Origin of the sequence: Pigmentiphaga sp. H8 (assembly GCF_003854895.1) — a bacterium.
Lineage (GTDB): Bacteria > Pseudomonadota > Gammaproteobacteria > Burkholderiales > Burkholderiaceae_B > Pigmentiphaga.
The window spans coordinates 950198-1406074 of record NZ_CP033966.1 but is presented as its reverse complement, the minus strand read 5'-3'; the positions used below and the strand labels follow the sequence as shown (position 1 = coordinate 1406074).

Annotated in this window: 405 protein-coding genes, 6 tRNA genes, 1 other RNA gene, 3 pseudogenes and 1 riboswitch (2 of these 416 only partly in view); of the genes and pseudogenes, 206 read left to right on the top strand and 209 right to left on the bottom strand. The window is 67.1% G+C overall.

Annotated elements, in window-relative coordinates; genetic code table 11:
* The 3 genes in view from EGT29_RS06685 to EGT29_RS06675 are tightly spaced (each overlapping or abutting the next) and all read right to left on the bottom strand, a layout consistent with a single transcriptional unit that may run on beyond the window.
* Positions 1-997, bottom strand: partial view of an amidohydrolase family protein gene (locus EGT29_RS06685; protein ID WP_124688285.1) — the 5' portion only. It extends 356 nt beyond the left edge of the window; the window shows 997 of its 1353 coding nt (coding positions 1-997); it begins with the start codon at positions 995-997; its stop codon lies off the left edge, out of view.
* Positions 990-1823 carry an alpha/beta fold hydrolase gene (locus EGT29_RS06680; RefSeq protein WP_124688284.1) on the bottom strand — a complete coding sequence of 278 codons (834 nt, stop codon included), beginning with the start codon at positions 1821-1823 and terminating at the stop codon, positions 990-992. The genes EGT29_RS06685 and EGT29_RS06680 overlap by 8 nt, the downstream gene beginning before the upstream one ends.
* Positions 1820-2227 carry a RidA family protein gene (locus EGT29_RS06675; RefSeq protein ID WP_124688283.1) on the bottom strand — a complete coding sequence of 136 codons (408 nt, stop codon included), beginning with the start codon at positions 2225-2227 and terminating at the stop codon, positions 1820-1822. The genes EGT29_RS06680 and EGT29_RS06675 overlap by 4 nt, the downstream gene beginning before the upstream one ends.
* Positions 2228-2395: 168 nt before the next feature.
* Between EGT29_RS06675 and EGT29_RS06670 the strand changes: the two genes are divergently transcribed.
* The 7 genes from EGT29_RS06670 (at position 2396) to EGT29_RS06640 (ending at position 10049) form a co-directional block, all read left to right on the top strand.
* Entirely contained in the window at positions 2396-3343 is a 948-nt protein-coding gene (locus EGT29_RS06670) for a LysR family transcriptional regulator (protein ID WP_124688282.1), read from the top strand.
* A gap of 94 nt (positions 3344-3437) precedes the next feature.
* Positions 3438-4463 carry a tRNA preQ1(34) S-adenosylmethionine ribosyltransferase-isomerase QueA gene (gene queA, locus EGT29_RS06665; protein WP_124688281.1) on the top strand — a complete coding sequence of 342 codons (1026 nt, stop codon included), beginning with the start codon at positions 3438-3440 and terminating at the stop codon, positions 4461-4463.
* Positions 4460-5593, top strand: coding sequence for a tRNA guanosine(34) transglycosylase Tgt (gene tgt / locus EGT29_RS06660; RefSeq protein ID WP_124688280.1), 1134 nt, complete (start codon positions 4460-4462; stop codon positions 5591-5593). The genes queA and tgt overlap by 4 nt, the downstream gene beginning before the upstream one ends.
* A gap of 164 nt (positions 5594-5757) precedes the next feature.
* The gene (gene yajC, locus EGT29_RS06655) at positions 5758-6105 is read left to right on the top strand and encodes a preprotein translocase subunit YajC (RefSeq protein WP_124688279.1); all 348 of its coding nucleotides are present in this window, start codon (positions 5758-5760) and stop codon (positions 6103-6105) included.
* A gap of 148 nt (positions 6106-6253) precedes the next feature.
* Entirely contained in the window at positions 6254-8125 is a 1872-nt protein-coding gene (gene secD / locus EGT29_RS06650) for a protein translocase subunit SecD (RefSeq protein WP_124688278.1), read from the top strand.
* 5 nt (positions 8126-8130) lie between these two features.
* The gene (gene secF, locus EGT29_RS06645; RefSeq protein WP_124688277.1) at positions 8131-9063 is read left to right on the top strand and encodes a protein translocase subunit SecF; all 933 of its coding nucleotides are present in this window, start codon (positions 8131-8133) and stop codon (positions 9061-9063) included.
* 92 nt (positions 9064-9155) lie between these two features.
* Positions 9156-10049, top strand: coding sequence for a LysR family transcriptional regulator (locus EGT29_RS06640; RefSeq protein ID WP_124688276.1), 894 nt, complete (start codon positions 9156-9158; stop codon positions 10047-10049).
* Here EGT29_RS06640 and EGT29_RS06635 read toward each other — a convergent pair.
* Positions 10046-11017 carry a tripartite tricarboxylate transporter substrate binding protein gene (locus EGT29_RS06635; protein WP_124688275.1) on the bottom strand — a complete coding sequence of 324 codons (972 nt, stop codon included), beginning with the start codon at positions 11015-11017 and terminating at the stop codon, positions 10046-10048. The two genes, EGT29_RS06640 and EGT29_RS06635, sit on opposite strands and share 4 nt — an antisense overlap.
* Complete coding sequence (locus EGT29_RS06630; RefSeq protein ID WP_124688274.1) at positions 11014-12144, bottom strand: 4-oxalomesaconate tautomerase; 1131 nt, start codon at positions 12142-12144, stop codon at positions 11014-11016. Before EGT29_RS06630 ends, EGT29_RS06635 begins: the two co-directional genes overlap by 4 nt.
* Positions 12145-12267: 123 nt before the next feature.
* Between EGT29_RS06630 and EGT29_RS06625 the strand changes: the two genes are divergently transcribed.
* Positions 12268-13593: an amidase gene (locus EGT29_RS06625; protein ID WP_124688273.1), complete on the top strand. Its 1326-nt coding sequence runs from the start codon at positions 12268-12270 to the stop codon at positions 13591-13593.
* 31 nt (positions 13594-13624) lie between these two features.
* A complete protein-coding gene (locus EGT29_RS06620; RefSeq protein ID WP_124688272.1) occupies positions 13625-14308 on the top strand; it encodes a cytochrome b/b6 domain-containing protein in 684 nt (227 codons plus the stop codon).
* Between the two features lie 20 nt (positions 14309-14328).
* On the opposite strand, the gene EGT29_RS28860 is transcribed toward EGT29_RS06620, so the two are convergent.
* The 3 genes from EGT29_RS28860 to purB form a co-directional block, all read right to left on the bottom strand.
* Positions 14329-15831, bottom strand: coding sequence for a DUF3300 domain-containing protein (locus EGT29_RS28860; protein WP_192901798.1), 1503 nt, complete (start codon positions 15829-15831; stop codon positions 14329-14331).
* A 121-nt stretch (positions 15832-15952) separates the two neighbouring features.
* Positions 15953-16411, bottom strand: a complete 459-nt coding sequence (locus EGT29_RS06610) for a cytochrome c (protein ID WP_124688271.1) — start codon at positions 16409-16411, stop codon at positions 15953-15955.
* Between the two features lie 141 nt (positions 16412-16552).
* On the bottom strand, positions 16553-17929 hold the full coding sequence (gene purB / locus EGT29_RS06605) for an adenylosuccinate lyase (protein ID WP_124688270.1): 1377 nt from the start codon (positions 17927-17929) through the stop codon (positions 16553-16555).
* A 128-nt stretch (positions 17930-18057) separates the two neighbouring features.
* Between purB and EGT29_RS06600 the strand changes: the two genes are divergently transcribed.
* On the top strand, positions 18058-18672 hold the full coding sequence (locus EGT29_RS06600) for a glutathione S-transferase C-terminal domain-containing protein (protein ID WP_124688269.1): 615 nt from the start codon (positions 18058-18060) through the stop codon (positions 18670-18672).
* A 61-nt stretch (positions 18673-18733) separates the two neighbouring features.
* On the top strand, positions 18734-20359 hold the full coding sequence (locus tag EGT29_RS06595) for an FMN-binding glutamate synthase family protein (RefSeq protein WP_124688268.1): 1626 nt from the start codon (positions 18734-18736) through the stop codon (positions 20357-20359).
* Positions 20360-20369: 10 nt separating this feature from the next.
* On the opposite strand, the gene EGT29_RS06590 is transcribed toward EGT29_RS06595, so the two are convergent.
* Entirely contained in the window at positions 20370-20648 is a 279-nt protein-coding gene (locus EGT29_RS06590; protein WP_124688267.1) for a hypothetical protein, read from the bottom strand.
* A gap of 130 nt (positions 20649-20778) precedes the next feature.
* Here EGT29_RS06590 and EGT29_RS06585 point away from each other — a divergent pair, with 130 nt between their 5' ends.
* The gene (locus EGT29_RS06585) at positions 20779-21033 is read left to right on the top strand and encodes a type II toxin-antitoxin system RelE/ParE family toxin (protein WP_124688266.1); all 255 of its coding nucleotides are present in this window, start codon (positions 20779-20781) and stop codon (positions 21031-21033) included.
* Positions 21017-21343, top strand: a complete 327-nt coding sequence (locus EGT29_RS06580; protein WP_124688265.1) for a helix-turn-helix domain-containing protein — start codon at positions 21017-21019, stop codon at positions 21341-21343. The genes EGT29_RS06585 and EGT29_RS06580 overlap by 17 nt, the downstream gene beginning before the upstream one ends.
* Before the next feature lie 137 nt (positions 21344-21480).
* On the opposite strand, the gene EGT29_RS06575 is transcribed toward EGT29_RS06580, so the two are convergent.
* On the bottom strand, positions 21481-22341 hold the full coding sequence (locus tag EGT29_RS06575) for a fumarylacetoacetate hydrolase family protein (protein ID WP_124688264.1): 861 nt from the start codon (positions 22339-22341) through the stop codon (positions 21481-21483).
* A gap of 223 nt (positions 22342-22564) precedes the next feature.
* Between EGT29_RS06575 and EGT29_RS06570 the strand changes: the two genes are divergently transcribed.
* Entirely contained in the window at positions 22565-23272 is a 708-nt protein-coding gene (locus tag EGT29_RS06570) for a GntR family transcriptional regulator (RefSeq protein WP_238160313.1), read from the top strand.
* 13 nt (positions 23273-23285) lie between these two features.
* Here the strand turns inward: EGT29_RS06570 and mnmA are convergent, their stop codons facing one another.
* From mnmA to EGT29_RS06550, 4 genes are all read right to left on the bottom strand, one after another.
* Positions 23286-24410 carry a tRNA 2-thiouridine(34) synthase MnmA gene (mnmA, locus tag EGT29_RS06565; RefSeq protein ID WP_124688263.1) on the bottom strand — a complete coding sequence of 375 codons (1125 nt, stop codon included), beginning with the start codon at positions 24408-24410 and terminating at the stop codon, positions 23286-23288.
* The gene (locus EGT29_RS06560; RefSeq protein WP_124688262.1) at positions 24397-24891 is read right to left on the bottom strand and encodes an NUDIX hydrolase; all 495 of its coding nucleotides are present in this window, start codon (positions 24889-24891) and stop codon (positions 24397-24399) included. The genes mnmA and EGT29_RS06560 overlap by 14 nt, the downstream gene beginning before the upstream one ends.
* Positions 24892-24987: 96 nt before the next feature.
* On the bottom strand, positions 24988-25983 hold the full coding sequence (locus tag EGT29_RS06555) for an aromatic ring-hydroxylating dioxygenase subunit alpha (RefSeq protein WP_124688261.1): 996 nt from the start codon (positions 25981-25983) through the stop codon (positions 24988-24990).
* Between the two features lie 55 nt (positions 25984-26038).
* Positions 26039-26683, bottom strand: coding sequence for a TetR/AcrR family transcriptional regulator (locus EGT29_RS06550; protein WP_161567721.1), 645 nt, complete (start codon positions 26681-26683; stop codon positions 26039-26041).
* Between the two features lie 137 nt (positions 26684-26820).
* On the opposite strand from EGT29_RS06550, the gene EGT29_RS06545 reads away from it, so the two are divergent.
* Positions 26821-27834, top strand: coding sequence for a tripartite tricarboxylate transporter substrate binding protein (locus EGT29_RS06545; protein WP_161567720.1), 1014 nt, complete (start codon positions 26821-26823; stop codon positions 27832-27834).
* A gap of 34 nt (positions 27835-27868) precedes the next feature.
* Here the strand turns inward: EGT29_RS06545 and EGT29_RS06540 are convergent, their stop codons facing one another.
* On the bottom strand, positions 27869-28792 hold the full coding sequence (locus tag EGT29_RS06540) for a dihydrodipicolinate synthase family protein (RefSeq protein ID WP_124688258.1): 924 nt from the start codon (positions 28790-28792) through the stop codon (positions 27869-27871).
* Positions 28793-28808: 16 nt separating this feature from the next.
* Complete coding sequence (locus tag EGT29_RS06535; protein WP_161567719.1) at positions 28809-29513, bottom strand: FadR/GntR family transcriptional regulator; 705 nt, start codon at positions 29511-29513, stop codon at positions 28809-28811.
* A 226-nt stretch (positions 29514-29739) separates the two neighbouring features.
* Between EGT29_RS06535 and EGT29_RS06530 the strand changes: the two genes are divergently transcribed.
* The 3 genes from EGT29_RS06530 to EGT29_RS06520 are packed head-to-tail and all read left to right on the top strand — an operon-like array spanning position 29740 to position 32626.
* Entirely contained in the window at positions 29740-30864 is a 1125-nt protein-coding gene (locus tag EGT29_RS06530; protein WP_124688256.1) for a Re/Si-specific NAD(P)(+) transhydrogenase subunit alpha, read from the top strand.
* Positions 30864-31193: an NAD(P) transhydrogenase subunit alpha gene (locus EGT29_RS06525; protein WP_124688255.1), complete on the top strand. Its 330-nt coding sequence runs from the start codon at positions 30864-30866 to the stop codon at positions 31191-31193. The genes EGT29_RS06530 and EGT29_RS06525 overlap by 1 nt, the downstream gene beginning before the upstream one ends.
* Positions 31193-32626: an NAD(P)(+) transhydrogenase (Re/Si-specific) subunit beta gene (locus tag EGT29_RS06520; RefSeq protein ID WP_124688254.1), complete on the top strand. Its 1434-nt coding sequence runs from the start codon at positions 31193-31195 to the stop codon at positions 32624-32626. The genes EGT29_RS06525 and EGT29_RS06520 overlap by 1 nt, the downstream gene beginning before the upstream one ends.
* Before the next feature lie 39 nt (positions 32627-32665).
* Here the strand turns inward: EGT29_RS06520 and EGT29_RS06515 are convergent, their stop codons facing one another.
* The gene (locus EGT29_RS06515) at positions 32666-33535 is read right to left on the bottom strand and encodes an alpha/beta fold hydrolase (protein ID WP_202865597.1); all 870 of its coding nucleotides are present in this window, start codon (positions 33533-33535) and stop codon (positions 32666-32668) included.
* A gap of 2 nt (positions 33536-33537) precedes the next feature.
* On the bottom strand, positions 33538-34293 hold the full coding sequence (locus EGT29_RS06510; protein WP_124688252.1) for an enoyl-CoA hydratase/isomerase family protein: 756 nt from the start codon (positions 34291-34293) through the stop codon (positions 33538-33540).
* 115 nt (positions 34294-34408) lie between these two features.
* Here EGT29_RS06510 and EGT29_RS06505 point away from each other — a divergent pair, with 115 nt between their 5' ends.
* Both EGT29_RS06505 and EGT29_RS06500 read left to right on the top strand, forming a co-directional pair.
* Positions 34409-35935, top strand: coding sequence for a class I adenylate-forming enzyme family protein (locus EGT29_RS06505; RefSeq protein WP_124688251.1), 1527 nt, complete (start codon positions 34409-34411; stop codon positions 35933-35935).
* 80 nt (positions 35936-36015) lie between these two features.
* Entirely contained in the window at positions 36016-36741 is a 726-nt protein-coding gene (locus EGT29_RS06500) for an IclR family transcriptional regulator (protein ID WP_202865596.1), read from the top strand.
* A 10-nt stretch (positions 36742-36751) separates the two neighbouring features.
* Here EGT29_RS06500 and EGT29_RS06495 read toward each other — a convergent pair whose 3' ends face one another.
* From EGT29_RS06495 to EGT29_RS06480, 4 genes are all read right to left on the bottom strand, one after another.
* Entirely contained in the window at positions 36752-37468 is a 717-nt protein-coding gene (locus EGT29_RS06495) for an aspartate/glutamate racemase family protein (protein WP_124688249.1), read from the bottom strand.
* Between the two features lie 20 nt (positions 37469-37488).
* Entirely contained in the window at positions 37489-38460 is a 972-nt protein-coding gene (locus EGT29_RS06490; protein ID WP_161567718.1) for a tripartite tricarboxylate transporter substrate binding protein, read from the bottom strand.
* A 148-nt stretch (positions 38461-38608) separates the two neighbouring features.
* Positions 38609-40264, bottom strand: coding sequence for an ATP-dependent DNA ligase (locus EGT29_RS06485; protein WP_124688247.1), 1656 nt, complete (start codon positions 40262-40264; stop codon positions 38609-38611).
* Positions 40261-41286, bottom strand: coding sequence for a ligase-associated DNA damage response exonuclease (locus EGT29_RS06480; protein ID WP_124688246.1), 1026 nt, complete (start codon positions 41284-41286; stop codon positions 40261-40263). The genes EGT29_RS06485 and EGT29_RS06480 overlap by 4 nt, the downstream gene beginning before the upstream one ends.
* A gap of 205 nt (positions 41287-41491) precedes the next feature.
* Between EGT29_RS06480 and ssuE the strand changes: the two genes are divergently transcribed.
* Entirely contained in the window at positions 41492-42070 is a 579-nt protein-coding gene (gene ssuE, locus EGT29_RS06475) for an NADPH-dependent FMN reductase (protein ID WP_124688245.1), read from the top strand.
* 31 nt (positions 42071-42101) lie between these two features.
* Here the strand turns inward: ssuE and EGT29_RS06470 are convergent, their stop codons facing one another.
* The 10 genes from EGT29_RS06470 to mdlC all read right to left on the bottom strand — a co-directional run bounded on the left by EGT29_RS06470 (position 42102) and on the right by mdlC (position 56834).
* On the bottom strand, positions 42102-43082 hold the full coding sequence (locus EGT29_RS06470; protein ID WP_202865594.1) for a DUF6607 family protein: 981 nt from the start codon (positions 43080-43082) through the stop codon (positions 42102-42104).
* 34 nt (positions 43083-43116) lie between these two features.
* Positions 43117-44577, bottom strand: coding sequence for a porin family protein (locus EGT29_RS06465; RefSeq protein WP_124688244.1), 1461 nt, complete (start codon positions 44575-44577; stop codon positions 43117-43119).
* 120 nt (positions 44578-44697) lie between these two features.
* Positions 44698-45537 carry a hypothetical protein gene (locus EGT29_RS06460; protein WP_124688243.1) on the bottom strand — a complete coding sequence of 280 codons (840 nt, stop codon included), beginning with the start codon at positions 45535-45537 and terminating at the stop codon, positions 44698-44700.
* Positions 45538-45649: 112 nt separating this feature from the next.
* Positions 45650-48139 carry a PKD domain-containing protein gene (locus EGT29_RS06455; RefSeq protein WP_124688242.1) on the bottom strand — a complete coding sequence of 830 codons (2490 nt, stop codon included), beginning with the start codon at positions 48137-48139 and terminating at the stop codon, positions 45650-45652.
* Positions 48140-48193: 54 nt separating this feature from the next.
* The gene (locus EGT29_RS06450; RefSeq protein ID WP_238160312.1) at positions 48194-50965 is read right to left on the bottom strand and encodes a TonB-dependent receptor; all 2772 of its coding nucleotides are present in this window, start codon (positions 50963-50965) and stop codon (positions 48194-48196) included.
* Between the two features lie 98 nt (positions 50966-51063).
* Positions 51064-52035, bottom strand: a complete 972-nt coding sequence (locus tag EGT29_RS06445) for a FecR domain-containing protein (RefSeq protein ID WP_161567717.1) — start codon at positions 52033-52035, stop codon at positions 51064-51066.
* Complete coding sequence (locus tag EGT29_RS06440) at positions 52032-52571, bottom strand: sigma-70 family RNA polymerase sigma factor (RefSeq protein WP_124688240.1); 540 nt, start codon at positions 52569-52571, stop codon at positions 52032-52034. Before EGT29_RS06440 ends, EGT29_RS06445 begins: the two co-directional genes overlap by 4 nt.
* A gap of 133 nt (positions 52572-52704) precedes the next feature.
* Positions 52705-53691 (bottom strand): tripartite tricarboxylate transporter substrate binding protein, encoded by a 987-nt coding sequence (locus tag EGT29_RS06435; protein WP_124688239.1) that lies wholly within the window; start codon positions 53689-53691, stop codon positions 52705-52707.
* Between the two features lie 79 nt (positions 53692-53770).
* Positions 53771-55222, bottom strand: a complete 1452-nt coding sequence (locus EGT29_RS06430) for an aldehyde dehydrogenase (protein ID WP_124688238.1) — start codon at positions 55220-55222, stop codon at positions 53771-53773.
* A gap of 43 nt (positions 55223-55265) precedes the next feature.
* Positions 55266-56834, bottom strand: a complete 1569-nt coding sequence (gene mdlC, locus EGT29_RS06425; RefSeq protein WP_238160311.1) for a benzoylformate decarboxylase — start codon at positions 56832-56834, stop codon at positions 55266-55268.
* Between the two features lie 117 nt (positions 56835-56951).
* Here mdlC and EGT29_RS06420 point away from each other — a divergent pair, with 117 nt between their 5' ends.
* A complete protein-coding gene (locus EGT29_RS06420) occupies positions 56952-57866 on the top strand; it encodes a LysR family transcriptional regulator (RefSeq protein ID WP_238160310.1) in 915 nt (304 codons plus the stop codon).
* Here the strand turns inward: EGT29_RS06420 and glcF are convergent.
* From glcF to EGT29_RS06390, 6 genes are all read right to left on the bottom strand, one after another.
* Complete coding sequence (gene glcF, locus EGT29_RS06415) at positions 57856-59097, bottom strand: glycolate oxidase subunit GlcF (RefSeq protein ID WP_124688235.1); 1242 nt, start codon at positions 59095-59097, stop codon at positions 57856-57858. The two genes, EGT29_RS06420 and glcF, sit on opposite strands and share 11 nt — an antisense overlap.
* Positions 59098-59115: 18 nt before the next feature.
* A complete protein-coding gene (gene glcE, locus EGT29_RS06410) occupies positions 59116-60201 on the bottom strand; it encodes a glycolate oxidase subunit GlcE (RefSeq protein WP_124688234.1) in 1086 nt (361 codons plus the stop codon).
* 9 nt (positions 60202-60210) lie between these two features.
* On the bottom strand, positions 60211-61707 hold the full coding sequence (locus tag EGT29_RS06405) for an FAD-linked oxidase C-terminal domain-containing protein (RefSeq protein WP_124688233.1): 1497 nt from the start codon (positions 61705-61707) through the stop codon (positions 60211-60213).
* 298 nt (positions 61708-62005) lie between these two features.
* Positions 62006-63424 carry an FAD-binding oxidoreductase gene (locus tag EGT29_RS06400; RefSeq protein WP_124688232.1) on the bottom strand — a complete coding sequence of 473 codons (1419 nt, stop codon included), beginning with the start codon at positions 63422-63424 and terminating at the stop codon, positions 62006-62008.
* Between the two features lie 54 nt (positions 63425-63478).
* Entirely contained in the window at positions 63479-65782 is a 2304-nt protein-coding gene (locus tag EGT29_RS06395) for a molybdopterin-dependent oxidoreductase (protein WP_124688231.1), read from the bottom strand.
* Positions 65783-65817: 35 nt separating this feature from the next.
* Entirely contained in the window at positions 65818-66801 is a 984-nt protein-coding gene (locus EGT29_RS06390) for a tripartite tricarboxylate transporter substrate binding protein (RefSeq protein WP_124688230.1), read from the bottom strand.
* Positions 66802-66891: 90 nt separating this feature from the next.
* Between EGT29_RS06390 and EGT29_RS06385 the strand changes: the two genes are divergently transcribed.
* Complete coding sequence (locus EGT29_RS06385; RefSeq protein ID WP_124688229.1) at positions 66892-67668, top strand: AraC family transcriptional regulator; 777 nt, start codon at positions 66892-66894, stop codon at positions 67666-67668.
* 13 nt (positions 67669-67681) lie between these two features.
* On the top strand, positions 67682-68239 hold the full coding sequence (locus EGT29_RS06380) for a cob(I)yrinic acid a,c-diamide adenosyltransferase (protein WP_124688228.1): 558 nt from the start codon (positions 67682-67684) through the stop codon (positions 68237-68239).
* Positions 68240-68254: 15 nt separating this feature from the next.
* On the opposite strand, the gene aroG is transcribed toward EGT29_RS06380, so the two are convergent.
* The gene (gene aroG, locus EGT29_RS06375) at positions 68255-69328 is read right to left on the bottom strand and encodes a 3-deoxy-7-phosphoheptulonate synthase AroG (protein ID WP_124688227.1); all 1074 of its coding nucleotides are present in this window, start codon (positions 69326-69328) and stop codon (positions 68255-68257) included.
* 275 nt (positions 69329-69603) lie between these two features.
* Here aroG and EGT29_RS06370 point away from each other — a divergent pair, with 275 nt between their 5' ends.
* Complete coding sequence (locus EGT29_RS06370; RefSeq protein WP_124688226.1) at positions 69604-70167, top strand: M23 family metallopeptidase; 564 nt, start codon at positions 69604-69606, stop codon at positions 70165-70167.
* An 18-nt stretch (positions 70168-70185) separates the two neighbouring features.
* On the opposite strand, the gene EGT29_RS06365 is transcribed toward EGT29_RS06370, so the two are convergent.
* On the bottom strand, positions 70186-71049 hold the full coding sequence (locus EGT29_RS06365; protein WP_124688225.1) for an alpha/beta fold hydrolase: 864 nt from the start codon (positions 71047-71049) through the stop codon (positions 70186-70188).
* A 114-nt stretch (positions 71050-71163) separates the two neighbouring features.
* Here EGT29_RS06365 and EGT29_RS06360 point away from each other — a divergent pair, with 114 nt between their 5' ends.
* Positions 71164-71910, top strand: coding sequence for a pseudouridine synthase (locus EGT29_RS06360; protein WP_124688224.1), 747 nt, complete (start codon positions 71164-71166; stop codon positions 71908-71910).
* A 1-nt stretch (position 71911) separates the two neighbouring features.
* Here EGT29_RS06360 and EGT29_RS06355 read toward each other — a convergent pair whose 3' ends face one another.
* Genes EGT29_RS06355 through EGT29_RS06345 form a run of 3 tightly spaced genes read right to left on the bottom strand, consistent with a single transcriptional unit; the run spans position 71912 to position 74243 of the window.
* Positions 71912-72868 (bottom strand): tripartite tricarboxylate transporter substrate binding protein, encoded by a 957-nt coding sequence (locus EGT29_RS06355; protein WP_161567716.1) that lies wholly within the window; start codon positions 72866-72868, stop codon positions 71912-71914.
* 35 nt (positions 72869-72903) lie between these two features.
* Positions 72904-73572 carry a GntR family transcriptional regulator gene (locus tag EGT29_RS06350; RefSeq protein WP_124688222.1) on the bottom strand — a complete coding sequence of 223 codons (669 nt, stop codon included), beginning with the start codon at positions 73570-73572 and terminating at the stop codon, positions 72904-72906.
* 14 nt (positions 73573-73586) lie between these two features.
* A complete protein-coding gene (locus EGT29_RS06345) occupies positions 73587-74243 on the bottom strand; it encodes a DUF4286 family protein (RefSeq protein ID WP_124688221.1) in 657 nt (218 codons plus the stop codon).
* A gap of 117 nt (positions 74244-74360) precedes the next feature.
* On the opposite strand from EGT29_RS06345, the gene EGT29_RS06340 reads away from it, so the two are divergent.
* From EGT29_RS06340 to EGT29_RS06330, 3 genes are read left to right on the top strand one after another with little or no spacing between them, the layout of a single operon-like run.
* Positions 74361-74939 carry an amino acid synthesis family protein gene (locus EGT29_RS06340; RefSeq protein WP_124688220.1) on the top strand — a complete coding sequence of 193 codons (579 nt, stop codon included), beginning with the start codon at positions 74361-74363 and terminating at the stop codon, positions 74937-74939.
* A gap of 10 nt (positions 74940-74949) precedes the next feature.
* A complete protein-coding gene (locus EGT29_RS06335) occupies positions 74950-76146 on the top strand; it encodes an amidohydrolase family protein (RefSeq protein ID WP_124688219.1) in 1197 nt (398 codons plus the stop codon).
* The gene (locus tag EGT29_RS06330) at positions 76147-77355 is read left to right on the top strand and encodes an NAD(P)/FAD-dependent oxidoreductase (RefSeq protein ID WP_124688218.1); all 1209 of its coding nucleotides are present in this window, start codon (positions 76147-76149) and stop codon (positions 77353-77355) included. It abuts the gene before it with no gap.
* Between the two features lie 24 nt (positions 77356-77379).
* On the opposite strand, the gene EGT29_RS06325 is transcribed toward EGT29_RS06330, so the two are convergent.
* The 5 genes from EGT29_RS06325 to EGT29_RS06305 form a co-directional block, all read right to left on the bottom strand.
* Positions 77380-77991, bottom strand: a complete 612-nt coding sequence (locus tag EGT29_RS06325; protein WP_124688217.1) for a membrane integrity-associated transporter subunit PqiC — start codon at positions 77989-77991, stop codon at positions 77380-77382.
* On the bottom strand, positions 77988-79628 hold the full coding sequence (locus EGT29_RS06320) for an intermembrane transport protein PqiB (protein ID WP_124688216.1): 1641 nt from the start codon (positions 79626-79628) through the stop codon (positions 77988-77990). Before EGT29_RS06320 ends, EGT29_RS06325 begins: the two co-directional genes overlap by 4 nt.
* Positions 79612-80241 carry a paraquat-inducible protein A gene (locus EGT29_RS06315; protein WP_124688215.1) on the bottom strand — a complete coding sequence of 210 codons (630 nt, stop codon included), beginning with the start codon at positions 80239-80241 and terminating at the stop codon, positions 79612-79614. Before EGT29_RS06315 ends, EGT29_RS06320 begins: the two co-directional genes overlap by 17 nt.
* Entirely contained in the window at positions 80238-80897 is a 660-nt protein-coding gene (locus tag EGT29_RS06310) for a paraquat-inducible protein A (RefSeq protein ID WP_124688214.1), read from the bottom strand. Before EGT29_RS06310 ends, EGT29_RS06315 begins: the two co-directional genes overlap by 4 nt.
* 115 nt (positions 80898-81012) lie before the next feature.
* Positions 81013-81975: a LysR family transcriptional regulator gene (locus EGT29_RS06305; RefSeq protein ID WP_124688213.1), complete on the bottom strand. Its 963-nt coding sequence runs from the start codon at positions 81973-81975 to the stop codon at positions 81013-81015.
* A gap of 123 nt (positions 81976-82098) precedes the next feature.
* Between EGT29_RS06305 and EGT29_RS06300 the strand changes: the two genes are divergently transcribed.
* Entirely contained in the window at positions 82099-83061 is a 963-nt protein-coding gene (locus tag EGT29_RS06300; RefSeq protein WP_124688212.1) for a tripartite tricarboxylate transporter substrate binding protein, read from the top strand.
* Positions 83058-84584, top strand: coding sequence for a sulfatase-like hydrolase/transferase (locus tag EGT29_RS06295; RefSeq protein WP_124688211.1), 1527 nt, complete (start codon positions 83058-83060; stop codon positions 84582-84584). The genes EGT29_RS06300 and EGT29_RS06295 overlap by 4 nt, the downstream gene beginning before the upstream one ends.
* Before the next feature lie 19 nt (positions 84585-84603).
* On the opposite strand, the gene EGT29_RS06290 is transcribed toward EGT29_RS06295, so the two are convergent.
* From EGT29_RS06290 to EGT29_RS06255, 8 genes are all read right to left on the bottom strand, one after another.
* Positions 84604-85425, bottom strand: a complete 822-nt coding sequence (locus EGT29_RS06290) for a DNA-binding transcriptional regulator (RefSeq protein ID WP_124688210.1) — start codon at positions 85423-85425, stop codon at positions 84604-84606.
* The gene (locus EGT29_RS06285; RefSeq protein ID WP_124688209.1) at positions 85422-85829 is read right to left on the bottom strand and encodes a 5-carboxymethyl-2-hydroxymuconate Delta-isomerase; all 408 of its coding nucleotides are present in this window, start codon (positions 85827-85829) and stop codon (positions 85422-85424) included. Before EGT29_RS06285 ends, EGT29_RS06290 begins: the two co-directional genes overlap by 4 nt.
* Before the next feature lie 15 nt (positions 85830-85844).
* Complete coding sequence (locus tag EGT29_RS06280; RefSeq protein WP_124688208.1) at positions 85845-86861, bottom strand: tripartite tricarboxylate transporter substrate binding protein; 1017 nt, start codon at positions 86859-86861, stop codon at positions 85845-85847.
* Positions 86862-86901: 40 nt separating this feature from the next.
* Positions 86902-87735 carry a hypothetical protein gene (locus tag EGT29_RS06275; protein ID WP_124688207.1) on the bottom strand — a complete coding sequence of 278 codons (834 nt, stop codon included), beginning with the start codon at positions 87733-87735 and terminating at the stop codon, positions 86902-86904.
* A gap of 22 nt (positions 87736-87757) precedes the next feature.
* Positions 87758-88384 carry a flavin reductase family protein gene (locus tag EGT29_RS06270; RefSeq protein WP_124688206.1) on the bottom strand — a complete coding sequence of 209 codons (627 nt, stop codon included), beginning with the start codon at positions 88382-88384 and terminating at the stop codon, positions 87758-87760.
* A gap of 166 nt (positions 88385-88550) precedes the next feature.
* The gene (gene tldD / locus EGT29_RS06265) at positions 88551-90011 is read right to left on the bottom strand and encodes a metalloprotease TldD (RefSeq protein WP_124688205.1); all 1461 of its coding nucleotides are present in this window, start codon (positions 90009-90011) and stop codon (positions 88551-88553) included.
* Between the two features lie 49 nt (positions 90012-90060).
* A complete protein-coding gene (locus EGT29_RS06260; protein WP_124688204.1) occupies positions 90061-90879 on the bottom strand; it encodes a carbon-nitrogen hydrolase family protein in 819 nt (272 codons plus the stop codon).
* 55 nt (positions 90880-90934) lie between these two features.
* On the bottom strand, positions 90935-94996 hold the full coding sequence (locus EGT29_RS06255) for a YhdP family protein (RefSeq protein ID WP_161567715.1): 4062 nt from the start codon (positions 94994-94996) through the stop codon (positions 90935-90937).
* A gap of 163 nt (positions 94997-95159) precedes the next feature.
* Here EGT29_RS06255 and glnE point away from each other — a divergent pair, with 163 nt between their 5' ends.
* The 4 genes from glnE (at position 95160) to EGT29_RS06235 (ending at position 100505) form a co-directional block, all read left to right on the top strand.
* The gene (glnE, locus tag EGT29_RS06250) at positions 95160-97937 is read left to right on the top strand and encodes a bifunctional [glutamate--ammonia ligase]-adenylyl-L-tyrosine phosphorylase/[glutamate--ammonia-ligase] adenylyltransferase (protein WP_124688202.1); all 2778 of its coding nucleotides are present in this window, start codon (positions 95160-95162) and stop codon (positions 97935-97937) included.
* A 205-nt stretch (positions 97938-98142) separates the two neighbouring features.
* Complete coding sequence (locus tag EGT29_RS06245) at positions 98143-98709, top strand: VOC family protein (protein WP_124688201.1); 567 nt, start codon at positions 98143-98145, stop codon at positions 98707-98709.
* Positions 98706-99449, top strand: a complete 744-nt coding sequence (locus EGT29_RS06240) for an IclR family transcriptional regulator (RefSeq protein ID WP_124688200.1) — start codon at positions 98706-98708, stop codon at positions 99447-99449. Before EGT29_RS06245 ends, EGT29_RS06240 begins: the two co-directional genes overlap by 4 nt.
* Positions 99450-99509: 60 nt before the next feature.
* Positions 99510-100505 carry a tripartite tricarboxylate transporter substrate binding protein gene (locus EGT29_RS06235; protein WP_124688199.1) on the top strand — a complete coding sequence of 332 codons (996 nt, stop codon included), beginning with the start codon at positions 99510-99512 and terminating at the stop codon, positions 100503-100505.
* A gap of 24 nt (positions 100506-100529) precedes the next feature.
* Here EGT29_RS06235 and EGT29_RS06230 read toward each other — a convergent pair whose 3' ends face one another.
* A complete protein-coding gene (locus tag EGT29_RS06230; RefSeq protein WP_124688198.1) occupies positions 100530-100880 on the bottom strand; it encodes an AzlD domain-containing protein in 351 nt (116 codons plus the stop codon).
* A complete protein-coding gene (locus EGT29_RS06225; protein ID WP_124688197.1) occupies positions 100877-101623 on the bottom strand; it encodes an AzlC family ABC transporter permease in 747 nt (248 codons plus the stop codon). Before EGT29_RS06225 ends, EGT29_RS06230 begins: the two co-directional genes overlap by 4 nt.
* Positions 101624-101830: 207 nt before the next feature.
* Between EGT29_RS06225 and EGT29_RS06220 the strand changes: the two genes are divergently transcribed.
* The 7 genes from EGT29_RS06220 (at position 101831) to EGT29_RS06190 (ending at position 107828) form a co-directional block, all read left to right on the top strand.
* On the top strand, positions 101831-102751 hold the full coding sequence (locus tag EGT29_RS06220) for a branched-chain amino acid transaminase (RefSeq protein WP_124688196.1): 921 nt from the start codon (positions 101831-101833) through the stop codon (positions 102749-102751).
* Positions 102752-102766: 15 nt separating this feature from the next.
* Positions 102767-102964: a zinc-finger domain-containing protein gene (locus EGT29_RS06215; RefSeq protein ID WP_087837101.1), complete on the top strand. Its 198-nt coding sequence runs from the start codon at positions 102767-102769 to the stop codon at positions 102962-102964.
* 103 nt (positions 102965-103067) lie between these two features.
* Entirely contained in the window at positions 103068-103922 is an 855-nt protein-coding gene (purU, locus tag EGT29_RS06210) for a formyltetrahydrofolate deformylase (RefSeq protein WP_124688195.1), read from the top strand.
* Complete coding sequence (locus EGT29_RS06205) at positions 103923-104372, top strand: nuclear transport factor 2 family protein (protein WP_124688194.1); 450 nt, start codon at positions 103923-103925, stop codon at positions 104370-104372.
* Positions 104373-104390: 18 nt separating this feature from the next.
* Complete coding sequence (locus EGT29_RS06200; protein ID WP_124688193.1) at positions 104391-105437, top strand: YheT family hydrolase; 1047 nt, start codon at positions 104391-104393, stop codon at positions 105435-105437.
* Between the two features lie 83 nt (positions 105438-105520).
* Positions 105521-107203, top strand: a complete 1683-nt coding sequence (locus EGT29_RS06195) for a thiamine pyrophosphate-binding protein (protein WP_124688192.1) — start codon at positions 105521-105523, stop codon at positions 107201-107203.
* Positions 107196-107828: a DUF2946 family protein gene (locus tag EGT29_RS06190; RefSeq protein ID WP_124688191.1), complete on the top strand. Its 633-nt coding sequence runs from the start codon at positions 107196-107198 to the stop codon at positions 107826-107828. The genes EGT29_RS06195 and EGT29_RS06190 overlap by 8 nt, the downstream gene beginning before the upstream one ends.
* Here the strand turns inward: EGT29_RS06190 and EGT29_RS06185 are convergent.
* Positions 107809-109308 carry a M48 family metalloprotease gene (locus EGT29_RS06185; protein WP_124688190.1) on the bottom strand — a complete coding sequence of 500 codons (1500 nt, stop codon included), beginning with the start codon at positions 109306-109308 and terminating at the stop codon, positions 107809-107811. The genes EGT29_RS06190 and EGT29_RS06185 overlap by 20 nt on opposite strands.
* A 116-nt stretch (positions 109309-109424) precedes the next feature.
* On the opposite strand from EGT29_RS06185, the gene EGT29_RS06180 reads away from it, so the two are divergent.
* Positions 109425-110285 carry a sulfurtransferase gene (locus EGT29_RS06180; RefSeq protein WP_124688189.1) on the top strand — a complete coding sequence of 287 codons (861 nt, stop codon included), beginning with the start codon at positions 109425-109427 and terminating at the stop codon, positions 110283-110285.
* Complete coding sequence (gene moaC, locus EGT29_RS06175; RefSeq protein WP_192901797.1) at positions 110285-110764, top strand: cyclic pyranopterin monophosphate synthase MoaC; 480 nt, start codon at positions 110285-110287, stop codon at positions 110762-110764. The genes EGT29_RS06180 and moaC overlap by 1 nt, the downstream gene beginning before the upstream one ends.
* Positions 110765-110788: 24 nt before the next feature.
* Here the strand turns inward: moaC and EGT29_RS06170 are convergent, their stop codons facing one another.
* The 9 genes from EGT29_RS06170 to pmbA form a co-directional block, all read right to left on the bottom strand.
* On the bottom strand, positions 110789-111841 hold the full coding sequence (locus tag EGT29_RS06170; protein WP_202865593.1) for a P1 family peptidase: 1053 nt from the start codon (positions 111839-111841) through the stop codon (positions 110789-110791).
* 76 nt (positions 111842-111917) lie between these two features.
* Positions 111918-112412 (bottom strand): MarR family winged helix-turn-helix transcriptional regulator, encoded by a 495-nt coding sequence (locus tag EGT29_RS06165; RefSeq protein ID WP_124688187.1) that lies wholly within the window; start codon positions 112410-112412, stop codon positions 111918-111920.
* Positions 112413-112415: 3 nt separating this feature from the next.
* A complete protein-coding gene (locus tag EGT29_RS06160) occupies positions 112416-113765 on the bottom strand; it encodes a cytosine deaminase (protein ID WP_202865592.1) in 1350 nt (449 codons plus the stop codon).
* The gene (locus tag EGT29_RS06155) at positions 113762-114553 is read right to left on the bottom strand and encodes an ABC transporter permease (protein ID WP_124688186.1); all 792 of its coding nucleotides are present in this window, start codon (positions 114551-114553) and stop codon (positions 113762-113764) included. Before EGT29_RS06155 ends, EGT29_RS06160 begins: the two co-directional genes overlap by 4 nt.
* A complete protein-coding gene (locus EGT29_RS06150; RefSeq protein WP_238160308.1) occupies positions 114550-115299 on the bottom strand; it encodes an ABC transporter ATP-binding protein in 750 nt (249 codons plus the stop codon). The genes EGT29_RS06155 and EGT29_RS06150 overlap by 4 nt, the downstream gene beginning before the upstream one ends.
* Positions 115300-115310: 11 nt before the next feature.
* Positions 115311-116330 carry an ABC transporter substrate-binding protein gene (locus EGT29_RS06145; protein ID WP_124688184.1) on the bottom strand — a complete coding sequence of 340 codons (1020 nt, stop codon included), beginning with the start codon at positions 116328-116330 and terminating at the stop codon, positions 115311-115313.
* 51 nt (positions 116331-116381) lie between these two features.
* Positions 116382-117296, bottom strand: a complete 915-nt coding sequence (locus EGT29_RS06140; RefSeq protein ID WP_124688183.1) for an ABC transporter substrate-binding protein — start codon at positions 117294-117296, stop codon at positions 116382-116384.
* Positions 117297-117413: 117 nt separating this feature from the next.
* The gene (locus EGT29_RS06135) at positions 117414-118718 is read right to left on the bottom strand and encodes an NAD(P)/FAD-dependent oxidoreductase (protein WP_124688182.1); all 1305 of its coding nucleotides are present in this window, start codon (positions 118716-118718) and stop codon (positions 117414-117416) included.
* A gap of 61 nt (positions 118719-118779) precedes the next feature.
* A complete protein-coding gene (gene pmbA, locus EGT29_RS06130; RefSeq protein ID WP_124688181.1) occupies positions 118780-120171 on the bottom strand; it encodes a metalloprotease PmbA in 1392 nt (463 codons plus the stop codon).
* Between the two features lie 115 nt (positions 120172-120286).
* Here pmbA and yjgA point away from each other — a divergent pair, with 115 nt between their 5' ends.
* The 4 genes from yjgA to EGT29_RS06110 all read left to right on the top strand — a co-directional run bounded on the left by yjgA (position 120287) and on the right by EGT29_RS06110 (position 122861).
* Entirely contained in the window at positions 120287-120898 is a 612-nt protein-coding gene (gene yjgA, locus EGT29_RS06125; protein ID WP_124688180.1) for a ribosome biogenesis factor YjgA, read from the top strand.
* Between the two features lie 13 nt (positions 120899-120911).
* On the top strand, positions 120912-121556 hold the full coding sequence (gene mog / locus EGT29_RS06120) for a molybdopterin adenylyltransferase (protein ID WP_124688179.1): 645 nt from the start codon (positions 120912-120914) through the stop codon (positions 121554-121556).
* 27 nt (positions 121557-121583) lie between these two features.
* Positions 121584-122255, top strand: a complete 672-nt coding sequence (locus tag EGT29_RS06115; RefSeq protein WP_124688178.1) for an alpha/beta hydrolase — start codon at positions 121584-121586, stop codon at positions 122253-122255.
* A 117-nt stretch (positions 122256-122372) separates the two neighbouring features.
* Entirely contained in the window at positions 122373-122861 is a 489-nt protein-coding gene (locus EGT29_RS06110) for a universal stress protein (protein WP_124688177.1), read from the top strand.
* Positions 122862-122956: 95 nt separating this feature from the next.
* On the opposite strand, the gene EGT29_RS06105 is transcribed toward EGT29_RS06110, so the two are convergent.
* Positions 122957-123880: a LysR family transcriptional regulator gene (locus tag EGT29_RS06105; protein ID WP_124688176.1), complete on the bottom strand. Its 924-nt coding sequence runs from the start codon at positions 123878-123880 to the stop codon at positions 122957-122959.
* A 130-nt stretch (positions 123881-124010) separates the two neighbouring features.
* On the opposite strand from EGT29_RS06105, the gene EGT29_RS06100 reads away from it, so the two are divergent.
* From EGT29_RS06100 to EGT29_RS06090, 3 genes are all read left to right on the top strand, one after another.
* A complete protein-coding gene (locus EGT29_RS06100) occupies positions 124011-124970 on the top strand; it encodes a tripartite tricarboxylate transporter substrate binding protein (protein WP_124688175.1) in 960 nt (319 codons plus the stop codon).
* A 139-nt stretch (positions 124971-125109) separates the two neighbouring features.
* Entirely contained in the window at positions 125110-126057 is a 948-nt protein-coding gene (locus EGT29_RS06095) for a DedA family protein/thiosulfate sulfurtransferase GlpE (protein ID WP_124688174.1), read from the top strand.
* Positions 126054-126449 (top strand): OsmC family protein, encoded by a 396-nt coding sequence (locus EGT29_RS06090; RefSeq protein ID WP_124688173.1) that lies wholly within the window; start codon positions 126054-126056, stop codon positions 126447-126449. Before EGT29_RS06095 ends, EGT29_RS06090 begins: the two co-directional genes overlap by 4 nt.
* 9 nt (positions 126450-126458) lie before the next feature.
* Here the strand turns inward: EGT29_RS06090 and EGT29_RS06085 are convergent, their stop codons facing one another.
* Positions 126459-127382 (bottom strand): LysR substrate-binding domain-containing protein, encoded by a 924-nt coding sequence (locus EGT29_RS06085; RefSeq protein ID WP_124688172.1) that lies wholly within the window; start codon positions 127380-127382, stop codon positions 126459-126461.
* A gap of 76 nt (positions 127383-127458) precedes the next feature.
* Here EGT29_RS06085 and EGT29_RS06080 point away from each other — a divergent pair, with 76 nt between their 5' ends.
* Positions 127459-128583, top strand: a complete 1125-nt coding sequence (locus tag EGT29_RS06080) for an MFS transporter (RefSeq protein WP_124688171.1) — start codon at positions 127459-127461, stop codon at positions 128581-128583.
* A gap of 28 nt (positions 128584-128611) precedes the next feature.
* Here the strand turns inward: EGT29_RS06080 and EGT29_RS06075 are convergent, their stop codons facing one another.
* The 4 genes from EGT29_RS06075 to EGT29_RS06060 are packed head-to-tail and all read right to left on the bottom strand — an operon-like array spanning position 128612 to position 132649.
* The gene (locus EGT29_RS06075; protein WP_124688170.1) at positions 128612-129580 is read right to left on the bottom strand and encodes a tripartite tricarboxylate transporter substrate binding protein; all 969 of its coding nucleotides are present in this window, start codon (positions 129578-129580) and stop codon (positions 128612-128614) included.
* Positions 129577-130593 (bottom strand): dihydrodipicolinate synthase family protein, encoded by a 1017-nt coding sequence (locus EGT29_RS06070; protein WP_124688169.1) that lies wholly within the window; start codon positions 130591-130593, stop codon positions 129577-129579. The genes EGT29_RS06075 and EGT29_RS06070 overlap by 4 nt, the downstream gene beginning before the upstream one ends.
* A gap of 58 nt (positions 130594-130651) precedes the next feature.
* The gene (locus tag EGT29_RS06065) at positions 130652-131620 is read right to left on the bottom strand and encodes a tripartite tricarboxylate transporter substrate binding protein (RefSeq protein WP_124688168.1); all 969 of its coding nucleotides are present in this window, start codon (positions 131618-131620) and stop codon (positions 130652-130654) included.
* A gap of 48 nt (positions 131621-131668) precedes the next feature.
* Complete coding sequence (locus tag EGT29_RS06060; protein ID WP_161567714.1) at positions 131669-132649, bottom strand: oxaloacetate decarboxylase; 981 nt, start codon at positions 132647-132649, stop codon at positions 131669-131671.
* A 127-nt stretch (positions 132650-132776) separates the two neighbouring features.
* Between EGT29_RS06060 and EGT29_RS06055 the strand changes: the two genes are divergently transcribed.
* From EGT29_RS06055 to EGT29_RS06045, 3 genes are all read left to right on the top strand, one after another.
* Positions 132777-133718 carry a LysR family transcriptional regulator gene (locus EGT29_RS06055; protein WP_124688166.1) on the top strand — a complete coding sequence of 314 codons (942 nt, stop codon included), beginning with the start codon at positions 132777-132779 and terminating at the stop codon, positions 133716-133718.
* A 108-nt stretch (positions 133719-133826) separates the two neighbouring features.
* Positions 133827-134879, top strand: a complete 1053-nt coding sequence (locus EGT29_RS06050; RefSeq protein ID WP_124688165.1) for a glycosyltransferase family 2 protein — start codon at positions 133827-133829, stop codon at positions 134877-134879.
* A gap of 158 nt (positions 134880-135037) precedes the next feature.
* Positions 135038-136588, top strand: coding sequence for a glycosyltransferase family 39 protein (locus EGT29_RS06045; RefSeq protein WP_124688164.1), 1551 nt, complete (start codon positions 135038-135040; stop codon positions 136586-136588).
* Here EGT29_RS06045 and EGT29_RS06040 read toward each other — a convergent pair.
* Complete coding sequence (locus EGT29_RS06040; protein ID WP_124688163.1) at positions 136542-136937, bottom strand: GtrA family protein; 396 nt, start codon at positions 136935-136937, stop codon at positions 136542-136544. The genes EGT29_RS06045 and EGT29_RS06040 overlap by 47 nt on opposite strands.
* A 24-nt stretch (positions 136938-136961) precedes the next feature.
* Between EGT29_RS06040 and EGT29_RS06035 the strand changes: the two genes are divergently transcribed.
* A complete protein-coding gene (locus EGT29_RS06035; protein ID WP_238160307.1) occupies positions 136962-137780 on the top strand; it encodes a ChbG/HpnK family deacetylase in 819 nt (272 codons plus the stop codon).
* 22 nt (positions 137781-137802) lie between these two features.
* Here the strand turns inward: EGT29_RS06035 and EGT29_RS06030 are convergent, their stop codons facing one another.
* Positions 137803-138747: a LysR family transcriptional regulator gene (locus EGT29_RS06030; RefSeq protein WP_124688162.1), complete on the bottom strand. Its 945-nt coding sequence runs from the start codon at positions 138745-138747 to the stop codon at positions 137803-137805.
* 244 nt (positions 138748-138991) lie between these two features.
* Between EGT29_RS06030 and dctP (EGT29_RS06025) the strand changes: the two genes are divergently transcribed.
* The 7 genes from dctP (EGT29_RS06025) (at position 138992) to EGT29_RS28430 (ending at position 146674) form a co-directional block, all read left to right on the top strand.
* A complete protein-coding gene (gene dctP, locus EGT29_RS06025; protein ID WP_124688161.1) occupies positions 138992-139996 on the top strand; it encodes a TRAP transporter substrate-binding protein DctP in 1005 nt (334 codons plus the stop codon).
* 6 nt (positions 139997-140002) lie between these two features.
* Complete coding sequence (locus EGT29_RS06020; RefSeq protein WP_238160306.1) at positions 140003-140518, top strand: TRAP transporter small permease; 516 nt, start codon at positions 140003-140005, stop codon at positions 140516-140518.
* Between the two features lie 9 nt (positions 140519-140527).
* A complete protein-coding gene (locus tag EGT29_RS06015) occupies positions 140528-141838 on the top strand; it encodes a TRAP transporter large permease (RefSeq protein ID WP_124688160.1) in 1311 nt (436 codons plus the stop codon).
* Between the two features lie 109 nt (positions 141839-141947).
* On the top strand, positions 141948-144134 hold the full coding sequence (locus EGT29_RS06010; protein WP_124688159.1) for an indolepyruvate ferredoxin oxidoreductase subunit alpha: 2187 nt from the start codon (positions 141948-141950) through the stop codon (positions 144132-144134).
* A complete protein-coding gene (locus EGT29_RS06005; protein WP_124688158.1) occupies positions 144124-145644 on the top strand; it encodes an indolepyruvate oxidoreductase subunit beta family protein in 1521 nt (506 codons plus the stop codon). Before EGT29_RS06010 ends, EGT29_RS06005 begins: the two co-directional genes overlap by 11 nt.
* Positions 145645-145707: 63 nt before the next feature.
* Positions 145708-146139: a thioesterase family protein gene (locus EGT29_RS06000; RefSeq protein WP_124688157.1), complete on the top strand. Its 432-nt coding sequence runs from the start codon at positions 145708-145710 to the stop codon at positions 146137-146139.
* Positions 146140-146479: 340 nt separating this feature from the next.
* The gene (locus tag EGT29_RS28430) at positions 146480-146674 is read left to right on the top strand and encodes a zinc ribbon domain-containing protein (protein WP_161567713.1); all 195 of its coding nucleotides are present in this window, start codon (positions 146480-146482) and stop codon (positions 146672-146674) included.
* On the opposite strand, the gene EGT29_RS05990 is transcribed toward EGT29_RS28430, so the two are convergent.
* Positions 146671-147486 carry a class I SAM-dependent methyltransferase gene (locus tag EGT29_RS05990; protein ID WP_238160305.1) on the bottom strand — a complete coding sequence of 272 codons (816 nt, stop codon included), beginning with the start codon at positions 147484-147486 and terminating at the stop codon, positions 146671-146673. The two genes, EGT29_RS28430 and EGT29_RS05990, sit on opposite strands and share 4 nt — an antisense overlap.
* Positions 147487-147695: 209 nt before the next feature.
* On the opposite strand from EGT29_RS05990, the gene EGT29_RS05985 reads away from it, so the two are divergent.
* Positions 147696-148949 carry an Hsp70 family protein gene (locus tag EGT29_RS05985; protein WP_124688155.1) on the top strand — a complete coding sequence of 418 codons (1254 nt, stop codon included), beginning with the start codon at positions 147696-147698 and terminating at the stop codon, positions 148947-148949.
* A gap of 15 nt (positions 148950-148964) precedes the next feature.
* On the opposite strand, the gene EGT29_RS05980 is transcribed toward EGT29_RS05985, so the two are convergent.
* Positions 148965-149783, bottom strand: coding sequence for an META and DUF4377 domain-containing protein (locus EGT29_RS05980; protein WP_124688154.1), 819 nt, complete (start codon positions 149781-149783; stop codon positions 148965-148967).
* 130 nt (positions 149784-149913) lie between these two features.
* Here EGT29_RS05980 and EGT29_RS05975 point away from each other — a divergent pair, with 130 nt between their 5' ends.
* Positions 149914-150369: an ion channel gene (locus EGT29_RS05975; RefSeq protein WP_124688153.1), complete on the top strand. Its 456-nt coding sequence runs from the start codon at positions 149914-149916 to the stop codon at positions 150367-150369.
* 22 nt (positions 150370-150391) lie between these two features.
* Here the strand turns inward: EGT29_RS05975 and EGT29_RS05970 are convergent, their stop codons facing one another.
* The 5 genes from EGT29_RS05970 to EGT29_RS05950 form a co-directional block, all read right to left on the bottom strand.
* Positions 150392-150547 carry a DUF3309 family protein gene (locus tag EGT29_RS05970; protein WP_124688152.1) on the bottom strand — a complete coding sequence of 52 codons (156 nt, stop codon included), beginning with the start codon at positions 150545-150547 and terminating at the stop codon, positions 150392-150394.
* An 81-nt stretch (positions 150548-150628) separates the two neighbouring features.
* A complete protein-coding gene (locus EGT29_RS05965; RefSeq protein ID WP_238160302.1) occupies positions 150629-151549 on the bottom strand; it encodes a LytTR family transcriptional regulator DNA-binding domain-containing protein in 921 nt (306 codons plus the stop codon).
* A gap of 15 nt (positions 151550-151564) precedes the next feature.
* Positions 151565-152596, bottom strand: a complete 1032-nt coding sequence (locus EGT29_RS05960; RefSeq protein WP_124688151.1) for a serine hydrolase — start codon at positions 152594-152596, stop codon at positions 151565-151567.
* A gap of 216 nt (positions 152597-152812) precedes the next feature.
* Entirely contained in the window at positions 152813-153256 is a 444-nt protein-coding gene (locus EGT29_RS05955; RefSeq protein ID WP_124688150.1) for a hypothetical protein, read from the bottom strand.
* Between the two features lie 320 nt (positions 153257-153576).
* Positions 153577-154158, bottom strand: coding sequence for a YdeI family protein (locus EGT29_RS05950; RefSeq protein ID WP_192901796.1), 582 nt, complete (start codon positions 154156-154158; stop codon positions 153577-153579).
* 300 nt (positions 154159-154458) lie between these two features.
* On the opposite strand from EGT29_RS05950, the gene EGT29_RS05945 reads away from it, so the two are divergent.
* From EGT29_RS05945 to EGT29_RS28715, 3 genes and pseudogenes are all read left to right on the top strand, one after another.
* Positions 154459-154785: a hypothetical protein gene (locus tag EGT29_RS05945; protein WP_124688148.1), complete on the top strand. Its 327-nt coding sequence runs from the start codon at positions 154459-154461 to the stop codon at positions 154783-154785.
* A pseudogene (locus EGT29_RS28920) lies at positions 154695-155000 on the top strand (recombinase zinc beta ribbon domain-containing protein); the annotation flags it as partial. The gene EGT29_RS05945 and the pseudogene EGT29_RS28920, both read left to right, overlap by 91 nt.
* 28 nt (positions 155001-155028) lie before the next feature.
* Positions 155029-155337 (top strand): hypothetical protein, encoded by a 309-nt coding sequence (locus EGT29_RS28715; RefSeq protein WP_238160301.1) that lies wholly within the window; start codon positions 155029-155031, stop codon positions 155335-155337.
* A gap of 38 nt (positions 155338-155375) precedes the next feature.
* Here EGT29_RS28715 and EGT29_RS05935 read toward each other — a convergent pair.
* From EGT29_RS05935 to gltX, 9 genes are all read right to left on the bottom strand, one after another.
* Positions 155376-155452, bottom strand: a tRNA-Asp gene (locus EGT29_RS05935).
* A gap of 37 nt (positions 155453-155489) precedes the next feature.
* Positions 155490-155565 (bottom strand) — tRNA-Glu (locus EGT29_RS05930).
* Positions 155566-155579: 14 nt separating this feature from the next.
* Positions 155580-155655 (bottom strand) — tRNA-Ala (locus tag EGT29_RS05925).
* A 130-nt stretch (positions 155656-155785) separates the two neighbouring features.
* A complete protein-coding gene (locus EGT29_RS05920) occupies positions 155786-156124 on the bottom strand; it encodes a type II toxin-antitoxin system HicB family antitoxin (RefSeq protein WP_124688147.1) in 339 nt (112 codons plus the stop codon).
* Positions 156121-156375 (bottom strand): type II toxin-antitoxin system HicA family toxin, encoded by a 255-nt coding sequence (locus EGT29_RS05915; protein WP_124688146.1) that lies wholly within the window; start codon positions 156373-156375, stop codon positions 156121-156123. The genes EGT29_RS05920 and EGT29_RS05915 overlap by 4 nt, the downstream gene beginning before the upstream one ends.
* A 124-nt stretch (positions 156376-156499) precedes the next feature.
* Positions 156500-156576 (bottom strand) — tRNA-Asp (locus EGT29_RS05910).
* A gap of 36 nt (positions 156577-156612) precedes the next feature.
* A tRNA-Glu gene (locus tag EGT29_RS05905) sits at positions 156613-156688 on the bottom strand.
* Between the two features lie 36 nt (positions 156689-156724).
* Positions 156725-156800 (bottom strand) — tRNA-Ala (locus tag EGT29_RS05900).
* A gap of 32 nt (positions 156801-156832) precedes the next feature.
* Positions 156833-158260: a glutamate--tRNA ligase gene (gltX, locus tag EGT29_RS05895; RefSeq protein ID WP_124688145.1), complete on the bottom strand. Its 1428-nt coding sequence runs from the start codon at positions 158258-158260 to the stop codon at positions 156833-156835.
* A 146-nt stretch (positions 158261-158406) separates the two neighbouring features.
* Between gltX and EGT29_RS05890 the strand changes: the two genes are divergently transcribed.
* Entirely contained in the window at positions 158407-161148 is a 2742-nt protein-coding gene (locus tag EGT29_RS05890) for a bifunctional acetate--CoA ligase family protein/GNAT family N-acetyltransferase (RefSeq protein WP_124688144.1), read from the top strand.
* Here EGT29_RS05890 and EGT29_RS05885 read toward each other — a convergent pair.
* The 10 genes from EGT29_RS05885 to EGT29_RS05840 form a co-directional block, all read right to left on the bottom strand.
* Complete coding sequence (locus EGT29_RS05885; protein WP_124688143.1) at positions 161145-162347, bottom strand: MFS transporter; 1203 nt, start codon at positions 162345-162347, stop codon at positions 161145-161147. The genes EGT29_RS05890 and EGT29_RS05885 overlap by 4 nt on opposite strands.
* 177 nt (positions 162348-162524) lie before the next feature.
* Complete coding sequence (locus EGT29_RS05880; protein ID WP_124688142.1) at positions 162525-163490, bottom strand: glutathione S-transferase family protein; 966 nt, start codon at positions 163488-163490, stop codon at positions 162525-162527.
* Between the two features lie 43 nt (positions 163491-163533).
* The gene (locus tag EGT29_RS05875) at positions 163534-164532 is read right to left on the bottom strand and encodes a tripartite tricarboxylate transporter substrate binding protein (RefSeq protein ID WP_124688141.1); all 999 of its coding nucleotides are present in this window, start codon (positions 164530-164532) and stop codon (positions 163534-163536) included.
* Positions 164525-165580: an amidohydrolase family protein gene (locus EGT29_RS05870; protein WP_238160299.1), complete on the bottom strand. Its 1056-nt coding sequence runs from the start codon at positions 165578-165580 to the stop codon at positions 164525-164527. The genes EGT29_RS05875 and EGT29_RS05870 overlap by 8 nt, the downstream gene beginning before the upstream one ends.
* Before the next feature lie 150 nt (positions 165581-165730).
* Positions 165731-166210, bottom strand: a complete 480-nt coding sequence (locus EGT29_RS05865; protein WP_161567712.1) for a MarR family winged helix-turn-helix transcriptional regulator — start codon at positions 166208-166210, stop codon at positions 165731-165733.
* Between the two features lie 194 nt (positions 166211-166404).
* On the bottom strand, positions 166405-170097 hold the full coding sequence (locus EGT29_RS05860) for a DUF748 domain-containing protein (protein ID WP_124688139.1): 3693 nt from the start codon (positions 170095-170097) through the stop codon (positions 166405-166407).
* A gap of 12 nt (positions 170098-170109) precedes the next feature.
* Complete coding sequence (locus tag EGT29_RS05855; protein WP_124688138.1) at positions 170110-170451, bottom strand: TIGR01244 family sulfur transferase; 342 nt, start codon at positions 170449-170451, stop codon at positions 170110-170112.
* Between the two features lie 174 nt (positions 170452-170625).
* Positions 170626-171546, bottom strand: a complete 921-nt coding sequence (locus EGT29_RS05850; protein ID WP_161567711.1) for an OmpA family protein — start codon at positions 171544-171546, stop codon at positions 170626-170628.
* A gap of 29 nt (positions 171547-171575) precedes the next feature.
* Entirely contained in the window at positions 171576-175505 is a 3930-nt protein-coding gene (locus EGT29_RS05845) for a YadA-like family protein (RefSeq protein ID WP_161567710.1), read from the bottom strand.
* A gap of 297 nt (positions 175506-175802) precedes the next feature.
* On the bottom strand, positions 175803-176717 hold the full coding sequence (locus tag EGT29_RS05840; RefSeq protein ID WP_124688135.1) for a LysR family transcriptional regulator: 915 nt from the start codon (positions 176715-176717) through the stop codon (positions 175803-175805).
* 120 nt (positions 176718-176837) lie between these two features.
* Here EGT29_RS05840 and EGT29_RS05835 point away from each other — a divergent pair, with 120 nt between their 5' ends.
* Together EGT29_RS05835 and EGT29_RS05830 are read left to right on the top strand one after the other, a co-directional pair.
* Positions 176838-178505, top strand: a complete 1668-nt coding sequence (locus EGT29_RS05835) for an amidohydrolase (RefSeq protein WP_161567709.1) — start codon at positions 176838-176840, stop codon at positions 178503-178505.
* Positions 178506-178517: 12 nt separating this feature from the next.
* The gene (locus EGT29_RS05830) at positions 178518-179510 is read left to right on the top strand and encodes a tripartite tricarboxylate transporter substrate binding protein (RefSeq protein WP_124688133.1); all 993 of its coding nucleotides are present in this window, start codon (positions 178518-178520) and stop codon (positions 179508-179510) included.
* A 19-nt stretch (positions 179511-179529) separates the two neighbouring features.
* On the opposite strand, the gene EGT29_RS05825 is transcribed toward EGT29_RS05830, so the two are convergent.
* The gene (locus EGT29_RS05825) at positions 179530-180858 is read right to left on the bottom strand and encodes a carbohydrate porin (RefSeq protein ID WP_238160297.1); all 1329 of its coding nucleotides are present in this window, start codon (positions 180856-180858) and stop codon (positions 179530-179532) included.
* A gap of 101 nt (positions 180859-180959) precedes the next feature.
* Here EGT29_RS05825 and EGT29_RS05820 point away from each other — a divergent pair, with 101 nt between their 5' ends.
* Positions 180960-181559: a UbiX family flavin prenyltransferase gene (locus EGT29_RS05820; protein ID WP_124688132.1), complete on the top strand. Its 600-nt coding sequence runs from the start codon at positions 180960-180962 to the stop codon at positions 181557-181559.
* A gap of 246 nt (positions 181560-181805) precedes the next feature.
* Here EGT29_RS05820 and pobA read toward each other — a convergent pair whose 3' ends face one another.
* The gene (pobA, locus tag EGT29_RS05815; RefSeq protein WP_124688131.1) at positions 181806-182975 is read right to left on the bottom strand and encodes a 4-hydroxybenzoate 3-monooxygenase; all 1170 of its coding nucleotides are present in this window, start codon (positions 182973-182975) and stop codon (positions 181806-181808) included.
* A 123-nt stretch (positions 182976-183098) separates the two neighbouring features.
* Between pobA and EGT29_RS05810 the strand changes: the two genes are divergently transcribed.
* From EGT29_RS05810 to EGT29_RS05800, 3 genes are all read left to right on the top strand, one after another.
* Positions 183099-184019: a helix-turn-helix domain-containing protein gene (locus tag EGT29_RS05810; RefSeq protein WP_161567708.1), complete on the top strand. Its 921-nt coding sequence runs from the start codon at positions 183099-183101 to the stop codon at positions 184017-184019.
* 127 nt (positions 184020-184146) lie between these two features.
* On the top strand, positions 184147-185526 hold the full coding sequence (locus EGT29_RS05805) for an APC family permease (protein WP_124688129.1): 1380 nt from the start codon (positions 184147-184149) through the stop codon (positions 185524-185526).
* A 29-nt stretch (positions 185527-185555) separates the two neighbouring features.
* Positions 185556-186107, top strand: coding sequence for a cyclopropane-fatty-acyl-phospholipid synthase family protein (locus EGT29_RS05800; protein WP_124688128.1), 552 nt, complete (start codon positions 185556-185558; stop codon positions 186105-186107).
* A gap of 341 nt (positions 186108-186448) precedes the next feature.
* Here EGT29_RS05800 and recQ read toward each other — a convergent pair whose 3' ends face one another.
* The 4 genes from recQ to EGT29_RS05780 all read right to left on the bottom strand — a co-directional run bounded on the left by recQ (position 186449) and on the right by EGT29_RS05780 (position 190751).
* Positions 186449-188263: a DNA helicase RecQ gene (gene recQ, locus EGT29_RS05795; RefSeq protein ID WP_124688127.1), complete on the bottom strand. Its 1815-nt coding sequence runs from the start codon at positions 188261-188263 to the stop codon at positions 186449-186451.
* Complete coding sequence (gene metC, locus EGT29_RS05790) at positions 188256-189440, bottom strand: cystathionine beta-lyase (RefSeq protein WP_238160296.1); 1185 nt, start codon at positions 189438-189440, stop codon at positions 188256-188258. Before metC ends, recQ begins: the two co-directional genes overlap by 8 nt.
* Positions 189441-189542: 102 nt before the next feature.
* The gene (locus EGT29_RS05785) at positions 189543-190049 is read right to left on the bottom strand and encodes a gluconokinase (RefSeq protein ID WP_124688125.1); all 507 of its coding nucleotides are present in this window, start codon (positions 190047-190049) and stop codon (positions 189543-189545) included.
* Between the two features lie 123 nt (positions 190050-190172).
* On the bottom strand, positions 190173-190751 hold the full coding sequence (locus tag EGT29_RS05780; RefSeq protein WP_161567707.1) for a Spy/CpxP family protein refolding chaperone: 579 nt from the start codon (positions 190749-190751) through the stop codon (positions 190173-190175).
* 152 nt (positions 190752-190903) lie between these two features.
* Between EGT29_RS05780 and EGT29_RS05775 the strand changes: the two genes are divergently transcribed.
* The 6 genes from EGT29_RS05775 (at position 190904) to minE (ending at position 197348) form a co-directional block, all read left to right on the top strand.
* Positions 190904-191647 (top strand): response regulator, encoded by a 744-nt coding sequence (locus tag EGT29_RS05775; protein WP_124688123.1) that lies wholly within the window; start codon positions 190904-190906, stop codon positions 191645-191647.
* Positions 191644-193149 carry an ATP-binding protein gene (locus tag EGT29_RS05770; protein WP_238160295.1) on the top strand — a complete coding sequence of 502 codons (1506 nt, stop codon included), beginning with the start codon at positions 191644-191646 and terminating at the stop codon, positions 193147-193149. The genes EGT29_RS05775 and EGT29_RS05770 overlap by 4 nt, the downstream gene beginning before the upstream one ends.
* A 132-nt stretch (positions 193150-193281) precedes the next feature.
* Complete coding sequence (locus EGT29_RS05765; protein WP_124688122.1) at positions 193282-195045, top strand: glutamine--tRNA ligase/YqeY domain fusion protein; 1764 nt, start codon at positions 193282-193284, stop codon at positions 195043-195045.
* 414 nt (positions 195046-195459) lie between these two features.
* Positions 195460-196248 carry a septum site-determining protein MinC gene (minC, locus tag EGT29_RS05760; protein ID WP_124688121.1) on the top strand — a complete coding sequence of 263 codons (789 nt, stop codon included), beginning with the start codon at positions 195460-195462 and terminating at the stop codon, positions 196246-196248.
* A gap of 20 nt (positions 196249-196268) precedes the next feature.
* On the top strand, positions 196269-197084 hold the full coding sequence (minD, locus tag EGT29_RS05755; RefSeq protein WP_124688120.1) for a septum site-determining protein MinD: 816 nt from the start codon (positions 196269-196271) through the stop codon (positions 197082-197084).
* Between the two features lie 3 nt (positions 197085-197087).
* Complete coding sequence (minE, locus tag EGT29_RS05750; protein WP_124688119.1) at positions 197088-197348, top strand: cell division topological specificity factor MinE; 261 nt, start codon at positions 197088-197090, stop codon at positions 197346-197348.
* Here minE and EGT29_RS05745 read toward each other — a convergent pair.
* Positions 197320-198273: a LysR family transcriptional regulator gene (locus tag EGT29_RS05745; protein ID WP_124688118.1), complete on the bottom strand. Its 954-nt coding sequence runs from the start codon at positions 198271-198273 to the stop codon at positions 197320-197322. The genes minE and EGT29_RS05745 overlap by 29 nt on opposite strands.
* Positions 198274-198387: 114 nt before the next feature.
* On the opposite strand from EGT29_RS05745, the gene EGT29_RS05740 reads away from it, so the two are divergent.
* Positions 198388-199557, top strand: coding sequence for a mandelate racemase/muconate lactonizing enzyme family protein (locus EGT29_RS05740; RefSeq protein ID WP_124688117.1), 1170 nt, complete (start codon positions 198388-198390; stop codon positions 199555-199557).
* 23 nt (positions 199558-199580) lie between these two features.
* Here EGT29_RS05740 and EGT29_RS05735 read toward each other — a convergent pair whose 3' ends face one another.
* The 4 genes from EGT29_RS05735 to EGT29_RS05720 form a co-directional block, all read right to left on the bottom strand.
* A complete protein-coding gene (locus EGT29_RS05735) occupies positions 199581-200474 on the bottom strand; it encodes a hypothetical protein (RefSeq protein WP_124688116.1) in 894 nt (297 codons plus the stop codon).
* A gap of 169 nt (positions 200475-200643) precedes the next feature.
* Positions 200644-202011 (bottom strand): HAMP domain-containing sensor histidine kinase, encoded by a 1368-nt coding sequence (locus EGT29_RS05730; RefSeq protein WP_124688115.1) that lies wholly within the window; start codon positions 202009-202011, stop codon positions 200644-200646.
* On the bottom strand, positions 202011-202673 hold the full coding sequence (locus tag EGT29_RS05725) for a response regulator transcription factor (protein WP_124688114.1): 663 nt from the start codon (positions 202671-202673) through the stop codon (positions 202011-202013). The genes EGT29_RS05730 and EGT29_RS05725 overlap by 1 nt, the downstream gene beginning before the upstream one ends.
* Before the next feature lie 2 nt (positions 202674-202675).
* Positions 202676-203005 (bottom strand): PepSY domain-containing protein, encoded by a 330-nt coding sequence (locus tag EGT29_RS05720; protein WP_124688113.1) that lies wholly within the window; start codon positions 203003-203005, stop codon positions 202676-202678.
* A gap of 119 nt (positions 203006-203124) precedes the next feature.
* Between EGT29_RS05720 and EGT29_RS05715 the strand changes: the two genes are divergently transcribed.
* Both EGT29_RS05715 and EGT29_RS05710 read left to right on the top strand, forming a co-directional pair.
* Positions 203125-203421, top strand: coding sequence for a PepSY domain-containing protein (locus tag EGT29_RS05715; protein WP_124688112.1), 297 nt, complete (start codon positions 203125-203127; stop codon positions 203419-203421).
* A 47-nt stretch (positions 203422-203468) separates the two neighbouring features.
* Positions 203469-203795: a hypothetical protein gene (locus EGT29_RS05710; RefSeq protein ID WP_124688111.1), complete on the top strand. Its 327-nt coding sequence runs from the start codon at positions 203469-203471 to the stop codon at positions 203793-203795.
* Here the strand turns inward: EGT29_RS05710 and EGT29_RS05705 are convergent.
* On the bottom strand, positions 203787-204587 hold the full coding sequence (locus tag EGT29_RS05705) for a ferritin-like domain-containing protein (RefSeq protein WP_124692232.1): 801 nt from the start codon (positions 204585-204587) through the stop codon (positions 203787-203789). The two genes, EGT29_RS05710 and EGT29_RS05705, sit on opposite strands and share 9 nt — an antisense overlap.
* Before the next feature lie 245 nt (positions 204588-204832).
* Here EGT29_RS05705 and EGT29_RS05700 point away from each other — a divergent pair, with 245 nt between their 5' ends.
* On the top strand, positions 204833-205060 hold the full coding sequence (locus EGT29_RS05700; RefSeq protein ID WP_124688110.1) for a glycine zipper 2TM domain-containing protein: 228 nt from the start codon (positions 204833-204835) through the stop codon (positions 205058-205060).
* A 111-nt stretch (positions 205061-205171) separates the two neighbouring features.
* On the opposite strand, the gene EGT29_RS05695 is transcribed toward EGT29_RS05700, so the two are convergent.
* The 4 genes from EGT29_RS05695 to EGT29_RS05680 are packed head-to-tail and all read right to left on the bottom strand — an operon-like array spanning position 205172 to position 209435.
* Complete coding sequence (locus EGT29_RS05695) at positions 205172-206170, bottom strand: tripartite tricarboxylate transporter substrate binding protein (RefSeq protein ID WP_124688109.1); 999 nt, start codon at positions 206168-206170, stop codon at positions 205172-205174.
* Positions 206171-206219: 49 nt separating this feature from the next.
* Positions 206220-207425 (bottom strand): NAD(P)/FAD-dependent oxidoreductase, encoded by a 1206-nt coding sequence (locus EGT29_RS05690; RefSeq protein WP_124688108.1) that lies wholly within the window; start codon positions 207423-207425, stop codon positions 206220-206222.
* Positions 207426-207471: 46 nt separating this feature from the next.
* Entirely contained in the window at positions 207472-208530 is a 1059-nt protein-coding gene (gene gtdA / locus EGT29_RS05685; protein ID WP_124688107.1) for a gentisate 1,2-dioxygenase, read from the bottom strand.
* A 32-nt stretch (positions 208531-208562) separates the two neighbouring features.
* The gene (locus EGT29_RS05680; RefSeq protein WP_124688106.1) at positions 208563-209435 is read right to left on the bottom strand and encodes a fumarylacetoacetate hydrolase family protein; all 873 of its coding nucleotides are present in this window, start codon (positions 209433-209435) and stop codon (positions 208563-208565) included.
* A 226-nt stretch (positions 209436-209661) separates the two neighbouring features.
* On the opposite strand from EGT29_RS05680, the gene EGT29_RS05675 reads away from it, so the two are divergent.
* Positions 209662-210672: a hypothetical protein gene (locus EGT29_RS05675; RefSeq protein ID WP_124688105.1), complete on the top strand. Its 1011-nt coding sequence runs from the start codon at positions 209662-209664 to the stop codon at positions 210670-210672.
* A gap of 143 nt (positions 210673-210815) precedes the next feature.
* Entirely contained in the window at positions 210816-211790 is a 975-nt protein-coding gene (locus EGT29_RS05670) for a hypothetical protein (protein ID WP_152037105.1), read from the top strand.
* Between the two features lie 55 nt (positions 211791-211845).
* Here EGT29_RS05670 and ettA read toward each other — a convergent pair whose 3' ends face one another.
* Both ettA and EGT29_RS05660 read right to left on the bottom strand, forming a co-directional pair.
* Positions 211846-213519 carry an energy-dependent translational throttle protein EttA gene (gene ettA / locus EGT29_RS05665; RefSeq protein WP_124688103.1) on the bottom strand — a complete coding sequence of 558 codons (1674 nt, stop codon included), beginning with the start codon at positions 213517-213519 and terminating at the stop codon, positions 211846-211848.
* 112 nt (positions 213520-213631) lie between these two features.
* A complete protein-coding gene (locus EGT29_RS05660) occupies positions 213632-214600 on the bottom strand; it encodes a tripartite tricarboxylate transporter substrate binding protein (RefSeq protein ID WP_124688102.1) in 969 nt (322 codons plus the stop codon).
* Positions 214601-214741: 141 nt separating this feature from the next.
* On the opposite strand from EGT29_RS05660, the gene ggt reads away from it, so the two are divergent.
* Positions 214742-216328 (top strand): gamma-glutamyltransferase, encoded by a 1587-nt coding sequence (ggt, locus tag EGT29_RS05655; RefSeq protein ID WP_124688101.1) that lies wholly within the window; start codon positions 214742-214744, stop codon positions 216326-216328.
* Between the two features lie 30 nt (positions 216329-216358).
* On the opposite strand, the gene yccS is transcribed toward ggt, so the two are convergent.
* Entirely contained in the window at positions 216359-218572 is a 2214-nt protein-coding gene (gene yccS, locus EGT29_RS05650; RefSeq protein ID WP_124688100.1) for a YccS family putative transporter, read from the bottom strand.
* Between the two features lie 186 nt (positions 218573-218758).
* On the opposite strand from yccS, the gene EGT29_RS05645 reads away from it, so the two are divergent.
* Complete coding sequence (locus EGT29_RS05645) at positions 218759-219730, top strand: thymidylate synthase (protein ID WP_124688099.1); 972 nt, start codon at positions 218759-218761, stop codon at positions 219728-219730.
* A gap of 303 nt (positions 219731-220033) precedes the next feature.
* On the opposite strand, the gene EGT29_RS05640 is transcribed toward EGT29_RS05645, so the two are convergent.
* The gene (locus EGT29_RS05640) at positions 220034-220702 is read right to left on the bottom strand and encodes a dienelactone hydrolase family protein (RefSeq protein WP_124688098.1); all 669 of its coding nucleotides are present in this window, start codon (positions 220700-220702) and stop codon (positions 220034-220036) included.
* Positions 220703-220893: 191 nt separating this feature from the next.
* Between EGT29_RS05640 and EGT29_RS05635 the strand changes: the two genes are divergently transcribed.
* Positions 220894-221385: a dihydrofolate reductase gene (locus EGT29_RS05635; protein WP_124688097.1), complete on the top strand. Its 492-nt coding sequence runs from the start codon at positions 220894-220896 to the stop codon at positions 221383-221385.
* Positions 221386-221395: 10 nt separating this feature from the next.
* On the opposite strand, the gene EGT29_RS05630 is transcribed toward EGT29_RS05635, so the two are convergent.
* The 8 genes from EGT29_RS05630 to EGT29_RS05595 all read right to left on the bottom strand — a co-directional run bounded on the left by EGT29_RS05630 (position 221396) and on the right by EGT29_RS05595 (position 231507).
* Complete coding sequence (locus EGT29_RS05630; protein WP_124688096.1) at positions 221396-221743, bottom strand: hypothetical protein; 348 nt, start codon at positions 221741-221743, stop codon at positions 221396-221398.
* 11 nt (positions 221744-221754) lie between these two features.
* Complete coding sequence (locus EGT29_RS05625) at positions 221755-224244, bottom strand: penicillin acylase family protein (RefSeq protein WP_124688095.1); 2490 nt, start codon at positions 224242-224244, stop codon at positions 221755-221757.
* A gap of 281 nt (positions 224245-224525) precedes the next feature.
* On the bottom strand, positions 224526-224849 hold the full coding sequence (locus tag EGT29_RS05620; protein WP_124688094.1) for a P-II family nitrogen regulator: 324 nt from the start codon (positions 224847-224849) through the stop codon (positions 224526-224528).
* A 21-nt stretch (positions 224850-224870) separates the two neighbouring features.
* Complete coding sequence (locus tag EGT29_RS05615) at positions 224871-227972, bottom strand: efflux RND transporter permease subunit (RefSeq protein WP_124688093.1); 3102 nt, start codon at positions 227970-227972, stop codon at positions 224871-224873.
* Between the two features lie 5 nt (positions 227973-227977).
* Positions 227978-229171, bottom strand: coding sequence for an efflux RND transporter periplasmic adaptor subunit (locus tag EGT29_RS05610; RefSeq protein ID WP_124688092.1), 1194 nt, complete (start codon positions 229169-229171; stop codon positions 227978-227980).
* A complete protein-coding gene (locus EGT29_RS05605; RefSeq protein WP_124688091.1) occupies positions 229168-230409 on the bottom strand; it encodes a TolC family protein in 1242 nt (413 codons plus the stop codon). Before EGT29_RS05605 ends, EGT29_RS05610 begins: the two co-directional genes overlap by 4 nt.
* Before the next feature lie 93 nt (positions 230410-230502).
* Positions 230503-230988: a hypothetical protein gene (locus EGT29_RS05600; RefSeq protein ID WP_124688090.1), complete on the bottom strand. Its 486-nt coding sequence runs from the start codon at positions 230986-230988 to the stop codon at positions 230503-230505.
* Positions 230989-231063: 75 nt separating this feature from the next.
* Entirely contained in the window at positions 231064-231507 is a 444-nt protein-coding gene (locus EGT29_RS05595; RefSeq protein ID WP_124688089.1) for a MarR family winged helix-turn-helix transcriptional regulator, read from the bottom strand.
* Between the two features lie 148 nt (positions 231508-231655).
* On the opposite strand from EGT29_RS05595, the gene EGT29_RS05590 reads away from it, so the two are divergent.
* Positions 231656-233143 carry a DHA2 family efflux MFS transporter permease subunit gene (locus tag EGT29_RS05590; protein ID WP_238160424.1) on the top strand — a complete coding sequence of 496 codons (1488 nt, stop codon included), beginning with the start codon at positions 231656-231658 and terminating at the stop codon, positions 233141-233143.
* A gap of 12 nt (positions 233144-233155) precedes the next feature.
* Here EGT29_RS05590 and gcvP read toward each other — a convergent pair whose 3' ends face one another.
* The 4 genes from gcvP to EGT29_RS05570 all read right to left on the bottom strand — a co-directional run bounded on the left by gcvP (position 233156) and on the right by EGT29_RS05570 (position 238577).
* Positions 233156-236020 (bottom strand): aminomethyl-transferring glycine dehydrogenase, encoded by a 2865-nt coding sequence (gene gcvP / locus EGT29_RS05585; protein ID WP_124688088.1) that lies wholly within the window; start codon positions 236018-236020, stop codon positions 233156-233158.
* A 104-nt stretch (positions 236021-236124) separates the two neighbouring features.
* On the bottom strand, positions 236125-236505 hold the full coding sequence (gcvH, locus tag EGT29_RS05580) for a glycine cleavage system protein GcvH (RefSeq protein WP_124688087.1): 381 nt from the start codon (positions 236503-236505) through the stop codon (positions 236125-236127).
* Positions 236506-236574: 69 nt separating this feature from the next.
* Complete coding sequence (gcvT, locus tag EGT29_RS05575) at positions 236575-237681, bottom strand: glycine cleavage system aminomethyltransferase GcvT (protein WP_124688086.1); 1107 nt, start codon at positions 237679-237681, stop codon at positions 236575-236577.
* Between the two features lie 44 nt (positions 237682-237725).
* Complete coding sequence (locus EGT29_RS05570; RefSeq protein ID WP_124688085.1) at positions 237726-238577, bottom strand: cyclopropane-fatty-acyl-phospholipid synthase family protein; 852 nt, start codon at positions 238575-238577, stop codon at positions 237726-237728.
* Positions 238578-238831: 254 nt separating this feature from the next.
* On the opposite strand from EGT29_RS05570, the gene EGT29_RS05565 reads away from it, so the two are divergent.
* Positions 238832-239830: a tripartite tricarboxylate transporter substrate binding protein gene (locus EGT29_RS05565; RefSeq protein ID WP_124688084.1), complete on the top strand. Its 999-nt coding sequence runs from the start codon at positions 238832-238834 to the stop codon at positions 239828-239830.
* On the opposite strand, the gene EGT29_RS05560 is transcribed toward EGT29_RS05565, so the two are convergent.
* Positions 239827-240747 carry a LysR family transcriptional regulator gene (locus EGT29_RS05560; protein WP_124688083.1) on the bottom strand — a complete coding sequence of 307 codons (921 nt, stop codon included), beginning with the start codon at positions 240745-240747 and terminating at the stop codon, positions 239827-239829. The two genes, EGT29_RS05565 and EGT29_RS05560, sit on opposite strands and share 4 nt — an antisense overlap.
* Positions 240748-240932: 185 nt before the next feature.
* Between EGT29_RS05560 and EGT29_RS05555 the strand changes: the two genes are divergently transcribed.
* From EGT29_RS05555 to EGT29_RS05540, 4 genes are read left to right on the top strand one after another with little or no spacing between them, the layout of a single operon-like run.
* Positions 240933-241925, top strand: a complete 993-nt coding sequence (locus tag EGT29_RS05555) for a tripartite tricarboxylate transporter substrate binding protein (RefSeq protein WP_124688082.1) — start codon at positions 240933-240935, stop codon at positions 241923-241925.
* A 2-nt stretch (positions 241926-241927) separates the two neighbouring features.
* Positions 241928-242560 carry an RraA family protein gene (locus EGT29_RS05550; RefSeq protein ID WP_161567706.1) on the top strand — a complete coding sequence of 211 codons (633 nt, stop codon included), beginning with the start codon at positions 241928-241930 and terminating at the stop codon, positions 242558-242560.
* 12 nt (positions 242561-242572) lie between these two features.
* On the top strand, positions 242573-243847 hold the full coding sequence (locus EGT29_RS05545; RefSeq protein ID WP_124688080.1) for an aconitase family protein: 1275 nt from the start codon (positions 242573-242575) through the stop codon (positions 243845-243847).
* Entirely contained in the window at positions 243844-244398 is a 555-nt protein-coding gene (locus EGT29_RS05540) for a hypothetical protein (RefSeq protein ID WP_124688079.1), read from the top strand. The genes EGT29_RS05545 and EGT29_RS05540 overlap by 4 nt, the downstream gene beginning before the upstream one ends.
* Here the strand turns inward: EGT29_RS05540 and EGT29_RS05535 are convergent, their stop codons facing one another.
* The 5 genes from EGT29_RS05535 to EGT29_RS05515 form a co-directional block, all read right to left on the bottom strand.
* Positions 244399-245616 (bottom strand): NAD(P)/FAD-dependent oxidoreductase, encoded by a 1218-nt coding sequence (locus EGT29_RS05535; RefSeq protein ID WP_124688078.1) that lies wholly within the window; start codon positions 245614-245616, stop codon positions 244399-244401.
* Positions 245616-247877 carry an arginine/lysine/ornithine decarboxylase gene (locus EGT29_RS05530; protein ID WP_124688077.1) on the bottom strand — a complete coding sequence of 754 codons (2262 nt, stop codon included), beginning with the start codon at positions 247875-247877 and terminating at the stop codon, positions 245616-245618. The genes EGT29_RS05535 and EGT29_RS05530 overlap by 1 nt, the downstream gene beginning before the upstream one ends.
* Positions 247878-248200: 323 nt before the next feature.
* Positions 248201-248764: a dCTP deaminase gene (gene dcd / locus EGT29_RS05525; protein ID WP_124688076.1), complete on the bottom strand. Its 564-nt coding sequence runs from the start codon at positions 248762-248764 to the stop codon at positions 248201-248203.
* A 98-nt stretch (positions 248765-248862) separates the two neighbouring features.
* The gene (locus EGT29_RS05520; protein ID WP_124688075.1) at positions 248863-249870 is read right to left on the bottom strand and encodes a tripartite tricarboxylate transporter substrate binding protein; all 1008 of its coding nucleotides are present in this window, start codon (positions 249868-249870) and stop codon (positions 248863-248865) included.
* A 39-nt stretch (positions 249871-249909) separates the two neighbouring features.
* The gene (locus tag EGT29_RS05515) at positions 249910-251400 is read right to left on the bottom strand and encodes a chlorohydrolase family protein (RefSeq protein WP_124688074.1); all 1491 of its coding nucleotides are present in this window, start codon (positions 251398-251400) and stop codon (positions 249910-249912) included.
* A 348-nt stretch (positions 251401-251748) separates the two neighbouring features.
* Between EGT29_RS05515 and EGT29_RS05510 the strand changes: the two genes are divergently transcribed.
* Entirely contained in the window at positions 251749-252657 is a 909-nt protein-coding gene (locus tag EGT29_RS05510; protein WP_124688073.1) for a LysR family transcriptional regulator, read from the top strand.
* Between the two features lie 9 nt (positions 252658-252666).
* Here EGT29_RS05510 and EGT29_RS05505 read toward each other — a convergent pair whose 3' ends face one another.
* Positions 252667-253335 (bottom strand): TetR/AcrR family transcriptional regulator, encoded by a 669-nt coding sequence (locus tag EGT29_RS05505; RefSeq protein ID WP_124688072.1) that lies wholly within the window; start codon positions 253333-253335, stop codon positions 252667-252669.
* Positions 253336-253492: 157 nt separating this feature from the next.
* On the opposite strand from EGT29_RS05505, the gene EGT29_RS05500 reads away from it, so the two are divergent.
* From EGT29_RS05500 to fahA, 3 genes are read left to right on the top strand one after another with little or no spacing between them, the layout of a single operon-like run.
* A complete protein-coding gene (locus EGT29_RS05500) occupies positions 253493-254062 on the top strand; it encodes a cupin domain-containing protein (RefSeq protein WP_124688071.1) in 570 nt (189 codons plus the stop codon).
* Between the two features lie 24 nt (positions 254063-254086).
* Complete coding sequence (locus EGT29_RS05495; RefSeq protein WP_124688070.1) at positions 254087-255040, top strand: tripartite tricarboxylate transporter substrate binding protein; 954 nt, start codon at positions 254087-254089, stop codon at positions 255038-255040.
* A gap of 7 nt (positions 255041-255047) precedes the next feature.
* On the top strand, positions 255048-256316 hold the full coding sequence (fahA, locus tag EGT29_RS05490; protein WP_124688069.1) for a fumarylacetoacetase: 1269 nt from the start codon (positions 255048-255050) through the stop codon (positions 256314-256316).
* A gap of 37 nt (positions 256317-256353) precedes the next feature.
* Here fahA and EGT29_RS05485 read toward each other — a convergent pair whose 3' ends face one another.
* From EGT29_RS05485 to EGT29_RS28855, 3 genes are read right to left on the bottom strand one after another with little or no spacing between them, the layout of a single operon-like run.
* On the bottom strand, positions 256354-260457 hold the full coding sequence (locus EGT29_RS05485) for a translocation/assembly module TamB domain-containing protein (RefSeq protein WP_124688068.1): 4104 nt from the start codon (positions 260455-260457) through the stop codon (positions 256354-256356).
* Positions 260454-262295, bottom strand: coding sequence for an autotransporter assembly complex family protein (locus tag EGT29_RS05480; RefSeq protein WP_124692230.1), 1842 nt, complete (start codon positions 262293-262295; stop codon positions 260454-260456). Before EGT29_RS05480 ends, EGT29_RS05485 begins: the two co-directional genes overlap by 4 nt.
* The gene (locus EGT29_RS28855) at positions 262295-262417 is read right to left on the bottom strand and encodes a hypothetical protein (protein ID WP_255465721.1); all 123 of its coding nucleotides are present in this window, start codon (positions 262415-262417) and stop codon (positions 262295-262297) included. Before EGT29_RS28855 ends, EGT29_RS05480 begins: the two co-directional genes overlap by 1 nt.
* Before the next feature lie 276 nt (positions 262418-262693).
* Between EGT29_RS28855 and EGT29_RS05475 the strand changes: the two genes are divergently transcribed.
* Positions 262694-264007 (top strand): hemolysin family protein, encoded by a 1314-nt coding sequence (locus EGT29_RS05475; protein ID WP_124688067.1) that lies wholly within the window; start codon positions 262694-262696, stop codon positions 264005-264007.
* Positions 264008-264135: 128 nt separating this feature from the next.
* On the top strand, positions 264136-264447 hold the full coding sequence (locus EGT29_RS05470; protein ID WP_124688066.1) for a hypothetical protein: 312 nt from the start codon (positions 264136-264138) through the stop codon (positions 264445-264447).
* Between the two features lie 42 nt (positions 264448-264489).
* On the opposite strand, the gene EGT29_RS05465 is transcribed toward EGT29_RS05470, so the two are convergent.
* The 3 genes from EGT29_RS05465 to EGT29_RS05455 all read right to left on the bottom strand — a co-directional run bounded on the left by EGT29_RS05465 (position 264490) and on the right by EGT29_RS05455 (position 267821).
* The gene (locus tag EGT29_RS05465) at positions 264490-265524 is read right to left on the bottom strand and encodes an esterase (protein WP_124688065.1); all 1035 of its coding nucleotides are present in this window, start codon (positions 265522-265524) and stop codon (positions 264490-264492) included.
* A gap of 144 nt (positions 265525-265668) precedes the next feature.
* A complete protein-coding gene (locus EGT29_RS05460) occupies positions 265669-266649 on the bottom strand; it encodes a tripartite tricarboxylate transporter substrate binding protein (protein WP_124688064.1) in 981 nt (326 codons plus the stop codon).
* Between the two features lie 92 nt (positions 266650-266741).
* The gene (locus EGT29_RS05455; protein WP_124688063.1) at positions 266742-267821 is read right to left on the bottom strand and encodes a 4-oxalomesaconate tautomerase; all 1080 of its coding nucleotides are present in this window, start codon (positions 267819-267821) and stop codon (positions 266742-266744) included.
* Positions 267822-267881: 60 nt separating this feature from the next.
* Between EGT29_RS05455 and EGT29_RS05450 the strand changes: the two genes are divergently transcribed.
* Positions 267882-268790: a LysR family transcriptional regulator gene (locus tag EGT29_RS05450; protein WP_124688062.1), complete on the top strand. Its 909-nt coding sequence runs from the start codon at positions 267882-267884 to the stop codon at positions 268788-268790.
* A gap of 11 nt (positions 268791-268801) precedes the next feature.
* Here the strand turns inward: EGT29_RS05450 and EGT29_RS05445 are convergent, their stop codons facing one another.
* Positions 268802-269134: a thioredoxin family protein gene (locus tag EGT29_RS05445; RefSeq protein WP_124688061.1), complete on the bottom strand. Its 333-nt coding sequence runs from the start codon at positions 269132-269134 to the stop codon at positions 268802-268804.
* A 132-nt stretch (positions 269135-269266) separates the two neighbouring features.
* Between EGT29_RS05445 and metG the strand changes: the two genes are divergently transcribed.
* Positions 269267-271330 (top strand): methionine--tRNA ligase, encoded by a 2064-nt coding sequence (gene metG / locus EGT29_RS05440; RefSeq protein ID WP_124688060.1) that lies wholly within the window; start codon positions 269267-269269, stop codon positions 271328-271330.
* 28 nt (positions 271331-271358) lie between these two features.
* On the opposite strand, the gene EGT29_RS05435 is transcribed toward metG, so the two are convergent.
* On the bottom strand, positions 271359-271613 hold the full coding sequence (locus tag EGT29_RS05435; protein ID WP_124688059.1) for a DUF6356 family protein: 255 nt from the start codon (positions 271611-271613) through the stop codon (positions 271359-271361).
* A gap of 278 nt (positions 271614-271891) precedes the next feature.
* On the opposite strand from EGT29_RS05435, the gene EGT29_RS05430 reads away from it, so the two are divergent.
* From EGT29_RS05430 to EGT29_RS05395, 8 genes are all read left to right on the top strand, one after another.
* Complete coding sequence (locus EGT29_RS05430) at positions 271892-272083, top strand: DUF3460 family protein (protein WP_124688058.1); 192 nt, start codon at positions 271892-271894, stop codon at positions 272081-272083.
* Positions 272084-272094: 11 nt separating this feature from the next.
* Complete coding sequence (locus tag EGT29_RS05425; RefSeq protein WP_124688057.1) at positions 272095-272976, top strand: ScpA family protein; 882 nt, start codon at positions 272095-272097, stop codon at positions 272974-272976.
* A 67-nt stretch (positions 272977-273043) separates the two neighbouring features.
* Positions 273044-273886 carry a pantoate--beta-alanine ligase gene (gene panC / locus EGT29_RS05420; protein WP_124688056.1) on the top strand — a complete coding sequence of 281 codons (843 nt, stop codon included), beginning with the start codon at positions 273044-273046 and terminating at the stop codon, positions 273884-273886.
* Positions 273887-274011: 125 nt separating this feature from the next.
* Entirely contained in the window at positions 274012-274314 is a 303-nt protein-coding gene (locus EGT29_RS05415; RefSeq protein WP_124688055.1) for a hypothetical protein, read from the top strand.
* Positions 274301-274603, top strand: coding sequence for a cell division protein ZapA (locus EGT29_RS05410; protein ID WP_087837239.1), 303 nt, complete (start codon positions 274301-274303; stop codon positions 274601-274603). Before EGT29_RS05415 ends, EGT29_RS05410 begins: the two co-directional genes overlap by 14 nt.
* A gap of 52 nt (positions 274604-274655) precedes the next feature.
* Positions 274656-274836: non-coding RNA, 6S RNA (ssrS, locus tag EGT29_RS05405), on the top strand.
* Positions 274837-275086: 250 nt separating this feature from the next.
* Positions 275087-275908, top strand: coding sequence for a sulfite exporter TauE/SafE family protein (locus tag EGT29_RS05400; protein ID WP_124688054.1), 822 nt, complete (start codon positions 275087-275089; stop codon positions 275906-275908).
* 69 nt (positions 275909-275977) lie between these two features.
* Positions 275978-276718 (top strand): SIMPL domain-containing protein, encoded by a 741-nt coding sequence (locus EGT29_RS05395; protein WP_238160294.1) that lies wholly within the window; start codon positions 275978-275980, stop codon positions 276716-276718.
* Between the two features lie 31 nt (positions 276719-276749).
* Here EGT29_RS05395 and lgt read toward each other — a convergent pair whose 3' ends face one another.
* Positions 276750-277532, bottom strand: coding sequence for a prolipoprotein diacylglyceryl transferase (lgt, locus tag EGT29_RS05390; RefSeq protein ID WP_124688053.1), 783 nt, complete (start codon positions 277530-277532; stop codon positions 276750-276752).
* 206 nt (positions 277533-277738) lie between these two features.
* Between lgt and EGT29_RS05385 the strand changes: the two genes are divergently transcribed.
* Positions 277739-278065 carry a c-type cytochrome gene (locus EGT29_RS05385; RefSeq protein WP_124688052.1) on the top strand — a complete coding sequence of 109 codons (327 nt, stop codon included), beginning with the start codon at positions 277739-277741 and terminating at the stop codon, positions 278063-278065.
* A 21-nt stretch (positions 278066-278086) separates the two neighbouring features.
* Here the strand turns inward: EGT29_RS05385 and EGT29_RS05380 are convergent, their stop codons facing one another.
* From EGT29_RS05380 to EGT29_RS05370, 3 genes are read right to left on the bottom strand one after another with little or no spacing between them, the layout of a single operon-like run.
* A complete protein-coding gene (locus EGT29_RS05380) occupies positions 278087-279064 on the bottom strand; it encodes a tripartite tricarboxylate transporter substrate binding protein (protein WP_124688051.1) in 978 nt (325 codons plus the stop codon).
* Positions 279065-279092: 28 nt separating this feature from the next.
* On the bottom strand, positions 279093-279686 hold the full coding sequence (locus tag EGT29_RS05375; protein WP_124688050.1) for a VOC family protein: 594 nt from the start codon (positions 279684-279686) through the stop codon (positions 279093-279095).
* Entirely contained in the window at positions 279683-280552 is an 870-nt protein-coding gene (locus tag EGT29_RS05370) for an alpha/beta fold hydrolase (protein ID WP_124688049.1), read from the bottom strand. The genes EGT29_RS05375 and EGT29_RS05370 overlap by 4 nt, the downstream gene beginning before the upstream one ends.
* 92 nt (positions 280553-280644) lie before the next feature.
* Between EGT29_RS05370 and EGT29_RS05365 the strand changes: the two genes are divergently transcribed.
* The 3 genes from EGT29_RS05365 (at position 280645) to EGT29_RS05355 (ending at position 283218) form a co-directional block, all read left to right on the top strand.
* The gene (locus EGT29_RS05365) at positions 280645-281571 is read left to right on the top strand and encodes a LysR family transcriptional regulator (protein ID WP_124688048.1); all 927 of its coding nucleotides are present in this window, start codon (positions 280645-280647) and stop codon (positions 281569-281571) included.
* Between the two features lie 92 nt (positions 281572-281663).
* Positions 281664-282209 carry a peptide-methionine (S)-S-oxide reductase MsrA gene (gene msrA, locus EGT29_RS05360; RefSeq protein ID WP_124688047.1) on the top strand — a complete coding sequence of 182 codons (546 nt, stop codon included), beginning with the start codon at positions 281664-281666 and terminating at the stop codon, positions 282207-282209.
* A gap of 13 nt (positions 282210-282222) precedes the next feature.
* On the top strand, positions 282223-283218 hold the full coding sequence (locus tag EGT29_RS05355; RefSeq protein ID WP_124688046.1) for a tripartite tricarboxylate transporter substrate binding protein: 996 nt from the start codon (positions 282223-282225) through the stop codon (positions 283216-283218).
* Positions 283219-283352: 134 nt separating this feature from the next.
* On the opposite strand, the pseudogene EGT29_RS28890 reads toward EGT29_RS05355, so the two are convergent.
* Positions 283353-283508, bottom strand: a pseudogene (locus EGT29_RS28890) (response regulator transcription factor); the annotation flags it as partial.
* A 312-nt stretch (positions 283509-283820) separates the two neighbouring features.
* Between EGT29_RS28890 and EGT29_RS05345 the strand changes: the two are divergent.
* The 3 genes from EGT29_RS05345 to EGT29_RS05335 all read left to right on the top strand — a co-directional run bounded on the left by EGT29_RS05345 (position 283821) and on the right by EGT29_RS05335 (position 286934).
* A complete protein-coding gene (locus EGT29_RS05345) occupies positions 283821-284285 on the top strand; it encodes a tripartite tricarboxylate transporter TctB family protein (protein WP_124688044.1) in 465 nt (154 codons plus the stop codon).
* Positions 284286-284297: 12 nt separating this feature from the next.
* Positions 284298-285800, top strand: a complete 1503-nt coding sequence (locus EGT29_RS05340) for a tripartite tricarboxylate transporter permease (RefSeq protein WP_124688043.1) — start codon at positions 284298-284300, stop codon at positions 285798-285800.
* Between the two features lie 231 nt (positions 285801-286031).
* Positions 286032-286934, top strand: a complete 903-nt coding sequence (locus tag EGT29_RS05335; RefSeq protein WP_124688042.1) for an NAD(P)-dependent oxidoreductase — start codon at positions 286032-286034, stop codon at positions 286932-286934.
* Positions 286935-287039: 105 nt separating this feature from the next.
* Here EGT29_RS05335 and mobB read toward each other — a convergent pair whose 3' ends face one another.
* The 3 genes from mobB to mobA are packed head-to-tail and all read right to left on the bottom strand — an operon-like array spanning position 287040 to position 289454.
* The gene (gene mobB / locus EGT29_RS05330; RefSeq protein ID WP_124688041.1) at positions 287040-287570 is read right to left on the bottom strand and encodes a molybdopterin-guanine dinucleotide biosynthesis protein B; all 531 of its coding nucleotides are present in this window, start codon (positions 287568-287570) and stop codon (positions 287040-287042) included.
* Positions 287570-288862: a gephyrin-like molybdotransferase Glp gene (glp, locus tag EGT29_RS05325; protein ID WP_124688040.1), complete on the bottom strand. Its 1293-nt coding sequence runs from the start codon at positions 288860-288862 to the stop codon at positions 287570-287572. Before glp ends, mobB begins: the two co-directional genes overlap by 1 nt.
* A gap of 4 nt (positions 288863-288866) precedes the next feature.
* Positions 288867-289454 carry a molybdenum cofactor guanylyltransferase MobA gene (gene mobA, locus EGT29_RS05320; protein ID WP_124688039.1) on the bottom strand — a complete coding sequence of 196 codons (588 nt, stop codon included), beginning with the start codon at positions 289452-289454 and terminating at the stop codon, positions 288867-288869.
* A 113-nt stretch (positions 289455-289567) separates the two neighbouring features.
* On the opposite strand from mobA, the gene apbC reads away from it, so the two are divergent.
* The 12 genes from apbC (at position 289568) to EGT29_RS05260 (ending at position 301275) form a co-directional block, all read left to right on the top strand.
* Positions 289568-290656 (top strand): iron-sulfur cluster carrier protein ApbC, encoded by a 1089-nt coding sequence (gene apbC / locus EGT29_RS05315; protein ID WP_124688038.1) that lies wholly within the window; start codon positions 289568-289570, stop codon positions 290654-290656.
* Between the two features lie 11 nt (positions 290657-290667).
* Positions 290668-291225, top strand: coding sequence for a DUF3305 domain-containing protein (locus tag EGT29_RS05310; protein WP_124688037.1), 558 nt, complete (start codon positions 290668-290670; stop codon positions 291223-291225).
* Entirely contained in the window at positions 291222-291872 is a 651-nt protein-coding gene (locus tag EGT29_RS05305; RefSeq protein ID WP_124688036.1) for a DUF3306 domain-containing protein, read from the top strand. Before EGT29_RS05310 ends, EGT29_RS05305 begins: the two co-directional genes overlap by 4 nt.
* A gap of 20 nt (positions 291873-291892) precedes the next feature.
* Complete coding sequence (locus tag EGT29_RS05300; protein WP_124688035.1) at positions 291893-293986, top strand: 4Fe-4S binding protein; 2094 nt, start codon at positions 291893-291895, stop codon at positions 293984-293986.
* Entirely contained in the window at positions 293983-294612 is a 630-nt protein-coding gene (locus EGT29_RS05295) for a molecular chaperone (RefSeq protein WP_124688034.1), read from the top strand. The genes EGT29_RS05300 and EGT29_RS05295 overlap by 4 nt, the downstream gene beginning before the upstream one ends.
* A 119-nt stretch (positions 294613-294731) precedes the next feature.
* Entirely contained in the window at positions 294732-294938 is a 207-nt protein-coding gene (locus tag EGT29_RS05290) for a twin-arginine translocation signal domain-containing protein (RefSeq protein WP_124688033.1), read from the top strand.
* Positions 294939-294953: 15 nt separating this feature from the next.
* On the top strand, positions 294954-297926 hold the full coding sequence (locus tag EGT29_RS05285; RefSeq protein WP_124688032.1) for a formate dehydrogenase subunit alpha: 2973 nt from the start codon (positions 294954-294956) through the stop codon (positions 297924-297926).
* Positions 297927-297936: 10 nt separating this feature from the next.
* The gene (gene fdh3B / locus EGT29_RS05280; RefSeq protein WP_124688031.1) at positions 297937-298581 is read left to right on the top strand and encodes a formate dehydrogenase FDH3 subunit beta; all 645 of its coding nucleotides are present in this window, start codon (positions 297937-297939) and stop codon (positions 298579-298581) included.
* On the top strand, positions 298581-298814 hold the full coding sequence (locus EGT29_RS05275) for a hypothetical protein (RefSeq protein WP_124688030.1): 234 nt from the start codon (positions 298581-298583) through the stop codon (positions 298812-298814). The genes fdh3B and EGT29_RS05275 overlap by 1 nt, the downstream gene beginning before the upstream one ends.
* A gap of 12 nt (positions 298815-298826) precedes the next feature.
* Positions 298827-299993 (top strand): formate dehydrogenase subunit gamma, encoded by a 1167-nt coding sequence (locus EGT29_RS05270; RefSeq protein WP_124688029.1) that lies wholly within the window; start codon positions 298827-298829, stop codon positions 299991-299993.
* 29 nt (positions 299994-300022) lie between these two features.
* The gene (locus EGT29_RS05265; RefSeq protein ID WP_124688028.1) at positions 300023-300397 is read left to right on the top strand and encodes a hypothetical protein; all 375 of its coding nucleotides are present in this window, start codon (positions 300023-300025) and stop codon (positions 300395-300397) included.
* Positions 300394-301275: a formate dehydrogenase accessory sulfurtransferase FdhD gene (locus tag EGT29_RS05260; protein WP_124688027.1), complete on the top strand. Its 882-nt coding sequence runs from the start codon at positions 300394-300396 to the stop codon at positions 301273-301275. Before EGT29_RS05265 ends, EGT29_RS05260 begins: the two co-directional genes overlap by 4 nt.
* Positions 301276-301285: 10 nt before the next feature.
* Here the strand turns inward: EGT29_RS05260 and EGT29_RS05255 are convergent, their stop codons facing one another.
* Positions 301286-302395: a substrate-binding domain-containing protein gene (locus EGT29_RS05255; protein WP_124688026.1), complete on the bottom strand. Its 1110-nt coding sequence runs from the start codon at positions 302393-302395 to the stop codon at positions 301286-301288.
* 177 nt (positions 302396-302572) lie between these two features.
* On the opposite strand from EGT29_RS05255, the gene EGT29_RS05250 reads away from it, so the two are divergent.
* The 8 genes from EGT29_RS05250 (at position 302573) to EGT29_RS05215 (ending at position 311199) form a co-directional block, all read left to right on the top strand.
* Positions 302573-303316 carry an ABC transporter permease gene (locus EGT29_RS05250; RefSeq protein ID WP_124688025.1) on the top strand — a complete coding sequence of 248 codons (744 nt, stop codon included), beginning with the start codon at positions 302573-302575 and terminating at the stop codon, positions 303314-303316.
* Positions 303317-303372: 56 nt separating this feature from the next.
* The gene (locus EGT29_RS05245) at positions 303373-304101 is read left to right on the top strand and encodes a phosphate ABC transporter ATP-binding protein (protein ID WP_124692228.1); all 729 of its coding nucleotides are present in this window, start codon (positions 303373-303375) and stop codon (positions 304099-304101) included.
* Positions 304098-304922, top strand: a complete 825-nt coding sequence (locus EGT29_RS05240) for an extracellular solute-binding protein (protein ID WP_124688024.1) — start codon at positions 304098-304100, stop codon at positions 304920-304922. Before EGT29_RS05245 ends, EGT29_RS05240 begins: the two co-directional genes overlap by 4 nt.
* 185 nt (positions 304923-305107) lie before the next feature.
* Positions 305108-307210 (top strand): TonB-dependent siderophore receptor, encoded by a 2103-nt coding sequence (locus EGT29_RS05235; protein WP_124688023.1) that lies wholly within the window; start codon positions 305108-305110, stop codon positions 307208-307210.
* A gap of 130 nt (positions 307211-307340) precedes the next feature.
* Positions 307341-307994, top strand: a complete 654-nt coding sequence (locus EGT29_RS05230) for an isochorismatase family protein (protein ID WP_124688022.1) — start codon at positions 307341-307343, stop codon at positions 307992-307994.
* Position 307995: 1 nt separating this feature from the next.
* Positions 307996-308961 carry a tripartite tricarboxylate transporter substrate binding protein gene (locus tag EGT29_RS05225; RefSeq protein WP_161567705.1) on the top strand — a complete coding sequence of 322 codons (966 nt, stop codon included), beginning with the start codon at positions 307996-307998 and terminating at the stop codon, positions 308959-308961.
* Between the two features lie 86 nt (positions 308962-309047).
* Entirely contained in the window at positions 309048-309977 is a 930-nt protein-coding gene (locus EGT29_RS05220; RefSeq protein WP_124688020.1) for a LysR family transcriptional regulator, read from the top strand.
* A gap of 127 nt (positions 309978-310104) precedes the next feature.
* Positions 310105-311199 (top strand): helix-turn-helix transcriptional regulator, encoded by a 1095-nt coding sequence (locus EGT29_RS05215; RefSeq protein WP_124688019.1) that lies wholly within the window; start codon positions 310105-310107, stop codon positions 311197-311199.
* 6 nt (positions 311200-311205) lie between these two features.
* On the opposite strand, the gene EGT29_RS05210 is transcribed toward EGT29_RS05215, so the two are convergent.
* The 4 genes from EGT29_RS05210 to EGT29_RS05195 form a co-directional block, all read right to left on the bottom strand.
* Positions 311206-312147, bottom strand: a complete 942-nt coding sequence (locus EGT29_RS05210; protein ID WP_124688018.1) for a hypothetical protein — start codon at positions 312145-312147, stop codon at positions 311206-311208.
* Between the two features lie 113 nt (positions 312148-312260).
* Complete coding sequence (locus EGT29_RS05205) at positions 312261-313040, bottom strand: SDR family oxidoreductase (protein ID WP_124688017.1); 780 nt, start codon at positions 313038-313040, stop codon at positions 312261-312263.
* A 12-nt stretch (positions 313041-313052) separates the two neighbouring features.
* Entirely contained in the window at positions 313053-313955 is a 903-nt protein-coding gene (locus EGT29_RS05200; RefSeq protein ID WP_161567704.1) for a polysaccharide deacetylase family protein, read from the bottom strand.
* Between the two features lie 31 nt (positions 313956-313986).
* Positions 313987-314958 (bottom strand): tripartite tricarboxylate transporter substrate binding protein, encoded by a 972-nt coding sequence (locus tag EGT29_RS05195; RefSeq protein WP_124688015.1) that lies wholly within the window; start codon positions 314956-314958, stop codon positions 313987-313989.
* 146 nt (positions 314959-315104) lie between these two features.
* On the opposite strand from EGT29_RS05195, the gene EGT29_RS05190 reads away from it, so the two are divergent.
* The 3 genes from EGT29_RS05190 (at position 315105) to EGT29_RS05180 (ending at position 319154) form a co-directional block, all read left to right on the top strand.
* Positions 315105-315830: a GntR family transcriptional regulator gene (locus tag EGT29_RS05190; RefSeq protein WP_124688014.1), complete on the top strand. Its 726-nt coding sequence runs from the start codon at positions 315105-315107 to the stop codon at positions 315828-315830.
* A gap of 67 nt (positions 315831-315897) precedes the next feature.
* A riboswitch (TPP riboswitch) is annotated at positions 315898-316000 on the top strand.
* A 120-nt stretch (positions 316001-316120) separates the two neighbouring features.
* A complete protein-coding gene (gene thiC, locus EGT29_RS05185) occupies positions 316121-318034 on the top strand; it encodes a phosphomethylpyrimidine synthase ThiC (protein ID WP_124688013.1) in 1914 nt (637 codons plus the stop codon).
* A gap of 334 nt (positions 318035-318368) precedes the next feature.
* A complete protein-coding gene (locus EGT29_RS05180; protein ID WP_124688012.1) occupies positions 318369-319154 on the top strand; it encodes a thiazole synthase in 786 nt (261 codons plus the stop codon).
* Positions 319155-319172: 18 nt separating this feature from the next.
* Here the strand turns inward: EGT29_RS05180 and EGT29_RS05175 are convergent, their stop codons facing one another.
* The 7 genes from EGT29_RS05175 to EGT29_RS05145 are packed head-to-tail and all read right to left on the bottom strand — an operon-like array spanning position 319173 to position 328168.
* Positions 319173-320840, bottom strand: coding sequence for a thiamine pyrophosphate-binding protein (locus tag EGT29_RS05175; protein WP_124688011.1), 1668 nt, complete (start codon positions 320838-320840; stop codon positions 319173-319175).
* A 31-nt stretch (positions 320841-320871) separates the two neighbouring features.
* Positions 320872-322323, bottom strand: coding sequence for an aldehyde dehydrogenase family protein (locus EGT29_RS05170; RefSeq protein ID WP_124688010.1), 1452 nt, complete (start codon positions 322321-322323; stop codon positions 320872-320874).
* Positions 322296-323510: an alpha-hydroxy acid oxidase gene (locus EGT29_RS05165; RefSeq protein ID WP_124688009.1), complete on the bottom strand. Its 1215-nt coding sequence runs from the start codon at positions 323508-323510 to the stop codon at positions 322296-322298. Before EGT29_RS05165 ends, EGT29_RS05170 begins: the two co-directional genes overlap by 28 nt.
* A gap of 19 nt (positions 323511-323529) precedes the next feature.
* On the bottom strand, positions 323530-324966 hold the full coding sequence (locus EGT29_RS05160) for a UbiD family decarboxylase (RefSeq protein WP_124688008.1): 1437 nt from the start codon (positions 324964-324966) through the stop codon (positions 323530-323532).
* 33 nt (positions 324967-324999) lie between these two features.
* A complete protein-coding gene (locus EGT29_RS05155; protein ID WP_124688007.1) occupies positions 325000-325983 on the bottom strand; it encodes a tripartite tricarboxylate transporter substrate binding protein in 984 nt (327 codons plus the stop codon).
* Positions 325984-326021: 38 nt separating this feature from the next.
* Entirely contained in the window at positions 326022-327179 is a 1158-nt protein-coding gene (locus tag EGT29_RS05150) for a mandelate racemase/muconate lactonizing enzyme family protein (RefSeq protein ID WP_202865590.1), read from the bottom strand.
* Positions 327176-328168, bottom strand: coding sequence for a tripartite tricarboxylate transporter substrate binding protein (locus EGT29_RS05145; protein WP_124688006.1), 993 nt, complete (start codon positions 328166-328168; stop codon positions 327176-327178). The genes EGT29_RS05150 and EGT29_RS05145 overlap by 4 nt, the downstream gene beginning before the upstream one ends.
* 235 nt (positions 328169-328403) lie before the next feature.
* On the opposite strand from EGT29_RS05145, the gene EGT29_RS05140 reads away from it, so the two are divergent.
* Complete coding sequence (locus EGT29_RS05140; protein ID WP_124688005.1) at positions 328404-329342, top strand: LysR family transcriptional regulator; 939 nt, start codon at positions 328404-328406, stop codon at positions 329340-329342.
* Between the two features lie 9 nt (positions 329343-329351).
* Here the strand turns inward: EGT29_RS05140 and thiD are convergent, their stop codons facing one another.
* Positions 329352-330176 carry a bifunctional hydroxymethylpyrimidine kinase/phosphomethylpyrimidine kinase gene (gene thiD, locus EGT29_RS05135; RefSeq protein ID WP_124688004.1) on the bottom strand — a complete coding sequence of 275 codons (825 nt, stop codon included), beginning with the start codon at positions 330174-330176 and terminating at the stop codon, positions 329352-329354.
* A 116-nt stretch (positions 330177-330292) separates the two neighbouring features.
* On the opposite strand from thiD, the gene EGT29_RS05130 reads away from it, so the two are divergent.
* The 3 genes from EGT29_RS05130 to EGT29_RS05120 are packed head-to-tail and all read left to right on the top strand — an operon-like array spanning position 330293 to position 332652.
* The gene (locus EGT29_RS05130; protein ID WP_087840875.1) at positions 330293-330592 is read left to right on the top strand and encodes an antibiotic biosynthesis monooxygenase; all 300 of its coding nucleotides are present in this window, start codon (positions 330293-330295) and stop codon (positions 330590-330592) included.
* Between the two features lie 49 nt (positions 330593-330641).
* Positions 330642-331322 carry a protein-L-isoaspartate O-methyltransferase gene (locus EGT29_RS05125; RefSeq protein ID WP_124688003.1) on the top strand — a complete coding sequence of 227 codons (681 nt, stop codon included), beginning with the start codon at positions 330642-330644 and terminating at the stop codon, positions 331320-331322.
* A gap of 16 nt (positions 331323-331338) precedes the next feature.
* The gene (locus tag EGT29_RS05120) at positions 331339-332652 is read left to right on the top strand and encodes a TolC family outer membrane protein (RefSeq protein ID WP_124688002.1); all 1314 of its coding nucleotides are present in this window, start codon (positions 331339-331341) and stop codon (positions 332650-332652) included.
* 22 nt (positions 332653-332674) lie between these two features.
* Here the strand turns inward: EGT29_RS05120 and EGT29_RS05115 are convergent, their stop codons facing one another.
* Genes EGT29_RS05115 through EGT29_RS05105 form a run of 3 tightly spaced genes read right to left on the bottom strand, consistent with a single transcriptional unit; the run spans position 332675 to position 335605 of the window.
* Positions 332675-333682, bottom strand: coding sequence for an amidohydrolase family protein (locus EGT29_RS05115; protein WP_124688001.1), 1008 nt, complete (start codon positions 333680-333682; stop codon positions 332675-332677).
* Positions 333679-334581: an amidohydrolase gene (locus tag EGT29_RS05110; RefSeq protein WP_124688000.1), complete on the bottom strand. Its 903-nt coding sequence runs from the start codon at positions 334579-334581 to the stop codon at positions 333679-333681. The genes EGT29_RS05115 and EGT29_RS05110 overlap by 4 nt, the downstream gene beginning before the upstream one ends.
* Before the next feature lie 43 nt (positions 334582-334624).
* The gene (locus EGT29_RS05105; RefSeq protein ID WP_124687999.1) at positions 334625-335605 is read right to left on the bottom strand and encodes a tripartite tricarboxylate transporter substrate binding protein; all 981 of its coding nucleotides are present in this window, start codon (positions 335603-335605) and stop codon (positions 334625-334627) included.
* A 270-nt stretch (positions 335606-335875) separates the two neighbouring features.
* Between EGT29_RS05105 and EGT29_RS05100 the strand changes: the two genes are divergently transcribed.
* From EGT29_RS05100 to EGT29_RS05080, 5 genes are all read left to right on the top strand, one after another.
* On the top strand, positions 335876-336826 hold the full coding sequence (locus EGT29_RS05100; protein ID WP_124687998.1) for a tripartite tricarboxylate transporter substrate binding protein: 951 nt from the start codon (positions 335876-335878) through the stop codon (positions 336824-336826).
* 11 nt (positions 336827-336837) lie between these two features.
* A complete protein-coding gene (locus EGT29_RS05095) occupies positions 336838-337524 on the top strand; it encodes a 4-carboxy-4-hydroxy-2-oxoadipate aldolase/oxaloacetate decarboxylase (RefSeq protein WP_124687997.1) in 687 nt (228 codons plus the stop codon).
* A 125-nt stretch (positions 337525-337649) separates the two neighbouring features.
* Positions 337650-338636: an ABC transporter substrate-binding protein gene (locus tag EGT29_RS05090; protein WP_124687996.1), complete on the top strand. Its 987-nt coding sequence runs from the start codon at positions 337650-337652 to the stop codon at positions 338634-338636.
* 39 nt (positions 338637-338675) lie between these two features.
* Entirely contained in the window at positions 338676-339530 is an 855-nt protein-coding gene (locus tag EGT29_RS05085) for an amidohydrolase (RefSeq protein ID WP_124687995.1), read from the top strand.
* 4 nt (positions 339531-339534) lie between these two features.
* Positions 339535-340431 (top strand): phosphate ABC transporter substrate-binding protein, encoded by an 897-nt coding sequence (locus EGT29_RS05080; RefSeq protein WP_124687994.1) that lies wholly within the window; start codon positions 339535-339537, stop codon positions 340429-340431.
* Here the strand turns inward: EGT29_RS05080 and EGT29_RS05075 are convergent.
* The 3 genes from EGT29_RS05075 to EGT29_RS05065 are packed head-to-tail and all read right to left on the bottom strand — an operon-like array spanning position 340412 to position 342666.
* Entirely contained in the window at positions 340412-340933 is a 522-nt protein-coding gene (locus tag EGT29_RS05075) for a cupin domain-containing protein (RefSeq protein WP_124687993.1), read from the bottom strand. The two genes, EGT29_RS05080 and EGT29_RS05075, sit on opposite strands and share 20 nt — an antisense overlap.
* Positions 340930-341679, bottom strand: a complete 750-nt coding sequence (locus tag EGT29_RS05070) for an alpha/beta fold hydrolase (protein WP_124687992.1) — start codon at positions 341677-341679, stop codon at positions 340930-340932. The genes EGT29_RS05075 and EGT29_RS05070 overlap by 4 nt, the downstream gene beginning before the upstream one ends.
* A 21-nt stretch (positions 341680-341700) precedes the next feature.
* The gene (locus EGT29_RS05065; protein WP_124687991.1) at positions 341701-342666 is read right to left on the bottom strand and encodes a tripartite tricarboxylate transporter substrate binding protein; all 966 of its coding nucleotides are present in this window, start codon (positions 342664-342666) and stop codon (positions 341701-341703) included.
* A 115-nt stretch (positions 342667-342781) separates the two neighbouring features.
* Here EGT29_RS05065 and EGT29_RS05060 point away from each other — a divergent pair, with 115 nt between their 5' ends.
* Together EGT29_RS05060 and EGT29_RS05055 are read left to right on the top strand one after the other, a co-directional pair.
* A complete protein-coding gene (locus tag EGT29_RS05060; protein WP_161567703.1) occupies positions 342782-343738 on the top strand; it encodes a LysR family transcriptional regulator in 957 nt (318 codons plus the stop codon).
* Positions 343739-343854: 116 nt separating this feature from the next.
* The gene (locus EGT29_RS05055) at positions 343855-344790 is read left to right on the top strand and encodes a LysR substrate-binding domain-containing protein (protein WP_124687989.1); all 936 of its coding nucleotides are present in this window, start codon (positions 343855-343857) and stop codon (positions 344788-344790) included.
* Between the two features lie 4 nt (positions 344791-344794).
* On the opposite strand, the gene EGT29_RS05050 is transcribed toward EGT29_RS05055, so the two are convergent.
* On the bottom strand, positions 344795-346102 hold the full coding sequence (locus tag EGT29_RS05050; RefSeq protein WP_370283019.1) for a 3-deoxy-D-manno-octulosonic acid transferase: 1308 nt from the start codon (positions 346100-346102) through the stop codon (positions 344795-344797).
* Positions 346103-346113: 11 nt separating this feature from the next.
* Complete coding sequence (gene waaC, locus EGT29_RS05045) at positions 346114-347049, bottom strand: lipopolysaccharide heptosyltransferase I (RefSeq protein WP_124692226.1); 936 nt, start codon at positions 347047-347049, stop codon at positions 346114-346116.
* A 232-nt stretch (positions 347050-347281) separates the two neighbouring features.
* Here waaC and EGT29_RS05040 point away from each other — a divergent pair, with 232 nt between their 5' ends.
* The 4 genes from EGT29_RS05040 (at position 347282) to EGT29_RS05025 (ending at position 350915) form a co-directional block, all read left to right on the top strand.
* Entirely contained in the window at positions 347282-347965 is a 684-nt protein-coding gene (locus EGT29_RS05040; RefSeq protein ID WP_124687987.1) for a GntR family transcriptional regulator, read from the top strand.
* Positions 347966-348095: 130 nt separating this feature from the next.
* Positions 348096-348998: a TauD/TfdA family dioxygenase gene (locus tag EGT29_RS05035; protein ID WP_161567702.1), complete on the top strand. Its 903-nt coding sequence runs from the start codon at positions 348096-348098 to the stop codon at positions 348996-348998.
* Positions 348999-349036: 38 nt separating this feature from the next.
* The gene (locus tag EGT29_RS05030) at positions 349037-350023 is read left to right on the top strand and encodes a tripartite tricarboxylate transporter substrate binding protein (protein ID WP_161567701.1); all 987 of its coding nucleotides are present in this window, start codon (positions 349037-349039) and stop codon (positions 350021-350023) included.
* Between the two features lie 31 nt (positions 350024-350054).
* Complete coding sequence (locus tag EGT29_RS05025; RefSeq protein ID WP_124687984.1) at positions 350055-350915, top strand: fumarylacetoacetate hydrolase family protein; 861 nt, start codon at positions 350055-350057, stop codon at positions 350913-350915.
* 50 nt (positions 350916-350965) lie between these two features.
* On the opposite strand, the gene EGT29_RS05020 is transcribed toward EGT29_RS05025, so the two are convergent.
* Genes EGT29_RS05020 through EGT29_RS05005 form a run of 4 tightly spaced genes read right to left on the bottom strand, consistent with a single transcriptional unit; the run spans position 350966 to position 354707 of the window.
* Complete coding sequence (locus tag EGT29_RS05020; protein WP_124687983.1) at positions 350966-351352, bottom strand: DUF86 domain-containing protein; 387 nt, start codon at positions 351350-351352, stop codon at positions 350966-350968.
* Entirely contained in the window at positions 351349-351639 is a 291-nt protein-coding gene (locus tag EGT29_RS05015) for a nucleotidyltransferase family protein (protein ID WP_087840889.1), read from the bottom strand. Before EGT29_RS05015 ends, EGT29_RS05020 begins: the two co-directional genes overlap by 4 nt.
* A 53-nt stretch (positions 351640-351692) precedes the next feature.
* Positions 351693-353288, bottom strand: a complete 1596-nt coding sequence (pgi, locus tag EGT29_RS05010; protein ID WP_124687982.1) for a glucose-6-phosphate isomerase — start codon at positions 353286-353288, stop codon at positions 351693-351695.
* 12 nt (positions 353289-353300) lie between these two features.
* The gene (locus EGT29_RS05005) at positions 353301-354707 is read right to left on the bottom strand and encodes a phosphomannomutase/phosphoglucomutase (protein WP_202865589.1); all 1407 of its coding nucleotides are present in this window, start codon (positions 354705-354707) and stop codon (positions 353301-353303) included.
* Between the two features lie 355 nt (positions 354708-355062).
* Between EGT29_RS05005 and EGT29_RS05000 the strand changes: the two genes are divergently transcribed.
* From EGT29_RS05000 to EGT29_RS04915, 18 genes are all read left to right on the top strand, one after another.
* The gene (locus EGT29_RS05000; RefSeq protein ID WP_124687981.1) at positions 355063-356160 is read left to right on the top strand and encodes a glycosyltransferase; all 1098 of its coding nucleotides are present in this window, start codon (positions 355063-355065) and stop codon (positions 356158-356160) included.
* Between the two features lie 366 nt (positions 356161-356526).
* Positions 356527-357870, top strand: coding sequence for a phosphoglucosamine mutase (gene glmM, locus EGT29_RS04995; protein ID WP_124687980.1), 1344 nt, complete (start codon positions 356527-356529; stop codon positions 357868-357870).
* A 477-nt stretch (positions 357871-358347) separates the two neighbouring features.
* Positions 358348-360333, top strand: a complete 1986-nt coding sequence (locus EGT29_RS04990; protein ID WP_124687979.1) for a nucleoside-diphosphate sugar epimerase/dehydratase — start codon at positions 358348-358350, stop codon at positions 360331-360333.
* Between the two features lie 286 nt (positions 360334-360619).
* Positions 360620-361879, top strand: a complete 1260-nt coding sequence (locus tag EGT29_RS04985) for a hypothetical protein (protein WP_124687978.1) — start codon at positions 360620-360622, stop codon at positions 361877-361879.
* A complete protein-coding gene (locus tag EGT29_RS04980) occupies positions 361876-362967 on the top strand; it encodes a glycosyltransferase family 4 protein (protein ID WP_124687977.1) in 1092 nt (363 codons plus the stop codon). The genes EGT29_RS04985 and EGT29_RS04980 overlap by 4 nt, the downstream gene beginning before the upstream one ends.
* 49 nt (positions 362968-363016) lie before the next feature.
* Positions 363017-364165 (top strand): hypothetical protein, encoded by a 1149-nt coding sequence (locus EGT29_RS04975; RefSeq protein WP_161567700.1) that lies wholly within the window; start codon positions 363017-363019, stop codon positions 364163-364165.
* A 2-nt stretch (positions 364166-364167) separates the two neighbouring features.
* The gene (locus EGT29_RS04970; RefSeq protein WP_124687975.1) at positions 364168-365649 is read left to right on the top strand and encodes an aminotransferase class I/II-fold pyridoxal phosphate-dependent enzyme; all 1482 of its coding nucleotides are present in this window, start codon (positions 364168-364170) and stop codon (positions 365647-365649) included.
* Positions 365649-367481 carry an asparagine synthase (glutamine-hydrolyzing) gene (gene asnB / locus EGT29_RS04965; protein WP_124687974.1) on the top strand — a complete coding sequence of 611 codons (1833 nt, stop codon included), beginning with the start codon at positions 365649-365651 and terminating at the stop codon, positions 367479-367481. Before EGT29_RS04970 ends, asnB begins: the two co-directional genes overlap by 1 nt.
* A gap of 1 nt (position 367482) precedes the next feature.
* Entirely contained in the window at positions 367483-368397 is a 915-nt protein-coding gene (locus EGT29_RS04960; protein ID WP_124687973.1) for an aldolase/citrate lyase family protein, read from the top strand.
* Positions 368387-369433, top strand: a complete 1047-nt coding sequence (locus EGT29_RS04955; protein ID WP_202865588.1) for an N-acetylneuraminate synthase family protein — start codon at positions 368387-368389, stop codon at positions 369431-369433. The genes EGT29_RS04960 and EGT29_RS04955 overlap by 11 nt, the downstream gene beginning before the upstream one ends.
* On the top strand, positions 369423-370052 hold the full coding sequence (locus tag EGT29_RS04950) for a NeuD/PglB/VioB family sugar acetyltransferase (RefSeq protein WP_124687972.1): 630 nt from the start codon (positions 369423-369425) through the stop codon (positions 370050-370052). Before EGT29_RS04955 ends, EGT29_RS04950 begins: the two co-directional genes overlap by 11 nt.
* 17 nt (positions 370053-370069) lie before the next feature.
* Positions 370070-371203, top strand: a complete 1134-nt coding sequence (gene neuC / locus EGT29_RS04945) for a UDP-N-acetylglucosamine 2-epimerase (RefSeq protein WP_124687971.1) — start codon at positions 370070-370072, stop codon at positions 371201-371203.
* Positions 371204-371218: 15 nt separating this feature from the next.
* Positions 371219-372448, top strand: a complete 1230-nt coding sequence (locus EGT29_RS04940; RefSeq protein ID WP_124687970.1) for a hypothetical protein — start codon at positions 371219-371221, stop codon at positions 372446-372448.
* 23 nt (positions 372449-372471) lie between these two features.
* Entirely contained in the window at positions 372472-373392 is a 921-nt protein-coding gene (locus EGT29_RS04935; protein ID WP_124687969.1) for a Gfo/Idh/MocA family protein, read from the top strand.
* Positions 373382-374089 (top strand): acylneuraminate cytidylyltransferase family protein, encoded by a 708-nt coding sequence (locus tag EGT29_RS04930; protein ID WP_124687968.1) that lies wholly within the window; start codon positions 373382-373384, stop codon positions 374087-374089. Before EGT29_RS04935 ends, EGT29_RS04930 begins: the two co-directional genes overlap by 11 nt.
* Positions 374090-374091: 2 nt before the next feature.
* Positions 374092-374925, top strand: a complete 834-nt coding sequence (locus tag EGT29_RS04925; RefSeq protein ID WP_124687967.1) for an SDR family oxidoreductase — start codon at positions 374092-374094, stop codon at positions 374923-374925.
* A gap of 45 nt (positions 374926-374970) precedes the next feature.
* Positions 374971-375549, top strand: coding sequence for a DapH/DapD/GlmU-related protein (locus EGT29_RS28705; RefSeq protein WP_124687966.1), 579 nt, complete (start codon positions 374971-374973; stop codon positions 375547-375549).
* A 19-nt stretch (positions 375550-375568) separates the two neighbouring features.
* Entirely contained in the window at positions 375569-376186 is a 618-nt protein-coding gene (locus tag EGT29_RS04915) for a sugar transferase (RefSeq protein ID WP_124687965.1), read from the top strand.
* Between the two features lie 37 nt (positions 376187-376223).
* Here EGT29_RS04915 and EGT29_RS04910 read toward each other — a convergent pair whose 3' ends face one another.
* The 7 genes and pseudogenes from EGT29_RS04910 to EGT29_RS04880 form a co-directional block, all read right to left on the bottom strand.
* Positions 376224-378041 carry a hypothetical protein gene (locus tag EGT29_RS04910; RefSeq protein WP_124687964.1) on the bottom strand — a complete coding sequence of 606 codons (1818 nt, stop codon included), beginning with the start codon at positions 378039-378041 and terminating at the stop codon, positions 376224-376226.
* Between the two features lie 833 nt (positions 378042-378874).
* The gene (locus EGT29_RS04905; protein WP_124687963.1) at positions 378875-379696 is read right to left on the bottom strand and encodes an IS3 family transposase; all 822 of its coding nucleotides are present in this window, start codon (positions 379694-379696) and stop codon (positions 378875-378877) included.
* A pseudogene (locus EGT29_RS04900) lies at positions 379693-380007 on the bottom strand (DUF1153 domain-containing protein). Before EGT29_RS04900 ends, EGT29_RS04905 begins: the two are co-directional and overlap by 4 nt.
* A gap of 601 nt (positions 380008-380608) precedes the next feature.
* The gene (locus tag EGT29_RS04895; RefSeq protein ID WP_124687962.1) at positions 380609-382861 is read right to left on the bottom strand and encodes a polysaccharide biosynthesis tyrosine autokinase; all 2253 of its coding nucleotides are present in this window, start codon (positions 382859-382861) and stop codon (positions 380609-380611) included.
* A 12-nt stretch (positions 382862-382873) separates the two neighbouring features.
* Positions 382874-384022, bottom strand: a complete 1149-nt coding sequence (locus EGT29_RS04890; protein WP_124687961.1) for a polysaccharide biosynthesis/export family protein — start codon at positions 384020-384022, stop codon at positions 382874-382876.
* Between the two features lie 38 nt (positions 384023-384060).
* Positions 384061-384546, bottom strand: coding sequence for a low molecular weight protein-tyrosine-phosphatase (locus EGT29_RS04885; RefSeq protein ID WP_124687960.1), 486 nt, complete (start codon positions 384544-384546; stop codon positions 384061-384063).
* A 43-nt stretch (positions 384547-384589) separates the two neighbouring features.
* On the bottom strand, positions 384590-386140 hold the full coding sequence (locus tag EGT29_RS04880) for a capsule assembly Wzi family protein (protein WP_124687959.1): 1551 nt from the start codon (positions 386138-386140) through the stop codon (positions 384590-384592).
* Between the two features lie 334 nt (positions 386141-386474).
* Between EGT29_RS04880 and galU the strand changes: the two genes are divergently transcribed.
* The 6 genes from galU (at position 386475) to rfbB (ending at position 391855) form a co-directional block, all read left to right on the top strand.
* Positions 386475-387317, top strand: a complete 843-nt coding sequence (gene galU / locus EGT29_RS04875) for a UTP--glucose-1-phosphate uridylyltransferase GalU (protein WP_124687958.1) — start codon at positions 386475-386477, stop codon at positions 387315-387317.
* Between the two features lie 70 nt (positions 387318-387387).
* Positions 387388-388566, top strand: a complete 1179-nt coding sequence (gene lptG / locus EGT29_RS04870; RefSeq protein ID WP_124687957.1) for an LPS export ABC transporter permease LptG — start codon at positions 387388-387390, stop codon at positions 388564-388566.
* Positions 388563-389384, top strand: coding sequence for a symmetrical bis(5'-nucleosyl)-tetraphosphatase (locus EGT29_RS04865; RefSeq protein ID WP_124687956.1), 822 nt, complete (start codon positions 388563-388565; stop codon positions 389382-389384). The genes lptG and EGT29_RS04865 overlap by 4 nt, the downstream gene beginning before the upstream one ends.
* Positions 389385-389406: 22 nt before the next feature.
* Entirely contained in the window at positions 389407-389976 is a 570-nt protein-coding gene (gene rfbC, locus EGT29_RS04860) for a dTDP-4-dehydrorhamnose 3,5-epimerase (RefSeq protein ID WP_124687955.1), read from the top strand.
* A complete protein-coding gene (gene rfbD, locus EGT29_RS04855) occupies positions 389973-390854 on the top strand; it encodes a dTDP-4-dehydrorhamnose reductase (protein WP_124687954.1) in 882 nt (293 codons plus the stop codon). Before rfbC ends, rfbD begins: the two co-directional genes overlap by 4 nt.
* Complete coding sequence (gene rfbB / locus EGT29_RS04850) at positions 390851-391855, top strand: dTDP-glucose 4,6-dehydratase (protein ID WP_124687953.1); 1005 nt, start codon at positions 390851-390853, stop codon at positions 391853-391855. Before rfbD ends, rfbB begins: the two co-directional genes overlap by 4 nt.
* Positions 391856-391886: 31 nt before the next feature.
* On the opposite strand, the gene EGT29_RS04845 is transcribed toward rfbB, so the two are convergent.
* Entirely contained in the window at positions 391887-392861 is a 975-nt protein-coding gene (locus EGT29_RS04845) for an Rpn family recombination-promoting nuclease/putative transposase (protein WP_124687952.1), read from the bottom strand.
* Positions 392862-392982: 121 nt separating this feature from the next.
* Here EGT29_RS04845 and EGT29_RS04840 point away from each other — a divergent pair, with 121 nt between their 5' ends.
* The 3 genes from EGT29_RS04840 to EGT29_RS04830 all read left to right on the top strand — a co-directional run bounded on the left by EGT29_RS04840 (position 392983) and on the right by EGT29_RS04830 (position 395376).
* Positions 392983-393672, top strand: a complete 690-nt coding sequence (locus EGT29_RS04840) for a nitroreductase (protein WP_124687951.1) — start codon at positions 392983-392985, stop codon at positions 393670-393672.
* Positions 393673-393757: 85 nt separating this feature from the next.
* Complete coding sequence (locus EGT29_RS04835; protein WP_370282791.1) at positions 393758-394069, top strand: helix-turn-helix domain-containing protein; 312 nt, start codon at positions 393758-393760, stop codon at positions 394067-394069.
* On the top strand, positions 394066-395376 hold the full coding sequence (locus EGT29_RS04830; protein WP_124687950.1) for a HipA domain-containing protein: 1311 nt from the start codon (positions 394066-394068) through the stop codon (positions 395374-395376). Before EGT29_RS04835 ends, EGT29_RS04830 begins: the two co-directional genes overlap by 4 nt.
* A 3-nt stretch (positions 395377-395379) precedes the next feature.
* Here the strand turns inward: EGT29_RS04830 and EGT29_RS04825 are convergent, their stop codons facing one another.
* Positions 395380-396045 carry a response regulator transcription factor gene (locus tag EGT29_RS04825; protein WP_124687949.1) on the bottom strand — a complete coding sequence of 222 codons (666 nt, stop codon included), beginning with the start codon at positions 396043-396045 and terminating at the stop codon, positions 395380-395382.
* A 188-nt stretch (positions 396046-396233) separates the two neighbouring features.
* Between EGT29_RS04825 and EGT29_RS04820 the strand changes: the two genes are divergently transcribed.
* From EGT29_RS04820 to tssA, 5 genes are read left to right on the top strand one after another with little or no spacing between them, the layout of a single operon-like run.
* The gene (locus EGT29_RS04820) at positions 396234-397205 is read left to right on the top strand and encodes a TraB/GumN family protein (protein ID WP_124687948.1); all 972 of its coding nucleotides are present in this window, start codon (positions 396234-396236) and stop codon (positions 397203-397205) included.
* A 31-nt stretch (positions 397206-397236) separates the two neighbouring features.
* Complete coding sequence (gene tssK / locus EGT29_RS04815) at positions 397237-398658, top strand: type VI secretion system baseplate subunit TssK (RefSeq protein WP_124687947.1); 1422 nt, start codon at positions 397237-397239, stop codon at positions 398656-398658.
* A gap of 27 nt (positions 398659-398685) precedes the next feature.
* Positions 398686-400023, top strand: a complete 1338-nt coding sequence (locus EGT29_RS04810; RefSeq protein WP_124687946.1) for a DotU family type IV/VI secretion system protein — start codon at positions 398686-398688, stop codon at positions 400021-400023.
* A gap of 4 nt (positions 400024-400027) precedes the next feature.
* On the top strand, positions 400028-403609 hold the full coding sequence (locus EGT29_RS04805; RefSeq protein WP_124687945.1) for a type VI secretion protein IcmF/TssM N-terminal domain-containing protein: 3582 nt from the start codon (positions 400028-400030) through the stop codon (positions 403607-403609).
* A gap of 16 nt (positions 403610-403625) precedes the next feature.
* Entirely contained in the window at positions 403626-404714 is a 1089-nt protein-coding gene (gene tssA / locus EGT29_RS04800) for a type VI secretion system protein TssA (protein WP_124687944.1), read from the top strand.
* A gap of 7 nt (positions 404715-404721) precedes the next feature.
* Here the strand turns inward: tssA and EGT29_RS04795 are convergent, their stop codons facing one another.
* Together EGT29_RS04795 and EGT29_RS04790 are read right to left on the bottom strand one after the other, a co-directional pair.
* Entirely contained in the window at positions 404722-405054 is a 333-nt protein-coding gene (locus EGT29_RS04795) for a helix-turn-helix domain-containing protein (protein ID WP_124687943.1), read from the bottom strand.
* Positions 405055-405056: 2 nt separating this feature from the next.
* Positions 405057-405416 (bottom strand): type II toxin-antitoxin system RelE/ParE family toxin, encoded by a 360-nt coding sequence (locus EGT29_RS04790; protein ID WP_124687942.1) that lies wholly within the window; start codon positions 405414-405416, stop codon positions 405057-405059.
* 248 nt (positions 405417-405664) lie between these two features.
* On the opposite strand from EGT29_RS04790, the gene tssB reads away from it, so the two are divergent.
* From tssB to tssE, 4 genes are read left to right on the top strand one after another with little or no spacing between them, the layout of a single operon-like run.
* A complete protein-coding gene (tssB, locus tag EGT29_RS04785) occupies positions 405665-406183 on the top strand; it encodes a type VI secretion system contractile sheath small subunit (protein WP_124687941.1) in 519 nt (172 codons plus the stop codon).
* Between the two features lie 26 nt (positions 406184-406209).
* Positions 406210-407697: a type VI secretion system contractile sheath large subunit gene (gene tssC / locus EGT29_RS04780; protein WP_124687940.1), complete on the top strand. Its 1488-nt coding sequence runs from the start codon at positions 406210-406212 to the stop codon at positions 407695-407697.
* Between the two features lie 22 nt (positions 407698-407719).
* Positions 407720-408214 (top strand): type VI secretion system tube protein Hcp, encoded by a 495-nt coding sequence (locus EGT29_RS04775; protein ID WP_124687939.1) that lies wholly within the window; start codon positions 407720-407722, stop codon positions 408212-408214.
* 46 nt (positions 408215-408260) lie between these two features.
* A complete protein-coding gene (gene tssE / locus EGT29_RS04770; RefSeq protein ID WP_087840934.1) occupies positions 408261-408692 on the top strand; it encodes a type VI secretion system baseplate subunit TssE in 432 nt (143 codons plus the stop codon).
* Here the strand turns inward: tssE and EGT29_RS04765 are convergent.
* Positions 408677-410566 carry a hybrid sensor histidine kinase/response regulator gene (locus EGT29_RS04765; RefSeq protein ID WP_124687938.1) on the bottom strand — a complete coding sequence of 630 codons (1890 nt, stop codon included), beginning with the start codon at positions 410564-410566 and terminating at the stop codon, positions 408677-408679. The genes tssE and EGT29_RS04765 overlap by 16 nt on opposite strands.
* 157 nt (positions 410567-410723) lie before the next feature.
* Here EGT29_RS04765 and phnD point away from each other — a divergent pair, with 157 nt between their 5' ends.
* The 8 genes from phnD to EGT29_RS04725 all read left to right on the top strand — a co-directional run bounded on the left by phnD (position 410724) and on the right by EGT29_RS04725 (position 424529).
* Complete coding sequence (phnD, locus tag EGT29_RS04760; protein ID WP_238160293.1) at positions 410724-411749, top strand: phosphate/phosphite/phosphonate ABC transporter substrate-binding protein; 1026 nt, start codon at positions 410724-410726, stop codon at positions 411747-411749.
* An 80-nt stretch (positions 411750-411829) separates the two neighbouring features.
* Positions 411830-413704: an MltA domain-containing protein gene (locus EGT29_RS28885; protein ID WP_124687937.1), complete on the top strand. Its 1875-nt coding sequence runs from the start codon at positions 411830-411832 to the stop codon at positions 413702-413704.
* A gap of 100 nt (positions 413705-413804) precedes the next feature.
* Positions 413805-415637 (top strand): type VI secretion system baseplate subunit TssF, encoded by a 1833-nt coding sequence (gene tssF / locus EGT29_RS04750; RefSeq protein WP_124687936.1) that lies wholly within the window; start codon positions 413805-413807, stop codon positions 415635-415637.
* A 4-nt stretch (positions 415638-415641) separates the two neighbouring features.
* The gene (gene tssG, locus EGT29_RS04745; RefSeq protein ID WP_124687935.1) at positions 415642-416721 is read left to right on the top strand and encodes a type VI secretion system baseplate subunit TssG; all 1080 of its coding nucleotides are present in this window, start codon (positions 415642-415644) and stop codon (positions 416719-416721) included.
* Positions 416712-419363 (top strand): type VI secretion system ATPase TssH, encoded by a 2652-nt coding sequence (gene tssH, locus EGT29_RS04740; protein ID WP_124687934.1) that lies wholly within the window; start codon positions 416712-416714, stop codon positions 419361-419363. The genes tssG and tssH overlap by 10 nt, the downstream gene beginning before the upstream one ends.
* 5 nt (positions 419364-419368) lie before the next feature.
* Positions 419369-421639, top strand: coding sequence for a type VI secretion system tip protein TssI/VgrG (gene tssI, locus EGT29_RS04735; RefSeq protein WP_124687933.1), 2271 nt, complete (start codon positions 419369-419371; stop codon positions 421637-421639).
* A 3-nt stretch (positions 421640-421642) separates the two neighbouring features.
* Positions 421643-422266, top strand: a complete 624-nt coding sequence (locus tag EGT29_RS04730) for a peptidoglycan-binding protein (protein WP_124687932.1) — start codon at positions 421643-421645, stop codon at positions 422264-422266.
* Positions 422267-422315: 49 nt separating this feature from the next.
* Positions 422316-424529 (top strand): hypothetical protein, encoded by a 2214-nt coding sequence (locus EGT29_RS04725; RefSeq protein ID WP_124687931.1) that lies wholly within the window; start codon positions 422316-422318, stop codon positions 424527-424529.
* Positions 424530-424553: 24 nt separating this feature from the next.
* Here EGT29_RS04725 and EGT29_RS04720 read toward each other — a convergent pair whose 3' ends face one another.
* Together EGT29_RS04720 and EGT29_RS04715 are read right to left on the bottom strand one after the other, a co-directional pair.
* Positions 424554-424943, bottom strand: coding sequence for a DUF4280 domain-containing protein (locus tag EGT29_RS04720; protein WP_124687930.1), 390 nt, complete (start codon positions 424941-424943; stop codon positions 424554-424556).
* A gap of 38 nt (positions 424944-424981) precedes the next feature.
* Positions 424982-425590: an OmpA family protein gene (locus tag EGT29_RS04715; RefSeq protein WP_161567698.1), complete on the bottom strand. Its 609-nt coding sequence runs from the start codon at positions 425588-425590 to the stop codon at positions 424982-424984.
* Between the two features lie 206 nt (positions 425591-425796).
* On the opposite strand from EGT29_RS04715, the gene EGT29_RS04710 reads away from it, so the two are divergent.
* Both EGT29_RS04710 and EGT29_RS04705 read left to right on the top strand, forming a co-directional pair.
* Positions 425797-426915: an ABC transporter substrate-binding protein gene (locus EGT29_RS04710; protein WP_238160291.1), complete on the top strand. Its 1119-nt coding sequence runs from the start codon at positions 425797-425799 to the stop codon at positions 426913-426915.
* A 7-nt stretch (positions 426916-426922) separates the two neighbouring features.
* Positions 426923-428818: a hybrid sensor histidine kinase/response regulator gene (locus EGT29_RS04705; protein WP_124687928.1), complete on the top strand. Its 1896-nt coding sequence runs from the start codon at positions 426923-426925 to the stop codon at positions 428816-428818.
* 12 nt (positions 428819-428830) lie between these two features.
* Here EGT29_RS04705 and EGT29_RS28425 read toward each other — a convergent pair whose 3' ends face one another.
* The 3 genes from EGT29_RS28425 to EGT29_RS04690 all read right to left on the bottom strand — a co-directional run bounded on the left by EGT29_RS28425 (position 428831) and on the right by EGT29_RS04690 (position 439881).
* Positions 428831-436018, bottom strand: coding sequence for a filamentous hemagglutinin N-terminal domain-containing protein (locus tag EGT29_RS28425; protein ID WP_161567697.1), 7188 nt, complete (start codon positions 436016-436018; stop codon positions 428831-428833).
* A gap of 68 nt (positions 436019-436086) precedes the next feature.
* Entirely contained in the window at positions 436087-437727 is a 1641-nt protein-coding gene (locus EGT29_RS04695; protein ID WP_124687927.1) for a ShlB/FhaC/HecB family hemolysin secretion/activation protein, read from the bottom strand.
* A 3-nt stretch (positions 437728-437730) separates the two neighbouring features.
* Positions 437731-439881 carry a CHAT domain-containing protein gene (locus EGT29_RS04690; protein ID WP_238160290.1) on the bottom strand — a complete coding sequence of 717 codons (2151 nt, stop codon included), beginning with the start codon at positions 439879-439881 and terminating at the stop codon, positions 437731-437733.
* 93 nt (positions 439882-439974) lie between these two features.
* On the opposite strand from EGT29_RS04690, the gene EGT29_RS04685 reads away from it, so the two are divergent.
* On the top strand, positions 439975-440877 hold the full coding sequence (locus EGT29_RS04685) for a LysR family transcriptional regulator (RefSeq protein ID WP_124687926.1): 903 nt from the start codon (positions 439975-439977) through the stop codon (positions 440875-440877).
* Between the two features lie 7 nt (positions 440878-440884).
* Here the strand turns inward: EGT29_RS04685 and EGT29_RS04680 are convergent, their stop codons facing one another.
* From EGT29_RS04680 to EGT29_RS04635, 10 genes are all read right to left on the bottom strand, one after another.
* Entirely contained in the window at positions 440885-441676 is a 792-nt protein-coding gene (locus tag EGT29_RS04680; RefSeq protein WP_124687925.1) for an alpha/beta fold hydrolase, read from the bottom strand.
* Positions 441676-442878, bottom strand: coding sequence for a rhodanese-like domain-containing protein (locus EGT29_RS04675; RefSeq protein WP_124687924.1), 1203 nt, complete (start codon positions 442876-442878; stop codon positions 441676-441678). Before EGT29_RS04675 ends, EGT29_RS04680 begins: the two co-directional genes overlap by 1 nt.
* 3 nt (positions 442879-442881) lie before the next feature.
* Entirely contained in the window at positions 442882-443856 is a 975-nt protein-coding gene (locus EGT29_RS04670; protein WP_124687923.1) for a tripartite tricarboxylate transporter substrate binding protein, read from the bottom strand.
* A 31-nt stretch (positions 443857-443887) separates the two neighbouring features.
* Positions 443888-444394, bottom strand: a complete 507-nt coding sequence (locus EGT29_RS04665) for an aromatic-ring-hydroxylating dioxygenase subunit beta (RefSeq protein WP_124687922.1) — start codon at positions 444392-444394, stop codon at positions 443888-443890.
* Between the two features lie 13 nt (positions 444395-444407).
* Positions 444408-445661 (bottom strand): SRPBCC family protein, encoded by a 1254-nt coding sequence (locus EGT29_RS04660; protein WP_124687921.1) that lies wholly within the window; start codon positions 445659-445661, stop codon positions 444408-444410.
* Positions 445662-445824: 163 nt separating this feature from the next.
* Positions 445825-447141, bottom strand: coding sequence for a TRAP transporter large permease subunit (locus EGT29_RS04655; RefSeq protein ID WP_124687920.1), 1317 nt, complete (start codon positions 447139-447141; stop codon positions 445825-445827).
* Positions 447138-447668 (bottom strand): TRAP transporter small permease, encoded by a 531-nt coding sequence (locus EGT29_RS04650; RefSeq protein WP_238160289.1) that lies wholly within the window; start codon positions 447666-447668, stop codon positions 447138-447140. Before EGT29_RS04650 ends, EGT29_RS04655 begins: the two co-directional genes overlap by 4 nt.
* Positions 447665-448657, bottom strand: a complete 993-nt coding sequence (gene dctP / locus EGT29_RS04645; RefSeq protein WP_124687919.1) for a TRAP transporter substrate-binding protein DctP — start codon at positions 448655-448657, stop codon at positions 447665-447667. Before dctP (EGT29_RS04645) ends, EGT29_RS04650 begins: the two co-directional genes overlap by 4 nt.
* A 58-nt stretch (positions 448658-448715) precedes the next feature.
* Positions 448716-450287 (bottom strand): indolepyruvate oxidoreductase subunit beta family protein, encoded by a 1572-nt coding sequence (locus EGT29_RS04640; RefSeq protein WP_124687918.1) that lies wholly within the window; start codon positions 450285-450287, stop codon positions 448716-448718.
* On the bottom strand, positions 450284-452464 hold the full coding sequence (locus tag EGT29_RS04635; protein ID WP_124687917.1) for an indolepyruvate ferredoxin oxidoreductase subunit alpha: 2181 nt from the start codon (positions 452462-452464) through the stop codon (positions 450284-450286). The genes EGT29_RS04640 and EGT29_RS04635 overlap by 4 nt, the downstream gene beginning before the upstream one ends.
* 293 nt (positions 452465-452757) lie before the next feature.
* Here EGT29_RS04635 and EGT29_RS04630 point away from each other — a divergent pair, with 293 nt between their 5' ends.
* A complete protein-coding gene (locus EGT29_RS04630) occupies positions 452758-455544 on the top strand; it encodes a xanthine dehydrogenase family protein molybdopterin-binding subunit (protein ID WP_124692218.1) in 2787 nt (928 codons plus the stop codon).
* On the top strand, positions 455541-455877 hold the 5' portion of the coding sequence (locus EGT29_RS04625) for a (2Fe-2S)-binding protein (RefSeq protein ID WP_124687916.1). 212 nt of this gene lie beyond the right edge of the window; only the first 337 of its 549 coding nucleotides appear in the window; its start codon is at positions 455541-455543; its stop codon lies beyond the right edge, outside the window. The genes EGT29_RS04630 and EGT29_RS04625 overlap by 4 nt, the downstream gene beginning before the upstream one ends.

Sequence of the window (455877 nt, the reverse complement as noted above, 5' to 3'; positions counted from 1 at the left end):
GGCCGTAGGGCACCGGCGACCAGCCGCTTTCCGACCCGGGCACCAGCGGAACGCCGGCACGGCTGGCGCGTGCCAGATTGGTCAGCGCCGCGTCGACCTCGCGCTGGAATCCGGCGTTGGCCGGATTGGCCGACCCACCCGTGGCCTCGATCGCGTTGACCAGCAAGGGCAGCGTCGGCACGATCACGCAGCCGTTGCGCAGGCACAGGTCTATGCCTTCGTCGTCGATGAAGGACGCATGGAAGATCACGTCGAAACCGGCGCGCGCGGCATCGGCCACGGCATCGCGGGACCGGGCGTGCACCGTGCACATGCGGCCCAGCCGGTGGGCCTCGTCGGCCACGATCCGGTATTCCTCATAGGTGAAGGCCGAGCCGTCCAGCGAATCGGGGGTGATGAAGGAGTCGTTCGATCCCGACACCTTGATGGCATCGACGCCGTCCTTGACCTGGTAGCGGATCTGTTCGACCAGTTCGTCGCGGCTGCGGATCAGCACCCCCGCCTGCCCCGGCGGAAACTCCATCCAGTTGGGGAAGGAATCCTCCAGCCCCTGGTGGGAAGTCAGTTGCCGGCCCGACACCGCAAGGCGCGGCCCCTCGAACATGCCGCTATCGATCGCGTCGCGCACCGACTGCGCGATGTTGAATGTGGTGGCGGCATCGAAGGCGCTCGTCACGCCTGCCTGCAGCACCTTCTTCGCATTCCACACCGCCTTCAGGGTCCGGAACTCCACCGGTGTGTACAGCGCCAGTTCCTCTTCCGAGCGCGCCTCGCCGAACGAGATGTGGATATGCCCGTCGATCAGGCCGGGCAGGATGCTGCGGCCGGGCAGGTCGACCACCTGGGCGCCGGCCTGCGCGTAGCGCGGCGGCAATGCCGCCGCCTCGCCCACCCACGCGATCGCCTCGCCCTGCGTCACGACCGCGCCATGCGCGATCGGGGCATCCAGCGTGCCATCGATCACCTTGCCCTTCAGGATGTAGGCGGGTTCACCCATGCTCCACCTCGGCGAAGAACGGCACGGCCAGCGCCAGGAACTTCTCCGGCCACTCGAAGGCGACCGAGTGGCCGCAGCGGCTCAGCAGGTGCACGTCGGCCCGGGCGATGGATCGCGACATCGGCAATGTCAGGGCATCGGCGGGGAAACCGCGGTCGTCACGGCCATGCAGCATCAGCACCTCGCACCCGATGGCGGCCAGCTCGTCCGCCGTCAGCGCGACGTCATCGATGAAGCGCTGCTTGTCGCCCGCGAACATCTGTTCGAAACGCCGGCCGTGGTCGCCCTCGCGCAGGATGCGCTCGCGGCCGTCCAGATAGGCCTCGTCGATCAGCGCCGGATCATGGACCAGCAGGCGCGAGGCCCGCTTCAGCGCCTCGCGGTCCCGGGGAAAGCTCCAGGCGGTTTCCGTGGCGGGATTGGCGGCGAACGACGCGCCCATGGTCGCCGTCGTCATCACGCGCGCCACGCGCGGCTCGCAGGCCGCCAGCCGCAGGGCCAGGGTGCCGGACAGGGAATGTCCGATCACGCCTATCCGCCCTCCCGGCATGCGCGCGATCATTTCGCGGCACTGGCGCAGCCACAGGGCATAGTCGAAATGCGGCCCGGCGGGCTTGGCGCCCGACCGGCCGAAGCCGATCAGGTCCATCGCGTGCACGTGGTGCCGTTCGGCCAGCCGCGGCAGTACGCGCTGCCAGTTGCCGTGGCTGGACGCGCCGGCGCCCGAGCCGTGCAGCAACAGCAGCGGCAGGCCCGCGCCGCCTTCCACGTAGCGGACGGGGATGCCGTCCAGCTCGAACCCGCCTTCGCGCAAACAGGAGCTCATAGCGCCGCGATCGCCTGCACTTCGAGCAGCAGATCCTCGCGCACCAGGCGATCGATCATCAGCAAGGTGTTGGTCGGATAGGCGCGGGTGCCGAACATGCCCGGAAAGGCACGCTCGCGGTAGGCGCCCAGCCGGGGGATGTCCTGCGAATGCACCAGATAGGTCGTGAACTGCAACACGTTCTGCCAGGTGGCGCCCACTTCCTTCAACGCGATGTCGATGTTGCGGAAGACCTGGACGCACTGGGCATCGAAGTCGCCCGCGCCGACGGTGTTCCCATGCGGGTCTGTCGCCACCTGCCCCGCGATGAAGACGAATTCCGAGGCCTTGACGCGGGCCACCTGGGAATACTGGGCAAGCGGGGTACCAAGGCCAGCGGGGTTGAGGATCTGGATGTCGGGCATGGCGTGTCCTGGGTGGTTTTCAGATTAGACGCATTAAATTGATGCATCCCTGGGATCTTCTTGATGCGAGATAAACCGCTCTGATTTCCGGACTACTATAGGTATGCCCCTGTGGCCTGTCACACGAATTCTCTTCCTGCATTAAGTTAGAAAAACTAATCTGAAAGCATGAGCCACCCGCTGCCCCCGCTGACCGCGCTCCGGGCCTTCGAATCGGCCGCCCGCCACCGCAGCCTGAAGAAGGCCGCCGAGGAACTGAACGTCACGCCGGCCGCCGTCAGCCACCAGATCCAGATCCTGGAGGACATGCTGGGCGTGCGCCTTTTCCGCCGCGTCCATCGCGGCATCGAGTTGACCGCCAGCGCCGAGATCTTCTTTCCCAAGCTGGAAGAAGGCTTCGACTGCCTGCGCCAGGCAGTCGGACGGCTGCGCGACCATCGCGGCGCCGACGTGCTCGAGGTCGGCGCGCCCCCCTCCTTCATTTCCAACTGGCTGATGCCGCGCCTGCACCGCTTCGTGACCGCGTGCCCCGACATCGACGTGCGCGTCTCCACCCGGGTGCGGCAGTTCTCGCGCCTGCCGCGCGGGCCGCGGGGGGACGTCGCCAGCGTGATGGGCTGGGTGGACGAGGTCGACGTCCTGGTCGTGTTCGGCAACGGCGGCTACCCGGGCATGCGGGTCGACCAGTTGATGCCGCTGACCATCACCCCGCTGTGCAGCCCCGCCCTGCTCGAAGGCGACAATCCCTTGCGCGAGCCCGACGATCTGCGCCGCCACGTGCTGCTCCACGACGATCGCGGCGTGCTGTACGAAGGGCCGTCGTTCTGGGACATGTGGCTGGAAAAGGCGGGCGTGACGGGCATAGACACCTCGCGCGGCCCTCACTTCTGGCACTCGATTCCCGCCATGGAAGCGGCCGTCGCCTGCAAGGGCGTGGTCGCGACGACCAAGGAACTCGCCCGCCTGGACCTGGCGACCGGCCGGCTGGTGGCGCCCTTCCCGCTGGAGGTCCGGCTGGCGTCCAGCTACCACATCGTCAGCAACGAACCGGCCTCCAAGCGCGAGGTCGTCAGGCTGTTCCGGGACTGGCTCGAGCAGGAAGCGCGGACGGCCTGAACCGGCGGCGGGCGGCCGGGCAGCCGTCCGGGTAGGCGCCCATTCCAGGCTATGATGGTGGGTTGCCGTGCGCTTTCCCTATCCTGTCTTACCCGTGCCAGATCTCACTCTCGACGATTTCGATTACGAACTTCCGCCCGAGCTGATCGCCCAGACCCCCGCCGCCGACCGCACCGCCAGCCGCCTCCTTCACCTGGACGCGCAAGGCGGGCTGCACGACCGCCGGTTTGCCGATCTGCCCGGCCTGCTGCGCCCGAACGATCTGCTGGTCTTCAATGACACGCGGGTGATCAAGGCGCGCCTCTTCGGCGAAAAAAGCAGCGGCGGCAAGGTGGAGGTGCTGGTCGAACGCATTACCGAGCCCGACCGGGCGCTGGTGCACCTGCGCGCCAGCAAGTCGCCCAAGGCCGGCGCGACGATCCGCCTGGCGGGCGCCTTCGACGTGGCCATGCTGGGCCGCGAGGGCGACCTGTTCGATCTGCGCTTCCCCGGCCCGGTGCTGGAGCTGCTGGCCGAGCACGGCCAGACGCCGCTGCCGCCCTACATCACGCACACGCCGGACACCGGCGACGACGCCCGCTATCAGACGGTCTACGCCCGGGAACCCGGCGCGGTGGCCGCCCCCACAGCGGGGCTGCACTTCGACGATGCCCTGCTGGCGACGCTGCGCGCCCAGGGCGTGCGCACCGCCTTCGTGACGCTGCACGTGGGCGCCGGCACCTTCCTGCCTGTGCGGGTGGACAATCTGTCCGAGCACGTGATGCACAGCGAACTCTATACGCTGCCCCAGGCCACCGTGGACGCCATCGCGCAGGCCCGCGCCGCCGGCGGCCGGGTGGTCGCCGTGGGCACGACCAGCGTGCGGGCCCTGGAATCGGCCGCCGCCACTCACTGGCCGCTGCGCGAGACGCGCGGCGACACGCGCCTGTTCATCACGCCCGGCTACGAGTTCCGGGCGGTGGACGCGCTGGTCACCAATTTCCACCTGCCCAAGTCGACGCTGATGATGCTGATCTCGGCGTTCGCGGGCATGGTCCCCATCCGTCGCGCCTACGCCCACGCCGTGGCCCAGCGCTACCGTTTCTTCAGCTACGGCGACGCGATGTTTATAGAACGATGAACGGACTCAAATTCGAACTCCTGGCCACCGAGGGCCAGGCGCGCCGCGGGCGCGTGACGCTGAACCATGGCGTGGTCGAGACGCCCATTTTCATGCCGGTGGGCACCTATGGCACGGTCAAGGCCATGGCGCCCTACGAGCTGGACGAGGTGGGCGCGCAGATCGTGCTGGGCAACACCTTCCATCTCTGGCTGCGGCCGGGCACGCAGATCATCGACGCCCACGGAGGCCTGCACGGCTTCATGCAATGGCACAAACCCATCCTGACGGATTCGGGCGGCTTCCAGGTGTTCAGCCTGGAGGGTCTGCGCAAGATCACGGAGGAAGGGGTGCGCTTCGCCTCGCCCATCGACGGCGCGCGGCTGATGCTGACGCCCGAGGAATCGATGCGCATCCAGCGCAGCCTGAATTCGGACATCGCGATGGTGTTCGACGAATGCACGCCCTACGCCATCGACGGCCGGCCGGCCACCGTGGACGAGGCGGCCACCTCGATGCGGATGTCGCTGCGCTGGGCGCGCCGCTCGCGCAACGAGTTCGAGGCGCTGGAGAACCCCAACGCGCTGTTCGGCATCGTCCAGGGCGGGATGTACGAAAGCCTGCGCGACGAATCGCTGGCGGGCCTCCAGGACATCGGCTTCCACGGCTACGCGATCGGCGGCCTGTCGGTGGGCGAGCCCAAGGAAGACATGCTGCGCATCCTGGCCCACGTGGCGCCCCGGCTGCCGCAGGACGCCCCCCGCTACCTGATGGGCGTCGGAACGCCCGAGGACCTGGTGGACGGCGTGGCCGCCGGCGTGGACATGTTCGATTGCGTGATGCCCACGCGCAACGCCCGCAACGGCTGGCTGTTCACCCGCTACGGCGACGTCAAGATCCGCAACGCGCGCTACCGGGACGACACCCGTCCGCTGGATGAAACCTGCGGCTGCTATACGTGTCAGAACTTTTCCCGGTCCTACCTGCACCACCTGTTCAGGTCGAACGAGATCCTGGGGGCGCGGCTCAACACGATCCACAACCTCCACTATTACCTGCAGCTGATGCAGGAAATGCGCGACGCCATCGCCGGCGGCGTTTTCGCGGCCTGGCGCGCGGAATTCGCCGCCAACCGGGCGCGTGGCGTCTAGAATGCCACCTCCCGGCCCCGCCGTGGCCAACCAGGTGCTCGCGGCCACTGGTCAGCACGGCGGTCGGCCTGGGTTATCCCTAAAAGAGGCCCGGTTCCGCCCTGGGCGGGCTGGGCTACAATTTTGAGTTATTTTCGACGCAAGTCATTGATTCTGGAGAAGAAATGCTGACATCCAACGCGCTCGCCAATGTCCTGGCGCAAGCTCCTGCGGCCGGAGGCGAAGGCGCCCTGATGGGGATGCTGCCCATCGTCCTGATGTTCGTGATCCTCTATTTCCTGATGATCCGTCCTCAGATGAAGCGCCAGAAGGAGCACAAGAACATGGTCGCCGCCCTGGCCAAGGGCGACGAAGTCGTCACCGCCGGCGGCATCCTGGGCAAGGTCGTCCAGGTCAACGACACCTACGTCTCGGTGGAAATCTCGCGCGAAGGCGACAAGGCGGTGGAAGTCCTGGTCCAGAAGACCGCGGTCCAGACCGTCCTGCCCAAGGGCACCATCAAGGCTCTGTAAGCCAGGCGCTCGCATCCATGCCGCCCGGGCGGCATTCGATGCTTCTGCCGGGGGCTGGCGCCAGGCGCCGCCCCTTTTTCGCGTTCTGCGGCCGGGCCCGCCGCGGGCACCGGCGCCGATGCGCCAGCCTTCCGAGGTTTGATTACCGATGAATCGCTACCCTCTCTGGAAGTACATCATGATCGCCGTGGTGGTCGTGATCGGCTTCGTCTACACCTTGCCGAACTTCTTCGGCGAATCCCCCGCCGTCCAGGTCTCCAGCGCCAAGGCGACCATCAAGGTCGACAACTCCATGATGGAGCGGGTGGACCAGACCCTGCAGGCCGCGGGCATCTCCAATACCGGCCTGTACTTCGAGCAGAACGGCCCGGTGGGCACGGTGCGGGTGCGCCTGAACTCCCCGGACCAGCAACTGCGCGCGCGCGACCTGCTCGAGAAATCGCTGAACCCCGACTCGTCCGATCCCGGCTACGTGGTCGCGCTGAACCTGCTGTCGGCCTCGCCCGCCTGGCTGCGCTCGCTGCACGCGCTGCCCATGTACCTGGGCCTGGACCTGCGCGGCGGCGTGCACTTCCTGCTGCAGGTGGACATGAAGGGCGCGCTGACCAAGCGCTACGACGCCATGACCGGCGACGTGCGCTCGCAGCTGCGTGACAAGAACATCCGCCACAACGGCATCGACCGCGTCGGCCAGAGCATCGAGATCAAATTCCGCGACGCCGCCACCCGCGATGCCGCGCGCGACGTGCTGCGCAACGGCCTGCCCGACCTGCAGCTCAGCGACCAGGACGCCGGCGGCGACTTCAAGCTGACCGGCGCCCTGACCCCGCAGGCCATCAAGACCTCGCAGGACAACGCGCTGCGCCAGAACATCACGACGCTGCACAACCGTATCAACGAACTGGGCGTGGCCGAGCCGGTCATCCAGCAGCAAGGCGCCGACCGCATCGTGGTCCAGTTGCCGGGCGTGCAGGACGTGGCCAAGGCCAAGGACATCCTGGGCCGCACGGCCACGCTGGAAGTGCGCATGGTGGACGATTCGCCGGAAGCCACCAGCGCGCTGGCCAGCGGCACCGTGCCCTTCGGCCTGGAACGCTACACCGACCGCGACGGCCGGCCGGTGCTGGTGCGCCGCCAGGTCGTGCTGACCGGCGAGAACCTGCAGGACGCCCAGGCCGGCTTCGACGGCCAGACCCAGCAGCCCGCCGTGCACCTGACGCTGGACGCCAAGGGCGCCCGCATCTTCCGCGACGTGACCCGCGACAACGTGGGCAAGCGCATGGCCATCCTGCTGTTCGAGAAGGGCAAGGGCGAGGTCGTGACCGCGCCCGTGATCCGCAGCGAGATCAGCGGCGGCCGCGTGCAGATCTCCGGCAGCATGACCACGGTCGAGGCCAACGACACCGCCCTGCTGCTGCGCGCCGGTTCGCTGGCCGCGCCGATGGAGATCATCGAGGAACGCACCATCGGCCCCAGCCTGGGCGCCGACAACATCCAGAAAGGCTTCCACTCGGTGGTCTACGGCTTCGCCGCCATCGCCGTCTTCATCATCCTGTACTACGGGCTGTTCGGCGTGTTCTCGGTGATCGCGCTGGCGGTCAACCTGCTGCTGCTGATCGCGCTGCTGTCCATGCTGCAGGCCACGCTGACCCTGCCCGGCATCGCGGCCATCGCGCTCACGCTGGGCATGGCGATCGACGCCAACGTGCTCATCAACGAGCGGATACGCGAGGAGCTGCGAGCCGGCGCCGCGCCCCAGCAGGCCATCCACCTCGGCTTCGAGCGGGCCTGGGGCACCATCCTGGACTCCAACGTCACCACGCTGATCGCGGCGGTGGCGCTGCTGGCCTTCGGTTCGGGCCCAGTACGGGGCTTCGCCATCGTCCACACCATCGGGATCCTGACCTCGATGTTCTCCGCCGTGGTCGGCGCCCGCGCGCTCGCCAACCTCTGGTACGGCCGCCGCAAGAAACTCGCCAAGCTGTCGATTGGCCAGGTCTGGAAACCCAAAGAGGTCTGAGCAACATGGAATTCTTCCGCATCCACAAGACCATCCCGTTCATGCGCCATGCGCTGGTGCTGAACATCATCAGTCTGGTCACGTTCCTGGCGGCGGTGTTCTTCATCGCCACCAAGGGCTTCCACCTGTCCATCGAGTTCACCGGCGGCACGGTCATGGAAGTGGCCTACCCGCAGGCCGTGGAGCTGGACAAGGTGCGCAGCACCATCTCGCAGAAGGGCTACAACGACTTCCAGGTGCAGAACTTCGGCACCTCGCGCGACGTGATGATCCGGCTGCCCAACATCGAGGGCAAGACCTCGACCCAGCAGAGCAACGAGGTCATCGAGGCCCTGAAGGCCACCGACGCCAGCGTCGAACTGCGCCGCGTGGAATACGTGGGCCCGCAGATCGGCAAGGAGCTGGCCCACGACGGCCTGCTGGCGCTGCTGTTCGTGGTGGTCGGCATCATGATCTACCTGGCGTTCCGCTTCGAGTGGAAATTCGCCGTGGCGGGCGTGGTGGCCAACCTGCACGACGTGGTCATCATCCTGGGCTTCTTCGCCTTCTTCCAGTGGGAGTTCTCGCTGCCTGTGCTGGCGGCGGTGCTGGCGGTGCTGGGCTACTCGGTGAACGAATCCGTGGTCATCATGGACCGGATCCGGGAAAACTTCCGCAAGCAGCGCAAGGCCTCGGTGCGGGACGTGATCGACAGCGCCATCACCGCCACCATCTCGCGTACGATCATCACCCACGGCTCGACCCAGATGATGGTGATCGCGATGCTGATCTTCGGCGGCCCGTCGCTGCATTATTTCGCGCTGGCCCTGACCATCGGCATCTGGTTCGGCATCTACTCGTCCGTGTTCGTCGCGGCCGCCATCGCCATGTGGCTGGGCGTCAAGCGCGAGGACCTGGTCAAGCCGGCCAAGAAGGACACCGGCGAAGTCGTGGGCTGACGCCCGCGCCGTCCCGGACGACGTCCCGAAGCGCCCGGCTCCGCCGGGCGTTTTTGTTTTCATCGAGCCATGCGGCCCGACGGAGCGCTTCCATGAATCCGCGATTCGATCTCCTGACCCTGCAACTGCTGCGCAAGGTCGATGAAACCGGCAGCGTCGCGCGCGCGGCCGAGACCATCCACCTGACGGCATCGGCCGCCAGCAAGCGCATCCTGGAGCTGGAATCGCAGCTGGGCATCGCCCTCCTGACCCGGCGGCCGGAAGGCGCCCGCCTGACCGCCGCCGGCCTGGCGGTGGCGCGGCGCACCGAACGGGTGCTGGAAGAATTGCAGGGATTGCAGCAAGACCTGGCGGGGTTCGCCGACGGGACCTCGGGCACGGTCAGGATCGCTTCCAACACCTCGGGCATGTGCGCGGGACTGGCCGACCTGATGGCCCGCTTCTCGGCGGAATATCCCGGCATCCTCATATCGGTGCGGGAAGCCACGAGCGCGGCGGTGCTGGAGGCGGTGGCCAACGGGTCGGTCGATCTGGGCATCGCCCATGCCGGCGCGCGGGCGGACCCCCTGCGGAGCCTGCCCTACACGCGCACGCCGCTGGTCCTGGCGGTCCCCGCCGGCCATGAACTGGCCGGGCGGGATGCCGTCTTCTATGAGGAAACGCTGCGGTTCCCGCACATCGCGCGGGCGGCCGGCAGCGCGCTGGCGCAGTTCTCGGGCCAGGACGGCCCGGGCACGCCGCACCCGCCCGCCGTCTCCACCCAGGTGACCAGCTTCCCCGCGGTGTTCTCGCTGGTCAGCGCGGGACTGGGCGTGGCCGTGGTGCCCGCCGCGCCCGCCGACTGGCACGTTCCCGCCAACATCCGGCAGGTGCCGCTGGCCGACGACTGGGCCAGCTTCGAACTGCGCCTGGTGGTCGACCCGGGCGTGGTCCCCACGCCCGCGGTGTCGCGCCTGCTGGGCGCCCTGCTGTCGCAGGCCGCCTAGTCCACGCTGACCGAAGCGTCGCGCACCACCTTGCCCCACTTCACCTTGTCCGCAGCGATCAGGGCCGAGAAGGCCTCCACCGTGTCGGACGCGGGTTCGTAGCCGTTCTCGATCAGCTTCTGCCGCACGGCCGGCCTGGCCACGTAGGCCCGCATTGCCGCGTTCCACTTGCGCACCACGTCGGCCGGCGTGGCCTTGGGCGCCGCGACGCCCCACCACTCGTCGGCCACGTAGCCGGGCAACCCGGCCTCGGTTACCGTGGGGACATCGGGAAAGCTTGCCGCGCGCGCGGCGCCGGTGGTCGCCAGCAGCTTGACCCGGCCCGACTTGATGTAGGGCGTGGCCGGCCCCAGGATGGCGAACATCATGGAGATCTGGCCGCCCAGCAGGTCGTTCAGCGCCGGGCTGGTGCCGCGATAGGGAACGTGGCGGATGTCGATCCGCGCCATGGACTTGAACAGTTCCCCCGGCAGGTGGCCCGCGGCGCCGTTGCCCGCCGACCCGAAGGTCAGCATGCCCGGCTTGCTCCGGGCCAGCGCGATCAGTTCGCCGATGGAGTTCACCCCCAGCGAAGGATGCACCAGCACGCCGAACACGGTCGAAGCCACGCGGCTGATCGGCGTGAACTGCTTCTCGGGATCGTAGGGCAGCGACTTGTACAGGCTGGGGTTGATGGCCGACACGCCCGCGGTCGTCATCAGCATGGTGTAGCCGTCGGGCTTGGCCGAGGCCACCGCGGCGGCACCGATGGCGCCGCCCGCGCCGGGACGGTTCTCGACGATGACGGGTTGATGCCATTGCTGGTCCAGCTCGCGCGCCAGTTCGCGCGCCAGGATGTCGGTGCCGCCGCCGGCGGGGAACGGCACCACCAGCCGGATGGGTCCGGCCGGGTAGGCATCGGCCGCCTGGGCGGCATGCGGCCCGGCGAGCGCGAGGCCGGCGATCAGGAGAACACGGAACGATTTCATGCGAGAACTTCCCTTGCAGGCTCGGCGGCGGGCGCATCCAGCGTCGCCTCCGGAAAATAAACGGTGCCGGCGTACAGGCGCCGGGCGGTGCGAAGCAGGCTGGCCGAACGGACCTCGGTACCCGCGGCGCCCTGAGTCGCGTCGATCCCGACGCGCAGCGTGCCCGCGGGGTGCTCGATGGCGACCTCGCCCGCCGCGCCCTGGGCGGCGATCCGCGCCGCCACGGATCCCGGCACCTGCACGGCCGCCGCCAGGCATACCGCGCCGGTCACGGCGAACGAGGTATGGCAGGTGTACGGCATGAAGTACCGGGCACTGATCGTACCGCCCGCCACCGGCCGCGCCACGGTCACGAGCTTGGGCATCTCCAGCCGCGCGACGTCGCCCAGGCCCATCGCCCGGCCGGCGGCGCGGCGCACGCGCTCGACGCGGGCCAGCAGATCGTCGCGGGCGTTGATCTCGCCGGCGGTCTCGTAGCCCGTCATGCCCAGCTCGGCGGCCTCGACGATGGCCATGGGCACGGCCGCGTCCACGCAACTGACGCGCACGCCCTCCAGCGTCTCGATGGCCTGCCCCGTGGGCAGCAGCTTGCCGGTCTTGGCGCCGGCCACGTCGCAGAAACGCAGCCACACCGGCGCAGCGGTGCCGGCCACGCCGTCGATGGCCGCCTCGCCCGCATAGATGGCGCGGCCGTCCCGTGTCCGCACGGTGGCCACGATGCGCTTGCCGGTGTTGACGTTGAAGATGGCCACGTCGGTGGAGGCCCCCGCGGCGGCCTTCACCAGGCCTTCGTCGATGGCGAACGGGCCGACGGCGGCCAGCATGTTGCCGCAGTTCACCGAGTAGTCGATGGTGTTCTTGTGGACGCAGATCTGGGCGAACAGATAGTCCACGTCCACGCCCGGCCGGGTACTGCGCGAAATGATCGCGACCTTGTTGGTAAGCGAATCGATGCCACCTATGCCGTCTATCCGCCGCGGCTCCAGGGCCCCCATCAGCCTGAGCAGCGCGGCATCGCGCCGCTCGCCGGCCGGCGGCAGGTCGTCCGCCAGGAAAAACGGCCCCTTGGACGTACCGCCGCGCATCAATACGCAGCGCAGCCCCAGTTGATCGGAAAATGTCTGCATGGCTTTCCTCCTTGCGGCGCAAGTCTGGACCGTCCCGCCGGGCCGGGCAAACGACGAATCGGCGCGGGGGGCGCGAAAAAAATTCGCGTCTTCCCGGCTACCCGCCCACGCATACTGGCGGCCATGCGACACCTGGACTTTTCCCCACTATCGGCGGGCGAGATCGCCGCCCGCCTGTCTGACGGCACCTTGTCCCCAGCCGACATCGCGCGCGGCGTGATCGAGCGGCACGCACGGCTGGAACCGGACCTGAGGGCCTGGAGCTGGTTCGAACCCCGCCAGATCGAACGCGCCTACCGCGACGGCCCCGCGCCCACCGATCCGCGCCCCGGGCTGCTGGGCGTCCCCGTGGGCGTGAAGGACATCATCGACGTCGAAGGCATGCCGACCGGACTCGGCCTGCCCGGCGCGGCCACCCCGGCGGCCCGCCACGCGGCCTGCGTCGAGCTGCTGCGCGCCGCCGGCGCCGTGCCAGTCGGCAAGACCGTTACCGCCGAACTGGCCTTCTCCCATCCGGGCCCGACGCGCAATCCGCACGGGCCCGGCCACACGCCCGGCGGGTCGTCCAGCGGCTCGGCCGCCGCGGTGGCCGCCGGCATGGTGCCGCTGGCGCTGGGCACGCAGACCGGCGGGTCGGTCATCCGGCCCGCGGCCTACTGCGGCGTGGTCGGCATCAAGACATCGCTGAACGCGGTCCCCTCGGCCGGTATCGCGCCCGTGGCCGACAGCCTGGATTGCGTGGGCTGGTTCGCCCGATCCGTGGAGGATGCCATTCTGGCCGCCAGGGTCCTGCTGCCCTGGCAGGATCTCGCGCCCCGTCGTCCCGGCAATCGGTTGCGCGTCTGGCGCCTGGACGCCATGGAACTGGGAACGCTGTCGCCCGAAGCGCGGCAGGCGCTGGACGAAGCGTCCGCCGCGCTGCGCGGGGCGGGCTGCGCCGTCGTCGAAGCTCCCCTGGCCGGCCTCCTGCCCGCGCTGGCCGAATGCCATCGCCGCATCATGCTGCACGAACTGGCCCGCACCCTGCTGCCCATCCTGTGCACGCGCGGCCGCGAACTGAGCGCGGCCATGCTGAAGGCGATCGACGCGGGACGCTCGGTCACCGCCAGCCAGTACCAGGAGGCCCGGCACCAGGTGCGCGAAGCGCACGCCGCGCTCGATGCCCGGATGCGGGACTTCGACCTCATCCTGACCCCCAGCGCGGCCGGCGAGGCGCCGGCGGGCCTGCACCATACCGGCGACTCGACCTTCAACCGGGTCTGGTCGGTGCTGGGATGGCCCGCGATCCACCTGCCCACGGCCTGGTCCCCGCGTGGCCTGCCGGTAGGCGTGCAACTGGTGGGCAGGCAAGGCGAAGACGAGGCGCTGCTGCGGCACGCCCAGGCCCTCCATCCCCTGATCGATCGTCGCATGCCCGCATCGCGCGCCCAGGTACCGATGGCACAATAGCCACTCTCCCGCTTCTTCGGTGGCTGCCTCCATGTCCAACCCAAGCAAGATCCGCGTCTGGGACCTTCCCACCCGCCTCTTTCATTGGCTGCTCGTCGTCTGTGTGATCGGAGCCTTCGTCACCGTCAAGGTCGGCGGGCTCTGGGCCGAATACCATCTGCTTTTCGGCTACGCCGTCCTGGGGCTGATCCTGTTCCGCATCGTCTGGGGATTCGTGGGCAGCGGCCATGCCCGCTTCGCGCGCTTCGTGCGCGGGCCGCGCGCCATCGCCGCCTACCTGAGAGGCACCATGCCGCGCACGCCCGGCCACAATCCGCTGGGGGCGCTGTCGGTGGTGGCCATGATCCTGCTGCTGGGCTACCAGGCCGCCACGGGGCTGTTCGCCAACGACGACATCTTCACGGAAGGGCCGCTGGCCGGCCTGGTCGGCAAGGACTGGTCGGACCGGCTGACCGGGCTGCACAAGCTGGACGAGCTGCCCATCCTGATCCTGGTCGGGCTGCACATCGTGGCCATCGTCTGGTACCGCGTCGCGAAGAAGCAGAAGCTGACCCGCGCCATGGTCACCGGCGACGCCCCGGCCGAGGAATTCACCACCGGCGCCGACTCCGCGCGCGATACGGCGGGCACCCGCCTGCTCGCGCTGGTCATCGCGGCCTTGGCCGCCGCGGTGGTCTACGGCATCGTGTCGCTGCGGCCCGCCGCCATGTTCTGATGCGCGCCGGGCCGTGCCGGTCAGCGGCCACCGCCGTGATGGCCGCCACCGCCTCCGCCACCTCCGCCGCCGGCCATGCCGACGTTGCCGCCGCCACGGCCACCGCCGCCACCATGGCCGCCTCCGCCCGCGTGGCCGAAATCACGCCCGCCGCCGGACTCGCGGCCGCCCTGCGGGCCGCTCCAGCCCCGGCCCGCGCCGGGTCCCGCCTGGACGCCGCCGCCTTCGCCACGGCCTCCGGCCCATTCCCTGCCGCCTGACGGACGCGAGGGCATCCCCCCCGCGCCGCGCTGGCCATCCTGGCCCGGACGCGATGCCTGGGGCCCTTGTCCGCGTCCGCCCCCGGCCCCCGGCATGCCCGCGACACCACCCGGCGTACGGCCCGGCATCGCGCCCGGGCTGCCCGTCTCGCGGCCCCGGCCGCCATCGGCCCTGGGGCCGCTTCCCTGTCCATCGAAACGGCTGCCGGGCGTGCCACGGTCGCCCGCCCCGCCCGGCCGCCCGCCGTCGAAACGGCTACCCTGGCCGCCGTCGAAGCGGCTGCCGAATCCCCTGCCTGGATCGCGATCGCGCAGCGATGCACGGTCGATATTGGGCAGGTCGCGCCGCCAGGCATCGGCGCGGGAACGATAGGCCTCGCGCGCGGCGAAATGCCTGGCCGGATCGCCGTAGAACTGGCGGCCACGCCCGGGATCCCCATAGCCCACGTTGCGGCGGTGGTAGGCATCGTGCCGCCAGTCGACGTGGCTGTATCGCGTGCGGTTGAAGTTGTTGTAGTTGTAGATGTTGACCACGTTGACCCGGTGCGCGTGCCAGTCGTAGCCGCCCCACAGCGCGTGCCCGATGAACAGGCCCACGCCGAACGAGAACACCACGCCGGCGGCCACGTAGCCGGGCGGGTACCAGTAGAACGGCGTGTAGGCCGGATACAGCCAGGGCCCGTAGACGACCGTGGGGTTGTAGACCGGCACGTAGACCACGTCCGGCCGCGTGGGCTCGATGCGGATGACCGTGGTGCCGCCCGAGGACGGCACGGTGGTAACCGTCTGCTCCGACCCCGAGGTCAGGTTGCCGGCCGCCTGGGCCCGCGACCGCAGCACCTGGACCTGGTCCATCAGCGCATCCTGCTGCGACAGGAAGACGTCGCCCAGGCGCGTGGTCCAGCTCAGGCGTTCGTTCATCATGTCCAGCACATTGGGAAAGGCGACCAGCGACTTGACGCTGGGATCCCAGTCCTGGTTCTGCATCGCGCCTTCCAGATCCGCGCCGGTCACGTTGGGGTGATCCTTCTGCCAGCGCGCGGCCTCGACCACTTCCAGCGGATAGGTGGACGCCATCAGGATCTGCGACAACAGCGCGTCGGGATACAGCGCGATGGGCGCGACCAGCTGCTCCAGCTCGGCGGGCTGGGCGACGCCGTTGCGCGTCGATGCCGTGGTCTGGGCCGCGACGGGCACGGGCAGGCCGACCACGGTGGAAAAGGCGGCGGCCATGCACAAGACGATTTTCGATACGGAAGCCATGACGGGCCCCCCTAGGCGGGAATACACAGGTATTCGACCGCCGGGAAACGAAAAAAGCCAGGTCCACCCTGGCTTTTTTTGAAACAACGGGCTTACAAGCCCTGAAACTTATTTCGATCGATTACCGATTCCGGAAATTATCGTGGCAAGCCTTGCAACTGGCGCCGACCGCACCGTAGGCGGTCCGTACCTGGGCGAGATCGCCGGTGTCGGCGGCCGCCACCAGTTTGGCGATGTCGCCGTGCAGCCGCTCCTGGCCTTGCTTGAACCTGGCGTTGTCGGACCAGACCGCCGGCTTGGCCCCGCCACCTTCCGTTCCCGGACCGAATGCGCTCCACGGCAGCTTGGACATCATGGCGACGATGGCCACGTCGGCCTTCACCTGGGCCGCGTCGTAGGGCTGCTGCCCCCGCACAACCGGCGCGATGCGGCCGAAGTGGTTGGACATGACGGTAAGCGCCGACTGGCGATACTTGACGGCGTCCTCGGGCTTGGCGAACTGGGCGGCGGCGGTGGCGGGCAGCAGCATGGGGGCGGCGGCGATACAGGCGACGGACAGTACGCGCAAAAGTCTCTTCATCAGGGGCTCCTGGGTGGGACGGACAAGGGAGGGTCTACCGGACGATAGACCGGTCGGACAACGATTCCAACGTGTTCGATGCGCGAGGCGCGAGAGGGTTCCCGCGATGTGGGCGCCGCGGCGCCCACATCCGGTAGGCGGCTACAGCTCGCGGGCGAGCTTGGCCGCCAGGCCGATGTAGTTGCGCGGCGTCATCGCCAGCAACCGGACCTTGGGCTCGTCGGGCAGTTCCAGCCCCAGGATGAACTCGCGCAGCGCCTCTTCGCTGATGCCCTTGCCGCGGGTCAGCGCCTTCAGCTGCTCGTAGGGCTGCGGCAGGCCGTAGCGCCGCATGACCGTCTGCACGGGTTCGGCCAGCACTTCCCAGCAGGCGTCCAGGTCGGCGTCGATGGCCGCGCCGTTGATCTCCAGCTTGTCGAGTCCGCGCAGGCAGGCATCGTAGGCCACCAGGCAGTAGCCGAAGGCCACGCCCAGGTTGCGCAGCACGGTGGAGTCGGTCAGGTCGCGCTGCCAGCGGGAAACGGGCAGCTTGTCGGCCAGGTGGCGCAGCGTGGCGTTGGCCAGCCCCAGGTTGCCTTCGGAGTTCTCGAAGTCGATGGGATTGACCTTGTGCGGCATGGTGGACGAGCCGATCTCGCCTTCCTTCAGGCGCTGCTTGAAGTAGCCCAGCGCGATGTAGCCCCAGATGTCGCGGTTCACGTCGAGCAGGATCACGTTGGCGCGCGCCACGGCGTCGAACAGCGTGGCCATCCAGTCATGCGGCTCGATCTGGATGGTGTGGCGGTTCTGCGTCAGGCCCAGGCCCTGCAGCACCTTGGCGCTGAAGGCCTCCCAGTCGATCTCGGGATAGGCGGACAGGTGGGCGTTGAAGTTGCCGGTGGCGCCGTTGAGCTTGGCCAGCGGTTCCACGCGTTCGATCTCGGCGATGGCCCGGCCCAGGCGCGCCGCCATGTTGGCGAATTCCTTGCCCATGGTGGTGGGGCTGGCGGGCTGGCCATGGGTGCGCGACAGCAGCGGCTGGTCGGCATGCTGCTCGGCCAGGGCCGCCAGCTTGTCGTAGACCTTGCGCAGCGAGGGCACGAGAGCCTGGTCGCGCGCGGCCCGCAGCATCAGCGCGTGCGAGGTGTTGTTGATGTCTTCCGACGTGCACGCGAAATGGATGAACTCGGCCGCGGCGGACAGTTCGGCGTTGTCGGCCACCTTTTCCTTCAGCCAGTACTCCACCGCCTTCACGTCATGGTTGGTGGTGCGTTCGATGTCCTTGATGCGGGCGGCGTCGGATTCGGAGAATCCGGCCACCAGTTCCGCCAGGCGCTGGCGCGCGGCGACGGAGAAGGGTTGCAATTCGGGCAGTCCCGCGTCGGACAGCGCCACCAGCCACGCGACCTCGACCTGAACCCGGTGATGCATGAAGCCGGCTTCGGACAAGAGCGGGCGCAAGAGCGCGCCGCGGCTGGCATAGCGGCCGTCCAGCGGCGACAATGCATTGAGGGGGGTCAACTGGTCGGAAGTCTTCATAAGCGCTTGAAAGTAAAAAGAAATTGTAGCACCGCACCATATCCGGGGACGGGTCCGGATGGTATACTCCGCGGCCCATCCATGCCCGCCGGCCGGCCCTGATTTTAGGACCATCCGGCTCTTGCTCTATGAAACTTATCGGCTCGTTGGCCAGCCCCTTCGTCCGCAAAGTCCGCATCGTCCTGGCAGACAAGAAACTCGACTACCAGTTCGAACAGGAAAACGTGTGGGCGGCGGACACCCGCATCCAGGACTCCAACCCGCTCGGCAAGGTCCCCTGCCTGATCATGGAGGATGGCGGCGCGGTCTTCGATTCCCGCGTCATCGTCGAATACCTGGACACGATCACGCCGGTCTGCCGGCTGCTGCCCCCGTCGGGCCGCGAGCGCTCCGAGGTCAAATGCTGGGAGGCCCTGGCCGACGGCCTGCTGGATGCCGCCGTGCTGATCCGCGCCGAATACACCCAGCGCCCCGAGGCGCTGCGCAGCGAGAGCTGGATCGCACGCCAGCAGGGCAAGATCGACGCCGCCGTGGAAGCCATGGAAACCGGCCTGGGCGAGAAACCCTTCTGCGCCGGCAACAGCTACACGCTGGCCGACGTCGCGGTCGGCTGTGCGCTGGGCTACCTGGACTTCCGCTACCCCGAACGCGACTGGCGCGACGGCCATCCGAACCTGGCCCGCCTGGCCGAGAAGCTGGCGCAGCGCCCGTCGTTCGCCGACACCGATCCGCGCCAGGGCTGATCCCGGCCCGCCCCTGCCGCGCTGCTATGCTTGACTCCGTTTCAGTCCGAAGGAGTCGCGCATGTCCTGGTTTGCCCCCCGATACACCACGTTATGGCTGGCCGTCCTGGGCACCGTGGGATTCGGCCTGCTGGCCGCGGACGACGCCGACTGGGGGATCCCGGCGCTGATATTCGCCGCGCTGCTGGCGCTGGGCATCGTCGATCTCCTGCAGCGCAAGCACGCCATCCGCCGCAACTATCCCATCCTGGGCAACCTGCGCTTCCTGTTCGAGTTCGTCCGCCCCGAACTGCGCCAGTACTTCTTCGAGGACGACACCAAGGCCGCGCCGTTCTCGCGCAACCAGCGCTCCATCGTCTACCAGCGCGCCAAGCAGGACATCGACAAGCGCCCGTTCGGCACCCAGGAAGACGTGTACGAACGGCGCTACGAATGGATCAACCACTCGATGGCCCCGGTGCACATCGAGAACTTCGATTTCCGCGTGACGGTGGGTGGACCGGACTGTACCCAGCCCTACAGCGCCTCGATCTTCAACATCTCCGCCATGAGTTTCGGCGCGCTGTCGGCCAACGCGGTGACGGCGCTCAACACCGGCGCCCGCAAGGGCAATTTCGCGCACGACACCGGCGAAGGCGGCATCAGCCGCTACCATCGGGCGCCGGGCGGCGACCTGGTCTGGAACATCGGGTCGGGCTACTTCGGCTGCCGCGACGCCGACGGCCATTTCAGCGAGGAAGCCTTCGTGACCAACGCCACCTCGCCCCAGGTGCGCATGATAGAGATCAAGCTCTCGCAAGGCGCCAAGCCCGGCCACGGCGGCATCCTGCCGGGCGCCAAGGTCACGCCCGAGATTGCCGAGGCGCGCGGCGTGCTGGTGGGGGTGGACTGCAATTCGCCGTCGCGCCACGGCGCCTTCTCCACCCCCGTCGGCCTGATGCAGTTCGTGGCGCGCCTGCGCCGGCTCTCGGGCGGCAAGCCCGTGGGCTTCAAGCTGTGCGTGGGACACCCCTGGGAATGGTTCGCCATCGTCAAGGCGATGCTGCAGACCGGCATCACGCCCGACTTCATCGTGGTGGACGGCGCCGAAGGCGGGACCGGCGCGGCGCCGGTGGAATTCACCGACCACGTCGGCGTGCCGCTGCAGGACGGCCTGCTGCTGGTCCACAACACCCTGGTCGGCGTGAACCTGCGCGACCGGATACGGATAGGCGCCTCGGGCAAGATCATCACCGCCTTCGACATCGCGCGCACGCTGGCGCTGGGGGCCGATTGGTGCAACAGCGCGCGCGGCTTCATGTTCTCGCTGGGTTGCATTCAGGCGCAGGCCTGCCACACCGACCGCTGCCCCACCGGCGTCACCACGCAGGATCCGCTGCGGCAGAAGGCGCTGGTCGTGCCCGACAAGGCGGAGCGGGTCTACAGCTTCCACCGCAACACCCTGCGCGCGCTGAGCGAACTGGTGTCGGCCGCGGGCATGGACCATCCGTCCAAGCTGAGCCCCGAGCACATCGTGCGCCGCATATCGGGCAACGAAGTCAAGCTGCTGGCCAGCCTCTTCCCCTTCCTGAAGCGCGGCGAACTGCTGGCCGGCACGCCGCCCTACGAGGTCTACCGGAAATACTGGCCCATGGCCCAGGCCGAGTCCTTCGAGGCCATGCTGCCCCAGACCCAGGCCGCATCCTGACCGCGGCCGCCTACCCCTCGCTCCCCTTCCGGCCGCCCGGCCGGAAGAAGCGGGGAAACGCCTCGCGCATGGTCGACACCATTCCCGTGTCCACGGCGTCGTAGCCCGGCAGGCGGTTGATCTCCATCCTGAACTCGCTGCTTTGCATCAGCTCCTTCAGCGGCAGGAAGCGCGGATCGGCCAGCAGCAGATCGAGGATGGCGCGCGCGCTCGAGCCGTGCTGGCGCATCTGGACGCCCATGGCGACGCCGAACTGAACGACATGGCGCGGCAGGCCGTGCGGGAACATCGGGCTCGGATGCTTTAGGAGTTCCCTTGGCCTCGAGAGTATGTCAGGCCAGACATACCAAAGAGAAAAACACTTCTTCGACAGGCCATAATGAGGCACACCAATAACTTATAATTAGCTTATAATCCTCATGAACTCGATTCTGTGGACGGTGAAGGCTGCCAGGCAGTTGCGCAAACTTGATCGACAGCATCAGATGGCCATACGAGACGGAGTTTCCGCTCTAGTGACAATGCCTGATTGCCTGCACGTCAAGGCTCTCGCCAATCATCAGTACGGATACCGGCTACGGATCGCCAACTACCGGATTTTCTTCGACTGGGACGGAAAAATCAGGATCGTTGAAATTCAAGAGGTGAAGAAGCGCGATGAACGCACGTACTAGCATCCAGATCATTAACGGGCCGGATGGCGAACCCGCCTTCGTGGTGATCCCCTATGGCGAGTACATGGCGCGGCGCAATGTGGACAGCGACCTGATTCCACACAACGTGGTCGATCGAACCGTAGATGGCGCTACACCGGTTCGAGCCTGGCGCGAACACCTGGGTCTGACCCAGGCTGTCGTCGCTGAACGCCTGGGAGTCAGCCAGTCCGCTTACGCCCAGCAGGAAGGCAGCGACCGTCTGCGCAAGGCATCCAGAGAGAAGATTGCCGCGGCTCTGGGCATCAGCCCGGAACAACTCAATTTCTGATGAGAATGAAAAAAAGCCCGTCGGGGCTTTTTTTCATCGCTGGGCCGCCCCAAGATGAAAACGCCCCCTTTGGGGGGCAGCGCCGCCGCGAAGCGGCAAGCGTGGGGGCATTTTTCATTGCGTCGCAGCTACGGATATCAGGCTTCGGCCGTTACCGGGTTGCGCAGCAGGCCAACCTTCTCGATCTCGATTTCCACCACGTCGCCCGGCTTCATCCAGACCTGCGGATTGCGCGCCTGGCCCACGCCGGCGGGGGTGCCCATGACGATCACGTCGCCCGGTTCCAGCGTCAGCACTTCGGTCAGCAGCTCGATGGTCTCGGGGATGTCGAAGATCATGTCGCTGGTGTTGGCGTCCTGCATGACCTGGCCGTTCAGGCGGCACTTGATCGACAGGCCCTTGGCGGCGGCCGGCAGTTCGTCGGCGGTGACCAGGTGCGGGCCGAAGGCGCCCGTGGCGTCGAAATTCTTGCCGATGGTCCACTGCGGCGTGCGCTTCTGGTAGTCGCGCACCGAGATGTCGTTGAAGCAGGCATAGCCGAACACGAGGTCCATGGCCTGGTCGCGCTTGACGTGGCGGCCGGCCTTGCCGATCACCACGGCCAGCTCGGCTTCGTAGTCGAACTTGTCGGACACGCGCGGACGCACCGTGGGTTCGCCATGGGCCAGCAGCGAAGTCGCGCCGCGGAAGAAGAACCAGGGGTATTCGGGCTTGTCGCGGCCGCCTTCCTTGGCATGGTCGAAATAGTTCAGGCCCAGGCAAATGATCTTGCCGGGGCGGGGCACCACGGGGGCGTAGGCGATGGAGTCGGCCGGCAGGCGCGGGGCCGACGACGCGATGGCGGCCTTCGCCGCGCCCTGGAGGTCGACGCCGGCCTGCAGCGCGGCGCCCAGGTCCGCCGGGACCTGCGGCTGGGCCTGGTTCAGGTCGATGATGCCGTCATCGGCCAGGACGCCCAGGCGCACGGCGCCATCTTTGCGGAAACTCACGAATTTCATCTCTAACTCCGGTAATGGGGTGAAAACGCGCGTGCCTGCACGCGCCAAGACGCCGGCCCCGCGGGGCGGTTATTCCTTTGGCTTCGCCATTTTATATACATTTTTCTTGAATGCAATTTTTTATACATATTTTTGATGGGTACGGCGTTTTATACACTTTCATATAAAATCCACCGGCCGGCACCCACGCACGGCTGCCCACAACGGGCCTCATGGAGTTTTCGTGGCTAAGACCCCCGCCCCACCGGCCGACCCCGGCGCCCCCGCCGCCACCCAGACCACCACGCTGTACGACCGCATGCGCGCCGATCTGCTGGCGGGCCGGTTACTGCCGCCCGGGCGCAAGCTGCAGATCGAATTCCTGGGCCACCACTACGGCGCCGGCCAGACCCCCGTGCGCGAGGCCCTGAACCGGCTGACCGCCGACGGCCTGGTGGAACAGCGCGACCAGCGCGGCTTCGCCGTGGCGGCGGTCAGCCCCACCGACCTGGTCGAGATCACCAACACCCGCTGCTGGCTGGAGGAAATCGCGCTGCGCAAGTCCATGGCGTCCGGCTCCGCGCAATGGGAAGAGGGCCTGGTCCTGGCCTTCCATCGCCTGTCCAAGACGCCGCGCTCGCTGCGGGACGACCGCTTCGAGGCCAATCCCGAATGGGAACAGCGCCACCGGGCCTTCCACCGGGCGCTGATAGGCGGATGCGGGTCGCGCTGGCTGATCGGCTTCTGCGAACAACTGGCGGACCAGTTGTACCGCTATCGCCAGTTGTCGGTGCAGAAGATCTTCCCGGACCGCCCGATCCAGGCCGAACATGAAGACCTGATGGAAGCCATCACGGCGGGGGACGCCGACCGGGCCGTGGCGCTGCTGACCGAGCACTACCAGAAGACCGCGCGCATCGTGCTGGACGATCCGGAGGCCTTCGAGGGATAGGCAATCCGCGCCGCTAGCGCGCGGACGGGGACGTGATGATGCCGCCTCCCAGGCAGACCTCGCCGTCGTACAGCACCGCGGACTGGCCGGGCGTCACTGCCCACTGAGGATCGGGGAAACCCAGTTCGAACGTTTCGCCATCGGCCCGCGCCAGCGTGCACGCCGCATCGGGTTGCCGGTAACGGGTCTTGGCGCCATAGGCGCCCGGCGCCGGAGGCTCGCCGGCCACCCACGATGCCTGCTGCGCCTGCAGGGCGTCGCTCAGCAGCCACGGATGATCGTGGCCCTGCACCACGTATAGCGTGTTGGACGCGAGGTCCTTCTTCGCCACGTACCAGGCGTCCGCGGTGCCGTCCTCCTGCTGGCGCCCTTTCACGCCGCCTATGCCCAGGCCCTTGCGCTGGCCCAGCGTGTAGAACGACAGCCCGACGTGCTGGCCCACGCGTTCGCCTTCGGACGTGAGGATGAGGCCGGGCTGGGTGGGCAGATAGCGGTTCAGGAATTCGCGAAAGGGACGTTCGCCGATGAAGCAGATGCCGGTGGAGTCCTTCTTGGCGGCATTGGACAGGCCCAGTTCGTGCGCGATGCGCCGCACCTCGGTCTTGCGGATCTCGCCCAGCGGAAAGACCGTGCGCGACAACTGCGCCTGGTTCAACCGGTGCAGGAAATAGCTCTGGTCCTTGGTGTGGTCCAGGGCCTTGAGCAATTGGTGGCGCCCGGCCTGCGGCCCCGACTCCACGCGCCGCACGCGCGCGTAGTGGCCGGTGGCGATGTGCTCGGCGCCCATGCGCATGGCATGGTCCAGGAAGGCCTTGAACTTGATCTCGGCGTTGCACAACACGTCGGGATTGGGCGTGCGGCCGGCCGAATACTCGCGCAGGAATTCGGCGAACACACGGTCCTTGTATTCGGCGGCGAAGTTGACCGCTTCGATGTCGATGCCGATGACATCGGCCACGCTGGCGGCGTCCAGCCAGTCCTGGCGGGTCGAGCAGTACTCGGAATCGTCGTCGTCCTCCCAGTTCTTCATGAAGAGGCCGACCACTTCGTAGCCCTGCTGTTTCAGCAGCCAGGCGCTGACCGACGAATCCACCCCGCCGGACATACCCACTACGATGCGTCCCTTACTGCTTGCCATGATGCGTATCCACGATTGCCGTATGTGTGTAGAGCGCGTCCAGCGCCAGCCACGGCCGGCCCGACGCCCGCGCGCGCAGATAGTCGTCCACGCAGCGCATGACCAACGGACTGCGGTGCTCGGCCTGCCGGGCGCGCAGTTCGTCGGTGGAGATCCAGAACGCGCGGCGTATGCCTTCGTCCAGGGCGCGGCCGGGAAGCGGCTCGCCCGCCTCGCCCACGAAGGCGAAGCGCAGGAAGGTCGGCGCATCGACGCTTTCGGGACGCCACAGGTACGTGCCCAGCCATCCCGACGGTACGAAGGGATGCGCGGTCTCTTCCAGGGTTTCGCGCCTGACGGCGCTTTCGAGCGATTCGCCGGCTTCGAGGTGGCCGGCCGGCTGGTTCAGCCTGACGCCGGCGTCGGTGTCTTCCTCGATGACCAGGAACTTGCCGCCGCGCTCGATCACGGCGGCGACAGTGACTCGGGGCGTCCAGACCATGGAGGGTGCTCGTTCGGATCCATGGGGGATTTTACCCCGGCGCGCATTCGCAACGCAGTCAGGGGTGCGTTCGGATGGGCGCCCTTCGGGCAGGCCCTAGACGGCGGAGGCGTCCAGCAGGCGCTTCATGATGCGGTGCGCCGCCTGCATGCCCCGGTCCGCCTGGAGAGGCAGGTCGCGGGCATGCGGCATGGCCAGCGCCATCCGCTGCTGCGCTTCGGCGATATCGACGTCCTCCTGGTGGACTCGAAGCGCATCGGCATTGAGCCGCTCGCTCAGCGCCTCATCCTCGATCCGGAAATTCCGCGACAGGGCGATGTAGTAGTGATGCGTCGTCGCGGTTTCCGGCGTAAGCAAGTGATCCGCGCGCAGATCTACGTCCACGCCTTCGGCCGAGTTGCGGACCAGGACGGATATCCGGCCGGGCGGCGTCCACTCCGCCACCTGGACCCGATCGACCCGCCCCGGGAACGGGTACCACTCCCGGTGTGCCGGTGCCTGCTCCACATCCTTGAAACAGCGCCGGTTCACCACGCCATCGTCGGTCACCTCGATTTCCAGAGGATCTTCGGACAACAGCCTGGGATCGAAACCGATGCTCGACTCATGGAGAAACGCGACGTGCGACAGATCCAGCAGGTTGTCGTTCATGTAAAGGTACGAGGCCTTGACGGGAAAATACTGGATCAACCCGCTATTCCATGCCTTGCTTTCACGCCACGGCAATTGCGGCAGCAGGGCTTCGGCGGCCTCGGCGTCGCCTGGCCATACCCAGATGAAGCCATAGCGTTCGATGGCTGGAAATGCCTGGACGTGGGCCATGCGCGGAATGACCGACTGGGAAGGAATGTGCAGGCACTGCCCGTCGGTGCCGAATTCCATGCCGTGATAGACGCAGCGGAGGTTTTCCCCCTGCACCCGCCCCATCGACAACGGCGCGCGCCGGTGCGAACACAGGTCCTGGACGATGCCCACCCGGCCGCTCTGCGTTCGAAACGCCACCATGGGAATGCCGCAAACGACTCTTCCCAGCGGCCGCGATGCCAGATCCGCGCTGGAGCACAGCACATACCATTGATTGCGAACGAACATCACGAACCCTTTAATTCCTAATTTAAGGAATTTTAGGAGTTCCAGGAATCGGCTGTCAACCAGGCGCCAGTCCGCGCAGGAGCAGATCCGCCATGGCGGCGGCGTAGCGATCGACGAAGTCCTGGCTGTCGGCCTCCACGCCAAACATGTATTCGATCAGCGGCCTGGCGTTCAGCAGCACCTCGCTCAGGCCGATGAGCGCGCATTGCAGGATGCGCGGGTCGATGGCGCGAACGGGATCGCCCGGCCGCGCCCGGAGCAGGTCGCCCATCAGCACCATGCTGCGCCCGTTGACGTCCGCCATGAGCTGCCGGCCTTCCGCCGACTCGGAGGAATACACCCGGTTCAACAAGGTATGAAGGAAGGGATTCTCGACCAGGATGGTCAGCATGCCCTTGAGCCGCTCCTGGATCTTCGGGCCGATCTCGCCTTCTCCCTGGACGATCTCGGTGGCGCGCGCCAGCAGCCGACCCATGAGCGTCTTCGCGGCGGCCACGAACAGGCCTTCCTTGTTCTTGAAGTAATAGCGGACCATCGCGGGATCCACGCCGGCATGCCGCGCCACCTCGATCACCGTCACGGCGTCCGGATGAGTCGTCCTCAGGATGGACAGCGTCGCCTCGATGATATCGGCCTGCTTGTCGCCCGATCCCGCCTCCGGCCGGCCCGCGCTTCGCTTCTGTGGCCTTGTCTTAGTCATGTTCATTCCGCTTGAAGGGAAATGGCAGCCCTGCCACAATGGCCAAAATTCCCAATAAAAGGAATTTTAGCCATCCTTGTTTCGACGGACCCGTGCCGCGGAGGGCGGCCTTCCCATCCATTACCAAAGGAAAAATGATGTGGTTGAAGAAACAGCATGACGTCGTGCGCAGAACCTTCCTGCGAACGCTGCGACATTCCGCCTGTGTCGCGCTCGCCCTGGCGAGCCTGGCGCCGCTTCATGCGGCCGATTTTCCCACGAAACCCATCACCCTGGTCGTGCCCTTCCCCGCCGGCGGCGGCCCCGACCAGGTTGCCCGGGTCATCGCGGAAAAACTGGCGCCCCGGCTCGGACGCCCGGTGGTCGTGGAGAACCGCCAGGGTGCAAGCGGAACGATGGGAGCGGCACATGTTTTCCGCGCTCCCGCCGACGGCCATACCCTGCTGCTGACACCGAGCACGTTCAGCCTGGCTCCGCTCGTCCTGCAAAAGGGAGTCGTGCCCTACGACGTCCGGCGCGATTTCGTTCCCGTGATCCAGCCCACGACGAGCTGGCTGGTGCTGGCCGCGCATCCGTCCACCCAGGTACGCTCCCTGGCACAGCTCAAGCAGTTCGCCACGACCCACGCCAATACGATCTATACCGGCTCGGGAGCCGGTTCAACCATGCACGTCGCGGGGGAAATGCTCAAGCATGAGCTGAAGGTCGACATGACGTTCGTGCCCCATCGCGGGACCGCGCCCGCGCTGGCGGACACGATAGGCGGGCACATCCAGTTCATCATCGCGGGTTATCAGGACCTGGCCCCCCATTTCAAGGCCGGCGCCCTGCTGCCCGTCGCCTTGTTGGACGACACCCCCCACCCCACCGATGCCTCCGTCGTGCCCGTCGCCCGGCAGGGCTATCCGTCCTATTCGGTCCGCAGTTGGACCGGGATCTTTGCCCCCTCGGCCACCGCGCCGGATATCGTCAACCGCCTGAATGCCGAGATCGACGCCGTCCTGCACATGCCCGAGGTGCGCGGGCGCCTGGAGGACAACGGACTGCAACAGGTCGTGGGAGGAAAGCCGGGCCGCCTGACCGCGACGGTGGAGCACGACCTGAAGGTCTTCACCCCCTTCGTGCGCGGCGCGGGGATCGTGGCGAACTGACGCCTTCCCCGCCGCGCCCGGGATCTGGAAGCGCCTATCGGATTCCGGGCATGTCGAAGCCCAGTTCTTCCAGCTTGCCGATCAGCTCGGCTTCCTGCTGGCCGGGCATCTCGACCAGCGGCGGACGCACGGCGCGCCAGGCCGGATCCTGCATGAAGTACGAGATGACCGCCTTGAGCGCGGGGATCATCGAATACTTCTGCACCAGCTCGCGGGTCTGGGTGACTTTCTGCTGCAGGGCCTCGGCGTCGGGACCCTGCCAGTTGGCGTAGAGCTGGCTGATGGGGCCCGGGTTGATGTTGCCGGTGGCGGTGATGCAGCCCTTGCCGCCCGCGCGCAGGCCGCGCAGCAGCAGCGTTTCGCTGGCGGGGAAGACGTCGAAGCCGGTCGAGGCGAAGGCGTCGATGACGGACTTGGAGTAATTCCAGTCGCCGGACGAATCCTTCAGGCCCACGACGGTGTCGGGGTAAGCCTTGATCAGGCGCTCGATCAGCGGCAGCGAAATGGGCACCTGCGACACGGGCGGGATGTGATACAGGTAGACGCGCAGCGCCGAGTCGCCGACGTTCTCGATGACCTGGCTGTAGTAGCGGAACAGGCCTTCGTCGGGCACGCCCTTGTAGAAGAACGGCGGCAGCATCAGGACCCCGGCCGCGCCGTGCTTGACGGCGGCGGCGGTCAGTTGCGAGGCCTCGGGCACCGAGCACGCGCCGGTGCCGGGCATCAGCTTGGCGCCGGGGATGCCGTCGGCCACGAGCTTGCCCATCAATTCGATCTTCTCGGCGGCCGACAGCGAGTTGGCCTCGCTGTTGGTGCCGAAGATGGCCAGGCCGGCGCAGCCGCTGTCGAGCAGCCACTGGCAGTGGCGGGCGAAGCGGCCGGCATCGGGCAGCATGTCGGGCTGGAACGGCGTGACGACCGGGGCAAGCAGGCCTTGCAGGCGGGGAGGTGCGGACATGTCTCTCTTCCTTGGGTCAATGAGATTGGATGCGTTGCAGGCGGGCCATCGCGTTGCTCATGTGCGCATGGGCGGCCTGGCGGGCGGCGGTGGGGTCGTGCGCGGCGATGGCCTCGTAGATGGCCTCGTGCTCCATCGTGATATCGGTCAGCCAGCCGGCCAGCTCGCAATTGCGGCGGCTGATGGAAAGCTGGTTGCGCGTGTGGCGCTCCAGGAACTCGAAGAAATCGTCGTAGACCGGATTGTTGGCGGCGCGCGCGATGGCCCGGTGGAACAGGATGTCTTCCTCGACGCCGTCGCCACCGCGCTGGCTGGCCACGTTCAGGACCTTGAGCGCCTGGCGGATGTCCTTGATCTGCGCCGCGGTGGCGCGGGCGGCGGCCAGCGCCGCGGCCTCGGTCTCCACGCCTATGCGCAGTTCGAACACCTGCTGCACGACGGCATTCGCCTCTTGCCGGTCGCCGCCGATGCGGAACGGCCGGCCCGCGGGCGTGGCCGCGACGAAGGCCCCCAGCCCCTGGCGGGTGGTGACCAGGCCGTCGGACTTCAGGCGCGCGATGGCCTCGCGCACCACGGTGCGGCTGACGCCGAAATCGGCGGCCAGGCGTTCTTCGGTGGGCAGGCGGCTGCCGGCCTCGCGTTCGCCCGACACGATTTGCGTGGCGAGCACTTCGCTGAGCTGTTCGGCCAGGTTGCTGCTGCGCAAGGGAGTGGATGACATGCGACGACGTAAGCGTGAAAAAAACCAGGCGCACATATTGCCCGGTTATCATACAACCCGTCAACCAGGGGATGACCGCCAGGCCGGACGCGCCGGCCTGGCCGTGCGCGGCCGATTTGACAGGGCATGCTAGGATGCTCCGGGGGACGCGAGGGGAATCGCCATTGGCCGCGCAAGACGGCAACGCCCTTGCGTTCTACCGCCACAACGCAACGAGGAGAATCTCATGAAGATTGGGGTCCCGACTGAAATCCGGCCGGGGGAGACACGTGTTGCCGCAACGCCGGAAACCGTGAAAAAACTGTCGGCAGGCGGCAACCAGGTACTGGTGCAAGCCGGCGCCGGGCGGCAGGCCAGCTTCCCCGACGAAGCCTATGCTGCCGCGGGCGCCACGCTGGTGCCCGACGCCGCCCAGGTCTACGCCCAGGCAGAACTGGTGCTGAAGGTCCAGGCCCCGCAGGAGTCCGAACTCGCGCTGCTGCGTGCGGGCCAGATCCTGCTGGGCATGCTCAACCCCTTCGACGCGGAAGGCCTGGAAAAACTGGCCGCCACCGGCGTGACCGGCTTCTCGCTCGAGGCCGCGCCGCGCATCACGCGCGCGCAAAGCCTGGACGTGCTGTCCTCGCAGGCCAACATCGCGGGCTACAAGGCGGTCATCGTCGCGGCCGATCACTACGGCCGCTTCATGCCCATGCTGATGACCGCCGCCGGCACCGTCAAGGCCGCGCGCGTCGTCGTGCTGGGCGCGGGCGTGGCGGGATTGCAGGCCATCGCCACCGCCAAGCGGCTGGGCGCGGTGGTCGAGGCCTCCGACGTGCGCCCCGCGGCCAAGGAGCAGATCGAATCGCTGGGCGCCAAGTTCATCGACGTGCCCTACGAGACCGACGAGGAACGCGAGATCGCCCAGGGCGTGGGCGGCTACGCTCGCCCCATGCCGCCGGCATGGATGGCGCGCCAGGCGGCGCTGGTGGCCGAACGCTGCAAGCAGGCCGACATCGTCATCACGACCGCGCTGATCCCGGGCCGCCCCGCGCCCGTGCTGGTCAGCGAGGAAACCGTGGCCGGCATGAAGCCGGGCTCGGTCATCGTCGACCTGGCCGTGGAACGCGGCGGTAACTGCCCGCTGTCCCGGCCCGACCAGGTGGTCGATGCACATGGCGTGAAGATCGTCGGCTACACCAACCTCGCCGCGCAGGTGGCGACCGACGCGTCCGCCCTGTACGCCCGCAACCTGCTGGACTTCCTGAAGCTGGTGGTCGCCAAGGACGGCGCCCCCGCCATCCAGCGCGAAGACGAGATCGTCGCCGCCTGCATGGTGTGCGATGCCAACCGCGTGCTGAGGAACAAGTAATGGAACTCATCGACCACACCATCATCAACCTCATCATCTTCGTGCTGGCCATCTACGTGGGCTACCACGTCGTCTGGAACGTCACGCCCGCCCTGCACACGCCGCTGATGGCCGTCACCAACGCCATCTCCGCCATCATCATCGTCGGCGCCATGCTGGCCGCGGCGCTGACCGACACCGGGCTGGGCAAGACCATGGGCGTGCTGGCCGTCGCGCTGGCCGCGGTCAACGTGTTCGGCGGCTTCCTGGTCACGCGGCGCATGCTCGAGATGTTCCGCAAGAAGCCCAAGGCCGCCCCGGCCGACGCCGCCAAGCAGGAGGCCCGCTGATGCTATCGCTCAACGTCGTCACCCTGCTCTACCTGGTCGCCTCGGTGTGCTTCATCCAGGCGCTCAAGGGCCTGTCGCACCCCACGACCTCGCGCATGGGCAATACCTTCGGCATGGTCGGCATGGCCATCGCCGTGCTGACCACCGCCGCCCTGATCGGCAAGCTCGCCGCCGAGCCCCTGGCCGGCCTGGGCTGGGTCGTGCTGGGCCTGCTGGTCGGCGGCACCGCCGGCACCATCATGGCCAAGCGCGTGGAAATGACCAAGATGCCCGAGCTGGTCGCCTTCATGCACAGCATGATCGGCCTGGCCGCGGTGTTCATCGCCATCGCGGCGGTGGCCGAGCCGCACGCCTTCGGCATCGCCGATCCGGGCATTCCCATCCCCACCGGCAACCGCATCGAGCTGTTCATCGGCACCTTCGTGGGCGCGATCACCTTCTCGGGGTCGGTCATCGCCTTCGGCAAGCTGTCGGGGCGCTACAAGCTGCGCGTGTTCCGCGGCGCGCCGGTGGTGTTCGCCGGCCAGCACATGCTGAACCTGCTGCTGGCCCTCGTGATGGTCGGATGCGGCATCTGGTTCGCGGTCACCCAGGAATGGACCCCGTTCGTCATCATGACGGCCATTGCCTTCGTGCTGGGCGTGCTCATCATCATCCCCATCGGCGGCGCCGACATGCCCGTCGTGGTATCGATGCTGAACAGCTATTCCGGCTGGGCCGCGGCGGGCATCGGCTTCTCGCTCAACAACCCCATGCTGATCATCGCCGGTTCGCTGGTGGGCTCGTCGGGCGCGATCCTGTCCTACATCATGTGCAAGGCGATGAACCGGTCGTTCTTCAACGTGATCCTGGGCGGCTTCGGCGGCGACGCCTCGGCGGCCGCCGCGACGGGCGACCAGCAGCAGCGCAGCGTCAAGTCGGGCAGCCCCGACGACGCGTCGTTCATGCTGACCAACGCCGAGACCGTGGTGATCGTGCCCGGCTACGGCCTGGCCGTGGCGCGCGCGCAGCACGCGCTGAAGGAACTCACCACCAAGCTGACCGAGAAGGGCGTGAACGTGAAGTACGCGATCCACCCGGTGGCCGGCCGCATGCCGGGGCACATGAACGTGCTGCTGGCTGAAGCCGAGGTGCCCTATGACCAGGTGTTCGAAATGGAGGACATCAACTCCGAGTTCGGCCAGGTCGACGTGGTGCTGGTGCTGGGCGCGAACGACGTGGTGAACCCCGCCGCGAAGAACGATCCCAAGTCCCCCATCGCGGGCATGCCCATCCTCGAGGCCTACAAGGCGCGCACCATCATCGTCAACAAACGGTCGATGGCGGCGGGCTACGCGGGCCTGGACAACGAGCTGTTCTACCTGGACAAGACCATGATGGTGTTCGGCGACGCGAAGAAGGTCGTCGAGGACATGGTCAAGGCTGTCGAGTAAGCGGCATCCGCGCCCCGCGTGCAACGCGCGGGGCGCGCTTCACGGCCGCGCCAGCAGCGCCCGCAGCGCCGCCACCAGCGCCAGCGGCTGGTCCAGCATCAGATAGTGATAGGCCTGCGGTATCACGACGGGCCCACGCCCATGCCGCAGGCAGGCCACGATGCGTTCCGCGTCCTGTGGGCGGATCACGGTGCTGAACTCGCCGCGCACGTAGTCCACGGGAATCTCCAGTCCGCGCAGCAGGCCCTCCATGTCGGGCTCGTGCGGACCGGGCGGCAAGCCGGAATCGAATTTCCAGATCCAGCCCTGCCCTTGCGGGCGCAGCGAGAAGCGCGCCACGTGATCCAGCAGGAAATCGTTGTCGCACGGCTGCTCCGGCGTGAGCCGATAGCGCGCCCTGGCGCTGGCGAAATCCGGATAGGGATCGAGACGCGGTCGCCGGGGCGGTGCCGCCGAACTGGGCGGACTGTCGGCGAACCGGCAGATGCTGTCGATCGCCACCACGTGCCGGATGCGGTCCGGGAAATCCGCCGCGGCCCGCAACGCGCGGGCACCGCCGAAGCTGTGCCCGACCACGGCCGCCGGCCCCAGCCCGGCATCGGCGATGACCGCGGCGATATCCGCGGCAAAGCTTGCCGCGCTGTACGCCGGGCGGCGCTCGCTGTCGCCCATGCCGGCAAGGTCGATGGCGGCCACGCGATAGCGGTCGGCGAAGCAAGGCGCGATGAAATCCCAATAGTGCGCATGCGCCCGGTAACCGTGGACGAACAGCAGTCCCGGCCGCGAGGCGTGTTCCAGTCCCCATCCCAGGTAGTGCAGGCGCGCGCCGTCCGCCAGGACGAAACGCGATTCGGGGCGCTGGGCCAGCGCGTGCTCGAACCAGGCGGGTGCTTTCGTTTTCTCCGTCACCGTCAATCCATCCTGGCTCGCGGCTGCGCGCCGCCGCCGTCCACCACCGATGCATGGCGGCCGGACTGCGCGATATCCACTCGCGCCTGGGCAACGAGTTGCAGATGGCGCGCAATGGCCGCGCGCCGCTCGGCCAGCACCAGCTTCTTGGTCAGCCTGGTGGCGCTGAGCGAATTGCCCGCCAGCGCGCGCGCCAGTTCCAGCGCCTCGGCATGGGGGTCCGGCGCGATCCGGTTGACCAGCCGGATCTCGCGCGCTTCATCGGCCGTATAGGCCCGCCCCGTCAGCATGATCTCCAGCGCGGCGGCCTCGCCCACGAGGCCCGGCAAGGTGATGTCGCTGATGCCGGACAGCATGCCGTGCTCGACCTCGGGAAAGGCCAGGCGCGCGTCCGGCGCGGCCACGCGCATGTCGCAATGGATGGCCAGCGTCAGTCCGAAGCCGATCACATAGCCGTGCAGCGCCGCCACGACCGGCTTGGTCAGCTCCACGCCCACCGAGGGAATGGCGTTGGCCAGGGTGTCGGTGTCCACCGTTCGTCCCGTGGCTTTCATTTCCTTGAAGTCCGACCCCGCCGAGAATGCCTTCAGCCCCGCGCCGCGCAGCATGATCGCGCGCACGTCGTCGCGCGCCTCGGCCTCGCGCCAGATGTCGCCCAGCCGCGCCTTGTGCGCGGCATCCAGGGCATTCAAACGTTCGGGACGATTCAGGGTGACGACGAATACGCCGTCGCCGGCGGCTTCGAATTCGATGCTCATCGATGCTCCTTTCCATGCCGCGCGCGTCGAGGCAGGTTCAGACGGGATTCTAGGAATAGTTTGTATAGAGCACAACTTGTGTTTATTATGAACATACCCTCTCCCATCCGCCGCCATGACCCTTCCTGCGCTTCTCGAACAAGCCCGCCGGGCCTGGCCCGACCGCTGTGCCCTGATCGATGCGGACAGCGGCCGGCGCTATGGCTTTCCGGAGCTGGTGGACGAAGTGTTCGCCTTCTCGCGCCGGCTGCTCGCGGCCTGCGACACCCGGCCGGGCGACCGTATCGCGCTGCTGGGAGACGCCACGCCCGACTTCCTGTTCGCGGACTATGGCGTCATGAGCGCGGGCCGCGTCAGGGTCTCGCTGGATCCCGCTCTGGATCCGGCCGAACAGCTCGCGCAGTTGCGCGACGCCGGCGCAAAAGTGCTGCTGTACTGCCCTTCCCATGCGGATCGCGTGCAAGCATTGCGGCCGGATCTGGCCGCCTGCGGGGTCGAGGCTCGTCCGCTCGACAGCCTGGCCGACGCCGCCGGGTCCGTCCCGCCCGATGCGCCCCCACCCGTCTGCTGCGAGCCGGACTGGGTCGCGGCGCTGAACTACACGGGCGGCACCACGGGCCTGCCCAAGGCCGTGGTGCACACACACGGCAGCTATTGCGCGGCGCTCCACAACATCATCGCGGCACGCGCGCCGTGGACGGGCGACCGGATGCTGAACGTGCGGCCGCTCTGGCCGATCGCGGCGATTTCGCTGCTGGCCCATCTGCTGCAGGGCGGCACGCTCATCCTCGGCGCACACTTCGAGCCCCGGCGTTTTCTCGACCTGGTGGCACGCTACCGGCCGACCTGCACCTCGCTGGTTCCGACGCACCTGGTCCGCATCCTCCGGGTATTGTCCGGCGAGCGCGCCGGTCTCGACTCGCTGTCGTGCATCGAAATCGGCGCCGCCGCCATGCCGCCGGAACTGTTCGAACAGGCGGTGGCCGCTTTCGGCCCCGTCTTCTCCGTCATCTACGGCCTGACCGAAGCGCCGTGGACCTGCTACCGGCCTCCGCCCGCCGCCTCCGAACTGCTGGCCGATCCGGCCGGCACGCTCGGCCTGGTCGGCCCCACCACCGACCGCGCCGACATCGCCATCGGCGACGGCCAGGCCCCCTTGCCACCGGGAACGGTCGGCGAAGTGCTGATACGCGGCGCCCACGTCATGCGAGGCTATTGGAACCAGCCCGGGCTGACGGCGGCCGTCCTGGACGACGGATGGTTCCATACCGGCGACCTGGGCTGCCTCGATGACCAGGGGCGGCTGCGCATACAGGGACGGGCCAAGGCCATCATTCGCACGGGCGGCAAATCGGTGCAGCCGGCCGAGGTGGAACAGGTGCTGTGCAGCCATCCGTCCATCCTCGAAGCCGCCGTCGTCGGCATCGCCGACCCCGAATGGGGCGAGATCGTCGCCGCGGCCGTCGTCGCGCGGCCCGGCACCCATCCGGGCGGCGACGAGCTGGCGGCCTTCTGCCGGGAGCGCCTGTCCGCGCACAAGCGCCCCAAGCGCCTGGTGTTCATGGACGCCCTGCCGCGCTCCCATTACGGTAAAGTGTTGACCCGGAAGATCCAGGACGCGATCGCCGCCCGCCAAGACTGAACCTCCTTTAGCGTGAACAGGCCCTAGCCTTGCAGACGACGCCAGAACACCGCCCGCCGGACGCCGAAGGCACCGGCCGCGTGCAATCCGTAGACCGTGCCTTCATCGTGCTGCGCGAACTGGCCAGCACGCCGCAAGGCGCCACGGCGCTGGACCTGTCCCGCCGCACGGGCATAGAACGAACCACCGTCCATCGCCTGCTCAAGACGCTCGTGCACTGGGACATGGTCACGGCCGACGACGGCGTCTATGCGCTGGGCCCCGAGTGCCTGCTGTTCGCCACGGCGCATGCCAGCCGGCTCAACGTGCGGCGCGCGGCGCTGCCCTACGCGGTCGAGCTGCAGGAAAAAGTCCTGCACGGACGTTCGGCGCTGGTGTCGATCTCGGTGCCGGCGCGCGACCGGGTCATCATCGTCGAACGCATCTGGACGCCGCGCACGCCGATGAACGTCATCATCGACATCGGCAACCAGTTCCCCATCGACGACTGCGCCAGCGGCAAATCCATCCTGTCCACGTATCCCGATGATCTGTGCCTGGCCACGCTGGGCCAGGCCCGTTACGACAAGGTCCGCCCCGCGCTGCGGAAAATCCGCCAGGCGGGAGGGTTCTGCGCCACCGTCGGCCACTACAAGCGCGGACTGGCCTCGCTCGCCTGCCCCTTCCATGGACGGGGCCCGGCGGCGCTCGGCGCCATCGTCGTCTCCGGCCTGGACCTGGACGACTGCCTGGACACGGGTTCGTCGCTGGCGCAGCACCTGTACCGGGCCTGCGAAAACGTGTCGGCCGCGCTGCAGCACGGCTGACACGCACCGGCTAGACCGAGGGGTAGCGGCGCGGCCGCAGCCCCGCCTGGAACCAGTTGATCATCGACACGCCGTCGAACACCGGGATGCCGAAGCGTTCGGCGATGTCGGCGCTGAACGGCGTCATGTTGGCGCACTCGGACACGATGGCGCCCACGTCCGGATGGCTGCCCAGCAGGCGCTCCGCCGCCTGGAGCACTTCGGCGCGCATCGCCTCGAAGCGCGGCACGGTATCGCCCGACTTGATGGACGTGACGAACACCGAGTCGGCCGGCATGCCCTCCACCGGCGTGTCGGCCGCCACGCCCACCGCCTCCAGATGCGAGGCATGCAGGCTCTCGCGGCTGAAGGTCAGGATCCCCACCCGCTTGTCCGGCGCGATCAGGCGCTGCGCCAGCGGCACCTGCAGCAGGCTGCTGGAGGCTACCGGCACGCCGCAGGCGGCCGTCAGTTCCCGCTGGTACAAGGCCAGGAAACCGCAGGTCGTGGCGATGCCGTCCACCCCGCCGGCGACGAGGTCCAGCGCCGCGGCCTTGAACTCGTCCAGCAGCCCCGACGACTCGAGCGCCATCATCTTGTCCGGCGTCGCGCCCTCGACGACGCGGTACTGCACGGGAAAGTCCCAGGTGCCCGCGTGGCCGACATCGCCCGGCAGGCGGCAAAACCCGGTCTTGACCATCAGGATCCCGACGGACACGCCGTGGAAGGTCTTCTTGCGTCCGGCCACCCTTGCTTCCTCCGTCCCGTTCACTTGGGTTCGATCTTCGCGTCCGCGACGGCCTGCGCGTACTTCTTGCTTTCCTGCCGGACGTAGTCGCCGAACTGCTTGCCCGTGACCGTGCCGGCCACCATCCCCTGCTTGTCCAGCCAGGCCTTGAACTGCGGCGACCCCAGCACCTTGGTCAGGCCGGCCTGGACGCGCCGGGACACGGCCTCCGGTATGCCGGCGGGCCCCCACATGCCGTACCACGAAACGAAGTCCATGTTCGGCACCCCTGCCTCGCTCAGGGTGGGCACCGAAGGCAGCAGCGCGCTGCGGCGCTCGCCCGTCACAGCGATGGCCTTCAGGCGGCCGGTGCTGACGAAGGGCAAGGTGGTCAACACGGGATCCATGATCGCGCTGAGCTGGCCGCCCACGATGTCGGTCAGCGCGGGAGCGGATCCCTTGTAGATCACCATGGGGATCGACGTGCCGGCGCGGACGTTGAAGGTTTCCATGGCCAGATGGCCGCCGGAGCCGAAGCCGCCCACACCGAAGTTGATCTTGTCCGGATGCGCCTTGGCCTGCTTGATGAAATCGCCCACGGTCTCGATGCCGCTCTGCGGCGAAACGACGAAGACCAGCGGCGTGCTGGCCACCATGCCGATGGGCGTGAAGTCCTTGTGCAGGTCGAAGCGCTGCTTCTCTTTCATCACGAGCGGATTGACGATGACCGTGCTGGCCGTCAGAAGCAGCACGTGGCCATCGGGCTCGGCGCCGGCGACATATTCCGCGCCGATGTTGCCGGACGCCCCCGCCCGGTTCTCGACCACCACTTGCTGGCCGAACTCCTCGGACAACTGCGCGGCAAGCGCGCGCGACAGGGCATCCACCGTTCCGCCGGGCACATAAGGGGCGACGATCCGCACCGGCTTGACAGGGAATCCCTGCGCCGACGCCTGTCCCGCCACGAGAGCCAGGACAGCTGTCGCGCCGGCCGTCATTCTCTTCATCATCATGAACGCATTCTGCATTCCGGCATCCTCGATCAATTGTTCGCAATATGGACAACCTGTGCGATTCAGGATTAGGTTATGCGCGGCGCCTGGTTCGGTCAACGAATTTTTGGGCAGACGCTTATGGCTCCCTGGAATGAGCCCCCGGGCATCACGTCCCGGCCGGCGCCGAGGGCAGCAGCGCGGACAGCGTTTCCAGCGTGTCGGCCTCCTCCACCGGCTTGTCCTGCCGCCAGCGCAACATGCGCGGAAAGCGCACGGCGATGCCGCTCTTGTGGCGCGCGCTGCGCGCGATCCCTTCGAACCCCAATTCGAATACCAGGGTAGGCAGCACGCTGCGGACCGGTCCGAAGATTTCCTGCGTGGTCTTGCGCACGACGGCATCCACCTTGCGGATCTCGTCGTCGGTCAGGCCGGAATAAGCCTTGGCGAACGGCACCAGCCCGCGCCCGGGCGTCCCCGGCGGCGCATCCCAGACGGCGAAGGTGTAGTCGGTGTACAGGCTGGCGCGGCGGCCGTGCCCCTTCTGGGCGTAGATCAGCACGGCGTCGATCGAATAGGGGTCCACCTTCCACTTCCACCACAGCCCCACGTCCTTGCTGCGCCCCACGCCGTAGCTGCCGCCGGCTTGCTTGAGCATCATGCCTTCCACGCCGCGCTCGCGCGAACTCTCGCGCAGCCGGGCGTAGTCTTCCCAGGAACTTTCCCCAAGCAGCGGACTGGGCAGCAACACGGGAACTCCCGCGGCGGCCAGCAGCGCGTCCAGCGCGGCGCGCCGCTCGCGCTGGGGCCGGGCGCGCCAGTCCTGGCCCTCCCGTTCCAGCAGGTCGTAGGCCAGCAGCGCCACGGGTACGTCGCGCAGGATCCGCGGCGTCAGCGTCTTGCGGCCTATCCGCTGCTGCAATTGCGCGAAGGGCTGCACCCTGCCCTCCTTGTGGACGACGATCTCGCCGTCCAATACGGTTCCTTCAGGCAAGGCCGCCGCGGCCTGGAGCAGCTCGGGGAAACGGTCGCTGACCAGCTCCTCGCCGCGCGACCACAGCCACGCTCCACTCGCGCGCCGCACCAGTTGCGCCCGGATGCCGTCCCACTTCCACTCCACCAGCCAATCGGCCGCCGACCCCAGCAGGCGATCGAAATCCGCGATGTCCGCCTGCAAGGAATGGGCAAGGAAGAACGGATACGGCATTCCGCTTTCCTGGCGGCCAGCCGGCGCCTCGGCGGCGATCAGGGCCAGATAGCCCTGGGCCGACGGCCGCGCGTTCAGATCGGTATAGCCCACCATGCGCTGGGCGACCTCCTTGGCATCCACCCCGGCCAGCTCGGCCAGGACGCGCGTCACCAGCAGCCGCGACACTCCCACGCGGAAACTGCCGGTAATGAGCTTGGTGAAGACCAGCCGGCCGCGCGTGTCGAGCCGGCCCCAGGCCTCCAGCAAGCGGGGCTTCAAGGGTCCGGGATCCATGCCGCGCAACGGCAGCAGACTGTGCTCCATCCATGCGGCCAGGCTGGCATCGTCGGCATGCGGCGTGTCGGGCAGCAGCAAGGCGATGGTCTCGGCCAGGTCTCCCACGGCCTGGTAGCTTTCCTCGAACAGCCATTCGGGAATGCCGGCGGCCTCGCGCGCATAGTCCTTCAACAGCTTGGCCGGCACCAGTTGCCGCGGCTTGCCGCCCGCCAGGAAATACACCGCCCAGGCGGCATCGGCCGGCGGCGCCTGGCGCAGATAGTCGAGCATGGCCGCGCGCTTGCCCAGACTGGAGGTCGTGGCCTCGAGCGCGACATAAAGATCGACGAAGGCCTTCATGTTTCGTCCGCCCCTGCCACGAGATCGCCGGTGTCGCCGTCGTCTTCATCGCCGTACTCGGTAGCGAACGTCTCCGCATCCAGGCCGCGCTCGCGCAGCCAGCGCACCATGGCATGCGCGCTGCCATGGGTAACGAAAACCCGCTGCGCTCCGGTGGCGTCGACGGCACGCTGCAGGGCAGGCCAGTCCGCATGGTCGGACAGCACGAAGCCACGGTCCACGCCCTTGCGCCGCTGGTTGCCCCGCACCCGCATCCAGCCGCTGGCGTAGCCGTCGGAATGGTCGCCGAAACGCTTGATCCAGGGCGAACCCTGGGCCGAAGGCGGCGCCAGCACCAGCGCCTGCCGCAGCGTGGACTTGTCGGCGACATCGGCCATGCGCAAGGCGGGCGGCAGCCGGACGCCGCTACGGCGATAGCCGTCGTCGATGGCGGCCACGGCGCCATGCGCGACGACAGGTCCGATGGCAGGGTCCACGCTGGCCAGGATGCGCTGCGCCTTGCCAAAGGCGTAGCAGAACAGCACCGAGGCGCGCCCCGCCTGGGCGTTCCGCCGCCACCAGTCGTTCACCTCGCCGAACAGCGCCTCGCGGCCGGGCCAGCGATAGATGGGCAGGCCGAAGGTCGACTCGGTGATGAAGACATGGCAGCGCACCGGTTCGAAGGGCGCGCAGGTCGGGTCGGCCTCGAGCTTGTAGTCGCCCGAGGCCACCCAGACCTCGCCGCGGTACTCGATGCGTACCTGGGCCGAACCCAGTACGTGGCCGGCGGGATGCAGCGATACCTTGACCCCGTCCAGCTCCACCGCCCGCCCATATTCCAGTGTCTGCAGCGGGATGTCGCCCAGCCGGATGCGCAACACCTGTTCTCCCGCCGCGGCGGCCAGGTAGGCGCCGTGCCCCGGGCGGGCATGATCGGCGTGGGCATGGGTGATCACCGCCCGCTCGACGGGGCGCCACGGATCGATATGGAAGCGACCGGGCGGGCAATACAGCCCGTCGCGGGTGGCGACGACGAGATCCATCGGCGTTTTCCACATAAGCCAATAACCGGAAGATATGAGCGCCGCGGGACGGACACAAGCCGGGCATCGCAAGCGGATGGTTCGGTTCGTGAGCAGATGTGAACGCGCCGCTTGTGCGTTCAGCTTCTGAGCAAATGCGAATTTCTTGGTTGGGTTCCGGCGGGCGCGGGCTTATGGTGACAGCCTCGACATTCAGCAGCCCGCCATGTACTCGATCCTGACCATTACCGGCAGCCCCTCGGCCGTCTCGCGTTCGACCCTGCTGGCCCGGACCCTGGACGCGCACCTGCAACAGGCGGGCTACGCGATCCGCTCGCTGAACGTACGCGACCTGCCCGCCCAGGCCCTGCTGGCGGCCGACACCGCCGATACCCGCATCGCCGCCGCGCTCCGGTCCCTGGCTTCGGCCGATGCCGTGGTCATCGCCACGCCCATCTACAAGGCAGCCTACAGCGGGATCCTGAAGACCTTCCTGGACCTGCTTCCCCAGACCGCGCTGCAAGGCAAGATCGTCCTGCCACTGGCCACGGGGGGCTCGCCGGCCCACCTGCTGGCCGTGGACTATGCCCTGCGTCCCGTGCTGAACGCGCTGGGCGCGCGCCATATCCTGAGCGCGGTGTTTGCCGCCGATGCGCAGATCTCGGGCGACGCCGTGACCGGCTACCAGCTCTCGGCGGAGATCGCCGACCGGCTGCACGCCAGCGTGCGCGAATTGAACGCCGGCGTGGCGGCCAGCCGCCTGCGCGTGGTCCGCGGCGAAGAGCGCGAGCGCCTGTACGCCTGAACGGACGGGCGCCCCGCGCCCCTGCCCCCGACTAGGGTGCCGACACCCACGGATCGAACAGCTCGCGGATGTCGGCGTCGCCGATCGCGACGCCGTTGTACGCCTGCTGGGACTGGATGTACATGCTCATGATCATCTTCATGCCATCGACCGGATAGTTCAGCCTGACCCCCTGCCCCAGGGCGATGCGCCGGCTCCACTCGGCACGGATGCGGCGCCAGTAGTCCGAAGTGTTGTCCCAATAGACCTGGCCGCTGCGGAAGTTGAAGCCGGTAATGCGGCGGTAGTCGTTGACGCCGGTCTCGCGCACCAGTGTTGCGCGTTCCCGCTCGCCTTCGCGCACCACCTTGCGATTGGCCTGTTCGTGCAGCCAGCCCTCGGCCGTGATGCGGTGCGTGTTGACGATGCCCAACGCGTTGTAGTCGGCGCGCCGGGTATATTCGCGCCTCGGCAGCGGCCGCCACCCGGCATCCGAGGTCCACGTCGGAATGTCGTTCTCGTAGGTCCACTTGCCGGTGCCGCAGTAGCGCGGCGCATCGCTGACCTCGTAGACGCACTGCGTCCAGGCTCCCTTGGTGATGGCCGGATCGATGGGACGCAGGCGCCAGGTCTGGTTCTCGGTGAACTCCAGCCGCGCCGGCGCCTGGTAGTGCCAGTCCTGCCGCCAGTGCTTGACCACGAAGCCGGCGGTGCGATGCACCAGCAGGTGCTGGAGCACGATGCGGTCGCCCTGGTCCTCGGCCACCAGCACCATCTCGTAGGCGCCGCTGCGGTAGCGCCGCTTGGGCTCGTAGCCAGGCGCGGGATCGCTTTCCTCGAAATTGAAGCCGACCCGGTACTCGCCCACCATCGCCAGGATGGCCTGCCGGTCGCGCTCCAGGCCTTCGGCATGGCTGATCACCTGCGGACGCTTTTCGTCCGGCACGGCGCGAACGTGGGCGGTGGACAGGCAGCCGCCCAGCAGCACGGGCAGCAGACACGGGAAAAGCAGGTGTCGGAGTTGGATCTTCATGTTGGGGATTCCGTTAAAGGGTGTTGAAGCATCGTCAGAAAACCTTGGTGAAGCCCAGCGTGAGGCGGTTCTTCTCGTAGGTATGAAGGTGCGGGATGCTGCTGCGATTCTTGCGGTACTCGTAGCTCATGGTGGGCGTCATCCCCTGCCAGGCGTAGCCCGGCAGCGACACGCTCACGTACAGGCTGCCCTCGTGGTCTCGCTGGCGCTTCCCGAATAGCGCGACGGCCTCGTCCGCCTGCCGCTGGCGGTAGCCGTAGGCCATGTTGACCGCCACCTTGCCGCCGAACGATTTGTAGATTCCCAGACGCGCGCTCTTTTCGCGGTAGGCGAAGATGCCCAGGTTCGCCTCGCTCTCGCGCCAGGACAGGCTGCCGTACACCAGAAGATCGGGGCGGACGGCGTACTGCCCGAACAGCCCTATGCTGCGAAAGTCGCCTTGCAGGCTCTCCAGCCGCTGCGCAAAATGGCGATGCTTATATTCGTAGCTGGCTTCGAGCATCGCGCGCGGGCTGACCTGCCGGCTGATGCTGGTTCGAAAACCAAAGGCGTGATAGGCCTTATGCCCGCCTTCGCGGTCGTATTCGAACAGCGGCAGGAACTGGAACTGATTGCGCGCCGACCCGTACTGGTAACCGAAGTAAGTGGTCGATGCGAGGTTGCCGTAATCGTCTTCGTTCCGGTAGCGGTTGCCATAGTTGAGGCTGCGCAGCATGAAGGCGTGGTTGCCCGCCAGCGGCCATAGCTTGTTGACGGTGCCTTCGAAATAGGCGCCGGTGTCGGCGGCCTTGCGGCCCGGCACGTTCTCGAAGCATGCGTCCAGGAACCGCAGGGCGCACGGATCCACGATCGTCGAAGCATTGTTCAGATTGTCCTCGCGTACCGCCGACAGGGACAGCGTGATCCGCATGCGCGTGCGCTGCTCGATGGCCGCCAGATAGTCGGCGACGTGCCGCTCGATTTCCGGCGGAAGCGGCCGGGCCTGCAGCCGCTGGAAGATCGCCTGCGCATCGCGCAGGCGATTGTCGATGAACAGCACGCGTGCCAGGTCCAGGTCGCCTCGGGTAAACAAGGGGTTTGCCTGCAGCACCTGGCGGTAGCGGTCGATGGCGTCGGCATGATCGCCCTGGGCCGCCAGGCGGCTGGCCTCAACGAACGTGAACAGTGCCGGATCGTGCCTGGGAACCTGTTGGTACTGGCGCAGCAGCCGGTCCGCGCCGAACCAGTCGTGCTGATTGACGGCGTTCAGGATCGCGAGCGTAAGCTGCCCTACCCGGGCTTCGGGAACCTGCCAGGCCGACAGCATGGACTCGTGGACCCAGCCTCCCTGGCCATCGGGACGGGACGGCGCGGCCTGGCGGCGGATTTGCCGGGATTGCTGCTCGGCACCCTGCCAGAGCCGGTCAGCCGTGTCCTGCTGGGCCCAGGCGGAGCCCAGGCCCAGGCACCACAGCCAGGCGGTCCAGCGGAGAAAGCGAGGAAATGAAACGGTCATGGGGCCGGCGCGATACCAGTCGACCAGGCCCCATCCGAAAGCGGGGCCTGGAGAAACCACACGCCAACGTCTCAGGCGGCGGTTTCTTTTTTGGTGGACATCAGGAAAGACGGGTGCCGCTTACTTCTGGCGCGCGCCGAAAGAAGCGACATAGCCCGTGCCGAGATAGGTGCCGCTGGCAACCCCGGCCAGCGCGCTGGCGTTCGCGCCGGCATCACCGAAGAATTGGCCCTGGCTGGTGCCGTTCGTCGCGCCCGGAGCGGTCGTGCCCACGTAGTACTTGGCAGTCCCGCTGAAAACCGCGCCGCCGGTAGCGGCGATTTCCAGCGTTTTCTTGCCCGTGCCGCTCCCCGCGGTGAATTGCCCCGAAATGGATGTGGCGCCCGACGACACCGTCAACTGGCCAGGCAGGACGCTCGGTGCGTTGACGGCGGTGCTCGGGGTGGCCACCAGGGCCACGCCTACATAGTCGGTCGACGACGACGGCAGGACGCGGTCCTTCTTGTCGCCCACGTACCACGCCTGGTGGTCGACCAGGCCGGGCGTGGCGGAATCCGCGCTGGCGATGCCGAAGTAGACGCTCTTGGCCAGGCCGGGAATCTTGATGCCGTCCAGGCCGACCGCCAGCGGTTCCTCTCCCTCGTGTTCCGGCTCGGTATGGATGAAGCCGGGCGCCAACTGATGGTAGGTGAAGACCCAGTTGGTGCTGGTGCCGGCCAGGGTCTGGTCCAGCGCGGAGACGTGGGTGAACGACTCGATGCTTTGCAGGCTGATGTAGTCGCTGGTGCCGGCGGCCGCGATGCCCGGCGCGCCGATCGGGCCATGGAATCCACCCACGGTGGTGGGTCCGAGGTTGACGAGATTCACCACGCCCGCCTTGTCGCTCACGACCTCGTAGGTCTGCGCCTGTGCCGCGCCGGAGACGGCGAGAATGGCCAGTGCAATCAGTGCTTGCTTCATGATCATCACTCCTTGGATGTGTGCCAGGCACACGGGACGCCCGTGGCGGAATGCCGCGGACAGGCGGCCCGGCGCCCGCCGGGCCGCGGCCTCCCCAGTCGGCCGCGAACGTTCAATTGAGCGGCCCCCGATGCAAGGTGTAGCCTTCCTTTTCCGCAACCCGGAAGGACCACGTGAACTGATAGGCATCCACGATCTTTTGCAGGCGCGCTCCCTCCGCATTGCCCTCGGCCGTATTGCCCAACGCCGTCCATGCGGCATGGAGCTGTGCTTCATTGGCGATGGGCGGACGCTCCAGGGAAAACTCCACCGAGTCGCCCTTGCGAATCACCTGGTTGTTCCGAAGACCGTTGAAGACGGGCTGATAGCCCTCGACCACCGAGGACGTGCCCAGGTCCACGATGGTGTAGTCGCGGTCGAAGGCCGTCAGGCGAAAGCGTTCGACGGCCAATGACGTAGCGCCGCTTTCCACCGGCTGGACATTGCTGAAGCGCGCATTCGCGGCGGCCGTGAAGGGAAAGAACAACTGGATGTTGCCTTCCACGTCCGAATCGCGGTCATTGGCCAGGAGCCGCTCCAGCAGTAGCGTCGGGTAGTTCTCACGTCCCTTGATGACCGTGAAAGCCACGCGTTTGGGGTCGGAAACGGCGACCCCGTCGCTGATCCTTGCCTCCACCACGTACTCGCCGGGCACGGCAAGGTCGAAGCCGTTTCCATTGGGGTGGCACTTTTCCCCGGCGGCCGTCGAGCACGAATAGGAAGGGAAATTGGCGCCTTCGGGCTGCTTGATGACAGAAATGTCGTAGTACAGCGGCGAGTCCTGATCCGGGTCGAACATGTATTGGACGTTCGAGGTAAGAAACATCGGGGCGGACTCGGCGATCACCGGCTGGCCCGGCGTGGTTCCGCTGTCCAGGCCGCCATTGCCGTTCGGATACCAGATGTAGTGATTCTGAAGCGAAAGGCGCGTCAGTACCGGCGGGTTGTTGCCCACCTTGGCGAAGGCGCTGGCGCTGGTCGTCGCCCCCACCCGGTTGCTGATCGCTCCCTTGGAATCCTTGACCTGCAGAAAGGCGATGTACGGACCGGGCTTATCGGCCACCACGCTGGCGGTGGGATCGTTCTGGCTCTGGGTCAGCACGGCGCTGCTGCCGGCCGGGCGCTCCAGGGTCCAGGTGTAGAAAAGCTGGTCGCCGTTCTTGTCGGAGCTGGCACTGCCGTCGAAGGTGATGGTCTGGCCGACCAGGATCTTGGCCACGTCCACCTTGGCGCTGGCCACCGGTGCGACATTGGCGCCCGTCTTGATGCTGAGCGCATAGTCCGCGACCGCGCTGTCCAGCTTGCCGTCGCTGACGACGAGCTCGAACCGCCAGTTGCCCGTCTTGCTGCCATCCAGCACCACGGAGCTGGCCGTCGACGTCAGCCGCTCGCCCGGGGTGGCCTGGTTCCAGTAGGTCCACTGGTAGGTCAGCGGATCGCCTTCAGGATCGTGGGAGGCATAGGCGGCAATCGTGCAATAGGGGTAGTAGATGGAGGTGCCGCCGAGCTCGCATTCGCCGGTGCCCGAGATGCCGGCCACCGGAGCGGTATTGACGGTATCGTCCGCGGCTTTCGCGACGTTCACGATCACGCGCTGCGTGGTGGCGGCGTGTCCGTCGTACGCCATGAAGTCGAAGGTGTACTTGCCGACGACGTCGGGAACGAATTCGGCCTTGGCGCTATCGGCATTGGCGATCGTGGCCTTGCTGCCGACCGGAATGGCGGCGGTGGTCGGGAAACGCCAGCGGTAGCCCAGCGCATCGCCGTCGGGATCCTTGCTGCCGCTGCCGTCGAGCACCACGGGCCGGCGCAGCGTGCCGGCAAAGACCAGGTAGCCGTTGCGGTCGTACGCGGCATCCGCCGGCGCGGTGATGGAAACGACCGGCAGGCTGTTGCCGGTATTGACGGTGATCCTGACGTCGGCCGGCTCGCTGGTCTTGTCTCCATGGCGCACGACGAGACTGGCGCGGTAGATGCCGACCCGGTCGGCAAGGAAACTCGCCTTCGCGCTGGTCGCGTCTCTCAGGGCGGTGATCAGCTCATTGTCGGGTTGCTCGACCAGGGTCCATTGATACCGCAGCTCGCCCACGGCCGCGCCGGTGGGCGCGAGGCTGTGGCTGCCGTCCAGCACGACGGTGGCGCCGCGCAATACCGTCTGTTCCGCGGGAATGGCCACTGCCAGCGGATTGACGCTGGTCGCCGTGATGGTCACGCGCGCGCTGCCGCTGGACGTGCCGTCGCTGACGATCAGGTCGGCCGCGTAGTCGCCCGGCAGGTCCGGGGTCAAGGTCGGCCTGGCGCTGGCCTTGTTGGACAATACCGCGCCGCTGCCCTCGGGTTTGGCCGACAAGGTCCACGCATAGCTCAGCGTGCCGCCATTGGGCGTGGTGCTGGCGCTGCCGTCGAGCGTGACGGCCGTGCCGATGGGCACGCTGGTCCGGTCGGCGGTGGCGATGGCGGTGGGCCGCGCGGTGCCGGAGCCGGCGCCGCCGCCATCTCCACCGCCGCATGCGGCAAGCAGCATGACGGCGATGCCCGCCAGCCCCGCTCTGAGGTTGCGCAAGGAAAGAATCATGGCTGTGGAACCCTCTGGTGGTTGAATGGAATATCCAAGGTCTCAATACCTCAAGGTCACGCTGACTCGCGCCGTGCGACCCGGGGCGGGGATCAGTCCCAGGCTCAGGGCGTCGAGGTAATAGCGGTCGGTGATGTTGTCGAGGTTGAAATCGATGCTGACGCGATCGTTGACCCGGTAGCTGGCGAACAGGTCGAACACCCGGTAGGCATGCCAGGGCACGATGGAAAGGAAGCTGCGCTGGGTGTCGTCGTTGTATCGCGGCGCATTGGTGCGCCGGCCCATGAAGGTGCCGCGCACGCCCAGTACGAGCCGGTAGTCCAGCAGGCGCGCCCCCAGGGTGATGCTGCCGTGCCACTTGGGCGGCACCATGTTGTTGATGTAGCTGCCGGCGATACCGTAGTCGTTGCAGCGCTCGGCCCGATAGCTGCCGGTATGGCAGATCTCGATCTTGTTGTATTTGGTGGCGCCGAATTGCGTGAACACCACGCCCAGGTCGTACGAACCCGACAACTCCAGCCCGTTGAAGGTCGCGCTGTCGATGTTGCGCATGGTGAAGTTGGAGGCCTGGCTCAGCTCGCCGCCCGCGCCGCCCTCTTCCCACAGGTTGGGAGTCGTACGCGTCAGGTAGTCCTTGGTGTGGTTGCGAAAGTAGGCCAGCTTCAGGCGCAATCTGTCGCGGCCAGCCAGGATGCCGTCCTTGAGATAGTTGACGCCGACTTCCTTGCTTCTGGTGTGTTCGGGCTTGAGGATGACGTCGGGCGCGGCATCGAACGAAAAGCCGGAGGTGCTCTCGAACAGGCTGGGCATGCGGTAGGCCTCGGCATAACGGCCGTAGAACTGCAGGCCGTGCTTGCCCGGCTCCCAGCTCAGGCTGATGACCGGCGCGGTGCCGCTTTGCTTGTTGCGGTTGGGCAGCGGATCGCAGGCGCCATCGCCATTGGCATCCACGCAGTTCGGGCTCTGCGGGTCGTGGACCGTGATGGGCTTGTCGTCATGCGACTTGAAACGGGTATGGCGCACGCCCACGTCCAGGGCCACCGTTTCCACGGGCTTGTACAGCCAGGCCACGAACGCGCTGTATTCGTCGCGGCTGCCCTGCCTCCCCGCAAGTCCCCGGAAGTCCGGCGCCAGGGGCGTGGTGCCGACATCCTCCCATTGTCCGGCCACGCCATAGCGCAACTGGCTTTCGCCCCAGGCGCGATGATCCAGGCTGGAGGTGTTCTCCAGGGTCAGCCCCCAGCGCCGGTATTTCTCGCGCTCGTTGTTGTAGAGATCGGGCTGGGTCGCGCTGGGGCTGTTGTTGGTGGCGCGAGTGCGGGTGTGCCAAAGATTGGCGCGCAGGTCCAGCAGGGGCATGCCGGCCGGATTCCAGTGGTAGCGGCTGCTGTAGGTGTCGACGGTGACGTCGCTGTTGCGTGGCTGCGTGATCGGCGCGAAGTTGGCGAAACGGACGATCTGCGAAGGCATGATCTCGCTGTACACGCTGCGATAGCGCAGGTAGCTCAGTTCGAGCTCCTGGTCCTGCGGCAGGTAGACGGTGCCCTTGAGCAGCGCGGACCTGCTTTCGTAGTTGGTGCCGGGAATGCGCTCGCCGGCCTGGAAATACGAAGCCCCGCGGACCTCGGGGCGAACCTCGGTATAGAACGGCAATTTGCGCCGGTTCGAAACATCGACCCAAGCCGAGGGGCCGTGCGCGCCGGCGTAGTAATTGCCTTGCTCGCGTTGCGCATAGGCCGCGACCAGATCGAATTTCTCCCAGCGCTTGGCGATGGCCAGGCTGCCGGCATAGCTCCTGGGCCGGAAGGTGCCGGGCCGGTCCAGCCCCTCGGGGTTGCCCCATTCCTCGGGCAGGGCGTATCGCCCGGAGCAGGCGGCGGCCGTCACGCAATCGGTGCGGTAGACCGGCGCAACGCCCAGCGTGCCGCCGGTATACAGCCCGGCCGGCGTATCGGCCGCCACGGGCGAGCCGCTGTTGTTGCCGATGGCCTGCCCGCGCACGCGCAGGCCGAAATCCTGGCCGGGCCGCACGATGTCTTCGGCCTTGATGGTCCGCATGCTGACCAGCCCGCCGGTGGCGCCGGTGCCTTCGGCCGACAGGGTCGGGCCCTTGTCGATCTGGATGCCGCCGATCAGGTCGGGATCGATGTAGCTGCGCGAGACCGCGCCGGAGTATCCCCGGTATACCGTGGTTTCCTGGCGGGCGCCGTCCACCAGGACGGGCACCCTGCCCTGCCCCTGCATGCCGCGGATGTTGATGTCCAGTCCGCCGCTGTTGCGAAGCTCGCCCACCAGCACGCCGGGCGTGTCGCGGAAGATGTCGCCCACCGACGTGCCGCGATTGCGCTCGATGTCTTCGCGGGTCAGCACGCTGCGAGAACCGGCGGTCCGGTAGGTCTCGTCCTTGGGATCCTGGTCGCGCGTGCCCTCGACCGTGATGGTCGGCAACATCGATTGGCCGATCGAGCTGCGCCGCAGGGAATAGATGCCCGCGTCATGGACGGCCTCGAAGCCGCTGGCCTCCAGCAAGGTGTTGAAGCCCTGCTGCACCGTGAACATTCCGCGCAGCCCGGGGCTGCGCATGCCGGCCAGCCAGGAGGCATCGAACGACAGCACCACGCCCGCCATGCCCGCGAACTGGCTGAGCGCCGCCCCCAGCGGTCCGGCCGGCACCTCGTAGTGGCGCGCCTCGGCCGCCACGGCGGTGCCCGTCGGCATCATCGCCGGCAGGCTGGCCGCCAGCATCAAGCTCCACAACAACCGACGCGCGAGAGTGCGCCGGAACGCGCACGCGCGGCCCTGCAACATGGTCATCCTTTCGCCCAAGACGTTCGTGAAATACGTGCTCCTGATAGGGAGTCGAACGAACGCGCTCAAAAGGACAATCACCCGGAAAAAAAGGCCGCGGCCCGCTAGCGGCGGACGATCCGCGTCCAATAGCGGGTCCGGCGCCGGACCTCCACCGGAAAGGTGCGCCGCAGGGCGGCCAGCGCGGCATCGCTGTCTTTCAGGGGAAACGAGCCGGAGACCCGATAGCCGGCGACGGCCGGATCACAGCCCAGCCAACCGGGGCGGTAACGGGCCAGCTCCGCGACCACGTCGCCCAGCGGCCAGTCGGAAACGACCAGCACGCCCTTGGCCCATAGCGCTCGCGCGGGATCGGCCCGGGCCACTGCCTGGACTTCCCGCTCCGACATGACGGCCTCCTGCCCCGCGTGGATCAGGCGCGCCGGCGCGGACGCCCGGGCGGGATGCAGCAGGACCGCATGTTCGAGCACGGCGACCCGCGTGACGCGCGCCTCCAGCCGGACGGTGTAGCGTGTCCCGACCGACGTTGCCAGGCCATGGAGGGTCCCGACCCGGAACGGACGCCGCGCCGGATCGGCGGCCGTTTCGACCAGCACGTTGCCGGTCCGCAGCCAGACCAGGCGCTGGGTAGCGTCGAAACGGACGTCGACGGCGGCCTGGCTGTCGAGGACCAGACGCGTGCCGTCCTCGAGCACGAGGGGGAGGATCTCGCCCTTGGCCGCCTGATAGTCGGCGCTGGAAAACACCGGCTGCCGGGCCACCAGCAGTCCCCCGCCAAGCATGGCCAGCCCGCCCAGGCCCCGCAGCATGGCTCGGCGGCTGCCTGCCCGCGATCCGGCCAGGTCCAGCGCCGCCGCCGACATCTTGCCCGGCACGCTGCCCAACCGGCGTTGCAGCCGTTCGAGCTGGTCCCAGGCCCACTTGTTGTCGGCATTGCCATCGTGCCATTGGGCCCATCGTTCGCGCTGCGCGGCATCCGGCGGTTCCGCGCACAATTGCGCATGCCATTGCGCGGCCTCGCGCAGCGCCAGCAGACGAGGGGCGGAAACGGCACCCGCCGGGCCGGCCACCGTCACGTGGAGAACTCGCCCGCCCGCACCAGGAAGAGCAGGCATTGCTCCGTTGCACGAGCCATGTACTTCTTGACGGAACTTACCGTGACCTCCAGGCGCAGGGCGATCTCGGCATAGCCCAGTCCCTCGAGCTGCGACATCAGGAAGGCTTGCCGCGGCTTCGCGCCCAACCCTTGCAGCATCGCGTCGATCTCGCACAGCGTTTCGATCGCGGCCAGTTGCGTCTCGGGCGAGAACTGGACGGGTTCGGGAGCAAGCGCCAGCGCGTCCAGCCACGCCCGCTCCAGCGCCTGGCGCCGGAAATGGTCGACCATGACGCGATTGGCGATGGTGACGAGGTAGTGGCGCGGTTCATGCAGCACCGGCAACTGCCCTTTCGCCACGCCCGCCAGTATCCGCAGGAAGGTGTCCTGGGCGAAATCGGCGGCCATGTGCGTATCGCCCAGCTTGCGCCGCAGCCAGTCCTGTAGCCACCGCTGGTTCTCGCTGTACAGCGTCGATATGGACTGAGGCGACGGTGAAGTGTTGACGGCATCCATGGAGAATCGCCCGCCCCGCTTTTATGGATCTTAATGATAATGATACTTGTTCTTATTTAATAATCAAGAAGATCCATTCCCACCGAGGTGCCGCCACCGCCGCGCCCGGCCAGGCCGGGCGCGGAAGAGGCGGTCAATCGCCGACGATCTTGCGGTCCCGGATGATGGCGCCGAAGCGCTTGGCATCGTATTCGGCACGCTCGTGGAACTGCTCGGGCGTCATCGGCGCGGGGTCGCCGCCCAGGGCCACCAGGCGCTCGCGGAAGGCGGGCGTGCTCACGATCTTGTTGATCTCGGTATTGAGCTTGGCGACGATGTCCTTGGGCGTGCCGGCGGGCGCGTAGAACCCGAACACGGTATCGGCATCGAAGCCCTTCAGGCCGGCCTCGTCCAGCGTGGGCACGTCGGGAAACATGGGCGAGCGCGTCAGGCTGCCCACGGCCAGCATGTTGAGCTTGCCCGATTTCACGTGCTGCATGGCGATGCCCGGGTCGAAGGCGAAGTCGATCTGCCCGGCCAGCAGGTCCACCAGCGCGGGCGCCGCGCCGCGGTACGGGACATGAACGGCGCTCACGCCGGCCTGGCTCTGGAACATTTCCGCGGCCAGGTGGGGCGAGCTGCCGTTGCCCGGCGTGCCGTAGGTCAGCTTGCCGGGATTGGCCTTCAGGTAGTCGATGAACGACTTGACGTCGGTGGGCAGCTTGCCCGGCTTGACCACCAGGAACACCTTGACCTTGGCGGCCGCGGCCACGGGCGCGAGATCCTTGATGGGGTCGAAGGACATCTTGGGATAGATGTACGGATTAACCGACACCATGCCGCCGGAGCTCATCAGCAGGGTATAGCCGTCGGGCGCCGAGCGGGCCACCGCCTCGCCGCCGATGTTCCCGCCCGCCCCGCCCTTGTTCTCGACCACCACGGGCTGGCCCAGCACCTCTTGCAGGGGGCCGGTGATGGCGCGCGCGATCTGGTCGGCGGCACCGCCCGGCGGGAAGTTGACCACGACCTTCACGGGCTTGGTCGGATAGGACTGCGCCATGGCGCCGAAGGCCACCGCGCATCCCAGCGCGAGCGCGCTCCATTTGGCCGCGAGGGCCGCTTTGCCTGCTTGACGGTTCATGTCTGTCTCCTGTTTTGTCATGAACGAACACGGATGCCCGCGCCTCGCCCGACCGCAGCGGACGGCCGGCGCGGGGCGATCAGAACGGATAGTGGCGAGGCGTGGTCTGCACGGTGATCCAGCGCAGCTCGGTGAACTCATGGATGCCGGCGCTGCCGCCGAAACGTCCGATGCCGCTGGCCTTGACGCCGCCGAACGGCATCTGCGCCTCGTCGTGCACGGTGGGGCCGTTGACGTGGCAGATGCCCGATTCGATGCGCCGCGCCACCTGCATGGCGCGCGCCACGTCGCGCCCGAACACGGCCGAGGACAGGCCGTACTCGGTATCGTTCGCGCTGGCGATGGCGGCCTCGACACCATCGACCCGCACCACCGCCTTGACCGGCCCGAAGGATTCTTCGCCGTAGATGCGCATGTCGGGCGTGACGCGATCGAGGATGGTGGCGGGCATGAGCGTGTTCTCGGCCTTGCCGCCGCACACCAGCACCGCGCCCTTGGCCAGCGCGTCGTCGATCATGGCGTTGCAGCGCTCGACGGTGGCCATGTCGACCACTGACCCCAGGACCGCGGGTCCCTTGCGCGGATCCTGCAGCGGCAGCGACTTGGCCTTGGCGCCGAAGCGCGCGACGAATTCGTCGGCGATCTTCTCGTCGACGACGATGCGCTCGGTGGACATGCAGATCTGGCCCGAGTTGGCGAAGGCGCCGAAGGCGGCGGCGTTGACCGCGGCGTCCAGGTCGGCGTCGTCCAGGATCACCAGCGGCGCCTTGCCGCCCAGTTCCAGCACGACGGGCTTGAGATACTTGGCGCAGGTCTGCGCGATGATCTTGCCCACGCGGGTCGAACCGGTGAAGTTCACCCGGCGCACGGCGGGGTGCGAGATGGCAGCCTCGACCACCGCGCCCGCGTCCGCCGGGGCGTTGGTGACGAAGTTGACCACCCCCGCGGGAAAGCCTGCTTCGTTCAGCGCCTCGACGATCAGGCCATGCGTGGCGGGACACACTTCGGAGCCCTTGAACACGACCGTGTTGCCGCAGGCCAGCGGCACGGCCAGCGACCGCACGCCCAGGATCACGGGCGCGTTCCACGGCGCGATGCCCAGCACCACGCCGGCAGCCTGGCGCACGGCCATGGCCAGGCTGCCCGGCACGTCGGACGGGATGACCTCGCCGCTGATCTGCGTGGTCAGCGCCGCGGCCTCCTGCAGCATGCCGGCCGCCAGGTGCACGTTGAAGCCGGCCCACATGGCCGATGCGCCGGTCTCGGCGGCCATCGCCTCGATGAAAGCCGGCCCCTTGGCTTCGAGCGCCTGGGCGGCCTTGAGCAGCAGCGCCCGGCGCTCGCCCGGGCCGGTCTCGCGCCAGCTCGTGAACGCGCGCGCGGCGGCGTCGACCGCCTTGGTCATGTCCTCGGGAGCCGCGGCCGGTGCCCGGGTCGCGACCGAGCCGTCGAGCGGATTGCGGCGCTCGAAGGTGGCCTTGCCGGAGGCCTCGGCGGATTGGCCGTCGATCAGCATGGTCAGGGTTTTCATGTCAGTCTCCTGCTCTGGAAGAATGGGGATAGTGACGGCGGAATCAGGCGATTTCCACGTCCACCAGGATGGGCACCGGCGATGCCAGCGCTTCGCGCAGCACATCGGCCAGCCTGGCGGGATCCGACACCCGGATGCCCTGGCAGGCATGCCCGCGCGCCAGCGACACGAAGTCGAGATCGGGCAGGTCGGTGCCGGCAAGCGGATCCTCGGGCTTGAAGCCGAAGGTGGGGGCGAACTCCGTCAGGGCAGCATAGCGCCGGTTGTTCAGGATCACGAAGGTGATCGGCAGCTTGAGCTGCGCCGCGGTCCACAGCGCCTGGATGGAGTACATGCTGGAGCCGTCGCCGATCAGGCCGATGACCTTGCTCTGCGGCTTGGCCAGCGCGACGCCCACGGCGGCCGGCATGCTGTAGCCCAGGCCGCCGCTGCACATGGTGTAGAAGGTTTCGCTTTGCAGCATGGGCAGGTACTTGTGCATGACCGGCCGCGCGCTGGGCGATTCCTCGACCACGATGGAGGCGGGATCGCGCACCTCGGCCAGCGTCTGCAGCACGTACGCGACCGACATGGGCGAGGACGGCTCGGCGCGCGGCAGCGGCGCCCGCGGGGCCGGCAGTTCGCGGACGGGCGGCGACGTCCGTGCCAGCAGTTCGCGCACGCCCAGGCTGATGCTGCCCACCGCCGCGGTGCCCACCGGCGCCCAGGCCGCGACCTGCGGATCGTCGGTGAGCTGGACCAGCTTCGCGCCGGACGGCAGGTGCGGCCCGAAGCCCTCGACGTGATAGGTGAAGGCAGGCGCGCCGATCACGAAGATGCAGTCGTAGCCGCCCAGCATCGAGACGATCTTCTCGCGGATGGCGGGCAGGAAGCCCATGAACTGGCGATGGTCCTCGGGAAAGCCGCAGCGGCCCGACATGGGCGCGACCCATACGCCGGCCTTGTGGCGCTCGGCCAGTTGCAGCACGTCGTCCCAGGCACCGTCGCGGTCGACGGCCGCACCGATGACGAAGGCCGGACGCCGGGCCGCGTCCAGCGCGCCGGCGATCTCGGTCATGACATCGGGATCGGGCCGCAGCAGCTTGCCGACCCGGCGCGCCTGAACCGGCTCGCATTCACGCGACCAGTCGTCCGCCGGCACCGAGATCAGCACCGGGCCGCAGGGCGGCTGCATGGCGATGTAGTAGCCGCGCGCGATCGCCAGCGGGACGTCCTCGGCCCGCGCCGGCTCGCAGCTCCATTTCACGTAGGGCTTGGGCAATTCGGTGGCCTGCGCCGAATGCAGGAAGGGATCGAAGGGCAGGATCGAGCGCGACTGCTGGCCGGCGGTGATGACCAGCGGCGTGCGGTTCTTGTAGGCGGTGAAGATGGTGCCCATGGCATTGCCCACGCCGGCCGCCGAATGCAGGTTGATGAACGAGGCGTTGCGGCGGGCCTGCGCGTAGCCGTCGGCCATGGCGACCACCACGCCTTCGTGCAGTCCCAGCACGTAGTCGAAGTCGCTGGGAAAATCCAGGAAGAGCGGCAGCTCGGTGGATCCCGGGTTGCCGAAGATGGTGGTCATGTCGAAGGCGCGCAGCAGGTCGAGCACGGCTTCGCGGACGGTGGTCATGGGGGTCGTCTCCGCGGAGGGGTGGGTGCGGGCTGGGGCCCGGCGAATCCCGAGAGTATGGCGAGCACACCCTTGCCTGAACATTGCTTTTTCAGGAAAAAGTCATTACCTTTTGGCATGACCTTCGACATACGCCAACTCAACGCCTTCCTGGCCGTGGTCCAGCACGGCACGCTGGGCCGGGCGGCGCAAACGCTCAACATCACCCAGCCCGCCCTGAGCCGCACCATCCGCCGGCTGGAGGACCAGATCGGCGCCCCGCTGTTCGAGCGCTACGCGACCGGCATGATGCTGACCAGCTTCGGCCAGGCCCTGCTGCCCCACGCCACGCTGCTGCAGCGCGAGGCCGAACAGGCCACCGAGGAAATCGACGCGCTGCGCGGCCTCTCGCGCGGCACCATACGCGTCGGCGCGGTGGCCAGCGCGGTCAGCCTCGTGCTGCCCATGGCCATCGGTCGCGTGCTGGCCCAGTGGCCGAACCTGCAGGTGCACCTGGTCGAAGGCGTGGGCGATCTGCTGACCGACGCGCTGCTGACCCACGACATCGATCTCGTCATCGGCGTGTCGATGCCGGACACGACCGACATCTGCGTGATCCCCGACTGCGAATGGCACGACACCAGCCAGATCATCGCCGCGTCCACGCATCCGCTGCGCAAGCGCGCGCGGCTGCGGCTGGAAGACACGCAGGGCCACAAATGGGTGCTGCCGCCGCGCGGCACGGCGCCGTTCGACGAACTCATGCACCTGTTCGCCTCGCGCGGCCTGCCTCCGCCCGACATCGTGGTGGAGACGCGCTCCATCATCGCCATCAAGAGCATGGTGGCCCACGCCGGTTTCCTGAGCTGGATGCCGCACCCCATGTTCGAGGCCGAGCGCGGCGCCGGGCTGGTGGACGCCCTGTCCATCCCCGGCGTGGTCCTGCAACGCCGGTTGATGGTGTTCCGCCGCACCAAGGGCATTCTTCCCCAGCCGGCCGTCAAGCTGCTGGACGAGCTGCGGCTGATGTGGGCGCGGCCCGCTAGCCGTTGACCCGCTTGCCGGACAACGCGGCGTCGACCGCTTCTACCCAGTGCATGACCGGGGTCGCCGTGCCGCCTTGCAGATGCGCCAGGCAGCCGACGTTTGCCGACAGGATCAGATCGGGATCGGCCTTGTCCAGCTCGGCCAGCTTGCGGTCGCGCAGTTCGCCGGCTATTTCCGGCTGCAGCACCGAGTAGGTTCCCGCCGATCCGCAGCATAGATGGCTTTCGGCGAACGGCCGGAGCGCGAAGCCCAGGTCCGCCAGCAGGCGTTCGACCAGCGGCCTCAAACCCTGCCAATGCTGGAGCGTGCACGGCGGATGGAAGACCGGCCGCGCGGCCAGCCGGCCGGCCAGTCGCGGCGCGAGTTCGCCCGCGTGCGGCGCCAGGATCTCCGCGATGTCGCGCACCATGCCCGACACCCGCGCCGCCCGGCCGGCATAGGCCGGGTCGTCGCGCAGGTGGTGCGCATATTCGCGCACCGTGGCGCCGCAGCCCGAGGCGTTCATCACGATGGCCTCGATCCGGCCGGCGTCGATGTCGGCCCACCAGGCGTCGATGTTGGCGCGCATCTGCGCCAGCGCCGCCGCCTGCTGGTTCAGGTGGAAACGCGCCGCCCCGCAGCAGCCCGACCCCGCCGCGACCGATGCCGAGATCCCCACGGCATCGAGCACGCGCAGGGTGGCCGCATCGATGGCCGGCATCATGGACGGCTGCACGCAGCCCGCCAGCATCAGCACCTGGCGCTCGTGGCGGCGCCGCGGCACCGGACCCGCCGGCCGCCGCGGCGGCACCTTGGCCGCCAGCGCGGACGGCAGCAGCGGGCGCAGCGCCTGCCCCAGCCTCATGGCCAGTCCGAAGGCCGGCGTGGCCATCATCCGGCCCAGCACCGCGCGCTTGAGCTGGTCGCCGGGCGCCCTTTCCACGCGCGTCTCGACCAGGCGGCGACCGATATCGATCAGGTGCCCGTACTCCACGCCGGACGGACAGGTCGTCTCGCAATTGCGGCAGGTCAGGCAGCGGTCCAGATGCAGCTGGGTGCTGGCCGTGACCTCGCCGCCCTCCAGCATCTGCTTGATCAGGTAGATGCGGCCGCGCGGGCTGTCCAGCTCGTCGCCCAGCACCTGATAGGTGGGGCAGGTGGCGGTACAGAACCCGCAATGCACGCACTTGCGCAGGATGGCCTCGGCCTGCCTGCCATCGGGGGTGTCCTTGATCGACTCCGTCAACCGTGTCTGCATGGAATGGGTGGTTCGTGTCTAGAGGTCGGGATACATGCGGCCGGGGTTGAACACCCCTTCCGGATCGAATTCGTTCTTCAGGCGCCGATGGATGGCGGCCACGGGCGTCGACAGCGGATGGAACACGCCCGACGCCCGCGCCTCGTCCACCGACACGGCGCGGAACAGCGTGGCATGCCCGCCCGCCAGCGCGGCCGCCTGGCGCACGCGCTGGGGGGGCTGCGGGCCGCACAGCCACCGCTGCGCGCCGCCCCATTCGATCAGCGTGGGGCCCAGGCCCAGCGGCCGGGTCACCGAAGGCACCGACAAGCGCCACAGAGTGCGCGCGGCCAGGAAGGGATGCGTATGGTCGCGCAGCGACCGCCACCATGCCCCGGCCTCGTCGTCCGCCAACGCCTCGCCGCCCAGCGCCGCGCGCGCCGCGGCGATCGCGGCGCCGGAGCCCGACAGGCGGACGGTCAGGCACCCGGCACCGTCGCCGCCGCTCCAGGCCGTGGCGCTGATGGGCAGCGCCTGGCCGCCCCAGGCATTCATCCGGCGCAGCGCCGTGGCCTCGTCCAGCTCGAAACGCAGGGTGGCCTCGCAGGCGGGCCGCGGCAGCACCTTCAACGACACTTCCAGGATCGCGCCCAGCGTGCCCAGCGAACCGGCCACGAGGCGGGACACGTCGTAGCCCGCCACGTTCTTCATGACTTCGCCGCCGAAACGCAGCACGCGCCCCTGCGCATCCAGCAGGCGCACGCCCAGCACGAAATCGCCGACCGAACCGGCGCTGGCCCGGCGCGGCCCGGCCAGCGCCGTCGCGATGCAGCCGCCCAGCGTCGCGCCGTCCGAGAAATGCGGCGGCTCGAACGCCAGCATCTGCCCCTGCTCCGCCAGCATCTCCTCCACTTGCGCAAGAGGTGTACCCGCCCTGGCGCTCAGCACCAGCTCACTGGGCTGGTAGTCGATGACCCCCGCGTAGGGCGACAGGTCGAGCACGGCATCGTGGTCCACCGGCAGCCCGTAGAAGCCTTTGGTGCCGCCGCCGCGGATGTACAGCGACTTGCGGCCCACATGGGCCATCAGCACGCGGGCGCGAAGATCGGATAACAGAACGTCCATGGATGGGAATCAGAAGCGGGGGATTTCGGGAAAACGGATGGCATCGCGGTGCACATGCCGGCGTCCGTATTCGTTGCACCGGGCCAGCGTCGGGATGGCCTTGCCGGGATTGAGCAGGCCGGTCGCGTCGAAGGCGTGCTTGATGCCGAAGAAGACGTCCAGTTCCTCGCGCGCGAACTGCACGCACATCTGGTCGATCTTCTCGGCCCCCACCCCATGCTCGCCGGTGATGGTGCCGCCGACCTCCACGCACAGCTCCAGGATCTCGGCGCCGAAGCGCTCGGCCCGCTCGACCTCGTCGATGTCATTGGCATCGAACAGGATGAGCGGATGCAGGTTGCCATCGCCCGCATGGAACACGTTCGCGCAGCGCAGGCCGTACTTGTGCTCCATCTCGGCAATGGCCGACAGCACGCGCCCCAGGCAGCGGCGCGGGATGGTTCCGTCCATGCAGTAATAGTCGGGAGAAATCCGGCCCGCCGCCGGAAACGCATTCTTGCGGCCGGCCCAGAACAGCAGCCGCTCGGCCTCGGAACAGGAAACCTGCAGGCGCGTCGCGCCGCACTGGGCGAACAGCGATTCGATCCGGCAGATCTCGTCGGCCACTTCCTCTTCGGTGCCGTCCGATTCGCACAGCAGGATGGCCTCGGCGTCGAGGTCGTAGCCCGCGCACACGAAGGGCTCCACCATGTGCACGGCGCGCCGGTCCATCATCTCGAGCCCGGCGGGAATGATGCCGGCGGCGATGACCCGGGCCACCGCGTCGCCGGCCGCCTCGACCGACGCGAAACTGGCCATGACCACCCGCGCCACGGCCGGACGCGGGATGAGCTTGACCGTGACCTCGGTCACGATGCCCAGCATGCCCTCGGAGCCGACGATGATGGACAGCAAGTCCAGGCCGGGTTCGTCCAGCGCCGACGAACCGAGCTCCAGCACCTCGCCGTCCATCGTGACCACACGCGCCGCCAGCACGTTGTGCACGGTCAGGCCGTACTTCAGGCAATGCACGCCGCCCGAGTTCTCGGCCACGTTGCCGCCTATGGTGCAGGCGATCTGGCTGGAGGGATCGGGCGCGTAGTAGAGCCCGTGGGGCGCCGCGGCCTCGGAAATGGCCAGGTTGCGCACGCCCGGCTGCACCACCGCCTGGCGCGCCTCGGGATCGACCTGGATGATGCGGTTGAACTTCGCCAGGCCCAGCAGCACACCCTCGGCATGCGGCGTCGCCCCGCCCGACAATCCGGTACCCGCGCCGCGCGCCACCACCGGCACGCCCATCCGCTTGCACAACCGCAGGACCTGCCGCACCTGCTCTTCGGTTTCCGGCAGCACCACGACCATGGGTACCTGGCGAAACAGCGACAGGCCGTCGCACTCGTAAGGACGCGTGTCCTCTTCCCTGAACAGCACGCAGTAGTTGGGAAGCACATCGCGCAATGCCTGCACCACCTCTACCTGGCGCTCGGTCGCGATCGGGTCCAGCCCGATTTCTGTTGGGGCGTTCATGCACATCTCCAGTAACTTCTGAAGATAGCCTGCCCCCGCTTTCCCCAATAGTGGGATTACCCCCCCCTACGCCCTTCGGGCGCCCAGAGTGGTGGGCCCCCAGCCGCTACGCGGCAGCCCCCCAAGGGGGCCGGGACCCGCCTTGGGGCGGCGCTGGCGGACCGGCAAAGCCGGATCCGCAGCGCCCAGGATCAAAGCAAGAATGCGGTGCTCCGCACCAAGACAACCCCACCCAGACCACGACACGGTGGATCCGGCTCCGCCGGTCCACCGCCGTCGGCCCCCTGGGGGGCGCGCGTCAGCGCGTAGGGGGGGGCAATATCTTCCCGGGATTGAGGATATTCAAAGGGTCGAAGGCCTGCTTCACCTGCCGCATCAGCGCCAGCGCGTCCTCGCCATGTTCCTCGGCCAGGAACTGCATCTTGTGCAGGCCCACCCCGTGTTCGCCGGTGCAGGTGCCGTCCATGTCCAGCGCGCGCCGGACCATGCGGCGGTTGATGGTCTCGGCTTCGGCCCATTCGGCCTGGCTGTCCGGGTCCAGCAGCATCTGCACGTGGAAGTTGCCGTCGCCCACGTGTCCGACCACGCAGGTCGGGAAGCTGGCCTGGGCCAGGTCGGCGTTGGTTTCCCGGATGCAGTCGGCCAGCCGGGAAATCGGCACGCAGACGTCGGTGCTGGAGGCGCGGGCACCGGGACGCAATTGCAGGGTCGCGAAATACGCATTGTGGCGCGCCGCCCAGAGGCGGTTGCGGTCCTCGGGATGCACGGCCCATTCGAAATCCATGCCGCCGTGCTCGCGCGTGATCTCCTGCACCGTCGTGGCCTGCTCTTCGACCCCCGCCGGGCTGCCGTGGAACTCGAACAGCAGCAGCGGCGTCTCGCGCAGGGTCAGCTTGCTGTAGAGATTCAGCGCGCGGACGGTGGCGGTGTCCAGCAGTTCGACCCGGGCGACCGGGACGCCCATCTGTATGGTCTGGATGACCGCCGCCACGGCCGCGTCCACGCTGGGGAAGTTGCAGACCGCCGCCGAGACCGCCTCGGGCTGGGGATACAGGCGTACCGTGACCTCGGTGATGATGCCGAGCGTGCCTTCGCTGCCGATGAAAAGGCGGGTCAGGTCGTAGCCGGCCGAGGACTTCTTGGCGCGCCGAGCCGTGCGGATGACCTTGCCCTGGGCCGTGACCACCGTCAGGGACACGATGTTGTCGCGCATGGTGCCGTAGCGCACCGCGTTGGTCCCGGACGCCCGCGTGGCGGCCATGCCGCCCAGCGAAGCGTCCGCGCCGGGGTCGATGGGGAAGAACAGTCCGGTATCGCGGATCTCGTTGTTGAGCTGCTTGCGCGTGACGCCGGCCTGCACGGTAACGGTCAGGTCGTCGGGATTGACCGACAGGACCCGGTTCATGCGGGACACGTCCAGCGTGATACCACCTTCGATCGCCAGCACATGCCCTTCCAGCGACGAACCCGACCCGTAGGCGATCAGCGGCACGCCATGCGCGGCGCAGGCCTGGACCGCCGCCACCACGTCATCGGTGCTCTCGGCGAACACCACGGCGTCGGGCGGCACGGCCGGATAGGGGGATTCGTCGCGGCCGTGGTGTTCCCGCACGGACGCGTTCAGCGACAGGCGGTCGCCGAAACGGGCGGCCAGCGCATCGAGACAGGCCTGGGGCACCGGACGGCGCAGGGAGGGGGCTAAAGCGGGGGCATTCATGAATCGACAGCCTAAGGGTGGATCCCCCGATTCTACGCCCTGCCCCGGCCCCGATCAGGCCCGCCGCACCGCCGGCGGCACGAAAGCCGTGACCGGCGGCGCGTCGTCGAAACGCTCGACCTCGACCAGCGCGGTCTGCGCCATCGAACCCTGCGCCAGGCTCGAGGTGCCCTTGTCGAGCGTCACCATGTTCGGATTGCCGTGCTTGTCCAGCGAACCGGACTCGCCGCCCTGCAGCGGGTCGTACCAGGCACCGGTGGCGATCTGGGCAACGCCCGGCATCAGGTGCCCGGCCAGCACGGCCCCCGCCAGGAAGGCCCCGCGGTCGTTGAACACGCGGACCACATCGCCTTCCCGGATGCCCCGCGCCGCCGCGTCGTCGGGATGCAGGGAGATGGGCTCGCGCCCGGCGACCTTGCTCGCGCGGCTGGCCTGCGCCGGATCGAGCTGGCTGTGCAGCCGGGTAGCCGGCTGGTTGGACAGGAGGTGCAGCGGATAGCGCGCGGCCTGCGCGCCGCCCAGCCATTCGGCCGGTTCCAGCCACGCGGGATGGGCCGGGCAATCCGCGTAGCCATAGCCTTCGATCGTGCGCGAATGGAGCTCTATCCTGCCCGACGGCGTGGCGAGCGGATGGCCCTCGGGGTCGCGCCGGAAATCGTCCAGCAGGACGCAGCCGGTCTCGGGCTGGGGAAAGGCGAACTGCCCCGCCCGCCAGAACGCGTCGAATTCCGGCGGCGCGTAGCCCGACTCCCGCGCCTTGGCGGCCGCGACCGCGTACATGTGGCGCAGCCAGCCCATCTCGTCGCGCCCTTCGGTATAGGCCGCCTCGAAACCCAGGCGTCCGGCGACCTCGGCCAGGATGTCGAAGTCGTTGCGCGCCTGCCCCACCGGCGGGATCACCTGCCGCATGGCCAGCCAGTACGGGGAGTTCTCGTGCGCCAGGATGTCGTTGCGCTCCATGGTGGTGGTCGCCGGCAGCACGATGTCGGCATGCCGGGCGGCGGGATTCCACCAAGGTTCGTGGACGATGACCGTTTCCGGCGCTTGCCAGGCGCGCAGGAAGCGGTTCAGGTTGGTGTTGTGATGGAAGGGGTTGCCGCCTATGGAATAGACCAGGCGGATGTCCGGAAAGGTGATGGCCCGGCCGAAACATTCGATCTGCTTGCCGGGGTGCAGCAGCATGTCGGCGATGCGGCCCACCGGCACATAGGTCTTGACCGCGTTGGGCCCGAGCGGCAGCGTCGGGCGCGGCATGCCCTCGACGCGCGGCGCCATCATGCCGTTGACCGCGCCGAAGCCGATGCTGAAACCGCCGCCGGGCAGCCCGATCTGCCCCAGCATCGCGGCCAGGGTGACCAGCATCCACACCGGCTGCTCGCCATGATCGGCGCGCTGCACCGACCAGCTCAGGTTCACCATCGTGCGGCTGGCCGCCATCCTACGGGCCAGCGCGCGGATGTCGCCGGCCGGCACGCCGGTGATGGCCGCCGCCCAGTCGGCGCTGCGGGGCAGTCCGCCCTCGCGGCCCAGCAGATAGGCTTCGAAACGCTCGTAGCCTTCGCAATGGCGCGCCAGGAACTCCCGGTCGTGCAAGCCTTCCGAGGCCAGCGTATGGGCGATGCCCAGCATCATCGCGGTATCGGTATGGGGCCGGATGGGCATCCACTCCGAGCGGGACGCGGGCGGCTGGTCCGCGCGCGAGGGACTGATGGTCACGAACAATGGCCCGCCGCTTCCGGTACTCCGGTACCAGTCAGGGTTGTCGTGCACCACCGCGCCGCCGGGATCGAGCTGCGTGTTCTTCAGGGCGGCGCCGCCGAACATCACCATCAGTTCGGTCGAGGCCATGACCTCCGGCCACGATGCCACGAGATTGGTGATGTCCGAGCGCCCCAGGACATAGGGCATGATGCCCAGCGCGGCTCCGAAGCTGTGGTTGCCGCGCTTGTCCACGTAGCCGCCGTGCAGCCCCAGAAAACGCTTGAGCACGCTGGGTCCGTGGTGCAGCCGGCCGGCGCTGGCCCAGCCATACGAACCGCCGTAGATCGCCTCGTTGCCGTGCTCGGACTTGATCCGGGCCAGTTCGTCGGCGACCAGGCCCAGGGCCTGGTCCCAGCCGACCGGCACGAACGCGTCGCCGCCGCGCCCCTGGCCGTTGCGGTGGCGCAGGTAGCCGGCCCGCACGTAGGGCTGGTCGATCCGCAGCGGCCCCCGCACGATTTCCGGCAGGCCCCGCACGAAGCTGGCCGGATACGGGTCCGCATGGAACGGCACGGTATCGACGATGGCGCCTTGCTCGTCGGTCACGACGTCGTAGACGCCCCAGTGCGAAGCGGTCTGGGTGGTTCGGGTCGCCACAAGGCCTCCTGGAAAGATGGAACGATCGCCGGCCGTCAATCGGCCTGGATCTTCAATTCGTCGATCAGCCGCCCCAGTTGCCGGTAGTCGGCGGCCACCTGCGCCCCGAGCTTGCCGGGCGAGCCTCCTGCCGGCACCGCCGACAACGCCGCCAGCGCCTCCCCCACTTCGGGCAGCGCCAGCACCTGCCCCAGCTTGTCGTTCAGCCACGCCACCACCGGCGCCGGCGTGCCCGCCGGCGCGAAGAACGCGTTCCAGGCGCGCAGGCGCACGTCGGGATACCCGGATTCGGCGATGGACGGCACTTCCGGCAGGAACGGCGTGCGGTCGGGATCCGCCACCGCGATCGCCGTCAGCTTGCCGGCCTTGAGATACTGCCTGACCGGCCCGATCGTCACAAGGGCGACCGGAATGTGGCCCGCCACGACGTCCGTCACCGACGGCGCGACGCCCTTGTACGGAATGTGCTGCAATCCCGTCCCCGCCGACCGGTTCAGCCATTCGCCCACGATGTGCATGGGCGATCCGGATCCCGAGGTGCCGTAGGAGATCCGCTGGCCGCGGCGGGAGGCGTCGACGATGTCGCCCAGCTTCCTGAAGCCCGAACCGGGATGGGCGACCAGCAGCAGCGACGACGTCGTCATCTGAATGACCGGCTTGAAGTCCGCCACGGGATCGTAGCCGGCGGCGCCGGCCTGCTTGAGCACCAGCGGCGCCGTGGCGAAGGTCGAGGGCGCGAACAACAGGGTATAACCGTCCGGCGCCGCATGCGCCACGTGGCTGCTGCCCAGCATGCCCGACGCGCCCGCGCGGTTGACCACCAGCACGGGCTGCCCGGCCCGGGGCGCGAGCTTCTCGGCATAGAGGCGCGCCATGACGTCGGTGTCGCTGCCCGGTGGATAGGCGACCACGATAGTGATAGGCTTTTCCGGATAGCGTTGCGCGTAGCCGGCCGCGCTCCAGACGACCCCCGCGACGGCCAAGGCCGCGCCCAACCGCCGGCGAGTGATTTTCAACATGACGTTCCTCCGTGGTATTGCCGGCACTATAGGAATCGCCCGCCTCCTCCACTGGCGAGAAACCGTCAGTTTTCGACGAAGAACCGACACATGAATCCGCTGCCCGTACTCCTGCCCGTGGACATGGCGGGCGAGCCGCTGTGCGTCGTCGTGCGCGAAGGCCAGGCGGGCGAGACCTCGCTCCACACGCACGCCTGCGGACAACTGCTGTATCCCGAACGCGGCGCCACGCTGCTCCAGACCGAGCACCACCTGGTCCGGCTCGGCCCCAGCCGCGCCGCCTGGATCCCGCCCGACCTTCCCCACGCGGTGCTGATGGAGCGCCCCTACCGGTATCACAGCGTGTACGTGGACGCGGCCATGTATGCCGAGCCGGCCTTTTCCGTGACCGGCATCAGCCCCCTGCTGCGGGAGCTGATCTTCGACGCGGGGCGCTGGGACACCTCGCACGCCGACGCGCCATCGCGCCATTGGAAGACCCAGGTGATCCTGGACGAGATCCGCCAGGCCCCGCGCGTGGCGGCCGGCCTGCCCATTCCCGAGGACGCGCGCATCGCCCAGATCTGCCGGGCGCTGGAAGCGGACCCGTCGGATGGCCGGACGCTGGCGGAATGGGCGGCGCAGGCCGGGGCCAGCGAAAAGACGATGCAGCGCATCTTCGTCAAGCTGACCGGATTGTCGTTCCAGCAATGGCGCAACCATGCCCGCATGACGCGCGCGATCGAGCTGCACAGCCTGGGGCGCCGCATGCTCGACATCGCCGTCGAGCTGGGCTATTCCAGCGAAGGCGCCTATTCCCACGCGTTCAGGCAGTTCTACGGCTACTCGCCCAGCCAGTTGAAAAGAAAAAAGACGGAAGCACCCTGATCATGGAGCATTCATGGGACATCGATTGAGCGTGATCGCCACGCGCACCGGCGACGACGGCACCACCGGCCTGGCGACCGGGCCGCGGGTGGACAAGGACTCGCCGCGCATCGCAGCCATCGGCGACGTGGACGAACTGAACAGCGCGCTGGGCCTGCTGGCGACCGAAGCCTTGCCGCAGGACATCGCGCACGACCTGCTGGACATCCAGCACGACCTGTTCGACCTGGGGGGAGAACTCAGCATGCCCGGACAGGCCCTGCTGGCGGAGGCCCGCGTGGCGCACCTGGACGGCCTGCTGGCCGACTACAACGCCCGGCTGCCGCCGCTGCGCGAATTCGTGCTGCCCGGCGGGAGCCGGCCGGCGGCCCTGGCCCACATGGCCCGCACCGTGTGCCGCCGGGCCGAGCGCGCTGTGGTGGCGCTGGCCCGCGTCGAGACCGTCCACGCGCCGGTGCGGCAATACCTGAACCGCCTGTCGGACCTGCTGTTCGTACTGGCCCGCGCCATCAACCAGGACGCCGGCACGCCGGAAGTCCTGTGGCGCTCGGGCCGCACCCGGGGTGGCTAGCCCCGGGGCCTGTTGCTACTTGCCGCTGCTGGTCGCCACCAGCCGGCGCGCCTGCACCGCCTGCGCAAGGCGTTCGAGCACCTGCACCGAGGCATCCCAGTCGATGCAGCCGTCGGTGATGCTCTGGCCGTAGACCAGCGGCTTGCCGGGAACCAGGTCCTGCCGGCCAGCCGCCAGATGGCTTTCCACCATCACGCCGATGATGCGGTTGTCACCCGCTTCCATCTGGCGCGCCACGTCGTCCAGCACCTGGGGCTGGTTCTCGGGCTTCTTGCTGCTGTTGGCGTGGCTGGCGTCGATCATCACGCGCTGGGCCAGGCCGGCCTTGGCCATGTCCTGGGCAGCGGCTTCCACGCTGGCCGCGTCATAGTTGGGCGCCTTGCCGCCGCGCAGGATGACGTGGCAGTCCTCGTTGCCATTGGTCGACACGATGGCCGACACGCCGCCCTTGGTCACCGACAGGAAATGGTGGGGCTGGGACGCCGCCTTGATCGCGTCGACCGCGATGCGGATGTTGCCGTCGGTCCCGTTCTTGAAGCCCACGGGACACGACAGGCCGGACGCGAGTTCGCGGTGGACCTGGCTTTCCGTGGTGCGCGCGCCGATGGCGCCCCAGGAAACCAGGTCGGCGATGTACTGGGGCGTGATCATGTCCAGATATTCACACCCCGCAGGCAAGCCGAGGGCGTTGATCTCCAGCAGCAGCTGGCGGGCGGTGCGCAGGCCCTTGTTGATGTTGAAGCTGCCGTCCAGGTCGGGGTCGTTGATCAGGCCCTTCCAGCCCACCGTGGTGCGGGGCTTCTCGAAGTACACCCGCATCACGATCTCGAGTTCGCCGGCGAAGCGGTCGCGCTCGGCCTTCAGGCGGGAGGCGTATTCCAGGGCGGCCTTGGTGTCGTGGATGGAACACGGCCCGATCACCACCACGAGGCGGTCGTCCATGCCGTGCAGGATGCGGTGCAGCGCCTGCCGGGTGGAGTAGACCGTCTCCGAGACGTTGGTGGTGCAGGGAAACTCGCGCATCAGGTGCGAAGGCGGAGCCAGCTCCTTGATTTCTCGTATGCGCAAGTCGTCGGTGTTGTGGGACACGATCCTCTCCTGGATTTCAATGATGTCTGGTGTACATGTCTTGGGGGGTTGCCCCACCGTTTCGTCCAGGCACAAAAAAAGCCGCCAGGACGCTGGCGGCTTTTTTGGGGCAGGAATCCGTTAGATACGACGCTTCCTTTCCTCCGCCAGCGGCTTTGGAAATCCAAAAAAGTAAAAGTAAAAATACGTGGAAGCGTAGTTCATAAAATATATCGTAGCAGGGGCCGGCCGCTTCGGCAAGTGGCGGGCACCGTTCTTGCGGACGGCGGAAAACCATGGCTACGCACGCTTCCCCCTCCTGGGCACCGCCCCGCCGGCGGCGCCGCCGGCTGCTGGCCTGGACGCTGGCGGCCGCGGCGCTATGGCTGGGCTGGCCCATCGTACGCCCAGCGCTGGAGATCCCCCTGTACGGGCTGAGGCTGGCGACGATGCCCGCCCCATCGCGCCTGCCCGTGCCGGTCGAGGGAGTGCGCTCGCGCGACCTGCGGGACACCTGGAACGCCCCGCGCGCCGACGGGCGGCACCACGAAGGCATCGACATCTTCGCCCGCCGCAATACCGCCGTGCTGTCGGCCACGGAAGGCATCGTGACCCGGATCGGCCCCAACTCGCTGGGCGGCAACACGGTGTGGGTCATGGGCCCCGGCAGGCAGATGCACTACTACGCCCACCTGGAACGCTATGCCGACCTGCGGCCGGGTCAGCGCATACAGGCCGGGATGCCGCTGGGCTATGTGGGCAACAGCGGGAATGCGCGCGGCACCCCTACGCACCTGCACTACGGCATCTATGCGGCCGGGGGTGCGATCAATCCGTATCCGCTGCTGGCCGGGCGCTGAGGGTGCGTCCACGCAACCTCAGTCGAAGAACGCCCGCAGCATCCGGTTCGTCGCCTCCGCCTGCTCGAACTGCACCCAGTGCCCGGCATCGGGAACGACGCGCCACTGGCGCTCGGGCCGGCCGTCGACCCACCACGGCCCCACCCGGTCCGGATGCGCGGTCACGTCATGCTCGCCCCAGGCGAACAGGATGGGCATGGAAAAGCCGTCCAGGATGCCCTTGGTGGGACCGCTCTGCGACAGGGCCTTGCTGCGAAAGCGCGTGGCCTCGCAGGCCTGGCGGTGCACCGCGACGGCCAGCGCGTCGATGCTGTGTTCGTCGTGCAGCATCAGGACGCGCAGGTTGTGGCGCAGGTCCTCGAGCAGCGCCGCCTCGCCGCTTGCCAGCCGCCAGTTGACCATCGCGGCCTTCTGCCGGCGCGGCGTGCCGTGGCCGGCGGCGCCCAGCAGGGCCAGGCGCGCCACGTGCCCGCGCCGGGCAGCCAGGTGGACCGCGCACAGGCCGCCGAACGAGAAGCCGGCCAGGTCGATCGGCGTGTCGGCCCCCACGAGCTGATCCAGCGTCGCAGCCGTGGTCGCCACCAGGTGGTTCAGGTCGGCGGGCGGCGCCAGCGTTCCGGATTCGCCGAATGAAGGCATGTCCGGCACCCACACGGTGTGACGCTGCGCGAGCGCCGCCAGATTGCGTATCCAGTGCCGCCAGCTGCCGTGCCCGCCGTGCAGCAGCACCAGCGGCCTTCCCTGCCCGGCCGAGCGCCAGACGACGCGCGTGCCGGCATGCTCGGCCTCGTGGCGGACGGTGGCGGCCTCCACGGCGGCGATAGCCGCCTCGGCCTGGGCACGGTCGTCGTTCGGGAACAGGATGGGATCGATGTCGCTCATGACGGGAAATCGCGGAAGGCAGCCGGGCAAAGGCGCAAGCTTAACCCGCCGGGCGGCGGCCACGGCGCATCCACTACACTAGCGCCTCCGCATCGATTCCTTACCGTGGCCAGCATGTCCGAACCCGTCCGCCTGTCCAAACGCATGTCCGAACTGGGACTCTGCTCCCGCCGGGAGGCGGATGAATGGATCAGCCGTGGCTGGGTGCGCGTGGACGGCGCGGTGGTCTCGGTGCTGGGCAGCAAGGTGCTGCCCAGCCAGAAGATCACCATCGAACGCCAGGCCAGCGCCGAACAGGCACAGCGGGTCACGATCCTGCTGAACAAGCCGGTCGGCTACGTCAGCGGCCAGGCCGAGGACGGCTACCAGCCGGCCGTGACCCTGGTCAAGGCCAGCACGCGCTGGACCGGGGACCGCTCGCCCACCCGCTTCCAGCCCAGCCAGTTGCGCAGCCTGGTGCCGGCCGGACGGCTGGACATCGATTCGGTCGGCCTCCTGGTGCTGACCCAGGACGGCCGCATTGCCAAGCACCTGATCGGCGAGGACTCCACCGTCGACAAGGAATATCTGGTCCGCGTCCAGTACACGCGCCCTGGGCGTCTGCCCGACGGCGACCTGAAGCGGCTCAACCATGGCCTGTCGCTGGACGGCAAGCCGCTGCGGCCGGCCGTGGTGCGCTGGCAGAACGACGACCAGTTGTCCTTCACGCTGCGCGAAGGCAAGAAACGCCAGATCCGCCGCATGTGCGAACTGGTCGGCCTGAAGGTGGTGGGCCTGAAGCGCGTGCGCATCGGCGGCGTGGCGCTGGGCGACCTGCCGCCCGGGCAATGGCGCTATCTGCGGCCCGACGAACGGTTCTGACTCAGTCCAGCGACGCGCCCGACTCCTTGACCGCAGCGGACCACAACTTGTTGTCCGCGACCAGCTTCCTGGCGAACTCCTCGGGCGTATTGCACAGCACGCTGACACCGATGGCGGCGAGCTTGGCGCCGAACTCGGCATTGCGTCCCGCTTCGGCCAGGGAATCGGCAAGCTTGTTGACGATCTCGGCAGGCGTGCCGGCCGGGGCCGCCACGCCGTTCCAGGTCTCGGTCGTGAAGCCCGGATAGCCCTGCTCGGCAACGGTCTTGACGCCCGGCAGGTCGGCGGAGGGCTTGGTGCCGGAAGTCGCGACGATGCGCAGCCGGTTCGTGGTCGAATAAGGCAGCACCTCGGCCACGTTCGCGAAATACATCGGCACCTGCCCGCCCACCACGTCGGCGATCGCCGGCGCGCCGCCGCGATACGGCGCGTGGATCATCGACAGCTCCGCACGCTTGACGAACATCGCCATCGTCAGATGGCTGACCGACCCGCTGCCCGCCGAGGCATACGCCACCTGGCCAGGATGCGCCTTCACGTAGGACACCAGTTCGGGCAGTGTCTTCGCCGCGAAGCTCGGATGCACCGCCAGCGCGAACTCGTTGGTCGCCACGATCGACACCGGCGCGAAATCCTTGATCGGGTCGTAGCGCACCTTCTGCAAGTACGGCACGATGGCCATCTGCGGCGCTGTCGCCATGAACAAGGTGTAGCCGTCCGGCTTGGCCCGCGCCACGTAATCGGCGGCGATCGCGCCATTGGCGCCGGGCCGGTTGTCGACCACCACCGTCTGCTTGAGCTTGGCGGTCAGCCACTCGGCGGTGATCCGCGCGATGCTGTCGGTATTGCCGCCGGCGGCGAATGGCACGACCAGCGTGATCGCGCGCTCGGGCCATGCCGCGTGCGCGGCCCCCGCCATGGCCAGTGAAAGAAGAACTCCTGCAAATCGCCACTTCATTTTCATGCCATCCCCCGCCGTGCGTGGTTGAAAAATCAGGCTGCGTGATTCATTTCCCGGTAGACGTCGCGCGCTTCGGCCTCGGCCGCCTTCACGTGCGCCACGGCCACGGCGCGCGCCACGCGGGCGTCGCCTTTTTCCAGCGCGTCATAGATGCTTTCGAGCTCGCGCACGCTGTGCTTGGCGCGGCCCGGGCTGGCCATGGTCCGGGCCCGCAGGAAGTTGATGCGGGTCAAGAGGCCGTGCAGCACCTCGCCCATGACCGCGTTCCCGCAGCATTGGATGATCACTTCGTAGAAATCCGCCGTGGCCGAGATGCGCGTCTTCCAATCCTGCTGGTCGACGGCCGCGGCAAAGGTGTCGAGCGCCTCGCGCATGCGGCGCAGGTCGTCCGGCTTGACGCGTCCGGCCGCCAGCGCGGCGGCCTCGCCTTCGAGCAGCGCGCGCAAGTGATAGATGTTCTCGGCCTCTTCCCAGCTCAATTCGGCCACCGACGGCCCCTTGTTGGGCACGATGGTGATGAGCTTTTCCGTTGCCAGCACCCGCAGCGCCTCGCGCACGGAAGTCCGGCTGACGCCCAGCAGGCTGCACAGCTTGGCCTCGACCAGCCGCTCGCCCGGCTTGAAGTAGCCGCTGGTGATGGCTTCGCGGACCAGGCGCACCGTTTCCTGTTGCACCGAGCGCGGAGATATCTTCAGGTCCATGGTGTCGTCTCCGGTCACAGCGGCGGCAGTTGCCGGGCCTGATGGCGGTCGAACAGGTCGTAGGCGCCCTTGAACCAGGGCTGGTCGGCCAGGCGGGCGCGCCAGGGCGTGGCGCGGGCCTTCGCGCGGGCCGGCGACTCCAGCGCCCCGACGTCGTCCAGGTAGTGCAGCGCCAGCCGGTTGTAGCGGCCCGGCTCGCCGTCCTTGACGTGGAAGCGCCGCACCGCGCGCCACTGCGGGCACTCCAGCAGCAGCGGCACGTGGTCCTGTTCGTACCAGGCATCGAAATCGGCCAGGTGCTCGCCCGGCACGTTGAACCAGACGGCATACAGCACCGGGGCATCGAGCGCTTCGGGCGAGGCATCGCCCGCGCTGCCGATTTCCTCGCACAGGTAGCGCGTGAAGCCGGAGACGTTGCGCAGCATCCAGGCGGTTTCCTCGGACGGGTGCTGCTTGATGGCCTGGTAGGCGACGGTGCGCAGCGCGGCCAGGTCGTCCATTTCGTAGACGGCCAGATAGTTGCGCTCGGGCGCCGCGTACCGCTGGGCGCTGACGAAACCCCGCAGCCCCATGCGGATGGGGATGTGTTCGGTGTCGTACCAGCGGTTGAACTTCTCTTCCCACTCGGGGGCCGGCTTCATCTCCGAGAACAGAATGGCGCGTCCGCGCATAGAGCCCTCCTGGCCTTCATTGACTTTATGATTGTATGACAATAACATCGTCGAACATTCGGTTCAACAAGAATTTGGAACCCTCGCCCCGAGGGTGGCTGACGTCAGGAGCGACACATGCAATTGAAAGTACGCAGGTGGCAGGCGATCGTGGAAGAGAAGCTGGAGGAAGCCGGCCGGCCGGCCGACGCATCGCTGCGCAAGGCGGCCATCGTGGCCTTCGTGGAAAACCCCTACGCCGGCCGATACGTCGAAGACCTGTCGCCGATGATCGAGGCCAGCCCCGAACTGGGCGCCCGCATGGCCGCCCGGCTGCGCGCGGCCTATGGCGACCACCCCATCCTGTCGTACGGCAAGGCCGGCGTCGTCGGGCTGGGCGGCGAACAGGAACATGCCAACGCGCTGCTGACGACGGCGTCGGCCGAACCCCTGCGCAAGGAGATCGGCGGCGGCAAGGCCTGGATCTCGTCGGTGACCAAGATCGGCGGCCCGGGCACGGTGCTGGACGTGCCGCTCGCCTCCAAGGATGCGCTGTACGTGCGCTCGCTTTATAACGCCATGACGCTGTATTTCGCCGACGGCCCCCTGCCCGACGAGATCGCGCTGGTGTTCGCGGTCTCCAACCGCGAGCGGCTCAACGCCCGCGTGGGCGGCCTGCGGCTGCGGGACGTGCAGGGCAAGGACGGACTCGTTTAAGGAGCGCACGATGAAACTCGCCATCGTCAACCTGGGCCGGATACTGACCGGCGAATGGCGCGAGCCCTACGCCTCGGGCGACGCCATCCTGATGCAGGACGGACTGATCGCCAAGGTCGGCACGCTGAGTCCGGCGGAAGTCGAGAGCGCCGACGTGGTCATCGACGCCGCCGGCACCACCGCCATCCCCGGCCTGATCGACTCGCAGGTGCACAACACCTTCGGCGACTACACGCCGCGGCAGAAGACCGTGGGCTTCCTGGAAAGCTACGTGCACGGCGGGGTCACCACCGGCATCACCGCCTCGGAAGTGCACACGCCCGGCCGCCCCAAGGACCCGGCCGGCGTCAAGGCGCTGGCGGTGGCCGCCCAGCGCTGCTTCCAGGACTACCGTCCCGGCGGCATGCGCGTGTACGCCGGCTCCATCATCATCGAACCCGGCCTGGTGGAACAGGACTTCGCCGACATCGCCGCGCAGGGCGTGTGGCTGGCCAAGGCCGGCTTCGGCGCGGTCAAGACCCCGTATGACTACGTGCAGGCCATAGGCTGGGCCCGCAAGCACGGCATGATCACCACCGTGCATACCGGCGGCTCGTCCATACCCGGATCGTCGGGCATCTGGGCCGAGCACCTGATCGCCATGAACCCGCATGTCTCGTTCCACGTCAACGGCGGCCCCGTGGCCATGCCCGACGAAGGCTTTCCCAAAATGGTGTATGAATCGGAAATCGCGCTGCAGGTCTGCACCGCGGGCAACCTGCGCACCACGCTCATGCTGGGCGACATGGTGCGCAAGGCCGATCAGTTCGACCGTTTCCTGATCGCCACCGACACGCCCACCGGCAGCGGCATCATGCCGCTCGGCATGATGTACACGATCACCCACCTGGCCAGCCTGACCGACATGCCGGTGGAATGGGCCATCGCGGCGGCTACCGGCAACAACGCCCGGGTCTATGGCATCAACAGCGGCTTCCTGAAGCCGGGCAAGGATGCCGACGTGGTCCTGCTGGACGCCTGCGTGGGCGGGTCCAAGGACGATCCGCTGGATGCCCTGCGCAACGGCGACATCGCTGCCGTGGCGGCCGTGGTGACCGACGGCGTCCCGCGCTTCGTCGGCAAGAGCCGCAACACCCCGGCCGGCAATCGCCCGGTCCGCGTCGCCCGCTGCGATATTCCCCAGGACTACTCCACCGGAGGCCATTGAATGAGCAAGCACATCGCCATCGTCGGTGCCGGTCCGGTCGGCGTCGTCGCGGCGCTGGCCGCCGTGCAGCAGGGCTTCCGGGTCTCGCTGTACGAAGCCGAGTCGCGCGTGGACGACAGCCCCCGCGCCGCCACCACTCATAGCTCGACCCTGGAGATGATCGCCCGCGTGGGGCTGATCGACCGCTTCGTCAAGGAAGGCCTGACGGCGCGCTACTTCCAGTTCTGGGACCAGGCCGCACAGACCATGGTGGCCCAGTTCGACCACGAGGTCCTGAAGGACGAGACGCCCTACCCCTTCGTCGTGCAGACCGAGCAGCACAAGCTCGGCAACATGGGCATCGAGAAGCTGCGCACCTATGCGGACGCGGCGGTCCACTTCGAGCACCGCATCACGGCGGTCTCGCAGACCGACGACGGCGTGACCCTGACCGCCCAGGCGCCCGACGGACAGGTGCGCATCGAGGCCGACTACGTGATCGCGGCGGACGGCGGCCGCAGCGCGCTGCGCAAGGCCCTGGACATCCCGTTCGAAGGCATGACCTGGCCCGAGCGCTTCATCGTCATCACGGTCAAGGACGACTTCGAGCGCCTGATGGGCTGCTGCTATCGCAACTACCTTGCCCACCCGGACGCCTGGACCAATCTGTTCAAGATCTCGGGAGACGACATGCAGGGCCGCTGGCGCGCGGTGTTTCCGTCAGGCGTGGACGAGACCGACGAAGAGGCCCTGAGCGACGTAGCGGTGGCCCGCCGCCTTGCCCACGTGTTCCCCAGGGCCGAGCCCTACGAGGTGCTGCACCGTAGCATCTACCGGGTCCACCAGCGGGTGGCGGCAAGCTTTCGGCAGGGCCGGGTGTTCCTGGCGGGCGACGCCGCGCACGTCAACAACCCCATCGGCGGCCTGGGGCTGAACTGCGGCATCCACGATGCCATGGAGCTGGTGGACATGCTGTCCGCCGTCGAGCGGGGCGAGGAAGACGCGTCGGTCTTCGATCGCTACGAACGCCGGCGCCGGCAGATGAACATCGAGTTCGTGCAGCAGCAGACGGTCAACAACAAGAAGCGCCTGGAGGAGAAGGATCCCGCCGTGCGCGCGCAGGCGCTGGACGACATCCGCAGGATCGCCGACGACCCGCAGCGGCACCGCCAGTTCCTGCTGCGCAGCTCGCTGATCGACAGCGTGCGCAAGGCCAGGACGATCGCCTGAGGCCCCCGGGCCGGTTCGCCGGCCCTATCCCGCCGCGCAGTACGGCGCCTGGCCGCCGTTCGGCACCGCGCGCACGCTGGCGGCGATGGCATCGGCCACCAGGGCGACCAGGCCCTGGTGGGCCGCCACCACGTCGGCGACCGACCCGCCGGCCGCGGCCTGCTCGAAGCGGCCCAGGCAGACCTGCCCCGCGCCACCCGCCGAGGGCTTGACCGACCACGCCACCGTGGCTTCCACCGGTCCGCCCAGGCGCGCATCCAGGCGAGAGAACTCGACGTTGATGCGGTAGGCGGGCTTGCCCGCCACGCCGCCCTTGGCCACGTCCACCGCGTGCAGCCGGCCCTGGAGCGCCGAAGACAGGGCATCCTGCAGCTCGTCCCCCAGCGTGGCGGACCATCGCTGCCCCTCCAGCATCTGCACCTTCGCGCCATTCTCGCGCAGCACGATCTGGCGGCGGCGCAGGCGTTCGGGCAGCGCCACGGGGGCGAGGTCGATCACCATGGCCGGTCCGGCCGAGGGCACGGCGACCGCTTCCCGGGACGGGGCCTGTAGCGTATAGATGTCGGGAGCGACCGGCGCGGCGCATCCCGACAGTCCCGCGGCCAGCGCCGCCATGGCCAGCACGAATGTCTTCATCGTTCTTCCTTGGGCTTTCCGCGCAGCAGCGACTGCGGGTTCTCTTCCAGATAGTCGGTCAACTGGCGCAGCGAATTGGCCGTGCGCATCAATTCCCGCAATGCGCGCCGCAGGTCCTGCTGCATGGGGGCATCGGCCGAGAACGTGCCTTCGGCGGCCTTGAGCGTCTTGCGCGCATCCTCCATCGTCGCCACGATCTCCGGGGCGACCTGGCCGTCCAGCCGTTTCACGAGCTTGTCGGCCGACGCCATGGTCTCGCGCATGCCGGCCAGCGCCGCCGTCAGGTCGCGGCCGATGGTGTCGAACGGCACCTTGCCGATCTTGTCCACGATGTCCGCCAGCTTGCCCTGCAATTCGTCGAAGGCGCCCGGTATCGTCGGGAACTCGTCCAGGCCCTGGCTGCGGCCCATGTTGGCCGGCAGCGGCGCGCCCTTGAAGAAGTCGATGGCGATGTACATCTGCCCGGTCAGCAGGTTGCCGTTGCGCAGCTGGGCGCGCATGCCGCGGCGAACCAGCACGTCCATCAGGCGGCGTTCCGCATCCTCATCCAGCGCGCCCGGCTCGCCAGTCCGGCGCAGGCCCAGGCGCGAGGGGTAGAAGTCCACCACCACCGGCAGCCGGAAGGAATTGGTGTCGCGGCGGAATTCTATGCCTATCGAGCGGACGGCGCCGATGACCACGCCGCGGAAATCGACCGGCGCGCCGGGCGACAGGCCCCGGACCGACTGTTCGAAGTACATCACCGCGCTGGTCGGCGGACCGTCTTCCACCTTGAGCGCGTCATCCTGGTTGCCGGCAAGCTGGAACACGGCGTCGTCCTGCGCCGGCTGCCCCGGCGGCAAATGGGGCGAATCGATGAACGAGACGCCGCCCAGCAGCACGGTAGAGATCGATTCGGTTTGAAGCTTCAGGCCGTCGGCATCGAGCTTGAGGTTGACGCCGCTGGAATGCCAGAACCGGGTGCTGGTCGTGACGAAGCTGTCGTAGGGCGACCGGACGAACACGCGCACGGTCACGCCCTTGCCGTTCTGGTCCAGGTCATAGGCCACGACCTGGCCCACGTTGACGCGGCGGAAATACACCGGCGAACCGATGTCGAGCGAACCGAGGTCGCCGGCATGCAGCACGAACTGCTTGCCCGGCGTGTCGGCCGTCACGATGGGCGGCACCTCCAGGCCCGTGAACGAGTCCTCGCGTTCCTGGGAACGTCCCGCATCCACGCCGATATAGGCGCCCGACAGCAGCGTGCCCAGGCCGCTCACGCCGCTGGCGGCGATGCGCGGCTTGACCACCCAGAAGCGGCTGTCCTCGACGGCGAAGCCGGAGGCGTTGGCGGTCAGCTCGACCTCGACGATGACATGCGACCGGTCTTTCGCGAGTTCGATGGACTTCACCTGGCCGATGTCGACGTCCTTGTAGCGGACCTTGGTCTTGCCCGCCTCGATGCCTTCGGCCGAGCGGAAGGTGATGTCGATGGTCGGCCCGCGGGCATACCAGCTGTTGAGGGCGAACGAGAGGCCGGCGATGGCCGCGACGATGGGAATCAGCCAGACCAGCGACGGCAGCCACCGGCTGGGACGGCGGCGCGCCGGTTCGCCCGGCGTCGCGCCGGGAGGGATATCAGGCTTGTTTGTCATGGGCGTCTAGGGGGTCCCAGATAAGGCGAGGATCGAAGCTCATCGAGGCAAGCATGGTCAGCACCACCACCGCGCCGAACGCGATCGCGCCCGGCTCGGGCCGGACGGTGGCCAGCGCGTCCAGGCGCACCAGCGAGGCCAGCAGCGCGACCACGAACACGTCCACCATGGACCAGCGCCCCACGGCTTCGACCATGCCGTACAGGCGGGTGCGCTCGACCGGCCGCCAGATCGAGCGCACCTGGACCGTGATGACGAGCATCAGCAACACGGCGAGCTTGAAGATGGGAATGACGATGCTGGCGCAGAAGACCACGGCGGCGACGAAATAGGAGCCGTCCTGCCACAGATAGACGACGCCGCTCAGGATGGTGTTGGTCTGCGAGCCCAGCAGCGTGCCGGTGGTCATGATGGGCAGGATGTTGGCCGGCAGGTACAGGGCCATGGCGGCCAGCAGGAAGGCCCAGGTGCGGCGCAGGCTGTCGGGCTTGCGCAGGTGCAGCGCCGCGCCGCAGCGGTCGCACGCGCTGCCGCCGCGCCGGCGCGGATGGATGGCCGAACACTGCGGGCACTCCATCACGCCCGCCTGCTCCGCCGTGCGCACCGGGTTCATGGCCGCTCCTGCGCGGCAGGCGGGTAGCCGGCCTCGATGGCCTCGGCGTGTTCCCACAGGTCGGCGGGATCGAAGCTGACCACGACCGCCAGCAGCACGGTCAGCGCCCCGAATGCCCACAGCGCCACGCCGGGGATCACGGTCGCCATGGCGGACAGCTTCACCAGCGAGGCCACGATGCCCAGCATGAAGACCTCGATCATGCCCCAGGGCCGGCCCAGCCGGATAAGGCGCACCACCGGGCCGAAGCCGGCCGGGATCCGGCCCAGCCACAGCGGCACCAGCAGGTAGGCCAGAAGCCCCAGTTCGACCAGCGGCATCAGCATGGTCGTCACGAAGACCAGGGTCGAGACCGACAGCATGTCCTCCAGCGCCAGCACCCGGACCGCGCCCCAGACGGTGGTGCGCGTGCTCACGCCCTGGATCTCCATCGTGACGATGGGAAAGGCGTTGCAGCAGATGAAGACGATCAGGCTGGCCAGCACCACCGGCAGCAGGGCCCCGTAGCGCCGGTCGTTGTTCCGGTAGAGCTCGGTCCCGCAGCGCGGGCAATAGGCCCGTTCGCCCGGGTCGAGCCGGATCCGGCGAAACACGGCATCGCAGTGTTCGCACAGCTTCAGCGACGTGTCGGCGCGAGGATCGGAATAGTTGGACATGAAGGAGGCTGTCCGCTTCCGCCGCGGGCGGATTGGGCAAGAAGGCATTTACAGACAACACTGTATGTATATGCCAGAGCCATGATATCGCAGATTGACGCGGGCGCGCATCGCCTCACGGCGCCTGGGACAGGGCCTGCGCCTCTTCCTCCAGGCATTCGACCAGCGCCCGCATGGCGGGCGAGGGTTCCAGGCTGTCGTGCCGTATCACGCCGATGGGGCCGAACACCGGCGGCAGCTCCACCCCCAGGATCGCCAGCGCATGACGGCGCGCATGATAGGCGGCCACCGCGCGCGGCATCACCGACAAGGCCTGGCTGTTGTCCATCAGGACCATGTTGTTCAGCACCGAGGCCGACTCCACCCGCGAAGCCGGGCGGACGTCCTCGCGCTGGAACAGCATGTCCAGCCCGGCCCGCACCGGGCTGCCGCGCGGCGGCAGGATCCACGGGTAGGCCGCCAGGTCCCGCCAGGACGGCCGCTTTCTGGCCGCCAGCGGATGGCTGGCCGACCCGCACACGCACATCGGTTCTTCGCACAGGATGCGCGTGGCGAGTCCGGCGCCAGCCGTCCCGGCCCCCAGCCGCGCCACCACCAGGTCCAGCTTGCGGGTCTGGAGATCGGGCAGCAGCGCCTCGATCGAGCCTTCGCGCACCAGCACGTTGACCCCCGCCGCCAGGCGTTCCAGCCGCAGCAGCGTGCGCGGAACCAGGAAGGCCGCGGACGACGAGTTGATGCCCACGCTCAGGGTCTCGACGCCCAGGCCGCCGGGCTCGGACCATTCCCGTCCCATGCGTTCGAGGTCGCCCAGCACCCAGCGCGCGTGCCGGATCATCGAGGCGCCGTGCACCGTCGGAAAGGTCCCCTTCGAAGTGCGCTCGAACAGCCTGGCCCCGACCATGTCCTCGAGTTCGGCCAGCATCCGGGAGACCGCGGGCTGGGTCGTGGCCATGCGGCGGGCGGCCTCGCCCACGTTGCGCACGTCGTCCATCACCACCAGCAGGCGCAGGTGGCGCAGCCGCAGCCGGCCGCGCAGGTACCAGTCCGCGCGCAGCGCGGCCTCGGGAGCGTCGGACATCACATACCAACTCTGATATGACAATGGCCAAATATATCATTGGACCGCAATGATCGAGATCGGCCATGATCTGCCGCAGATGAAGCGTCCGCCGCCAGAACGGGCGTATCGAAGGAGACAACCATGCTGAAATCCGCGACCGGCCTCGTGGCCGCCCTCGCCTTCGCGGCCGGTGCCCAGGCCGCCTATCCCGACCGCCCCGTCACGCTGGTCGTACCCTCGGTGCCCGGCGGCGCCGCCGACATGGTGGGCCGGCTGGTGGCCGAGCAGCTCGGCAAGCAGTGGAACGTGCCGATCATCGTCGAGAACAAGCCTGGCGGCGCCACCATCATCGGCACCCAAGCGGTGATCAAGGCCGCGCCCGACGGCTATACCCTGCTGCTGGGCATCGATGCCTCGTTCGCCGCGGTGCCCTTCCTGATGGAGAAGATGCCGTACCAGCCGCAGAAAGACCTGGAACCGGTCGCCACGCTGTCCACCCTGCGCTACGTGCTGGTCGCCTCGCCCACCGCCCCGTTCAAGTCGGTCGAACAATTGCTGGAACAGGCGCGCGCCCGTCCCGACACGATCACCTATGCCAGCGGCGGCGAAGGCTCCACCCACCACCTGGGCATGGCGCTGTTCGAACAGGAGGCCGGCGTGTCGTTCAAGCACGTGCCGTACAAGGCGGCGCCGCAGGGCTTCGTGGACGTGATGGGCGGGCACATCGACATGATGTTCCTGGCGGCCAGCACGGCCATCCAGCCGGTCCGGGGCGGCAAGGTCCAGGGGCTGGCCAACACGGCCGCCACGCCCATCCCCGACCTGCCGGAGCTGCCCATGCTCAAGGACAAGGTGAAGGGCTTCACGTTCGACAGCTGGTTCGGCCTGTTCGCGCCCGCCGGCACGCCGCCGGCGGTGATCGACAAGCTGACCGCCTCGGTCCGGTCGGTGCTGCACGACCCGCATGTGCGCGACAAGCTGCAGGCCCAGGGCCTGGCCGCGGGCGAAGGCGGCCCGCGGGAGCTGCGCGAGCGCATCGTCGCGGACACCCGCCGCCTCGCCCCCGTCATAGCCAAGATCAAGAGCCAGCAGAACAAGCCATGAAGCGCCCGAACATCCTGCTCATCACCACCGACCAGCACCGGGGCGACTGCCTGGGCTTTGCCGGACGGCGCGTGAAGACGCCCCACATCGACGAGCTGGCGCGCACCGGTACGCACTTCTCTTCCTGCATCACGCCCAACCTGGTGTGCCAGCCGTCGCGGGCCTCCATCCTGACCGGCCTGCTGCCGCTGACGCACGGCGTCTGCGACAACGGCATCGACCTGGACGAACGGACCGGCAAGGCGGGCTTCGCCGGCAGCCTGTCGGCGGCGGGCTACGCCACGGGCTTCATCGGCAAGGCGCACTTCTCCACGCACCACACCTTCGCCCGCACCGGCCGGCCCGAGTGCCAGCACACCGAGGCCGAACTGGGGCCCGACTGGTCGGGTCCCTACATGGGCTTTGGCCACGTGGAACTCGTCGTCGAAGGCCACAACTACTGGCTGCCCACGCCGCCGCCCGGCGGCCTGCACCACTCGCGCTGGCACTACGGCGACGGCCTGGGGGAAATGCGCAACCGCCTCTACCAGACCGACCTGGGTCCGCCCAGCGGCGCGCCGCAGACCTTCAACTCGGCCCTGCCCGTGGCCTGGCACAACTCGACCTGGATCGGCGACCGCACCATCGACTACCTGCGCGCGCACCGCGACGAGCCCTTCTGCCTGTGGGCCTCGTTCCCCGATCCGCACCACCCGTTCGACTGCCCCGAACCCTGGTCCCGGCTGCACCATCCGGACGACGTGGACCTGCCCCGCCACCGCACCACCGACTACGACCGCCGCCCCTGGTGGCACCGCGCCGCCATGGAAAGCCGGCCGGTGGGCAGCGCCGAGGTCCAGGCGCTGCGGCAGAACTTCTCGCGCATCCCGACCCAGCCCGATGCCCAGCTGCGCAACATCATCGCCAACTACTACGGCATGATCTCGCTGGTGGACCATCAGGTGGGCCGCATCCTGAAGGCCTTGCACGAATACGGGCTGGACGACGACACGCTGGTTGTCTTCACCTCGGACCATGGCGAATGGCTGGGCGACCATGGCCTGATGCTCAAGGGCCCCATGGCCTACGAAGGCCTGCTGCGCGTGGCCATGGTGGCGCGCGGACCGGGCGTGCAAGCCGGCGTGCAGGTACGCGATCCGGTCTCGACCCTGGACCTCGCGGCCACGATGGCCGACTATGCGAACGCCCCCGCGCTGGGAGCGCAGCACGGCCGGAGCCTGCGGCCGCTGCTGGAAGGCGCGGACACCGGCCGGGACTACGCGTTGAGCGAATGGGACGTGGCGGCCTCGCGCTGCGGCGTGGAGCTGAAGCTGCGCACGGTGCGCACCCGCGACTGGAAGCTGACGCATGAACAGGGCAGCGGCGCGGGCGAGATGTACAACCTGGCCGACGATCCGGACGAGATGGACAATCTGTTCGACGATCCGGGCTACGCGGCCCGGCGGCGCGAACTGCTGGACATGCTGAGCGAGCGGCCCGACGACCGGCTGGCCGAGCGGCTGCCGGCTTCGGGCGTGGCCTGACCGCGGCGGGACCGGCTCTTCAGATCCCCTGGGCCGGATCCGGCTTGAGCCGACCCAACCCGTCGGCGACCAGGCTGGCCGACTCGACCAGCCTGGTCAGGTAGCGGTCGACCGCCTCGGCCGACGTCATCACCGACGAGAACCAGGTCAGGCCCAGCGTGGCGACGACGCCGCCGCGGTGAAAGACCGGAATCGCCAGCGTGCAGGACTGCTGGCTGAGTTCGGGAACGCGCAGGGCGTAGCCCTGCCGGCGGGTTTCTTCCAGCAGGCGCTCCAGCCCCTCCGGATCGTGCGCAAGTTCGTCCTCCTCGCGGCCCGTGCGGCGCACCACGTCCAGAATGAACGCGCGCTCCTGCGGATCGCAGAACGCGAGGTAGGCCAGGCCCAGCGCCCGCCCCACCAGGCTGCGCCGCAGGTTGATCGACGAATGCAGCAGCGACAGCGGCGACTGCGGGATGGTGCTGTAGCGCACCACCATCGCGTCGACGTCCAGCAGCGCCAGCGTGACCGGCCACTTGAATTCGCGCGTCAGCGCGTCGCACACGGGCGTGGCCACCTCGATCACCTGCGGCTGGTGGTTGTAGCCGCAGTACAGCGACGTCACGCCCGAAGCCAGGTAGTACGCGCCGAACCGCACCGACTGCGCTACCAGGCCCTTGGCTTCGAACGTGCGCAGCAGCCGCGCGATCGTGGATTTGGGGATGCCGGTGCGCCGGTGCAGGTCGTCGATGCTCGATACCGACTGCCGGTTCAGGGCCTGCAACAGTTCGATCGCGCGCTCCACGCTGCGGATGCCGCCGCGGGCACGCCCGTCCGGCGCGTCCGAAAGCGGCCGGGTCATGCCGGCCGCGCCTCGGCGGCGCGCGCCGCCATATGCTGCCGGTAGGTGCTGACGCGGTAGCCCAGGTCGGGGGAAGCCTCTTCCACATGCATGGAGATCGCGATCGGCAAACGGTCGGACAAGGGCTTGAACCGTGCGAGGATGGACGCGAACAAACGGTCGGTCGACGCCTTCTTGACCTCCGGGTCCCGGCCCGGCAGCGTGCGCAGGACGAAATGCACGAAGACGTTGTCGGGGTGGGCGTCGGCGATGCGGTAGCGCCGGACCGGCACCGCGCGGGTGCGCAGCCCCGCCAGCGGGAAAACGCCATCGGCCGCCACCTCGCGGTGCACGTCGTCGAGCAGCGCATCGACATCGGCGTGCGACTCCAGATTGTCGGAATACTCCATCCATAGATGCGGCATGTCGGTCCCCTGGCTTTACTGGATGCGCAACTGATGGCGCTGGATGAAACCGGCGATGTCCTGCGCCTCGCCACGATACTTCTTGCCGAAGGCCGTGGCGCTCTGCACGTCCAGGATGATCCCCTCGTCTGCCAGCTTGCCCTGGACCGCCGGATCCCTGAGCGCGGCATTGATGGCCGTGTTCAGCCGCTCGACGACCTCGGGCGGCGTCGAGGGCGGGGCGAACACGCCCAGTGCGCCGCTGGCATTGAAGCCCGGCGCGCCGCTGCGGGCGATCACCGGCAGCTTGGGAAAGGCCGGGCTGAGATCGGGCGAACCGATGGCCAGCGCCCGCACGGTGCCGCTCTGCAAATGGCCGGCGGCCAGCGACGACGAACCGAAGATGGCCTGCACCCGGCCGCCCAGCATGTCGGTCAGCATCTGGGCCGCGCCCTTGTACGGCACCGCGGTCATCTTCAATCCGAAGGCCGCATTCAGGTGCTCCAGCGCGAAATGGTTGGGCGAGCCGATGCCGCTGGTGCCGAAGTTGTAGATGCCCGGCCGGCTCTTGACGAGCGCCACGAACTCCTCGAAGGTCCTGGCCGGAAAATCGGCGCCGACCAGCAGCAGCGTGGTCGGCCGCCCCACCGAGGCCACCGGCAGCAGGCCATTGACCGGATCGAAGCTGAGCCCCTGGTTGGTGGCCGCGGCGATCTGCAGCGAGGTATAGGCGGTGAACAGGATGGTGTGGCCGTCGGGCCTGGCCTTGGAGGCCAGATTGGCGCCGACCAGGCCCGCCGCGCCGCCCTTGTTCTCGGGCACGATGGTCTGGCCCAGCATGGGGCCCAACACGCTCGACAACTGGCGCGCGACGGTATCGACGATGGCGCCGGGCGGATAGCCGATCAGCATGGTCACGGGCTGGCTGGGATACGTACCCTGGGCCTGCGACGGCGCGGCGGCCAGCAACGCGAAAACGACGCCCAGCAGGCGCGTGGCGGTACGGACGGCGCGCGGGCAGACGCGCGCCGCCGAAAGCTCGGAACGGTACATGGATGTCTCCAGGAATGAATCGTTATGGGGGCGGCGCGCCTCAGGCGCCGGGAGCCGGATCTTCGTAGTCGGCGGAATTGCAGATCCAGTTGTGCGCGATGAAATCGCGCCGGGGCGGTGAAAACATGTCGATCAGCAGGTGGTATCCCGGCCCCACGCCTTCCGTGGTGTGGACCAGATTGACCGGGATCACCAGCAGCGTGCGCGGATCGGCCTGCAGGTGCGTATCGTCGCGCCAGCGCGTCGCGTCGTTGCCCCACGGCGTGCGCAGGTGGTGCACGAAATTACCCTCGATGGCCAGCGAACCCTGCTCGAAACGCGAGTGGCTGTGGGGGCTGAGCTGGGTGCGGTCGCGCGGGCCGTCGTACTCGACCCAGTTGATGCTGAGGGTGTCGGTCTGCAGCATCTTCAGGCGCTTCTTGTCGGCCGGCGGAATGATGTCGTCGACGGGAACGACGACCAGCTCGCCCGCCTTGCGCACGCGGCGGAAGACCGGCGTCGAGGCGACGATGCGCGGGTCGTGCTCCACGGCGTTCAGGTAGTCCTGCTCCCCCAGGTCCGGGCGCGAACTGGCGATCAGGATGCCGGGGCCCGGCGCATCCAGCGTGATCGTGCAGTTGCCGGCCGGCACGATGCACAGCGAACGGCCGGGCGCATCGGCCCGTCCCCCTTCGTACTCGATGTGCGCGCCCGCGCCCGGCAGCAACAGCAACAGTTCGTGCTCGCTGCTGGCCGCATGGGGCTGGGTGCTGTCTATCCATTCGACCGAGAAATTCTGGGCGCGGCCGATGCGCCGGCCGGCGGCCGGCGGCGTGGTATCCAGGTCGATCAGGTCTGCGTCGCGCAGCACCGTGAAGTCGTTGTCGCTTGCCATGGCTGGATTCGTAGCGTCTCGTTCAGTTGAGCGGGAGGTTGGGGCGGGACAGTTCGACAAGCTCGCCGACGGAGGAATACTGCGAGCCGCCCAGACGCGTCAGCGGACGCGTGCGGGCCACGTCGAAATGGCCTTGCGGCGTCATGAAGGCTTCGTCCAGATGCACGCCGACGATGCTCCCGAACACCACCGAGCTGCGGGTCTCGCCCGGCCGCTCGGGCTCGATCTCGACGATGCGCAGCAGCGTGCATTCGAGATGGGCGGGCGAGGCGCCCACGCGCGGCGGGCACACCTTGACGCTGGGAAGCTTCTCCAGCCCAGCCAGCGCGAACTCGTCGGTGCCGTGCGGCACGTTCAGCGAAGTCTGGTTCATCGCCTCGCGCAGGTCCCAGGTGACCAGGTTGGCGACGAACTCCCCGGTGGCGCGGACGTTGGCCAGCGTGTCCTTTTCGGGGCGGTCGCCCGCGGCATTGCACGAGAAGATCAGTACCGGCGGCGCGGTGGAGACGAGATTGAAATGCGAGAACGGGGCGAGATTGGCCACGCCCGTGGCGCTGAGGGAGCTGATCCAGCCTATCGGCCGCGGCGCGACGATGGCGTTGAACAGGCTGCGCTTGAAACCGGGTGCGGTCTCGGGATCGAGAAACATGGCGGCGGGACGGGAGTAGCGGGTGATGGGGGCAGCGGCGACATCTCGCCGCGTGCGGTTCGCGAAAAATATACGAACCCGCCCAGGAGACTGTCCATCGACATTTCCCGATTTTTCTCCCAGTGGAAAGCTCGGCCGCCGCCGGCTCTCCACCCGGCCCGGCCGATCAGGCGGTGCCGCCCACCGTCAGCCCTTCCATCCGCAGCGTGGGCTGCCCGACGCCGACCGGCACGCTCTGTCCATCCTTGCCGCAGGTGCCCACGCCGGAATCGAGTTTCATGTCGTTGCCGATCATGCCGACCCGGGTCATGGCATCCGGGCCGTTGCCGATCAGCGTCGCGCCCTTGACCGGATAGGTGATCCGGCCGTCTTCGATCATGTAGGCCTCGGAGGTCGAGAAGACGAACTTGCCGTTGGTGATGTCCACCTGGCCGCCGCCGAAGTTGACGGCATACAGGCCGCGCTTGACCGAGCGCACGATTTCCTCGGGATCCTTGTCGCCAGCCAGCATGTAGGTGTTGGTCATGCGCGGCATGGGCAGGTGGGCGAACGATTCGCGCCGGCCGTTGCCGGTCACCGCCGTCTTCATCAGCCGCGCGTTCAGCGAGTCCTGCATGTAGCCGCGCAGGATGCCGTCCTCGATCAGCACGTTGCGCTGCGAGACATTGCCTTCGTCGTCGATGTTGAGCGAACCCCGGCGGCCGGGGATGGTGCCGTCGTCGACCACGGTCACGCCCTTGGACGCCACGCGTTCGCCGACGCGGCCGGAGAACACGCTCGACCCCTTGCGGTTGAAATCGCCTTCCAGCCCGTGGCCCACGGCCTCGTGCAGCAGGATACCCGGCCAACCCGAGCCCAGCACCACGGTCATCTCGCCCGCCGGCGCCGGACGCGCCTCGAGGTTGACCAGCGCCTCGTGCACGGCATGGTCCACGTACTGCTGCAGCAGCTCGTCGCTGAAATAGTCGAAGCCGGTACGTCCGCCGCCACCGCCGTGACCCACTTCGCGCCGCCCGTCCTGCTCGGCGATCACGGTCAGGGACAGCCGCACCAGCGGCCGCACGTCGGCGGCCATCCGGCCGTCGCTGCCGGCCACCAGGACGACGTCGTATTCGGCGCCCAGGCCGGCCATGACCTGCACCACCCGTCTATCCTTGGCCCGCGCCATCCGTTCCACGCGCTCGAGCAGCGCGACCTTGTCCGGAGCCGGCAGCGAGACCAGCGGGTCCTGCGGCAGGTAGAGCGAACGCCCCTCGGTGGGCCGATAGCCGCTGGCGACCTTGACCCGGCCGGCGCCCTGGCGCGCGATGGTGCGCACCGCGCGGGCCGACGACAGCAGGGCATCCTGGGACAGCGAGTCCGAATAGGCGAAGGCGGTCTTCTCGCCGCTGAGCGCGCGCACGCCCACGCCCTGCTCGATGGAGAAGCTGCCGGTCTTGACGATGCCTTCCTCCAGGCTCCAGCCTTCGCTGCGGGTGTACTGGAAGTACAGGTCGGCATAGTCGACCTTGTGGGCGAAGATCTCGCCCAGCGCGCGGGAGAGATCCGCCTCGTCCAGGCCCCAGGGGTCCAGGAGCAGGGATTTGGCGATGGCCAGGGACTGGATGTTCGGTTCTACGAGTTGCATGGATGGGTAATCAGGAAATCGTTGCGAAACGCGGCGGGCGCCACGGGATCTACAGTACACGATGGCGCAGCGCGGGCAGCGCGGCGCGCACCTCGGCGATGCGGGCGGGGTCCAGCAGGCCGTCGACCACGCCCGGGCCCTCGGGCAGCACGGACTGCACCGCCCCCCAGGGATCGACCAGCATCGCGTGGCCCCAGGTCCGGCGCCCGTTGGGATGCGTGCCGCCCTGCGCCGGCGCCAGCACGTAGCACTGGTTTTCTATCGCGCGGGCGCGCAGCAGGATTTCCCAATGCGCCTGACCTGTGGTGTAGGTGAAGGCGGCCGGCACCAAAATCAAGTCCACCTGCCCCAGCGCCCGGTACAGCTCGGGAAACCGCAGGTCGTAGCAGGTGGACAGGCCGACCCGGCCCCAGGCCGCGTCGAAGCCCACGGGCGCGGCGCCCGGCCGGATGCTCAGCGCCTCGTCGTAGGACTCGGCGCCGCGGCGGAAATTGAACAGGTGGATCTTGTCGTAGCGCGCAAGCGCCGCGCCATCGGGACCGTAGACGAAGGCCGTGTTGTAGACCCGGTCGGGATCCGGACACTCCAGCGGCAGGGTTCCCCCCGCCAGGTAGATGCCGTGCCGGCGCGCCTGGGCGGCCAGGAAGTCCTGGACCGGCCCGTGCCCTTCGCGTTCGCGGATGGCCACTTTCTCGCGGTCGCTGCGCCCCATGAAACAGAAATACTCGGGCAGGGCCACCAGATTGGCGCCCCGGCCGGCGGCTTCGGCGATCAGGGCTTCGGCGTCGGCGAGATTACGCTCCACGTCCGGGGTCGAAACCATCTGGATGGCCGCCACGCGCACGGCGGCGGCGTCGGAAACTGTCATGGGCGGGGATTCCTGGCTGTGTAGGGCACGGGCATCCGGCTATTGTCGCGCAGAATCACGGCGGGGGTGCCGCCGGCTCGGCCACCGGCGGCGCCGTTTCCTTGCCCGCCGCGTCGACCTTGGTGCTGCCGGCCTTGGCCACCTGCGGATCGGCCCAGGTGCCCGTGACCTCGTACTGATAGGCCAGGACCTTGGACAACGGATCCTTCAGCAGCAACTGCGTCAGAAAAACGCCCAGCCCCACGGCGGGGTTCACCGCCAGCCCGTACAGCAGCGAGGCGGCGCCGGCATCGAGCTTGGGCACCACCAGCACCTGCAGGCGCTGGGTCTCGTGCGCCAGGTCGGCATCGCCGGCGATGACCACGGTGGCGTTCACGCCGTTCATCTTGAAATCGTCGGTATGCGCCACGCCATTGGCGATGGCGGCGTGCGCCCGTATCGTGTCGTAGGCGAAGCCTTCGCTGAAGATGTCGCGGAAATCCAGCGTCACCCGGCGCGGCAGCGATTGCAGCGACAGCACGCCCAGCAGCTTGGCGATGCCCGGCTCGGCCTTGAGGAACTGCCCCTTGTCCAGCGCCAGCTCGACCTTGCCGGACAGGCTGGCCAGATCCAGCGTGTAGGGCAGGCCCTGCCACGACACCTGGGCCGACATGCTGCCCGACCCGCGCGCCATGGTGCCGTGCACGCCCATGCGCTCCAGGAACCTGCCGGTGTCGGCCAGCTTGAGCACCACGTCGAGCGACATTGCGCGCCGCCCCCCGGGGCGAGCGCCGGCTTCCAGCTTCCAGACGCCCGAGCCGTCCAGCTCGGCATCCGGATTCTTCACGTTCAAGCGGCGCAGCCGCCACTCGCGGCCCCGGTCCATGCTCTGGGCCAGGACCTCCAGCCGCCCCAGGGCCTTGCCGAACAATTCGAAGTGCTCGGCCACCAGATCGATTTCCGGCACCTCCTGGTCGTCCGCGGCGGACTCGTCCAGCGCGCCGCCACGATCCGCGTCCTCGGTCTCGCTGTCGACCACCAGCCGCGACAACCGCGCGCTCAGGCGGTTGGGCCCGTTCCCGCCGCGGGTCTCGGCCCACGACAGGCGGCCGGCCAGTTGGGCCGATTCGACATCGGCCCGCCAGTTGGCATTGCCGCCGGTCTCCTGCCGCACGGCGAACAGCGTGACCTTGTCGAGCTGGCGGCCGTGCACGCGCAGCACCGGCGTCGACAGGCTGATGCGGTTGAGCGGGACGTCCACGCCGCCTTCCTGGCCGGATCCCGCCGCGGCGTCCCGGGGCGGCTCGAACTCCGCCGCGAGCTTGCGCAGCCCGTCCACGTCCACCTCGGGCAGCGAGGCGCTCACGCTCAGCCCCGGACCGCTGATCGTGGCGGCACGGTTGATGCCGATGGCGCCGCGCATGGCGGCCACGGCGCCGTCGGCGGCGTAGTCGCGCTCGACATGCAGGTTGACCGCCGGCCCCGCGCTGCCGGCGAACCAGTCCATCCTGGGCCGGTCGGCCGTGGCGGCCGTGCCGCTCCATTCCAGCCGTGACGGACGCGCCTCCTGCGCGGTCTTGCCCAGCGGCGCGGGCAGATCGGCCGCCAGCCCCACCAGGTCGGATTCCACCAGCACCGTGGGCATCTTGCCCGGCGGGATCCGGACCGAGGCCTTGTAGGCCGTGCGTCCAGACAGCCGTGCCATGCCCGGGGCCTTCCACCAGAACGCCAGTGCCGCGGCCGAGGCGGTGCCCTCGGCCCGCAGCAGGTCGGTACCATCCGGCTGCGGGCCGCCGGACAGTTGCAACGGACCGTCCAGGGCCGTGCCGGCCACGTCGCGCAAGGCGACGCCGTGCTGGTCGAACGCCACCGTCCCGGTCAGCCGCGAGAAAGGCGGCACGGCGGGCGCCAGCGAGAAATCGTTGCCCGACAACCGGACTTCGCCCTTGACCTGCACCTCGGCGTGGGCGGAGTCGGCGTGGTCGAGCGGAATGCGCAGCGACAAGGGCACCACGAAATTGCCGCTTGCCGAGGCATCGTCCAGCGCGCCGCCTATCATGCGGCCCACGGGCGAGCGCTTGACGAAGGCCAGGAACGCCGGCGCCGCCCCGCGCGTCTCGCCATCGATCTCCAGCAGCGGCCCGTGCTCGAGGTTGGCGATGGCGGCGCGCGTGCGCCCCATGGCCACGGTGGTCGAGCGGTCGACCCGCACGCGGCCGGAACGGACGTCCACCCCCATGGACACCCGATCGAACACGAGATCCCCCACGAGGTCCTCCAGCCGGGGCCAGAAGTCGCCCTCGGCCAGCGGCTCTGGCAGGTAGTCCAGGGTCACGCCCCGGACCTTGCCCGCCACCCGGAACTCGCCGGACTTGTCGGTACCGTAGGGAAAGGTATCGAGGTCGCCGCGCACGCGCACGGCCACGTTCTCGGCCTGGCCCGAGACCAGCGCGTGCTGGAGCCAGGCCCGGACGTCCGTGCCGACCACGATGGGGATGTAGCGGTAGACCTCGCGCACGTCGGCGCGCGCCAGCGTGCCCCTCAGGTCCAGCGTGCCGGCGGGGCTGCGGCCATGGCTGCTCCAGTTGCCGCTGAAACTGCCCTCCACGCCGCGGCGGCTGAAATCCAGGTGCTCGACGTCGACCATCCAGGCGCCGTCGGCCCCCTTGCGCGCCGCCGCCCGGGCGTTGAAGACGTCCATGGGCAGGTCGGGCTCGGCGAACACGCCCGGAAAGCGCAGCACGGCGTCGCGCGCATGGACGTCGATGCGTCCGCCCTGCGCGTCCACCTCGATGCTGCCCTGCAGGTTGGAGAAACCCGGCCGCTGCGGATGGTTGCCGTCGTTCACCGGCGGCTCGGGCGCGGCCGCGATCGACAGACCGGAGAACGCCGCGCGGCCCGATACCGATTCGGGCCGCGTGGGCGCGCCCTGCCAGCCCAGCCGCAACGCATCGATCCGGCCCCGTGGCTGCAGCTCGGCCAGCTTCTCGCGCGCCGTCCCGGGCAGGGGCAGCCGGTCCGCCAGGTGCAGGCCGGTGGCCAGATCGAACCCGTCCACCTCGATCTGCGTGGCCGGCGGCGTGCCTTGGCGCCCCGGGGTCCAGGTGGCGGCCAGCCGCTGGGGATGCAACACCAGGCCGTCGCCGGTCGCCGCATCCAGGCCGGCCAGGTCCAGCCTGTACCCGCCGCCGGCCACCGGCGCCAGTTCCGCCCGGCCGGCCAGGCTGGCGATGTCCAGCGGCGGCAGTTCCGGCCCGAGCCGCACGCTCAGGTCGCGCACGGCCAGTTGCGCGGTGCCGGCGCGCACGCGTCCGCGGTCATAGTCGACCCAGGTCCGGATTGTCCCCGTGCCCTGCGAGGGTTCGCCCGGCAGGTCCAGCCAGGGCCGCCATCCCGCCAGGTCGACGCGATCCAGCGCCGCGTACAGCGATCCCCGCCATTGCTGCGGATCGGCGGCATCCAGCGTGAACCAGCCGTGCGTGAAGTCGGCGCGCACGTCCAGCATGGAGCCCAGCGCGGCGGGCGGTTCGGCCCTGAGCGCGGCGCGATGGTGGTGCCCGGTGTTGTGCATCACGAAGGCCACGTTGCCGATTTCCAGCGGCGGCGCCTCCCGCAGGGCATCGTTCCATCGCAGGCGGGCACCGCGCACGACCACTTCGCGCTGGGCCAGCAGCCAGTCCAGGCCTTCGCGGGACCCGCCTCGGGCCTGGGGGTCGACTTCCCAGCCGGCGATCCAGTAGCGCCCCTGGGCATCCCGGCGCGCGTCGAGTTCGGGAGCATCAAGCTGCAGGCGCAGCAGGCGCGGCTCCAGCACCAGCAGGCTGCGCCAGGACAGGATGGCCGACACGCGGGGGAGGCTGAGCCCCGGCTGGCCGGAGGAATCCGCCACCTGGACGGAGGACAGTTCGAAGCTGGGATGCAGGCCCAGCCATTCGGCGTCGATCCTGCCGATGGTGACCGAGGCCCCGATCGCCCGGCCGACCATGCGTTCGATGCCCGGCCGGTAGTCGTCGATGGCGGGAAGCACGCCGTAGCGCACCACCACCAGGGCAACCGCGAACAGGAAATAGGCGGCCAGGATCACCCAGACCAGGGGCCGCACGACGAGGCGATAGAGATAAGCTAGGTCGATATGCACGAAGAAACGGCGAAACGCAGTCGTTCCGTCGAAGCGGCCGCCAGGGCCTGGGTGGAGGAATGGGAAAATGGAAGCTTATACCGCCCCGCATGTCTTATGCTGGCTTATGCGCAAAACTTCTTCGTGGCGCACAATTCTGTAACGCACTGCCACAATTTTCGCCATGACAGACACCTCGCTGCTCACCCCCGCGCTTTCCTGGTCGGGCCACCTGCGCCGACGCATAGACGCCCAGCCCGACTACGGGCGCTGGCTGGCCGACGCGGCCACCCGGCCGGTCGACGCCCAGGCCCTGGCCGCCTGGTTCGACGAATTGCGCACGGCCCGGGGCGCGGCGTCGGCCGGCCCGCTGCCCGTGGCCGACTGCCGCGCGGTGCTGCGCAGGCTGCGCGAGCGCGTGTTCTGCACCGTCATGGCGCGCGACCTGGCGGGCCTCGCGCCGCTGGAGGAAGTCGTGGGCGCGATGACCCGGCTCGCCGACCTGGCCATCGAACAGGCCTATCGCAGCGTCGCGGCCGAACTGGCCGAGGTGCATGGGATCCCGCGCGAGGCCGCCTCGGGCCTGCCCCAGGAAATGCTGATCGTGGGCATGGGCAAGCTGGGCGGCGAGGAACTGAACGTCTCGTCCGACATCGACCTGGTCATGCTGTATGGCGACGAGGGCGAGACCGACGGGCGCCGGCCCATCTCCCACCATGAGTTCTACGGCAGGCTGACGCGGCGCATGATGCCGGTCATCGCCGAGATCGACGCCGACGGCCACGTATTCCGCACCGACCTGCGGCTGCGGCCCGACGGCGACGCCGGACCGCTGGCCTGGAGCCTGGACGCTTTCGAGAACTACCTGGTGTCGCAGGGGCGGGAATGGGAACGCTATGCCTGGCTGAAGGCGCGCCGCATCGAAGCCCAGGCCTTCCAGGGCAGCGACCCCGCCGCCCAGGCGGCGCAGATGGAGGCGCTGCGGCGGCCCTTCGTCTACCGCAAGTATTTCGATTTCGACGCGCTGGCGGCGCTGCGCGCGCTGCGCGAACGCATACGCGAGGACTGGAACCGCCGCTCGTACAACGGCACGGGCGAACAGGCCACGCAGGCCGATAACGTCAAGCTGGGCGAAGGCGGCATCCGCGAGATCGAGTTCGTGGTCCAGCTCTCGCAGCTGGTACGCGGCGGCCGCACGCCGACGCTGCAGGAACGCGGCCTGCTGGCCGCGCTGCACGCCGAACGCGAGGCAGGCCTGGTCCGGCCCGAGGATGCCGAACGGCTGGAAAGTGCCTACCGCTTCCTGCGGCGGGTCGAACACGCCCTGCAATACCGCGAGGACCAGCAGACCCATCTGCTGCCCCAGGACGACGAGCGGCGTGCCGAACTGGCCCGCGCGCTGGGCTTCGACGACCCGGCCAACTTCGAGCGCACGCTGACCGCGCACCGGGAATTCGTCGAAACCACCTTCCGCGGCGTGTTCGGCCAGAACGACGGCGAACAAGCCCAGGGCCGGCGCGGGACGGGCGACCCCGAGGACCGGTTGGTCGAACGCATACGCACGGCCCTGCCGGCCGAGGCCGACAGCCTGCTGCCGCGCGCCGCCGCGCTGCTCGACAGCCCACGCATACGCAGCCTGCCCGACAACAGCCGGCGGCGCCTGGCGGCCCTGCTGCCGGCGGCGGTGGATGCCTGCGCCGGCACCAAGGCGCCCGCCGCCGCGCTGGTCCGCATGTTCGGCCTGATCGAGCACATCGCGCAGCGCAGCGCCTACATGGCGCTGCTGGCCGAGTACCCCGACACGCTGGCCCGGGTGGCCCGCATCTTCGCGGCCAGCGACTGGGCCGCGGGCTACCTGACCCGGCACCCGCTGCTGCTGGACGAATTGCTGGACTGGCGCACGCTCATGGTCGAGCCCGACCTGCCCGCCATGGCCCGCAAGCTCAGCGACGAACTGGATGCCTGCGTGATCGACGGCACCGGCGCGCCCGACGTCGAGCGGCAGATGAACCTGATGCGCGACACGCAGCGCCAATGGGGCTTCCATCTGCTGGCGCAGGATCTCGAGGGCCAGTTGACGGTGGAGCGGCTGGGCGACTACCTGTCCATGGTCGCCGACATCATGCTCGAGGAAACGCTCAAGCGCGTCTGGTACAGCGTATCCAGGGACGAAGGCCGCACGCCCGCGCATTTCGCGGTCATCGCCTACGGCAAGCACGGCGGCAAGGAGCTGGGCTACGCCTCGGACCTCGACCTGGTGTTCCTGTTCGACGACCCGCGCGAGGACGCCGGCGAGATCTACGCCCGCTTCGGCCAGCGCATCCTGTCGTGGCTCGGTTCCATGACCGCCTCGGGACGCCTGTACGAAGTGGACCTGCGGCTGCGGCCCGACGGCCAGGCCGGGCTGATGGTGATCTCGACCGAAGCCTTCGAGCGCTACCAGAAGGAACACGCCTGGCCCTGGGAACATCAGGCCATCACGCGCGCCCGCTTCGCCGCCGGGGACCCCGAGGTGGGCAGACAGTTCGAACGCATCCGGCGCGAGGTGCTGCTGATGCCGCGCGACGCCCGCCAACTGGCCGACGAGGTCATCGCCATGCGCCGCAAGATCGGCGAAGGCCACCCCAACCGCACGCCGGACTTCGACCTCAAGCACGATCCGGGCGGCATGGTGGACGTCGAATTCGTCACCCAATACCTGGTCCTGCTGCATGCCCGCGAGCACGAGATCCTGGTGCAGAACCTCGGCAACATCGCGCTGCTGCGCCTGGCCGCCGAAGCGGGCCTGATCCCCGCCGACCTGGCGCGGCGCGTGGGCGATGCCTATCGCACGCTGCGGCGGGAACAGCACGCGCTGCGCCTGCAGGACGTGGAAAAAGCCCGCGTACCCCAGGACGCGCTGACGGCCGAACGCGCCGCCGTGATCGAGCTGTGGGAACAGGTCCTGGGCCCCCGTTCCTGAATCCTCCGGGGGCCTTGCCGCCCCCGCCTCCTACCCCCTCCGGTTTGCCGCCGCTTCCCTCGGGAAGCGGCGTGCGGCCGCCTGCCCCCGGCCGATTCCACCTAGGGTTTCACACAGGTCTTATTTTTGAGTTTTTTACGTAATATGCAAAAAACTCAATTTTCAATGGCGTTTATTCGCCATATATCAGGCCAAATTTTCCACCATGCCCCAAAGACCCGGTCTTTCCTTCAGCCACGTCGGCATCTTCGTCACCGATATCCAGCGCATGGCCGACTTCTATTCGCAGGTCCTGGACTTCACCATCACGGACCGCGGCATGCTCGACGGCCCTCACGGCCCGATCGAACTGGTGTTCACCAGCCGCGATCCGGACGTCCATCACCAGATCGTGCTGGTATCGGGGCGGCCCGCCGATGTCCGCTTCAACGTCATCAACCAGTTGTCGCTGATGGCCGACTCCCTGGAAACCCTGCAGCGCTACCACCGCCGCCTGGTGGACGCCGGCGTCGCGGAACTGGCACCGGTCACGCACGGCAACGCGCTGTCGCTGTACTGCCGCGATCCGGAAGGCAACCGGCTCGAGCTGTACATCGACACACCCTGGTACGTCTCGCAGCCCATGCGCGTCCCCATGCCCATCGAGCTGCCGCCGGCCGAACTCATGGCCTGGGCCGAGCGGCACGCGCGCGCCCTGCCCGGCTTCCGCAGCCGCCAGGAGTGGCGGGCCGACATGGCCCGGCGCATGGGCGTGGAGCAGGCGCCCGCATGACGGAAAGCGCATCCAGCCTGGGCCGCATGCTGACGCTGCTCGATGCCTACACCCACGACCGGTACGCCTGGACGGTGGACGACCTGGCCAGCCATTTCGGCTTCACGCCCTCGTCCACCTATCGCTACGTCAAGGAGCTGTGCGCGGCGGGATTGCTGATACGGCTGCCGCGCGGCATCTACGTGGTGGGCGCGCGGATCGTCGAACTCGAGGCCCTGATCCGCGAGACCGATCCGGTCACCCGCGCCGCCCAGCCCATCCTGCGCGACCTGGCGCAGGAAACCGGCTGCCACGTGCTGCTTTCCAACGTCTACGGCGAGCACCTGCTGAACGTGGCGCACGAAGCCGGCGTCGAGCCGCTGGAACTGACCTACATGCGGGGCAAGAGCCTGCCGTGGTTCCGCGGCGCGCCTTCGCTGTCGGTACTGGCGTTCTGGCCGCGGGCGCGCGTGCGCAACCTGTTCGAACAGACCCACCCGGGTGCCGGCGAGGAAGCCTGGAACGCCGCGTGGACCGGGCTGAAGGCCATACGCAAGGCGGGATACGCCATCAGCCACGCGGGGCTGGATCCCGACGTCATCGGCTACGGCGTGCCCGTGATGGCCGAGGACGAAGTCATAGGAACGATCTCGCTGGTCTGCTCGAAGCAGCGTGGAGAGTTCCTCAACGGCGCGGCCCTGGGGGCCGTGCTGCAACAGAAAAGCCGCGAGATTTCCGCCCGCCTGCAGACGGCGGACTGAGCGGCCTCACGCGCGCCCCGACGGGGCCGCACGAAAACGGGGACGAAGAGGAGACCCATCATGCACGACAAGATCACCGGCCGCCGCCAGGCCCTCGCCGCGGCGGGCATACTGGCCGCGGCACTGGCCGGCCCCGCGCACGCGCAGAACAACGCGCAGAACACCTACCCGAACCGGCCGATCAAGCTGCTGGTCGGCTTCGCGGCCGGAGGCGGCAGCGACGTCGTGGCCCGGCTGGTCGGCAAGGCGCTGTCCGAGCGGGTCGGCCAGCCCGTCATCGTCGAGAACCGCGCCGGCGACGGCGGCAACATCGCCTCGGCCCAGGTCGCCAAGAGCGAGCCCGACGGCTACACGCTGGTGCTGATGACCAGCGGCCACGGCACCAATGCCGCCATGCGCAAGGACCTGCCCTTCGAGCCGGTCAAGGGCTTTGGCTGGGTCTCCACGATCACGACGTATCCGTTGACGCTGGCCGTGGCGCCGTCGTCGCCGATCAAGTCCTTCGACGATTTCGTCCGCCGCATCAAGGCCGAAAAAGACCGCTACACCTACACCTCGGTCGGCGTCGGCACCGCCATGCATCTCGTGGGCGAATGGATCATGGCCGAAAGCGGCGGCAGCGCGCTGCACGTGCCGTTCAAGGGCGGCGCCGGCCCCATGACCGAGCTGCTGGCCGGACGCGTGGACGTCATGATCGACACGATGACCAACACCGCGCCGCTGTTCAAGTCCCAGCGCGTGCGGCTGCTGGCGACCACCGCGCCCAAGGGCGTGCAGGCGCTGCCCGGCGTGCCCAGCGTGGCCGATACGCTGCCCGCCGTCGTCTTCGAATCCTGGCTGGGCATCGCCGCGCCGGCCGGCACCCCCGCCGACGTGGTCGCCCGCCTGAACCGCGAGTTGCGCGCGGTGCTGGACACGCCCGCCGTGCATCAGCAACTGGTCGACTGGGGCGGTTCGCCCAAGGCCTCCACGCCCGACGAATTCCAGGCGCGCGTCGAGAACGACATCCGCCGTCTGCGCGCCGTCGTGGTCCAGCGCAACATCCAGGCTGAATAACTAAGAGAAAGGGCACGCGGGCGCTCAGCCCGCCAGCCACCTCAGCAGCCACAGCGTGACCATGCCCGCGCCTATCATCGCGATCGTGTTGCGGGTGGCCACCATGACCGCCACCGCGGTCACGGCGGCCAGGGCGCGCCAGTCGAACACCGGCAGGCCGCCCGGCGCCCAGGGCAGCAGGTCCGGCACGATCACGGCCGCCAGCGCCGCGGCGGGCGCGTAGCGCAGCGCCCGCCTGACGCCCTCGGGCAGGGGCACGTTGTCGCCCAGCAGCAGGAAGCCGGCGCGCGTGAGCACGGTGCACACCGCCAGCGCGATGATGACCAGCCAGACGTACAGGGAATCGGACGTCGGCGGCAGGGTGGACGGACTCATGCCCCCGCCTCCTTGCGGCGCTCCAGCGCCCGCTCCGTGGCCACGCCGGCCCAGACGCCCGCCACCACCGCCAGGACCAGCCCCAGCCGCAAGGGCAGCGGCTGGCCAGCCCATCCGGCCAGGGCCGCCGCCCCCACCGCCGCGGCCACCGGCCAGCTCGCGACCATGGGCACCACGATGGCGATCAGCGCCAGCACCGCGGCGAATTCCAGCGACCAGGCCTGCGGCACCACGGCGCCCAGCAGGATGCCGGCCACCGAGCACACCTGCCAGGTCACCCAGTTGCCCAGCGCCGAGCCCAGGAAGAACCAGGTCTGCTCGGGCGTGCCCTTGACGGCCGCGTCGCCGTAGCGGGGCATGAACAGCACGAAGCCGATGTCGCTCGTCAGGAAGCCCAGCCCCAGGCGGCGCCAGCGGGAGTAGCGGCGGAAATACGGATGCAGCGCCGCCGCGAAGATCACGAATCGCAGGTTGACCACGCAACCGGCGGCGAACACCAGCCATACCGGCGCGCCCGCCACGATCAGCGGCAGCGCGGCCAGCTGGGCCGAGCCCGCGTATACCAGGAAAGTCATCGCCAGCGCCAGGGACTGGCTCAGGCCGATCTTGACCATGGCCACGCCGCTGACCATGCCCCAGACGCCGATGGCGATCGTGGTGGGCGCCAGCGCCCTCAGGCCCGCGACGACGGCCGCCCTGCGTTCCTGCGGGGAAAGGCCGGGCACTGCGGCGGACGGACGCATGGCGGACATGGGGATGGGGGAACGGCGGCTGGATCCCGGCGCCGGGCCGGGAAGGAGTAAAGTGACGGCTTACGGCTATTGTAAGTGATTACCCGAATCTCCCCGGATTCCCGGGCAGCATCGGGCGCGGACCCCTGCGCGCCCGCTTCGCCGCAGGATCCCGTCGCAGATTGGTACAATATCTGGTTCATTTCGGAGATCCTCATCATGTCGATGTCAGACCGCGACGGCTTCATCTGGTACGACGGCAAGCTCGTGCCCTGGCGTGAAGCCAACACCCATGTGCTCACACACTCTCTGCACTACGGGTTGGCGGTATTCGAGGGTGTGCGCGCGTACAAGACCGACATCGGAACCTCGATCTTCCGGCTCAAGGAACACACCGACCGCCTGGTCAATTCCGCCCACATCTACCAGATGCAGATCCCGTACAGCCGGGAAATCCTGATGGAAGCGCAGAAGGAAGTGGTCCGCGTCAACAAGCTGGAATCCTGCTACCTGCGTCCCATCGCGTTCTACGGTTCGGAAAAGATGGGCGTCTCGCCCAAGGGCGCCAAGGTCCACGTGGCCGTCGCCGCCTGGGAATGGGGTGCCTACCTGGGCGCCGAGGCGCTGCAAAAGGGCATCCGGGTCAAGACCTCGTCCTATGCCCGCCACCACGTCAACGTGACCATGCCCCGCGCCAAGCTGGCCTCCACCTACGCCAACTCCATCCTGGCGAACCTGGAAGCCACCGAGGACGGCTACGACGAAGCCCTGCTGCTCGACACCGAAGGCTTCGTGGCCGAAGGCTCGGGCGAGAACGTCTTCATCGTCAAGGACGGCGTGCTGATCGAGCCCGAGATCGCCTCGGCCCTGACCGGCATCACGCGCTCGACCATCCACAGCCTGGCCGCCGACCTGGGCATCAAGGTCGTCACCAAGCGCCTGACGCGCGACGACATCTACATCGCCGACGAAGCCTTCTTCACCGGCACGGCGGCGGAAGTCACGCCCATCCGCGAACTGGACCGCCGCAAGATCGGCGCCGGCCAGTGCGGCCCGGTCACGGCGCGCCTGCAGCAGGCCTTCTTCGATCTGGTCGCGGGCCGCAACGCCAAGTACGGCCACTGGCTCACGCACGTCTGATCGGGAGGAACGGCCATGACCACCGAAGCCGCCAACGCCATCATCGAAGTCGATGCCGACGCGCTTCCGCTTTCGTGCCCGGGACCGCATACTCCGCTCTGGAACATGCACCCCAAGGTGTTCCTGGACATCGGGACGACGGGCGAAGCGAAGTGCCCGTACTGTGGCGCCGAATACCGTCTGAAGGACGGCGCCAAGGTACATCATCATTGATGCCCTGCGGACCGGCTATGCCGGATCCGCGGTGTCCCAGGAAGGACACAGCTGACGCTGCCCCGGTCCGCCGGGGTTTGCTTTTTATTCACAGGACCTCCCCGTGCAGCACAACGATTACATCCTGACGCTCGCCTGCCCCGATACGACCGGCATCGTGTACCACGTGTCGGGATTCCTGTTCGAGCGCGGCTGCAACATCCTGGACTCGCAGCAGTTCGGGGACGAGGACACCCAGCTGTTCTTCCTGCGCGTGCACTTCTCGGTGCCCGACGGCCTGGACGCCGACACCGTGCGCAAGGAATTCGCCGCCGTGGGCGAGCGCTTCTCCATGCAATGGCAGATCCGCGACCCGCACCGGCGCGCGCGCGTGCTGCTGATGGTCAGCAAGCACGGCCACTGCCTGAACGACCTGCTGTTCCGCGCCAAGAGCGGACAGCTGCCCATCGACATTCCCGCGGTGGTTTCCAACCACCCCGATTTCGCGCTGCTGTCGGCTTCGTACGGCGTGCCCTTCTACCACCTGCCGGTCGCGCAGGGCGGCAAGGAACAGCAGGAGCGGCAGGTGTTGCAGATCGCCGAGCGCGAGAACGTCGACCTGGTCGTGCTGGCCCGCTACATGCAGATCCTGTCGCCCGAGATGTGCCGGGCGCTGGCCGGCCGCGCGATCAACATCCACCACAGCTTCCTTCCCAGCTTCAAGGGCGCGCGGCCGTACTACCAGGCGCACGACCGCGGCGTGAAGCTGATCGGCGCCACCGCCCACTACGTCACGCCCGACCTCGACGAAGGTCCCATCATCGAGCAGGACATCGCCCGCGTGGACCACAGCATGTCGCCGGAAACCATGACGCAGGTCGGCCGCGACGTCGAATGCCTGGTGCTGGCGCGCGCCGTCCGCTGGCACGTCGAGCATCGCATCCTGTTGAACGGCCACAAGACGATCGTATTCGCATAAATGGTGCTCAAATCCCGCGGCGCGCCGCTATTCGCCACCTCCGAAGAAGCCGAGCAGGCGTTCTACGACGCCCTGGAACAAGGCGACCTCGCCCAGTTGATGGCGGTCTGGGCCGACGACGAGGACATCGTCTGCATCCATCCGGGCGGGCCGCGGCTGATCGGCCACGACGCCGTGATGGAATCGTGGCGCGAGATCCTGGGTAGCTCCCCGGTACCGATACGGCCCACGCGGGTCTACACCGTGCAAAGCATGATGAGTTCGGTCCACTCCGTGGTCGAACAGCTCATGGTCGACACCTCCCAGGGCAAGCAGCTCGTCAACTGCTATGCAACCAATGTCTTCCACAAGGGTCCCACAGGCTGGCGGCTGGTCGTTCACCACTCGTCGCAAGCCCCTGCCGATCTCGGCCCGACCGAGCTTCAGGACGTTCCCGACCTCTTGCATTGAGTCGCCCGCCCATCCCGCATGCCCGCTTACCTGGACACGACACCCTGCCCGACTCCCGCATGGTTGCCCGAAGGACATAGCCAGACCATCTTCGCGTCGCAGTTCTCGTCGCACCATCACACCTCGTTCCAGCGCGAACGGGTGGATACGCCCGACGGCGATTTCATCGACTTCGACTGGACGGCGCCCGGCCTCGGTCCCGACACGACCGTCGGCCCCGACCTGTTCGCGCGGCTGGCCGAAACAGCCGGCACCGCCACCGCGTCGCGCGACGGCCTCGTGCTGTTCCACGGCCTGGAAGGCAGCAGCGCCAGCCACTACGCGCAAGCCATCTCGCAGTATTTCCGCGCGCGCGGCTGGACCGTCGTCGTGCCGCACTTCCGCGGCTGCTCGGGCGAGCCGAACCGCCTGCCCCGCGCCTATCACTCGGGCGACTCCGCCGACGTCGGCTTCATGCTGGACGCCGTGCGGCAGCGCCTGCCGCAGATGCGCTGGCACGCCGCCGGCATCTCGCTGGGCGGCAACGCGCTGCTGAAATACCTGGGCGAGGCCGGCGGCACCGCCGGCTGGCTGGCGGCGGCGGCGGGCGTCTCGGCGCCGGTCGACCTGATGGCCGGCGGCCGCACCCTGGGCACCGGACTGATCAACCGCCGGATCTACACCCACATGTTCCTGCGCACGCTGAAGTCCAAGACGCTCCAGAAGGCGCAGCGCTTCCCCGGCACCATAGACGTGCTACGCGTGGCCAACGCGCGCGACCTGTACGAGTTCGACGACGCCTACACCGCGCCCACGCACGGTTTCCGCGACGTCGACGACTACTGGACGCGCGCCTCCAGCAAGCCCCTGCTGATGGACATCGCCATTCCGACGCTGGTGCTCAATGCGCGCAACGACCCGTTCCTTCCCGGCCGCTACCTGCCCACTCCCGAACAGGCTTCCGGCCACGTGGTCCTGCATCAGCCGGCACAGGGCGGCCACGCGGGCTTTCCCACGGGAAGCTTCCCCAGCAACCTGAACTGGCTGCCGCGCAGGCTGGCGGAATTCTTCCGGACCGGCCGCTAGGGCCCCTTCCCCCATCGGGGCAAGCCCCCGCTGACATCCCTGGCGTTTTCTTCGACAATGGAGAAAACCACACGGATGCATCCATGGCCTCGACTTCCACGGTTTCCAACGCTTCCACCACCACCGGCGGCCGCCTCCTGGTCGACGCGCTGACCGCCAACGGCGTCGACCGCGTCTTCTGCGTCCCAGGCGAAAGCTACCTGGACGTGCTCGACGCCCTGCACGCCCACGCCGACATCGACGTCGTCGTCGCCAAGCACGAAGGCGCCGCCGCCAACATGGCCGAAGCTGACGGCAAGCTGACCGGACGGCCGGGCATCTGCTTCGTCACGCGCGGCCCGGGCGCCACCCACGCCAGCATCGGGGTGCACATCGCCCAGCAGGACTCGACGCCGCTCATCCTGTTCGTCGGCCAGGTACCCACGCGCGAGCTGGGCCGCGAAGCCTTCCAGGAAATCGACTACCCGTCCATGTTCGGCGGCATCGCCAAGTGGGTCGTCAGCATCGACGATGCCGCCCGCATTCCCGAACTCGTGGCGCGGGCCTTCGCGTGCGCCACTTCGGGCCGCCCCGGTCCGGTGGTGCTGGCGCTGCCCGAGGACGTGCTGAGCGCCGCCTGCCCGTCCGCCCCGGCCGCGATCGCCCCCACGGCCGCCAGCGGTCCCGATCCCGACGCGGCCCCGCGCCTGCGCGACATGCTGGCCCAGGCCCGCCGTCCGCTGGTCCTCCTGGGCGGATCGAACTGGAGCGAACGCGCCGCCTCGGACTTCTCGGCCTTCGTCCAGGCCTGGAACCTGCCCGTGGCCTGCGCCTTCCGCCGCCAGGACATCTTCGACAACCGGCTCCCGCAGTACGCCGGGCACCTGAGCCTGGGCATGAACCCCGACCTGGCCGAGCTGGTGCGCGATGCCGACCTCATCCTGGCCGTGGGCACGCGGCTGGGCGAGATCGCCACCGGCGGCTATACGCTGCTGACGCCGCCCCGCCCCGCCCAGAAACTGATCCACCTGCACGCCGACGCGGCCGAGCTGGGCCGCGTCTACCAGCCCGACCTGGCCATCCAGTCGGCGGCCGCCCCCGCCGCCGCGCTGCTGCGCGGCCTGGAGGCTCCGGCCTCGCGCGCCTGGGACGACTGGACCCGCCGGGCCAGCGAACTGCATGCGCGCTACCAGGCCGTGCCGGCCCCGCATGCCGAGGCCCGCGGCATCGACCTCGGCCAGGTCATCGCCCACCTGGACCGCACCCTGCCCGATGACGCCATCATTGCCAACGGCGCCGGCAACTACGCGGTGTGGCTGCACCGGTTCTACCGCTACCGCCAGCCGCGCACGGAACTCGCCCCCACCTGCGGCGCCATGGGCTACGGCCTGCCCGCGGCGATAGCCGCGAAGCTGCGCCACCCCGACCGCACCGTGGTCTGCGTATCGGGCGACGGCTGCTTCCTGATGTATCCGCAGGAACTGGCCACCGCGCTGCAATTCGATTCCGCCGTCGTCGTCATCGTCGTCAACAACGGCATGTACGGCACCATCCGCATGCACCAGGAAAAGCGCTTCCCCGGCCGGGTCAGCGCCACCGACCTGCGCAATCCCGATTTCGTCGCGCTGGCGCTATCGTTCGGCGCCCATGCCGAACGGGTGGAAAGCGCCGACGCCTTCCCCGCCGCGTTCGAGCGCGCCCGGGCGGCCGGCCGCCCGGCGCTGCTGGAGCTGCGCACGGATCCCCGGCAGATCACGCCGCAGTCGTGGCTGGCGGGGCATGGATAGCGACGTTCTTGCCGCCATGGCGCGCTGGCCCGACGTGCCGGACGCCTATGGCTGGTTGTCGCTGGATGCCCGAGGCCGCTGGCGCCTGCACCCCGCCGGCGATGCCTTGGCGGGCGGGCCGGGCGTCTCCATTTCCAGCACCGGCATCCTGGCCTTCATCGGGCGCAACTACGCGCACGACGAACAAGGGCGCTGGTTCTTCCAGAACGGCCCGCAGCGCGTGTTCGTCAGGCTGGACGCGGCGCCGCTGATCCTGCGCCAGTCGGACGCCGCCGGCACCCTGTCCACCCATGCCGGCCACGACGTATCCCGCGTGGACCGCTGGGCGCTGGACGCCGAAGGCAGGCTCTACGCCGCGACCGAATACGGCCCCGCGATGGTCGAGGACCGCTATCTGTCCGACGTGCTGGAACGCATGAAACTGGCATCGGGGCAGCCGCTGCTCGACGCCGCGCCCGGCTGGCTGGCCGACCCCGGCCAGGTATCGAAGGCGGCCGCCGCCCTGTCGGTGGTCTATCCGCCGGTTGGCGCGGCGCCCGCGCCGTTGGCACCGCTGCGCGGCACGGCCGCCCAGGTGTTCGGTTTCGTGGCCCGGCCCGAGGCCCTCAGCTCTGGAAACGCTTGAGCAGGTCGCGCTCTTCCTTCAGCCGGCGCTGGTATTCACGCACCTTGGCGTCGATCTGCGACTGCTCGTAGAAATCCTTGGAGGCCGCGCGCGCCTGCTGCAACTGCTCGACCGCGGCCGGCAGGGCGCCGGTCATCGCATAGTAGTCGGCCATGTTGCGGCGCTCGTTCACGGCGCTGCCCAGCCGCGAATAGCTGACCGCGGCCATCTGGTAGAAGCGGGGCTCGTCGCTCCACTTCAGCATCTGCTCTTTCAGGAAATCGACCGCCTCCTGGTTGCGGCCGGCGCGTTGCAGCGACTCCGCCATCGCCATGGCCAGGCCGCGCTGCTCGGGCCACCGCGCGACGGCGCTGCGCGCCAGGCTCATGGCCTGCTGCGTGTCGTTGCGGGCCAGCGCCAGGTCGATGGCCAGGTGCTCGAGCATGAAATGGGTGCGCGCGCCCGACGTGGCGGCCAGGTAGGCGTCGTTGGCCTTGCCGTACTCGCGCTGGCGCACGTACCCCAGGGCCAGGCCATAGTAGGCCGCGGAACGCTCGATGCCCTGGGCCTCGGTGCTGCGGTTCTCGAAATAGCGGATGGCCTCGAGGGTATCCTGGCCGCTGTTGGCCTGCAGCATGCGCATCTTGGCGCGCACGAAATAGAAATCCGACGAACTCGGACGATCGTGGATCACCACGCCGCGCGCCCGGTTCTGCATGTCGGACATGCGCTCGATGGACAACGGGTGGGTGCGGGTGAAGGCCTGGCCGGTCCGCTCGTTCAGCCCCGACGCCTGCATCAGGCGGCCGAAGAACGAGGCCATGCCGTTGACGTTGTAGTTGGCCGCCTCCAGCATCTGGAACCCGGTGCGGTCGGCTTCGCGCTCGGCCTCGCGCGAGAAGCCCAGTTGCGAGTTGATGGCCGCGGCCTGGCCGAAGGCCATCGCCGCCTCGGGCGCCTGCGAATTGCCGCGCGCCGCCACCAGCGCCGCCAGCAGGGCCGCCACCATGATCAGCGTGTCCTGCTTCTGCTGCACCAGGCCCCGGGCGATGTGCCGCTGCACCACGTGGCCGATTTCGTGCGCCAGCACGCCGGCCAGTTCGGACTCGGACTGCGCGGCCACCACCAGCCCGGTATGTACGCCTATGTAACCGCCCGGCATCGCGAACGCATTGATGCTGGGGTCGCGCACCGCGAACACGTTGATGTTGGGCGTGCCTATGGGCGCATGGGCCGACAACTGGCGCGCCATGCCGGTCAGATACTGGAGCAGGTCCGGATCGTCGATATAGGCCGGATCGCGCAGGGATTCCATCATGATGGCGTCGCCCAGCCGCTGTTCCAGCCGGGGCGAAAGCTCCTGCGCGGCCGAGTCGCCCAGGTCGGGCAGCCCGACCGGCTGGGCGGGCGCCAGCGCCGGCGCGGCCGCCGCCAGCAGGGCCGGCAGCAGCAGCGCCACGGCCTTGCGGCGCAGCGACGGGAAACGTTGGGAATTCGGCATACCGGTATGATAGCCAGCTTGGGCGGCGGGTTCCCGCTTCCCAGGCGAAACATGAAAAATTTACCAATGCCGGCCGGAGCCAGACCGGCCGCATGGCAACGCTTACAGGACATGCCATGAGCTTCAGCACCCTGATTTCCGCGCAGGCGCTGCACGCCCTGCTGCAATCCTCCTCGCCGGCCGTCGTGTGCGATTGCAGCTTCGATCTGGCGGACACCGGCGCGGGCGAGCGCGCCCACGCGGCTGCGCATATTCCCGGCGCCCGCTACATCCACCTGGACCGCGACCTGAGCGGCGCCAAGACCGGCAACAACGGCCGCCATCCCCTGCCCCGGCGCGAGGACTTCGCCGGCCTGATGGCCCGCCTGGGCGTCTCCGACACCACTCAGGTGGTGTGCTATGACACCGCCGGCGGCGCCATGGCCGCACGCCTCTGGTGGCTGCTGCGCTGGGCGGGCCACGAGGCCGTCGCGGTGCTGGACGGCGGCCTGGCGGCCTGGCGCGAGGCGGGCTACCCGCTGGAATCCGGCCAGCCCGCCGCGCCCGCCCCGGGCACGTTCACGCTGCGGCCGCCGCTGGTGGCGACCGCCACCTACGAGGACGTGCGGGCCAACCTGGACGCGCCGGCCCCGCGCCTGGTCGTGGACGCGCGCGCCCCCGACCGTTTCCGCGGCCAGAACGAAACCCTGGACGCCGTGGGCGGCCACATCCCCGGCGCCGCCAACCGCTTCCTGCGCGACAACCTCCAGCCCGACGGACGCTTCAAGCCCGCCGCGCAGCTGCGGTCCGAGTTCGAGGCCGTGCTGGGCGGCACGCCCGCCGACCGGGTCATCAGCCAGTGCGGCTCCGGTGTCACCGCCTGCCACAACCTGCTTGCCATGGAAGTGGCGGGCCTGTCCGGGGCGGTGCTGTATCCCGGCTCGTGGAGCGAATGGAGCAGCCGCCCCGGCTCGCCCATCGCCACCGGAGACGCATGATGTCGCAATCCCCCCTGACCCACTTCGACGAGGCCGGACAGGCCCACATGGTGGACGTGGGCGCCAAGCCCGCCACCGCGCGCGTGGCCGTGGCGGCCGGCACGATACGCATGCAGCCGGCCACGCTGGCCCTGATCCGCGACGGCAACGCCAAGAAAGGCGACGTACTGGGCATCGCCCGCATCGCCGCCATCATGGCGGCCAAGAAGACCTCGGACCTGATTCCGCTGTGCCACCCGATTCCGCTGACGCACGTCGCCTGTGACTTCACCCTGGACGACGAAGCCGGCGCCGTGCACTGCACCGTGCGCGCCGAGACCGTGGGCGGCACCGGCGTCGAGATGGAGGCGCTGACCGCCGTCAACGTCGCGCTGCTGACGATCTACGACATGTGCAAGGCGGCGGACCGGGGCATGGTCATGACCGACGTGCGGCTGATGGAGAAGAAAGGCGGAAAGTCGGGACACTGGACCCGGTAAGCCCCGCGGCTGGGCCCGGACACCTTACAGGCTGGACCATGCGGGCGTCGTCATCCCTTCGGGCGTGACGGCGCTGTAGACGCCGCGCGCGATGGCGCGGGCCAGCACGTCGGCGGCCAGCGCGCCCAGCCGGCAGACGATGAAGGGCCGGGGATCCACCGGGCCTTCCATCGCCGGCGCCTCGCGCCGCCCCGTCGAGATCGCGAACACCGTATCGCCGTCGAACGGCGCGTGGATGGGGCGGATCGCGCGGGCCAGCCCGTCCTGCGCCATGGTCGCCACGCGCTGCAGCTCGTCGGGCGACAGCGCGACGTCGGTGGCGATGCAGGCGATGGTGGTGTTGGCGCGCGGGCGCGGATCCAGCTTGGCGAACTCCCAGTTCTCGCCCTCGGCCCGGGTACTGGCCGGCCCCAGGCCACCGAACTCCTCGCCGATCTCGAAGGCTCCGGCCCAGAAACGCCGCCCTTGCGGCGCCACGACCGAACCGAAGCTGTTGCAGGCCACGATGGCGCCCACGGTCATGCCGTCGTGCGTGACGTAGGACGCCGACCCCAATCCCCCCTTGAGCGACCCCGCCGACGCGCCGAAGCCCGCGCCATGCGTACCCAGGTCGAAACCGGACTGGACCGCCCGGGCGGCCCGCATGGCCAGGTCGCGATAGGGAGGGGTCTCGCCCCACTGCTTGTCGCCGCCGTTGGCGAGGTCGTACAGCACCGCGGTCGGCACGATGGGCGAAGGCGGGACGCCGGGCTGGTGCAGCAGCGTGAAGCCGCGGCCCTGCGCCCCCAGCCACGCGGCCACGCCGTCGCCGCTGGCCAGGCCGTAGACCGAACCGCCGGACAGCACGATGGCATCGACCGAGCGCACGAGGTTGGACGCGCCCAGGGTATCGGTCTCGCGCGTGCCCGGCCCGCCGCCGCGGATGTCCACCGCGGCCATGGCCCGTTCATCCGGCAGGATCACGGTGACGCCGGTGCAGGCCCGCGCATCGTGCGCCTGCCCCACCCGCAGGCCGGCGACGTCGGTGATCAGATTGCGCCCGCCGGGGCGGCCGGCCATTGCGTCGCGTGCATCCATGCTGGGACTCCGTCCGGGAAATGAAGTGGGGGCTATTGTAGGGACCGGCCGGCTGGCCGGCCACCGGCCCCGCGCCTCACTCCTGGTCGCTCAGTTGCCTGGCCCGCGCGATGAAGCTGTCCAGCATGGCGAAGAACCGGGCCACGTCGGCCGCGGAATGCTCACCCAATACGTGCCGGTTGCGCGACTGGGCGGCAGCGGTCAGCTCGGCGTGCATGGCCAGCCCCTGCGGCGTCAGCGACAGTTCCGCCTCGCGGCTGTCGCGCGCGCTACGCGCGCGGTTGACGTCGCCCCGCTCCACCAGCGACGACACCGCGCGGCTGATCTGCGCGGCATCGAGCATGGCGTGATAGGCCAGTTCCCGTATGGACACCGGCTGGAACACGCCCAGCAGGGTGACCACCTGCCATTCCACCTGGGACAGGCCGTACTGCGCCTTGGCGAACTGGACGGCGCTGCGGGTCAGCGCCTTGCTCAGGGTACTGACCCGGGGCGCCAGCAGGCCGCCTTCCGGAAAGGCCTGGGACTGCCCGGGCCGCCGCGGCGGGTTCGCCGATGAGGATCGCGCCATGGCCTACTCCGTCCCCGCGCGCGCCAGCGCCGCGTCGAGTTCGTCGAACGACGGCGGCGACACGGCCAGCAGCCGGCCGTCGCGGACGACCAGGCGGTCGGACTGGGGCCGGGCCAGCAACTGGGGAATGCCGCGGGCGTCGAAGATCACGAAATCGGCCGGCTGGCCCGGTTCGAGCCGCCCCGATCCGGCCTGGCGCATCAGGGCCGCCGGTGTCGCCGTCACGCTGGCGGACCAGTGGCCGGCGTGACGGTCCAGGTGGCCGTTGCGCACGGCTTCGCGGAATACTTCCAGCATGTCGTAGTCTCCGTAGGCGTGGAACGCATCTGCGCAATTGTCGCTCGATAACGCCACCGGAATGCCGCGCGCCGAGATTTCCTGCAGCGGCGGCAGTCCGCGCAGCCGGGGAGTGCGGCCGGGCGCCCTGTCCTGCAGGAACAGGTTGACCAGCGGCAGGCTGACGATGGCCAGGCCCGCGTCGCGGCAGGCATCCAGCATCCGTTCGCGGGTCTCGTCCGCCTGGACGGCCAGGCTGCAGCAATGGCCGCACACGACCCGCCCGCCCAGGCCGCGCGCCTGGGTGCGCCGCGCGACCTCCAGCAGGGAATCGGCCTCGGGTTCACAGGACTCGTCCACGTGCAGGTCCACGTCCAGGCCGTAGCGCACGGCCCAGTCGAACAGCGCATCCAGGGCCTGCGCCAGGCGCTGGCGCGCGGCAGGCGGCGGCAGGCCGGGTACGCGCGTCACGCCGCCCAGCACACCGCCGGTTTCGGCCACGCGGCGCACGAAGTCCTCGGCGCCCTCGCCCAGGTAGGTCTCCATGGGCGCCATGGCCACCATCTGCACCCGCACGCGGGATGCCCAGCTGGCCCGCAAAGCCAGCATGGTGTCCCAGGCCATGCGCGCCTGCGGTCCCGCCGCATCCAGGTGCGTGCGCAGGCCGGCGGTGCCGTGCGACCAGGCGCAGCGCAGGGCGAAGCCGGCGCGCGCCTCGAGCTCGCCCGGACGCCAGCACGCATGGTCGGCCATCACGGCCTTGACCGCCCCCAATAGCGTGCCATCGGCATTGGGCGCGCGCGCCAGCGTATGCGTCTTGTCCAGATGAGTGTGCAGGTCGTGGAAGGCCGGCCAGACTTGCCGGCCGGCCAGGTCCGGCCCCTCGCCCGCTTGCAGCGTCCCGGCGGGCGCGACCGCGCCCAGCCGGCCCCCGTCGACCGCCAGGTCGACGCCCGCCAGGCCCTGCGCATCGGCCAGTCCGGCCAGCGTGGCGGGCAGCAGCGCCGCGGGCACCCGCGCGCCGCGCAGGACGTAGGCCCCCGCCGCCCGTTCCAGCTCCGCGGCCAGCGACTTCAAGATTCGCGCTCCATGGCGCTTTCGTGCCAGCGCCGCAGGATGCGCTGCGACACCCACGAGGTCGCCAGGAAGATCAGTACGCCGGTGCAGGAAATCATCAGCAGGGCCGCGAACATGCGCGGCGTCTTCAACTGGTAGCCGGCCTCGAGGATGCGATAGGCCAGGCCCGAACCCTGCCCGCCCGCCCCGGCGACGAATTCCGCGACCACCGCGCCGATCAGCGACAGCCCGCCCGAAATGCGCACGCCCGCCAGGAAGTACGGCATGGCCGACGGAATGCGCAGCCGGCGCAGCGTCTGGCCCGGGGTCGCGCCATAAAGCCGGAACAGATCGCGCAGGTTGTGGTCGGCGCTGTTCAGGCCGACGATGGTGTTCGACAGGATGGGGAAGAAGGCCACCAGCCACGCGCAGATCAGCAGCGCCACCTGCACGTTGTCCACCCAGATGATCAGGAGCGGCGCGATGGCGACTACCGGCGTGACCTGCATGATGACCGCATAGGGGAAGAAGGTCAGTTCTATCCACTTGGACAGGCTGAACAGGATCGCGATGGCGCCGCCCACCAGCACGGCGCTGACGAAGGCCGACGCGGTGATCTTCAGCGTGACCCACAGCGCCGCCGACAGCAGCGGCCAGTCCTCGACCAGCGCGCGGCCGATATCGGCCGGGCCGGGCAGGATGTGCGGCGAGATGCGCAGGCCGCGCACGATCGCCTCCCAGGCCACCAGGCAGAGGATGCCCATGACGACGGGCAGGACGATGCGCGCGGTACGGAGCTTGGGGTTCATGCGTTCATCGCCTTTTCGAGGGCTTCCGAGGCCTGCCTGCACAGATGCGCGTATTCGGCCGAAGTGCGGAACGATTCGCCGCGCGCCGCATCGGGGGAAATGGGAAGGTCGGCATGGAGCCGCCCCGGCCGCGCGGCCATGACGATCACCCGCTGGGACAGATACACCGACTCGAACACCGAATGCGTGACGAACACGGCGGTGAAGCGCTGGTCCTGCCACAGCCGCAGCAGGTCGTTGTTCAGCTTGAACCGCGTGATCTCGTCCAGCGCCGCGAACGGCTCGTCCAGTAGCAGGACCTGCGGCCGGGTCACGATGGCCCGGGCGATGGAGACGCGCATCTTCATGCCGCCGGAAAGCTCTCTTGGCAGGGCCTGCTCGAACCCCTTCAGCCCGACCTTCTCGAGCGCCTCGGCGGCGCGCCGCCGGGCCTCGTCGCGCGGCACGCCCGCCAGGTCCAGCGGCAGCATGGTGTTGGACAGCGCCGTCTCCCACGGCATCAGCGTGGGCTCCTGGAAGACGAAGCCGACCGCCCCCCTGGTGCCCTGCCGCACGACCTCGCCGGCGGTCGGCTCGGACAGTCCGGCGATCATGCGCAGCACCGTGCTCTTGCCGCACCCCGAGGGCCCGAGCAGGCTGACGAAGCTTCCCCGCGCAAGGGACAGGCTGAGGTTTTCGACCGCCAGCGTGCCGTTGCCGAAGCGCTTGGAAATGTTCCGCAGTTCCAGCACCCGGTCGGTATCCATGGCCGTTTCAGTCATCGCATGCCGACCTTCTTGTTGACGAACTTCAGCGTGTAGGCCTTGCGCACGTCCAGGCCGGTGGGCAGCACGCCCACGTCCACCATGGACCGGTAGAAATGCTCCCAGCGCGCGTCGGTCATCGCCCCGATGCCCAGGCGCTTCGCATCGCCGGAATCGATCAGGCCGCGCTCCTTCATGGCATGGATCGCGAAAGCGATTTGTTCGTCGGTCATCTCGGGGTTGTTGCGCTTGATCAGTTCATTGCCCGCCGACGGATCGTCGTACAGGTAGCTGTACCAGCCCTCGATGGACGCATCGACGAACTTCTGCACGAATTGCGGCCGCTTCTCGACGTTGTCGCGGGTGGTGACGATGGTGGTCATGTACGGGTCCCAGCCATAGTCCGCCAGCAGGAAGGACACCGGGTTCTCGACGCCCGCCTTCTTCAGCGCCAGCGGTTCGTTGGTGATGAGCCCCTGCTGCACCACCTTCTTGTCGGCCAGGAACGGCGCCAGCGAAAACGTATAGGGCTTGACCTGGTCGTCGGTGAAGCCGAAGCGCCCGCGCAGGTAGGGCCAGAAGGTCGCCATGCCCAGCGCGCCCACCAGCACCGTGCGGTCCTTGATCTGCTCGATCTTGTCCACGCCCTGGTTGGGATGGGCGATCAGCACGCGCGGATCCTTCTGGAAGATCGCGGCCACCGACATCAGGGGCGCGCCTTCGCGCGCCGCGTTGAGCGAGGTGCCGCTGCTGCCCGCCGTGAAATCCACGCGTCCGGCCAGCAGCATGGGCGTGGGATTGCTTTGCGGATTGCCCAGGCGGATCTCGACGTCCAGCCCGTGCTTGCGGTAGATGCCCTTGGCCACGGCCTGGAAGAAACCACCCCACTCGGCCTCGGCCCGCCAGCCGATGAACATGACGGCCTTCTCCGGCGCGGGGCCGGACGGCTGGGCGCCGGCGAGTCCCGGCTGCGCGCAGGCCAATGCCGCGCAAAGCAAAAGCACACGGCGTACCCTGGAACTGGACTGCTTCATGACGATCTCCCGACAGTGAAAAAACCCGTCCGCGCGCGGCGGCTCCGAAAATCAGAAGAACTGCTCCACGTCGATGTCGTGGTCGAGCAGGCCGGCACCGCGCAGCACGGTCACCCAACCGCGGTACATGGCCTTGACCTCGGGATCGTCCATGCCGAAGGGATGGAAGAGCGTGGTCTTGAACCCGATCTCGCGCAGCAGCGCGGAGTCCTGTCCTGTATGCCGGGCCATCGCGTCGAGCGCGGCCGACGGATCGGCGTATACGACGCCCACGGCCTCGGCCAGCGCGTCGGCCGTGGCGGCGAACAGTTCCGGTTCACGCGCGTAGGCCGCCTGCGTGGTCCACCAGTTCGACACCAGCGACGGGTTGCCCGTGCTGGCCATCGCCAGCGAACCCTCGCCCAGCACCTCGTCCACCGCGCGGCCCAGGCCGCGCCGCAGCATCAGGGTGACCAGCGGCTCGACGCAGATGGCGACGTCGATCTCGCCCGCGGCCAGCGCATCGGGCATCTTGTGAAAGGGCATCGGCACCCACTGCACGCGCGAGACGTCGACGCCATGCTGGTTGAACAGGTGCAGCGGCGCCGAATGCGTGATGCCCCCGTCCAGCGCGAAGGCGCCCAGGCGCTTGCCCTCGAAATCCGACGGCCGCTCGATGGCCACGTCATGGCGGGCAATGAGATTCATGAAGTCGGCGCTGCGGCCGGCGTAGGTGCCGCGCAGCGCGGCCGCCGAGACGAAGCGGGACGGCAGGTCGAACCGCTCGCGCGCCATGATGGTGAGCGTGGGGCCGGAGAAGGTCAGGTCCATGCGGTCGGCGCGCATGTCCTCGATGGCCTGCACCGCCGACCGCTGGACGAAAACGGGTTCGATGCCGCGCTTGGCGAACAGGCCGGCGTCGATGGCGGTGAACAGGGGAACCAGCCCCATCATGGGGTCGGGATGGGCATCGATTCTGAGTTTCATGTCGCTCCAGCCGCTGTGTGGATCATGACTATTTGCATGACTTTATCATGCAAATTTTGACTGTCAATGGAACCCGGGACAGGGATAAACCCTGGGCTGGAAAGCGAATGGCGGGGACTAGTGCAACTTGACGCGGGGCTGCGAACGACGGCTCAGGAAGCGGCTCAGCGAGCGCACGCTGGCGCCCCACCAGCCCAGTACCGCGGCATAGTGCGACCAGTGCGTGCCGGCGTACATCATGCGGGCGATCCAGCCCTCCACCAGCAGCTTGCGGCCGGAAAGATTGCCCATCAGGCTGCCCACGCCCTCGGCATGGCCGATGGACACCAGCGAGCCGAAATCGCGGAAGCGGAACGGCGCCGCGAACGCCGACTCCCCGCGTATGCGGGCGGACAGCAGCGGCAGCAGATACGAGGCCTGCTGGTGCGCGGCCTGGGCGCGCGCGGGCACGGTCTTGCCGGTCTCGCGCCACGGCGCCGCGGCGCAATCGCCCAGGGCGTAGATGTCGGGATCCTGGGTGCGCAGCGTCTCGTCCACCTGGACCTGCTGCATCGGATTCAGCGGCAGCCCCAGCCGGGACAGCAGCGACGGCGCCTTGATGCCCGCCGCCCAGACGCACAGGTCGGCGTCGAACACCTTGTCCTGGGCCACCACGGTATGCGGCGTGACCTCGGACACGCGGCAGTCGGCCACCACCGTCACGCCCCGTTCCACCAGCAGTTCCTCGGCCGCCTTGGCGACGCGCTCGGGCAGCGGCCCGAGTATGCGCGGCCCGCCCTCGATCAGCGTGATGCGCAGGTTCTGCCGCGTCATGCCGGGCAGCCCGTAGGCCGAAATCGTGTTGCCCGCCTCGTGCAGTTCGGCGGCCAGCTCCACGCCCGTGGCGCCGCCGCCCACGATCACCACGTTGACGATGCCCGGCGTGGCCTCGTCGATGCCGACCGAGGCGCGCGCCATGGCCTTGAGCAGCGCGAGCCGAAAGCGCTCGGCGGCGTCCGTGGTGTCCAGCGAGATCGCATGCTGGTCGGCGCCCGGCGTGTTGAAGAAATTGCCCAGGCTGCCCACGGCCAGCACCAGCGTGTCGTAGGGAACGTTCCGTTCGGGCAGGATGACGGTGCCGTCGGCATCGCGCAGGGCCGCCACCTGTACGTCGCGCGCCTGGCGGTCGACGCCGCGGATTTCTCCCAGCACGAAGCGAAAGCCGTTGTCGTGCGCGAGCATCGCGTAGGAAAGCCCGTCGCGGTGGATGTCCACGGTGCCCGCGGCGACCTCGTGCAGCGAGGGCTTCCAGATGTGGAAGGGCGTGGCGTCGACCATCGTGACGTGCTCGGGGCCGTGGCGCCGCCCCAGGCGCACGGCCAGTTCGAGTCCGCCCGCGCCGCCGCCGGCGATGACGATGCGATGCAAAGGCTTTGCGTTCATAGGCTTTCCCCGATGACTGGCGCACGAAACGCCGGACGGCCCCGCTCCGGCGGCAAGACCCTCAGCGTCCGGCGATCGACATTTCCGGCAACAGGATGGACCCGGTCGTCTTGGTGCCGCGCGTGAGCGTGTCCGCCCCCACCGCGGCGATGCCGCCGAACATGTCCTTCAGGTTGCCGGCGATGGTGATCTCCTGCACGGCATGCTGGATCTCGCCGTTCTCGACCCAGTAGCCGAACGCGCCGCGAGAATAGTCGCCGGTCACGTAGTTGATGCCCTGCCCGATCAGCTCGGTCACCAGGAGGCCGGTGCCCAGCTTGCGCAGCATGGCGCGGAAATCGTCGCCGCGCCGCGTCTTGCGCGACGCCAGCACCAGGTTGTGCGAACCGCCGGCATTGCCGGTCGTGACCATGCCGAGCTTGCGGGCCGTGTAGCTGGACAGGAAATAGCCCTGGACCACGCCGCCGTCGACGACCTTGCGCGCCTGCGTGCGCACGCCTTCGTCGTCGAACGCGCCGCTGCCCTGGGCGCCCTTGATGGCGGGGTCTTCCAGCACGTCGATGTGCCCGGGGAAGACCTGCCGGCCCAGGCTGTCGACCAGGAAGCTGGACTTGCGGTACAGCGCCCCGCCGCTCAGGGCCTGGGTGAGCGAGCCCAGCAGGCCGCAGGCCAGGGGCGCCTCGAACAGCACCGGATACCTGCCGGTGGGGATGCGGCGCGCGGACAGCCGCGACAGCGCGCGTTCGGCCGCATAGCGGCCGACGCTGGCGGGATCGGCCAGCCGCGCCCAGTCGCGGTCGCTGGTGTACCAGTCGTCGCGCTGCATGTTGCCGCCCCGCCCGGCGATGGGCGATACCGACAGCGAATGCCGCGAATACGGGTAGCCGTTCAGGAAGCCCCGGGTGTTCCCCATGACGAAGTGGCCTTCGTACGAGGACACCGACGCGCCGTCGGAGTTGGTGATGCGCTTGTCGGTGGAAAGGGCCGCGCGCTCGGCCTGCAGCGCCAGTTCGGCCGCCGCCTCGGCCGGCAGGTTCCACGGGTGGTAGAGATCCAGGTCGGGGAATTCGGTGGCCAGCAGGTCGGCGTCGGGCAGGCCCGCGGCCGGATCCTCGGCGGTATGGCTGGCGATGTGGTACGCGGCCTGGACGGTATCGCGTACCGCCTGGTCCGAGAAATCCGAGGTCGAGGCCGAGCCCCGGCGCTGCCCCACGTACACGGTGATGTCCAGCGACCGGTCGCGCGTCTGTTCGACCGTCTCCAGCGAGCCCCGGCGCACCGACACGGCCACCCCCTGGCTTTCGGACACCTCGGCCGCGGCGTCGGTGGCGCCGGCGCGCCTGGACTCGTCCAGCACCCGTTCGATCAACTGGCGGAACGCGGCGGGGTCGGTATCGAGCGCGGGACGGGTGGGCGCGGCGGTCGTTTTCTTGCGGGACGGGGAAGTGGCCATGGAGTTTCTTCGGGAAGGAGGCGGCCCGGACACGCGGGCGGGCGGCCCGGGCAGGAAGGCAAGGCTTTATGATAGCTGGTGTCAGCCTTCTTACCGTCGAAGCACGCCATTTTCCATGTCCCGCTCCAAACGTAGTCCATCGCCCCTGGTCCCGGTGCAAGAAGCCGATCCGGACGGCGAATACCAGTCCCCCAGCAAGTCGCAGCTCAAGCGGCAGATGGCCGCCCTGCAGGACCTGGGGGAACGCCTGGTCGGGCTGCCCGATGCCAAGCTGCGGCAACTGCCCCTGGCCGAACGCCTGTACGACGCGATACGCGAGGCCCAGCGCATCACCGCCCACGAGGGCAAGCGGCGGCAATTGCAGTACGTCGGCAAGCTGATGCGCGAGGCGCACGTCGAACCCATCCAGGCCATGCTGGCCGAGTGGGATGGCGAATCCATGGAACAGATCGCCGCCTTCCACCAGCTCGAACTGTGGCGCGACCGCCTCCTGGCCAGCGACGAACATTTCACGGGCTTCATGGATTTGTACCCCCACGCCCAGGCCCAGCCCCTGCGGGCGCTGATACGCGGTGCGCGCAAGGAACAGGCCGCCAACGCCGCCCTGCTGCCCGGGCGCGAGCCGCAGCGCAAGCACTATCGCGCGCTGTTCCAGGAAATCAAGCGGCTGCAGGCCGCTCCCGATGCCGGGTCGCCGCCCCCGGCCGACGACGAAGACGAACACTGATCCCACCGCCGCCATGACCACTTCCGCCAAGCGCCTCGTGCGCAACCATCCCGACGAACTGCTGTGCGGCCTGGTGTCCATCAGCGACCGCGCCTCCAGCGGAGTCTATGCCGACGAAGGCATCCCCTCGCTCAAGACCTGGCTGGACGGCGCCCTGCGCACGCCGGTGCGCTACGTCGAGCGGCTGGTCGCCGACGACGCGCCGGCCATCTCCGCCACCCTGGCGGAACTGTGCGACGAACTCGGCTGCGACCTGATCCTGACCACCGGCGGCACCGGCCCGGCGCGGCGCGATGTCACGCCCGAGGCCACCCTGGCGGTGGCCACGAAAGAGATGCCCGGCTTCGGCGAACAGATGCGCCAGATCTCGCTGCGCTTCGTGCCCACCGCCATCCTGTCGCGCCAGGTCGCCGTCATCCGTGAACGCGGCACGTCGGCGGCGGACGGCGCCGCCCTCATCATCAACCTGCCCGGACAGCCCAAGGCCATACGCGAGACCCTGGAAGGACTGCGCGAGGCCGACGGCAAGCTGGTGGTGCCCGGCATCTTCGCCGCCGTGCCCTATTGCATCCAGCTCATCGAAGGCCCTTACGTCGAAACCGACGAAACCGTGTGCAAGGCGTTCCGCCCCAAGACGGCGATCCGCCCCGCGCCCTGAGCGCCGGCCCCTCTCATCGAGAACGCCATGACAGATACCCTGCTCGAATGCGTCCAGGCCGAAACCGGCCCGAACCCCACCCGCGCCGTGATCTGGCTGCACGGCCTGGGCGCCGACGGCCACGACTTCGAACCCATCGTCCCCGAACTGGACCTGCGCGGCCTGCCGCCGGTGCGCTTCGTCTTCCCGCACGCCACCGTGCAGCCGGTGACCATCAACGGCGGCATGGCGATGCGCGCCTGGTACGACATCATCGTCAGCGACCTCGTCCGGCGCGAGGACGATCCCGGCATCCGTGCCTCGCAGCGCCACGTCGAGAACCTGATCGCGCGCGAGAACCAGCGCGGCATCGCCACCGAGCACATCGTGCTGGCCGGCTTCTCGCAAGGCTGCGCGATGACCCTGCACACCGGCCTGCGCCTGCGCGAGAAACTCGCCGGCCTGGTCGCCCTGTCCGGCTACCTGCCGCTGGCCGCCACCTTCGCCGCGGAACGCAGCCCCGCCAACGCCCATACGCCCATCTTCATGGGCCACGGCACGGCCGATCCCATCGTCATGCTCGAGCGCGCCACGGCCTCGCGCGACCTGCTGCGCCAGGAAGGCTACGACGTCGAATGGCATGCCTATCCCATGCCCCACTCGGTCTGTGCGCCGGAACTCGGAGACATCTCGGGCTTCCTGCGCAAGGTATTGGCTTGATACCGATCAAGACATAGCCGCTCAAGATGTGGTGTACTGCGCGGTAACGAAAAAACGCCCGCGCCATTGCACCGGCGTTCGAGCGGTCATCTTCGTGATCTTCAAGGAGAAAACGTCATGTTCAAGAAAATCCTGATCCCCACCGATGGCTCGCCGCTGTCCGCCCAGGCCGCCAACGCCGGCGTCAGCTTCGCCCGCTCCGTGAACGCGGAAATCGTGGCCCTGCACGTCACCCAGCCCTTCGCCGCCACCATCGGCTTCGACGGCATGGCCGCCGCCTACGCGATCACCGACGACGCCTACGAGAAAGCTTCGGCCGAACAGGCCGCCAAGTACCTCGACGCCGTCACCAGCCGTGCCGACACCGCCGGCGTCAAGAGCACCGCCCTGTCCGTCTCGAACTTCAACGTCGCCGACGGCATCGTCCAGGCCGCCGCCGAAACCGGCTGCGACCTGATCTTCATCGGTAGCCACGGCCGCAGCGGCCTCTCGCGCCTGCTGCTGGGCAGCGTCACCGCCAAGGTGCTGTCCCTGGCCCACGTCGCCGTCCTGGTCTACCGCGTCAAAGAAGAAAAAGAAAAGAAGAATCCCCCCCCTACGCGCTGAAGCGCGCCCCCCAGGGGGCGATGCGGGTGGACCGGCGGAGCCGGATCCACCGCATTCTGGGGCCGATACGCTCCGGATGCCGCCGTCTCAAGGACTCAGGGCTCCCCCTGCCCTCGCACGACCTCCCTCAGGCATTCCAACGCCGTCTCCACCCCCGCCGGCCGCAACGCGTCATTGCGCCAATACATTTCCACCGACCCGAATCCCGACAGGCGCAGCGGCACGATCCGCACCGCATTCATCGTCACCAGCCGCATCGCCGCCCGATGCGAAGCCACTCCCACCATGTCGCTGTGCGCCAGCAGCGTGATGTTCAGCGTCGCCGAATTCGACTCCACGTAATCGACCGGCAGGCTCCGCCCTGCCGCCGCCAGCGCCGCATCCAGCGCGTTGCGTATGGGCGTGCCCCGAGGCCACAGGATCCATCGATAACCCACCACCGCGTCCCACGTCGGCTCGCGGCCTTCGAACAACGGGTGCAACGGCCGCGCCACGAAATGGATGGGCTCCAGGTACAGCGCCTCGGACCGGATGGCGGGATCGTGCAGTTCAGGGGCGGAGCGGCCCACGACGATGTCCAGTTCCCCCTGTGCCAATTGCCCCATCAACTGGTCCATCGTGCTTTCCACCACCCGGATCCGGGCCTGCGGCATGCGCCGCAGCAGCGCCAGCATCGCCAGGGGAACCGTGTCCGGCGCCGCCGCGCCCGAAGTGCCGATCAGCACCTGACCGCTACCCCCTTCGCGCATGGCCTCCATGTCGCTGTGGGCACGGTCCAGTTGAGCCTCGATGCGCCGGGCATGGGCGATCAGCGCCTCGCCATAGGACGTCGGCCGCAGCCCGCGCGCATGCCGCTCGAACAGCGGCAGCCCGATGTCGTCCTCCAGCTCGCGCAGCCACTTCGACAGCGCGGGCTGCGTGGTGTTGAGCGCGGCGGCCGAATGGCTGATGTTGCGGGTCTGGGCAAGGCTGAGCAACATCTGGAGGTTGCGCAGCCGCAAGCGATGGGTCCAATCCATGGGCGGAAACCGGGAACGAAGGGGGGCATCCCAGCCATATCGCACCGGATATGGATGAGAACAAAAATTCATTTTCCAAAGCATATCGCTTTCCGCATACTGGCAGGAGACCATATAAGGAGACATCGAGATGCTTAGACCCCTGCGCGCGCTGGGCGCCCTTGCCCTGGCCTGCTCGTGCGCCAGCGCCTACGCCTGGCCCGACCGCCCCATCACCTTCATCGTCCCCTACACCCCCGCCACCGGCATCGACCTCGTCGCCCGCCAGCTCTCCACCCAGCTCGGCAAGACCCTGGGCCAGCCCATCGTGGTCGAGAACGTGGCCGGCGCCAGCGGCAACATCGGCAGCGAACGCGCCGCCCGCGCCGCGCCCGACGGCTATACCTTCATGGTGCAGGTCAACACCCTGGTCATGAACCGCAGCCTGTACAAGTCGCTGCCCTACGACCCGGTGGCCGACTTCGACCCCGTGGCGCTGACCTCGTGGGGCACCCTGCTGCTGGTGTCGCCCACCTCGCGCAAGCCCGCCACCGTGGCCGAACTGGTGGCCGCGGCCAAGGCCGAACCCGGCAAGCTGACCTATGCCACCCCCGGCGTGGGCACGCCCCACCACCTGTCGATGGCGCTGTTCCTGCAACAGACCGGGGCCCAGATGATGCACGTGCCCTACAAGGGCACGGCGGGCGCCGTCACCGACATCCTGGGCGGACGCATAGATGCGATGTTCCTGCCGGTGCACGTGGCCCTGCCGCAGATCAAGGGCGGCAAGCTCAAGGCCATCGCCACCGGCAGCGCGAAGCGCCTGGCCCAGCTCCCCGACGTACCGACCCTGGAGGAAGCGGGCATCAAGGGCGGCAACGTGGACATGTGGTACGGCGTGTTCGCGCCCAAGGGCACGCCGCCCGACATCATCGCCCGCATGAACAAGGAAATCTCGCAGGCGCTGAAATCGTCCGCCACGGCTTCCGCGTTCGAGGCGCAGGGCATGGTGCCGGCCACCGCCTCGCCGGCCGAATTCGGCAAGCTCGTCGCCAAGGATGCCCAGCGCTGGGCGGACGTGGTGAAGGCGGCGAACATCACGGCCGAATGAACCGGCGGGCGGCCGGGAAAGCCGCCCGTGGCCTGTGGTAAGGTGGGCCGGCGCGGGGCGAAATCCCCCACGGCCCGTGGGCTTGTTTCGGCCGCGAGCGCCCCTATCCTCTCCTAGAGAACTCATCCAGGAGGCCCACTTGGCCGATCTACAGACGCTGCTCGTGCTCTACGGAGCATGGCTGGTCTTCTTCAACGTGCTGCTGGAACAGGCGGGCCTGCCCATACCCGCCTATCCGCTGCTGGTCGTGGCCGGCGCGCTGGCCGCGCAGGACCAGCTCTCGTGGCCGTTGATCCTGGCCGGCACCGTGGCGGCCAGCCTGATCGCCGACAGTGCCTGGTACGCGGCCGGACAGCGCCACGGCGCGCGGCTGCTCAGCACCATCTGCCGCATCTCGCTCTCGCAGGACTCCTGCATACGCCAGACCCAGAGCCGCTATCTGCAAGTGGGACCGCGCCTGCTGCTGGTGGCCAAGTTCCTGCCCGGCGCCGGCGCCCTGAGCACCGTGATGGCCGGCCTGACCCGCGCGCCCTACCGCACCTTCGTCGGCTACGAGATCGCCGGCACCCTGATCTGGGGCGGTTCGGCAATCCTGCTGGGCGCGGTCTTCCATCCCGTGGTGGCCGACATCCTGCTGGCCATCGACCAATACGGCCAGATGGGCATCCTGTTCCTGGGCACGCTGCTGGCGCTGTACATCGCCTATCGGCTGGTCCAGCGGTGGCGCGTCATCAAGTACTTGCGCACCGTTCCCCGCCTGGCGGTGGACGAACTCGCCTCCTGGGAACGCGCGGGCCGCCGGCCGATCCTGCTGGACGTGCGGCCCCAGCCCGACGATCCGCTGCCGGGCGCCATCGCGGTGGACATCCACGCACCGCTGGACGGCCTGGAACTCGGCCCCTACGACACCGACATCGTGGTGTACTGCGCCTGTCCCAACGAGATCTCGGCGGCCATGCTGGCGACCAAGCTGCGTGCCGCCGGCTATACCAGCACCTGGGCGCTGCTGGGCGGCCACGACGCCTGGCAGGCCTACCGCGAGACGCCCGAATCCCCACTCGCCTCCCCCGCAACGGAGCAATCATGAGCGTACACGTCAAATCGAACATGCCCGGCGGCATGCGCTACACCATCTCCCTGGGCGCCCACGACGTGCCCCTGGACATGCCCGCCCCCAAGGGCGAGGGCCCGTCCCCGCACGACTATTTCGATGCCGCGCTGGGCGGCTGCAAGGCGCTGACGCTGATGGTCTACGCCAAGGGCAAGAACATTCCCCTGGATGGCGTGGACGTGGAAATCGTGCGCGACGACAAGGACGAGCGGCGCGGCGAATACCGGCTGACCGCGCGCCTGGTGCTGAGCGGCGACCTGACCGACGAACAGGTGGCAGAGCTGCACGCGGTGGCCGACCGCTGCCCCGTGCACAAGCTGATGACCAGCACCACGATCAAGATCGACAGCGAGGTCACGCGCGCCTGACCGGACCGCTCAGCTGGCGGCGGCGCCCGCCAGCTTCAGCAATTGCCGCGTCTCGGCCCGCGCCACGTCCTGCAGCCAGGCCACGAACAATTGCGCGGGCGGCCCCGCGTCCGGCGCCACGCCGTAATAGTAGCGATCGAGCACCAGCCGCAGGTCGGGCAGGGGCGCCGCCAGACGGCCCCTGGCCAGGTCGTGGCCCAGCAGCGAAACCGGGGCCAGCGCCAACCCCAATCCATCCAGTGCCGCCTGCATCACGAAATGCAGGTGATCGAACTGCAGCGTCTGCTGCTGGCGCGCGCGCGGCCGGCCGACCTGCGCGGACCAGGCTTCCCAATCCGCGCGGCGGGAGCGGGAATACAGCAGGACATGTCCGGCCAGGTCGGCGGGCCGATCGACCGGCCGGACCCGCAGCAGCTCCGGCGCGGCCACGACCAGGCCTTCGTCCTGCATGAAGCCGCGCGCTTCGATCGAGGGCGGCCAGCCGCGGCGGCCGCGCCGGATGGCCACGTCGAAGCTTTCGAGCGCCTTCTCGGGCGCCAGGGTGCTGGTCACCACTTCCGGCTTGACCTGTGGATGGCGGGCCACGAAATCCGGCAGGCGCGGAATCAGCCAGCGCACGGCGAAGCTCGGGCGCACGTTGATCCTGACCACCCGAGGCGCGCTGCGCCCGACGAAGACTTCGGCGGCGGCCGAGATGCTGGCCAGCGCGGGCGCGGTATCGGCCAGGAACTGCGCGCCGGCCGCGGTCAGCACGATCTGCCGCGTCCGGCGCTCGAACAGTTCGACGCCCAGGTAGTCCTCCAGTTGCCGGACCTGGCGGCTGATCGCGCCGTGGGTCACGCCCAGCTCCTGCCCGGCGCGGGTGAAACTGAGATGGCGGGCGGCGGCGACGAAGGCCCGGACGGCATTGAGGGGCGGCGGACGATGGTGCATGCGTGCAATTTTCTCACGTGTGGCGCCAGTTTAAATCGTTTGTCGCCCTGTCATGCGGACGTCACCATGTCGGCCTATGTCCGATCCCGACACCTCCACCGCCGATCGCCATTCGCGCGATGCCTCGATTGTCCTGGGCCTGTGCCTGCCCGCCGACACCGTCCTCTACCTGCTGCTTCCCGTCCACGCCCAACAGTTCGGCGTCAGCCTCGCGCAGGCCGGCGTGCTGCTGGCCGCCAACCGGCTGGTCCGGATAGTCGGCTATGGCTGGGTCGCAAGGCTGTACGCCGAGCGCGGCGACCGCGCCGCCTGCACGCTGGCGGCACTGGCCTCGGCCTGCTGCGCGCTGGGCTATGCGCTGTTCCCCGGATTCTGGCTATTGCTGGCCGTCCGGCTGTTGTGGGGCCTGTCCTACGCGGCGCTGAACCTGTCCACCCTGGCACTGGCCACCGCCAGCCTGTCCGGCTCGGCCCAGCGCACGGGCCGCTCGCGCGCCCTGATCGCCGCGGGCCCCATGCTGGCGCTGCCGGCGGGTGCCTGGCTGGCGGATCTGGCCGGACCGCGTTTCATCTTCTTCATCCTGGCCGCCCTCGCCCTGCTGGCCCTGCCGCTGGCGCGCCGCCTGCCCGCGCACCGCCGACCCCAAAGCGCGCCGCAAGCCGCGCGCCGCATACGGCCGCCCGGCAGCCTGGATGCCTGGTCCTTCATGGAAGGGTTGACGCTGGACGGCCTGTTCATCATCGGCCTGTCGCTGCTCGCGCAGGAGGCGCTGCCCGACTGGGCCCTGCTGGCGGCCGGCGTGTTGATGGCGCTGCGATACCTGTCCGAGATCCTGCTCAGCCCGCTGGGCGGGCGCATCGCCGACCGCCTGGGCGCCGAACACATGCTGGTCGTGCTGTCGCTGGCCACCTCGGTCGCCCTGGTCGGCTTCGGCGCCGGCTGGCTGTGGGGCTGCGCCTTCGCCATCGTCGTGCTGCGCGCCCTGCAACTGCCGCTGCTGGCCCCCATCGTGGCGCACCGCCATCCCGGTCACGAACGCATCCAGGCCCTGGCCTCCCGCGCGGTCTGGCGCGACATCGGCGCGGGCACGGGACCGATGCTGGCCGGCCTGCTGCTGCCGGCCGCGCCCGCCGTGCTGATCTACGGCGGCGCCGCCCTGCTGCTGTCGGCGGCGGCGCTGGCCTGCCTGCGCCGCGCCTGAGCCGCGGACCCCGCCGGCGCGGCCCGCGTCAATCGATGCTGATGCCCGTCTGCCGCACGACCTGCCCGTAGCGCTCGATCTCGCGCGCCATCATCGCCGCCAGATCGGCCGGCGTGCCGGTCTGGATCTCGAAGCCCTGCATGGCGAACTTTTGCCTGACCTCCGCGTCCTGCAGCGCGCGGTTCATCGACGCGTTGATACGCGCGACGACCGCCTCCGGCGTCCCCGCCGGCGCGAACAGGGCCAGGCCGCTCGGCACGTCGACGCCCGGCATGCCAGCCCCCACCATCGAAGGCACGCCCGGCACCAGCGGCGACTCGGCCGCCGTGGTCAGCGCCAGCGCGCGCAGCCTGCCTTCGCGTATCTGCGGCACGACGGCGACGTCGGCGATCATGAAGTCCACCTGGTTGCCCAGCAGCGCGACCACCGCCGGCCCCACGCCCTTGAAGGGCACGTGCGTGAACGACACCCCGGCGGCGCGCGCGATGATCTCGGTCACCAGATGGGGGGCGGCGCCGTTGCCGCTGGAGGCGTAGCTCAGCCGCCCCGGCTGCTTGCGCGCCGCTTCCAGCAGGTCCTTGAGCGACCGCGCGGGCGAGGCGGGATGGACCACCACGATGAACGGGGACACGGTCATGTTGCCGACCGGCGCGAAGCTGCGCAGGGCGTCGTAGGGCAGCTTCCTGTAGAGCGCCTGCGAACTGGCGTGGGTGATCGGCCCCGTCACGTACAGGGTGTGGCCGTCGGGCGCCGAGGAAGCGACGTACGCGGCGCCGATGGTGGTGCCGGCGCCGGGCTTGTTCTCGACGTAGACCGGCTGCCGGAACTCCTCGGCCAGCTTGGCCGCGAGAATGCGGGCCGCCACGTCGGTCGAGCCGCCCGGCGGAAACGGCACCACGATCTTGACGGGTTTGCCAGGGTATTCCTGCGCATGGAGGCCGGCCACCGGCAGCAACGCTGCCAGCGCCAGCGCCGCGATGCGGCGCGCGCCCATCATGCCTGCCTCCCGGCGGCGGCCATCTGCGCCGGTTCGCGCACCACGCCGATGCCCGCGCCGCGCAGCAACTGGTCGATGCGGCCGATCTCCTCGGCGCGCGGCTCGGGCATGGGCGGACGCATGCGCGGCGACTCGATCAGGCCGCGCAGCCAGGTTGCGATCTTGTAGCGCACGTGCAGCCGGCCGGGCTCGGCGTAGATGTATTCGTGCAGGCGCGCCAGGCCCGCGTCCCAGATGCGGCGGGCGGCGGCGAGGTCATCGGCGCGCATCGCCTCGATGTGGTCCAGCATGGGCTCCAGCGCATAGTTCCACGAGCCGCTGATGGTGCCGTCGAAATTGCCGCTGGCCAGGTACTCGTGGAAGAAATGCGCGCTCGAGCACAGCAGCGCGACGCCGGGCGCCTGTTCGCGCATGGCCCGCGCCAGGATGCGGTGTCCCTGGTAGGCGTAGGTCGTCTTCCAGCCCACGATGTTGGGCACCTCGCGGCAGAACTTCAGCGTGGGCTCCAGCGGCAGGCCCAGTCCCCAGGGCTGCGACGCGCTGGTGATGGGATGGGTGAAGATGGGCAGGTCCACGGCCGCGTCCTGCGCCTTGATCTGGTCCAGCCAGACCTCCGGATAGCGGACCGAGTCCCAGGCGATGGCCACGTCCATGGAACCGGCCGGCGGCACCACGAAGATGCCCTGGGCGCCCAGCGCCTTCGCGTCGAGCGCCGTCTGCACGGTTTCCGCGGTGGTCCAGGCGAAGGTGCCGGCCAGCACCGGCATCCGGCCCGCGGCTTCCTCCATCACGATTTCCAGCACCCGCCGCTTTTCCTCGCGGGTCAGGTAGAAGGCTTCGCCCGCCTCGGGATTGGCGATCAGGCCGCCCTCGGCGGCGAACCTCGGCTGTTGCAGGTAATAGCGCACGAGTTGGCGCAGGCCCGGCTCGTCGATGCCGAGATCGTCCCGCAGCGGCAGGACCAGCGCGGTGTAAAGGCGGCGCGCGATGGGATGGAACGAGGAATGGCTCAAGAACTGCTCCTGAAGAAAGACATGGCCATGCGCCCGGACGGCGCACGGCGGCGGGACGCTACTCGGGCGTGATGCCCGCGTCGGCGATGATCTGTTTCCACTTGCGCCGGTCGCGCGCGATGCGTTCGGCGAAGGCGGCGCTGGTACCGCCCGCGGGGTCGGCGGCCAGGCTGGTGATCTCGGAGCGCAGGTCGGGCGATGCGATCGCGGCGTTGAGCACGCCGTTGAGCCGCTCGACGACGGGCGCGGGCGTGCCCGCCGGCGCCCACAGGCCGAAATAGGCTTCCATGTCGAAGCCCGGCACGCCGGCCTCGATCAGCGTCGGCACGTCCGGCAGCACCGGCGTGCGCTTGCGCCCGGCCACGGCCAGCGCGCGTACCCGCCCGCCCTTGAGCACCGCCAGCGCGGACACGGCGCTGTCGAACATCATCGTCAGCTGGCCGCCTATCAGGTCCTGCACGGCCAGCGACATGCCCTTGTAGGGAATGTGCGTCATCTCGACGCCGGCTGCGCGCTTGAAGGCTTCTCCGTTCAGATGCGCCAGGGTGCCCACGCCGGCCGAACCGAAATTGTTGTCGGCACCGCGGCTTTTCATCAGCCTGACCAGCGAGGCGACGTCCTGGATGCCCGAGGCGCTGGACACCAGCAGCACGCTCTTGCCGTTGGCGATCTCGACGATGGGCGCGAAGCTCTTCTCCGGATCGTAGGGCAGCGAGGACTTGATGGCGGCGGCCAGCGAATGGGTGCTGGTGGTGGACAGCAGCAGCGTGTAGCCATCGGGCGCCGCGCGGGCCACGGCCGCCGCGCCGATGATGCCGCCCGCGCCGGGCTTGTTCTCGACCGCCACGGGCTGGCCCAGCGCTTCGCTCATCTTGCGCGCGACCAGCCGCGCCATCACGTCGGCCGCGCCGCCCGGCGGGAACGGCACCTGCAGCAGGATGGGCCGGCCGGGATACGTGTCGCCGCGCGCCACGGCCGGCGCGAGCAAGGCTCCGCCCGCGACCTTCAATAGTTGACGTCGATCCATGTTCGTTTCCAGGAAGGAGGAAGAGAGGGCCGGCCGCGCCGGCCCCGGTCACTTCGGGGGCTGCCTGCCGCTCTGCTCCAGCGTGCCGCCGTGGCCCCAGGTGCTTGCATAGTCGGGACGGCTGTCCTCGGCCAGGAACCGGCGTTCGAGCTCCATCACTTTCGGGATGCCCGACAGGGTCTTGTAGTCGGCCGGTCCGTCCGGGCAGGCGTTGACCTGGGCGGCCCAGTCGGCCAGCGCGGCCTGGCCGCGCCGGCGGAAATCATGCAGTACGCGCCAGGCGGCCTGCATCCCCGACGAGGCGGCGATGGTCGGATACAGCACCACCCGCAAGCCCAGTTCGCGGTATTCCTCCAGCGTCGGCGCCGGGCCCTGCCCGCCCCAGATGGTCAGCACCGGCACCGGGATCTCGCGGCAGGCGATCTTCAACTGCTCGCGGCTTTGCACCGAATTGAGCCAGACCAGGTCCACGCCGCCCTGCTCGGCATAGGCGACGCAGCGGTTCAGCGCGGACTCGAAGGTCTCGCCGGCGGCCCCGAGCGCGTCGCAGCGCGCGCACACCACGAACTCCCGGTCGATCTCGTCGCGGGCGGCGACGGCCGCGCGGTACTTGCCCACGGCCTCGTCCACCGGGATACAGCGGCGGCCCGCGCTGGTCCCGGACTTCTTGGGCGCTTCCTGGTCCTCGATCTGCAAGCCCGCCACGCCGGCCCGCACCGCCTCCTGCACCGCGTACCAGACGTTGACCGCGTTGCCGAAGCCGGTATCGAAGTCCAGGAAGATGGGAATGTCGGTCCGGGCCGCGACGTGCCGCGCATGGTCGACCACGTCGCGCATGCCCATCACGCCGGTGTCGGGATAGCCATACAGGAACGCGCACAGCTGCGAGCCGGCGATGAAATAGCTTTCGAACCCCGCGTCCTGCGCGATGCGGGCCAGCAGGGGGCTGAAGCCTCCGGGCATGACCAGCAGTTCGTCCCTGGCCAGTAGTTCGCGGAATTGGCGCCGCTTGGCTGTCGCCTCGTTCATCGTCCCGTCTCCCGTCGCCCCGTCCGGCGTGGCCGGCGGGTGCATCTGTGCTTGCTTGCGGGAAATTCTAGGAACAGCCGTTTAATTTGTCTAATATATCTCTTATATCTATTGATTTACGTTACTTATGAATCTCTCGATCCGGCATTTCAAGGCGTTTCTTTCCGTGGTGCATACGCGCAGCTTCACCCGCGCGGCGGAACAGCTGCACATCAGCCAGCCCGGCCTGAGCCTGATGATGCAGGACATGGAGGGCCAGTTGGCGTGCCGGCTGTTCGAGCGCACCACCCGCTCGGTCCACCTGACCGCGGCGGGCCAGCGGCTGGTGCCCGTGGCCCAGCACGTCGTGGACGAGGTGGAAACCATCGCGCCCGTCCTCAGCCAGCTCTCGGAAGAACGGCGGCGCACGCTGCGCGTGGGCGCCACGCCCATATTCTCCGCCAGCGTGATGCCGCACGTATACATGAAGCTGCGCGTCACCCAGCCCACGCTGGACCTGCACGTGTTCGACCTGCCCAAGCCCGAGGTCGAACGCCGCGTGCGCAGCGGCGAACTCGACTGCGGGCTGGGCATCTTTCCCCGGCACGTGCCCGAGGTCTCGCGGCGCCCGCTGTTCGAGTTCGACTTCCTGTACGTGGAGTGCCGCACCGCCCCGCTGCGGCTGAAGGCGCAGGGCAGGCCCCGGCGCATACGCTGGGACGACCTGCCCGACGTGCCCTTCGTCGAACTGCACCCCACCTCGGAACTCCAGCAGTTGATCGACAAGCGCAAGACGGCGTCGAAACGCCTGCGCCCGGAGGGCGGCATTCGGATGAACAACCTGGAATCGCTGATCGGCATGGCGGCGGCCGGCGTCGGTCCCACCATCATTCCCTCGTTCGCCGCGCCGGTCGGACCCGACGTGCCGGTCGTCACCGCGCTGCTGACCGACCCCGTGCTGTCCCTGGGCTTCCATCTCATCACCAAGCGCGGGCGGGAACAACCGGCGGTCCTGGAGGCGTTCACCGGCACACTGCTGGAGGTGATCGCCGAACGCGGGGAACGCACCTACGGGGCGCCCGAAAACTGACGTTCCGCTGAACGGTCCTGGCCACGGAAACTCGACATCCCTTCAACGAAAATTCGACGCACGCCCGACCATACTGGCGCCGTTCCCGTCGTTCTTTCCGAGTGTTTCATGGATGTCCAACACGATCTGGATGGCTTCGGCCCGGCGCTGCCCGGCGTGGTCCTGCCTCTTCCCGAGGCGGCCGCTCCCAGGAGTCGCGCCTTCCACGATGTCCACGTCAGCTGCGTCCTGCCCTGCCTGAACGAGGCCCGCAACCTGCGCGAGCTTCTTCCCCTCTTGCGAGCCCGCCTCGACACGCTGTGCCGAAGCTGGGAGATCGTCGTGGTGGACGATGGCAGCACCGACGAGACCTCCGAGCTCATGGCCCGCTGGAGCCAGGTTCCGGGTTTCCGCTATCTACAGCTGTCGCGCAACTTCGGCAAGGAAGCCGCGCTCAGCGCCGGCCTGGAAGCCGCGGACGGCGACGTCGTCATCAGCATGGACGCCGACCTGCAGCACTCGCCCGACCTGATCGACCGGATGCTCGCCCGCTGGAGCGCCGGCGCGGACATGGTCTATGCCGTGCGCAGCCACCGCGACGACGAGCCAGCGCTCAAGCGCCTGGGCTCGCGCCTGTTCTACCGGCTGCTCAGCTCGCATGGCCGCGTCGACGTCCCGGCGCATGCCGGCGATTTCCGATTGATGGATCGCCGCGTCGTCGACGCCTTGATCGCCCTGCCCGAACGCACGCGCTTCATGAAGGGCCTGTACGCCTGGGTAGGGTTCAAGGCCGAACCGCTGCCTTACGTCCCCGCCGACCGTGCCCACGGCAGCAGCCACTTCCGGCCGCTGCAACTGGGACGCCTGGCCCTGGACGGGCTTACCGCGTTCACGACCTGGCCGCTGCGCATGGCGAGCCTCGTGGGCGGACTCTTCGCCGCGCTGTCGTTCGCCTATGGCTGCTACGTGGTGGGCGAATACCTGGTCAAGGGCAACATCGTCGCGGGCTGGACCACCATCGTGGCCGCCCTGCTGTTCTTCGCCGGCCTGAACCTGATCTCGCTGGGCATCGTGGGCGAGTACGTCGCCCGCATCTTCGACGAGGTCAAGGGCCGGCCGCTGTACGTGGTCCGTTCCCGCCGCGGCACGGGGACGCGCAGCCGCCGCGCAGGCATGCGATGAAAAATGGCCCCCACGCTTGCCGCTGCGCGGCTGCGCTGCCCCCCAAGGGGGCGTTTTCATCTTGGGGCGGCCCGGCGATGAAAAATGACCCCCACGCTTGCCGCTGCGCGGCTGCGCTGCCCCCCAAGGGGGCGTTTTCATCTTGGGGCGGCCCGGCGATGAAAAGAACCAGCCTGTTCTTTGCCGCCATCGCGGCGTGGCTCGCCATGCTGTCCTGGGTGCGGCCGCTGATGCTGCCCGACGAGGGCCGCTACGCCGGCGTCGCCTGGGAAATGCTGCGCGGCCACTCCCATGCCGTGCCGCTGTTGAACGGCATGCCCTATTTCCACAAGCCGCCGCTGTTCTACTGGCTGGCCGAGGCCTCGTTCTCGGTGTTCGGGCTGAACGAGTTCGCCGCCCGCCTGCCCTCGGTCCTGGCGGCCTGGTTGGCGGCGGCGGGCCTGTACCTGTTCGTGCGCAGGTGGCGCGACGGCGGCACCGCCACGGTCGCCACGCTGATCCTGGTCACCCTGCCTTTCTTCTACGGCGCCGCGCAGTTCGCCAACCTGGACATGCTGGTGGCCAGCCTGATCTCGCTGTGCATCCTGGCGGGTGCCGAGGCGCTGCTGCGCGCCCGCGAAGGCGCCTCGCCCCGCGGCATGATGCTGACGTGCGCGGTGCTGGCCGGCCTGGCCGTGCTGGCCAAAGGCCTGATAGGCGTCGCGCTGCCGGCCGTCGTGCTGGTGATCTGGGTAGCGTCGGCGCGCCGCTGGAAAGACCTGCTCGTCCTGCTGTGGCCGCCGGCCATCGGCGCCTTCCTGCTGGTGGCGGTGCCGTGGTTCTGGCTGATGCAGCTGCGCTACCCGGAGTTCTTCCACTACTTCTTCATCTACCAGCAGTTCGAGCGATTCTCCGCCGGCGGATTCAACAACGTGCAGCCGGCCTGGTTCTACCTGCCCGTGCTGGCCGGGCTGGCGCTGCCCTGGTCGGCGTGGGCCGCCGGCCTGCTCGACAAGCGCTTCTGGACCGCGCCCCACGGCGAACTGCGGCGGCTGATGCTGATCTGGCTGGCCGTGATCCTGGCCTTCTTCTCCCTACCCAGCTCCAAGCTCATCGGCTACATCGTGCCGGCGCTGCCCGCCTTCGCCTTCCTGCTGGCCGAGGTCGTCATGTCGGTCCGGCGCAGCGGCCGCAGCCTGCGCTGGCGGCGCCTGTTTCCGCTGTCGGTCATCGGCGCCGCCACGCTGTGCGGCGCGGCGATGGCCGCAGCCGCCGCCTACTCGCACCAGGCTCCCAAGTCCCTGGCCCTCGACATCGGCGCGCGGCTGCGGCCCGGCGACACGCTGGTGGCGCTGCACGAGTACCCCTTCCAGTTGCAACTGTATTCCCGCTCCCGCTCCCCCATCTGGGTCGTGGACGACTGGCTGGACCCGCAGATTCCCTTGCGCGACAACTGGCGCAAGGAACTGTACGACGCCGCGCATTTCGACCCGGTACAGGGCCAGCAAGTGCTGCTGTCGGACCGGCTGCTGCACGAACGCCTGTGCGCGGCCCCCGCCGGGGAACGCTACTGGATCTGGGGCGGCGCCGACGACGCCACGCGCAAGCCACTGCTGGCGAACCGGCAGCCCGTGCTGAGCGAAGGCCGCAGCCGCGTGTGGCTGATCGAGGCCGGCGACGGGCTCATGCGCCGGGCGTGCGGCCAAACGCCCATAGCCGGCTTGCAATGAAGGTACCCACGGCAATCCCCACCAACACCGCTGCCAGCAAGACGTCATAACGCACCGAGGACACATGGAGCAGCCAGGCATAGGCCATTTCGTTGACCGCGAAGCCGCCGGCGGATACGAGAAAAAATCTCGCCGCGGCCTGCTGCCACGCATGCAGCGGGTGCCTGAACGTGAACAGCAGATGGCCCGCGAACGATACGCAGAAGGCGGCCAGCCAGCCCGCCACGTTGGCCCACAGGGGCACGACGCGCAGCATCTCGACGCAGGCCACGGTTACGACCCAGTGGGTGGCGGCGGCCAGGCAGCCGACGGCGACGAAGCGAAGGATCTGTCCGGCAAGCAGGCGCATGGATGGACATCCAACGGAAACGTGGTGAACGGAACGCCATTATCCGGCAGGCGCATCGTCGTGTGTGCGGACGACTTCGGCATGGACGCGTCGGTCGACCTGGCCATCCTCACCCTGGCCGCCCGCAAGCGCGTCAGCGCCGCCAGCTGCATGACGCTCGGCCCCAGCTTCGGCACCTACGCCCGGCTGCTGGCCGACACGGGCATCGAGACCGGCCTGCACGTGGACTTCACCGCTTTCTTCGACACGCCCGCCGAGCGCCTGTCCCTGTCCGCGCTCATCGCCCGCAGCTACGCGGGCCTGATCGACGACGCCTGGATCGATGCGCGACTGGTCCGGCAGTTCGACGCCTTCGAACAGGCCTTCGGCCGCCCGCCCGCCTACGTCGACGGCCACCAGCACGTGCATCAGCTGCCCCGCATACGTACCCGCCTGGTCGCGCTGCTGGCGCGGCGCTATGCCCATGCCCTGCCCTGGCTGCGCTCCACGCGCCCCGCGCCCCTGCCCGGCATGCCGCGCCCGCCTCGCCTGAAGGCCCGCGTGATCGCCGCGCTGGGCGCCGCCGGGCTGGCCCGTCTGGCACACGGCCACGGCATGCGGACCAACGCCCGCCTGCTGGGCGTGTACGGCTTTGAAGGCGGGGAACAGCACTATGCCGCGCTGGTGCGCAACTGGCTGCGGCACGCGGGCGACCGGGACGTGCTGATGTGCCACCCGGCCGTCGCCCCCGTGCCCGACGATCCTCCCGGCGGGCAGCGCGTGGCCGAATACCGGGTGCTGGCCGGCCCGGCCCTTTCCCGCTGGCTGGACGAGGAAGGCCTGCGCGTGGGGCCGCTGGCCTGAGCCGGCGCGCGCGCCTGCGGGTTCAGCGCCTGGCGAACGGCAGGCTGCGCGCGTTCTCGATGGTGATGCCGATGGGCGATGGCCCACGCTGGTCCAGGCATAGCGACTTGAACAGCTCGATCGAATTCATCAGCACGTTCTTCTTGTGGACGATGCCGATGTCGACCAGGATGGGCCGCCCCGCGCAGCGCAGCAGGCTCAGCCTGCGGCTGGCCACCTCGTCGGCCAGCGCATAGACCGGCATGAGCGCGACGCCGGAACTGATCGAGACGATGCGCTTGATGAACTGGGCGTCGTTGGACTCGGTCAGGATGGACGGATAGCCGCCATCGGGCATGAACAGTTCGTCTGTGATGGCCCGCGTACCGCTGCCCTGCTGGAACAGGACGAACGGAAACTCCCGCAGCTGGTCCAGCGAGACGGTTCCCCGCTTGGCCAGCGGATGGCCGCTGCGGACGATGAACGCATGCTCGGTGCTGCCCAGCGCCACCCTGACCATCTGGCTGCTGCCTTCGCCCAGCGGTCCGAACGCCACGTCGGCCGTCCCGACCTGCACCCGCCTGACGGCGGCCTCGGCGCTTTCGGTGGCGGTGAAGATCAGTTCGATCCCCGGGTACTTCTCGATGAAGGCCTCGCACAGGTCGCCCAGGACGTAGACGATGGACAGCGTGGTGGCCGCGATGCGCAGCGTGCCGGTGACCGGCCCGGTCTTGGAGCGCTCGAAGCGCGCTTCCAGCGCCATGATCTCGGCGCGTATCTTCTGCGCCGAAGCCAGCACCGCCAGTCCCGCCGGAGACGGATAGACCTTGGGCCGGGCCCGTATCAGCAGGGTCTCGTCCAGTTCGGCCTCGAGATGGCGCACCTGGTGGCTGAGCGCCGACTGGGTTAGGCCGAGCTGGGCCGCCGCCTCGCCGAAACTGCCGGTGTCGGCGATGGCCTGCAGCGCTCTGAGTTGCTTCAATTCCATGGCGGTATCGCGAGAGTCGTACGGGAAAGCGCGTGGCGCGCACCGGCATTTTGGCACCGATCACGCCCCGCAGGCGCGCCCCCGCCGTGCATGAAAAGAATTCATCGCATGCCGCAGGAAATCGCGTTGACGGGCCTCGCGGCCGCCCTCTAACCTCGGTCCGCCTCGCCATCCCATCCATCCAACCCTTATCGCCGCCTTCGCGGGCCCGTGCCTCGCGAAAGAAGCCGGCAATGGAGACAACATGCTCAGGTCCCTCGTCAACGCCGGTTCCCGCTCCCTGCAAGGCAAGCGCCGCGCCATCCTCGCGGCCGCCGCGCTCGCCTGTCTGGCCGCGCCGGCCCTGGGCCAGGCGCAGCAGGTCACCCTGCGCGCCGTCAGTTCCTTCGACGAAAAGACCTTCTTCTCCCGCCACTTCGAACGCTTCGTCGAGAAGGTCAACCGGGAAGGCAAGGGCCTGGTGCAGATCAACTACATCGGCGGCCCCAAGGCCATCCCGCCATTCGAGGTGGGCAACGCCGTGCGCAACAAGGTGGTCGATCTCGCCAACGTGACCGGGGTGTTCTACACCAACATCGTGCCCGAGGCCATCGCCATGTCCTACACCGACCTGACGACCCGGCAGCTGCGCGAGAACGGCGCCATCGACTACATGAACACTCTGCTGGCGCCCAAGGGCCTGACCTACCTCGCCCGGCTGAGCGACGGCGTGCCCTATCACATCTACACCAACAAGGGCTTCACCGGTGACCTCAAGGGCCAGAAGATGCGCATCACGCCGGTCTACCGGGATCTGTTCCTGGGCCTGGGCAGCACGGTGGTGCAGACCGCGCCGGGCGAGCTTTACACCGCGCTGGAACGCGGCGTGGTGGACGGCTACGGCTGGCCGATCGCCGGCATCTTCGACCTGGGCTGGCAGGAGAAGACCAAGTACCGCGTGGACCCCGGCTTCTACGGCTCGGAGAACGGCATCCTGATGAACCTGTCGTCCTGGAAGAACCTGACGCAGGCCCAGCGCGAGTTCCTGCAGAAGCAATTCGCGTGGGCCGAAGAACAGAACGCCACGTACCAGGACGAAGTCGCGGCCGAGACCAGGCGGCAGGCCGAAGCGGGCGTCAAAACCATCGCCTTGTCGCCGGAAGACAGCCGCAAGCTGCTGGACGCCGCCCATGACGCCGCCTGGAAGCGGATGGCCGAGGTCAGCCCCGCGCACGCGGCCAAGCTGAAGTCGCTGTTCTCGCGCCCGTGATCCGCCATGCAGACGATTTCACGCGCCTACGGACAGTTGCTCTATCTCTGCTTCTCCCTGGCCTGCCTGATCCTGCTGGCGATGACCGTCATGATCTGCGCCGACGTGTTCACCCGCAACACCGGCCTGGCCGACCTGTCCTGGAGCAACGAGATCTCGGAAACGATGCTGTCCGCCATGACCATGCTGGCCGCGCCCTGGCTGCTGCGCCAGGGCCAGCACATCCGGGTCGACATCCTGCTGCAGGCCCTGCCGGCGCGCGCCGGCTGGGCCTGCGAGTGGGCGTCCGACCTGCTCGGCTTCGCCTGCAGCGTCGCCCTGGCCTGGCACGGCTGGCTGGTCACCCATGAAAGCTACCTGGGCGGCGGCATGATCACCAAGACGCTGGTGACGCCGGAGTGGTGGGGGACCGCCCCCTGGGTACTGAGCTTCTCCCTGCTGTCGGTCGAGTTCCTGTTCCGCATGGACCGGCTGCGCAAGGCCGAACACCGGCCGCGGCACGACGCCGTGTCGGCCAGCTAGGAGGCGCCCATGACCTGGCAACAAGCCTCGCTGCTGCTGTTCGGCGGCTCCACCGCCCTGCTGTTCCTCGGCCTGCCCGTGGCCTTCTCCTTCCTGGTCATCAACCTGGCCGGGGCGCTGCTGTTCCTGGGCGGCGAACCCGGCCTGGGCCAACTGGTGCGCAACGGTTCGGCCTCCATCACCAGCTTCTCGCTCACGCCCATCCCGCTGTTCGTCCTGATGGGCGAGGTCCTGTTCCACACGGGCGTGGCGCTCAAGGTGATCGACGGCATCGAACGCCTGATCCGGCGCATGCCCGCCCGGCTGGCGGTGGTGGCGGTGGTGGCCGGCACGATTTTCTCGGCCATCTCGGGCTCCACCATCGCGACCACGGCGATGCTGGGCAGCCTGATGCTGCCGCTCATGCTGCAGCGCGGCTATCACCCCACCATGGCCTGCGGCCCCATCATGGCCATCGGCGCGGTCGACATGCTGATCCCGCCCTCGGCCATCACCGTGCTGCTCGGTTCGCTGTCCGGCATCTCGATCTCCAAGCTGCTTGTGGGAGGCGTGACGCCCGGCTTCATCCTGAGCCTGTCGTTCATCGCCTACATCGTGGTCCGCGCCAGCCTGCGGCCCGCCATCGCGCCGAACGGCCCGCTGGACGAACACCGGGGCTGGGAGCGCGTGCGGCCCTTCCTGATCTACGTGCTGCCGCTGGCGACGATCTTCGGCGTGGTGGTCGGCTCGATGATCGCCGGCTGGGCGACGCCCACGGAATCGGCCGCCCTGGGCTCGATGGCGACCATCCTGGTCACCGCGTGCTACCGGGCGCTGACGCCGGCCCGGCTGTTCGCCGCGCTCAAGGGCACGCTGGTGATCTCGGCCATGATCCTGTTCATCATCCTGGGCGCCACCACCTTCTCCCAGATCCTGAGCTTCTCGGGCGCCACCAACGGCCTGGTGCAGACGGTGACAAGCACGGGGCTGTCCCCGCTGGCCATCGTCGCGGGCATGCTGGCGCTGCTGATCTTCCTGGGCCTGTTCGTCGAACAGATCTCCATGATGATGATCACGCTGCCGGTGTTCATGCCCATCGTCAACCAGTTGGGCATCGACACGGTCTGGTTCGGCATCATGTACCTGATCTGCATGCAGCTGGGCCTGCTGCTGCCCCCGCACGGCATGCTGCTGATGACGATGCGCGGCGTGGCGCCGGCCGAGGTCAGGATGACCGACATCTTCAAGGCGGTCACGCCCTACGTGGCGATGACGATGCTGCTGCTGGTGGCGATCTTCTTCTGGCCCGCGATCGCGACCTGGCTGCCCGCGAGGTTCTAGGGAAGAGACATTCCCCGCGCGCCGCGCGCGTCCCCCGATCCTTCTTCCCCCATGGTGGCCGTCCGTCGATGGCCGCCGGGGTCCCTTTCACCTTTTTTCCGGAACGCTTATGGCAGAGCGATCATTCAAGCAGGAAGTCACGAAGCTGCGCCTGGGCGCGGGCCAGGAGTTCGAAGGCGAAGGCATCCTGGCCGTGACCAAGGCCCTGCTGCAGTCCGGCGTCTCGTACGTCGGCGGCTACCAGGGCTCGCCCGTCTCCCATCTGATGGACGTCCTGGCCGATGCCAGCGAGATCCTGGACGAACTGGGCGTGCACTTCGAAAGCAGCGCCAGCGAGGCGACGGCGGCCGCCATGCTGGGGGCCTCGGTCCACTACCCGCTGCGCGGCGCCATCACCTTCAAGTCCACCGTCGGCACCAACGTGGCCTCGGACGCGCTGTCCAATCTCGCCTCGGGCGGCGTGACCGGCGGCGCGCTCATCATCCTGGGCGAAGACTACGGGGAAGGATCGAGCATCATCCAGGAACGCTCCCATGCCTTCGCGATGAAGTCGCAGATGTGGCTGCTGGACCCCCGCCCTAACCTGCCTTCGCTGGTGCGCGCCGTGCAGCAGAGCTTCGACCTGTCCGAGGCCAGCAACACGCCCGTCATGCTGACGCTGCGCATCCGCGCCTGCCACGCCCACGGCCGCTTCGCGGCCACCGACAACAAGCGCCCCGCGTTCTCGCTGAAGGATGCCATCGAGCAGCCGCGGCGCGACGTGGAACGCATGGCCCTGGCTCCCGCCACCTTCGTGCACGAGCACGAGAAGATCACGCAGCGCTGGAAGGCGGCCGAGGATTTCGTGCGCGAGCACGGCCTGAACGAATGCTTCGACGGCGAGGCCGGCCATGTCGGCATCATCGTCCAGGGCGGCCTGTACAACACTCTGATGCGGGTGCTGGAGCTGATGGGGCTGGCCAACATCTACGGCGATACCGACATACCCATCTATGTCATGAACGTCGTCTATCCGGTCGTGGAAGACGAGGTGCTGGATTTCTGCCGGGGCAAGGACGCGGTGCTGATGCTGGAGGAAGGCCAGCCCGAGTTCATCGAACAGGCGCTGCACACCATCCTGCGCCGCGCCGACGTCGCGACCGTGCTGCACGGCAAGGACATCCTGCCGCGCGCCGGGGAATACACGCCCCGGGTCGTGATGAAGGGACTGCGTCGCTTCCTCGAGCGCCACGCGCCCGGGCTGGCCGGGCGGCAGCCCCTGCCCGAGGGCGTGGCCCGGATGCTGGAACCCAGGATCCCGCCCATCGTGCCGTCCATGCCCGGCGTCGCACTGGAAAAGGTGGACGAAGTGCTGCCGCGACCGCCTTCCTTCTGCACCGGCTGTCCGGAACGTCCCATCTTCACCGCGATGAAGATGGTCGAGCGCCGCATCGGCAAGCACTACGTCAGCGCCGACATCGGCTGTCACCAGTTCGCCGCGCTCGCCCCGTTCAACATCGGCGCGACCTCGATGGGCTACGGGCTGGGCGCCGCCGGCGCGGCGGCCCTGAACACCGGCGAGACCGGCCGGCGCACCATCAGCATCATGGGCGACGGCGGTTTCTGGCACAACGGCCTGACCTCCGGCATCGGCAACGCGGTCTTCAACCGCAGCAACAACGTCACGGTCATCGTCGACAACGGCTATTCGGCGGCGACCGGCGGCCAGGACATCCTCTCGTCCGCCGCCGACGCTCCCACCCGCTCGACCCGCCACGGCATCGAGGCCGCGGTGCGGGGCGTGGGCGTCGAGTGGGTCCGCACCGTCACCCATACCTACGACCTCCAGCAGATGCAGTCGGTCCTGGACGAGGCGCTGACGTCCGACGAGCCCGGCCCCAAGGTCGTGATCGCCCAGTCCGAATGCATGCTGAACAAGCAGCGGCGGATCAAGCCCCAACAGCGCCGGATGGCCAAGGAAGGCCGGCGGGTCGTCAAGGAGCAGTTCGGCATCGACCACGACACCTGCACCGGCGACCACTCCTGCATACGCCTGTCCGGCTGCCCCTCGCTGTCGATCAAGGACAACCCCGACCCGCTGCGCCGCGACCCGGTCGCCACCGTGCTGCCCAGCTGCGTGGGCTGCGGCCTGTGCGGGGAGGTCTCGCACGCCGCCGTGCTGTGTCCGTCGTTCTACCGGGCCGACGTCGTGACCAATCCCACCCGCCTCGAAACCCTGGGCGCGCGCCTGGCCGGAAAAATCATCGGCTTCCTGCAGCGCCGCCTTGCCAAGCAGGAGTATCGCCATGCCGCTTGAGGCAACCGCGCGCCCGATCAAGATCGCCATCCTCGCCATGGGCGGGGAAGGCGGCGGGGTGCTGGCCGACTGGATCGTGGCCACGGCCGAACACGCGGGCTTCCACGCCCAGTCCACGTCAGTCCCCGGCGTCGCGCAGCGCACCGGCGCCACCATCTACTACGTGGAGGTCCTGCCCAGCCCCCGCGACCGAACACGCACGCCCGTGCTCGGTCTGATGCCCGTTCCCGGCGACGTGGATGTGGTGATCGCCTCCGAACTGATGGAGGCGGCCCGGGCGGTGCAGCGAGGACTCGTAACCCCGGACAGGACCGTGCTGATCGCCTCGTCCAACCGCGTCTATGCCCTGCCCGAGAAGATGGCCATGGGCGACGGGCGCAAGGACTATGCATCGCTGTACGAGGCGGGACGCGCGGCCGCCCGCGAATTCGTCTGCCGCGACTATTCAGCCCTGGCCGAACGCAGCGGCAGCGTCATCAGCGCGACCCTGTTCGGTGCGCTGGCCGCCACGGGGACGCTGCCCTGGGACCGGCAAGCCTTCGAAGCCGCCATCGAGCGCGGCGGGATAGGCGTGGCTGCCAGCCTGCAGGCGTTCGACGCGGGCTTTCGCGCCCATGTCGACGCCCCCCCGCCGTCCTCGGCGCCGCCGACGGCCGACACGGCCATCGACGCCCGGCTCGCGCCGCTGGACGCCCGCATCGACCGGGAGTTTCCCGCCCCGCTCAAGGAGATCCTCCGGGCGGGCATCGTCCGCGCCGCCGACTACCAGGACCCGGCCTACGCCGCCCTGTACCTGGACCGGCTGCGGCCCCTGGTGGACGCCGTCCGTAACATCGACCGGGCCGGCCGCCTGCTGCGCGAGACCGCGCGCTATCTCGCCCTGTGGATGACCTACGAGGACACGGTGCGCGTCGCCGAACTGAAGATCCGCGCGACCCGCTTCGACCGCGTCCGGCAGCAGCACGGGGCCCGCGCCGGGCAGATGCTGCGCATCAACGAATTCTTCCACCCTCGCCCGGAAGAGATCGCCGACATGCTGCCGGCTGGCCTCGGGCGGTGGCTGCTGGCCTCGCGCTGGGCCGGCCCGCTGCTGGCGCGCGCCACCCGTAGCGGCCGCGTCGTGCGCACGTCCAGCCTGCGCGGATTCCTGCTGCTGTACGGCGTCACGGCCTTCAAGCGGCTGCGGCTACGGTCGCTGCGGCAAGAGCGCGAGACGGCCGGCATACAGGACTGGCTGGACCGCGTCATGCGGCTCGCGCCCGCGGACTACGGCCTGGCCTGCGAAATCGCCGAATGCCCACGCCTGATCAAGGGCTACGGCGACACCCACGCGCGCGGCCTGGGCAGCTACCGCAAGATCATGGCCGTGCTGCCCGCCCTGCGCGGCCGGCCCGACGCCGCGCGCACCGTGGCCAGCCTGCGCGAGGCCGCGCTGGCCGACGACAGCGGCGAACGGCTCGCCCGGCAGCTCTCGGGCATCGTGCCGGCCGCGCCAGAGGCCCGGGCATGAGGTCTAATTGAGGGCCGCGGCCTCCCTCCCGCGCCCGCCCGTTCCATCCATCAAGGAAACCGCATGGGAACCATCCATGTCATGCCGGTCGAGATCGGCTTCAAGCACTGCGATCCCGCCGGCATCGTGTTCTATCCGCGCTATGTCGAGATCTTGAACGACACCGTCGAGCACTGGCTCCGGCACGGCCTGGGCACCGGCTTCGCCGCGCTGCATGGCGAGCGGCACATCGCCATCCCCATCGTCAACCTGCAGGTCGATTTCCTGGCCCCCAGCCGGCTGGGCGAAGACATCGCCTCGGCGCTGCGGATCGACGGCGTCGGACGCACCTCGCTGAAGATCTCCATCGAACTGAGCCGCGCCGGCGACGGCCAGCCGGTACGCCTGCGCGCCGCGCTGGTCCTGGTATTCATCGACATGCACACCATGCGGCCCATCGAGGTGCCCGAGGATGTCCGCCGCGCCATCGAGGCCGGCGGCTACTGGCAAGCCTGAACACCCCGGCTTCGCCGTTACCGATTTCCCGATAGGGTTGCCGAAAAATGTAACTTGGCCATCATGACCGGCCATGGTCCAGCCATGTGTATCCGTTCGCTAGCGGACGGGCCTTCTTTCCATGGCCATGCGGCCTTCGCCCCGGGATTCCCCTGGGGCGCAATCGCGCTTTCAGCCACTGTTCAGGCGACCCTGTTGCTCGCGAGGCAATTTTCCCGGCCCGCGCAGTGCGTCTTTCGCAGAAAAAAACCCTGCGTTCTTTATAACAATTGAGACATCCTGCAAACTTCCGATAACACATCCCCCCTATACTCGTTCGCGCAAATTCAACGGGAAGAGCATGATTGTTTTCATTGCCATCATCGCTGCCATCTGCGTAGGGGTCTTCGTGTTCAAGGCTCGCCAACGGGCGAAGGCGCGCGAAATCGCCCGTGAAAAGCACGGCAAGCAGTGCCCGAGTTGCGGCAAGTACGTGCATCCCGCCGCGGCCATCTGCAAGCACTGCTACGCCCGGCTGCCAGCGTCCAAGACCTAGGGTTTGCGGAATTTCAGCAGAAACCCGTCGGCCTCCCCGATCGCGGCATAGCGTTCGCGATCCTTGTCGCCCAGCCGGAAGGTAGGCGGCAGCGTCCAGACTCCCGCCGGATGATCCTTGGTATCCCTGGGATTGGCCAGCGCCTCCGAACTGCCTGCGAAGACGAAGCCCGCCTGCTGCGCGAGCCGTATCGCGTAGTCCTGCCGCACGTAGCCGTCGGCCGCGCGCGGGTCCTGGGGCTTGTCGGTCCGGCCGCGATGGGCCTCGATGCCCAGGATGCCGCCCGGCTTGAGGGCGCGGTAGAAGGCGGCCAGCACTTCCTCCGCATAGCCGTCGTTCATCCAGTTGTGCAGGTTGCGGAAGGTCAGCACGATGTCGGCGCTGCCCGGCGGCGCGATATCGTAGCGGCCCTTGCCGAAGGTCGTCACCCGGACCCGGTCGTACAGAGCCGGATTGGCGTCCAGCTTGGCGCGGAAATTCCGGTAGTACTCCTGGTAATAGGCACGGCCGCCGCCGTCCTGGGGATACTGGGCCGCGTAGTAGGTCCCGCGCGGCCTCAGGTACGGCGCGAGGATCTCGGTCCAGTAGCCGGCCCCGGGCGAGATCTCGACCACGGTGGCGTCCGGCTTCAGTTCGAGGAAATGCAGCACTTCGTAAGGCTTGCGGGCGGCATCGCGGGCGACGAACGCCGGCGTGCGCGCCGGGCTGGCGATGGCCTGCTTCAGCGCGGCGTCTTCGCCGACGGGCGCGACGGCGCACCCCATGCCGGCCAGCGACACGCCAACGACCGCGGCTAAGGCTTTGAATGACATGCGTAAGGCTCCTTTGGACGAGGACCATGCACGGGACGTGGCACGGTCGGTGGCTGCGCATACAATGACGTCGTTCCACGTTTTAACACCGGCCCGCCCAGGCGGACCATGCCAAGACCGCATATCGATCTGTGTTTTCCGTCGCGGTCCCACTCCGCGACCGAAAAGCAGTCCCCTCCGGGGCCGCGGCGCCTTTTTCCTTTCCCTTCATGATCTCAAACGCATGCGGCGTCGATTTCGGGACGTCCAACTCCACCGTCGGCTGGCACCGGCCCGCCGCCCCCTCGCTGCTGCCGCTGGAAGACGGCCAGCCCACCTTTCCCTCGGCGGTCTTCTTCCACGCCGAGGACATCGAGACCAGCTTCGGCCGCGCGGCGGTCCGGGACTACCTTGAAGGCTATGACGGCCGGCTGATGCGGGCGCTGAAAAGCCTGCTGGGCACGCCGCTGATGGAAGGCCACACCGAGGTCCAGGGCCGGGCGCTGCCGTTCCGCCTGCTGCTCTCCCGCTTCATCGGCGAGCTCAAGCGGCGCGCCGAGCGCGCGGCCGGCAGGACTTTCGACCAGGCGGTGTTCGGCCGCCCCGTCTTCTTCATCGACGACGATCCGCGCGCGGATGCCAAGGCCCAGGAGACGCTGGCCGAGATCGCCCGCGAAGTGGGCTTTCGCCACGTCGAATTCCAGTACGAACCGATGGCGGCCGCCTTCGACTATGAATCGCAGATCACCGGCGAGGAACTGGTGCTGGTGGTGGACATCGGCGGCGGCACGTCGGACTTCACGCTGATACGCCTGAACCCCGCGCGCGCGGCCGCCGCCGACCGGCGCGACGACATCCTGGCCAACGGCGGGGTCCACATCGGCGGCACCGACTTCGACAAGTACCTGAGCCTGCGCACCGTGATGCCGCTGCTGGGGCTGGGCAGCCGCCTGGCCAGCGGCAAGGAGATGCCTTCGACGCCCTACTTCAACCTGGCGTCGTGGCACACCATCAACCAGGTCTATGCCCGCAAGTCGGCCACCATGCTGGCCGAGCTGTTCCACGAATCGGCCGAGAAGGACAAGCTCGCCCGGCTGTTGGAACTGGTCAAGGAACGCGCGGGCCACTGGGTGGCCTTCCAGGTCGAGGAAGCGAAGATCGCGCTGGCCGCCGAGCCCGAGGCCCGGATGGACCTGGGCCGCGTCGAGCCCGGCTTGGTCCAGGTGGCGACGCGCGCCGACCTGGATGCCGCCATCGAACATCTGGTGGACCGCATAGGCGGGACGATCGCGGGGCTGCTGGACACCGCCGGCGTTGCCGCGCGGGCGGTCGATACGGTGTTCTTCACGGGAGGATCGAGCAGCGTGCCCCTGCTGCGCAACCAGGTCGCCTCGCTGCTGCCCGCGGCGCGCGCGGTCCAGGGAGACACGTTCGGCAGCATAGGAACGGGCCTGGCCCTGGACGCCGCGCGGCGCCTGGGGTGAAACGCCGGCCGGAGCTCAGCGCCCCGACACCTGCTCGCTTTCCACGGTCATGTCGAGCACGTAGGCATAGCGGGAAGCGTCGGCCGGCGGGTTGGCGACGGTATAGCGCTTGATCCGCAGCACGTTGCGTACGCCGGCGGTATGGGTATAGCCCTGGATGTTGCCGTAGAAGGCCTCCCAATCGCCATAGCCCTGCTTGATGCCGGCGCCGTCGTAGCTGACCGTGCGGACCCGCATGCACTTCATGTTGGGAATCAGGGGATGGCTGCACGGCACCAGGTCGGGGGCCACCTCCAGGAACATGGTCTCGCCCGCCGAGCCGTAGCGCGTCTGGTCGGTGGGCGTGCCGGCCAGCCGCCATTGGCTGCCGTCGGCGAAGGTCAGCTTCAGGGCCGGCTGCGCCCCCGCGTCAGGCCGCGCGGTGCCGCCCGATATCTCCCAGCCCGAGACCGTCGGCAGCCGCTCGGCCACGTCCCGTTCGTATTTCATCAAGGCCTGGTCGGGGCACATGCGCAGGGTGCCGACCATTTGCGTGATGGCCATTCGCGCGCCATCGACACGGTAGCCCCCGCCCAGCGTGTTGCACAGGCCCGCCACGGCAACGCGCTCGCCGGCGAAGGTCAGTTGCAGCGCCTGGCCGCCATGGGTGTTCACCGCGTCGGGCTGGGGCGCGCCGGTCGCGTTCAGCGCCTGCTGCAGGCGCCAGTGGTAGGCCGTCAGGATCGAGGTATCCGCCTTGCCGCCGGGGCCGCCCGCCGCGCCGCCCTGCTGGGCGCAGGCCGCCAGTCCCTGCACCACGACCGCCGCGAGCAGGATTTTCCAGGTCCGTTTCATGGACGTTCTCCTTCTTCTTGGGGCCATCAAGCGTAGCATTGCGCGGCGCCCCCGCATGCGGCCACCGTCCGGGGAGTGCTACAACTGCAATAATCGTCCCCCACCCGCAACAAGTCCTGACAAAGAAACGATGCCGGCGCACTATTTCCTGGCCATCGGCCTGACCGTGGTCTTCTCCATCGGCACCGTCGCCCTGCACTACGAAGCCTTGCGCTTCATTTCCTCCATCCATCCGCGGCGCTGGAGCGGGCGGGCGAACATAGGCGTGCTGATCTGCGCCATCATCGCCGCTCATTGCCTGGAAGGCATGCTGTTCGGCGCCGGCTACTGGATAGGCGCGGAATGGCTGGGCCTGGGGCGCCTGACCGGCGCGGCCAGCGCGGGCCCCCTGGCCTACATCTATTTCGGACTGGAAACCTTTACCACCCAGAGCCTGGGCGACATCTTTCCCACCGGGCCGCTGCGCCTGCTGGCCTCGGTGGAACCCCTGGTGGGCCTGATCCTGATCGGCTGGTCCACCTCGTTCACGTTCATTCTCATGCGGCGCAACTGGCGCGAGCGCCAGGGCGGCGAGGACCGCCGCTGAGCGTCTCCCCGCCGCCCGGGGCCTATATCCTTCCCATCAACAGCAGGACGATCAGCACGACCAGGATCACCCCGATGATGCCCGAGGGCCCGTATCCCCAGTTGGCGGCATGGGGCCACGCGGGAAAGGCGCCGACCAGCGCCAGCAGCAGGATGATCAGAATTATTGTGGTGAGCATGGCGTTCTCCTCGATAGCGAAGGAAGCGGCCTTGGCAAGGCCTGCCTGCTCCTCAGCAAGATGCGCGCCCGCCCTCAGGCGTCAAACCCCCAGCCTGGCGCGCAGCGCCTGGCGATAGGGCCGCGACACCGACCAGGGCCGGCCCAGGCCGCGCAACTGGACGGTCCACGGCATCGAGGCACTGCGTTCCAGCGCCTTGACGTGCCCCAGGTTGATCAGCGCCGTGCGGTGGATGCGCATGAAGCTTTCTTGCGGCAGCAGCTCGGCCCAGGCGGACAAGGGCCGCATGTCCTTGACCGAGTCGCCGCCCGCCAGCCAGATCAGCGAATAGTCGCGCGCCGAGCGTACGCCCAGGATGTCCGCCGGGGCCAGCCCGCGTGTTCCGTGCCCCAACCGCAGGTAAAGCAGGGGCTCGTAGAGCTGCGCCCGCGCCCGGCCACGCTCGGTTTCCGTGCCGCCATAGCGGGCCTGCGCGATCAGGTCCGCGCACAGGAACAGGCCCAGCGCCTGCGCCGGCTGCCAGCGCACCGGCGCGCGCGTCGCGTCGAAGCCTATGCACGCGCGCAGACGGCCTTCGTGGAAAACGGGCACGCTCAGCACGCTGCGATCCTGCTGGCGCAGCATTTCCACCTGCACCGACCTTGCCGCGCGCGGCATCCGCGCCACGTCGTGGACCATGACGGCGCGCTGCTGGTTCAGGGCTCGATGCAGCCAGGCGATCATCGTGACCGGCGCGTCCTGCAGGTCGCTCACATGCGACGTAATGCCGGACCGGCACCATTCATGGGTATTGCGAAAGCGCAGGGCCCGCGCATCGTATTCGAACATCCATGCTCGATCGACCTGCGCCAGCGTTCCCAGCGCCTGCAACGCAAGGAAGATGGCCTCGTCCTGGGGCCGGCTCATCAGCGCCAGGGCAACCTGGTGGACCCAGCCCCCCAGCAAGGGCGCCGGCGCGCACTGGCCGCGCTCCAGGTTCTCGAACGGCGGCTCGCTGTCCATGACTGGCCTCTTGCGCTATTTGCGTATGGCGTCCACGCACGCCTGCAATACCGGCCGGACGGCCTTCACGAACGCCTGGAAAGGCGCGCCCGTGCTGGTTTCCGCGCCGCGCCAGTTGTAGGTGAAGCAGAACGTGACCAGCACCTGGTCGACGATCATCTGGCCCGGGAAGCTGATGGTGTGGAAATCCAGCCAGTCGATGCTGCCGCCCTTGCCATAGGCGATGATGTCCGCTGGCACCACCAGCGAAATGGCGTCGGCCATCGCCAATATCCGCTTGTACTCCGTCAGGGTCGCCGGCTGGGTGAAGAACTTGCCCGACAGCGACTGCCGGTACCACGCCACCAGTTCGGTGGCCGTGCTGAGCATCGATTGCCTGTCGTTGATCGCCGGCCGCGCGTTCGGCAGCGAAGGCTTCGCCAGTTCCGCCATCAAGGCTTCCCAGCCCAGGTCCACGCCATCGGGCGCCCCGGCCAGGTACGAGAACAGGCGGCGCGTCGAATCCGGGATCCGCGTATGCGTGAGCCCGGCCCGGGCTATCAGCTGCCGCACCCGGTCCGCCCCCACGGCGGCATAGGCCATGTCGGTGGCGGTGTTGTCGCTGTGGGCGATCATCGCCTCCAGCGCGTACTTGGCGGGCAGCGTGCCGTTCAGGTCGACGAATACGGGGCTGCCGGGCGAGCGGACCTCGTCGCCGATGGTCTGCGGCATGTTCCCGGAAGTGCCGTTGTACGACGTTTCCGCGTCGATCACGAACTGCCCCAGGATGAAGGTCTTGATCGCGCTGCCGATGAACAGTTGCCGATCCGGGTTGTAGCTTGCGCTCCAGGACGCCTCGGGAACGTCGGCCCGCACCAGGCAGTGCGTGCCCTCGGGCGCCAGCGCGCCGAAGTCGGCTACCGCCTTGCGTACCGCGTCGTCGGCATTGCCGTCGGCGGCGTTGGCGTCGCCCCCGCAGGCGGCAACCGCCTGCACGGCCAGCGCCGACGCGGTGAACTTGAAAAGCCTGCGGCGCTGCAGGTCGGCCGGGTCGAGGGGGAATGGCATGGTCGGGGAACACTCCGCTGGTTGACGCCCGCTCCCGCGCGGCCCACCGCACCGGCAGCCGTCATGCGGAGCACGCATGGACGTGGCGGATATTGGAAGTGGGTGCTGGAATTGTCAATCAGGAATGACCAATCGACATTATTCGCCGACGAATCGACATGCCGTCCCGCGGCAAGCCGGCGCCCGCCAGCTAAGGCGGGCGCCGATTTCCGCTACTCATCGCCGCATTGAGCCCCCCGACGACGAGCCGTTGTCGGGCGAAGGAACCGGCTTGCCCGACGCGCCCGAGGACGGCCCCATGTCGGTCCGGGAGTCCCGGTCGTTGCCGCCGGGCCGGGTGCGGTCGCCGGAAGGCTGAGCCGCGTCCGAGCCGCCGCGGCCGGCGGGCAGGGGCTTGCCCGAGGCTCCGCTGGACGGCCCCATGTCGCTGCGGCTTCCGTGCTCGACGGGCCCGGTCCGCTTCGTGGACTCGGGCTGCGGACTGTTTTTCCCCTGGCCCGCGGGCAGGGGCTTGCCGGACGAGCCGGTGGATGGGCCCATGTCGGTCCTGGCATCCTGGCTCGTCTGGTTGGGCGAGCTGGTCTGCGCGATGGCGAGTGGCGTGGCGGCCGCCAGCAGGACGGCGAGCAGCGTGTTGCGAGTGGAACTCGAGCATTTCATGGCATCACCTCTTGGTCTTGGGGTAGGGAGCGGGATTCCCGCAAATCGCATGCCCGGCTCCGCGAGGCGGCAACAGCCATGACCAACGCCCAAACAAAAAAGGCTAGTGGCTGCTAGCGCACTAACCCTTGGAATTCCTTGGCGGGCTACGCCCGATGAAGATGAGCACTATACCTACGCTGTAGCGCTACGATAGCAGACGGAGGCCTTCCGGCCCCAGTTTACGCCGTCAAGTGATGCCTTTGCCGACCTACTACCTGCCGTCTGTCCAGGTGGCAAGGCTGTCCAGAACATACGCCAATCGAACGAGGGGTACTGGACTAGCCATGAACCGTCTCGCCGCGTTGGAGCATCTCAACGAAATCAGCGATACGCTTGGCGCGCGTTTCGGACCTTTTCGCCGTGCTGACGCGATAGAGGATCGCGTAGCGGTTCGCACCTTTCAAAGTCGCGAAGAACTCTGCGGCCCGGGGCGCGGCATCGAGCGCGGCCTGCAGATCGGGCGGCACTTGCGCCGAGCTCGCGGGCGCATAAGCAGCATCCCACCGACCGTCCGCCTTGGCGGCCTGCACCTCGGCCAAGCCAGTGGACTGCATCTGACCCTGCTTGATCAACTCCACAGCGCGGGTCCGATTGACCTCGGACCATTTGCTTGCGCGCTTGCGCGGCGTGAAGCGAACTAGCCAGCTCTCCTCGTCATACTTGTCGAGCTGGCCGTCGATCCAGCCATGGCAAAGCGCCGTGTCGATTGCTTCCGCTTTCGAGAGACTGGTAACCGCCGCGCCTTTTTTGGCGAGTTTTAGCCACACCCCCCTCGAAGTCCTCGGTTCCGCCGCCAGCCAAGTGCCGAAGGCGGCGGCGTCCTCAAAGCCGATTATTGGAAGGCCCGCCCGGATCTCCATTTCCATCTCCATTAGGTGGGGATCATATTACGCCTGCCTCGTGGGGCAACGGCAGATGTCTGCGTCGGGCTGCCTTAGGCCAAGTCCCACGAGCCATCATTCAGCAGCCGAGCGTAGCGGCGACGGCTCAAAAGTCGAAACGGCGGCAAATGGCGGAATGGCGGGGCACACCGATGAAGATGAGACTATGTCTACGCTGTAGCACTACGATAAACGTTGTGGTCTCACCGCGACCATGGCCCAACGATGCTCCCCAGTCTCGCACATTTCGCGTGTGTGGAAGGGACAATGGGGAGTCGAATGCTGTGGGAAAGCGTTGACGTGGAGATCGTGAGGGAACTTGACCCTGCCGCGATTGGCCCGTTCGAAAATGCCGACGCCAAAGACGGGATTCTCCTGAACCGCGACTATATCGACATGCGGGGCTATTCGATCGCGTACGCCCAAGAGATCCTCGCCGAGGAAGCCCAACTGCTCGACGATATCAAGGCCATCGGCGACGATGATGATAGGCTGGGCGCCGACGCTTATGATCTGTGGGACTGCACCGTCGCCGTCCGAAACGCCGAGTTGGCGGCTTGGCCGTTCGACGCCGGGCGGCGGTGTGTCGGGCGACCGCCGAGGTGATTGCGGTTGAGGTTCCGCCAATCATCGAGCAAGCGACGTTCGACGCAGTGCAGGCGCACCTCAAGTCACGCAGCCCCAAGGTCGCGCACCCGCGAGTCGTCGGCGGTCCGACGCTGCTAACGGGGCTGATCCATTGCGGTAAATGCGGCGGCGCGATGACGATCCGCACCGGCAAGGGCGGGCGCTACCGCTACTACACCTGCTCGATGAAGGCGCGGCAGGGGGGCAACCGCGTGCGAGGGCATGACCGTCGCGATGGAACGGCTGGACGATCTTGTCGCCAGTCATCTGGAAGAAAGGCTGCTCGACCCAGATCGTCTGGAAGACGTGTTGTCCGAAGTTCTGGATCGCCGGCAGGAGCGATCCGACCGGCGTCGCGATCACATCGCCGAACTGAACCGGCGCGCAGCGGAAACGGAGCTGCGCTTGAAGCGGCTCTATGACGCGATCGTCTGCGCGCGATCGCGCAGCGGGTGGAGGTCGATCGCGAGGAAGTCCGGATCATGGGCTCAAAGAACAACCTGCTACGCGTGCTCACCGCTAACGGCGTAGGAACGGCGGCGGGCGGAGTGCCCACTGTTGTTCCGAAGTGGCGGAGCGGACGGGACTCGAACCCGCGACCCCCGGCGTGACAGGCCGGTATTCTAACCAACTGAACTACCGCTCCGCAGCGGCGTTTTTTATTGCTGCCAACCTGTGGCGATTGGCGTCCCCTAGGGGATTCGAACCCCTGTACTCACCGTGAAAGGGTGATGTCCTAGGCCTCTAGACGAAGGGGACCCGGAACTGCTTTGTGGTGGAGGTAAGCGGGATCGAACCGCTGACCTCTTGCATGCCATGCAAGCGCTCTCCCAGCTGAGCTATACCCCCACGGTTACTGCCATCCATCTGGGTGGATGCCCGCAGAAACGCTTTTCAAGCGGGACCTGGATTATAGCCATATTTCTGCTTGCGAGTCCACGCAGGGCGGCACTTGAACCCAAGCATCTCACCCATGTTCTCAATGCGTGGACACCGCCTCTTCAATGGTCTTCGCAATCCATTGATTGAGGCTTTCGCCTTCCGCCGCCGCGGCAATGCTCGCGGCTTCGTGTACCTTCGAGGAAACACGCAGATTGAACTTCCCTGAAAAGTGCTTGCGCGGCTCAATGCCACGCTCCTCACATATATCGAGAAAGACCTTGAGCGATGCCTTCCCTTCGCGAACGAGGCCGGGAACATCCGACGCGTAGAAGTCGGCCCCACCATTGAGTCCGACGAACTCTCCCCGGAACATCTGGATTTCCGGGTCAAATTGGATAACTGCTTGATAGCCGTCGATGTTCATCACATTCTTCATGGCTTGACTCCTGATTCTTCGAGCCATTTGCGGATAGAAGCAACAGCGCCTTTGTCTACGTCGGGAGTCGGATGAGGGCGATGTAGGACCATTACCTGATCCCGAAAAACGACTGCGACCCGGGATCCCTCTCGTTCGACAAACTCCGCTCCAAGCTCATGAAACAGCCCCACTATGGCCGACCACTTCACTCCGCCTGGGGTCGGACGGGAGAAGATCAGTTCCAGCGTGCGCTGATGCTTGGCTTTCATTTGTGAAAAGTACCACATTTTGGTACCAGCCTCCAAGACTCGAAAGCTTGATTGGCTCCACGATGCCGGAGCAGAAAAGCAAAAGCCCCGCTAAATACGCGATTTAGCAGGGCTTTCTGATTCTTGGCGGAGCGGACGGGACTCGAACCCGCGACCCCCGGCGTGACAGGCCGGTATTCTAACCAACTGAACTACCGCTCCGCAGCGGCGTTTCTTACTGCTGCCAACCTGTTCGGCTGGCGTCCCCTAGGGGATTCGAACCCCTGTACTCACCGTGAAAGGGTGATGTCCTAGGCCTCTAGACGAAGGGGACCCGGAACTACAGTACTGCAACAACTTCTTCCTGGACTGGTGGAGGTAAGCGGGATCGAACCGCTGACCTCTTGCATGCCATGCAAGCGCTCTCCCAGCTGAGCTATACCCCCGTCCTGCGAAGAAGCGAGATTATGCACGGTTTTTAAACCGCGTGCAAGCGGGCCAGCACTTTCTCGCGACCGAGCAATGACAGGACCGCATCGATGGCCGGCGTCTGCGCCCGCCCCGTCACAGCCACCCGCAGCGGTATCCCGAGCGCCGGCATCTTGACGCCATGCTTGGCCAGGGTGGCCTTCATCAGCGCCGAGATCTGCTCGCGGGTCCATTCGATCGAGCCGGCCTCTTGCGCGAAGTCGCGCAGGATCGCGCGCGCGGCATCGGTCAGGTGCTGCGCGACCAGTTCCGGCGGCGTGGCGGCGGCATCGAATTCGCCGCAGAACAGCATCGCGTCGTCGGCCAGTTGCTCGAGGGTTTCGGCCCGCTCCTTGAGCAGCGCCATGATGGCCGGCAGGTCCACGCCGTCGACCGCCCCGCCCCGCTTGGCGATGCGCGGCACGACGCGCGCGGCCAGGTCTTCGTTGCCGCTCTGCTTGATGTAGTGGGCATTGACCCAGTTGAGTTTCTTCGGGTCCCATTGCGCCGCGGACTTCGACAGGCTGCGGGTATCGAACCACTCGACCAGTTGCTCGCGCGTGAAGATCTCGTCGTCGCCGTGGCTCCAGCCCAGGCGCGCGAGGTAGTTGATCATGGCTTCCGGCAGGTAGCCCTGGTCGTCGTACTGCATGACGCTGACCGCGCCATGGCGCTTGGACAGTTTCTCGCCGTCCGGTCCCAGGATCATGGGCACGTGGCCGTATTCCGGCAGCGTGGCGCCCAGGGCCTTCAGGATGTTGACCTGGCGCGGCGTGTTGTTGACGTGGTCGTCGCCGCGGATGACGTGGGTGATGCCCATGTCCCAGTCGTCCACCACCACACAGAAGTTGTAGGTGGGCGTGCCGTCCGGCCGGGCGATGATGAGGTCGTCCAGCTCGGCGTTGGCGATGGTGATGGGGCCCTTGACCAGGTCGTTCCAGGTGACGTCGCCGTCCAGCGGGTTGCGGAAGCGCACGACCGGCTTGCGGCCCTCGGGCACCGGTGGCAGGACCTTGCCCGGCTCGGGCCGCCATGTGCCGTCGTAGCGCGGCTTGCGCCCTTCGGCGCGGGCACGCTCGCGCATGGCCTCGAGTTCGTCGGGCGAGCAATAACAGTAGTAGGCCGAGCCGGCGGCCAGCATGCCTGCCAGCACCTCGCGATAGCGGTCCATGCGCCGCATCTGGTAGAAGGGACCTTCGTCGTGCTCGAGCGCCAGCCACGCCATGCCGTCCAGGATGGCCTGCACCGCTTCGGGGGTGGAACGCTCCAGGTCGGTGTCCTCGATCCGCAGCACGAAGGTGCCGCCATGGTGGCGCGCGAACGCCCACGAGAACAGCGCGGTGCGTGCGCCGCCCAGGTGCAGGAAGCCGGTGGGCGACGGCGCGAAGCGGGTACGGACCGCGGGATTGCGGCCGGACGACGAGGAATCGGTGCTCATAGGAAAACGGCTCTCGTGCTGAGGTGAATACTGGGCGCGCCAAGCGCGCGACGGTCGACTGACCGGGGTAGTATTGTATTGCAGCAAATCCGCGCGGCCCCCGGGGTCGCCGCGCACCGCCGCGTCCTCATCCAGAAAGGAGGGCCATGTCCCAGCACGCCTTGTCCCCGCTGTTCGATCCCCGCTCGCTGATCGCCGTCAGCGACCGCCCGCTGCCGCTGATGGCCTCCCTGCCCGCCGCGCTGCGCGCCCGCACCACCGAACTGCGGCTGGACGAGCGGCAGGCCTGCGTCCTGCCCGCGGAACTGGCGCAGGCGGCCGAACGGCCCGATCTGGCGGTGGTGTCCGTCCCCCGCGCGGCGCTGCGGACCACGCTGGAGACCCTGGCGCCGGCCCGGCCGCGGGCGGTGGCGGTGCTTACGCACGAGCCTTCGCTCGAGGACAACGACTTCTGCCGCGCCTGGGCCTCGGACCACGACTGCGTGCTGCTGGGGCCGCACAGCTTCGGGCTGCAACGGCCGCACGCCGGCCTCAACGCCAGCGTGCATCCCTCGCTGGGGCGCTCGGGCCGCGTCGCCCTGGTCACGCAATCGCGCTCCATCATGGCGGTGGTCATGGACTGGGCCGACGACAACCGGACCGGCTTCTCGACCGTCGTGTCCCTGGGCAGCGAAGCGGCGCTGGACGTCCCCCGCGTGCTGGACTTCCTGGTGGCCGACGCGCGCACCGACAGCATCGCGCTCTACCTGGAGGACGTGCGCGACGCCCGCGAGTTCATGAGCGCGATCCGCGCCGCCGCCAGCGTCAAGCCGGTGGTGGTGCTCAAGGCCGGGCACGCCGGCCGCGGGCGCACCAGCGTGCGGCCGCTGGCCGCGGACGAAGCGGCCTCCGCCTTGCCGCCAGGACCGCCCACCGTCCCGTCAGACATGGTGTTCGACGCCGCGCTGCGGCGCGCCGGCGCGGTGCGGGTCCGCTATTTCGTGCAACTGTTCTCGGCGGTCAAGGCGCTGGGCTTCGCCAAGCTGCCCAGCGGCCGGCGCATCGCGGTGCTGGCCAATGGCAGCGGTCCGGCGCAGCTGGCGCTCGACCAGTTGGGGCCGGGCCGGCCGGTCATGCGCGCAGAACTGAGCGAGGACACGCGCCGGCAGCTGGCGGACACCCTCAGCGCCAATGCCTGGACCGACAATCCCGTGGTCGAATTCTCGGCGCCCGATCCCCAGGCCTGCGCGCAGGCCGTCCAGGCCATCGTCGCCGACGCCGGCGTGGACGGCGTGCTGGCCGTGCTGTCGCCCGACCCCGAGGCCGACATGCGCGCGGTGGCGCAGGCCCTGGCCGCCAGCGCCCCCAAGGCCCCGAAACCGGTCATCACCTGCTTCATGGGCGATGCCGCCATGCGCCCGCTGCGCCGCATCCTGGACGATGCCGGCTCGCCCTCCTTCCGCACGCCTGAAGCGGCGGTGGACGCCTTCGGCAACCTGGCCACCTATCACTACAACCAGCAACTGCTGTTGCAGACACCGCCGCCCGAGCCGCCCGGCCAGGAACCCGACCTGGCCGGCGCGCGCATCCTGCTCGACGGCGCGCGCCGGGAGGGCCGGCTGACCCTGACCGAGCCCGAGAGCAAGGCGCTGCTGGCGGCTTTCCACATCCCGGTGGTCCAGGTCCTGCTTGCCCGCACGCCGGCCGAGGCGGTGATCGCCGCACAGCAGATCGGCTTTCCCGTGGCCATCAAGATCGATTCGCCCGACGTGGTGCGCAAGTCGGCGGTGCGGGGCGTGCACCTGGACATCCGCAACAGCACCGAACTCGTCACCGCGTACCAGCGCATGCTGGCGAATGCCCACGCCGCGGCGCCGCAAGCCTACATCGAAGGCATCACGGTGGAAGCCATGGCCGGCCCGCCCGGATCGGCCAAGGTCTCCATGGGCGTGGCGCGCGACACCCTGTTCGGGCCGGTTATCCGCTTCGGATCCGCGCGCTCGCGCAGCGAAAGCCCCTCCAACCGCAGCCTGGAGCTGCCGCCGCTCAACGGCTTCCTGGCACGCCGCCTGATGGAACGCTCGCCGGTCTGGCGCTACACGCTGGCGGGCCAGCTCTCGCCGCGCGCCGTCGACGCGCTCGAGGACGTGCTGGTCCGGATTTCCGAGATCGTCTGCGCGCTGCCCGACATCGAGACCATCGACATCGACCCCGTCATGATCGACGGCGACCGGGTCGTGGCGGCCGACACCCGCATCACGCTCACGCGCGAGACCGCGGGCGACGCCGACGCGGGCCTGGGCGGCTACGCCCACATGGCCATCCACCCCTACCCCGCCCGCCTGGTCCGGCACCTGCAATTCAAGGACGGCTCGCCCTACACCATCCGCCCCATCCGGCCGGAAGACGCGGCACCGCTGCAGGATTTCACCCGCCAGCTGTCCGAACACACGCGCTACATGCGCTTCATCTCGTTCATGCGCGAACTCTCGCCGCGGACGCTGGCGCGCTACACCCAGGTCGACTACCACCGCGAACTTGCCCTGGTGGCCACGATCTGGGAAACCGACCCCGACCATTCCGGCGAACTGCGCGAGACCGTCATCGGCGTGGCGCGCTACCTGCTGAACGCCGACGGCGAAAGCGCCGAGTACGCGCTGGTCATCGGCGACGCGTGGCAGCGCCGCGGACTGGGCATCCAGCTCATGACGACGCTGGTGGACGCGGCGCGCAGGCAGGGGCTGGCCGTGATCGAGGGCGTGGTGCTGGGCAACAATCGGCCGATGCTGACGCTGATGGGCAGGCTGGGGTTCCACATCGACGTGGACCCCGACGACTTCAGCATGCGGCGGGTGTGGCTGCGCCTGAGAAACGACGACCCGGCCACGGACGCAGGTACGGCAGGCTAGCGCGGGCGGGCGCGCTCCTGCCAGGCCAGGCCGGCAACGAACCCCAGCGCGGCCAGGGCAGCCAGCGCCGACACGGCAAACCCCAGCACCGCGCCATGCGCCAGCAGGCCCGCGCCCAGCGCGGTCCCCAGGGCGATGCCCAGGTAGATGCAGGAAGCGTTCAGCGCCACCACCAGCGGCGCTTCCTGCGGCGCGGCGTTGGTCAGGCGCAGTTGCTGCGGCGGCGTCTGCCCCCAGCTGCTCATGCCCCAGACCAGCACCAGCAGCCCCACCGCCACGTCGTGCCCGGCACCGGCCACGGCCAGCCACGCCATGATCCCGAATGACGCCGCCATGGCCACATAGGCGGTGACCGACACCGGCGTGGGGCCCCAGCGATCGGTCGCGTATCCGGCAAGCAGATTGCCCAGCACCGCCCCGACGCCATAGCAGAGCAGCATCATGCCGATGTGCCCGTCGGCGATGCCCAGGGCCTGGAGCGCGGGCACGCTGTAGGCATAGACGATGTAGCAGGCCGTCATGCCCACCACCGTGAGCGGCAGCACCCAGGCCACCGCCGGCCGGCGCAGCACCGCCAGGCGCGCGCGCAGCGACGAACGCGCCTGCCCCGGCAGGGATGGCATGATCAGCGCCACGCCCACGCAGGCCAGCGCCGCCAGCGCGGCCACCATGCCCAACGCGGTGCGCCATCCGAACCACTGGCTGACCAGATTGCCCAACGGCACGCCCAGTGCCGTCGCCACGGTCAACCCGCCCGTGACCAGCGAAAACGCCCGCGCCCGCAACTCCGGCCGCACCAGCGCCCCACCCGCCGCCGTGGCCGTGGGCGTATAGGCGGCGGCCCCCACGGCAGCCAGCGCACGGCTCGCCAGCAGCGTCCAGATATCCGGCGCCAGCGCCGACAGCAGATTGGCCACCGCCAGCACCACCAGCGCCCCCACCAACACCCGATTACGCGACCACGGCGCCGTGACCGTCGCCAGCACCGGTGCCAACAACGCATACGTCCCCGCGAACACCGTGACCGACAGCCCCGTCATCGAGTTCGACGCCTGCAACGACTGCGCGATCGAAGGCAGGAACCCCGACACGATGAACGCATCCGTCCCGACCGCGAACGTTCCGAGAGCAAGTATGGCAACGGACCCCAGACCCTGCGCCGGCAAGGCACCGGCAGACGAAGAAGAGCTGCGCGTCATGATGAAGAACTCGACAAGAAGCGAGGCAACGCCTCAATCTAGATATCTTATATCCAGATTAAAAACAAAACAAACCCCAACCGCGGCCAGCGAAGGATGGAAGGCGGGAAACACCAGGACGGGCCATGAGCGGCTCGATCGCCGGCAGCCGGGGCTGGCCGGGCAAGGCCGGCCTAGTTAATAGAGCGCCCCCGGCCAGTCGAGCACCGCCGAACGAATGGCCGCCTCGGCCTCGCATCGGCGAACGAACTGCGCCACGCGCGGCCGCGCGCCGCCGGTCCAGAACCTGTCCGCGCCGAGGTTTTGCATGCGCAGCAGTTCGATGCCCCAGAAGAGATCCGCCATCGAGAGACTGTCTCCGAAAAGCCACGCGGCAGGACTCGTTGCCAGCTTGCGCTCGAGCCGCTCGCAGGCCGCCTCGGCCTGGCCGTAGGCCGTCTGCATCGATGCCGGTGCGAACAGCCGCTCGGCCGCGTCGAGCTCCTTGGCACGTTTGGCTCGATAGGCCCGCTGCAGGATTTCGTCGTGGCCATGCTCCTCGATATAGCGATTGCAGCGTTCCACCTTGCTCATCGCGAAGGCGACACCCGTTCCGGCATGCGGCGATGACGCCTGGCGCCCGGCCTCGGGAGCGTTGCCCACGAGCATCTGATAGTTGGGCAGGCCATCGACCACGTCCAGTTCCTCATCGACGAGCCGGGCAAGCTCGTCGGACCGCAGCCGCGCCCCGCCCGGGGCAGCCTGGTCGAGGTAGATGCAGATGCGTTTCGAATCGATGATGACCTGCCGTGTCTGCCAGTCCACCAGCGTGGGCACGACGGCGGGATCGCAGCCCCCGGTACGCACCGCAGTGCTGCCGGAGTGCGCCGAGACCAACGGCAGGTCCGCGAGGTCGCATGCCGCCATGCGCAGGCGCACATACTCCGGCAGATAGGTTTCCCCCGCGCCGATGTGCATTGCATTCGAGAGGTACGGCATGCCGTGGTGCGCCAGCACCACCCGCACCTTCTGCGAACAGATCGAGTTGGCGGCATGGAAAAGCTCGAATCGGGGCGGGCCATCGCCCGCGGACGATCCGATCGGTTCAGGAGGGCGTCCGAGTTGCCGGCGGGCGCCGCCGACCATTGCTTCGAGATCGCGCATGAATGGCTTGCTCCGGGTTAGGGCGTGTTAACGCCCTGGTTGGTCAATCGGCCGTGATGCCGGCTTTGGAGATGACCGTGCTCCAGCGCGACATGTCCTGCTCGACCTGCCTGGCCAGTTCGGCCGGAGTACCGGACGCCACTCTCATCCCCTGCTTGTTCAGGGTCTCCTGCACTTCCTTCCGCTTCAGGGCGTCCAGCATGGCGGCGTTCAGCTTGTCGACGACAGCCGGCGGGGTGTGCGCCGGCGCGAACAGCCCGAACCAGTTGGGGTGCGACATCTCGGGATAGCCCATTTCCTGGAAAGTAGGCACGTCGGGCGCCGCCGCCAGGCGCTGATAATCGCCCACCCCCAACAGCCGCAACCTGCCTGTCGTGACCTGGTTCATGGCTACCTGCACGGACATCACCCCTACCTGCACCTGTCCGCCGATCAGGTCCGTCAAGGCTCCAGCCATGCCCTTGTAGGGAACGTGCTGCATGTCGGTCCCCGTCGACTGCTTGAAAAGCTCCATCAGGACATGCTGCGGCGTGCCGCTGCCCGGCGACGCATAGGAAACCTGGCCGGGCCGCTGCTTGGCCAGGGCCACCAGCTCGGCCACGGATTGGGCCGGCACTTCCGGATTCGCCACCAGGACGAGCGTTCCTTGCGCAGCCCGGCCGACCGGCGCCAGATCCTTCTGGGGAGAAAAGGGCAGTTTGCGGTAAAGGCTGGGGGTAATGGTGATGGTATCGGCCGACATCAGAAGCGTGTGGCCGTCCGGCGCCGCCCGGACAACCGCGGTGGTGCCGATCGTTCCGCTCGCTCCGGCGCGGTTCTCGACGACGACCGGCTGGCCGAGCTCGCGCGACATGATCGGACCGATCGCACGTGCCAGGATGTCGGCACCGCTGCCGGGCGTATAGGGCACGATCATGGTGATCGCCCGCGTCGGAAACGAGGCTGGCGGCGTCGAGGGGGCCTGCGCCCAGGCGAACGGGGAAAGCATGGCGGTGCACGCGAACATCGAGCCGCCAAGCGCGAGACAGAGGGATTTACGCATGGTTCGCCTCCCGAGCGAGGGGCGCCTGGCCGAGCTTGAGCAGGCGCGCGGTATTGCCGTAGAAAATTTTCTGTTGCGTGGCCAGCGGCAGATCGAGCTGGCGGATGGCCGCGATCCCGTCGCGGATGAAACCCACGCCACCTTCGGGGTCGAAGGGGCAATCGCTGGCGAACACCACCTGGTCTTCGCCGAAGAACTCCAGGCCGCAACGAATGGCTGCCGGCGAACTGCCGATAGCCGTATCGCCGTAAAACATGCGGAAGTACTCGACTGGCCGGCGGCCCAGCATCTCCTTGACGTGGCTGAGGTCTTCGTCGGCGGAGCGCGTGCCCAGCTGATCCCACAGAGAACCGATACGGCCTTCGAAAAACGGGATCATCGCCCCCAGGTGATGGGTGATGATCTTGAGCGCGGGCAGGCGTTTGAGCACGCCCGAGAAGACCAGCCGCGCCATGGCGACACTGGTCTCGTAGGGCCAGCCGAGCACCTGCCAGATCTCATACTTCGATTTCTCCTCGCCTGGGTAGTCGGCGGGCCGGCTGCCGCGGTAGGGATGCAACCAGATCGGCACGTCCAGTTCAACGGCCTTTTCGAACAAGGGGAAGAAGCGGGGATCATCGAGCGGCAGGCCTTGCACGTTGGTGTCGATCTGCACACCAGCGGCGCCGCACTGGCGCACGGCGCGGTCGAACTCTTCCACTGCCGCGGGCAGGTTGTTCAACGGCAGGCTGGCAACGAAAGCGGGAAAACGATCCCGGTGCCGGTCGACGACGGCCGCCAGCCCGTCGTTGCCCAGGCGGGCCAGCGCGGGGGACTCGTCGGCGGCGCAGACGCTGTCCGCCGACGGCTGCGACAGGGTCAGCACCTGGGCGTACCGAGGCCAGCGCTCCATCATGGCCAGGCGGCGCTCCAGGTCGAACAGCATGGGAATGGCTGTCAGCCGTTTGGCCAGGTCGCGATTGGTGGAGCGGCGCACGACCTGCTCCATGTACTCGGGGGGCAGGAAATGGGTGAATGCGTCCAGGATCGGACCATCATAAGTCGCCACGGGTATCTCCTTCTTTTATCGGCGCCGACGGATCGGCAGCCGTGTGCGTCACATTTAAAAGGTAGCTTAAACTACCTTTTAAATGTGGCGCACATAGAGAAAACCCGCAGGCGCGGTGTACGACCCGCGCCGCGTTCAGTGCTCCGTCTGCTACTTCTCCGCGGGACCGTCGCGGCGGTTGCGGGCGCGCTGCGCCACTTTGAGCTTGCGGCCCGAGGACCGCGCCGAGGTGGATGCATCCAGCACGTTGCTGTAGAGGGCCTGCAAGGTCCGGCGCAGGACCTCCACGTCGCCGGGAGGAATGCCTCGCAGCCAGGTCGCCTCCAGGGCCCGTGCCTGCGGCATGAATAGCCGCACCATCGCCCGGCCCGCATCGGTAATGGACACGCAGGTCGAGCGTTTGTCGGCTGGACTCGCCAAGCGGACCACCAAGCCTCGCTGCTCCGCGTGAGCGACGATGCGCGACAGGTAGGACAGCTCCGTGCCGACATGCGCCGCCAGTTCACTGAGCGTTTGTTGGTCGCGGTCGGTAAGCACGGTGAGCACTCGCCATTCCGGCAAGCTGATGGATTCGTTGCGCAGGATCTCGATGAAGGCCGTCGAGACGATGTCGGCCGTCCGATTGAGCAAATAGCCGAGTGAGCGATCCGACCCGTAACGCTCGCGCCGCCCTGAGGAAGGAGGAGTGCTGCTGGAAACCATGGAAGAGGCTGTCTGTCGTGGTGAAAGCGACAGTCTAAGACCCCATGGCCCGTTTCGCTCGGACGCCATGATGCAAAGACGTCTTTCCTGGGGCACGCGCGAAGCCCGCAGGGGGAAAGCCTCTACTTCAGACTGAAATCCACGCCCGCCTGCACGCCCCCCTCGGCGGGCTTGGCCTCGACCCTGGGGGCCACCACGAAGGCCCTCTCGCCCAGCTTGGCCTCGCGCAGCGGCGCCATCACGGCCTGTGCCCGGCGTACGGCCAAGGCGCGCAACTGGTCGGGCCCTACGTTCACACTGGCGGCCAGCAACGACTCCATCTCGGAGTCCGGGATGGATTTGGCCAACCCGATCATGTTGCGCGGCTTGTCGATCTTTGCGGCCTTGTATGCGCTTTCCAGATAGCGCGCCCGCTGCGCGGCATCGAGCGGCGGCAGGTCCTTGTCGCCGGCCTCGTCGCCGCGCTTGCGCAAGTCCTCGCGCTGCTGGGCGCGGATCATCGCTTCCACGCCCGCCTTGCGCAGCCCGTCCGTATCCACGGTGGGATTGGCCCGGCCGGCCACGTCCAGGCGCAGGCCGGGACGATCGTTCAAGGCCTTGACCAGCGTGTCGATGCGCTTGCGCGCGCCGTCATCCAGCCTGGCGCTGCCCGGGGCAAAATCGATGTGGGACAGCTCCTCGCCCGAGCCGAAGGCCGAGGCCAGCAGCGAGAACGGCGCCGTCACGGCACGCGTGATCAGGTTGATCAGGGCGCGGAAGATGATGCCGCCGACCGAGAACTGTGGATCGTCCAGCGAGCCCGAGATCGGCAGTTCGATGTCGATCTCGCCGCGGCTGTTCTTGAGCAGCGACACCGCCAGTTGCACCGGCAGCTTCAGGGCATCGGGACTGTCGACGCGTTCGCCGAAGGTAAGCTGGTCGAGGAAGATCTTGTTGGTGGCCTGGAGCTTGCCGTCCTGGATCAGGTAGTGCACGTCCATGGACAGCTTGCCGCGCTCGATGGCGTAGCCGGCGTACTTGGCCGCATAGGGCGTCAGCGCCGGCAGCTCCACGCCCTTGGCGCTGGCATGGATGTCCGTATACAGCCTCGGCCCGAAGGGATGGAGCTTGCCGGTGATGTCCACCGGCGCGTCGCCGTCCACCTTGGCTGTGACCTGCACGTCGGCCGGCTGGCTGTCCGCCGACGATACGGCCGAGATGCTGCCGGCGATATCGGTCAGGTTGGCGCGGTAATTGGGTTTGACGAAGTTGTCGGTGAAATTGATGTGGCCCCGCGCCAGCTGCACCGCGCCCACGCGGATGTCGCGCGGCATGCCGCCCGCCTCGGAGGCAGCGGCACTGGCCTCCTTGGTATCCTGCGCAGCGGCCGGGGGCTTGCTTTCCCCCTTCGCGGCCGGCTCCGCCGACTTTTCGGCCGTGATGGACCCCGCTTCCTCGCCCGGCTGGACGATCAGCTGCGACAGGTTCAACCGCCCCTGCTCGCTCAGGATCACCCGCGCGAAGAAGTCTTCCAGCGAGATGTCGCCCAGATCGGCCTTGAGCGTCTCGCCCGCGCTGACCACGTTCAGCCGCTTGAACGCCAGCCGCTTCCATTTCAGGAAATCCGCCGAGTTGAGCTTGTCGATCAGGTCCAGGTTGGTGATCTCGGCGGCGCCGGTCCAGGCCGCGCGCTGCGGCTGCCTGCCGGTGGCGGCCGCGAACTCCAGCCTGCCGTTGGCGCCCGCCACCACGCTCTTCACGGTGGCGTTGAGCCGCTCGGCCAGATAGGGGGCAAGCGCCGCCAGGTCGAGCCGGCTGGCGCGCACCTGGGCCTTGACCGACAGCGGCTCGGGCACGACCGTGCCCTTGATGTCGGCGGTGCCGCGGCCCTGGACGGACGAACGCAGCGAGAAATCGACGGGCGCGCGCAGGTCGGAACCGACATTGCGCGCTTCCATCTGCAAACCGTCCAGGCGCAGCGCCACGCGGGGCGACACGGACTCGTCAGTCAGCCTGAGCGAGCTCTTGGCGACCGACAGCGTGCCCGCGGTCACCTTCCACGCGGCCGGGGCATGCCCGGCAGGAGCCGGGGCCGGCTTGCCGGCGGACCGGGCACCGGGCGCGGCCGGTACCACGATGTCCGCCCAGCTCACGGCCGACGAGGCCGACCGGGTGGCCGCCAATGCCAGGCCGTCGATGGCGATACGCTCGATCCGGGCCGTGCGCCCCGCCAGATCCCCAGCCAGCCCGCCCACCTCCAGCGACTCCAGCTTCAAGCTGGAGGCCTTGTCCGAGACGGGTGCCGCAGCCAGCTTGCGCAGCGCGACGCTGCCATCGCCCCAGCGCACCGCCAGGGAATCGCCCTGCTCCACGTGCAGCTTGGCCGCCGCTCCCAGCGAGCCGTCGTCGATGCGCAGCGCCAGGTACGGTTTCCAGAGCGGCGCCAGCGCGGGCAGCGCCAGCGAATCCAGCTTGAGGTCGAGGTCCGCCGAGAAAGGCTGGAGCCGGATCGGACCGCTCACGTCCAGGCGCCCCGCCTCGCCCACGCGCGCGGCCACGGTCAGGGGCACGGCCTGGTCCTGGGCGGCTGGCAGCTTCAGGTCGCGCAGCTCGGCCGCGAACTCCGAGATGCGGTAATCGAAGCGGTCCTGTTCATCGTGCCAGGCGAGTTCACCGTCCTGCAATGCCACGGTTCCCACCGACACGTGCCAGGCATCGGCCTGTGCGGGCGCGACGGACGCGGGCGCCGGCGCGGCGGGCGCGGGCGCGGGCGCCGCCGGCTGCTGGAAACGGGCGGCCACCTCGGCCAGGTTCACGCGCCCGTCGGCCGAGCGGCTGGCATGGATCGAGGGGCCGGCCAGCACGATGCGTTCGGCCTGGAAACGGCGCGCCAGCGGCTCCAGCGCGAATTTCTCCAGCGCCAGGCTCTTGAACGCCAGCAGCGCGGCATCGCCCTGGTCGCGCACGTCCACTTCGCGTACCGTGGCCTGGCCCTCGAGGCGAATCTTCGGCGCCGCCGAGCCCCCTTCCTCGAACACCAGCTGGGCATCGCTGTCGAGCCGCGCGTGCTTGAGCGCCACCGGCATCGCGCCCGGCACGGCGTCGGCCAGCGCGTCGAGCCCCAGGTCATCGATCTTGAGGTGCAGCGAAGACGTGCGCGGCGTATCGAAGGGCCGCGCGGTCCCTTCCAGGTTGAACGGACTGCCGTTGACCAGCGCCGACAGCCTGGGCTGCACGTCGATGTCGGTGGCATAGGCCAGCGTGGACAGGAAGGGAATGCCCACCTGCAGGTCGCGCACCGTATGCTGGCGGCCCGTGACCTTGTCGTCGACGGTGATCTCGCCCCCGTCCAGCTTGACGTTGTTCAGCGAGAACCGGGGCGGCGGCCCGTCTTCCGAGGGTTTGGCGGCCAGCCGGTCGAGGATGTCGCTGATGTTGAAGCGTTGCGGCCCCTCGCGGACCAGCGAGACGCGCGGCGCGGTGATCGCCAGCCCGTCCACCACCGGCGCGAGCCGGAACAGCGACGAGATCGAGGCATTGACCTCGACCTGCTCCACCGAGAAGTCCGGCTTGGCGCCCGCCTGGTCGAGGATGGCGAAATCATGGACGCGCAGGCGCAGCTTGAAGGGATTGAACGAGACCTCGCCCATGCGGGCCGTGCGGCCCAGGGCCTCCGGCACCTGCGCCAGCGCCACGCTGCGGACCAGCCGGGGAATGCCCCAGGCGGTCAGGGCCAGGAACAGCAGCCACAGCGCCAGCAGGACGATGAGAATACGCACCAGCAGCTTGCGCCGCCGCTTGATGCCGTCGACCGCACCCGCCAGCGTGAACGCCACGTCGCGGTCCGGTCAGAGGGAGTTGCTGGCGGACATGAACAGCTTGGTCGATCGCGCCCCGCTGCGGCAGAAGGCCAGGACCGGCCCCGGCAGCGTCTTGAGCAGGGACGCGAAGGTGGAAACGTCGCCCGGCTGGATGTTCGCGCCATTGACCGGCTGGTGGACGTAGTTCAGCCCCGCCGCCTGGGCCGCGGCTTCCATCTGTTCGCTGGAGGGCTGGGCCGGGCCGCCTTCGAAGTCGGGCCGGTTGTTGATGACGCTCTTGAAACCGGCCGCCGCGACGGCGGCCATGTCTCCGGGAGCCAGCTGGGGCGCCACGGCGAAGTTTTCGGTAAGGGAAGTGAATGCGGACATGCGTGTCTCCGGAAGGATCCCCCACGCGCCGCGCGCGCCCCCGGAAGCGCCTTGCGGGCCGCGCGTTGCGGGAGATCGATAAGGGGTAATCCTAACTCGGAGACGTCCGCCAGACAAACGAAATGCGCACCGTACGTCAAGGTTCCGCGCCGCCCGGAGGCGGCGCGGAAAAACTCACGACGAACCGGCCTTGCCCTGGATCTCGATGACGACCCGGCGGTTCGGCGCCAGGCAGGCAATCAATTCGCTGCGGTTGCGCTGGTCGCACTGCACTACCGGCTCGCGCGAGCCTCGTCCGTCCGAACTGATCAGATTGGACGGCACGCCGGAATTGACCAGGTAGGTCACCACCGTGGCGGCCCGCTGGCGCGACAGCCTGTCGTTGTAGCTCGCGCTGCCCAGCCGGTCGGCGTGGCCGATCACGCGTACCCGCTCGACGTTCACGCTGCGCAGTTCCTTGCCGATCTCGTCCAGGCGGCGGCGTCCCTCGGGCGAAATGCTGGCCAGGTCGGACTTGTCGAACGCGAACAGCGCGTCGGCGCCCAGCGTGATCTGCCTGGGAGCCGGCTTGACCGGCACGGGCGCGGGTGGAGGCGGCGGCGGAGCGGCCACCGGGCGCGGGAACACGAAGTCCGCGCACTCGCGCCGGTTCCAGTTGCCGGCCTCGGTCTGCATGTCCTTGTTGAAACGCAGCTGGTACTGGCAAGTGATGAACTCGTTGCCGTTGCCGGTGCGGAAGTTGAAGATGTAGTTCCAGGTGCGCACGCCGAACACGCCCTCGCTGAAGTGCGGAGGGCCGAGCAGGTCGTAGACCTGGGGCTTGGTCATGCCCGGGATCATCTGCCTGAGATTGTCCAGGTTGACGAAAGTACCTTCCTTCAGCGACGCCGACTCGCGGGCCGGGAACTCCACCGCGGGCGGACTCGAGCCGGTCGCTGCGGCCGCCGAGGACGGCGCCGGCGAAGCGGGCGCCTTCGAACTGCGGAACATCGAGCAGCCGCTCATCACGGCCAGCGAAGCCACGCATGCGGTCAGCAGCGCGAGGCGCCTGCCGGCCTGGCCGGCGCGGCGGGCATGGGGGTTCTTTTCTTGCATCCTGACCTCCGATGATTCGTTCATGCGCGCTACCACTGGTAACCCGCGCCGATGACGGCGCCCACCTTGCCCTGCGAATTGACGTTGCCGGCAATCTTGTAGACCCAGCGGCCATTCTCGGAGATGGTGGACAGCCCCACGGCGATGGCGGACTGGCCGAGATAATGGCTGGCGGCCGCCGAGGCCATGCTGCGTCCCGGGGTGTACGCCTGCGGCAGGCCCGCCACCGCCATGGCCGAGGCCGCGCCGGCGTTGGCGTTGCGTTCGACCTTGCGCAGGTCGTCGCGCACGCTGCTGATGCTGCTGGTGAAGTCCGAGGTGGCGCTGCGCAACTGCCGCAGGTTGACGGCATCCGTGTCCGCGGTGCCATCGCCCACGTTGACGATCTGCCGCTCCTGGCCCGCCGCGCCCACCGACACCACGTTGGGCCGGTTCGCCACCGAGTTCGTGCCCAGGGCCACGCTGTTGGCGCCGCTGGCCTGCGCCCCGGTGCCCAGCGCCATGCTGTTGGCCACCGTGGCCTGGGCGTTGTTGCCCAGCGCGACGGTGTTGCTCTGGGCGGCGTTGGCCTGGCTGCCGATCGCGACCGAATTGGTGGCTGCCGCGCCCGTCTGCGCGCCGTTGCCCATGGCCATGCTGCCGCTGCCCTCGGCCTTGGCGCCGGTGCCGAAAGCCGAGGCGTTGGCGCCGGACGCCAGGGCGGAATTGCCCACCACCGTCGAGTTGGTACCCAGGGCCTGCGCCGAATTGCCGACCGCCGTCGCGTTCTCGCCCTTGGCGATGGACGCGTTGCCGACCGCCGTCGCCGCCGCGCCCTCCGCCACCGCGCCGGCGCCGCCGGCCACCGAATCCTTGCCGGTGGGCTTGGGCTTGTCCCGCGCGAGCGAGTTCTCGATCTGGAACATCCCGTCCTTGCCTTCCTGGATGTTCGTCACGTCCTTCTTGATGTTGGTGACGTCGCCCGAGACTTCCTTCAACTGCGCGTAGTTGACGGCATCGGTATCCTCCGTGCCGCGCGCCACGTTGGTGATCTGGCGCTCCTTGCCCACGGCGCCCACCGATACGGTGTTGTCGCGGTCGGCCACCGAGCCCGCTCCCAGCGCGACGCTGTTGTTCGCCTTGGCCTCGGAATTGGCGCCGATGGCGGTCGAATCCGTGCCGGTGGCCTTCGAGCCCGAGCCTACCGCGGTCGCGTTGGCGCCGCTGGCGGCCGAGCCGGAACCCATCGCCGTCGACTGCGCGCCGGTGGCCTTGGCATCGGAACCCACCGCCGTCGAAGCCGCCCCGGAGGCCGTCGAGGCGCCGCCCATGGCCACGCTGTTGTCGGCGGCCGTGGTCGCGCCATTGCCGACCGCCACGCTGTTGGCGCCGTTGGCCACCGCGGCCGGACCCGCCGCGACGCTGTTGGCGCCGACGGCCTGCGCCCCGTCCAGGGTCGAATTGGCCTTGAAGTACTTGGTGTCGACGCTGATGTCGTTGATGCGCTTGTACAGGCTCAGATTGCTCATGACGTTGGTCTCGTCCTGAGTCCATCCCCACAGCTGCGAACCGTTGATCGCCTCGGTGCTGGTCGAGGTGACCGCGCCCTTGGCCACGTTCGAGATCACCGTGCCGGTGCCGCCCGGATTCAGCGTGATCTTGGTCTTGGTGTCGTCGTCGTACTTGACCGCCAGCTTGTCCACGTCGCCGATGCGGCTGTCCACCGCCTTCAGTTGCGCGATGTTGGCCGCGTCGTTGTCGGCGCTGCCCGCCGAGACGTTGGTGATACGGCGGGTGGCGCCTGCGCTGCCCACCGAGACCTCGCCCGCCGACGCTTGCCGCGCGGTCAACGCATAGGCCACATAGTCGGCCTGCGCGCCCACGGTCGTGGTCGAGCCGGCCCCCAGCGCGACGCTGTTGGCCATGCTGGCATTGGCGCCGTTGCCCAGCGCCACGGCATTGGCGGCGGAGGCGACGGACGCGCCGCCGGCCGCCACGCTGTCCGTGCCGGCGGCCGAGGCGGCCGCCAGGGTGGAGTTCGCCTTGAAGTACTTGGTGCCGCTGTTGTCGATGTTGGTGACGCGGTTGTCCACGTTCGTCACGCGATTATCGACGTTGGTGATGTTGGTGTTGGTGTCGTTCAACTGGGAACCGTTCACCGCGTCGGTGCTGGTCGCGTTCACGGCGCCGGCCTTGACGTTGGTCACCACCGTGCCGCCCGCGCCGGCCAGCGTCACCTTGCCGCGGGTGGCGTCGTCGTACTTGACCGAGTTGACGTCGACGTTGTCGATCTGGTCGGACACCGCCTTGAGCTGGCGCACGTTGACGGCATCGGTATCCGCCGTGCCGCCCGCCACGTTGATGATCTGCCGCTCGTTGCCCGCGGAACCCACGGAGACCGCGCCGCGCACCGGCACCGCGACGTTGGAGAACACCTCCTGCCCGCCGCCTTCGCGGTCCGACACGGACTGGAAGCCCAGCGCGACGCCGCCCGCCACGGTCGACGACGCGCTGGCGCCGACGATGGTCTGGCCGTTGGCGTTGCCGTAGGTGCTGTCGCCGATCAGGACCGAGTGGCCCTTGCGCGCCGCATAGTTGGTGTCGGGCACGCCGGGCATGTTGGGATCGGTGAAGATCGCCCCGGCGTCCTCGTTGGGCAGGATGTGCTTGGCATTGGTGCCGATCACGACTTCCTGCGATCCGTTGGCCGAAGCGCCGTCGCCGATCAGCACCTGGTTGTTCTGCGCAGCGGGGACGTCCCAGCAGGTGGCGCCGGCCAGGCCCAGGACGTTCAGGCAGTTGTTCTGGTCCACCCAAGACGGTGGCTGCGTGCCGGGCAGCAGCAGGCCGTTGTTGTAGGTCAGGCCGGAATTGATGTTGGTGATGTAGTTGCCCGAAGTCACGCCGCCCAGCAGGGTGAGTTTCTGCTCGGGCAGCGAGCCGCCCAGGGTGCCTTGCAGCGTGCCCGTCACCGGCGCCAGGTCCAGGATGGGAATGCCCAGCACGTTGACCACGCTGAAGCGGGCGTTGATGTTCTCGCGGTTCACGCTCAGCGCGCCGGACCGCAGCCAGGCTTCCTTCTGGCCGAACAGGCTCATCGTCAGCGGCTGCAGGCCCTGCCCGACGCCGCCCAGCAGGCCGGCCGTGCCGATCACCAGGCCGGTGGGCGCGGGCGGATTGAGCGGAGGCGGCTCCGAGCCGGACGAGGCGGCAACCGCCATGGTCTGGCGATTGGAACTGCTGGGGAACAACGAACCGCCGGTCGGCAGGATGCCCAGCGTGCCATTGCCGCTCAGCGGCGACATGGGCGAGGCCGGCACGCTGTTGGACAGCGTGGCGACCGACCCCAGCGATGCCGCCGAAGCGACGGCGCCATCGACGGGCGACGCGGTATTGCGGCTCTTGTCGACCGGCGCCGAAGCCAGCACCTCGGCCAGCTTGGCGGGAACCGCCTCGACTGCGCTGCCGACCTTGCCGGGCAGCGCCGAGGCGACCTTCTTCGTCACCGCGGTGGGCGCGGCGGCGATAGCCTGGACGGCGGCGGGAACCGGCGTGGCGGCCAGCACCTCGCTGACCACGGGCAGCGACGGCACGGCCTCGGAAAGGGGTACCTGCTGCAATGCCGAGGCCGGCGGCAGGATGGACGAGCTGATGCCGGCCAGTGCCGCCGCCGTCTGCGAGACCCCCTGCTGCATGGCCGACGCCACGGGAGCGACGCTGGGCGCCGCATTGGTCGTGGCCTGCAGCATCTGGCTCATCACGCCCACCGCGGCGCCATCGGTCAGCCGCGCGCTCGACAGCCCCGGCACGCCGTGCATGCCGTCGGCCGCCGCCGGCGCCGTCCAGGCGCCCGCCACCAGCGCCACGGCAAGCGCGCCAGCCTTGGCGGCGCCGCCCTTACCCCTGGCACGCGCGGTTTCGGCAACCGCCACCCAACATCCGAGCCTCTGGCTCCACACGGTGCGATAGGTCTTGTTCAATTTCAGCCCCCACGGATAGGTATCCCACCAGTGCCGCAATCCGCCGGATGGAGAATCGGTCGCTGCTGGAAAACACGTTTGCGGGAGCTTCGAGCAAAAGCTATGCCATCAGCCTCGGACCCATGCGGCACGGGCGTTCGCGAAGCTCGAAACGAAGGCTGGCGAAACGGCGGAAACGTTGAAAACAAACGGGATATCGGCAATCCGGAGATGTTCCTTCGGTGCGATAGTCACACCGATTCCCGGTCCCTCGGCCAGGCGCCGGAGCCGAAACGTTACGTACCATACGCAGGGGCGTTACGTAACGCGCAGGGGCCGGGAACGTCCCGCGACGACATCGCGCGCCACCTCGATGAAGGCCGCCGCCGCGGCCGAAGGCGAGCGGAAGCGGTCGCGGATCAACGCGATCTCGGAGCGGACCACGGGATCGCGCAGCGGCCGGACCACCGAATTGCCCTCGCCCGGGACCAGCGCGCCATAGGGCGGCATGATGGCGGCGCCAAACCCGGCCTCCACCAGGCTGATGACGGTGCTCAGCTGGACGACCTCGACGGCGATCCGCGGCTGCAGGTCCAGGCGCGCGAAGCATCCGTCCAGGAATTGGCGGAAGGAGTTTTCCGGCGTGAGCGCGACCAGCGGCGTCGCCGCCAGGTCCGCCCATCTCAGCTGGCGGCGGCGCGCCAGCGGATGGTCGCGGGGCAGCAGCGCCACCAGCGGTCCTTCGACCAGGGCTTCGGTCAGGTATTCGTCGCGATCCGCCGGCAGCATGCCCAGGCCCAGGTCGATGTCGGCCGAGGCGATGCCCGCGGGAATGGCTTCCGAGGGAATGTCGCGCAGCGTCAGCGCGATGTGGGGATAGGCGCTGCGGAACCGAGCGGCGATGCCCACCATCAGGCGCGACATCAGCAACGGCGGCGCGGCCACCGTCACGTGGCCATGCTGGCGCGAGGCCAGCCCCTTGACGTTGCCGACCGCCGTCGACAGGTCGGCCAGCAGGCGGGCCGCCGGCACCCGGAACTCGCGCCCGGCGTCGGTCAGGCTGACCTGGCGCGTGCTGCGGTCGAACAGGCGGCATTCCAGGCTCTGCTCCAGCTCCCGGATCAGGATGCTCAGGCCCGACTGGGAAATATGGATGCGCTGGGCCGCCTTGCTGAAGTTGCCTTCGTTGCATACCGCGACGAAGGCCTCGAGTTGGCGCAGGGAGATCGACATCGTGCGGATCCACCGGTGAAGTATTGGAAATCACTATGAATCTATATGAATATTTCAATTTTTACAATTAGTCGACTCTGCTAGATTTGCCGGAACGCTTACCGCAGGAGCCATCCGGCCGTGCCGTCCACCCTGGTCCTCCACCGAGGCAAGATCATCACCTGCAACGACCGCGGCGACGTCGCCTCGGCCGTCGCGGTCCGTGGCCGCCACATCGCCGCCGTGGGCAGCGACGACGAGGTGCTGGCCCTGGCCGGCCCGGATGCGCGGCGGGTGGACCTGGGCGGCAAGTCGGTGCTGCCGGGGCTGACCGACGGCCACGCCCACATGGACCGCGAAGGCCTGCGGCGCCACCTGCCCAGCCTGGCCGGCGCGCGCACGCGCGACGACATCCTGGACATCATCGCCGCCGAGGCCGCCAAGGCGCCGCCGGGAACCTGGATCGTGACCCAGCCCGTCGGCCAGCCTCCCGAGTACCCCGAGCCCGACGACGCACTGGCCGGCGGCCCCTACCCCACCCGCGATGACCTGGACCGGGTCAGCCCCGACCATCCCGTCTACATCCGGCCCATCTGGGGATACTGGCGCAACCGCGCGCCGCTGGTCTCGGTGGCCAACAGCCGCGCCCTGGCGCTGGCGGGCGTGACGCCGGCCACGGCCTCGCCCTCGCCCGACGTCAACATCGAGCGCGATGCCGCCGGACGCCCCACCGGCCGCTTCGTCGAGCGCACGCTGGTGCCCATCGTCGAACACACCCTGATGCGCGCGGCCCCGGGCTTCACCGCCGAACAGCGCGCCAGCGGCCTGCGGCACGCGATGGCCGAGTACAACCGCTACGGCACCACGGCCGTGTTCGAAGGGCACGGCGTGGCCGGCGAAGTCATCGACGCCTACGAGACGGTCCATGGCCAAGGCGCGTCGACCGTGCGGTCCACCCTGGTCCTGAGCCCCTATTGGGGGCCTCGGGGCGAAGGACAGGCGCTGGAGCTGCTGCGCGAATGGAGCGCCTGGCTGGCACGCCGCGGCCGGGGCGACGACATGCTGCGGGTGCAGGGCCTGTACGCCGAGATCGATAAGGATCCACTGAACAATAGGCTGCGGGCCGGCAACCACCCCTGTACCGGCTGGGCCGGCTTCCAGGCGGGAGCGGCCCTGGATGCCGACGCACTGGCACCGCTGCTGGCCGAGGCCGCCCGCGCCGGCATCCGCGTCGCGGGTATCTGGCCCGACCTGCTGCCCCTGTTCGAACAGGCCCACCGCCAGCACCCCATCGACGACCAGCGCTGGGTGCTCGGCCACCAGCCGGTGATCGATGCGGACACCCAGGCCCGGATACGCGACCTCGGCCTCGTGCTGACCACGCACACCAACCGCCATATATACAAGGACGGCGATCTCTGGATGCAGCGCCGCGGCGCCGCCGGCCAGGACGACATCGTGCCGCTGCGCCGCCTGCGCGACGCCGGCGTGGCGGTGGCGTTCGGCAGCGACAACCTGCCCGTTTCGCTGTTCGGTCCCATCTGGCACGCGGTCGCGCGCCGTAGCCGCGGCGGCGGCCCCGTGGCCCCCGGCCAGGCACTGAGCCGGCAGGAGGCGCTGGACATCGCCACGCGGGGCGGCGCCTACCTGACATTCGACGAAGACATCCGAGGTTCGATCGAACCCGGCAAGCTGGCCGACCTGACGGTGCTGAACGCCGATCCGCTGACCTGCGCCGAGGACGAGATCGCCACGCTGCATTCCCTGTTGACGGTGGTCGACGGCCACATCGTCGCCCCCACCCCCTGAAGGAGATTGCCCATGAAATCCGTTCCCTTCCCGGCTCGCCGACTGGCGGTCGCCAGCCTCGCCGCCGCCTGCGTCTTCGCCTCGACCGCCGCCGTGGCGGCCGATGCCTGGCCCTCGCGCCCGATACGCGTGGTGGTTCCCTACGCGCCCGGCAATACCGGCGACATCACCCTGCGCTTCGTCCAGCTGCAACTGGAAAAGCAATTCGGCGTGCGCATCCTGATCGACAACAAGAGCGGGGCCTCCGGCAACATCGGCGCCGACGAAGTGGTGCGCGCCACCCCGGACGGCTACACCTTCCTGCTGGGAGCGACCAACAACTTCGTCACCAACCAGTACCTGTTCAAGGGCATGCGCTTCGATCCGACCAAGGACCTGGTGCCCGTGTCCCTGCTCAGCAACGGCCCGTCCGTGCTGGTGGTCAACGGCTCGTCCGACATCCGCACCCTGTCCGACCTGACCGCCGAGGCGAAGAAGAACCCCGGCAAGCTGAACTTCGGCTCGCCCGGCAACGGCACCCCGCCCCACCTCGCGGCCGAACTGTACAGCCAGCTCGCCAACGTACAGCTGACCCACGTTCCCTACCGGGGCTCGCCGCCCGCCGTCCAGGCGCTGATGGCGGGCGAGATCCAGCTCTACGTGACCGCGCTCAGCTCGGTGGCCGGCCACGTGGCCAGCGGCAGGCTGCGCGCCATCGCCGTGGCCGACGGCGAACGCCTGGCCATGCTGCCGTCGGTGCCGACCACGGCCGAGCAGGGTCTGCCGGGACTCGTCACGGGCAACTGGTGGGGACTGGCCGCGCCGGTGGGCACCGATCCGCAGATCATCGACAAGTTCTCGCGCGCGCTGCGCGAGGTCCTGAAGGATCCCGCCATCCGCAAGCAATACACCGACATCGGCGTCACGCCCATAGGCAGCACCCCGGCGGAGTTCGCCGCGCGCATCAGGCAGGAGGCGCAGGCCTGGAAGGCCGTGATCGACAAGGCCCACATCCAGCCTGAATAAAGGGACTCCGCGCCGCGCCTCAGAACTCGGTGTGCAGGCGCAGCGCGAACACCTTAGCCGGGCCCCGGTCGCGGTTGTAGCCGGGATGGCGGATGTATTGCGCGTCCGCGGTGATCCACAGCCGCTTCAAGGGGCGCCAGCTGTAATAGGCCTCGGCGATCTGCTCGGGTCCGTAGTTCAGCGTGCCGTCACCGAGGAAGGCGCCGACCCCGCCGCGACGCAGGTATTCGCGGTGGGAGGCGCTGAGCGCATTGACCGCGGCCGCCACGCCCGCGCTGTCGCCCGACCGCCCCCAGGCCGCGCCGTCGAACGCCACGCCGCCCGAGACCGAACGATCGATCTCGGTAAAGGCATAGGTTTCGGTCTTGCCATCGGCCCAGTTCAGGCGGAGAAAGGCCGTCGCGCTGTCGGTCAGGGCCTGCTCCAGGCTTACCCCCATTCCCAGCTTGGTCCGCTCCTTGCGCACCGCCGCCAGGTCCGGCGCCCCGCCCCGCGCCGCCACCAGCGCGTCGTCGTAGCTCCCCATGTTCGCCTTGTTGCGGAAAGCCAGCACGCGCAGGGTGCCGGGCCTGTCCAGCACGGCGTAGGACTTCTCGAACTCGATCTGGTCGCCATGGTGGCGCCCCAGCCGCCGGTCCAGCGGCAGGCCGTTGGACCCCCGGGGCTGCATGAAGCGGCCGGCGCGCACCGCCCAGCCGTCATCGATATATTCCAGCACCGCGCCCCAGGTATAGCCCCGGGCATCGGCGGCATAGTCGTAGCTGCCATGCGCCATGAAGGCCCAGTTCATGAACTGCGTGCGCGGATCATGGCTGACCGACACCGCGTCGAACACGTCCAGCACCGAGATGTTGCCCGCCGTCAGCACGATGCGCCGCTTGTCGGCGAAGCCCGCGAGCTGGTTCATGTCCGGCTCGACCGCCTCGCGTCCGCCGCCCAGGCCCCAGGTCTGCCGTAGAAAGGCGCGGGCGCGGTAGAAGACCATGTCCGAGCCCGCGGTCTTGGCCAGTTCGCCGTTGGTCAGGCCGCCCAGGCCATGCAGGCCCGAGAACGCGAGGCCCTGCGCGCCCTCGCCGTTGAAGTGGACCTCGGCCCCTTCCCACAGCCGGGCGCCCAGGTCCACGGTGGCGGTCAGCGAATAACTCGTGGCGCGAGCCCCCGACAGCGAGTTCTCCCCCTGGTACGGGGACGCGAACGAGGGCTTGCGCTGCCAGACATACGTCGATTGGGCATGGATGGCGAAGTCCTCCGCCTCGACCGGCGGGGATTCCTGCGCCCTGGCCGGCACGGCCAAGATACCGGCCAGCAGGAGCCCACACGCCCGCAGCCGGCGGAACACGACCATCATTCTTCTCGTACTCGCGACGCAATCTCCCAACGTACAATCATGCTGGCCCCGCGTGACACAGCGGTGACGCGGGGCCCCAAACAACGAGGAGACCCGACCCCATGACCCCACCGCCGGCCGATCGTCCGCGCCAACGCCTGATCATCGCCATTACCGGAGCCAGCGGCTCCATCTACGGCCTGCGCCTGCTCGAGGCGCTGCGCGAACTGCCCGACTGGGAAAGCCATCTGGTCGTGTCCGAGGCCGGCGTGCTCAACACCATGCACGAACACGGACTCGGCCGCAAGGACCTGGCCTCGCTGGCCGACGTGGTCTATCACCCCGGCGACGTCGGCGCCGCCATCGCCAGCGGCTCGTTCCTGACGGCCGGCATGGTCATCGCCCCCACCTCCATGAAGACCCTCGCGGCCGTGGCCCACGCCTATGCCGACAACCTGATCACCCGCGCCGCCGACGTCGTCCTGAAAGAACGCCGCCGCCTGGTCCTCCTGACCCGCGAAGCCCCGCTGAACCTCGCCCACCTGCGCAACATGGTCGCCGTCACCGAAATGGGCGGCGTCGTCTTCCCCCCCGTCCCCGCCTTCTACTCAGGCGCCCAGAGCGTCGACGACATCGTCAACCACACCGTGCTGCGCACCCTGGACCTCTTCGGCATCCACTCCGACCGCCTCAAACGCTGGAAGGGCCTGGGCGGCCGCTAGAAGCCCACCCCCTACGCCCTTCGGGCGCCCCGACAGGTAGTCCACCCCACGCGGCCTATGGCCGCGCCCCTCAAGGGGCGGCGCTGGCGGACCGGCAAAGCCGGATCCGCGGCGCCCTGGATCAAAGCCAGCATGCGGTGCTCCGCACCGAGACAACCCCGCTAGACCCAGGATGCGGTGGATCCGGCTCCGCCGGTCCACCCGCATCGCCCCCTGGGGGGCGCGCGTCAGCGCGTAGGGGGGATCTCAATACCGTAAGCCGACGTAGTTTTCCGCAAGGGCTGTGGAGGCGGCTTGAGAACCGACCAGGTAGCCCAGTTCGGCATGCTGGATCTTCTGGCCGAAGTCGCCGTTCTCCGGGAACTTGTGCATCAGCGAGGTCATCCACCACGAGAAGCGCACGGCCTTCCAGACCCGGTCCAGGCAACGTTCTGAGTAAGTATCGATGCCCTGCTGCTCGCCGCCGTAGTAGCGGATGATGGCATCGGACAGATAGCGCACGTCCGAGACCGCCAGGTTCAGGCCCTTGGCGCCCGTGGGCGGGACGATATGGGCCGCGTCGCCGGCCAGGAACAGCCGGCCGAAACGCATGGGCTCGGCCACGAAGCTGCGCAGCGGCGCGATGCTTTTCTCGATGGACGGGCCGGTCACCAGCGACGCGGCCGCCTCGGCGTCCAGCCGGCTGCGCAGTTCATCCCAGAACCGTTCGTCGGACCAGTTCTCGACCTTGTCGTCCAGCGGGCATTGCACGTAGTAGCGGCTGCGCGTGTGCGACCGCATGCTGCACAGCGCGAAACCGCGTTCGTGGTTCGAATAGATAAGCTCGTCCGACACCGGCGGCGTCTCGGACAGGATGCCCAGCCAGCCGAAGGGATAGATCTTCTCGTAGGTCTTGATGGCCGAGGCCGGCACGCTGGCCCGGCTCACGCCGTGGAAGCCGTCGCAGCCCGCGATGAAGTCGCACTCCACCACGTGCTCGACGCCGTCCTTGCGATACGTGACCCGGGGATGATCGGTGTCGAAGTCGTGCACGCGGACCTGCTCGGCCTCGTAGACCGACGCGTAGCCGGCCGCCTCGCGCGCGTCCATCAGGTCGTGGGTGACTTCGGTCTGGCCGTAGACCATGACGCTCTTGCCGCCCGATAGCGTCTTCAGGTCGATGCGGTGGCGCTGGCCGTCGAAGCACAGTTCGATCCCGCCGTGCACCAGGCCCTGCTCGTGCATGCGGCGACCGACTCCGATCTCGTCCAGCAGATCGACCGTGCCCTGCTCCAGGACGCCCGCGCGGATGCGGCCGAGCACGTATTCCTTGCTGCGCTGCTCGATGACGAGCGTCTCGATGCCGGCCCGGGAAAGGATCTGCCCGAGGAAGAGCCCGGCCGGACCGGACCCGATGATTGCGACTTGGACCCGCATGGCGTGTCTCCTGCATAGGTTCTGACTTCCAGGAATCTTAAGAGCCGGGTCGGCGGCGCGCGATAGATTATGGAGACATCTTCATGGATAATCCGAACATATTCCGCACCAGGAACCGTGGCCATGAAAAGCATCGTCCCCACCTATGCCCTTTATGGGGAACACGGCAAGAACCTCGTCCCGGAAAGCCTTCATTGCGAATCCATCCCGCAGCGCAGCCGCCTGTACGACTGGGAGATCAAGCTGCACCGCCATGACCTGTTCGTGCAAATTCTGTACATACGCTCAGGCACGGCCGACATCCAGTTCGACGACCGCCGATTCACGGTCCACGGTCCCTGCGCCCTGTTCGTTCCCGCCCTGCACGCGCACGGCTTCCGCTTTTCCGAGGACATAGACGGCGCGGTCATCACCATCGTCACGCAGCAGATGGAAAGCCTGCTGGCGCAGCACGCGGACCTCCTTCCCCATTTCCAGGCGCCGCGCCACGTCCCGTTCGACCCCGGGGAAGCGGCCTATGCGCCCTTCGCGCAATCGATCGAACTGCTGCTGGCCGAGTACGACGAGGCCCACGCGTGGCGGCTGGCCCTGCTCGAATCGCTGCTGGGCACCGTGCTGGTCCTGCTGGCGCGCAAGGTCGCCACGCTGGCCGGCCCCCGGCCCGGCCGGCGCAGCTCGCGCGGCGTCATGCACCTGCACCGTTTCAAGACCCTGCTGAACCGCAGCTTCCGCGAACAACGCGACATCGCCTATTACGCCGGGCGCCTGGGCATCACACCCACGCAGTTGAACCGGATCTGCCGCGACGAGCTGGGCCTGTCGGCCCTGGGCGTCATCAACGACCGCCTGCTGACCGAGGCGCGCCGCGACCTCGCCTATTCGTCGCTGAGCGTGAAGGAAATCGCCCTTACGCTGGGTTTTTCCGACCCCGGCTATTTCTCGCGCTTCTTCACCAAGCACGCCGGCGCATCGCCCAGCGACTTCCGCACCATGGTGCGCGACCAGCTCGACCGCAACCGCGCCGCGCCCCCTCCGGGGGCTTGACCGCCTTCGGCTTTCGCCGGTACTTTCAGGAACTTGTAAGCTTGCCGCCCGCGCTCCGGCCGGGCGCGCCGCTTGCCGCCGCTGGACGATCACGCACCCCTGCCCCTGCATCGAGGACCCTCCCGTCATGAGCAACGCGTTTCCCGCATCGCCCCCGCATGCGTCCCATCCGGATGCCGCCGCCAAGCCCGCCACGCGCCCCCTGCTCGGCACACTGGACATCATGGCGCTGGTCGTGGGCATCGTCATCGGGGCCGGCATCTTCAGCGCGCCGTCGCTGGTGGCGATGCATGCCGGATCCCCGGCCGCGATGATGATGGCCTGGATCGTGGGCGGCATGATCTCCGTCGCCGGCGCGCTGTGCTACGCGGAACTGGCCAGCACCTACCCGCATGCCGGCGGCGACTATCACTACCTGCGGCGGGCCTTCGGCGCCCGGCTGTCCTTCCTGTTCGCGTGGGCCCGCCTGACCGTCATCCCCACCGGTTCGATCGCCCTGCTCGGCTACATCTTCGGCGACTATGCCTCGCAGATCGTCAATCTCGGACCGGCTTCGCCGGCCATCTATGCCGCCGCGATCATCGTCGTGCTGACCCTCGTGAACGTGGCGGGCCTGAGCACCGGCAAGTGGACGCAGAACCTGCTGACGGCCCTGGAAGTGGGCGGGGTGGTCCTGATCATCGCGGTGGGCCTGCTGTTCGCGCCCGACGCCGCGCCGGCCGCGCCGGCCGCCCCCGCCTCGGGCGCCGCCAACTGGGGCCTGGTCCTGATCTTCGTGATGCTGACCTACGGCGGATGGAACGAGGCGGCCTACATCTCGGCCGAAGCCTCGGGTCAGGGACGGACCCTGCCCCGGGCGCTGTTCTGGAGCCTGGCGCTGATCACCGTGCTGTACCTGCTGGTCAACCTGGCCTACCTGAACGTGCTGGGCCAGGACGGCATGGGAGCCTCGTCGGCCGTCGCCGCCGACATGATGCGGCGGGCGCTGGGCGAACCGGGCGCGCAATTGATCGCGCTGCTGATCGCGATCTCGGCGCTGACCTCGGCCAACGCCACCATCCTGACCGCCGCGCGCACCACCTACGCCTTCGGCCAGGACACGCCCGCCTTCTCGATGCTGGCCAAATGGCATCCGCAGTGGAACACGCCGGTCAACGCGCTGTGGGTCCAGGCGGCCATCTCGCTGGCGCTGGTCGCGCTGGGAGCCTTCACCCGCAGCGGCTTCGCCACCATGGTCGAATACACCGCGCCGGTGTTCTGGCTGTTCTTCGTGCTGAGCGGCGTGGCGCTGTTCGTGCTGCGGCGCAAGGATCCCGGCGCCGATCGGCCCTTCCGCGTGCCGCTCTACCCGCTGACGCCGCTGCTGTTCATCGCGACCAGCGGCTATCTGTTCTATGCCAGCCTGCGCCACACCGGCGTCGGCGCCCTGGTGGGCGTGGCCGTGCTGGGCGTCGGCGCGCTGCTGATGCTGGCCCAGCCCCGCAGCGGCACTCCGCCCGCATCCTGATCCGTCCAATCTCCAGGAGCCTTGCAGCCATGAAACGCCGCCAGTTCTGCCTGACCACCCTGGCCGCCGCGGCGGCCGCCTCCGCCTGGGCCCAGTCCTTCGGCACCGCCAAGCCCCTGCCCCGGACGCCTGACGTGATCTTCGTGCCCACGCCCCAGCCGGTGGTCGACGCCATGCTGCAGGTGGCCAAGGTCGGTCCCGACGACATCCTGTACGACCTGGGCTCGGGCGACGGCCGCATCCCGGTCACGGCGGCCAAGCGCTTCGGCACGCGCGGCGTGGGCATAGACCTGGACCCGCAGCGCATCGGCGAGGCCAACGCCAACGCGCGCCGCCAGCAGGTCACCGACAAGGTCCGTTTCATCCAGGGCGATCTGTTCGAACAGGACCTGAGCCCCGCGACCGTCATCACGCTCTACCTGCTGCCCAATCTCAACCTCAAGCTGCGGCCCACCCTGCTCGCGCTCAAGCCCGGCACGCGCATCGTCTCGCACGCGTTCGACATGGGCGACTGGGAACCGGAGCAGACCCTGACGGTGGACAGCAAGCGGATCTTCTTCTGGACCGTACCGGCTCGCTAGGCTGAATCGACATTCATGGCATCCAAATTGAAGTCCATGGATCTGCGTGCCCAGCGGTGCAGGTCTTGTCCGGGGCGCCGGGGCCGGGCGGGCGCGGAGGCGCATTCGGAGCCGCCGGAGTTGGCGCGGTTGGCGGGGAAGCAAGGGCGTGCATGTTTGAGCGCGGCAGTAGGAATAGCCCGGGGGGCTATTCCCGCGCGAGTTCACGCCCGCCCCGCCAACCGTGCCAACTCCGGGTAGTCCCGCGCAGCGGGACCGGCTTCGCTGCGCCTCCGCGCCCGCCCGGCCCCGGCGCCCCGGACAAGACCGGGTCAAGAACTCAGCCTGGGGCTAGCGACGGATCAGAACCTCTCGACCCGCTCCAATATCTCCTGCCCATAAGCCTCGAGCTTGCGCGCCCCCACCCCGCTGATCGCCCCCAGTTCGGTCAGCGACTCAGGCCGCGCCAGGGCGATTTCCCGCAGGGTCGCGTCATGGAAGATGACATAGGCCGGCACGCCGTGGCTGCGTGCCACTTCGCCGCGCCAGGTGCGCAGCGCGGTGAACAGCGCCTCGGCCTCGGGCGGCAGGGTAACCGCCGAACGGGCCCGTGAACTTTCGCGCGCGCGGGCCGGCTTGGCGGGCTCGCGCCGCAGCATCAGCGTGCGCTCGCCCTTGAGCACGCTGCGGCTGCCCTCGGTCAGGGCCAGCGTGCCGAAGGCCTCGTGGTCCACCGTCAACAGGCTTTGCGCGATCAACTGGCGCAGCACGTTGCGCCAGTCCTTCTCGCTCAGGTCCGCGCCGATGCCGAACACGCTGAGTTCGTCGTGCCGGTGCTGCTCGACCTTCTCGTTGCGCTTGCCGCGCAGGATGTCGATCACGTGCCCGGCGCCGAAGCGCTGGCCGCGCTCTTTCCACAGCCGGTAGACCGCCGACAGGATCTTCTGCGCCGCCTCGGTGCCGTCCCAGGCCTGGGGCGGTTCGAGGCAGGTGTCGCAATTGCCGCAGGCCTGCGAGGCCTGGCCGAAATACTGCAACAGCCGCACGCGCCGGCACTCCACGGTCTCGCACAGCCCCAGCATCGCTTCCAGCATGGACGCCAGGCGGCGCTTGTAGGCCTCGTCGCCGGTCGACTCGTCGATCATGCGGCGCTGCTGCACCACGTCCTGCAAGCCATAGGCCATCCAGGCCGTGGCCGGCAGGCCATCGCGGCCGGCACGGCCGGTTTCCTGGTAGTAGCCCTCGACCGACTTGGGCAGGTCCAGGTGGGCCACGAAGCGCACGTCGGGCTTGTCGATACCCATGCCGAAGGCAATGGTGGCCACCATGACCACGCCATCCTCGCGCAGGAAGCGCGCCTGGTTGGCCGCCCGCGTGGCGGCCTCCAGGCCGGCGTGGTACGGCATGGCATCGATGCCCTGGGCCCGCAGGGCCTCGGCCGTTTCCTCGACCTTGGCCCGCGACAGGCAGTAGACGATGCCGGAATCGCCCGCGTGCTCCTGCTTCAGGAAATCGAGCAACTGGCGGCGCGGGTCGTTCTTTTCGACGATGCGATAGCGGATGTTGGGGCGGTCGAAGCTGGAGACGAAATGCTGCGCGTCCTCCAGTGCCAGCCGCTGGGCGATCTCGACCCGCGTCGCCTGGGTGGCTGTGGCGGTGAGCGCGATGCGGGGCACGTCGGGCCAACGTTCGTGCAGCGCGGACAGGCCCAGGTATTCGGGACGGAAGTCGTGGCCCCACTGCGAGACGCAATGGGCCTCGTCGATCGCGAACAGCGCGATGCGGCCCCGCTCGAGCAGGGACAGGCAGCGGTCGGTCAGCAGGCGCTCGGGCGCCACGTACAGCAGGTCGAGTTCGCCGTCCACGAAGGCGCGTTCGACTTCGCGCACGCGGGCGAAGTCCTGCGTGGAATTGAGGAAGGCCGCCCGCACGCCCAGTTCGGTCAGGGCGTCGACCTGGTCCTGCATCAGCGCGATCAGGGGCGAGACGACCACCCCCGTGCCGCTGCGGACCAGCGCCGGCACCTGGTAGCACAGGGACTTGCCCGCGCCGGTGGGCATCAGCACCAGGGCATCGCCGCCGCTTATCACGTGCTCGACGATCTCCTGCTGCGGTCCGCGGAACTGGTCGTAGCCGAAAACCCGGCTCAGGACCTCCAGCGCGCTGCCATCAGCCATGCGCCGCGGCCTTGCCGTCTTGCAGCAGGTCCAGGCCCTGGCGCAGGTCGGCGATCAGGTCGGCCGGATCCTCCAGGCCGATGTGCAGCCGCACGGCGGGCCCCTCGGGCTGCCAGCGGGTGGCCGTGCGATAGGCCGCGGCGTGCACGACGGTGATCAGGCTTTCGAAACCGCCCCAGCTCGAACCGATGCCGAACAGCTTCAGGCCGTCGGCGAAGCGCGCCAGCGCGGCGTCGTCGACCGGCTTGAGCACCACCGAGAACAGGCCCGAGGCGCCCCGGTAGTCGCGCTTCCACAGCGCATGGCCGGGGTCGCTTTCCAGCGCCGGATACAGCACCCGCGATACCTCGGGCTGGGCTTCGAGCCAGCGCGCCACCTGCAGCGCGTTGCGCTCGTGCTGGCGCAGGCGCACGCCCAGCGTGCGCAGGCCGCGCAGGGCCTGGTAGCAGTCGTCGGGGCTGACGCTGTAGGCGTAGTCGTACACCGTCTGGCGCACCGGCTTCCAATAGCGCTCGTTGGTGGCGACCACGCCTATCATCAGGTCGGAATGGCCGCCGATGTACTTGGTGCCCGCGTGGATGGAGATGTCGACGCCCAGTTCGAACGGCGACGCGAAATACGGCGTGACCCAGGTATTGTCGGCCAGCACCGGGATGTCGCGGGCGTGGGCCGCCGCCGCGATGGCGGGGATATCCTGCATTTCGAAGGTGAGCGAGCCCGGCGATTCGCAGAACACCGCGCCGGTATTCTCGCGCAGCAGGCCGGCGATGCCGGCGCCGACGAGGGGATCGTAGTATTCGACCTCGATGCCCAGGGGCGCCAGCCTGCGGTCGCAGAAGCCGCGCGCCGGCGAATAGGCCGAATCGGCCACCAGCAGGTGCTGGCCCGGCTTGAGCACCGCCAGCAGAGCCACGACGATGGCCGACAGCCCGTTGGGCGTGGCCACCGCCTGGTGCGCGCCCTCGAGCCTGGCCACGGCCTCTTCGAAGGCGAAGGTCGTGGGCGTGCCGTGGCGGCCGTAGCTGACCGGTTTCCTGGTCAGGTCGCGCGGCGCCTCGTACGACTCGATCGTGGGATGGATGACGGTGGAAGTACGGAAGACGGGCGTGTTGACCATGCCGGCATAGGCTTCGGGAGCGCGTCCGGCATGCGCCAACAGCGTATCGGGCTTGGGCATGGACATCTCTGGCAGGTTCGGGCGGATCGCCGATCAAGGGGGATTTTAGCGAAGTCGGCCGGGCACCGAAGCCGGGCCGGCCCGAACCGGGACAAGAAGGGCTCACTCTACGGTCGATTCACCGCCCTGGGCCAGGCTCTCGACGATCCGGTCGACGATCTCCCCGGGCGTGCGCTCGGCATCGACCACGATGCCCCGCCGGGGGATCTCCAGCGTCTGGAACTGGCTGCGCGCCAGGGCGGGATCGAAGAAATGCCCCCGGCGGCGCGCCAGCCGCTGCATGACCGTCTCGTAGGAAACGTCCAGGTGGACGAACACGACGTCCTCGCCGGGCCGGGCCAGCGCGTCGCGATAGCGCTCCCGCAGGGCGGAACAACTGAACACGTGGGTGCGGCCGCCGGCCAGGACGGTCTGGATCGCCGCGCGCATGGCCCGCAGCCAGGGTTCCCGGTCGGCGTCGCCCAGCGCCACGCCACGAGACATTTTTTCGATGTTGGCCTCGGGATGGAACTCGTCCGCGTCCGAATAGCCGCAGCGCAGACGGGCGGCCAGCAGCTTGCCTATGGTCGTCTTGCCGCTGCCCGATACCCCCATGATGATCACCACCATGCCCGTCTCCCGTCGTGGCCGTCCACGGGCGGCCGGAAAACCCGTCCCTCGCAAGAAACGTACCTCGTCGCGGCGAAAAAAAACCGGCGCATCGCTGCGCCGGTTTTACCGCGTGCCGGGGGATCAGCCCTTGGACGGCGCGTCCGGGCGGCGATGCTCGCGCATGCGGTCACCCCGCTCCAGGCGCTTCTTGACCGCGTCGGTCACGACCTGCTTCTGCTTGCCGTCCAGCGAATCGTAGGCGGCCAGCCAGGCGTCGCGGGCGGCATCCAGCTTGGGCTTGGCGGCCGCGCGCTCGGCGTCGTGCCGGGCGCTCAGGGCGCGCAGGTCCAGGGGGCCGGCGGCGACCTGCGTGCGCAGCGTCTTGATGCCTTCCTCGCGCTGGGCCCGCATGGCCTGTCCGGCTTCACGGCTGGCGTTCTGCGCCGTGTCCCAGAGCTTCTGCTGCGAGTCGGTCAGGTTCAGCCTGGATTTCAGGTGCCCCAGCATGGCCAGCGGCGACTGCTCCATGCCACCCCGGAAATGATGTCCCTTGGACCCATGATGGCCCATGTGGCCACGATGGCGTTCCGGCGCGGGCTTCTGTTCGGCCTGCGTGGTATTGTCGCCCGCGGCCTGGGCATGGGCGGCCTGCAGCACGCCGGCGCCCCCGGTAGCCAGGGCCAGCGACAGCGCGATCGTACGAAGGGCGTTCTTGGTCATTGCGTTACTCCTTGTCGACACCGCATCGGACTGCGGCGGTGAGGGCATTCTTGTTCCAGACCCGTTTCGGACCGGTTGCGAGGCGGGGCCCATCTGTTTCAACCGATTTCAGGCTGCTTGCGGGTCCGGCCCCGCCACGCGAACATTCCCCCATGGAAAAATCCGCCCTCAAACTGCTCGTGGTCGATGACGACCCGGCCCTGCGCCAGCTCCTGGCCGACTACCTGAACAAACAGGGCTACGACACGCTGCTGGCCCCGGACGCCACCGACCTGGAAGCGCGCATCACCCGCTACGCCCCCGCCCTGCTGGTGCTGGACCGCATGCTGCCGGGCGGCGACGGCGCGGACGCCTGCCGGCGGCTGCGCGAGCGCGGCGAGGACCTGCCGGTGATCCTGCTGACCGCCCGCGACGAAACGGTGGACCGCATCATCGGCCTGGAATCCGGCGCCGACGACTATCTGGGCAAGCCCTTCGACCCGCGTGAACTGCTCGCCCGCATCGAGGCGGTGCTGCGGCGCAAGAGCGGCCCGTCGGCGCTGGTCAAGGATGCACCGGTCTCGTTCGGCCCCTTCATCTTCGACGCCAAGGCCCGCACGCTGCATCGCGGTACCGAACAGGTGCGCCTGACCGGCGGCGAATTCAACCTGCTGGAAGCCCTGCTACGCAATGCGGGCAAGCCGCTGTCGCGCGAACGGCTGCTGGCCCTGGCGCGCGACGACGAGGCCGGCGAGCGCAACGACCGCGCCATCGACATTGCCATCCTGCGGCTGCGCCGCGCCATCGAAGACGACCCCAAGCAGCCGAAGTGGATCCAGACCGTCTGGGGCATCGGCTACCGCTTCTCGCCCCTGACGCCGGACGACCCGGCACCGGCCTCGCCGTCGCTGCCATGAACAGCCCCGCGCCCCGTGGCTGGGCGAGCCGGCTGATGCCGCGCTCGCTGCGCGCACGCCTCGTCCTGCTGATCCTGGGCGCGGTGCTGGTCGCGCAGGCGACGACCTTCCTGGCCATCGAGCACTACCGCCGCAACGTCCTCGAGAACGTCACGCCGGACCTCATGGCGACCACCATCCGCACCCTGCGCGCCTCCATCGCGCAGATCGACGAAAGCGAGCGCGCCGCCTTCGTCGCGGCGGCCTCCCAGGGCGAATGGCGGCTGGTTTCCCGGCCCATCCCGCCCCGGCCCCGGCCAGGCGGGGAACGCCCCCGGCGCGAGGGTCATCCGCCCCATCCCCGCTTCGAGCCCCTGCCGGGGGGCCGCATGCCGCCCGACTACCGGTCCGGCGAATTCCGCTTCGGCCCCGAGCGCCGCGGCCCCCGCGAGGCCCCGCGCTGGGCCGACGACGATCCCCGCCACGCCATGCGCGGCCTGATCCAGCGCCTGAACACCCAGTTGGCGGACGGCTCGCGGGTGGCCTTGTCGCGCGGCCCCGAACCCGCCCTGTTCATTTCGCTCACGCCCGGCCTGGGCAACGACGAGGAACCGCTCATGCGGTCCTGGCTGGTGATCTCGCTCGAACGCATCAGCCCGCCCGTCAAGACGCCCCTGATCGTCATGTGGCTGGGCGGGGTGGGCGCGATCCTGCTGCTGGCCGCCTGGTTTTCCTGGCACATCACCCGCCCCATCACCTCGCTCGCCCATGCCGCCGACCGCCTCGCGGCCGGCAAGCCCGAACGGGTGGAACCGGCCGGTCCGCACGAGACGCAGGTCCTGGGCGAACGCTTCAACGCCATGCTCGATGCGCTGAACGAGTCCGACAAGGTACGCCGCACGCTGCTGGCCGGCCTGCCGCACGACCTCAAGGGCCCGCTGTCCAGGATGCGCCTGCGCACCGAGATGGTCGACGACCCGGCGCTCAAGGACGGTTTGCGGCAGGACGCCGAGGACATGCAGCACATCGTCGACCAGTTCATCGGCTTCGTGCGTGGCACCGACCGCGCCACCTACCATTTCACGCCCATCGACCTGGGCGACTGGCTGCGCGAACGCATCCACGCTTGGCAGGGCACCGGCAGCCCGATCGACTACCCATCGCCCCCCGGCGACGAAATCGTGGTCAACGCCGATGCCGTGGCCCTGGCGCGGCTGGTCGACAACCTGATCCAGAACGCCATGCAGCACGGCGCCCCGCCCCTGGAGATCACCCTGGAAGCGCGGGGCGGCGAGGCCCGCCTGGGTGTGCGCGACCACGGCCCCGGCATCAGCCCCGACCGCTACGAAGACGCCCTGCGCCCCTTCTCCCGCCTGGATCCCGCCCGCAGCCGCACCGGCAACGTCGGCCTGGGCCTGGCCCTGGTCGACGCCATCGCCCGCGCCCACGGCGGCCGGATCATCCTGGAAACCCCGGCAGGCGGCGGCCTGCGGGTCATCGCGGCCATCCCCCTCCCCCCCTGACCCCACCCCGCCACCCGGATCTCCCTCCCAGGGCACGGCGGATCCGGCTCCGCCGGTCCGCCAGTGCAAGCGCGTAGGGGGGCCTCGTTATGGCAAAATCGAAGGAAGGACTCTTCGTCCAACCCATACACGATGACCACACCGAATAAACCTGCTCCCGCTCCAGCCACCAATTTCCTGCGCAATATCGTCGAGGCCGACCTGGCCGCCGGGCGGTATGCCGAGAAGCACTGGGCCGGCCATCCCGGATCGGCGTCGGAGCTGGCCGAGGCCGCGCTGGATCCGGCCCGCATCCGCACGCGCTTTCCGCCCGAGCCCAACGGCTACCTGCACATCGGCCATGCCAAGAGCATCGCGCTGAACTTCGGCCTTGCCCGCGACTACGGCGGCGTCTGCCACCTGCGGCTGGACGACACCAACCCCGAAAAGGAAGAGCAGCGCTACGTCGACGCCATCGTCGACGCCGTGCGCTGGCTGGGCTACGACTGGACGGCGTTCGGCACCGAACACTACTACCACGCCAGCGACTACTTCGACTTCATGTACGAGGCGGCCGAAGCCCTGATCATGGCCGGCTACGCCTACGTGGACGAACAGAGCCCCGAGGAAATCCGCGCCATGCGCGGCACGCTGACCGAAGCCGGCACCGATTCGCCCTGGCGCGCCCGCCCGCCCGAGGAATCCGTGACCCGCCTGCGCGAGATGCGCGACGGCAAGCACCCGGACGGCTCGATGGCGCTGCGGGCGAAGATCGACATGGCCTCGCCCAACATGAACCTGCGCGACCCGGTGCTGTACCGGATCCGCCACGCCACGCACCATCGCACCGGCGACAAGTGGTGCATCTATCCGATGTATACCTATGCCCATCCCATCGAGGATGCGCTGGAAGGCATCACCCACAGCATCTGCACGCTGGAATTCGAAGACCAGCGGCCGTTCTACGACTGGCTGCTGAACCACCTGCGCGAGCTGGGCCTGCTGGAGGCGCCCCTGCCCCACCAGCACGAATTCGCGCGGCTGAACCTGACCTACATCATCACCAGCAAGCGCAAGCTGCTGCAACTGGTCAACGACGGCCACGTCAACGGCTGGGACGACCCCCGCATGCCCACCATCCTGGGCCTGCGCCGCCGCGGCTACACGCCCGAGGCCATCCAGTTGCTGTGCGAGCGCACCGGTGCCTCGAAGTCGGACTCCTGGATCGATTATTCGCTGCTGGAACAAGCCCTGCGCGACGACCTGGACCCCAAGGCGCCGCGTACCGTGGCGGTGCTGCGGCCGCTCAAGCTGGTCATCACCAACTACCCGGAAGGCCAGACCGAGGAATGCTCGGCCCCCCGCCATCCCCACCACCCGGAAATGGGCAGGCGGACCTTCCCGTTCGGGCGCGAACTGTGGATCGAGCAGGAAGACTTCGAGGAAACCCCGCCCAAGGGCTTCTTCCGCCTGTTCCCCGGCAACATGGTGCGGCTCAAGTACGGCTACGTGGTCAAGTGCACCGGCTTCGTCAAGGACGAGGCCGGCAAGGTGGTCGAGGTCCAGGCCGAGTACCTGCCGGACACCAGGAGCGGCACGCCCGGCGCGGACAGCGTCAAGGTCAAGGGCAACATCACCTGGCTGCACGCCCCCACCGCCGTGCCCGCCGAGATCCGCCTGTACGACCGCCTGTTCACCGAGGCCAATCCCAGCGCCGGCGGCAAGGACTTCATCGAGTACCTGAACCCCAACTCGGTCGAGACCATCCAGGGCTACCTGGAACCCGGCACCGACGGCACGCCGGGCACCTCCTACCAGTTCGAACGCTTCGGCTACTTCGTCGCCGACCGCGAAGACTCGTCCACCCTGGCCCCGGTCTTCAACCGCACGACGACTCTCCGCGATACCTGGAAGTAGTCGTCCCCCCCTACGCCCTTTGGGCGCCCCCCAGGGGGCGAAACCGGCGGACTGGCAAAGCCAGATCCGCGGTTTCCTGCGTCTAGAGAAAGTATCTTGGACTGAAGCACGGTTGCTATCGCTGGCTGCCCGCGGTAGCAACGGTGTGGCGTACCAAGAAACAGGCACTAGACCCTGGGCGCCGCGGATCCGGCTTTGCCGGTCCGCCAGCGTCGCCCCTTGAGGGGAGCGGCCATAGGCCGCGTGGGGTGGGGCTTTCCCTCCGGTCCGCCAGCGTAGCCCCCTTGAGGGGGCCCGCGTCAGCGGGTAGGGGGTGGGCTTCCCCTCCCCCACCGACACAACCGCTAACGCCCACGCCGGGGCGCCTACCGGTAGAATCTGCATTTTGCGCATTTGCGCCATTCGGCGCCGCCCATGGAAGCCAGTCCCGTACTTGATATCAAGAGCACCTCGCTCTACGCCATTCGCGTGGTGTTGCATTCTTCCGACCTCCAGGCCGTGCTGGCCGCGCTGGACCAGCGGATGGAGGAAGCCGCCGGTTTCTTCGAAGACGAGCCGGTGGTCATCGACGCGTCGCGGCTGGCCGAACCGCTCGACTGGAACCAATTGGCCGAGGCCCTGAAACGGCACGGCCTGCCGACCATAGGCATCATGGCCCCGGCCTCGCTGGCCGAGTCGGCCCGCGAGGCCGGCCTGGCCCTGTTGTCGCTGCCCGCCGCGCCGGTCCGGTCGCCCGCGCCCGAGTCCGAGCCCGCCGCCGAATCGGCGCCTGCCGCCCAGGCAGCGCCAGCGCCCGCTCCGCTGCCGCCCGAAACCCCACCCGCCACCGAAACCGTGGCCGAGCAGGCTCCCGCAGCGCCGCACGCGGTGCCGACCATGGTCATCGACAAGCCCCTGCGCTCAGGCCAGCGGATCTACGCCCGCCATGCCGACCTGATCGTCATGGGCGTGGTCAGCCATGGCGCCGAAGTCATCGCCGACGGCAACATCCATGTCTACGGGCCGCTGCGCGGCAAGGCCATGGCCGGCGCCCGCGGCGACACCAAGGCACGCATCTACACCACCCGGCTCGAGGCCGAGCTGGTCGCCGTGGCCGGCGTCTACCGGACGCTGGCCACGGCCCTTTCCCCCGACATCCAGGACAAACCGGCTTTGATCCGCCTCGACGGCGAGAAACTGCTGGTCGAACCGTTGCCCATCTAACTCATAAGGACCCACTCCCCATGGCACGTATCGTTGTCGTGACTTCAGGCAAAGGCGGCGTCGGCAAGACCACCTCCAGCGCCGCCTTCTCGGCAGGCCTGGCGCTGCGCGGCCACAAGACCGCCGTGATCGATTTCGACGTCGGCCTGCGCAATCTCGACCTGATCATGGGTTGCGAACGCCGCGTGGTCTACGACCTGATCAACGTCGTTCAGGGCGAAGCCACCTTGAACCAGGCCCTGATCCGCGACAAGCAGCTCGACAATCTCTACATCCTCCCAGCCTCGCAAACGCGCGACAAGGACGCGCTGACGCAGGAAGGCGTGGAAAAGGTCATGGAAGGCCTGAAAGAGATGGACTTCGAATACATCGTCTGCGACTCGCCCGCCGGCATCGAATCCGGCGCGCTGATGGCGGCCTACTTCGCCGACGACGCGCTGGTCGTGACCAATCCGGAAGTCTCGTCGGTGCGCGACTCGGACCGCATCCTGGGCATCCTGTCGGCCAAGTCGCGCCGCGCCATCAACAGCGAGGAACCCGTCAAGGAGCACCTGCTGCTGACGCGCTACAACGCCAAGCGCGTGGCCGAGGGCGAAATGCTGTCGCTCAAGGACGTCGAGGACATTCTGCGCATCAAGCTGATCGGCGTCATTCCCGAATCCGAAGACGTGCTGCAAGCCTCGAACCAGGGCCTGCCCGCCATCCACCTGAAGGGCACCTCGGTGGCCGAGGCCTACCAGGACGTCGTCGACCGCTACCTGGGTGAAGACAAGCCGCTGCGTTTCATCGACTACGAGAAGCCCGGCCTGTTCAAGCGTCTGTTCGGAGGGAAATAATCGATGTCGCTGCTCTCCTTTTTCCTCGGACAGAAAAAGCCTTCGACGGCCGGCGTCGCCAAGGAACGGTTGCAGATCATTCTTGCCCACGAACGATCGGGCGCCGGCGCCTCGGCCGACTACCTGCCGCAGTTGCAGAAGGAACTGGTGGCCGTCATCTCGAAGTACGTCAAGATCAATCCGGACGACATCAAGGTGAACCTGGAGCGCCAGGACACCCTGGAAGTGCTGGAAGTCAAGATCGAGATGCCTTCGGCGACCTGACACCGCCGCTTGCGCGCGGCCCCGGCGCTCCCGCGCCGGCGGCCCGCCAGAACGCCTCGGCCGCGGCAGGCTCGGCCTCGCCGCGGCGGTACAGGCGGATGTCCAGCGCGATGCGCCAGGACGCCTCCCCCGCCTCCATCAATCCTCCCTGATCCAGTTCGTCCTGCACCAGGCTGGCCGGCAGCCAGGCAACGCCGCGGCCGCTGCGCGCCATCGACTGCAACACCGTCGCCAGATGCGCCGTTACCGCCACATCGGCCCGCAGCCGCGCCAGTGCCGCTCCGTGCACGGCCCGGACGATGCGCCCCAGGCCCGACTCCGCGCTGTACGCAAGAATGGGCACGCGCCTGCCCGACGCCCCGCCCAGCAGAAAACGCGGCCGCCCTTGACGGTCCGGCGCGCAGACGGGCACCAGCACGTCGTCGCCCACCTTGACCGACGGATAGGCCGATGGGTCCAGCCGCGCCGGTGCCTGCTCGTGCGCATGGCACAGGAAGAACTGCGCCCGCCCCTGGGTCATCAGCGCCTCGCACTGCTGGGCCACGTCCGACACCAGCTGGATCGGCCCCAGGCTCAGGCCGGACTCCAGGCCGCGCAGCCAATCGGGCAGGAAGGTCAGCGACAAGGCATGCGTGGCCGCGAAGCGCAGCGTGGCCGAGCTGGCCTGCGCCACCCGGCGCGCCTCGTCGGGAATGCGCTCCACGCGCGCCAGCATGTCCTGGGCCGTGGTCCGGAACCACAGGCCCGTTTCCGTCAGGGTGACCGGATGCGTGGCCCGGTCGAACAGGGTCACGCCCAGCCACTCCTCCAGCATGCGTATGCGGCGGCTGAACGCGGGCTGGGTCATATGCCGCAGCTCGGCCGCGCGCGAGAAGTTGCCGCACTCGGCAAGGACCAGGAAATCTTCCAGCCAGATCAGGTTCATGGCCGATGCTTACAGAGCATGGAAAAAGAGAAAACTAGCATTGGCCGCCCCGTGCGGCAAACGGCATGATACGTCCACGCAGCCGGACATCCGCCCGGCTCCTCTGGAGTTTCCATGTCCGTCCGCATCCTTGAAATCCGCGAAGTCACCAAGCCCATTTCCTCGCCCATCCGCAACGCCTACATCGACTTCTCCAAGATGACCAGCAGCCTCGTGGCCGTGGTCACCGACGCGGTGCGCGACGGCAAGCGGGTGATCGGCTACGGTTTCAACTCCAATGGCCGCTACGGCCAGGGCGGACTGATCCGCGAACGCTTCGCGCCGCGCATTCTCGAGGCCGACCCGAAGTCGCTGCTGAACGATGCCGGCACCAACCTGGATCCGCACCGCGTCTGGGCCGCCGCGATGGCCAACGAAAAACCCGGCGGCCACGGCGAACGCTCGGTGGCCGTGGGCACGATAGACATGGCGGTCTGGGATGCCGTGGCCAAGATCGAAGGCAAGCCCCTGTTCCGCCTGCTGGCCGAACGTCATGGCGTGACCGCCGATCCGCGCGTGTTCGTCTACGCCGCCGGCGGCTACTACTATCCGGGCAAGGATTTGTCGGCCCTGCGCGCCGAGATGCGTTCGTACCTGGACCGCGGCTACAACGTGGTCAAGATGAAGATAGGCGGCGCGTCCCTCGACGAGGACCGCCGGCGCATCGAGGCCGTGTTGGCCGAGATCGAGGGACGCGGGCAATTGGCGGTGGACGCCAACGGCCGCTTCGACCTGGACACCGCCATCGCCTACGCGAAGATGCTGCGCGACTACCCCCTGTTCTGGTACGAGGAAGCCGGCGATCCGCTGGACTATGCCTTGCAGGCCGCGCTGGCCGAGTACTATCCGGGCCCCATGGCCACCGGCGAGAACCTGTTCAGCCACCAGGACGCCCGCAACCTGATCCGCTACGGCGGCATGCGGCCCGACCGCGACTGGCTGCAGTTCGATTGCGCGCTGTCCTACGGCCTGGTCGAATACGAGCGCACCCTGCAGGTGCTGCGCACGCACGGCTGGTCGCCGCGGCGCTGCATTCCCCATGGCGGGCACCAGATGTCGCTGAACATCGCGGCGGGACTGGGCCTGGGGGGCAACGAAAGCTATCCGGACCTGTTCCAGCCCTACGGCGGCTTCCCCGACGGCGTGCGGGTCCAGGACGGGCACATCGTCATGCCCGAGCTGGCGGGCATCGGCTTCGAGGGCAAGCGCGACCTGTACGCGGAAATGCGGCAACTGGCGGAATAGATCCGCCAGTCCGCTCCTTGCGTTTACAGATCGCCCTCAGTGATCGACGTGCTCTTGCCCGAGGAAGACTTGACGGAGATCGTCGTGACGCCCTTGTCCGAAGTGGCGATGGTCGTATCGACGGTCTCGGCGTCGGTCTTGGCGCGCAGGCCGCCGCTGATCAGCTCGCCGAAAGCGATCCGGGCCACGACGGGCGAAGTCATCGACACCCGGTAGTCGAACTCGCCCAGCGGCGAGCGGGAACCCTTGGCCCGGTAGTCGACCTTGGTCATCGTGTCGGTATCCGTGGCATGGTCGGTGCTGAACTCGGAGGCATACTCGCTGATCTCCATCGACACGCCGCTCTCGGTCAGCTTGACCGCGCCCGAGATCTTCAGGGTGCTCGTGCCGTCGTCGGTATCCGGAGCGCCACCGGGCGTGGTGGCCGCCTTCAGCACGAAATCGCCGTCCAGCGTGGTGTCGTCGTCCACTTTCATGCCGCGGAACGGAAACGTCATCGTCGCCGCGGCCGGCTCGTCGGTATCGAAGATGTCGCCGCTGACGTCGCTGAACGTGACGGTCGTCTTGCCTGTCAGCACCACGTCATCGTCATCGCACCGGTCGAACTGGATGTCGACCTTGTCGCCGTTGCCCGGGATGGGGCCGCTGCCGGCCCGAGTAAGCGTGGCCGTATAGGTGCCGCCGTCGTCACACGGCTGAGGACCGCTCGGCGCGCCATCGTCCAGGAAGCTGAGCGCCTGGCCGGCCGCGGACATCGTGACCTGCGGCACGCCCAGGCTGATACCTATCATATCGAAGGCGAGCTCCTGGAGCTGCTTCTCGGAATAGGTGGGCTTGGCGGGATCGTCGCTGCCGCCACAGGCGGCCAGCAGGGCCAGCGCGACAGCGGCGCCGGTGGTTTTCAGGACATGGTGCATCTGGATTCCCCCTTGTGTTTTCTTGGAATGGCTCGATGGCCACCTGCATCCTAGGAGGCGTGCTTCCCGACGGCAATCCTTCAAATTGAGGATTTCTCGTCGATCAGAGGGTTCTTGACTATGAAATCCATGAAGTCCAGATAACGGGAATATTGATTAAAGCGAACACTTACTCCTTTCGTTGTTGGCCTGGTAAGGTGATGGAAACACGAAGCCCGCCCAGATCCGACGAGCGCGAGAAGCCGATCACGCCCCGATAGGCCTCGACCAGATCCCGGGCGATCGCCAGGCCGAAACCCGTACCCGGACGGGACTCGTCCCAGCGGCGGCCCCGCTCGATGCGCAAGGCCTCGTCCTCGGGCAACCCGGGGCCGTCGTCCTCGATGACCAGCGTCCAGTCCCGCTCGCCGGCCTCGCGGGCCACCAGCCGGATCTGGCTATGCGCCCACTTGCGCGCGTTGTCCAGCAGGTTGCCGAGTATCTCCATCAGGTCGCCCTCGTCTCCCGCGAAGCGGAGCCCCTGGGCAACCTCGGCATCCCAGTCCAGCGACTGCGCGCCCGGCAGCGTTTGCAGCGCGCGCAGGGTCTTGTTCACGGCGTCGCCCACCGGCGTCGAGCCATAGCCGAGGGCGGCCGCCATGCCGGCGCGGGCGCGGGCAAGCGTCCGGTCGACCTGGCGCCGCATGGCGCCGACCTGCTCGTCGATCTCGTCCGCCAGCGCACCCTGGCCGCCGTCGCGGGCCCGCCGTGCCGCCGCGCCCATGACGGCCAGCGGCGTCTTCAGGCCATGCGCCAGGTCGCCGGCCTGGGTGCGCGCGCGTTCGAGCGAGGCATCGTGGAAGGCAAGCAGCCGGTTCAGTTCGTCCACCACCGGCTGGACTTCGTCGGGCACGCCGCGCGGCAGCTCGCGGCCATGTCCGCTGCGCACCGCCTGCAAGTGGGCCTGGAGATCGCGGAAGGGGCGCAGCGCCAGATGGATGAACCCCGCCATGGCGATGATGAGAAGCAGGCCCAGCCCGATCAGCGAAGGAACGAGCAGGCTCAGGAACGAGCGGCGTTCGGCCTGCAGGTCGGCGCGGTCGAGCGCCACCAGCAGGTGGACCTTCGTATCGGTGGCGGTATCGTCCAGGACGATGGTGCGCTCCACCGACAACAGGCGGGCATGCTCCGGGCCGTCGATCCAGCGTGCCCGCAACGGCCGCCCCGGCGGGGTATCGATGGTGGGCAGCGCCTCGTCCCAGAGCGAGCGCGAACGCAGCTGCTGGCGCCTGGGGCCGTCGATCTGCCAGTACAGGCCGCCATAGGGCTGCTCGAAGCGCGGGTCGCTGGGCGTGGCTTCCAGCCCCATCGTTCCATCGGCATCCAGGCGGACCTCGGCGGCCAGCGCCTTCAGGTACAGGGCCAGTTCGGCGACCGCGCGCCGCTCCATCTGGCGATCGAAGATCAGCGTAAGCCCCACGCCCCCCGCCGCCAGCGCCAGCAGGATCATCAGCGCCGCGGCGCAACCCAGCCGGACGAGCAGCGACCGGCGGCTCATCACGCGTCGTCGGGAATCAGGTAGCCGTGGCCCCGCCGGGTCTCGATCAGGTCCACCCCCAGCTTGCGGCGCAGCCGGGCGACCAGCGCCTCGATGGCATTGGTGTCGCGGTCGCTGCCGGTTTCGTAGATGTGCTCGATCAGCTCGCTCTGCGACAGCACGCGCCCCGGATGGTGCAGGAAATAGGCCAGCAGCCGGTACTCCAGCGACGACAACGTCATCGCGGCCCCCTGCACCGTGACCAGCCGGGTACGGGTGTCGATTTCCACCGGCCCGGCACGCAGGATGGCCGACGACTGCCCCGCCGCGCGCCGGGTGATCGCGCGCAGCCGGGCCAGCATTTCCTCCATCTGGAAGGGCTTGGCCAGGTAGTCGTCGGCCCCGGCATCGATGCCCTCGACCTTGTCGCGCCAACCGTCGCGCGCGGTCAGGATCAGAACGGGAGTGGCGATGTCCGCCGCGCGCAGCCGCTTCAGGACCGTCAGTCCGTCCAGCTTGGGCAGGCCCAGGTCGAGCACGATGGCGTCGTAGTCCTCGGTGCCGGCCCGGAACCACGCGGTTTCGCCGTCGGCGGCCTCGTCCACGGCATAGTGCGCGCGCTCCAGTCCAGTGCGGATATCGGCCGCGATGCGCGGCTCGTCTTCGACTACCAGTATGCGCATGTCTACTTGATCTTCAGGATTTCCAGGGTGCGGGCATCAATCTCGAGCTTCTTGCGCCGGCCGCTGGGCGGCAACACCTTGACTTCGTAGACCCAGATGCCGTCTTCGCGATCGAGTTCGATCTCAATGATATCGCCCGGCACCTTGTCGCGCACCACGCCCAGCACCTCGGACAATGGACGGATCTCGCCGTGCACCAGCGCCTCGCGCGCGCAGTCCTGGTCCCGCCTGCAACGGTCGTCGCGGGCCAGGGCCGGCGACGCCGCACAGGCAAGCGCCGCGGCGAGCAGGATGGCGGACAGGCGGGGAAAACGGATGAGGCTTGCAGACATGGACGGCACACTAACAGTCGCTGGCTGATAAAACGCTGACATCGGCGGTCAGGAAGGCGGGGCGCATGGTGGCTATTCTGCCAGCCATGGATCACCAACCCCCACGAACGAGGACCGCCATGCGCCTGCTGCCCACCCTGATCATCGCCCTTGCCGCCACCGCTTCCTACGCCACCGCCGCCCAGGCCGCCGACAAGTGCGCCTACGTTCCCCACGACCGCTGGATTCCTATCGACCAGGCCATACGCAAGGCCGAATCGCTGGGCTACGAGGTGCGCGAGGTCGAGCGGGACGACGGCTGCTGGGAAGTCGAAGGCTTCGACAAGAACGGCGCCAAGATCAAACTGTACCTGGATCCGGCCAACGGCGAAGTGGTCAAGCCCTCGGACTGGCTGCCGGGCAGGAGCCGCAAATGATGGCCTCCCAGACGCTTTGCCGCACTCTAGCCCCGAGGAAAGATGCCGTGAACCAGCCCGCGTTCTCCGATGACAGCGAACCCAGCCTGTTCGACACCCATCATGCCCCGGGAACCATCGGCGCCGACGCCGGCCTGCGCGGCCGCATCGAATCGGCGCTGGCCGACCTCGGCCGGGCCCGCGAGGAATGCTTCGGCTACGCTGCCTATGGCGCGGTGGTGGCGGGCCTGAAGCGGGACTTCGCCATCCCCTCGTACGTGCCGTGGACGGACATCTGGAACTGGCCCGCCGAGCGGGCCGGTGAAATCCTGAACTACCTGCACGGCCGCCACGCCGAGACCCTGGGGCGGCCCGCGCAGCGGCGCTCAGCGTAAGGCGTAGTGCACCATGCGCGCCAGCGGCGGCTCGATGCCGTTCAGCACGCGGGCGGGCAGGTTCAGCGGCTTGAGGAACATCTTCACGCTCATGTCGGCGCTGACATTGCGCTGGACCAGGCGCCGGGAATCGGTATTGATGCGCTCGATCCATGCCTTGTCGTTCGCATGTTCGGGATGGCGATGGTTCAACACATGGCGGATGGCGCATTCGGCGTCGTCGTTGCGGATCTCCAGCAAGCGCCGGACCAGCGCGCCCAGCACCTTCACGCGTCCATTGCCTTCCAGCGTGTTGTAGCGGTTGAAATAAAGATAGAAGTACTTGTAGTGGCGGACCTCGTCCGTCCGTATGTTCGTGGTGAGTTCGCGCAGCACGGGTTCGGCCGCGTAGTCCGCCAGGCTGCGATAAAGCGTGGCGGTACCCATCTCGACCACGCAGCGGGCAGCCAGCTCGAGCGCCCGCGTGGGTTCGAACTCATCCAGCGTGCAGCGCCGGGAATATTCCGCGAAGAAACTGTCGAACGCGGCCTGCCAGTCGAACTCCGGCCAGACGTGTTCGATATAGGCGCGCAGCGCGCGGCCATGCTGCAGTTCTTCCTGTTCCCAGTGCTGGCCCAGCCAGCCCGCCACATCCTGGTCGTCCTGGTAATAATTCACCAGGTTGCGAGTGTAGAGATCGGAACCGCTTTCTATGAACGAGGCGCTGCACAAGAGGTAGAACAGCGTTTCATCGTCCCGGACCAGGCTCCGTTCGATGCGGTTCAAGTCGATATCCTCGAGCCGCCAAGGCATTTCCGTTGCAACAGCGTCCACCGAAAAATCTCCGAAGTGCGCAGTTCATCCTTGCAGCATAAGCCCAATCGGCCCTTGATTCGAGTCCCGACAGGCTTCCGGATGCATCCGCCCGGGGTTACTTTGTGTAATGCTTGTCGAGTTCGTTCACAGACAGCCTGGGGCGAATCTGTCACTGTTAATCCAAGCTGCGGCGCGACGGTCGATGCCGCCAGTACACGACTACGTACTATAGGGAGTCACTCATGAACAAGAATCTCATTGCCAAGCTGATGATCGGTGCTGCCCTGACTGTCTCGGCAGCGGGATGTGCCAGTTGGGACAGCATGTCCGGCCGTCAGAAGAGCACCGTGGTCGGTGCGGGCGTCGGCGGCGTGGCCGGTGCGGCCCTGACCGGCGGCGGCATCCTGGGCACCGTGGGCGGCGCCGCCATAGGCGGCGTGGTCGGCGACCAGGTCGGCAAGCGCCGCTGACCCCAGGCCGGCCCTGGGCCGGCCCGTCCCAAGGCACGACAGCCCCGGCTCCTCTCGGAGATCCGGGGCTGTTGCTTTTTTACGACAAAGTGTATCAGAGTGGCGTGGCGCCTATTCCGGCAGGATGTTGGCCGCCTTGACCACTTCGCGCCACTTGGCCAGTTCCGCCTTCGACAGGTCGCCCAGCGCCGGCGCGGTCATGGGGCGCGGGGTCATGCCTTGCTTGAGCAGGGTGCGCCGCACCTCGTCGTTCTCGAGCAGCCGGTTGAAGGCGCCGTTGTAACGCGCGACCAGCTCGCCCTTCATGCCCTTGGGGCCCCAGACCGCGTACCACGCGTCCGCGTCGTAGCGCGGCAGCCCCACCGTCGCCAGCGGGGGAACCGCGGGGTAGGCGGGATCCTGCTCGCGCCGGGACGCGCCCAGGATGACCAGGCGCTTCTCCTGCTGCATGGGCACGGCGACGTGCATGGGCTGGAACATGGCCTTGATGTGGCCCGCCAGGAGGTCGGTCGTGGCGCCGGCCGAGCCCTTGTAAGGGACGTGCACCATGTTCAGCCCGAGCTGGGAAACCAGCATTTCCATGCACAGGTGATGGAAGGTGCCCTTGCCCGGCGAGCCGTAGTTGACCGTGCCGGGATGCCGCCGGACATGCTCGATGAACTGCGCCAGGGTCGTCACGCCCAGCGAGGGATGCACGCACAGCGCGAAGTTGGTCGAGCCCAGCATGGCGATGGGCGTGAAGCTGTCGATGACGTCGAACGGCACCGAGGCATACACCAGCGGCAGCGTAAGCGCCGTGTTCGTGCTGAACGCGATCGTGTGGCCGTCGGGCGCGGCCTTGGCGACCGCCCCCAGGCCGATGATGCCGGAAGCGCCGGGCTTGTTCTCCACCACGAAGGTGCGGCCGGTCTGCTCGGCCAGCCGGGGCGAGAACAATCGCGCGCACAGGTCGGGGGTGGTGCCCGGCGTGAAGGGCACCACCACCTGCACGGTCTTGTCCGCCAGGCCCAGGTCGTCTCCCGCGGCGATCAGGCGGCCCGGCACGAATGCGCCCGCCGCCAGCGTGGCAACGAACGCCCGGCGTCCGGAAAGGGTTGCGGAATCCTGCATGCTTGTCTCCTCGTTCTCTGTTCGGGGTCGTGGCGCCGGTAGCCGCCGGCTATTGGATTTCGTTGGCCCGCCGCACGCTGGCGATCATGGACGAATTGATCAGGTACTGGCGATGGGCCTGGGCGTCGGCCACGGTGGCCCGCAACTCGTCCAGGCGCTCGCGCCGCACTTGCGGGTCGCGCTCTTCCAGCAGCCGCTTGTTGCGTATGGTGATGGCCTGCACGTATTCGACGTTCACCGTGCGCCGCTGGCGGTGGTAGCGGTCGAGCAGGTCGTCGGGCGCGCCGTGCAGCATGACCTCGGCCAGCTTGCCGGTCAGGTTCATCGCATCGTGGATGCCGCTGTTCAGTCCCATGCCGCCCAGCGGATTGTTCACGTGGGCGGCGTCGCCGGCCAGGAACACCCGGCGGTCGCGGAAATCCTTGGCGACCCGCTGGTGGACGCGATAGACGCTCTTGTAGGGAATGTCATAGTCCTGGTCAGGAGAAAGAAACCCCTTGATCTTGCCCTGCACGAAATCCGGCGCCAGCACCTCGGCTTCGTCCATGCCCGGGGCGATGGGGAAGGCGATGCGCCAGATCGGCGGCGGTCCGTCGTGAGGCTGGATGAAGATCGCGCTCCATTCGTCCGGATCGGCGATGTACGCATTGCCGGTATAGCCCTGCTGGCGCAGGTCGTAGCGCGTGGCGAACACCAGGAAGCGTTCCGGCCAGGTGAAGCCCTCGAACTCGGTGTCCATGGTCTTGCGCACGATGCTGCGCGCGCCGTCCGCGCCGATCAGGTAGCTGGCGCGGATCTCCTGCCGTCCGTCGGGCCCGGCGACCTGCACGGTCACGCCGTCGGCGTCCTGCTCATAGCCGGCGCACTCGTGCGCGAACAGCAGGCGCGCGTTGCGGTGCCCGCGCAGCGCTTCGGCCACGATGGCCGACAGCTTGTGCTGCTCCACGTGCAGGCGGAACGGATAGGGCGTCAGGTCGGCGATCATGCCCAGGTCGAACTGGGCCACCAGGCCGTCCTTGCGATCACGTATCTGCCATTCGGGCACGCGCAGCGCGCGCGAGCGCAGGGTCTCGCCTATGCCCAGCGTGTCGAGCATCTCGACCGTGGGCGGATGGAAAGTGCCGGCCCGCAGGTCCTGGGGAATATGGTCCTCGCTTTCAAGGACGACGACGTCCACGCCCTTCTGCGCGAGGGACAGGGCGGCCACCAGCCCCACGGGGCCGGCGCCGGAAATGACGACAGGATGCTGTTGCATGATTCGGTTCTACGATGACTGGAATGATTCGAATACGGGGCGCCGGTCAGTCCCGGCTTTCGCGCCACAGGCCCAGCAGTTCCTGGACCGGACGGTCCGAGAAACTGAACAGGACCGACGGTTCCCGCGCCACCAGCCGATGCGCGGTCCAACTGGGAATGACGAAGACGTCGTTGGGCTCGGCCACGAAGACGCGGTCGTCCAGGACGACCTCGACCCGGCCTTCGAGCACCGTGAACACCGTGCCCGACGAGCAGCGATAGGATGCCGTGGAGAAATCCCTGGGCAGCAACTGCGCGTAGGCGCCCATGGTCGGCATGGGCGAACCGCCGGTCAGCGGATCCACGTAGCGCAGCTTGTAGCCAAGGTGCGGATCGGGCGCGCCCGCGGCCTGCATGCCCAGCAGCGACTCGCGCGTGCGCTCGTACGGGTAGCAGAACAGCGGAGAGGCCCGGTTGGCCGGCGGCGTCCAGTCCACGGGCGCGAGCCCGTTGCCGTAGCGCAGCAGGCTGTCGCCCACCGGACGCCGCAGCTCCTGGCGATCCTCGGACGAAGCCTCGGCGAAGCTGGCGTCCAGCATGGCGACCAGTTGCACGTCCAGGCCGTCGAGCCAGATCATCGGGGCGTCGCTGTCGTTGCCATGGTCATGCCAGGTCCATGACGGCGTGGTGACGAAATCGCCGCGCCGCATGATGGTCTTCTCGCCCTCGACCGAGGTATAGGCGCCGCTACCCTCCAGGATCAGGCGCATCGCGGCCTGGCTGTGCCGATGGGCGCGCGCCACCTCGCCCGGCAGGATGGCCTGCAGGCCGGCGTACAGCGAGGTCGTGATTGCGGCCTTGCCCCGCAGCCCGGGGTTCTCGAGGATGAGCACCCGGCGCTCGGCCTCCTCGGCTGTGATGAGCGAGGTCGCCTCGGTCAGGTAGGGCCGCACCTTGCCGTACGACCAATGGGCCGGCTGGCAATCGGAACGCGGCGTGCGCGTGACCAGGTTGTGCAGCTGTTCCCACAGCGGCGCGAGATTGTCGGCGCCGATGCGGGCGTAGAACGCTTCGCGCTCCGCCCGCGTCGCCGCGGCTGCCGGTTCTTGCCTGGGATCGTTCATGTGTCTCCTCCGCCCTGCGGCATCGTGGCCGTTCAGCGCACCGCCACGTCCATCTCGCCCAGGCCCTCGATGCGGGCATGCATGACGTCGCCCGGCTGCACCGTGTTCACGCCCTCGGGGGTGCCGGTCATGATGACGTCGCCCGGGTACAGGGTGTAGACGTGCGAAGCCACCTCGATCAGCTCGGCGATACCCGTGATCAGGTCGCGCGTGTTGGCGCGCTGGCGCGGCTCGCCGTTGACCTCGATCGAAAAATCCAGGTTGCCCGGATCGGCGATCTCGTCCGCCGTCACCAGCCAGGGGCCCAGCACGGTGTAGCTGTCGGCCGACTTGCGATAGCTGCGGTCCTCGGTGCCGCGCACCGTCATGTCCAGGCCGATGCAATAGCCGGCCACGTAGGCCATGGCGTCGGCGGCGGGAATGTCCTTGCCCTGCTTGCCGATCACCACCGCCAGCTCCACCTCGTGGTCGTTGCGGCGGCCGGGGAAGGCGATGCGCACGCCCTGGCTCGCGCCCACGACCGACTGCGCCGATTTCAGGAACACCCCGAATTTGGCGACGGGGCTCTTGAAGCCCTCGTAGTGCGCGATGTGCACGTTGTTGTGGATCTGGGAATCGGCCAGCGATTCATCCACGTGGGCATGGTAGTTCAGCGGCGCGGCGATGACCTTGGACGGCGTGGCGATCGGGCTCAGCAGGCGGACGTCGGCCAGGCGGCGCGTGGCGGCGCCGGCCTTGGCGGCCTGGATGGCGGGAATCAGTTCGCCCAGCCGTTCGATGAACAGATCGCCGGGCGGCACGGGCCAGGCCAGCGCGGGCAGTCGGTCTTTCACGGACGACACGTCGTAGACGGTGTCTCCTTCCACGAGGCCGATCCGGCCTTCGTCGTAGCGGCAAATCTTCATCTGGTCTCCGGTGCCGCCGGGCGGCGGCCTTTCAAAATTTTGAGCACGTTCAATTTTATGGAAAGCGGCGGACGATAGTCAAGGCGGCTGATTCCGGACAGCTGGCAAATCCCGGGCTTTTGCGCATCCCCTAGTTGGGGGATGCCCCGGCAAGCACCGCAACCCCATACTCCGCCTATCCACAACATGCGCGGCGGAACCGCGCGATTTCAGGGGGGAACCTGACATGAAGAAGCACATCAAGACGGCTGGGTCCATTCTTGCCTTGTCCATTCTCGCCGCCTGTGGCGGTGGCGACGGGAGCTCGAGCAGTTCGGGTGGAAGCGGCGGCGGGAGCGGGAGCGGGGGTGGAAGTGGCGGCGGCGACACGCCGGCTTCCCTGTACACCAAGGCGCAGATGGAATGGGCCGGCCATGAAAGCTTCTACACCGCGGTGGGCGTCACCCAGATCCCGGGCATGATTGCCCAGGCCAGCCTGGGTTTCGTCCGCTATGCCGTCACGCACGACATCACGACGGACTCGGAAGAATGCGACGGCGACTCGCCCGGCACGGTTACCGCCACGTTCACCGATGGCAATGGCAACCACAAGATCGACAACGGCGACAAGGTCACCTTCAAGCTCGTCAACTGCCGTGGCCCGGTCGGGGATGAGCTGGTCGATGGCACGGTCACCATCACGTACAGCGACGTGACCGGCGACCTCCTGGACGAATCGGCATCTTCCGGCGCCACCATGACCATCCCGCTGGCGGACTTCAAGCTGGACGGCAGCGAGACCCTGAACGGAACGGTCGTCATCGACTACGCACGCGACACCAAGGATACGGTGGACGACAGCGACGACACACTGTCGGTCCAGACCACGGTCGAGCAACTGGACATCGGCTACTCCCAGGACGGCAAGAGCTACGCCACGCGCATCGAAGACTATTCCAGCGACTACACCTATGCGCGCGAAACCAGACTGTACACATTCTCGGCCATCGGCTATCGCACCAGCGGAACGGACCCGCTACTGGGCGCGTTCAACCACACCGTCAAGATGACCACGCCCCTCGTCTATTGGCGTGACCTGGGCGACGGTTCACCCGATACGGGAGCGTTCGAGACGAAAACCCCTGGTGAAACCATCACGACGACGATCGTCTTGACGGAAACCGAGGACCTGGTCGAAATCAAATCGACCTCCGGCCTGTCTTCGAAGATGGATTTCGCCGCCTTCGACGACCTCTGAGCCTGCCTCGCGGGCCTTCCCGCTTCTCCTGCTAGCGGCCCGGTTTCCTCCGGGCCGCTTTTCGCTGGAAGCGGGACTTTAGTCCAATGCACGCCGTCGCCTGCGCTGGCAAGATGCCCCCAATTATTTCCATCGGGGGCATGATGAAACCAGGACTGAAGTCCGCCGGCGCGCTGGCGCTGATCACGCTGTTGAGCGCATGCGGAGGGGGCGACGGAGACGCAGGCAAGGACGGCGGCGGCACTCCTGTGCCGATGAGCCAGGCCGAAATACGCTCGTTCGCCGGCGGAGCCTACGAAACGGGCCTGTTCCTGCCCTACTTCGCAATGGGCGCCATCAACAGTCTGTTCGACCACGTCGGCGACGGCATGCCTGAAGGTCCGCTGCCGTGCGCGGACGGGCAAGGCACCCGCACGCCGGTCTACGCCGACGCCGATCGCGACGGCAAGATCAGCGCCGGGGATTCGTTGACGATAGACATGACCAATTGCGCCACGCGCGGCCTGGGCGACGCGCTGAACGGGCGGATCAGGATCGCGGTGAATGAAATACAGGGCGACATCCTGAACGCGTTCAACACTGTGGGCGTTTTCACCCTGGAAGTCCCGGAGCTGAAGCTGTCGGCCAGCGAATCCATGTCGGGCACGCTGCAGGTCCGGTTCGAGCAGACCACCCACGACGTCCCCGAGGCCTCGGCCAAGCTCGAAGACGTCGAGGAAACCGTGGAAGTCAGCCAATCCGGCGGCGATTTCAAGCTGCGCTACACGGAAGACGGCAAGGACTATGAGCAGGCCATCAGCGGGTACGACAGCACGTCGCACTTCCTGTACGCGACCGGCACGGAGCGCTACACCGCCCTGCGGTTCGCCCATCGCGGACAAGGCGCCACCCTGGGCGCCTTCGACTACCGCATGGCGCTGGTCGACCCGCTGGTCACCGTCTATGACAAGGACGGCAGCACCCCGGGCTCGATAGCCGGCCGCTACACCGTGGAGACGCGCGGGGAAACGATCACGACGACCTTCAGCAGCCCGGCAGCGGGCACCAGCGGCGTCCGGATCGAGTCCTCCTCGGGCGTGAGCTGGAGCGGCTCGTCCGACGACGAGGGCGGTCTCTGAGCGTCAGGCGCCGAAAACGGCGAGGCCCGGCCTGCGACGCAGGCCGGGGTATCCGCTACTTCAGCGGCTTGAACCGCACCCGCTTGGGCTTGGCCCCTTCCTCGCCCAGGCGGCGTTTCTTGTCGGCCTCGTACTCCTGGTAGTTGCCGTCGAAGAACACCACCTGCGAGTCGCCCTCGAAGGCCAGGATGTGGGTGGCGATCCGGTCCAGGAACCACCGGTCGTGGCTGATCACCATGACGCTGCCGGCGAACTCCAGCAAGGCGTCCTCGAGCGCGCGCAGGGTTTCCACGTCCAGGTCGTTGGACGGTTCGTCCAGCAGCAGCAGGTTGCCGCCGGCCAGCAGGGTCTTGGCCAGGTGGAGCCGGCCGCGTTCCCCGCCCGACAGGTTGCCGACGGTCTTGTTCTGGTCGCCGCCCTTGAAGTTGAAACGGCCCAGGTAGGCGCGCGACGACATCTCGAAGCGCCCCACCGTCAGGATGTCGGCACCGTCGGCCACGGCGTCGAACACGGTCTTGCCGTCTTCCAGCGCGTCGCGCGTCTGCTCGACATAGGCCAGCTTGACGGTGCCGCCGCGCACGACCTCGCCGCTGTCGGGCTGCTCCTTGCCGGCGATCATGCGGAACAACGTCGACTTGCCGGCACCGTTGGGGCCGATGATGCCGACGATAGCGCCGGCCGGCACCTTGAAGCTGAGATCGTCGATCAGCAGGCGGTCGCCATAGCCTTTGCTGACGTTCTTGAACTCGATGACCTCATTGCCCAGGCGCTCGGCCACGGGGATGAAGATCTCGGAGGTCTCGTTGCGCTTCTGGTATTCGTGCGAGCTGAGTTCCTCGAAGCGGGCGATACGCGCCTTGGACTTGGCCTGGCGCGCCTTGGGATTCTGGCGCACCCACTCCAGTTCCTTCTTGATGGTCTTCTGGCGGGCGGACTCGTTGGCCTCTTCCTGCTTGAGGCGGTCTTCCTTCTGTTCCAGCCAGGAGCTGTAGTTGCCCTTCCATGGAATGCCGTGGCCGCGGTCCAGCTCCAGGATCCATTCGGCGGCGTTGTCCAGGAAGTAGCGGTCGTGGGTCACCGCGACCACGGTACCCGGGAACTTCTGCAGGAACAGTTCCAGCCAGTCCACGCTTTCTGCGTCCAGGTGGTTGGTGGGCTCGTCCAGCAGCAGCATGTCGGGCTTGGACAGCAGCAGGCGGCACAGCGCGACGCGGCGCTTCTCGCCGCCCGACAGGTGGCCCACCACCGCGTCCCAGGGCGGCAGCCGCAGGGCATCGGCGGCGATCTCTAGCTGGTGCTCGATGTCGTCGTTGCCGCTGCCGCTGCCCGCCGCGATGATGGCCTCGAGCTCGGCCTGCTCGGAGGCCAGCGCGTCGAAGTCGGCATCGGGTTCGGCATAGGCCGCGTAAACCTCGTCCAGCCGCTTCTTGGCGGTGAACACGCCGCCCAGTCCCGTCTCGACCGCTTCGCGCACGGAGTGCGCGGGATCCAGCTGGGGCTCCTGCGGCAGGTAGCCGATGCTCAGGTTGGCCATCGGGCGGGCTTCGCCCTCGATGTCCTGGTCCACGCCGGCCATGATCTTGAGCAGCGTGGACTTGCCGGAACCGTTCAGGCCCAGCACGCCGATCTTGGCGCCCGGGAAGAACGACAGCGAGATGTCGCGCAGGATCTGCCGCTTGGGCGGCACGATCTTGCCGACGCGATTCATGGTGAAGACGTATTGGGCCATGGATGGACGAACGAAAAGGAAAAATGGGCGCGGGGCCGGCTTGGCCGGCCCCGCCATGACGAAGCAGACAGTGTAGGCCGGTTCGCGCGGGAAAGGCGAACCGGGGCCGGCGCTATTCCAGCTTGATGCCGGCCTGCCGGATGATGTCGCGGTTGTTGTCGTACTCGGCGCGGATCAGGCGCGCGAACGCCTCCGCGCTGCCGCCGGTGGGCACGTTGTCGCTGTCCACCAGCCGCGCGCGCAGGTCCGGCAGCGCCAAAGCCTTGTTGATCTCGGCGTTCAGCCGGTTCAGCACCGCCTCGGGCGTGCCCGCCGGCGCGAAAACGCCGAACACCGACATCAGGTTGGCCTTGGGGAAACCGGCCTCGGCGAAGGTCGGCACGTCGGGCAGCGAATCGATCCGCTCGGGCGCCCCCACGGCCAGCGGCCGCAGCTTGCCGGCCTTGATGTGGCCGTTCAGCACCGGGCCGAGGTTGGTGGACAGCAGCTCGAACTGGCCGCCCAGCGCATCGTTCTGCTGCTGGCCGCCGCCCTTGTAGGGAATGTGGGTGATGTCCACGCCGGCCGCGCGCTTGAACTGCTCCAGCGTGATGTGGCCGACCGTGGCCAGGCCCGAGGTGCCCCAGCGCAGCGCGCCCGGACGGCTGCGCGCCTGCCCGACCACGTCGGCCAGGCTCTTGCCCTGGAATGCCGGCGTGCCCAGCAGCACGACCGGCGAATACATCACGCTGGCGACCGGCGCGATGTCCTTGAACGGATCGTAGTTGACCCGGCCCAGCAGCGGATTCAGGGACAGCGGGCTGATCGAGGAAAAGCCGACGGTGTAGCCGTCGGGCGCCGCCTTGGCGACCGCGTCCATGCCCAGCGTGCCGCCGGCGCCGGCCTTGTTCTCGACGATGACGGTCGTGCCGAGCTGGCCGCTCAGCTTGTCCGCCAGCGCGCGTGAGACGATGTCGCTGATTCCGCCCGGCGGATAGGCGACGATGATGCGCACGGGCTTGGCCGGCCAGGTCTGGGCCGTGGCGGCGGTGCCGGCCAGCGCCAGCACGCCGGCGCACAAGGGAAGCAGGATACGGTTCATGGTGGTGGCAAGGAAGCGGCCGCGACGAAAGCCCCGGATGACGCGCCGGCGCGGCCCAGCGGACGGGGTCCATTGTAGTGGAGTGCCGCGCCCCGGCCCTTGGTATGCTGTGTCCCAGGACGACTACCCGCAAGCGACGCCATGCTGCCCTTCGACTGGAACTTCCCCTATCCCTCGCAGAAGATGCCGCTGCTGGCGGCCAACGCCGTCAGCACCAGCCAGCCGCTGGCCTCGCAGGCCGGCCTGCGCATGCTGTACGAAGGCGGCAACGCCGTCGATGCCGCGCTGGCGGCCGCCATGGTGCTGACCGTGGTCGAGCCGGTCATGAACGGCATAGGCGGCGACCTGTTCGCCATCATCTGGCACGAGGGGCGCCTGCACGGCATCAACGCCAGCGGCCGCTCGCCCGCCGCCTGGACCCTGGACCACTTCCGCGGCCGCGCTACCATGCCCGTCACCGGCTGGGACGCCGTCACGGTGCCCGGCCAGGTCGCCGGCTGGCGCGCGCTGTCCGAACGCTTCGGCAAGCTGCCTTTCGAACAACTGGTCCAGCCCGCGCTGCACTACGCCAGGGAAGGCTTCCAGGTCACGCCGCAGATCGCCCGCCTGTGGGCCCGCCAGGCCCCCAACCTGGCCAGGGAACCCGGCTTCGCCGAGGCCTTCTTCCGCGACGGCCGCACGCCCCAGGCCGGCGACCGCTGGCGCTTCCCCGAACAGGCCGACACCCTGGCCGACATCGCCCGGACCGGCGGCGACAGCTTCTACCGCGGCGCGCTGGCGCAGAAAATCGTCGACTTCGCGCAACGCACCGGCGGCGCGATGACCCTGGCCGACCTGGCCGCCCACGAAGTGCAGTGGGTCGAACCCCTGCGCCAGGACTTCCGCGGCTACACCCTGCACGAAATTCCCCCCAGCGGCCAAGGCATCGCCGCCCTGGCCGCGCTGGGCATGCTGGACCGCCTGGACCTCGAAGGCATGGGCCTGGACAGCCCCGCCATGTACCACGCCATGATCGAGGCCATGAAACTGGCCTTCTCCGACCTGCATGAACACATCGCCGACCCCGCCGCCATGCGCATGGGCCTGGCCGATCTGCTGGACCCGGCCTACCTCGCCCAGCGCGCCGCCCTGATCGACCCCGCCCGCGCCAGCACCCCCACCGCCGGCACCCCCAAGCTGGGCGGCACCGTCTACCTGGCCGCCGCCGACGCGGACGGCACCATGGTCTCGTTCATCCAGTCCAACTTCCAGGGCTTCGGCTCGGGCGTCGTGGTCCCCGGCACCGGCATCTCTCTGCACAACCGCGGCATCGGCTTCAACCTGCGCCCCGGCCACGTCAACTGCGTCGCCCCCGGCAAGAAACCGATGCACACCATCATCCCCGGCTTCGTCACCCGCAACGGCCAGCCCGTCATGGCCTTCGGCGTCATGGGCGGCTCGATGCAGGCCCAGGGCCACATGCAGATGCTGGTACGCCTGGGCGCCTTCGGCCAGAACCCGCAGGCCATGAGCGACGCCCCGCGTTTCCGCGTGGAGCCCGGCGAAGTCCGCCTGGAAGCCCACACCCCCGCCGCGGTGGTCGACGGCCTGCGCAAGCTGGGCCACACCGTCGAAGTCTCGGAACGCCATAGCCTGGACTTCGGCACCGCCCAACTGATCTACCGCAGCGACGAAGGCTACATCGCCGCCTCCGACTCCCGCCGCGACGGCCAGGCCGTCGGCTATTAGCGCACCCGCGCCAACGAGTCGGCGCCCGGCCTACACCGGTGCGGGCGGGTCCGCCGACTCCTCCACCTCCCGGGACTCCAACCTCGCCACCCGACTCCCCACCTTCCGCAACGGCCCCAGCAGCCCCCCGATCAACCCCAACTGCGTCAACACCAGCCGATGCCCGTCATCGGCATCATCCTCGGGCAACTGCTCCAGCGCCCGCGCCAAGGCCCCCTCCTCCTCGCTGCTGGCCGCCAGCCCCCCCTTTCCGGCCATCCCCGCCGCGATCCCGTCCAGCGCATCGATCACCCCCATCGTCATCCGCGCGATCTGCGCATCGCTGGCATGGTCCGACAGACTTTCCCGATGCGCTCCCAGCCCCGACAGGTAGTTCAGCAAGGTATGCGACAACGTCAGGAACCGCAGCCCCGCGTCCGCGTCGCGCCGGAAATGGCCCGGCTCGGCCAGCATGTTCGACATCGCCATCGACAGGGCCGCATCCGCGTTATGCGCGTTGCGCCGGGCCAGCCGATAGGCCAGGTCGTCGCGCTTGCCCGTCTCGTACTGGATCATGATCTCGCGCAGGTAACGGCTGTTCGCGGCCAGTGCATTGGCCGCCACCTGCGTCAGCCGGCGCCCCTGCCAGTCCGGCAACACCACCAGCACGGCCAGCCCCGCGATCCCCGCGCCGATCAGCGTATCCACCAGGCGCGGCACGAACAGGTCGTAGCCGTTGCCGATCTGGTTGAAACACAGCAAGACCAGCACCGTGATCGCCGCCGTGCCGATCATGTAGCGCGTGGAACGCGTCGCGAAGAACGCCACCCCCGCCACGACCGCGAACAGCGCCTGCACCAGCAGGCTGGAGAACAGCGTGAACAGCACCCACCCCACCAGCAGTCCCAGCACCGTCCCCAGCACCCGCTGCACCAGCCGGGTACGCGTGGCGCCATAGCTGGGCGCGCAGACGAACAGCGTCGTCAGCACGATCCAGTAGCCCTGCTGCGGATGGACCAGATGCAGCATCCCGTAGCCCGCCGCCATCGCCAGCGTCAGCCGCACGGCATAACGGAACACCGGCGCCCCCGGCGTCAATTGCAGCCGCACCCGGTCGAAGGCCTCGCCCACCGACTGCGGCGAACGATCCAGCAGGCTGTTGTCCTGCTGCTGCTCGTCCAGCTTGTCGGGATTGCTCGCGCTGCCCAGCCGCCGGTCCAGTTCCGCCAGGTTGGCCGACAGCGCTCCCACCGACCGCAGCAGCCGCGCCCACTCCGGACGGCCCTGCCGGCGCAGATAGTCCAGCGAGGCATCCAGGTCGGCCCGGGCCTGCCGCGCCTCGTCGCCCGCATCGAAGGGCTGGCGCATCCGGATCGCCCGCGCCAGCCGGCGGCAGGCCTGCCCTTGCAGGCCCAGCAGCCGCTGGCAGCGGAACATGATGTCGCTGTGGAAGAAGGCGTCGGCCAGTTCGTCATAGGGATAGTGCGAGGAACTGGCGCGCTCGTGCACGTCCTGCGCGATGAAATACAGCCGCAGATAGCGGGCCGTCTTGCGGCCCGGCCGGCTCTGCCCCAGGCGGCTGAAAATGCTTTCCTTGGCCGCGTTCAGTGCCATCACCACCTTGCCGTTGAGCTGCGCCAATTCCAGCCGGCGCGCCTCCAGGTCGATGCCGCGCACGGGCTCGAACAGCGAGGCCTTCAGCAGCAGGTAGTCCCCCAGCACGGCGTACAGCCGCGCCAGCCGCTGCTGCACCGGCTGGTGCACGAACAGCGCCGCCCACAGCACCGACAGCAGGCCGTACCAGGCCGCTCCGGCCATCAGCAGCGCCGGCTCGTGCCAGAAGCCGCCGCCGCGGCCCTGCTCCACCCCTATGGTGGTGTAGATGGCCAGAGTCAGAGTCGCGTACCCGATGGCGCGGTAGCGCTCGCCGATAGCCCCCAGCATGGTCAGGCAGAACGTGGACAGCACCATTCCCGCCAGGAACAGCCACGGATAGGGAAACAGCGCCTTGACGGCGACGGCCGCCACGGCGAAGCAGGCCAGCGTGACGACCTGGGCCAGCAGCCGGCCGCGCCAGTTGTCGTCGGTCTCGGCCAGTGCGCAGGCGATGACGCCCAGGAAAGCCGGAATGACCAGGTCCATCCTGTCGTACCACCCGCACAGCGCCATGACGCTGGCCAGGGCGATGAACACGCGCAGGCTGTAGACGAAGGTGTCGTGCGCCCAGAGGCGGCGCAGGGTATCGGGAATGGAAGCGGGACGCATCGATGCGGCAGGGGAACAGGCAGACGTAACTATCGCATGCAGGACTCGTGCCAGGGTCTCCGGCGCACGGTGGCCGGCCCGGATACGCGGACTTCGCGCCACCTGGCCGCGCCCGGGGACATGCGATAATCAGGGCCGGCGGGTGCTTTTCCGCGCCCGGCCATCGCATCTGTGCAGCCCAGGCCCATGAAACAATACCTCGACCTCGTCCAATCCGTCCTCGACAACGGCTCGTGGCAAGTGAACAGAACGGGCATCCGCACCCTCAGCCTGCCCGGCGCCGCACTGCGGTTCGACCTGCGGCAGGGGTTCCCGGCCGTCACCACCAAAAGGCTGGCGTTCAAATCCGCCATCGGCGAACTGGTGGGCTTCCTGCGCGCCTCGCGCAACGCCGCGGAATTCCGCGAACTGGGCTGCAAGGTCTGGGACCAGAACGCGAACGAGAACGCGCAATGGCTGGCCAACCCCTATCGCGAAGGCGACGATGACCTGGGCCCGGTCTACGGCGTCCAATGGCGCAAGTGGCCGGCCTACAAGGTGCTGGACGCATCGCGCGCCGCCCAGCTGCAGGACGCGCTGGGCCGCGGCTACGCCCGCGTGGCCGAGTTCGACGAAGACGGCGCGCGCAAGGTGCTGCTCTACAAGGCCGTCGACCAGTTGCGCCAGTGCCTGGACACCATCCACGACAACCCCGGCGACCGCCGCATCCTTTTCCATGGCTGGAACTGGGCGCAGATCGAGGAAATGGCGCTGCCGCCCTGCCACCTGCTCTACCAGTTCCTGCCCAACGCGACCACGCGCGAGATCTCGCTGTGCCTGTACATCCGGTCGAACGACATCGGCCTGGGCACGCCCTTCAACCTGACCGAGGGCGCCGCGTTGCTGCATCTGGTCGGTCGGCTGACCGGCTACCAGCCGCGCTGGTTCAGCTATTTCATGGGCGATGCCCACATCTACGAGAACCATCTCCCCATGCTGCGGGAGCAACTGACCCGCACGCCCTTCCCCGCGCCGCAACTGGCCCTGTCCGACCGCATCCCCGACTACGCCGTCACCGGCAAGTACGAGCCGGAATGGCTGGAACGCGTGGAGCCGGGCGACTTCTCGCTGGTCGGATACGAACACCACGCGCCGCTCACGGCGCCCATGGCCGTCTAGGGCCGACTCACTCGGGCGCCAGCCCGGCAGCCTTCACGCCCTCGCGCCACCGGGCCAGGTCCGCCTGGATCTGCTCGGCATAGCGCCGGGGCGTCGTGCCTTCCGGTGCCAGGGCCTGGTGTCGGTGCTGCCCTTCAACTTCCCGAAACTGATGCGCCCATTGGGCATCACATGGAACCGCAACCGGACCATGTCCCCCAGCACGACACTGCTGATCGAATGCCTGGAGGAAGCCGCCGCATCCGGCACGCCGGCCTAGGGTCTGTTTCCCCCTGGGGCCCGCGGCCGGACGGGCATGCCGCGTCAGCCCACGTGCTGGCGCAGGAACTCCAGCGAGCGCGACAGCGCCAGGTCGGCGCTGGGCTTGTCGTACGAACCCCGCATCTCGCAGTTGAAACCATGGCCGGCCGCATACGTGTGGACGATCACGTCGGGCTGGGCGGCGCGGATCTTCTCGACGTCGGTCATCGGAATGGCGTGGTCCTTTTCGCCGAAATGCGCCATGGTCGGGATGCGGGGCTTCTTGTCGGCCATGCCGGCGATGCCGCCGCCATAGTAGGGGATGGCGGCCGACAGGCCGTCCAGGCGCCCGGCCGCGGCCCAGGCCACGGTGCCGCCCCAGCAATAGCCGACGATGCCGACCTTGCCCGCCTCGCTGGCGATGGCCAGTGCGGCGGCGACGTCCTTCAGGGCGTTGTCGATGGAGACCTTCTGCATCAGTTCGCGGCCCTTGGCGATGTCGTCGGGCTCATAGCCCAGTTCCACGCCCGGCTGGACACGGTCGAAGAACGCGGGGGCGATGGCCAGGTAGCCTTCCTGGGCATAGCGGTCGCACACGCCGCGGACATGGACGTTGACGCCGAAGATTTCCTGGCACACGATCAGGCCGCCGCGCGGCTTGCCGGCGGGGTCGGCGCGATAGGCGGAAATGGTGGCACCGTCGGAGGCGGTCAATTCGATCTGCGTTCCCATGATTCCCTTGTCGATTGGTGATGGATGGTTGTCGTAATGCGGTCCAGCCGCGGCGCGAACCGGACCCACAGCCTTGCGTTGTATCAGAAATCCCGCGGCGTGGCAGCCATCCGTCTCAACCGGCGAGTCAATGGGCGCCCTGGGCGTTCATGCTAGATTGCGGGCTGGATACCCCGGATTCTTCCCCCGCCATGCCCGCCCAGCTCATCCTTGTCGTCGCCTATGCCAGCAACCGCGTCATCGGACGCGACAATGCCCTGCCCTGGCGCCTGCGCGGCGACCTGGCGCACTTCAAGCGCACCACGCTCGGCCATCCCATCGTGATGGGACGCAAGACCTGGGAATCGCTGGGCCGGCCGCTGCCGGGCCGCCAGAACATCGTCATCACCCGCGACCCGGCCTATGCGGCCGAGGGCGCGACGGTAGTGCACACGCTGGAAGATGCCCTGGCCGCGGCGGGCGACGCCGCCCGGGTGTTCGTCATCGGCGGCGCGCAGATCTATGCCGCGGCGCTGGACCGCGCGGACATGCTGATCGCGACCGAGGTGCACGCGGACGTGCCGGGCGATGCCTGGTTCCCGCCGCTGCCCGCCGGCCAGTGGCGCGAGTCCTCGCGCGAGCCCCAGCCGTCCGAGGACGGCCTGGGCTACGACTTCGTGACCTACGACCGGGTACGGGCGTAGGCCACCGGCCCTAGGACAGCGTCCGCCCGGCCAGCCCATGCAGCCAGGCCAGGAACGGCAGGGTCAGCAGGACGCGCTCCCCCCGTGTTTCCTGGCCCGCCGCCAGGGCGAGCGGACAGAACTCCGGCGCCAGCATCACCGAGTGCAGGGGCGAGCCCGGCTGCTGGCGCTTGCACAGGGTAGCCTCGGACTCCAGCCATCCCATGCCCAGCGTCGCGCTGCGCTTGACCAGCAGCGTGGCCTGGCGGTCCGGCACGTCCAGCACCAGCAGCGTGACACGGCTTCCCGCGGCCAGGCCGGCGGCGAGCGCCGCCGCCAGCACCGCCAGCACCGATGCGATCACGATCGGTTTGCGCATCGCCGCCTCCCTCAGCGCGCCACGGGACGCAAGGTCCACGAATCGGCCTTCACGCCGTCGATCGCACCGCGGGTATAGGCCATGGGAAAGTAGTCGCCCTTGGCCCAGGCCTCCAGCAGGTTGTCGTAGTACGGGCTTGCCGGATCGGCGGACTGCCCCGGCACGTTGATCGCCAGCGACTTGTCCCAATCGGCGAGGTCGATGATCTGCCGATAGGAAGCGCCGCTGGACACGCGGTAGTCCGACGTCCGGTACGAGGCCCGGTGGACGGTATCGCCGGTGCCGCCGACCGCGAAACGCTGGGTGGCCAGGTCGCCGGCCGTGCCGGCATCCAGGAACGCGGCCAGTTCATGGTCGAACTTGATGTGGTGCAGCGATCCCCACTTCCATGCCGAGACGTCGCCGCCCAGCCGCGTCTTCAGGTCCCCCATGGCCGTCTTCAGCGTGTCCAGCAGCAGCGCGTTGCGCCCCGCCACCGGATCCGCGCCGAACACCGCGTCGGGCGCCGCGAGCCGCGCGAACACCACGGGCTTGGACAGCGTCCCGAACAGCGAACGTCCCGCCGGGGGCACGACAAGGCTGGTGACCTGCGCGCTCACCTTGGGCAGCCAGGCCTCGAAGATGGTGGCGGCCACCGAATCGACGCTGGCCACGTAGTCCCAGGCGCGCAGGCGCTGCAAGGCCTCGGCCACGTCGGCGTCGCCGGAATTCAGGCCGGCCAGCATGGGCACCAGCGTGCGCGCCGGTATCGACAACTCGTCGATCTGGAGCTTGGCGGAATCCTGCACGGTGTGCCGCGTGGCGGTCTTGAGCACCTCGACGATGCGGTTGTAGCGATAGGGTTCGGCCCAGCCCATGGTGTTGGTCAGGTCGCGGTAGGCGTAGTCGTCGGGCACGTTGAACTGGTTGGCCGTGGCGAAGTAGCCCTCGCGGGGATTCAGGATGCGCGGCAGCAATGAGCCGGACAGATAGCCCGCCCATTCGTAGCGCCCGTCGCCCGGCACCGGCAGCAGTCCCGTCCAGTCCGGATTGGGCCGGATGGGCACCAGCGAGCCGCCGAACCAGCCGATGTTGCCGTCCACGTCGGCATAGACCATGTTCTCGCCCGGCGTGAAATGGCGTGCCATGCCTTCGCTGAACTCGGTCCAGTTGTTCGCCTGGTTCAGCCGCAGGCTGGCCAGGTAGGCCGCGGTACCCGGGAACTCCAGGTAGGCGGCGCGTACCGCGTAGGCCTTGTTGGCAGCGGCATCCTCGTACACCACCGGACCATGGCGCGTGAACTTGAGCGTCACCGTCTGCTCGGCCTGGCCGCGCACCGGCACTTTCTCCTCCACCGTCGTCATGGTTTCCCACGCTCCCTTGTAGCGGTACTGGGCGGGATTGGCGGGATTGGTCTCGTAGACGTACAGGTCTTCCTCGTCGCCGTAGGCGAAGATGGTCAGGCCGAACGCGATGCGTTCGTTGTGTCCCATCGACACGCCGGGCAGCGCGGGTTCGCCGGCGCCGATCACGTTCCAGCCCGGCGCGTGCAGGTGAACCATGTAGCGCAGCGAGGGCATGCTGATCGCGCGGTGCGGATCCCCCGCCAGGATGGGTTTGCCGGAGGCGGTGCGGTCGCCGGACACGGTCCAGTTGTTGCTCTCGTGCTGGAGAGCCAGCAGTTCCTCGGGCTCGCGCTTGGCCGTGCCGCCGCTGGCCGACAGGGACGAGGCCAGGCGCTCGCGGTCGACCGGTGAAAGCGGGCTGCGGGGGAAATCGCCGGCCTCGAAGGCCATGCCGCCGCGCGCGAGCTGGTATTCGGCCAGGATAGCCGTGGTCAGGGTCCCGACATCCAGCCCCGCCGGCACTTGCAGGGTTCTGGGCGGTTGCTGGTCGGTCAGTTCCTGCGTGGTCGACAGCCCGACGGCCGCGATGCGGCGCGCCATGGAAATCTCGGTGCTGACGTTGCGCGTGATGCCGTAGATGCGGATCAGCGACGATGTGGGCGACCAGCGGCCGGGCTCGGTGCCGGTCAGGCGAAACTCGATGGGGAGCTTGGCGGGATCGGCCTTGACCTCGTCGACGTAGGCGTTGATGCCGTCGGAGAAAGCGGTCAGGATTTCCTTGCCCTGCGGGTGGTAGCTGGCGAACTCCGCCTCGGCATCGCCACGGAACAGGAATTTGCGCGCCGCGCGGTCGGCCGGCACGAAGCGGGCCCCGAACTGTTCGGCCATCTTGCCTTCGCCCCGCCGCCGCCACTGATCCAGTTGCCAGAGGCGATCACGCGCGGCGTTGTAGCCTTGGGCAAAGAACAGGTCGCGCTGGTTCTGGGCAAAAATATGGGACACGCCATGGCGGTCCCGTACGATTTCCACTTGCTCCTTGACGCCCGGCACCTGGGTGCCCGGACCCGGCGGGGGATTCGAGCCTCCGCCGCTGTCGCCATCGCCTCCGCCACAGGCGGCCAGCAACAAGGCGGCCGCCGCCAACGACGACCATCGGATTCGTCCGTACCTGTCCATGTCTGTCTCCGGTTTTCTTTGCGACACATCAGTCATCGCAGGCCACCGCACCGATGCGGCGGGCTGCACTACGCCACGCGCCTTTCTTCCCCTCTTTCTTCGTGCAGATGAACCGCCGTCGCCTTCCGGACCGGACGGCAGGCGGACCGTGCAATATCCATGCCATCGGGCACGGGCCGCGCACATATGGAAACCGGCCCTGGTGGGGGCCGGTATTGCCATATTTCAGAAAAACAACGAAAAAACTGTCTGGATAACCGCACTGGCCGGCGGGCCCGGGATCAGCCCCCGGGCTGCCAGAGATAGTCGCAGCGGGCCACCTCGCTCATCCATACCAGGCCATCGCCGACGTGGCCGGTCGTGGCCGCCTGCTTCAGGGCCTCGTACAAGGTATCGGCGTGTTCGTCCGCCGCCACCATCTCGATGCGCACCTTGGGCGAGAAATCCAGCAGTTCTTCCTTGAGGTTCTGCGGCTGGTGCCGCCCGGGCGCGCTGCACCCTTCCACATGGGTAACGGTCATGCCCGGAAAGCCCGGCGTGCGCATCAGCGCCTCGCGTACGTCGTCCAGGCGCACCGGCCGGATGATCGCCTTGATTTCCTTCATTCGATTTCTCCTTGCGTTCGTCTATGCCTCGGGCGACTCTTCGTCGAACCACCGGTAAAGCATCGGCAGCACCAACAGCGTCAATGCCGTGCACGTGATCAATCCCCCGATCACCACCACCGCCAGGGGTTTCTGCACTTCGGACCCGGGCCCCGTCGCGAACAGGAAAGGCACCAGGCCCAGCATCGCCACCGTGGCCGTCATCATGACCGGCCGGAACCGCATGGTCGCCCCTTCCACCACCGCCTTGGCCAGCGGCATGCCCTCCATGCGCAGCTTGCGTATGTAGGACACCATCACCACCCCGTTCAGCACGGCGATGCCCCATAGCGCGATGAAACCCACCGACGCCGGCACCGACAGGTATTCGCCCGTCACGAACAGGGCGATGATGCCGCCGATGGAGGCGAACGGCAGCACGGTGATGATCAGCGTCGCGTAGCGCACCGAGTTGAACAGCAGGAACAGGAGGAAGAAGATGGCAGCCACGGTCGCGGGCACGATGATGGACAGGTGGCCCAGCGCGCGCTCCATGTTCTGGAACTGTCCGCCCCATTCCAGGTAGTAGCCGGTCGGCAACTGCACCTTGCCCCGTACCGTCTGTTGCAACTCCGCCACGAAGCCGCCCAGGTCGCGGTCCTGCACGTTGATGGCGACCACCACGCGCCGCTTGCCCCCCTCGCGGCTGATCTGCGCCGGCCCGTCGCGCACCTCGATGGCGGCCAGGCTTTCCAGCGGCACGCGCACGCCGTGCGGCGTGGTCAGCAGGATCTGGCGGATGGACTGCACGCTGCCGCGGAAGTCCTCTGGCAGGCGCACGGCCGCCGAGAACCGGCGCTCGCCTTCATAGATCTCGGTAGCGGTCTTGCCGGCGATGGCCACTTCGATCACGTCGTGCACGTCCGACACGTTCAGCCCGTAGCGGGCGATGGCCTGGCGGTCGATGTTGATGGACAGGTACTGCTGCCCGCTGACCCGGTCCACCCGCACGTCGCGCGCGCCCTGTACCGTCTCGGCCACCCGCGCGATCTCCTGGGCCTTCTGCAGCAGCCGGTCCAGGTCCTCGCCGAATACCTTGACGGCCACGTCCGAGCGCACACCGGTAACCATTTCATCGACGCGGTCGGAAATCGGCTGCGCCATGATGATCTGAGCGCTGGGGATCACTTCCAGGCGCTTGCGGATCTCCGCGGCGATAGTGTCCTGGGTCCAGCCTTCCGGCCATTCGTCCTGCGGCTTGAGGCTGACGATGGGCGTGGATTCGTTCTGCGCCTGTGGATCGGCGGGACTCTCGCCGCGGCCCACCCCGGAGATCGCCGATTTCACGCCGGGCACGCCCATGATGATCTTCATGGCCTGGCGTTCCAGCGCGATCGACTCCTCTAGCGAGATATTGGGCACGCGGTTGATGCCCGGCACGATCGATCCTTCCTTCATCTCCGGAATGAAAGAGGTGCCCAGGAAAGGCAGCACGGCGACCGACGCGCAGAAGGCCAGCACCGCCATCACGACCGTCTTCTTCGTGTTGCGCAGCACCCAGTCCAGCATGCGCAGGTAGTGCCGCTTCATGAAGGCGATCATGCGCGTGTCGTGCTCGGCCCCGCCCTTGAGCAGGTAGGACGACAGCACGGGCGACAGCGTCAGCGACAGAACCAGCGAGATCGCCAGCGCGATGGCGATGGTGTAGGCCAGCGGCGCGAACATCTTGCCTTCCATGCCCTGCAGCGTCATCAGCGGCAGGAACACCAGGATGATGATGCCGATGCCGAACACCACCGGCGTCGCCACCTCGGCCACCGCCTTGAGGATGATGCGGATCTTGCTCTCGCCGCTGTCCTTGGCATGGCCCAGGTGGGCGAAGGCGTTCTCGACCACGACCACGGAACCGTCCACCATCAGGCCGATGGCGACCGCCAGCCCTCCCAGCGACATCAGGTTGGCCGAGATGCCCAGCCGGTTCATCGCGAAGAAGGTCAGCAGCGGCGTCAGCACCAGGGTCGCGACGACGATCAGCGAAGACCGCACGTCGCCCAGGAACAGGAACAGGATGACGACGACCAGCAGGACGCCCTCCAGCAGTACCTTGGCCACGGTCCACAGGGCCGCGTCGACCAGTTCGCTGCGGTCGTAGTAGGGCACGATCTGCAGCCCGTCGGGCAACATGCCCTGACTGTTGATCTCGGCCACCCGCTGCTTGATGCGCGCCACCACTTCCTTGGCGTTCCCGCCCCGCATCATCATGACGATGCCGCCCACGGACTCGGTCACGCCGTTCTTGACCACGGCGCCGTAGCGGACCTCGTGCCCCATGCCGACCTCGGCCACGTCCCGCACGTAGACCGGTGTGCCGTTGGATTCGGCCAGCACGATGTTGGCGATGTCCTGCAGGTTCTCGATCAGGCCCACGCCGCGTATCAGGTACTGTTCGGCGTAGTGCGGCAGGATGCCCCCGCCCGAGTTGGCGTTGTTGCGCGCCAGCCCCTCGTAGACCTGATGCAGCGTGATGCCGTAGTGGCTCATGCGGTCGGGGTTGACCCGCACCTGGTACTGCTTGACGTAGCCGCCCTGCGAGTTGATTTCCGCCACCTGCGGGATCGACCGCAGCAGCGGACGCACCACCCAGTCCTGGACGATGCGCCGCTCCGTCAGTTCCTTCTGCGTCAGTTCCCGGTCGCCGTCGTCGGGCCGGTCCAGGGTGTACTGATAGACCTCGCCCAGGCCCGTGGAGACGGGCCCGAGCACGGGCGTCACGCCGGTAGGCATGCGCGAACCGATCTCGATCAGCCGCTCCATCGCCAACTGGCGCGCGAAATAGACGTCGGTCGCGTCGGTGAAGACCAGGGTGATCAGCGACAGCCCCGGCTTGTTCAGCGAACGCATTTCCTCCAACCCGGGCAGGCCGGTCATCGCGATCTCGATGGGCACGGTCACGAAGCGTTCGACCTCCTCCGGCGAACGGCCGGTGGCGTCGGTCGCGATCTGCACCTGGACGTTGGTCACGTCCGGGAAGGCATCCACCGACAGCTTGCGCATGGCGTCCAGGCCGGCCACGAGGGCCACCACCGCCAGCACGACGATGATCAGCCGCTGCTGCAGGGCAGCGCGGACGATTTTCTCGAGCATGATGGTTACTCCGGATCGACGCCAGTGCGCTGGTTGTTGAGGTGGAAAGCCCCTTCGACGACGACGCGGTCACCGGCCTTCAGGCCCGAGGCCACCGAGCGCTTGCCGTTGTACGAGGCGCCCATCTGCACGTGCGTCGCGCGAAAGCGGCCCGGTTCGATCTCGACGTAGACCAGGTCCTCGTTCTCGAAACGCACCACGGCCGATGCGGGAATCACGAGCTGTTCGGTCGGCCGGCTGGCGATCAGCATGGTCGCCAGCATCGCCGGCTTGAGCCGGCCGTCGGCGTTGTCGATGGAGGTCCTGACCGGCACGGTGCGCGTGACCGGATCGACCACCTGGCCGACGAAGATCAGCTCGCCCGAGATCTTGCGGTTGCCCAGCGCCGGCACCTCGATGTCGACGGTCTGGCCCGCCGCCACCAGGTCGGCCTGCTGCTCGGGCACCTCGGCCACGGCCCACACGCGCGACAGGTCGGCCACCGTGAACAGCGCATCGGCGGGCTGGACCACCTGTCCCGGCGATACCTTGAACTCGACCACGGACCCGCGCAGCGTGGATACCACCGGCGAGAACGAACTGATCTCGCCCGATTGCCCCATGCGCGAGATCACCGACGGCGACATGCCCAGCACGCTCAACTGGTCGTACGCGGCGCGCAGCTCGGCCGCGGCCACCGCGTACTCGTTCTCGCGCCGCTGCAGTTCGGCCTTGCCGATCACGTCGGCGGCGAACAGCAGCCGCGCCCGTTCGCGGGCGTTCTGCTGCAGTTCAGACTGGGCCTTGGCCTTCAGGTAGGCCAGTTGCGCGCTGCCCAGCTCGGTGCTGTGCAGGCGCGCCAGCACGTCGCCCGGCTTGACCGCCGCGCCCAGCGTGGTGTTGATGTCGGTAACGCGCCCCGTCACGGGAGCGCCGATCCGGGCCATGCGCTGGCGATCGAAATCGATGCGGCCCGCCACGCGCAGCACGTCGCTGAACGGTTCCGTGGTGATCGGGGCAACCTTGATGCGGGCCTGCATGGCCTCGCTCGCCACCACGATGCTGGGGTCGAGCATTTCGGCCGGCTCGGCCTCGGCCGCGGGCTTGTCGCCGCAGGCGGCCAGGACGAGGCAGAACGCGGCCAGGAGGCTCCACCGTCCGGCGGCGGGCTGGACCCGGCGCGCGCCGTGGGAAGTCTTGCGGAAAGAACGCGGAATCATGAGGGTTCACCTGCGAAGGAATTGGCCAGCAGCCGCTCGATTTCCACGGCGGCCATCTGCAGATCGAATTGGGCGGCGATGAGGTCGTTGCGCGCGGTGCGCAGCACGCGCTGCGCATCGAGATAGTCGATGATCCCGCGCTCGCCGTAGCGATACGCGGCCTCGGCCACGTTCAGCGCGGCCTCGGCCTGGCGCACGATGCCCGACTCGAGCGCCTCGACCTGCGAGGCGGCGATCTGGAATTGCTGATAGGCGGAGTCCAGTTGCTGGGTCAGTTCGAACTCCCGCGCCTCGAGCTGGCTGCGCGCACGGATGACACCGGCGGCGGCCTCGTTGACCGGACCTTCCCGGCGATCCCAGAGCGGCACGCTGACCACCACGCCGAACTGCGTGTCGCGCACGTCGGGATCGCGGCTGGACGTGGCCTTGAGCGCCACCGACGGCAGGCGCAGCGAACGCTCGTAGTCCACCGACGCCCGGGCCCGCTGCAAGGCGGCCCGGTACTCGGTCAGCTCGGCATTGCCCGCCAGCATCGTCTCGCGCAGCTTGGCAAGCGGCTCCAGCGACCACGTCCGCCCCAGCCTTCCCTGCAGCGCGAAGCCGGCCGGCAGGATCTCGCCCACCTGCTGGCGCAGGAACGACTTGGCCTGGTTCACGCGCAGCAACGCGCTCTGGTTGTTCTTCTGGGCATTGAGCAGCTCGGCTCCGACCCGTATGGCCTCGTACTTGGGCGCATCGCCCACGTCGACCCGGATCTGGGCACGGTTGTACAACTGCTGGGTCAGGGCGAGGTCTTCCTGGGCCGCCGAGAATTCGGCCTCGCGCCGAAGCGTCTCGTAGAACCCGCGCTTGACCTTGGCCACGAGGTCCACGACGAACGACTCGTGGCTCGCGGTGGTGGCCCGCAGCGTTCCCGTGGCGACCTCGTAGCGCAGCCGCCGCTGATTGGGCAGGTCGATGCGCTGGGTGATGGACAGCGTCTGCCCCACCCCGGTGGCGGCGCCGGGCTGGCGTGCGGAGACGCGGCCGGTGGTGAACTCCACCTCGGGGTTGGGATAGGCCCGGGCGGTGGTCAGGCCGGCCCGTGCGACGTCGACGCCGGCCGAAGCGGCCTCGACGCCCTTGTTGCCCCGCAGGGCAAGGGACAATAGCTGGTCGAGCGTGTAGGGCTGCGCCGCAGCCGCATGGGTACACATGCCCGCCAGCCACACTGACAAAACGAGTGTGATGGGCTTCATGATGATCGTAGGAACGGACACGCGCGGCGGCCCGAGGCCGCCGGCAAGGCGTGTGCGGCGGCTAGCTGCCGCCGCAGACGGGGGTGACGCGGATCAGACCGTCGGTAACGGCGGCCGGTAGGCCCGGAACACCGGGGCCGGCGCGGGAGGATGCTGCGAAGCGATGAACAGCGAATCGCCCAGGGCGGGCGCGGCGATCGCGACGCACAGGGGAAGGTCGAACTCGTGGGGATCGAGCGGAGCGCCCCCGTAGGAATTGTCGTTGGCCGGCGGCCGGCAAACCAGGTCGTCCACCGCGACGTCGCCCCAGTCGGGCTCGGAAATCTGCTCGACGATGTCGAATTCCTCGTCCACCTCGAACTCCCAGCGCGGCATGTCGATCTGGACGGCGGTGCCGGCCAGGGGCGCCTCGCCCAGTTCATGGCCGGCCGTCACGGGCAGGTGGGCCGCGACACGGGCGTGCTGGTAGCCGGCCACCACGTGCGCCTTGAGCTGGCACGCGGCGGACTCCGCCCACACCCATTGCAGGGGCAGGAACAGCAATACGAGAAACACGTACCAATGTCGCATGTGCAGCATTTTAAGCGCTGCGACGGTTTTTGCAATTCACTCTCATTTCGCCCTGACTACGCGGCGGCGCGGTCCCCAGGAAGATCAGCCCCCTTCCGGGGCGGCCATGTTGTTGCGAACGCGTTGCAACAAACCTATCAACTGGCTTTGCTCGGCCTCGGTCAGGCCGCGCAGCGCGAAATCGGCCAGCTCGTCGCCCACGTTCAGCGCCTCTGCCAGCATGGACTCGGCCCTGGCCGTGGCCTCGACGCGGAGCGCCCGCCTGTCGCCGGGCACCGGCATGCGCGTGACCCAGCCGCCCTCCTGCATCCGGTCCAGCATGCGGGCAACGGTCATGGGCGTGACATCCAGCGTCTCGGCCAGTTGCGCCTGCGTCATCGGCCCCAGGAAGGACAGGTACAGCGCCAGGCGGCACTGCGCGCGGCTGAGTTCGAGGCGCCCGCGCGCCCGGCGGTCGAATTCGGTGCTCATCAGCCGGCCGATGTCGGACACCAGGAAACCGAAGCGCTTGTCGTAGGGAGTCGCCATGGGGAGGACCGGAAGAGGAACGCGCGATATTGTCGCCCATCGCCGCGCGTTCGGGAATATGTAAGCGAGCATATGATATACCTGCATATCATTCCAGACCCGCCGGGCACCTGCCGTGCAAACCTCCGCCGCGCCGCTCAACCGGCGCATGATCACGCTGTCCATCATGCTGGCCACGCTGATGCAGACGCTGGACAGCACCATCGCCAACGTCGCGCTGCCTCACATGCAGGGTACGCTGTCCGCCTCCCAGGACGAGATCAGCTGGGTCCTGACCTCCTACATCGTGGCCGCCGCCATCGCCACGCCGCTGACCGGCTGGCTGGCCGCCCGCCTGGGCGTCAAGCGCCTGCTGGCGATCGCGGTCAGCGGCTTCACCGTGGCCTCGCTGCTGTGCGGCCTGTCCGAGACCCTGGCCCAGATCGTCGGCGCCCGGCTGCTGCAAGGCCTGTTCGGCGCGGCGCTGGTGCCCCTGTCCCAGTCCATCCTGCTGGACATCAATCCGCGCGACAAGCAGCCGCAGGCCATGGCGATCTGGGGCGTGGGCGTGATGGTGGGGCCGATACTGGGCCCCACCCTGGGCGGCTGGCTGACGGACAGCTACAACTGGCGGTGGGTGTTCCTGATCAACCTGCCCATCGGCGCCTTCGCGCTGTTCGGCGTGCTGACCTACCTGCCCCGCTCCAAGCCCTCGGCGCGGCAGGCGCTGGACTTCTTCGGATTCATCACCCTGTCGCTGGCCATCGGCGCCCTCCAGGCCATGCTGGACCGCGGCCAGCAGCTGGACTGGTTCGGCTCGCTGGAGATACGCATCGAGGCCGCCGTCGCGCTGGTCAGCTTCGTCTTCTTCGCGCTGCACACGGCCACGGCGGGCAAGGGATCCTTCTTCCGCTATGAATTGCTGAAGGACAGCAACTTCGTCACCGGCACCTGTTTCATCTTCGTGATCGGCGCGGTGATGTACGCGACGCGCGCCCTGCTGCCCCCCATGCTGGAGGCGCTGATGGGCTATCCGGTGGCCACCACCGGCCTGGTCACCGCCCCCAGCGGCGTGGGCACCATGGTGGCCATGCTGATCGCGGGGCGGCTGGTCGGGCGCATGGACGTGCGCATGATGCTGCTGGCCGGTTTCCTGGTGTCGGCGGTCGCGCTCTACCAGATGATGGGCTATACGCTGGTCCTGTCCCAAAGCGACATCGTCTGGCCGGGCGTCATCCAGGGCGTGGGCCTGGGATTCGTGTTCGTTCCGCTGAGCGCGGTCACCTTCGCCACGCTGGCCCCCGAGCTGCGAGCCGATGGCACGGCCATCTTCAGCCTGATGCGCAACATCGGCAGCAGCATAGGCATCTCGGTGATCCAGGCGCAGGTCACGCGCAACACACAGGTCGTGCACGCTTCGCTGGTCGAGCACATGAATCCGGCCAACGCCGCGCTGATGCAGAACTACGACCTGGGTTCGCCCTCGACGCTGGAGTCGCTGAACCGGATGGTGACGCAGCAGGCCTCGATGATCGCCTACGTCGACGCGTTCAAGCTGATGTTCGTCGCCACCCTGTGCGTGGTGCCGCTGCTGGCCATCGTGCGGTCGCGCCGGCGGGCGGCGGGCGAGGACACGCCGCACGTGGCCATGGATTGACGCGGGCCAGGCCTAGACGTAGTCGCTCATGGGCGGGCACGCGCAGGCCAGGTTGCGGTCGCCGTACAGGTTGTCCACCCGCCCCACCGGCGGCCAGTACTTGTGCTCGCGCAGCGACGCCAGCGGATAGGCCGCGCGCTCGCGCGCATAGGAATGCGGCCAGTCCGGCGCCAGCAGCGTCTCGGCGGTGTGCGGCGCGTTCTTGAGCAGGTTGTCGCCGCGGTCCTGCTTCCCCGCCTCGATCTCGGCGATCTCGGCGCGAATGGCGATCATCGCCTCGATGAAGCGGTCCAGTTCGGCGCGGCTCTCGGATTCGGTCGGCTCCACCATCAGCGTGCCCGCCACCGGAAAGCTCATCGTGGGCGCATGGAAACCGTAGTCGATCAGGCGCTTGGCCACGTCCTCGGCATCGATGCCGCAGCGCTGCTTGATGGGCCGCAGGTCGAGTATGCATTCGTGCGCCACGTGGCTGCCACGGCCGGTGTACAGCACCGGATAGTGATCGGCCAGCCGGCGGGCCACGTAATTGGCGTTCAGGATGGCGACCTGGGTTGCCTTGCGCAGCCCCTCGGCGCCCATCAGCGCCACGTAGGCCGCGGGAATGGGCAGGATGCCCGCCGAGCCCAGCGGCGCGGCGGCCACGGGGCCGCACGGCGTGCCATCCGGCAGCCGGCCGTCCTCGCCCACCACGCCGGGCAGATAGGGCGCCAGGTGCGCCCGCACCGCCACCGGCCCCACGCCCGGCCCGCCGCCGCCATGCGGAATGCAGAAGGTCTTGTGCAGGTTCAGGTGAGACACATCGGCACCGATGCGGCCGGGCTTGACCAGGCCGACCAGCGCGTTCATGTTGGCGCCATCCAGATAGACCTGTCCGCCGTGGTCGTGGACGATGCGGCAGATATCTCCGATGGCGTCCTCGAACACGCCATGGGTCGACGGATAGGTCACCATCAAGGCCGCCAGGCCCCGCCCCGCCTCGGCCGCCTTGCGGCGCAGGTCCTCGACGTCGACGTTGCCCTGCCGGTCGCAGGCGACCACCACGACCCGCATGCCGGCCAGTTGGGCGGAGGCGGGATTGGTGCCGTGGGCCGAGGCCGGGATCAGGCAGATATCACGCGCCGATTCGCCGCGCGCCGCATGGTAGGCGCGCACCGCCATCAGGCCGGCGTACTCGCCCTGCGCCCCGGAGTTGGGCTGGAAGCTGATGGCGTCGTAGCCCGTGATCTCGCACAGCGCGCGCGACAGCCCCGCGACCAGTTCGCGATAGCCCTCGGCCTGCCACGCCGGCGCGTACGGGTGCAGCGCGGCGAAGCGGGGCCAGGTGACCGGCATCATCTCGGCGGTGGCGTTCAGTTTCATCGTGCATGAACCGAGCGGGATCATGGTGCGATCCAGCGCGAGGTCCATGTCCGACAGCCGCCGCAGCCAGCGCAGCATCTCGGTTTCCGAGCGGATGGAGCGGAACACGGCATGCGACAGCACGGGAGTATCGCGCGCCAGGTCCGGCGGGATCGCCCCGGGACCGGCCGCGCCGGCCGGGTCCTCGTTCCCCTTCCTGCCGCAGCCTTGGGCGAACACTGCCAGCAGGGCCCCCAGGTCGGCGTCGGTCACGGTCTCGTCCAGCGATACCCCCAGGTGCGCGGCGTCGAGCTTGCGCAGGTTGATGCCGGCCGCCTCGGCCGCGCGCACGATGGCGGCGGTGTGGCCGCCCGTGCGCAGGTGCAGCGTGTCGAAGAAGGATTCGTGCCGCGCCTCGATCCCGAGGCGGGCCAGCGCGTCGCGCAGCGCCACCGTCTGGCGGTGCACGCGGGCCGCCATCCGCGCGAGTCCGTCGGGGCCGTGCCAGACCGCGTACATCGCGGCCATGACGGCCAGCAGCACCTGCGAGGTGCAGATGTTGGAAGTGGCCTTTTCGCGGCGGATGTGCTGCTCGCGCGTTTGCAGCGCCAGCCGCAGCGCCGGCCGGCCCGACGCATCGCGCGACACGCCCACCAGCCGTCCGGGCAGGTTGCGCTTGAGCTCGTCGCGGCATGCCATGAAGGCCGCGTGCGGGCCGCCGTATCCGGGCGGAATGCCGAAGCGCTGCGACGAGCCGACGGCGATGTCGGCGCCCCATGCGCCCGGCGGCTGGAGCAGCGCCAGCGCCAGCAGGTCGGTCGCGCACGCGACCACGCCGCCCGCCGCCTTCACTTCGGCCGCCACCCGCGCGTAGCGCCGCACTTCGCCGGTGCTGCACGGGTATTGCAACAGGATGCCGAAGCATGCGGGCACGCCCGCCGCCTCGTCGCCGACCACGACCTCGATGTCCAGCGCCGAGGCCCGGGTGCGCAGCACCTCGATGGTCTGCGGATGGCAGCCCGAGGACACGAAGAATACCCGGCTGTCGCTGGCGGAGCCGCGCCGCGCCAGGGTCATGGCCTCGGCCGCCGCGGTGCCCTCGTCCAGCAGCGACGCATTGGCGATGTCCAGGCGGGTCAGCTCGCACACCATGGTCTGGAACACCAGCAGCGCCTGCAGCCGGCCCTGGGAGATCTCGGGCTGATAGGGCGTATAGGCGGTGTACCAGGCCGGATTCTCCAGGATGTTGCGCTGGATGACCGGCGGCGTGTGCGTGCCGTAGTAGCCCTGGCCGATATAGCTGCGGAAAAGCGTGTTGCGCCCGGCCAGGGCCTCGAGTTCCGCCAGTACGCCGGCCTCGGTCTTCGGGCCCGGCAGGTCCAGGGGAGCGGTTTCCAGGATGGCGGCCGGCACCACGCGGCGCACGAGATCATCCAGGCTGTCGGCCCCGACCACGGCCAGCATCGCCGCCTGGTCGGAATCGGAAGGCCCGATATGGCGGGCCGTGAATACCGCATCGTCTTCAAGCGCCTTGAGCATGGGAACCTGTCCTGTCGTGGGCCTGCGATGGAATGGCGAAAGCGCGCGCACCCGCTTCGCCGGGCGGGTGTCGACAGCGGCCCTGGCGGGCCGCGGCGGTAGCGTTACCCGGCGTCGACCGAGGCCTGGTAGCCCGCCGCGTCGAGCAGGCCGGCGGTATCGGCCATGTTGTCGGGCCGGAGCTTGAAGATCCAGGCGGTATAGGGTTCCTGGTTCAGTTGCTCGGGGCTGGCCGAGAGGTCTTCGTTGAAGGCCACGATTTCACCCGCCACGGGGGCATAGATGTCGGAGGCCGCCTTGACCGACTCCACCACGCCCGCGGTCTGGCCGGCCTGGAGCCTGGCGCCCACCTTGAAGTCGCCGACGTAGACCAGGTCGCCCAGCTGGTCCTGCGCATGATCGGTAATGCCCACCACCAGCAGATCGCCGTCGGCGCGGATCCATTCGTGGGTCTTGGCGTACTTGAGTTCGGAAGGAAGATTCATGGAGCGGATCCTGGTAATGGGTCGGTGGAGTCTGAGGGAATTGTAGTGAACCTTGGCGGCGGACGCGGATCAGGGCTCGCCGCTGTCGAGCACCTTGCCGCGCCGCACGAAAGCCAGCCGGCAGACCACCGCCGGCACGCGGCGGCCGCGAATCTCCACTTCGGCGGCGTCGCCGGGCGACACGCTGTCCGGCAGGCGGGCGAAGCCGATCGACGTACCCACGGTGGGCGACATGGTGCCGCTGGTGACCATGCCGGCGCCTTCGGCCGTGTGAACCGCCATCTGGGCGCGCATCACGCCCCGGTCCAGCAGCTTGAGCCCCAGCAATTGCCACTTCAGGCCGTAGGCCAGCGCCGCGCGCCCGACGAAGTCGCGCTGCGGATCGTGGTCGGATACCGTCCAGGCCAGGCCGGCCTCGGCCGGCTGGGTCAGTTCGTCCATGTCCTGCCCGTACAGGTTCAGGCCGGCCTCGACCCGGAGGGTGTCGCGCGCCCCCAGGCCGCAGGGCGCGACGCCCGCCGCCAGCAGGTCTCGCCACAGGGCAGGCGCCTCGGCGCCGGGCAGCACCACTTCCACGCCGTCCTCGCCGGTGTAGCCCGTGCGCGCGACCAGCACGCCCTCGGTGCCTTCGGCCGTGAACGGCGCCAGGCCGCGCGCCAGGCGGCCCAGCGCCGGCCTCGCCTGCGCCAGCCGGTCCCGGGCCTGTGGCCCCTGGACCGCGATCATCGCCAGTTCGCGGCGCGGCTCGATCGTCACGTCGTACCCGCCGGCCTGGGCGACGCGCGCCATCCATACCAGGTCCTTGTCGGCCGAGGCGGCGTTGACCACCAGCCGGTAGTGCTCCGGCGTCAGCAGGTAGACGATCAGGTCGTCGACCACCCCCGCCTGCGGATTGAGCATGCAGGAATACAGCGCCCGGCCCGGTTCGGCCAGGCGATCGACGTCGTTGGCCAGCAGATGCCGCAGGTAGGGCCGCGCCTGGCTGCCCACCACGTCCACGTTGAGCATGTGCGAGACGTCGAACATGCCCGCGCCGCGCCGGACGGCGTGGTGCTCGTCGATTTGCGATCCGTACGAGACGGGCATGGACCAGCCGCCGAAGTCGATCATCTTGCCGGACAGGGCCAGATGCTCGGCGAAGAGCGGGGTCTGTTTCAGGGGAAGAGGCGCGGTCATACGGATTCCAGGAAGCAGATGAACGGACAGCGGGGGAACGGACCTCAGCCGCGCACGGCGGTCCACGAAGCCGGCGAACCCCCTGCGCGCGTGCCTTGCATGGTGTTGCCGTTCACCTTGCCGCGATAGCGCACCCCATTCACCGAGAACGAGATGTCGTCGCCGCGCAGGGTGGCGTCGTCGATGGGCCTGGCATCCAGGGTGCCGCTCAGCCGCTGGAACTGCTGGGCCAGCTTCAGTTCGCGGCCGTCGAGCTTCCAGGCGCCTTCGACCTTGGCCGGCACGATCCACAGCAGCGCCGAGCACCAGGTCTGGCATTGCTCGGTAACCGTGGCCTGCTCGTCGGGCCGCCAGTCGCCCATGGGGAAGGTGTTGGACACGACGCGGGTGCCGGGCTTGAGGTTCAGCAGGTGCGGCCGGAGCTTCTCGTTGATGGTGGGCAGCAGGAACAGCGTGATGACGGTGGCGCCGGAAAGATCGGTTTCGAACAGGTCCGCCTTGGCGAACGTGGCGCGGCCGGACACGCCCGCCGCCTGGGCATTGCGGCGCGCCAGCTCCACCATCTCGGGGTTGTATTCGATGCCGTGGGCCTTGATGCCGCGCCGGGCCGCGGTGATCACCAGCCGTCCGTCGCCCGAGCCCAGGTCGATCAGAGTATCGCCCGGCGCGGCCTTGGCCATGTCTATCATCTTGTCGACCAGGGTCTGGGGCGTCGGCACCCACACCACGTCCTTGCCTTCCTGGCCGACGTCGGGCACATACGACGAATCCGGCTTTTCCGCCGCCTGGACGGCGGCCAGGGCCGGCAGCGCGCAGACGGCCAGGACGGCCATCCCTCGCGCGCACCGGCGCAACGCTTTCGACTGCGACGAACTACCCAACAACGCGAGCATCATGGGGTTTCCCCTTTTCTGGTGAACGAGTTAAGCGGGACGTGGGTGTGTCGGATTCGATTGTGCCTGACTCGATGTCGGCGCGAAAGCAGGCCCGGCCGCCAGGGGATTCTCAATGAACGAGACGGGTGTTTGACCCGCCTTCGAAGCGGGTGACATAGTCGCCGGCGACAGGGCGTCGTTGCGTTGGCGACCGCCTGCGCCTTGCGTGCCAGGACGCGGCACGATTCCCACATGAAAGATGCCAGGAGACAGTCATGACCGCATTCCCTTTTCCCCTTGGCTGGCGGCCGCTGGCCGTCCTGTGCCAGGTTGCCCTGATGGCGGTCTGCGGCATGCCGCAGGCGGCGGCGCAGTATCCCGACCGGCCCGTGCGCATCGTCACGCCTTTCCCGGTCGGCAGCGGCGTCGACGTGAACCTGCGCATGGTCACCGAACGCCTGTCCAAGGCCTGGGGCAAGCCCGTGCTGGTCGAGAACAAGCCGGGCGCCGCGGGCTTCATCGCCATCGAAGCGGCCAGGCGCGCGCCAGCCGACGGCTATACCCTGCTGCAACTGGACAGTGCGCAGATGGCCGCGCAGCCCTATCTGTTCAGCAAGCTCCCCTACGACCTGAAGCGTGACTTCACGCCCGTCACGACCTTGTTCCGGAACTACTTCTTCCTGGCCGTGCCCGCGGACAGCCGCTACCGCAGCGTGGGCGAGCTGATCGCCGACGCCAAGGCGGCTCCGGGGAACATCAACTACGGGTCATGGTTCGTGGGCAGCCCCGGGCACCTGGGAGGCGCCATGCTCGACCAGGCGGCGGGCACGTCCATGACGCACATCGCGTACAAGGAAATGTCCCAGCTCTACACGGCCGTGGCGAGCAGCCAGGTACCGTGGGCGTTCGGCACGATAGGCAGCATGAACGCGCTCTACAAGGGAGGCAAGCTCAGGTTGCTGGCGGCCGCGGCGCCGGCGCGGGTGCGGGGGTTCGAATCGGTCCCCACCATGGGCGAAGCCGGCGGACCGCAGGGTTTCGAACTCAGCGCCTGGGTGGGCATCCTGGCGCCTCGAGGCGTTCCCGATGCCATCGCGGCCAGGATCCGACGCGACATCGCCACGGCGCTGCAGGACCCGGAACTGCGGGAGCGCTACATGCAGCTGGCCTACGAACCGCTGGCGATGACGCCCGAGCAGTTCCAGGCCCAGCTCGATGCCGATTCGCGCCGGTATGGGCAGATCATCAAGCGCCTGAACATTTCCTTGGACTAGGCCCGGGCCTGGGCCAGGATGCTGCGCAGCATGTCCACGAGTTTCAGCGCCGCCGGCGACAACGCGTGGCCGGGCAGCGTCACGATCGCCATGCTGCGGACCAGGGTGGGACGGACGATACGCAGTTTCTGGACGCCCGCGCCGAGCGTGCGCGGCAGCGCGGTGGCCGGCAGGATGGCCGCGCCCAGGCCAGCCGTCGCCATCGAGATCAGCGTCTGAGAATGCATGAACTGGAAGCGCGTGGCTAGCTGCAGCCCCTGCGCGGCCATCGCTTCCTCGACGATGGCGCGCAGCGCGGTGCCCTGTTCGAGCACCAGCAGCGGCATGGCCGCCAGCGCCTTGAGCGAGATGGTCTTGCGGTCGCCGTCCAGCAGCGCGCGCGGCACCAGCGCGACCAGTTCGTCGGTCAGCAGGGGCTCGAAGCGGAACTCGGGCGAACCGGTCATCACGCTGATGCCGAAATCCACTTCCCGCTGCCTGACGCTTTCGAACAGCGCCGCCGCGGTGATCTCGCGCACGAAGACCTGGATGCCGGGATACCGGCCCTGGAAAGCCGCCAGCACGTCGCCCAGGTAGGCGCCGGCGATGGTGGGCGCGCAGGCCAGCGCGATGCGCCCGCGCTGGACGTCGGCGGCTTCCTGGATCGCCTGCAGTCCGCCTTCCACTTCCTGCAGGGCGCGGCGAACGCACTGGAGCAGTTGCTCGCCCTCGCGCGTCAGCGTGACCTGGCGCGTGGTGCGATGGAACAGCGGCACCCCCAATTGTTCTTCCAGGCGGCGGATCTGGCCGCTGACCGCCGAACCGGACCGGTGGGCGCGCCCGGCGGCGGTACGAAAGCTCCGGCTCTCGCCCACCAGCATGAAGGTATGCAGCAGTTTCAGGTTGACCGAGGAAATCGGATCGCCGGGTCTGGCCATGGAAGCTCGCCTGGTTTCGCGGACGAAAAGATTGTACGGAAAATCTTCTCAATCCTAACAATAATCGCGATTGTCGTTCCACCGGGCGATTCCTACACTGCACGGCATGGAAACCGCACGATGCCCGCGACCGGCTGGCACGATGCGGCCGGGCCATCCGGGCCCGGGCCCTCTGGAGACAAGCCATGAACCGTTCACGACCCCTGGGACTCCTGCTGTCCGCGCTGGCCGCGGCCTTGCTCGCGGCCGCGCCGGCCGCCGGCCAGGACGGCTATCCCGCCAAGCCCATCCGCATCATCGCTCCTTTCCCGCCCGGGAATTCGTCCGACGTCGCCGCGCGCTTCCTGGGAGAACAACTGGCCGCCCGGCTCGGCCAGCCGGTGGTGGTCGAGAACAAGGTCGGCGCCTCCGGCCAGGTGGGCGCGGCCTACGTGGCCAAGGCCGACCCCGACGGCTACACGCTGCTGATGACCTCCACCTCGGCCACCATCAGCCCCGCCATCTACAAATCCATCCCGTTCGACATCCTGGGCGACTTCGCGCCCATCGTGCGGGTCGCCGTGGCGCCCATGGTGCTGCTGGTCCGCGCCGATGCGCCGTATGCCAGCCTGGAGGATTTCGTGGCGCAGCTCCGCAGCCACCCCGAACGCTATACCTACGCCACCGCGGGCACCGGGACGATCCAGCATCTGGCCATCGCCGCCTTCCTGTCCCGGCTGAAGACCGACGTGCTGGGCGTGCCTTACAAGGGCAGTCCCCAGGCGCTGACCGACCTCATCGGCGGCCAAGTGCAGTTCATGTTCGACGCCGTGCTGTCGGGCAAGCCCCACGTGGATTCCGGACGGCTCAAGCCGCTGGCCGTGGCCAGCCTGGCGCCCATCGCGCAGATGCCGGGCGTGCCGGCGGCCGCGCAGTCCGCCGTCCCGGAACTCAAGGACTTCGAGATCGAAGGCTGGGTCGGCCTGCTGGCCCCCCGCGAAACGCCGGCCGCCATCACGCAGCGCCTGAACCGCGAGATCGTGGCGGTCCTGACCTCGCCCGGCATGCGCGAGCGGCTGGCCAAGGCCAACATCGCCACCGCCGCGGCCAATACGCCGCAAGAGTTCTCGCAGTTCCTGCGCAAGGACGCGCAGCGCTGGAAGGACATCGTGACCGCCGCCCGGATTCCGCAGGAATGACCATGCCCCCAGACACCGACGATGTCGCCGCGCTGTGCGCCCTGCTGCGACAGGCCTCCGCGGCGGCGGCCTACGAAGCCATGGAGCGCGGGGGGCACATGTCGCCCACGCTGTCAGCCCTCGTGGCCGGCCTGCTGTGCACCGGGCCGGCGTACACCGTGCGTGCCCCCGCCGGCTACGGCGACGAGATCGTGCGCGCGGCCGACGAAGCACCGCCGGGCTCGGTCATCGTGATCGACGTCGGCCCCGCTCCGGATGCCTGCACCTGGGGCGGCACGGGAACGGCCGTCGCCCAGCGGCGCGGCGTCTCGGGCGTGGTCAGCAACGGCCGGGTCCGCGACCTGGCCGAGATACGCCGCGCACGCTTTCCCGTGTTCGCCCGCGGCGCGGTCGCCACCGGCTGGTCGGGCGGACGCCGGGGCGAGACAGGCGTGCCGGTGTCGGTGGGCGGCCGGCTGGTCGAAGCCGGCGACATGCTCTGCGCCGACGACGATGGCATCGTCGTCATTCCGCGTGCCGGCGCGGCCCCCTTCCTGGCAAGGCTGCGGGCACGCCTGGACTTCGAACGCGAGGCCGCCGGCATCGTCGATAAAGGTGGCCGCTATGCCGACGTCATGGCCCGCAAGCCCGCCTGACACGGTCCCGCCATGAATCGCACCGCATCCAGGATCCCGCAGACGGGCGCCGAGAAAATCCTCGCGCGCGCCAGCGGCAAGCCCTGCGTCCGCCCCGGCGACATCGTTTCGCCAATTCCCGAACTGGTCATCATCCACGACGGCTACGTGGAGTCCGCCTACAACGAGCTGTCGAACCTGGGGTACCGCCGCATCGCCCGCCCCGAACGCGTGATGTTCGTGACCGACCATGAAGTGGCCTACGCCAGCCCGGCCTCGGCCCTGCGCGCCCGCCGCATCCGCCAGATCGCCCGCGAATGGAACGTGGGCCGCTTCTTCGACGCCGGCCGCGGCGGCCACGGACACCTCTTCCCCATCGAGGCTGGCCTGGTCCGGGCGGGCATGTTCCTGTCCTGCTACGACATGCATGCCACGAACTTCGGCGCGGTCGGTGCGGTGGCCTGCGCACCCGGCCCGGAGATCGTCTCGGTGCTGGCGACCGGCGCGGTCTGGGAACAAGTGCCTGCGACCGTGCGCGTGCGCCTGCAAGGTGCCACGGGGCCGGCGCTGACCGCGCGCGACGTCGGCTTCCATGTCACCCGCCTCTTCGCCGACGGCCGGCTGCCCGCGCACGACAACCGGATGATCGAGTTCGCCGGCGGCTACGCGGCCGGACTGCCGCTGTCGGAACGCATCGCCCTTTGCAACTCGCTGACCGAGATCGGCGTCGCCAACGTCTGGTTCACCCCGGCCGGCGACGGCTCCGCCCACGCCGGCGACGCCGACGCGCCGGTCGAGGCCGACGTCCAGATCGACCTTGCCGGCCTCGCCCCGCAGGTCGCCCTGCCCGGCGGCCCGCATCGGGGCGTGGACGTGGACGAGGTGGCCGGGCGGCACGTGGATCATGCCTACATCGGGTCGTGCGGATCCGGCATGTACGAGGATTTCGCCGCGGCCGCGGCCCTGCTGCGCGGCCGCCGGATCGCGGGCCACGTGCGCATGTTCATCGTCCCGGGCACGGTCGAGACCTCGCTGCGCATGGCCCGCGACGGGCTCGCGGAAGTGTTCCAGGAAGCCGGGGCGATGCTGCTCCCCCCCGGATGCGGCCCCTGCGCGGGCGGCGTGATGGGCCCCCTGGCCGACGGCGAAACGTCCATTTCCACGGCGGCGACCAACCATGCCGGCCGCTTCGGCGCGAAGACGGCCCAGGCCTACCTGGGCAGCCCGCTGACGGTGGCGGCATCGGCCCTGGCCGGCTGCATTGCCGATCCGCGCGCGCTGACGCAACAACGGGAGCGAACCCCATGACCGGCACGATGCGACGCGTCGGGCGCTGCCACGTATTCGGCGACGACATTCCCCTGGACGACGGTTTCATCCCCTTCGAGATGGCGATACGCCGGATCGACGATCCGCAGTTGTTGCGGCCCGAATTGCTCCGGATGGTGGACCCGGCCTTCCCCGACCGGGTGGAACCGGGAGACATCATCGTGGCCGGCGCCAACTTCGGCTGCGGCAAGCCTCACTTCCAGGGCTTCATCGCGATGGCGGCGCTGGGCCTGTCGGTGCTGTGCGTCTCGATGCCCTACAAGACGCTGCGCGGCGCGATCTCGAAAGGCGTTCCGGTGCTGGCCGGCCTGCCCGGCATCGATCCGGCCCTGCGCACCGGCCACCGGCTGGACGTCGATTTCAGCCGGGGGACGATCGTCAACCTGGATACGGGGCGGCGCATCGACGCCCCCCCCTTGTCGCCGCTGCTGGCGGACGTCGTCCAGCGCGGTGGCACCCGCGGCACGCTGGCCGCCTGGCTGGAGACCCATCCGGACATGCGCCTGCCCGCCCAGGCGCCACGCGCATGATCAGACCGACTGGCCGCAGGCCGCGCCGGACGCCCAGGCCCACTGGAAGTTGTAGCCTCCCAGCCATCCCGTCACGTCCACCACTTCGCCGATGAAATGCAGGCCGGGGACGGCCTTGGCTTCCATGGTTTGCTGGTCCAGGCCACGGGTATCGACGCCGCCGCGCATGACCTCGGCCTTCCTGTACCCCTCGGTACCCGACGGCGTCAGGGTCCAGCGCTTCATGCCCTCGGCCACCTGGCGCAGCGCCTTGTCGGGCAGGTCTGCGATACGCTGCTCGCCCAGGCCGGGATGGGCCGCGGCCAGCCACTGTTCGGCCAGCCGGCGCGGCACCATGCCGGCCAGCACGTTGGCCAGGTGCTGGCGGCCGCCTGCCTTGGCGGCCAGCAGGTCCGCCACCAGGTCCACATCCGGCGCGAGATCGATGGCGATGGCTTCGCCCGGCTGCCAATAGCTCGATATCTGCAACACCGCCGGACCGGACAGGCCGCGATGGGTGAACAGCAGATCCTCGCGGAACGAGGCGGCGCCCCGGCCCGTGCCGGTGCGGATGCCGACCTCCAGCGCGACGCCGGCCAGGGGCACGAAGGGTTTCCACGACGCGGCGTCGAAGGTCAGCGGCACCAGCGCCGGCCGGGGCTCGACGATCTTCAGGCCGAACTGCCGCGCGATGCGCAGGCCGAAATCCGAGGCGCCGATCTGCGCGACGGGCAATCCGCCGGTCGCGACGACCACGCGTGCGGCGCGGATGGCGCCGGACGAGGTACGAAGCATGAAACCCGCCTCGCCCCGCTCCACCGATTCGACCGTGCAGGGCATGCGCCACGCCACGCCGCCCGCGTCGCACTCGGCGCGCAGCATGCGGATGATGTCCTCGCTGGACTCGTCGCAGAACAGCTGCCCCCGGTGCTTTTCGTGCCAGGCAATGCGGTGGCGCCCCATCAGCGCCAGGAAATCGCCCGGCGTGTAGCGCGACAGCGCCGAGCGGCAGAAGTGGGGATTGCCGGAAATGAAGTTGGCGGGCCCGGCGTCGCGGTTGGTGAAGTTGCAACGCCCGCCGCCGGAGATGCGGATCTTCTCGGCCAGCCGTCGGGCGTGGTCGATCAGCACCACGCGGCGGCCGCGCTGGCCGGCCACCGCCGCGCACATCATGCCGGCGGCGCCCGCGCCTATCACCGCCACGTCGAAGGCCGCGTCGCGCGACCCGTCCGCCGCCATCAGGCGTCCTTGACGCAATCCACGTAGAAGCGCATGTCGCCGTTGGGCAGCACTTCCTCCACCAGCCCATGGATGTCGGTGTCGAAGCCCGGGAACTGGGCATTGAACTTGCGGGCGAACTGCAGGTACTTGACGATGGTGCTGTTGAAGCGTTCACCCGGGATCAGCAGCGGAATGCCCGGCGGGTACGGCGTCAGCAGCACGCTGGTCACGCGCCCTTCCAGCGCATCGATGTCGACCCGCTCGATCTCGCGGTGCGCCATCTTGGCGAAGGCCTCGGACGGCTTCATGGCCGGGACCATGTCGCTCAGGTACATCTCGGTGGTCAGGCGCGCCACGTCGTGGGCCCGGTACATCTCGTGGATGCGGGTGCACAGGTCGCGCAGTCCCACCTGCTCGTACTGCGGGTAGTCGTGGCAGAACTCGGGCAGGATGCGCCACATGGGCTGGTTCCTGTCGTAGTCGTCCTTGAACTGCTGCAACGCAGTCAGCAGCGTGTTCCAGCGGCCCTTGGTAATGCCGATGGTGAACATGATGAAGAACGAGTACAGGCCGGCCTTCTCGACGATCACGCCGTGTTCGGCCAGGAACTTGGTGACGATGGACGCGGGAATGCCGGTCTGGCCGAAGGTGCCCGACACGTCCAGGCCCGGCGTGACGATGGTCGCCTTGATCGGATCCAGCATGTTGAAGCCGGGCGCCAGGGCGCCGAACCCGTGCCAGTTGGCATCGGTTTCCAGCAGCCAGTCATCGCGCTCGCCGATGCCGTCGGCCACCAGGTTGTCCGGACCCCAGACCTTGAACCACCAGTCGCTGGCGCCGAACTCGGCTTCCACCTTGCGCATGGCGCGGCGGAAGTCCAGCGCCTCGAGGATGCTTTCCTCGACCAGCGCCGTGCCGCCCGGCGGCTCCATCATCGCCGCCGCCACGTCGCAGGACGCGATGATCGCGTACTGCGGCGAGGTCGACGTGTGCATCAGGTAGGCCTCGTTGAATACGTAGCGGTCCAGCTTGCGGGTCTCGGACTCCTGCACGATGATCTGCGAGGCCTGCGAGATGCCGGCCAGCAGCTTGTGCGTGGAGTGGGTCGCGTACACCACCGCCTCGGTGCTGCGCGGACGGTCCTTGCCGATGGCGTGCATGTTCCGGTAGAAGTCGTGGAACGCCGCGTGCGGCAGCCAGGCCTCGTCGAAATGCAGGGTGTCGATGCTGCTGCCCAGCAGCTCCTTGATCATCTCGACGTTGTAGACCACGCCATCGTAGGTGCTCTGCGTGATGGTCAGGATGCGGGGCTTGCGGCCGGCGTTGTCCTTGGCGAAGGGATTGGCGTCGATCTTCTTCTGGATGTTCTCGGGACGGAACTCCTCCAGCGGAATCGGCCCGATGATGCCCAGGTGATTGCGCGTGGGCCGCAGGAACACCGGCACGGCGCCCGTCATGATGATGGCGTGCAGGATGGACTTGTGGCAGTTGCGGTCCACCACCACCACGTCGCCGGGCGCCACGTTGGCATGCCAGACGATCTTGTTGGACGTGGACGTGCCGTTGGTCACGAAGAAACAGTGATCGGCGTTGAAGATGCGCGCCGCGTTGCGCTCGGAGGCCGCGACGGGGCCGGTGTGGTCCAGCAGCTGTCCCAGTTCGTCCACCGCGTTGCAGACGTCGGCGCGCAGCATGTTCTCGCCGAAGAACTGGTGGAACATCTGCCCCACCGGGCTCTTCAGGAACGCCACGCCGCCCGAGTGGCCGGGACAGTGCCAGGAATACGAACCATCCTGCGCGTACTTGACCAGCTCACGGAAGAACGGCGGCGGCAGCGATTCCAGGTAGCTCTTGGCTTCACGGATGATGTGGCGGGCCACGAACTCCGGCGTGTCCTCGAACATGTGGATGAAGCCGTGCAGCTCGCGCAGGATGTCGTTCGGGATGTGCCGCGAGGTGCGGGTCTCGCCGTACAGGTAGATGGGGATCTCGGCATTGCGGAAACGCAGTTCACCGATGAAGGCGCGCAGCTTGCTGACGGCATTGGCCACGTCCTCGGGCATGCCCTCGCCGAATTCCTCATCGTCGATCGACAGGATGAACGCGCTGGCGCGGCTCTGCTGCTGCGCGAAGGACGACAGGTCGCCGTAGCTGGTAACGCCCAGCACCTCCATGCCCTCGGCCTCGATGGCCGCGGCCAGCGCGCGCACGCCCAGACCGGATGCATTCTCGGAACGAAAATCTTCGTCGATGATGACGATGGGGAAACGGAATTTCATTGAGGTTGAAGCCCCCCCCTACGCGCTGACGCGCGCCCCCCAGGGGGCGGCACTGGCGGACTGGCGGACCAGATCCGCTGTGCCCTGGCAGGGCACGTGGCGGCAGGGAAATCGGTTGAAAAACGGCCGGCCGCGCGCGAGTTACCTCGCATGACGCCTCCGGGCGTAAAAATAAACAACGACTAGCGTAAAACAATTCAGTGTCGGTTTGAGGACCAACCCCACGCACCCCTAGCCCCCAGACCCAGGATGCGGTGGATCCGGCTCCGCCGGTCCACCCGCATCGCCCCCTGGGGGGCGCGCGTCAGCGCGTAGGGGGGGGCCTACGTCCGCGGCAGCGTCACGCCCTGCTGGCCCTGGTACTTGCCGCCGCGGTCCCGGTACGAGGTCTCGCAGATTTCGTCGCTTTCCAGGAACAGCATCTGGGCGCAGCCCTCGCCGGCGTAGATCTTCGCGGGCAGCGGCGTGGTGTTCGAGAACTCCAGCGTCACGTGGCCCTCCCATTCGGGTTCCAGGGGCGTGACGTTGACGATGATCCCGCAGCGCGCGTAGGTGCTCTTGCCCAGGCAAATGGTCAAGACGCTGCGCGGAATGCGGAAGTATTCGACCGTGCGCGCCAGCGCGAAGGAGTTGGGCGGGATGATGCAGACCTCGCCCTTGAAGTCCACGAAGGACTTCTCGTCGAAGGCCTTGGGATCGACGATGGTCGAATTGATGTTGGTGAAGATCTTGAATTCGTCGGCGCAGCGCACGTCGTAGCCGTAGCTGCTCGTGCCGTAGCTGACGATGCGCTGGCCGTCGTGCGCCCGGACCTGGCCGGGCTCGAATGGCTCGATCATGCCTTCGGCCGCCACACGGCGGATCCAGCGGTCGCTTTTGATGCTCATGGACGGGGTCTCGTCAGGGGACGTCTACGTGAAAGGGGGAATTGTAGCTGGACTGGGGATACCCCCAATACCCCCCGCCGTCCCCTCCCCCTTTCGGCTCAGTCCAGCCGGATGTCGAGCGCCTTGATCACCTTGCCGTACCTGCGGGAATCCTCGGCGATGGCCCTGGAAAGATCGTCCGGCGTGCCCCCCAGCCCCACCGTGCCCTGGCGCGCCAACAGTTCCTGGGCCTGGGGCGACCGCATCGCCCGGGTAACCGCCAGGGCGATCTTCTCCCGCAGCGCCAGGGGCGTGGCGGCCGGCGCCATCAGCCCCGACCACGAAATCGCGTCGCCGAAAGAAAGGCCGGTGGTTTCCTTCAGCGTCGGCATCTCGGGCACCAGCGGCGAGCGTTGCTCGGCGACCACACCCAGCGCCTTGACCCGCCCGCCGCGGATGAACGGCAGCGCCGCCGGCAATTGCGCGATCATCATGTCGATCTGGCCGCCCGCCACGTCCGCCAGCGCCGCCGACACGCTGTTGTAGGGCACATGCAGCAGGCTGACGCCCGCGCGCCCGGCGAAGATCTCGGCGGCCAGGTGCGCCTGGCTGCCTATGCCCGGCGACGAATAGCTCAGGCGCCCGGCCTTGGCCTTGGCGATCAGCGCCCTAGCATCCGCCACGCCCAGCGTGTTCGACACCACCAGCACGTTGGGCACCGCCCCCACCTGGGCGACGGGCGCCAGGTCGCGGGCGATGTCGAACGGGCGCTTCCGGTAGAGGTGCGGGTTGACCGCCAGGTCCGACACCGGCACGGACACCAGCGTATAGCCATCGGGCGCGGCCTTCACCACGGCCGAGATGCCTATGGTCCCCACTCCGCCGGGCTTGTTCTCGACGATGACGGGCTGGCCCCAATCCTGCGCGAGGCGTTCCGCCAGGACGCGCGCCAGCAGGTCGGCCGCGCCGCCCGCGCCGTAGGGCACGACGATGCGGACCGGGCGCTCGGGGTAGGCATCGGCGGCATGGTCCTGGGCGAATGCCGGCGCGGCCAGGCCGGCCGTCACCGCGCAGACGGCCGCCCGCAGGAAGTTCGCCCGGGCAAGGGAAAAGCGTGAGATCTTCATGGACATATCCTTGGAAACGATCGGATCCGGCGCGCCGGGCTATTCGCAATCGGGGCAAAACGAAGGCGGGCACATCATGCGGGCGGTACGCCGCAGCGGGTCCCAGTCCTGGACCTGGCCCCACACCCTTTCCGCGAACGCCTGGGCCTCGGCCCGCAGGCCGCCCAGATCGACGTCGGGGATGCGGCCGTCGCGCATGCGGATCTCCCCGCCGGTGACGACCAGGTCCACGTCGTCGCCCACGCCGCACTCGACCAGACTGCATATCGGGTCCCAGATCGGCCCGTAGCGCAGCACGTCCTTGCGCCCCAGGTTGATGGCGACGATGTCCGCCCGGGCGCCCGGCGCCAGCCGGCCCAGGTCCTCGCGGCCCAGCGACCGGGCGCCGCCCAGCGTGGCCGCCTCGAACACCTGTTCCGCGCTGGCCGCCGTCAGGTCATGGCTCATGACCTTGCCGTGATAGGACGCCGTGCGCATGTTCATGATCATGTCGCGCGGATAGGTATCGCTGCCTATCGTCATGTTCACCCCGGCCTCGCGGTACGACTTCCACGAATCCAGCACGCGGGCACGGCGCACGATGTTGATCGGGCAATGGGACACCGAGACCTGGTTCGTCCCCATGCGCTTGAGGTCGCTGCCGCCCGAGTAGTTCAGGCGCGGACTGTCGGAGATGAAGTTGGCATGCCCGATGTTCAGCGCCGGGCTCAGCATTTCCACGCTGTCCAGCAGTTCGATGGGCGTCTTGCGATGCTCGCGCACGGTCTCGTAGAACTCGATGACGTTGTAGCCCGCGTGCGTCGCCATCGGCACGCCCAGGTCGCGCGCGGCCGCCACGGTCCGGCGCAGGATGTCGACGCTGCAGTTCTCGACCTCGCGCGGCACCAGGATCCCGTGGACCAGATCGCTCGGATCGCGCTCGGCCCGCTCGATGAACGCCACCGCGTCGTTGAACAGGTGCAGGCCACCGTCGGGATAGGGCACGCGGGTCAGGTTGCCGTCGTCGTCCGATGCCCAGCGGCCGCTGTCATAGCCCGGCCCCAGGTAGCCCCGCACCCCCAGCGCCTCGCACTGCCTCCACAACGCCTCCTGGACGATCACATGCCCACCCAGCTCAACGAAGGTCGTCACGCCGTTGCGCAGCAGTTCGCTGACCGTGAACGCCGCATGCAGGGCGATGCCGGGATCCACCTGCGCCTGTTCCTTGGTCAGGTAGTTGGGATAGCCCTGTATGCGCGTGCCCGACCGGGCGATGGTGACGTCCATGTAAGGCTGGCCGAACAGGTCCGGCCGGCCGTGGTCGGTCAGCAGCTTGTGCAGCGCGCGGTGCCCCGAGTGCACGTGCGTGTCGATGAAGCCGGGTGACAGCAGGCAGCCCGGCGCCTCGATGACGCGGTCCGCCTCGCCCCGGTAATCGTCCCCCGCGTAGACGATGCGGTCTCCTTCGTAGACGACGCAGGCATGCCGGTAAAGCACATGCCCGCCATCCTGGAACCCCACCACCCAGTCGCCGTTGATCCTGGTTTTCATGCTGGTCTTTTTCCTCCGCGTTCTGCCAATATTGATCCTGCGATGCACTGCCGATGCCAGGTTCTCAGCATGCTGAGCAATTGCCGGGACTGTCAACGCGGTGGACCGGCCGCCGGAAGCCAGGAACCCGGCTCGCCCATGCCGTGCAACGAGAACGGGCGTCACGCGAAAATGCGCGAGATCGATGAAGAACGTGTGTGATGAAGGCAGAAGCGGGATCGAGGGCGCGCGGCCCCATAGCGAGGATCTGGCCGGGCCGTGCCTTCAGGCCAAGAATGGCTATCTCGATTCCGTTGTGGAATATTTGATTATGACGGCCGGCCGCCGGCCCCGATGAAGCCCCGACCCATGGACATCAAGCACGTCGACCTGCATCTCCTGATGATCTTCGATGCGGTGCTGGCCGAAGGCAACGTGACCCGCGCCGCCGACCGCATCGACATCAGTCAGTCCGCCGTCAGCAAGGGGCTGGCGCAGTTGCGGGAGATCTTCCACGACCCGCTGTTCCTGCGGAACGGGCGCGGCGTCGTGCCCACCCACAAGGCCATGGAGATGGCCACCGGCGTGCGCCATGCCATCCTCGCCCTGAACGGACTGGCCTCGCCGTCCGAGCCCTTCGCGCCGCATGCCGCGCGCATGCACTTCAACATCGCGGCCACGGACTACGTCACCTTCACCCTGCTGCCCGCGCTCATGCGGCGCCTGGCCTCGGAGGCACCCTCGGTATCGGTGGCCATCCATCCGATCGAGCCCCTGATGCCCGAGGAATTGCTGCTGCTGGGCAAGGTCGACCTGGTGCTGTCGCCGGTGGCCACCGCCACCTACCCCATCTACCGGCAGGAACTGTTCAGGGACGACTACGTCTGCCTGCACCGCATCGGCCATCCCCTGGATGGCCAGGCGCTCGGCCCCCAGCAGTTCGCCTCGGCGCGGCACGTCGCCATGCCGCGCCAGAACGGCGCGCGCGAACGGGTGCTGCAGGACGCGATGCAGCAGCACGGCATCTCGCGGGACGTCGCCGCCCAGGTTCCCCACATGCTGGCCATCGCCCCCACGCTGGCCTGCACCGACCTGATCGCCACCGTCACGCGCCGCATCGCCCGGGCCTTCTGCGGCCTCTATCCCCTGCGCATGGCGCCTCATCCGCTGCCGCTGGGCGAATTCGTCGTCTCGCAGCTCTGGCACGAACGAACCCATCCCAGCCAGTCCCAGCGCTGGCTGCGGGAATTGATCCTCGAGGTCTGCCGGGAATTGTGACGCGCGGCGCTAGCCGGCGGCCGGCGCCGCCAGGCCGGCCGCCAGGAAATCCAGCAGGCGCGCCAGGGTCAGGTCGACGCTGGCCGCGGACACCGGCGTGACGCGCACGTCCGGCATGAGCCGGGCGACGCGGCCGTTGTCGGCGCGGATGTACATCATGCTGCCGAACACGCATTGCAGCCGCAGGTACAGCTCGTCCCGCGTCAGGTGGGGACAGGCGCGCGCCAGGATATCCACGAACAGACGGCCGACGTCGTCGTGGACGCCGAACACGATGTTCTTGACCGCCGGATCGGGCTCGACCGAACAGATGGCCGACAGCCGGTTGAAGCGGGCGCCCTCCTCGGTCTGCCCCACGCGCATGCCCGGCCCGATGAAGGCCTCGAGCACGGCACGCACCTCGGGGCGCGCCGCCGGCTCGGCCGGCACGCAGGCTTGAAGCAGCGCGTGGCGCTCGTCGTTCATCCGTCCCACCCGCGCCTCGAAGATCGCTCGCAGCAACCCTTCCTTGGTCCGGAAGTAATAGTGCACGGCGGCCATGTTGACGCCCGCGGTGGCGGTGATCGTGCGCAGCGACACGCCGTTGTAGCCATGCTCGGCGAACAGCCGCTCGGCCACGTCCACGATACGGTCGCGGGTGGAAGCGGATTCGACGGGATCGACGGCGGGGGTGGGCATGGACACGTCCGGAAAGCGGTGGGGAGTCTATGTTACCCGCAAAGCTCCGATTATTGTTTCAGTCGATTGATTGAATCATTCGTTTGACCGAATCGCTGAGGTTTCCTATGATGGCCCCTGACCCGCGCCATCCGGCGCACCCCGCATGAGGAACCCCATGAACGGAAAGATCCGCCGCGTCGTAACCGGCCATGACGAGCAGGGCCGCGCCGTCGTGCTGGAAGACGGCTACGCGCCCAACGTCCGCCACGACGCCAGCCGTCCGGGCTACTACCTGACCCAACTGTGGCTGACGCCCACGGCCCCCGCCCCCATCGACAACGGCGCCGACCCGACCCTGGGACCGGTATCGCTGGCGCCGCCCGAACTGGGCACGGTCGTGCGCATCATCGAATTCCCGCCGGCGGGCCTGGAGCTGCGCGACGTGGACGCCGATGCCGCCAGGCAGGCGTTCTCGATGTTCGGCGGCCAGCATGCCTTGACCGGCCATGGCGCCGGCAAGCAACGCCATCCCTTCATGCACCGCACCGAAACCATCGATTACGCCATCGTGCTGTCGGGCGAGATCACCATGCTGCTGGATGAGTCCGAAGTCACCCTCAAGGCCGGCGAAGTCCTGATCCAGCGCGGCACCAATCACGCCTGGACCAACCGCACGGACGAGGCGGCACGCGTGCTGTTCGTCCTGGTCGACGGCAAGTTCGACCCCGCCCTCCCGCAGCAGTAACCCCACTCCAAGAGGAGACCAAGCATGTCGTTCAAGAAGATCCTGTTCGTTCCGTTCCTGGCCGCCCTGTGCGGTTCGGCCGCCGCCCAGACCTATCCGTCGCGTCCGGTCGAACTCATCGTCCCGTACTCGGCGGGCGGCAGCGTGGACGTCATGGCGCGCGCCTTCGGCCGTGAACTGTCCGAGATCCTGTCCACCCAGGTCGTCATCAACAACCGCGACGGCGCGGGCGGCACCATAGGCGTGGCCGCCGTGGCCTCGGCGCGTCCCGACGGCTACACGGTGCTGTTCTCGCCCTCGTCGCCGCTGACCCAGGCGCCCTTCCTGATGGGTCGCCTGCCCTACCAGCCCGACAGCATCACGCCGATCTGCCAGATCTTCGAGAACCCGTTCGTCATCGCCGTGCGCAAGGACTCGCCCATCCACAGCATCAAGGAACTGCTGGACCAGGCGCGCCAGCAGCCGGGCAAGCTGTCCTACGGCCATGCCGGGCCCGGCTCGGTGCCGCACCTGGCCACGGCCAACCTGGCCAAGTCCTCGGGCGTGAGCTTCAACGAGATCGCCTTCCGCGGCGACGCCCAGGTCATCCCCCAACTGCTGGGCGGCCACATCGACTTCGGCGCGCTGGGCGTCTCGTCGGTGGTGGGCAAGGACCTGCGCATCCTGGCGGTGTACGGCGACAAGCGCCTGCCCGGCCTGCCCGAGGTCCCCGCCATCACCGAGTTCGGCATCAAGCACGCGGTCATCGCCCGCAACGGCCTGTACGTCAGCCAGGGCGTCCCGCAGGCCGCGCGCGACAAGCTGCAGCAGGCATGCCACGCCGCCACGGAAAAGGGCGAGTTCCAGAAAGCCGCCGGCCAGCTCTACCAGCAGGTCAACTACCTGGACAGCGCCACCTTCGCCAGCCGGCTCGCCAGCGACAACGAGACCAACCGCGCGCTGATCCAGTCGCTCGGCCTGCTCAAGACCGGCAACTGAGCGCGCCATGTACGAGATCATCGATGCGTCGCTGCGCGCTTTCGTCGACGTCGAGCCCGACAGCGACTTCCCCATCCAGAACCTGCCCTACGGCATCTTCTCCACGCCCGACGGCGGGATCCGGGCCGGCACCGCGCTGGGCTCGTGGGTGGTCGACCTGCAGGCGCTCGAGCGCGCCGGGCTCCTGCCCACGCCCTCGGGGCCGTCGCTGTTCGGCCAGGCCAGCCTGAACGCCTTCGCCGCCGCCGGCCGGCCGGCGTGGAACGCGGTGCGGGCCCGGCTGGCGGCCCTGCTGTCCGGTTCCGACGCCCGCCTGCGCGACGATGCCCAACTGCGCGCCCGCGCCCTGGTGCCCATGGAGGCGTGCACGCTGCACCTGCCGTTCGAGGTCGCCTCCTATACCGACTTCTATTCGTCGGAGGACCACGCCACCAACGTCGGCAAGCTATTCCGCGATCCGGCCAACGCGCTCACGCCCAACTGGAAGCACCTGCCCATCGGCTACAACGGCCGCGCCAGTTCGGTCGTGCCGTCCGGTCACGACGTGCACCGCCCCATGGGACAACTGCCGGTCGCGGGCGGCGCGCCCGAGTGGGGGCCATGCCGCCAGCTGGACTTCGAGCTGGAAACGGCCTTCTTCGTGGGACCGGGCACGGCGCTGGGCAGCCGGCTGGCGCCCGATGCCGCCGTCGCACGCATCTTCGGAATGGTGTTGATGAACGACTGGAGCGCCCGCGACGTCCAGCGCTGGGAATACGTTCCTCTGGGCCCCTTCCAGGCCAAGGCGTTCGCCACGTCGATCTCGCCGTGGGTGGTCACGCTGGACGCGCTCCAACCCTTCCGCGTCGATGCGCCACCGCAGGATCCGCTACCGCTGCCCTATCTGCGCGAAGGCGATCGCCACGCCTACGACATCGAGCTGTCGGTCGAACTCGGCACGCCAAACGGCGTGTCCACGGCCATCGCGCTCAGCAACTTCCGCCACCTGTACTGGACCATGGCGCAGCAGCTCGCGCACCACACCAGCAGCGGCTGCAATCTGCGCACCGGCGACCTGATGGGCTCGGGCACCATCAGCGGACCGACTCCCGAGGCGCGGGGCTGCCTGCTGGAACTGACCGAGAACGGCAGGCGGCCGCTGGCCCTGTCCGATGGCGCCACGCGCGACTTCCTGCAAGACGGCGACGAGGTCGTCATTCGCGGCCATGCCCGCCGCGGCGCGCTGCGCGTGGGATTCGGCAGCGTGCGGGGACGGGTGCTGCCGGCCACTCCCTGAACGACGCGGGGCCCGGCAACGGGCCCCCGCGCTTTCGTCAGTCGTCGAACAGCACGAAATAGAGCAGGTCCAGGCCGTTCAGGGTGCCGCCCTTGGCCACCGCCGACAGGCGGTTGCTCAGGCGGTAGCTGAGCTTGACCACGCCGTCGCGGCCGGACAGCGCCTGCTCGAAGCTGGCGTAGATCCGGTCGGACAGGCGCTTGCCCACCACCAGGAACTGGTTGTTCGACAGGTTGTAGGCCGACGAGGTACTGTCGCCCGCCACCGTGCGGTCCGGCAACAGGCCACGGCTGCTGCCCACGTTGCCCGAGCGCACGCCTATCTCGTCCAGGCCCAGTTGGCGCGAGATCGGCTCGCTGCCCTGCGGCCCCAGCAGCGAGGTCGCCGCGCTCAGCAGCAGCGTGGCGTCGGCGCCGCCCCCGCCTTCGTCGGGGCCCCGGCCCAACAGCAGCCACGAGAGCTTTTCCACGTCGCTGACCTCGGGCGTGGAAACCAGCGCGATGCGGGGCCGGCGCGCCGTGCCGCTGATACGCACGCCCGCCTCCACGCGCGGGCCGACGCGCACCGCCACGACGTCGAGCAAGGGATCGTCGATCGGTCCCTGGAAGGTCAGCACGCCGCGGCGCACCGTCAGCGTCTGGCCATAGGCATCGAAGCGGCCGCCGCGCGTGCGCACCGAGCCGCTCGACGACAAGGCTCCCACCATACCGACGATGCGCAGATCGCCCGTGATGCCGGTATCCAGGCCATAGCCCCGCAGGTAGAAGCGCTCGCCCAGCTTGGCGCCCACGTCGATGGCGATGCCCAGCGTCTTCTTCTGCCTTTCCTCGCCGGTGCGGCGCACGTACACGTCGTCCGACAGCTTGGCGGGCGCCTGGGTGCCCATGTCGACCCAGCCGGTGTCGGCCTCGAACAGGCCGGCGATACGCATGCGGTCCGGGATGATGTCCATGTCCACCCGCCCCGATCCGGCCACGAAGCGATCGGCGCGCTGGATGGCGGGGAAACGCTCGGCCTTGAGGGTCGCGTGACCCGAGGCCTGCGACATCCGCCAATCGGCGCTGATCTCCATCCAGCCGCCCTGACTCTCGTTCTTGATCCACTGCTGCACACGCGAATCGCGCGGGTTGACGCGGATCACGCTGGGAAAGCGCAGGGACTCCAGCACGATGCGGTCATCCTCCAGCGTCGCTTTGAGCTTGCCGTCCAGCAGTCTCAGCCCATCGTCCAGCCGCACGATCCGGATGCCTTCGCCCTGCAAGCCGCCGGTGGCGTGCCACTGGCCGCCGGACTGGGTCACGCGCGCCGAGCCCGCCACCTTGCCGCCCACCTCGACGCTGTCGCCGACGAACAGGCTGACCCAGCTCAGGTCCTTCAGGTCGACCTGGGCCTCGAGCTGGGCCGGGCGGTCGCGATCCAGGCCGATCGCGCCGTCGCGGGCGACGACGCCGGCTTCGCCATCCACCCGCACGCTGCCCACGCGCTCGCCCTCGACCAGGGCTTGCAGGACGACTCGGCTATGGCCGGCATTGCCGTCCGGCGTCGCGCGCACGCTCGCATCCAGCGTGCGCAGGCCCAGCGCCAGCGGCGGCGTGCCGGGCACCCACAAGTCGCCGCTGCGGCGGCGGATGTTCGCCGCCCCTTGCAGCGAACCGGCGAAACGCATGTCCCACTCGGCGTCCAGCACGATGATGCGCTCGCGCGGTATGGGTTTGCCGCCCAGGGCCTCCAGCAGGATCTCCGGCGCCCACGCCAGCCCCTCGGCGCGGCCGCGCGATTCCCAACGGCCATCGCCTCCGCGTGCCCCCTCGTTGACCAGCTTGCCGGTCTGCCCGCCCGGCAGGCGCAGGGCGATGCCCGCGGGGCCGACCTCCCACTGCCATTGCGGCGCCGCGGCGGCCGGCACGTAGCTCAGTTCCACCGGCGCCTCGAGCGACATGCCCAGCGGCGCGCGGGCCAGTTCGAACTGCCCCACCTTGCCCCGCCATCCGGGCAGCGCGCCGCGCCCCGGGCCCGCCCCCCAGCCGCCGTCGAAGCGGACTGCCAGCGTGGCCGGCGCCGACCGGTCGGCCGGCGCGAACTCGGCGTCCACCACCCCTTCGTGCCGCGCCATCGTGCCTTGCAGGCGCAAGGTCCCGTGGCTCATGGTGGCCTGCGGCGCGCTGGACACGGACATGTTCTCGATACGCAGATCGATGTCGGCGGGCGCGGCCGCGAACCCGCCCTGCGGGCGCTTGCCGTTCACCGGCGAGCCGCCCAGGTTCGTTCGTCCCTGGACCTTGCCGACGCGCACGCCGCCGGGCATTTGCAGGTCGCCCGCGTCCAGCGTCATGTCCAGCACCGGCGCATCCAGCGTTTCACCCAGCGAGCCGCGCGCGGACAGGCGGCCGTTCAACAGCGATGACAACGTCTGCAAGCGCGGTGCGTCCAGGTCGAAATCGAGCTTGTCGCCCGGTCGGCCGAACGCGCCCTTGGCCGTCAGCCGGTTGTTGCCGGCATTCAGCGCCGCGTCGGCGCGCGTGACGCGCATGCCGGCGAAGACCAGTTCGCCATGTCCGCCCAGCGGTTGTCCGTTCCAGCGGCTGCCGTCCTCGATGCGCAGTTGCGCCGTCCCGCCCAGCTCCGGCAGCAAGGCCCCCTTCACCTCGGCCCGCGCCGAAACCTGGGCCGGCGGCAGGGCTTCGCTGCGCACCCAGTGGCTGGGATCGAAACGATCCAGCCGCAGCTCGGCGGCGAAGCGGCGCGGCTCGGCCAGTTGCAGTTCTCCCTTGCCGTTCGCGCGCGCCTCGCCGGCGGTCAGCGCGAACTGCGGCACGCGCACGACTTCGTCGCGCACGCCGGCCTCGAGCTTGAGGGCCAGCGGCACCTTGCGCGACCGGTCGGACAGATCCGCGGTCAGCGACTGGGTGGCCGCGTCGGCCGAGAAAGCCAGCGTCCCCGCCAGCTTGGTCGGCAGCGCGGCGCCATGCAGCCGCGACGCGTCGATACCGTTGGCCTGCAGCCGGCCCTGCATCCGTCCCGCGTCGCCGGCCGAGGCGTCGCGGCGCCAGTCCATCTGGCCCGACAGGCGCCCGCCCCCCGCGAACTCGATCACGAGCCCGGCCACATCCAGCGCGTCGAAGGTCTCGACCGGCGCGCTCAGTTGCCCCGAGACGGCAGCCACGGGCACGCCGTCCTTGTCCAAGGGGCGCGGCGTGGAATTGGTCAGCGCGAACGGGCCTTGCAGCAGCGCCGGTCCGGAGCCCGCGGCCACCGCCAGGTCGGCGGTCAGGCCCAGGTTGGCGGACGGCGCGCCGGGCACCCAGGCCGAGGGATCGATGCCGCGCAGCGCCAGCTTGAGTCCGCGCAGCGGAAACCCTTCCAGCAGCGCCGCCTGCCCCTCGGCATTCACGTCCACGCCCGCGCCATCGCCCTTCACGGCGAAGGCCAGGCGCTCCAGCGATCCGGTGGCCGAGGTGCCCAGGTCGAAGGCGTGCGCCGCCTGGCGGCCCGTGGCGTGCAGCGCCAGCTTCACGGGGAACGGCGCATCGGCGCCCACGCTGGCCTCGCCCCGCAGCGTCGCCTCGGCCTGCGGCGCCGCCACGTGCAGATTGGCCAGCAGGATCCGGTGTTCGGCGCCCGATGAGGTCGCGCGCAGGTCGATGGCATCGAAGCTGGCGGGCAGCCGCTCGCCGTCCATCTCGATGTCCAGCGTGCCGAGCCCCAGCTTGTCCACGTCGATCGCAAGCGGCAGCCGCAGCGAGGCCAGCGGCGTGCTGGGCTCGTCGGACGGCCGCAGGTTCAGCCTGGCCCGTCGCGCCGACAACTCGGAAACATGCAGCCGTGCGCCGCGCAGCGCACGCCAGCGGACGTCCAGACGCACCTGCTCCAGGTCCGCATCCATCGTCGGCAGCCGCAGCTCCAGCGTGTCGACGTTCAATCCGCCCAGCAGCGAGCCGCGCACGCCTTCCAGCCGCACGGACCCGCCCGCCAGTTGCACGCCGGTGCGCACGGCCCAGGCCGCGCCGCTGGCCGAGGACGCGATCCATGCGCCCGCGCCGGCCACCGCGGCCACGCCCAGCACGAGGACGCCCGCCACGGCCCAGGGCCAGTGGCGGCGGCGCGGGGCGGGCTTGGCGGGAGGAGTGGCGGGCCCGTTCAAAATGCGATCCCCAGGGAAAAGTGCAGGCGGATGTTCTTGTCGCGCAGCGCGTAGGCCAGGTCCACGCTCAGCGGCCCCGCCGGCGTGCGGACCCGCAGGCCCGCGCCCACGCCGGTGGCCAGCTTCATGTCCGAGAAGCGCGAGGCGACGTTGCCCGTATCGACGAAAATCGCCCCGCCCAGCCGGTCATCGAAGTAACGCGTGGCTTCCACGCTGGCGACGAACAGCACGGCATCGCCCAGCACCGCGTTGCCCACCTGGCGCCCCAGGCCCAGGTAGCGGTACCCGCGCACCGACCGCGCGCCACCGGTGCGGAACGAGAAATCGTCCGGCACGCGGTTGAGATCCTGCGCCCACAGGCGCCCGACCTCGCCGCGCACCGTGATGACGTCGCGCTTGGTGGGCGACCACCAGAACTGGCCGCGCGCGGTCAGCCGGTGGAAATGGTTGCTGGCGTCGAGCGCGGTGCCCGCGCCGGCGCCCAGCGCGAACAGCGTGCCTTCGCGCGGATCGTACTTGTCGTTGACGTCGCGGCGGATGACCTCGGCGGTGGCCGTGGCCGTGTTGGTGGTGAAGGAGTTGTAGCCGTCGATGTCGGTCATTTCGTGCGCGACCCGCGCGCCGTAGCGGGTCTCGTACTCGACGCGGCTCTGGAAACCGGCGGGATAGGTCTTGGCGCGGATGGCACCCACCGCCAGCCGCCGCACGTGCAGGCCCTGCACGTCCGAGTCCTGCGCCAGCACGCCGAAGCTGTCGCGAAAACCGTTCTCGTTGGGCGCGAGATGGATGTCGGCATAGCCGAGCTTGCGCAGGCGGTCCAGCCGCAGCCCCGTCTCCAGTTCCACCGGCTGGCCCAGCACCACGTTCTGCCGGTAGACCGTCTCGATGCGCGGCCCGGCCTCGTCGTCCACGCCCAGCGCGACGCTCATGCGGCGCGGGCGCGATTCGACCACGTCGGCCAGCACCGGCAGCGTCAGGTGGCTGGGTCCCTGGTAGGCCCGCTCGGTGCGCGTCTGGTCCGGCTCCAGCCCCTCGGGCATCAGGGCCGGATCCTCTTCATGGTTGGGCGCGATGCCCTGGCGGTCGATGTCGAGCTTGGCGCCCGAGAAGAACGGCGAGGACTGGAGCGTCTGCTGCCAGTCCACCATGCGGTCGCGGTCGTAGGGCTCGCCCGGGCGGATGCGGACATAGCGCTCGACCGTCCCCTGGGGCACGCGTTTCAGGCCCCGGACCTCGACGCCCGACAGGCGCACGGCCGGGCCGCTGTCGAGCTTGATGTGCAGGGCCGCCCGGGCCCGGTCGGCGTCCACGTCGGCCGCCGTATCGACCAGGCGGGCCACCGGGAAATCGCGCTCGGACGCCGTGTCCAGCAGGTTGCGCTTGGCGGTCTCCCATTCCTCGTTGCGGAAGGGGCTGCCTTCCTTCAAGTCCCAGTCCTGCCGCAGCTTGGCGACGCGCTCCTCGAACTCCGGACCGGATATGGCGCCCAGAAAGGAGATGTCCACGGACTCGACGATGGTGCGCTCGCCCGGAACGATGACGATGTCCCAAGTGGCGCCGGCCACGTCGGTCCCGGCCTCGAGCTGGACCTGGGGCGAGAAATAGCCTTCGGTGGCCAGGGCGTCCAGCGTGGCTTCGCGGGCGCGGCGGCGCAGCCGTATGCCCTCGCCGCCGTCCTGGTCGTCGGCCATGTCGGCCATGCTGTCCACGGCCAGCGTGACGGCCTCCAGGGCGCTGGCGGACAGCCCCCCGGGGTCGATGGTGATCTCGGGCCGCGCCGCGAACGCGGGCTGGACCAGCAAGGTGCACAGGAGGACGGGCGCGAAAGGCAGGCGCATCACGTCCGCGCGACAGGCAGTACGTTTCCGTTCGCGACCGCGGCGCCCGCCCCGCAGGCGCCCGAGAGTGGATCGATCATGGTGTGCACGGCCACGCAGGCCCGTTCGACTGACAAACTCATGACGCTTCCGCTGTATTGATTGTTTTCAACCCCAAGCATAGCGGATCGCGCGCGCGATCCGCGATCGCGTGGCGGCGATTGTTTCCAGGTGTTTACGGGCTCGACACGTCCGATAAGTAGCATTGCTCATTTGGAATACGGCCATCCTCGGCTATGCTACGGGGTCTTCATAACAGTAGGTGGGGGAAATTCGGTCAAATAAGACCGGTTTCGCTGGCGTTACAAGCGTTTTCCAAACAGAAGGGGAATGCCCGCCTGACCAACCCGCCTGAAAAAATGGAAATTGGCTTACTTCTGATTTTGTTCATCGCCAACGGCATTTTCGCCATGAGCGAGATCGCCGTTGTCACCGCCCGCAAATCCCGCCTGCAACAGCGCGCCGACGAAGGCGATGCCAAGGCCCGCGCCGCGCTCGAACTGGCCGAACACCCCACGCGATTCCTTTCCACTGTCCAGATCGGCATCACCTCGATCGGCATCCTGACCGGTATCGTCGGCGAGGGCGCCCTGGCCAAGCCGCTGGCCGAAACCATCCGCCTCCACTTCCCGGCACTGGCGGACGCGGCCAGCGCCATCGCGCTGACGCTGGTGGTCATCGTCATCACCCTGCTTTCCATCATCATTGGCGAACTGGTCCCCAAGCGGCTGGGCCAGATGCATGCGGAAACCATCGCCGGCCTGATCGCCGCGCCCATGCGCCTGCTGTCGTGGGTCGCCACGCCCTTCGTCAAGCTGCTGTCGCTGGCCACCGACACGGTGCTCAAGCTCATGGGCGCCAAGGAAAACAACGACCAGCTCGTCACCGAGGAAGAAATCCAGGTGCTGATGGCCCAGGGCGCCACGGCGGGCATCTTCGAGCAGGCCGAGCAACTGATGGTGCGCAACGTCTTCCGGCTGGACGAACGGCGCCTGTCCTCGCTCATGGTGCCGCGCTCGGACATCACCTACCTCGACGTCAACGCGCCGCTCGAGGTCTCGCGGGCGAAGATAGAAAGCTCTCACCACTCCCGCTTCCCCGTCGTGCGGGAAGACCTGTCGGACGTGATCGGCTTCGTGCGGGCCAAGGACCTGCTGGCCCAGCTCATGGCGGGCGAGCCGCTCGACCTCGCCAGCAAGCTGAGCCCGGTGCTGTACGTGCCCGAGACACTGACCGGCACCGAACTGGTCCAGAACTTCCGCGACTCGCACACCCAGACCGCGCTGGTCGTGGACGAATACGGCGACGTGCAGGGCCTGGTGACCCTGCGCGACGTGCTCGAGGCCATCGTGGGCGAATTCCACACATCCACGGCGCCCGAGGAATCCTCGGCCGTCCAGCGCGAGGACGGCTCCTGGCTGCTCGATGGCCTGCTCGACGTACACGAGATGGAGGATATGCTGGGTTTACAGCATCTACCCGAAGGGGATTCGGGCACTTACCATACGCTGTCCGGCATGCTGATGCTGCTGCTGGGCCGCATCCCGCACACCGGCGAGCAGGTCGACTGGGCCGGCTGGAACTTCGAAGTGGTCGATATGGATGGCAAACGCATCGACAAGGTCATCGCCACCCGCATCGAACCCGCCGAAACTCCGGAAGAACCCTATTGAACCTGGCCGCGGGCATCCCCATTTGCAGGGCAAGCCCCAAGAAATAATCGGGAACTTTTCCAACCCCGCGGCCGCCCAAACGCTTTGACTGCCCGCTCCCGGGCGACGCCCGCCCCGACGCACCACCTATGACTGACACCATCGCCAAATTGCTACGCACCGCCTTCGTGGCGGGCATCGCCCTGGTCGGCATGATCATGGCGGCCATCCTCCTCGCCTCGACCGCCGTCGCCCTGGCCATCGTCTACGTCGTGGCCAAGCTGCGCGGCAAGCCGTTCGTCGCCAATACGTACTGGAAACGCTCCCAGACCCGCTGGGGCTTCGGCGGCAACGCCGAGGGCGCCACCGCCGCGGCGGCCCCCTCCCGCCCCACGAGCGGCTATGCCAACCGCATGAAGCGCAGCGACATCGTCGACGTCGAGGTAAGAGAGCTGTCCTGAGGGCAGCCCTCCCCATGCGGCCCTTGGCCGCTTCCCTTCAAGCTACCGGTACAGTCCGCGCTTGGTCAGCCATTCGTTGATCAAGGCGGACACTTCCAGGTTGTTCTTGTCCATCATCACCATGTGCGAATTGCCCTTGATACCCACTTTGGGCAGATCGACCTCGTCCACCTGGCCGCCGGCCTCCCTGACCGCCTGAGCAAAGCGCGCGCCCTTGGCGCGGATGGCCGGCCAGCGCGAATCCTGTTCGATGTAGTCGCCGTAGACCATCAGAGCGGGCACCGACTTGAGCGCGGCGATTTTTTCCTTGTCCGCGTCACCGACCTCGGCGGGTTCGACGGCCACCACGGCGCGGATCTTGTCCGGGCGTGCCTGCGCGGCCTGGAAGCCGAATTTGCCGGCCTGGCTGTGCACCAGAAGCACGCAGGGGCATACCTTGTCCACCAATTGCAGATAGGCTTTCAACGTGGGTTCGTCCGTGGTGATCCAGCGAGGCACGAATTGCCGTGAGAACTGCCAGATCTGGTCGGCCGGGAACTGGTTGCCGGGCAGGAGCTTGCGCTGCGCCGGATCCTCGCTCCACGACCCCGCCCCGCCGATGCGGAAGCGTTCATAGGCATTGGCCGCGGTGACCAGGACCGGATCGCCCTTCCATACCGGCTTGGCCGTGGCCGGCCATCCCGAACGGCCGCGCTCGACCGCATCCGAGTTGTAGACCGCCCACCCCTTGCGCAGGAAATCGTTCAGCCATCCGGGCCGGCCGTCCGGCGTCGTCTCGTACGTTACCCCCGACAAGCCGCCGCCATGCCACATCAGCAGCGGCACCGCGCCCTTGCGGGACTCGGGGATGAAGTACTGCACGTACATCTGCCCGACCATGTAGGTACCGTTGGGATCGATTTTCAGCGGCACGCCGTTGGCGGTGAACTTCACTTCCTTCACCGGCTCGCCCGACACCACGAAAGGCTCGCCGCCGATATGGAACGACCCCATGTCGCGCAGCACGATAGGCTGCGCCACCGCCGCCCCCGCCCAAGCCGACACCACCACCGCGACCGCCGTAACTGTCCTCTTCATATCTCCTCCTGATAAAGAAAAAGGCGGTGCAAGCACCGCCTTCCAGACAACCCTGCCCCCTCCAGGGCACCGCGGATCCGGCTCCGCCGGTCCGCCAGTGCCGCCCCCTGGGGGGCGCGCGAAGCGCGTGGGGAGGGACTACTCCTATTCAGTCGTGAGCTTCGCCGCCTCCACGACCTTCTTCCAGCGAGCCACTTCGGCCTTCACGAATGCGCCCAGTTCCTGCGGCGTGCTGCTCTTCGTCTCGGCGCCCTGCTCCTTGAACTTGGCGATCACCTCGGGGTCATGCAGCGCGGCGTTGAGTTCCTTGTTCAGGCGATCGACGATGGCGTCGTCGGTACCGGCCGGCGCGAACAGCGCATACCACTGGGGCACACTGACGCCCTTGACGCCCAGCTCTTCCAGCGTCGGCACGTCCTTCAGGACGTCGGACCGCTTGTCGCCGGCCAGGGCCAGGGCCTTGATCCGGCCAGAAGCCAGGTGGGGATAGGCGCTGAACAGGCTGGGGAACATGACTTGCGTCGTGCCGGCCAGCGTGTCGGTCATCGCCGGCGCCGAACCCTTGTACGGCACGTGCAGCATGTTGGCGCCCGTCACCATCTTGAACAGCTCGGCCGTGACGTGCGGCGCGGTACCGGCACCGGCCGAGGCGTAGCTCAGGCCCTTGGGATCTTTCTTGGATTTTTCGACCAGGTCCTTGACCGAGGTAATGCCGGAGGCCGAGGACACCACCAGCAGCGTGGGCGAGCTGGCCAGCAGGCCGATGGGCTTGAAGTCCTTGACCGGGTCGTAGCGCAGCTTCTGCAGCGCGGGGTTGATGCCGTGCGTGGCGATGTAGCCGAACAGGATGGTGTAGCCATCCGCCGGCGCACGAGCGACGTATTCGCTGCCGATGGCGCCCTGCGCGCCGGCCTTGTTGACGACCACGACGCTCTGCTTGAGGCTCTCGCCCATTTTCTGGGCGATGACGCGCGCGAACGCATCGTTGCCGCCACCGGGAGCGGTGGGAACGACGATGGTGATGGGGCGCTCGGGCCAGGCGGCCTGGACGCTGACGGCGCCCAGGGACAGGGTGAAGGCAGTGACAAAGGCGGCGATCGCCGGCACTCGGAACGAGGCTTGCATGAAAAGGTCTCCGTTTGGTTCTTCGGATCTACCGAAGCATAAGCGGCTTCCGCCGGGCGCGATGAAGGCGCCCGATGGCGGACGACGCGGTCCTAAAAAAAGCGGGCAGGTATGTAAAGCTGCCCTTCCATGATTTTCCGGGCTGTGCGAATCAGGCCGGCACCGCACACTTCGATCGAAGGCGCCGTACCGCGCAATTCGACATCGACCTCGATGCGTCCCGAGGGATGCGCCACGGCGATGCGATGCATGCCGGCCGCGCGAGGCGCGCCCAGCTCGAACGCCACCGTGCCCGGAGTCACGAAGGCGGTTGCCACACCGATTGCGCCGGTGACGGCATGCGAGCGATGGCACTTGTGCGGCGTGAAATACCGCGACACCACCGTATCCGCATCCGCCGACGCGCTGACCAGCACCGGCTTGGGGATGACGCTGTCCGTGACGTCGCCCAGCCCCATGCGCCTGCCGGCCTCCAGGCGCAAGGCCTCCAGCCGCTCGAGCATGGCCTTGTTGGCATCCAGCTCGACCGCCGTTTCGTCGCCCTTCACGCCCAACTGCGACGCGCGCACGATCATCAGCGGCATGGCCGCATCGATGCACGTGACGGATACGCCGTCGATGACGTCCTGCGTGTTGCCCGTGGGAAACACCTTGCCCGTGACCGAACCCCAGGCGTCGAGGAAATTCAGCCGGATCGGCGCGCCGGTGCCCGGCACGCCGTCGATGCGGGCGTCGCCCTCGTATTCGGTCTTGCCCCCCGGCGTCTGCACCACGGCGTCGATGGTCGAATTCGTGTTGACATTGTAGATCCGCACGCGGGTCTCGCCGTCGCTGGCGGCGACCATGCCCTGGTCGATGGCGAAGGGCGCGACGCCCGACAGCATGTTGCCGCAGTTGGGGCGGGTATCCACCAGGGCGCGGTCGACCGACACCTGCGCGAACAGGTAGTCGACATCGCAGCCGGGGCGCGTCGAGGGCGACACGATGGCGACCTTGCTGGTCAGCGTGTTCGCGCCGCCCAGCCCGTCGATCTGGAGTTCGTGCGGCGAGCCCATGGCGGCCAGCAGCACCTGGTCACGCCTGGCGACGTCCTGTGGCAGCCATTCGGCGCGAAAATAGGGGCCGCGGGACGTACCGCCCCGCATCAGTACACAAGGTATGGCTTTTTGCATGACGAAATAATGCACCGAGGCTGTGCATTAGTAAATTGCATTTTTTATATAATTTGATGCATGGCACGCATTAGTTTCGACCTCCAGGAATTGCAGGCTTTCGTCGCGGTGGCAGAGCGCTCCAGCTTCCGCGCGGCCGCGGACGACCTGCACCTTTCCCAGCCCGCGCTCAGCCGGCGCATCGAGAAGCTCGAGGCCATCCTGGGCGCGCGCCTGCTCGACCGAACCACTCGGCACGTATCGCTCACCAATGTGGGGCGCGTATTCCTGGAACGGTCGCGCGCCGCGCTGGACGAGCTGGAAAGCGCCATGCTGGGCGTAAGCGACCTCGCGGCGCAGTTGAGCGGCCTCGTCACGGTGGCCTGCGTGCCGTCGGTGGCCTACTACTTCCTGCCCTCGGTGCTGCGCGACTTCACCGCCAAGCACCCTCGCATCCGGGTGCGCGTCATCGACGAAGGCGCCAACACCGTCCTGAACGCCGTCATCTCCGGCCGGGCCGACTTCGGCGTGAACTTCATCGGCACCCAGGAAGCCGAGGTCGATTTCAGGGCCATCTTCAAGGAAAACTTCGTGCTGGCCGCACGCAAGGACCATCCCCTGGCCCGTCGCAAGTCGGTCACCTGGGAAGACCTGACCCGGGAACGCGTCATGACCGTCGACAAGGGCAGCGGCAACCGCCTCCTGATCGAGGCCGCGCTGGCCAAGAGCGGCAAGCGGTCGCAGACCGCCATCGAGGTCAGCCACATCCTGACCCTGCTGGGCATGGTGGAGGCCGGCCTGGGCGTCGCCGCCGTCCCGCAGCTGGCGCTGCCGCTGACCACGCATGCGACCCTGGTCGGCATACCGCTGTCGCAACCCCGCGTCAGCCGCACCCTGGGCCTGATCTCCAAGCACGGGCGGGCGCTTTCCCCGGCCGCCAACCTGCTCTACGACATGCTTCGCAACGCCGGACGCGCAGCGCGCGCCTGACGGCGCCCGCCTCAGGCGGGCGGGTCGATCAGGGCCAGCGCCTCGCGTATCTGCCCCGCCTGGCCAGGGCGCACCAGGCGGGCCACTTCGCGCCCCCGGTCCAGGAACACGAGCGTGGGCCACAGCTTCACCCTGAACGAGCGCCCCAGCGGCCGGCCCTTGCCGTCCTCGACCTTGAGGTGCCGCACCTTCGCGTGCCCCTCGAAGGCGGCCTCGATCAGCGGCTGGGCCGCCAGGCAATGCCCGCACCAGGGCGCGCCGAATTCCAGCACCGTGGGCTCGCCCAGGGCGTCGATCTCGTCCCGGGCGGGTTCCCGGGTCGCGTAAACGGTGTTCATGGACATGGCTGCCTCCTTACGCTCAGTATGGCAAAAACGGCGGCCAGGCGGCGCGCGCAAGCGCCGTGCCCGGCATCCACCCTCCCACCGGCTAAAATCCCCCATTCGATACTTTCATCGCCCCCTCGTTTCCGCCCCATGTCGCGCACACTCTTCGTCACCACCGCCCTGCCCTACGCCAACGGATCCTTCCACATCGGCCACATCATGGAGTACATCCAGGCCGACATCTGGGTCCGCAACATGCGCATGCAAGGCCATACGGTCCACTTCGTGTGCGCCGACGACGCTCATGGCGCGCCCATCATGCTCAAGGCGGAAAGCGAAGGCATCACGCCGCGCGAACTCGTCGCCCGCATCGCCGCGGAACGACCGAAGTACCTCCAGGGCTTTCACGTCGCGTTCGATCACTGGCACTCCACCGACACGGACGAGAACACCGAGCTGTCGCGCCAGATCTACCTGAAGCTGCGCGAGGCCGGCCTGATCGAGACCCGCACCATCGAGCAGTTCTACGACCCGGTCAAGGGCATGTTCCTGGCCGATCGCTACATCAAGGGCGAATGCCCCAAGTGCGGCGCCAAGGACCAGTACGGTGACTCCTGCGAAGTGTGCGGGGCCGTCTACGCCCCCACCGACCTGCGCAACCCCTACTCCACCCTGACCGGCGCCACGCCCGTCCTGAAAAGCTCGGAACACTTCTTCTTCAAGCTGTCCGACCCGCGCTGCTACGCCTTCCTGCAGGAATGGACCGGCAGCGTCAACGGCAACGGCACGCCGCGCCTGCAACCCGAGGTCTATGCCAAGACCCGTGAATGGCTGGGCGAGGCAGGCAAGCTGGCGGACTGGGACATCTCGCGCGACGCGCCGTACTTCGGCATCGAGATTCCCGACGCGCCCGGCAAGTATTTCTACGTCTGGCTGGACGCGCCGGTGGGCTACCTGGCCTCGCTGAAGGCCTATTGCAGGAAGACGGGCCTGGACTTCGACGCGCTGCTCGACCCGCAGTCCGACACCGAGCAGTACCACTTCATCGGCAAGGACATTGTCTATTTCCATGCCCTGTTCTGGCCGGCGATGCTGCACTTCGCCCAGCGCAAAACGCCCGACGGCCTGCACGTCCACGGCTTCATCACCGTCAGCGGCGAGAAGATGTCCAAGAGCCGCGGCACCGGCATCTCGCCGCTGCGCTACCTCGACCTCGGCATGAACCCGGAGTGGCTGCGCTACTACATCGCCGCCAAGCTCAACGCCCACGTCGAGGACATGGACTTCAACCCCGAGGACTTCATCGCGCGCGTCAACAGCGACCTGGTCGGCAAGTACGTCAACATCGCCAGCCGCGCCTCGAACTTCCTGATCAAGCATTTCGACGGACAGCTCTGCTTTGACGGCGGGACCCCCATCGAACTCGAGAACGAGCTCAACGCCTCGGCCACCCTGGTGCGCAACGCCTTCGAGGCGCGCGAGTTCGGCAAGGCCATCCGCGAGATCATGGCCACCGCCGACCGCATCAACCAGGCCTTCGACGCGGCCCAGCCCTGGGTGCTGGCCAAGCAGCTGGACAACGCGGACAAGAAGCGCGAACTGCACGAGGTCTGCTCGCGCACCATGATCGGCTTCAAGGCCCTGTCGGTCATGCTGGCGCCGGTCCTGCCCGAGCTGACGCGGCGGGTGGCGCACGAACTGTTCGGCCTGGGACGCGATTTCGAATGGCGCGACGTGGTCGTACCGCCGCAGCGCATCGCGCCCTACAAGCACCTCGCGCAGCGGGTCGATCCCAAGCTGCTCGACGCGCTGCTGGAAGCGCCGGCCGCGCCGGCGCCCGCCGCGCCCGCGCCCGGCGGCGAGGAGATCGCGCCCGTCATCACCATCGACGACTTCGCCAAGATCGACCTGCGCATCGCCAGGATCGTCAATTGCGAATACGTGGAAGGCTCGGACAAGCTGCTGCGGCTGACGCTGGATGCCGGCGAAGGCCGCACCCGCAATGTGTTCTCCGGCATCAAGTCGTCCTACAAGCCGGAAGACCTGATCGGCAAGCTGACCGTGCTGGTGGCCAACCTCGCGCCGCGCAAGATGAAGTTCGGTGTATCCGAGGGCATGGTGCTGGCCGCGAGCCACGCCGATGAAAAAGCGCAGCCCGGCATCTATGTGCTGGAGCCCGTGGCGGGCGCCCAGCCAGGCATGCGCGTACGGTAAGCAGCGCGGCGGGCAGCGCCCGCCGCCCCTAGCGTGCCCGGGCTTGCGATGCTTGCGCTGCCGGCACGTGGCCGGCCTTGACCCGGTTCACCACCATCTTGTCGTTCAGGTTCTTGATGATGGATGAACCGGTGCGCACGCACAGGAATGGAAACAGGCCGTGGACCAGGGCCGCCAGCCCTCCCATCAGCATGCGGAAAGCGAACCCCCACGACGCGGCGAGATGTTCGAAGTACGTCTCACCCACGGAGGCGGGATGCGAAGTGAACGACCATTTGCTCATGGGAATGCCGGAAGGTTAGGGAAACTGGAGATACTTTATCAACAGGACCCCGCAAAATTACTGCAAATTTCCGTCCAAATCGCGCAGAAATATAAAAATTATTCCCCATTTTCTGTAGAAAAAAGAAAAATTCACCCACCATGCCGGACAGCCCGTTCAAGGCGCCGGCCGGACGGCGCCCACCGCCCGGCGTGCAGTAAACTCCCGGGTGCACAGAAGACGTCCCGACCGACGGCCCCACGCGCCGGCGGCACGGCATGCCAGAACAAAGGTTAGTCATGGCCAAGAGTTACGAATCCGAAATCACCCAGTTCCTGCAGGACCTGAAGCAGCAGCGCCCCAATCTCGAAAGCGAGCAGAAGCAGGGCCGCGCGCGCCTGTGGGACAAGACCATCGATCCGGAACTCGTCGAAGGTTTCAAGGCCGGGACGGTGCCGCAGAAGCCCTATGTCTATCAGACTGAAGACTGATCATCTCCCGCATGGGCTCTTCCCCGCCCCCCAACGACGGGCTGGCAGCATTGGCTGAACCCCCGGTCGACAGCACGCCCGACGTCGTCGACGGCGTTGCCATCGCCCGGCTCTACGGCGAACCGCTGTTCGCGCTGCCCCAGGACCTGTACATCCCTCCCGATGCGCTCGAGGTGTTCCTCGAGACCTTCGAGGGGCCGCTCGACCTGCTGCTCTACCTGATCCGCAAGCAGAACTTCAACGTGCTCGACATTCCCATGGCGGAAGTCACGCGCCAGTACCTGTCGTACGTCGACCAGATACGCAAGCACAACCTCGAGCTGGCCGCCGAGTACCTGCTCATGGCAGCGCTGCTGATCGAGATCAAGTCGCGCATGCTGCTGCCCGTGCGCAAGGCGGATACCGACGAGGAAGTCGAGGATCCCCGCGCCGAACTCGTCCGGCGCCTGCTCGAATACGAGCAGATGAAGCTGGCGGCGCAGAGGCTGGACCGCTTGCCGCAGTTGGGCCGCGACTTCGTGCGGGCCCAGGTGTTGCTGGAACAGACCACCGTGCGCCGGCTGCCCGACGTCAACGTCGAGGAACTGCGCGACGCGTGGGCCGACATCGTCAAGCGCGCCAAGCTCAATGCGCACCATCACATCTCGCGCGAGGAGCTGTCCGTGCGCGATCACATGAGCCAGATCCTGCGCCGGCTGCAGAACGTGCGCTACATGGAGTTCACCGAACTCTTCATGGAGCGCGTGCAGGACGGCGCCGGCGTGCCGGTGATCGTCGTGCACTTCATCGCCATGCTGGAACTGGCCCGCGAGTCGCTGCTCGAGATCACCCAGGCCGAGCCGTACGCGCCGATCTACGTGCGCCTGGCCTTCACTTCCGTCCATACCCACTGAGGTCCCGGCGCGCGGCCCGGCCGCCCGCCTCCTCGGCCTCCAAGTCCACCTTACCGAATCCAACGCCATGAAGGTCGTTCACTCCATCGAAGAATTGCGCGATCAGTTGCGCGGCCAGCTCCGGGTCTCTTTCGTCCCCACGATGGGCAACCTGCACGAAGGCCATCTTGCCTTGATGAAGACGGCGCGCCAGCATGGCGACCCGGTCGTCGCGAGCATCTTCGTCAATCGCCTGCAATTCGGGCCCAACGAGGATTTCGACCGCTACCCGCGCACGCTGCCCGCCGACATCGAGAAGCTCGAGCGCGACCGCAACGTCTACGTGCTGTTCGCGCCCGACGAGCGCGAGATGTACCCCGAGCCGCAGAATTTCCGCGTGCAGCCGCCCGACGACCTGGGCGGCATCCTGGAAGGCGAGTTCCGCCCCGGCTTCTTCGCGGGCGTCTCGACCGTCGTACTCAAGCTGCTGTCCTGTGTGCAGCCGCGCGTGGCCGTGTTCGGGAAGAAGGACTACCAGCAGTTGATGGTGGTGCGGGCCATGTGCCGGCAGTTCCAGTTGCCGATCGAAATCGTGCCGCAGGAAACGATACGCGCGGACGACGGCCTGGCCCTGTCCTCGCGCAACGGCTACCTCAGCACGGACCAGCGCGCCGAGGCGCCGCAGTTGTACGCCACGCTGCGCCGCGTGCAGGCCGACCTGCGCGGCGGCAACCACGACGTCGCCGCGCTCGAGCGCGGGGCCGTCGCCACGCTGGATGGACGCGGCTGGAAGGTGGACTACATTTCGGTGCGGCGCCAGCGCGACCTGCTGCCACCCTCGCGCGAGGAAGTCGAAGGGGGCGAGCCGCTGGTGGCGTTGGCCGCCGCCAAGCTCGGCACGACCCGGCTGATCGACAACCTGGAGCTGTAGGCGGGCCACGCCATCCGGCCTCGGTTGCGAGGCTTGCAAGCAATTGATACAGCGGCACGCGGCCGGGTTCCCGGCCGCGTGCCGTTCGCTACAATTCCCGGCACTGGATGGTTTACGATACGCCCATGATCGAAGATCTCGACCTTCTCGCCAGCCGCATACGCCAGCTCACCGAACTGACGCAAAGCCTGCGCGACGAAAACGTGGCGCTGGGCAAGAGCCTCGCGCAACGCGATTCGCACATCCGCGTGCTGCGCGATACGCTGGCCGCCGCGCAGTCGCGGGTCGAGGGCGTGCTGGCGCGCCTGCCCGGCGGCGAACAGCCTGCCGAAGAAGTCGAGGGCGACGCCGATGCGCCGGACAACGCTTCCTCCCCTGGATCAGAAGGCGCCGACCCGGGCGCTCGGAGTCTCTATGGAACGTCTTGACGTCACGATCCTCGGCAAGGATTATCCGCTGGCCTGCGAACCCTCGGAAAAGGAAGCGCTGCTGACCGCGGCCACCATGGTCGATCGGGCCATGCAGCGCATCAAGGCCGGCGGCAAGGTAGCGGGCACCGAGCGCATCGCGGTGATGGCGGCGCTGCAATTGGCCGCCGAGTTGATGAATGCGAATTCTCCCGACTCACGACTTGCAGTCGGCGACTACAAGCGTAAAATTGAAGACATGCATCGCATGGTCGATGCAGCCCTGGGGGCCCAAGAAAAGTTGTTTTAAGTTTTGATGTTTGTGCGGTACTTTTCTGTGCGGCACAAACGCGTATGATCAGTCTTCCCTGCCGTGCTCGTGTTTGGCCTTATATTTCTTGGACCCATGCTTATGGCATGAGGTTGTGGAAATTGCCCGCGGGTGTGATCGTCTCTCCGTCAGACGAACCCGAAGCGCGGCTGACCGCGACCACCTTGAACCCCGGTTCAAGATGCCGGCCTAGCGACACAGGCGGGGATCCTATCCGACCCGGAGCATATACGCTATGCTCCGGGTTCTTTTTTTCCCCCGGGGATTTTGCCCCCCCCTACGCGCTTCGCGCGCCCCCCAGGGGGCGGCACTGGCGGACCGGCGGAGCCGGATCCGCTGTGCCCTGGATGGGCGGGGGAGTTGCCGAGGTAGTTTTTTTCGGTGCTAGAACTAGAACGAAGGGCGGGTCTTGGGGAGAAGAGACGCGTCCACCGATTTACCAACTATCGTCAAGACTTCAACATGGATCCCTTATTCATCGTCGCATTGCTCGTACTTGGGGCCTGCACCGGCTTTGCCGCGGGGCTGCTCGGCATAGGCGGGGGCATGATCATGGTGCCCTTCCTGACCATGCTGTTCACCTGGCAGCGCCTGCCGCCCGAGCTGGTGGTGCATGCGGCGATCGCGACGTCGATGGCGTCCATTCTGTTCACCTCGATTTCCAGCGTGCGCGCGCATCACAAGCGCGGCGCGGTGCGGTGGGAGATCGTGGCGCGCTTCGCGCCGGGGCTGGTGATCGGCGGGCTGCTGGCGGGCGGGGCCGTGTTCTCGACGCTGAAGACCGGCTGGCTGGCGCTGGTGTTCGCGGTGTTCGTGGGGTATTCGGCCGTCCAGATGCTGCTGGACAAGAAACCCAAGCCCAGCCGCCAGATGCCGGGCACGCTGGGTACCTCGGCGGCGGGAACCGGCATCGGCTTCCTGTCCGGACTGGTCGGTGCCGGCGGCGGCTTTGTTTCCGTCCCTTTCATGACCTGGTGCAACGTCCCGTTGCACAACGCCGTGGCCACCTCGGCCGCGCTGGGTTTTCCCATCGCGCTGGCCAATACCGCGGGTTACATCTGGTCAGGCATGCAGCACCCCAGCGGGCAACCCGGCATGCTCGGGTATGTCTATTGGCCGGGGCTGATCGTATTGATCGTTTCCAGCGTGCTGCTGGCGCCGGTGGGCGCCCATACCGCGCACAAGCTGCCGGTCCGTTCGCTGAAACGCATCTTCGCCTACCTGTTGATGCTGCTGGCGGCCTATATGCTATACAAGGCCGTCACCGCGCTGACGGAGGCCTGACAGGCGCCGCGGTCCGGGTCGCGGTGCAAATGGTCAGCCCTTCCATCAATCAGAACAAGGACTCACACCATGGCTTACCGCCCCACCCTCGCTCCCACGATGCGCCGCGCCCTGTGCGGCGCGGCACTGGCCGTCTCGGCCGCGATGTCGTCCATCGCCGTCGCCCAGGCCGCGCCGGACACCGCCAAGCCCGACCGGCCGACGCTGTCGCTGTCGGCCGCCGCCACCTCGGAAGTAGCGCAGGACAAGGTGACCATCACGCTCGCCAACGAGATCGAGGGCAATGACCAGGCCAAGCTGTCGCAGCAGCTCAATCAGCTGCTCGAGGCCACGCTGGCCGAGGCCAAGCGCAACACCGCGGTCACCGCGCGCAGCGGCAACTACAACGTCTGGGCCAACACCGACCGCAACGGCCGCATCACCACGTGGCGCGGACGCGCGGAACTGATCCTGGAGTCCAAGGACTTCGGCGCCGCCTCCAAGCTGGCCGGCGAACTGAGCCGCCAGATGGCGGTCTCGAACGTGTCGTTCTCGCTGTCGCGCGAGGCGCGCGAGGCCGAGGAACAGCGCCTGCTGGCCGAAGCGGCCAAGGCCTTCACCACGCGGGCGACCCAGGCCGCCAAGGCATTCGGATTCTCGGGCTATGCGGTCAAGCAGCTCGACCTGAGCGGCAGCGGCACGGTCACGCCCATGCCGCGCGCCTACGCGATGGCGGCTCCCGCCATGGAAGCCAAGGCGGCCGACCTGCCCCTGGAAGGCGGCAAGTCGTCGGTGTCGGTATCGGTGCGCGGCACGGTCTACCTGCAATAGGCCGCCAGGCCTCGCCTGCCGGCCACGCGGCTCAGGCCGCCGGCCGGCGCGCCCAGACGAACAGGGCCAGCCCCGCCAGCACCATGGGCAGCGACAGCCACTGCCCCATGCTCAGCCCTCCCGCCAGGATGCCCAGGAAGCTGTCCGGTTCCCGGGTGTACTCCACCATGAAGCGGAAGAATCCGTAGCCCATCAGGAACACGCCGCTGACCTGCCCCACCGGCCGGGGCTTGCTGGCGAACAGCCAGACCAGCGCGAACAGGGCCAGGCCCTCCAGGCCGACCTCGTACAACTGCGAAGGATGGCGCGCGACACCGTCGCCCGCTTGCGGGAACACCATGCCCCAGGGCACGGTGGTCGCCCGGCCCCACAATTCGCCGTTGATGAAATTGCCCAGGCGCCCGGCCGCCAGCCCCAGCGGCACCAGCGTCGCGACGAAGTCGCCCACCTGCAGGAAACGAAAGCCGCGGCGCCGCGCGAACAACGCCATGACCAGCAGCACGCCCAGCAGCCCGCCGTGGAACGACATGCCCCCATGCCAGACCGCGAGGATCTCCAGCGGATGCGCCAGGTAATAGGCCGGCTTGTAGAACAGGACATAGCCCAGGCGCCCGCCCAGCACCACACCCAGCACGCTGTAGAACAGGAGATCGTCCAGATCGCGCGTCGTCAGTGCGGTCTTGCCATGGCGGATGCGCCAGCGGCCCAGGGTCCAGGCCAGGAGGAACGCGACCAGGTACATGAGGCCATACCAACGCACCGCCAGGGGTCCGATCTCGAACGCGATGGGAGAAAACTGCGGGTGAACCAACATGTTTGCGCGCGCCTTTCAAGGAAAGGCCGGGCACCTGCCCGGCCACGGTGTCTGTCGAACACTGGCGATGATAACGCCCCTTGTCCCGGGCCCCTGTGACAGATCGACGCAGGCGGTCCCGAATCCGGTGTACACCGGAATCGGTTGTATATACTCTGCCCGGTCGAAAAATACGCGCATCGCGCCGCATTCAACGGAGAAGCTTCATGTCCATTCGTTCCCTCAGCCTGAGCGCATTGGTGGCCCTGGCCGCCCTGCACACGACCGCCGGAGCGCAGACCACCGGACTCGATCTCGCCAAGGCCAAGAACTGCATGGCCTGTCACAGCGTCGACGCCAAGCTCGTCGGCCCGTCCTATCAAAGCGTGGCGCAGCGCTATGCCTCGGACTCCGAAGCGGCCGACAAGCTGGTCGCCTCCATCCGCAAGGGCAGCTTCCGCAAGTGGGGCGCCATTCCCATGCCCGCCCAGAACGCCGTCAACGACGACGAAGCGCGCAAGCTGGCGCAGTGGATCCTGACGCTGAAGAACTGACGCCCCCGGGACTGGCGCGCGTCAGTCCAATTTCAGGCCCAGGGCGCGCACCAGCCCGGTGTATCGCTGCGTATCGGCGGCCATCGTCGCCGCCATCGCCTCGGGCCCCTGCGCACTGGCCGCCAGGCCGATGGCGGCCAGCTTGTCCTTCACCGCGGCCGTCCGGCCCGCTGCAAGCAGGGCCGCCGACAGATCCCGCACGGCCGGGGCCGGAACGCCCTGCCTCATGCTCGCGCCTATCCAGGTTTCGCCCGCCGCCGACGGATAGCCCAGCTCCGTGAACGTCGGCACCTCGGGCAGGAGCGCCGACCTTGCCGCACTGGTCACCGCCAGTATCCGCACCTTGCCCGCCTTGTGGGCCGGCGCCAGGTTGACGATGGGATCGAACACGGCAGGGATGTGGCCGGCCATGAGATCCTGCGCCATCGGCGCGCCGCCCTTGTAGGGCACGAAGGTCAGCGGGCACCGTTCATTCTGGCTGAAGCCGAAGGCCATCAGATGGCCTTCGCTGCCGACGGCCGCCATGCCGCACAAGGATTGCTCGGGCCGGGCGCGGGCCCAGGCGATGAACTCGGCCACCGACCGGACCGGAACATCCGGATGCACCGCCAGCACCCACGGGAACGTGGCGACCACGCCGACCGGCGCGAAATCCCTGGCCGGATCGAACGACAGGCTGCGATACAGCGCCGTCGATATGCAATACACGTTCAGCGGGGCCAGCATCACCGTCGCGGCATCCGGTCGGCTCTGGGCCAGCGCCGTCGCCGCGATGTTGCCGGCCGCGCCGGCGCGATTCTCGACGACGAAGGTCCCCACGCCGCGCATGGCCTCGGCGTAGACCCGGGCGGTCACGTCGATCGCCCCGCCCGGCGGGAACCCCACCAACAGGCGGACGACGTGCTGGGCCCGGGATGCGCGCCAGGGCATGCCCACGGCAGCCGTGGCAACCGTCGCGGCGGCCAGCAGCAGCCGCCTTGCAGGGAAACAGTGGTCCATGGTCTCCTCCTTCCTGGTTATCGGGGGCCTAGCCCTGGTGCGCGTCCGCGTGGTCGCGCAGGGGCATCTGGCCTAGCCAGAACGCCACCTGCTCCGGATCCGCGAACAACGTGCTCAGCTCGGCGCGGGCTTCGTCCTCGGACTGCAGGACCGACTCCACCACACCGGCCTGTCGCGGCCCGCGGCTGGTCGCGAACTCCAGCCTGATGCCGTTGGGATCGTAGAAATAGGCCGACCAGAAACGTCCCCCCAGCGCCACCGGCCCGATGACCTCGATGCCCGCCGCCCGCACGTGGGCCAGCAGCGCGTCGAACCGCTCGGGCTCGACGTGGAAGGCGACGTGCTGCATCCCGCCGGGCAGGTCGCGGTCCTGGCGCGCCAGCCCCGCGGGATATTCGAAGAACGCCAGCAACTGGTCGTGCCCCATGTCGAAGAAATAGTGGCGCAGGTTGTCGTAGGGCGGCTGGCCCCGGTCCTGCTCGAAGGGCACGCGCCGCACGTGCACGAGGCGCATCTGCATCACGCGGGTATAGAAATCCATGGTGGAGGGCAGGTCGTCGGTGACGAATGCCAGATGGTCGATCCCGCGCATCGGCGCGGGGCTGGGGGCGGCGGGTTTCATAGGGACTCCTGGGAAAGAAAGGTCTGGATGGCCTCGAGCACCCCGTCGGGGTTCTCGCCGGCAATGTGATGGCCGCCCTCGATTTCGCGGGCACGCAGGCGGGGATTGCAGGCCCGCACGGCCGGCAGCGTCTCGGCCGCGAACAGGTCCGACCGCGTTCCGCGCAGGACCAGCGTCGGCACGGCGACCTCGCCCAGCGCGTGCCACAGGTCCACTCCGTGCCGCGGCTTCTCGCCCGTTTCCAATTGGCGGCGGAACTGGTCGCGGAAATAGGGATCGCGCTTGAGCGCATAGCCGCCCGGCACTTCGCGCAGATAGGCCTCGAACCGCGGACGCATCCGGCTGGCGGCCGGCGTGTCGGGATCGGCGCCGAAATGGCGCATGGCGGCCTCCACCGACGGGAAGCTGTCCGGCGTACCCGCCACGGTCGTCGCCACGCGCCGGCTTCCCGCGGGCGCGTTCTGGGGCGACCAGTCGACCAGGACCAGCGCCGCCACGTGCTCGGGGCGGCGCGCGGCCAGCAAGGTCGCGCTGCGCCCCCCCATCGAATGGGCGACCAGGATGGCGCGCGGCCAGGCCAGGTGGTCGAGCAGGTTCTCGATGTCCTGCGCCATCACCGGGATGGAATAGTCCTTCTGCGGGCTGAACGACGAATCGCCGAAACCGCGCATGTCCATGGCGCAGCCGGCGCGCTCCTGGCCGCACAGCCGCGCGCCGAAATCGACCCAGTCGTACGAGAAGTACGACAGGCCGTGGATGAACACCACGGGCGTGGCCTGGCCCGGCGCCGATCGGGCGCCGAAGAGACGGTATGCCAGCTCGACGTCCCCCGAAGGACAGCGGGACTGGAGGTGAGGGGCAAGCATGGGACGAGGCTCCGAAAGAAGACAGGGGAATTCGCCACGCCATGATCTAGAATGGCGCCCATGCTGTCGATGTCACAACTGTCATTCCCCTCATGAATCCTGTGCATATATCCCAGTTGGAGTTCGCACAGTTGCGGCTGCTCGACGCGCTGCGCGCAGGAGGCAGCGTCTCGCGCGCGGCCGACGCGCTGGGCCTGACCCAATCGGCGGCCAGTCATTCCCTGGCCCGGCTGCGACGGATCCTGGGCGATCCGCTGTTCGTCCGGACACCCGGCGGCATGGTGCCCACGCCCCGCGGCGCCCGTATCGCGGACGCCGCCCGCTCGGCCCTGGCCACGCTGGACGAAGCCCTGCGCGACGCCGGCAGCTTCGACCCGGCCACGACCGAGCGGATATTCCGCGTCTACATGAATGAGGTGGGGCAGATGGTCATGCTGCCCAGGCTGCTCGACCACCTGCGCCAGCACGCCCCGGGCATCGCGCTGAAGATAGGCACGCTGCCGGACCACCAGCCCGGCACGCGGCTGGAAAGCGGCGAGGTCGACCTGGCCGTCGGCCACATCACCGCCCTGAGCGCGGGTTTCCACCAGCGGCTGCTGTTCCACGAACACTATGTGTGCGCCGTTTCCCCGGACCATCCGCGCTTCGGCGCGGGCATGACGGAAACCGCCTTCCGCGAGGCTCGCCACGCCGTGACCGGTACCAGCGCGATGGCCCACCGTGTCGTCGAAGAGGCGCTGCGCCGGCACGGCATCGTCCGCCGCATCGGACTGGAGGCCCCGGAATTCATCGCCCTTCCCTTCGTCATCCCGTCGTCCGACCTGGTCGTCACCATGCCCGGCGGGCTGGCCGACCAACTGGCGGGGACCATGCCGCTGCGCATCCTGCCGCCTCCCGTGCCGCTGCCTTCGTACGAGATCCGGATGTTCTGGCACGAACGCGCGCACCACGACGCCGCCAATATCTGGCTGAGGAACCTGTTCGTCGAGCTGTTCCGACGGACGCGCGCCGCGGCCTGAACGCCGGGGCAAGCCACTCCGGCGTCCTGTCCGAAGCGCATACACTATCGTCATGGGCGCCCCTGGCGCCGGCTCTCTTCAAGAGGACGATCATGCCCGCACAAGTCGAGACAGCCGTGTTCGGCGGTGGCTGCTTCTGGTGTATCGAAGCCGTGTTCCAGCAGATCGAGGGCGTGCTGCGCGCCGATTCCGGCTATGCCGGGGGGCATGTGGACGGCCCCACGTACGAGCAGGTCTGCGACGGCGATACCGGCCACATCGAGGTCGTGACCGTGACCTACGATCCCGCGGCGGTCACCTATCACGAACTGCTGGAAATCTTCTTCGCCTCGCACGACCCGACCACCGTGGATCGCCAGGGCAACGACGTCGGGCCGCAATACCGCTCGGCCATCTTCTGGCAGTCCCCGGCCCAGGAAGAGGCGGCGCGCGAAGTCATCGCCGACCTGGAGGCGCGCCAGGTGTTCGGGTCGCCCATCGTGACCCAGCTGCTGCCGCCCGCCACGGTCTGGCCGGCGGAGGACTACCATCGCGACTATTTCCTGCGCAATCCCGGCCAGGGTTATTGCGCCTTCGTGGTCGCGCCCAAGGTGGCCAAGATGCGCAAGAACTTCGCCCACAAGCTCAAGCAATCCTGAAGGAACATCCCTCATGAACCGACGCCGGATCTTGCTCGCCTGCGGCGCGATGGTCGCGGCGGCCAGCCTGTCCGGGCCGGCCGCCGCGCAGGACTCCGCCTACCCCATGCATCCCGTCCGCTTCGTCGTGCCGTATCCCCCCGGCGGCCCGCTGGACATCATGGCGCGCGCGCTGGCCGAAAAAGTCCGCCCCGCGCTGGGCCAGCCCGTGGTCGTCGAAAACAAGCCGGGCGCCGGCGGCAACATCGGCGCCGACCTCGTCGCCAAGTCCGCGCCGGACGGCTACACGCTGGTGATGGGGGCAGTCGCCACGCATGCGATCAACCCGGCGCTCTTCCCTTCCATCCCCTACGATCCGGTCAAGGACTTCGCGCCCATCGTGCTCGTGGCGTCGGTGCCCAACGTCCTGGTGATGAACCCCGCCACGTCCGCCAGGCTGGGCATCCAGACCGTGCAGGACCTGATCGGCTACGCGCGGCGCAACCCGGGCAAGCTCAACATGGGTTCGGGCGGCAACGGCAGTGCCGGGCACCTGGCGGGGGAACTCCTGAAGACCCGCGCCGGCGTATTTGCCGCGCACATCCCCTACGCCGGCGCCACACCAGCGCAGCTGGCGCTGATGAGCGGGCAGACCGACTTCATGTTCGACAACCTCGCCGCCGCCTCGCCGCTGATCGCCGCGGGCAAGCTCAAGGCCCTGGCGGTCACCACGGCGGCCCGGTCGCGCCTGCTGCCCGAGGTGCCGACCATGATGCAGGCCGGCGTGCCGGACTTCGACCTGGGAACGTGGTTCGGGATCTTCGCGCCGGCGCACACGCCTGAAAACGTGGTGCAAAAACTCCATCATGAATACGCGCAGGCGCTCGGCAGCCCCGACATGCGCCAGCGCCTGGCCGGCATGGGCTCGGACGCCGCGCCCGGCACGCCCGCGTCGCTGGCCGCGCTGGTGCAGTCCGACCTGCGCAAGTACGCCGAGATCGTCAGGATCTCGGGCGCCAGGCTGAACTGAGCGGGAGGCCGGATGCAGGTCCGGCCCTCTGCTCAATCGGCGTGGAGATCGCAGTCACCCGCGCCGCCCTCGGCCACCCGCAGGCCCTGCATCTCGGCCACCACCGCCATTTTGTGCGTGTGCATCCGCCAGACCAGTTCGACCGCGTTGCGCACGCCCAGCTTGGCCAGCACCCGCGCGCGATGGACCTCCACGGTCCGGATGGATATGCCCAGCCGGTCGGCGATCACCTTGTTGGCACGCCCCTCGACCAGCAGGTCCATGACTTCGCGTTCCCGTGGCGTCAGGGACTTGCCGCGTTCCCCGCCATCCTGCCACCCGTACATCGACTTCATCGTGCTCCCCCCTTCATTGATAAGCTTGTCATGGGTGGGGTCTTGCGCGCCCCGGGGGAAGTCTGGCACGACACTTCCGGTGCGAAAAAGCTGTCAAGGCTGACAGGAGTCTGAACATCCTATTGATCAATTTGGCACAAAGTTGTGCCGATCCATCATTTTTCGGGAAAACCCCGACTCATTGCGAGCAATTTCGTTATTCACGCTTGCTTCGCGTGAGCTAACATGCCGGCCTTGCAAGTGAAGTCAGATAGGAGCCCACTTCCAATGCGCATTCAGTCAAAACAAAATTTCTGGTCCGGGGTGATGTTCGTCTGCCTCGGGCTATTTTTTGCCGGGTTCGCCGTCGAGTACCAGATGGGGACGGCAGCCAAGATGGGGCCGGGCTACTTCCCGTTCTGGCTGGGCGTGATCCTGGCGATCCTCGGCGCGATCATCGGCATCTCCGCCCTGTCGCCCAAGGCTGAACCCACCGAGATCGCGAAATTCAATCTCAAGACCACGGGCATCATCCTGGGCAACGTGGTGCTGTTCGGCATCCTGCTGCGTCCCCTGGGCGTGTATGTGTCGGCATTCCTGCTCGTGCTGCTGTCCAGCATGGCCAGCCACGAATTCAAGTGGAAAACGGCCATCATCAACGGCATCTGCCTGGTGATTGCCGTCCACCTCATCTTCATTGTGGGCCTGGGTCTGATCTTCCCGCTGTGGCCTTCGTTTCTCGGTTTGAACTAAGGAAAGCCATCCATGGAAGTGTTAGAGCACTTGGCCCTAGGTTTTGAAACGGCGCTTTCGTTTCAGAACATCATCTACGCATTTCTCGGTTGCCTGATCGGGACCTTGGTGGGCGTGCTGCCCGGCTTGGGTCCCGTTCCGACCATCGCGATGCTGCTGCCCATCACCTATGCGCTGCCCCCGGTGGCCGGCCTGATCATGCTGGCCGGTATCTACTACGGCGCCCAGTACGGCGGTTCGACCACCGCCATCCTGGTCAACCTGCCGGGTGAAACCTCCGCGGTGGTGACCTGCCTGGACGGCTACCAGATGGCGCGGAACGGCCGCGCCGGACAGGCGCTGGCCATCGCGGCCATCGGATCGTTCTTCGCCGGCTGCGTGGGTACGCTGCTGATCGCCGCCTTCGCGCCCCCGCTGGCCGAAGTGGCGTTCCAGTTCGGTCCCGCGGAATACTTCTCGCTGATGTGCCTGGGCCTGGTCGGCGCGGTCGTGCTGGCGTCGGGTTCGCTGGTCAAGGCCATCTGCATGATCTTGCTGGGCCTGCTGATCGGCATGGTCGGCACGGACGTGAACTCGGGCGTGGCCCGCTTCTCCTTCGGCATCCCCGAACTGACCGACGGCATCGACTTCGCCGCGGTCGCCATGGGTGTGTTCGGCTTCTCGGAAATCATCAACAACGTCGAGCAGAAGGAAGAGCGCGAAGTCTTCCTGGACAAGATCGGCCACCTGTACCCGACCTGGAGCGACCTGAAGGAAGCCGCGCCCGCCATCATCCGCGGCACGGCCATCGGTTCGTCCCTGGGCATCCTGCCCGGCGGCGGCGCGGTGATGTCTTCGTTCGCCTCGTACACGGTGGAAAAGAAGCTCGCCAAGGATCCCTCCAGCTTCGGCAAGGGCAACATCCGCGGCGTGGCGGGTCCGGAATCGGCCAACAACGCCGGCTCGCAGACCTCCTTCATCCCGCTGCTGACGCTGGGTATCCCGGGTAACGCGATCATGGCGCTGATGGTCGGCGCCATGACCATCCACAACATCCAGCCTGGTCCCCAGGTCATGACCAGCAACCCGGACCTGTTCTGGGGCCTGATCGTGTCGATGTGGATCGGCAACCTGATGCTGGTGATCCTGAACCTGCCGCTGATCGGTATCTGGGTCAAGCTGCTGAAGGTTCCCTACCCCATCCTGTTCCCGGCCATCCTGCTGATCTGCTCGATCGGTGTCTACACGCTGAACTACAACGTGTTCGACATCTGGATGACGGCAGCCTTCGGTCTGATCGGCTACACCTGGTCCAAGCTGAAGTGCGAAGGTGCTCCCCTGCTGCTGGGCCTGGTGCTGGGTCCCATGATGGAAGAGAACTTCCGCCGCGCCCTGCTCCTGTCGCGTGGTGACTTCACGACCTTCGTGACCCGCCCGCTGTCGGCGACCCTGCTGGTCATCGCCGTCATCCTGGTGCTGATCGTGGCCTCTCCCACGATCCGCAGGAAGCGCGAAGAAACCTTCGTCGAAGACTGACGACACCAGCCGCTACAGCGGCTGCAAGAAAAAAGGCGCCTCCGGGCGCCTTTTTTCATTGCCGGGCCGCCCCAAGATGAAAAAGCGCCCCCTTGGGGGGCAGCGCCGCGGCGAAGCGGCAAGCGTGGGGGTCTTTTTTCTTGCGCGCGGCTCGGACATCGCTCCCTTCGCATCCGCCGGAAACCGGCATCCGGGACGCTATACACTTGCCTCTGGCAATGGAGAATCAGCATGGCATCGATTGGCACCAAGACCTACGACAGCACCTCCCCGCTCAACGTCAGCTTCATCGGCCTGGGCGTCATGGGCTTTCCCATGGCCGGCCACCTGGCCCAGGCCGGGCATGCGGTCCGGGTCTACAACCGCACCCCGTCCAAGGCTCGCGACTGGGTGCAGGAATTCGGCGGCAGCCACGCGCCGACCCCGCGCGAAGCTGCCCAGGACGCCGACATGGTCTTCCTGTGCGTCGGCAACGACGACGACCTGCGCAGCGTCGTGCTGGGCGCCGACGGCGCCCTGGCCGGCATGAAGGCCGGCGCGCTGCTGGTGGACCACACCACGGCCTCGGCCAAGGTCGCGCGCGAGCTGCACGCCGCGGCCCGGGACCAGGAAGTCGCCTTCATCGACGCGCCCGTCTCGGGCGGCCAGGCCGGCGCGGTCAACGGCGTGCTCACGGTGATGTGCGGCGGCGACGCCAAGGCCTTCGAACGCATGAAACCCGTGGCGCTGGCCTATTCGCGGGCGGTCACCCTGATCGGCGAATCCGGCGCCGGCCAGTTGGCCAAGATGGTCAACCAGATCTGCATCGCCGGACTGGTGCAGGGGCTGTCCGAGGGCATCGCGTTCGGGCAGAAGGCCGGGCTGGACATGCAGCTCGTCCTGGAGGTGATCTCCAAGGGAGCGGCGCAAAGCTGGCAGATGGAGAACCGCGGCGCGACCATGGTGGACGGCCAGTTCGACTTCGGCTTCGCGGTGGACTGGATGCGCAAGGACCTGGGCCTGGTGCTGGACGAAAGCCGCAGCAACGGCGCGCGGCTGCCCGTCACGGCGCTGGTCGACCAGTTCTATGCCGACGTGCAGCAGATGGGTGGCAGCCGCTGGGACACCTCGTCCCTGATTAAACGGTTAGGGTAGGCCCCCCCTACGCGCTTACGCGCCCCCCCAGGGGGCGGCACCAGCGGACCGGCAAAGCCGGATCCGCGGTGCCCCGGCAACCAACAGGCTGATGAATGGGGTCTGTTAAGCGCTCAGAGCGGCCAGGGTTCGATCTAGCGGCCAGGCCAGGTCCACGACCAGGTTGGCGATGCCGGGCAGGTCGTCCAGGTCGACGAAGGGCAGCGATGCCAGGCCCGCGGGCGGCACGTCGCTGGCGACGGCGCCTATGCTGGCGTCGTCGGGATACAGCCACGGCTTGCCGTTGGCGGCGCGGTGGATCTCGATCTTGACGTGCGGATCGCGCTTGAAACCCTCGACCAGGATGAAGTCGACGGGCGAAAACTTGTTCAACAGCTCGCCCAGGCGGGGCTCGGCCTGGCCCCGCAACTCGTGCATCAGCGCCCAGCGGCTGCCCGAAGCGACCAGCACTTCCCCGGCGCCGGCCTCGCGGTGGCGATGGGAATCCTTGCCTGGCTTGTCGATGTCGAACGAATGGTGCGCATGCTTGAGCGTCGATACGCTATAGCCCTTCTCCCGCAACGCGGGGATCAGCCTCGTCAGCAATGTGGTTTTGCCGGCTCCGCTCCAGCCGGCCAGCCCCAGGACGCGCGTCATCAGATCAGTCCGTCGAAAGGCAGGACGTCGACCGGTTCGCCGGCCGCCACGTTGCCCTGCTCGTGCCCCAGCACGACCAGGCCATTGGCCTGGCTCATGCTGCGCAGGATGCCCGACCCCTGCGAACCGGTGATGCGCACTTCCCAGCCGCCGCCTGCGGCGGGCGTGACGATGCCTCGCTGGTATTCGGTACGCCCCGGCTTCTTGCGGATGGCACTCGCGCTGGCCGCGCGCAGCATGGGCAGCGGCTGGGCCGGCGCGCCGGCCATGGCCAGGAGGGCGTCGCGCACCAGCGCGTAGAACGTCACCATCACGGCCACCGGGTTGCCGGGCAGGCCGAACAGGATGGCGCTGCGTCCACCGGTGGCGATGCGGCCGATGGCCATGGGGCGGCCCGGCCGCATGGCGATGCGCCAGAACAGCACATCGCCCAGCTTCGCCATGATGGCCTTGGTGTAGTCGGCCTCGCCCACGCTCACGCCGCCCGATGTGATGACCACGTCGGCCTGCGCGGCCGCATCGCGGAACGCGGACTCGAGCGCCTGTGGATCGTCTCGCACCACGCCCATGTCGAGCACGTCGACGCCCAGCCGCTGGAGCATGCCCCACAGCGTGTAGCGGTTGCTGTCGTACACGCAGCCCGGATCGAGCGGCTCGCCGATCGAGCGCAGCTCGCTGCCGGTGGAGAAGAACGCCACGCGCAGGCGGCGCCAGACCGGCACCTCGGCGCGGCCGAGCGAGGCCAGCATGCCCAGGTCCGCCGGGCGCAGCACGCGGCCGGCGGACAGGGCCACGTCGCCCCGGGCCAGGTCCTCGCCCGCCAGCCGGCGATTCTCGCCGGCCTTGACCGCGCCGGCGGGCACGACGATACGGTCGCCATCCTGCCGGACGAATTCCTGCGGAATCACGGTATCGAGCCCGTCGGGCATGGTGGCGCCGGTCATGATCCGCACGCACTGTCCGGGCGCGACGCTGCCCGTGTAGCCGTTGCCGGCCAGGCCGCTGCCCACGACCTGCAAGGCCGTGTCGCCGCCGGCGGCCAGGTCGGAACCATAGAACGCGTAGCCGTCCATGGCCGAGTTGTCATGGGCCGGGACGTCGATGTCGGACACGATGTCGCGCGCCAGCACGCGCCCCATGGCCGAGCGCAGCGCCAGCATCTCCACGCCCTCCACGCGCGGCACGAGCCGGGCGATGAATTCGCGGGCCTGCTCGACCGGCAGCGCGTTCGGGTCGTAGCCGCTGACACAGGACGAAATTTCTTCTAGCGAGGGAGCGGGCTTGTCGTTCATGGCATCAGAGCTGCTGCAATTCGGCGATCGTGTTGGCGCCCGCGAAGGCCGCGGGGTCGTCGAAAAGGACCTCGACACAACGATGGGTGGCGGTCCACTTGTCGATCTTGCGCCCCCCCGTGGCGGTGAACGCCACGAGGCTGTCCAGCAGCTCCGCCCGCAGCATGCAGAACACGGGCTGGGTGCGCACGGCGCCGTCCTGGCGGGTGGCCACCATGGCGATCTCGGCGCCGGCCCCGGACAATTCGCCGGCCAGGCGGGCGACGAGGTTCTCGGGAAACTTGGGGGTATCGCAAGGCACGGTGACCAGGTAGTCGGTCTCGCAATGCTCGAGCCCGGTCAGGAATCCGGCCAGCGGCCCCGCGTAGTCGGGCAGCGCATCGGGCCACACCGGCACGCCCATGGATTCGTAGGCCGCCAGGTTGCGGTTGGCGTTGACCAGCACCTGTCCCACCTGGGGCCCCAGCCTGAGCAGCGCATGCATGGCCATCGGAATGCCCTGGTAGTTCTGCAGGCCCTTGTCGACGCCGCCCATGCGGCTGCCGCGCCCGCCAGCCAGGATCAAGCCGGTAATGGAGTCCTTGTCGATCATGCGGCTGAGTATAGACGAGGCGCCACGGATTTCGCCGCCCGCGGGCTGGTGGTCTAATATCCCTCATCGGCCTGCGACACGCAGCGTCCCACTTACGAGTCCGCCCCCTTCCCATGGCCACTTCCGAAACCCTGCTCCAGGCCCTGCAAACCGTCGTCGATCCCAATACCGGCAAGGATTTCGTCTCGACGCGCAGCATCAGGAACATCGAGATCAACGGCGGCGACGTCTCCTTCGACGTCCTGCTCGGCTACCCCGCCAAGAGCCAGGTCCCCGCCCTGCGCAGCGCGCTGATCGCGGCGGCCCGTGCCGTGCCCGGCGTCGCCAACGTCAGCGCCAACGTGCGCAGCGAGATCATCGCCCACGCGGTCCAGCGCGGCGTGCCGCTGCTCCAGGGCGTCAAGAACATCGTCGCCGTCGCCTCGGGCAAGGGCGGCGTGGGCAAGAGCACCACGGCGGTCAACCTGGCCCTGGCGCTGGCGGCCGAAGGCGCGCGCGTCGGCCTGCTCGACGCCGACATCTACGGCCCCAGCCAGCCGCTCATGATGGGCATCGATGCGCGCCCCGTCAGCGACGACGGCAAGACCATGGAGCCGCTCGAGAACTACGGCGTGCAGGTCATGTCCATCGGCTTCCTGGTGGCCCACGACGAAGCGATGATCTGGCGCGGCCCCATGGCGGTGCAGGCGCTCGAGCAGCTGCTGCGGCAAACCAACTGGAAGGATCTCGACTATCTGATCGTCGACATGCCCCCCGGGACGGGCGACATCCAGCTCACGCTCAGCCAGCGCGTGCCCATGACCGGCGCCGTCATCGTCACCACGCCGCAGGACATCGCGCTGCTGGACGCCCGCAAGGGCATCAAGATGTTCGAGAAGGTGGGCGTGCCCATCCTGGGCGTGGTCGAGAACATGGCCGTGCACGTGTGCAGCCAGTGCGGGCATGTCGAACACATCTTCGGCGCCGAGGGCGGCAAGAAGATGGCGGCCGAATACGACACGCCCTACCTGGGGGCGCTGCCGCTGGACATCAACATCCGGCTGCAGGCCGACAGCGGCAAGCCCTCCGTGGTGGCCGACCCCGACGGCGAGATCGCCGGCCTGTACAAGACCGTCGCGCGCCAGGTAGCCGTAGCCATCGCCGCCCGGAACAAGGACTTCTCGTCCAAGTTCCCCACCATCTCCATCAGCGCCGACTCCTGACCGAGGCCGCCATGACCAGCCAGGCTCCCCGCATCGACGTCGCCGTGATCATGCGCAAGGAGCGCGTCCACGGCCCGATGAGCCGGTGGCAGCCCTGGCGATGGACGCTGGCGGACGTGGTGGCCGACGAGCCGGCGTTCGGCGGCGCGCCCCACCGGCTGCGCAAGGACGCTCAAGGCGAGCTCTGGCTGCATCCCGGCTTCGCGGTCGAGCTGTTCAAGGACGACGCCGAGGGCTACTACCTGAACGCCACGACCGAGGCGCCCTGCTGGTTCGTGATGTGGCGGATGGAAGAAGCCCCCGGCCTGGACGACGAACCGCTGGCGCGGCCGGAGCTGGTCACGCTCAGCTACTATCACGCGGGCCGCCTGCTGGACGCGCAGGAAACCGTTGAACAAGTGCCCGCCCCCGCCGACATCGTGGGGTGGCTGCGCGGCTTCGTGGCGGAGCACTATGTGGCCGAGCCCAAGCGCAAGCGGCGCCCGGTCAGCTTCGTGCCGCTGCAGGACCGCTTCGGCAACCCGGCGTCGGTCAGTACCGGCAGGCGCAAGAACACCGAAGAGCCATGAACGACGACGGCGCAGGCTTCCTGGGCCGCTGGTCGCGGCGCAAGGCTCAATCCCGGACAAGCACGGACGAACGGGCCGCCGATGCCGGACCCGCGCCCGAGGCCGGGCCTGATCCGCGCGATGCCGCGCCAGGCGTGCCCGCCATGTCGTCCACGCATGCGCGCCCCGCCGACGAAACCCCGGCCCCCGGCCCGGGCGCGGCGCATGCGCCGGACACCGCCGACCAGCCCCCGCCCGCGCCGACGCGGGAAGACCTGGCGGCGCTGACGCACGACTCCGACTTCTCGCCCTTCATGCAGGCGGCGGTCGAACCCGACGTCAAGCTGGCCGCGCTCAAGAAACTTTTCTCCGATCCGCACTACAACGTCATGGACGGGCTGGACGTCTACATCGACGATTACTCCTCGCCCGAAAAGCTGCCCGAATCCACGCTCAGGCAAATGGTCAGCGCGCGCGTGCTGGCCCTGGTCCAGGACGATCCCGCCCCGCCTTCCGGCGATCCGGCACCCGGCCACGACCCCGCCAGCGAAGCGCCGGCCGATGATGACGCGCAGGGTTCCGTGCTAGAGTCTGGCGCATCCACAGGCCATACGCCCAGCGACGGCCAGACGCATTTCGACTTTCCCGAGCCCGACCCCTCCAGGTAGCCGGGCTCTCCAGAGCGCCCATGCCTACACTGATCTGCGACTGCAACAAGACCATGCCCCTGGACGCCGATGCGCTCGGCACGGCCCTGGACGAAAAGCTGGTTCTGCACTCCACGCTCTGCCGCCACGAAGCCGGCGCCTTCCAGCAGGCCGTGACCGGCAGCGCGCCCGTCACCGTCGCCTGTACCCAGGAAAAGCGCCTGTTCGCCCAGATCGGCGAACACACCGAGGCCGCCGTCGCCCCGGTGCGCTTCGTCAACATCCGTGAAACCGGAGGCTGGAGCCGCGACGCCTCGCAGGCCATGCCCAAGCTTGCCGCGCTGCTGGCGGCCGCTCGGCTGCCGGATCCCGAACCGGTCCCCACGGTCAGCTATCGCAGCGCGGGCCGCCTGCTCATCGTCGGCCCGCTGGACGAAGCCGAACGCGCCGCGGCCATGCTGGACGACACGCTCGAGGTCACGATCTTCGCGCGCGGCCCCGGCGCGGCGGGCGCGAACCAGGAACGGCGCCATCCCGTGCTGGCGGGCCGCGTGGAATCGCTGCAAGGCTGGCTGGGCGCATTCGACCTGGCCTGGGTGCAGGACAACCCCATCGACCTCGACCTGTGCACGCGCTGCAATGCCTGTCTTGCCGCGTGTCCCGAAGGCGCGATCGGCCTCGACTACCAGATCGACCGTGACCGCTGCCGCGACCATCGCGCCTGCGTGGCATCCTGTACGACCGCGGGCGCGATCGACTTCGCCCGCTCCCCGGAACGGCAGGAAGCGCGCTTCGACCTGGTCCTGGAGCTGGGTGGCCGCACGCTGTTCGAGCAGCACGCGCCGCCGCAGGGCTATTTCGCCTGGAACGGCGCGGACCCGATGCCGCTCCTGCGCTTGCGCGAGCTGGTCGGCGAATTCGAGAAGCCCAAGTTCTTCGACTACAAGCAGTCGCTATGCGCGCACAGCCGCAACGACACGGTCGGCTGCCGCGCCTGTATCGACATCTGCTCGGCCCGCGCCATCGAGAGCGACAAGGCGCGCCAGCAGATCAAGGTCAATCCCAACCTGTGCGTGGGCTGCGGCGCCTGTACCACCGCGTGTCCGACCGGCGCGATCACCTATGCCTATCCGCGCATGACGGACCAGGGCACGGTGCTGCGCACGCTACTGTCCACCTACACACGCGCCGGCGGCCAGGCCCCCGTCGTGCTGGTGCACAGCCAGGAGGCCGGCCGCGCGCTGATCGAGCGCCTGGGCCGCGACGCCAGCCTGGGCAGGGCCCAGGGCCTGCCCGCCAATGTCATCCCGCTGGGCGTCTGGCATACCGCCAGCCTCGGCCTGGAAGCGTGGCTGGGCGCCGTCGCGCTGGGCGCCTCGCAGATCGCGATCCTGGCCACGGCCGAGGAAGCGCCGCAGTACCTGGACAATCTGGCCGCGCAACTCGCGCTGGGCCAGGCCATCCTCGACGGCCTGGGCTATCCGGGACCGCACCTGCACCTGCTGCGCCCCGATACGCCGCAGGCGCTGGATGCGGCGCTGCGCGAACTGGCGGCGCGCCGCCCCGGCGTACCGGCCGCGCCGGCGCGCTTCGCCATGGTGCGCGAGAAACGCAGCACGCTGGACCTCGCGCTGGACCACCTGATCGCCCACGCCCCGGCCGCGCGGGACGAAATCGCGCTGCCCGGCGGCCCGCCGGGCAGCGGCTCGCCCATCGGCAGCCTGGCCATCGACAAGGACGCCTGTACGCTGTGCATGAGCTGCGTGGGAGCCTGTCCGTCCAGCGCGCTGCTCGACAACCCGGACGCGCCCCAACTGCGCTTCCTGGAAAAAAACTGCGTGCAGTGCGGCCTGTGCGTCGAGACCTGCCCCGAGGATGCGCTGGCCCTCGTGCCGCGCCTGCTGCCCACGCCCGAGCGCGCCCGGACCCGCGTGCTGAACGAGACCACCCCCTATCACTGCGTGCGCTGCGGCAAGGCCTTCGGCACGCAGAAGGCCATCGAGGCCATGCTGGACCGGCTGGGCAGCCACCCGATGTTCCAGGGCGCGGGCCAGGAACGACTGAAGATGTGCGGCGACTGCCGCGTGATCGACCTGTACTCGGGCGCCAGCCAGGCGCGCATCACGGACCTATGAACGCATCCATTTCCCCCGCCGACATCGGCTCGGCCTCGCTCGACGAAGAGATCGCTCGGGCCGAACTCTACGGCGTGCTGGCGCGCCTGTTCTACGCGCCGCCCGACGCCGCCTTCGCGGCCAGCCTGCGCGCGGCCGCCACCGACGCCCCGATGGCGGGCGCCTTCCTGGAAACCCCGTGGCGCGATCTCGTGGCCGCCGCCCAGGCCGCCGACGACACGGCGCTGCGCGACGAGTACGAAACCTTGTTCGGCGGCCTGGGCAAGCCCGAGGTCTACCTGTACGGGTCGCACTACCTGAACGGCTTCCTGAACGAGAAATCGCTGATCGGGCTGAGGAACGACCTCGCCGCCCTGGGCCTGGCGCGGGATCCGGCCATGCCCGAGACCGAGGATCACATCGCCTACCTGTGCGAGGTCATGCGCTACCTGATCGCCGGAGACGACGCCGGCCAATGCCACCTGGCCAACCAGCGGAAATTCTTCGGCGACCATCTGCTGCCGTGGGTGCCCGCCATGTGCGACGCCCTGTCGGCCCACCCGCGCGCCCGCTTCTACGCGGCGCTGGGCGAATTCACGCGGGCCTTCGCCAGCGTGGAAGCACAGGGCTTCGACATGCTGCCCTGACGCGCTACGGTCGAGGGTATACCCGAGGCCCGGAACGGCCCGCGGCATTGCCTGTAACCGGTTACCGGGGGTACAGTATGCACAGCACTTCATATCTGCCAGCCCCAACGGAGACAGAGATGCCCAAGACCGCCGCCAACCTATCCCGCCGGGGTTTCTTCGTAGGTGCCGCCACCGCGGGCGCCGCTGCCGTCGGCGCCGCCGTCGCGCCCTCGCTGCGCCCCGACCCGACCCCGCAGGCCGACGCCAGGCCCGCCCCCGAACGGGGCGGCGGCTACAGCGTGACCGATCACGTCAAGCGCTACTACAAGTCCACGCTGGTCTAACCACCGGAGCACGGCATGTTGCTGACCAAGAAAACGGGCGCCGGCGACTCCGGCGCATCTTCATCCTCGTTCGTCCACAGCCTGCGCCGCGGCATGGCCCACGCGCTGCCCACCATGGACCGCCGCACCTTCCTGCGCCGCTCGGGCCTGGGCGTCGGCGCGGGGCTCGCCGCCACGCAGCTCGGCCTGGTCAGGAAGGCCGGCGCGGCCGACGGCGACCAGAAGGCCGGCATGGGCAAGGGCAAGGTCGAAGTCAGGCGCACCGTCTGTACGCACTGTTCGGTGGGCTGTTCGATCGACGCCGTGGTCGAGAACGGCGTCTGGGTCCGCCAGGAACCGGTGTTCGATTCGCCCATCAACCTGGGCGCGCACTGCGCCAAGGGCGCCTCGGTGCGCGAGCACGGCCACGGCGAGCACCGCCTGCGCTATCCGATGAAGCTGGTCGACGGCAAGTACCAGCGCATCAGCTGGGATACCGCGCTGGAGGAAATCTCGGCCCGCATGCTGCAGTTGCGCAAGGAAACCGGCCCGGACTCGGTCTACGTGATCGGCTCGTCCAAGCACAACAACGAGCAGTCCTACCTGCTGCGCAAGTTCATGAGCTTCTGGGGCAGCAACAACTGCGACCACCAGGCGCGCATCTGCCACTCGACCACGGTCGCCGGCGTAGCCAATACCTGGGGCTACGGGGCCATGACCAACTCGTACAACGACATGCAGAACTCGAAGGCTGCGTTGTACATCGGCTCGAACGCCGCCGAGGCCCACCCGGTGTCCATGCTGCACCTGCTGCACGCCAAGGAAAAGGGCTGCAAGGTCATCGTCGCCGACCCCCGCTTCACCCGCACGGCCGCCAAGGCCGACCACTACGTCCGCATCCGGTCCGGCACCGACATTCCCTTCCTGTTCGGCGTGCTGTACCACATCTTCAAGAACGGCTGGGAAGACAAGAAGTACATCAACGACCGCGTCTACGGCATGGACCAGGTCAAGGCCGACGTCCTGGCCAAGTGGACGCCGGACAAGGTCCTGGATGCCTGCGGCGTGGACGAGGCCACCTGCTACAACGTCGCCAAGACCATGGCCGAGAACCGCCCCAGCACGCTGGTGTGGTGCATGGGCCAGACCCAGCACAGCATCGGCAACGCCATGGTGCGCGCCTCCTGCATCGTGCAGCTCGCGCTGGGCAACGTCGGCGTCTCCGGCGGCGGCGCCAACATCTTCCGCGGCCATGACAACGTGCAAGGCGCGACCGACATCGGCCCCAACCCCGATTCGCTGCCCGGCTACTACGGCCTGGCCGAGGGCTCGTGGCGCCACTACGCCAAGGTCTGGGACGTCGACTACGACTGGATCAAGAGCCGCTACGCCTCGCCCGCGATGATGACCAAGTCGGGCATCACCGTCTCGCGCTGGATAGACGGCGTGCTGGAAAAGAACGACGTCATCGACCAGGACTCCAACCTGCGCGCCGTCTTCTATTGGGGCCATGCGCCCAACTCGCAGACGCGCGGCCTGGAAATGAAGCGGGCCATGGACAAGCTCGACCTGCTGGTCGTGGTCGATCCGTACCCGTCGGCCACCGCCGCGATGGCGGCCATGCCCGGCAAGAGCGAAGACCTGAACCCCAACCGCGCCGTCTACCTGCTGCCGGCGGCCACGCAGTTCGAGACCAGCGGCTCCTGTACCGCCTCGAACCGCTCGCTGCAATGGCGCGAGAAGGTCATCGATCCGCTGTGGGACAGCCGCACCGACCACATGATCATGTACCAGCTCGCGCAGAAACTCGGCTTCGGCGCCGAGCTGTGCAAGAACTACAAGATGCAGAAGGTCAAGGGCCTGGACGAGCCGGTAATCGAGGACATCCTGCGCGAAATCAACCGCAGCAACTGGACCATCGGCTACACCGGCCAGAGCCCGGAACGGCTCAAGGCCCACATGCGGCTGATGCACGCCTTCGACGTCAAGACCCTGCGCGCCAAGGGCAGCGTGGTCGACAAGGAAACCGGCTACGACATCCAGGGCGACTACTTCGGCCTGCCCTGGCCCTGCTTCGGCACGCCCGAGCTCAAGCACCCCGGTTCGCCCAACCTGTACGACACCTCCCGCCACGTCATGGACGGCGGCGGCAACTTCCGCGCGAACTTCGGCGTGGAACGCAACGGCGTCAACCTGCTGGCCGAAGACGGCTCGCACTCCAAGGGCGCCGACATCCCCACCGGCTATCCGGAATTCGACCACGTGCTGATGAAGAAGCTCGGCTGGTGGGACGAACTGACCGATGCCGAGAAGGCCGCGGCCGAGGGCAAGAACTGGAAGACCGACCTGTCCGGCGGCATCATCCGCGTGGTGATGAAGAACCACGGCTGCTACCCCTTCGGCAACGCCAAGGCACGCGCGGTGGTCTGGAACTTCCCCGACCCCATCCCGCAGCACCGCGAACCGATCTACGGCACGCGCCCCGACCTCGTCGCCAAGTACCCCACCCACGACGACATGAAGACCTTCTGGCGCCTGCCGACGCTGTACAAGTCGCTGCAGCAGAAGAACGTCGAGGACAAGCTGTACGAGAAATTCCCCATCATCCTGACCTCCGGCCGCCTGACCGAATACGAGGGGGGCGGCGACGAGACCCGGTCCAATCCCTGGCTGGCCGAGCTGCAGCAGGAAAGCTTCGTCGAAATCAACCCGAAGGCGGCCGCCGAACGCGGCATCACCAACGGCTCACGCTGCTGGGTGGTCACGCCCACCGGCGCGCGGCTCAACGTGCAGGCCCTGGTCACCGAACGGGTCGGGCCCGACACCGCCTTCATGCCCTTCCATTTCGCCGGCCGCTGGCAAGGCAAGGACCTCCTGGCCTACTACCCCGAGGGCGCGGCCCCCGTCGTGCGCGGCGAAGCGGTCAACACCGGCACCACCTACGGCTACGACAGCGTCACCATGATGCAGGAAACCAAGACCACCATCTGCAACATCGAGAAGGCATAAGGAGCGCGCCATGGCCAGAATGAAGTTCATCTGCGATGCGGAGCGCTGCATCGAATGCAATGCCTGCGTCACCGCCTGCAAGAACGAGCACGAGGTGCCGTGGGGCGTGAACCGCCGGCGCGTGGTCACGCTGAACGACGGCGTGCCGGGCGAGAAATCCATCTCGGTGGCCTGCATGCACTGCAGTGACGCGCCGTGCATGGCGGTCTGCCCGGTCAACTGCTTCTACCACACCGACGAAGGCGTGGTGCTGCACAACAAGGACACCTGCATAGGCTGCGGCTATTGCTCGTACGCCTGTCCGTTCGGTGCCCCGCAGTTCCCCTCGCAGGGCACCTTCGGCGTGCGCGGCAAGATGGACAAGTGCACCTTCTGCGCCGGCGGTCCCGAGGCCCATGGCAGCGAGGCCGAGTTCGAGAAATACGGCCGCAACCGGCTGGCCGAGGGCAAACTGCCCGCCTGTGCCGAGATGTGCTCGACCAAGGCGCTGCTGGGCGGCGACGGCGACGTGATCGCCGACATCTTCCGCACCCGCGTCGTCGCGCGCGGCAAGGGCGCCGAAGTCTGGGGCTGGGGCACCGCCTACGGCTCCAAGCAGGCCGGCCAGCCGCCGCAGAATCCCCAGCCGGGCGGTACAACCACCGGAGGCAAGTGATGAAAGCCAGCGTCTTTCTCGCCATCCTGCTCGTTTTCGGCACCGCCGCCTGCACCGAACGGGAGCAGTCGCTCTACCAGGGCAAGGTCCAGAACGGCGAGCCCGCGTACAAGGGCACCGGCGTCTCGGCCTTCACCGCGCCGGGCTGGACGCCGGGCGACCGGAACAGCTGGGCACAGGAACTCAAGTCCCGGACCCAGCAAGGCCAGAACGAATACAACCGGGTGAACTGACCGGAGGTCGCCATGATACGGTCGCTACTTGCCGCGCTCGCCCTGTTCGGCGCCATGCTGGCATCCCCCGCCACCCTGGCGGCGGATGCCGCGCAGCCCCCCGCCGGCACCTCGATGGGTGCCATCCAGAGCGCCAACATCTTCGAGGTCAAGCCCGACGCCAGCCAGGACCCGGGCTATGCCGACCAGACCAACGCCGAACGCGCCAAGGTCCAGCCGGGCAACAACGCGCCGAACTGGCGCTTGGTCAATTCCGGCCAGCCCGGCTATAGCAGCCTGCCGCGCAGCGAGGCCCCGGAAGCCGGCGTGCTGATCCAGCGCTTCGTGCAGTACCCGGGCTCGAAATACACCTCGGCCGGCGAAGCCTGGCGGCAGGTGCGCAACAACTGGCTGATCCCCTATGGCGGTTCGCTGCTGCTGATCGTGCTGGTCGCCATCGCGCTGTTCTACTTCACCAAGGGGCCTCTTACGGTCCACGGCGCCGAAACCGGCCGCAAGATCGAACGCTTCACGTATTTCGAACGGGCGGCTCACTGGGTCAATGCCATCGCATTCGTGATCCTGGCGATCTCGGGCCTGATCATGGCCTTCGGCAAGTTCTTCCTGCTGCCCATCATGGGCAGCGCCCTGTTCGGCTGGATGACCTGGGTGCTCAAGACCGGCCACAACTTCGTGGGCCCGCTGTTCGCGGTCTCGCTGGTGGTGGTCTTCCTTACCTTCATCCGCGACAACCTGCCCACGCGCGACGACATGGTCTGGCTGCGCAAGGGCGGCGGCCTGTTCAACGGCCAGCACGTTCCCACCGGCCGCTTCAACGCCGGGGAAAAGCTCGTGTTCTGGGGCGGCGTGCTGTTCCTGGGCTTCATCGTCATCGGGTCCGGGCTGGTGCTGGACCGGGTCATTCCCGGTCTGGTCTACACCCGCGGCACCATGCAGATCGCCCACATGGTCCACGCCGTGGCGACCATCCTGATGATGTGCATGTTCCTGGGCCACATCTACCTGGGCACCCTAGGCATGAAAGGCGCCTACAAGGCCATGAAGACCGGCTACGTGGACGAGGCCTGGGCCCGCGAGCACCACGAACTCTGGTACAACGACATCCAGGCGGGCAAGATCCCCGCCCAGCGCACCCAGCCTGCGCAGAAGAAGCCGGACACCCGGCCGGCGAACGCCTGAACCCGCCGGCCTCGACCAGGAGATCCCGCATGAAAACCGCCCTCGCGCTGCTGCTGGCCGTCTTCTCCACCGCGGCCCTGGCCAAGCTACCTCCGCCCAGCCCCGAGGCCCAGGCCAAGGCGGCCGAGGCCGCCGCCCGTACCGCCTGGACCGCCAAGGTCGACGGCTACAAGCTCTGCCAGGCGCAGAACAAGACCGCGTCCGTCTACTTCGCCAGCGCGCGCGCCGCCGGCAAGTCCGTGCACGAGCCCGCGTCCATGCCGCCTTGCGCCGATCCGGGCCCGTTCGCCTACACGCCGCCCGAGGCCAAGCCGCTGGAAGCGGCCGGCGCGCATTCTCCTTCGGAAACGGCCAAGGCGCCGCACAACACCGCCGCGCCCGACGCCGCCACGCCCAAACAGTGACCGCAGCGCCCCGCCACCGTCCTTTCCTGACCGACGCCCGTGCGCCACTGACGCGCGAGATCACCGTCGTCAACGAACATGGCCTGAGCGACACGGTTTCCATCCCGGCCGAGCGGTCGCTGACCGTCTACGTCGACAAGCGCGAACTGGTCACGCTGATGACCCTGGGCGCCTTGCCCGAACTGCTGGTGCTGGGCTATCTGCGCAACCAGCGCCTGGTGCGCTCCATCGACGAGGTCGAGGCGGTCACCGTCGATTGGGAAGTCCAGGCGGCGGCGGTGCAGACACGCCATGGCATCCAGGACCTCGACGCTCGCACTTCCCAGCGCGTGGTCACCACCGGCTGTGGCCAGGGCAGCGTCTTCGGCGGGTTGATGGACGAGATCGACGACATCCGCCTGCCCGAAAACGCCCACCTCACCCAGGCCCAGCTCTACGGCCTGCTCGATGCCATCCGGCTGCAGGAGACCACCTACAAGTCCGCCGGCTCCGTGCACGGGTGCGCGTTGTTCCAGGGCGAGCGCATGCTGATGTTCGTCGAGGACGTCGGGCGCCACAACGCCATCGACACTATCGCCGGATGGATGTGGCTGCAGGACCCGGCCCGGATGGCGGGCCACGACAAGGTGTTCTACACCACGGGCCGCCTTACCAGCGAAATGATCATCAAGGCGGCGCAGATGGGCATCCCCATCGTCGTCTCGCGCAGCGGCATCACGCAGATGGGCTTCGAACTGGCGGAACGCCTGGGCCTGTGCGCGATCGGCCGCGCCACCAACAAGCATTTCCTCTGCTACACGGCGCCCTGGCGCCTGGCCTTGCAGCCCGAGCTGGCCGCGGCGCCCCGCCCCGTTCGAACCGCGCCGCAGGGCGCCTGACCGGACCGCCTCAGCCGCGCTTGCCGGGCTTGGGCGTACGGAAATTCCACCAAGGCAGCACGCGCCGCATCGACAGCACCTCGCCGCTTTGCTGCGGCTGGTACCCCGGCATCGCCGCCAGCTTGCGCTGCCAGGCCTCGCTGCGCAGGATACCCAGCAAGGCTTGCGTGGACGGCAGCTCCAGCGTGGACTTCAGGCAGACCAGGAAATAGTTCTCGGACACCAGCGGAATGAAGTCCAGCCGGCTGGTCCGGGCCGCGACCTCGATGCCCAGGCCCGCATCCGCGGCACCCGAGGCCACCGCGTGCGCCACCGCCGCGTGCGACGGCTCGGTATGGGCGTAGCCCTGGATGGCCGACGGCGACAAGGCCTGCCTGGCCAGCAATTCGTCCAGCAGCACGCGCGTGCCCGTGCCCAGCGGACGATTCACGAAACGCACGTCGGGCCGCGCGAGATCGGCCAGCGAGGCAATGCCCAGCGGGTTGCCCCGCGCCACCATCAGCCCCTGGCTGCGGCGAGCGAAGCCGATGATCTTGTGCTGGCCGGGTTCGAGCAGCGGCTTGTACGTGCGCTCGGCCAGCGAGCCCGGCGGGGAATCTGCGGGAACGTGGAAACCCGCCATCACGCACCGGCCTTCGTTCAAGGCCTTGATCGCGTCGACACTACCGGTGAAGCGAATGTCCAGGTGCAGCTTGTCGCTGGCCACGGCGTGCTCGCGCAGCGAGGCCAGCGCGTCGTCGTGGCTGGCGTGCAGGGCGACCACGTGGGCCGCGTCGTCGAAGGCGACCGCGAAGGCCCGCTCCAGGTCGGCATACAGGGCGCCGATCTGCGGCGCCAGCCGCGCCTGCGCCTGCCGCTCGGCCCACAGCAGCTTGTTGCCGAACTCGGTCAGCCGGGCCGGCTGACCCTTGTCCCAGATCACCAGCGCGTGCCCGAGGTTTTTCTCCCAGCGCTTGAGTTCGCCCCAGACATGGCGGTAGGACAAGTCCAGGGCCTTGGCGGCGGCCGAGATCGACCCTTGTTCGCGAATGGCGTGCAGCAGGTCCATCAGCGGATTGCGGATGGAGGCGGCGTTGGCGCGCGGCACGCCGAAGGTGTAGGAGATCTCGATTTGATGCACGGAAGGAGTATAGCCCCCCCCTACCCGCTTGCGCGGGCCCCCTCAAGGGGGCGAAACCGGCGGACTGGCAAGGCCAGATCCGCGGTTTCCTGGGTGTGTCCGGCGCCTATGCAAACTACTTCATATCGCCTCGTCTGTCTCACTCCGTTACGCTGGGGCGGCACATTTGAAGACGGCATGAACACTCTTGCGGAAAGCGCGGTCACAGCGCTGCGCCTCATCACCTCTCTCGATCCCGTCCTGCTCGACATCGTCCGGCTGTCGCTGGCGGTCAGCGCCTGTGCCTGCCTGCTGGCCTGCGCCGCGGGGCTGCTGCTGGGAGCATGGCTGGGGGTGGCTCGGTTCCCGGGACGGGGGGCCGTGCTGACGCTGCTCAATACCATGCTCGCCCTGCCCTCCGTCGTGGTGGGGCTGCTGGTCTATCTGCTGCTGTCGCGTTCGGGGCCGCTGGGCTTTCTCGGCTGGATGTTTTCGTTCCAGGCCATGGTGGTGGCGCAGTCCATCCTGGTGCTGCCGGTGGTCATGGCGTTGACGCGGCAGGTGGTCGAGGATGCCGACCGCAGCCACGGCGAGCAACTGCGTTCGCTGGGCGCGGGCACCTTCATGCGCGGACTGCTGCTGACCTGGGATGAACGCTTCGCGCTGCTGACCATCCTCATCGCGGCATTCGGCCGTGCGGTCTCGGAAGTAGGCGCCGTGATGGTCGTCGGCGGCAACATCGAAGGCTACACGCGGGTCATGACGACGGCCATCGCGCTCGAGACCAGCAAGGGCGACCTGCCCCTGGCCGTGGCGCTGGGCATGGTGCTGCTGGCCGTGGTGCTGTTGCTGAACACGCTGATCTCGCTGGTGCGCCGCTGGCGCGAACGGCGCGACGCGGGCCTGTCCGCGTGGCTGCGCATGCCGGACCCGGCCGCATGAAGCGCGCGGCCTCGATCATGCCCCTGGACGTCGACCCGGCTCTCGCCCTTCCGGCCATGGCGGACGTACGGGAGCCGGCCCCTGCTCCGGCCCTGTTCTCGCTGCGCGACGTCGATCTGCACTACGGGCAGGTGCGCGCGCTGCACGGGGTCGACCTGTCCATCCACGCGGGCGAACGCGTCGCCCTGGTCGGCACGAACGGCAGCGGCAAGAGCACGCTGCTGCGCGTGCTGCACGGCCTGCTCGCCCCCACCTCGGGCACCGTCTCCTGTCTGCCGCGCAACCGGCAAGCCCTGGTGTTCCAGCGGCCGCACATGCTGCGTACCTCGGTACGGAACAATGTCGCGCTGGGGCTGTGGCTACGGGGCGTGGGCTGGCGCCAGGCGCGCCAGTCCGCCGTGGACGCGCTGGCGCGCGTCGACATGGCCGAACTGGCCGGCCGCAACGCCAAGGCGCTGTCCGGCGGACAGCAGCAGCGCGTGGCGCTGGCCCAGGCCTGGGCCATGGACGCGGATGCCCTGCTGCTGGACGAACCCACCGCCAATCTCGACCCACACGCCAAGCGCGAGGTCGAATCCTTGATGCAGGAATTCGCGCAGCCCCGCTCGGGACGCACGATGACCATGGTGTTCAGCAGCCACAACCTGGGACAGGTCAAGCGCCTGGCCAGCCGCGTGGTCTATCTGGAGCGGGGGCGCGTCCTGGCGGACCTTCCCGTCCACGCCTTCTTCAACGGGCCGCTGCCCGACGAAGCCGGTCTTTTCGTCAAAGGAGAAAAAATATGAAGCTCTTCCACCGCCTGCGTCCCCTGGTCCTGGGCTGTCTGCTGCCCGCGGCCGCCGCCCTGGCCAGCCTGCCCGCCGCCGCCGAGACCATCGTCATGGCCTCGACCACGTCCACCGAGCAATCTGGCCTGTTCGCCCACCTGCTGCCCGCCTTCAAGAAGGCCAGCGGCATCGACATCAAGGTGGTCGCGCAGGGTACGGGCCAGGCGCTGGACACTGGCCGGCGCGGGGATGCCGACGTGCTGTTCGTGCACGACCAGGCCGCCGAGGAGAAATTCATCGCCGAGGGCTACGGCGTGAAACGCTATCCGGTCATGTACAACGATTTCGTGCTGATCGGTCCCGCCGCCGACCCCGCCGGCGTCAAGGGCAAGGACATCGTCCAGGCACTGAAGAAACTGTCGGCGGCGAATGCCGAATTCATCTCCCGCGGCGACAAGAGCGGCACGCATTCGGCCGAGCTTCGCTACTGGAAGGCAGCCGGCCTGGACGACAAGAAGGGCAACGGCTATAAGGCCTGCGGCTGCGGCATGGGACCCGCGCTGAACATGGCGTCGTCCACCGGCGCCTACGTGCTGTCGGACCGCGGCACCTGGCTCAGCTTCAAGAACCGGGGCAAGCTGACCGTGCTCGTGGAAGGGGACGAGCGCCTGTTCAACCAGTATGGGGTGATGGTGGTCAATCCGGCCAAGCATCCGCACGTCAAGGTCGCGGCCGCCCAGAAGTTCGTGGACTGGGTCATTTCGCCGGCCGGCCAGCAGACCATCGCCAGCTACAAGATCGACGGCCAGCAGCTGTTCTTCCCCAACGCCAAGCCGTGACGGCCGGCCCGGCCTCGCGCCGGGCCCTTGCCGAGCGCTCGTCCGGGCGGCCTTCCAGGCCGCTTTTTATCGCCCTCCGCAAGCTGCCCCGAACGATCCGACTCTTACAACTTCATTGTTGAAATAGAATTGATAATAATTATCATTAAAAGATTTATTTCCCACCCACGTCGGACATCGTTCCCATGCCACCCTTCTCCACTCCGCTGTGCCGCGCGGGCCTGGCCGCCGCGCTGGGCGCGCTTCCCGCCGCCCTGCCCGCGCAGACCACCGAACCGGCCACCCTGCAGGAAATCCGCGTCCAAGCCACCCCCGAGCGCGAGACCGCCACCGGTCCCGTCTACGGCTACGCCGCCAAGCGCTCGGCCACCGCCACCAAGACGGACACGCCATTGCACGAAACGCCGCAGTCGGTCACCGTGGTCACGCGCGACCAGTTGACGGACCAGGGGGCCACCAACCTGCAGGACGCGCTCGGCTACGCGGCCGGCGTGCGGTCCGACGCCTACGGCATCGACTCGCGCGCCGACTCGGTCCGCATACGCGGCACCGAACCCACGCTGTACCTGGACGGGCTGCGCCAGCACTACGACTACTACACCAGCACGACCCGCACCGAGCCCTATACGCTGGAGCGCCTGGAGGTCCTGCGCGGACCGGCGGCCATGCTGTACGGCCAGGGCAGCACGGGCGGCATCATCAACATGGTCAGCAAGCGCCCGCAGGCCGAGTTCCAGGGCGAAGCGGGCATACAGCTGGGCAACCGCGGCCGCAAGCAGGCCCAGGTGGACCTGACCGGCCCGCTGACGGCCGACGGACAGTGGCTGTACCGGCTCGTCGCGCTCAAGCGCGATGCCGACACCCAGGTCGATCATGTGAAGGACAACCGCAGCCTGGTCATGCCCTCGCTGACGTGGCGCCCCAGCGCGTCGACCTCGCTCACGCTGCAAGGCCTGTGGCAGAAGGATGAAAGCGGCTCGACCGCGCAGTTCATGCCCTGGTCGGGCATGCGCACCGACAATCCCAACGGCAGGATACCCACCAGCCGCTTCATCGGCGAACCCGGCCACGACCGCTACGATTCGCGCCGCACCTCGTTCGGCTGGCTGTTCGAGCACCGCTTCAACGACCAGTGGTCCTTCAGCCAGGGCTTTCGCCATGCCAACAACAAGGTGGACTACCTGACGCATTACGCGGACTCGTTCACCGAGCCCGGCGGCTGGGCCGCCGACCCGGTCAACCAGCGCCGCATCGGCCGCTATGCGGACGACGCCTTCACCAAGGTGCGCATCGACACGCTGGACCAGCACCTGACCGGCAAGCTGCAGACCGGCATCGTGCAGCACCAGGTCCTGCTGGGTTTCGACTGGACCCGCTACCGCCGCGACCGCCGCAGCGGCACCGCCGACGGCGGCACCATCGACGCCTACGATCCGGTCTACGGCAACTACACGCCGCCCGAGCTGACCGACGAGCCGCGCTACACGCTGCGCCAGGCAGGCCTGTACCTGCAGGACCAGATGAAGATAGGCAAGCACTGGATCGTGGCCGCCGGCATCCGCCACGACCGCGCCACCGCCGGACTGGCCGGCAGCGCCGACGAAAAAGACAACGCCACGACCAAGCGCCTGGGCGTGATGTACGTGGCCGACAACGGCCTGGCGCCCTACATCAACTACAGCGAATCCTTCACGCCCGTGCCCGGCACCGACAAGGGCGGCGCGCGCTTCAAGCCCCTGCGCGGCGAACAGTGGGAAGTGGGCGTCAAGCACCAGTCGGCCGACGGCCGGCGGATGGCCACCGCTTCGGTCTACCAGCTCAAGGAAAAGAACCAGTTGGCGGGCGACCCGACCAATCCGCTCTATTCCGTCCAGGTGGGCGCGACCAAGACCAAGGGCCTGGAACTCGAATACCGCGGCGCGATTACCCGCACGTTCGACCTGATCGCGCACTACAACTATATCGACCTGGACAAGTCGCTCGAAGGCATGCCGCGCCACCAGGCCGCGGCGTGGGGCAAATGGCGCTTCGCCGTGGGCGACGTGAACGGCTTCGCGCTGGGCGCCGGGGTACGCTGGATGAGTTCCTTCCGCGACGGCGTGGCTCCCACCACGCCCTCGGTCACGCTGTTCGACGCCATGGTCTCGTACGAGACCGACCACTGGCGCTACGCGCTCAACCTGAACAACCTGACCGACAAGACCTACGTCGCGACGTGCCTGTCGCGCGGGGACTGCTGGTACGGCGCGCGCCGCAGCATCATCGCCAGCGCCACCTACAAGTTCTAGCCCGCCGGCGCCAGCCATACCCTTGGCGTATGGCTTCCAGCCGAAACCCGTCTTGGACAGGGCCGCCTCCGGCGCGGTCCAATTCTCCTCCAGAGCCACCGAGTGGCCGTTCACATTCCACGGAGGAGAAATGGACCAGGACTTGCAGATCGACGACCCCTTGTTCAAGGAAAAGGGCTTCGGTCGCCGCATCGGTTTCGGGCGCCACTGCGCGCTGATCGTCGTCGACATGATCCGCGGCTTCACGGACCCGGCGCAGCCCCTGGGCGCCGACCTGGGGCAGGCGGTGCTCGCCACCAACCGTCTCGTCGCCGCGTGCCGCCGGATCGGCGCGCCCATCCATTTCTTCACGGTAGGCTACCGGGCCGACCTGTCGGACGCCGGCGTCTGGCAGCGCAAGATGGGCGGCATGGCCAGCCTGATGGAAGGCAGCGACAACGTCCGGCTCGATCCGCGCCTGGATACGGTGGACGGCGACTCGATCATGTCCAAGAAATACGCGAGCTGCTTCGCCGGCACGGACCTGGCCGCGCGCCTGGTCTCGCAAGGCGTGGACACCGTGATCGTGACCGGCTGCACCACCAGCGGCTGCGTCCGGGCGACGGTGGTGGACGCGGTGCAGAGCGGCTTCCGGCCCATCGTCGCGCCCGAGGCCGTGGGCGACCGGTCCGGCGCGGCCCATCGCCAGAGCCTGCTCGACATGGATGCGAAGTACGGCGACGTCGTCCCGCTGGAAGAAGTCCTCGCCCATCTTTCCCGCGCCACCCAGCCGGTGGAGGCCTGACATGAAAAAGCCAGCCCTTTTCGCCGCCGTGCTGCTGGCGTTGTCCCCCGCCACGGGCCATACCGACGCCGGGTTTCCCAGCCGTCCGATCAAGATGGTGGTGGCCGCGCCCACCGGCGGCGTGCCCGACGTCATCGCGCGCCTGGTGGGCCAGCACATGTCGGCTTCGCTGGGGCAGCCCATCGCCGTCGAGAACAAGACCGGCGCGGGCAGCATCATCGCGCTGGAATCGGTGGCCAAGGCCAATCCCGACGGCTACACCCTGCTGGTGGCCGACTCCAGCCCGCTCACCATCAATCCCACCCTGTACAAGAAGCTGCCCTACCAGGGCATGGACAGTTTCGAGCCCATCGCCTTCCTGGGCGCCGCCCAGCTGTTCCTGACGGCCGGCCCCTCGCTGAAGGCCAACTCGTTCCAGGAGATGGTGGCGCAGGCCAAGGCCGCTCCGGGCAAGCTCACCTACGGCACCATAGGCATAGGTTCGCTGCACCACGTCATGTTCGAGGAAATCCGGCGCTCGGCCGGCATCGACATCATGCACGTGCCGTTCCGCGAACAACCTTCCGCCCCCGTCGCGGCGGGAACGGCCGACATGCTGCTGGCCGGCCTGCCTTCGATAGAAGGCCTGGTGCGCGCGGGCCGGCTGCGTCTGCTGGGCGTGACCAGCAAGGCGCGCGTCGCGCAGTTGCCCGACGTGCCGACGCTGGAGGAAAGCGGCCTGCCCGGCTATGTCTTCACCGCCGACATCGGCCTGCTCGCGCCCCGCGGGACGCCGCCCGGGCACCTGCGCAAGCTGGCCGATGCCGCCCGCCACGCCGTGGCCCAGCCCGACGTGCGGCGCAAGCTGGCCGACCTGGGCATCGTCCCCGACGGCCGCGTCCTGGCCGAGTACGGAGACTACATGCGGCGCGAGATCGACCGATTCAGCGGCATGGTCGAGCGCGCGGGCCTGGCCGGGACCCAGTAGTTTCCGGCCGGACGCCCTCCGCCGTGGTGCCGGCCACGGCGGAATCGTCCTACTATAGGGCGGAGCCTCTCCCATGCCTGCCGCCTATGATCACGCTGAAGCGACTCGAGTACTTCGCCAAGGTCGTGGAGACGAGAAACATCACCCGCGCCGCCGAACAGCTCCACATCGCCCAGCCGGCCCTGGGCACGCACATGCGCGAACTCGAAGCGGCCCTGGGCGTGCCCCTGCTGTCGCGGCATTCGCGCGGCGTGGACCCGACGCCGGCCGGCAGCCTGCTGCTGGAACGGTCGCGCCAGATCTTCGAGCTGGTCGCGCGGACCCAGGATGACGTGCGGCGCGCCGACCAGTCCGCGCCGGTCCGCTTCAACCTGGGGCTGACCTCCAGCATCATGCTGCTGATCGGCTCGGACCTGCTGCTGACCCTGAAGCGGCGGTACCCCCACATCGACCTGCAGCTGTACGAGAACCCGAGCTTCCTGCTGGTGGACGCGCTCGAGCGCAAGGACATCGATGCCGCGCTGGCCTATTCCGTGGCGTCCCGCCCCGGCCTGTCGATCACTCCGGTGCTGAAGGAACAACTGCTGCTGACGGTCCGGGCCGACCTGGCGCCTTCCTGCGGCCCCGTCACCATGGACGAAGTATTGGCGCACGAGCTGGTACTGGGCAACGAACGCGACGTCGCGCGCCGGCTGGTCGAGGCCAGCGCCTTCGAGAAAGGCGCGCAGCCCCGCATCCAGTGCGAGACGCATTCCATCACCAGCCAGCGCGACCTGGTGCTACGCGGCGCCGCGGCGGCCGTCATGCCCCTGGGCGCCATCGTCCGCGAACTGGAACGGGGCGAGGTCGTCGCGCGCCCCATCACCGATCCGGGCATGCACATCACGCTGTTCATCGTTCGCCGGCAGGCGCCGGACGAGGCCAGCCTCCAATATGTCGACCAGACCGATCCCATCGTCCGGGCCTGCGTGGACATGATCGCGGGGCGGCTGGGGGAACTGGGCAGCCCGGTGTAGAACCGCACGAGTTGCGCTTGCCTCTCGTTTGCGGCTATGGTGACTGTTACCCTTCGACACATCCCGGGAATTCCGCCAGGCATCTGCGGCCGCGGCGGTCCGCCCCGGACACAGAATAGATATACCGATGGATACGAAAGGGACTGCACTCCACTTGCTGGAGCGGCTCTATGACGGCGTCCTTTCGGAGGACCAATGGCGGCAGTCGCTGCGGGACATCAGCCTGTCGCTCGGCGCGGCCAGCGCCGGTCAGGTGGCCCTCCATACGCCCACCGACTCGCTGGAACTCGATGAACTCATCGGCATGCCGCCCAAGATGGTCGCGCATTTCGACGAGATGCAGGACTTGGACCCGGGCCGCGCGGCATCGCCGCTGCTTGCCGCGGGCCGCATCTACGTGGACTATGAATTCCATGGCCAGGCGCGCCTGCAGCGCGAACCCTTCTACCAGGAATTCCTGAAACCGAACGGCCTGGGCACCTATGCCCTGCTCCCGCTGGGACAGGACGAAGAGCGCATGTACACCTTTTCCGTGCAAAGGGAAAACGGCCGTCCGCCGCTGGACGACGATGAGACCCGGCTGATGCATGCCGTGTTGCCCCATCTGCGCACCGCCTTGCACCTGCAACTTCGATTCCGCCAGCAACAAGCCGAATCGCTGCTTCTGCGGCACATGCTGGACCGGCTCGGCTTCCCGCTGCTGGTCTGTTCCGCGCGCGGCCGCATCGTGCAGTCCAACCACCTGGGCGACATCTGGCGGCAACAGCCCGACTGCCCCCTGGGCGCCCGCGCCTCCAGCCTGCCCCAGCCCATCCGCCGGCTGCTGGACAGGGCCTGCGGCCACGGCGCCGAGGCCCCCTCGGCCGGCTCGCTCGCGCTACCGGACGGCGGCCGGCTCATCGTCCTGCCATGTCCGCTCACCCAGGACCTGCGCGGCGGCGACGCCCTGGCGCTGCTTGCCGCGCAGGGGCCGCAATGGCGTCCCACCCCGAGGGGCACGCTGCTGCGTACCCTGTTCCGGCTGACGCCGGCGGAAATCCGCCTGGCCCATCACCTGGCCCGGCACGACGATCCGCTGCCCACCGTTGCCGAAACCCTGAACGTTTCGCTCAACACACTGCGTACGCAGCTGCGATCGATCTTCGACAAGACCCAGACCCGGCGGCAGGCAGACCTGGTGCGGCTGATGGGACACCTGGGCCTGCTGACGCCGGGGGACTGATCGCGATTACAGGTCGTCGAATTCCCCGTAGGTCATCGTCTTGCTGCCGCCCAGGCTGGACGAGAAGGTGACCGTGCCCGGCGCGTTGCCATTCGCCTGGAAGCGGGTGGTGATCGTTTCGGCCGCGGTCTTCGTGGCGAACGCACCCTCCAGGAAACCGCCCGCCTCATGCGAGAAGAGAACCGTCTCGGTCATGCTCGCGTCGTAGGCATAGTCAGGGCCGAGCACCGGATCCGAGCCGCTGACCGAGAACGAGATGCGCGAATAGGTATCGGCATCCGTCGTGGGATCGTAGGCCACGGCCACGGCGTAGTCCTTGAAATTCATCGTCACGGCACCGCCATCCTCGGTCAGGACGATTGCGGGAATATCGAACTCGGCGCGCTGCCCCTTGGGTTCGGCCGAACTCACGTCGTTGGACGCCTTCACCGATGCCGTTCCCGCCGCGGACGTCCCGTCGAAGGATGCGCCCTCACCCAGCGTGACCCTGGCGCCCAGCGTCCAGTCCGACTCCTCTTCCAGCAGGTCGCCCTCCACCTCGTCGAAATCGACCGTCGCCTTGCCCGTGAACGGAATGCCGTTGTCGGACACGCGACAGTCGTTCATGGTCAACGCCACCGAGTCCCCGGCCGACAGGGTGCCGCTGTCGTCCGCATCGGTCCAGACGCCCGAGACCGTCCCGCCGTCCAGGCACTCGGGCGTGCCGTCCCGGCCGATGACGATCCCGTTCTCGAGCATGGGCTCGAACGCCTGGTGCAGGGACACGGCCGAGAACGCCGTCTCGTGGCCGTACCAGATCTGCTTCTCGCTAAGCGTCTTGCCATCGCCGCCGCCCCCGCCGCCTCCACCTCCGCCGCCACCACCCGAATCGTCGCCGCCGCCTCCCCCGCAGGCGGCCAGCGATGCCGCCATCAAGGCGGCGCAAAGTGCGGTCAACGATTTCGACATGCTCGACTCCTTACTGAATGAATAGGCAATGTCGGCATTCTCGAAAATCGCAGCGCCCGGCGCATCACAGGATCCAGTGAAGAAAACCGGGCGGCCCCTGCTGGCGGCCCTGGTCAGAACACGCCGCGATACGATCCTCCATCCAGTTGCAGGTTCTGCCCCGACAGATAGCCCGCCTGCGCGCTGCACAGGAAGGCGCAGGCATCGCCGAACTCCCGCGGCTGCCCCAACCTGCCGGCCGCGATGGTATCGACGATGCGCTGCCTCGCGTCCTCATAGCTCAGGCCTTGCTCGCGCACCATGCGCTCGGCCATGAAGCGCTGGCGGTCGGTGTCGAAGCGCTCGGGCAGCAGGTTGTTGATGGTGACGTTGTCGGCGACCACTTCGCGCGAGATGGCCTTGCACAGCGCCGTCAGGCCGGTGCGCGCGGACGTCGACAAGCCCATGGCCGGGCTGGGCGACTTCACCATGGCGGAGGTGATGTTGACGATGCGGCCGAACCCCCTGGCCCGCATGCCGGGCAACACCGCCCGTATCAACAGGGCGGGCGCCAGCATGTTGGCCTCGATCGCCCGCAGGTAGTCTTCGCGTTCCCAATCGACGAAGCGCCCGGGCGCCGGCCCCTCGTTGTTCGTCACCAGGATGTCGGCGTCCGGGCACGCCGACACCAGCGCCGCGCGGCCCGCGTCGGTATTGATGTCCGCCGCGACCGCGCGCACGACGCCGCCGGTCTCGGCGGCCAGTTCCCGGGCGGCCGCGGCGGCCGTGTCCGGCGAGCGCCCGTTGATCACGACATGCACGCCCTCGCGTGCCAGCGAGGTGGCGCAGGCCCGTCCCAGCCCGCGGGTGGACGCGCACACGATGGCCTTGCGGCCGCGAATCTGCAGATCCATGAGTCTCCCCGCCTAGGCCTGTTGATGGGCCGGCACCGGCCGGCCGATGGACTGCATCAGATGCCGCGCAAGCTCGGCGCGCGTGCCTATCCAGACGTCGTCCGCCGCCGTGGCGATCTCCAGCAGCCGCTGAAACGCCGCCATTCCCGCCGGGCGTCCGCATACGTGGGCATGCACCGTGGGATCGATCTTCTGCGGGGTGCGCTCCCACTTGCGAACGTAGTCGAGCCAGTCCTCGAAGATGTCCACCATGGCGCTGGGCGGCTGGCCGTGACGCATCACCAGCGGCAGGTCGTTCACCTCCATGGTGCCGGGCACGGCCACGATCGCGTGGTCGCCGAAGTCGACCAGATAGGGCATGTCGTCGTTCAGCGTGTCGCCATGCCAGAGATAGCCGGCCTGGGCCAACAGGCGCGCCGTGCGATGGCTGGGCGTGCCGCGCGGGCTGATCCATCCCGGCGGCATCCGGCCCGTCGCCGCCGCGATCAGATCGGTCGTGCGGCGGATGTTGTCGCGCTCCTGCGCCTCGTCCAGATAAGCGGGGATCACGTCCATCGCGTACGAATGCGCGACGATGTCGTGGCCGGCCTGGGCGATGCCCTTGACCTCTTCCGGATAGCGTTCGGCCATGATGCCGCTCACCAGGATCGAGGCGCTGACGCCGTTGCGGGCCAGCGCCTCGAGCACGCGGTGCACGCCGCGCCGATGGCCGTACTCGGCCCAGCCGACCGCGTTCAGGTCGGGAATGCCGCCCTTGAGCGGATTGCCCATGGGACCGATGCCGGGCCACGCCCCGTCCGACCACCACTCGTAGGCCATGCGGAACACCACGCCGATGCGCTTGCCGCCGGGCAGCAGGAAGCCGGCGGGCGGGTGGATCTCGGTCGCGCCGGCGTGCAGGTTCAATACATCCATGTTGGCTCCTCGTTCGGTCATGGTCATCGGATCATTGGGCTTCGATGCCGGCGCGCTTGACGGCTTCCGCATAGCGGACGGAATCGGCGCGCACCAGTTCGGCGAATGCCTGGCCGGTGCGCGGGTCGGGTTCATAGCCGCCGTCCCGCAGCATCTTGGCAAACGCCGGCTGGGCGACGATGTCGCGTACCGTGGCGGCTATCGTGTCGATCGCCGCCTGCGGCGTGCCGGCCGGCGCGAACAGGCCCTGCCAGGAAGCCGGCAGCACGAAGTCTGCGATGCCCGCCTGCGCCATGGTCGGTGCATCCGGATACTCGGGCGTGCGCCGCTCGCCGGTGAAGCCCAGCGGGCGCACCTTGCCCGACTGGACATAGGGCAGCGCGATCGTCGGCGGAATGAACATGAGGTCCACGTCGCCCGCGGCCACCGCGTTCAGCGCCTGCGATGCGCTCTTGTACGGCACGTGCAGCATGCTCATGCCGGCCCGCGCGGCGAACAGCTCGCCCGCCAGGTGCAGGGTGTTCCCTATGCCCGGCGACGAATACGTGATCGGCTTGGCGGCCTTGCGGCCATAGGCCACCAGCTCCGCCACCGTGCGCACCGGCAGCGCGGGATTGACCATCAGCAGGTAGCCCGTGCCCGTCGCCACGTTCGCCACCGGCACGAAATCCTTGCCGATGTCGTAGGGCAGCTTCTTGTAGACATGGGGATTGATGACGAACGAGGTCGTCACGTGCAGCAGGGTATAGCCGTCGGGCGCGGCCTTGGCCACGTCGGCCGCCCCGATGACGCCGTTGGCGCCGGGCTTGTTGTCCACCACCACGCGGGTCTTCAGCCGCCTGTCCATCTCGGCGGCCAGTTGGCGGGCCACGGTGTCGGGCGTCCCGCCCGCCCCGAACGGGACGACCAGCCGGATCGGATGCGACGGATAGGGCGCCTGCCCGTGCGCGAGCGGGCCCAGCGCCACCATCACCGCCAGCCCCCACCATCGGATCGTTTTCATAGCCTCTCCTTTTTATCGATAAAAAATATTTCTTTTTTATTTTTATCGATCACCGAAGAAAAGCAAAACCACGGAGAAACCCGTACATGCTTCGCCCCAGCACGCGTCCCGGCCTGTGTATGATTTATCGATAAAATCCGACCATCATGCTGGAATCCAACGACTCCCTTCCCGCCGGCCGCGCCGTGCCCGCCACCCTGGCCTCCCAGACCTACGAGCGTCTGCGGCGCGACATCGTCGATGCCCACTACGCTCCCGGCCAGAAGCTGGGCACCCGCCAGTTGAGCCAGCGCTACGAGGTCGGCCTCGCTCCGCTGCGGGAAGCGCTGACGCGCCTGTCACGCGAAGGCCTGGTGGTCCAGCACGACCGGCGCGGCTTCGCGGTACCCAACTTCGGCGGCGCGCATCTGGAAGAGCTCTCGCGCACCCGGGCCTGGCTCAACGACATCGCGCTGCGGGCCTCCATCGACTACGCGGACCAGACCTGGGTGCAGGGACTGGTCCAGGCGTATCACCGCCTGACGCGGCTGGACCGCTACCTGGAAGGCGCGGCCGGCCCCCGCGAGAATCCCGAATGGGAAGCCGCGCATCGGGATTTCCACACCGCGCTCATCGCCGGCTGCCGGTCGCGCTGGATGATCGACTACTGCAACCAGATGTTCGAGGCCTCCACCTACTACCGCCGCTACTCCCGCATCACAGCCGAGTACCGCAAGGGCCGCGAGAACGAACACGAAAAACTGTTCCAGGCGGCGGTGTCCCTGCAAGCCGACGAAGCCGCGCGCCTCATGCGCAAGCACGTCATGGAAACCGCCCAGCGCGTGCAGGAACGCTTGCTGGCCGAATCGGCCAGGCCGGGCCTGCGATCCTGACGCGCCTCATGCTGCAACGCGCAAGCGATGCGCGTTGGACATTGGCCGCCGCCAGCCTATACTTACGCCCGTGACGCAGGGGTACTCATCGCCGGTTCGGCGTGGGTTGAGATGACACCCTCAGCACCTGTACGGATAATGCCGATGCAGGGAGCGTTTTCCGGCGGAACCTCGCGTTCCCGGCATGCGGCCCCACAGCCGTTCCCCCTGTCCGCTCACGGACATCACCGGGGGTCACCCGGAAAATTCCTTCCTTCGTTCGGCTCCGGAAACCTTTTCTTGGAGCTCCCATGAACGCCAATCCCAAGTTCATCGCCGCCACGGCCCAGGTCGACCAGGCCGCCATCCAGCCGCTGCCCCGGTCGCGCAAGATCTACGAGCAAGGCTCGCGCCCCGACATCCGCGTGCCCTTCCGCCAGATCGAACAGGCCGACACGCCCACCATGTTCGGCGGCGAACAGAACCCGCCCATCACCGTCTACGACACCAGTGGCCCCTACACCGATCCGGACGTCCAGATCGACATCCGCTCGGGCCTGGCACCGCTGCGCGAGAACTGGATCGCCGAACGCGGCGACACGGAACAGCTCGACGGCCCCAGCAGCGCCTACGGCCGCGAACGCCTGGCCGACGCCAAGCTGGCCGAGCTGCGCTTCAACCTGCACCGCGCCCCGCGCCGCGCCAGGGCCGGCGCCAACGTGACGCAGATGCACTACGCGCGCCGTGGCATCGTCACGCCCGAGATGGAATACGTGGCCATCCGCGAGAACCTGCGCCGCGAGCAGTACATCGAATCGCTGCGCACCAGCGGCCCGCAGGGCCAGCGCCTGGCCGAACTGCTGGGCCGCCAGCACCCGGGGCAATCCTTCGGCGCGTCCATTCCGGCCCGTATCACGCCCGAGTTCGTGCGCGACGAAATCGCCCGCGGCCGCGCCATCATCCCGGCCAACATCAACCACCCGGAAATCGAACCGATGGCCATCGGCCGCAATTTCCTGGTCAAGATCAACGCCAACATCGGCAACTCGGCCGTCTCTTCCTCCATCGCCGAGGAAGTGGAAAAAATGACCTGGTCCATCCGCTGGGGCGGCGACACGGTCATGGACCTGTCCACCGGCAAGCACATCCACGAAACGCGCGAGTGGATCATCCGCAACTCGCCCGTGCCCATCGGCACCGTACCCATCTACCAGGCGCTGGAAAAAGTCGACGGCAAGGCCGAGGAACTGACCTGGGAAATCTTCCGCGACACGCTGATCGAACAGGCCGAACAAGGCGTGGACTACTTCACCATCCACGCCGGCGTGCGCCTGCCCTTCGTGCCCATGACCGCCAAGCGCATGACGGGCATCGTCTCGCGCGGCGGCTCCATCATGGCCAAGTGGTGCCTGGCCCACCACAAGGACAGTTTCCTGTACGAGCGCTTCGAGGAAATCTGCGAAATCATGAAGGCCTACGACGTCAGCTTCTCGCTGGGTGACGGCCTGCGTCCCGGCTCGATCTACGACGCCAACGACGAGGCGCAGTTGTCCGAGCTGCGTACCCTGGGCGAACTGACCCAGGTCGCCTGGAAGCACGACGTGCAGGTCATGATCGAAGGCCCCGGCCACGTGCCCATGCACATGATCAAGGAAAACATGGACCTGCAGCTCGAGCACTGCCATGAAGCGCCCTTCTACACGCTCGGCCCCCTGACCACCGACATCGCCCCCGGCTACGACCACATCACCTCGGGCATAGGCGCGGCGCAGATCGGCTGGTACGGCACGGCCATGCTCTGTTACGTCACGCCCAAGGAACACCTGGGCCTGCCCAACAAGAAGGACGTCAAGGACGGCATCATCACCTACAAGATCGCCGCCCACGCCGCCGACCTTGCCAAGGGCCACCCCGGCGCGCAGATCCGCGACAACGCGCTGTCCAAGGCGCGCTTCGAGTTCCGCTGGGACGACCAGTTCAACCTCGGCCTGGACCCGGACACCGCCAAGGAATTCCACGACGAGACCCTGCCCAAGGACTCGATGAAGGTCGCCCACTTCTGCTCGATGTGCGGACCGCACTTCTGCAGCATGAAGATCACGCAGGACGTGCGCGAGTACGCCGAGCAGCAGGGCGTGAGCGAGGTCGAGGCGTTGGACAAAGGGATGCAGGAGAAGGCGGTGGAGTTCGTAAAGAAGGGGGCAGAGATCTATCACAGGTCGTAGACCGCCTTGGGTACACTGCATTGAGAGCGTTTCTTGCTGACGCAACCGGCTTGGCCCGGCAGGCGGCGCAGCGGCAGAGGTCCGGGTCCCGGCTACGCCGGGACTTCCCGCGATTCGGGCGGGATTCGGGGCGGGCGAAAAACTCGCGCGGGGACAGTCCCCCGGACTGTCCCTACTGCCGCGCTCAAACAGTTTCGCCCTTGCTTCCCCGAATCCCGCCCGAATCGCGGCCGGCCCAATGCCGCTGCGCCGCCTGCCGGGCCAAGCCGGTTGAAGCAACGTAATGCCACGGCTGTGGCCGGGGCATGATCGATAGAGATTTCAGGATCCAACCATGACAGACACATTCACTCTTGCCGGCAAGACCTACTCCTCCCGCCTGTTGGTGGGCACCGGCAAGTACAAGGATTTCGACGAGACCAAGGCGGCCATCGACGCCAGCGGCGCCAATATCGTCACCGTGGCCATCCGCCGCACCAACATCGGCCAGAACGCGGGCGAGCCCAGCCTGCTGGATTACCTGCCGCCCAGCGAATACACCATCCTGCCCAATACCGCCGGCTGCTACACCGCCGATGACGCCGTGCGCACGCTGCGGCTGGCGCGCGAACTGCTGGATGGGCATGACCTGGTCAAGCTGGAAGTGCTGGGCGATTCGCACACGCTGTTCCCGAACATGCCTGAAACCCTGAAGGCCGCGGAAACGCTGGTCAAGGACGGTTTCAAGGTGATGGTGTATTGCACCGACGATCCCATCCAGGCGCGCATGCTGGAAGAGATCGGCTGCATCGCGGTCATGCCGCTGGCCTCGCTGATCGGCTCGGGCATGGGCATCCTGAATCCGTGGAACCTGCGGCTGATCATCGACCAGGCCAACGTGCCCATCATCGTGGACGCGGGCGTGGGCACGGCCTCAGATGCGGCGATCGCCATGGAGCTGGGCTGCGACGGCGTGCTGATGAACACCGCCATCGCCGCGGCCAAGGATCCCATCCTGATGGCCAGCGCGATGAAGAAAGGCGTGGAAGCCGGGCGCGAGGCCTTCCTGGCGGGCCGCATGCCCAAGAAACTGTACAGCGGATCGCCCAGTTCGCCGACGACGGGGCTGATTCAGTCGTAAGACCGCGCCGCTGCCCCGTCACCCTTGCCGCAACTTGGTGATCGTCGCCCGCGGCGAGATCACGTCGGGGTCGGTCTTCAGCGCCAGCAGGGCCGGCCGGCCCGCCTCCAGCGCCCGGGCGAACGCGGCGGGGAAATCGGCGGTCGCCAGGACCTGCTCGGCGTGCAGCCCATAGGCCGCCGCCAGCGCGACGAAATCGGGATTGCGCAGGTCGGTGCCATGCACCCGGCCCGGATAGTGCCGCTCCTGGTGCATGCGTATGCTGCCGTACATCCCGTTGTCCACCACGATGAACACGGCATTCGCGCCGTACTGGACCGCCGTCGCCATTTCCTGCGAATTCATCAGGAAGCAGCCATCCCCCGCGAAGCAGACGGCGGGCCGGTCGGGATGGACGAGCTTGGCGGCGATGGCCGCCGGCACGCCGTAGCCCATGGTCCCGCTGGTGGGCGCGAGCTGCGTGCGCCAGCCGCGGTACTGGTAGAAGCGCTGCACCCATAGCGTGTAGTTGCCGGCCCCATTGGTGATGATGGACTCGGGCGGCAGCACGTCGCGCACGTGGGCCATGACCTCGCCCAGGTCCACGGGGCCGGGCATGGGCGCGTGCCGCAGGTTGTCGAGATAGTCCGCGCGGGCCTGCGCGGTCCAGTCGGCCCAGGCGGGCGGTGCGGCAGGCGCCAATTGCACGGCCGCCGCGGCGAAGGACGCCATGTCGGCGTTGATGGCGACGTCGGCGCTGTAGACGCGCCCCAGTTCGCCCGCGTCCAGGTGGACGTGCGCCAGCTTCTGGCGTGGCCGGGGGACGTCCAGCAGCGCGTAGCCGTTGGTGGACGTCTCGCCCAGGCGGGGCCCGACCGCGACGATCAGGTCGGCTTGCCCGATGCGGGCGGCCAGGCGCGGGTCCATGCCCAGGCCCGCCTCGCCCACATAAAGATCGTTGCGGTTGTCGAACAGATCCTGCCGCCGGAAGGTGCAGGCCACCGGCAGGTCGAAGGCGCGCGCGAAGCGCTCGATGTCCTCGCAGGCGGCACGCGACCAGCCCCCACCGCCCAGCAGCATCAGGGGCCGGCGGGCCTCGGCCAGCAGGGCCGCCAGATCCGCCATGTCCCGCGCCGCCGGCGCCTGCGCGATGTGCCGGTAGCGCGGGGCGTCGTCCGCCACCGCCATTTCCGCCAGCATGTCCTCTGGCAGCGCCAGCACCACCGGGCCGGGGCGGCCCGAGGTCGCCACATGGAAGGCACGGCTGACGTACTCGGGAATGCGGCGCGCATCGTCGATCTGGTCCACCCACTTGGCCTGGGTGCCGAACATGTGGCGAAAGTCGATTTCCTGCCAGGCCTCGCGTCCCATGTCGCCGCGCGCCACCTGGCCGACGAACACGATCAGCGGCGTCGAATCCTGCCGCGCGGTATGAATGCCGATGCTGGCATTGGTCGCGCCAGGCCCGCGCGTCACGAAGCAGATCCCGGGTTCACCGGTCAGCTTGCCATAGGCTTCGGCCATGTGCGCCGCCCCGCCCTCCTGGCGGCATACCACCAGCCGGATCGCGTCGCGCGCCTCGTACAGCGCGTCCAGCACGGCCAGGAAGCTTTCGCCCGGGACGCAGAAGGCGGTATCCACGCCGTGCGTCCTCAGCGCGTCCACCAGGATCCGGCCGCCGCTGCGCGCCTCGGATGTTCCACTCATGTCGGTTCCTTGAAATCTCGTTGGGCGTGTCTCAGACCACGCCGGCGCTGCGATAGATGTGCTTGGTTTCCAGGAAATCGCCCAGCCCCTCGTAGCCGTGCAGCCGGCCCAGCCCGCTCTGGCGGTAGCCGCCGGTTTCGGCTTCGGCGAACAGACGGTTGTGGTCGTTGATCCAGACCGTGCCGTTGCGCAGGGCGCGCGCGACGCGCAATGCGCGGTCGCCGTCGGCGGTCCAGACGCTCGCGGACAGCCCGTACACCGTGTGATTGGCGCGCTGCACCGCCTCGCGTTCGTCGTCGAAGGATTCCAGCACCACGAAGGGGCCGAAGATTTCTTCCTGGCAGAAGAAGGCCGAGCTGTCGCGATGCGCCACCAGCGTGGGCGTCAGATAGCTGCCGCCGGCCAGCGCCCCCTGCGGCCGGCCACCGCGCAGCAGGACTTCGTCGCATTCGTCCAGCGCGCGCCGCGCGGCCTCGTCCACCGTTCGCACCGCCTGCCCGTCGATCAACGGCCCCATGCCCGAGGCTTCGTCCGAACCGGGGCCGACCACGATGGCCGACAGGGCTCCGGCCAGGGCGCGCTTCATCTCGTCCAGGCGCGAGGCATGGACCAGCACGCGCCGCGCGGCCGTGCACTGCTGCCCGGAAATGATGGTGGCCGCCGCGGCCAGCTGGCGCGCGGTCGTTTCGATGTCCGCATCGGGAAAGACCAGGCAGCACGACTTGCCGCCCAGTTCCAGCGACAGCTTCTTCATCGTGGGCGCGGCCGCCGCCATGATGTGCTGGCCGACCAGGTTGGAACCGGTGAAGCTCAGCACGTCCACGTCGGGCGAGGCGACCAGTTCCCGGGCCGCCTCGCTGCCGGTCTCGCACACCAGGTTCAGCACGCCGGGCGGCAGGCCGGGCACCTGCGCCAGTTCCTGCAGCACCGCCGCCGTGATCTGTGCGGTCTGCTGCGCGGGCTTGACGATGGCCGCGCATCCGGCCGCCAGCGCGGGCGCGAGCGCCCGGATCAGCAGCACGACCGGGGCGTTCCAGGGAATGATCAGCGCCGCCACCCCGGCCGGCTCGCGCAGCGTGGCCGCGAAGGCTCCGGGCTCCACTTCCATGAAATGCCCGGGCATGTGGCGCGCCAGCCCAGCGTAATAGCGGATCTCGGAAATGGCCCCGGCCATCTCGCCGCGCGCTTCGCGCAGCACCTTGCCGTTCTCGCGCGTCAGCAGCGCCGCCAGATCGGTGCGGCGTTCGAGCCGGTCGGCCCATTGCAGCAGGACGTTCTGCCGCACGCGCGGGCTTTGCGGCCAGGGCGTCGTGTCGAAGGCGCGGCGGGCGGCGGCGATGGCCGCCTGCGCCTCCACGCGGCCGCCGTCGGCCAGCGTGCCGATGGTCTGGCCCGTGGCGGGGTCGATGCTGGCGGCCGTGCGGCCGTCGGCGGAAGGCAGCCAATGTCCATCGATCAGATGGCGGGCGTCGAGCAAGTGCATGAGCATTCTCCGGAAGGGATGCGGAATTCGGATGGCGGGCCTGGCCGGGCCAGGTACCGGCTGTCCAGGCCGGCGACGTCGGCGCATCCCAGCAGGGCGAGGTCGACATCGATCTCGCGCTTGAGCAGGGCCAGCACGTGGGCGACGCCGGCCTGTCCGCCCACGGCCAGGCCGTACATGGCGGGGCGGCCGATGAAGACGAAATCGGCGCCCAGCGCCAGCGCCTTCAGGATGTCGGTGCCGCGCCGAAAGCCGCTGTCGACCATGATCGCCAGCCGCGGCGCCGCGGCCGCGATGGCGGGCAAGGCATCGATCGGCGCCTGCGCGCCGTCGAGCTGCCGGCCGCCGTGATTGGAGACGATGACGCCGTCGGCGCCGATGGCCTGGGCGCGCCCGGCATCCTCAGGATGCAGCAGGCCCTTGATCACCAGCCGGCCGCGCCAGCGGTCGCGCACCCAGGCCAGGTCGTCCCACGACAGCGCGGCCCGCCCCGCGCGGTGGTCGCCGGATGCCGCCATGATGATGCGGTTGCCACGCGCCGCGGAAAAATTCTCGAACCGGGGGATGCCCTGGCGCAGCAGTGTTTGCAGGAAGGTCCGCGCCAGCCAGCCGGGCCGAGCCAGGCCGCCGGCCACCAGCCGCGGCGTGAGCCGCAGCGGCAGGCTGAAGCCATTGCGCAGCTCCACCTCGCGCGTCGAGGCGATCGGCACGTCCACCGTCACCACCAGCACCGGTACGCCCGCCCGCTCGGCACGCGCCAGCAAGGCACCAATCAGTTCACGGTTGGACGGGACATAGGCCTGGAACCAGCTTCCCGGCGCCTGTTGCAGCACGCGCTCCATGGGCGTGGTCGACGCGCCGCTCAACACGAAGGGCACCTGGGCCTCGGCCGCCGCGCGCGCCAGCGCGAGGTCGCCGTCGAAGCCGCAGATGCCGGCCACGCCCATGGGCGCGATGCCGAACGGCGCGGCGTAGTGCGTGCCGAACAGGCTCCTGGCCTGGGACCGGCGCGACACGTCCACCAGGAAGCGCGGCACGAACCGCCAGGCATCGAAAGCCTGGCGATTGCCCCGCAGCGCGCTTTCGGTTTCCGAGCCGCCCGAGACATAGCCGTACACGCTGGGCGGCAGGCGCCGCCGCGCGGCCTGCTCCAGGTCGCCGGTGGACAGGATGGAAGCCAGGGTCATCGTTGTTCCTCGTGCGCCGCTAACCGACCGCGCCGGTTTCCCAGTCGACCACGGCATTGGGCATGATCTGCGCGGCGATGTCTATCTCCGCCTCGCCCGGGATCCTGACCTTGGTGAAGATGTGGCCCGCATAGGCCAGCGGCCGCGTGGCGTCCAGCCCCATCTTGGCGCCGATGCCCTGCAGGGCCGGCGGCAGATTCTCGATGTCGTCCACGCCCACGGTGGTGGACGGGTCGAGCACCGATCCCTGGGCGCCGCTGATCACCACCAGGTCGCGGTCGGCCTGGAAGCGCGTGGCCACGGCCCACTCGACCTGCTTGGGGTCGTGCACGTCGACGTCGTCGTCCACCACGATCACCTGCTTGATGTCGTAGTGCGCCCCCAGCGCGCACAGCAGCACGTTCTTGGGTTCGCCCTCGCGGCGCTTCCTGAACTTGACGAACAGGTGGTAGCGCCCCACCCCGCCCATGCTCAGGTGCACGTCCAGCACGCCGGGAAAGCTGCGTTGCAGGTGCGACAGCAGCGTGGCCTCGCGCGGGATGGACCCGAGCAGCAGGTGCTCGAGTTCGGCCGGCACGATGGTGTGGAAGATGGGACCGCGCCGGTGCGTGATGGCATCGACCGCGATCACCTCGCGCTTTTCCTTGGCGCTGTAGTAGCGCGGAAATTCGCCGAACGGCCCTTCCTCTTCCCGCACGCCCGGCAGCAGCCGCCCCTCGATCACGATCTCGGCGCGGGCCGGCACGCGCACGTCGTTGGTCAGGCACTTGACGACTTCGAGCGGTTCGCCGTGCAGGGCGCCGGCGATCTCGAGCTCGTCGTAGTCGATGGGCGTAATGGCCTGCGAAGCCAGCAGCGTCAGCGGATCGGCGCCGATCACCACCGCCACCGGCAATTCCAGGCCGCGCGCCTCCGCCTCCTGGTAGAACGCGTGCAGATGGCGCGGCAGCATCAGGATGGCCATGCGATCGCGGGCATGCACCTGGATGCGGTTGATCGAGACGTTCTGCACGCCCGTGACGGGATTGCGCGCGATCACCATGCCGGCCGTGATGTACGGACCGCTGTCGAACTCGCTGTGGGTGGGAATGGGCAGCTGCGCCAACAGGTCGACGTCGCGCAGCACGACTTCCTGGCAAGGTGCCGAAGCGGACGCCACCTCGCGCCATGGCAGCGGCGTCTCGGCCGCCGTCCGGAAAGCTTCCAGCAATCCGGCCGACTCGACCCCCAGGGCTTCGGCGATCCAGGCGCGCTGCGCCATGAAGCCCGACACGACGGGCATGGCATGGCCGCCGGGCCGAGGGAAGTAGGCGGCCTGGCGGCCGTCCAGCAGCTTGGCCATGGCCGCCAGCGTGTGCTTGAGCGGCACGCCCTCGCGCAGGACCGCGAGCCTGTCCGTCTTCGCCAGGTGCGCCAGCCACTGCCGCATGTCCCGGGGCCTGTTCTTGCCTGTCATGATTCCTTTCCTCGTCAATTGCGCCGGTCTCCCCTACTCCAGGGACACCTTGGCGTCATGCACGACCTTGGACCAGCGCTGGGACTGTTCCTTGAAATAGGCCGAGAAATCCTCCAGCGATCCGCCCAGCGGCTCCACGCCCTGGTCGGCGAAAATCTTCCTGACCTCGTCGGTGGCCAGGATCCGGTTCAGTTCCCGGTTCAGCTTGGCCAGGATGGCGGGCGGCGTCCGGGCCGGGGCGCCCAGGCCGTACCAGACGGCGACCTCGAAGCCGGGATAGCCCTGCTCGGCGATGGTGGGCAGATCGGGCGCCAGCGGCGAGCGCTTCGCGCCGGTGATGCCGAGCGCGCGCATCTTGCCCGCGCGCACGTGGGGCAGCACGTGCGGCATGTTGTCGAACATCACGTCCACCTGGCCGCCCAGCAGGTCGGTCACCATGGGCGCGCTGCCCTTGTAGGGCACCTGTATGAGATCGATGCCCGCCACGCTCTTGAAGTACTCCATGGTCAGGTGGTTCGAGGTGCCGTTGCCGGCGGTCGCGTAGTTGAGCTTGCCCGGGCGGCGCCGCGCCTCGGCCACGAGGTCCTGCACGCTGCGTATGCTCGAGTTCGCGCTGACCACCAGCAGGTTGGGCGAACGCGCGCCCAGGATCACCGGGGCCACATCCTTGACCGAGTCGTAGGGCAGCTTCTTGTACAGGAACTGGTTGGCCACCAGTGGAAAGCCGACCACGACCAGCGTGTAGCCGTCGGGCTCGGCGCGGACGCCCTGCTCGGTGCCGATGATGGTGCCCGCCCCCGGCTTGTTCTCGACGATGACCGGCTGGTGCCAGCTTTCCTGCAGCTTGCGCGCGAACACCCGCGCCATGGCATCGTTGAAGCCCGCCGGCGTATAGGGAACGATGATGCGTATGGGTTTTTCCGGGTAGGCGTCGGCCACCCGGTCCGCCAGGGCGGGCGCGGTGGCCGCCAGGGCGGCCGCGCCCGCGGCGATCCTGATCCACGTCGTGAAGTGCATGTTCCTGTCTCCGTTTGTCTGTTTGATGGATTGCTGCGTCATGCGTAGGCCGGCCCTTCGATGGCCGGATGGGCGCGCAGGAAGTCCTCGTCCACCTCCACGCCCAGGCCCGGCCCCTCCAGCGGCCGGACACAACCGTCGTCGCCCAGGCCGAACGGCGTGCTCGTTAGGCGATCGCGAAACAGGTTCACGCGCGAGACGTCGGCCTCGAAATACCCGCCGTTGTCCAGCGCCGCCAGCACGTGGACGGAGGCGGCCAGGTTGATGCCCGTCATCGACGAATGCAGGTGCACCGGCAGCTTGTGGGCCGACGCCATCGCGGCAATGCGCAGCGTCTCGGTGATGCCGCCCGCCTTGGACAGGTCGGGCTGCAATACGGTGACCACGCCGTCGTCCACCAGCCGGTTGAACTCGTAGCGGGTGTAGTGGTTCTCGCCCGCCGCCAGCGGCACCCGCCCGAAGGTCCGGGCCTGCGCATAGCTGCGATGGTCGTGCGGGGGGAACGGCTCTTCCAGCCAGCCCACCCCCAGTTCGTCCAGCCTCGGCATCACGGCGCGCGCCTCGTCCACCCCATAGGCGGTATTGGCATCGGCCAGGATGACCAGCTCGCCGCCGAACGCCTCCCGCACGGCGCGCACGCGGGCCAGGTCGCGCGCCACGCTGTCCCCCAGCCGCAGCTTCACCGCGCGGTATCCGGCCTCGATGTGGCGGCGCGCCTCCTCCACCAGGGCGGCGGGATCCTGCCACCCCAGTGCGACCCCCCCGGCATAGGCGGGAACCGCCCGCGCGGCGCCGCCCAGCAGCCTGTGCAGCGGCCAGCCGACAGCCTTGCCGCGAATGTCCCAAAGCGCCATGTCGATGCCGCTCATGGCCATCGCGCAGGCGGCGCCCAGGCCGTGGCTGGCGAGCTGGCGCATGTAGATGTGATGCCAGATCCCGTTCACGTCGGCCGCGTCCCGGCCCACCACGAACGGCCGCAGCGCGCTGTTCACGAAATGGGCGATGGTGGTGTGGGCGCGCCCGTGATGCGATTCGCCGTATCCCACCAGTCCGCATTCGGTCGTCACCTTGACCACCACGGCGTCGCGCTTGATCACCCGTCCGACGCCCAGCGTCACGCTGCTGGCGGCGGGAACCGGGAACGAAGTGGCGTAGGCCTGCACCTCGCGCACCACCAGCGGAGCGGCCGTCTTCATTGCGGCACGATCCCGGCCTGCCGGACCACCTGTTTCCAGAGGTCCATCTGCCCGGCGATGAAAGTACGAAATGCCTCCGGGCTTCCGCCGTCGGGCACCACGCCCTGCTGGCGGAAGACCTTGCGCACGTCCTCCATGGCCAGAATCGCCTCGAGCCGGGCATTGAGCTTGTCGACCACGGGACGGGGCGTGCCGGCCGGCACCACGAATCCGTGCCAGGACGACACTTCGTAGCCGGGCACGCCCGCCTCGGAAACGGTGGGCAGTTCCGGCATGAGCGCCGACCGCCGCGCATCGGCGATCGCCAGCGGCTTGACCTTGCCCGACTGGATGAAGGGCAGGACATGGGGGAAGGCGTCGAAAGCCAGCCCGACCTGGCCGCCGGCCAGGTCGGTCAACAGCGGCGTGCTTCCCTTGTACGGCACCGGCGTCATCTTCGCGCCGGTCATGCCGGAGAAGCGCTCCATCGCCAGGTGGTTGGAGGAACCATCGCCGGATGTGCCGTAGTTCAGGCTGCCGGGCCGGGCCCGCGCCGCCGCCAGCACGTCGGCCACGGAACGCAGGCTGGATTCGGCGTTCACGACCAGCAGCATGGGCGACCGCCCGGCCAGTATCACCGGTGTGAAATCCTTGACCGTGTCGTAGGGCAGCTTCTTGTACAGCCAGGGATTCGCGGCGAACGGAAACTGCACGACCAGCAGGGTGTAGCCGTCCGCCGGCGCCCGCGCCACGGCCGCCGAACCGATCTGCGTCCCCGCGCCCGGCTTGTTCTCGACGATGACGGGCTGGCCCCAGGCCTCGTGCAGCTTGGCCGCCACCAGCCGCCCCAGCGTGTCGTTGAAGCCGCCGGTCGGATAGGGCACGACGATGCGCAGCGGTTTGGAGGGATAAGTATCGGCCGCCGCCAGGGCGGTCCCGGGCAGCACCAGGGTCAGGCCGGCCACGGCCAACGCCGCCAGGGCGCGCCGGGGCAAGGGGGAAAGGGTCATGTCGCGTCTCCACTTCTCTTTCTTGTGGAGCGGAAGTCTAAGATCGCGTCATAATCAGTTCAATTAATATTTAATTATTGTCTATATCAATTTTTCTGAATATAAGGACAAGGTAAAGGCGAATTCTTCCCTGGATAGGGCAGAGATAATTCACCAAACAGAGATCGCTGTTGACAGCCATTCATTCATGGCTTTTTATGATCTCCATCAGAAAAATTGAACATACGGGCTCGACATGGAATTCCGGCAAATCCAATACTTCATCTGCCTGTTCGAGGAAGGCACGGTCACGAAGGCCGCGCGCCGGCTGAACATCGTCCAGCCCGCGCTCAGCATGCAGATCTCCAAGCTCGAACAGGAAGTCGGGCAGCGGCTGTTCGAACGCAGCCCCCAGGGCATGCTGCCCACCGCCACGGCGCGGCACATGTACCGGCTGTTCCTGCCCATCATGCGCGACTTCTCGCAGGCCCGCGACGAAGTGCTGTGCAACGACGGAGAAATCGCGGGCCACGTCAACATCGGCCTGATCGCCTCCATCACCGAAGGCGTGCTGGCCGAGACCATGACCAAGTTTTCGGCCAGCCATCCCAAGGTCTCGGTCACCGTGGCCGACGGCTACAGCGCCACGCTCAGCGACTGGGTGGCGGGCGGACAGCTCGACGCCGCCATCATCAACAAGCCACGCCGGCCGCTGGCGCTGAGCGTGGACCACATCGTGGACGAAGAACTGGTGCTGATCACCGGCACGCGGCATGCCGGCAACCTGCCCGTGCGGCTCACGCTCGGCCAGATCGCGTCGCAGAACCTGTCGCTGGTGCTGACCACGCGGCGCCACGGCCTGCGCCACATCATCGACAGCTTCGCCCAGCACGACAACGTCGAACTGGCCCCCTCGCTGGAAGTCGATTCCCTGGTCACCGTGGTCAAGCTGGTCGAGCAGAACCAGCTGGCGACGATCCTGCCGCGCATCGCCGTGCACGACCGGCTGCGGGCCGGGATCCTGCAGGCGCACGCCATCGTTTCGCCACGGTTGATACGGCAAGTCGTGTCGGTCGTCCACCCGCGCCGGCCGCTGAATCCGGCGGCGGCGGCCTTCATGGCCATGCTTACCCGGCAGATCCGGTTGCGGGCGCAGGAACAGGCGCCCGGGGCGCAGACCGCGCCCGCGCCATGACCGGAGCCGCTACCACCATCCGTGGAAGTGATGCACCGGCCCGTTGCCCGAGCCCACGCCCAGCCGGTCGGCGTGGCGGATGGCCTCGGTCAGGTAGTGCTTGGCCCGGCGGGCCGCATCGGGCACGTCCTGCGCCTGGGGCAGCAGCGCCGCCAGCGCGGCCGACAGGGTGCAGCCCGTGCCGTGGGTGTTGCGGGTATCGATGCGCGGCGCGGCCAGCTCGATCATCTGGTCGCCGTCGTGCAGCAGGTCGATGGCCATGTCGCCCGGCAGGTGCCCCCCTTTCAGGAACACCCAGCGATGGCCGTTGTGGGCCAGTTGTTCGCGCAACCGCTCGGCCACGCGCCGCATTTCCTTGACGGTTTCCACCGGCCGCTGCTCGAGCAGCACGCCGGCCTCCGGCAGGTTGGGCGTGATCATCGTCACCTGCGGCATCAGCACTTCGCGCAATGCGCCGATGGCGTCGCGCGCCAGCAGGGCGTCGCCGCTCTTGGCGATCATGACGGGGTCGAGCACCACGTGCGGCGGCTTCCAGTGCGCGAGCCGCTCGCCCACGACCTGGGTGACGGGCCGGCTGCCCAGCATGCCGATCTTGACCGCGTCGGCCGGCACGTCGGCGAACAAGGTGTCGATCTGCTGCGCGACGAAGGCGGGATCGACGGGCAGCACGCCCGTCACGCCCTGGGTGTTCTGCGCGGTCAGCGCCGCGATGACGCCGCAGGCGTACGCGCCCAGCGCGCTCATGGCCTTGACGTCGGCCAGCACCCCGGCGCCGCCCGAGGGGTCCACGCCCGCGATGGTCAGGGCCTTGGGAATGGGACGAACGGCAGACATGGCGATCCTCTGGAAACGAAACGCGCCGCCCCGCGGGCGACGCACGCCGCCAGTATAGTCCGCCGGCCGCGCGCGAACGCGGGTAACATGGCAGGCCGTTCTGTGGAAGGCCAACCATGATCTACGAACTCGCGCACATCGAAATCCAGCCCGGCACCCAGGAAAAATTCGAGGCCGGCGTCCAGGAAGCCGCCCCCCTGTTCCAGCGGGCCAAGGGCTGCCACGGCATGGAACTGCACCAGACGCTGGAGGATCCCAACGCCTACCTGCTCGTGGTCCAGTGGGAAACGCTGGAAGACCACACCGTGCACTTCCGGGGCTCGGAAGACTTCAAGGCCTGGCGCGCGCTGGTGGGCAGCTACTTCGCCAAGCCGCCCGAGGTCCGTCACGCCACCACGGTCGCCAAGCCGTTCTGACCCGGTTAGAATGGTTCGTTTTGTTACGTTTTCCTGCTCAAGTCCTGCCATGAACGCTGCTTCCCTTCCCGACGTCGAACACGCCCGCTTCAATATGGTGGAGCAGCAGATCCGCCCCTGGGACGTCCTCGACCCCAAGGTGCTGGAACTGCTGTTCAAGGTGAAGCGGGAGGAGTTCGTGCCGCCCGCGCTGCGCACCCTCGCCTTCGCCGATACCGAGATCCCGCTGCGGCTCGACGACTACGACAGCGGCGAATGCATGCTGGCGCCCAAGGTCGAAGCGCGCCTGCTGCAGGAACTCGCGCTCAAGCCCACCGACAGCGTGCTCGAGATCGGCACCGGCTCGGGCTACCAGACGGCGCTGCTGGCCAGCCAGGCCCAGACGGTCACCTCGGTCGAGATCCTGCCCAAGCTGGCCGCCTTCGCCCAGGCCAACCTGAAGCGCGCCGGCATCGCCAACGCCACCGTGCAGGTGGGCGACGGCAGCAAGGGCTGGGGCTCGACCGAGTACGACGCCATCCTCGTCACCGGCTCGGTACCCGAAGTGCCCGACAGCCTGAAGTACCAGCTGCGCGTGGGCGGCCGGCTGGCCATCATCGTCGGCCAGGCCCCGGTCATGACCTCCCTGCTCATCACCCGCACCACCGCCGCCAGCTTCGAGACCACCTCGCTGTTCGAAACCCTGGTCAAGCCCCTGCGCGGCACCACCGTTTCCAAGTTCAAGTTCTAAGCGGAGCTTCGTGCCCATGCGCGCCAGGCCGTACTACGTCCAGACGCTGTGCGCGCTGTTCGGCGCCTGCGCTTTCGTTCCTGCGGTCGCGGCACTGGACCTGGAGCAAGCCTACCAGTCGGCGCTGGCCAACGACGCGACCTTCGCGTCGGTGCGCTCGGCCTATACGGCCACGCTTGAAAAGCTGCCCCAGGCGCGCGCCGCGCTGCTGCCCACCATCTCGCTTGCGGGCACCCGCGCCAACGCCTCCACGACCCGCCTGCCGGGCGTGACCTACACGAACGAGACCTATACGCTGCAACTGATCCAGCCGCTGTTCCGCTGGTCGGGCTGGCACGCCTACGAACAATCCAAGCTGCAGCTGGCCGTGGGCGAAGCCCAGCTCGCCCAGGGGCGCCAGGACCTGATCCTGCGCGTGGCGCAGGCCTATTTCGACGTGCTGGCGGCGCAGGACAACCTGGCCTTCATCGGCGCCCAGAAAATCGCCATCTCGGAACAGCTCGAATCGGCCAAGCGCAATTTCGAGATCGGCACGGCCACCATCACCGACACCTACGAGGCCCAGGCGCGCTACGACCTGGCCCAGGCCCAGGAGATCCAGGCCGAATCCGACCTCGCGGTCCGCATCGGGGCACTGCAGCAGATCATCGGCACGCCCGCGGGCGACCTGGCCAAGCTGCCTCCCTCGGTCAACGTGCCGGCGCCGCAGCCGGCCCGGATCGACGCCTGGACCGAACAGGCCGCCGCCAACAACCTGGCGGTCGCCCAGGCCACGCTGAACAGCGAGATCGCCCAGCGCGGCATAGAAATCGCCAAGAGCGGCCACTACCCCTCGGTCGACCTGGCCGCCAACGTGGGACGCACGCGGGGCCTGGTCGGGCAGACGGTGGTCAACGATTTCTACACCACGCGCTCGGTGGGCGTGCAGGTGTCCGTGCCCATCTTCGCCGGCTTCGGCACCACCTCCAAGGTGGACGAGGCCGTCGCGCTGTCCGAGAAGGCCCGCAACGACCTGGAGGTCGCACGCCGGGCCGCCGTGCAGAACACACGGATCGCGTTCCAGGGCGTGAACGCGGGCCTGGCCCAGGTCCGGGCGCTGGAAGCGGCGGAAGTGTCCAGCCGCAGCGCGCTCGACGCCAACAAGACCGGCTACGAAGTGGGCGTGCGCATCAACATCGACGTGCTGAACGCCCAGCAGCAGCTCTATTCCACCGAACGCGACCTGGCCAAGGCACGCTACGACGCGCTGCTGTCGGGCCTGCGGCTGAAGGCCGCGTCCGGCATCCTGACGGAAGACGACGTGCGCCAGGTCAACGCGCTGCTGCGCTAGCATCGCGCAGCAGCGGTACGCGCTAGCCGCGGCCCTTCAGCCGGCCGAACACGCGGTAGGCATTCCCCGAGAAGATCTTCGCCTTGTCGCCGTCGCCCAGCGTGGCGGCGTCGATATAGCGGCGCGTGTCGTCGAAGTAGTGGCCGGTCTCGGGGTCCACGCCCCGCACAGCGCCCACGGTCTCGGACGCGAACAGGATGTTCTCCGGCGGAATCACCTTCAGCAGCAGGTCTATGCCCGGCTGGTGGTAGACGCAGGTGTCGAAGAACACGTTCTGCAGCAGCAGTTCCTTGAGCGGCGGCAGGCCCATATCCTGCGCCAGTCCGCGATAGCGCCCCCAGTGATAGGGCACCGCGCCGCCGCCGTGCGGGATGATGAACTTCAGCGTGGGGAAGTCCTTGAACAGCGAGGATGTCAGGAACTGCATGAAGGCGGTCGTGTCGCCGTTGATGTAGTGCGCGCCGGTCGCATGGAAATGCGGGTTGCAGGAACCGCTTACGTGGATCATGGCGGGCACGTCCAGCTCGACCATCTTCTCGTACAGCGGATACCACCACTTGTCATGCAGCGGCGGATCCTTCCAGTAGCCGCCCGTGGGATCGGGGTTCAGGTTGCAGCCGATGAAACCCAGCTCCTTCACGCAGCGCTCGAGCTCGGGTATGCACTTGGCCGGCGCCACGCCCGGGCTCTGCGGCAGCTGGCAGACCCCCGCGAAGTTCTCCGGGTACAGCTGGCAGGCGCGATGGATGAGGTCGTTGCAGACGATGGCCCATTCATTGCTGGTCTGCAGGTCGCCGATGTGGTGGCCCATGCCGACCGCGCGCGGCGAAAAGATCGTCAGGTCGGTGCCGCGTTCGCGCTGGATGCGCAACTGCTTGGTTTCCAGGCTTTCGCGTATCTGGTCGTCCGAGATGACGGGGCGCGGGAAGATCTCGCACTTGCCGCACTCGCAGGCCGACACCTGCAGGCGCCGGTACTCGTTCAAGGCTTCGGGCGCGGTCGTGTAGTGCCCATGGCAATCGATGATCATGTGGACTCCTTGCTCCTGTCGTCGTGAGTCGTGGCCGGGCCGGCATCGGCCCGCAATGCCGGATACAGGCGTTCAGCCGTCCGGTGGAAGATCCAGTTGAGATCGTCGTCACCCGCCCAGGCCAGCGCCTGTTGCGCCTCGTCCAGGAGGGTTTTCAGCGATCCCGCGGTGGCGGGGAAATTCGAGCCCCAGGCGATGCGCGAGGCGCCGAACTCGGCCAGCGCGCGCCCGAAGAAGGATTGCGGGCTGGCCTGGCCCAGATACGCCTTGGCCAGGATGACCGGGGTCAGCTTCAGATGGATGTTCGGATGCGCGGCCAGGCGGAACAGCTCCTGCGCCGACGCGTACGGCGGCCCTTCGTCCAGCGGCAGCGCGAAGAAATGGTCGAGCACGATGGGCACGCGCGGATAGCGCGCCAGCAGCACGCGTAGCTGCGGCACGCCGGCGATGCGCATCTGCACGCACACCGGCAGGTCCAGATCGGCGGCGCAATCCCACGCGCCAAAGCTGCGCGGATCGTCCAGGCCGGGAACCTGCCCCTCCACGGTGCTGCCCGCGGTGAACAGGCGCAGTCCCGTCAACCCCCGGTCCACCCAGTGCCGCATGCGCGCGGGCGCATCGGGCGCCAGCATGTCCACGGAGAAGACACCGGTGAAACGATCGGGATGCGCCGCCACCGCATCGGCCGCATAACTGTTGTCGTAGCCGTAGCAGGTCGAGGCCTGCACGATGGCGGCCTTGGCCACGCCCGCCTCGTCCATGGCCTGCAGCAATTGTTCCGTGCTGGCGGGCCGCTCCTGCGACCACGCCGATGGCCGGCCCCACAGCGGATCGCGCGGGTAGGCGCGGGTATCGGTGCTGATGACGTGCGGGTGGATGTCTACGACTCTGCGCTTCATGCGGTGCCTGTCCTGGATGGCGTATGGGAATCGGGGTCTCGGTCTATTGCAGCGGGATCTCGGCGGTCTCGATCACCGCCTTCCACTTCGCGGCATCGCGCTCGATGCGCGCGGTCATCTCGGCCGGCGTGCTGGCACTGGCCACATAGCCCATGGCTTGCAGCGAGGACTGGACTTCGGGCGACTCCACCGCCGCGCGGATCTCGCGCGCCAGGCGCTCGACCACCGGCGTGGGCGTGGCCGCCGGCACGCTGATGCCGGCCCAGGACGACGCATCGAAACCGGGCACGCCCCCCTCCGCCACCGTAGGCACGTCCGGCAGCCCCGGGAAGCGCCGGGCGGACGTCACGCCTATGGCCTTGACGCTGCCGGCCGACAACTGGCCCAGGATGGGCGACAGCACTTCGAACGCCACCTGCACGTCGCCCGCGCGCACGGCCGCGATCATGTCGCCCGTGGTCTTGTAGGGAATGCTGACGGCGTCGATGCCGGCCATGGACTTGAACAGCTCGGCCGCCAGATGCTGCGTACTGCCGATGCGCGAGGTCCCGATGTTGAGCTTGCCCGGATTCGCCTTGGCGTAGGCGATGACGTCGGCCACCGACTTGAAGCGCGAATGGCCATCGGTGATCAGAGCCAGGTCGAACGAGGCAACGGACGAGACGTGCCGGAAGTCGCGCGACAGGCTGTACGGCAGGCTCTTGAACAGCACGGAGCTGATGGCCGTGCCGTTGCCGGTCAACAGCGCCGTATAGCCATCGGGACGGGCCTGGGCCACCGCCACGGCCGCGGCCGCCGCGCCGGCGCCAGGCTTGTTCTCGACCACCACCGGCTGCCCTATGCGCGCCGACATGGCCTGCGCGACCTTGCGCGTGACGAGATCGCCGGCGCCTCCTGGGCCGAAGGCCACGACGATGGTGATCGGCTTGGAAGGATAGGGCTGGCCCTGGGCACACGCGCCTGCCGCGGCCAGCGCAAGCACGGTCGCGCCGGCCGTTCGGGCAAAAACATTCCTGGGGTACATGGCGTCTCCTGGATCTTGTGGGCTTGCGCACCGGCTCGAGGCCCGCGCAGGCATTCCGCATTCTGCCGGCGGCAAGGCGCACGCATCCATTGAGTAATGCTTCCGGTGACTTGAGGAAACGCTCAACCCCGAGGAAGTTTTACTCAATAGACCCCGCGGCGCCTCGCATGCAACCATCCTTGCCAGTACGACATCGGCGCAGCCCAGGACGCCGGGACAAGGAGACGAGCCGTGATATTGCCCGCATTGCGAATTCTGAAGTACCCCGTTATGCTGTTCGCCGCCGCGCTGTCGGCCGGCATCCCCCCTCCGGCCGCCGCGGCCGACTATCCGGAACGGCCGATCCGGATGTACCTGCCCTACGGCCCGGGCGGCATCGGCGACCTGACCGCGCGCGTGGTCACGCAGAAGGTCAGCGAGATCCTGGGCCAGCAGATCGTCATCGACAACAAGCCCAGCGCGGGCGGCGTGCAATCGTTCCAGGCCGGCCTGCAGGCCCCCGCCGACGGCTACACGCTCGTGCAGGGCGGCAACGGCACGGCCATCACGCAGACGCTGGTCAAGGACCTGCCCTACAGCATCGTGGACGACTTCACCCAGGTCGCCACGCTGTCCAGGTTCAACCTGATCCTGACGGTCAAGCCCGATTCGCGCTTCCACAACCTGACCGAGCTCATCGCCTACGCCAAGGCCAACCCCGGCAAGCTGAGCCTGGGCACCACCAACGTCGGGTCGAGCCAGCACCTGGGCGCCGAGCTGTTCAAATCGGTGGCGGGCATCCAGGCCGAGACCATTCCGTACAAGACCAGCGCCGCGCTGCTGACCGGCGTGCGATCGGGCGACATCGACGTGGGCTTCGACTTCGTGCCGCCCGTGCTGTCGTCGATCAAGAGCGGCGCGGTGCGCGCACTGGCCATCTCGGCCGACAGCCGCAACCCCAACCTGCCGGACGTGCCGACCACCGCCGAAAGCGGCCTGGACGGTTACGTGGTCGCGTCGTGGAACGGCGTGTCGATCCGCCAGGGCACGCCGCGCGCCATCATCGACAAGCTGAACCAGGCCTTCGTGGCCGCCGTCAACTCGCCCGAAGTCGCGCAGAAGCTGCGCGAGATGAACTCCGAACCCTACGCCCTGGGCGTGGACGAATCGCGCGCCCTGATGAAGGCCGACATCGCCAAATGGAAGGCGGTGATCGAGAAGGCGAACATCCCCATCAACTGAACGAGAGCACCATGAAGAACGTCGTCGTACGCAACATCCCGCGCGGCCCGCAGGACCTCATCGCCGAACTGGCCACGCACGGTGTGGCCACCGTGCACGAAGCCATGGGACGCGCCGGCCTGATGGCGCCGTACCTGCGCCCCATCTATGCCGGCGCCAGCATCGCCGGGTCCGCCGTGACCGCGCTGGTCGCGCCGGGCGACAACTGGATGCTGCACGTGGCCATCGAACAATGCCGGCCCGGCGACATCCTGGTGGTCGGCGTCATGTGCGAGAACACCGACGGCATGATCGGCGACCTGATCTGCACCTCGCTCAAGACGCGCGGCATCCAGGGCGTGGTCATCGACGCCGGCTGCCGGGACGTGCGCACCCTGACCGAAATGCGCTTTCCCGTCTGGTCGCGCGCCATCTCCGCGCGCGGCACGGTCAAGGCCACGCTGGGCCACGTCAACCTCCCGGTGGTGTGCGCCGGCATGAACGTGAACCCGGGCGACGCCATCGTGGCGGACGACGACGGCGTGGTGGTCGTGCCGCGCCTGGAGATCGCCCGCACGCTGGAACTGGCGCGCCAGCGCACCGCCAAGGAAGAAAAGTCGCGCAAGCGCTACCTGGCGGGCGAGCTGTCGCTGGACGTGGCCAACATGCGCCAGGGCCTCGAAGCCGCCGGCCTGGTCTACGTCGACAACGAGATATGACCCCCCCTACGCCCTTCGGGCGCCCCCCAGGGGGCGACGCTGGCGGACCGGCGAAGCCGGATCCGCGGCGTCCTGGGGGTAACTGACACACCGCACCGTTCCCGTTTTCTCTCCAATCAGCAGCCATGACATCCAAGCACCCCCTCCCCCTGAAGATCGCCATCGCCACCTACGGCCACACCGCGGCGCTCAAGCGCGGCGACGTGCCCATCGAAGGCGTCCAGCCGGACTTCGTCGAGATCAAACCCATCATCGCGGCCTTCCGCCGCATGGTGCGCGACGTCGAGTTCGACGTCTGCGAAATGGCCCCCGCCACCTACATGATCGCCCGCGAAGCCGGCGCCCCGTTCAAGGCGCTGCCCGTCTTCATCTTCCGCCGCTTCCACCATGCCGGCCTGGTCTACCGCGACGACGCCGGCATCCGCGAACCGCGCGACCTCGAAGGCAAGCGCGCGGGCGTGCGCGCCTACTCGGTCACCACCGGCATCTGGACGCGCGGCATCCTGACCAACGACTACGGCGTCGACAACTCGCGCATCACCTGGGTGGTGGACGACGAGGAACACGTCTCCTCGCTGCAGTTGCCGCCCAACGTCGAACAGGCCAGGGACGGCAAGTCGCTGGTGGACCTGATGGCCAGCGGCTACCTTTCCGCCGCGTTCACCGACAACGCCGGCATCGGCCGCGCCGGCGCGCCGGCCGACGGCTGGCAGGCGGGCGGCCGCATCAAGCCGCCCGAATACCTCGAGATGTTCCCCGATGCCGACCGGCTCGAAGCCGAGTGGTACCGCAAGACCGGCATCTATCCCGTGCATGGCCTGATCACCGTCAAGGACGAAGTGCTGGCCCGGCATCCGTGGCTGGGCAAGGCCCTGTACGACGCCTTCCTGGCCTCGAAGAACATTTACCTGCGCCAGCTCGCCGCCGGCGAATCGGTGTCGGACAAGGACGATCACTACCGCGCCATGGGCCGCATCGTGGGCGATCCCCTGCCCTACGGCATCGAGGCCAACCGGCCGTCCATCGAGGCCATGATGAATTACTGCCACCAGCAGGGCCTGCTCAAGAAGCGCTACGCCGTCGACGACATGTTCATCGACGTCGGCGCCTGAGCCGGCCCTTCCGATACCCATCATTTCCGCGACACCGCCATGACCACACGCCTGATCGACATTCATCCGCACATCATCTCGCCCGACACCGCCCGCTACCCGCTCGACCCGCTGGGCGGCGAACGCTCGGGCTGGTCCGCCACGCGGCCGGCCACCTTCGAACAATACGCCGCCGCCATGGACGCCGTCGGCATCGACAAGGCCGCCATCGTCCATTCCTCGACCACCTACGGCTTCGACAATTCCTACGTGGCCGACTCCATCGCCGCGCAGCCCAAACGCTACGCCGGCGTCTACTCGGTCGACATGCTGGCTCCCGACGCCACGCAGAAGATCCGCTACTGGACCGGACGCGGCCTGGCGGGCCTGCGCATCTTCACCACCGGCAGCACCATGCCGGGCCAGGCGCCTACCCTGGAAGACCCCGCCCTGCATCCCGCCTGGAGCCTGGCGGGCGAACTGGGCATCCCCGTGTGCGTGCAGATCACCAAGGCCGCCATCCCGGCGCTGGAGAAGCTGCTGACCGCCTTCCCCCAGACCCTGGCCATCGTCGACCACATGATGAAGCCGGACATCAGCAGCGGCCCGCCCTATGCCGGCGCCCAGCACCTGTTCGACCTGGCCCGCTTCAAGAACCTCTACCTCAAGCTCAGCAGCCGCAACACCGAGTCAGCGTACGCCGGCAAGGCCACGCCCGAGACCTTCTTCGGCCGCGTGGTCCAGGAATTCGGCGCCGACCGCATCGCCTGGGGCTCCAACTTCCCCGCCGCCGAAGACAGCCTGGCCGACATCGTCAAGGCGCTCAAGGACTACATCGCCTTCCTGCCCGCCGCCGACCAGCACTGGATCATGGCCGGCACCGCGCAGAATCTCTACCCCGTGCTGAAGGACTGATCCCATGACCACCGCACCCGCCACGCGCGTCACGCTGAAGACCAACCTGGCCGACTCCCCCGTGGCCGCGGCCATGAAGGACGGCCGCGTCGCCTCGGACATCGTCCAGCTCGATTTCTGCGGCCCCAAGACCGCGCACGACGGCTTCAAGCCGATGATCCGCGACAACGCCTTCGACGCTGGCGAACTGGCCATCGTCACCTATCTCCAGGCCAAGGCCTACGGCAAGCCGTTCGTGATCCTGCCCGCGCCCATGGTCGGCCGCTTCCAGCACCATTGCATAGGCTTCAACAAGGAGTTCGGCCACCTCGATCCCAAGGACATCGAGGGAAAGAAGGTGGGTGTGCGCACCTATGCGCAGACCACCGGCCTGTGGGTGCGCGGCATCCTGCAGCACGAATACGGCGTCGATCCCGACAAGGTCGAGTGGTACACCGTGGACGAATCCCACCTGGCCGAGTACCGCGACCCGCCCAACTGCCACATGCTGCCCAAGGGTTCCTCGATTCCCGACATGATGCTGAACGGCGAACTGGCCGCCGCCATCCTCGGCAACGACATGCCCAAGGATCCGCGCGTGCAGACCCTGGTGCCCGAACCCATCGCCGCCGCCCGCGCCTGGTACCAGCGCGAAGGCGTCGTGCCCATCAACCACGTCTTCGCCGTCCACCAGGACGTCACGCGCCGGCATCCCGAGGCCGTGCGCGAAATCTATCGGATGATCCGTGAAAGCCGCGCGCTCGCTCCCGCCGCCGCGCTCGAGACCCTGCCCCCGCTGGGCCTGGAGGCCAACCGCAAGGGCCTGGAGATGGCCATCGAGTGGTCGTACGAACAGAAGATCATTCCGCGCCGGTTCGCGGTGGACGAATTGTTCGACGACGTCACCGGCGCGCTGGATTGACCGCCACCGCGGCGCGCAGGGCTTCATCCTGGTAGTTCAGCGCGCCGGGGCGGGACTTGCCCAGCATCACCTGGAAATAGACCGGCTCCAGGCTTGCGTTCAGGTAGCCGTGCATGACGCCCGGCGGGCAGGAAACGCACTCCCACGGCCCCAGGCGGGTCTCGAACCGGTTGCCGGCCTCGTCCTCCAGGAAGACGTCCAGAAAGCCCTGCAGCACGAAGAACACTTCTTCCACTTCGTGGGTATGGGCGGCATTGCCCTGGCCGGGCGGCACGAACATGACGCTCAGGGTGAAGCCCAGCGGCGGGATGGCGCTGGGATCGCCATGCTTGGCGGATCCGCCCGCCCCGATGAAGCGATGCTGGGCGCGCCGGAAGCCGTCGAGCTTCGCGTCCTCGAACGCTTCCCAGTCGGGCTTGCGGTCGCGGAAACGCGCAACCTGGCGCTGGCCGATCTGTTCGATGCTCAGGTCGGCCGCAGGCGCCGGGGAAAGGGACGTCATGGTGTTGCTCCTTGGTAGAGTCGGGAGGGAGGGCTCGGGCTGTCGAGCCACTGCCCAAGTAATCGGGTAACCACACCGGGGTGCTCCAGCGTGGACAGATGCCCGCAGTCGCGCAGCATGCACGGATGGGAACCCGCGATGGCCCGGGCCAGGGCATGCTGGCTTTCCTGCGGTGCAATGGCATCCTGGTCGCCACCGATGACCCAGGTCGGGCAGGCGATGTGCGCCAGCCTGTGGGCAATGGGCGGCCGGTTCATGTTGGCCTCCTGCTGGCGGATGAACACCTCGGCGCCCAATGACAGGGACATGTCGCGGACGACCTGCGCCAGGGTTTCGTCCCGCAGGGCTTGCGGGCGCAGCAAGGCCGGCAGCAGTTGCTCCACCAGCGCCGCGAAGTCCCGGCGGGCCAGCTCGATCTGGGCGGTACGGCGCAGGCGCCCCGCTTCGGTCTCCTGGGCATGGGCACGCGTGTTCAACAGGGCCAGCCGCTGGACGCGATGGGGCGCCTGCAAGGCGGCAAGCGCCGCCAGGTAGCCGCCCATCGACAGCCCGGCCAGCGCGAACCGCTCGAACGGGACGTCGGCCAGCATCCGCTCCACCGCCTCGGGCAGGCTGGCGTCACGCGACAGGTCAGGGATCCAGATGTCGGCGCGGCCGCGCAGGCCGATCCGCTGCGGCTCCCACAGCACCTCGTTGCAGAGCAGGCCGGGAACGAGCACCAACGGGGCGCGGGCGTCGCGATTCATGGTGAAGCGTTCCGTTCCGGCTCAATAGGCGGTGATGCCGGCCTGTTTCACGATCGGTCCCAGGCGTTGCAAGTCCTGGCGCAGCGCGCGCCCGAGTTCGGCGGCCGGCAACGCGACGCTCTCGAACCCCATGCCGTTCATTCTTTCCCGCATGGCGGCCGATCGCAGGCTCTTGTTGATCTCGGCATTGAGCCGATCGACGATGGCCGGATCCGTGCCGGCCGGCGCGAAGATGCCGTGCCAGCCGGCGGCCACCTCCATGCCGTCGACGCCGGCTTCCTTGAACGTCGGCACGTCCGGGAAAATAGGCAGCCGGTTGGGGCCGATCACGGCCAGCGCGCGCAGCTTGCCGGCCTGGATGTGGGACATCGCGGTACCGGAGTCGAACATGAAATCGATCTGGCCCGCCAGCAGGTCGTTCAAGGCCGGCGCGATGCCCTTGTAGGGAACGTGGGTCGCGCGGGTGCCGGTCCGTATGGCCAGCAGTTCCGCCGCGACCTGAGGCAGCGACCCATTGCCGGACGACCCGTAGTTCAGTTCACCGGGCCGCGCCTTCATGGCTGCAACCAGTTCCTTGAGCGTGGCCGCCTTGGCGCCGGGCGCGACCACCAGCACCATGTTGAGCCCGGCCGTCATCGCCACCGGAACGAAGTCCTTCTCGGGATTGAAGGGAACGCGCTCCAGGACGAACGGATTGAGGGTGAACGTGCTGGAACTCAGCATCAGCAGCGTATGGCCGTCGGGTGCCGAGGTCTTCACATGCTGGGCGGCGATGTTGCCGTTGGCGCCGGGCCGGTTCTCGACCACGACCGGCTGTCCGAGCGTCTTGCCCAGGTCCGCGGCGATGGCCCGGGCAATGGCATCCACCGATCCGCCGGCCGCCGTCGTGACCACGATGCTCAGCGGTCGGTTGGGAAAGGCCGAGGGCTGGGCGGCCAGGGAAAAGGACATACAGAGCAAGAACAAGCCGAACAGTCGGGCGGGCATGGCGACTCCTGGTTCAGCGGCCGGTGCCGCGGGGCGTAGGGGGAAAGCCAGTGTAGGTTGCCGCCCCGCCTGGTTTTGCCTACATTTACTTAACTTTCAGTTAAGGCAAACTTCCATGCCCCGCGTCCTGACCAGCCGCCACCTGCGCGTATTCGCGGCGGTCATGAAAAGCCGCAGCCTGGCCGAGGCCGCCCTCAAGCTCGGCGTGTCCGAGCCCGCGGTCAGCAAGATCCTCCGGCTCCTGGAACGCGAGACGGGCGTGGCCTTGTTCGACCGCTCCGGCGGGCGCCTGCGGCCCACGGCCGCCGCCAGGCAATGGCTGCCCCATGCCAACCGCGCGGCCCAGCAACTGGATTTCGCCCTGGACATGGCCTATGAACTCGAGCGCGGAAAACAGCGCCGGGTGACCATCGCCGCGCACGCCCCGCCGCTGATCGCGATCGTGCCCCAGGCCATCAGCAGGCTGCGGCGCGAGATGCCCGACGTGGAGGTGGACCTGCGGGTGGAGACGCCGCACGACACGCTGGAACTCGTCGCCCACCAGGAAATCGACGTGGGCGTCACCAACCAGCCGCTGCCGCAGTCGGCCAGCAACCTCGAGCTGTGCGAGCGGCGGACGATATCCGAGGATCTCCTGGTGGCGGCGTTGCCGCCGGGGCACCGGCTGGCCGGCCGGGCGCTCGTCCGCCCCGACGATCTCCAGGGCGAAACGCTGATCGCCCTGCCCGACGACTCGCCCACCACGATCCTGGTCGAGGCCACGCTCAACGAATCCGGCGTGCGCGTGCGCGCACCGGTGCTGGCCAGGAACTCGCTGGCGGCGTGCGCCCTGGTGCGCGAACAGGTCGGCATCGCCCTGATCAACCCCCTGCTGCTCGCGGGCGGCATCTTCTCGGACATCGTGCTGCGCCCCTTCCGGCCCCGCATCGTGCTCTGGACCGAGGTGTACTACTCGGCGCTGCGCCCCCTCTCGCCCGAGGCCGCGGCGCTCGTGCGCCACGTGGAAGCCGTGGCGGCCGACATCAAGGGGCAGGCTTCGTTCGGGCCCCCCGGGCGGCGGCAACGCCGGTAGCCGCCCCAGTTTTTCCTTAACTTCCGGTTAGGCGGGCCTGCGCGGCACGCGCGGGCCGGTTGAGTAAAATCGCCCGGCTCGAACAACCGGCAACAGACCTTTCCCCTGGAGGCGGCATGACGCAGATCGACTGGTATCTCCAGATCAACTTGAAGGCACGCCACCTCCGACTCATCACCGCGCTGCACGACCACGGCAATCTCAAGCAGGTGGCCGAAAGCTCGCACGTCACCGTGCCCGCGGTCTCCAAGGCCCTGGCCGAACTGGAAAAGGGCCTGGGCCTGGAACTGTTCACCCGCACCGCCCAGGGCCTGCGTCCCACGGCCTACGGCGAATGCCTGGTGCGCCATGCCCGCACCCTGCTGACCGAACTGCACCAGGCGCGCGACGAACTGAACTCGCTCAGCTCGGGCGCGGTGGGCAAGATCCACATCGGCGCCTTCCCCGCCGCCACCTCCATGCTGCTTCCTCAGGCCATCGCCATCCTCAAGCAGCGCTCGCCCCACACCAACGTGCTGGTCACCGAGGGCACCGCCCAGACCCTGCTGCCCGAACTCTGGCAGGGCCGCGTCGACCTCGTGGTCGGCCGGCTGCCCTTGCGCAGCGCCGCCGACGGCTTCGAGGAAAGGGAACTGCTGGAGGACCCCGTGCAGCTCATGACGCGGCACCAGCACCCGCTGGCCCGGCGCCGGCGCCTGAAATGGTCCGACCTGCAACCCTACCCGTGGATCCTGCCGCCGGCGGGCAGCATCCTGCGCGCGCCGCTGGAACGCACGCTGGAGGAACACGGCATGACGCTGCCGAACAACTACGTCGAGACCCTGTCCACGCACCTGGCGCGCGCCTACCTGCACGTCACCGACGCGATCGCCGTCATGGCCGGGGCCGTCGCGGCCGACGCGTCGGAGCCGCTGGCGGTGCTGCCGCTAAGCTTCCCGCACCTGATGCGGCCGCGCGGTGTGCTGTGGAATCGGAACCGGGGGCTGACGCCCGGGGCGGAACTGATGATCGCGTGCCTGGAAGAGGCGGCGGCGGGACTGCAAAGCCGCTAGGCGCTCACCCCAGCCAGGGCCCGACCGCCCGCATCACCCGCTGCGTCGCGCCGGTGTGCGTGGCGCTGAACCGGCCCGCGGCGGCGCGCATGCCGGCGCGGCGGTCCTCGTCGTCGATCAGTTCCTGCGCGAGCCGCCAGGCCGCCTGGGCGCTGTCCGCGCGCAACGCGGCGCCGGCCTCGATCGCATCTTCGGAAGCTTGCGCGAAATTGAAGGTATGCGGACCGACGATGACCGGCACGCCACAGGCGGCGGCTTCGATCAGGTTCTGCCCGCCCAGCGGCGCGAAGCTGCCCCCCACGATGGCCACGTCGGCGGCGGTGTAATAGAAAGGCATCTCGCCCAGGCTGTCGCCCAGCAGCACCGCGGTGTCCGGGTCGACCGAACCGAACGGCATGCCGGACATGGACGAACGGCGCCGCATGGACAGCCCCGAGGCCAGCACCATGGCCGCCACCTCGTCGAACCGCTGGGGATGCCGGGGGATCAGCACGGCCAGCGGCGCCAGCCCTCCCTGCGTGCGGGGCATGTCGCGCAGGGCCGCCAGGATGGCCTCTTCCTCGCCCTCGCGCGTGCTGGCCCAGGCGATGACGGGCCGGCCCAGGCGCTGGCGCCAGGCGGCGCCGGCCTGCATCAGGTCGTAGGGCAGTTGCAGGTCGAACTTCAGATTGCCCACCACCTGCGGATCGCGCGCGCCCACCTGGCGCAGCCGCTCGGCGTCGGCCCGGGTCTGCGCCAACACGGCATCCAGGCGGCCGTAGGTGCGGCGCGCCAGGCTGGCCACCCGCAGCGTCTTGCGCGCCGACGAAGCCGACAACCGCGCGCTGACCAGGGCGATCGGCACCGCGTAGCGCCGCGCGCCGGCTACCAGGTTGGGCCAGACCTCGGTCTCGACCAGCAGGCCGCAGCGCGGCGCGAAATACCGGTAGAAGCGGTGCACGGCCCCCGGCATGTCATAGGGCAGCCAGACCTGCCGCAACCGGCCCTGCACGATGTCCTGCTCGAACAGGCGCGCCCCCTCGGTGCGGCCGGTGGCCGTCATGTGGGTCAGCAGCACCGGCAGGCCACGGTCCAGCAGCGCCCGGACCAGCGGCTGCGCCGCGCGCGTCTCGCCCAGGCTGACCGCATGCACCCAGACCGGCGCGGCGCGGAAACCGCCGCGCGCCGGCGCATGCCGGCCGCTGCCATAGAAACCGAAACGCTGGGCCGGATGGACGCCGTACACCGGCTCGCGCCGCGCCCGGCGCCAGATGCGCCACAGCAGGAAAGGCGTGGCCAGCCGCCACAACGACGAATACACGGCCTGCAGCACCGCGCCCCGCATCAACGCGCCACTCCCGGCACGGCCGGCAGCGCCTGCCCGATGGCCGCCAGCACCTGTTCGCACGAAGGCGGCGTCCCCCGCCCGCCCAGGCTGGCCGTATAGGCCGAGCCGGTCACCGGCGCCAGCGCCGGATCGTAGTCGGCGTAGATGCCAATGGTGGGTCGCCCCAGCGCGCCGGCCAGGTGCGTCAGCCCGCTGTCCAGCCCCACCACCACCGATGCGCCCGCCAGTACGCCGGCCACCTCGGCCAGCCCCATGCGCGGCAGCGCCCGGGCACCGGGAATACCGGCGATCAGGCGCTGCGCCCGGGCCGCCTCGTCTTCGGTACCGGCAAACACCAGCGGCGCCTGCCCCGCCACCGCCAGCCGCTCCAGCACCGTACGCCACGACGTCTCGGCCCACAGCTTGGTCGGCCGGCTGGCCGACGGCATGATCGCGGCGTAGCGCGCGGGCAGGCCCGTGGGCGGCTCGGCGCGGATACCGAAATCCGGCGGCCCAGCCAGCTCGTATCCCAGCGCAAAGGCGGCCAGTTCCCGCATGCGCACCACCGCCGACTGCTCGAACACCACCCGGTAGCGATACTGATAGAAAAAAGACGCGAAGGGATCGCGCGCCGAACGCAGGTCGCAACCATGCAGCGGCCCGTTCGCCATGCGCGCCACCATCGCCGATTTCCAGAGCCCCTGCATGTCGATCACGGCGTCATACCGATGCTCGAGCAGCCGCTTGCGAAAGGCCGCCCGCTCGGCCCTTACCGACGCCGACCACCAGGCCTTGCGCCAACGGCGCAGCGCCACGGGAATGACGGCGTTCAGCCGCGGATGCAGCGCGGGGATGGCGGCGAATGCCTCTTCGGCCACCCAGTCGATCTGCGCGTCCGGCATGTGGCGGACGATATCGGAGACGGCGGGCAGCGCATGGACGATGTCGCCCATGGACGAGGTCTTGACGAGGAGAATACGGGGCACGGACGGAAGCCGGCGAGAAACCGGCTGCGTGGAAAGGGCGGATTTTAACCGGAGGGAAGGACCGGCACTCAATTGCCGGGGTCGACTCGAATAGGAACCACAGCTTCGGCCGGCCACGCCGGTGCCGATTTATTGGACAATACCCAGGCAGACTGCCCGCACAGTCTGCCCACCTTCTTCTCCAACAAGCAACCGCTTCATGGCTCTCGACTCCCTGCTGCTACGGTCTCCCCCCAATCTCACGAGCCTGCCTGAACAGGTCGCCGAAGCCATCGCCGAAGCGATCATGAAGAACGAGATCGCGCCCGGCGCCAGCCTGCGCGAAATCCCGCTCGCGGGTTATTTCGGGGTCAGCCGCAGCAGCGTGCGCGAAGCGTTCCGCATCCTTGAACGCGACGGCGTGGTGTCCATCCAGCCCCGCCACGGCGCCAAGGTCACCGCGCTCAGCCACGATGAAATGGTCGAGATCTACCAGATCCGTGCCGCGCTGCTGGGCGTCGCGTGCGATCTTTTCGCCCGATCCCGCACCGAGGCCCACCTGCGCCGCCTGGACGATACGCTGGCCCGCATGTCCACGCTCGAAGGCGCCGACGAACAGGCGCGCGCGCTGGAACACGCCGCGCTGTCCGCCAGCATGGCCCGGCTGATCTGCGAACACTGCGGCAACAGGAAACTGGCCAGCATGCTGAACCAAATGTCGCTGCAGATCGCCCGCTACACCAATCTCGGCCTGTCCTCCGCCACTCGCCGCGAACAGTCGCTGGACAACTGGCGCGGGTTGCTCGAAGCGCTGCGCAGGCAAGACCATGCCGGCGCCAATCTTTGCGGCCAGAAACTGGTCCAGGACAACCTGGCCTATGCGTTGAACGTGCTCGCCACCTGACGGCGCTGTACGCCGGGCTCGTTGTCGACAAGACAACATAACGAATCAGAATGGATTTTTATCAGTAAAAACCCCTGCATTGACATCACGGCCATCTATTGTCGACAATTAAACAAAACGAGGAGACATGATGGATCAGACGACTCTTGCAGACAGCTATCGCACCGCCAGCGGCCTTACCGTCCGCAAGCTCACCGAGTACATCGGCGCCCAGATCGAGGGCGTCGATCTTTCCCGGCCGATCCCCGCCGACGCCGTCGCGGACATCCGCGACGCCTGGGAGCAGCACGGCGTGGTGATCTTCCGGGACCAGGACCTGCCCCCCGTCGCTCACCGCGACTTCAGCGCGCACTTCGGTCCGCTGATCGGCCACGTGGTCAATCGCTTCAACATGGCCGATTGCCCGGAAGTCACCATTCTTTCCAACATCACCAACGAGAAAGGGGAGAAGATCGGCGCCGACCGCGCGGGCATGCTCTGGCATTCCGACATGTCGTTCCTGCCCCGTCCAAGCATGGGCTCGCTGCTGTACGGGGTGGAATGCCCGCCGCAAGGCGCGGATACGGAGTTCGCCAGCATGTTCGCCGCCCACGACGCCCTTCCCGCCGAAGAGCGGCAGCGGCTGGCCGGGCTGCGCGGCGTCCACGACTACCCCTGGCACTACCGCACCTATCTGTCCCACCGCACGCCGCTCACGCCGGCCGAAGAAGCCAAGACGCCGCCCGTCGCGCATCCGCTGGTACGCACCCATCCCTCCACGGGCCGGCAGGCGCTGTACGTCGGCGAAGGCCTGACCCGCAGCATCGAAGGCATGGACGACGATGCCGGCCGGCGCCTGGTCGTGGAGCTGAGCGACTTCGCCACCCAACCCGCCTTCGTGTATCGCCACAAATGGCAGCCGGGCGATCTCGTCTTCTGGGACAACCGGTCGACCATGCATCGGGCCACCGACTTCGACAATACCTATCGCCGGCTGATGCGGCGTACGACGATCCAGGGCGATGCGCCGTTCTACCGCCCTGCCGGGCACTGACGCGGACCCGCGCCGGAACCACCAAGGAAACCGCCATCATGAAACGCCGAACTCTGCTCGGGCTGACGGCTGCCGCGGCCATCGCCCCCGTCATGCAAGCCGCGCACGCCAAGGAAGACAACTGGCCCAACCGGCCGGTACGCATGATCGTCCCCTTCCCCGCCGGCGGCGCGACCGACATCATCGCCCGCATCCTGGCCGACCGGCTGTCCGCGTCACTGGGCCAGAGCTTCATCGTCGACAACCGGGCCGGCGCTTCGGGCATCATCGGCCAGGAAGCCGCGGCCCGGGCGCCCGCGGACGGCTATACCCTGCTTCTGACGGGCAACGGCCCGCATGCGGTCAACATCAGTCTGTTCGAACGCATGCCCTACGATCCGCTGAAGGATTTCGCGCAGATCTCGCTCACGTCCATCCTGCCGCTGGTGTTGAACGTACATCCCTCGGTTCCCGCCAGAAACCTGGCGGAGTTCATACGATGGGTAAAGGCCAACCCGGGCAAGCTGAACTACGCGTCGCCCGGCGTGGGCTCCCCGCCCAACCTGACGATGGAACTGCTCAAGAGCCAGCAGGGCCTGGACATCGTGCATGTACCGTACAAGGGCAGCAGCCTGGCCTTGGCCGACCTGATCAGCGGACAAGTTTCCGTGATGTTCGACAATGCGCTCGCCTCCTACCAGCACATCAAGAGCGGCAAGATCCGTGCGCTTGCGGTCGGCGCCGACCAGCGGCTGTCGTCGCTTCCCGACGTCCCCACCTTCGTCGAATCGGGCATGGCCGGCTTCGAGGCCTACACCTGGACGGCCCTGGTAGGTCCCGCGGGCCTGCCGCGAGCCATCATCGATCGCCTCGCCCGCGAAACCGCTCTTGCCCTGGCGGATACCGCCGTCAAGGAAAAGCTGAACGCGCAAGGCGCCATCGCCGCCAGTTCCACGCCACAGGAACTGGAAGACAAGACGCGCCAGGAAATCCGCAAATGGGCAGGTGTCATCGAACAGGCCCATATCCCGCGCGTCTCGCTTTGACGACACCGGCACAACCCATCATCCATCACCCATGAAACTTCTACGCCATGGCCCCAAGGGCCACGAAAAACCCGGCCTCGTGGATGCGCGCGGCGCGATGCGCGACCTGTCCTCGCACCTGGACGACATCACCCACGCCACCCTGTCCCCCGCCGAGCTCGACCGCCTGCGTGCGCTGGACACCGAGCATCTGCCCATCGTTCCGACCGGAACGCGACTGGGCGCGCCCTACCTCGGCACGGGGAAATTCATCTGCGTCGGGCTGAACTACAGCGATCACGCGGCCGAGTCCAACCAGCCCGTTCCCCAGGAACCAGTGCTGTTCGCCAAATGGAATAGCAGCATCCAGGGTCCCGACGACCCCATCGTCATGCCACGCGACTCCACCAAGACCGATTGGGAAATCGAATTGGGCATCGTCATCGGCACGCGCGCCCGCTACGTCGAACCCGCGGACGCCCGCCGGCATGTCGCAGGCTTCTGCGTCATCAACGACGTCTCGGAACGCGAATACCAGCTCGAACGCTGCGGCCAGTGGGACAAGGGCAAAGGCTGCGACACCTTCGGCCCGATCGGCCCGTGGCTGGTAACGGCCGACGAAGTCCCGGACCCGCAGGACTTGCGCCTATGGCTGGACGTGAACGGCAAACGCCGCCAGGACGGCAGCACGCGCAACATGGTCTTCGGCGTGGATTTCCTGGTCAGCTACATCAGCCGCTTCACCACGCTCGAACCCGGCGACCTGATCGCCACGGGCACGCCGCCCGGCGTCGGGCTGGGACAGAAGCCCCCGGTCTACCTCAAGGCGGGCGACGTCGTCACGCTGGGCATTCCCGGCCTGGGCGAACAGCGCCAGGTCGTCCACGCCTGGGATCCCGCGCTGCTGGATTGAGGGGAAGGAAGGGTTTTAACTGGCAAGAAGGACGCGATCCACCTGGGCGGTCATGACCCCATCCCTTCAATGTCCGGGCCAGTGATACTGGCCAAGGCCTCCCGAACTTGAACGAATAACCCAGGAAGACTGCGCTGGATCGTCTTCCAGACGATCTCAAAATCGACCTTGAAATAGCCGTGGGCAAGAGCGTTGCGCATCTGGTAGGCGAACGACAAAGGCAGTTCCGGATGCGCCGCTGCAAATTCGGGATAGCGCTTCTCGATGTTGTTACTGGCCTCGCCGATGATCTCGAAATTGCGAATCACCGCATCCTGCACGAGTTGGTCGCGCAGGAACGTGCCCTCGTCCATGCCGCCGGTGTAGTAGTTGATGCGTTCGATGGCTTCTACGATATGCGTGAGATAGTCGACCAAGCGTTGCTGGTCAAGAGTCATACCGGGCGAGCCTCCGCGAGCACCTTGGCCCGGAAACGATCTGGCAGCGCGTTGGGAGTGAGAACATCCACTGGCACCCCCAACAGCTTGCCCAACTCGTGTCGGATCGCACCGATGTCAAATAGGGTCGTCTCCGGCGTCGGATCGATGAGGATGTCCAGGTCGCTGCTATCCGTATCCTTACCGCGCAGTACGGAGCCAAATACACGAGCATTGCGGGCGCGATGAGACTCGACCACACGCCGTATCGCGACGCGGTTCAAGGCCAGGGCTTCGGAGGGTTTCATACGCTCTCCCGCAACACAATGGTTTCACGATAGCCGAAAAGCGCGCGCGTTGCCTACATCCCGCCGTTGCCCCACTGCGCCACCCAATACGCGGTCGACGCATCGTGTCCGTCCGCTGCTCCCTTGCCGGCCAATTCCCGCGCGATGCCCGTGGCCAGGACCTTGCCGTATTCGACGCCCCACTGATCGTAGGGGTTGATGCCCCACACCAGCCCCTGCACGAACACCTTGTGCTCGTACAGCGCCAGCAACGCCCCCAGCGCATGCGCGCTCAGGCGCGGCAACACGATCAGCGTGGATGGCCGGCCGCCGGGATGCATCTTGTGCCGCGCCAGCCAGGCCGCGCGCGCCGGGTCGCTTTCCTTCGCCGCCAGCTCCGCCTCGAGCACGGGCGTGGACTTGCCGCGCAGCAGCGCCTCGCGCTGGGCCAGGCAGTTGGCCACCAGCAGCCGGTGGTGTTCCGGGTAGGGGTGGTCCGCCTCGCGGCAGATGATGAAATCCACCGGAGCGCCTTCCGGCCCCTGGTGCAGCCACTGGAAGAACGTGTGCTGGCCGTCGGTGCCCGGCATGCCCCAGACCACGGGCCCGGTCGGCACCGTGACCGGCCGGCCCCCGAGGTCGACCGACTTGCCCAGCGACTCCATCTCCAATTGCTGCAGATAGGGCACGAGATGGACCAGCCGCGCGTCGTAGGGCGCGATGTTCAGCGAGGCATAGCCGAACGCGTTGCGATTGGCCAGCCCCGCCAGGGCCAGCTGCACCGGCGCATTCGCGGCCAGCGGCGCGGTCGAGAAATGGACGTCCATCGCGGCCGCGCCCTGCAGCAGCCCGTCCAGCGCCTCGGCGCCCAAGGCCAGCGCGATCGGCAAGCCGATGGCCGACCAGACCGAATAACGGCCCCCGGCCCAGTCCCAGAACGTGAAGATGCGCTCGGGCGCCACGCCCATGTCCCGCGCCGCGTCGGGATTGGCCGTCACGGCCACCACCTGCGACCATGGGTCGGCGATGCCGGCCTCGCGCAGCCAGCGCAGCGCGCAATCGGCGTTGTGCAGGGTTTCGGTCGTGCCGAACGACTTGGACGACACCACCACCAGCGTGCGCCTGGGGTCCAGCCCGATCAGGCCCGCCTCGATGGCATGGCCATCGATATTGGACACGAAGCGCATCTGCCTGCGCGTACCCGCATAGCCCAGCGCGGCCACCACCAGCTTGGGGCCCCAGTCGCTGCCGCCTATGCCGATATGCACCACGCTGTCATAGCGCCCTTCCGCATCCACATGGCGCACGAAGGCCCGCACACGGTCGCGCTCGGCCAGCACCCGGCCCGCCACCCGCCCGGGCGGCTCTTCCGCGCGCAGGGCGGCATGCCAGGCGGCGCGGTTTTCCGTGCAATTGGCGATGCCGCCTTCCAGCAGGCGCGCCCGCGAGGCCTCGAAATCACGGGCGGCCAGCAGCGATGCGCCCGCGGCCGACAGTTCGTCGGACTGCGCCTGGGTACTCAGGTCCACCGACAGACCGGCCACCTCTACCACCCGCAGCGTGCCCGCCCGGCGATCCGCCCGATGGGCGGCCTCGACGAAGGCGCGCCATTCGGCCGTCTCGGCCAACGGCGCAACGGACACCAGATCGGCGGGAACCCCTTCCTGCATGCCCTCTCCTCCTTAGAACGGCAGCTTGGCGTCGGGAGCGACGCGCAGCAACTGCGTGCGGAAATCCTGCTGGATGCGCGCCAGCGCGGCATCGTCGTCCGCCTCGAAACGCAGCACCACCACCGGCGTCGTGTTCGAGGCGCGGGCCAGCCCGAAGCCGTCCGCGTATTCCACCCGCACGCCATCAATCGTGATCACCTCGCGCGCACCGGTGAACTGCCCTTGCTCCTGCAGGCGCTTGACCACCTCGAACTGCTCGCCCTCGGCGGTCTCCATCTTCAGTTCAGGCGTGGACTTGGCCTGCGGCAGGGCTTCCAGCACCGCCGAAGGGTTGTCCGAGCGCGACACGATCTCCAGCAGCCGCGCGCCGGTATACAGGCCATCGTCGAAACCGTACCAGCGTTCCTTGAAGAAGATATGCCCGCTCATCTCGCCCGCCAGCGGCGCGCCGGTCTCCTTCAGCTTGGCCTTGACCAGCGAATGCCCGGTCTTCCACATCAGCGGCTTGCCGCCCGCGGCCTTCACTTCCTGGGCCACGTAGCGGCTGCACTTGACGTCATAGATGATCTCGGCGCCCGGATTGCGCGACAGCACGTCGCGCGCGAACAGGATCAGTTGCCGATCGGGCCAGATGATCTGCCCCGACTTCGTCACCACGCCCAGGCGGTCGCCGTCGCCGTCGAAGGCCAGGCCGATCTCGCAATCGGTCTCGGCCAGGCAGCGGACCAGGTCTTCCAGATTGTGCGGATCGGCGGGATCCGGATGGTGGTTGGGGAAGGTCCCGTCCACGTCGCAATACAGCTCCACCACCTCGCAGCCCAGCGCCTTGAACAACTGCACCGCCACCGGGCCGGCCACGCCGTTGCCCGCATCCACCGCGATCTTCATCTTGCGGGCCAGCTTCACGTCGCCCACGATGCGCTGCAGGTACTCCGGCACGGCATCCCATTCCTTGCGGGAACCGGGCGTGGCCGCATCCCCGCCGGCATTCTTCATCATGGGCTCACGCAGCGCGGTAATGGCATCGCCGTACAGCGTCGTGCCGGCCATCATCATCTTGAACCCGTTGTACTGCGGCGGATTGTGGCTGCCGGTAATCGCCACGCCCGAGCCCGTGCCGCTGACGTTGGCCGCGTAATAGACCAGCGGCGTCGGCACCATGCCCACGTCCAGCACGTCGATGCCGCCCGCCATCAGGCCGGCCTGCAGCGCCTGCGCCAGATCCGGCCCGCTCAGCCGGCCGTCGCGGCCGACCACCACCTGCCGCACGCCGGCCCGGTGCGCTTCCAGCGCCAGCGCCGCGCCCAGGCGGCGGGCGAATTCCGGGCTGAGCGGCGACGGGACCACGCCACGGATGTCATAGGCCTTGAAGGCGGAAGCGGCGATGTCGACGGGTGAAGATGAGACGTTGGTCCCCACGGGATGCTCCTGATTCAGATTCGTTTGATGGGCCGTAGTGGTGCGATGCGCCCGCCAGCCATGGGCGAACCGAGCAATCAGCACTCACTTACTTATTTTGGTGTCCATGCACCGCCCTTCCAGGCGATATAGTCCGGTGCATATCCCGGAAAGTTCACTGGGACTATAGATGAAGTTGAAGCACGAAAACCCTGTTTTCTTGTATGACGTAACCCGGCGTAACGGGGCGATAATTATGCGATACCAGGCGATACCTGGAGTCGCGTGACACGCCCTGGCTGTCGGATATACAAATAACAGGCTAAACAATCCTTTGCGCCGGCAACGGACCGGCGTTCACCCGCGGCGAGCATGCATGCTCAATCTGACGATCAGTTTCATTGTTTCCCTACTCGTGACCATGCTTATCGTGCGCTTCGCCAACCGCGACAGCGCCGCGGCGGACCACGACCTGGACGGCGTCCAGAAATTCCACGTCCGGCCCGTGCCCCGGATCGGCGGCCTGGGCATCGTCGGGGGCTGTACGGTGGCGGTCGCCGCCCTGACCTCGCGCGACTTCCCACTGGCCATCGACCTTGCCTTGCTGCTGCTGTGTTCGGCCGTGGTGTTCGGAATCGGACTGGCGGAAGACTTCACCAAGCGCATCAGCCCCACCGTCCGCCTGCTTTGCGCGTTCGCCGGCGCCGCCCTGGCCGCCGTCTTGCTGCAGGCCACCGTCACCCGCATCGACATCCCCATGGCCGATGCCTGGCTGGCCATCCCGGTGGTCGGCGGCCTGGCCGCGATCCTGTGCGTGGGCGCGATGGTCAACGCGGTCAACATCATCGACGGCTTCAATGGCCTGGCCGCCGCCGCGGCCCTGGCCATGTTCGCCTCGCTGGGCTACGTGGCCTTCAAGGTCGGCGACCCCCTCATCCTGGGCGGCTCGCTCCTGATGATCGGCGCCATCCTGGGTTTCCTGGTCTGGAACTATCCCTACGGCCTGATTTTCCTGGGCGACGGTGGCGCCTATTTCCTGGGCTTCATGCTGGCCGAACTGGGCATCCTGCTGGTGGTCCGCAATCCCGTGGTCTCGGCCTGGTATCCCGCGCTGCTGTTCATCTATCCCATCTTCGAAACGCTATTCTCCATATATCGAAAGAAATATCTCCGAGGCATGTCCCCCAGCATGCCGGATGGGGTCCATCTGCACATGCTGATCTACAAGCGGGTGATCCGGTGGGCCATCGGCACCCGCAACGCGCGGCTGCTGACCCAGCGCAACGCCGTCACGTCCCCCTACCTGTGGGCACTCAGCCTGGTCGCCATCGTCCCGGCCACCGTGTTCTGGGATCGAGGCCTAGTGTTAATGCTATGTCTCACGATCTTCATCGCTGTCTATACTTGGCTGTATACAGCGATCGTGCGCTTTCGCACCCCCCGTTGGCTGGTCCTGCACCGATCCAGGGAATGACTCCAGCACCTGGACTTTCCCAGATGGGCAAAGACCGCAAAACTTCGAACATTAGTTAAACAGCGTAACAAATTGTAAGCGCTGCGATACCTGGGGGCCCGGTGCGCGACCCCCTGGGCATTACCCCATTCTAGGGACCATCTCCCGTATTTTGTTACATAGCGGAAGTGGAGTGTCACACTTCCCCGCCTATGCTGTCGTCCGTGTGGCTTGCGTTGGCTAAACGGCAGATTTCCATAAAAGCCGTAGTGGGGAATCATGGCGGCCTGTCTCTACCGGTGCTCCGATAAAAAGGAACGCCAGGCGTCGCTTTCCTCGTCGAACAAGCAAAGAAGCATGAGGCAATAAGAACGCACGGAAGAAATCATGGCTGCAGCACAAGTTAAATATTTCGGCACCGACGGCATCCGGGGCAAAGTAGGCGGAGCGGTCATCAATCCCGCCTTCGCCCTGCGCCTGGGCCACGCCGCCGGCCAGGTCCTCCTGGCCCAGGCCCCGCGCGGACATCGTCCGTCCGTCCTGATCGGCAAGGACACCCGCATTTCCGGCTACATGCTCGAATCCGCCCTGGAAGCCGGCCTTTCCGCCGCCGGTGTGGACGTCGTCCTGGCCGGCCCCATTCCCACCCCGGCCGTCGCCTACCTGACCCGCGCGCTGCGCCTGTCCGCCGGCATCGTCATCAGCGCCTCGCACAACCCCTTCGACGACAACGGCATCAAGTTCTTCTCGGCCCAGGGCAGCAAATTCCCCGACCAGACCGAACAGGCCATCGAAGCCGCGCTGGACCAGCCCATGGGCTGCACGCCCTCCGAAGGACTGGGCCGGGTCAAGCGCCTGGACGACGCCGCCGGCCGCTACATCGAATTCTGCAAGGCCAGCTTCCCTCCGGAAATGGACCTGAGCGGCCTGCGGATCGTGGTCGATGCCGCCCACGGCGCCGCCTACCACATCGCGCCCAACGTCTTCCGGGAACTGGGCGCCACCGTCATCACCATCGGTTGCGAGCCCAACGGCTTCAACATCAATGAAAAAGTGGGCGCCACCCATCCGGAAACCCTGGCCGAAAAGGTCAAGGAACACCGCGCGGATCTGGGCGTGGCCCTGGACGGCGACGCCGACCGGCTGCAAATGGTCGATGCCAGCGGCCGCATGTACAACGGCGACGAACTGCTCTATGTGATCGTGCGCGACCGCATGACGCAAGGCCCGGTGGCCGGCGTGGCCGGCACCGTCATGACCAACTACGCGTTCGAACGACGCATGGCCGACCTGGACGTTCCCTTCGTCCGCACCCCGGTTGGCGACAAAAACGTGATGCAAGCCCTGCAGGACAAGGGCTGGCTGTTCGGCGGCGAAAGCTCCGGCCACATCCTGTGCCTGGACCGCCACTCAACCGGCGACGGCGTCATCGCCGCCCTCCAGGTCATGGCCGCCATACGCCGCAGCGGCAAGGGCCTGCCGGCCCTGACCTCGGAACTGCACCTGCTGCCGCAGAAACTCGTGAACGTGAAGCTGCAACCCGACCTGGAATGGGAATCCCATCCCGGCCTGGCCGCGGCCTACCGGGAGGTTTCCGCCACGCTGCAAGGCCGCGGCCGGGTCCTGATCCGCCCTTCCGGCACCGAGCCCAAGCTGCGCCTGATGGTGGAGGCGGACGAGGAAATGCTGGCGGTCCGATGCGTGGACCGGCTGGCCACCAGCCTGGCTTGATCCTCCGCCTCGCGATGTCCTCTTGTGCACCTCTGATAGTCCATTATTCACCGATAGTGGAGTAGCCACACCCCACGAGTCACTAGAGCAGATGTCTCAACTTTAGAATAAGAACCCACTCGAAGATATATACAAGCTTCTTACAATGGTCGCTTTTTTTGTATTTCCCACGCTTCGGGCTAACATGTCGTCCAGGTACAAACAGATGCAACGGATTACCTTGCGGCGAGCAATAAAGAGGCACGACATGCTAACCTTACAGACTCTCCGTGGCCTCCCAAAAAGCGAGATCCTGACCTCTCGCAATCCCCTGTTCGCGGGATTGACGCAATTCGGCCTGTTTAGCATAGACTGCCGATGCTCTACCGAGTGCCAACCGCTTTGCCAATCACAAGTCGATGGGCAATGAGCTCAGCTAGGCAAGTTGCCTCTTACGCAGTAGCTCGTTACCGCAACTAGATTGGTACAAGGTAATTTATGTTGACCAAGCTCCGCAATATCTTACTTTCTTTTTCCAGACCGCAAAAAATCGCGGTTATGGTCATCGCTGACGCTATCGCGCTCCCAGCCAGCTTAATTGCAGCTTTTTATCTCCGCCTAGGCGATGCAATAATCCTTCAAAAGTACGGAATTAGCGCACCCGTGATTATGGCGCTAGCCGCCATTCCGGTTTTTTATTTTTGCGGCCTTTATCGAACTGTCGTTCGATACATGGATATATCCATGCTCCGATCTACAGGCATCGGACTTGCTATCATAGCAATCGGGACGTATGCGGGCTGCCTACTATTTGACCTTCCCACACCGCCGCGCAGTTCCTTGTTAATCTATTGGTTTATTGCTTTTTCTTACGTCGTCATTTCTCGGTTTGGAGCACGCAACCTCCTGCGTACGCCCTTGCGCAAACACCTCAAAGCGCCGAGAGTCGCTGTCTATGGAGCAGGCGAGGCCGGTTTTCAACTGGTTAACGCCATGCGTACCAGCCACGCGTACGCACCGATTTGTTTCTTCGACGATGATACCCGTCTGGCTAACAAACATGTAGCCGGCCTCCGCGTGTATCCGCTAAGTCGTTTAGACGAAGTCCTACATAAGCACGAAATTCAGCAGATTGTTCTAGCAATCCCGTCCGCTTCTCCACAGCGACGGCGAACCATTGTCAATCGACTCTCTCATCTCAGCATTCCTGTGCGTACCCTGCCCACTATGGCGGAGATGGTCGAAGGCAAGATACTAGAAAGCGCCATTCGAGAGGTTCAAGTCGAAGATCTCTTGGGCCGTAAGCCAGTTCCCCCAAGAAGCGACCTATTTTCTAAGTGCGTTACGGGAAAATCTGTACTTGTTACAGGAGCGGGAGGCTCAATAGGTAGTGAACTGTGCAGACAGATCGAATCGCAACAACCCAGCCAGCTTATTCTACTTGATCATTCAGAATACGCTCTTTATGCGATCGAACATGAATTAAAAGAGCGCTTTCCCGACATCAAACTCTATGCGTATATGGGTAGCGTATGCGACATTTCACAACTAAGTCAGATTGTCCGCGAACACCAGGTCAATACCATATACCATGCAGCAGCCTATAAGCACGTACCGCTCGTAGAAAACAATATGGCAGCGGGCATACGCAATAACGTTCTGGGAACTTGGGCAGTTGCCCTCACTGCCGCTCAAAATAATATTGAAACGTGCGTACTGATTTCCACGGACAAGGCAGTTCGCCCTCCCAATGTAATGGGCGCGACCAAACGCTGCGCTGAGCTAATTTTTCAAGCCTTTTCTCTACGCCCCAATAATCGAACCACCTTTAGCATGGTTCGCTTTGGTAATGTACTAGGCTCTTCCGGCTCGGTTGTCCCATTATTTCGCAATCAAATCCAGCGCGGCGGCCCGATTACGGTCACCCACGAGGATGTTACACGCTATTTCATGCTTATTCCGGAAGCGGCCCAGCTTGTGATTCAGGCTGGGGCCATGGCCCAAGGTGGCGAAGTCTTTGTACTTGACATGGGCGACCCAGTAAGAATTATTGATCTAGCACGGACCATGGTTGAAATGTCGGGTTTAGCTGTGAAAGACACAGACAATCCGAATGGCGACATCGAGATTCAGGTCGTGGGATTACGTCCTGGGGAAAAACTTTACGAAGAGCTACTAATCGGCGGTGACACTATTCCAAGCGAACATCCACGCATTCTTTGCTCACGCGAGCATTATTTGACTCTAGATCAACTTGAGCCCTTGCTAGAACAACTTCGCATTGCGTGCACGAATGGGGCCAGCTTGGACATTCGCATAGCTCTGCAGCGACTCGTCCCAGAATATACTCCGTACTCTCTCCTTTCCGCCCGTTCGCTCCCCAAGACGATGGACCCCTCAATCCTGGCGAAAGGAGAAGGATTAGTATCTACCACTCAAAACTGGAAGGCTGAACGCGAAACAGCTGTGGGCCACGCTGCCTAATCTCGCCAACCACACATGCGACCCAGGCATAAGCATGCGTCTCAAGACAGATCGGACTAGCTCCTCTCTGCGTTCTGATCTTCCTCGCGATTGCGAGCATGCAACTTGCCCGCTCCCTTTTCGACCAAAAATACTTAATCTACAGCAATTAAGTATTTCTCAATACCCTCGGACTCTGCATTTAACCCCAACCGGCCCAATTACACCCGAATGGCCGGACATCAAAGTCGCCTTTTCACGAAGCCAAACGCTGCACTTTGTACGACGATCCTTTTGACGGCCCTAGATGAAACGACTTTTTAAATTAACCTATTTTCTGCTATTAATCACAATAGTTTCGAAAATAGCGGGGCTAATCAGAGAAATTGCACTTCTAGAGCACGTCGGGATATCCTCCTCTCTTGACACATTTGTTGTTATTTACGGCATTTGCAGTTTGCTTGCAAGCGCCGTCGGAATCTGCGTTGTCACCAATTTAACTCCGCTGTCAAGAAAAATAGAACAACGCGAATTTTCCACATATGCAATGCTCGACGGCATTAAAACAGGATTTATCTTTACTACCATTGCGTGGGCAATAAGTTTTGTATACGTAATTGCCGTTCCCGATGAAGCGAGGAGTGGCGAACAATTCGCAATTGCCGCAATCGTCCCGGCAACCGTGTTCTTCTCAATAATCGCAGAATACCAAGTTGCAATATTCTTGAGTCGCAATCAGCAAACGCCCGTCATTTCGGGAAATATTATAATAACACTACCGCTTATTGCGTCACTTCTGCTATTCAACTTAGACATCACGTCCTATGCTGTTGGGCTCGTTATTTCATTTGCTCTCAGAACGATAGTTTTTGCGCGCATCGCAGTTCCAGTATGGCCTAATAAAGACATCTTGCGGCTGGCGAAAAGTAGGCGGTCAATCTTCTCTACCGACCTAAGAAATACTCTAGCCGGAGGTGCGGCAATGCTCTCAATGAATCTTTGCCTATTAGCGGCGGTGCTCGCCGCTAATCAATTGGATGAGGGAAAAGCCTCATTGGTCAGTTACGGGCTTAAAATTCCACTCCTAGTCCTCACGTCTGTTTGGTTTGTTTTCGGATCACGTTTCTTTTCCCAAATCATCTCAACAGAAGGAAGGGGAGCAGTTCAAAAAATAGCAAAGCTGAGCCGCAACAATGCGGCTTTAGCCATTTCAATTGCCGCACTTTTATTACTCAACAAGGGCTTTCCTGAATTTAGCTTGAAAATTCTGAACGGCCAAAAATTTGAAATTCTCAAGGTGCTACCCTATAGCATCCCGCTTCTTCCTGTGGTTGTATTTATCCCTATCATAGAGATGACACAACGTACATTCGCGACGCTGGGCCAACAGCGAAAAATTGAGGCTATAGCATTTAGCATTCTCATAGCCACAACTGGTGGGCTCGCCATTAGCTTGTATTTCCGAAACGCGCTTCTGATCCTAGCAACGATTAGCGTCAGCGCAGTGGTAGGCGCACTTACATCTTTGGTAGCGCTACGTAAATACTCGTACACCAAACAAATATGAAAAGAAAAATACTCTTTGTTCGCTCTGATCTTAAGCTTGCAGGTCCAGCACGCCTAATGCTCTCCAGCGCTCATTCTCTTCGCTCTCGAGGGATTGATGTTGTCTTTGCCTCAAGTGGAGGTGAATTGATCTCAGTTCTAGATCAGCAAGGGTTTAAACACGTACACATTCCAGAATTGTCGATAGAACACCGTTCTGCATTTTCAACAGCCACCGTTGCATTCAAGCTCGCGTTGCTCTGTAGTCGAGAAAAATTCTCTGTCATCCACACATTTAACGCCCACGCCGGAGTCGCGGCATATCCTGCTGCAAAAATCACCAGAGCAAAGATATTCAACACCGTCCTAGGAAATGGAAAGGAATTCTTCTTAAAACACGTACCATTTGAATTAGTTGCAGTGTCGCAATCAGTAAAAACCAAGCTCATTTCTTACGGAGTAGATGCATCTAAAATACGGGTTGTCTATAATTCTACTCTCGACGCAAATTTCCTTCTAAAGGCGAAGACGGATTTTTATAAGCTGACAGAACAACGCGATGAAATTGCACCGATAACTTTTGTAAGTGTAGCCATGTTTACCGGCCAAAAAGGACACAAGGAAATTGTGGACGCAGTGCGAGCGTACTACGAGCTCGATCAAGCTCCACCAATTAGAGTGATCTTCGTCGGAGATGGCCCAAAGAAAAATGAGATATCTGCGTACATTGCCTCCCTCGGATTGGAATCATCTTTCCGGCTAACTGGTGCGACAAGCGAAGTGTTTCGTCAACTGGACGCAGCCCATGTTTTTATCCACTTACCAGAAATGGAAACGTTCGGCATTGTCCTCGCAGAGGCTGCGGGAAGAGGCCTTCCTACCATAGCGGCAGATGTCGGGGGAATACCCGAAGTAGTAGATGATCAACAAACCGGCTATCTCGTCAATAGACTAGATAGTCAAGCCGTGGCAAGAAAAATGAGGGAGCTGGCAATTGACCGAGATATGCGATTAAAGATGGGTTGGAAGGGCGCGACAAAATCCTTGGCTTGTTTCACCCAAGAAAAAATGGCTGATGACCTAATTGATCTTTATGGTTTTCTCAATTAAAAACGAAAACTATCACTGCAACAACTGAGTCCGCGGAGCTTGGATACAAATGAATCATAGACTAGGGTACAAGCGGAAAACTAGACTTTGGCTCCGGCACTATGTCGTCCCCTTCTTGATGCTATTTGCTCCGCCGCCGATAGCGGCGGCCGTATCTGCTACGTCACCAGTAATTTTCGGGTTAAGAGCATCGGTATATCGTGAAATAGCTCCGCCCTTTATCCTCCTTACTCTGACGTCGTTATTCTCTGCAATAGCCGCATATTCATCCTCAACTCAGGGCGAAGTCATTGAGAGTACAAAATTCTTTTTAATGGGTTGCTGCCTATTAGCTGGGACCAGGATTAGAACAGACTTTCAAAATATACAACGCTTGGCGCTTCTTTTGATGTTGCTTGTAGCAAGTTGGTACCTCTTGGCGGGAGGTGAGGATTCAGAAGCAAGCAGAGGGTTTCTCTATCCACCAGATAACAACGGATCAGCGATCATTCTTTATTTCTTATCTCTGATAGTAGTCGAGAATAAGAAGCTTTTTTTCCGTTTTCTAATGATGGGCCTGTTGTTTGCATTTTCTACCGCGGTTGATTCTCGAACACTGCTACTGCTTCTCCCCCTTTTTCTCCTTAGCCAGCCAATATCTCTCTCTGCCTCTAAAATACTTGCATTATTGGCCATTTCCATTATGGCATACTTTTGGGCTACAAGCGTAGAGCTTTTCGGCAACTGGTCTGATCAAGTACGTCTTGCGCTCTACTCGACCGTACTTAATTATTTCGCCTCCCACGGAATAGATTTCATAGCGGCGGGGCAAACTCAGTTTATCGACACGCTTAATCATTCCCTCCCCTCTTTTGTCGCCGCTCGCCTCGAAGTCGATCATGCACATAATGCTTTTTTCCACATTCTCGGAAGTTATGGGTTGCTCGCATTGCTTTGCTTTATCGGAGCAATATATTCGCTTTTTAGGCAGAGCACCATTTTAAGAGATCAAGGACTGAAATTCCAAATTGTCCTTCTCTTTGCATTGATGCAGATCGAAACAGTAATCACAGACAGCCGAATTACATACGTTATTTTCCTTTTCTTCGGCCTGCAGTTAGGAATGGCCATTCGCAATAAGGCGCCACGGCCCATTTTGACGCACAGCAGAGAAGTTCGAGCGATTCTCTCTGAAAATGCGCCTGCTAATAGGATGTAAAAATGACGCTAGAAAAGCAAATTATTGGCCCTAATGCGACTATTCGGGATGCACTTTCCACCCTGAATGCCGCGGCGATCAAGCTATGTCTTGCTGTTGATGCGAGCGGAAAACTTACCAGAACAGTTTCCGATGGCGACATACGAAGAGCGCTCTTGAGCCAAGGCACAATGGCGACGCTCATAAGCTCACTCCCACAGCGCCCTCCTCTAACGATTCGCCAGCCCGCAACGGATGCAGCGCTCCAGGATCTATTTAATGCACATCCTGACGTCAATGCGATTGCTATGGTTGACGATAATTGTCGACCGATAGATCTGGTAAGCAGAGAGAAATATCAGCCTAATCTACTCTTATCTCCGCCACATATTGGCCTAGCAGAAATTGGGTATGTACAACAGGCGTTCGACGACAATTGGATCGCCCCCGCGGGTCCCAATTTAGAAGCATTTGAACGCGCCTTAGCTCAAGTCTCTGGCCGTAATGCGGCCCTGGCGCTGTCCTCAGGAACCGCCGCGATTCATTTAGCTCTGCGAGTTATCGGCATTAGCCCTAATGATCGTGTCTATGTCTCAGATCTGACATTTGCGGCTTCCTTGCAGCCGATCCTCTACGAACGGGCGCTGCCCGTTTTGATAGATAGTGAACCGACAACCTGGAACATGTCCCCCGTGGCGTTGGCAAGGCGTTTGGAAAAAGACTCGAAGGACGGAACTTTACCCAAAGCCATAATCGTTGTTCACCTTTATGGACAATCCGCCGACATGGCCAGTCTATTGGCTATCTCAAATCAATACAAAATTCCTCTTATAGAAGACGCAGCAGAAAGTCTCGGCGCCACATGCCAAGGCGCACCGAGCGGTTCACACGGCTTGCTAGCGGCGTACTCGTTCAATGGCAACAAGATAATAACCACGTCTGGTGGTGGGGCCTTAGTATCCGATCGCGCAGATCTCATTCAATACGCGAGAAAATTATCCACACAAGGAAGAGAGACGGCAGAACACTATCAGCATTCGGAAGTTGCCTACAACTACCGAATGTCAAACGTTCTGGCTGGAATAGGGCTCGGACAATTAGAGCTGCTGGCAAATCGCGTAAATAAGCGTCGATTAATTTTCCAACGATATAGAGATGCACTGTCCAATACACCTGGCATAAGTTTTCAAGCGGATCCTCCAAACTCAGTAGGGAACCGCTGGCTTACAGTTATCACATTAGACCCTAATATAGTTCATAAGCATGTGTATCAATTGATGCGCTACTTACGCGCGCATGGCATCGAAAGCAGACCTGCGTGGAAGCCAATGCATATGCAGCCCCTATGTAGCGACTATGCGTTAGAAACTCATTCAGAAACTGACATCGTATCTTCGCGTCTCTTTCTTCAATCGCTCTGCCTCCCATCGGGTAGTAATATGACCTGGGACAATCAAAAAAGAGTGATTACAGCTATCCAAAATTTTGCGAAGGAAATTGAATAATGTGCGGCATTTTTGGAGCCTTCACTTTCGGAACGGGCGAAGTATCCACTTCCAAATTGGATGCAATGGCACATTCCATAAGCCATCGAGGTCCTGATGCAAAAGGCCATTTTAGCGACTCAACCTGCGCCCTTGGCAACTGTAGGCTCTCCATTGTTGACCTTTCTTCAGCTAGTAACCAGCCTATTTTTTCTAACGATAAAAGCATCGTAGTCGTACAAAACGGCGAAATCTACAATTACATAGAGTTAAGAGAGGAACTTCGTCGTCACGGCGTCCGTTTTGCGACGGCTGGCGATACCGAAGTGATTTTGAGGGCGTACGAAACCTGGGGGCCCCGCTTTGTTGAAAAATTGAATGGTATGTTTGCCATTGCAATCTATGATGCAACCTCCAGAACCCTCCGCCTATATAGAGACCGGCTAGGAGTTAAGCCACTCTACATTACTCAGCCGACTGCTCAGCAACCCTTATGGTTCGCGTCTGAACTGAAGGCCATCCTGGCAACGGGGTATCCAGTTCAAGTCAATCATGACGCAATAGCGCAATATTTTGCATTAAACTATATCCCTCAGCCTTATACTGCCTTTCAAGGCATTCATCATCTTCCCCCTGGCCATATAGCTGAAATTAATGCGTCAGGCAGTATCACTCTCACCCGATACTGGGATCTAGCGGATATATCACCTGACCTCCAAATGACAGAGGCTGATGCCAAGGCCGGCATTATAAGTTACTTGGACGACGCAACAAGAATCAGACTTCGCTCCGACGCTCCCTTCGGCGCATTTCTTTCTGGTGGATTAGATAGCAGTTCTGTAGTTGCATTCATGAGCCTATACCAAACAGAGGCTGTCCGGAGCTTCTCGATTGGGTTTGATGATCCAGCTTACGATGAGACCCGATTTGCTCATATGGCATCTCGTCGATTTGGCACCTTGCATCAGGCCAAATCGATGATACCCGACACGACTCATCTTTGGCCTAGATTTATTTGGCATTGCGATCAACCTCACGGCGACGTTTCGTTTATTCCTACCGATCAAGTTTCTGCCATGGCGTCGAAAGATGTGAAAATGGTACTGACTGGAGACGGAGGAGATGAGCTCTTTGCCGGCTATGAAAAATATCTGCATTTCTTTCAAGACAAGTCACTTGACAGCTTGGAGCAGAACTGGGTTTCGCAGTACGCCAGATTTTCTGGCCTTCTGATGGAGAATCAAGCCGCTACATTGCTAGCAGGGGAACTGAAGGACGCGTTTCACGATTCAAATCCGTATCGTGCCCTAACAAACGAGATGAATCGTGTTTCACATCAAGACCCAATAAATAAAGTATTATTTGGCGATACCGCAGCGTTGCTCCCAGGAAACAATTTGGTGAAGCCAGATCGTATGGCCATGGCAAACTCCTTGGAAGTCAGATCTCCTTTCCTAGATTATCGGCTTGCAGAGTTCGCCTTCCGAATTCCTGGACATATGAAGCTGGCCTCGGGAGAGACAAAGGCAATTTATAAAGCTGCGGTTGCGCCACTCCTCGGCAGTGAATTGACATATAGAAAGAAACAGATGTTTACTGTGCCGATTGGAAATTGGTTTCGAAGCGAATTGGCAGACTATTGCCGAAGCATCCTTCTGGACGGACGTCTTGAAGCGCGAAAATTATTTAATATTCAGACGGTACGCGCCATGGTCGAAGCCCATCTCGCTGGCAAAGAGAACCATACACGTCAACTGCGCGCTCTAATTTCTCTTGAAATTTGGTCTCGACTATTTATTGACTCTGATCATGAAATGATCTCTAAAGCAATTGAACCGGTGCAGGGTGCATGACATGTCAACTCGCACTCCAGAGGGGAATCAATGCGTTCGATCTTCGCCTCAGATTGGCTCGGCGGCAGCAGAAATGCAATTCTTCATGATTGTTAGCGATAGTGAAATCGCTAAATTTGTGAGTGCGAACGGAGTCCATAGACTTTTTGTTGACTTAGAATATCTTGGCAAAGACCTTCGACAAAAGAATCTTGATACATGGAAGAGCAAACAAACGCTCGATGATGTGTCGCGTATTCGTGCAGCAGTCCCCGATGCTCACCTATTAGTCCGGATTAACCCTTTGCATGAGCATACCGCTACTGAAGTCCGAGAGGTCTTAGCTCGAGGAGCTAATAGTGTCATGCTCCCGATGTTTCGTACACCTGACGATATCGCCTATTTTCTTGATCTATTGGCAGGTCGAGCTGAGGCCGTTCCGTTGGTAGAAACACGAGATGCTTTACAGAATTTACCAAGAATTGTTGAGACTCTTCCATTACAGAGACTTCACATCGGACTAAATGATTTACATTTAGATCTAAAGATGACGTTTATGTTTCAGCCCTTGGCGGAAGGACTGTTAGAAGAATCTGCTGCTGCTATGAGGCAATATTCAGTGAAATTTGGTATTGGAGGCCTGGCCCGAGCGGGAGAAGGGATGATCTCCCCAGAATATCTGCTCGGGGAGCATGTTCGGTTAGGTTCGGACGCAGCGATTTTGTCTCGAACTTTTCATCGAAAATCGCAGACCATTGCTGAGCTTCGTCGCAACATTGACTTTCCACGCGAAATAACCTTACTTCAGGAAATCTATCAAGATTACCGAAGGAAGCCATACGTGGAGCTTCAGAATAATCGAAACGAGCTTATTCAAAGAATTCAGAAAATCTGCATAGAGAGCATGCAAAGAAAGGAAAAAGGCCATGAACTCTGAACCAATGATCAAGCTCGGAGGACGACAAGTTGGGGCGAATCAACCAACTTATATCATTGCAGAAATAGGAGTGAATCATAATGGCAGTGTCGACCTGGCACATCGCTTGATTGACGCCGCAAAGGAGGTAGGGGCAGATGCCGTCAAATTTCAGACGTTTCGTACAGAAGATTTAATACTACAAGGCACAGGCAAGGCTGCCTATCAAACCGAAACCACAGGTGCCGGTAGTCAGTACGAGATGCTTAAAGGTCTCGAATTACCGTTCGAGGCCTTTAAAGAACTGAAGGAACATTGCATTACGGTTGACATTGATTTCATGTCTACCGCATTCGATCCGCTGAGTCTTGATTTTGTAGCCTCTCTCTCTCCAACGTGCTTGAAATGGCCTTCGGGAGAAATTACTAACTTACCCCTTCTCCGACAAGCGGCAAAAACCAAGCTACCAGTTCTCCTTTCTACAGGAATGGGAAGCATTAGAGAAATCGCTACAGCCGTAGAACAGTTGCCAAACAATGATATTGTGATTCTGCAATGCGTATCCAATTATCCAGCACGTCTTGAGGACCAGAACCTGCGGGTGTTACCAGCACTGCAAGCCGCATTCGGTTGCCCTGTTGGGTTTTCTGATCATACAATCGGTCCATATGCTGCATTAGCCGCACGCTCATTAGGAATGTCTGTTCTCGAGAAACACTTTACTCTAGATCAGGGATTGCCCGGCCCCGATCATCGCGCGTCCATAGAACCAAAAGATTTTCGCCACATGGTTGATATTTTGCGACAACTCGAATTAGGCCTAGGAGATGGAATAAAGCGCGCGGTCGTCGACGAGCAGCAAATTAAATCTGTAGCTCGAAAGAGTCTAGTCTACCGCCACGATCTAGCTCCAGGGCATATCTTGACCGAAGAAGACCTATGCGCAAAACGGCCTGGTACAGGGGTAAGCCCTGACAAGATTGATCTAATAGTCGGCCTTCCTCTCACCAAGGCGGTACGGTCAAATACATTGTTGGAGTTGGCAGATGTCCGATAAGGAGACGATTTGCCTATTCGGCGCCGGGGGGCATGGAAAAGTAGTAGCCTCTCAGCTAAGCAGAAAAAAAGATTGCCAATTACTATTTGGAGACGCAGGGCTTCCTATTGGCAGTTCGGTAATTGGGATTCCCGTGGTTTATTCGACCATCGACACGAGTATCGCTGCGAGCGTCCTAATTACCATAGGAGCCAACGACATTCGAGAACGACTTCAAACTGAAGCACAGACAATCGGTTTAAATTTATCTTATTTTATTGCGGAACCCGAGCGGTATTTTTCTGATACTCCTGGGGCAGGAAGCATGATCCTTGCAGGAGCTTTGATAAACCGTGACAGTCGGATCGGAAAAGGTGTAATAGTCAATAGCGGCGCTATTGTTGAACACGATTGCGAAGTAGGAGATTTTTCCCATCTTGCTCCTGGTAGCGTAATTGCTGGAGGCGTGCGTTTAGGTCGAGCCGTTCTGCTTGGTGCAAACGCCACAATTCTACCATCCGTTGTTGTGGCGGATAAAACAGTTATTGGTGCAGGCGCTGTTGTGACAGAGGACATCCTCGTACCAGGAGTATATATAGGAGCTCCTGCACGTCGCGTTCCTTCTAACTGCCGGCCCTAGAAAGACGAACGAAAGCCATGTTAATTCATTACCTCAGTGGCAGCCGAGCTGATTTTGGTCTTATGTCTGCTTGCCTTCACACAATAAATAAAAGCAAGCGACATAACATCCAAATAGTTGCGACCGGGCAACACATGCTTTCAAAATACGGCTCAACGATTGACGAAATACGCGCGGAAAAATTTGAAATTGCTGCTGAAATCCCGGTAAATTTAAGCGGGGCTAGTGGCGCCGAAATGGCTTTGGCCTTAGCTACAGAGTTGAAAGGGCTTATCCATTGCTGGGAAAAAAACCGACCAGACATGATCTTGCTTCTGGGAGATCGAGGTGAAATGCTTGCTGGAGCACTTGCGGCTGTTCATCTCGGAATACATATTGGCCATATCCACGGCGGGGAACGGTCCGGTACCCTAGATGAAAGTTTTCGCCATGCAATATCCAAGTTAAGCCATTTTCACTTTCCAGCGACCATCGAGTCTGCTGAACGTTTAGTACGGATGGGAGAAAATTCCAGCCATATATATGTTATTGGCGCACCGGGGCTTGTGGGTATCACCTCTTTGGCCGGAGACTGTGACCGAAAGACTGTGGCAAGCCAGTTCAACCTTCCTGAGGATAGGCCAATTGCCCTTGTGATTTACCACCCGGTAGTTCAAGAAGCGGAGCATTCAGCGGAGCATATCAAGGCAATACTCGAGGCATCCACGATGAACGGGCTTTCGCAGATCATCTTGAGGCCCAACTCCGATGCTGGCGGTCAAGCAATAGACAAACTCCTTGATAGCATAGACTCTCAACCTAATGTTCGAGTATTGGCTCATTTGCCACGGACTGATTACTGTAAGACACTGGCAGGAGTAGACCTACTTATAGGCAATACCTCTTCCGGGATCATCGAATCGGGCACTTTTGGAACACCTTTTGTAAATGTGGGCAATAGGCAAAACAATCGGCAGCGGAACTTGGCTAATACTTTTGACTGTTCTGACGTCAACGTGAGTGCCATTAACGCCGCGATAATTCATGCTCTTCACTCCTCGCCGGAACAGAAGAACGTGTACGGGGATGGGACCGCCGACGCCCGCCTTCTCGCTGCTCTAGATCATATATCATTGCAACCTGAGATTTTGCTCAAATGCAACGCATACTAATGGTAGCGGAACTGTATGCACACTGCAGGAATTAAGAAACCATTTAAACCACTATTGGCATCGTACGGTGGTGGGCATGCGCAAATTATAGCTGCGCTTACTCATGCTTTAATTGCCCGCGGGGCCGAGCCCTATCTTGTGGGTTTCACTACAGCACGAGATTTCTTTACCAAGAGCGGCTTGAACCCAAATTCGATTCTTTGCATGGAAAATCCCGACACCGAGGTTTACTCCGGCATAATTCCATATTTGAGTTCATTTTTAAAAGATCAGCAACACCCCAATATTCTCCCACGAGAAACCGAAGCATATTTTAAAATTGGTTTTTTTGATCTCATCCGTGAGCATGGATTTCCAGAAGCAAGAAAACTTTTGGACAGCCATGGCAGGAAGGCCTTCAAGCCGGTACGTGCAATGGAGGAATTCCTTACTCGAACCGCTCCAGATTGCGTAGTTACTACTACCAGCCCTCGTTTCGAACACGCGCTCTTAAAGGCCGCTAGGAAATTAGGCATTCCTTCAATTGCGGTTTCTGATCTTTTTTTGCTAAACGAGCGAGAATGGATTCTTGAGGGGGGCTATGCTGAACACCTGACTGTACTAAATAGGCAGGTCGCAGACGATCTTTACAACGCCGGATTGCGTGGAACAGAAATCCATATTACAGGAAATCCAGCGTTCGACTCCTTGAGTCCGCTCCCCGAGGATCAGGAAAAGCGTGCGAAACTTCGTACACAGCTGGAGATCGGCAAAAACAGCAAACTTATTCTTTGGCCATCCCCAGCGGTAACGTCAACTCCCCTTTATTCGAAACAGCTGCTATCTCCATCTCAAGTCTCGGCTGCATTCGAAGAACTGTGTGCTGACCAGCCGAGCTTCTCTTATATGCTTCGCCCCCATCCTAATGCTCCCTACGGCCTGCCAACGGGGGCTGAGAAAGGTTTTCTTGACCCCGGGCTTTCTCCCCGCGACGCTCTTGTGATCTCTGATATTGTATGTGTCGAACTGAGCACAATGGGACTACAGGCGGCTCTTTATGGATTACCTGTAATATGCGTAGGCTTTGCCAAGGAAGCCATCTATCCTCAATATGGCTTAGCGAAGGCCGCGTCGTCCATAAAAGAAGCCATAGCAATACTAAAAGCGAAGGCCTATAGCTCCCCTCTTCGGAGTGGGGATATGCCAGAACCGGGAACCGCTACGCAAGCCATTGTAGATCTCATTTATGAGATTGGTACGAGATAGAGTTTACGGACCCTGTGGAAACCATGGAACATGTCTTAGTTTGGGGCTACGGCTCCATCGGCCAGCGACATTCTCGCGTATTAGATAGCCTATCCTGCAGTGTCGGAGTAGTTTCTGCGCGAAACATTGAGGCTCCGAGAGCATACAAAAACATTCAACAAGCGCTTGACGAGCACGCACCTTCTTACGTGATCATTTCAAACGCCACAGCATCTCACATTGAATCAATAGAAACCTTAGCCAGTCTCAATTTCAGGGGAAAGGTACTCGTAGAAAAACCTCTGTCGGCTCATCCGATAGCCATTCCCCAAAATGAATTTTCCGCCCTTGCAGTAGCCTACAATCTCCGCTTTCATCCGCTCTTGGCAGCAATGCGCGAGAAACTCCTTTCGGACCGGTTGATCAGTCTCTCGATAGCCTGCGGTCAACTGCTATCGACGTGGCGTGCGGATCGAGATTATCGCTCCACTTACTCGGCGAGCGTCAAGAACGGAGGCGGAGTATTGCGAGATCTGAGCCACGAGCTAGATTATTTGAGTTGGATTGCTGGCCCTTGGAAGCGCTTAACTGCACTTGGGGGAAACTACGGGGCGCTTAATATCACAGCAGATGAGTCTTGGTCTATTCTAATAGAACTTGAGTCCGGGGCAGAGGTTGTTGTACGGCTAAATTACTTAGATCAACCTCCTCGCCGGGAAATAGTAGCGACCACAGAGCGCTCCACACTAAAAGCGGATTTTATTTCTTGTGAACTAATGGATTCATTCGACGTTCATTCCATGCAAGTCGACAGAGACTACACATATGAGCAAATGCACCGAGCAATGCTTGCGAATGACATGAGTACCGTCTGCAGTGTTGAAGAAGCAGTCAGCGTAAATAGGTTGATCGCAGCTATCGAACAGGCTGCGACACAAGGAGTTTGGGTAAAAAATGACCACTAGAATATGTACCATTTGTGCTCGTGGAGGCTCAAAAGGCGTCCCAGGCAAGAATATTCGAAGTATTTGCGGAAAGCCCTTAATTGCATGGACAATTGAGCAAGCAAGGAAATCACAACTTTTTGATCTTATCGCGGTAAGCAGTGATTCTCCTCTCGTTTTGGACGTCGCTCGGCAGAACGGGGCAGATTACTGTGTCCAACGACCAGTTGAGTTAGCTAGCGACACTGCGGGCAAGTTGCCAGCCATTCGGCATTGCGTAGAGCAAAGCGAGGGCTTCCTAGGCAAGACCGCTGATTTAATTATTGATTTGGACGTTACTTCACCACTGCGTCTCACTACAGATATTATTGAGGCCGTTCAGCTTTTGGAGAAAAGTAGGGTCACAAACGTGATCACCGGGGCTAGAGCTAGACGTTCGCCATATTTTAATCTTGTCGAAAAATCCCCTTCCGGTCACGTCATACTATCAAAGCGACTTCCTCAATCTATCCTACGTAGGCAGGATGCACCAGCATGTTTTGATATGAATGCTTCCATATATGTTTGGAAACGTGATGCTTTCATGATGAAGCCTCAAGTTTTCTACGAAGACACAACCATTTATGAGATGCCGGAGCATCGCTCTATAGATATAGATTCGGAACTTGATTTTGAGATTGTCGAAATGCTGATGAGAAAGCGACTACCGAAGGATTAAAAATGATTCCCTCCATACAAGCGAATTGGAGCAGAAACTCCTTTATTCTTCGCAACAAAATTGCCGTAGTTACTGGAGCGACAGGGATATTGGGACGTTGGTTTTGCGCAGCGCTGGCAGATCATGGAGCTGATATTGCTCTGGTTGACCAAAGCAAAGATGTTATTGAGATGGCTACCTGGCTTAGCTCTCAGTTTTCAGTCAATGTGCGCGGCTACGAGCGTGATATTTCAAATATAGAAGGCCTTTCTATTCTCGCAGACGAAATTGAGACTGAACTCGGCCCTGTAGATATTCTTCACAACAACGCTGCTACGAAGGGTAGCAATTTAGATGAATTCTTTAGCCCAGTGGCTCAATTTTCCCCAGAGACATGGCGAGAGATCATGAGTGTAAATTTGGACGCAGCGTTCTTCGTAGCACGTGAGTTCGGAACGAGAATGGCAGCTCGGGGCTCAGGCTCCATCATTCAAACAGCATCGATCTATGGAATTATGGGTCCAGATCAGAGAATTTACGAAGGATCTAGCTACAACGGACGCCCTATTAACACCCCGCCAGTTTATAGTGCATCGAAGGCAGGGATTGTCGGATTAACAAAATATCTTGCCACGTACTGGGGAAAGGAGGGCGTGAGAGTTAATACACTTACACCGGGTGGTGTTTCTAGCGGCCAGAATAAAATTTTCGAGGATCGGTATAGCGCTCGAATTCCATTAGGTAGGATGGCGCAGCCGGCAGAAATGGTCGGAGCACTGATTTTTTTGGCATCGGACGCCTCCCGCTACATTACTGGTCAGAATATTGTTATTGATGGAGGTCTCAGCGCTTGGTAGCTTTTTAAAAAATTGATGTAATATCATGACCTTCGAGAAACGCATATGTTTTTCTTTGACACAATTGCTTCTTTCACAAAGAGACTGAGATATTGGCATTCTTGCAATCGCATCGGCCCTGATGTTCCTTTGACTCATTGGAAGCTTTATTTTCCCAGTCTTGGAAAAAAATTAGCACAAGCGAAGTTAAAGGCATTTGGGAATGGCAGCGAAATTCGCCCATATGCTTATCTAGTCAACACTAACCATATTAGCATCGGCAGAAACGTTACAATAAGACCGAATACAATGTTAATGGCCGCATCTTTTGCACCTATAGACATTGGCGATGACGTCCTAATTGGCAGCGGAGTCCATCTAATAAGCTCAAATCATAACTTTGATAAAATAGGTACTCTTATCTCAGAACAAGGTCATGATCAAGATAGGGCCGGCATCTCCATTGCTAGCAATGTTTGGATAGGTGCCAATGCTATCGTTTTGGCTGGAACCAAAATAGGGCACCATGCGGTTATTGCAGCGGCAAGTGTAGTCACTAAGGATGTACCCCCATATTCTGTAGTTGGAGGCATTCCTGCGCGAATTCTACGGAATATCGAGCATTCGAGTGCGCAACTTAGTTAGCCTCTTCTTTTTTAGACCGATGATAGACAAGATTTTAATTCGCTTCGCCGATATTTTATTATCCTTACTCGGCTTAGTCGTTCTTTTTATCCCCATGGTGATCATTGGCCTCTTCATTTGGTTTGAAGACCATGGCCCTATTTTTTTCCGTCAAGCAAGAGTAGGAAAATGCGCCAAGATATTTAAAATTTATAAATTTCGCTCGATGCGTATGGAGCCTCAAACTTATCAAGGCGCAGTCACAACGCTTACAAGAGAAGAAATGCTCGCAGCTCGAGCACACTTCAAGACAACTCGTGACAACGACCCCAGAATTACAAAGATGGGAAAGCTTCTACGGGCCTCTCATCTCGATGAAATGCCTCAATTATTGAATGTTTTGCAAGGCACTATGTCATTAGTCGGAGTCAGGCCGGATACACCTGTGCAAGAAGTTGATTATTCTCCAGAGTATTGGCAACGACGGCACCAACTCAGACCAGGCATCACAGGACTTGCACAGCTCAAATCAGACACTGCAACTCTTGAAAGACGCACGGAGCTGGAGTTACTTTGGCTTGACAAGCCAAGTTTCGTTATCTATATCAAAACACTCGCCCTTACCCTCTTAAAGGTACTGAAGCGGACGGGAAATTAGATATGGTTATCATCCCGCAATGGAAACCAACCTCAGTTTAATTTTTTGGACCGAGGCCAATTAACATCCATCGAGAAGCTGAAGCAGAGTAAACAAAAGTCGCCCCAGCACACTCTCCTTCCTGCCCTCCTATTTTTACCGACCCGCTAGGAATACTTGCCGATTCGCCATTAACAAGCTCAATGCCGGCAATTCCGAAAGCCAGGGGCGTTAGATATAGAATAGCTCCTTCTGGAGGTTGTATTTCTGGGGCTAGATTCTGAACTTTACCAAGCGTGCATTTTGCTGCACCAGTTTTGGCGCCTGACATGCCCACCGCCAGCACAGTAGTTCGCCCCTGTAGGAAGAGAGGAATACTGTAGCCATCGCCATCAGGTACAACGCGCTGTATTCCGTAATCTATTCCCTTCGGAAGTCCTTCGTTATTTTTTAATTGTAATGTGGGCTCATATATCAATTCCGCTCCGTTGCGCAGAACCAATGGACGACTCACTTCAGAGCGGTTTGCTGGAGCTAGATAAGACTTCGCTCCGTCGAGCCTAATCACTCCGCCGAACATAGTAATCGTTTTTGACCAGGCACTAGCGGATAATCGAATCTCGCCGCCGCGGCTAACGATATTTCCGGCTATGTCCACGTAGGCGCCATTAATCGTACCCCCCGGGTCGACAAGTAAGTCTCCTAGAACACCAACTCGTTTGGTTTCTCTACCCGTTAAATTTAGCTTTCCTGTGGATGCAACCAAGGTGGTGCCCGTTAATTTAGCTCCGGTAGCTAAATCGCAGTTGCCTGCGACGAGAGCTTTCCCGACATTGCTTTCACTCTGTACAGCTGCGATTGAAACCCCGCTACCTGCGTAAACAATAAGGTCGTAGCTTGTCGCGCCACTAAAGCTACAGTCAATCGCTTCAACAAACCCGCCAGCTTCGCAAACTACGCCCATTTGTAACGAGCTCGAATCAATGACTACCCGCCTAATATGAACATATGCATTGCGGTGTGATGTAAGAAGCACTCCCACATTATTTTTTTCTGATGATCTCACTGTCAGGTCTTCCAGCGCGATTTCGGTCCCCGCAGAGATATATGGCCCGTAGACATATCCCGCCGATGGGTTTGGCTCAATAAACGTTTTTGCTACTCCCTGCCCTCTTATCACAACCATTCCTATCAAGGAATCTCCTTTTTGAGCAGTTCGAGCACTAGTCACCTTTCCTTGCGGATAAAAAATAGAGGGACGAGGCATAGACTCTGCGGAACGGCTTGATTTATTATAGACGCCCTCAGCAAGAACTATGGTCTGCTGGTGCCGAATTATCGCTGGCAGGCTATCGAAAGCGCGTTGTAGCGTAGCAAAAGGGTAGCGAGCCGAAAGACCGTGATTTTTCGCATCGTCGCCGATGGACTCGTCAACATATACAGTCGCGGGGCCGTGGGTTTCTGCGGTATCCACGTAAACTACTTGCCCGTCCACATTCCATGCCCCAGGTCCGCTATGCGGAATATTGGGTCGGGGGAAATTGCCCTTCACCCGGTAGATTTTTCCTGGGTAATAGACTGCGGTTGGATTTGCACCATATAATTCATTTAATGCAGCTGTATTGTCGATTTCATCTACATCTCTCCCTGAATAATCCTCCGGGGTAGCTGGGAGATCCAAAAGTCTACTTTGCACACTCCGAGTGATTGCCCCAACACCGTTTCGCTTGAGAGTCCCCGAGTTTTCGTAGCTTAAACCCTCTTGAAGAGGTGGCCTGTCTTGTGCAGAGCTCTCGGCCACAACGCCGCCAGCCGCAGAGATCGCGGCGGTGAATCGGGAAAGAAAACTGCGCCGCTTCATATTCTTCGTATCCATAGACTCACCGTAATGAACTCACTGGCCAAGAAAACCCGAACTGTTAGTTATCCAACAGCATTACATAGACTTGAACGCGGTATGAAAAGTTTCCAATCAACAAAAGTGAGGCAAGCTTTAAGTTCTAGCCAGCTCTTCATCCATATCACTAACGTTAAGTTATCAAGATCCTTGAGCAGGGGAATGGCAAACATGATAAAAAGCAAAGACAGACCATCGAGTTCTGCAATCGGGGCATAGCCAACATTAGGAAGACCGAAGCCTAACGCTAGAGCTGCCTCTCGAAACTCGGCGGCTTACTACAAACGGCGCGCGTCAAAGCCAACAAATGGAGCCAACGGAAGCTCGACGGCTACGCAGGCTAGAGAAAGAAGAGTAGCAAGGCCAGCCGAAGGATAGCTAGTACAAGCCGAAGCCTCGGAATCAGGAATTGTCCAGGCAGATCCACAGTCCGTCACGTATGGCTAGCGTTCCGCTACAGTGTATAGCGCGCAATTTCGTGGCGTCGGCGTAGGTCTCGATCCAAGGGACCTGGCAACACGAGATCGCTGACCAAACTGCCAGCAAACACAGTCAGGCTTGGCTGCATTTAGTAAACGTATACCGCTGAGCACAATCATGATTAGCAGCTAATCGCGGGATACGGGCCTTCATTATCGGCGGCGTAGCCCCCTTTGGGACACATAAAGCGCCTAACCCTAGCCAGCGTCGCCGATGCATAGATATCGCGGTGTCCTGTGCGGGGACATGGTGGCACCGTTACTCCCCTCCCGCAGCGGACCCAGTGGCACCAACACCGAGTCGGTGTATTGACCCAGCAGAACCTGCTCAGGTTAAGCGGCTAATGCAAATGCCTCAGCCGGGGTCTTCATGCCAAGCGCCTGGTGCGGGCGTCGGCCGTTGTAGAAGCGTATCCAATCGCCGATCACGCGGCTGGCGTGTTGGATCGTCTCGAAGCGGTGCCGATGCACGCACTGTTCCTTGAGCGTGCGGATCACCCGTTCGATCATGCCGTTCTGCTGAGGGCAGTGCGGCGTGATGAACTCCTGGCGCAAGCCGTAGCTGCGCACGAGGGCGGTGTAGCTGCGAGAGGTAAAAACCAAGCCATTGTCCGAGCGCAGCAGAAACAGCATCGGCACGCGCCCCAGCGTTCCGAAGCGAGCGATCAGAGCGTGTTCCAGTGCAGCACCCGCCGTGCAGGCCCTACCGCTTCGCGACAGGTGCCAGCCAAGCAACTCACGTGTGTGACAGTCGATCACCAGCGCCAGCGTTGCCCAGCCGTCCCGTCCAGCCCATACCCGGCACAGATCCGTGGACCAGCGTTCGTTGGGCATCGTTGCCACCGATGGCAGCGCCTGGATGCGGGGCCTGAAGCCTATGGGCCGCTTGCGAACCTGCCAGCCCATCAGTTGGAACACGCGTTGCACGGTGTTCTTGTTGAACCCCAGCAGGTGCGCCACCGTCCGGTACCCGAACGACGGCGATTCCTCGATCATCGCCTTGATCGGCACGGCGAACTTGGGATCAACCTTGGGCGCGGACTTCACCGGCTTGTAGTACACCGTGCGGCGCGGCACGCCGAACCAGCGGCACAGCTTGGAGATCGAGACGGTGATGCCGTCGGCTTGCAGTCCCTGGCGGATCGTCTCGATCACTTCTCGTCCTCGCCCAGCAGGGACTGCAATTTTTTTCTGGCGCGCAGCTCCAGCATCGCCTCGCCATAGGCTTCTTGCAGGTCCTTGAGCTGGCGTTCGTACTGTTCGCGCACGTCCTACGGGTTGGCTCTCAGGGCGTTCTCCATGCCCCGCTTGCCGTCATCGACCCACTGTTCGACCTCCGACGGCGACAGATCGTACTGCCGGCTCGCCTCGGTCACGGTGGTCTTGCCCTGAATGATGTCCAGCACCAGCGCGCTCTTGCGCTTGGCTGTCCAGCGCTTGATGTCCTCTTCCATCTTCATGCTCATCGTCAACTTCCTCGATTATGACGTGAGCAGGATTTCACTGGGTCAATACATCGGCTCGGAATTCATCAGGAAAGCGTCTATCGCCTGCCACCAGATTAAGATCCGCCACCTAAGGGATTGAATTCAACAATCCCAACGGCCGAATCAAAATTTCAACGATAGCTTCCATGGTGGATCTGAGCCGAGAACGGCAGAGCTAGCGCGCACTTTTGTAGCCTAGCGACGAGACTACAAATAAGGTCCAGATAGCAGCGCTAACATATATCAACGGAGAACTCGCTACCTTAAGCAAGAAGCTGTTGATATAGGAATTCGAGTTAATTATGCACGATAGCAACATCCGCAGCTTCGGAAGAACATAGCTATCACCGAGCATCGATAATGACTCAGCTAAAATTTCCAAATACATTAGGAAACAACAATACTTTACTTTTCCGTTAGTTTTAAACGCGAAGGCCTTTTCCAACCGACGGCCAGCCGGCGGTGAGACCGAAGGTTGGTCTAGACTGTCCGCCGGAGCCGGTTTTTACACGAACTTACTTAATCTGCCAGATTTGTGGGAAACACGCTTACTATCTAAACTTAACGAATCAGTCCCTGGCTAGGCCTTGTTACCGTAACCATAATAATATCTATATGCATAGCCATACCCAACTCGACGGCGTTTTATTCCGTTAAATATAACACCCTTAACACGGGTACCAGTGGTTTCTAATTTCCGAACAGCATCTCGCACTTCACCCAGAGTGCTCACTTCTGATCGAACCACCATTAGAACAGTGGAAGCTTGGCTCGCCACAGCCAAAGTATCTCCGACGGGGAGAATCGGCGCTGAATCGAGCAGAATGTGATCATATAGCGGCTGAACATTTGATAGCAATTGTGCAAAAGCCTCTGTTAGGAGTAACTCGCCGGGGTTCGGTGGAATTTGACCAGAGGGCAGCACATCCAATCCATCAATTGAAGCGGCGTTTGTTATCAAAACATCGTCAAGACGCTTCTGTCCCGCGAGCAAATTAGATAGACCCGCACGCAATTCATATCCAAAATACGTCCCGAGTTGGGGACGACGCATATCAGTTTCGATCAAGAGAACTCTCTTGCCCGCCGACGCCAGCAATGCGCTGAGGTTCGCTGACACGAAGCTCTTTCCCAGCGCTGATGTAGGTCCGGTAATCACAATACTTTTATTCTCCGCCCCAAGCGTAGCGAATGATAGCCCAGTACGGAGAGAGCGCAAGCTTTCAATAGCGGGATCGTCAGGTTGCATGACAGCTAACAGTTGACTACGACCGGAGACGATTGCATCTCGCCCTTTTCGATCTCGTTTACTTGAATCCAGTTTTTCTTGAGAAATGCTTTCAGGAATACTCGCAAACGACACCAAACCTGTCGCACGCTCCACTTCTGACACTTCCCTTACAGTGGGTCGCAGCATTCGAACAACAAATGCTGCGGCTATTCCCAGCATCAGCCCAAACAAAGCCGCAACACCGACAATTAAGGCCTTTCTAGGAGCCACGGGTAACGTGTCGCGAACTGCGAAATCTATTATTCGAACATTACCAACCGTACCCGCCTTTGCTACTCGTAATTGCTGAGCATTATTCAACAATGCGACATACAACTCATTACCCACTTCGGCATCACGCTGCAACCGCAATAGATCGCGTTGAGCAGCAGGCAAGCGATTTACTTGATCGTTAATAGTTCCACTTTCTCTATTAATCGCTGCTAGTTGAGACTCAATCGCCTTTAATTCCGGATGCTCGGGACGATAGCGTTGCCGCAGCTCATCCCTCTTGAGTTGCAGTTGCATCCGTTCTTTTTCAGTTTCTACCGCTTGTTGCAATAAACTGTCCGTAGCCTTCTCAACACTAACCGTATTAGTTTTTGTACGAAAGGCATTGAGTGCGTCTTCCGCGCGTATAACACTTTGCTTAATTTGTGGCAGCTGTTCTTCTAAAAATTTCAGGCTTTGATCTGCTTCAGCGCTGCGACGTTCGACATTCTGAGTCAAATAGGCACGGGCAATTGCATTCACAAGCCCTCGAGCAAAGTCAACATCGGGATCTGTGTAGCTAACTCTAATAACACTACTTTGCTTGCCGACTTCCGCAACGCTCAGCCCCTGCAAGACATCCCTATAAACATCAACTGTCGAGCGACGAGATACGACGAACTCGGTACCAGGTCGACCGATTAGTGTTTTAACAGATACAGTCGACGCTTTTCCGTCTAGAGGAAAAGAAACAATTTCACCGGCACTCCCAGCAGCAACTTTGACTCCATCTTGGTCCTCTATTTGATAACCTTTATCAGTTACCCGAAAGATGAAATCTTGTCCATACCTTGACTCAGGAATCGAAAAGCTGTTAATAACGAGCCTCTCCCCCCCCCAAGCATAACTCGTCAGTCCGAAGAGAGGATCTACTGGCGCCCCCTCTTCTGAATGATGACGGCTCCACCACCTTCCAAAAAGAGGAAAATACTTTGGTTCTACAGAAACATCCGCATGCGTGGCAACAATCGCCTTTACGATAACTTCGCGCGAGCGTAAGATTTCAACTTCGCCGCTTACCGGACTTGAATTTGCTCCAAGTGCGTCAGCTATATTTTCCAGACCTCCTAACAATGCGCTGGATTTCTTATCTTCCACCTGAACCAGCGCATCGGCTTGATAAATAGGAGTGGCAAGCACAGCATATGCCACCCCGATAACGATAGCAGCAAAGGCAAAGACACATATAATCCATATATGCTGCAAGAGCGTATCGATGACATCTGCCAAATTGATTTGATCTGCCGGCACGAGTTCAGCATCATTTAATGCGGCGAAATTAGTTTCCTTCATTTCAAATCCGTGTTAGTTTTGGACTGACGCCCGGATCACCGTCGCCGTTGGAATAATATTGTTCACAACACGGCCGAACCTTGCTACTCCAGCAGGATCGACGTATACAATATCCCGAGACTGTAGATCAAAACGATCGGCCAAGACCAATGCGTCCGGCGCGGCAGCATCCAAATGCCAAATCTGCGGGCGACCGTTTTCCCCCCAACGTATTACGTAAAGTTGACCAGCATTGGCGCTTAATGGGTTAAACCCCCCAGCATCAGAAACCGCTTCTGCTAAACTGAGACGCCCCCTTGGCATTACAAGTGACTGAGGTTTCCCTACTTCTCCCAGCACAAATATCTTATTATATCGGTTTTCCGAAATAGTCAGGATATCACCAGGCTCAAGCTGTTTATTTTGGGAAATATCTCCCTCATAATACAACGCATACAAGTCGACCGGGACTTTTTCGCCCTTTCGCATAAGCACAGCTGATTTCAAATCAGCTTCTGGCTTCAGTCCTTCCGCTTGAGTAATTAGATCGGTAATTGTAAGAGGCACGTCTGTAATAGGAACCACACCTGGTTTCCCAACTTGCCCCATTACAAAGGCGCGTTTGCCACGATAATTCAGCACCGATACATCCACTTGCGGTTCGACGAGCACCGCCGACAGTTTTTTCGTCAAATCATGTCGGATTTCTTGTACGGTCCGCCCAGCAGCCTTAACTTGTCCTGCATATGGATAGAAAAAATTACCATCGTTATTTACTATCCGACCTTGAAGATCATTCAGCACACCGGAGGGATTATTTAATTCTGGATGGTTCCAGACAGTAATACGCAGAACATCTTGAGGCGCAACGGTATAAACATATGAGCCTTTTTGATGGCTCGAAACTTCAGCCCGGATTTTGTTTATTTTTTCTGCAGCAATTTCTTTTTCGTGAGCTTGCCGTGCGATCACGTCAGGGTTAATCGAAAAAATATCGGCTCGCTCTTCCACCGACTCTGTCCCGGTTGCGTCATAGACATAAGCTCGATCGGTTTCGTTTATTTTTGCAGTAACGCCTAAATATTGGCCAGGCACCAGCGAACATCCCACTAGAGATGCCAAACCAACCAAGCTGCCCCCCACCTTTACGGGAACAGTTGAGAGTAAAGCATAGGGTTTCATAAAATCAGCAACTCCTTTAATTGGCAAATAGGCAAGCTCTACGCGACGACACGGAGCATGCCGGCTTCATGCAACCGCCTTAGCCATTCTCTCGCACCGCTATCACATTGATCCCAGGCGAGTTCAAATGCGGACAACGGTTCGTTAATGGGGTCCGCGATTTCTTGGCCCGACCATTGTCCTAAAAGAAAGGTCTTACCTGTGGCGGTGGGGAAGCGCTGCTGTACTTCGCGTCTGTGCCCTGCATCCATCACGAACACCGCCGTTGCCATTGCCATATCAGCACTTGTGACTGCTGCCGCCCGTTTCTCTTCATTTAGCGGAATTCCTTTAGCCTGAGCAACAGCTACTGCATGTGGATGAGGCCGACGTCCAACCGGCGCCGCTAGCCCTCTAGACATAACAATCGCGTCCAATTTCAGCTCATCTACACGGCGGGCAAACAACGTTTCTGCCATTGGACTGCGACAAACGTTGCCAGTACACAATACGAGCAAAACAGGAGAGCTGTGAGTAAAAAGCATAATAAAATTCGAATAGGATCTACTTGCTTCACAGTGAAGTCAGTTAAAGAGATCTTTCCCCTTTCCCTAATGGAATGTTCATTGAAAACATTAAGCTAAATCCGTTCTCAATGCTTCCAGCAGATCGACGCAGTATGGAAAGGCCTGCCCGAAAAGTTGCAGGTCGAAGACGCCAGCTATATGCCAACTCCCCTCCGTACCAACGTGCGTTCTTCGGAAATACCTGATTAATTGCTTGGTTAGCCTCATTGACTTCAGCCTGCAAAATGCGAACGCTGTATCTTGAGAAATAGCGGAAATCGTCCGGTATCAATGTGACACCAGCCGACAGCATTCGGCCGCTTCCTCCGATGGGATGCGCAATGGGTAATCCATCGTGATATAGCCCATTCTGATAAGTACTGTGACTATATGCTATCCCCAGCATGCCATCCCGTAACCCAAAAATTCGGCTAGCGGTTGTATCAGCACCTTCCGCATACCATTGGACACGAGTTGCGCCAACCGTATGTTTATACTGCACTCCCCCTTGGGCCAAATAGTGGGAAGGCATCCCCCCCGCCTCGTCCTCACCTGCAAGCTGCCCGTACAAAGTGAGAGGATTTCCCCTCAACTTAAAGGTGTAGCGGAAATCAACTCCGGACAATTCGTTGCTGGGATCTCGACGGGGGCCTTGTTCATTCGAATTTCCCTTTAAGGCGTTCCAAAAAGAGCCCCATCCGTTATCACGCCCGCTTCCTCCCCACTCGATAAAACGGGAAGCTCCAAGCTCAAGCCCGTCAAAAGGGCGGGCGAACACTCGCATATTGATCACTCGAGCACGAGGAACTGCCGTATCGTGTTGCAATTGGCCCAAGAATAAATCATAACCCCAGGGGCCAATCCAAGAAAACCATTTACTCTGAGGCGCTGTCTGCCTCGATCGCTGCAATCCAACACCGGGAATAGCCGTTCCGGCGTTCCCCCAATTTAGACTTCCATCTACTCCGGGCCCCCAATAATGCGCTAGCTGGCCAACATATAACGCCTGCCCTAAAAATTGAGCAGACAAATAGCTGCCCTCCAAATTAGCCTTCGATTGTTTACCGGTAAACGGATCCAGCAATCCGTTTAGCTGCAGCTTACCGGCGTAAGTGTCTCCTCCACCTTGAAGATAAACACCTCCTGTGGCTGCCCCCCGACTCTGCGCGGCAAATCCTAGCTGTGGCAAAGAGTCAGTGTTGATTTGCCCGGTAAGGCCAAATTTGAATTGCCTTTGATCATCTAGATAGCGACGCACGGCCAAGATCGCATGCACATCAGCTCTATTTAGTCCCGTCTTCTTGCGAGCTTCCAAAGCACTCTCTAACACCGATACCGGGATTGGCCACGTGGAAGTAGATACGTACCCAATAATTCCTCGATCAACCAGCCACTGAATATCATCTCTCAGTTCTTGGTTGCCTGCTTCAATCATGGCCGCATTTTGTGCCCAACTATTACTAGTCACTAGGACACCAGCAGCACCTAGCAGACAGGCTGCAATGGACCGTGCGGCACGCTTATAGGTGGACAAATCCAATCGAATCAAGCCGCTTTTACGCACGATAGGCATCAGGAAAGAGTTGTCCAGGGGACTAAGGGTTAACCCTTAGGTCCCTGGAAGAGAGAAAGGCGAGCAAACATACCATGAAACCTAGTCCCCCCATATCGCCCTTAATTTCTATAACAAATTTGCGATCCTCCGCGATGGAAGGCTTCATGGCCAGCATCTATGCGTCACGTCGTCTCGATATGATAGCCCCCGTAACCAGAATCTGATCAAAGGTAACAGTCGCTTTTTCCTTTTTCCATTTGCTCAACTCCAGCCAGCAGCCCCCCGGAACGAGAAGCAAGTCGAGTAACATGCCTAGCAACACAGCATTCTCACCCTTTCTCGAGTCGCTTCTATGAAACCTATCCGTACCGCCGTCTTTCCTGTCGCCGGCCTGGGCACGCGTTTCCTTCCTGCAACAAAAGCCATGCCGAAGGAGATGCTGCCCGTCATCGACAAGCCCCTGATCCAGTACGCCGTCGAAGAAGCGGTAGCGGCAGGGATCTCTACTATGGTCTTCATCACCGGCCGCAACAAGCGGGCAATCGAGGATCACTTCGACACGATTCCCGAGCTGGAGGCCGAACTGGTGGCCAAGCACAAGATCGAGCTGCTGCGCACGGTGAAGAACATCATCCCGCCATCGGTGAACTGTATCTATATTAGGCAGCCTGCTCCGCTGGGGCTGGGCCACGCTGTGCTGTGCGCCGAGCCGGTGGTGGGCAAGGAGCCGTTCGCGGTACTGCTGGCCGACGATCTGATCGATGCCGACGTGCCTGTTACAAAGCAGCTTGTCGATGCCGCCTTGGCGAACGGCGGCAGCGTGTTGGGTGTGCAGGACGTGGACCGGCAGGATACGTCGAAGTACGGGATCGTCGACACGCGGGACGCTTCGGGGCAAACCGCCCAGGTGTTCAACATGGTTGAAAAACCCGCTCCGGAGGACGCTCCGTCCACACTGGCGGTGGTGGGCCGCTATGTTCTGGAAGGCGAGATATTCGATCACTTGCGTACGTTGGGCAAGGGTGCGGGCGGCGAGATCCAGTTGACGGACGGGATCGCGGCGCTGATGCAGGCCAAGCGCAAGGTGTTTGCGCATCGCTACGACGGCAAGCGTTACGACTGCGGCAGCAAGACGGGGTTGTTCGAAGCCACGGTCGCTCTGGGCAAGAAATATCACGGTTTCGAGGTGAAGTAAGCCGCGGCGGGGCCGGCCTTCCCCCGCGGCCATCCTTTACACTAACGGCCTGCCCGTTTCCCTATACGCCGTGAACACCGCCCGCCGCTACCTGGCCACAGAAATCTATCGTTCCTCTTCCGTCGTCCTGATGGCGCTGGTGGGGTTGTTCTCGTTCTTCGCCCTGGTGGACGATCTGGACCAGGTGGGTCGTGGCGGCTTCAAGCTGTACCACCTGCTGTTCCTGGAACTGCTGGCGCTGCCGACGCGGATCTACGACATCCTGCCCATCGGGCTGCTGATCGGGGCGATCCTGGCGCTGGCGGGGCTGGCGCAGCGGCACGAGTTGGTGATCCTGCGGGTATCCGGGGTCAGCGGGATGCGGCTGCTGGGCATGCTGTGGCTGGTGTCGGTGCCGGTGATGATGCTGGCGATCGTGCTGGCCGAGTGGTTGACGCCGGCGGCCGAGATCAAGCTGAACGAAACGCGGTTGTCGATCACGGGCAGCGCGGGCGGGCGGTCGTCGGGGGTGCTGCGCAGCGGCTATTGGTTCAAGGAAGACGCCCCCAACGGCGAACGCATCATCAATGTGGGCACGATGCAGGCCGGCGGCAGCGCCACGGACGTGACGCTGTACGACTTCACGTCGTCGCGGCAGCTGGCGTCGATCACGCAGGCGAAAACGGGCAGTTTCGGGACGAATGAGCTGCGTCTGCATGACGTGGCGATCACGACGGTTTCCCCCACGCTGGAGTCCGCGCTGCACGCGGGAGCGCGGGCCACCGAAGCCCCGGTGGTGGTCACGCATGAAGCCGAGCGTGTGGTGCCGACGACGTTGACGCCGGAACTGTTGCTGGCCAGGGTGCTGACGCCGGAGCGGATGTCGTTCACGGATCTGCTGGACTATGTGGGGTATCTGAACAAGAATCACCTGACGTCCGACCGGCAGATCGTTGCTATTTGGCGAAAACTGATCTATCCGTTCACGCTTCTGGCGATGATCACTATCGCCGCGCCCATAGGGTTCATGCAGACGCGGCGGGGCGGGGTCGGGGTGAAGATCTTCCTGGGCATCCTGCTGGGCGTGGGCTTTTTCATGTTGAATCAGTTGTCGCTGAACGTGGGCATGCTGAATCGATGGCCGGCCTGGGTGACGGCGGTGGCGCCGAATGCGCTGGCGCTGGGTGCCGCGCTGCTGGCGATGCTGGGGATGGAGTACGGCAATCTGCTGCGCGCCCGGTGGCGTCAGGCGGCGGGTGCGACGACATGAGTATCTGGATGATCGGCGACTTGCAGGGGTGCTGTGCACCGCTGGAGTCGCTGCTTGCGCGGCCGGAGATCGCGGGCGATGCCGATGCGCGGTTCTGGTTCGCGGGTGATCTGGTGAACCGGGGGCCAGCCTCGCTGGCGACGGTGCGCAAGGTGATGTCGCTGGGCGAACGGGCGGTGGCGGTGCTGGGCAATCATGACTTGCATCTGCTGGCGGTGGCGGCCGGGCTGCACAAGGTGGGCAAGTCGGACACGATCCAGGAAGTCCTGGATGCGCCGGATGCCGCCGACATATTGGCCTGGCTGCGGCATCGGCCGTTGGCGCATTTTCAGTTGGGACATCTGATGGTTCACGCGGGCGTACTGCCCGCCTGGACGGCGGCTCAGACGCTGGCGCTGGCCGGCGAGGTGGAGGCAACGCTGCGCGGGCCCCACTGGCGGGATTTCCTGGCGCAGATGTATGGCAATCAGCCGGCGGCCTGGGATGACGGGCTGCAAGGCGCGGATCGGCTGCGGGTGATCGTGAATGCGTTGACGCGGATGCGTTTCTGCGCGGCGGACGGCACGATGGAGTTCGCGGCCAAGGCCAATGCCAAACATGCGCCAGACGGGTTCATGCCCTGGTTCGACGTGCCGGGCCGGGCCACGGAGTCGGTCACGGTGGTATTCGGGCATTGGTCGACGCTGGGGCTGCTGGAGCGTCCGGGCCTGCTGTCGCTGGACACGGGCTGTGTCTGGGGCGGGCAATTGACGGCCGCGCGCCTGGAGGACCACAAGCTGGTGCAGGTGGCCTGCCAGCAGTATCAGGTACCGGGCTGATCGCCCGCCGGCAAAAGGGGTAATCGTGGACGTGCTGGAGACCCGCCTGCCGGAAGTGCTGGTGTTCGCACCCGAGGTGCGGCGCGATGCGCGCGGGTATTTCGTGGAAACGTTCCGGGCGAGCTGGCTGGAGCAGGCGGGCATCCAGGCGGAGTTCGTGCAGGAGAATCAATCGCTGTCGCGGCGCGGTGTGCTGCGCGGGCTCCATTTCCAGTGGCCGGGCGCGCAGGGCAAGCTGCTGCGGGTGGCGCGGGGTCGGATTTTCGACGTGGCGGTGGACGTGCGCTTGGGGTCGCCGCGTTTCGGGGCCTGGGTGGGCACGGAGATCGATGGCGATACCCACCGGCAGGTCTGGATTCCTCCGGGCTTCGCACACGGTTTCTGCGTGCTGTCGGACGAGGCCGAGGTCGTCTACAAGTGCACGGCCTATTACGACCCAGCCGCCGAAACCGGCGTGCGCTGGAACGATCCCGCGCTGGACATTGCATGGCCCGACGTCGGGCCCTACGCGCTGTCGGCCAAGGACGAAGCGCAGCCATTGCTGGCGGAGCTGCCGCGCGACCGTTTGCCGGTCCATGCAGGCACGCCATGAGCATCCTGGTGGCGGGAGCAGGCGGACAGTTGGGGCGCGAACTGGTGTCCCGAGGAGCGGCCCTTGGGGTCGTGGGGCTGGATCACGGGCAGTGGGACCTGACCGATCCCACCGCGACCGACCGCATCATGGCCGGGCATCGCCCCCAGATCGTCATCAACGCAGCCGCCCATACGGCGGTGGACAAGGCGGAGCGTGAACCTGCGCTCGCCCTGGCGGTGAACCGGGAAGGGGTGGGCCATCTGGCCCGGGCTTGCGCGGCTCGGGGGGCTGCGCTGCTGCATCTGTCGACCTGTTATGTGTTCGATGGGGCCAAAGGCGCTCCCTACGTCGAGGATGACGAGCCCCGGCCGCTGAATGCGTACGGCCGCAGCAAGTGGGAGGGGGAACGGCTGTTGCGCGCGTCGCTGACCCGCCATCTGACGCTGCGGGTATCGTGGGTGTTCGGCGCGCAGGGCGACAATTTCGTCCGTACGATGCTGCGGCTGGCGGGCGAAGGCCGGCCGCTGCGCGTGGTGGCCGACCAGACGGGCACGCCCACGCACGCGGGCGCCATTGCCGGGGCTTTGTTGCAGTTGGCCACGCGCATCCAGGGCGGCGAAGAGCTGCCGTGGGGCACCTATCACTACCCAGGCGGCCCGGCGACAACGTGGCACGGCTTCGCCCAGGCCATCCTGGCCGAGGCGCACGAATTGGGTCTGCTGGATTCGACACCCGAGGTCGGGGCCATCGACAGCGGCGACTACGCGACGCCGGCCCGGCGGCCACGCCATTCGGTGCTGGACGGCACGCGGGGCCGTGAGGTCCTGGGACTGGAACCGGCCGACTGGCGCACAGGATTGCGAGAGGTATTGTCCGCATGGAAGGACGCGGCATGAATCATGTTCCCCGGCATGTCCTGGTCACGGGCGGCGCCGGCTTCATCGGCTCGAACTTCGTGGCCTGTCTGCTGGCCGGCGATCCCGGCGTGCGGGTGGTCAATCTCGACCTGATGACCTACGCGGCGGATCCCGGCATCCTTCCGCGCTTCGATGCCAGCGGCCGCCATGTCTTCGTCCATGGCGACATCTGCGACGCGGCGCTGGTCGATCGGCTGCTGCGCGATCACGACGTCGATACCATCGTCCACTTCGCCGCCGAGACGCACGTGGACCGGTCCATCAGCGGGCCGGGCGATTTCGTGCGGACCAACGTGGACGGGACCTTCGTGCTGCTGGAGGCGGCGCGGCAGGCCTGGCTGGCCGAGGGCCGTTCCGCGCGGGGGCGGCGTTTCCATCACATTTCCACGGACGAGGTCTACGGTTCGCTGGGGCCGGACGACGCGCCGTTCACCGAGTCTTCGCCCTACGCGCCGAACTCGCCCTACTCCGCCAGCAAGGCGGCCTCGGACCACCTGGTGCGGGCCTATCACCGCACTTATGGGCTGCCGGTAGTGACGACGCATTGCTCGAACAACTACGGCCCCTATCAGCACGACGAGAAGTTCATTCCCACCATCATCCGCTGCTGCCTGGCGGGCGAGCCCATACCGGTGTTCGGCACCGGCGGCAATTCGCGCGACTGGCTGTACGTGGATGATCATTGCCGGGGCATAGACCGGGTGCTGCGGGACGGACTCACGGGCGAGACCTACAACATCGGCGGCGGCTGCGAGCTGAACAATATCCAGGTGGCCGAGAAGCTGTGCGCGCTGATGGATGAACATCATCCCGAGGGCGCGCCGCATCGCCGGCTGATCAGCTTCGTGGCGGACCGGCCGGGGCATGATTGGCGGTATGCGATCGACGCGGGGAAGATGCGGGAGGAGCTGGGATGGGAGCCCGCCGAGGACTTCGACGGCGCGATACGGAAGACACTGGCCTGGTATCTGACGAGGTAAGGAAGTCCCTAACACCCAGTCTGCTGTCAGTTCATGATTGCCTGAACACGGCCTCAAGGCTGGGGGCATCCAGCACGTTCAACGCCCAGGTTTCCAGCTCGCCATCGGATGCTTCCGCAAGGCGCCGGCGTACGACATCTGGTAGCGGACCGAAGCGCCGGATAAGCAATTGCTGCAACAACTGTGCCTTGCCTTGGTGCAGGCCACGATCATGCCCCTCCTGAAGCCCTTCTTCCCGGCCCACTTGCTTCCAGCGCAGGCTCCAATCGATTTTCTCTGCGGTCATCACGGCGTTGAACTCCTGCAGGTTGCCTACTCTAGGAATGCTAACACCCGGCGCCCGCTCCGGCAGAAGGATCTCCACCAGCCACGCGGTAAACGCACGTTCCAACTCATCCAACCCCGTCCCTTGCAGCCGCATGATCAAAGCCTGCACCGCCTGGCGCATCGTCTCTTCGTCAGCGGCGTGCTCCAGCTGGAACAATAGCGTTGCCAAGTTGCCGGCGGGGAGACTGCCTCCCTCAAGCAGCGCCCCCTCATCCAACAACAGGTAACGTAACGCGGGAATGTAGGTTTCCAGCCCGACAGCGGGCGCAATCAGTTCCGATACTTGCTGCACCGCATTCCAGCGCGCCAGACCGTTGTACAACACGATGGGCAGCACTGGCGGCAAGCGGCCGCTGAGCAGCGGCCTTTGCTGGCGCCGGATCTCTTCATACAACAACCCCAGATAAGTAAGCATGCGTAGCGCCATGGCGGGGTCGCTGCGGGATTGGAACTCCAACAGCAGATATACGTAAACCCAATCGCCTGCCCCGCGTACACGCCAGACCATATCACTGACACGACGCTTGCCGCCGCGTGCGACATGTTCACCATTGACTCGCTCGAGGGTGGAGAAATCGACTTGTGCTATCCACTCCTGGCGCACAACTCCCTGCAGCAACTCGGCCATCATTGCCGAATGAGAAAACAGGCTACGGTACGCGCTATCGTGACGAGACATGACGAAAACAATCCAAGGTCAGGAAGCGCTACTCTATCGATCGCCTTAGGCTCCAGCATCCGGAACCAGGACGGTTTTGTCCCTCCGTTCGCGCCGCTCCCCCCAAGATAGACACGCTCTCATGACTGACCACGCCGACGACTACGCTTCGCTCACCCGCCTGCTGAACGACCGCTGGAGCTGCCGCGGCTTCCTGCCCGAGCAACTGCCCCGCGACACCATCCAGCGCATCCTGGCGCTGACGCAGCGCACGGCCTCCTGGTGCAACACGCAGCCCTGGGAAGTGATCGTGACGGCGGGCGCGGGCACTGAGCGGTTCCGGCGGGCCCTGTTCGACCACGTGATGTCGCGGCCGCAGGCGCATTCCGATTTCCCCTTCCCGCGCGAGTACCCCGGCGTCTACCGGGAACGGCGACGGGAGTGCGGCTTCCAGTTGTACGACAGCGTGGGCGTGCAGCGCGGCGACCGCGAGGCCTCGGCCCGCCAGGGCGCGGAGAATTTCCGGTTCTTCGGCGCGCCGCACGTGGCCATCATTACCACGCCCGAGGCGCTGGACGTGTACGGGGCCGTGGATTGCGGCGCCTACGTGGGCAATTTCATGCTGGCGGCGCGCAGCCTGGGCGTGGCGACGATCGCGCAGGCCGCGCTGGCGGAATATTCGTCCTTCATCCGCGATCATTTCGGCATCGCGCCGGGCCGCAAGGTGGTCTGCGGGATTTCGTTCGGCTTCGCGGATCCGGGCCACCCCGCCAACGGCTTCCGCACGTCTCGGGCGGCGGTGGACGACGTTGTCAGGTGGATGGAGGAGTAGAAAATCCTCACGTTCCTAAGGATTCTTCCGTAATTCCGAGTTCATCATAGAAAATCCTTAAGTTCATGAGGATTTTGTTGTCAAATTGGGCATACTGATCACGAATCCTTTTGACCGTGAGGATTTCATGAAAATTACGCTCGCCGACGCAACCAGCCTTGGCCCGATAGTACGTGCCGTCCGCAAAGCTCAGGGCATCCGCCAGGACGATGCCGCTGGAAGTGTGGGTGTAAGCGAGAATTTTCTGAGCAAGATCGAGCGCGGCGGCGAAACCGCGCAGTGGGGAAAGCTCTTCCAGGTCCTCGACGGACTGGGGATCCGAATCATCCTCGATCTACCGGAAGATGCCGCAGGTCGTCTTCCTGCTTCGTTCGGAAGTGATGCCCAAAAACCATGAGCAGACGCACGCTCATTGCCAGCATCAACGGTCGCCGTATCGGTGAACTTTGGGAACAGGATGGCCTGTGGGCCTTCCAGTACGATGCGGCCTGGTACGCCGACAGCAACGGCTATCCATTGAGCCCCCACCTTCCATTGCAGCGTGCACCGTTGATCGACGGCGCGAGCAAGCGTCCGGTGCAATGGTATTTCGACAATCTATTGCCGGAAGAAGGCCAGCGCGTCTTGTTGGCCGCCGACGCACACATCGATGCAGCGGATGCGTTCGGGTTGCTAGGCTATTACGGTGCGGAATCCGCGGGCTCTGTCACGCTGGAAGCTGGTGTCGCACCGGACACCGGTATTCCCGAGGGGCTGAAGCCGCTGCCCGACAGCGAGCTGTCACGCCGGATCCGTCAGTTGCCTCGCGTCGCACTGACCCATGGGTCGAGCAAACGGATGTCCCTGGCCGGAGCGCAGCACAAGCTTGCCGTCGTACTGCACAACGACGAACTCTATGAGCCATCGGGTTCACTACCTTCGCTCCAGATCCTGAAACCCGAACACGTGGATCCGGCCTACCCACACTCCGTCGCCAATGAATGGTTCGTCATGCAATTGGCATCCAGGATGGGATTGGACGTACCGACTGTACGGCGGCGCTACGTCCCCGAACCGGTCTATATCATCGATCGGTTCGACCGCGTGGCGATCAACGAAGCCTGGGAACGACGCCACGTCATCGATGCTTGCCAGCTTCTGGGCCTGGATCGTACGTTCAAGTACGCGCAGGGCAGTCTCGAGAATCTCGCGCGCTTGGCCGATGCGTGCCGAAGCTCCGCCATCACGCGTACGCGGCTCTATTCATGGCTGGTCTTCAACATGTTGATCGGGAACGGCGACGCACACCTGAAGAACCTGAGCTTCTTCGTGTCGGCCTCCGGCGTACAGTTGGCTCCGCGCTATGACCTCGTCAGTACCTCGGTCTACGACACGCCAGCCTTCGACGGGCGAGACTGGCCCGATGCGACGCCGTTGGCCTGGCCGCTGCTGAATGCTCGAAGATTCGCGGAAATCGACCGGCCATTGATGATCGAGGCAGGCACGGCGCTGGGCATTCACCGAAACACGTCGACAAGACTGCTGGATGTTCAACAGCGTAGCGTGGTGAATTCGGCCGCCTTGCTGTATGAGGCATTCCTGGCCGATGCGAACGATCGAACACGCGCTCAACCGGCGCTTCAAACAACAATCGCCGGCGAGGCTCGCTGCCTGCGCGCCATCGTTTACAACGTGATCAAGGAAATGGCTGAGCGCCTGGCCTGAACGCTATAGCCCCGCCAGCCCGCGTGCCGCGACCACCGCCTCGGTGCGGTTGCGCACGTCCAGCGCGCGGAAGATGGCGGCCAGGTGGATCTTGACCGTGCCTTCGCTGATGCCGAGGTCGCGGGCGATGAGCTTGTTGGGCTTGCCCTGTGACAGCAGGCGCAGCACGTCGATCTGCCGCTCGGTCAGCAGGCCCCGCAACTGGTCCAGCGAGGTGGAGCGGGCGCCGCCGGCGGCGTCCGCGGCGGCCAGGGGCACGCCGGCCGGCTGGTGGGACATGCCGGACAGCATCATCTGCGGCACGAACACGCCGCCGGCCAGCACCAGCCGTACCGCCGACAGCATGACGTCGGGCGAATAGGCCTTGGGGATGAAACCCAGGGCGCCCAGGTCGATGGCGGCGCGCATGACGTCGGGGTCCTCGACGCCGGACAGCACGATGATGGGCAGCGCGGGCAGGCGCTCGCGCAGTTCGGCGATGTGGCTGTAGCCCTCGGCGCCGGGCATCGTGAGGTCGATCAGGGCCAGGTCGAGGTCGTCGGTGGCCTCGTGCCGCAGGTCCTCGACCTTGAGCGCCATCCTGAACTCGACATCGGGCCCCAGTTCGGCCAGCTTTACCTTGACGGCCTCGATGACCAGCCTGTGGTCATCAGCAATCAGGATCTTCATATTCCCCCCATATCCCCTGACACCGTAAAGATAGTCGGCCCGTCCGCGCTAGGCAAGGACTGGCGGCTTGCACCAACGATATAGGCCGCTCGGAATATGGCCCGGACATATCCCGTCTGAAAGAATCGCCTTCACTTTCTACGAGGACGCGGACCATGGGACTGCACTCCCGCCCCCCGTGCCGGTCCATGCCAGGTCTATGGTCGGCGCTGCGGTCGTTGTTGCTGGCGCTGGCCTGCGCCGCGGGGGTGCCGGCGTTCGCGTCGGCGCCGCCGGGCGCGACGCCGCGCGAGGACGAACCGCCGGTGGAGGCCTGGCGCCAGTGGCGCAGCGTGCTCTTCCGGGTGCAGGCGCCCGGAGCGACACCGGCCGCGCCGGACGGCGCGGCGGCCGAATCGGTCAATTTCATCTTCGGCACCATCCATTTCGGCGATCCCGGTGAACTGGCGCTGGATACCGGGGTGATGCGGGAGGCGATGAGCCATACCCGGATCCTGGTCAACGAGGTGGCCAATGACGCCCACTGGGACGCCTCGAAGGAACGCTACCGCCTGCTGGCCGATCAGGCCGGCCTGCCCGGCCTGATCGGCCAGCAGGCGTACGCCGAGCTGCAGCGGCTGCTGCCGGCGGTGCCGCCGGCCCTCTTGCATCGCTTGAAACCCTGGGCCGCGCTGGCGCTGCTGGAGGCGCGCGGCGAGGTAGCGGGCGAGCAGACGCTGGACCGGCGGCTGGAGCGCTGGGCGGCGGACATGCAGCTGCGCACCGAGCACCTGGAAACGCTGGACGAGCAGTTGGCGGCACTCGATTGCGTGCCGTCGGCCGAGCAGGCGCTGGTGTTGAAGCAGCGCCTGCAGTCCCCCTGGCTGTTCAGCGAGCAGTCGGCCCGGGTGCTGGAGTACTACCGCAGCCGCAACCTGGCGGCGTGGCTGGACGAGATCGACGCGATGGTGGGGCTGGACGCGCGCGCCCGCCCCATCGAGGACAGGGCGCGGCGCTGCCTGATCGAGGCGCGCAACGAACGCTGGCTGCCCAGGCTGGACGAGCTGCTGAGACGAGGCGGAATGTTCGTGGCCGTGGGCGCCATTCACCTGACGGGAGCCGCCGGCCTGCTGGAACGCCTGAGGCAGCGCGGCTTCCTGATCGTGGCGGAACCGCTGTGAAGCGGCGGCACGCCATGGGGAGGACACGGGAATGTTGAACCGACAGCAGGTTTTCTGGGGCCAGGGCGCATTCCTGGCCCCGCAGCATCTGCAATGTCACGAGGAATGGACGCGGGCCTACGGCTGGGCCCTGCACGGCCTGCACGCGCCCTACCCGCGCGGCTTCGAGGTGCTGGAGCTGGACGAGCAGGCGCTGGCGGGCGGAGTGGTCCGGATCGTGCGCTACGCGCTGCTGACGGCCGACGGCCACTGGGTGGGCGGCGGCTCGGCCGGCGCGCCGCAGCCGGGCAATGCGCAGGTTCCCGAACGCAGCCTGCTGGACATGGCGGTGGCGGGCAACGATCCGATCTCGCTGCATCTCGTACTGGCCCGCGACCCCACGGTGCAGGGACTGGGGCCGGACCAGAAGTCGCTGCTGCCGGCGCGGCATGCGCTGCGCACCGAGCACGTGGCCGACCCCTTCGATCCGCAGGCGCCCGCGGTGGACGTGGATTTCGTCGATTGCCAGCCGCGGATCGTGTGCAGCCTGGACGAGCATGCCGAGGCGGTGCTGGGTAGCGCGGAATCCTGCAAGTTCGCCGAGATCCTGCCCAACGGCCCGGGCCGCTTCAAGCTGTCGCAGGACTACGTGCCGCCGATGGTGTCGCTGAACGCCTCGCCGAACCTGGCGCGCTGGACGCGCGCGCTGCGCGACCTGGTGGTGTCGCGCGGCCAGGACTTCGCCTCGGCCAAGCGCCAGCGCGGCATACGCGCGGCCTCGACCAGCGCGCAGGAAGTGATGCGGGTGCTGATGATGCAGACCTTCGCGCGCTACATCCCGCTGCTGCAGGAACACGTGCGGCTGGGCAGGGTGCCGCCCTGGCCGCTGTACCAGGACCTGCGGCGGCTGGTGGCGGAGTTCTCGGTGTTCTCGGAGGAAATCGGCTACGCCGGGGGGCTGCAACCGAACCCCGCGGAAACCGAACTGCCGGTGTACGACCACGACGATCTGCGGCGCTGCTTCAAGCTGGCCTTCGCGCGCGCGGAATGCCTGATCAAGGCGCTGACGGTGGGCGCGGAGGTCGGCATCACGCTGGCCTACGACGGCCGTTTCCACAAGGCCGACCTGCCGGTCAGCCTGTTCGCGTCGGACAAGACCCGCTTCTACCTGGCCTTCGAATCGTCGGTACAGGGCATGGAGCTGGCCCAGCGCCTGCAGCGCACCGGCAAGATCGCCTCGAGCGAGGAAATGCCGCGCCTGCTGCAGGCGGCGCTGTTCGGCCTGAAGATCGACCTGCTGCCGGTACCTCCGGAGGAGTTGCCGCAGAAGACGCCGAACACGACGTATTTCCTGATCGATACGCGGCACCAGTTCTGGCAGTTCATCAAGGATCGGCGAAACATCTCGATCTTTTCCGATCTCCCCGCAGACGAGACGGTCATCAAGCTGTTCCCCGTCGGCGCAGAAGAATAGCAACAAGCGCCCAACCAGGAGTCATCCATGGCACGCCTGCTGGATTTCTTTTCACCGGTCTTCTCGTTCGGACTGGAGCTGGACGAGCGGATCGCCGCCGGCACCGCCGGCAACGGGGCGGCCGAGGTGCAGGAACACGCACGCAAGCTGATCGCCTCGGCGAAGGCGGCGGCGCTGGCGGCCGGCAAGCGGCCCGAGCACGTGGAGTCGGCCTGCTTCGCGGTGGTGTCCTGGTTCGACGAGATCATCACGCGCAACCCCGCGTACTGGAACAGCGTCACGCCGCTGCAGGTCGCGCTGTTCAACACCAACAACGCCGGCAACGAGTTCTTCCACCATCTGTCCATCCTGAAGTCGGACGAGGACGAAGTGCGCGAGGTCTACTACCACGCGCTGCTGCTGGGGTTCGTCGGCCAGTATTACTTCGAGACCGGCGACACCGGCGAACTGGGCAAGCTCAAGGAACTGCACAGCCGCCAGCTTCCCGTTCCACCCGCCGCCCTGCATACGCTGCGCGAGGAACCCATCACGCCGCAGCCCTACCTGATGAAGGATCCGTCGGGACCGCGCTATCCCAAGCAGTGGGACAAGCTGCTGCTGAAGGCCGGCGCGGCGGTGGCGCTGCTGATCCCGGTCGGCTATCTGCTGTGGCTGCTGGTGGCCGGCCCGCGCGAGACTGGTCCTTCGGTGGCGGACCTGGTGCAGGGGCAATTGCAGACCTACGCGTGTTCGGAGCTGGGCGCGCAGGTGGCCGACGGCGGCGCGACCGCGGTAAGCGGCTACGTCTCGCGCCCCGAGGACATCGCGCGGGTGCAGGCCGACATCGCCGGCATCAAGGGCGTGAAGTCGCCCACCTTCGACATCAAGGTGCGCATCTGGCCGCATTGCGAGGTGGTGTCGCTGCTCAAGCCTTACCGCGCGCGCAACCTCGATCGCCGTCACGGCCTGCAGGTCACGCCCACCACCGGCCACTCGGACCGCTTCACCGAAGGCGAGCGCGTCACGGTCAAGCTGGGCCAGGCCGACTACGACGGCTACCTGTACGTGGACTACTACACGGTGGACGGTTCGGTCATCCATCTGTACCCCAACAAGCGCGAGCCGGAGAACGGCCGGCTGATACGCGCGGGCGAACAGTTCAACGTGGGCGAGAAGATACCCGAGGGCTGGATCGTCGGGCCGCCCTTCGGCCAGGAACTGATCACCGTGGTCAGTTCGCCATCGCCGCTGTACACGGCGGAACGGCCCGAGTACGAACCGGCCTCGGCCTACCTGCCCAAGCTGCGCGAGTTCCTGGACGCGCACCGGGGCAACGACAAGCTGGCCGCGAATTTCCTGTTCCTGCAAACCGAACCGAAGCGGTGACGCCATGAGTTTCCTCGACCGTATCGCCCAGCCGCTGGAACGCCTGCCCGGCATGAAGAAGCGGGCCGTGCGCGTGGCCACCGCGCTGGTCCTGCTGCTGGTGATCGCCGCGCTGCTCGTGTTCGTGGCCACGCTGGTGCTGCCGCTCCTGCCGGCCCGGTTCTGGCAGGTGCTGGCCCTGTGCCTGGTCGCCTTCGCCGTGCTGTGGTGGTTCGCCTCGGGCGCGAAGCGGTTCTCGCGGCGGGGGTTCGCGCGCAAGCGCATCGGCGACCTGGGTCCCGGCAATCCGGAGGACGAGAAGGTGGCGCTGGAGCGCATGCGCACCGCCATCGCGCAGGCGCGCCAGGCCATCCAGCGTTCGCCCGAGATCGGCAAGGGCCGCGATCCGCTCTACCGCATCCCCTGGATGCTGTTCGTGGGCGACGAGCAGGCCGGCGTGGACGGCCTGCTGCGCGCGGCCAACCGGGTTTCGCCGTTTCCGCCTCCCGATCCCCAGCCCGACGGTTATTGGCGATGGTGGTTCTTCAAATCCATGATCGCGATCGAGACGCCGCCCTCGGCGGTCTGCGATGCCTCGGCCCGCGTGGAGCGGGGGCTGTGGTACCAGGCGCTGATGCTGCTGTCCACCGAGCGGGACAAGCTGCCGCTGAACGGCATCGTCGTGTGCATGGGGGCGCGCACGCTGCTGGCCGGGCCGGATGCCGTACGCCCGGTGGCGATGCGGCTGCGGCGGCTGGTGGACGAGGCCCTGGAGCATCTGCAGGTCCAGCTTCCCGTGTACCTGGTGGTGACCGGACTGGACCAGGTGCCCGGCTACGGCGCCTTCGCCGCCGCCGTGCCGGAACAGGCGCTGGCGCAGGCGGTGGGGCACCGGCTGTCGGATACGGAAGAGATCAGCGCGGCCACCGGAAACCGGCTCGAAGAACTCTACGCGCCCATCGTGCAGCGCCTGCATGCGTTGCGCATCACCGCGCTGCGCGGCCAGGGCACGCCGGCCGGACGCCGCGCCATCTACGAATTCGTCGAGCACGTGCGGGCGCTGGAGCCGGGCCTGGAAACCCTGGTCGGCCTGATGCTGGAAGACAATCCCTTCCAGCGCACGCCCCGCTGGCGCGGCCTGTTCCTGACCGGTTCGCCGCCCGAGACGGCCGCGGGCAAGAGTGGCGCCGCGGGCGGCTTCCTGGACGATCTCTTCACCCGCTTCCTGCCCGCTGACCAGCCCCTGGCCTCGCCCAGCTTGCGCGGCAATGCCGGCAAGATGGCCATCGCGGCGGTGGGCGTGGGCGCGATGCTGGGCCTGTCGGCCATGCTGAGCTACGGCTTCGTCAACGCCCGGCAGGACGACGGCAAGCTGCTGGCGCAGACGCAGACGGCCTGCCGCGAACCCAGCGACGCGGTGGCGGCCGCGCGCATAGGCTGGCTGGCCCGCTGCGGCCGGACCATCGAGCAGCTGGAGGTGGCGCGCGCCGGGACCGGCCTGGGCTTCGGCCTGCGGCGGGCCGACTCCGACATCGAACGGATGAAGGAACAGGTGCTGCGCGATTTCTCCAACCTGATCCTGGCGCCCTACGACCAGATCATCGAGACCGATCTGGCGCGCAACCAGGTTGGGCTGGAGCACCTGCTGGCGGTATCGCAGCGGCTGCGCATGCTGGACCACTGCCGCCGGCAGAGCGATGCATGCCAGCAGGAAGCGGCGACCAACCTGGCTTTCGACCAGGACGCGAGGCTGTTCAGCCCTTTTGTCTCGGGTGAGCAGGACGCGCGGGCCGATCGCGAACACGCCGCCGCCCTGCTCACCACCTACATGGGCTACCTGCGCTGGCAGCAATCGGCCACGCTGGACGCGGAAGCCCAGCGCCTGCGCGCGCTCCTGGCCCGCTTGCTGGCGGCCCATACGCCGCGCCCGGAAGACGTCCGCGCCTGGGCCGACCAGCGGCGCGACCCGATCGCGCTGACCGCCTTCTGGCTGCCGCCGGACCGGGTCGTGGGCGTGGAGGCGGCCGCCATGCCCGCGGTCTCGGCCGCCTTCACGCGCCAGGCCTGGCAGGAGGTGCTGGCGCCCATGCTGCGCACCGCCATGGATGCGGTACCCGAGCGCAAGCCTGTCCTGGAAACGTTCCGAGCCCAGTACTTCAGCGAGTACTTTCGCGCATGGGGGCGTTTCCAGGCCAGGTTCTTCGAAGGCACCAAGTTGTGGCGCCCCCAGCTCGACGTCATGGGCAAGCGCGCGGGAACGGCCGAGGACCCGTACGTCCTGCTGGCCGCCGCCACCGACCGCGAGCTGCAGGGGCTGGACCTCGCGCTGCCCCTGGGCACGCGCTGGACCCGGGCCTGGGCCCGCGCCAAGAGCGATTGGCTGGGCGCCTGGCGGCCCCTGGGCGGATTCCTGGCCGATGCCATGACGAGCATGTTCGGCCGATGGTGGGGCGCCGAACCCATCCAGCCCCCCGCCTGGCTGCTGGCCAAGATCGACACCACCGAACGCGTGCTGCGCCCCCAGCGCCCGGATTACGCGCGCGCCTACCTGCGCCTGCGCGCCGACGCCAGCGGCCAGGACGCCTACGACGTCGCGGCCGAACTGTTCCGTGCCAAGGGCGCGCCGCCGCAGCCGCCGGCGGCCGACTATGCCGCCCTGCTGTCCTCGGTGGACAAGCCGGGGGAACAGTTCGCCGCGGTCTTCAAGGGCGACGATCTGGCCGCCTGGTCCGTGGTGCAGGGGCCGTCGCGGCTGCTGCTGTACCTGACCGTGCAACGCGCCGGCCAGTTCGTCCAGGCCCGATGGAACGAGAGCGTGGTCGCCGCGCTGCGCGGCATGCCGCCCAAGGAACAGGTGGACGCGCTGTACGGCGAACAGGGCCGGCTGACCGCCTTCGTGAAGGACTGGCTGCAGCCTTTCATTACCGAGCGCGAACGCACCCCCACGCGCGTCGCCGGCATCGGCCTGCCGCTATCGCCCGCCTACCAGGGCATGGTCGCGGCCGAGCGGCGCATCCTGTCGACCCAGGTCAACAAGCCCTTTCTTGCCGGCAGTTTCCAGTTCTCGCAGCCCACGCGCATGGGTACGGCCAGCGAAGGGCCGCAAGGTACGGTGCTGGAAGTGGTCTGCCGCGAGCGCACCTACCTGGCATCGACCCGCGCGGAATCGCTGGCCGAAGCCACGGCCCAGGTGTTCTGGTCGCCCGACAGCTGCATCGAGGCGCGCCTGCACATCTCGCTGCCCGCGCCGCCGGAGGCGCCCGCAGCCGCCGCGCCCGGCGCGATACCCGGCGCCGTTCCCGCGCCCGTGCCTGCCGCCGCTCCCCCGCCCCCCCTGGGGCCGAGGCTGACGCTGATCTACCCGGGCGCCGAAGGCTTCGCCACCCTGATCGCCGATTTCCGTTCGGGCTCGCACGCCTTCCGGCTGCCCGACTTCCGCACCTCGTACGGTCCCATCCAGTGGAAGGAGCTGTCGGCCCGGCTGGCGCAGCAAGGCTTCACCGAGGCCCGGGTCTTCATGGACGTGCGCCCGTCCGACGAGATGCTGCGCTTCCTGAACGCCCGGACCGAACCGGTCGCCGCGCTGCCGACCTCCATCCTGGAATGACGACCTGGAGACTCCCATGGCCATCGATATCGCCGAACTGATGCAACCCATCGCCGGGGGCGACCCCTGCGGCGAGGACGCCTCGTTCTCGGACACCTACGACCGTATCCGGGAAGCGCGCCGCGCGGACGATCCGTCGCTGTCGCAGGGCGACTGGCAGACCGAACTCAAGACCGCCGACTGGCGGGCCGCCGCCGACCTGGCGGCCGAAGTGCTGCAAAGCCAGAGCAAGGACCTGCAGGCCGCCGTCTGGCTGGGCGAGGCCCTGATCGCCCGCCACGGACTGGCTGGCGCGGCGGACGCGATGGGCGTGCTGCACGGTCTGCTCGACACCTACTGGGACGGCCTGCATCCCCGGCCCGACGGCGACGACCTGGAGGAACGCGCCAGCAAGCTGGCCTGGTTCAACGCTTATGGCGGGCTGGCCTTGAAGAAGGCACCGCTGACCGCTTCCGCGCCCCATGTCACGCTGATCGACTGGCAGGACTCGCGCGAGGTCGACAATCTGGCGCGCCAGAACGCCACCGCCTACCAGGAGGCCCTGGACGCGGGCAAGCCCACCGGGGAATCGGTGGACAAGGCCATCGAAGGCAGCGGACCGGGTTTCGTGTCGGAGACCCTGGCCGCCGCCGACGCGGCGCAGGCCGCCTTCGACCGTTTGCAGGCGCTGGTCGACCAGCGCTTCGGCCGCCAGGCGCCCAGCCTGGCCGACCTGGGCGACGGGCTCAAGCGTGCGCGCCAGGTGCTGGGGCGCGCGGCACAGAACCTGGGGATCGCGCCCCGGCAGGGGCAGGAGGCCGGCGAAACCGCGGCCGTCGTTCCCACGGTGCCCGCCGCGATGCCGGCGCCCGCGTTGCAGGCCGCGCCCGCGATGACCGTGCCGCGCGTGATGGTGGACTTCCAGGCCCGCGCGGAACTCTTGCGCACCCTGGGCGAGATCGCCGCCCACTTCAAGCGCGTGGAGCCCCACAGCCCCGTGTCCTTCCTGCTGGAACGCGCGGTGAGCTGGGCCGACATGCCGCTGGATCAGTGGCTGGCGGAGGTCGTGAACGACGATTCGGTGTTGGGGGTGATACGGGATCGGATAGGGGTGCCGCGGGGGTGAGGGGCCATCAGACCACGACGACCTGCGTATGTCCTTCCGCCTGACGCTTGGCTTTCCTGACGACGATATCCACGTCGCGGCCCAGCCGGTTCAGACATTCGATCATCTTCGCTTGGCTGATGCCCCTGAACTTACCGCGCAACATCTCGGACAGCTTGGGTTGCGGCATGCCCAGGATGGTGGCGGCATGTTGCTGGGTCAACCTGCGGTCTATCAGGATCTGCGCGATTTCCCTGGCCAGTTCGGCCTTGACCTGCATGTCCGAGGCGTCCGGGTACCCCAGATCCGCGTAGACACTTTCCGTGCCTTGCTCAACGGGAAAATCCTTGATGTCACTCATACTCATGCTCTGGCCTCGTATGCGTCCACACTCTTCAACCGGGCCCTGATCAGTTCGATGTCCGGTCTGGGCGTGGCAACTCCACGCACGGACTTCTTCTGAAAACAATGTAGTACATAGACGGCCGATCGATAACGGATCGTATAGACAGCACGGTAGGTGTCGCCCAGGAAATCTTCGACCACCTCGAGCACACCGGAGCCGCCAAATCCTTTGAGCGGCTTCGCCTGCGGGTGCTTCTGCCCGCCCTGGGCCAGGTAGAGGGCATAGCCAAACACATCCTGCACGGCTTCCGGCATCGCGCGAAGGTCCTTTCTGGAGGATGCGACCCATCGCAGCGGCTTCAACTCGATCGGCCTCATTGATTATACCTATTTGTAGATATTCGACGAGATCTCACTCTCCGTTCGATCATATGAATCAACAACGTCGCCGCCCACTCCACGCTGGACAACTCCATCCTGCTTCGCAGGCGGCATTCACCCCCTCCCCCCTACCCCTTCCGGCCTATCTCCACGTCTGGCCGTCTGGCTACTACCGCCGCTGGCCCCGGCTTTCTAGACTGCACCGCATTCCCGTTCGACCGCCGGCTACGCCAAGGAGAGCGATCATGGCCAAGAAGGAAAGCACCCAGCACAAGCTCGACCGCGTCCGTGCGCCGCGGGTCCAGCTGACCTACGACGTGGAGATCGGCGACGCCATCGAGAAGAAGGAACTGCCCTTCGTCGCCGGCGTGCTGGGCGATTTCAGCGGCAAGCCCGAGGAGCCGCTGCCCCGGTTGAAGGACCGGAAGTTCGTCAACGTCGACAAGGACAACTTCGACGACGTGCTCAAGGGCATGAAGCCGCGCCTGCAATACCAGGTGGACAACAAGCTTTCCAACGACGGCTCGCGCATAGGCGTGACGCTGGACTTCAAGAGCCTGTCCGACTTCGAGCCGGAGAAGCTCGTGCAGCAGATCGATCCGCTGCGCAAGTTGCTGGAGGCCCGCCAGAAGCTGGCCGACCTGCGCAACAAGATGGCGGGCAACGACAAGTTCGAGGAATTGCTGAGCGAGGTGCTGCAAAACACCGACAAGATCGCCCAGTTGTCCCGGGAAGTCGCGAAAGACGACACCCCCGAAGCCTGACGCACCGTAGCCACCGGAGAACGCCCATGGCCGACACCCAGCAACAAGGCGCGGCGCCCGCCGCATCCGCCGAAGCCGAGTCCGCTTCGCTGCTCGACTCCATCCTGTCGCAAAGCCGCATCGCCCGCTCCGATTCCGAGAAGGAACGGGCGCGGGACCTCATCGCCGAGCTGGTCAGCCAGATCGCCGACGGCGAGGTCACGATCTCGCGCGACGCCATCGCCTCCATCGACGCGCGCATCGCGCAACTGGACGCGGTGCTGTCCGACCAGCTGTCGGCCGTGATGCACGCGCCCGAGTTCCAGCAGCTTGAAGGCAGCTGGCGTGGGCTGAAGTACCTGATCGACAGCTCTGAAACCAGCACCACGCTGAAGGTCAAGCTGTTCAACGCCAGCAAGAAGGAACTGGTGAAGGACCTGAAGAGCGCCTCGGATTTCGACCAGTCGGCGCTGTTCAAGAAGGTCTATGAAGAGGAATACGGCACCTTCGGCGGCGCGCCGTTCGCGACGCTGATCGGCGACTACGAGTTCACGCGCCATCCCGAGGACATGTATCTGCTGGAGGAGATGTCGCACATCGCCGCCTCGGCGCATGCGCCCTTCCTGTCGGCCGCCTCGCCCGAGCTGTTCGGGTTCGAGAGCTTCACCGACCTGTCGGGGCCCCGGGACCTGGCCAAGATCTTCGATACGGTCGAGTACGCCAAGTGGAAATCCTTCCGCGCGTCGGAGGATTCGCGCTACGTCGGGCTGGCCATGCCGCACGTGCTGGGACGCCTGCCCTACGGCCCCGACACCGCGCCGGTGGAGGCCTTCAATTACCAGGAAGACGTGACCGGCAAGGACCACTCCAAGTACCTGTGGAGCAACGCCGCGTACTCGCTGGGCGCGCGCATCACCGACGCCTTCGCCCGCTACGGCTGGTGCGCGGCGATCCGCGGAGTGGAAGGCGGCGGCCTGGTCGAGGGGCTGCCCACCCATACCTTCGCCACCGACGACGGCGAGGTCGCGCTGAAGTGCCCGACCGAGATCGCCATCACCGATCGGCGCGAAAAGGAATTGGCCGATCTGGGCTTCATTCCGCTGGTGCACTGCAAGGGCACGGACTACGCGGCCTTCTTCTCGACCCAGTCGGCGCAGAAGGCCAAGGAATACAACACCGATGCCGCCAACGCCAACGCCCGGCTGTCGTCGCAGTTGCAATACATCTACGCGGTCAGCCGCATCGCGCACTATCTGAAGACGATGATGCGCGACAAGATCGGCAGCTTCGCCTCGAAGGCAAGCGTCGAGACCTATCTGAACAACTGGGTCGCGCAGTACGTCCTGCTGGACGACATGGCCTCGCAGGAACGCAAGGCTCAGTTCCCGCTGCGCGAAGCCCGTATCGAAGTGGCCGAGATACCCGGCAAGCCGGGCGCCTACAAGGCCGCCGCCTTTCTGCGCCCGCACTACCAGTTGGACGAACTGAGCGTCTCGCTGCGCCTGGTGGCCGAACTTCCGCAATCGGCCCGCTAATTCACCACGAGGAGTCTGAATCATGGCATTCGATGCATTCATCCAGCTTGAAGGGATCAAGGGAGAAAGCACGGACGAGAAGCACAAGGACTGGATAGAGATCCAGAACTATGGCTTCGGCGCGGCCCAGCCCCAGTCGAACACCGCATCGTCGTCGGGCAACCTCGGGTCGGCGCGGGTCGAAGTGAAGAACTTCAGCTTCCTGCACAACCTGGACATCGCCAGCCCCAAGCTGTTCGAATACTGCTGCACCGGGGCCACGATTCCCAAGGCGACCATCACCCTGAACCGCGCCGGCGGGCAGAAAGAGAAGTACATGGAGTACAAGCTGACCGACGTGATCGTGACCTCGGTCAATCGCGACGGTTCCTCGGACAATACGCAGGACGTGCCGCTGGAAGCCGTCGCGCTGGGCTTCGGCAAGATCGAGATGACCTACAGCAAGATCGGCATCGACGGGAAATCGTCCGGTAACGCGTCCGCCGGCTGGGACCTGAAGAAGAACGTGAAGGTGTAGAGGTCCCCCCCTACGCGCTTACGCGGGTAGGGGGTGGGCTCCCCTTATGAAGAGCCTGATCGAACGCCTGGAATCGGCGTCGCCGGACAGTGGCCGCGCCGATATCTACGCGCTGCGCGAGGCCGTCTCGCGCGACCTGGAGGCCTTGCTGAACACGCGCTCGGAAGGAGCGCGCCTGATTCCGCAGGCCTATGCCGAATGCCGCAAGTCGTCGCTGACCTACGGCATTCCCGATTTCTCGTCCTACAGCCTGCTCAGCCCGCACGACCGCGACCGGATACGGCGCGCGCTGGAGGCCGCCATCAGCCAGCACGAAAGCCGTCTGTCGCGGGTCAGGGTGGGACTGGAGCCTCCTCGCCAATACGAGCGCGTGCTGCGCTTCAAGGTGGACGCCCTGCTGTCGCTGGGTCCCGACCGCGAGAAGGTGCAGTTCGACGCGGTGCTGCAGCTCAATACGCAGGCCTACGCCGTCAAGTAGCGGTCGCCGCGCGCATCGCGCAGCACCGCCGCCAGCGCCTGCCTGAGCACTTCGCTGGTGACCGGCTTGTGCAGCACCGCGATACCGGCCTCGGCGATCTCGCGCAGCCGGTCCGGCTTGGTCTCGCCCGTGACCAGCAGGCGCGCCGCCCGGCGGCCGCCCATGCCGGGATGGGCGTCGAGCGCCCGCAGCACCTCCAGCCCGTTCTCGCCGTCGCGCAGCAGCAGGTCGGTGATCACCACGTCGGGCGGCCGCGCCCACTGCCCGGCCAGGGCCAGGACCTGCGCCCGGCTCTCGGCCACGGCCACCTCGGCACCCCAGTTGCGCAGCACCAGCGACAGCCCTTCGAGGATATTGGGTTCGTCGTCGACCACGAGCATGAACATGCCCGTGAAATCGACCTGGGCGCCCTGCGCCGGGCAGGACGGCGGCACCTCGGCCGGCGCCGCCGCAGGCGCGACCACGGTCACCACGGTTCCCCGGCCCACGCGGGATTGCAGCCGCAGCGGCATGTCCAGCAGGTCGCACAGGCGGCGCACCGTGGCCAGGCCCAGCCCCAGGCCCCGCGAGCCTCGCGAACTGGACGCGTCGACCTGGTAGAACTCTTCGAACACCTTGTGCTGGTGCTCCGGCGCGATGCCCACGCCCGTGTCCCAGACGCCGATGCGCATCCCTCCCGCGTCCCGGCGGGCGCCAACCAGCACCCCGCCTTGCGTGGTGTGGCGCAGCGCGTTGCTGACGAGGTTGTTCAGGATGCGCGACAGCATGACGTAGTCGCAATCGACCCACGCGTCGGTCTTGCGCACGACCAGCCGCAGTCCCTGCTCCTCGGCCTGGGGACGGAAGTTGCGGCTGATGTCGTCGAACAGGTGGTCCAGCGGGAATACGGCGCGCTGCACGCGCACCGCGCCGGCGTCGATCTGCGACAGGTTGAGCAGTTCGGAGAACAGCCTGTCCAGCGAATGCACGCACTCCTGGATGGAGGCGATGCAGGCCAGGCGCGGCGGATCGGTCTCGTCCGAGCGCAGCGCATCGGCGAACAGCGTCAGCGCATGCAGCGGCTGGCGCAGGTCATGGCTGGCCGCGGCCAGGAGACGCGTCTTGCCCTGGTTGGCGGCCTCCAGCTGGGCGTTCTTCAGGGCCAGTTCCTGGGTAGCCTGCACGATCTGGCTCTTCATGGTCCTGCGGCTGTCCGCCAGCGCCTGGGCCGCCACCTTGAACCCGTGCTGCAGACGGCCGACCTCGGCGGTGGCGCCGGTGTCGACTTCGACCTCCTCGCCTTCGCCCAGCCGGTCGACGACCTCGGCCAGCTTGCGTATGGGCGCGCTGATGCGCCGCGCCGCCCACCAGCCGGCGATGCCCACGCCCAGCAGGCTGGCTCCCAGCAACGCGGCCAGGGTGGACCACAGGTTGCGGCGCGCGGCGGCGATGGAGTCCAGGTCGAACTCCACCATGACTTCGCCGGCGCGCGCCGATTCTTCGCTATCTATGGGTTCGAGCACCTCCAGTCCCGGCGGATCGGTAGGCTTGGTCCAGAAACCCGACTGGGCGACGATCTCGCCATCCAGGGTGCGGATCTGCACCTGCCTGACACCCGGCTGCTGGCTGCCGACGCGGGCGGCGTTGAGCATCGCGCGGCGGTCCATGCGCATCAGCGACGTGCGCGACAGGGTCGCCACCTGGCGGGCCACCGCCCGCGCGTTGTTCTCGGTCAGTTCGGTCAGCTCGGTCAGGTGATGGCGCGCCAGCACCGACATCGCCAGCAGGATGGCCACCGCGGCCGGCACCAGGCTGAGCAGCATCAGCCGCACGGCAAGCGGCACGCTGCCGACGGAGCGGCGGGCAAGATCGGCGAGACGCGGCGGCGCGGCCATGCGGAGACGGAAAGTGACGGTCTCGTGATTGTGGATAGCCGCGTTCGCCAAGACAAGCGAATTCGATTCTTGCAGATTCTGTTGCCAAATATGTCGTCGCTTTCTGTCCGCGCGGGTTGATGCGATGATCCGGTGCCCCGATCCACGCTACCCCATCGTGCATACGCTCGCCCAGCTTCTCGTTCGCCGGATGTCGTTCGCGCTGCTGCTCGCCAGTGCCGCGCTGGCCGTCCTGCCGGGCGTCTCGCGGGCGCAGGAAGCCGCGCTGCGCTTCGGGGTGCTGCCCCTGGGCGGCGCGCTGGAATCGCGCCAGGACTGGAAACCGCTGCTGGACGACATGGGCGCCTCGGTGGGCCGCCCCGTCGTCGCCCTGTCCTTCACGTCCTACGAAGGCCTGCGCCTGGCCATGCAGGAGAACCGCGTGGACCTGGCCTTCGTGTCGGGCAAGCTCGCGCTCGAGGCGGTGCTGCAATACGGCATGGTGGTCCTGAACCAGGTCGTGCGGCCCGATGGCCTGCCCGGCTACCGCTCGGTCCTGATCGTGCGCAAGGACGGCCCCATCCAGTCGCTGGACGATGTCCTGAACCAGCCCGGCAAGTGGCGCCTGGGCATGGGCGAGACGCAATCGATGTCGGGCTACGTCATTCCCCAGCTGCAGCTTTTCGCGCCCCGCGGCATCGCGATCGAGCGCCATTTCCCGAGCGAACTCGTCGACGGCCACCAGGGTACGGCGCTGGCCGTGGCCAATGGCGACGTGGATGTGGCCACCAACAACACCGCCGACCTGGACCGCTTCCGCAGCCACTTTCCCCAGGAAGCCGCGCGCCTGAAGATCATCTGGGAGTCGGATCTTATCCCTCATGGCGCCATCGTCATGCAGCGGGGCTTTCCCGAGGCGATGCGCGACAAGGTGCGCGCCTTCCTGAGCGGCTATGGCCATGGCGCCGGCGCGCGCGGCGATACCGAGCGCGTGGTGCTGAGCCGGCTGCACGGCCTAGCCGGCTTCCCCCCCGCCGACAACCGCATGCTGCTGCAGGTATTGCGATTGGAATACCAGCTCTCGCAGCGCCAGGCCCTCCAGGGCCAGTGGGTTTCGGAACAGGCGCGGCAATCCCGGCTGGCGCGCCTGGCGGCCGAATACGAGGACCAGCGGCAGCGGCTCGCGGCAGCACCCGCGCCTTAGGTCCTATCCCCTAAGTGGTATGGAACGGGCGCGGGCGAGGCGTCACACTGCATGGCCAGGATCCTGTCGGGAGAAGCGCCATGACGCCCGAGACCAGCCATGTTCAAGCGGGCCCGCCGCGGGCCGCGCAAGGCCGGCTGTCCATGACGACCGCCGCCGGTGCCGGCCTGCTGGCCTTGGCCGCCTGCACCGCGCCAACCACGCAGCAGCCGGCGCCCGCCGTGCCCACGGCCGCGACGGCCGCGCCTGCGCCATCGGCGCCGCGCCCGCCCGCGCCCTCGGGCGCCGCCCGCCCCATGCCAGCCGCCGCGCCTGCCCGGGACAACGGCGTACCCGCCCCCGGGCGGGTACCGCCGGACGACCTGGGCACCCCCTTTGCCACCCGCTACGCCCGCTTCGAGCCGGTGCCGTTCTCGGCCCTGCCCGGCTGGTCGGCGGACTCGGCGCGCGAAAGCCTGAGCGCCTTTCGCCAGAGTTGCCTGGCCCTGGGCAAGAAACCGGTCTGGGATGAGCTGTGCACGGCCGCCGGCCGCATCGAGGCCAGCGACGACGGCGGCATCCGCCGCTTCTTCGAGCAGCGCTTCCACGCCTATTCCATGCAGAACCCGGACCAGAGCGACGAAGGCGTCATCACCGGCTACTACGAACCGCTGCTGGAAGGCAGCCGCACGCGCAGCTCCCGCTACCCCTACCCCGTCCATGGCGTGCCGGCCGACCTGCTGTTCCTGGACGCGCAGGTGGCGGCCGCGGGCAAGCGGCAGTGGCTGCGGCTGGACGACCGGCGCCTGACGCCCGCCGCGCCCGGTTCGCCCGGCGCGCGGCAGTACGACGTGGACATGGGCGGCCTGACGCCCGGCATCCGCGACAAGCGTTATCGCGTGCGGGCCGAGGGCGGCCGCATCGTGCCGTACTGGTCGCGCCAGGACATCGAACGGCGCGCGCTGGACGCGCAGGTACTGGCCTGGGTGAACGACGCCTACGCGCTGTATTCGCTGCAGATCCAGGGCTCGGGCAAGATCCGGCTGGCTGGCGGCGAAACCCTGCGTGTCGCCTATGGCGAACAGAACGGCCATCCTTTCCTGCCCCAGGCATCGAGCGCCGACACCGCCACCGTCGGCGCCGCGATCAAGACCCGCGGCCTGGCGCTGGGCGCCAGCAGCGCCGCGGCCACCTCGTCGGCCGCGCAGCCGATGGCCAGCCCGCGCGCCGCCCCGGCCATCCAGCGCGATCCCGACGTGGCCCGCATCATCGCCGCCTTGCAGGGGCGCGGCAGCGCGACGCCGGCGCGTCCGGCCGTGGCCGCGCCGGCCGCCGCGACACCCGTGGCCACGGCCGCCCCTGCCGCCCCGCCCGCCAGCCGGCCCGCGGCCCCCGATCCCGAGGTCGCGGCCATCATCGCCGCGCTGGGCGGAAAGGCTCCGGCCCGACCCGCCGCGAGTCCCGCGCCCACGCCCGCCGCCTCCGGGGACGTCTCCCCCGCGGCGCCCACCGCCATGGGCGGAGCGGGACAGGCAACCGGCATCCCCGACCCCAGCTACGTGTTCTTCCGCCTGATTCCCGATGGCCCGCAAGGTCCGCTGGGCGCGCTGGGCGTGCCGCTGACGGCGGGCCGTTCGATCGCGGTGGATCCGCGCACCACGCCCCTGGGCTACCCGGTCTTCGTTTCCACCGGCGACCCGTCGCCCACGGTGGGCACCGTCAACCGGCTGATGTTCGCGCAGGATACCGGCGGCGCCATACGCGGCACGGTACGCGCCGACTACTTCTGGGGCTTCGGCCCCTCGGCCGGCGACCGGGCCTCGCGCATGAAGGAAACCGGCCGCATGTGGCTGCTGCTTCCGCGCGATCTCCAGACCTCGGCGATGACGGCGGCGGTGCGCACCCGCTCGCTGGGCGGCCCCGCGGTGCTGGCCGAATGCGTGGTGCCCGATCCGGACAACTGCGTGGAGCAATAGGGCGCGCCCCGATGCCACGAGTAATAGGCCATTCGGCGAATGGCCCGGGGCGCCGTCCCCTCCTAGACTGCATACTCCAACGCGCCGCATCGCCCCGCCCATGCTCGAGGAACTCCTTCCCTACTACGAAGACGAGCTCACGCACCTGCGCAAGCTCTCGAAGGAATTCGCCGCGCGCTATCCCAAGATCGCGGCGCGGCTGCTGCTGGACGGCGACGTCTACGAAGACCCGCACGTCGAGCGCCTGATCGAGTCCTTCGCCTTCATCGCCTCGCGCATCCACAAGAAGCTGGACGACGACTTTCCGCAGATCACCGAGGCCTTCCTGTCGGTGCTGTATCCGCACTTCCTGCGGCCGGTGCCCTCGATGTCCATCGCCCAGCTGCTGCTGGCGCCGGGCGCGGAGCTGAGCGGCGCGCAGCGCGTCGAGCGCGGCACCACGCTGCTGACGCGCCCCGTGCAGGGCGAGCCCGTGCGCTACCGCAATGCCTGGCCGGTGGAGGTCTGGCCGCTGGAGGTCACGGCCGCCCGCTGTGAATCCATCGAACGCTCGGCCTTCGCGCTGCGCGGCGCGGAAACGGCCGCCACCATCAGCGTGCGCGTGGAGACCCGCGGCCAGGCCAGCTTCGCCAAGCTGGGCGTCGACACGCTGCGCTTCTATCTGGATGGCGAAAGCCCGCTGGTGCACGCGCTGCACGAACTGCTGCTCAACAGCACCAGCCGCGTGCAGATCGCGGCGGCCGAGGGACAGCCCGCGGTCGAGCCGCTGGAACTGCCCGCCTCCTGCCTGCGCCCGGTGGGCCTGGGCGAAAGCGAAGGGCTGCTGGACTACGATCCGCGCTCGTTCCTGGGCTACCGGCTGATCCAGGAATACTTCGTCCTGCCGGAGAAATTCCTGTTCGTGGACCTGGCCGGCCTGGACCTGCGCCGCTTCGCGCGCGGCATCGACATACGTTTCCTGATCGCGCCCTTCGGCCGCCAGGAACGCCTGGGCCGGCTGGAGCAGACGGTGGGGCGCGATACCTTCAAGCTGCACTGCACGCCCATCGTCAATCTTTTCTCGCAGCCGGCCGAACCGGTGCGGCTGACCCACGAACTGCACGAGTATCCCGTGATCCCCGACGTGCGGCGCCCGCTGGGACTCGAGGTCTATTCGGTGGACGGCGTGCGCCGGCACACCCGCGGCGTCTCGCAGGAACACGTGCGGGAGTTCCTGCCCTTCTTCTCGGTGGCGCACGGCCTCGAACAGGAGCCGGGCACCTACTGGATCGCCCGCCGCGTGCCGTCGGCGCAGCCCTCGGACGACGGCACGGACATGCGCATCGCGCTGGTCGACAAGGACATGGATCCCAGCGTGCCTTCAGTGGACACGCTGTCAATCATGCTGACCTGCACCAACCGCGACCTGCCGGCGCTCCTGCCCTTCGGCGGCGAGGACAGCAACCTCCAGCTCGAGGACGCCGGCGCCGTGTCAGGCGCGCGGCTGCTGAAGAAGCCCACCGCCACCTGGCGCGCGCCCATGCGGCTGGCCAACCAATGGCGGCTGATCTCGCATCTGGCGCTGAACCACCTGTCCATCGTCGAAGGCGGGCGCGAGGCGCTGCTGGAGATCCTGAGCCTGTACAACTTCACCGACTCGGCCAGCCTGCGCAAGCAGATCGCCGGCATCGTCGACGTGGCCGGCGCGCCGTCGGTCGCGCGCGTGGGCGCGGCGCCCCGCCAGGCCTTCGTGCGCGGCACCGACATCACGCTGACCTTCGACGAGAACCAGTACGTGGGCTCGGGCGTGTACCTGCTGGCCTGCGTGCTCGATCGCTTCTTCGGGCTGTACTGCACCGCGAACTCCTGGACCCGGCTGACGGTGCGGACCTTGCAGCGCGAAACCGCCATGGCCACTTTCGCCCCGCGCTCGGGCGACCAGCACCTGGTGTAGCGACATGGCCGCCCCCGCCCACAGCCACCTGGCCCTGCTGCAAGCGCACCCGGAGCGATACGGGTTCTTCCAGGCCGTGCGACTGCTGCTGCGCGGTGCCGGCGTGCCGGCCGGGACGCGCGCGATTCCCCCCGCCACGCTGCGTTTCGGCACCACGCTGGGCCTGTTCTTCCCGCCGAACGAAATCGCCTCCATCGATCGGCCGGCATGGGCCGGGGCCGACGGACCGCAGCTGATGCGGGTGAATTTCATGGGCCTGGCCGGCCCCTCCGGGGTCCTGCCTCGCCACTACACCGAGTGGCTGATGGCGCTGCGCCAGGCGCGCGATCCGGCCGCGCAGGACTTCCTGGACCTGTTCAACCACCGGCTGATCGAGCTGTTCTGGCGCGCCTGGGCCCGCCATCGACCCGAGGTGGCGTTGGAATCGGACGCCGAATCGGGCGTGCACCGGCACGTCTACGACCTGATAGGCATGGGCACGCCCCATCTGTACGGCAGCCTGTTTCCGCGCCGCGCGGCCGAATCCCAGGCGCGGCGGCGCCCGCTGCCCGGCGCGGCGCTGGGCTATTACGCCGGCCTGCTGTCGCAGCGGCCGCACGGCGCCGGATCGCTGGCGCAGGTCATGAGCGACTACCTGCGCGCGCCGGTCACGGTGGAAAGCTGCGTCGGCACCTGGCAGGACGTGCCCGCCGGCGACCGCACGCGCCTGGGCCGGCAGGCCGCGACGCTGGGACGGCAGTGCGTGCTGGGCAGCCGCTTCTGGGACCGGCAGAGCACGCTGCGGTTGCGGGTGGGTCCGATGCGGCGCCGCCATTTCGAACAATTGCTGCCGCCCCCGGACAAGCGGACCGGCTGGCTGGACGGCACGGTGGAACTGGCGCGGTTCATGACCGGGCTGGCGCTGGACCTGCGCATCCGGCTGGCGGTCCGTGCCGACGAAGTCCGGCCGCTGCGGCTGGGCGTTGCCGCCACGGATGCCGCCCGCCTGGGCTGGAACACCTGGCTGGGCGGACGGCGCGGCGCGCGGCCGGCGGACGACTGCGAATTTCAATTCAGCGCAACGGGAGGCCAGTCATGGCGGTGAACCTGCGGGCATTAGTGGGGCGCCTGAACGGCGTGTGCAAAGGCGCCATGGAAGGCGCGGCCGGCCTGTGCCTGTCGCGCACCCATTACGACGTCGAGATCGAGCATCTGCTGTCCAAGCTGCTCGAGGCCGAGAACACGGACGTCACGCGCATCCTGCGCCAGTTCGACATTCCCCCCGACCAGGCGCGCAAGGAACTCGACCGCGCGCTGGACACGTTCAAGACCGGCAACTCGCGCACGCCGGCGCTGTCGCCCCATCTGCCGCTGCTGCTGGAGCGCGCCTGGGTGTTCGCGTCGGTCGAATACGGCGAAGCCAGGATACGCAGCGGCCATCTGCTGATCGCGCTGCTGGCCGACGCCGACCTCAAGCGGCTGCTGGCGCCCGCCATCAAGTCGGTGCAGGGCATCAACCTGGAATCGCTGCAGCAGAACTTCCACGCCATCGCCGCGGCGTCGGCCGAAGCGCGCGACGCGCTGGCGCTGGGCGACACCGGCGCGCCGGCCGACCAGGCGCCAGCCGCCGACGGTGGCGGGGGCAAGCCCAGCGCGACGCCCAACCTGGACCGCTTCTGCATCGACCTGACGCAGCGGGCGCGCGAGGGCCACCTGGACCCGGTGCTGGGCCGAGACGAGGAAATCCGGCTGATGGTGGACGTGCTGTCGCGGCGGCGCCAGAACAACCCCATCCTGACCGGCGAGCCCGGCGTGGGCAAGACCGCCGTGGTCGAGGGACTGGCGGCCCGCATCGTGGCCGACGACGTCCCGCCCGTGCTGCGCGGCGTGACGCTGCTGTCGCTGGATCTGGGCCTGCTGCAGGCGGGCGCCAGCGTCAAGGGCGAGTTCGAGAACCGGCTCAAGGGCGTGATCGACGAGGTCAAACGCAGCCCCAGGCCCATCGTCATGTTCATCGACGAAGCCCACACGCTGATCGGCGCGGGCGGCGCGGCCGGCCAGAACGATGCGGCCAACCTGCTCAAGCCGGCCCTGGCGCGCGGCGAGATGCGCACCATCGCCGCCACCACCTGGAGCGAATACAAGAAATACTTCGAGAAGGACGCCGCGCTGACCCGCCGCTTCCAGGTGATCAAGGTGGACGAGCCCGCCGACGCCAAGGCCGTCGGCATGCTGCGCGGCGTGGCGGCGGCCATGGCCAAACACCATCGCGTGCGCATCCTGGACGAGGCCGTGGCCGATGCCGTGAAGCTCTCGTCCCGCTACGTGGCGGGGCGCCAGTTGCCGGACAAGGCCGTCAGCGTGCTGGATACGGCCTGCGCCAAGATCGCGGTCGGCCAGCATGCCACGCCCGCCGCGGTGGAGGATGCCCAGCGCAGGCTGGAGGCCCTGGCCACCGAGCGCGCGCAGCTGGAATCCGAGGCCGCCACCGGGCTGGATCACACGGCGCGCCTGGCGGAGATCGCGGTCGACACGGACCAGGTCCAGTCCGACCTGGACCGCCTGAAGGAAAAATGGGAGACCGAACGCAAGCTGGTGGCCGAGATCGGCACCCGCCTGGACGCCCTGGCCGGCCTGCCGGCCGACGCCCCCGAGCGCGCCGGCGCCGCGCAGGAGCTCGACCGGCTGCGCGCCGAACTGCGTACGGCGCAGGGCGATGCCCCCATGGTCCATGCGCTGGTGGACGGCAGCGCCGTGGCCGAAGTGATCGCCGGCTGGACCGGCATCCCGGTGGGCCGCATGGTGGCCGACGAGATCGACGCCGTGCGCCGGCTGGACGCGCTGCTGGCCGAACGCGTGATCGGCCAGGATCACGCCCTGCAGGCCATCGCCCAGCGCGTGCGCACCTCGCGCGCCAACCTGGAGGACCCGAACAAGCCCAAGGGCGTGTTCCTGCTGGTGGGCACCAGCGGCGTGGGCAAGACCGAGACCGCCATCGCGCTGGCCGACATCCTGTACGGCGGCGAGCGCAACATGATCACCATCAACATGTCCGAGTACCAGGAGGCCCACACCGTCTCCAGCCTGAAAGGCTCGCCGCCGGGCTACGTGGGCTACGGCGAGGGCGGCGTGCTGACCGAGGCGGTCCGCCGGCGGCCCTACAGCGTCGTGCTGCTGGACGAGATCGAGAAGGCCCACCCCGACGTGCTGGAGCTGTTCTTCCAGGTGTTCGACAAGGGCAACATGGAGGACGGCGAAGGCCGCGAGATCGACTTCCGCAACACGCTGATCATCCTGACCTCGAACGCCGGCACCGACGTCATCATGCAGGCCAGCGACAACGGCCGCACCCGGCCGCCCGTGGACCAGCTGCTGGACCTGCTGCGCCCGGACCTGCAGGAGGCCTTCAAGCCCGCGTTCCTGGGCCGCTGCGCGCTCGTGCCTTACTACCCGCTGCGCGACGAGAACATGAAACGCATCGTGCGCCTGAAGCTGGACAAGATCGCCCGGCGCATACGCGCCAACCACGCGGCGGCGTTCGAATACGACGAGGCGCTGGTGGACGCGATCGCGCAGCGCTGCACCGAAGTCGATTCCGGCGCGCGCAACATCGACAACATCCTGACGGGCACCCTGCTGCCCGAGGTGGCCGACCTGGTGCTGGCCCGCATGGGGGCGGCCGAGGCGATTGCCCACATAGGCGCCGGCATCGGGGCCGACGGCGGCTTCGCCTACAGCATCCGCTGACGGCCATGGCTATCTCCACCGCCGAACGGCTGTTCGACCTCGCCACCCCGCTGGGCGACGATGCCTTGCTGGTCGAACGCTTCGAGGGGCACGAAAGGCTGTCCGAGCCCTTCCGCTTCCACCTGACGCTGGCCTCGGAACAGGAGGACATCAAGCCGTCCGCTCTGCTGGGCCAGCGCGTGACCTTGCGCATCTACACCGAGGACGGCGAACGCCACTGGACCGGCTGGGTGTCGAGCTTCGAGCGTGCCGGCGAGCCGCGCCAGAACGACGGCGACAACCACAGCACCCGCTACGTCTGCGACGTGGTGCCGTGGTTCTGGTTCCTGCAGCTGCACGAGGATTCGCGCATCTTCCAGAACCTGAGCATCCCCCGGATCGTCGAGGCCCTGTTCAAGGAGTTCAGCTTCTCGGACTACGAGCTGCACCTGACCGAGGACTACCCGGACCTGGTCTATTGCACCCAGTACCGGGAAACCACTTTCAACTTCATCTCGCGGCTGCTGGAGAGGGCAGGCATCCACTACTTCTTCCGCCACGAGGAAGACGCCGAGATCATGGTCCTGACCGACAACCGGGACAACAACCCCAAGCTGGAGACGGCCACGCTGCCCTTCCATCAGCAGATCCTGCTGGAAGAACGCGACGGCATCTCATGGCTGTCGCGCCGGTTCGCCTCGCGCACCGGCCGCTACGTGTCCAACGACTACGACTTCACCAAGCCCGGCACCGACATGCGGGTTTCCATCAATTCCCTGATACGCGTGGGCAACAACGCCGAGTTCGAACGCTATCGCCATCCCGGCGGCTACGCCGAACTGGCTGACGGCGACCAGTTGACCCGGGTGGAAATCGAGGCCGAGGAAGTCGAGTACGAGACGCTGGAGGGTTCCAGCAACGTCCGCACGCTGACGCCGGGCTATGTGTTCGAGCTGGAAGACCACCCCATCGACGCGATGAACGAGGAATACCTGGTCGTGTCGGTGGAGCACAGCGGCACCAACAACCTGGGCGACCTGGGCGGCGAGGAAGCCAGCACCTACGGCAACCGGCTGTCGGTGATTCCCCACCGGGTCACGTACCGCGCGCCGCTGCGCACGCCGCGCGGCCGCGTGAACGGCCCGCAGACGGCCGTGGTCGCCGGCCCCAAGAGCGAAGAGATCTACACCGACGAATACGGCCGCATCAAGGTCCATTTCTTCTGGGACCGCCGCAGCCACCGCAACGAGAAAAGCTCGTGCTGGCTGCGCGTGGCCCAGGTCTGGGCCGGCAGGCAATGGGGCGCGATGTTCATCCCCCGCATCGGCCAGGAGGTCATCGTCGACTTCCTGGACGGCGACCCGGACCGGCCCATCGTGGTGGGCAGCGTCTACAACGCCGACAACATGCCGCCCTACGCCCTGCCCGCGGAGCAGACCAAGTCCACCATCAAGACCATGTCGAGCAAGGGCGGCGAGGGCTTCAACGAGATCCGCTTCGAGGACAAGAAGGGCGAGGAACAACTGTTCGTGAACGCCCAGAAGGACATGGACGTGCGCGTGGGGAACGACCGCCGCACCGCCATCGGCAACGACGACCACCTGGTGGTCGAGCGCGACCGGCTGACCGAGATCAAGCGCCACCGCCACGAGAAGATCAAGCAGGACCGCGTGGCCGAGATAGGCGGCGACGACCACCTGAAGATCGCCGGCATGCAGGCCGTGGCCATCACGGGATCGCAGTCGGTGAAGGTGGACGGCGGCGTGGGCGAATCCTTCAAGAGCCACAGCGAGTCCGTCTCGCAAAGCTACTACCTGAAGGCCGGCATGAACGTGGTGCTGGAGGCCGGGGCCAAGCTGTCGCTCAAGGTCGGCGGCAGTTTCATCGACATCTCGGCGGGCGGCATCTACATCCAGGCACCCATGGTGATGATCAACAGCGGCGGCGGCCCGGCCTCGGGCAGCGCGGCCTCGCTCGTGTCCCCCATGCAGGTGCTGCAGGCCGCGCTGGCCACGCACGCCGACCCCGGCCAGGTATTCAAGGACGGCGGGGACGGCGACGAGCCGACGCACGACCAGACCTCGGACGAGAACAAGGACAAGACGCACTACATCGAGGTCCAGCTGCTGGACGAGGAAGGCCAGCCCGTGACGGGGGAACGCGTGAAGTTCAAGCTGCCCAACGGCAAGACCGCCACCCGCTCCACCGACCAGGAAGGCGTGGCGCGAGTGGCCCGCCTCGACCCGGGGAACTGCGAGATCAGCTTCCCCGGCCTGGACGACTCGGCCTGGGAGTAAGCCATGCCCAACTACACGGTGGCGGAGAACGACAGCATCGCCAGCATCGCCAAGGATCACGGATTCCTGTGGAAGACGATCTGGGAGCACGGCAGCAACGCCGGCCTGCGCGCCAAGCGCAAGGATCCCAACCAGCTCGTGCCGGGCGACGAGATCTTCATTCCCGACAAGGGCAAGAAATCGGTCAGCAAGCCGGTGGACGCCCGCCACACGTTCAAGCGCAAGGGCGAACCCACCAAGCTCAAGCTGCGGCTGACGGTGCTGGACGAGCCCCGCGCCAAGGAGGCCTATACCCTGGTCTTCGGCGACAAGGTGATCCATGGCGTGACCGACGGCGACGGCAAGCTGGAACACCCCATCCCGGGCGAGACGCGCAGCGCCACGCTGACGCTGTCCGAGGGCGCCGAGGTCTATGACATCGCCATCGGTGCGTTGCGGCCGGTCAGCGACACCGCCGGTGTGCAGCGCAGGCTGGAGAACCTGGGGTTCGATTGCGGCGGCGAGAGCGGGAGCATCGGCGACGCTACCCGCGATGCGCTCAAGCGCTTCCAGAGCCAGTATGGATTGGAAGCAACCGGCGAGCCGGACGATGCGACGCGCGCCAAGCTGGAAGAGCTCCATGTCTAGGAGATGCCTTCACCACGCCAGCGCCTCGACGACCGAGGAGAAATAAGCGATGGGACTACTCGAAAGCGCGGCCGGCACAGCGGCGGACAAGGCCGATAGCGTCGCCGGAAAAGACTCGACCGTAGGTGGACTGATCGACGACGTCGCCGGCAAGCTGGGCGGTGGCGCCGGCGGCGTGCCCAATGGCACGCCGTACTACTACGCCCGCGATCCGCTCAACGACAAACTCGGCCAGCCGCAAAAACTCTTCCTCAAGCCCACCGCTCAAGGCTCGGAAAGCCAATCCTCCGACGAGAACCGCGGCAGCCGCCCGATGCCCATCGAGTTCATTCACTTCGGCAAGGTCCATGGCGACATGAACGACACCTTCGCCGGCAAGGGGCCACCAGGACACGGCATAGGCTGCCGCGACGCCCTGCTGCGCGAGACCATGTTGCTGTTCAGCTTCGTCGACGCCGCCAAGCACGTACTCGAAACCAATATGCAAGGCGCGATCGGCGGCGCCATGGAAACGGTCGGCTCGCTGCTGGGCAGCGGCCAGAAATCCGCGGCGGTCGGCCCCGAGCAATTCCTGCCGCTGCTGGTCAAGATCCAGACCGCCGGAGACAAACTGAACGTCGGATCGATCGACTATCCGACCCTGCACCAGGCCGGCGTGGACCTGCACCAGGTGCGCGCCGACTTTGCCGTGCTGTGCGCCTCGGCATTCAAGCCGGGAGCCGGCGGAGGCGCGGGGCTGCCGTCGCTGCCCCTGCCCGGGCCGCTGGGGGCCGTCGGCGGGGTGGGCGGATTCATCGCCGACATCCCCAAGTACCTGTTCAAGGCCCAGGACACCTACAAGGCCATGTTCCAGGCGGCGCGCGCCGAATATGAAGCCGGCATCGAAGAAGCCTGCCGGGCCTTCTCCGTCACGGCGATACGGAACGGCCGCGAGCCCACCTTCGGCATCTGGTTCTTCGAGAAGGAAGCGCCGGACGCACAGGGCGCGGGTTCGCCCGCAGCCCCCAAGACCTACGCCGACAACCCCCTGGGCAAGGCCGAAAAAGCCATCGACGATGCCCAGGACAAGGTCGAGGAAGCGCAGGAGAAGGCCAAGGGCGCCCAGGAATCGCTGACCGACTGGCTGGAGACGGCGGGCGCCCGCACGCGCCCCGGTAGCGATGCGCTGGCCGCGGCCTTCGCCACCCTCTCGGGCGGATCGCGCTGGAACGAACCTCGCACGGATCTCAAGAACCTGAACAAAATCGTTCCCGCGCCGGCGTTGATCGCACGGGCGATCTCCGAGGGCACTGGCATCCAGCCGCTGCCCGGCTTCGTCGACACGGTGGTCCGGGAGATCGCCAAGGTCTCGGTCTCCATTCTCGAGCGCATCTACACCAATCTGCTCCTGGCCGCCGGGGACGGCGACCTTCGCGTGCTGACCGCGCTGTCCACGCGCGAAGCGCTGAGCAAGCTGATCGTGGACCTCGTGTTCAAGCTGGCGGGTTTTCCGCCGCCAGGAGACAACAAGAACGCCGAGGGCGAGACCCAGCTGGGCAAGGTCAGCATGGGCAAGCAGCAATTGCTCAACAAGGGCGCGGAGCTGCTGCGCGATTTCCTGACCAAGCATGCCGCCCACCTGGACGTCATCATCGATTTCATCGTCGAGGAACTGAGCGGGGAATTGCAGAAGATGCGCGGGCAGGCGCTCAGCAAGGATGCCCGGACCATGGAGATCTGGCTGGGCCGGCTACCCATGCTGCTGGCCCTGCAGGTGCGCAACACCCTGTTTCCGCTGTTCAACCTGCTGCTCGATGCCTTCGGCCTGGGCGATACCGTGGGGCAGACCGTGTGGAATCCGGTGCGCGACAAGATCAAGCAGGCCACCGGCGTGGTGCAGGACGTCAAGCACACCAAGGACAATCTCCTGGAAGCCACGGAACAGGCCAGGGAAAGCGGCAAGAAGATGGACGATGCGGTCAGCCAGCTGGGCGACAACAAGTTCAACTTCCTGGATCCGGCCAACAGCGCCAAGGATATGAAGGACAAGGTCGGCAACGTCGACCGGGCACGCAAGGACGGCGTGCAGGACGTCCTGGACAAGGCCACGGGCGCGGACGAAGACAAGGCCAGGTCGCTGCTTGGCGGTGGCGACGAGGACAAGCCGCCCGCCGGCGATGCCCCCTTCAGCAACATCCGGGTGGACGACAGCGATGCCGTCCGGCCCGAGAAGCCCGCCATCGATCAGGTCGGCAAGGTCGTGCTGAGCACCGAGGCGGCATGACGCCGGGCCTGGCGGCCCGCCCCGTCAAGGCACGAGTTCGGTCACCTGCCCCGGCATGGTGATGGTGATCACCCCGCCCCAGTTGCACATGCAGGTCGAGGTGTTGTTCAGGACCGGCTGGTTGGCCAGCATGACGGTGGGCGATCCGGGCACCCAGGGACTGCTGGTCGCGGGCACGCAGGGCATGGGGGTAAGCACGCCCAGGGCGGCGGAAGTCGCCGAGGCGACCGAGGGGTTGCCCAGGCTGGCGCACATGCCGAAGGGCATGATGTTGACCATGGGCTTGTGGTCCATGATGTTGGCCGCCGGCTGGTTCGAGGACATCATCTTGTTGACGGGCAGCACCACCAGGGACGAGGGCGCCACGCCGAAACTGCATTGCAGCAGCGCCCCGTTGACGACGTGCATGGCCATGGCGGTCCTCCCGCGGCGCGCCGGAATCCGGCGCGCGGTTAAGACCCGGTGGCGATGATTTCCACGCGCCGATTCTCGGCGGCACGCGGGTCGGCCGGGTTCAGCAGTTCGGTCGGGCCCTTGCCCACCGTGCGCAGCCGCGCGGCGTCGACGCCATGGCCCACCAGGTAGGACTTGACCGAGGCGGCCCGCCGCTGCGACAGGCGCATGTTGTAGTCGGCCGACCCCACCCCGTCGGTATGGCCCGCGACGGTGAACATGCGGCCCTTGAGCTCGCTCGAGGCCAGGGCCGCGGCCAGGTTGTCGATGGACCGGCGCGAGCTTTCGGCGATCTGGTCCGAACCGAACGCGAACTGGATCTGCATGGAAATGGCGGCGGGCGCCGCCGGTGCCGGCGCTTCGGGCATCGCGGTGGCCTGGGACGAGGCGCCGGGGCGCAGCGCGCGCGTGCGCACGCCGGCGGTGGCATCGTCGCCGCCGCCGGTCTTGAGCTGGTCGATGATCTGGTTGACCGAGGGCGTCTCGGTGCCGAAGTTGCCGGACTGGGCATGCCCCGGATGCGGAATCGCGAGGGCGGCCGCGCAGGCCAGGGCCGCGGCGGCAAGGGGACCCGAGGGAAAGGCGCGGGGCCGGACGGAGGTTTTCATGGCGCGCACTCCAGGAAGATGGCAGGCGGATGCCATAGTGTGCGCAAATCCCCGGTCCGGATCGATATGCCAAGCGGCCTATCCCATCGCACGCGGGCGTGGCGCTTGCAGCGGCGCGGCGGCTGGCGGCATAGGCCCTCTGCCCTATCGCCGCGCGCGCCAGGCTTACGTAGATTGCGGATACAGCTTCCACGAATCCTCGCAACGTGTTCCGAAACTCCGCGCCGCCTCTGTTGCTGCTTCTGCGCCGGTTGGCCCTCCTATGGCTGGCCGCGCCGCTGGCCGCGTCCTGGGCGGCCGACATGACGCTCATCCTGGACGATACGATCCAGCAGTACGGCGAGTTCGCCGCGCAGATGCGCAGCGTCAACGCCGCCTCGCACCGCCTGACCCAGGGCAAGGTCGACATCCTGCCGCTGGACTCGCTGCGCCAGCTCGACGGGCAGCAGGCGGCCGCGCCGCGCTCCGGCCCCGACGACGGCGATTCCGTCCTGGCCGGCGTGCGCACGCGCAGCGCGCGCGGCTCCATGCTGCCCGACACGGGGGCCTCGGCCTCCCCGCCGCCGGCCCGCGCCGAAGGCAGCGGGCCGGGCGTGCTGGTCGCCGTGGGCCCCAGGGCGGCCCGGGCCGTGGTCCTGCGCGCCGGCAACGAACCGGTGCTGCTGGCCCTGCTGGGTCGCCTGGAGTACGAGGAGCTGCGTGCGCTGCCCGCGCTGCGCCGCCCCGATCGCGCCATAGGCGTGCTGTTGCGCGACCCGGCGGCGGCCGAACAGCTCAGCCTGATCGACGCCGTGCTGCCCGGCAAGCGCCGGGTAGGTGTCGTGACCGCACCCCAGGCCGAACCGCTGATGCGCGAACTGGCCAGCGCGGCCCTGACGTGGCCGGCCCAGCATCCGTCTCGCGGCGGCCGGCCCTGGGCCATCACCGCCGCCGACGCGCCCGATTCCCACGCGCTGACCGGCGCCTTGCAGACCGTCGTGCCCGCCAGCGACGCGCTGCTCGTACTGCCCGACCCGGTGGGGTCGACGTCCGCCGCGGCCCTGGCGCTGCTGCAATCGGCGGCCACGGCCAACCTGCCGGTCTTCGCCACCAGCGAAGCCATGGTGCGCGCAGGCGCCCTGGCGGCGCTGGTACCCGGCAACGCGCAACTGGCCGAACAGGCTCATGCCCTGACCTTGCGGCTCCGGCAGGCGCCTCCCGGCCCGCCGGTGGTCGAGGCCCCGCGGCGGCTGACCGTGCGCACCAATCCGCACGTGGCCAGGCGGCTGGGGCTGGCCCTGCCGCCCGACGACGACCTGACGGCGGCCGTGGCGCGCCGGGACTAGGGCTGCCATGCCTCCCATGCTCCCCGCCGCGCTTCGATCGGACAGCCTGCAACGCGACCTCATCCGATTGGGCGTGCTGCCGTGCGCCACCGCCGCCGTGGCGCTGACGCTGTGGTTCACCCACGAGCGCCTGGACGCGCTGGAACAGGCGTTCCGCGCCAACGGCGCGGCGATCGCGCGGCAGCTGGCCGTGGCCAGCGACCTGAGCCTGTATGCCGGCGACGTGGAGACTCTGCGCGATCTGGCCGAGAACATGGTGGCCAAGGGCATCGCCTCGCGCGTCGAGATCGGCAATGGAACGGGCATCGCCATCGCGGCGGGTCCCGAGTCGGAGAAGCTCAAGCATGCCCGCCCCTTCGCCGAGCCGGTGCGCCTGCGCGCCACGCGCGGCCTGACCGACTACCCCCGCCCCGGCGGACCGGCGCTGGACATCGGCACGGTGCGGGTATTCCTGGACGATGCCGAACACCGGAGCGCGCGCGCGGCCTCGATGCTGGCCGGCGGCCTGATAGGCGGAACGGCCCTGCTGCTGGCCTGGCTGTCGGCGCGCCACATGGCGCGCGCCGTCGCCCGGCCGCTGAAGCGGATCTCCGCGACCGTCTCATCGCTGCAAGGCGGCAAGCTGGACGCCCGCTGCGGTCCCTGTGGCCGCAATGAAATCGCCGCCCTGGCCAGCGACGTCGACCACATGGCGCAGCGCCTGCAGGACGCCTATTCGTCGCAGGAAGCGCGCATCCAGGCCGCCACCCGGGAAGCGCTCGCGCGGCTGTCGCAGGCCGAGCAGGCCACGCGTTCGCGCACGCGCTTCCTGGCCACGGCCAGCCACGACCTGCGTCAGCCGGTGCATGCGATGGGGCTGTTCATCGACGGCCTGCTGCCCACCGCCAGCCCGGCGCAGCTACCCGCCATGCAGCGCCTGCAAGAGGGCACCCAGGTCATGAGCGCGCTGCTGGATGCGCTGCTGGACATTTCCCGGCTCGACGCCAACGTGCTGTCGCCGTCCTATGCCCCGGTGCGCGTGCGCGACCTGTTCGAGCAGCTCGACGCCATGCATGGGGCGGTCGCGCGCGAGGCGGGCGTGGAGCTGGTATGGCGCGACCGGGGCCGCGCGGTCATGACCGATGCCGGCCTGGCCATGCGCGTGCTGGACAACCTGGTGCGCAACGCCGTGCGCCACAGCGAGGGCGGCCGGGTGCTGGTCGCCGCGCGGCGCGACGGCGCCGGCACGCGGATCGAGGTCCGCGACAACGGCATAGGCGTCGCGCCCATCCAGCAGTCGCGCATCTTCGAAGAGTTCTACCAGGTCGCCAACCCTCAGCGCGACCGGCGCAACGGCTTCGGCCTGGGACTGTCCATCTGCGCCCGCATCGCCCGCCTGCTGCAAACCGACATCCGCGTACGGTCCGCGCTGCGCCGCGGCAGTACGTTCTCGCTGCTGCTGCCCACGACCGATGCGCCGCCCGTGGCGCCCCAGGCTGCTTCTCCCGATGCCGCCGGCACGACCTCGCTGGACCTGGACTGTCTGCTGATCGACGACGACGAGGCCATCCTGGAGGGAACGGCCCACCTGCTGCGGCAATGGCACTGCCGCGTGGACCAGGCGCGCACCGCCGACGACGCGCTGCGCAAGCTGCGCGACGCCAGCCGGCGCTACGACGTGATCCTGTGCGACCTGCAGCTGGGCGACAGCGACGACGGGCTCGCGCTGCTGCTGCAGGCGCGGGAGCTGCGGCCGCGCGCCACTGCCATCATGATCTCGGGCACGACCACGCCGGACATCCTGCAGCGGATACGGGAAACCTCGGTCACGCTGCTGACCAAGCCGGTCGCGCCCGCCAAGCTGCGCGCGCTGCTGGGACGCTGGACACCGGCCGGGCGCGGCGCCCGGTCGGCCAGTCTCTAGGTCCCGTTCCCCCTAAAAATCCGAGCAGGCGTTGCGGCGATCGGTGGACACGCAGTTGCTCAGGTTCGGCCGCGTCCGCACCCGGGACCATTCCCGGGCCAGCACATCCCCCGCCTGCTCGACCCGGTCGCCGGCTATCGGTCCGGTGGCGAAACACATGGCCACCGGCGCCAGGTTCCGGTCGTACAGGTAGGTGGTCGGTATCTCGCGCTGGAGGTCCACGCTGGGCAGGGTATAGCTGTTCACGGTCAGCACGCCCGGCACGACGTTGATCAGATATCCCTCGGCCGAGACGAAGGGCGTGGCCGCCGTCACGGCATAGGTGCCGGCCGGGCTCGATGCATTGGCGGCCGACCCGGCCGTGCCGCTGATGCCCGCCCCGGTATCGCCCAGGATCAGGCCCTCCAGCGTATAGCCCAGGGCGGGGTTGCCGATGCCGGCCGGCCGCGACGCGCTGTCCAGCGTCACGGTCACGGTGGGCTGTTGCCGGTAGATGAAGTGGTTGTCCGCGTCGGCGACGGACGCGCCGTAGGTACGGCCGTACAGGTTGGGCAACGTGCCCGAACCGGCCATGCCGCCGCGTGTCTCGCCTTCCCAGGTGTCGGCCCACACGCGCCAGCGCCCGGAGGTATCGATGCGCGCGCCGGCCGGATTCTGGAAGCGCGCCGCCGCCACCAGGTCGGCGGTGCCGCCGGTCACGTCGGCATCCAGCGTCAGGTCGCCGGACTGGGTCCGCACGACCGAGGTGTCGGCGCTTATGCCGCGCTCGGAGCCCGCCAGCAGGCCCTCGCCCGAACCCAGGGTCGGCAGCGTGACCTCGCCTATGCGCAGGGTATCGGCATCGGTATAGGCGAACGCGGCGCGCGCCCCGCCCGCCACCGTCCCGACGTGGTTCGAGGCCTGGTCCAGGCCGACGCTGCCGCCGGTGCTGCGGGCCGCCAGCGCGTCGGCGGTGATCGTTCCCGATGCGCTTTGGCCGATGTCGCCGCCCGCAAGCAGCGCGACCGTGGCGGCTTGCACGGATTGCTCCAGCGCAACGTTACCGGCGTCCGCCTGGAGCACCATGGCCCCCGCGGCGGTCGACGCGGCGGCAACGGACAGATTGCCCGAGGTGGCTCGCACGAACGCATCGTCGGCCGTCACGCCCGCCCCGGAGACCGCCTGCGGCGCACCCGCCGCATCGAGGGCGCTGGCCGTCACGGCCGCCACGGCCAGGTCGCCGGCGCCTCGATAACTCAGGCTGCCGGCCGCGCTGCCCGCCAGCGCGCGCACGTCGTTGCCGCCGCCTTCGAGCAGGACGTCGCCGCCTGTCGAGCGCGCCAGCAGCGTCTCCGCCGCGATCCCGGCGGAGGTCGATTCGGTGACGTCGCCCGCGGCAAGCAGCGCCACGGTGCGGGCCCGCACGGCGGCGTCCACGGCCACGGCGCCGGCATCGGCTTGCAGGCTGGCGGCGTCGGTGGCCGTCACGTTCGAGGCAACCGTCAGGCTCCCCGTGCGCGCCGCGATCCGCACCGCGCCGGCCTGCGCACCGGCCACGGTCGATGACGACAGCCCGCCCGCCGTGTCCTGGATGGCGACGGTGGCGTCGCCGACGGTCAGCGCGTTCGCATCGGCATAGCGCAATTCGGTGGCCGCGCTGCCCGCGAACACGCCGGCGTCATTGCCGGCGGCGGTCAGCGTCACCGCACCGGCCGTCGACCGGGCCGCCAGCGTATCCGCCGTGATGCCCGCGCCGGCTTGCTGGCCGATGTCTCCACGAGCCAGCAGGGCCACGGTTCGCGCCTGCAGCGATTGCCCGACTTGCACGCTTCCCGCGTCCGCCTGCAAGGTCAGCCCGTTGGATGCGTTCGAAGCCGCCTGGACCGACAGGTTACCCGTGGTCGCCTGCACAATCGCATCGGTGGCCGTCAGGCCCGAAGCCGCGACGGCCTGCGGCGCGCCGCCGGCATCCAGCCCGCCCGCCGTCACGGTGGCCACCGCCAGGTCGCCGCTGCCGCGATAACGCAGGTCGCCCGCGGCGGATGCCGCCAGCGTGCGCACGTCATTGTTCCCGGCCGCCAGTCGGACGTCGCCCGCGGTCGACCGGGCCAGCAGTGCTTCGCCTGCAATGGAGCCGGCGGCGGCTTGCGTGATGTCGCCGCTGGCCAGCAGCGCCACCGTGCGCCCCTGGACCGCGGCACCCACGCCGATCGCCCCGGTGTCGGCCTGCAGGCTGAGCAGGTCGGCGGCCGAGACGGCGGCGGCGACGTCCAGATCGCCCTTGCGGGCCGCGATCTGCGTCGTATCGGCCGAGATCCCCGACGCGGCAACGGTCTGCACGTTGCCCGCGGTGTCATGGCCCACGACGGCGGCATTCCCCAGGGTCAGGCCGTCGGCGTCCGCATACCGGAAATCGGTGGCCGCGCTGCCCGCCAGGATCCCGGCCTGGTTGCCCGCGTCCGTCAGCGTCACGCCCGCGCCGGTCGAACGGGCGACCAGCGTGCCGGCGGTGATGGCGGCCCCCGCCTGCTGGCCGATATCTCCGGCCGCCAGCAAGGCGACCGATCCGCTGTCCAGGGTCCGGTTGACCTGGATGGCGCCCGCATCCGCCTGCAGCGTGATGGCCGTCGGCGCGGTAATCGCGGCATTGGCCGTGACGTTCCCGGCACGAGCCTGCACGATGGCGCGGTCGGCCGAAATGCCATCCAGCGCTCGGGTCTGCACGCCGTTGGTCGCGGCGTCCATGCCCAGGGCCGGCACGTTGCCGATCGTGATGCCGTCGGCATCGACGTAGCGGAAGTCGCCCGCCGCGCCGCCTGCAACCGTGGCCACGGCATTGCCCGGGTGGGTCAGCACGACGTCGCCCGTGGCCGACCGGGCCGCCAGCGCATTCGCGGTGATCGCGGCGGCGGGCGACTGGGTCACGTTCCCGCCCGCCAGCAGCGCCAGCGTGGCGGCCGTCACGTTGCCACCCAGCGCAATCGCCCCGCCTCCTTCGTTCTGCAGGGTCAGGTTGTCGGCCGTCGCCACGGCGCCGTCCACCGAGATGTCGGCGGCATGGGTATTGCTGCCGATGATGAGATTGGGCGCGTCCAGGTTCCCCATGTCGGCATCCGACAGCGAGAACCCGTTACCGCCTGCCCCGCCCACGGAAATCCGGGTGGCGACGTGATCGGTGGCGTTGCCCGCGGCATCGACGCCGCCCGGCCGCAGGTTGATCGACACGCCCGACCGGACCGAGGCCTCGAGCGCGATCGCATCGGCGCTGCCGTCGTTGTCGGCCCGCAGGACGACGCCTTGCTGACCGTCGATGGCGTGCGACGACAGGCTGGACGATCCGCCTTGCAGGTCGATGCCCAGGCCGCTGCCTTCGGACTGCCCCGCCACCCGTACCCGGCCCGCCTGCGCGACCAGCGAGGAACCCTCCAGGATCACGCCGGCGGCGGTCGTGCCGGCCCCCTGCGCCAACCCGCGCACGTCCACGTCGCCGCTGGCGGACTGCAGATGCGCTCCTTCCATCCTGACGCCTTCCGCGCCCGCCGACGAATCGCTGCCGCCGATGCCGACGATGTCGATGTTGCCGGCCGTGGTCGTGATGATGGCGTCGTCGCTGCCACCCGACGTTATCTGCACGCCCTCGCCGTAGTTGGTGGAAACGCCGCGCACCGTAACGCTGCCGGTGGCCGCGTCGATGCGGCCGCCCTGGATGTCCACACTGGTCACGCCGTCGCCCGCGCCCCGCAGCACGACGTCCCCGCCGGCGCCGGCATCGCTCTGGCCCACGCGCGTGTCGATGAAGCTGTCCACCAGCCGGATGGCCGGCCCGCGGTTGGAGCTGGCGCTGCCCGCCACCGGGTCGCTCTGGCCATACAGGATGACCGATCCGCCGTTGGTGGTCAGCGTCGCATTCTGGAAGGCGATGGACTGGTCGCCCGACAAGGTGCCGCTGGCATTGCTGTTGAACGCCAGGTCGAGCGCGCCGGCCTCGGACACGATGCTGAACGAATCGCCGCGTATGCCGCGGTAGGCATCCAGCGCGAACTCCAGGGGCGCCGTGCCCGTCGTGCGGCGGATATCCACGCCGCTGTCTAGGGTGATGTCGCCGCCCGTGCCGCTGCCGGCCCCGGTCCCTATCCGCACGCTGGTGCCCGCATCCAGGGCGGTGTTGATGCTGAAGTCTTGGATGGTGGTATCGCTCACGGCCTCGAACGGGGTGTCCACCGGCGCCCCCGGCCCCATGCCGTGGACGATGCGGACGTCGTAGGGATCGACGATCCAGTTTCCGGCCGCGCCGGTGCCGGTTCCGGCATCGATCCGGACTCCGCTGGCATCCACGCCGCCGCCGGAAGTCTCGATCCGCCCGCCGGCCCCCGCGCCCGTGCCCCGCGCCTGGAGCGAACCATGGACGCGCAAGCCATCATCCCCCGTCAACAGCAGCTTGCCGCCGTCGCTGCTGGCGCCGGTCGCGTTCGCCTGCACGCGCGCGAAATCATCCACCGCCGCCACGGCCTCGGCCTGCACCGTCACGTCGCCGCCGCCGGTGGCGCCATCGGCCAGCAGCGCGGTCGCGCCCAGCACGCCCACGTTGCGTCCGGTGATCTCGATGCTGCCACCCCGGCCGTCCGCGCTGCTGGCATCCACTTGCAGCGTCGCGCCCACCTTGGTCGGTTCGCCCGCCAGCCAGACGTCGCTGTCGCGGCCGGCGATGCGGATGCGGCCGCCGTCCGTGGCGATGTCGGGCGCGGCCCCGCCAAGTGCCTCCAGGGCCTCCACGCTTTTTTCGATGCGCACGCCACGCGCGGCGATGGGGGTATAGGTCGCCCCCGAGGCGCCGTCGCTCTCGATGATCAAGCCGTCGCCGCCCGCGGCCCCGGTGATCAGGATGTCGCGGCCGGGCCCGGCCAGCATCCGGGCGTCGAGCAGGGACACGCCATCGACCGCCTCGATGGTGTCGTAACCCAGCACGCCGAAGATGTCGGGCGACTGGGTCAGCGCGTCCAGGTTGGAACCCTTGCCGTCGATCGTCACGTCGCCACCCGCCGACAAGGTCGTGTTGCGGATCGCCACGCCGGCTTCCGGCGTGTTCGCCGGAAGATTGTTGGCCAGCGTGGCGTTCGCCGCCGTGCCGACGATGGTGATGTCGCCCGCGGCGCTCATCGAGTGCTGCGTGCCGCCTTCGCGGCGCCCGTCTATCCGCACGCCGGCGGCCGCCACGCCGCCATGGCCGGTGATCGAGATATCGCCGCCCGCCGCTACGCCGGTACCGCTGAAGGTGACGCCTGCTCCCCCTTCCACGCCCCGGCCGGACGTCGCATCGACCGTGGTGATGCCGGTCCCGGCCGCGGCCAGCGAGCCGCCCGTCGCGCAGGCGTCGTCGGCGCACAGCGATACGTCGCTCCAGCCGACGAAGATACCGTCGCGGCGGGTCTGCGCCCGGCCTTTCACGAAGGATGTACCGCCGCTCGCCTTGCCGCCGGCGACATCGCTTTGTCCGAACAGGCGCAGATCCCCGCCCCGGGTGGTGATGGTGGCGCCTTCCAGGTCGATGCTGCCGCCGCTCTCCTCGACGAAATCGCTGGCGCCCTCCGGCCGGCGCATCGCCGCCTTGCCCGAGGAATCGGCGTTGAACTCCACATTCAGCGCGCCGGCCTGCGACTCGATGCGCGATCCGTCCCACATGTCGATGTTGCGCATGGCATCCACGCGCAGCGTGGACGTGCCGCCCTGCGTCTTGACGACGCTCGCCTCGCTCTCGAACACCACGTTGCCGCTCTGCCCCCGGCCGCCGTCGAGCGCGAAGCCGGTGGCGGCCACGGTCACGTCGGTACGGTTCCCCAGCGCTTCGCCCACGGCGCCGCCAGATACCCGGCTGTCATCGCTGGCCGCGGACACCTCGGCGGCGGGCCGCGCCGCCGGCGCGGCGCCAACGATCACGTCGCCCTGCGAGGCGATCGTCCACTTGCCGTTCGCGCCGCTGCCCGCGCCGGCCGCCGAAACGTGGACCGCCCCGATCTCGACCACGCCGCCCGACGTGGTAACGGCGCCGCCCGCGCCGCTGCCCGCGGCATTCGCCGTCATGGTGCCCGCCGCGTGCAGCCCCGGGGCGTCGACGGCGATGGTCCCGCCATGGCCGGAACCCAGCGCATCCGCATGCAGCCTGCTGCCCTCGTCCATCGTGACCGCGCGCCGGCCTTCCAGCTCGATGCGCCCACCCCCGCCGTCGCCCGATGCATCCATGCGGGCCGACTGGGTACGGATACCGCCGCCGTCGACGTGGATGGTGCCGCCTGTCGCCCCCGCCGCGCCCGATACGTCCAGCATGCCGCCCACGGCCACGTCGGCCTGGCCCGACGCCCCCAGGATGATCTCGCCATTGCGCGCGGTCAGCGATTGCGCGCGTATCGTGCCTTGCTGGTTGACCACGCGCTGCGCGACCTGGGTCGAATCCGCCAGCACCGCCACCCGGCCGCCGTTGGCCTGGAGCATCGCGCCGCTTTCGTTGGTGACCGCGGCCATGCTGGCACCGGCGTCCGGCGCGAAGCGGAACGTGGTCAGGCCGTCGCCCTGGAAGTCCAGCGTCACCTGGCGGGCCGATACCAGCCCCACGGTGCCGCCGTCGGCCAGGATCTTCCCTTCGCCGCCGTTGACCACCGTGGCGGCCATCAGCGCGATGGTCGATCCCGGCGCGGTCAGGGTCCCCAGGTTCGTCACGGACGCGTTGTTGGCGTCGTCGCGCTCGAACCGGAAGCGGCCCGCCATGAAATCGGCGTTACTGATGTTGAGCGTCGAGGCGACCAGGCCGCCCGTCTCCACCTTCGATCCCTGGCCGAACAGCACGCCCGCGGGATTGATCAGGAAGATCCGGCCATTGGCCGACAGCTCGCCCGAGATCCGGGACAGGTCTCCGCCCAGCACCCGGTTCAGCGCGATGCTGGAGGCGCCAGGTTGCAGGAAGCGGACCGCGTTGCCCGCGCCGATCGAGAACGAGCCCCACTCGATGATGGCGCGGTCGCTCTGCTGCTGGATGGACATGGTGTTGCCGCTCGTGACGGGCGTGAGCACGCTGCCCTGCACGGGATTGAATCCGGTCGGCATCTGGGCGCCCGCGCTGGTGCCCACCAGGGCAAGGGCCAGCGCCAGCGGACGGGGATTCCAGCGCGCCTCCGGCGCCGGGAACGCGGGCCCGCGGGCCTTGCGCGAGGAACGGGTAGCTGCACTCATGTGGTTCTCCTGGTCCCGGAGCGCGGTTCGCGCCGCCTTGGGCGCCGGTCCCCGGCCGCCCCGGGCCCTCAAAACACTTTCTGGAATTGCACGAAGATCCGGGGCTTGCGATCGCCGCCATCGGTAACCGGCGCGGCCGTGTTGCGGCGCCACGCCAGCGAGACGTTCACCATGAAATCGCCGGGCCGCGACCACACGGCGCCGATACCGAAGCCCTGCATGCTGCGGCTATTGTTGGTGTCCAGGCTGGTGGGCGAATGGAACATCCGGCCCTTGCCCACGTCGTAGAACACATAGGGCGTCAGGTCCTCGGTGGCGGACCAGCGCCACTCGACCACGCCCAGCACGCCCTCGTCCACCAGCAGTTCGCTGGACGGGAAGGCCCGCACGGCGCGCGCGCCGCCCAGCGCCAGCTTCTCGGAAGCGTCCAGGTTGCCGTTGGTCAGCTGCCCGCCCAGGGACACGTACAGGCTGTGGCGCGGCAGTACGGATTGCAGGCGCGACACCTGCCAGGTCAGCTTGGTGAAGCCGCCGTCCGTGCGGTGGCCCGCCGGCCCCTGGTCCATCGCGCGCGTCAGATCGTCCTTGATGTCCAGGCGCCCGTGGTACAGCGTGCCCGTGCTGGCCCAGTAGCCGCCGCCGAACAGTTCATCGCGCCGCTCCCAGCTCCAGCCCAGGCCCACGCCGACGACGTTCTTGCGCGCCGAATACGAGAACATGGAAAGATCGTCGCGCAGTTCCTTGTGGTCCACGCCCAGTCGCAGGAACAGGTTCTGGCCGCGCTGCCGGATGACCGGATAGTTCAACGACAGGTCGGCCACCGTGGCCCGGCCCTTCGCGCCCAGTTGCGACCAGGGCTGGCCCAGTTCATAGCGCACGCGCGAGACACCCGCGCCCAGGCGCAGGCCGTCCGTGCCCAGCGGCACCTCGTAGCCCAGCCGCCCGAAGTTCAGCGAATTGCCCTCGGACATCATGAGCCGGGCGTCCAGGTTGTCGCCCAGGCCCAGCGGGCTGGCCACGCGCATGGTGCCGCCCACCCGGACCCGGCCCGATTCGCGCGTGCCGTGGTTGTCCGCGTCGAAGGCGAAGGTCACGCGCCGCGCCTGCGTCACTTCGACCACCAGGTCCGTCGTGCCGGGCTCGCTGCCCTCCTGCAGGCCGGACGACACCTTGATGCCGGGCAGATCCGACAGCAGCAGCATGGCGCGTTCGTAGCTTTGCGCGCTGACCGGCTGGCCCGGCTGCAGCGGCGCGAGGTAGGCGCGGATGCGCCCCTCGGAGATCGGCGCATCCGGCGCGACCTGGATGTCCACCTTGCCCAGCCGTCCCTCGACGACGCTGATCTCGACCCGTCCGTCGCGCACGGTCTGCACCGGCACCAGCGCCTGGGCCAGGAAGTAGCCGCGGCTGCGATACAGCTCGGTCACCTCCCGCGCCAGCGCCTCCAGGTCGGACAGCGAGACATCGCGGCCCACATACCCGGCCGCCAGCGCCTGCAATTCGTCCGCGGGTATGGCGGCGGCGCCGGTGAAGGTCACCTGCTGCAAACGGAAGCCCGCTTGCGCGGCGGGCGCGGGCGGTTCGGGCAAGCGCTGCGACGGCGCCTGCGCCAACGGCCCGGGCGTCTGGGCCAGCGCGGCCGAGCACGCCAGCCCCATCGCCGCGGCGGCGATGCCCCGGCGATTCCATGTCTTGTCGGCACCCCGCATGCTTCAGCCCTCCACCGTCAGGCGCCAGTTCCCGATCAGGTTGAACGGCGCCCAGAAGAACGGGTGCGCCATCTTGTTACGCTTGAGAACGGCAAGCTGGCCGGCCTGCATCGCCCGCTGGATGTCGCTGCCCTTGGCCAGCTCGGCGTACAGGGTGCTCATCAGCAGTTCCGCGGCGTCGTCGGACACCGGCCACAGCGACGCGATCAGGCTGGACGATCCGGCGGACAGGAACGACCGCGTGAACCCCAGCACCTCGTCGCCCTGCGCGATCCGGCCCAGCCCCGACTCGCACGCCGACAGCGTGACCAGGGCCGTGTGGTTCATGTCCAGCCCCAGGATCTCGCGCGCTTCCAGGAAGCTCTGCCGGCCGTCCTCGTTGGCCAGCAGGATGCGTGAATACAGCGGGTCCACGGTATCGGCCTGCGCGTGGGCGGCGACGTGGATCAGGGGCGCGCGGGCGGCGGCTTGCTTGAACTGGGTCTTGGTGGCGGCGCTGCCCATGTAGACGTTCTTCTGCGGGAACAGCCGCGCCAGTTCCTGCACCTCGCGCTCCGCGCCCGGCAGGTCGTACTGGTCCTCGATGCGCGGATTGCCGAACGCGGTCAGGGCGGGCGAGACGCGCGGCGTCCTGCGCGCCAGCTGCACGGCGATGCTCATCGACGGCGCCACCGACATCGCGTGGCTCTCTATCAGGTAGGCGCCGTTCAGGCGCAGCGCCTGGAACGGCAGGTAGTGCAGCGGGCCGTGCGGCACGACGATCAGCCGCTGCCCGGGCGCGATGCCCAGCGGCGCGATCAGCAGTTCGCCCACCCGTGCCGCGCCATCGACCGCGCCGCGCTTGCCGTTGACGATCAGGTCGCGCAAGGCATCGACCAGCTTGGCCAGGTCCTCGCGCCCGATGGGGATGGACACTTCCCGCAGTTCGGACGGCCCCACGACCCAGGCCTGCAGGCGCTCGGGCAAGGCGTGGAACTGGATCACGCGTTCGTCCGGTGCCAGTGACTGCTGCAGGCCCGACAGCGACAGCGTGGCCGTGGCCGCCTCCGGCACGCTGCCTCGTCCGCGCACCGCATCCAGCAGCGCGCGGCTGCGGCTGCGCTCGCTCAGCTCGAACGCCGCCGGCGCATTGCCCAGGTCGCTGTAGAGGCCGATCGCGCGCTCGAACACGGATTGCATGTCCGAGAATAGGCCCATCTTGAATTCGTCGCTGCGAAAGCGCGCGCGCACCGCGTCCACGCCGTCGAGCGCCTTGCCCAGCGCATCGGCCGCCGCCGGCTTGTTGCCCAGTGCGATCTCGCTGCGCGCCACGCCGTCCCAGGCCCATAGCTGGTAGTAGCCGCTGTCGGTGCCGGTCTGCCGCGTCGTGAGCGAACGGTACAGGTCCGCCGCCTCCCGCGGCCGGTTCTCGGCCAGCAGGACCCGCGCCCGCGTACGCTGCCATTGCGTGGCCAGCGCCGGATCGGACGGCTGAGCGGTGGCGTCCAGCATCTGCCGCGCCCGCGCCGCATCGCCGGTCTCGGCCAGCGCGTTGACCAGCGACACCCGAACAAGGGGAGCGTAGCGTTCCGAACTGCTGGCCAGCGCGGTTTCGTAGCTCTTGATCGCCGCGGGATAGTCGCCGCGCCGGACCTCGACGTCGCCCAGCACCTTGTGCACCGGACCGAGGACTTTCTCCGGCTCCTTGGGGGGATGCCGCAGCGCCTCGCGCGCGAAGGACTCCGCCTTGTCCAGCCGGCCCGCATAGCTATAGGCGATCGCCAGGTCGCGATTGGCCAGCGCGGCCAGGTTGGGATCCTTGGTGGCCTGGGCCAGGTGCAGCGCCTTGCTGGCGGCGCGCACGCTCTGCCGGAACTCGCCCTGCTCGGCCAGCGCCACCGCCTGGCTGCAATACTGATAGCCGCTGAGCTTGACCGGATCCTGCGCGTACAGGATCGCGCCGTCCTGGGTCAGCGCCAGCAGGGTATCGGCGTCGGCCAGCCGCTCCTGCGCGACCTGCCCCACCTCGGCGTCCGGCACGGGCTCCTGGGCCCATGCCGCGGAAAAGGCCAGTCCGAACGCCAGCGCGCAAACGGTTCCGCGCGCGCCGCTCCAGAACATCTCCTTCCGCATCGCCCGCCCCATGCTCTCGTGCTCCACGTTCGCAGCGGGCATCTCCCGCCATGGATATAGGAACGAAGTCTAGGTAGCGTGCGCTAACATGCCTATACGCAATAGGACATAGCGCTAAAGGGGTAAGGCCGCGTCATGCAGCTGTCACTCGATCTCGACGATCTGATGCTGTTCCAATCCGTGGTGGAAAGCGGCTCGCTCACGTCGGCCGCGCACAAGCTGGGCGTGCCGCGCGCCACGCTCAGCCGCCGCCTGATCGCGCTGGAGAAAAGCTGCGGCGCGATGCTGCTCAAACGCAATACGCGCAAGGTCTCGCCCACCGCGCTGGGCCTCGACCTGCTGCAGGAATGCGCCGACATCGCGCGTGCCCGCGACAGCATCGCGCGCAAGATCGCCCGCAGCGCCACCAGCATGTCGGGCACGCTCCACGTCGCGATGCCGATCGAATTCGGCACCGCGTGGCTGGGACAGGCGATCTCGGAATTCGCGCTGGAACACAGCGATCTGCAGATCGTCGTCGACACCACCACGCGGCCCATCGACCTGATCGGCGAAGGCGTGGACATCCTGATCGCCTTCGGCGAACCCAAGCCGTCGCGGCTGACGGTGCGCAAGCTGGGCGAGATCCGCTACGGGCTCTATTGCAGCCCCACCTATGAGGCCGGCCTGCCGCAGCCCATATCCCTGGCCACGCTGCCCGCGCTCGACTGGGTGGTGACCGAGCTGCAATCCGGGCAAAGCCTGTGGAACACCGTGCCGTCGGGCGCGGGCCGCTCCGCGCTGGGCCGGGTGCGGGCGCGCGTGAACAGCATCCGCCTGCTGCGCGAGATGGTGGCCTGCGGAACCGGCGTGGGGTTGATCCCGGAGATACTCGGCCGCGACTACGTGCCCGGCGGGCGCCTCAAGCGCATCGTGCCCGAGTGGGAACCCCGCCTGCCGCTCAACGCCTACATCGTCTCGCGCACCAGCGTGCCCCGCGCCACCCGGGCGATGCTCAAGTACCTGGCGGACGCCATCCGCAAATCGCAGGACGCCTAGGGTCTGTTCACGCCTTGCCGAAGTGCCCCGCCATCATCGCCTCGAAGGCGGCCGGGTTCTCGAGCTGGGGCAGGTGACCGGCGCCGGGTATCTCCACCCACTGGCCATGCGGCATCGCCCGCGCCTGCTCGCGCATGGCCGGCACGATGACCCCATCGGCCTCGCCCGCCGTCAGCGTTGCCCTGACCGGGCTGCGCGCCAGCCCGTCGCGATAGTCGAAGCGGCTGATCGCCCGCGCGCAATGCGCGTAGCCTTCGACCGGCGTCTTCAGGATCTGCTCGCGGACCTGCGCGACCAGGGCCGGTTCTCCCGCCAGTGTCGGCGGCGTGAACCACCGCGCCAGGGTCTCGTCCACCAGCGCCGCCATGCCCTCGCGCCGGGCGCGCGCGATCCGCTCGTCCCACAGCGCCCCGTAGTTGTCCGGCGTGCTGGACGGCGCATCGCAGGCCACCAGGCTGGCCAGCCGCGCGGCATGGCGCGTGGCCAGGTCGAAACCGATCATGGCACCCAGCGATACCCCCATGAAATGGAAGCGCGCGAAGCCCAGCGTGTCGGCCAGCCGGGTAACGGAATCGGCCAGGCCGGGCAGGGTCACCTCGCCGGCGATCGGCGCCTGTCCGTGGCCAGGCAGGTCGATGGCGATCACCCGGTACGTGCGTGCCAGCCACGCAGACTGCCGCGCCCAACTGGCCCCATCGGACATGATCGAATGGACCAGCAGCACCGCCTCGCCCGTCGACGGCCCCTGCGCCGTGTAGTAAAGGCCCGATCCCTTATCGAAACTGCCCTGCGCGTTCATCACCGCCTCTCCCCTATTGAAGTACCCAGCATCATAGACTCCTGGCGCGCGATCAGGGGACCCTGGGCTTCCGAGCGGCGCTTGACGTCCAGCCAGCGCGGATCCCGGGCGAACGCGTCCCAGGCCTGGTCGAAATCCACGCCCGACCGCCATTTCAGCAGGTAGACGAAGGTGTCAGGCGCCTCGGGCGGCGTCCAGCTCCGTTCCAGCAGCAGCCCTTGTTCGGCCAGCAGCGGCGCGGCCGAGGACAGGAAACGGTCGCGCATGGCCGCGAACTTGCCGGGCGCCGCCACATAGGTCTTCAAGGCATAGGCATGGCCATCGCCGGTCTCGACCGGCAGGGCCGCATCGCTGCCCCATTGCGTCCACGACCCGTCGTAGACCCTGACGTCGCGTTCGCCCAGCTTGTGCAATGCCAGCGCAAGCACGCAGGCCGATACGCCGGATCCGCAGGAACAGACGAAGCGCGTGTCCTTCCCCAGCCCGAGCCCATGCGCCCGCATGACCTCGGCCAGCCGGTCGTCCGGCAGGTAGGCATGCGAGACCGGGTCGAGCAGGTGTTCGTAGGGCAGGTTGACGCTGCCCGGGATGTGGCCGGCCCGCAGCCCCGGGCGCGGCTCGGGCGCCAGCCCCCGGAAGCGCTCGGCGCTGCGCGCGTCCACCACCCGGGACGAGACGTCCGCCGCGGCGGCCCGTGTCGCGGCGGTATCGGCCACCGCGTCGTGCTCGCGCATCGCGCTCCAGTCCCCTTCCCGCGCGGGCGCCGCCTGGCCCTGCTCCACCGCGCCGCCGGCCGCCCGCCACGCGGGCAAGCCGCCGTCCAGTACCGCCACCCGCTCGTGGCCATAGCCCCGGAACATCCACCATAGCCGTGGCGCGGTCCGTATGCCATGGGTGTCGTACACCACGACGAGATCCCCGGCCTGGATCCCCAGCTTGCGCATGACGGCCTCGAACTGCGCCGCCGAAGGCAGCATCGTGGGCAGGCCGGACGCCGGATCGCTGATCTCGGCCAGGTCCACGAACCGCGCGCCCGGAATGTGCGCCGCCTCGAACTCGCGGCGCGCGTCGCGCCGCTCCGTGGGCAGGTGGCTGGTGCAGTCCAGGATGGCCACTCCCGCGCCGCCCGCCAAGCGGGCCAGGTCGGAGGCGGAGATCAGTGGTCCGGTCGGCATCGGGGCCGTTTCACCTTTCTTGGCCATGCCCTATTCCACCTTGATCCCGGACTCGGCCACGAAGCCTTGCCAGCGCTTGATCTCGCTCGCCACGAAAGCCCGGAACTCCTCCGGCGTCATATCTCCGGGCGGGCTGCCCATGGCCTCGAGCTTGTCCTTCATCGCGGGCTCGTTCAGGGCCTTGCGCACCACCACCGCCATCTTCTGGACAATGGCGGGAGGTGTCCCGGCCGGTGCCAGCAGGCCCGTCCAGCCGTCCATGCCGAAACCCGGCACGCCCGACTCGGCGATGGTGGGCAGGTCGGGATTGCGGGGGTAGCGCTTGGGACTGGTGATGGCGACCGCGCGCAGCCGGCCGGACTCGATCCAGGGCTGCACGTCGGAGTAGTTGGCGAAGGTCATCTGCACGTCGCCGGCCACGGCTGCCGCGACGGCCGGCGCGCCGCCACGGTAGCGCACGTGCACCATGTCGGTCTTGGTATCGTACTTGAAGACTTCGCCGGCGAACTGCGTCAGCCCGCCCGCGCCGCCGAAATTCAGCTTGCCGGGATACTTGCGCGCGTAGGCGATCACGTCGCCCACGGTCTTGACCGGCAGCGTGGGATGCACCGCCAGGATCAGCGGGTTGGTGTTCAGCAGCGCCACCGGCGCGAAGTCGTTCAGTCCGTGGTAGTCCACCTTGTAGATGAACTGGTTCAGGGTCTGGGGCGCGGCCAGGCCCACCAGCAGCGTATAGCCGTCGGGCTTGCTCTTGGCCACGTAGGACGTCGCCAGGCTGCCGCTGGCGCCGGGCTTGTTCTCGACGATGAACGGCTGCTTGAACGCGGCCTGCAACGCCTCGGCCGTGATGCGTGCCATCTGGTCGGCGATGCCGCCCGGGGCGTACGGCACGATCAGCCGCACGGTATGTTTCGGCCAATCCGTGTCGTCGGCGGCCTGCGACGGCGCGATACAGGCGGTCCATGCCGCGGCGGCCAGGCCGGCGGCCTTCAAGCTTTTCTTCATGGTGTGTCTCCTCCGGTGCGCAGCGCGCCCTTTATAGTGGAATGACGGTCAGCACGTCGACGCAGCGCGAGTCCAGCACGACCACGCGTTCCCGCAGGCGCGGGCCGTCGCCCTGGGCGTGGACGATGTCCAGGTACTTGCCGACCCCGTACAGCCGGGACTCGCCGGTCTCGAACGTACGATAGACGCTGAAATTGGAACGTACGCGCCAGCTGCCGTCGCCCACCACGGCGATGCGGCTCGGGCCCAGCACGTGCGTGTAGCAGTGCGGCTCGAAGATGTTGGCGGTGCGCAGCGCCGCGACGCGATCGCGCAGCATGCCGCGTCCCTCGCAATGGATGATGCCCACCGGCAGGCCGGCCGCCACGTTCTCGCGCGTGGTCAGCCGGTAGCTGCCGTCGTCGGTGAAGAAGTCCGGCCAGGACTCCAGGTCATCATCGTCCAGCGCGTGGGCGTAATCGGCCATCAGCCTGCCGATCGCGGCCTGGACGTCCTCGCCCACGGCGGGAGAAGAAGAAGTACGAATGGTGGTCTGCATGATCAGCGTTCCGTCAGAATCCCATGATGTCGCGATAGCCGTGCCAGAACCCCCTGACGGAAGCCTCGGTGGCGCGCGACGACTCGTTCGACTCGGCCACGCGGCCGCCCATCTCGATGAACGCCGCGCGTCGCCCCGACCCCACCGTGCCCCGCTGCACGAACTCGTTGATGCAGCCATCCTCCAGCGCCACCAGGCCGGCCGCGCCGGTCAGGTTGGACTGCATGATGCGCATCCTCGACTGTTCGGGCGTATCGCGCTCGTAGCCCAGGAATATCCATTTCAGCTCGGTCTTGTCCACGCCCTGGGGCACGAAGAAGCGGATGGCCAGCGAATTGAGCGTGAACTGGAACACCACGTTGGGGAACACGGTCTGGATGCTGTGGGTGATGCCGTCGTCGAACTCCTCCCAGGCATCCAGCAGCTCGGGCCCTTCCAGCGCCGATTCGCCGTGCTTGGCGCCGTACTTGGCGGAGTGCACCTCGGCCGTCAGGTACTCCTTGTCGAGGTTGAAGGTGGCGCGCTTGGAATAGCTGATGTGGTGCCACTTGCGGTCGGACAGGATGATGCCGCCGTCCATGTCCAGCCGGTTGACCTTGAAGGTGGTGTAGAAGGTATGCAGCAGCGTCGCGTGATAGGAATCCCGCACGTTCTCGGCATACAGTTTCCAGTTGTTGTGGATGATCTGGCTGTGCCGGCCCAGCACCTTCAGCGGCCGGCCGAAGTTGCGCTGGATGAAGGCGCTCATGCGCGGCCCCAGGAACTCGTCCAGCGGCGGGGTTTCGTCCGACAGCGTGCCGAACACCAGCCCGCAGAAAACCTGCACGCGCACCGGTTGCAGCCGGTGCGCCTCGACGTCGAAGTCCTCGGGCATGCCGCCCTTGCCGTTGACGCCGTTCTGGAAGGCGATGGACCGCAGCCGGCCATCCAGCCGGTACGACCATGCATGGTAGACACAGGTCAGATTCTTGACCGTGTCCTTGCTTTTCAACGCGACCAGCGCGCCCTTGTGGGCGCAGCGGTTGACCATGCCGTTGACCTGGCCGTCGTGGTCGCGCGCGACGATCACCGGCGTCTCGCCCATCCAGGACGTGACGACGTCGCCGGGCTCGGGAATATCCTGTTCAATGCAAAGAAACTGCCAGACCGGACCGCGGAAGATCCGTTGCTGTTCCCTGTCGTAGACCTCCCGGTCGGAAAAGACCTGGAACGGCACCCGCGTGATGCCTTCGCTGGGCCAGCTGACCAGCGCCTCTCCTGCCTCCATCGTTTTCTCCAATACGCCTCGCGAACTTCGGGCGACGGAACGATGGTAAGGATTTGCCCAGCCGGGGCATAGCCACATGGCTGGAACTCATCATCCCATTTTTGACGCAAATCTCAATCAATTATGAGCGGGACGGCGAGACAGGCCGCCGTCCCGCCCCAGGCTAGCCGATCATTTTCGGCAGCCAGGTGGCGATGCCCGGCAGGAAGAACACCGCGCCCAGCAACAGCAGGCTCATGACCACGTAGGGCACGACCGCGATGAAAATCGTCCCCATGGAGACCGACGGCGGCGCCACGCCGCGCATGGTCATCAGCAGCAGGCCGTGCGGCGGCAGCAGCAGGCCCAGCTGCATGCAGATCAGGAACATGACGCCGAACCACACCGGATCGATGCCCAGCACACCCACGATGGGCATGAAGATGGGCAGCGTGATCATCATCATGCTGATCTGGTCGACGAAGATGCCCAGGAAGATGAGCATCAGCATCATGCCCAGCACGATCAGGCCGGTGGACAGCCCATGGCCGGTGATCAGTTCCACCAGGCCATTGCTCGCGCCCGAGAACGACAGGATCTGGGCGAAGGTCGTGGCCCCCAGGATGATGAACAGGATCATGCCCGAGATGGCGGCCGTTCCCTTGAGCGACTTGACCACCGCTTCCCAGGTCAGGCGCCGGTAGAGCGCGGCCAGCAGCATGGTGGCGAAGGAACCCAGCGCCGCGCATTCGGTGGGCGTGGCCCATCCGGCCGCCAGCGCCCCCACCACGACGCCGAAGATGGACAGCGTGGGCAGCACGTAGGCCACGAACAGATGCCACCGCGCCCAGCCGGTGCGCCGCTCGCCCGTGTCGGACGCAGGCGCCCAGGACGGCGTGATGCGCACGCGCACCACGATCCACAGCACGAAGGCCACCGACAGGATGATTCCCGGCATCACCCCGCCTATCAGCAGCTTGGAGATGGAGATGCCCGACAGCGAGCCCAGCAGCACGGTCAGCGCCGACGGCGGGATCAGCATGTCCACGGCGCCGATGGCCATGATGGGTCCGGTCGCGATGCGGGGGTGGTAGCCGCGCGACAGCATGACGGGCAGCATCAGCGAACCCAACATGGCGGTGGTGGCGATGGTCGATCCGGAAATGGCCGAGAACACGGTCCCGGCCACCACCGCGACCACGGCCAGGCGGCCGGGCACGCGCGTGATCAGGCGCTCGATGCCGTCGATCACCTTGAGCGCGAGGCCGGTATGGAACAACACCTCGCCCATCAACACGAACAGCGGGATGGGCGTGAGCGAGAAGGCCGCCACCGAGCTGACGCTGTTGCGGGCGAGCTGCATCAGCCCGATCTCGCCCCCCATGTACAGCCACGCGCCGATGATGTTGATGGAGATGAAGGTCAGCGCCACGGGCATGCCGATGAACAGCAGCACCGTGGATCCGCCCAGCAGGATCCAGGCCGCGATCTGCCAGCTCATGATGCGCTCACCGCTTCATTGCGCGGACCCGCCTCGGCATGCAGCAGGCGATGCATGCGGAACAGCATTTCCACCGCCAGCAGCAGGAACACCACCGGCAGCGGCGCCAGCATCCACCATTCCGGCGTCACCAGTGTCTTGATGTTCATCGCGCCCGACTGGTAGCTGGCCCAGGCGGACTGGGCACCGTACCAGGCGATCGCCAGGCAGCAGCCCAGGCCCAGCGCGTCGCCCAGCCATTCCAGCCCCCAGGCCAGCCGGCGTGGAATGGCCTGCAGCACGATGTCGACGCGGATGTGCTGGCCCTGGCGCAGCAGCCACGGCGCCAGGCACAGCGTGATCAGGTACAGCATGGCCTCGGACACCTCGTTGCTCCAGGCCAGCCCGCGCGGCAGCCCGGCGATGGCGAGGTTGCGCAGCAGCACGTCGGCCACGATGACGAGCATCATGGCCAGCAGCAACGCGCATCCCACGGCGGCGAGCGCCGTCAGCAGCCGCCCGTAGGCGGCGGACACGCGCGCGATCATGGGCGGCTGCCGGCGGCCGGACGGGACAGCAGCGACTTGAAACGCGCCGCCACGTCGGGGCTCTGCTTGGCGGCGGTGGCCCAGCCCACTTCATAAGCCATGTCGCGATAGCGCCTGGCGGTGGCGTCGTCGAACTTGATGGTCTGGATGCCGGCCTTGGCCTGCCGCGCCGTTTCCTCTTCGGCGTAGCGGTCCCAGAAGCCGTTCTGCGCTTCCAGCGCCAGCAGTTGCTTGTTCAGGTAGGCCAGTTGCGGCGGGGTCAGTTTCTTGTAGGCCGGCAGGTTCATGATCAGCGAGACCTCGGCGTCGTAGAAGCCCGGGTCCACGCGGAACTTGGTCTTTTCCTGCCAGTTCAGGTCGAAGATGCCGCCTATGGGCCAGCCGTAGCCGTCCACCACGCCGCGCTCCAGCGCGGTGTAGACCTCGCCCGGAGGCGTGGTGATGACGTTGGCGTTGAGCGCCTGGAAGAACTCGCGGTAGACCGGCGTGATGCGAATCTTCATCCCCGTCAGGTCGGGCTTGTCGATCTTCTTGTTGATGTACAGATGGAAGGGCTGGTGTTCGACCATCCGGGCCAGGTACTGCATGTTGCCCTTCTCGTTCCAGACCTTGTTGATGGCCTCGAAGGCACCGTTCTTGCGCTGCTCGGCAACCGGGATGTCGCTCAGCTTCAGGAAATCGGATTCGGGCAGCACGTTGGTGTAGAACGCCCCGGTGTTCAGCGCGATGTCGACCACGCCGGTCTTGACCGCGTTGCCCACCTCGAACGGGGGCATGGTCTTGGGGCCGCCCAGGAAATTGAGCTGCAGCACCCCCTTGCCTTCTTCGTTGAACTTCTTGACCCACGCCTGCAGGTGCTGCACGTAGATGCCGTTCTCGGGAAAGGCCGAGATCAGGCGCAGCGTGGTCTGCTGCGCCTGGGCGGGGCCGGCGGACATGGCCGCGCAGGCCAGGAACGCGGCGGCTGCCTTGATGAGCGGAAATTTCATGCGTTGTCTCCTGTCTTTTTTGTACCAACGAGGTGCTGCTTGATGACGCCGCCTTATCCTAGACGGTCGCGAGTTTTTCCTCCAGCGCGCGGCCACTGTCGTCCGACAGCGCCGCCTTGACCAGCGCCCGCAGGCGCACGGGGCCGTCGGCGGCCTGCCGCAGCGCCGGCAGCACCGACATGATGCGCTGGAAATTGCCCCAGCCGCGCACGTGGGTGTCGCCGTAGCCCTTGATCAGCCGCTGCGCCCGCGCCACTTCCACCGCCAGCGCCGGCTGGCTCGCCGCCAGCGAGACGATGGTATCCATCCATCGCGCCATGCGTTCGCGTTCGACCTGGTAGCGCAGCGAGCCCCGGCGGATGCCGCGCAGCCCCGCCACCGCGTACAGCAGCAGGAAGCCGCGCAGCGAACTGGTGCGCACCACCCTGCCCTTGCGCGTGAACGGCCCGATGCAGGCGCGCGCGAAGGCGCTGCGCATCATCCATTGCCCCAGCCAGGCGGGCATGGCGTCGGCCAGTTCCTCCAGCCGGGGGTGCATGAACTCGTTGATATCCAGTTGCTGCGCCGGCGACAGCCGCACCTCGGCGGCCACGCGGGCGAAGCGCGTGCCGCGCGTCTTCAGGTCGGCCACCCGCGCCACGTCCTCGTAGGTCATCCACAGGGCCAGGTGGCGCGCGGTCTCGGACAAGACCTCCACGCTGGCGGCGCCGCGATCCGGCAGCGCCGCCAGCAGCGGTGCGAGCCGGTCCAGGTATTCGCCGGCATAGGCCACGTCCTGGTAGTCCGCCGCGCGGACCAGGCCGGCGCGCAGTACGGCGTGGCACTCGGCCGGGAATTCGCGCGCCATCCGTTCGTCCAGGGCAGCCAACCGGGGGCCGACGGCGGCCGGCAGGCGGCCCGTGGACGCGGGCGCCTCGGCCGGCGCAACGGCCGCCGCCTCGCGCCGCACGGTGGTCTCGCGCAGCACCGGCGCATCCTGGCCGGCGGCCGCGGCGAAGCCCGCGGCGAAGGCTTGCAGGCTGGCCTTCACGCCCACGCCTCCGCGCCGGATCGCGTCCTCGAAAAGCTCGCGCCCGAAGGGCAGCGCGCCCGTTGCTGCCAGCGCGCCATACAGCGCCGGGCTGATGGGGCTGCCGGCGTCCTCGGCCATGCGGCTGAAGTCGGCCGCCACGAAGCGCCGCGCCGCCACCTGCCCCCCCTCCAGCAGCGCGATCGAGTCGACCCGGTCGTCGCCCATCGCCGTGCGCTCGGTCATGGAATACACGCGGTGGGTGGACGCGATCAGCGTGGTGCGGTCGTCCGCGACCAGGCCACGCTGCAAGGCGCGGCCCGCTTCCATCAGTTCGGACGCGATGACCACGTCGACCTCGCCGGGCACCGGCCCCAGCGCCATGACCGGCGCCTTGCCCGGCGGCACGTCCGCCTCGCGGAACATCTCGATGTAGTACACCGTGGCGCCGGTGCGCTGGGCCACCCCCGGCACCGAGGTGGTCTGGGCCAGGTAGCCGTTGTGCTCGGCCAGGTCCACCAGCCAGTCGGCCAGCACGCCACCGCCCTCGCCGCCCATGGCCAGCACCGCGATGGTCAAGGCGCGCGGTGCGCCCGCCTCGTTGGTATGCGTCGCGCTCATGCCGCCAACCCCTCCAGCCGACGGTCGATGCGGCGCTGCAAGACGCCGATGACGGTCTTCCTGATCCGCGCCTTGAACCTGTCCCAGCGCCCCGGGTTGTTGATGATCTCGGCCCGGTAGAACGACGGGCACAGCACGGCGGCGTGCGAGACCTCGCCGCACAGCCCGCAGCCCACGCAGCTGTCCACCACCGCCGCCACCGGATCGGTGCGCAGCGGATCGGGATTGTCCCGTATGGTCAGCGAGGGGCAGCCGGACAACCGGATACAGGAGTGATCGCCCGTGCACGTGTCGGGATCGACGCCGAAGCGTTCGCGTACGGCGCGCCGGCCTTCGCCTATGGCCTTGCGCATCAGCGGGCGTACGCGGCGCTGCTTGTTCAGCATGCATTCGCTCTGCGCCACCACCACCTTCGGGCCCTTCTCACGCGTGGTCAGCGCCTCGCGCAGCGTGTCGCGCATCTGCGCCACGCTATAGGTGCGCGTCACCGTCCGCACCCATTTCACACCCACCCCGCGCACGGCGTTCTCGATGGGGTTGTTGGTGCTGCGTATCGGATTCTCGGCCTTGGACGACAGCACGTCCTGTCCGCCGGTGGCGGCCGAATAGCCGTTGTCCACCACCAGCAGCACGTTGTCGGTCTCGTTGAACACGGCATTGCCCACGCCGCTGGTCAGCCCGTTGTGCCAGAACCCGCCGTCGCCCATGATGGAGATGGTGCGGCGGGAGGTCTCGCGCGTGTTCAGCGCCGAGGCGCCGGCCCACCCCAGGCCGTAGCCCATGGTCGTGGCGCCCAGGTTGAAGGGCGGCAGCACCGAGAACAGATGGCAGCCGATGTCGCAGCTGATGTGGTGCTGGCCCAGTTCGCGCTCGACCAGCTTGATGGCGGTGAAGATGGGGCGTTCCGGGCAGCCGGTACAGAACGACGGCGGCCGGCCCTGGACCTGATCGGAGGCCCGCTGGATGGCGAAGGCCTTGGGATTGTCCGGCATGCGCGCGGGCGTGGCCGGCCGCGCGGCGCGGGGCAGCGTCCGCCCGTCGAGCAGGCCGGGCTCGTAGCGGCGCACATATTCCGCCAGTCCCTTGAGCAGCACGCCGCCGGTATATTCCCCCGCCATCGGCAGCACGTCCTTGCCGTGGACCCGCGTATTCAGGTCGGCTCGCCGCAGGATGGCGTGGACCGCCTGCTCGATGTAGTCGGGCTGCCCCTCTTCCACGATCAGGATGCCGCGCTTGCCGGCGCAGAAGCGGACGAACTCCTCGTCCACCAGGGGATAGGTCACGTTCAGCACGTACAGCGGAATCCGCGACTGGCCAAAGGCGTCGGCCAGCCCCAGCAGCTCCAGCGCACGCAGCACGCCGTTGTACATGCCGCCCTGCATGACGATGCCGATGTCCTGGTCATCGGCGCCGAAGAATTCGTTCATGCCGTGCTGGGTGATGTAGCGCACCGCCGCCGGCCAGCGCTTGGCCACCTTTTCCTGCTCGTGCAGGTAGGAGGCCGGCGGCAGCACGATGCGGTTGACGTCGCGCGCGGGGTGCTCGATGGCGTCCTTGAGCGTGAACGCCGGGCGCTTGTTGGCCCGCGTCGTGAAACGGCCATGGACGTGGCAGGCGCGGATGCGCAGTTGCAGCATGACAGGCGTATTGCTGGCCTCGGACAACTCGAAGCCGCGCTCGACCGCGCCCACCATGCTTTCCAGGTTGGGCCGCGGATCCAGCAGCCAGACCTGCGACTTCATCGCGAAGGCATGCGAGCGCTCCTGCATGATGCTGGAGCCTTCGCCGTAGTCCTCGCCCACGATCAACAGCGCGCCGCCGGTCACGCCGCCGGAAGCCAGGTTGGCCAGCGCATCCGAGGCCACGTTGGTGCCCACGGTGGACTTGAAGGTGACGGCGCCGCGCAGCGGATAGTTGACCGAGGCCGCCAGCGTGGCGGTGGCCGTCGCCTCGGAGGCGCTGTGCTCGAAGTGGACGCCCAGCTCTTCCAGGATGTCGTTCGCGTCGGTCAGCACATCCATCAGGTGCGAGATCGGCGCCCCCTGGTATCCCGCCACGTACGACACGCCGGACTGCAGCAGGGCCTTGGTCACGGCCAGGATGCCCTCGCCGCGGAACTCCTCGCCTTCGCCCAGCTTCAGCTTGCCGACCTCGTTCGTGAACGAACGCTCCGCCATGGTCCCGTTCTCCTCTGCCTGGTGTCAGCGCACCATTCTTCTCCAGCACCCGGCCACGGGCTAATGGTTTATTCGTATATTCCACATTTGTTTGGTGAATACCTCGTAGTATCCCTATAAGGAAAATCCATGTCTGCGTCGTCGGGTCCGCCTTGATTTCCACTCTTTTCCGGTATTGATAAATCCATCTTTTGCTGCCAGCATGGCACTTGCGGTTTTGCTGCAAGGAGCGTGCTGTGAAGCAAGATCCTGGCTGGAACCAGACGGCCCGCACGGACGCCACGGGCGCCGGCATGTCCCGCCGTGGCTTCCTGAAGGCCATCGCGGTGGGCGGCGTCACGGTGTGGATAGCCCCCTTGTACAGCGCCGCGTTCGGCGCCCTGTTCGAAGAACGCATCCTGCGCGGCGCGCAGTGGAACCCGGCCGACGGCCATACCCGCTTCCGGATCGACGGCCACGAGAAAGTGGTGGGCGGCAAGGTCTTCGCCCGCGACATCCGCGCCGCCGACATGCCGCACTGGCCCAAGCAGCAGTCCCATGCCCTCATCCTTCGCGCCACGCAGGCCGACCGGACCTACGCCGGCTTCGACCTCGCGTCGCTGGGGGACGACCTCAAGCCCGACCGCGTGGTCACGGCCGAGGACCTGGCCCGCGACAAGCTGGCCTTCCCCGGCTTCTATGGCGATGACATGCTGCTGCCCGCGGGCAAGACGCCCGCCTACCTGGGGCACGCGGTCGCCATCCTGATCTTCCACGATTTCGCGCGCTACCAGCTCGCCCGCGGACGGCTGCGCGCCGCCCGGGACGTCATCCGCTACGGCGCGGCGACCGGACCGCTCGACCGCGAACCCTGGGGCGTGTTCCGGTACGTCCGCGTGGGCGGCGCATCGCCGGACGACGAGGATGCTTACTCCAGCCTGAAAGACAGTCCCCTCTTCCCCACGGAGAAGAAAACCCTGATCTGGCCCTCGACCAAGCCCGAGGACAGCCTGGACGCGCGGGGCATGCGCGCGGCCGAGCAGATCGGCGCGGAACTGGCCGCGCCGCCCGCGGACTGGCTGGTCATGAAGCGCCGCTACACGACGCAGTCGATCGACACCGCCGCGCTCGAGCCGGACAACGCGAACTGCTGGTACGACCCGGCCACCCGTTCGCTGCACATGGTGCTGGCCACGCAGTCGCCGCAGGAAGTGGCCGAGGCCGCCGCCAAGATGGTGGCCGACAGCGGCTTTCCGCTGGAACACCTGTTCGTGCATCCCTGCTACACGGTCGGGTACGGCTCGAAGGACCACTGCAACGTGCCGTTCTACGGCCTGGTCGCCGCGCTGTACGGCGACGGCCATCCGGTGCGCTTCGCGGTGGACCGCTTCGAGCACTTCCAGACCTCGCTCAAGCGTCATGCCTTCGACATGCAGTACACCATGGCGGTGGACCGCAAAACGGGCAAGCTCCAGTCCTTCCAGGGCACGTTCACGGGCAACGGCGGCGGGCGCTCGAATTTCTCGCCCTCGGTAGTCATGGTGGCCGCCACCGCCGCGCAGTCGGTCTATTACTTCCCCAAGAACGACCTGATCGCCGTGGCCGAGGCCACCCGGGCCATCGACGCCGGCTCGGCGCGCGGCTACGGCACGCTGCAAAGCATGGCCGCCACCGAGATGATGATCGACGAGATGGCCGAAGAACTCGGCATCGATCCGATCGAGTTCCGCGTCCGCAACGCGCTGCTGTCGGGCATGAAGAACACCCAGGGCGCCATCGCCGGCGGCGCGCTGCGGGCGGACGAGGTGCTCGAGCGCGCGCGGCGCCATCCGCTGTGGACCGAACGCGCCCAGCGCAAGCGCGACTACGAGGCCGCGCATCCGAACGAACGCTATGGCGTGGGCTTCGGCTGTGTGCAGAAGGACTTCGGCACCGGCGGCGAGGCCGCCTTCGTGCGCGTGGCGCTGACACCGGAAGGACGCATCGTGCTGCACCATACCGGCGTCGAGATCGGCACCGGCATGAGCACTTCGCAGGCCGTGATGTGCGCCGAATGGTTCGGCCGCCCCGCCGACGAAGTGCGCACCGCGGTCACCGACTGGTCCGACCTGCCCATGGTCGGCAACGTCGATACGTACACGGTCAAGCAGGAGGAGCAGGACCGGCTGGCCGCCGATCCGATGTGGACGCCGGTCCACGCCTCGCCCTCCAGCGCCAGCAACTCGGTCTACTTCTTCGGGCACGCCACGAAGGAAACCGCCCGCGTCGTGTTCGAGCACGGCCTGTGGCCGGCCGCGATGGCGATCTGGACCCGCGGCATCGGCGGCGGCCAGGCCGCGCCCCTGGTCGTGCGGCGCGAGGACGCGCGCTGGACCGAACGCGGCCTGACCGCGAACGGCTTGGAGCCCCTGCCGCTGGAGCGCCTGGTCAAGACCGCCTACGAAGCGAACTTCGTGACCGCTGCGGTGGGCCATACCTTCAACCGCTGGCAATGGGCCGAGGCCGACTTCGACGTGGGCGGCCAGAAGGTCCGGCGGCCGCTGGACGGCCTGGCCGTGCGCTACGGCGACGGCAGCCGCTCGCCGCAGCCCTACGACGTCATCAGGCGATCGAACGTCTTCTATCCGCCGGCCCAGCGCAACAACGCCGGCGTCACCTACTACAGCGCCAATGCCGCCCTGGCCGAGCTGGCCGTCAACCCGACCAGCGGCAAGGTTCGGCTGCTGTCGCATCACTCGGTGCTGGAGTGCGGCAAGCCGGTGGTCGAGGAACTGGTATCGGGCCAGTTGCAGGGAGGCATCGCGATGGGCATCGGCCACGCGCTGCACGAGTATCTGCCGCTGTACGAGGACGGCCCCGGCAACGGCACCTGGAACTTCGACCGCTACCATCTGCCGCGCGCGCACGACGTGGCCGTCTGGAGCCAGACCGGCGACATCCTGCCGCCCATCTCCGACACCGATCCCCCCAAGGGCATCGCGGAAGTCGTCATGATCCCCATCGTCGCCGCCATCGTGAACGGCATCGCGCATGCCATCGGCCACCGCTTCACCGACCTGCCGGTCACGCCGGAAAAAATACGGGAGGTCCTGGAACCATGACGATCACGACCTCGCCCCTGACGCTGACCATCAACGGCAAGCAGGTCGGGCCCATGGACGTGCCCGACACCTTGATGATGGTCGATTTCCTGCACGAGTACCTGGGACTGACCGGCTCGCGCTTCGGCTGCGGCATCGGTGTCTGCCACGCCTGTACGGTGCTGCTGGACGGTCCCGGCGGCGCCGAGGAGATCCGCACCTGCATCACCGGCGCGCATTACTTCAACGGCAAGCGTATCCGGACCATAGAAGGCCTGGCCGAGCGCGACGGCCAGCAGAAAATCATCGCCATCACCCCCGTGCAGCAGGCCTACCTGGACCACTACAGCTTCC

Excerpts from the sequence above, each read along its gene's own strand:
- minD (WP_124688120.1), top strand. The coding sequence starts at position 196,269 with ATGGCACGTATCGTTGTCGTGACTTCAGGCAAAGGCGGCGTCGGCAAG.
- EGT29_RS06000 (WP_124688157.1), top strand. The coding sequence starts at position 145,708 with ATGGGAACCATCCATGTCATGCCGGTCGAGATCGGCTTCAAGCACTGC.
- EGT29_RS05410 (WP_087837239.1), top strand. The coding sequence starts at position 274,301 with ATGGAACGTCTTGACGTCACGATCCTCGGCAAGGATTATCCGCTGGCC.
- EGT29_RS05270 (WP_124688029.1), top strand. The coding sequence starts at position 298,827 with ATGATACGGTCGCTACTTGCCGCGCTCGCCCTGTTCGGCGCCATGCTG.
- EGT29_RS04895 (WP_124687962.1), bottom strand. The coding sequence starts at position 382,861 with ATGAAGGAAACTAATTTCGCCGCATTAAATGATGCTGAACTCGTGCCG.
- EGT29_RS06435 (WP_124688239.1), bottom strand. The coding sequence starts at position 53,691 with ATGAACCGTCAAGCAGGCAAAGCGGCCCTCGCGGCCAAATGGAGCGCG.
- EGT29_RS04685 (WP_124687926.1), top strand. The coding sequence starts at position 439,975 with ATGCAGCTGTCACTCGATCTCGACGATCTGATGCTGTTCCAATCCGTG.
- EGT29_RS06260 (WP_124688204.1), bottom strand. The coding sequence starts at position 90,879 with ATGACAGTTTCCGACGCCGCCGCCGTGCGCGTGGCGGCCATCCAGATG.
- EGT29_RS05340 (WP_124688043.1), top strand. The coding sequence starts at position 284,298 with ATGGAAGTGTTAGAGCACTTGGCCCTAGGTTTTGAAACGGCGCTTTCG.
- EGT29_RS04730 (WP_124687932.1), top strand. The coding sequence starts at position 421,643 with ATGCCCAACTACACGGTGGCGGAGAACGACAGCATCGCCAGCATCGCC.
- EGT29_RS05400 (WP_124688054.1), top strand. The coding sequence starts at position 275,087 with ATGGATCCCTTATTCATCGTCGCATTGCTCGTACTTGGGGCCTGCACC.
- EGT29_RS05820 (WP_124688132.1), top strand. The coding sequence starts at position 180,960 with ATGACCCCACCGCCGGCCGATCGTCCGCGCCAACGCCTGATCATCGCC.
- EGT29_RS05990 (WP_238160305.1), bottom strand. The coding sequence starts at position 147,486 with ATGTCATTCAAAGCCTTAGCCGCGGTCGTTGGCGTGTCGCTGGCCGGC.
- EGT29_RS04820 (WP_124687948.1), top strand. The coding sequence starts at position 396,234 with ATGCCAGGTCTATGGTCGGCGCTGCGGTCGTTGTTGCTGGCGCTGGCC.
- EGT29_RS06420 (WP_238160310.1), top strand. The coding sequence starts at position 56,952 with ATGACCTTCGACATACGCCAACTCAACGCCTTCCTGGCCGTGGTCCAG.
- EGT29_RS05475 (WP_124688067.1), top strand. The coding sequence starts at position 262,694 with ATGGAAATTGGCTTACTTCTGATTTTGTTCATCGCCAACGGCATTTTC.
- EGT29_RS05675 (WP_124688105.1), top strand. The coding sequence starts at position 209,662 with ATGAAGAAGCACATCAAGACGGCTGGGTCCATTCTTGCCTTGTCCATT.
- EGT29_RS05355 (WP_124688046.1), top strand. The coding sequence starts at position 282,223 with ATGAACCGACGCCGGATCTTGCTCGCCTGCGGCGCGATGGTCGCGGCG.
- EGT29_RS05335 (WP_124688042.1), top strand. The coding sequence starts at position 286,032 with ATGGCATCGATTGGCACCAAGACCTACGACAGCACCTCCCCGCTCAAC.
- EGT29_RS05920 (WP_124688147.1), bottom strand. The coding sequence starts at position 156,124 with ATGAAGAATGTGATGAACATCGACGGCTATCAAGCAGTTATCCAATTT.
- EGT29_RS05000 (WP_124687981.1), top strand. The coding sequence starts at position 355,063 with ATGCTCAATCTGACGATCAGTTTCATTGTTTCCCTACTCGTGACCATG.
- EGT29_RS05715 (WP_124688112.1), top strand. The coding sequence starts at position 203,125 with ATGCGCCTGCTGCCCACCCTGATCATCGCCCTTGCCGCCACCGCTTCC.
- EGT29_RS05625 (WP_124688095.1), bottom strand. The coding sequence starts at position 224,244 with ATGGACAGGTACGGACGAATCCGATGGTCGTCGTTGGCGGCGGCCGCC.
- EGT29_RS05840 (WP_124688135.1), bottom strand. The coding sequence starts at position 176,717 with ATGTCGATCTCCCTGCGCCAACTCGAGGCCTTCGTCGCGGTATGCAAC.
- EGT29_RS06180 (WP_124688189.1), top strand. The coding sequence starts at position 109,425 with ATGAGCTTCAGCACCCTGATTTCCGCGCAGGCGCTGCACGCCCTGCTG.
- EGT29_RS04880 (WP_124687959.1), bottom strand. The coding sequence starts at position 386,140 with ATGCCTATCGTGCGTAAAAGCGGCTTGATTCGATTGGATTTGTCCACC.
- EGT29_RS05780 (WP_161567707.1), bottom strand. The coding sequence starts at position 190,751 with ATGACCAAGAACGCCCTTCGTACGATCGCGCTGTCGCTGGCCCTGGCT.
- EGT29_RS06040 (WP_124688163.1), bottom strand. The coding sequence starts at position 136,937 with ATGCGCCTGCTTGCCGGACAGATCCTTCGCTTCGTCGCCGTCGGCTGC.
- EGT29_RS04690 (WP_238160290.1), bottom strand. The coding sequence starts at position 439,881 with ATGCCCGCTGCGAACGTGGAGCACGAGAGCATGGGGCGGGCGATGCGG.
- EGT29_RS28855 (WP_255465721.1), bottom strand. The coding sequence starts at position 262,417 with ATGAGTTTGTCAGTCGAACGGGCCTGCGTGGCCGTGCACACCATGATC.
- EGT29_RS05395 (WP_238160294.1), top strand. The coding sequence starts at position 275,978 with ATGGCTTACCGCCCCACCCTCGCTCCCACGATGCGCCGCGCCCTGTGC.
- EGT29_RS05205 (WP_124688017.1), bottom strand. The coding sequence starts at position 313,040 with ATGGATCTGCAGATTCGCGGCCGCAAGGCCATCGTGTGCGCGTCCACC.
- EGT29_RS06230 (WP_124688198.1), bottom strand. The coding sequence starts at position 100,880 with ATGAGTCCGTCCACCCTGCCGCCGACGTCCGATTCCCTGTACGTCTGG.
- EGT29_RS05150 (WP_202865590.1), bottom strand. The coding sequence starts at position 327,179 with ATGAAGACGGCCGCTCCGCTGGTGGTGCGCGAGGTGCAGGCCTACGCC.
- EGT29_RS05960 (WP_124688151.1), bottom strand. The coding sequence starts at position 152,596 with ATGCCATTCCCCCTCGACCCGGCCGACCTGCAGCGCCGCAGGCTTTTC.
- EGT29_RS06520 (WP_124688254.1), top strand. The coding sequence starts at position 31,193 with ATGCTATCGCTCAACGTCGTCACCCTGCTCTACCTGGTCGCCTCGGTG.
- EGT29_RS04825 (WP_124687949.1), bottom strand. The coding sequence starts at position 396,045 with ATGAAGATCCTGATTGCTGATGACCACAGGCTGGTCATCGAGGCCGTC.
- EGT29_RS05535 (WP_124688078.1), bottom strand. The coding sequence starts at position 245,616 with ATGGCGGCGGACGGGTCGCGCGACGCGGCCTTCGACGTGGCGGTGATA.
- EGT29_RS06165 (WP_124688187.1), bottom strand. The coding sequence starts at position 112,412 with ATGGCGCGATCCTCATCGGCGAACCCGCCGCGGCGGCCCGGGCAGTCC.
- EGT29_RS06340 (WP_124688220.1), top strand. The coding sequence starts at position 74,361 with ATGCAATTGAAAGTACGCAGGTGGCAGGCGATCGTGGAAGAGAAGCTG.
- EGT29_RS04885 (WP_124687960.1), bottom strand. The coding sequence starts at position 384,546 with ATGCTTTTTACTCACAGCTCTCCTGTTTTGCTCGTATTGTGTACTGGC.
- EGT29_RS28705 (WP_124687966.1), top strand. The coding sequence starts at position 374,971 with ATGTTTTTCTTTGACACAATTGCTTCTTTCACAAAGAGACTGAGATAT.
- EGT29_RS06145 (WP_124688184.1), bottom strand. The coding sequence starts at position 116,330 with ATGAAGCAGTCCAGTTCCAGGGTACGCCGTGTGCTTTTGCTTTGCGCG.
- EGT29_RS05040 (WP_124687987.1), top strand. The coding sequence starts at position 347,282 with ATGGCTCTCGACTCCCTGCTGCTACGGTCTCCCCCCAATCTCACGAGC.
- EGT29_RS05295 (WP_124688034.1), top strand. The coding sequence starts at position 293,983 with ATGAACGCATCCATTTCCCCCGCCGACATCGGCTCGGCCTCGCTCGAC.
- EGT29_RS06200 (WP_124688193.1), top strand. The coding sequence starts at position 104,391 with ATGCCCGCTTACCTGGACACGACACCCTGCCCGACTCCCGCATGGTTG.
- EGT29_RS04935 (WP_124687969.1), top strand. The coding sequence starts at position 372,472 with ATGGAACATGTCTTAGTTTGGGGCTACGGCTCCATCGGCCAGCGACAT.
- EGT29_RS06090 (WP_124688173.1), top strand. The coding sequence starts at position 126,054 with ATGAGCGTACACGTCAAATCGAACATGCCCGGCGGCATGCGCTACACC.
- EGT29_RS05215 (WP_124688019.1), top strand. The coding sequence starts at position 310,105 with ATGGATACGAAAGGGACTGCACTCCACTTGCTGGAGCGGCTCTATGAC.
- EGT29_RS05290 (WP_124688033.1), top strand. The coding sequence starts at position 294,732 with ATGCCCAAGACCGCCGCCAACCTATCCCGCCGGGGTTTCTTCGTAGGT.
- EGT29_RS05520 (WP_124688075.1), bottom strand. The coding sequence starts at position 249,870 with ATGAAGATCTCACGCTTTTCCCTTGCCCGGGCGAACTTCCTGCGGGCG.
- EGT29_RS06625 (WP_124688273.1), top strand. The coding sequence starts at position 12,268 with ATGCGACACCTGGACTTTTCCCCACTATCGGCGGGCGAGATCGCCGCC.
- EGT29_RS05025 (WP_124687984.1), top strand. The coding sequence starts at position 350,055 with ATGAAACTTCTACGCCATGGCCCCAAGGGCCACGAAAAACCCGGCCTC.
- EGT29_RS05825 (WP_238160297.1), bottom strand. The coding sequence starts at position 180,858 with ATGATGGTCGTGTTCCGCCGGCTGCGGGCGTGTGGGCTCCTGCTGGCC.
- tssH (WP_124687934.1), top strand. The coding sequence starts at position 416,712 with ATGGCGGTGAACCTGCGGGCATTAGTGGGGCGCCTGAACGGCGTGTGC.
- EGT29_RS05560 (WP_124688083.1), bottom strand. The coding sequence starts at position 240,747 with ATGGCCAGACCCGGCGATCCGATTTCCTCGGTCAACCTGAAACTGCTG.
- EGT29_RS05700 (WP_124688110.1), top strand. The coding sequence starts at position 204,833 with ATGAACAAGAATCTCATTGCCAAGCTGATGATCGGTGCTGCCCTGACT.
- EGT29_RS06550 (WP_161567721.1), bottom strand. The coding sequence starts at position 26,683 with ATGACTAAGACAAGGCCACAGAAGCGAAGCGCGGGCCGGCCGGAGGCG.
- EGT29_RS06235 (WP_124688199.1), top strand. The coding sequence starts at position 99,510 with ATGCACGACAAGATCACCGGCCGCCGCCAGGCCCTCGCCGCGGCGGGC.
- tssA (WP_124687944.1), top strand. The coding sequence starts at position 403,626 with ATGGCCATCGATATCGCCGAACTGATGCAACCCATCGCCGGGGGCGAC.
- EGT29_RS06015 (WP_124688160.1), top strand. The coding sequence starts at position 140,528 with ATGACCTGGCAACAAGCCTCGCTGCTGCTGTTCGGCGGCTCCACCGCC.
- EGT29_RS05275 (WP_124688030.1), top strand. The coding sequence starts at position 298,581 with ATGAAAGCCAGCGTCTTTCTCGCCATCCTGCTCGTTTTCGGCACCGCC.
- EGT29_RS05380 (WP_124688051.1), bottom strand. The coding sequence starts at position 279,064 with ATGGACCACTGTTTCCCTGCAAGGCGGCTGCTGCTGGCCGCCGCGACG.
- EGT29_RS06305 (WP_124688213.1), bottom strand. The coding sequence starts at position 81,975 with ATGTCCGACGCTCCCGAGGCCGCGCTGCGCGCGGACTGGTACCTGCGC.
- EGT29_RS06170 (WP_202865593.1), bottom strand. The coding sequence starts at position 111,841 with ATGGATGCACGCGACGCAATGGCCGGCCGCCCCGGCGGGCGCAATCTG.
- moaC (WP_192901797.1), top strand. The coding sequence starts at position 110,285 with ATGTCGCAATCCCCCCTGACCCACTTCGACGAGGCCGGACAGGCCCAC.
- mobA (WP_124688039.1), bottom strand. The coding sequence starts at position 289,454 with ATGATCGACAAGGACTCCATTACCGGCTTGATCCTGGCTGGCGGGCGC.
- EGT29_RS05830 (WP_124688133.1), top strand. The coding sequence starts at position 178,518 with ATGAAATCCGTTCCCTTCCCGGCTCGCCGACTGGCGGTCGCCAGCCTC.
- EGT29_RS04910 (WP_124687964.1), bottom strand. The coding sequence starts at position 378,041 with ATGGATACGAAGAATATGAAGCGGCGCAGTTTTCTTTCCCGATTCACC.
- EGT29_RS06300 (WP_124688212.1), top strand. The coding sequence starts at position 82,099 with ATGCTGAAATCCGCGACCGGCCTCGTGGCCGCCCTCGCCTTCGCGGCC.
- mog (WP_124688179.1), top strand. The coding sequence starts at position 120,912 with ATGACCACTTCCGCCAAGCGCCTCGTGCGCAACCATCCCGACGAACTG.
- EGT29_RS04990 (WP_124687979.1), top strand. The coding sequence starts at position 358,348 with ATGTTGACCAAGCTCCGCAATATCTTACTTTCTTTTTCCAGACCGCAA.
- EGT29_RS05455 (WP_124688063.1), bottom strand. The coding sequence starts at position 267,821 with ATGCAAAAAGCCATACCTTGTGTACTGATGCGGGGCGGTACGTCCCGC.
- EGT29_RS06610 (WP_124688271.1), bottom strand. The coding sequence starts at position 16,411 with ATGAAGAGACTTTTGCGCGTACTGTCCGTCGCCTGTATCGCCGCCGCC.
- apbC (WP_124688038.1), top strand. The coding sequence starts at position 289,568 with ATGGCCACTTCCGAAACCCTGCTCCAGGCCCTGCAAACCGTCGTCGAT.
- EGT29_RS06225 (WP_124688197.1), bottom strand. The coding sequence starts at position 101,623 with ATGCGTCCGTCCGCCGCAGTGCCCGGCCTTTCCCCGCAGGAACGCAGG.
- EGT29_RS06075 (WP_124688170.1), bottom strand. The coding sequence starts at position 129,580 with ATGATGGGCGCGCGCCGCATCGCGGCGCTGGCGCTGGCAGCGTTGCTG.
- EGT29_RS04790 (WP_124687942.1), bottom strand. The coding sequence starts at position 405,416 with ATGAGGCCGATCGAGTTGAAGCCGCTGCGATGGGTCGCATCCTCCAGA.
- EGT29_RS06535 (WP_161567719.1), bottom strand. The coding sequence starts at position 29,513 with ATGTCATCCACTCCCTTGCGCAGCAGCAACCTGGCCGAACAGCTCAGC.
- EGT29_RS06635 (WP_124688275.1), bottom strand. The coding sequence starts at position 11,017 with ATGAAATCGTTCCGTGTTCTCCTGATCGCCGGCCTCGCGCTCGCCGGG.
- EGT29_RS06585 (WP_124688266.1), top strand. The coding sequence starts at position 20,779 with ATGAACTCGATTCTGTGGACGGTGAAGGCTGCCAGGCAGTTGCGCAAA.
- EGT29_RS06270 (WP_124688206.1), bottom strand. The coding sequence starts at position 88,384 with ATGTTTCTCGATCCCGAGACCGCACCCGGTTTCAAGCGCAGCCTGTTC.
- EGT29_RS28860 (WP_192901798.1), bottom strand. The coding sequence starts at position 15,831 with ATGGCTTCCGTATCGAAAATCGTCTTGTGCATGGCCGCCGCCTTTTCC.
- EGT29_RS06485 (WP_124688247.1), bottom strand. The coding sequence starts at position 40,264 with ATGAAGGCCTTCGTCGATCTTTATGTCGCGCTCGAGGCCACGACCTCC.
- EGT29_RS05085 (WP_124687995.1), top strand. The coding sequence starts at position 338,676 with ATGACCACACGCCTGATCGACATTCATCCGCACATCATCTCGCCCGAC.
- EGT29_RS06150 (WP_238160308.1), bottom strand. The coding sequence starts at position 115,299 with ATGGATACCGACCGGGTGCTGGAACTGCGGAACATTTCCAAGCGCTTC.
- recQ (WP_124688127.1), bottom strand. The coding sequence starts at position 188,263 with ATGGCTGATGGCAGCGCGCTGGAGGTCCTGAGCCGGGTTTTCGGCTAC.
- EGT29_RS04675 (WP_124687924.1), bottom strand. The coding sequence starts at position 442,878 with ATGGCCAAGAAAGGTGAAACGGCCCCGATGCCGACCGGACCACTGATC.
- EGT29_RS04960 (WP_124687973.1), top strand. The coding sequence starts at position 367,483 with ATGTCAACTCGCACTCCAGAGGGGAATCAATGCGTTCGATCTTCGCCT.
- EGT29_RS06355 (WP_161567716.1), bottom strand. The coding sequence starts at position 72,868 with ATGAAGTGGCGATTTGCAGGAGTTCTTCTTTCACTGGCCATGGCGGGG.
- yccS (WP_124688100.1), bottom strand. The coding sequence starts at position 218,572 with ATGCGTCCCGCTTCCATTCCCGATACCCTGCGCCGCCTCTGGGCGCAC.
- EGT29_RS05365 (WP_124688048.1), top strand. The coding sequence starts at position 280,645 with ATGAATCCTGTGCATATATCCCAGTTGGAGTTCGCACAGTTGCGGCTG.
- EGT29_RS06085 (WP_124688172.1), bottom strand. The coding sequence starts at position 127,382 with ATGCACCATCGTCCGCCGCCCCTCAATGCCGTCCGGGCCTTCGTCGCC.
- EGT29_RS05985 (WP_124688155.1), top strand. The coding sequence starts at position 147,696 with ATGATCTCAAACGCATGCGGCGTCGATTTCGGGACGTCCAACTCCACC.
- EGT29_RS06575 (WP_124688264.1), bottom strand. The coding sequence starts at position 22,341 with ATGAAATTCGTGAGTTTCCGCAAAGATGGCGCCGTGCGCCTGGGCGTC.
- EGT29_RS05065 (WP_124687991.1), bottom strand. The coding sequence starts at position 342,666 with ATGCCCGCCCGACTGTTCGGCTTGTTCTTGCTCTGTATGTCCTTTTCC.
- EGT29_RS05070 (WP_124687992.1), bottom strand. The coding sequence starts at position 341,679 with ATGAATCGCGACGCCCGCGCCCCGTTGGTGCTCGTTCCCGGCCTGCTC.
- EGT29_RS05970 (WP_124688152.1), bottom strand. The coding sequence starts at position 150,547 with ATGCTCACCACAATAATTCTGATCATCCTGCTGCTGGCGCTGGTCGGC.
- EGT29_RS04980 (WP_124687977.1), top strand. The coding sequence starts at position 361,876 with ATGAAAAGAAAAATACTCTTTGTTCGCTCTGATCTTAAGCTTGCAGGT.
- EGT29_RS05030 (WP_161567701.1), top strand. The coding sequence starts at position 349,037 with ATGAAACGCCGAACTCTGCTCGGGCTGACGGCTGCCGCGGCCATCGCC.
- EGT29_RS05600 (WP_124688090.1), bottom strand. The coding sequence starts at position 230,988 with ATGCTGCACATGCGACATTGGTACGTGTTTCTCGTATTGCTGTTCCTG.
- EGT29_RS05855 (WP_124688138.1), bottom strand. The coding sequence starts at position 170,451 with ATGTCCGCATTCACTTCCCTTACCGAAAACTTCGCCGTGGCGCCCCAG.
- EGT29_RS04630 (WP_124692218.1), top strand. The coding sequence starts at position 452,758 with ATGTCCCGCCGTGGCTTCCTGAAGGCCATCGCGGTGGGCGGCGTCACG.
- EGT29_RS04720 (WP_124687930.1), bottom strand. The coding sequence starts at position 424,943 with ATGGCCATGCACGTCGTCAACGGGGCGCTGCTGCAATGCAGTTTCGGC.
- EGT29_RS05170 (WP_124688010.1), bottom strand. The coding sequence starts at position 322,323 with ATGCACTTGCTCGACGCCCGCCATCTGATCGATGGACATTGGCTGCCT.
- gcvP (WP_124688088.1), bottom strand. The coding sequence starts at position 236,020 with ATGCTCAAGGCGCTTGAAGACGATGCGGTATTCACGGCCCGCCATATC.
- EGT29_RS06440 (WP_124688240.1), bottom strand. The coding sequence starts at position 52,571 with ATGGATGCCGTCAACACTTCACCGTCGCCTCAGTCCATATCGACGCTG.
- EGT29_RS05605 (WP_124688091.1), bottom strand. The coding sequence starts at position 230,409 with ATGAAGCCCATCACACTCGTTTTGTCAGTGTGGCTGGCGGGCATGTGT.
- EGT29_RS06490 (WP_161567718.1), bottom strand. The coding sequence starts at position 38,460 with ATGATGATGAAGAGAATGACGGCCGGCGCGACAGCTGTCCTGGCTCTC.
- EGT29_RS05765 (WP_124688122.1), top strand. The coding sequence starts at position 193,282 with ATGACCACACCGAATAAACCTGCTCCCGCTCCAGCCACCAATTTCCTG.
- EGT29_RS06135 (WP_124688182.1), bottom strand. The coding sequence starts at position 118,718 with ATGAACGCAAAGCCTTTGCATCGCATCGTCATCGCCGGCGGCGGCGCG.
- EGT29_RS06320 (WP_124688216.1), bottom strand. The coding sequence starts at position 79,628 with ATGACAAACAAGCCTGATATCCCTCCCGGCGCGACGCCGGGCGAACCG.
- fdh3B (WP_124688031.1), top strand. The coding sequence starts at position 297,937 with ATGGCCAGAATGAAGTTCATCTGCGATGCGGAGCGCTGCATCGAATGC.
- EGT29_RS05375 (WP_124688050.1), bottom strand. The coding sequence starts at position 279,686 with ATGAAACCCGCCGCCCCCAGCCCCGCGCCGATGCGCGGGATCGACCAT.
- EGT29_RS06350 (WP_124688222.1), bottom strand. The coding sequence starts at position 73,572 with ATGGACCTGAAGATATCTCCGCGCTCGGTGCAACAGGAAACGGTGCGC.
- EGT29_RS06555 (WP_124688261.1), bottom strand. The coding sequence starts at position 25,983 with ATGTTCGTTCGCAATCAATGGTATGTGCTGTGCTCCAGCGCGGATCTG.
- EGT29_RS05460 (WP_124688064.1), bottom strand. The coding sequence starts at position 266,649 with ATGCAAGCCTCGTTCCGAGTGCCGGCGATCGCCGCCTTTGTCACTGCC.
- neuC (WP_124687971.1), top strand. The coding sequence starts at position 370,070 with ATGTTAATTCATTACCTCAGTGGCAGCCGAGCTGATTTTGGTCTTATG.
- EGT29_RS04680 (WP_124687925.1), bottom strand. The coding sequence starts at position 441,676 with ATGAACGCGCAGGGCAGTTTCGATAAGGGATCGGGCCTTTACTACACG.
- EGT29_RS06400 (WP_124688232.1), bottom strand. The coding sequence starts at position 63,424 with ATGAATGCCCCCGCTTTAGCCCCCTCCCTGCGCCGTCCGGTGCCCCAG.
- EGT29_RS04970 (WP_124687975.1), top strand. The coding sequence starts at position 364,168 with ATGACGCTAGAAAAGCAAATTATTGGCCCTAATGCGACTATTCGGGAT.
- EGT29_RS05130 (WP_087840875.1), top strand. The coding sequence starts at position 330,293 with ATGATCTACGAACTCGCGCACATCGAAATCCAGCCCGGCACCCAGGAA.
- EGT29_RS05310 (WP_124688037.1), top strand. The coding sequence starts at position 290,668 with ATGACCAGCCAGGCTCCCCGCATCGACGTCGCCGTGATCATGCGCAAG.
- EGT29_RS04705 (WP_124687928.1), top strand. The coding sequence starts at position 426,923 with ATGCCTCCCATGCTCCCCGCCGCGCTTCGATCGGACAGCCTGCAACGC.
- EGT29_RS04925 (WP_124687967.1), top strand. The coding sequence starts at position 374,092 with ATGATTCCCTCCATACAAGCGAATTGGAGCAGAAACTCCTTTATTCTT.
- EGT29_RS06295 (WP_124688211.1), top strand. The coding sequence starts at position 83,058 with ATGAAGCGCCCGAACATCCTGCTCATCACCACCGACCAGCACCGGGGC.
- EGT29_RS05500 (WP_124688071.1), top strand. The coding sequence starts at position 253,493 with ATGAACGGAAAGATCCGCCGCGTCGTAACCGGCCATGACGAGCAGGGC.
- EGT29_RS05140 (WP_124688005.1), top strand. The coding sequence starts at position 328,404 with ATGGAATTCCGGCAAATCCAATACTTCATCTGCCTGTTCGAGGAAGGC.
- EGT29_RS05505 (WP_124688072.1), bottom strand. The coding sequence starts at position 253,335 with ATGCCCACCCCCGCCGTCGATCCCGTCGAATCCGCTTCCACCCGCGAC.
- EGT29_RS04650 (WP_238160289.1), bottom strand. The coding sequence starts at position 447,668 with ATGATCGCGCGCGTGTCCGCCGCCTACGGGCGGCTGCTGACGGCGCTC.
- EGT29_RS05125 (WP_124688003.1), top strand. The coding sequence starts at position 330,642 with ATGAACGCTGCTTCCCTTCCCGACGTCGAACACGCCCGCTTCAATATG.
- EGT29_RS06105 (WP_124688176.1), bottom strand. The coding sequence starts at position 123,880 with ATGGATTGGACCCATCGCTTGCGGCTGCGCAACCTCCAGATGTTGCTC.
- EGT29_RS06640 (WP_124688276.1), top strand. The coding sequence starts at position 9,156 with ATGAATCCGCGATTCGATCTCCTGACCCTGCAACTGCTGCGCAAGGTC.
- EGT29_RS04775 (WP_124687939.1), top strand. The coding sequence starts at position 407,720 with ATGGCATTCGATGCATTCATCCAGCTTGAAGGGATCAAGGGAGAAAGC.
- EGT29_RS05115 (WP_124688001.1), bottom strand. The coding sequence starts at position 333,682 with ATGATCATCGATTGCCATGGGCACTACACGACCGCGCCCGAAGCCTTG.
- EGT29_RS05020 (WP_124687983.1), bottom strand. The coding sequence starts at position 351,352 with ATGACTCTTGACCAGCAACGCTTGGTCGACTATCTCACGCATATCGTA.
- dcd (WP_124688076.1), bottom strand. The coding sequence starts at position 248,764 with ATGAGCATCAAAAGCGACCGCTGGATCCGCCGTGTGGCGGCCGAAGGC.
- EGT29_RS05550 (WP_161567706.1), top strand. The coding sequence starts at position 241,928 with ATGCCCCCAGACACCGACGATGTCGCCGCGCTGTGCGCCCTGCTGCGA.
- EGT29_RS05510 (WP_124688073.1), top strand. The coding sequence starts at position 251,749 with ATGGACATCAAGCACGTCGACCTGCATCTCCTGATGATCTTCGATGCG.
- EGT29_RS05630 (WP_124688096.1), bottom strand. The coding sequence starts at position 221,743 with ATGCGCAAACCGATCGTGATCGCATCGGTGCTGGCGGTGCTGGCGGCG.
- EGT29_RS05890 (WP_124688144.1), top strand. The coding sequence starts at position 158,407 with ATGTCCCAGCACGCCTTGTCCCCGCTGTTCGATCCCCGCTCGCTGATC.
- EGT29_RS05035 (WP_161567702.1), top strand. The coding sequence starts at position 348,096 with ATGGATCAGACGACTCTTGCAGACAGCTATCGCACCGCCAGCGGCCTT.
- ggt (WP_124688101.1), top strand. The coding sequence starts at position 214,742 with ATGCTGCCCTTCGACTGGAACTTCCCCTATCCCTCGCAGAAGATGCCG.
- tldD (WP_124688205.1), bottom strand. The coding sequence starts at position 90,011 with ATGCAACTCGTAGAACCGAACATCCAGTCCCTGGCCATCGCCAAATCC.
- EGT29_RS05775 (WP_124688123.1), top strand. The coding sequence starts at position 190,904 with ATGGAAAAATCCGCCCTCAAACTGCTCGTGGTCGATGACGACCCGGCC.
- EGT29_RS05200 (WP_161567704.1), bottom strand. The coding sequence starts at position 313,955 with ATGGATGTATTGAACCTGCACGCCGGCGCGACCGAGATCCACCCGCCC.
- EGT29_RS05945 (WP_124688148.1), top strand. The coding sequence starts at position 154,459 with ATGCTGTGGGAAAGCGTTGACGTGGAGATCGTGAGGGAACTTGACCCT.
- EGT29_RS05095 (WP_124687997.1), top strand. The coding sequence starts at position 336,838 with ATGAAGAACGTCGTCGTACGCAACATCCCGCGCGGCCCGCAGGACCTC.
- EGT29_RS06525 (WP_124688255.1), top strand. The coding sequence starts at position 30,864 with ATGGAACTCATCGACCACACCATCATCAACCTCATCATCTTCGTGCTG.
- thiD (WP_124688004.1), bottom strand. The coding sequence starts at position 330,176 with ATGTCTGCCGTTCGTCCCATTCCCAAGGCCCTGACCATCGCGGGCGTG.
- EGT29_RS05555 (WP_124688082.1), top strand. The coding sequence starts at position 240,933 with ATGAACCGTTCACGACCCCTGGGACTCCTGCTGTCCGCGCTGGCCGCG.
- gltX (WP_124688145.1), bottom strand. The coding sequence starts at position 158,260 with ATGAGCACCGATTCCTCGTCGTCCGGCCGCAATCCCGCGGTCCGTACC.
- EGT29_RS04840 (WP_124687951.1), top strand. The coding sequence starts at position 392,983 with ATGACTGACCACGCCGACGACTACGCTTCGCTCACCCGCCTGCTGAAC.
- EGT29_RS05120 (WP_124688002.1), top strand. The coding sequence starts at position 331,339 with ATGCGCGCCAGGCCGTACTACGTCCAGACGCTGTGCGCGCTGTTCGGC.
- EGT29_RS05385 (WP_124688052.1), top strand. The coding sequence starts at position 277,739 with ATGTCCATTCGTTCCCTCAGCCTGAGCGCATTGGTGGCCCTGGCCGCC.
- EGT29_RS05105 (WP_124687999.1), bottom strand. The coding sequence starts at position 335,605 with ATGTACCCCAGGAATGTTTTTGCCCGAACGGCCGGCGCGACCGTGCTT.
- EGT29_RS06190 (WP_124688191.1), top strand. The coding sequence starts at position 107,196 with ATGGATAGCGACGTTCTTGCCGCCATGGCGCGCTGGCCCGACGTGCCG.
- EGT29_RS06140 (WP_124688183.1), bottom strand. The coding sequence starts at position 117,296 with ATGAAACTCAGAATCGATGCCCATCCCGACCCCATGATGGGGCTGGTT.
- EGT29_RS06020 (WP_238160306.1), top strand. The coding sequence starts at position 140,003 with ATGCAGACGATTTCACGCGCCTACGGACAGTTGCTCTATCTCTGCTTC.
- EGT29_RS05210 (WP_124688018.1), bottom strand. The coding sequence starts at position 312,147 with ATGTCGAAATCGTTGACCGCACTTTGCGCCGCCTTGATGGCGGCATCG.
- EGT29_RS05245 (WP_124692228.1), top strand. The coding sequence starts at position 303,373 with ATGGCGGACGTACGGGAGCCGGCCCCTGCTCCGGCCCTGTTCTCGCTG.
- EGT29_RS06365 (WP_124688225.1), bottom strand. The coding sequence starts at position 71,049 with ATGAGCGACATCGATCCCATCCTGTTCCCGAACGACGACCGTGCCCAG.
- EGT29_RS05530 (WP_124688077.1), bottom strand. The coding sequence starts at position 247,877 with ATGAAATTCCGTTTCCCCATCGTCATCATCGACGAAGATTTTCGTTCC.
- EGT29_RS28425 (WP_161567697.1), bottom strand. The coding sequence starts at position 436,018 with ATGAGTGCAGCTACCCGTTCCTCGCGCAAGGCCCGCGGGCCCGCGTTC.
- EGT29_RS04655 (WP_124687920.1), bottom strand. The coding sequence starts at position 447,141 with ATGAGCTGGCAGATCGCGGCCTGGATCCTGCTGGGCGGATCCACGGTG.
- EGT29_RS05515 (WP_124688074.1), bottom strand. The coding sequence starts at position 251,400 with ATGAAAACCAGGATCAACGGCGACTGGGTGGTGGGGTTCCAGGATGGC.
- mobB (WP_124688041.1), bottom strand. The coding sequence starts at position 287,570 with ATGACGCGCGTCCTGGGGCTGGCCGGCTGGAGCGGAGCCGGCAAAACC.
- EGT29_RS05345 (WP_124688044.1), top strand. The coding sequence starts at position 283,821 with ATGCGCATTCAGTCAAAACAAAATTTCTGGTCCGGGGTGATGTTCGTC.
- EGT29_RS05705 (WP_124692232.1), bottom strand. The coding sequence starts at position 204,587 with ATGCCTTGGCGGCTCGAGGATATCGACTTGAACCGCATCGAACGGAGC.
- EGT29_RS06195 (WP_124688192.1), top strand. The coding sequence starts at position 105,521 with ATGGCCTCGACTTCCACGGTTTCCAACGCTTCCACCACCACCGGCGGC.
- pgi (WP_124687982.1), bottom strand. The coding sequence starts at position 353,288 with ATGCAGGAAGGGGTTCCCGCCGATCTGGTGTCCGTTGCGCCGTTGGCC.
- gcvT (WP_124688086.1), bottom strand. The coding sequence starts at position 237,681 with ATGACCGCGCCTCTTCCCCTGAAACAGACCCCGCTCTTCGCCGAGCAT.
- EGT29_RS05595 (WP_124688089.1), bottom strand. The coding sequence starts at position 231,507 with ATGGCGACTCCCTACGACAAGCGCTTCGGTTTCCTGGTGTCCGACATC.
- EGT29_RS04940 (WP_124687970.1), top strand. The coding sequence starts at position 371,219 with ATGCACACTGCAGGAATTAAGAAACCATTTAAACCACTATTGGCATCG.
- EGT29_RS05235 (WP_124688023.1), top strand. The coding sequence starts at position 305,108 with ATGCCACCCTTCTCCACTCCGCTGTGCCGCGCGGGCCTGGCCGCCGCG.
- EGT29_RS06055 (WP_124688166.1), top strand. The coding sequence starts at position 132,777 with ATGAATCTCTCGATCCGGCATTTCAAGGCGTTTCTTTCCGTGGTGCAT.
- EGT29_RS05875 (WP_124688141.1), bottom strand. The coding sequence starts at position 164,532 with ATGCGTAAATCCCTCTGTCTCGCGCTTGGCGGCTCGATGTTCGCGTGC.
- dctP (WP_124688161.1), top strand. The coding sequence starts at position 138,992 with ATGCTCAGGTCCCTCGTCAACGCCGGTTCCCGCTCCCTGCAAGGCAAG.
- EGT29_RS06470 (WP_202865594.1), bottom strand. The coding sequence starts at position 43,082 with ATGAAGATCCAACTCCGACACCTGCTTTTCCCGTGTCTGCTGCCCGTG.
- EGT29_RS05745 (WP_124688118.1), bottom strand. The coding sequence starts at position 198,273 with ATGAACCTGATCTGGCTGGAAGATTTCCTGGTCCTTGCCGAGTGCGGC.
- EGT29_RS04830 (WP_124687950.1), top strand. The coding sequence starts at position 394,066 with ATGAGCAGACGCACGCTCATTGCCAGCATCAACGGTCGCCGTATCGGT.
- EGT29_RS06385 (WP_124688229.1), top strand. The coding sequence starts at position 66,892 with ATGAATCCGCTGCCCGTACTCCTGCCCGTGGACATGGCGGGCGAGCCG.
- metC (WP_238160296.1), bottom strand. The coding sequence starts at position 189,440 with ATGCCCAAGCCCGATACGCTGTTGGCGCATGCCGGACGCGCTCCCGAA.
- EGT29_RS05950 (WP_192901796.1), bottom strand. The coding sequence starts at position 154,158 with ATGGAGATCCGGGCGGGCCTTCCAATAATCGGCTTTGAGGACGCCGCC.
- EGT29_RS06505 (WP_124688251.1), top strand. The coding sequence starts at position 34,409 with ATGACCCTTCCTGCGCTTCTCGAACAAGCCCGCCGGGCCTGGCCCGAC.
- EGT29_RS05080 (WP_124687994.1), top strand. The coding sequence starts at position 339,535 with ATGACCACCGCACCCGCCACGCGCGTCACGCTGAAGACCAACCTGGCC.
- EGT29_RS04930 (WP_124687968.1), top strand. The coding sequence starts at position 373,382 with ATGACCACTAGAATATGTACCATTTGTGCTCGTGGAGGCTCAAAAGGC.
- EGT29_RS06100 (WP_124688175.1), top strand. The coding sequence starts at position 124,011 with ATGCTTAGACCCCTGCGCGCGCTGGGCGCCCTTGCCCTGGCCTGCTCG.
- panC (WP_124688056.1), top strand. The coding sequence starts at position 273,044 with ATGAAGGTCGTTCACTCCATCGAAGAATTGCGCGATCAGTTGCGCGGC.
- fahA (WP_124688069.1), top strand. The coding sequence starts at position 255,048 with ATGTACGAGATCATCGATGCGTCGCTGCGCGCTTTCGTCGACGTCGAG.
- EGT29_RS06545 (WP_161567720.1), top strand. The coding sequence starts at position 26,821 with ATGTGGTTGAAGAAACAGCATGACGTCGTGCGCAGAACCTTCCTGCGA.
- EGT29_RS06245 (WP_124688201.1), top strand. The coding sequence starts at position 98,143 with ATGCCCCAAAGACCCGGTCTTTCCTTCAGCCACGTCGGCATCTTCGTC.
- EGT29_RS05980 (WP_124688154.1), bottom strand. The coding sequence starts at position 149,783 with ATGAAACGGACCTGGAAAATCCTGCTCGCGGCGGTCGTGGTGCAGGGA.
- EGT29_RS04805 (WP_124687945.1), top strand. The coding sequence starts at position 400,028 with ATGAGTTTCCTCGACCGTATCGCCCAGCCGCTGGAACGCCTGCCCGGC.
- secD (WP_124688278.1), top strand. The coding sequence starts at position 6,254 with ATGAATCGCTACCCTCTCTGGAAGTACATCATGATCGCCGTGGTGGTC.
- rfbB (WP_124687953.1), top strand. The coding sequence starts at position 390,851 with ATGAATCATGTTCCCCGGCATGTCCTGGTCACGGGCGGCGCCGGCTTC.
- EGT29_RS04665 (WP_124687922.1), bottom strand. The coding sequence starts at position 444,394 with ATGCAGACCACCATTCGTACTTCTTCTTCTCCCGCCGTGGGCGAGGAC.
- EGT29_RS05240 (WP_124688024.1), top strand. The coding sequence starts at position 304,098 with ATGAAGCTCTTCCACCGCCTGCGTCCCCTGGTCCTGGGCTGTCTGCTG.
- EGT29_RS04640 (WP_124687918.1), bottom strand. The coding sequence starts at position 450,287 with ATGAGCGCGACGCATACCAACGAGGCGGGCGCACCGCGCGCCTTGACC.
- purB (WP_124688270.1), bottom strand. The coding sequence starts at position 17,929 with ATGAAGACTTCCGACCAGTTGACCCCCCTCAATGCATTGTCGCCGCTG.
- EGT29_RS06005 (WP_124688158.1), top strand. The coding sequence starts at position 144,124 with ATGCCGCTTGAGGCAACCGCGCGCCCGATCAAGATCGCCATCCTCGCC.
- EGT29_RS06220 (WP_124688196.1), top strand. The coding sequence starts at position 101,831 with ATGTCGATGTCAGACCGCGACGGCTTCATCTGGTACGACGGCAAGCTC.
- EGT29_RS05975 (WP_124688153.1), top strand. The coding sequence starts at position 149,914 with ATGCCGGCGCACTATTTCCTGGCCATCGGCCTGACCGTGGTCTTCTCC.
- EGT29_RS05075 (WP_124687993.1), bottom strand. The coding sequence starts at position 340,933 with ATGACGTCCCTTTCCCCGGCGCCTGCGGCCGACCTGAGCATCGAACAG.
- EGT29_RS05570 (WP_124688085.1), bottom strand. The coding sequence starts at position 238,577 with ATGATGCTCGCGTTGTTGGGTAGTTCGTCGCAGTCGAAAGCGTTGCGC.
- EGT29_RS28430 (WP_161567713.1), top strand. The coding sequence starts at position 146,480 with ATGATTGTTTTCATTGCCATCATCGCTGCCATCTGCGTAGGGGTCTTC.
- EGT29_RS05165 (WP_124688009.1), bottom strand. The coding sequence starts at position 323,510 with ATGACCCTGGCTTCCATCCTGTCCACCGGCGACCTGGAGCAGGCCGCG.
- tgt (WP_124688280.1), top strand. The coding sequence starts at position 4,460 with ATGAACGGACTCAAATTCGAACTCCTGGCCACCGAGGGCCAGGCGCGC.
- msrA (WP_124688047.1), top strand. The coding sequence starts at position 281,664 with ATGCCCGCACAAGTCGAGACAGCCGTGTTCGGCGGTGGCTGCTTCTGG.
- EGT29_RS06680 (WP_124688284.1), bottom strand. The coding sequence starts at position 1,823 with ATGAGCTCCTGTTTGCGCGAAGGCGGGTTCGAGCTGGACGGCATCCCC.
- EGT29_RS06065 (WP_124688168.1), bottom strand. The coding sequence starts at position 131,620 with ATGGATCGACGTCAACTATTGAAGGTCGCGGGCGGAGCCTTGCTCGCG.
- EGT29_RS05450 (WP_124688062.1), top strand. The coding sequence starts at position 267,882 with ATGGCACGCATTAGTTTCGACCTCCAGGAATTGCAGGCTTTCGTCGCG.
- EGT29_RS05965 (WP_238160302.1), bottom strand. The coding sequence starts at position 151,549 with ATGGACAGCGAGCCGCCGTTCGAGAACCTGGAGCGCGGCCAGTGCGCG.
- EGT29_RS28715 (WP_238160301.1), top strand. The coding sequence starts at position 155,029 with ATGACCGTCGCGATGGAACGGCTGGACGATCTTGTCGCCAGTCATCTG.
- EGT29_RS06595 (WP_124688268.1), top strand. The coding sequence starts at position 18,734 with ATGTCCTGGTTTGCCCCCCGATACACCACGTTATGGCTGGCCGTCCTG.
- dctP (WP_124687919.1), bottom strand. The coding sequence starts at position 448,657 with ATGAAATTTCCGCTCATCAAGGCAGCCGCCGCGTTCCTGGCCTGCGCG.
- EGT29_RS06530 (WP_124688256.1), top strand. The coding sequence starts at position 29,740 with ATGAAGATTGGGGTCCCGACTGAAATCCGGCCGGGGGAGACACGTGTT.
- EGT29_RS05370 (WP_124688049.1), bottom strand. The coding sequence starts at position 280,552 with ATGCTTGCCCCTCACCTCCAGTCCCGCTGTCCTTCGGGGGACGTCGAG.
- EGT29_RS04715 (WP_161567698.1), bottom strand. The coding sequence starts at position 425,590 with ATGAAAACCTCCGTCCGGCCCCGCGCCTTTCCCTCGGGTCCCCTTGCC.
- EGT29_RS05590 (WP_238160424.1), top strand. The coding sequence starts at position 231,656 with ATGATCACGCTGTCCATCATGCTGGCCACGCTGATGCAGACGCTGGAC.
- EGT29_RS05610 (WP_124688092.1), bottom strand. The coding sequence starts at position 229,171 with ATGATTCCGCGTTCTTTCCGCAAGACTTCCCACGGCGCGCGCCGGGTC.
- EGT29_RS05885 (WP_124688143.1), bottom strand. The coding sequence starts at position 162,347 with ATGACGCGCAGCTCTTCTTCGTCTGCCGGTGCCTTGCCGGCGCAGGGT.
- EGT29_RS06290 (WP_124688210.1), bottom strand. The coding sequence starts at position 85,425 with ATGACCCGGCCGCTTTCGGACGCGCCGGACGGGCGTGCCCGCGGCGGC.
- EGT29_RS06060 (WP_161567714.1), bottom strand. The coding sequence starts at position 132,649 with ATGAACGAGGCGACAGCCAAGCGGCGCCAATTCCGCGAACTACTGGCC.
- EGT29_RS06360 (WP_124688224.1), top strand. The coding sequence starts at position 71,164 with ATGTCCGAACCCGTCCGCCTGTCCAAACGCATGTCCGAACTGGGACTC.
- EGT29_RS06580 (WP_124688265.1), top strand. The coding sequence starts at position 21,017 with ATGAACGCACGTACTAGCATCCAGATCATTAACGGGCCGGATGGCGAA.
- EGT29_RS05230 (WP_124688022.1), top strand. The coding sequence starts at position 307,341 with ATGGACCAGGACTTGCAGATCGACGACCCCTTGTTCAAGGAAAAGGGC.
- EGT29_RS05480 (WP_124692230.1), bottom strand. The coding sequence starts at position 262,295 with ATGCGCCTGCCTTTCGCGCCCGTCCTCCTGTGCACCTTGCTGGTCCAG.
- ettA (WP_124688103.1), bottom strand. The coding sequence starts at position 213,519 with ATGGCCCAATACGTCTTCACCATGAATCGCGTCGGCAAGATCGTGCCG.
- EGT29_RS05540 (WP_124688079.1), top strand. The coding sequence starts at position 243,844 with ATGACCGGCACGATGCGACGCGTCGGGCGCTGCCACGTATTCGGCGAC.
- EGT29_RS05265 (WP_124688028.1), top strand. The coding sequence starts at position 300,023 with ATGAAAACCGCCCTCGCGCTGCTGCTGGCCGTCTTCTCCACCGCGGCC.
- ssuE (WP_124688245.1), top strand. The coding sequence starts at position 41,492 with ATGTACTCGATCCTGACCATTACCGGCAGCCCCTCGGCCGTCTCGCGT.
- EGT29_RS06405 (WP_124688233.1), bottom strand. The coding sequence starts at position 61,707 with ATGAACGCCCCAACAGAAATCGGGCTGGACCCGATCGCGACCGAGCGC.
- EGT29_RS05160 (WP_124688008.1), bottom strand. The coding sequence starts at position 324,966 with ATGACAGGCAAGAACAGGCCCCGGGACATGCGGCAGTGGCTGGCGCAC.
- EGT29_RS06465 (WP_124688244.1), bottom strand. The coding sequence starts at position 44,577 with ATGACCGTTTCATTTCCTCGCTTTCTCCGCTGGACCGCCTGGCTGTGG.
- glcE (WP_124688234.1), bottom strand. The coding sequence starts at position 60,201 with ATGGACGTTCTGTTATCCGATCTTCGCGCCCGCGTGCTGATGGCCCAT.
- EGT29_RS05425 (WP_124688057.1), top strand. The coding sequence starts at position 272,095 with ATGGGCTCTTCCCCGCCCCCCAACGACGGGCTGGCAGCATTGGCTGAA.
- EGT29_RS05735 (WP_124688116.1), bottom strand. The coding sequence starts at position 200,474 with ATGCACCATGTCCTGAAAACCACCGGCGCCGCTGTCGCGCTGGCCCTG.
- EGT29_RS28885 (WP_124687937.1), top strand. The coding sequence starts at position 411,830 with ATGACGCCCGAGACCAGCCATGTTCAAGCGGGCCCGCCGCGGGCCGCG.
- EGT29_RS06670 (WP_124688282.1), top strand. The coding sequence starts at position 2,396 with ATGAGCCACCCGCTGCCCCCGCTGACCGCGCTCCGGGCCTTCGAATCG.
- EGT29_RS06275 (WP_124688207.1), bottom strand. The coding sequence starts at position 87,735 with ATGGCAAGCGACAACGACTTCACGGTGCTGCGCGACGCAGACCTGATC.
- EGT29_RS05495 (WP_124688070.1), top strand. The coding sequence starts at position 254,087 with ATGTCGTTCAAGAAGATCCTGTTCGTTCCGTTCCTGGCCGCCCTGTGC.
- EGT29_RS05430 (WP_124688058.1), top strand. The coding sequence starts at position 271,892 with ATGGCCAAGAGTTACGAATCCGAAATCACCCAGTTCCTGCAGGACCTG.
- EGT29_RS06240 (WP_124688200.1), top strand. The coding sequence starts at position 98,706 with ATGACGGAAAGCGCATCCAGCCTGGGCCGCATGCTGACGCTGCTCGAT.
- tssK (WP_124687947.1), top strand. The coding sequence starts at position 397,237 with ATGTTGAACCGACAGCAGGTTTTCTGGGGCCAGGGCGCATTCCTGGCC.
- pmbA (WP_124688181.1), bottom strand. The coding sequence starts at position 120,171 with ATGGCCACTTCCCCGTCCCGCAAGAAAACGACCGCCGCGCCCACCCGT.
- EGT29_RS06450 (WP_238160312.1), bottom strand. The coding sequence starts at position 50,965 with ATGACCATGTTGCAGGGCCGCGCGTGCGCGTTCCGGCGCACTCTCGCG.
- EGT29_RS05740 (WP_124688117.1), top strand. The coding sequence starts at position 198,388 with ATGTCCGTCCGCATCCTTGAAATCCGCGAAGTCACCAAGCCCATTTCC.
- EGT29_RS05155 (WP_124688007.1), bottom strand. The coding sequence starts at position 325,983 with ATGCACTTCACGACGTGGATCAGGATCGCCGCGGGCGCGGCCGCCCTG.
- EGT29_RS06325 (WP_124688217.1), bottom strand. The coding sequence starts at position 77,991 with ATGAAGACATTCGTGCTGGCCATGGCGGCGCTGGCCGCGGGACTGTCG.
- EGT29_RS05880 (WP_124688142.1), bottom strand. The coding sequence starts at position 163,490 with ATGCGCGATCTCGAAGCAATGGTCGGCGGCGCCCGCCGGCAACTCGGA.
- EGT29_RS05110 (WP_124688000.1), bottom strand. The coding sequence starts at position 334,581 with ATGAAGCGCAGAGTCGTAGACATCCACCCGCACGTCATCAGCACCGAT.
- EGT29_RS06460 (WP_124688243.1), bottom strand. The coding sequence starts at position 45,537 with ATGAAGCAAGCACTGATTGCACTGGCCATTCTCGCCGTCTCCGGCGCG.
- EGT29_RS06345 (WP_124688221.1), bottom strand. The coding sequence starts at position 74,243 with ATGCGCGGACGCGCCATTCTGTTCTCGGAGATGAAGCCGGCCCCCGAG.
- asnB (WP_124687974.1), top strand. The coding sequence starts at position 365,649 with ATGTGCGGCATTTTTGGAGCCTTCACTTTCGGAACGGGCGAAGTATCC.
- EGT29_RS04975 (WP_161567700.1), top strand. The coding sequence starts at position 363,017 with ATGAATCATAGACTAGGGTACAAGCGGAAAACTAGACTTTGGCTCCGG.
- EGT29_RS05955 (WP_124688150.1), bottom strand. The coding sequence starts at position 153,256 with ATGAAATGCTCGAGTTCCACTCGCAACACGCTGCTCGCCGTCCTGCTG.
- EGT29_RS06205 (WP_124688194.1), top strand. The coding sequence starts at position 103,923 with ATGGTGCTCAAATCCCGCGGCGCGCCGCTATTCGCCACCTCCGAAGAA.
- EGT29_RS06115 (WP_124688178.1), top strand. The coding sequence starts at position 121,584 with ATGACAGATACCCTGCTCGAATGCGTCCAGGCCGAAACCGGCCCGAAC.
- EGT29_RS05785 (WP_124688125.1), bottom strand. The coding sequence starts at position 190,049 with ATGGTGGTGATCATCATGGGGGTATCGGGCAGCGGCAAGACGACCATA.
- tssF (WP_124687936.1), top strand. The coding sequence starts at position 413,805 with ATGCTCGAGGAACTCCTTCCCTACTACGAAGACGAGCTCACGCACCTG.
- minE (WP_124688119.1), top strand. The coding sequence starts at position 197,088 with ATGTCGCTGCTCTCCTTTTTCCTCGGACAGAAAAAGCCTTCGACGGCC.
- EGT29_RS05415 (WP_124688055.1), top strand. The coding sequence starts at position 274,012 with ATGATCGAAGATCTCGACCTTCTCGCCAGCCGCATACGCCAGCTCACC.
- EGT29_RS05645 (WP_124688099.1), top strand. The coding sequence starts at position 218,759 with ATGAAACAATACCTCGACCTCGTCCAATCCGTCCTCGACAACGGCTCG.
- EGT29_RS04845 (WP_124687952.1), bottom strand. The coding sequence starts at position 392,861 with ATGTCTCGTCACGATAGCGCGTACCGTAGCCTGTTTTCTCATTCGGCA.
- minC (WP_124688121.1), top strand. The coding sequence starts at position 195,460 with ATGGAAGCCAGTCCCGTACTTGATATCAAGAGCACCTCGCTCTACGCC.
- tssB (WP_124687941.1), top strand. The coding sequence starts at position 405,665 with ATGGCCAAGAAGGAAAGCACCCAGCACAAGCTCGACCGCGTCCGTGCG.
- EGT29_RS06620 (WP_124688272.1), top strand. The coding sequence starts at position 13,625 with ATGTCCAACCCAAGCAAGATCCGCGTCTGGGACCTTCCCACCCGCCTC.
- EGT29_RS04985 (WP_124687978.1), top strand. The coding sequence starts at position 360,620 with ATGAAACGACTTTTTAAATTAACCTATTTTCTGCTATTAATCACAATA.
- EGT29_RS05850 (WP_161567711.1), bottom strand. The coding sequence starts at position 171,546 with ATGCAAGAAAAGAACCCCCATGCCCGCCGCGCCGGCCAGGCCGGCAGG.
- EGT29_RS06315 (WP_124688215.1), bottom strand. The coding sequence starts at position 80,241 with ATGAACCCGGTGCGCACGGCGGAGCAGGCGGGCGTGATGGAGTGCCCG.
- EGT29_RS05635 (WP_124688097.1), top strand. The coding sequence starts at position 220,894 with ATGCCCGCCCAGCTCATCCTTGTCGTCGCCTATGCCAGCAACCGCGTC.
- EGT29_RS06030 (WP_124688162.1), bottom strand. The coding sequence starts at position 138,747 with ATGGAATTGAAGCAACTCAGAGCGCTGCAGGCCATCGCCGACACCGGC.
- mdlC (WP_238160311.1), bottom strand. The coding sequence starts at position 56,834 with ATGACCACCGTCCGCGAAGCCGTGCTCGACCTGCTGCGCGCCTTCGAC.
- EGT29_RS05670 (WP_152037105.1), top strand. The coding sequence starts at position 210,816 with ATGAAACCAGGACTGAAGTCCGCCGGCGCGCTGGCGCTGATCACGCTG.
- EGT29_RS06630 (WP_124688274.1), bottom strand. The coding sequence starts at position 12,144 with ATGCAGACATTTTCCGATCAACTGGGGCTGCGCTGCGTATTGATGCGC.
- lgt (WP_124688053.1), bottom strand. The coding sequence starts at position 277,532 with ATGTTGGTTCACCCGCAGTTTTCTCCCATCGCGTTCGAGATCGGACCC.
- EGT29_RS05300 (WP_124688035.1), top strand. The coding sequence starts at position 291,893 with ATGCCTACACTGATCTGCGACTGCAACAAGACCATGCCCCTGGACGCC.
- glmM (WP_124687980.1), top strand. The coding sequence starts at position 356,527 with ATGGCTGCAGCACAAGTTAAATATTTCGGCACCGACGGCATCCGGGGC.
- EGT29_RS05725 (WP_124688114.1), bottom strand. The coding sequence starts at position 202,673 with ATGCGCATACTGGTAGTCGAAGACGAGCCGCGCATCGCGGCCGATATC.
- EGT29_RS05100 (WP_124687998.1), top strand. The coding sequence starts at position 335,876 with ATGCTGTTCGCCGCCGCGCTGTCGGCCGGCATCCCCCCTCCGGCCGCC.
- EGT29_RS05660 (WP_124688102.1), bottom strand. The coding sequence starts at position 214,600 with ATGAACCGTATCCTGCTTCCCTTGTGCGCCGGCGTGCTGGCGCTGGCC.
- EGT29_RS05285 (WP_124688032.1), top strand. The coding sequence starts at position 294,954 with ATGTTGCTGACCAAGAAAACGGGCGCCGGCGACTCCGGCGCATCTTCA.
- EGT29_RS06110 (WP_124688177.1), top strand. The coding sequence starts at position 122,373 with ATGTTCAAGAAAATCCTGATCCCCACCGATGGCTCGCCGCTGTCCGCC.
- metG (WP_124688060.1), top strand. The coding sequence starts at position 269,267 with ATGTCGCGCACACTCTTCGTCACCACCGCCCTGCCCTACGCCAACGGA.
- rfbD (WP_124687954.1), top strand. The coding sequence starts at position 389,973 with ATGAGCATCCTGGTGGCGGGAGCAGGCGGACAGTTGGGGCGCGAACTG.
- EGT29_RS04810 (WP_124687946.1), top strand. The coding sequence starts at position 398,686 with ATGGCACGCCTGCTGGATTTCTTTTCACCGGTCTTCTCGTTCGGACTG.
- EGT29_RS06155 (WP_124688186.1), bottom strand. The coding sequence starts at position 114,553 with ATGAACCCCAAGCTCCGTACCGCGCGCATCGTCCTGCCCGTCGTCATG.
- tssG (WP_124687935.1), top strand. The coding sequence starts at position 415,642 with ATGGCCGCCCCCGCCCACAGCCACCTGGCCCTGCTGCAAGCGCACCCG.
- EGT29_RS06540 (WP_124688258.1), bottom strand. The coding sequence starts at position 28,792 with ATGTCCGCACCTCCCCGCCTGCAAGGCCTGCTTGCCCCGGTCGTCACG.
- EGT29_RS04695 (WP_124687927.1), bottom strand. The coding sequence starts at position 437,727 with ATGCGGGGTGCCGACAAGACATGGAATCGCCGGGGCATCGCCGCCGCG.
- EGT29_RS06560 (WP_124688262.1), bottom strand. The coding sequence starts at position 24,891 with ATGGTCTGGACGCCCCGAGTCACTGTCGCCGCCGTGATCGAGCGCGGC.
- EGT29_RS06215 (WP_087837101.1), top strand. The coding sequence starts at position 102,767 with ATGACCACCGAAGCCGCCAACGCCATCATCGAAGTCGATGCCGACGCG.
- EGT29_RS04865 (WP_124687956.1), top strand. The coding sequence starts at position 388,563 with ATGAGTATCTGGATGATCGGCGACTTGCAGGGGTGCTGTGCACCGCTG.
- secF (WP_124688277.1), top strand. The coding sequence starts at position 8,131 with ATGGAATTCTTCCGCATCCACAAGACCATCCCGTTCATGCGCCATGCG.
- EGT29_RS05770 (WP_238160295.1), top strand. The coding sequence starts at position 191,644 with ATGAACAGCCCCGCGCCCCGTGGCTGGGCGAGCCGGCTGATGCCGCGC.
- EGT29_RS06335 (WP_124688219.1), top strand. The coding sequence starts at position 74,950 with ATGAAACTCGCCATCGTCAACCTGGGCCGGATACTGACCGGCGAATGG.
- EGT29_RS05145 (WP_124688006.1), bottom strand. The coding sequence starts at position 328,168 with ATGACCCTTTCCCCCTTGCCCCGGCGCGCCCTGGCGGCGTTGGCCGTG.
- tssI (WP_124687933.1), top strand. The coding sequence starts at position 419,369 with ATGGCTATCTCCACCGCCGAACGGCTGTTCGACCTCGCCACCCCGCTG.
- EGT29_RS06050 (WP_124688165.1), top strand. The coding sequence starts at position 133,827 with ATGGATGTCCAACACGATCTGGATGGCTTCGGCCCGGCGCTGCCCGGC.
- EGT29_RS04950 (WP_124687972.1), top strand. The coding sequence starts at position 369,423 with ATGTCCGATAAGGAGACGATTTGCCTATTCGGCGCCGGGGGGCATGGA.
- EGT29_RS05615 (WP_124688093.1), bottom strand. The coding sequence starts at position 227,972 with ATGCTCGAGAAAATCGTCCGCGCTGCCCTGCAGCAGCGGCTGATCATC.
- pobA (WP_124688131.1), bottom strand. The coding sequence starts at position 182,975 with ATGCGGGTCCAAGTCGCAATCATCGGGTCCGGTCCGGCCGGGCTCTTC.
- EGT29_RS05180 (WP_124688012.1), top strand. The coding sequence starts at position 318,369 with ATGACAGACACATTCACTCTTGCCGGCAAGACCTACTCCTCCCGCCTG.
- EGT29_RS06430 (WP_124688238.1), bottom strand. The coding sequence starts at position 55,222 with ATGAAAACCCTGACCATGCTGATCGACGGCCAATCCGCCGAGGCCTCC.
- EGT29_RS05915 (WP_124688146.1), bottom strand. The coding sequence starts at position 156,375 with ATGAAAGCCAAGCATCAGCGCACGCTGGAACTGATCTTCTCCCGTCCG.
- EGT29_RS05565 (WP_124688084.1), top strand. The coding sequence starts at position 238,832 with ATGACCGCATTCCCTTTTCCCCTTGGCTGGCGGCCGCTGGCCGTCCTG.
- gtdA (WP_124688107.1), bottom strand. The coding sequence starts at position 208,530 with ATGAACGATCCCAGGCAAGAACCGGCAGCCGCGGCGACGCGGGCGGAG.
- EGT29_RS04890 (WP_124687961.1), bottom strand. The coding sequence starts at position 384,022 with ATGAAACCCTATGCTTTACTCTCAACTGTTCCCGTAAAGGTGGGGGGC.
- yajC (WP_124688279.1), top strand. The coding sequence starts at position 5,758 with ATGCTGACATCCAACGCGCTCGCCAATGTCCTGGCGCAAGCTCCTGCG.
- EGT29_RS06370 (WP_124688226.1), top strand. The coding sequence starts at position 69,604 with ATGGCTACGCACGCTTCCCCCTCCTGGGCACCGCCCCGCCGGCGGCGC.
- glp (WP_124688040.1), bottom strand. The coding sequence starts at position 288,862 with ATGAACGACAAGCCCGCTCCCTCGCTAGAAGAAATTTCGTCCTGTGTC.
- EGT29_RS05810 (WP_161567708.1), top strand. The coding sequence starts at position 183,099 with ATGAAAAGCATCGTCCCCACCTATGCCCTTTATGGGGAACACGGCAAG.
- EGT29_RS06600 (WP_124688269.1), top strand. The coding sequence starts at position 18,058 with ATGAAACTTATCGGCTCGTTGGCCAGCCCCTTCGTCCGCAAAGTCCGC.
- EGT29_RS05545 (WP_124688080.1), top strand. The coding sequence starts at position 242,573 with ATGAATCGCACCGCATCCAGGATCCCGCAGACGGGCGCCGAGAAAATC.
- EGT29_RS05730 (WP_124688115.1), bottom strand. The coding sequence starts at position 202,011 with ATGAGCCGCCGGTCGCTGCTCGTCCGGCTGGGTTGCGCCGCGGCGCTG.
- EGT29_RS06185 (WP_124688190.1), bottom strand. The coding sequence starts at position 109,308 with ATGCCGAATTCCCAACGTTTCCCGTCGCTGCGCCGCAAGGCCGTGGCG.
- tssE (WP_087840934.1), top strand. The coding sequence starts at position 408,261 with ATGAAGAGCCTGATCGAACGCCTGGAATCGGCGTCGCCGGACAGTGGC.
- EGT29_RS04725 (WP_124687931.1), top strand. The coding sequence starts at position 422,316 with ATGGGACTACTCGAAAGCGCGGCCGGCACAGCGGCGGACAAGGCCGAT.
- EGT29_RS05435 (WP_124688059.1), bottom strand. The coding sequence starts at position 271,613 with ATGAGCAAATGGTCGTTCACTTCGCATCCCGCCTCCGTGGGTGAGACG.
- EGT29_RS05680 (WP_124688106.1), bottom strand. The coding sequence starts at position 209,435 with ATGAAGATTTGCCGCTACGACGAAGGCCGGATCGGCCTCGTGGAAGGA.
- EGT29_RS06675 (WP_124688283.1), bottom strand. The coding sequence starts at position 2,227 with ATGCCCGACATCCAGATCCTCAACCCCGCTGGCCTTGGTACCCCGCTT.
- EGT29_RS06330 (WP_124688218.1), top strand. The coding sequence starts at position 76,147 with ATGAGCAAGCACATCGCCATCGTCGGTGCCGGTCCGGTCGGCGTCGTC.
- EGT29_RS04915 (WP_124687965.1), top strand. The coding sequence starts at position 375,569 with ATGATAGACAAGATTTTAATTCGCTTCGCCGATATTTTATTATCCTTA.
- EGT29_RS05190 (WP_124688014.1), top strand. The coding sequence starts at position 315,105 with ATGCTGGAATCCAACGACTCCCTTCCCGCCGGCCGCGCCGTGCCCGCC.
- EGT29_RS05060 (WP_161567703.1), top strand. The coding sequence starts at position 342,782 with ATGCCCCGCGTCCTGACCAGCCGCCACCTGCGCGTATTCGCGGCGGTC.
- EGT29_RS05695 (WP_124688109.1), bottom strand. The coding sequence starts at position 206,170 with ATGCAGGATTCCGCAACCCTTTCCGGACGCCGGGCGTTCGTTGCCACG.
- EGT29_RS06510 (WP_124688252.1), bottom strand. The coding sequence starts at position 34,293 with ATGAGCATCGAATTCGAAGCCGCCGGCGACGGCGTATTCGTCGTCACC.
- EGT29_RS04660 (WP_124687921.1), bottom strand. The coding sequence starts at position 445,661 with ATGGAGGCAGGAGAGGCGCTGGTCAGCTGGCCCAGCGAAGGCATCACG.
- thiC (WP_124688013.1), top strand. The coding sequence starts at position 316,121 with ATGAACGCCAATCCCAAGTTCATCGCCGCCACGGCCCAGGTCGACCAG.
- EGT29_RS06080 (WP_124688171.1), top strand. The coding sequence starts at position 127,459 with ATGTCCGATCCCGACACCTCCACCGCCGATCGCCATTCGCGCGATGCC.
- EGT29_RS05225 (WP_161567705.1), top strand. The coding sequence starts at position 307,996 with ATGAAAAAGCCAGCCCTTTTCGCCGCCGTGCTGCTGGCGTTGTCCCCC.
- EGT29_RS05640 (WP_124688098.1), bottom strand. The coding sequence starts at position 220,702 with ATGGGAACGCAGATCGAATTGACCGCCTCCGACGGTGCCACCATTTCC.
- EGT29_RS06310 (WP_124688214.1), bottom strand. The coding sequence starts at position 80,897 with ATGTCCAACTATTCCGATCCTCGCGCCGACACGTCGCTGAAGCTGTGC.
- EGT29_RS04635 (WP_124687917.1), bottom strand. The coding sequence starts at position 452,464 with ATGGCGGAGCGTTCGTTCACGAACGAGGTCGGCAAGCTGAAGCTGGGC.
- mnmA (WP_124688263.1), bottom strand. The coding sequence starts at position 24,410 with ATGGCAAGCAGTAAGGGACGCATCGTAGTGGGTATGTCCGGCGGGGTG.
- waaC (WP_124692226.1), bottom strand. The coding sequence starts at position 347,049 with ATGGGCGACATCGTCCATGCGCTGCCCGCCGTCTCCGATATCGTCCGC.
- EGT29_RS05220 (WP_124688020.1), top strand. The coding sequence starts at position 309,048 with ATGATCACGCTGAAGCGACTCGAGTACTTCGCCAAGGTCGTGGAGACG.
- EGT29_RS06285 (WP_124688209.1), bottom strand. The coding sequence starts at position 85,829 with ATGCCGCATCTATGGATGGAGTATTCCGACAATCTGGAGTCGCACGCC.
- EGT29_RS04670 (WP_124687923.1), bottom strand. The coding sequence starts at position 443,856 with ATGAAGAAAAGCTTGAAGGCCGCCGGCCTGGCCGCCGCGGCATGGACC.
- EGT29_RS05800 (WP_124688128.1), top strand. The coding sequence starts at position 185,556 with ATGAAACGCCGCCAGTTCTGCCTGACCACCCTGGCCGCCGCGGCGGCC.
- EGT29_RS04955 (WP_202865588.1), top strand. The coding sequence starts at position 368,387 with ATGAACTCTGAACCAATGATCAAGCTCGGAGGACGACAAGTTGGGGCG.
- EGT29_RS05090 (WP_124687996.1), top strand. The coding sequence starts at position 337,650 with ATGACATCCAAGCACCCCCTCCCCCTGAAGATCGCCATCGCCACCTAC.
- EGT29_RS06010 (WP_124688159.1), top strand. The coding sequence starts at position 141,948 with ATGGCAGAGCGATCATTCAAGCAGGAAGTCACGAAGCTGCGCCTGGGC.
- gcvH (WP_124688087.1), bottom strand. The coding sequence starts at position 236,505 with ATGAATCTTCCTTCCGAACTCAAGTACGCCAAGACCCACGAATGGATC.
- glcF (WP_124688235.1), bottom strand. The coding sequence starts at position 59,097 with ATGCAGACACGGTTGACGGAGTCGATCAAGGACACCCCCGATGGCAGG.
- EGT29_RS05470 (WP_124688066.1), top strand. The coding sequence starts at position 264,136 with ATGACTGACACCATCGCCAAATTGCTACGCACCGCCTTCGTGGCGGGC.
- EGT29_RS05250 (WP_124688025.1), top strand. The coding sequence starts at position 302,573 with ATGAACACTCTTGCGGAAAGCGCGGTCACAGCGCTGCGCCTCATCACC.
- EGT29_RS06045 (WP_124688164.1), top strand. The coding sequence starts at position 135,038 with ATGAAAAGAACCAGCCTGTTCTTTGCCGCCATCGCGGCGTGGCTCGCC.
- EGT29_RS05015 (WP_087840889.1), bottom strand. The coding sequence starts at position 351,639 with ATGAAACCCTCCGAAGCCCTGGCCTTGAACCGCGTCGCGATACGGCGT.
- EGT29_RS04765 (WP_124687938.1), bottom strand. The coding sequence starts at position 410,566 with ATGGCCGCGCCGCCGCGTCTCGCCGATCTTGCCCGCCGCTCCGTCGGC.
- galU (WP_124687958.1), top strand. The coding sequence starts at position 386,475 with ATGAAACCTATCCGTACCGCCGTCTTTCCTGTCGCCGGCCTGGGCACG.
- EGT29_RS06590 (WP_124688267.1), bottom strand. The coding sequence starts at position 20,648 with ATGTTCCCGCACGGCCTGCCGCGCCATGTCGTTCAGTTCGGCGTCGCC.
- EGT29_RS05465 (WP_124688065.1), bottom strand. The coding sequence starts at position 265,524 with ATGAAGAGGACAGTTACGGCGGTCGCGGTGGTGGTGTCGGCTTGGGCG.
- EGT29_RS04795 (WP_124687943.1), bottom strand. The coding sequence starts at position 405,054 with ATGAGTGACATCAAGGATTTTCCCGTTGAGCAAGGCACGGAAAGTGTC.
- EGT29_RS05305 (WP_124688036.1), top strand. The coding sequence starts at position 291,222 with ATGAACGACGACGGCGCAGGCTTCCTGGGCCGCTGGTCGCGGCGCAAG.
- EGT29_RS05620 (WP_124688094.1), bottom strand. The coding sequence starts at position 224,849 with ATGAAGGAAATCAAGGCGATCATCCGGCCGGTGCGCCTGGACGACGTA.
- EGT29_RS05175 (WP_124688011.1), bottom strand. The coding sequence starts at position 320,840 with ATGAGTGGAACATCCGAGGCGCGCAGCGGCGGCCGGATCCTGGTGGAC.
- yjgA (WP_124688180.1), top strand. The coding sequence starts at position 120,287 with ATGTCCCGCTCCAAACGTAGTCCATCGCCCCTGGTCCCGGTGCAAGAA.
- EGT29_RS05055 (WP_124687989.1), top strand. The coding sequence starts at position 343,855 with ATGACGCAGATCGACTGGTATCTCCAGATCAACTTGAAGGCACGCCAC.
- EGT29_RS06380 (WP_124688228.1), top strand. The coding sequence starts at position 67,682 with ATGGGACATCGATTGAGCGTGATCGCCACGCGCACCGGCGACGACGGC.
- tssC (WP_124687940.1), top strand. The coding sequence starts at position 406,210 with ATGGCCGACACCCAGCAACAAGGCGCGGCGCCCGCCGCATCCGCCGAA.
- EGT29_RS05195 (WP_124688015.1), bottom strand. The coding sequence starts at position 314,958 with ATGAAAACGATCCGATGGTGGGGGCTGGCGGTGATGGTGGCGCTGGGC.
- EGT29_RS06280 (WP_124688208.1), bottom strand. The coding sequence starts at position 86,861 with ATGTACCGTTCCGAGCTTTCGGCGGCGCGCGTCTGCCCGCGCGCCGTC.
- EGT29_RS05690 (WP_124688108.1), bottom strand. The coding sequence starts at position 207,425 with ATGCAACAGCATCCTGTCGTCATTTCCGGCGCCGGCCCCGTGGGGCTG.
- EGT29_RS06390 (WP_124688230.1), bottom strand. The coding sequence starts at position 66,801 with ATGTTGAAAATCACTCGCCGGCGGTTGGGCGCGGCCTTGGCCGTCGCG.
- EGT29_RS05805 (WP_124688129.1), top strand. The coding sequence starts at position 184,147 with ATGAGCAACGCGTTTCCCGCATCGCCCCCGCATGCGTCCCATCCGGAT.
- EGT29_RS05720 (WP_124688113.1), bottom strand. The coding sequence starts at position 203,005 with ATGTCTGCAAGCCTCATCCGTTTTCCCCGCCTGTCCGCCATCCTGCTC.
- EGT29_RS05445 (WP_124688061.1), bottom strand. The coding sequence starts at position 269,134 with ATGTCCATGAACACCGTTTACGCGACCCGGGAACCCGCCCGGGACGAG.
- EGT29_RS06480 (WP_124688246.1), bottom strand. The coding sequence starts at position 41,286 with ATGGATCTCGTCGTCGCCACCCGCGACGGGCTGTATTGCCCGCCCGGT.
- glnE (WP_124688202.1), top strand. The coding sequence starts at position 95,160 with ATGACAGACACCTCGCTGCTCACCCCCGCGCTTTCCTGGTCGGGCCAC.